The 397,414-nt window shown below is 67.9% G+C and carries 406 protein-coding genes, 3 tRNA genes and 1 pseudogene (1 of these 410 running past the window's edge); 184 read left to right on the top strand and 226 right to left on the bottom strand.

The features are described from left to right. The 3 genes in view from kdpB to kdpF are tightly spaced (each overlapping or abutting the next) and all read right to left on the bottom strand, a layout consistent with a single transcriptional unit that may run on beyond the window. Positions 1-794: the 5' end (the start) of a potassium-transporting ATPase subunit KdpB gene (gene kdpB / locus EV645_RS12185; RefSeq protein ID WP_130442712.1), read on the bottom strand. 1,288 nt of this gene lie to the left of the window's left edge; the window shows 794 of its 2,082 coding nt (coding positions 1-794); its start codon is at positions 792-794; the stop codon falls past the left edge of the window. Beyond that, positions 791-2,452 (bottom strand): potassium-transporting ATPase subunit KdpA, encoded by a 1,662-nt coding sequence (gene kdpA, locus EV645_RS12190; protein ID WP_130442713.1) that lies wholly within the window; start codon positions 2,450-2,452, stop codon positions 791-793. The genes kdpB and kdpA overlap by 4 nt, the downstream gene beginning before the upstream one ends. Further along, positions 2,452-2,541: a K(+)-transporting ATPase subunit F gene (kdpF, locus tag EV645_RS12195; protein WP_130442715.1), complete on the bottom strand. Its 90-nt coding sequence runs from the start codon at positions 2,539-2,541 to the stop codon at positions 2,452-2,454. The genes kdpA and kdpF overlap by 1 nt, the downstream gene beginning before the upstream one ends. 247 nt (positions 2,542-2,788) lie before the next feature. Here kdpF and EV645_RS12200 point away from each other — a divergent pair, with 247 nt between their 5' ends. Next, positions 2,789-3,412: a hypothetical protein gene (locus tag EV645_RS12200; protein ID WP_130442717.1), complete on the top strand. Its 624-nt coding sequence runs from the start codon at positions 2,789-2,791 to the stop codon at positions 3,410-3,412. Between the two features lie 31 nt (positions 3,413-3,443). On the opposite strand, the gene EV645_RS12205 is transcribed toward EV645_RS12200, so the two are convergent. Beyond that, positions 3,444-4,250 (bottom strand): PhzF family phenazine biosynthesis protein, encoded by an 807-nt coding sequence (locus EV645_RS12205; RefSeq protein WP_130442719.1) that lies wholly within the window; start codon positions 4,248-4,250, stop codon positions 3,444-3,446. A gap of 61 nt (positions 4,251-4,311) precedes the next feature. Continuing rightward, on the bottom strand, positions 4,312-4,704 hold the full coding sequence (locus tag EV645_RS12210) for a RidA family protein (protein ID WP_130442721.1): 393 nt from the start codon (positions 4,702-4,704) through the stop codon (positions 4,312-4,314). Positions 4,705-4,835: 131 nt separating this feature from the next. Between EV645_RS12210 and EV645_RS12215 the strand changes: the two genes are divergently transcribed. After that, positions 4,836-5,930, top strand: coding sequence for a TIGR03118 family protein (locus EV645_RS12215; RefSeq protein WP_130442723.1), 1,095 nt, complete (start codon positions 4,836-4,838; stop codon positions 5,928-5,930). A gap of 3 nt (positions 5,931-5,933) precedes the next feature. Here EV645_RS12215 and EV645_RS12220 read toward each other — a convergent pair whose 3' ends face one another. From EV645_RS12220 to EV645_RS12235, 4 genes are all read right to left on the bottom strand, one after another. Further along, entirely contained in the window at positions 5,934-6,806 is an 873-nt protein-coding gene (locus EV645_RS12220) for a helix-turn-helix domain-containing GNAT family N-acetyltransferase (protein WP_130442725.1), read from the bottom strand. 13 nt (positions 6,807-6,819) lie between these two features. Then, positions 6,820-7,638: a class I SAM-dependent methyltransferase gene (locus tag EV645_RS12225; RefSeq protein ID WP_130442727.1), complete on the bottom strand. Its 819-nt coding sequence runs from the start codon at positions 7,636-7,638 to the stop codon at positions 6,820-6,822. A gap of 191 nt (positions 7,639-7,829) precedes the next feature. Next, entirely contained in the window at positions 7,830-8,390 is a 561-nt protein-coding gene (locus tag EV645_RS12230) for a cysteine dioxygenase (protein ID WP_130442729.1), read from the bottom strand. Then, the gene (locus EV645_RS12235) at positions 8,387-9,289 is read right to left on the bottom strand and encodes an amidohydrolase family protein (protein ID WP_130442731.1); all 903 of its coding nucleotides are present in this window, start codon (positions 9,287-9,289) and stop codon (positions 8,387-8,389) included. Before EV645_RS12235 ends, EV645_RS12230 begins: the two co-directional genes overlap by 4 nt. Positions 9,290-9,531: 242 nt before the next feature. Here EV645_RS12235 and EV645_RS12240 point away from each other — a divergent pair, with 242 nt between their 5' ends. Then, positions 9,532-10,542 (top strand): LacI family DNA-binding transcriptional regulator, encoded by a 1,011-nt coding sequence (locus EV645_RS12240; protein ID WP_130442733.1) that lies wholly within the window; start codon positions 9,532-9,534, stop codon positions 10,540-10,542. Between the two features lie 65 nt (positions 10,543-10,607). Here the strand turns inward: EV645_RS12240 and EV645_RS12245 are convergent, their stop codons facing one another. Then, entirely contained in the window at positions 10,608-11,444 is an 837-nt protein-coding gene (locus tag EV645_RS12245) for an SDR family NAD(P)-dependent oxidoreductase (RefSeq protein ID WP_130442735.1), read from the bottom strand. Between the two features lie 61 nt (positions 11,445-11,505). Next, positions 11,506-12,336, bottom strand: a complete 831-nt coding sequence (locus EV645_RS12250) for an SDR family NAD(P)-dependent oxidoreductase (RefSeq protein WP_130442737.1) — start codon at positions 12,334-12,336, stop codon at positions 11,506-11,508. 107 nt (positions 12,337-12,443) lie between these two features. Between EV645_RS12250 and EV645_RS12255 the strand changes: the two genes are divergently transcribed. Next, the gene (locus EV645_RS12255; RefSeq protein ID WP_130442739.1) at positions 12,444-12,995 is read left to right on the top strand and encodes a PadR family transcriptional regulator; all 552 of its coding nucleotides are present in this window, start codon (positions 12,444-12,446) and stop codon (positions 12,993-12,995) included. Positions 12,996-13,124: 129 nt separating this feature from the next. Here EV645_RS12255 and EV645_RS12260 read toward each other — a convergent pair whose 3' ends face one another. Both EV645_RS12260 and EV645_RS12265 read right to left on the bottom strand, forming a co-directional pair. Continuing rightward, a complete protein-coding gene (locus EV645_RS12260; RefSeq protein ID WP_130442741.1) occupies positions 13,125-16,049 on the bottom strand; it encodes a M36 family metallopeptidase in 2,925 nt (974 codons plus the stop codon). Between the two features lie 209 nt (positions 16,050-16,258). Beyond that, a complete protein-coding gene (locus tag EV645_RS12265) occupies positions 16,259-17,467 on the bottom strand; it encodes a S53 family peptidase (RefSeq protein WP_130442743.1) in 1,209 nt (402 codons plus the stop codon). Between the two features lie 331 nt (positions 17,468-17,798). Here EV645_RS12265 and EV645_RS12270 point away from each other — a divergent pair, with 331 nt between their 5' ends. The 6 genes from EV645_RS12270 to EV645_RS12295 all read left to right on the top strand — a co-directional run bounded on the left by EV645_RS12270 (position 17,799) and on the right by EV645_RS12295 (position 24,401). Next, positions 17,799-19,112: an ABC transporter substrate-binding protein gene (locus EV645_RS12270; RefSeq protein ID WP_130442744.1), complete on the top strand. Its 1,314-nt coding sequence runs from the start codon at positions 17,799-17,801 to the stop codon at positions 19,110-19,112. A gap of 170 nt (positions 19,113-19,282) precedes the next feature. Continuing rightward, positions 19,283-19,975 (top strand): carbohydrate ABC transporter permease, encoded by a 693-nt coding sequence (locus EV645_RS12275; RefSeq protein WP_242000342.1) that lies wholly within the window; start codon positions 19,283-19,285, stop codon positions 19,973-19,975. After that, on the top strand, positions 19,960-20,784 hold the full coding sequence (locus EV645_RS12280) for a carbohydrate ABC transporter permease (protein ID WP_130442746.1): 825 nt from the start codon (positions 19,960-19,962) through the stop codon (positions 20,782-20,784). Before EV645_RS12275 ends, EV645_RS12280 begins: the two co-directional genes overlap by 16 nt. Beyond that, a complete protein-coding gene (locus EV645_RS12285) occupies positions 20,781-21,410 on the top strand; it encodes a hypothetical protein (protein WP_130442748.1) in 630 nt (209 codons plus the stop codon). Before EV645_RS12280 ends, EV645_RS12285 begins: the two co-directional genes overlap by 4 nt. Further along, positions 21,394-23,868 carry a GH116 family glycosyl-hydrolase gene (locus EV645_RS12290; protein WP_130442750.1) on the top strand — a complete coding sequence of 825 codons (2,475 nt, stop codon included), beginning with the start codon at positions 21,394-21,396 and terminating at the stop codon, positions 23,866-23,868. Before EV645_RS12285 ends, EV645_RS12290 begins: the two co-directional genes overlap by 17 nt. Positions 23,869-23,885: 17 nt before the next feature. Continuing rightward, complete coding sequence (locus EV645_RS12295; protein ID WP_130442752.1) at positions 23,886-24,401, top strand: hypothetical protein; 516 nt, start codon at positions 23,886-23,888, stop codon at positions 24,399-24,401. A gap of 136 nt (positions 24,402-24,537) precedes the next feature. Here EV645_RS12295 and EV645_RS12300 read toward each other — a convergent pair whose 3' ends face one another. The 3 genes from EV645_RS12300 to exaC all read right to left on the bottom strand — a co-directional run bounded on the left by EV645_RS12300 (position 24,538) and on the right by exaC (position 30,053). Then, complete coding sequence (locus EV645_RS12300; RefSeq protein WP_130442754.1) at positions 24,538-27,996, bottom strand: alpha-N-acetylglucosaminidase TIM-barrel domain-containing protein; 3,459 nt, start codon at positions 27,994-27,996, stop codon at positions 24,538-24,540. A gap of 150 nt (positions 27,997-28,146) precedes the next feature. Beyond that, entirely contained in the window at positions 28,147-28,527 is a 381-nt protein-coding gene (locus EV645_RS12305) for a DUF779 domain-containing protein (protein ID WP_130442756.1), read from the bottom strand. A gap of 2 nt (positions 28,528-28,529) precedes the next feature. Further along, positions 28,530-30,053, bottom strand: a complete 1,524-nt coding sequence (gene exaC / locus EV645_RS12310) for an acetaldehyde dehydrogenase ExaC (protein ID WP_130442758.1) — start codon at positions 30,051-30,053, stop codon at positions 28,530-28,532. An 83-nt stretch (positions 30,054-30,136) separates the two neighbouring features. Here exaC and EV645_RS12315 point away from each other — a divergent pair, with 83 nt between their 5' ends. From EV645_RS12315 to EV645_RS12335, 5 genes are all read left to right on the top strand, one after another. After that, positions 30,137-31,588, top strand: a complete 1,452-nt coding sequence (locus tag EV645_RS12315; protein WP_130442760.1) for a GAF domain-containing protein — start codon at positions 30,137-30,139, stop codon at positions 31,586-31,588. Between the two features lie 113 nt (positions 31,589-31,701). Then, positions 31,702-33,867: a (Fe-S)-binding protein gene (locus EV645_RS12320; protein ID WP_130442762.1), complete on the top strand. Its 2,166-nt coding sequence runs from the start codon at positions 31,702-31,704 to the stop codon at positions 33,865-33,867. An 88-nt stretch (positions 33,868-33,955) separates the two neighbouring features. Beyond that, a complete protein-coding gene (locus EV645_RS12325; RefSeq protein WP_130442764.1) occupies positions 33,956-34,732 on the top strand; it encodes an SCO4651 family lipoprotein in 777 nt (258 codons plus the stop codon). A gap of 100 nt (positions 34,733-34,832) precedes the next feature. Continuing rightward, positions 34,833-36,404, top strand: coding sequence for an alkaline phosphatase D family protein (locus EV645_RS12330; protein ID WP_130443766.1), 1,572 nt, complete (start codon positions 34,833-34,835; stop codon positions 36,402-36,404). Beyond that, positions 36,401-37,255 carry a galactose-binding domain-containing protein gene (locus EV645_RS12335; RefSeq protein ID WP_130442766.1) on the top strand — a complete coding sequence of 285 codons (855 nt, stop codon included), beginning with the start codon at positions 36,401-36,403 and terminating at the stop codon, positions 37,253-37,255. Before EV645_RS12330 ends, EV645_RS12335 begins: the two co-directional genes overlap by 4 nt. On the opposite strand, the gene EV645_RS12340 is transcribed toward EV645_RS12335, so the two are convergent. From EV645_RS12340 to EV645_RS12360, 5 genes are all read right to left on the bottom strand, one after another. Then, positions 37,243-38,586: a HAMP domain-containing sensor histidine kinase gene (locus tag EV645_RS12340; RefSeq protein ID WP_130442768.1), complete on the bottom strand. Its 1,344-nt coding sequence runs from the start codon at positions 38,584-38,586 to the stop codon at positions 37,243-37,245. The genes EV645_RS12335 and EV645_RS12340 overlap by 13 nt on opposite strands. Further along, entirely contained in the window at positions 38,583-39,254 is a 672-nt protein-coding gene (locus EV645_RS12345; protein WP_130442770.1) for a response regulator transcription factor, read from the bottom strand. The genes EV645_RS12340 and EV645_RS12345 overlap by 4 nt, the downstream gene beginning before the upstream one ends. A gap of 57 nt (positions 39,255-39,311) precedes the next feature. After that, positions 39,312-39,947 (bottom strand): hypothetical protein, encoded by a 636-nt coding sequence (locus EV645_RS12350; protein WP_130442772.1) that lies wholly within the window; start codon positions 39,945-39,947, stop codon positions 39,312-39,314. Between the two features lie 127 nt (positions 39,948-40,074). Continuing rightward, positions 40,075-40,509 (bottom strand): hypothetical protein, encoded by a 435-nt coding sequence (locus tag EV645_RS12355; RefSeq protein WP_130442774.1) that lies wholly within the window; start codon positions 40,507-40,509, stop codon positions 40,075-40,077. A gap of 80 nt (positions 40,510-40,589) precedes the next feature. Then, positions 40,590-40,663 (bottom strand) — tRNA-Gly (locus EV645_RS12360). A gap of 319 nt (positions 40,664-40,982) precedes the next feature. Here EV645_RS12360 and EV645_RS12365 point away from each other — a divergent pair. Both EV645_RS12365 and dcd read left to right on the top strand, forming a co-directional pair. Next, positions 40,983-41,423, top strand: a complete 441-nt coding sequence (locus EV645_RS12365) for a MarR family winged helix-turn-helix transcriptional regulator (protein ID WP_130442776.1) — start codon at positions 40,983-40,985, stop codon at positions 41,421-41,423. Positions 41,424-41,553: 130 nt separating this feature from the next. Then, positions 41,554-42,129 (top strand): dCTP deaminase, encoded by a 576-nt coding sequence (gene dcd, locus EV645_RS12370; protein ID WP_130442778.1) that lies wholly within the window; start codon positions 41,554-41,556, stop codon positions 42,127-42,129. Between the two features lie 56 nt (positions 42,130-42,185). Here dcd and EV645_RS12375 read toward each other — a convergent pair whose 3' ends face one another. The 4 genes from EV645_RS12375 to EV645_RS12390 form a co-directional block, all read right to left on the bottom strand. Then, positions 42,186-43,700, bottom strand: a complete 1,515-nt coding sequence (locus EV645_RS12375) for a PQQ-binding-like beta-propeller repeat protein (RefSeq protein ID WP_130442780.1) — start codon at positions 43,698-43,700, stop codon at positions 42,186-42,188. 222 nt (positions 43,701-43,922) lie between these two features. Then, entirely contained in the window at positions 43,923-44,168 is a 246-nt protein-coding gene (locus EV645_RS12380) for a hypothetical protein (RefSeq protein WP_130442782.1), read from the bottom strand. A 150-nt stretch (positions 44,169-44,318) separates the two neighbouring features. Further along, positions 44,319-45,155 carry a DUF4097 family beta strand repeat-containing protein gene (locus EV645_RS12385; RefSeq protein WP_130442783.1) on the bottom strand — a complete coding sequence of 279 codons (837 nt, stop codon included), beginning with the start codon at positions 45,153-45,155 and terminating at the stop codon, positions 44,319-44,321. After that, entirely contained in the window at positions 45,152-45,898 is a 747-nt protein-coding gene (locus tag EV645_RS12390) for a hypothetical protein (RefSeq protein ID WP_130442784.1), read from the bottom strand. The genes EV645_RS12385 and EV645_RS12390 overlap by 4 nt, the downstream gene beginning before the upstream one ends. A 110-nt stretch (positions 45,899-46,008) precedes the next feature. Here EV645_RS12390 and EV645_RS12395 point away from each other — a divergent pair, with 110 nt between their 5' ends. The 3 genes from EV645_RS12395 to EV645_RS12405 all read left to right on the top strand — a co-directional run bounded on the left by EV645_RS12395 (position 46,009) and on the right by EV645_RS12405 (position 51,623). Continuing rightward, positions 46,009-46,803 (top strand): SDR family NAD(P)-dependent oxidoreductase, encoded by a 795-nt coding sequence (locus tag EV645_RS12395; protein ID WP_130442785.1) that lies wholly within the window; start codon positions 46,009-46,011, stop codon positions 46,801-46,803. Positions 46,804-47,000: 197 nt separating this feature from the next. Then, the gene (locus tag EV645_RS12400; protein ID WP_130442786.1) at positions 47,001-49,037 is read left to right on the top strand and encodes a DUF8094 domain-containing protein; all 2,037 of its coding nucleotides are present in this window, start codon (positions 47,001-47,003) and stop codon (positions 49,035-49,037) included. Between the two features lie 81 nt (positions 49,038-49,118). Then, on the top strand, positions 49,119-51,623 hold the full coding sequence (locus tag EV645_RS12405) for a polysaccharide lyase family 8 super-sandwich domain-containing protein (RefSeq protein ID WP_130442787.1): 2,505 nt from the start codon (positions 49,119-49,121) through the stop codon (positions 51,621-51,623). On the opposite strand, the gene EV645_RS12410 is transcribed toward EV645_RS12405, so the two are convergent. Both EV645_RS12410 and EV645_RS12415 read right to left on the bottom strand, forming a co-directional pair. Then, positions 51,601-52,017, bottom strand: a complete 417-nt coding sequence (locus EV645_RS12410) for a MarR family winged helix-turn-helix transcriptional regulator (protein ID WP_242000343.1) — start codon at positions 52,015-52,017, stop codon at positions 51,601-51,603. The genes EV645_RS12405 and EV645_RS12410 overlap by 23 nt on opposite strands. Before the next feature lie 56 nt (positions 52,018-52,073). Continuing rightward, the gene (locus tag EV645_RS12415) at positions 52,074-52,673 is read right to left on the bottom strand and encodes a DJ-1/PfpI family protein (RefSeq protein WP_198681556.1); all 600 of its coding nucleotides are present in this window, start codon (positions 52,671-52,673) and stop codon (positions 52,074-52,076) included. 79 nt (positions 52,674-52,752) lie between these two features. On the opposite strand from EV645_RS12415, the gene EV645_RS12420 reads away from it, so the two are divergent. After that, complete coding sequence (locus EV645_RS12420; protein WP_130442790.1) at positions 52,753-53,196, top strand: GNAT family N-acetyltransferase; 444 nt, start codon at positions 52,753-52,755, stop codon at positions 53,194-53,196. Here EV645_RS12420 and EV645_RS12425 read toward each other — a convergent pair. The 4 genes from EV645_RS12425 to EV645_RS12440 are packed head-to-tail and all read right to left on the bottom strand — an operon-like array spanning position 53,163 to position 57,071. Beyond that, the gene (locus EV645_RS12425) at positions 53,163-54,341 is read right to left on the bottom strand and encodes an MFS transporter (RefSeq protein WP_157997052.1); all 1,179 of its coding nucleotides are present in this window, start codon (positions 54,339-54,341) and stop codon (positions 53,163-53,165) included. The two genes, EV645_RS12420 and EV645_RS12425, sit on opposite strands and share 34 nt — an antisense overlap. Beyond that, positions 54,338-55,351: a DNA polymerase III subunit beta family protein gene (locus EV645_RS12430; protein WP_130442793.1), complete on the bottom strand. Its 1,014-nt coding sequence runs from the start codon at positions 55,349-55,351 to the stop codon at positions 54,338-54,340. The genes EV645_RS12425 and EV645_RS12430 overlap by 4 nt, the downstream gene beginning before the upstream one ends. Positions 55,352-55,385: 34 nt before the next feature. Then, complete coding sequence (locus EV645_RS12435) at positions 55,386-55,895, bottom strand: AAA family ATPase (protein WP_242000404.1); 510 nt, start codon at positions 55,893-55,895, stop codon at positions 55,386-55,388. A gap of 24 nt (positions 55,896-55,919) precedes the next feature. Then, complete coding sequence (locus tag EV645_RS12440; RefSeq protein ID WP_130442795.1) at positions 55,920-57,071, bottom strand: anhydro-N-acetylmuramic acid kinase; 1,152 nt, start codon at positions 57,069-57,071, stop codon at positions 55,920-55,922. Positions 57,072-57,204: 133 nt separating this feature from the next. On the opposite strand from EV645_RS12440, the gene EV645_RS12445 reads away from it, so the two are divergent. From EV645_RS12445 to EV645_RS12455, 3 genes are all read left to right on the top strand, one after another. Next, positions 57,205-57,702: a SigE family RNA polymerase sigma factor gene (locus tag EV645_RS12445; RefSeq protein ID WP_130442797.1), complete on the top strand. Its 498-nt coding sequence runs from the start codon at positions 57,205-57,207 to the stop codon at positions 57,700-57,702. After that, positions 57,699-59,054, top strand: a complete 1,356-nt coding sequence (locus EV645_RS12450) for a hypothetical protein (protein WP_130442799.1) — start codon at positions 57,699-57,701, stop codon at positions 59,052-59,054. The genes EV645_RS12445 and EV645_RS12450 overlap by 4 nt, the downstream gene beginning before the upstream one ends. A gap of 146 nt (positions 59,055-59,200) precedes the next feature. Further along, a complete protein-coding gene (locus tag EV645_RS12455; protein WP_130442801.1) occupies positions 59,201-60,100 on the top strand; it encodes an endo-beta-N-acetylglucosaminidase H in 900 nt (299 codons plus the stop codon). Here the strand turns inward: EV645_RS12455 and EV645_RS12460 are convergent. Beyond that, positions 60,088-60,606, bottom strand: a complete 519-nt coding sequence (locus tag EV645_RS12460; protein ID WP_130442803.1) for a histidine phosphatase family protein — start codon at positions 60,604-60,606, stop codon at positions 60,088-60,090. The genes EV645_RS12455 and EV645_RS12460 overlap by 13 nt on opposite strands. Before the next feature lie 83 nt (positions 60,607-60,689). Between EV645_RS12460 and EV645_RS12465 the strand changes: the two genes are divergently transcribed. From EV645_RS12465 to EV645_RS12480, 4 genes are all read left to right on the top strand, one after another. Then, positions 60,690-62,558 carry an acyl-CoA dehydrogenase gene (locus EV645_RS12465; RefSeq protein WP_130442805.1) on the top strand — a complete coding sequence of 623 codons (1,869 nt, stop codon included), beginning with the start codon at positions 60,690-60,692 and terminating at the stop codon, positions 62,556-62,558. 257 nt (positions 62,559-62,815) lie between these two features. Further along, positions 62,816-64,033: a hypothetical protein gene (locus tag EV645_RS12470; RefSeq protein ID WP_130442807.1), complete on the top strand. Its 1,218-nt coding sequence runs from the start codon at positions 62,816-62,818 to the stop codon at positions 64,031-64,033. Continuing rightward, positions 64,030-64,674: a hypothetical protein gene (locus EV645_RS12475; RefSeq protein WP_130442809.1), complete on the top strand. Its 645-nt coding sequence runs from the start codon at positions 64,030-64,032 to the stop codon at positions 64,672-64,674. The genes EV645_RS12470 and EV645_RS12475 overlap by 4 nt, the downstream gene beginning before the upstream one ends. After that, complete coding sequence (locus EV645_RS12480) at positions 64,671-65,888, top strand: hypothetical protein (RefSeq protein ID WP_130442811.1); 1,218 nt, start codon at positions 64,671-64,673, stop codon at positions 65,886-65,888. Before EV645_RS12475 ends, EV645_RS12480 begins: the two co-directional genes overlap by 4 nt. Here EV645_RS12480 and EV645_RS12485 read toward each other — a convergent pair whose 3' ends face one another. From EV645_RS12485 to paaN, 12 genes are all read right to left on the bottom strand, one after another. Next, entirely contained in the window at positions 65,889-66,659 is a 771-nt protein-coding gene (locus EV645_RS12485) for a DUF4097 family beta strand repeat-containing protein (RefSeq protein WP_130442813.1), read from the bottom strand. Positions 66,660-66,785: 126 nt separating this feature from the next. Then, positions 66,786-67,034: a DUF6458 family protein gene (locus tag EV645_RS12490; RefSeq protein WP_130442815.1), complete on the bottom strand. Its 249-nt coding sequence runs from the start codon at positions 67,032-67,034 to the stop codon at positions 66,786-66,788. A gap of 81 nt (positions 67,035-67,115) precedes the next feature. Then, positions 67,116-67,652 carry a DUF2231 domain-containing protein gene (locus EV645_RS12495; RefSeq protein ID WP_130442817.1) on the bottom strand — a complete coding sequence of 179 codons (537 nt, stop codon included), beginning with the start codon at positions 67,650-67,652 and terminating at the stop codon, positions 67,116-67,118. Between the two features lie 43 nt (positions 67,653-67,695). Further along, positions 67,696-69,474 (bottom strand): NHL domain-containing thioredoxin family protein, encoded by a 1,779-nt coding sequence (locus EV645_RS12500; RefSeq protein ID WP_130442819.1) that lies wholly within the window; start codon positions 69,472-69,474, stop codon positions 67,696-67,698. A 55-nt stretch (positions 69,475-69,529) separates the two neighbouring features. Next, a complete protein-coding gene (locus tag EV645_RS12505; protein WP_242000344.1) occupies positions 69,530-71,155 on the bottom strand; it encodes a hypothetical protein in 1,626 nt (541 codons plus the stop codon). A gap of 102 nt (positions 71,156-71,257) precedes the next feature. Next, positions 71,258-72,157 carry a carbohydrate ABC transporter permease gene (locus EV645_RS12510; RefSeq protein ID WP_130442821.1) on the bottom strand — a complete coding sequence of 300 codons (900 nt, stop codon included), beginning with the start codon at positions 72,155-72,157 and terminating at the stop codon, positions 71,258-71,260. Beyond that, complete coding sequence (locus tag EV645_RS12515; protein WP_130442823.1) at positions 72,154-73,053, bottom strand: carbohydrate ABC transporter permease; 900 nt, start codon at positions 73,051-73,053, stop codon at positions 72,154-72,156. The genes EV645_RS12510 and EV645_RS12515 overlap by 4 nt, the downstream gene beginning before the upstream one ends. Before the next feature lie 43 nt (positions 73,054-73,096). Further along, positions 73,097-74,380 carry an ABC transporter substrate-binding protein gene (locus EV645_RS12520; protein ID WP_130442825.1) on the bottom strand — a complete coding sequence of 428 codons (1,284 nt, stop codon included), beginning with the start codon at positions 74,378-74,380 and terminating at the stop codon, positions 73,097-73,099. A gap of 198 nt (positions 74,381-74,578) precedes the next feature. Continuing rightward, positions 74,579-75,610: a zinc-dependent alcohol dehydrogenase family protein gene (locus tag EV645_RS12525; RefSeq protein WP_130442827.1), complete on the bottom strand. Its 1,032-nt coding sequence runs from the start codon at positions 75,608-75,610 to the stop codon at positions 74,579-74,581. Between the two features lie 10 nt (positions 75,611-75,620). Beyond that, positions 75,621-76,139, bottom strand: coding sequence for a flavin reductase family protein (locus EV645_RS12530; RefSeq protein ID WP_130442829.1), 519 nt, complete (start codon positions 76,137-76,139; stop codon positions 75,621-75,623). 235 nt (positions 76,140-76,374) lie between these two features. After that, positions 76,375-77,745 (bottom strand): serine hydrolase domain-containing protein, encoded by a 1,371-nt coding sequence (locus EV645_RS12535; protein WP_242000345.1) that lies wholly within the window; start codon positions 77,743-77,745, stop codon positions 76,375-76,377. A gap of 66 nt (positions 77,746-77,811) precedes the next feature. Beyond that, positions 77,812-79,503, bottom strand: coding sequence for a phenylacetic acid degradation protein PaaN (gene paaN / locus EV645_RS12540; RefSeq protein ID WP_130442833.1), 1,692 nt, complete (start codon positions 79,501-79,503; stop codon positions 77,812-77,814). A 74-nt stretch (positions 79,504-79,577) separates the two neighbouring features. Here paaN and paaI point away from each other — a divergent pair, with 74 nt between their 5' ends. The 3 genes from paaI (at position 79,578) to paaK (ending at position 82,621) form a co-directional block, all read left to right on the top strand. Next, entirely contained in the window at positions 79,578-79,997 is a 420-nt protein-coding gene (gene paaI, locus EV645_RS12545; protein WP_130442835.1) for a hydroxyphenylacetyl-CoA thioesterase PaaI, read from the top strand. Positions 79,998-80,112: 115 nt separating this feature from the next. Beyond that, positions 80,113-81,315 (top strand): 3-oxoadipyl-CoA thiolase, encoded by a 1,203-nt coding sequence (gene pcaF / locus EV645_RS12550; protein WP_130442837.1) that lies wholly within the window; start codon positions 80,113-80,115, stop codon positions 81,313-81,315. 16 nt (positions 81,316-81,331) lie between these two features. Continuing rightward, the gene (gene paaK, locus EV645_RS12555; protein WP_242000346.1) at positions 81,332-82,621 is read left to right on the top strand and encodes a phenylacetate--CoA ligase PaaK; all 1,290 of its coding nucleotides are present in this window, start codon (positions 81,332-81,334) and stop codon (positions 82,619-82,621) included. Between the two features lie 89 nt (positions 82,622-82,710). Here paaK and EV645_RS12560 read toward each other — a convergent pair whose 3' ends face one another. After that, positions 82,711-83,394 (bottom strand): MerR family transcriptional regulator, encoded by a 684-nt coding sequence (locus EV645_RS12560; protein ID WP_130442839.1) that lies wholly within the window; start codon positions 83,392-83,394, stop codon positions 82,711-82,713. A gap of 267 nt (positions 83,395-83,661) precedes the next feature. On the opposite strand from EV645_RS12560, the gene EV645_RS12565 reads away from it, so the two are divergent. From EV645_RS12565 to EV645_RS12575, 3 genes are all read left to right on the top strand, one after another. Next, a complete protein-coding gene (locus EV645_RS12565) occupies positions 83,662-84,195 on the top strand; it encodes a DinB family protein (protein WP_130442841.1) in 534 nt (177 codons plus the stop codon). Then, complete coding sequence (locus tag EV645_RS12570; RefSeq protein WP_130442843.1) at positions 84,192-84,710, top strand: DinB family protein; 519 nt, start codon at positions 84,192-84,194, stop codon at positions 84,708-84,710. The genes EV645_RS12565 and EV645_RS12570 overlap by 4 nt, the downstream gene beginning before the upstream one ends. A 106-nt stretch (positions 84,711-84,816) precedes the next feature. Beyond that, the gene (locus EV645_RS12575; protein ID WP_130442845.1) at positions 84,817-85,443 is read left to right on the top strand and encodes a TetR/AcrR family transcriptional regulator; all 627 of its coding nucleotides are present in this window, start codon (positions 84,817-84,819) and stop codon (positions 85,441-85,443) included. Positions 85,444-85,604: 161 nt separating this feature from the next. Here the strand turns inward: EV645_RS12575 and EV645_RS12580 are convergent, their stop codons facing one another. Next, positions 85,605-88,847 carry an ATP-binding protein gene (locus EV645_RS12580; RefSeq protein WP_130442847.1) on the bottom strand — a complete coding sequence of 1,081 codons (3,243 nt, stop codon included), beginning with the start codon at positions 88,845-88,847 and terminating at the stop codon, positions 85,605-85,607. 86 nt (positions 88,848-88,933) lie between these two features. On the opposite strand from EV645_RS12580, the gene EV645_RS12585 reads away from it, so the two are divergent. Next, entirely contained in the window at positions 88,934-90,286 is a 1,353-nt protein-coding gene (locus EV645_RS12585) for a serine hydrolase domain-containing protein (RefSeq protein WP_130442849.1), read from the top strand. Positions 90,287-90,388: 102 nt separating this feature from the next. Here EV645_RS12585 and EV645_RS12590 read toward each other — a convergent pair whose 3' ends face one another. The 6 genes from EV645_RS12590 to EV645_RS12615 form a co-directional block, all read right to left on the bottom strand. Continuing rightward, a complete protein-coding gene (locus EV645_RS12590) occupies positions 90,389-91,018 on the bottom strand; it encodes an NYN domain-containing protein (RefSeq protein ID WP_130442851.1) in 630 nt (209 codons plus the stop codon). A 98-nt stretch (positions 91,019-91,116) separates the two neighbouring features. Next, complete coding sequence (locus EV645_RS12595) at positions 91,117-91,560, bottom strand: VOC family protein (RefSeq protein WP_130442853.1); 444 nt, start codon at positions 91,558-91,560, stop codon at positions 91,117-91,119. Positions 91,561-91,592: 32 nt separating this feature from the next. Beyond that, a complete protein-coding gene (locus EV645_RS12600) occupies positions 91,593-92,408 on the bottom strand; it encodes an ABC transporter permease (protein WP_130442855.1) in 816 nt (271 codons plus the stop codon). Next, on the bottom strand, positions 92,405-93,394 hold the full coding sequence (locus EV645_RS12605) for an ATP-binding cassette domain-containing protein (protein ID WP_130442857.1): 990 nt from the start codon (positions 93,392-93,394) through the stop codon (positions 92,405-92,407). The genes EV645_RS12600 and EV645_RS12605 overlap by 4 nt, the downstream gene beginning before the upstream one ends. A gap of 98 nt (positions 93,395-93,492) precedes the next feature. Beyond that, positions 93,493-94,809, bottom strand: coding sequence for an MFS transporter (locus EV645_RS12610; RefSeq protein ID WP_130442859.1), 1,317 nt, complete (start codon positions 94,807-94,809; stop codon positions 93,493-93,495). After that, positions 94,806-95,534 carry a GntR family transcriptional regulator gene (locus EV645_RS12615; RefSeq protein WP_242000347.1) on the bottom strand — a complete coding sequence of 243 codons (729 nt, stop codon included), beginning with the start codon at positions 95,532-95,534 and terminating at the stop codon, positions 94,806-94,808. The genes EV645_RS12610 and EV645_RS12615 overlap by 4 nt, the downstream gene beginning before the upstream one ends. Before the next feature lie 284 nt (positions 95,535-95,818). Here EV645_RS12615 and EV645_RS12620 point away from each other — a divergent pair, with 284 nt between their 5' ends. Further along, positions 95,819-97,237: a S8 family peptidase gene (locus EV645_RS12620; RefSeq protein ID WP_242000348.1), complete on the top strand. Its 1,419-nt coding sequence runs from the start codon at positions 95,819-95,821 to the stop codon at positions 97,235-97,237. 324 nt (positions 97,238-97,561) lie between these two features. Here the strand turns inward: EV645_RS12620 and EV645_RS12625 are convergent, their stop codons facing one another. Beyond that, positions 97,562-98,392, bottom strand: coding sequence for a DMT family transporter (locus EV645_RS12625; protein ID WP_198681557.1), 831 nt, complete (start codon positions 98,390-98,392; stop codon positions 97,562-97,564). Between the two features lie 119 nt (positions 98,393-98,511). Between EV645_RS12625 and EV645_RS12630 the strand changes: the two genes are divergently transcribed. Both EV645_RS12630 and EV645_RS12635 read left to right on the top strand, forming a co-directional pair. Next, positions 98,512-98,751, top strand: a complete 240-nt coding sequence (locus tag EV645_RS12630; protein ID WP_130442863.1) for a zinc-binding dehydrogenase — start codon at positions 98,512-98,514, stop codon at positions 98,749-98,751. A gap of 17 nt (positions 98,752-98,768) precedes the next feature. Next, the gene (locus EV645_RS12635) at positions 98,769-99,731 is read left to right on the top strand and encodes a hypothetical protein (protein WP_130442865.1); all 963 of its coding nucleotides are present in this window, start codon (positions 98,769-98,771) and stop codon (positions 99,729-99,731) included. Here the strand turns inward: EV645_RS12635 and EV645_RS12640 are convergent. The 6 genes from EV645_RS12640 to EV645_RS12665 all read right to left on the bottom strand — a co-directional run bounded on the left by EV645_RS12640 (position 99,714) and on the right by EV645_RS12665 (position 106,361). Next, positions 99,714-100,658, bottom strand: a complete 945-nt coding sequence (locus tag EV645_RS12640) for an NAD-dependent epimerase/dehydratase family protein (RefSeq protein WP_130442867.1) — start codon at positions 100,656-100,658, stop codon at positions 99,714-99,716. The genes EV645_RS12635 and EV645_RS12640 overlap by 18 nt on opposite strands. Next, the gene (locus EV645_RS12645) at positions 100,655-101,083 is read right to left on the bottom strand and encodes a MerR family transcriptional regulator (protein WP_130442870.1); all 429 of its coding nucleotides are present in this window, start codon (positions 101,081-101,083) and stop codon (positions 100,655-100,657) included. The genes EV645_RS12640 and EV645_RS12645 overlap by 4 nt, the downstream gene beginning before the upstream one ends. Positions 101,084-101,224: 141 nt before the next feature. Continuing rightward, positions 101,225-102,559, bottom strand: a complete 1,335-nt coding sequence (locus EV645_RS12650; RefSeq protein ID WP_130442872.1) for a dihydrolipoamide acetyltransferase family protein — start codon at positions 102,557-102,559, stop codon at positions 101,225-101,227. Next, positions 102,559-103,536 (bottom strand): alpha-ketoacid dehydrogenase subunit beta, encoded by a 978-nt coding sequence (locus tag EV645_RS12655; RefSeq protein ID WP_130442874.1) that lies wholly within the window; start codon positions 103,534-103,536, stop codon positions 102,559-102,561. The genes EV645_RS12650 and EV645_RS12655 overlap by 1 nt, the downstream gene beginning before the upstream one ends. A gap of 3 nt (positions 103,537-103,539) precedes the next feature. Further along, positions 103,540-104,703 (bottom strand): pyruvate dehydrogenase (acetyl-transferring) E1 component subunit alpha, encoded by a 1,164-nt coding sequence (gene pdhA, locus EV645_RS12660; RefSeq protein WP_130442876.1) that lies wholly within the window; start codon positions 104,701-104,703, stop codon positions 103,540-103,542. 332 nt (positions 104,704-105,035) lie between these two features. Then, positions 105,036-106,361 carry a phytase gene (locus EV645_RS12665; RefSeq protein ID WP_242000349.1) on the bottom strand — a complete coding sequence of 442 codons (1,326 nt, stop codon included), beginning with the start codon at positions 106,359-106,361 and terminating at the stop codon, positions 105,036-105,038. 43 nt (positions 106,362-106,404) lie between these two features. Between EV645_RS12665 and EV645_RS12670 the strand changes: the two genes are divergently transcribed. Then, positions 106,405-107,343 (top strand): EamA family transporter, encoded by a 939-nt coding sequence (locus tag EV645_RS12670; protein WP_130442878.1) that lies wholly within the window; start codon positions 106,405-106,407, stop codon positions 107,341-107,343. 495 nt (positions 107,344-107,838) lie between these two features. Continuing rightward, complete coding sequence (locus tag EV645_RS12675; protein WP_130442880.1) at positions 107,839-108,432, top strand: hypothetical protein; 594 nt, start codon at positions 107,839-107,841, stop codon at positions 108,430-108,432. A 471-nt stretch (positions 108,433-108,903) separates the two neighbouring features. Here the strand turns inward: EV645_RS12675 and EV645_RS12680 are convergent, their stop codons facing one another. Continuing rightward, complete coding sequence (locus EV645_RS12680; protein WP_157997053.1) at positions 108,904-109,611, bottom strand: SDR family NAD(P)-dependent oxidoreductase; 708 nt, start codon at positions 109,609-109,611, stop codon at positions 108,904-108,906. Further along, a complete protein-coding gene (hisC, locus tag EV645_RS12685) occupies positions 109,608-110,687 on the bottom strand; it encodes a histidinol-phosphate transaminase (RefSeq protein ID WP_130442884.1) in 1,080 nt (359 codons plus the stop codon). The genes EV645_RS12680 and hisC overlap by 4 nt, the downstream gene beginning before the upstream one ends. Before the next feature lie 155 nt (positions 110,688-110,842). Here hisC and EV645_RS12690 point away from each other — a divergent pair, with 155 nt between their 5' ends. Beyond that, on the top strand, positions 110,843-111,715 hold the full coding sequence (locus EV645_RS12690; RefSeq protein WP_130442886.1) for a dimethylarginine dimethylaminohydrolase family protein: 873 nt from the start codon (positions 110,843-110,845) through the stop codon (positions 111,713-111,715). On the opposite strand, the gene EV645_RS12695 is transcribed toward EV645_RS12690, so the two are convergent. From EV645_RS12695 to EV645_RS12705, 3 genes are read right to left on the bottom strand one after another with little or no spacing between them, the layout of a single operon-like run. Beyond that, the gene (locus tag EV645_RS12695) at positions 111,698-112,261 is read right to left on the bottom strand and encodes a hypothetical protein (RefSeq protein WP_130442888.1); all 564 of its coding nucleotides are present in this window, start codon (positions 112,259-112,261) and stop codon (positions 111,698-111,700) included. The two genes, EV645_RS12690 and EV645_RS12695, sit on opposite strands and share 18 nt — an antisense overlap. A gap of 59 nt (positions 112,262-112,320) precedes the next feature. After that, positions 112,321-112,935: a peptidase associated/transthyretin-like domain-containing protein gene (locus tag EV645_RS12700; RefSeq protein WP_130442890.1), complete on the bottom strand. Its 615-nt coding sequence runs from the start codon at positions 112,933-112,935 to the stop codon at positions 112,321-112,323. Positions 112,936-112,956: 21 nt separating this feature from the next. Continuing rightward, entirely contained in the window at positions 112,957-114,573 is a 1,617-nt protein-coding gene (locus EV645_RS12705; protein ID WP_242000350.1) for a phage tail tip lysozyme, read from the bottom strand. Between the two features lie 171 nt (positions 114,574-114,744). Between EV645_RS12705 and EV645_RS12710 the strand changes: the two genes are divergently transcribed. Then, positions 114,745-115,413: a GntR family transcriptional regulator gene (locus tag EV645_RS12710; RefSeq protein WP_130442892.1), complete on the top strand. Its 669-nt coding sequence runs from the start codon at positions 114,745-114,747 to the stop codon at positions 115,411-115,413. Between the two features lies 1 nt (position 115,414). On the opposite strand, the gene EV645_RS12715 is transcribed toward EV645_RS12710, so the two are convergent. The 8 genes from EV645_RS12715 to EV645_RS12750 are packed head-to-tail and all read right to left on the bottom strand — an operon-like array spanning position 115,415 to position 124,254. Beyond that, positions 115,415-117,388: a glucosidase family protein gene (locus EV645_RS12715; protein ID WP_242000351.1), complete on the bottom strand. Its 1,974-nt coding sequence runs from the start codon at positions 117,386-117,388 to the stop codon at positions 115,415-115,417. Positions 117,389-117,441: 53 nt separating this feature from the next. After that, positions 117,442-118,656 carry an enolase C-terminal domain-like protein gene (locus tag EV645_RS12720; RefSeq protein ID WP_130442896.1) on the bottom strand — a complete coding sequence of 405 codons (1,215 nt, stop codon included), beginning with the start codon at positions 118,654-118,656 and terminating at the stop codon, positions 117,442-117,444. Next, entirely contained in the window at positions 118,653-119,420 is a 768-nt protein-coding gene (locus tag EV645_RS12725) for an SDR family NAD(P)-dependent oxidoreductase (RefSeq protein WP_130442898.1), read from the bottom strand. The genes EV645_RS12720 and EV645_RS12725 overlap by 4 nt, the downstream gene beginning before the upstream one ends. A gap of 10 nt (positions 119,421-119,430) precedes the next feature. Next, complete coding sequence (locus EV645_RS12730; protein ID WP_130442900.1) at positions 119,431-120,240, bottom strand: carbohydrate ABC transporter permease; 810 nt, start codon at positions 120,238-120,240, stop codon at positions 119,431-119,433. Then, positions 120,227-121,153, bottom strand: a complete 927-nt coding sequence (locus EV645_RS12735; RefSeq protein WP_242000352.1) for a carbohydrate ABC transporter permease — start codon at positions 121,151-121,153, stop codon at positions 120,227-120,229. Before EV645_RS12735 ends, EV645_RS12730 begins: the two co-directional genes overlap by 14 nt. Next, positions 121,150-122,427, bottom strand: a complete 1,278-nt coding sequence (locus EV645_RS12740) for an ABC transporter substrate-binding protein (protein ID WP_130442902.1) — start codon at positions 122,425-122,427, stop codon at positions 121,150-121,152. The genes EV645_RS12735 and EV645_RS12740 overlap by 4 nt, the downstream gene beginning before the upstream one ends. 16 nt (positions 122,428-122,443) lie before the next feature. Next, positions 122,444-123,151 carry a FadR/GntR family transcriptional regulator gene (locus EV645_RS12745; RefSeq protein ID WP_198681558.1) on the bottom strand — a complete coding sequence of 236 codons (708 nt, stop codon included), beginning with the start codon at positions 123,149-123,151 and terminating at the stop codon, positions 122,444-122,446. Then, positions 123,148-124,254 carry a DUF4185 domain-containing protein gene (locus EV645_RS12750; protein WP_130442904.1) on the bottom strand — a complete coding sequence of 369 codons (1,107 nt, stop codon included), beginning with the start codon at positions 124,252-124,254 and terminating at the stop codon, positions 123,148-123,150. The genes EV645_RS12745 and EV645_RS12750 overlap by 4 nt, the downstream gene beginning before the upstream one ends. A 103-nt stretch (positions 124,255-124,357) precedes the next feature. Between EV645_RS12750 and EV645_RS12755 the strand changes: the two genes are divergently transcribed. Together EV645_RS12755 and EV645_RS12760 are read left to right on the top strand one after the other, a co-directional pair. Beyond that, positions 124,358-124,744 (top strand): phage holin family protein, encoded by a 387-nt coding sequence (locus EV645_RS12755; protein WP_130442906.1) that lies wholly within the window; start codon positions 124,358-124,360, stop codon positions 124,742-124,744. After that, positions 124,744-125,154: a low molecular weight protein-tyrosine-phosphatase gene (locus EV645_RS12760; protein ID WP_198681559.1), complete on the top strand. Its 411-nt coding sequence runs from the start codon at positions 124,744-124,746 to the stop codon at positions 125,152-125,154. The genes EV645_RS12755 and EV645_RS12760 overlap by 1 nt, the downstream gene beginning before the upstream one ends. Here EV645_RS12760 and EV645_RS12765 read toward each other — a convergent pair. Both EV645_RS12765 and EV645_RS12770 read right to left on the bottom strand, forming a co-directional pair. After that, entirely contained in the window at positions 125,151-126,362 is a 1,212-nt protein-coding gene (locus EV645_RS12765) for a pyrophosphate--fructose-6-phosphate 1-phosphotransferase (RefSeq protein ID WP_130442908.1), read from the bottom strand. The genes EV645_RS12760 and EV645_RS12765 overlap by 4 nt on opposite strands. A gap of 82 nt (positions 126,363-126,444) precedes the next feature. Continuing rightward, a complete protein-coding gene (locus EV645_RS12770) occupies positions 126,445-126,888 on the bottom strand; it encodes an Lrp/AsnC family transcriptional regulator (RefSeq protein WP_130442910.1) in 444 nt (147 codons plus the stop codon). Between the two features lie 86 nt (positions 126,889-126,974). Here EV645_RS12770 and EV645_RS12775 point away from each other — a divergent pair, with 86 nt between their 5' ends. Both EV645_RS12775 and EV645_RS12780 read left to right on the top strand, forming a co-directional pair. Further along, a complete protein-coding gene (locus EV645_RS12775; RefSeq protein WP_130442912.1) occupies positions 126,975-127,871 on the top strand; it encodes a DMT family transporter in 897 nt (298 codons plus the stop codon). Next, positions 127,868-128,842 carry a TIGR03560 family F420-dependent LLM class oxidoreductase gene (locus tag EV645_RS12780; protein WP_130442914.1) on the top strand — a complete coding sequence of 325 codons (975 nt, stop codon included), beginning with the start codon at positions 127,868-127,870 and terminating at the stop codon, positions 128,840-128,842. The genes EV645_RS12775 and EV645_RS12780 overlap by 4 nt, the downstream gene beginning before the upstream one ends. On the opposite strand, the gene EV645_RS12785 is transcribed toward EV645_RS12780, so the two are convergent. Beyond that, positions 128,835-129,827, bottom strand: a complete 993-nt coding sequence (locus EV645_RS12785) for an acetamidase/formamidase family protein (protein ID WP_130442916.1) — start codon at positions 129,825-129,827, stop codon at positions 128,835-128,837. The two genes, EV645_RS12780 and EV645_RS12785, sit on opposite strands and share 8 nt — an antisense overlap. 120 nt (positions 129,828-129,947) lie before the next feature. On the opposite strand from EV645_RS12785, the gene EV645_RS12790 reads away from it, so the two are divergent. The 5 genes from EV645_RS12790 to EV645_RS12810 all read left to right on the top strand — a co-directional run bounded on the left by EV645_RS12790 (position 129,948) and on the right by EV645_RS12810 (position 135,056). Continuing rightward, a complete protein-coding gene (locus EV645_RS12790; protein WP_130442918.1) occupies positions 129,948-130,640 on the top strand; it encodes a response regulator transcription factor in 693 nt (230 codons plus the stop codon). Continuing rightward, on the top strand, positions 130,637-132,241 hold the full coding sequence (locus EV645_RS12795) for a sensor histidine kinase (RefSeq protein WP_198681561.1): 1,605 nt from the start codon (positions 130,637-130,639) through the stop codon (positions 132,239-132,241). The genes EV645_RS12790 and EV645_RS12795 overlap by 4 nt, the downstream gene beginning before the upstream one ends. 101 nt (positions 132,242-132,342) lie before the next feature. After that, positions 132,343-133,749, top strand: a complete 1,407-nt coding sequence (locus tag EV645_RS12800) for a S1C family serine protease (RefSeq protein ID WP_130442920.1) — start codon at positions 132,343-132,345, stop codon at positions 133,747-133,749. A gap of 96 nt (positions 133,750-133,845) precedes the next feature. Beyond that, positions 133,846-134,349, top strand: a complete 504-nt coding sequence (locus EV645_RS12805) for a DinB family protein (protein ID WP_130442922.1) — start codon at positions 133,846-133,848, stop codon at positions 134,347-134,349. Between the two features lie 5 nt (positions 134,350-134,354). Further along, a complete protein-coding gene (locus tag EV645_RS12810; protein WP_130442924.1) occupies positions 134,355-135,056 on the top strand; it encodes a pirin family protein in 702 nt (233 codons plus the stop codon). A gap of 97 nt (positions 135,057-135,153) precedes the next feature. Here EV645_RS12810 and EV645_RS12815 read toward each other — a convergent pair whose 3' ends face one another. After that, positions 135,154-135,483, bottom strand: coding sequence for an L-rhamnose mutarotase (locus EV645_RS12815; RefSeq protein ID WP_130442926.1), 330 nt, complete (start codon positions 135,481-135,483; stop codon positions 135,154-135,156). A 229-nt stretch (positions 135,484-135,712) separates the two neighbouring features. Here EV645_RS12815 and EV645_RS12820 point away from each other — a divergent pair, with 229 nt between their 5' ends. Both EV645_RS12820 and EV645_RS12825 read left to right on the top strand, forming a co-directional pair. Continuing rightward, positions 135,713-137,614 carry a penicillin-binding transpeptidase domain-containing protein gene (locus EV645_RS12820; RefSeq protein WP_130442928.1) on the top strand — a complete coding sequence of 634 codons (1,902 nt, stop codon included), beginning with the start codon at positions 135,713-135,715 and terminating at the stop codon, positions 137,612-137,614. A gap of 63 nt (positions 137,615-137,677) precedes the next feature. Next, the gene (locus tag EV645_RS12825; protein ID WP_130442930.1) at positions 137,678-137,974 is read left to right on the top strand and encodes a TFIIB-type zinc ribbon-containing protein; all 297 of its coding nucleotides are present in this window, start codon (positions 137,678-137,680) and stop codon (positions 137,972-137,974) included. Here EV645_RS12825 and EV645_RS12830 read toward each other — a convergent pair. After that, complete coding sequence (locus EV645_RS12830) at positions 137,971-138,381, bottom strand: PaaI family thioesterase (RefSeq protein WP_130442932.1); 411 nt, start codon at positions 138,379-138,381, stop codon at positions 137,971-137,973. The genes EV645_RS12825 and EV645_RS12830 overlap by 4 nt on opposite strands. 70 nt (positions 138,382-138,451) lie before the next feature. Here EV645_RS12830 and EV645_RS12835 point away from each other — a divergent pair, with 70 nt between their 5' ends. Then, on the top strand, positions 138,452-138,913 hold the full coding sequence (locus EV645_RS12835; RefSeq protein WP_130442934.1) for a GNAT family N-acetyltransferase: 462 nt from the start codon (positions 138,452-138,454) through the stop codon (positions 138,911-138,913). On the opposite strand, the gene EV645_RS12840 is transcribed toward EV645_RS12835, so the two are convergent. Further along, positions 138,882-139,727, bottom strand: a complete 846-nt coding sequence (locus EV645_RS12840) for an alpha/beta fold hydrolase (RefSeq protein ID WP_130442936.1) — start codon at positions 139,725-139,727, stop codon at positions 138,882-138,884. The two genes, EV645_RS12835 and EV645_RS12840, sit on opposite strands and share 32 nt — an antisense overlap. 298 nt (positions 139,728-140,025) lie before the next feature. On the opposite strand from EV645_RS12840, the gene EV645_RS12845 reads away from it, so the two are divergent. Genes EV645_RS12845 through EV645_RS12860 form a run of 4 tightly spaced genes read left to right on the top strand, consistent with a single transcriptional unit; the run spans position 140,026 to position 143,815 of the window. After that, entirely contained in the window at positions 140,026-141,048 is a 1,023-nt protein-coding gene (locus EV645_RS12845; RefSeq protein WP_198681563.1) for an ABC transporter ATP-binding protein, read from the top strand. Further along, entirely contained in the window at positions 141,045-141,857 is an 813-nt protein-coding gene (locus EV645_RS12850) for an ABC transporter permease (protein ID WP_130442938.1), read from the top strand. Before EV645_RS12845 ends, EV645_RS12850 begins: the two co-directional genes overlap by 4 nt. Continuing rightward, entirely contained in the window at positions 141,854-142,696 is an 843-nt protein-coding gene (locus tag EV645_RS12855; RefSeq protein WP_157997054.1) for an ABC transporter permease, read from the top strand. The genes EV645_RS12850 and EV645_RS12855 overlap by 4 nt, the downstream gene beginning before the upstream one ends. Before the next feature lie 18 nt (positions 142,697-142,714). Continuing rightward, positions 142,715-143,815: a DNA polymerase IV gene (locus EV645_RS12860; protein ID WP_130442942.1), complete on the top strand. Its 1,101-nt coding sequence runs from the start codon at positions 142,715-142,717 to the stop codon at positions 143,813-143,815. Here the strand turns inward: EV645_RS12860 and EV645_RS12865 are convergent. Genes EV645_RS12865 through EV645_RS12875 form a run of 3 tightly spaced genes read right to left on the bottom strand, consistent with a single transcriptional unit; the run spans position 143,808 to position 146,663 of the window. Continuing rightward, complete coding sequence (locus EV645_RS12865) at positions 143,808-144,725, bottom strand: phosphotransferase family protein (RefSeq protein ID WP_130442944.1); 918 nt, start codon at positions 144,723-144,725, stop codon at positions 143,808-143,810. The two genes, EV645_RS12860 and EV645_RS12865, sit on opposite strands and share 8 nt — an antisense overlap. Continuing rightward, positions 144,722-145,561 (bottom strand): amidohydrolase family protein, encoded by an 840-nt coding sequence (locus EV645_RS12870; RefSeq protein ID WP_130442946.1) that lies wholly within the window; start codon positions 145,559-145,561, stop codon positions 144,722-144,724. Before EV645_RS12870 ends, EV645_RS12865 begins: the two co-directional genes overlap by 4 nt. Positions 145,562-145,574: 13 nt before the next feature. Continuing rightward, positions 145,575-146,663 (bottom strand): mandelate racemase/muconate lactonizing enzyme family protein, encoded by a 1,089-nt coding sequence (locus tag EV645_RS12875; protein ID WP_130442948.1) that lies wholly within the window; start codon positions 146,661-146,663, stop codon positions 145,575-145,577. Between the two features lie 140 nt (positions 146,664-146,803). Between EV645_RS12875 and EV645_RS12880 the strand changes: the two genes are divergently transcribed. From EV645_RS12880 to EV645_RS12895, 4 genes are read left to right on the top strand one after another with little or no spacing between them, the layout of a single operon-like run. After that, a complete protein-coding gene (locus tag EV645_RS12880) occupies positions 146,804-147,505 on the top strand; it encodes a GntR family transcriptional regulator (protein ID WP_130442950.1) in 702 nt (233 codons plus the stop codon). 18 nt (positions 147,506-147,523) lie between these two features. Then, complete coding sequence (locus EV645_RS12885; protein ID WP_130442952.1) at positions 147,524-148,372, top strand: fumarylacetoacetate hydrolase family protein; 849 nt, start codon at positions 147,524-147,526, stop codon at positions 148,370-148,372. Between the two features lie 33 nt (positions 148,373-148,405). Further along, positions 148,406-149,008 carry a class I SAM-dependent methyltransferase gene (locus tag EV645_RS12890; protein WP_157997055.1) on the top strand — a complete coding sequence of 201 codons (603 nt, stop codon included), beginning with the start codon at positions 148,406-148,408 and terminating at the stop codon, positions 149,006-149,008. 9 nt (positions 149,009-149,017) lie between these two features. Then, a complete protein-coding gene (locus EV645_RS12895) occupies positions 149,018-149,395 on the top strand; it encodes a VOC family protein (RefSeq protein WP_130442956.1) in 378 nt (125 codons plus the stop codon). A 31-nt stretch (positions 149,396-149,426) separates the two neighbouring features. Here the strand turns inward: EV645_RS12895 and EV645_RS12900 are convergent, their stop codons facing one another. The 5 genes from EV645_RS12900 to EV645_RS12920 all read right to left on the bottom strand — a co-directional run bounded on the left by EV645_RS12900 (position 149,427) and on the right by EV645_RS12920 (position 154,888). After that, complete coding sequence (locus tag EV645_RS12900) at positions 149,427-149,810, bottom strand: hypothetical protein (protein ID WP_242000353.1); 384 nt, start codon at positions 149,808-149,810, stop codon at positions 149,427-149,429. Between the two features lie 56 nt (positions 149,811-149,866). Further along, complete coding sequence (locus EV645_RS12905; RefSeq protein ID WP_242000354.1) at positions 149,867-150,202, bottom strand: hypothetical protein; 336 nt, start codon at positions 150,200-150,202, stop codon at positions 149,867-149,869. Between the two features lie 32 nt (positions 150,203-150,234). Then, positions 150,235-151,419, bottom strand: coding sequence for an alpha/beta hydrolase (locus EV645_RS12910; protein ID WP_130442960.1), 1,185 nt, complete (start codon positions 151,417-151,419; stop codon positions 150,235-150,237). Between the two features lie 117 nt (positions 151,420-151,536). Next, entirely contained in the window at positions 151,537-152,088 is a 552-nt protein-coding gene (locus EV645_RS12915; RefSeq protein ID WP_130442962.1) for a histidine phosphatase family protein, read from the bottom strand. A gap of 82 nt (positions 152,089-152,170) precedes the next feature. Beyond that, positions 152,171-154,888: a helix-turn-helix transcriptional regulator gene (locus EV645_RS12920; RefSeq protein ID WP_130442964.1), complete on the bottom strand. Its 2,718-nt coding sequence runs from the start codon at positions 154,886-154,888 to the stop codon at positions 152,171-152,173. Between the two features lie 158 nt (positions 154,889-155,046). Between EV645_RS12920 and EV645_RS12925 the strand changes: the two genes are divergently transcribed. The 5 genes from EV645_RS12925 to EV645_RS12945 are packed head-to-tail and all read left to right on the top strand — an operon-like array spanning position 155,047 to position 160,481. Beyond that, the gene (locus tag EV645_RS12925; RefSeq protein WP_130442966.1) at positions 155,047-155,904 is read left to right on the top strand and encodes a DUF427 domain-containing protein; all 858 of its coding nucleotides are present in this window, start codon (positions 155,047-155,049) and stop codon (positions 155,902-155,904) included. Then, positions 155,901-157,541 carry an MOSC and FAD-binding oxidoreductase domain-containing protein gene (locus tag EV645_RS12930; protein WP_130442968.1) on the top strand — a complete coding sequence of 547 codons (1,641 nt, stop codon included), beginning with the start codon at positions 155,901-155,903 and terminating at the stop codon, positions 157,539-157,541. Before EV645_RS12925 ends, EV645_RS12930 begins: the two co-directional genes overlap by 4 nt. After that, entirely contained in the window at positions 157,541-157,963 is a 423-nt protein-coding gene (locus tag EV645_RS12935; RefSeq protein ID WP_130442970.1) for a VOC family protein, read from the top strand. Before EV645_RS12930 ends, EV645_RS12935 begins: the two co-directional genes overlap by 1 nt. Further along, positions 157,960-159,810 carry a Na+/H+ antiporter NhaA gene (locus EV645_RS12940; protein ID WP_130442972.1) on the top strand — a complete coding sequence of 617 codons (1,851 nt, stop codon included), beginning with the start codon at positions 157,960-157,962 and terminating at the stop codon, positions 159,808-159,810. Before EV645_RS12935 ends, EV645_RS12940 begins: the two co-directional genes overlap by 4 nt. 29 nt (positions 159,811-159,839) lie before the next feature. Further along, complete coding sequence (locus tag EV645_RS12945) at positions 159,840-160,481, top strand: LysE family translocator (protein WP_130442974.1); 642 nt, start codon at positions 159,840-159,842, stop codon at positions 160,479-160,481. On the opposite strand, the gene EV645_RS12950 is transcribed toward EV645_RS12945, so the two are convergent. The 4 genes from EV645_RS12950 to EV645_RS12965 all read right to left on the bottom strand — a co-directional run bounded on the left by EV645_RS12950 (position 160,471) and on the right by EV645_RS12965 (position 165,001). After that, the gene (locus tag EV645_RS12950) at positions 160,471-161,838 is read right to left on the bottom strand and encodes an MFS transporter (protein WP_130442976.1); all 1,368 of its coding nucleotides are present in this window, start codon (positions 161,836-161,838) and stop codon (positions 160,471-160,473) included. The genes EV645_RS12945 and EV645_RS12950 overlap by 11 nt on opposite strands. Before the next feature lie 29 nt (positions 161,839-161,867). Further along, entirely contained in the window at positions 161,868-162,236 is a 369-nt protein-coding gene (locus EV645_RS12955; RefSeq protein ID WP_130442978.1) for a DUF1304 domain-containing protein, read from the bottom strand. Between the two features lie 95 nt (positions 162,237-162,331). After that, the gene (locus tag EV645_RS12960) at positions 162,332-163,240 is read right to left on the bottom strand and encodes a phosphotriesterase family protein (protein ID WP_130442980.1); all 909 of its coding nucleotides are present in this window, start codon (positions 163,238-163,240) and stop codon (positions 162,332-162,334) included. Positions 163,241-163,303: 63 nt separating this feature from the next. After that, entirely contained in the window at positions 163,304-165,001 is a 1,698-nt protein-coding gene (locus tag EV645_RS12965) for a DEAD/DEAH box helicase (RefSeq protein ID WP_242000355.1), read from the bottom strand. Positions 165,002-165,204: 203 nt separating this feature from the next. Here EV645_RS12965 and EV645_RS12970 point away from each other — a divergent pair, with 203 nt between their 5' ends. Continuing rightward, positions 165,205-165,714 (top strand): DinB family protein, encoded by a 510-nt coding sequence (locus EV645_RS12970; RefSeq protein WP_130442982.1) that lies wholly within the window; start codon positions 165,205-165,207, stop codon positions 165,712-165,714. A gap of 25 nt (positions 165,715-165,739) precedes the next feature. Here the strand turns inward: EV645_RS12970 and EV645_RS12975 are convergent, their stop codons facing one another. From EV645_RS12975 to EV645_RS12985, 3 genes are read right to left on the bottom strand one after another with little or no spacing between them, the layout of a single operon-like run. Beyond that, a complete protein-coding gene (locus EV645_RS12975) occupies positions 165,740-166,408 on the bottom strand; it encodes a TetR family transcriptional regulator (protein WP_130442984.1) in 669 nt (222 codons plus the stop codon). After that, the gene (locus EV645_RS12980) at positions 166,380-166,790 is read right to left on the bottom strand and encodes a thiol-disulfide oxidoreductase DCC family protein (RefSeq protein ID WP_198681564.1); all 411 of its coding nucleotides are present in this window, start codon (positions 166,788-166,790) and stop codon (positions 166,380-166,382) included. Before EV645_RS12980 ends, EV645_RS12975 begins: the two co-directional genes overlap by 29 nt. 14 nt (positions 166,791-166,804) lie before the next feature. After that, positions 166,805-167,218 carry a hypothetical protein gene (locus tag EV645_RS12985; protein ID WP_198681565.1) on the bottom strand — a complete coding sequence of 138 codons (414 nt, stop codon included), beginning with the start codon at positions 167,216-167,218 and terminating at the stop codon, positions 166,805-166,807. A gap of 127 nt (positions 167,219-167,345) precedes the next feature. Between EV645_RS12985 and EV645_RS12990 the strand changes: the two genes are divergently transcribed. The 3 genes from EV645_RS12990 (at position 167,346) to EV645_RS13000 (ending at position 170,326) form a co-directional block, all read left to right on the top strand. Continuing rightward, on the top strand, positions 167,346-168,383 hold the full coding sequence (locus tag EV645_RS12990; RefSeq protein ID WP_130442990.1) for an amidohydrolase family protein: 1,038 nt from the start codon (positions 167,346-167,348) through the stop codon (positions 168,381-168,383). Continuing rightward, positions 168,380-168,739 carry a YybH family protein gene (locus tag EV645_RS12995; RefSeq protein ID WP_130442992.1) on the top strand — a complete coding sequence of 120 codons (360 nt, stop codon included), beginning with the start codon at positions 168,380-168,382 and terminating at the stop codon, positions 168,737-168,739. The genes EV645_RS12990 and EV645_RS12995 overlap by 4 nt, the downstream gene beginning before the upstream one ends. Positions 168,740-168,883: 144 nt before the next feature. Continuing rightward, positions 168,884-170,326: an ankyrin repeat domain-containing protein gene (locus EV645_RS13000; protein ID WP_130442994.1), complete on the top strand. Its 1,443-nt coding sequence runs from the start codon at positions 168,884-168,886 to the stop codon at positions 170,324-170,326. On the opposite strand, the gene EV645_RS13005 is transcribed toward EV645_RS13000, so the two are convergent. Continuing rightward, the gene (locus EV645_RS13005; RefSeq protein WP_130442996.1) at positions 170,292-171,398 is read right to left on the bottom strand and encodes a calcium:cation antiporter; all 1,107 of its coding nucleotides are present in this window, start codon (positions 171,396-171,398) and stop codon (positions 170,292-170,294) included. The genes EV645_RS13000 and EV645_RS13005 overlap by 35 nt on opposite strands. 64 nt (positions 171,399-171,462) lie before the next feature. Here EV645_RS13005 and EV645_RS13010 point away from each other — a divergent pair, with 64 nt between their 5' ends. Together EV645_RS13010 and EV645_RS13015 are read left to right on the top strand one after the other, a co-directional pair. Beyond that, a complete protein-coding gene (locus EV645_RS13010; RefSeq protein ID WP_130442998.1) occupies positions 171,463-171,969 on the top strand; it encodes a GNAT family N-acetyltransferase in 507 nt (168 codons plus the stop codon). Further along, the gene (locus EV645_RS13015; RefSeq protein WP_130443000.1) at positions 171,966-172,835 is read left to right on the top strand and encodes an SCO6745 family protein; all 870 of its coding nucleotides are present in this window, start codon (positions 171,966-171,968) and stop codon (positions 172,833-172,835) included. Before EV645_RS13010 ends, EV645_RS13015 begins: the two co-directional genes overlap by 4 nt. Here EV645_RS13015 and EV645_RS13020 read toward each other — a convergent pair. After that, a complete protein-coding gene (locus EV645_RS13020) occupies positions 172,819-173,418 on the bottom strand; it encodes a TetR/AcrR family transcriptional regulator (protein ID WP_130443002.1) in 600 nt (199 codons plus the stop codon). The two genes, EV645_RS13015 and EV645_RS13020, sit on opposite strands and share 17 nt — an antisense overlap. A 100-nt stretch (positions 173,419-173,518) precedes the next feature. Here EV645_RS13020 and EV645_RS13025 point away from each other — a divergent pair, with 100 nt between their 5' ends. Continuing rightward, a complete protein-coding gene (locus tag EV645_RS13025) occupies positions 173,519-174,727 on the top strand; it encodes an FAD-dependent monooxygenase (protein ID WP_130443004.1) in 1,209 nt (402 codons plus the stop codon). Here the strand turns inward: EV645_RS13025 and EV645_RS13030 are convergent. Continuing rightward, a complete protein-coding gene (locus EV645_RS13030; RefSeq protein ID WP_130443006.1) occupies positions 174,678-175,565 on the bottom strand; it encodes a LysR family transcriptional regulator ArgP in 888 nt (295 codons plus the stop codon). The genes EV645_RS13025 and EV645_RS13030 overlap by 50 nt on opposite strands. Before the next feature lie 73 nt (positions 175,566-175,638). Here EV645_RS13030 and EV645_RS13035 point away from each other — a divergent pair, with 73 nt between their 5' ends. The 3 genes from EV645_RS13035 to EV645_RS13045 all read left to right on the top strand — a co-directional run bounded on the left by EV645_RS13035 (position 175,639) and on the right by EV645_RS13045 (position 178,133). Continuing rightward, positions 175,639-176,235 carry a LysE/ArgO family amino acid transporter gene (locus EV645_RS13035; protein ID WP_130443008.1) on the top strand — a complete coding sequence of 199 codons (597 nt, stop codon included), beginning with the start codon at positions 175,639-175,641 and terminating at the stop codon, positions 176,233-176,235. A 121-nt stretch (positions 176,236-176,356) separates the two neighbouring features. Beyond that, positions 176,357-177,319, top strand: a complete 963-nt coding sequence (locus EV645_RS13040; RefSeq protein WP_157997056.1) for an Abi family protein — start codon at positions 176,357-176,359, stop codon at positions 177,317-177,319. A 172-nt stretch (positions 177,320-177,491) separates the two neighbouring features. Then, a complete protein-coding gene (locus tag EV645_RS13045) occupies positions 177,492-178,133 on the top strand; it encodes an MBL fold metallo-hydrolase (RefSeq protein ID WP_242000356.1) in 642 nt (213 codons plus the stop codon). On the opposite strand, the gene EV645_RS13050 is transcribed toward EV645_RS13045, so the two are convergent. Then, positions 178,130-179,041 (bottom strand): SDR family oxidoreductase, encoded by a 912-nt coding sequence (locus EV645_RS13050; RefSeq protein WP_130443014.1) that lies wholly within the window; start codon positions 179,039-179,041, stop codon positions 178,130-178,132. The genes EV645_RS13045 and EV645_RS13050 overlap by 4 nt on opposite strands. Positions 179,042-179,087: 46 nt before the next feature. Between EV645_RS13050 and EV645_RS13055 the strand changes: the two genes are divergently transcribed. Beyond that, positions 179,088-179,780: a TetR/AcrR family transcriptional regulator gene (locus tag EV645_RS13055; RefSeq protein ID WP_130443016.1), complete on the top strand. Its 693-nt coding sequence runs from the start codon at positions 179,088-179,090 to the stop codon at positions 179,778-179,780. Here the strand turns inward: EV645_RS13055 and EV645_RS13060 are convergent. Further along, positions 179,702-180,631 (bottom strand): DMT family transporter, encoded by a 930-nt coding sequence (locus EV645_RS13060; RefSeq protein WP_130443018.1) that lies wholly within the window; start codon positions 180,629-180,631, stop codon positions 179,702-179,704. The two genes, EV645_RS13055 and EV645_RS13060, sit on opposite strands and share 79 nt — an antisense overlap. Positions 180,632-180,666: 35 nt before the next feature. After that, positions 180,667-181,869: an MFS transporter gene (locus EV645_RS13065; RefSeq protein WP_130443020.1), complete on the bottom strand. Its 1,203-nt coding sequence runs from the start codon at positions 181,867-181,869 to the stop codon at positions 180,667-180,669. A 102-nt stretch (positions 181,870-181,971) separates the two neighbouring features. On the opposite strand from EV645_RS13065, the gene EV645_RS13070 reads away from it, so the two are divergent. After that, on the top strand, positions 181,972-182,847 hold the full coding sequence (locus tag EV645_RS13070) for a hypothetical protein (RefSeq protein ID WP_242000357.1): 876 nt from the start codon (positions 181,972-181,974) through the stop codon (positions 182,845-182,847). Here EV645_RS13070 and EV645_RS13075 read toward each other — a convergent pair. From EV645_RS13075 to EV645_RS13090, 4 genes are all read right to left on the bottom strand, one after another. After that, complete coding sequence (locus tag EV645_RS13075; RefSeq protein WP_130443022.1) at positions 182,834-183,226, bottom strand: GNAT family N-acetyltransferase; 393 nt, start codon at positions 183,224-183,226, stop codon at positions 182,834-182,836. The genes EV645_RS13070 and EV645_RS13075 overlap by 14 nt on opposite strands. Beyond that, entirely contained in the window at positions 183,223-183,969 is a 747-nt protein-coding gene (locus EV645_RS13080) for a phosphotransferase family protein (RefSeq protein WP_130443024.1), read from the bottom strand. The genes EV645_RS13075 and EV645_RS13080 overlap by 4 nt, the downstream gene beginning before the upstream one ends. Before the next feature lie 44 nt (positions 183,970-184,013). Then, positions 184,014-184,370 (bottom strand): helix-turn-helix domain-containing protein, encoded by a 357-nt coding sequence (locus EV645_RS13085; RefSeq protein ID WP_130443026.1) that lies wholly within the window; start codon positions 184,368-184,370, stop codon positions 184,014-184,016. Positions 184,371-184,461: 91 nt separating this feature from the next. Further along, complete coding sequence (locus EV645_RS13090; protein ID WP_130443028.1) at positions 184,462-185,613, bottom strand: trans-sulfuration enzyme family protein; 1,152 nt, start codon at positions 185,611-185,613, stop codon at positions 184,462-184,464. A 122-nt stretch (positions 185,614-185,735) separates the two neighbouring features. Here EV645_RS13090 and EV645_RS13095 point away from each other — a divergent pair, with 122 nt between their 5' ends. Then, entirely contained in the window at positions 185,736-186,227 is a 492-nt protein-coding gene (locus EV645_RS13095; protein ID WP_130443030.1) for an Lrp/AsnC family transcriptional regulator, read from the top strand. Positions 186,228-186,229: 2 nt separating this feature from the next. Here EV645_RS13095 and EV645_RS13100 read toward each other — a convergent pair whose 3' ends face one another. From EV645_RS13100 to EV645_RS13110, 3 genes are all read right to left on the bottom strand, one after another. Then, on the bottom strand, positions 186,230-187,249 hold the full coding sequence (locus tag EV645_RS13100) for an LLM class flavin-dependent oxidoreductase (protein ID WP_242000358.1): 1,020 nt from the start codon (positions 187,247-187,249) through the stop codon (positions 186,230-186,232). 127 nt (positions 187,250-187,376) lie between these two features. Beyond that, positions 187,377-187,904, bottom strand: a complete 528-nt coding sequence (locus EV645_RS13105; protein ID WP_130443032.1) for an NADPH-dependent FMN reductase — start codon at positions 187,902-187,904, stop codon at positions 187,377-187,379. 45 nt (positions 187,905-187,949) lie between these two features. Next, a complete protein-coding gene (locus EV645_RS13110; RefSeq protein ID WP_130443034.1) occupies positions 187,950-189,047 on the bottom strand; it encodes a M4 family metallopeptidase in 1,098 nt (365 codons plus the stop codon). Between the two features lie 124 nt (positions 189,048-189,171). Here EV645_RS13110 and EV645_RS13115 point away from each other — a divergent pair, with 124 nt between their 5' ends. Beyond that, entirely contained in the window at positions 189,172-191,409 is a 2,238-nt protein-coding gene (locus tag EV645_RS13115) for a HelD family protein (RefSeq protein WP_130443036.1), read from the top strand. Here EV645_RS13115 and EV645_RS13120 read toward each other — a convergent pair. Next, positions 191,392-191,586, bottom strand: a complete 195-nt coding sequence (locus tag EV645_RS13120; RefSeq protein ID WP_130443038.1) for a DUF5808 domain-containing protein — start codon at positions 191,584-191,586, stop codon at positions 191,392-191,394. The two genes, EV645_RS13115 and EV645_RS13120, sit on opposite strands and share 18 nt — an antisense overlap. Positions 191,587-191,604: 18 nt before the next feature. After that, positions 191,605-192,180: a hypothetical protein gene (locus EV645_RS13125; protein ID WP_130443040.1), complete on the bottom strand. Its 576-nt coding sequence runs from the start codon at positions 192,178-192,180 to the stop codon at positions 191,605-191,607. Positions 192,181-192,391: 211 nt separating this feature from the next. Here EV645_RS13125 and EV645_RS13130 point away from each other — a divergent pair, with 211 nt between their 5' ends. Both EV645_RS13130 and EV645_RS13135 read left to right on the top strand, forming a co-directional pair. Further along, complete coding sequence (locus EV645_RS13130) at positions 192,392-193,063, top strand: excalibur calcium-binding domain-containing protein (RefSeq protein WP_130443042.1); 672 nt, start codon at positions 192,392-192,394, stop codon at positions 193,061-193,063. A 287-nt stretch (positions 193,064-193,350) separates the two neighbouring features. After that, positions 193,351-193,857 (top strand): M23 family metallopeptidase, encoded by a 507-nt coding sequence (locus EV645_RS13135; RefSeq protein WP_198681566.1) that lies wholly within the window; start codon positions 193,351-193,353, stop codon positions 193,855-193,857. Between the two features lies 1 nt (position 193,858). On the opposite strand, the gene EV645_RS13140 is transcribed toward EV645_RS13135, so the two are convergent. Continuing rightward, positions 193,859-194,308: a YdeI/OmpD-associated family protein gene (locus tag EV645_RS13140; protein WP_130443044.1), complete on the bottom strand. Its 450-nt coding sequence runs from the start codon at positions 194,306-194,308 to the stop codon at positions 193,859-193,861. 92 nt (positions 194,309-194,400) lie between these two features. Here EV645_RS13140 and EV645_RS13145 point away from each other — a divergent pair, with 92 nt between their 5' ends. Further along, complete coding sequence (locus tag EV645_RS13145; protein WP_242000359.1) at positions 194,401-194,757, top strand: VOC family protein; 357 nt, start codon at positions 194,401-194,403, stop codon at positions 194,755-194,757. Between the two features lie 235 nt (positions 194,758-194,992). Here EV645_RS13145 and EV645_RS13150 read toward each other — a convergent pair whose 3' ends face one another. Both EV645_RS13150 and EV645_RS13155 read right to left on the bottom strand, forming a co-directional pair. Beyond that, a complete protein-coding gene (locus tag EV645_RS13150) occupies positions 194,993-195,223 on the bottom strand; it encodes a hypothetical protein (protein ID WP_130443046.1) in 231 nt (76 codons plus the stop codon). 193 nt (positions 195,224-195,416) lie between these two features. Next, the gene (locus EV645_RS13155; RefSeq protein WP_130443048.1) at positions 195,417-196,181 is read right to left on the bottom strand and encodes an SDR family NAD(P)-dependent oxidoreductase; all 765 of its coding nucleotides are present in this window, start codon (positions 196,179-196,181) and stop codon (positions 195,417-195,419) included. Between the two features lie 94 nt (positions 196,182-196,275). On the opposite strand from EV645_RS13155, the gene EV645_RS13160 reads away from it, so the two are divergent. Then, a complete protein-coding gene (locus EV645_RS13160) occupies positions 196,276-196,893 on the top strand; it encodes a MarR family transcriptional regulator (RefSeq protein ID WP_242000360.1) in 618 nt (205 codons plus the stop codon). Between the two features lie 62 nt (positions 196,894-196,955). Beyond that, positions 196,956-197,321, top strand: a complete 366-nt coding sequence (locus tag EV645_RS13165) for a VOC family protein (protein WP_130443050.1) — start codon at positions 196,956-196,958, stop codon at positions 197,319-197,321. Between the two features lie 88 nt (positions 197,322-197,409). On the opposite strand, the gene EV645_RS13170 is transcribed toward EV645_RS13165, so the two are convergent. Continuing rightward, positions 197,410-198,228: a DUF3152 domain-containing protein gene (locus EV645_RS13170; RefSeq protein ID WP_242000361.1), complete on the bottom strand. Its 819-nt coding sequence runs from the start codon at positions 198,226-198,228 to the stop codon at positions 197,410-197,412. A 92-nt stretch (positions 198,229-198,320) separates the two neighbouring features. Next, the gene (locus tag EV645_RS13175; protein WP_130443052.1) at positions 198,321-198,797 is read right to left on the bottom strand and encodes a GNAT family N-acetyltransferase; all 477 of its coding nucleotides are present in this window, start codon (positions 198,795-198,797) and stop codon (positions 198,321-198,323) included. Between the two features lie 48 nt (positions 198,798-198,845). On the opposite strand from EV645_RS13175, the gene EV645_RS13180 reads away from it, so the two are divergent. Further along, entirely contained in the window at positions 198,846-200,381 is a 1,536-nt protein-coding gene (locus EV645_RS13180; protein WP_130443054.1) for an LCP family glycopolymer transferase, read from the top strand. Between the two features lie 11 nt (positions 200,382-200,392). On the opposite strand, the gene EV645_RS13185 is transcribed toward EV645_RS13180, so the two are convergent. Then, on the bottom strand, positions 200,393-201,100 hold the full coding sequence (locus EV645_RS13185) for a VOC family protein (protein WP_130443056.1): 708 nt from the start codon (positions 201,098-201,100) through the stop codon (positions 200,393-200,395). A 64-nt stretch (positions 201,101-201,164) separates the two neighbouring features. Further along, the gene (locus tag EV645_RS13190) at positions 201,165-201,743 is read right to left on the bottom strand and encodes a TetR/AcrR family transcriptional regulator (protein ID WP_130443058.1); all 579 of its coding nucleotides are present in this window, start codon (positions 201,741-201,743) and stop codon (positions 201,165-201,167) included. Positions 201,744-201,808: 65 nt separating this feature from the next. On the opposite strand from EV645_RS13190, the gene EV645_RS13195 reads away from it, so the two are divergent. The 5 genes from EV645_RS13195 to EV645_RS13215 all read left to right on the top strand — a co-directional run bounded on the left by EV645_RS13195 (position 201,809) and on the right by EV645_RS13215 (position 205,875). After that, on the top strand, positions 201,809-202,642 hold the full coding sequence (locus EV645_RS13195) for a Vgb family protein (RefSeq protein WP_130443060.1): 834 nt from the start codon (positions 201,809-201,811) through the stop codon (positions 202,640-202,642). Positions 202,643-202,705: 63 nt separating this feature from the next. After that, entirely contained in the window at positions 202,706-203,614 is a 909-nt protein-coding gene (locus tag EV645_RS13200; RefSeq protein ID WP_242000362.1) for a UbiA prenyltransferase family protein, read from the top strand. Between the two features lie 2 nt (positions 203,615-203,616). Then, positions 203,617-204,570, top strand: a complete 954-nt coding sequence (gene pip / locus EV645_RS13205; protein ID WP_130443062.1) for a prolyl aminopeptidase — start codon at positions 203,617-203,619, stop codon at positions 204,568-204,570. A gap of 84 nt (positions 204,571-204,654) precedes the next feature. Further along, complete coding sequence (locus tag EV645_RS13210) at positions 204,655-205,464, top strand: phytanoyl-CoA dioxygenase family protein (protein ID WP_130443064.1); 810 nt, start codon at positions 204,655-204,657, stop codon at positions 205,462-205,464. Between the two features lie 66 nt (positions 205,465-205,530). Continuing rightward, positions 205,531-205,875, top strand: a complete 345-nt coding sequence (locus EV645_RS13215; RefSeq protein WP_198681567.1) for a cupin domain-containing protein — start codon at positions 205,531-205,533, stop codon at positions 205,873-205,875. On the opposite strand, the gene EV645_RS13220 is transcribed toward EV645_RS13215, so the two are convergent. Beyond that, positions 205,872-206,456, bottom strand: a complete 585-nt coding sequence (locus EV645_RS13220; protein WP_130443068.1) for a YdeI/OmpD-associated family protein — start codon at positions 206,454-206,456, stop codon at positions 205,872-205,874. The two genes, EV645_RS13215 and EV645_RS13220, sit on opposite strands and share 4 nt — an antisense overlap. Next, positions 206,453-207,415 (bottom strand): helix-turn-helix transcriptional regulator, encoded by a 963-nt coding sequence (locus tag EV645_RS13225; RefSeq protein WP_130443070.1) that lies wholly within the window; start codon positions 207,413-207,415, stop codon positions 206,453-206,455. Before EV645_RS13225 ends, EV645_RS13220 begins: the two co-directional genes overlap by 4 nt. Positions 207,416-207,503: 88 nt before the next feature. Between EV645_RS13225 and EV645_RS13230 the strand changes: the two genes are divergently transcribed. From EV645_RS13230 to EV645_RS13240, 3 genes are all read left to right on the top strand, one after another. Further along, entirely contained in the window at positions 207,504-208,457 is a 954-nt protein-coding gene (locus tag EV645_RS13230; protein WP_130443072.1) for an ATP-binding cassette domain-containing protein, read from the top strand. After that, positions 208,457-209,257 carry an ABC transporter permease gene (locus tag EV645_RS13235; RefSeq protein ID WP_130443074.1) on the top strand — a complete coding sequence of 267 codons (801 nt, stop codon included), beginning with the start codon at positions 208,457-208,459 and terminating at the stop codon, positions 209,255-209,257. The genes EV645_RS13230 and EV645_RS13235 overlap by 1 nt, the downstream gene beginning before the upstream one ends. Positions 209,258-209,350: 93 nt before the next feature. Continuing rightward, positions 209,351-210,508 carry a zinc metalloprotease gene (locus EV645_RS13240; protein WP_130443076.1) on the top strand — a complete coding sequence of 386 codons (1,158 nt, stop codon included), beginning with the start codon at positions 209,351-209,353 and terminating at the stop codon, positions 210,506-210,508. Between the two features lie 65 nt (positions 210,509-210,573). Here EV645_RS13240 and EV645_RS13245 read toward each other — a convergent pair whose 3' ends face one another. Beyond that, positions 210,574-211,407 (bottom strand): NAD(P)H-binding protein, encoded by an 834-nt coding sequence (locus EV645_RS13245; protein WP_130443078.1) that lies wholly within the window; start codon positions 211,405-211,407, stop codon positions 210,574-210,576. Positions 211,408-211,498: 91 nt separating this feature from the next. Here EV645_RS13245 and EV645_RS13250 point away from each other — a divergent pair, with 91 nt between their 5' ends. Both EV645_RS13250 and EV645_RS13255 read left to right on the top strand, forming a co-directional pair. Next, the gene (locus EV645_RS13250; RefSeq protein WP_130443079.1) at positions 211,499-212,431 is read left to right on the top strand and encodes an AraC family transcriptional regulator; all 933 of its coding nucleotides are present in this window, start codon (positions 211,499-211,501) and stop codon (positions 212,429-212,431) included. Between the two features lie 39 nt (positions 212,432-212,470). After that, entirely contained in the window at positions 212,471-212,989 is a 519-nt protein-coding gene (locus EV645_RS13255) for a putative immunity protein (RefSeq protein WP_130443081.1), read from the top strand. Here EV645_RS13255 and EV645_RS13260 read toward each other — a convergent pair. The 3 genes from EV645_RS13260 to EV645_RS13270 are packed head-to-tail and all read right to left on the bottom strand — an operon-like array spanning position 212,967 to position 214,649. Next, positions 212,967-213,656 (bottom strand): dienelactone hydrolase family protein, encoded by a 690-nt coding sequence (locus EV645_RS13260; RefSeq protein ID WP_130443083.1) that lies wholly within the window; start codon positions 213,654-213,656, stop codon positions 212,967-212,969. The two genes, EV645_RS13255 and EV645_RS13260, sit on opposite strands and share 23 nt — an antisense overlap. Positions 213,657-213,665: 9 nt before the next feature. Further along, entirely contained in the window at positions 213,666-214,046 is a 381-nt protein-coding gene (locus EV645_RS13265) for a PPOX class F420-dependent oxidoreductase (RefSeq protein WP_130443093.1), read from the bottom strand. Positions 214,047-214,058: 12 nt separating this feature from the next. Continuing rightward, positions 214,059-214,649 (bottom strand): dihydrofolate reductase family protein, encoded by a 591-nt coding sequence (locus EV645_RS13270; protein WP_130443095.1) that lies wholly within the window; start codon positions 214,647-214,649, stop codon positions 214,059-214,061. Positions 214,650-214,735: 86 nt separating this feature from the next. Here EV645_RS13270 and EV645_RS13275 point away from each other — a divergent pair, with 86 nt between their 5' ends. Further along, positions 214,736-215,188, top strand: a complete 453-nt coding sequence (locus EV645_RS13275; protein WP_130443097.1) for a winged helix-turn-helix transcriptional regulator — start codon at positions 214,736-214,738, stop codon at positions 215,186-215,188. On the opposite strand, the gene EV645_RS13280 is transcribed toward EV645_RS13275, so the two are convergent. Beyond that, positions 215,185-216,009: a phosphotransferase enzyme family protein gene (locus tag EV645_RS13280; protein ID WP_130443099.1), complete on the bottom strand. Its 825-nt coding sequence runs from the start codon at positions 216,007-216,009 to the stop codon at positions 215,185-215,187. The two genes, EV645_RS13275 and EV645_RS13280, sit on opposite strands and share 4 nt — an antisense overlap. 12 nt (positions 216,010-216,021) lie before the next feature. Continuing rightward, positions 216,022-217,242, bottom strand: coding sequence for an MFS transporter (locus EV645_RS13285; RefSeq protein ID WP_130443101.1), 1,221 nt, complete (start codon positions 217,240-217,242; stop codon positions 216,022-216,024). Between the two features lie 82 nt (positions 217,243-217,324). Between EV645_RS13285 and EV645_RS13290 the strand changes: the two genes are divergently transcribed. Next, entirely contained in the window at positions 217,325-218,245 is a 921-nt protein-coding gene (locus EV645_RS13290) for a LysR family transcriptional regulator (RefSeq protein ID WP_130443103.1), read from the top strand. A gap of 8 nt (positions 218,246-218,253) precedes the next feature. Here EV645_RS13290 and EV645_RS13295 read toward each other — a convergent pair whose 3' ends face one another. Both EV645_RS13295 and EV645_RS13300 read right to left on the bottom strand, forming a co-directional pair. Next, a complete protein-coding gene (locus EV645_RS13295; RefSeq protein ID WP_130443105.1) occupies positions 218,254-219,084 on the bottom strand; it encodes an SRPBCC family protein in 831 nt (276 codons plus the stop codon). Further along, positions 219,077-219,640, bottom strand: coding sequence for a helix-turn-helix domain-containing protein (locus EV645_RS13300; RefSeq protein ID WP_130443809.1), 564 nt, complete (start codon positions 219,638-219,640; stop codon positions 219,077-219,079). Before EV645_RS13300 ends, EV645_RS13295 begins: the two co-directional genes overlap by 8 nt. A gap of 192 nt (positions 219,641-219,832) precedes the next feature. On the opposite strand from EV645_RS13300, the gene EV645_RS13305 reads away from it, so the two are divergent. The 4 genes from EV645_RS13305 to EV645_RS13320 are packed head-to-tail and all read left to right on the top strand — an operon-like array spanning position 219,833 to position 222,323. Beyond that, positions 219,833-220,909, top strand: coding sequence for an ABC transporter ATP-binding protein (locus EV645_RS13305; RefSeq protein WP_130443107.1), 1,077 nt, complete (start codon positions 219,833-219,835; stop codon positions 220,907-220,909). Positions 220,910-220,913: 4 nt separating this feature from the next. Then, entirely contained in the window at positions 220,914-221,348 is a 435-nt protein-coding gene (locus EV645_RS13310; protein WP_242000363.1) for a protein phosphatase, read from the top strand. Positions 221,349-221,370: 22 nt separating this feature from the next. Then, positions 221,371-221,766: a RidA family protein gene (locus EV645_RS13315; protein ID WP_130443109.1), complete on the top strand. Its 396-nt coding sequence runs from the start codon at positions 221,371-221,373 to the stop codon at positions 221,764-221,766. Beyond that, the gene (locus EV645_RS13320; RefSeq protein WP_157997057.1) at positions 221,763-222,323 is read left to right on the top strand and encodes a GrpB family protein; all 561 of its coding nucleotides are present in this window, start codon (positions 221,763-221,765) and stop codon (positions 222,321-222,323) included. The genes EV645_RS13315 and EV645_RS13320 overlap by 4 nt, the downstream gene beginning before the upstream one ends. Here EV645_RS13320 and EV645_RS13325 read toward each other — a convergent pair. Then, positions 222,253-223,515, bottom strand: coding sequence for an FAD-binding oxidoreductase (locus EV645_RS13325; protein WP_130443113.1), 1,263 nt, complete (start codon positions 223,513-223,515; stop codon positions 222,253-222,255). The two genes, EV645_RS13320 and EV645_RS13325, sit on opposite strands and share 71 nt — an antisense overlap. A gap of 59 nt (positions 223,516-223,574) precedes the next feature. Here EV645_RS13325 and EV645_RS13330 point away from each other — a divergent pair, with 59 nt between their 5' ends. Then, complete coding sequence (locus tag EV645_RS13330; RefSeq protein WP_130443114.1) at positions 223,575-224,582, top strand: helix-turn-helix transcriptional regulator; 1,008 nt, start codon at positions 223,575-223,577, stop codon at positions 224,580-224,582. On the opposite strand, the gene EV645_RS13335 is transcribed toward EV645_RS13330, so the two are convergent. Together EV645_RS13335 and EV645_RS13340 are read right to left on the bottom strand one after the other, a co-directional pair. Next, on the bottom strand, positions 224,535-224,936 hold the full coding sequence (locus EV645_RS13335) for a hypothetical protein (protein ID WP_130443116.1): 402 nt from the start codon (positions 224,934-224,936) through the stop codon (positions 224,535-224,537). The genes EV645_RS13330 and EV645_RS13335 overlap by 48 nt on opposite strands. Continuing rightward, on the bottom strand, positions 224,933-225,430 hold the full coding sequence (locus EV645_RS13340) for a DoxX family protein (RefSeq protein ID WP_130443118.1): 498 nt from the start codon (positions 225,428-225,430) through the stop codon (positions 224,933-224,935). The genes EV645_RS13335 and EV645_RS13340 overlap by 4 nt, the downstream gene beginning before the upstream one ends. 80 nt (positions 225,431-225,510) lie before the next feature. Here EV645_RS13340 and EV645_RS13345 point away from each other — a divergent pair, with 80 nt between their 5' ends. Continuing rightward, positions 225,511-226,143: a MerR family transcriptional regulator gene (locus tag EV645_RS13345; RefSeq protein WP_130443120.1), complete on the top strand. Its 633-nt coding sequence runs from the start codon at positions 225,511-225,513 to the stop codon at positions 226,141-226,143. On the opposite strand, the gene EV645_RS13350 is transcribed toward EV645_RS13345, so the two are convergent. Next, entirely contained in the window at positions 226,111-227,103 is a 993-nt protein-coding gene (locus EV645_RS13350; RefSeq protein WP_130443122.1) for an alpha/beta fold hydrolase, read from the bottom strand. The two genes, EV645_RS13345 and EV645_RS13350, sit on opposite strands and share 33 nt — an antisense overlap. Before the next feature lie 46 nt (positions 227,104-227,149). On the opposite strand from EV645_RS13350, the gene EV645_RS13355 reads away from it, so the two are divergent. Further along, entirely contained in the window at positions 227,150-227,677 is a 528-nt protein-coding gene (locus EV645_RS13355; protein ID WP_130443123.1) for a helix-turn-helix domain-containing protein, read from the top strand. On the opposite strand, the gene EV645_RS13360 is transcribed toward EV645_RS13355, so the two are convergent. Together EV645_RS13360 and EV645_RS13365 are read right to left on the bottom strand one after the other, a co-directional pair. Further along, positions 227,678-228,328, bottom strand: coding sequence for a hypothetical protein (locus EV645_RS13360; RefSeq protein WP_130443125.1), 651 nt, complete (start codon positions 228,326-228,328; stop codon positions 227,678-227,680). A 31-nt stretch (positions 228,329-228,359) separates the two neighbouring features. Further along, on the bottom strand, positions 228,360-231,494 hold the full coding sequence (locus tag EV645_RS13365) for a replicative DNA helicase (RefSeq protein ID WP_422386621.1): 3,135 nt from the start codon (positions 231,492-231,494) through the stop codon (positions 228,360-228,362). Positions 231,495-231,837: 343 nt separating this feature from the next. On the opposite strand from EV645_RS13365, the gene EV645_RS13370 reads away from it, so the two are divergent. Together EV645_RS13370 and EV645_RS13375 are read left to right on the top strand one after the other, a co-directional pair. Continuing rightward, positions 231,838-233,160, top strand: a complete 1,323-nt coding sequence (locus EV645_RS13370; RefSeq protein ID WP_242000364.1) for an MATE family efflux transporter — start codon at positions 231,838-231,840, stop codon at positions 233,158-233,160. A gap of 41 nt (positions 233,161-233,201) precedes the next feature. Next, positions 233,202-233,936 carry a hypothetical protein gene (locus EV645_RS13375; protein ID WP_130443127.1) on the top strand — a complete coding sequence of 245 codons (735 nt, stop codon included), beginning with the start codon at positions 233,202-233,204 and terminating at the stop codon, positions 233,934-233,936. Here EV645_RS13375 and EV645_RS13380 read toward each other — a convergent pair whose 3' ends face one another. The 10 genes from EV645_RS13380 to EV645_RS13425 form a co-directional block, all read right to left on the bottom strand. Further along, positions 233,937-234,281 (bottom strand): YrdB family protein, encoded by a 345-nt coding sequence (locus EV645_RS13380; protein ID WP_157997058.1) that lies wholly within the window; start codon positions 234,279-234,281, stop codon positions 233,937-233,939. Positions 234,282-234,290: 9 nt separating this feature from the next. Beyond that, entirely contained in the window at positions 234,291-234,668 is a 378-nt protein-coding gene (locus EV645_RS13385; protein ID WP_130443131.1) for a DUF4913 domain-containing protein, read from the bottom strand. Then, entirely contained in the window at positions 234,658-236,502 is a 1,845-nt protein-coding gene (locus EV645_RS13390; protein ID WP_130443133.1) for a type IV secretory system conjugative DNA transfer family protein, read from the bottom strand. The genes EV645_RS13385 and EV645_RS13390 overlap by 11 nt, the downstream gene beginning before the upstream one ends. Then, positions 236,502-238,115: an ATP/GTP-binding protein gene (locus EV645_RS13395; protein ID WP_242000365.1), complete on the bottom strand. Its 1,614-nt coding sequence runs from the start codon at positions 238,113-238,115 to the stop codon at positions 236,502-236,504. Before EV645_RS13395 ends, EV645_RS13390 begins: the two co-directional genes overlap by 1 nt. 202 nt (positions 238,116-238,317) lie before the next feature. Further along, on the bottom strand, positions 238,318-239,826 hold the full coding sequence (locus EV645_RS13400; RefSeq protein WP_198681568.1) for an SCO6880 family protein: 1,509 nt from the start codon (positions 239,824-239,826) through the stop codon (positions 238,318-238,320). After that, positions 239,813-241,405 (bottom strand): TrbL/VirB6 family protein, encoded by a 1,593-nt coding sequence (locus EV645_RS41840; protein WP_157997059.1) that lies wholly within the window; start codon positions 241,403-241,405, stop codon positions 239,813-239,815. The genes EV645_RS13400 and EV645_RS41840 overlap by 14 nt, the downstream gene beginning before the upstream one ends. Before the next feature lies 1 nt (position 241,406). Further along, positions 241,407-242,360, bottom strand: coding sequence for a hypothetical protein (locus tag EV645_RS13410; RefSeq protein WP_130443135.1), 954 nt, complete (start codon positions 242,358-242,360; stop codon positions 241,407-241,409). After that, positions 242,357-243,214 carry a DUF8175 domain-containg protein gene (locus EV645_RS13415; RefSeq protein WP_130443137.1) on the bottom strand — a complete coding sequence of 286 codons (858 nt, stop codon included), beginning with the start codon at positions 243,212-243,214 and terminating at the stop codon, positions 242,357-242,359. Before EV645_RS13415 ends, EV645_RS13410 begins: the two co-directional genes overlap by 4 nt. Before the next feature lie 38 nt (positions 243,215-243,252). Further along, complete coding sequence (locus tag EV645_RS13420) at positions 243,253-243,528, bottom strand: conjugal transfer protein TrbC (protein WP_130443139.1); 276 nt, start codon at positions 243,526-243,528, stop codon at positions 243,253-243,255. Positions 243,529-243,543: 15 nt separating this feature from the next. Beyond that, positions 243,544-244,161, bottom strand: a complete 618-nt coding sequence (locus EV645_RS13425) for a DUF6668 family protein (protein ID WP_130443141.1) — start codon at positions 244,159-244,161, stop codon at positions 243,544-243,546. A gap of 248 nt (positions 244,162-244,409) precedes the next feature. Here EV645_RS13425 and EV645_RS13430 point away from each other — a divergent pair, with 248 nt between their 5' ends. Further along, positions 244,410-245,837 (top strand): PQQ-binding-like beta-propeller repeat protein, encoded by a 1,428-nt coding sequence (locus tag EV645_RS13430; protein WP_130443143.1) that lies wholly within the window; start codon positions 244,410-244,412, stop codon positions 245,835-245,837. Further along, the gene (locus tag EV645_RS13435) at positions 245,834-246,100 is read left to right on the top strand and encodes a hypothetical protein (RefSeq protein ID WP_130443145.1); all 267 of its coding nucleotides are present in this window, start codon (positions 245,834-245,836) and stop codon (positions 246,098-246,100) included. The genes EV645_RS13430 and EV645_RS13435 overlap by 4 nt, the downstream gene beginning before the upstream one ends. Positions 246,101-246,170: 70 nt before the next feature. Here the strand turns inward: EV645_RS13435 and rplI are convergent, their stop codons facing one another. The 5 genes from rplI to EV645_RS13460 all read right to left on the bottom strand — a co-directional run bounded on the left by rplI (position 246,171) and on the right by EV645_RS13460 (position 249,235). Beyond that, positions 246,171-246,617 (bottom strand): 50S ribosomal protein L9, encoded by a 447-nt coding sequence (gene rplI / locus EV645_RS13440; protein ID WP_130443147.1) that lies wholly within the window; start codon positions 246,615-246,617, stop codon positions 246,171-246,173. 14 nt (positions 246,618-246,631) lie between these two features. Further along, positions 246,632-246,865 carry a 30S ribosomal protein S18 gene (gene rpsR / locus EV645_RS13445; protein WP_012924539.1) on the bottom strand — a complete coding sequence of 78 codons (234 nt, stop codon included), beginning with the start codon at positions 246,863-246,865 and terminating at the stop codon, positions 246,632-246,634. A gap of 72 nt (positions 246,866-246,937) precedes the next feature. Beyond that, the gene (locus tag EV645_RS13450; protein ID WP_130443149.1) at positions 246,938-247,537 is read right to left on the bottom strand and encodes a single-stranded DNA-binding protein; all 600 of its coding nucleotides are present in this window, start codon (positions 247,535-247,537) and stop codon (positions 246,938-246,940) included. Positions 247,538-247,629: 92 nt separating this feature from the next. Beyond that, the gene (rpsF, locus tag EV645_RS13455; protein ID WP_130386399.1) at positions 247,630-247,920 is read right to left on the bottom strand and encodes a 30S ribosomal protein S6; all 291 of its coding nucleotides are present in this window, start codon (positions 247,918-247,920) and stop codon (positions 247,630-247,632) included. 196 nt (positions 247,921-248,116) lie between these two features. After that, entirely contained in the window at positions 248,117-249,235 is a 1,119-nt protein-coding gene (locus EV645_RS13460; RefSeq protein ID WP_130443151.1) for an MFS transporter, read from the bottom strand. A 94-nt stretch (positions 249,236-249,329) separates the two neighbouring features. On the opposite strand from EV645_RS13460, the gene EV645_RS13465 reads away from it, so the two are divergent. Together EV645_RS13465 and EV645_RS13470 are read left to right on the top strand one after the other, a co-directional pair. Then, entirely contained in the window at positions 249,330-249,830 is a 501-nt protein-coding gene (locus EV645_RS13465; RefSeq protein WP_130443153.1) for an Lrp/AsnC family transcriptional regulator, read from the top strand. A gap of 30 nt (positions 249,831-249,860) precedes the next feature. Beyond that, positions 249,861-250,664 carry a deoxyribonuclease IV gene (locus EV645_RS13470; protein WP_130443155.1) on the top strand — a complete coding sequence of 268 codons (804 nt, stop codon included), beginning with the start codon at positions 249,861-249,863 and terminating at the stop codon, positions 250,662-250,664. Here EV645_RS13470 and EV645_RS13475 read toward each other — a convergent pair. Continuing rightward, positions 250,657-251,169, bottom strand: a complete 513-nt coding sequence (locus EV645_RS13475) for a hypothetical protein (RefSeq protein ID WP_130443157.1) — start codon at positions 251,167-251,169, stop codon at positions 250,657-250,659. The two genes, EV645_RS13470 and EV645_RS13475, sit on opposite strands and share 8 nt — an antisense overlap. A 28-nt stretch (positions 251,170-251,197) precedes the next feature. On the opposite strand from EV645_RS13475, the gene EV645_RS13480 reads away from it, so the two are divergent. After that, the gene (locus EV645_RS13480; RefSeq protein WP_130443159.1) at positions 251,198-251,731 is read left to right on the top strand and encodes an NUDIX domain-containing protein; all 534 of its coding nucleotides are present in this window, start codon (positions 251,198-251,200) and stop codon (positions 251,729-251,731) included. On the opposite strand, the gene EV645_RS13485 is transcribed toward EV645_RS13480, so the two are convergent. Genes EV645_RS13485 through EV645_RS13495 form a run of 3 tightly spaced genes read right to left on the bottom strand, consistent with a single transcriptional unit; the run spans position 251,700 to position 254,222 of the window. After that, a complete protein-coding gene (locus EV645_RS13485; protein WP_130443161.1) occupies positions 251,700-252,908 on the bottom strand; it encodes an MFS transporter in 1,209 nt (402 codons plus the stop codon). The genes EV645_RS13480 and EV645_RS13485 overlap by 32 nt on opposite strands. A gap of 31 nt (positions 252,909-252,939) precedes the next feature. After that, positions 252,940-253,659 (bottom strand): SDR family NAD(P)-dependent oxidoreductase, encoded by a 720-nt coding sequence (locus EV645_RS13490; RefSeq protein ID WP_130443163.1) that lies wholly within the window; start codon positions 253,657-253,659, stop codon positions 252,940-252,942. Continuing rightward, positions 253,656-254,222: a TetR/AcrR family transcriptional regulator gene (locus EV645_RS13495; RefSeq protein ID WP_130443165.1), complete on the bottom strand. Its 567-nt coding sequence runs from the start codon at positions 254,220-254,222 to the stop codon at positions 253,656-253,658. Before EV645_RS13495 ends, EV645_RS13490 begins: the two co-directional genes overlap by 4 nt. Positions 254,223-254,341: 119 nt before the next feature. On the opposite strand from EV645_RS13495, the gene EV645_RS13500 reads away from it, so the two are divergent. From EV645_RS13500 to EV645_RS13515, 4 genes are read left to right on the top strand one after another with little or no spacing between them, the layout of a single operon-like run. Then, positions 254,342-255,262: an SDR family NAD(P)-dependent oxidoreductase gene (locus tag EV645_RS13500; protein ID WP_130443167.1), complete on the top strand. Its 921-nt coding sequence runs from the start codon at positions 254,342-254,344 to the stop codon at positions 255,260-255,262. 54 nt (positions 255,263-255,316) lie between these two features. Continuing rightward, positions 255,317-256,447, top strand: a complete 1,131-nt coding sequence (locus tag EV645_RS13505) for a lipid II:glycine glycyltransferase FemX (RefSeq protein WP_130443169.1) — start codon at positions 255,317-255,319, stop codon at positions 256,445-256,447. Positions 256,448-256,451: 4 nt separating this feature from the next. Further along, positions 256,452-257,453, top strand: a complete 1,002-nt coding sequence (locus tag EV645_RS13510; RefSeq protein ID WP_130443171.1) for an alanine racemase — start codon at positions 256,452-256,454, stop codon at positions 257,451-257,453. Positions 257,454-257,495: 42 nt separating this feature from the next. Next, entirely contained in the window at positions 257,496-258,218 is a 723-nt protein-coding gene (locus tag EV645_RS13515) for a methyltransferase domain-containing protein (RefSeq protein ID WP_130443173.1), read from the top strand. Here the strand turns inward: EV645_RS13515 and EV645_RS13520 are convergent. Then, positions 258,208-259,362, bottom strand: a complete 1,155-nt coding sequence (locus EV645_RS13520) for an NAD-dependent epimerase/dehydratase family protein (RefSeq protein ID WP_130443175.1) — start codon at positions 259,360-259,362, stop codon at positions 258,208-258,210. The two genes, EV645_RS13515 and EV645_RS13520, sit on opposite strands and share 11 nt — an antisense overlap. A gap of 156 nt (positions 259,363-259,518) precedes the next feature. On the opposite strand from EV645_RS13520, the gene EV645_RS13525 reads away from it, so the two are divergent. After that, complete coding sequence (locus EV645_RS13525) at positions 259,519-259,989, top strand: GtrA family protein (protein ID WP_130443177.1); 471 nt, start codon at positions 259,519-259,521, stop codon at positions 259,987-259,989. Here the strand turns inward: EV645_RS13525 and EV645_RS13530 are convergent. After that, positions 259,892-262,111: a glycosyltransferase family 2 protein gene (locus EV645_RS13530; RefSeq protein ID WP_130443179.1), complete on the bottom strand. Its 2,220-nt coding sequence runs from the start codon at positions 262,109-262,111 to the stop codon at positions 259,892-259,894. The two genes, EV645_RS13525 and EV645_RS13530, sit on opposite strands and share 98 nt — an antisense overlap. Further along, positions 262,087-262,986 (bottom strand): NAD-dependent epimerase/dehydratase family protein, encoded by a 900-nt coding sequence (locus EV645_RS13535; protein WP_130443181.1) that lies wholly within the window; start codon positions 262,984-262,986, stop codon positions 262,087-262,089. The genes EV645_RS13530 and EV645_RS13535 overlap by 25 nt, the downstream gene beginning before the upstream one ends. Before the next feature lie 258 nt (positions 262,987-263,244). Between EV645_RS13535 and EV645_RS13540 the strand changes: the two genes are divergently transcribed. Further along, on the top strand, positions 263,245-267,198 hold the full coding sequence (locus EV645_RS13540) for a GH92 family glycosyl hydrolase (protein WP_242000366.1): 3,954 nt from the start codon (positions 263,245-263,247) through the stop codon (positions 267,196-267,198). 19 nt (positions 267,199-267,217) lie between these two features. Here EV645_RS13540 and EV645_RS13545 read toward each other — a convergent pair whose 3' ends face one another. The 6 genes from EV645_RS13545 to EV645_RS13570 form a co-directional block, all read right to left on the bottom strand. Next, positions 267,218-267,964, bottom strand: coding sequence for a hypothetical protein (locus tag EV645_RS13545; RefSeq protein WP_130443185.1), 747 nt, complete (start codon positions 267,962-267,964; stop codon positions 267,218-267,220). Then, positions 267,961-268,476 (bottom strand): SigE family RNA polymerase sigma factor, encoded by a 516-nt coding sequence (locus EV645_RS13550; RefSeq protein ID WP_242000406.1) that lies wholly within the window; start codon positions 268,474-268,476, stop codon positions 267,961-267,963. The genes EV645_RS13545 and EV645_RS13550 overlap by 4 nt, the downstream gene beginning before the upstream one ends. Positions 268,477-268,719: 243 nt before the next feature. Beyond that, positions 268,720-269,034, bottom strand: coding sequence for a hypothetical protein (locus tag EV645_RS13555; protein ID WP_130443189.1), 315 nt, complete (start codon positions 269,032-269,034; stop codon positions 268,720-268,722). A 47-nt stretch (positions 269,035-269,081) separates the two neighbouring features. Continuing rightward, entirely contained in the window at positions 269,082-270,275 is a 1,194-nt protein-coding gene (locus EV645_RS13560) for a mannosyltransferase family protein (protein WP_242000367.1), read from the bottom strand. Positions 270,276-270,387: 112 nt separating this feature from the next. Beyond that, positions 270,388-272,637: a transglycosylase domain-containing protein gene (locus tag EV645_RS13565; RefSeq protein ID WP_130443191.1), complete on the bottom strand. Its 2,250-nt coding sequence runs from the start codon at positions 272,635-272,637 to the stop codon at positions 270,388-270,390. A gap of 190 nt (positions 272,638-272,827) precedes the next feature. Then, a complete protein-coding gene (locus EV645_RS13570; RefSeq protein WP_242000368.1) occupies positions 272,828-274,345 on the bottom strand; it encodes a short-chain fatty acid transporter in 1,518 nt (505 codons plus the stop codon). Between the two features lie 168 nt (positions 274,346-274,513). Between EV645_RS13570 and EV645_RS13575 the strand changes: the two genes are divergently transcribed. The 9 genes from EV645_RS13575 (at position 274,514) to EV645_RS13615 (ending at position 281,877) form a co-directional block, all read left to right on the top strand. Then, positions 274,514-275,098: a PadR family transcriptional regulator gene (locus EV645_RS13575; protein WP_130443193.1), complete on the top strand. Its 585-nt coding sequence runs from the start codon at positions 274,514-274,516 to the stop codon at positions 275,096-275,098. Continuing rightward, entirely contained in the window at positions 275,095-276,174 is a 1,080-nt protein-coding gene (locus EV645_RS13580) for an inositol-3-phosphate synthase (RefSeq protein ID WP_130443195.1), read from the top strand. Before EV645_RS13575 ends, EV645_RS13580 begins: the two co-directional genes overlap by 4 nt. A 73-nt stretch (positions 276,175-276,247) precedes the next feature. Then, entirely contained in the window at positions 276,248-276,790 is a 543-nt protein-coding gene (locus EV645_RS13585) for a GNAT family N-acetyltransferase (RefSeq protein WP_130443197.1), read from the top strand. Beyond that, on the top strand, positions 276,787-277,617 hold the full coding sequence (locus tag EV645_RS13590; RefSeq protein WP_130443199.1) for a DUF72 domain-containing protein: 831 nt from the start codon (positions 276,787-276,789) through the stop codon (positions 277,615-277,617). The genes EV645_RS13585 and EV645_RS13590 overlap by 4 nt, the downstream gene beginning before the upstream one ends. 86 nt (positions 277,618-277,703) lie before the next feature. Further along, positions 277,704-277,898: a hypothetical protein gene (locus EV645_RS13595; protein WP_130443201.1), complete on the top strand. Its 195-nt coding sequence runs from the start codon at positions 277,704-277,706 to the stop codon at positions 277,896-277,898. Further along, positions 277,895-278,956, top strand: a complete 1,062-nt coding sequence (locus tag EV645_RS13600) for a hypothetical protein (RefSeq protein WP_130443203.1) — start codon at positions 277,895-277,897, stop codon at positions 278,954-278,956. Before EV645_RS13595 ends, EV645_RS13600 begins: the two co-directional genes overlap by 4 nt. A gap of 54 nt (positions 278,957-279,010) precedes the next feature. Next, positions 279,011-279,436, top strand: coding sequence for a hypothetical protein (locus tag EV645_RS13605; protein ID WP_130443205.1), 426 nt, complete (start codon positions 279,011-279,013; stop codon positions 279,434-279,436). Between the two features lie 205 nt (positions 279,437-279,641). Continuing rightward, a complete protein-coding gene (locus tag EV645_RS13610) occupies positions 279,642-280,583 on the top strand; it encodes a hypothetical protein (protein WP_130443207.1) in 942 nt (313 codons plus the stop codon). Between the two features lie 106 nt (positions 280,584-280,689). Next, on the top strand, positions 280,690-281,877 hold the full coding sequence (locus tag EV645_RS13615; protein ID WP_130443209.1) for a M20 metallopeptidase family protein: 1,188 nt from the start codon (positions 280,690-280,692) through the stop codon (positions 281,875-281,877). Between the two features lie 52 nt (positions 281,878-281,929). Here the strand turns inward: EV645_RS13615 and EV645_RS13620 are convergent, their stop codons facing one another. Then, positions 281,930-283,360, bottom strand: coding sequence for a pre-peptidase C-terminal domain-containing protein (locus tag EV645_RS13620; protein ID WP_130443211.1), 1,431 nt, complete (start codon positions 283,358-283,360; stop codon positions 281,930-281,932). A gap of 102 nt (positions 283,361-283,462) precedes the next feature. Next, on the bottom strand, positions 283,463-284,908 hold the full coding sequence (locus tag EV645_RS13625) for a M12 family metallo-peptidase (protein WP_130443213.1): 1,446 nt from the start codon (positions 284,906-284,908) through the stop codon (positions 283,463-283,465). A 147-nt stretch (positions 284,909-285,055) separates the two neighbouring features. Between EV645_RS13625 and EV645_RS13630 the strand changes: the two genes are divergently transcribed. Continuing rightward, on the top strand, positions 285,056-285,493 hold the full coding sequence (locus EV645_RS13630; RefSeq protein WP_242000369.1) for a YciI family protein: 438 nt from the start codon (positions 285,056-285,058) through the stop codon (positions 285,491-285,493). Here EV645_RS13630 and EV645_RS13635 read toward each other — a convergent pair. From EV645_RS13635 to EV645_RS13645, 3 genes are read right to left on the bottom strand one after another with little or no spacing between them, the layout of a single operon-like run. Continuing rightward, on the bottom strand, positions 285,475-286,575 hold the full coding sequence (locus EV645_RS13635; protein WP_130443217.1) for a zinc-dependent alcohol dehydrogenase family protein: 1,101 nt from the start codon (positions 286,573-286,575) through the stop codon (positions 285,475-285,477). The two genes, EV645_RS13630 and EV645_RS13635, sit on opposite strands and share 19 nt — an antisense overlap. After that, the gene (locus EV645_RS13640) at positions 286,572-286,988 is read right to left on the bottom strand and encodes an acyl-CoA thioesterase (protein ID WP_130443219.1); all 417 of its coding nucleotides are present in this window, start codon (positions 286,986-286,988) and stop codon (positions 286,572-286,574) included. Before EV645_RS13640 ends, EV645_RS13635 begins: the two co-directional genes overlap by 4 nt. Positions 286,989-286,991: 3 nt before the next feature. After that, positions 286,992-287,837, bottom strand: a complete 846-nt coding sequence (locus tag EV645_RS13645) for an SAM-dependent methyltransferase (RefSeq protein ID WP_242000370.1) — start codon at positions 287,835-287,837, stop codon at positions 286,992-286,994. A 157-nt stretch (positions 287,838-287,994) separates the two neighbouring features. Between EV645_RS13645 and EV645_RS13650 the strand changes: the two genes are divergently transcribed. Together EV645_RS13650 and EV645_RS13655 are read left to right on the top strand one after the other, a co-directional pair. After that, positions 287,995-288,612: an alpha/beta fold hydrolase gene (locus tag EV645_RS13650; RefSeq protein WP_130443221.1), complete on the top strand. Its 618-nt coding sequence runs from the start codon at positions 287,995-287,997 to the stop codon at positions 288,610-288,612. Positions 288,613-288,621: 9 nt separating this feature from the next. Continuing rightward, a complete protein-coding gene (locus tag EV645_RS13655) occupies positions 288,622-289,101 on the top strand; it encodes a DUF4188 domain-containing protein (RefSeq protein WP_130443223.1) in 480 nt (159 codons plus the stop codon). A 1-nt stretch (position 289,102) separates the two neighbouring features. Here the strand turns inward: EV645_RS13655 and EV645_RS13660 are convergent, their stop codons facing one another. After that, entirely contained in the window at positions 289,103-289,453 is a 351-nt protein-coding gene (locus EV645_RS13660) for a VOC family protein (protein ID WP_130443225.1), read from the bottom strand. 59 nt (positions 289,454-289,512) lie between these two features. On the opposite strand from EV645_RS13660, the gene EV645_RS13665 reads away from it, so the two are divergent. Further along, positions 289,513-290,862 (top strand): MFS transporter, encoded by a 1,350-nt coding sequence (locus EV645_RS13665; protein WP_130443227.1) that lies wholly within the window; start codon positions 289,513-289,515, stop codon positions 290,860-290,862. On the opposite strand, the gene EV645_RS13670 is transcribed toward EV645_RS13665, so the two are convergent. The 4 genes from EV645_RS13670 to EV645_RS13685 are packed head-to-tail and all read right to left on the bottom strand — an operon-like array spanning position 290,764 to position 295,071. Further along, on the bottom strand, positions 290,764-292,035 hold the full coding sequence (locus EV645_RS13670) for an ABC transporter permease (RefSeq protein ID WP_242000371.1): 1,272 nt from the start codon (positions 292,033-292,035) through the stop codon (positions 290,764-290,766). The two genes, EV645_RS13665 and EV645_RS13670, sit on opposite strands and share 99 nt — an antisense overlap. Continuing rightward, the gene (locus tag EV645_RS13675) at positions 292,029-292,721 is read right to left on the bottom strand and encodes an ABC transporter ATP-binding protein (protein ID WP_130443229.1); all 693 of its coding nucleotides are present in this window, start codon (positions 292,719-292,721) and stop codon (positions 292,029-292,031) included. Before EV645_RS13675 ends, EV645_RS13670 begins: the two co-directional genes overlap by 7 nt. Further along, on the bottom strand, positions 292,718-294,010 hold the full coding sequence (locus EV645_RS13680; protein WP_130443231.1) for a peptidoglycan-binding protein: 1,293 nt from the start codon (positions 294,008-294,010) through the stop codon (positions 292,718-292,720). The genes EV645_RS13675 and EV645_RS13680 overlap by 4 nt, the downstream gene beginning before the upstream one ends. After that, the gene (locus tag EV645_RS13685; protein WP_130443233.1) at positions 294,007-295,071 is read right to left on the bottom strand and encodes a hypothetical protein; all 1,065 of its coding nucleotides are present in this window, start codon (positions 295,069-295,071) and stop codon (positions 294,007-294,009) included. Before EV645_RS13685 ends, EV645_RS13680 begins: the two co-directional genes overlap by 4 nt. A gap of 113 nt (positions 295,072-295,184) precedes the next feature. Between EV645_RS13685 and EV645_RS13690 the strand changes: the two genes are divergently transcribed. Genes EV645_RS13690 through EV645_RS13710 form a run of 5 tightly spaced genes read left to right on the top strand, consistent with a single transcriptional unit; the run spans position 295,185 to position 299,054 of the window. Further along, complete coding sequence (locus tag EV645_RS13690; protein ID WP_130443235.1) at positions 295,185-295,892, top strand: response regulator transcription factor; 708 nt, start codon at positions 295,185-295,187, stop codon at positions 295,890-295,892. Then, positions 295,882-297,753, top strand: coding sequence for a sensor histidine kinase (locus EV645_RS13695; RefSeq protein ID WP_130443237.1), 1,872 nt, complete (start codon positions 295,882-295,884; stop codon positions 297,751-297,753). The genes EV645_RS13690 and EV645_RS13695 overlap by 11 nt, the downstream gene beginning before the upstream one ends. Beyond that, complete coding sequence (locus tag EV645_RS13700; protein WP_130443239.1) at positions 297,750-298,403, top strand: hypothetical protein; 654 nt, start codon at positions 297,750-297,752, stop codon at positions 298,401-298,403. The genes EV645_RS13695 and EV645_RS13700 overlap by 4 nt, the downstream gene beginning before the upstream one ends. A gap of 36 nt (positions 298,404-298,439) precedes the next feature. After that, complete coding sequence (locus tag EV645_RS13705) at positions 298,440-298,841, top strand: MmcQ/YjbR family DNA-binding protein (protein ID WP_242000372.1); 402 nt, start codon at positions 298,440-298,442, stop codon at positions 298,839-298,841. 21 nt (positions 298,842-298,862) lie between these two features. Next, a complete protein-coding gene (locus tag EV645_RS13710; RefSeq protein WP_130443243.1) occupies positions 298,863-299,054 on the top strand; it encodes a hypothetical protein in 192 nt (63 codons plus the stop codon). A 133-nt stretch (positions 299,055-299,187) separates the two neighbouring features. Here the strand turns inward: EV645_RS13710 and EV645_RS13715 are convergent, their stop codons facing one another. From EV645_RS13715 to EV645_RS13740, 6 genes are read right to left on the bottom strand one after another with little or no spacing between them, the layout of a single operon-like run. Continuing rightward, the gene (locus EV645_RS13715; RefSeq protein ID WP_130443245.1) at positions 299,188-300,135 is read right to left on the bottom strand and encodes an LLM class F420-dependent oxidoreductase; all 948 of its coding nucleotides are present in this window, start codon (positions 300,133-300,135) and stop codon (positions 299,188-299,190) included. Further along, positions 300,135-300,878: an SDR family oxidoreductase gene (locus tag EV645_RS13720; protein ID WP_130443247.1), complete on the bottom strand. Its 744-nt coding sequence runs from the start codon at positions 300,876-300,878 to the stop codon at positions 300,135-300,137. Before EV645_RS13720 ends, EV645_RS13715 begins: the two co-directional genes overlap by 1 nt. 7 nt (positions 300,879-300,885) lie before the next feature. Then, on the bottom strand, positions 300,886-301,539 hold the full coding sequence (locus EV645_RS13725) for a histidine phosphatase family protein (protein ID WP_130443249.1): 654 nt from the start codon (positions 301,537-301,539) through the stop codon (positions 300,886-300,888). Then, positions 301,540-302,589, bottom strand: a complete 1,050-nt coding sequence (locus EV645_RS13730) for a phosphotransferase family protein (protein ID WP_130443251.1) — start codon at positions 302,587-302,589, stop codon at positions 301,540-301,542. Further along, complete coding sequence (locus EV645_RS13735; RefSeq protein ID WP_130443253.1) at positions 302,582-303,361, bottom strand: SDR family oxidoreductase; 780 nt, start codon at positions 303,359-303,361, stop codon at positions 302,582-302,584. The genes EV645_RS13730 and EV645_RS13735 overlap by 8 nt, the downstream gene beginning before the upstream one ends. Then, positions 303,358-304,599, bottom strand: a complete 1,242-nt coding sequence (locus tag EV645_RS13740; RefSeq protein WP_130443255.1) for an acyl-CoA dehydrogenase family protein — start codon at positions 304,597-304,599, stop codon at positions 303,358-303,360. Before EV645_RS13740 ends, EV645_RS13735 begins: the two co-directional genes overlap by 4 nt. 55 nt (positions 304,600-304,654) lie before the next feature. On the opposite strand from EV645_RS13740, the gene EV645_RS13745 reads away from it, so the two are divergent. Continuing rightward, positions 304,655-305,242: a TetR/AcrR family transcriptional regulator gene (locus EV645_RS13745; protein WP_130443257.1), complete on the top strand. Its 588-nt coding sequence runs from the start codon at positions 304,655-304,657 to the stop codon at positions 305,240-305,242. A gap of 320 nt (positions 305,243-305,562) precedes the next feature. Here EV645_RS13745 and EV645_RS13750 read toward each other — a convergent pair whose 3' ends face one another. Next, on the bottom strand, positions 305,563-307,017 hold the full coding sequence (locus EV645_RS13750) for a M81 family metallopeptidase (protein WP_198681569.1): 1,455 nt from the start codon (positions 307,015-307,017) through the stop codon (positions 305,563-305,565). Positions 307,018-307,153: 136 nt separating this feature from the next. Here EV645_RS13750 and EV645_RS13755 point away from each other — a divergent pair, with 136 nt between their 5' ends. The 3 genes from EV645_RS13755 to EV645_RS13765 are packed head-to-tail and all read left to right on the top strand — an operon-like array spanning position 307,154 to position 309,146. Next, the gene (locus tag EV645_RS13755) at positions 307,154-307,579 is read left to right on the top strand and encodes a hypothetical protein (protein WP_198681570.1); all 426 of its coding nucleotides are present in this window, start codon (positions 307,154-307,156) and stop codon (positions 307,577-307,579) included. Continuing rightward, on the top strand, positions 307,576-307,953 hold the full coding sequence (locus EV645_RS13760; RefSeq protein ID WP_130443261.1) for a YciI family protein: 378 nt from the start codon (positions 307,576-307,578) through the stop codon (positions 307,951-307,953). The genes EV645_RS13755 and EV645_RS13760 overlap by 4 nt, the downstream gene beginning before the upstream one ends. Positions 307,954-307,955: 2 nt before the next feature. Then, the gene (locus EV645_RS13765; RefSeq protein WP_130443263.1) at positions 307,956-309,146 is read left to right on the top strand and encodes an RNA polymerase sigma factor; all 1,191 of its coding nucleotides are present in this window, start codon (positions 307,956-307,958) and stop codon (positions 309,144-309,146) included. Here the strand turns inward: EV645_RS13765 and EV645_RS13770 are convergent. Further along, on the bottom strand, positions 309,143-310,156 hold the full coding sequence (locus EV645_RS13770; RefSeq protein ID WP_130443265.1) for a LacI family DNA-binding transcriptional regulator: 1,014 nt from the start codon (positions 310,154-310,156) through the stop codon (positions 309,143-309,145). The genes EV645_RS13765 and EV645_RS13770 overlap by 4 nt on opposite strands. A 113-nt stretch (positions 310,157-310,269) precedes the next feature. On the opposite strand from EV645_RS13770, the gene EV645_RS13775 reads away from it, so the two are divergent. Next, entirely contained in the window at positions 310,270-312,171 is a 1,902-nt protein-coding gene (locus tag EV645_RS13775) for a discoidin domain-containing protein (protein ID WP_130443267.1), read from the top strand. On the opposite strand, the gene EV645_RS13780 is transcribed toward EV645_RS13775, so the two are convergent. Continuing rightward, a complete protein-coding gene (locus EV645_RS13780) occupies positions 312,131-313,396 on the bottom strand; it encodes an amidase (RefSeq protein ID WP_242000373.1) in 1,266 nt (421 codons plus the stop codon). The two genes, EV645_RS13775 and EV645_RS13780, sit on opposite strands and share 41 nt — an antisense overlap. Before the next feature lie 67 nt (positions 313,397-313,463). Between EV645_RS13780 and EV645_RS13785 the strand changes: the two genes are divergently transcribed. Then, positions 313,464-313,913, top strand: a complete 450-nt coding sequence (locus EV645_RS13785; protein ID WP_130443271.1) for a GNAT family N-acetyltransferase — start codon at positions 313,464-313,466, stop codon at positions 313,911-313,913. Here the strand turns inward: EV645_RS13785 and EV645_RS13790 are convergent. Together EV645_RS13790 and EV645_RS13795 are read right to left on the bottom strand one after the other, a co-directional pair. After that, positions 313,910-314,521: a YgjV family protein gene (locus tag EV645_RS13790; RefSeq protein WP_130443273.1), complete on the bottom strand. Its 612-nt coding sequence runs from the start codon at positions 314,519-314,521 to the stop codon at positions 313,910-313,912. The two genes, EV645_RS13785 and EV645_RS13790, sit on opposite strands and share 4 nt — an antisense overlap. A gap of 190 nt (positions 314,522-314,711) precedes the next feature. Further along, complete coding sequence (locus tag EV645_RS13795) at positions 314,712-316,133, bottom strand: CCA tRNA nucleotidyltransferase (RefSeq protein ID WP_130443831.1); 1,422 nt, start codon at positions 316,131-316,133, stop codon at positions 314,712-314,714. Between the two features lie 63 nt (positions 316,134-316,196). Between EV645_RS13795 and EV645_RS13800 the strand changes: the two genes are divergently transcribed. The 9 genes from EV645_RS13800 to EV645_RS13840 all read left to right on the top strand — a co-directional run bounded on the left by EV645_RS13800 (position 316,197) and on the right by EV645_RS13840 (position 326,555). Continuing rightward, positions 316,197-318,515, top strand: coding sequence for a DUF6049 family protein (locus tag EV645_RS13800; protein WP_130443275.1), 2,319 nt, complete (start codon positions 316,197-316,199; stop codon positions 318,513-318,515). Beyond that, entirely contained in the window at positions 318,508-320,154 is a 1,647-nt protein-coding gene (gene murJ / locus EV645_RS13805; protein ID WP_130443277.1) for a murein biosynthesis integral membrane protein MurJ, read from the top strand. Before EV645_RS13800 ends, murJ begins: the two co-directional genes overlap by 8 nt. Before the next feature lie 102 nt (positions 320,155-320,256). Beyond that, on the top strand, positions 320,257-321,921 hold the full coding sequence (locus tag EV645_RS13810) for a protein kinase family protein (RefSeq protein ID WP_130443279.1): 1,665 nt from the start codon (positions 320,257-320,259) through the stop codon (positions 321,919-321,921). Beyond that, complete coding sequence (gene sigM, locus EV645_RS13815; protein WP_242000374.1) at positions 321,918-322,631, top strand: RNA polymerase sigma factor SigM; 714 nt, start codon at positions 321,918-321,920, stop codon at positions 322,629-322,631. Before EV645_RS13810 ends, sigM begins: the two co-directional genes overlap by 4 nt. A gap of 117 nt (positions 322,632-322,748) precedes the next feature. Continuing rightward, positions 322,749-323,510 carry a hypothetical protein gene (locus tag EV645_RS13820; RefSeq protein ID WP_130443281.1) on the top strand — a complete coding sequence of 254 codons (762 nt, stop codon included), beginning with the start codon at positions 322,749-322,751 and terminating at the stop codon, positions 323,508-323,510. 96 nt (positions 323,511-323,606) lie between these two features. After that, positions 323,607-324,587, top strand: coding sequence for a thioredoxin-disulfide reductase (gene trxB, locus EV645_RS13825; protein WP_130443283.1), 981 nt, complete (start codon positions 323,607-323,609; stop codon positions 324,585-324,587). A 35-nt stretch (positions 324,588-324,622) separates the two neighbouring features. Next, a complete protein-coding gene (gene trxA, locus EV645_RS13830; protein WP_130443285.1) occupies positions 324,623-324,952 on the top strand; it encodes a thioredoxin in 330 nt (109 codons plus the stop codon). A gap of 55 nt (positions 324,953-325,007) precedes the next feature. Next, a complete protein-coding gene (locus EV645_RS13835) occupies positions 325,008-326,144 on the top strand; it encodes an N-acetylmuramoyl-L-alanine amidase (RefSeq protein ID WP_130443287.1) in 1,137 nt (378 codons plus the stop codon). 60 nt (positions 326,145-326,204) lie between these two features. Beyond that, positions 326,205-326,555 (top strand): VOC family protein, encoded by a 351-nt coding sequence (locus tag EV645_RS13840; protein ID WP_130443289.1) that lies wholly within the window; start codon positions 326,205-326,207, stop codon positions 326,553-326,555. A gap of 2 nt (positions 326,556-326,557) precedes the next feature. Here EV645_RS13840 and EV645_RS13845 read toward each other — a convergent pair whose 3' ends face one another. After that, the gene (locus tag EV645_RS13845; protein ID WP_130443291.1) at positions 326,558-328,702 is read right to left on the bottom strand and encodes an MMPL family transporter; all 2,145 of its coding nucleotides are present in this window, start codon (positions 328,700-328,702) and stop codon (positions 326,558-326,560) included. Between the two features lie 84 nt (positions 328,703-328,786). On the opposite strand from EV645_RS13845, the gene EV645_RS13850 reads away from it, so the two are divergent. Then, on the top strand, positions 328,787-329,113 hold the full coding sequence (locus EV645_RS13850) for a PadR family transcriptional regulator (RefSeq protein WP_130443293.1): 327 nt from the start codon (positions 328,787-328,789) through the stop codon (positions 329,111-329,113). Here EV645_RS13850 and EV645_RS42210 read toward each other — a convergent pair. The 4 genes from EV645_RS42210 to EV645_RS13870 form a co-directional block, all read right to left on the bottom strand. After that, a complete protein-coding gene (locus tag EV645_RS42210; RefSeq protein ID WP_198681571.1) occupies positions 329,093-329,731 on the bottom strand; it encodes a permease prefix domain 1-containing protein in 639 nt (212 codons plus the stop codon). The two genes, EV645_RS13850 and EV645_RS42210, sit on opposite strands and share 21 nt — an antisense overlap. A gap of 29 nt (positions 329,732-329,760) precedes the next feature. Beyond that, positions 329,761-330,153 (bottom strand): DUF2784 domain-containing protein, encoded by a 393-nt coding sequence (locus tag EV645_RS13860; protein WP_130443295.1) that lies wholly within the window; start codon positions 330,151-330,153, stop codon positions 329,761-329,763. Next, on the bottom strand, positions 330,150-330,809 hold the full coding sequence (locus EV645_RS13865; protein WP_130443297.1) for a GNAT family N-acetyltransferase: 660 nt from the start codon (positions 330,807-330,809) through the stop codon (positions 330,150-330,152). Before EV645_RS13865 ends, EV645_RS13860 begins: the two co-directional genes overlap by 4 nt. Positions 330,810-330,870: 61 nt before the next feature. After that, positions 330,871-331,071, bottom strand: a complete 201-nt coding sequence (locus tag EV645_RS13870; protein ID WP_130443299.1) for a hypothetical protein — start codon at positions 331,069-331,071, stop codon at positions 330,871-330,873. A 196-nt stretch (positions 331,072-331,267) separates the two neighbouring features. On the opposite strand from EV645_RS13870, the gene EV645_RS13875 reads away from it, so the two are divergent. The 5 genes from EV645_RS13875 to EV645_RS13895 all read left to right on the top strand — a co-directional run bounded on the left by EV645_RS13875 (position 331,268) and on the right by EV645_RS13895 (position 335,677). Next, entirely contained in the window at positions 331,268-332,578 is a 1,311-nt protein-coding gene (locus EV645_RS13875; RefSeq protein WP_130443301.1) for an aminotransferase-like domain-containing protein, read from the top strand. A 143-nt stretch (positions 332,579-332,721) separates the two neighbouring features. Next, positions 332,722-333,669 (top strand): D-alanine--D-alanine ligase family protein, encoded by a 948-nt coding sequence (locus EV645_RS13880; protein WP_130443303.1) that lies wholly within the window; start codon positions 332,722-332,724, stop codon positions 333,667-333,669. 8 nt (positions 333,670-333,677) lie between these two features. Then, positions 333,678-334,487, top strand: a complete 810-nt coding sequence (locus EV645_RS13885; protein ID WP_130443305.1) for an SURF1 family protein — start codon at positions 333,678-333,680, stop codon at positions 334,485-334,487. Then, on the top strand, positions 334,484-334,837 hold the full coding sequence (locus EV645_RS13890; RefSeq protein ID WP_242000375.1) for a DUF3817 domain-containing protein: 354 nt from the start codon (positions 334,484-334,486) through the stop codon (positions 334,835-334,837). Before EV645_RS13885 ends, EV645_RS13890 begins: the two co-directional genes overlap by 4 nt. Positions 334,838-334,879: 42 nt before the next feature. Beyond that, entirely contained in the window at positions 334,880-335,677 is a 798-nt protein-coding gene (locus EV645_RS13895; protein ID WP_130443307.1) for a class I SAM-dependent methyltransferase, read from the top strand. A gap of 513 nt (positions 335,678-336,190) precedes the next feature. Here the strand turns inward: EV645_RS13895 and EV645_RS13900 are convergent. The 8 genes and pseudogenes from EV645_RS13900 to rpmH form a co-directional block, all read right to left on the bottom strand. Next, on the bottom strand, positions 336,191-337,153 hold the full coding sequence (locus EV645_RS13900; RefSeq protein WP_130443309.1) for a ParB/RepB/Spo0J family partition protein: 963 nt from the start codon (positions 337,151-337,153) through the stop codon (positions 336,191-336,193). 83 nt (positions 337,154-337,236) lie between these two features. Further along, positions 337,237-338,172: a ParA family protein gene (locus EV645_RS13905; protein WP_277877021.1), complete on the bottom strand. Its 936-nt coding sequence runs from the start codon at positions 338,170-338,172 to the stop codon at positions 337,237-337,239. Positions 338,173-338,693: 521 nt separating this feature from the next. Further along, positions 338,694-339,365, bottom strand: coding sequence for a 16S rRNA (guanine(527)-N(7))-methyltransferase RsmG (gene rsmG, locus EV645_RS13910; protein WP_130443311.1), 672 nt, complete (start codon positions 339,363-339,365; stop codon positions 338,694-338,696). A gap of 249 nt (positions 339,366-339,614) precedes the next feature. Continuing rightward, a complete protein-coding gene (locus EV645_RS13915; RefSeq protein WP_456073108.1) occupies positions 339,615-340,139 on the bottom strand; it encodes a Jag family protein in 525 nt (174 codons plus the stop codon). 323 nt (positions 340,140-340,462) lie between these two features. Continuing rightward, a pseudogene (gene yidC, locus EV645_RS13920) lies at positions 340,463-341,386 on the bottom strand (membrane protein insertase YidC); the annotation flags it as partial. A 66-nt stretch (positions 341,387-341,452) separates the two neighbouring features. After that, positions 341,453-341,785 carry a membrane protein insertion efficiency factor YidD gene (gene yidD / locus EV645_RS13925; RefSeq protein ID WP_338419141.1) on the bottom strand — a complete coding sequence of 111 codons (333 nt, stop codon included), beginning with the start codon at positions 341,783-341,785 and terminating at the stop codon, positions 341,453-341,455. Then, positions 341,782-342,123, bottom strand: coding sequence for a ribonuclease P protein component (gene rnpA, locus EV645_RS13930; RefSeq protein WP_130443315.1), 342 nt, complete (start codon positions 342,121-342,123; stop codon positions 341,782-341,784). Before rnpA ends, yidD begins: the two co-directional genes overlap by 4 nt. Positions 342,124-342,149: 26 nt before the next feature. Continuing rightward, positions 342,150-342,287 (bottom strand): 50S ribosomal protein L34, encoded by a 138-nt coding sequence (gene rpmH, locus EV645_RS13935; protein ID WP_130386492.1) that lies wholly within the window; start codon positions 342,285-342,287, stop codon positions 342,150-342,152. A gap of 1,491 nt (positions 342,288-343,778) precedes the next feature. On the opposite strand from rpmH, the gene dnaA reads away from it, so the two are divergent. The 6 genes from dnaA (at position 343,779) to EV645_RS13965 (ending at position 350,932) form a co-directional block, all read left to right on the top strand. Further along, a complete protein-coding gene (gene dnaA, locus EV645_RS13940) occupies positions 343,779-345,311 on the top strand; it encodes a chromosomal replication initiator protein DnaA (protein WP_422386624.1) in 1,533 nt (510 codons plus the stop codon). Between the two features lie 446 nt (positions 345,312-345,757). Continuing rightward, positions 345,758-346,903, top strand: a complete 1,146-nt coding sequence (dnaN, locus tag EV645_RS13945; RefSeq protein ID WP_130443317.1) for a DNA polymerase III subunit beta — start codon at positions 345,758-345,760, stop codon at positions 346,901-346,903. Positions 346,904-346,928: 25 nt separating this feature from the next. Beyond that, complete coding sequence (gnd, locus tag EV645_RS13950) at positions 346,929-347,852, top strand: phosphogluconate dehydrogenase (NAD(+)-dependent, decarboxylating) (RefSeq protein WP_130443319.1); 924 nt, start codon at positions 346,929-346,931, stop codon at positions 347,850-347,852. 1 nt (position 347,853) lies between these two features. Further along, on the top strand, positions 347,854-348,993 hold the full coding sequence (gene recF / locus EV645_RS13955; protein WP_130443321.1) for a DNA replication/repair protein RecF: 1,140 nt from the start codon (positions 347,854-347,856) through the stop codon (positions 348,991-348,993). Next, positions 348,986-349,537: a DciA family protein gene (locus EV645_RS13960; protein WP_130443323.1), complete on the top strand. Its 552-nt coding sequence runs from the start codon at positions 348,986-348,988 to the stop codon at positions 349,535-349,537. Before recF ends, EV645_RS13960 begins: the two co-directional genes overlap by 8 nt. A 48-nt stretch (positions 349,538-349,585) precedes the next feature. Next, the gene (locus EV645_RS13965; protein ID WP_130443325.1) at positions 349,586-350,932 is read left to right on the top strand and encodes a hypothetical protein; all 1,347 of its coding nucleotides are present in this window, start codon (positions 349,586-349,588) and stop codon (positions 350,930-350,932) included. Here EV645_RS13965 and EV645_RS13970 read toward each other — a convergent pair. From EV645_RS13970 to EV645_RS13980, 3 genes are read right to left on the bottom strand one after another with little or no spacing between them, the layout of a single operon-like run. Next, positions 350,922-351,479 (bottom strand): hypothetical protein, encoded by a 558-nt coding sequence (locus EV645_RS13970; protein ID WP_130443327.1) that lies wholly within the window; start codon positions 351,477-351,479, stop codon positions 350,922-350,924. The genes EV645_RS13965 and EV645_RS13970 overlap by 11 nt on opposite strands. Next, complete coding sequence (locus tag EV645_RS13975; RefSeq protein ID WP_130443329.1) at positions 351,476-352,081, bottom strand: hypothetical protein; 606 nt, start codon at positions 352,079-352,081, stop codon at positions 351,476-351,478. Before EV645_RS13975 ends, EV645_RS13970 begins: the two co-directional genes overlap by 4 nt. Next, a complete protein-coding gene (locus tag EV645_RS13980; RefSeq protein WP_130443331.1) occupies positions 352,078-352,716 on the bottom strand; it encodes a hypothetical protein in 639 nt (212 codons plus the stop codon). Before EV645_RS13980 ends, EV645_RS13975 begins: the two co-directional genes overlap by 4 nt. Positions 352,717-353,081: 365 nt before the next feature. Between EV645_RS13980 and gyrB the strand changes: the two genes are divergently transcribed. The 7 genes from gyrB (at position 353,082) to EV645_RS14010 (ending at position 359,822) form a co-directional block, all read left to right on the top strand. Then, entirely contained in the window at positions 353,082-355,142 is a 2,061-nt protein-coding gene (gyrB, locus tag EV645_RS13985) for a DNA topoisomerase (ATP-hydrolyzing) subunit B (protein WP_422386622.1), read from the top strand. Positions 355,143-355,250: 108 nt separating this feature from the next. Next, complete coding sequence (gene gyrA / locus EV645_RS13990) at positions 355,251-357,845, top strand: DNA gyrase subunit A (RefSeq protein ID WP_422386625.1); 2,595 nt, start codon at positions 355,251-355,253, stop codon at positions 357,843-357,845. Between the two features lie 359 nt (positions 357,846-358,204). Further along, positions 358,205-358,708 carry a DUF3566 domain-containing protein gene (locus EV645_RS42685; RefSeq protein WP_157997060.1) on the top strand — a complete coding sequence of 168 codons (504 nt, stop codon included), beginning with the start codon at positions 358,205-358,207 and terminating at the stop codon, positions 358,706-358,708. Between the two features lie 97 nt (positions 358,709-358,805). Continuing rightward, positions 358,806-358,879 (top strand) — tRNA-Ile (locus EV645_RS14000). A 55-nt stretch (positions 358,880-358,934) separates the two neighbouring features. Further along, positions 358,935-359,066 carry a DLW-39 family protein gene (locus tag EV645_RS42690; protein ID WP_242000376.1) on the top strand — a complete coding sequence of 44 codons (132 nt, stop codon included), beginning with the start codon at positions 358,935-358,937 and terminating at the stop codon, positions 359,064-359,066. A gap of 10 nt (positions 359,067-359,076) precedes the next feature. Then, positions 359,077-359,152: transfer RNA gene (locus EV645_RS14005), tRNA-Ala, on the top strand. Positions 359,153-359,183: 31 nt separating this feature from the next. Then, on the top strand, positions 359,184-359,822 hold the full coding sequence (locus EV645_RS14010) for a ribonuclease FAU-1 family protein (protein WP_130443339.1): 639 nt from the start codon (positions 359,184-359,186) through the stop codon (positions 359,820-359,822). Between the two features lie 3 nt (positions 359,823-359,825). On the opposite strand, the gene EV645_RS14015 is transcribed toward EV645_RS14010, so the two are convergent. The 9 genes from EV645_RS14015 to EV645_RS14045 form a co-directional block, all read right to left on the bottom strand. Continuing rightward, positions 359,826-360,200, bottom strand: a complete 375-nt coding sequence (locus EV645_RS14015; protein WP_130443341.1) for a YciI family protein — start codon at positions 360,198-360,200, stop codon at positions 359,826-359,828. 106 nt (positions 360,201-360,306) lie between these two features. Continuing rightward, complete coding sequence (locus EV645_RS41850; RefSeq protein ID WP_157997061.1) at positions 360,307-360,459, bottom strand: hypothetical protein; 153 nt, start codon at positions 360,457-360,459, stop codon at positions 360,307-360,309. Continuing rightward, positions 360,416-360,949, bottom strand: a complete 534-nt coding sequence (locus EV645_RS43355; protein ID WP_422386626.1) for a nucleotidyltransferase domain-containing protein — start codon at positions 360,947-360,949, stop codon at positions 360,416-360,418. Before EV645_RS43355 ends, EV645_RS41850 begins: the two co-directional genes overlap by 44 nt. Positions 360,950-361,123: 174 nt before the next feature. Then, positions 361,124-361,669 carry a dihydrofolate reductase family protein gene (locus EV645_RS14020; RefSeq protein WP_130443343.1) on the bottom strand — a complete coding sequence of 182 codons (546 nt, stop codon included), beginning with the start codon at positions 361,667-361,669 and terminating at the stop codon, positions 361,124-361,126. A 13-nt stretch (positions 361,670-361,682) separates the two neighbouring features. Beyond that, a complete protein-coding gene (locus EV645_RS14025; RefSeq protein ID WP_130443346.1) occupies positions 361,683-362,150 on the bottom strand; it encodes an NUDIX hydrolase in 468 nt (155 codons plus the stop codon). A 24-nt stretch (positions 362,151-362,174) separates the two neighbouring features. Next, entirely contained in the window at positions 362,175-362,696 is a 522-nt protein-coding gene (locus tag EV645_RS14030; protein ID WP_130443348.1) for a DinB family protein, read from the bottom strand. A gap of 102 nt (positions 362,697-362,798) precedes the next feature. Then, entirely contained in the window at positions 362,799-363,290 is a 492-nt protein-coding gene (locus EV645_RS14035) for an NUDIX hydrolase (protein ID WP_130443350.1), read from the bottom strand. 10 nt (positions 363,291-363,300) lie between these two features. After that, complete coding sequence (locus EV645_RS41855) at positions 363,301-363,987, bottom strand: VOC family protein (RefSeq protein WP_242000409.1); 687 nt, start codon at positions 363,985-363,987, stop codon at positions 363,301-363,303. 52 nt (positions 363,988-364,039) lie between these two features. Beyond that, positions 364,040-364,432 (bottom strand): nuclear transport factor 2 family protein, encoded by a 393-nt coding sequence (locus EV645_RS14045; RefSeq protein WP_130443352.1) that lies wholly within the window; start codon positions 364,430-364,432, stop codon positions 364,040-364,042. Positions 364,433-364,486: 54 nt separating this feature from the next. Between EV645_RS14045 and EV645_RS14050 the strand changes: the two genes are divergently transcribed. Next, positions 364,487-365,038 carry a TetR/AcrR family transcriptional regulator gene (locus tag EV645_RS14050; protein WP_198681573.1) on the top strand — a complete coding sequence of 184 codons (552 nt, stop codon included), beginning with the start codon at positions 364,487-364,489 and terminating at the stop codon, positions 365,036-365,038. Positions 365,039-365,075: 37 nt separating this feature from the next. Next, complete coding sequence (locus EV645_RS14055; RefSeq protein ID WP_130443356.1) at positions 365,076-365,855, top strand: LLM class flavin-dependent oxidoreductase; 780 nt, start codon at positions 365,076-365,078, stop codon at positions 365,853-365,855. On the opposite strand, the gene EV645_RS14060 is transcribed toward EV645_RS14055, so the two are convergent. Genes EV645_RS14060 through EV645_RS14085 form a run of 6 tightly spaced genes read right to left on the bottom strand, consistent with a single transcriptional unit; the run spans position 365,852 to position 371,988 of the window. Continuing rightward, a complete protein-coding gene (locus tag EV645_RS14060) occupies positions 365,852-366,595 on the bottom strand; it encodes an ABC transporter ATP-binding protein (protein ID WP_130443358.1) in 744 nt (247 codons plus the stop codon). The genes EV645_RS14055 and EV645_RS14060 overlap by 4 nt on opposite strands. After that, complete coding sequence (locus EV645_RS14065; protein ID WP_130443360.1) at positions 366,588-367,583, bottom strand: ABC transporter ATP-binding protein; 996 nt, start codon at positions 367,581-367,583, stop codon at positions 366,588-366,590. The genes EV645_RS14060 and EV645_RS14065 overlap by 8 nt, the downstream gene beginning before the upstream one ends. 35 nt (positions 367,584-367,618) lie before the next feature. Next, positions 367,619-369,130 (bottom strand): ABC transporter substrate-binding protein, encoded by a 1,512-nt coding sequence (locus EV645_RS14070; protein ID WP_130443362.1) that lies wholly within the window; start codon positions 369,128-369,130, stop codon positions 367,619-367,621. A gap of 28 nt (positions 369,131-369,158) precedes the next feature. Continuing rightward, the gene (locus tag EV645_RS14075; RefSeq protein ID WP_130443364.1) at positions 369,159-370,025 is read right to left on the bottom strand and encodes an ABC transporter permease; all 867 of its coding nucleotides are present in this window, start codon (positions 370,023-370,025) and stop codon (positions 369,159-369,161) included. Further along, complete coding sequence (locus tag EV645_RS14080; protein WP_130443366.1) at positions 370,025-370,951, bottom strand: ABC transporter permease; 927 nt, start codon at positions 370,949-370,951, stop codon at positions 370,025-370,027. The genes EV645_RS14075 and EV645_RS14080 overlap by 1 nt, the downstream gene beginning before the upstream one ends. Beyond that, the gene (locus EV645_RS14085; RefSeq protein ID WP_198681574.1) at positions 370,948-371,988 is read right to left on the bottom strand and encodes a LacI family DNA-binding transcriptional regulator; all 1,041 of its coding nucleotides are present in this window, start codon (positions 371,986-371,988) and stop codon (positions 370,948-370,950) included. Before EV645_RS14085 ends, EV645_RS14080 begins: the two co-directional genes overlap by 4 nt. A 160-nt stretch (positions 371,989-372,148) precedes the next feature. Between EV645_RS14085 and EV645_RS14090 the strand changes: the two genes are divergently transcribed. Then, complete coding sequence (locus tag EV645_RS14090) at positions 372,149-373,945, top strand: glycoside hydrolase family 127 protein (RefSeq protein ID WP_130443370.1); 1,797 nt, start codon at positions 372,149-372,151, stop codon at positions 373,943-373,945. Here EV645_RS14090 and EV645_RS14095 read toward each other — a convergent pair. Further along, positions 373,935-375,584, bottom strand: coding sequence for an amidohydrolase (locus EV645_RS14095; protein WP_130443372.1), 1,650 nt, complete (start codon positions 375,582-375,584; stop codon positions 373,935-373,937). The two genes, EV645_RS14090 and EV645_RS14095, sit on opposite strands and share 11 nt — an antisense overlap. Beyond that, positions 375,581-376,807 (bottom strand): carboxylesterase/lipase family protein, encoded by a 1,227-nt coding sequence (locus tag EV645_RS14100; RefSeq protein ID WP_198681575.1) that lies wholly within the window; start codon positions 376,805-376,807, stop codon positions 375,581-375,583. Before EV645_RS14100 ends, EV645_RS14095 begins: the two co-directional genes overlap by 4 nt. A gap of 79 nt (positions 376,808-376,886) precedes the next feature. On the opposite strand from EV645_RS14100, the gene EV645_RS14105 reads away from it, so the two are divergent. From EV645_RS14105 to EV645_RS14115, 3 genes are all read left to right on the top strand, one after another. Further along, positions 376,887-377,837 carry an Lrp/AsnC family transcriptional regulator gene (locus tag EV645_RS14105; RefSeq protein ID WP_198681576.1) on the top strand — a complete coding sequence of 317 codons (951 nt, stop codon included), beginning with the start codon at positions 376,887-376,889 and terminating at the stop codon, positions 377,835-377,837. A 24-nt stretch (positions 377,838-377,861) separates the two neighbouring features. Continuing rightward, positions 377,862-378,500 carry an SDR family NAD(P)-dependent oxidoreductase gene (locus EV645_RS14110; protein ID WP_130443377.1) on the top strand — a complete coding sequence of 213 codons (639 nt, stop codon included), beginning with the start codon at positions 377,862-377,864 and terminating at the stop codon, positions 378,498-378,500. Between the two features lie 68 nt (positions 378,501-378,568). Continuing rightward, the gene (locus tag EV645_RS14115; RefSeq protein WP_130443379.1) at positions 378,569-379,186 is read left to right on the top strand and encodes an FMN-binding negative transcriptional regulator; all 618 of its coding nucleotides are present in this window, start codon (positions 378,569-378,571) and stop codon (positions 379,184-379,186) included. Here EV645_RS14115 and EV645_RS14120 read toward each other — a convergent pair. The 3 genes from EV645_RS14120 to EV645_RS14130 form a co-directional block, all read right to left on the bottom strand. Further along, positions 379,166-379,798 carry a response regulator gene (locus tag EV645_RS14120; RefSeq protein ID WP_130443381.1) on the bottom strand — a complete coding sequence of 211 codons (633 nt, stop codon included), beginning with the start codon at positions 379,796-379,798 and terminating at the stop codon, positions 379,166-379,168. The genes EV645_RS14115 and EV645_RS14120 overlap by 21 nt on opposite strands. Next, positions 379,795-381,012: a sensor histidine kinase gene (locus EV645_RS14125; protein ID WP_130443383.1), complete on the bottom strand. Its 1,218-nt coding sequence runs from the start codon at positions 381,010-381,012 to the stop codon at positions 379,795-379,797. The genes EV645_RS14120 and EV645_RS14125 overlap by 4 nt, the downstream gene beginning before the upstream one ends. 160 nt (positions 381,013-381,172) lie before the next feature. Further along, positions 381,173-381,592: a hypothetical protein gene (locus tag EV645_RS14130; protein ID WP_130443385.1), complete on the bottom strand. Its 420-nt coding sequence runs from the start codon at positions 381,590-381,592 to the stop codon at positions 381,173-381,175. A 338-nt stretch (positions 381,593-381,930) separates the two neighbouring features. Between EV645_RS14130 and EV645_RS14135 the strand changes: the two genes are divergently transcribed. Continuing rightward, positions 381,931-382,581 carry a VanZ family protein gene (locus tag EV645_RS14135; RefSeq protein WP_157997063.1) on the top strand — a complete coding sequence of 217 codons (651 nt, stop codon included), beginning with the start codon at positions 381,931-381,933 and terminating at the stop codon, positions 382,579-382,581. 62 nt (positions 382,582-382,643) lie between these two features. Here the strand turns inward: EV645_RS14135 and EV645_RS14140 are convergent, their stop codons facing one another. Further along, positions 382,644-383,246 carry a pentapeptide repeat-containing protein gene (locus tag EV645_RS14140; RefSeq protein ID WP_130443389.1) on the bottom strand — a complete coding sequence of 201 codons (603 nt, stop codon included), beginning with the start codon at positions 383,244-383,246 and terminating at the stop codon, positions 382,644-382,646. 111 nt (positions 383,247-383,357) lie between these two features. Between EV645_RS14140 and EV645_RS14145 the strand changes: the two genes are divergently transcribed. Both EV645_RS14145 and EV645_RS14150 read left to right on the top strand, forming a co-directional pair. After that, on the top strand, positions 383,358-384,248 hold the full coding sequence (locus EV645_RS14145; protein ID WP_242000377.1) for an NAD-dependent epimerase/dehydratase family protein: 891 nt from the start codon (positions 383,358-383,360) through the stop codon (positions 384,246-384,248). Positions 384,249-384,252: 4 nt separating this feature from the next. Beyond that, complete coding sequence (locus tag EV645_RS14150) at positions 384,253-385,008, top strand: protein phosphatase 2C domain-containing protein (RefSeq protein ID WP_130443391.1); 756 nt, start codon at positions 384,253-384,255, stop codon at positions 385,006-385,008. Here EV645_RS14150 and EV645_RS14155 read toward each other — a convergent pair. Genes EV645_RS14155 through EV645_RS14165 form a run of 3 tightly spaced genes read right to left on the bottom strand, consistent with a single transcriptional unit; the run spans position 384,996 to position 388,172 of the window. Continuing rightward, complete coding sequence (locus EV645_RS14155; RefSeq protein ID WP_130443393.1) at positions 384,996-385,949, bottom strand: DUF4328 domain-containing protein; 954 nt, start codon at positions 385,947-385,949, stop codon at positions 384,996-384,998. The two genes, EV645_RS14150 and EV645_RS14155, sit on opposite strands and share 13 nt — an antisense overlap. Before the next feature lie 40 nt (positions 385,950-385,989). Next, positions 385,990-387,513, bottom strand: coding sequence for a glycerol-3-phosphate dehydrogenase/oxidase (locus EV645_RS14160; protein WP_130443395.1), 1,524 nt, complete (start codon positions 387,511-387,513; stop codon positions 385,990-385,992). Positions 387,514-387,551: 38 nt separating this feature from the next. Next, complete coding sequence (locus tag EV645_RS14165; protein ID WP_130443397.1) at positions 387,552-388,172, bottom strand: TetR/AcrR family transcriptional regulator; 621 nt, start codon at positions 388,170-388,172, stop codon at positions 387,552-387,554. Between the two features lie 118 nt (positions 388,173-388,290). Here EV645_RS14165 and EV645_RS14170 point away from each other — a divergent pair, with 118 nt between their 5' ends. From EV645_RS14170 to EV645_RS14180, 3 genes are read left to right on the top strand one after another with little or no spacing between them, the layout of a single operon-like run. Continuing rightward, a complete protein-coding gene (locus tag EV645_RS14170; RefSeq protein WP_130443399.1) occupies positions 388,291-389,853 on the top strand; it encodes an FAD-binding oxidoreductase in 1,563 nt (520 codons plus the stop codon). Between the two features lie 42 nt (positions 389,854-389,895). After that, positions 389,896-390,615, top strand: coding sequence for an SDR family NAD(P)-dependent oxidoreductase (locus tag EV645_RS14175; RefSeq protein ID WP_130443401.1), 720 nt, complete (start codon positions 389,896-389,898; stop codon positions 390,613-390,615). Further along, positions 390,612-391,616, top strand: a complete 1,005-nt coding sequence (locus tag EV645_RS14180; protein ID WP_130443403.1) for an S-adenosylmethionine:tRNA ribosyltransferase-isomerase — start codon at positions 390,612-390,614, stop codon at positions 391,614-391,616. Before EV645_RS14175 ends, EV645_RS14180 begins: the two co-directional genes overlap by 4 nt. On the opposite strand, the gene EV645_RS14185 is transcribed toward EV645_RS14180, so the two are convergent. The 4 genes from EV645_RS14185 to EV645_RS14200 all read right to left on the bottom strand — a co-directional run bounded on the left by EV645_RS14185 (position 391,613) and on the right by EV645_RS14200 (position 394,950). Next, complete coding sequence (locus EV645_RS14185; protein ID WP_130443405.1) at positions 391,613-392,338, bottom strand: ABC transporter permease subunit; 726 nt, start codon at positions 392,336-392,338, stop codon at positions 391,613-391,615. The genes EV645_RS14180 and EV645_RS14185 overlap by 4 nt on opposite strands. After that, on the bottom strand, positions 392,335-393,285 hold the full coding sequence (locus tag EV645_RS14190; protein ID WP_130443407.1) for an ABC transporter ATP-binding protein: 951 nt from the start codon (positions 393,283-393,285) through the stop codon (positions 392,335-392,337). Before EV645_RS14190 ends, EV645_RS14185 begins: the two co-directional genes overlap by 4 nt. Before the next feature lie 317 nt (positions 393,286-393,602). After that, positions 393,603-394,346 carry a rhomboid family intramembrane serine protease gene (locus EV645_RS14195; RefSeq protein ID WP_130443409.1) on the bottom strand — a complete coding sequence of 248 codons (744 nt, stop codon included), beginning with the start codon at positions 394,344-394,346 and terminating at the stop codon, positions 393,603-393,605. A gap of 61 nt (positions 394,347-394,407) precedes the next feature. Then, positions 394,408-394,950 carry a peptidylprolyl isomerase gene (locus EV645_RS14200; RefSeq protein ID WP_130443411.1) on the bottom strand — a complete coding sequence of 181 codons (543 nt, stop codon included), beginning with the start codon at positions 394,948-394,950 and terminating at the stop codon, positions 394,408-394,410. Positions 394,951-395,325: 375 nt separating this feature from the next. Between EV645_RS14200 and EV645_RS14205 the strand changes: the two genes are divergently transcribed. Further along, positions 395,326-396,174 (top strand): hypothetical protein, encoded by an 849-nt coding sequence (locus EV645_RS14205; protein WP_130443413.1) that lies wholly within the window; start codon positions 395,326-395,328, stop codon positions 396,172-396,174. Positions 396,175-396,235: 61 nt separating this feature from the next. On the opposite strand, the gene EV645_RS14210 is transcribed toward EV645_RS14205, so the two are convergent. Further along, a complete protein-coding gene (locus EV645_RS14210; protein WP_130443415.1) occupies positions 396,236-396,547 on the bottom strand; it encodes a hypothetical protein in 312 nt (103 codons plus the stop codon). Between the two features lie 131 nt (positions 396,548-396,678). Further along, positions 396,679-397,170 carry a methylated-DNA--[protein]-cysteine S-methyltransferase gene (locus EV645_RS14215; RefSeq protein ID WP_130443417.1) on the bottom strand — a complete coding sequence of 164 codons (492 nt, stop codon included), beginning with the start codon at positions 397,168-397,170 and terminating at the stop codon, positions 396,679-396,681. Positions 397,171-397,414: the final 244 nt, after the last annotated feature.

A 397,414-nucleotide genomic window follows, 5' to 3' on the forward strand; every position in this document is an offset into this window, starting at 1 on the left:
ACCAGCAGGGCTGTCAGGATCACGATGTTGAGGTTGACACCGGCGTAGTTCGCGAACGTCGGCAGCGTCACGGTCGCGATCAAGAACACGATCGTGAGGCTGGCCAGCAGGATGTTCAGCGCGATCTCGTTCGGCGTCTTCTGCCGTGACGCCCCCTCGACGAGCGCGATCATCCGATCGATGAAGCTCTCGCCGGGCTTGGTGGTGATCTTCACGACGATCCGGTCCGACAGCACCTTGGTGCCGCCGGTGACCGCGCTCCGGTCACCGCCGGACTCACGGATGACCGGGGCCGACTCGCCGGTGATCGCCGACTCGTCGACGCTCGCCACACCCTCGACGACGTCGCCGTCGCCGGGAATGATCTGCCCGGCCTCGACCACTACCAGGTCACCGAGCTGCAATGCGGTGGCAGGAACCTCCTCCTCGCGGTCGCCTACCAGCCGGCGCGCGGTCGTCTCGGTCTTGGCCCGGCGCAGCGTCTCGGCCTGGGCCTTGCCCCGGCCTTCCGCGACAGCCTCGGCCAGGTTGGCGAAGATCACTGTCAGCCAGAGCCAGACCACGATCCACCAGACGAACACGCTCGAGTCGGTGAACGCGAAGATCGTCGATGCGACCGCGCCCACCTCGACCACGAACATGACCGGGTTCTTCACCATCACCCGCGGGTCGAGCTTGCGCAGCGCGTCGGGCAGAGCGGTGAGCAGCATCTTCGGGTCGAACAGACCCGAAGATGCTCTCTTCGAGGGAGTTGCCGCCGGCTGGGGTGCGGGCGGCCTTACGAGCGTGGTCACAGTCCCTCCGCGAGGGGTCCAAGAGTCAGTGCAGGGAAGTAGGTCAGGCCGGTCACGATCAGGACGGTGCCGACTAGCAGCGTCACGAACAGGGCCTTGTGGGTGGGCAGCGTGCCCTGGGTCACCGGTACCGGCTGCTGCTGGGCGAGCGAACCGGCCAGCGCGAGCGCGAACACGATCGGGACGAACCGGCCGAGCAACATCACCAGCCCGAGAGCCGTGTTGTAGAACGGGATGTTCGCGCTGAGACCGCCGAACGCGCTGCCGTTGTTGTTACCGGCCGAGGTGAACGCGTACAGCACTTCGGAGAACCCGTGCGGGCTGTCGGTGTTGAAGATCGACGCCCGTGCCACCGCTAGTCCCATCGCCAGCGAGGCGCCGATCAGTACGACGGTCGGCGTCGTCAGGATGTACAGCGAGACCAGCTTCATCTCGCGCGCGGTGATCTTCTTCTTCAGGTACTCCGGGGTACGTCCGACCATCAGGCCCGCGACGAACACCGCCAGTACGGCGAGGATGAGCATGCCGTACAGACCCGTTCCGGTACCGCCCGGTGAGACTTCGCCGAGCATCATGTGGAACAGCGCCGTACCGCCGCCGAGCGGGGTGAACGAGTCGTGCGCCGAGTTCACCGCGCCGGTCGACGTACCTGTCGTCGACGTCGCGAACAGCGCCGAGGCCCATTCGCCGAAGCGGGTCTCCTTGCCCTCCATCGCAGCGCCCGCGGCTTGGGTTGCCGTACCGGCGCCCTGGTTCTCGAAGAACGTCGCGGCGAAGGTGAAGGCCGCCCAGAGCGTGCCCATCACGCCGAGGATCGCGTAGCCCTGCCGCTTGTCCTTGACCATCAGGCCGAAGGTGCGGGTCAGCGCGACCGGGATGACGAGCTCGAGGAAGATCTCGAACAGGTTCGACAGACCGTTCGGGTTCTCGAACGGGTGCGCGGAGTTGGCGTTGTAGAAGCCGCCGCCGTTGGTGCCGAGCTCCTTGATGACCTCCTGGCTGGCCACCGGACCGCCGGGGATGGTCTGGGTCTGGCCGATCACCGAGGTGACCTCGTGCCCGCCGGAGAAGTTCTGTACGACGCCCATCGCGACCAGCGCGAGCGTGCCGAGAACCGCGATCGGCAGCAGGATCCGCAGCGTGGTCCGGGTCAGGTCGACCCAGAAGTTGCCGATCCGGTCGGTCTTGGCCCGGGCGAACCCGCGGATCAGCGCGACCGCGACGGCGATGCCGACGGCTGCGGACAGGAAGTTCTGTACTGCGAGGCCGGCGAACTGGACCAGGTGGCCCATCGTCACCTCGGGCGAGTACGACTGCCAGTTGGTGTTCGCGACGAACGAGGCGGCGGTGTTGAACGCCAGCCCGGACGGCACGTTCGGCAGGCCCAGTGACAGCGGCAGCCAGTGCTGCAGCCGCTGCAAGAGATACAGCAGGATCAGGCTCAGGGCGGAGAAGGCGATCAGCGACCGGGCGTAGACGCCCCAGGTCTGGTCGGCCTTCGAGTCGACGCCGAACAGCTTGTAGGTCACGCGCTCGACGCGCAGGTCCTTGTCGGACGTGAAGACCCGAGCCATGTACCCGCCCAGCGGCCGGTAGACGGCGGCCAGGCACAGGAGGAGGAAGCCGACCTGCAACAGGCCGGCCGCGGTGTCTGACATCAGAACCTCTCGGGGAAGATCAGGGCGGCGACCAGGTAGAGGACCAGAGCGGCGGCTACCACCAGGCCGGCAATGTTCTCGGCGCTCACAGCTTCTCCACTCCTCGCAGCGCGAGCCAGACGGCCGCGAACACGACGACGGTGACTGCGAGATAGATGACGTCACCCATGACGGCACGACCTCGCGGTGAAAGTACTCATAGGTTCACTGCACACCGCTAGCTGCCCGGTCAGGAGGGTTCTCGCAGGCCTCTCACACCCGCCGACGGACCTCTCACAGGCTTCTCACATACTTACGGCTGGCATCCCCACCGACAGACAAGGGAAGATCCCGCACGTGACTGAACTGGACACCCCCGCCCCCGCCGAGCAGTTCTTCTCCGCGGAGACCCGGGCCGCGCTGGCCGACGCCAGCCAGAAGCTGGCCGAGCGCCTGCTGGCCCACACCGAGGCGCTGCTGGCGATGACCGGCGACGAGGACAACTCCGAGCTCTTCGACCACAACGCCGCGCTCGAAGGCGTGGTCGAGGACTGGAACGAGGCCGTCTTCGAGCACACCGGGACAACGCCGCTGCTGCTGGACGAGCCGGACGACGACGAGGACGAGGAAGACGTCGAGCCGGACCAGGTGATCAGTGTGGTGTCGCGCTTCGACCTCCGCGTGGTCGACCTGGACGCGCTGCTGGAGGCCGGCCGGGCCGCGCAGGAGCGGCACCCGGCCGAGCTGGACGAGTCCGGCGAGCGGGAGCCGGTCGACTCCGCCGAGCAGGCGATCTACGAGATCAGCCGCGAGGTCGGCGAGGCCTGGTTCGAGCTGCCCGGTATCGAGATGGTCGCCGGCGCGCGGGCGTACGTCGTACCGGAGCCGCCGTTCGAGCCGCTCGACGCCGACGCCGAGGACGTCGTCACCGAACTCATCGCCCCGAACGGCGTCGCAACCCACGCCGAGACCTGGGCCTAGGTCGTGTCCGGTGAGCCCACGCCGTAGCGACCTACACCGAGAGTTCGCCGTCCAGGACCGTGATCGCCTGGCCCTTCAGGTAGACGCGGTCGCCGGATGAGCTGACCTGTACGACCCCGCCTCGGGCGGACGCCTGGTAGCCGACCAGTTCGTTCCGTCCGAGGCGTTCACCCCAGTACGGCGCCAGACTGGTGTGCGCGCTCCCGGTCACCGGGTCCTCCGGGATCCCGCTTCCCGGCGCGAAGAACCGCGAGACGAAGTCGTACTCCGAACCCTGCGCGGTCACGATCACGCCGCGCAGCTTCTCGCGCTGGATGATCCCGGCCATCACCGCGTAGTCCGGCACCACCGCGCGGACCGTCGCCTCGTCACGGACGACGACCAGCAGGTCACGGAGCTCGCCCGCGACGTACACCTCGAGCGGCTCGACCGCCAGCGACGCGGCCAGCCCGTCCGGGGCCGGCACCTCGTACGGCCGGTTGACCGGGAAGTCCAGCGTGATCCCGTCGTCCTCGACCGTCGCGACGAGGATGCCGCTCAGGCTCGCGAACGCGACCTTTCCGGACACCTTGCCGTCCGCAGCCAGCGCGTGGGTGGTCGCCAGCGTCGCGTGCCCGCAGAGCACCTCTTCCTTCGTCGGCGTGAACCAGCGCAGATCCCAGTCCGCGTCGGCTCGCTCGGACGGCCTCGCGAAGGCGGTCTCGGCGTGGTTCATCTCGGCGGCAACGGCCTGCATCCAGGCCTCGTCCGGCCATGCCCCGGCGTCGAAGAGACACACTGCGGCCGGATTACCGCCGAACGGACGATCAGCGAACGCGTCGACAACCCTGATCCTCATAGCTCGACGCTAAACAGGACCGCAGCGGGTTTCCATAGCCATTCGGGACCGGGTGGACCGGTCAGGCCATCGCGACGGCCTCGATCTCGAGCAGCCAGTTCTCCGCGTAGATATCGGCGATCACGACCGTGAGCGCCGGGGCATGCTCGCCGAGGACCTCTTCGCGGATCTTCGCGTTCAGCGCGCGGTACTGCCGGTCGGACAGGTACGTCGTCACCTTCACCAGGTTCCGGATGCCCATCCCCGCCTCGGACAGCACCGCCAGCACGTTCCGCCAGACCATCCGGCACTGCGCCTCGAACGTCTCCGGCACCCGGCCGTGTTCGTTACCCCACGGCACCTGCCCGCTGACGAACACCATCCGCTGCGCGCCGTCGACCTGGACCCCGTGGCTGTACTTCCCCGACATCGGCAGGATCGACGGATTCAGCGGCTCGATCGCTAGATCTGACATGGATTCCCCCTCAACTTCATCAATGCTTCCCCACCCGAGTACTCCGCCATGTCTACCTTGCGGCGATTGAACCGCCTAGCCCACCCGGTCGTATCGATGGTGTTCCGCATCCCTACCGACAGGAAAGTGACATGTCACTCCGCTCCAAGGGCCGGCCGTTCGCGGTTGCCACCGCACTGGTCAGCGGCCTCGCACTTGTCACCCCGGTGGCCGCCAGCGCACACGGGTCGCACCACGCGCTCGCCGTACAACAGGTCAACCTGGTCTCGGACCAGGCGGGCAAAGCTGTCCTGACCGACCCGGACCTGGTGAACCCGTGGGGGCTGTCGCTCGGCGCGACCACCCCGCTCTGGGTGTCCAACCAAGGTACGTCGACGTCCACGCTGTACTCCGCCGCGCCCGGCTCGGACGTGGTGACCAAGTCACCGGCCGTCCGCGTGACGGTGCCGCTGCCGACCGGACAGGTGTCCAACCCGGGCACCGGGTTCCTGGTCAGCAACGCGACCACGTCCGCACCCGCGCGGTTCATCTTCGCCACGCTGACCGGGCAGATCGCGGCCTGGAACCCGACGATCAACCCGCTGATGGGCCCGGCCGACATCAAGGCGACCACCAAGGGCGCGGCGTACACCGGTCTGGCGATCTCGCCTACATCCGACCGGCTGTTCGCGGCGAACTTCGCGCAGGGCAAGGTCGATGTGTTCGACAGCGCGTTCATGCCAATGAAGCTGTCGAAGTGGGCGTTCCGGGACTTCTCGCTGCCGCGCGGGTACGCGCCGTTCAACGTGCAGACGCTGGGCGACCACATCTTCGTGACCTACGCCAAGCCCGACCCCAAGACCGGCCGCAGCCAGGCCGGACGCGGACTCGGATACGTCGACGAGTACACCGTCGACGGCAAGTTCGTCACCCGGGTCGCCTCCCGCGGCACGCTGAACGCGCCGTGGGGCCTGACGCTGGCACCCGCGACCTGGGGTGAGCCGACCGGCACGCTCCTCGTCGGCAACTTCGGCGACGGCCGGATCAACATCCTGCGGCCGAAGTCGCACGGCAGGTTCGACTTCGCCGGACAGGTCCGCAACAGCCACGGCAGGACCCTGGTGATCGACGGCCTCTGGGCCCTCCTTCCAGGCACTGCCACCACCGGCGGCACGGACACCCTTTGGTTCTCCGCCGGACCGGCCAAGGAAACGCACGGTCTCCTCGGCCAGCTCCGGATGCCGTAGGGATCAGAGAGGTTTCTCGAACCAGTGATGTGCGTAGGGCTCGGCGTTGAACGCCGAGACTTCCTTGAAGCCTGAGGAGCGGTAGAGGGCGATCGCCTCCTTCAGGTTGTGGTTGGTCTCGAGTCGTACGGCGGTTGCTCCGTGGGCAGCCGCCGTACGCTCGAGCTCCGCCAGCAGCCGGCGGCCCAGCCCGAGCCCGCGCGCATCCGGTGAGACCCACATCCGTTTGATCTCGGCCGGTTCAGCGCCGTGCAGTTTGAGCGCACCGCAGCCGACCGGCTCCGAACGCAACGTTGCCACGAGCAACAACCCGGCGGGGAGCGTCAGCTCGGCGTGGTCCGCCGAGATGCTCCGCGCCGGGTCGAACCCGGTCTCGAACCTGCGCCCGAGCTCCTCGAAGTACGCGTTCAAGCAGTACTGCGCCACCGGCAGCCGCGGATCGACGACCTCGACCCGGACCATCGAGGCCGTGAGCAACCTGGTGACCTCGTCCATCGCAGCGGTCAACTGCGCCCGCTGCCGCTCGTCGAGCGGTTCGAGGATCGATGCCGCCAAGTCATCCGACCGAGCATCGAGCACGCCCCGCTCCGCGAGCCCCTTCTTCGTCAGCCTCGCCATCCGCACCCGCGCATCCGCCGCACTCGGCTCGACCTGCACCAGCCCGGCACTCGTCAGCGACCGCAGCAACCGGCTCACATACCCGGAGTCGAGATCGAGCCGAGCGCGCAACGTCCGCACGTCACACCCGTCCGCCCCGATCTCCCACAACACCCGGTCCTCCCCCAGCGGACGACCGCGCGCCAAGTAGTCCTCCTGCAACGCCCCCACCCGCTGCGTCACCATCCGGTTGAACCGCCGCACCTCCACAACACCCATCCTCTGACTTTAGTCAGAGATCTGCTCTTTGGCCTACTCCAAACAGCAACGAACTCGACTGGACCATGTCCGGATAGCTGTCCGCCAGGCGCGCGCACTCCAGCGCCGTACGCAGCGGATCCGGCTCCTGAAGGCTGTCGGGGAGCGGACGGTCCCCGTAGTGGGCGTCGATCATCACGGTCAGCCAACCGCCCGGCCCGGTCAGGCCGTGGATCATCACGCCGCGCAGGCCGGCGTGAGTGAGCTCGGCCCGCAGCTGGGCGACGGTGTGGTAAGTCGTGTGCGCCATCCGATCGTTGCGCGGGCTGTACCCGTCGCGCAGGATGTCCGTCACCACGGCCTGCCGTTCGATCAACGTGTTGGCCAGGGTGGAGCCGATCAGATTGGCGGCCCGGTTGATCGCAACCACCGCGACGAACCCACCGAGCTTCGTCACCCGGATCGCCTCGCGCAGTGCGAGCTGCCGTTCGCCCGCCTCCCGCAGGTGATACATCGGCCCGGCCACGAACGCGGCGTCGAACTCCTCGTCCTCCCACGGCAGCCGCCGAGCATCCCCTTGTACTGCGCTGATTCCGGCATCGGTCGCCTGCTGGACGTGACGCTCGACCGGGTCGAGCAGCTCCACGTCGTACCCGCGGTGTTTCAGCCAGCTCGCATGTACGCCGGGCCCGCCGCCGATATCCGCGACCACTGCGGGAGGGGGTGGCAGGTACCTGTTCAGCAGGTCCTGTACCCGGGCCAGCTCCAACCGCCCTTTGACGGTCGACCCCAGCCGGCTCGCTTCGTCGTACCGCTCGGTGTAGTGCTCCTCGAGCTCCAAGTGCATCGTCATGACACCCAAGCCTGAACACAAAACCCATCCCCAGGCAGGCCAGATCCCGGGGCAACCCGGGGCAGATCAATCTGCCCCGGGTCCACTCTCCGGGGTTGGCCCCTCAGATGGTCGGTTGCGCACCCAGATTCCGAGGGGGTAACCGACAAACTCAGGGGTCAACCCCTGAGTTTGCAGATGCCTCGGAGCTCTCAGTCGATTGGGCGGAGTTCGTCGGCGTAGGAGACGGAGACTCGGCGGAGGACGCCTTCTTTGACGGAGTACTGGCCCATGCGCCACAGGGGTGGGCTGTAGGCGTGGACGGTGACGCTGCCTTTGTCGAGGCCGGTGAGGCGGTGGATGTGGTCGGGCCCGAAGCCGTAGACGTCGCCGGCCTCGACCTCGGTCTCGATCGACTCGACGCCGATGGCGAGGTTGTGCTCGACGAGCTTGCCGCGGGCGACCGCGACCGCGCCGGAGGAGACGTCGTGGTCGTGCCAGCCGGTGTCGTTGACCGGGGTCCAGCAGATCAGCCAGACGTCGACGTTCGCGTCGCGGTGCAGGGAGGCGAAGACGCGCTCCTCGTCGGAGTACGCGACCTGGTCCTCCCACAGGTGCGGCTGCGCGGCGATCGACCCGGCCAGCTCCGACAGTTCGTCCGGGCTCAGGTCCCGGCCCGGAAGGTCGTCCAGCGACAAACAGTTGTTGAGCTCCACGAGCCGGCTTGCCTGGCGAGCTGGGACGTTCGGTACGTCGATCGGCTGGGCAGTCACTGCACTCCCCTCTCAGGAGTAGGTGCACCGGCGCCGAAGAGCAGCCGGTGTGGATTGTCGTGGCGGATCACCGCGGTCGCGGCGTCGCCCTGGCGGAGGTCGGTGGTCCCGGCGTACGGCCGGTCAGTGCCGTGCACGACCTGGTCGATGCCGAGGATCCGCGCGACCGCGTCGATCCCCTGCGGGCCGTAGCTCGAGGTGTCGACGTACAGATTGGGGTCGATAGTGCCGAGCCGCCCGCCGCGGGCAGCCAGCCGCTCGTGGTGCACCGGCGCGAGACCGGCCGCGGCAGCGAAGCACAGCCGCAGGCGCGGATACGTACGCCGTCCGCCGAACGCGTGCCACGCCCACCAGGCCGCTTGCAGCTGGGTGGTGTAGTCGACGACCGGCGCCCACCAGCACGGCGCTTCGTTCGATCGGGCCGAGCCGGGATGGACGAGGATCGGCTTGTTCAACCGCTCCAGAGTCCGCAGCAGCTCGCCCAGCGCTTCCCAGGAGGAGGGTGAGCTGAGCACATGCGCAGGCAGCTGCAGGCCGAGAAATCCCTTGTCCAGAAGGGATTCCAGCTGCTCGACGTCAGGCTCGAGCAGGTCGACCGACGCCCAGGCCTTGAACGGCTCCGGGAAGAGCGCAGCGCCTTCATGCCAGGCATTGAGCAGTTCGGCATCCCCGAGTTCCTCGATACCCAACGGGCTCGAGAGCGAGACGACGGCGAGCGTCGTACCGGCGTCCTGCTCCAGCGCCACCCGCTTGCCGAGCTCGTGTGCCGCGGGATCCACGTCGTACGGCGCCTCCGTCGCGGTGTGCAGTGTCCAGCCGTCGAGGTACGGAGGCTCGCGGCGCGCCCGGAGCCGGTCGACGAACGCTTCCGGCCACAGGTGCTGGTGGACGTCGATCATCGGCTCCTCCGTCCCGTGGTTTGATCAGATTGAAGCGCTTCAGGATGCTTAGAGTGAAGCGCTTCAAAGAGGTACTTGTCAAGCCCGTCGCCCGCCACCCGGACATCCGAGGGGTCAACCCCCGGACTTGCCGGTTGCCTCACCCGCATGCAGGGTGCCAACCGGTCGTCCGAGGGGTTGACCCCGGAGCCGGTCGGCTGCGCCGGCTGGTTTTGTCCACGGCTACGGCTAGGGTCGTGGGCATGTCCGGAACCGGCCGGAGGCCAACCCTCAAGGACATCGCCGCCGAGACCGGGCTCTCGATGGCCGCTGTGTCGTACGCGCTGCGCGGACTGCACGGCACGCCCGAGACCCGGCAGCGGGTCCAGGATGCGGCCGACCGCCTCGGATACCAGGCCGATCCGGTCGCCCGCGCGCTCGCCTCGGGCCGCAGCGGTTCCATCGGCGTGCTGTGTGCGTCCCTCGAGGATCTCTGGCAGCAACGCGTCGCCGCCGCCCTCGGCCGAGAGCTCCTCGCGCCGGACCGCAACGCCTGGATCATCGACTCGGCCGGCGACGCCGACCGGCAGCTCGAGCTCGCCCAGCACCTCGTCGACCACCGCGCCGACGCGATCGTGGTGATCCCGATCGACCCGGCCGCCAAAGCCTGGGCGGAGATCGCCAAGCAGGCGCCGGTGATCGCGATCGGCGACGCCCTGCCCGGCGCGAAGGCGAAGTCCGAGGTGATCTTCGACAACGAAACCGGCGTCAGTACGGCGCTGCGCCGGCTCGCGGACGCCGGTCACCGCCGCGTCGCCGTGCTCAGCCCGACCCGGCGCTTCGAGGTCGAGCGCCCCGCCGAGGAGCTCGCCCAGCGGGTGGCGGCCAACCTCGGGCTGGAGATCCGCCTGCTGCAGTGCCCGCACGACCTGGCCGGCGCGACCGACGTCGCCCGCACGCTGCTGACCAGCACGACCCGCCCGACCGGCATCCTCGCGCTCGCCGACTCGATGGCCTTCGGCGTGTACGCCGCCAGCCGCGAGCTCGGCCTGCGCATCCCGGACGATCTGTCCCTGCTCGGCTACGACGACCAGCCGATGTCCCAGCTGCTCACGCCGCCGCTGTCGACGTTCCACTGGCCCCTCGACGACCTGGTCGCCCACGTCGTCACCCGCGTCACGTCCGCCGTCGACACCAACCGCCGCGTACGCCGCACCACCCTCACACCAACCCTGATCGAACGCGGCTCGGTAGCCGCCCCACCCTCCAGCTGAGCGGGGCGACGACCGATGCGCGGCAGGATCCACGCAGTCGAAACTAAACTAATCCACTACACTTACTATTCGTTGTCCACGATCCGGACGACTGAGCCATCATGCGGTCGGAGCCGCTCGGTGCTGGCCCAGACCTCGCGGGCCAGGGATTCGTCGTACGAGGTGGTGGAGGAGCGGACCTTGGTGAAGCGGTCGTAGTAGCCGGTTGGTCGATTGTGGCTGGTGGCTAGCTGCACCACGGGTTCGGCGCCGCGGCGGGCGGGGAGGGCAAAGGCCGAGATCGCGGCGACCTGTAGGCGCGGGAACTGGCGGCCGAGGTCGGTCCGCACGACGCCTGGGTGTACGGCGACGACGCCCCACTCCGGGTGCCGCCGTTGCAGCTCGTAGGTGAAGAGCAGGTTGGCCAGCTTGGTCCGGCTGTAGGTGAGGAAGGGATCGAACGACTCCGCCCCGTCTGCCAATCGCGCGGGATCGAGCCGCACCACCCCGCCGCGCATCGGCGACCGGTGGCCCTCGGAGTTCACGTTCACGATCCGTCCGCCAGCCGGGATCAGCGGCGCCAGCAACGCGACCGTCGACCACGGAGCCAGATGGTGTACGGCGAGGTTCAGTTCGATCCCTTCCGCCGTCTCCTGCCGGGTCGGCGTCATCACGCCCGCGTTGTTGATCAGTACGTCGATCCGCCCGGTCCGACCCGCAATCTCGGCCGCGACCTGCTCGACGCCGGATCGCACCGACACGTCCGCCGCAATGACCGTTGCGTCCGGCAACTGTTTGGCGAGCGCGGCCGCACGCTCCGGATCACGTCCGACGAGGAACAGCCGATGCCCACCCGCGGCCAGCTGCTCGGCCGCGCGGCGTCCGAGGCCTGAGGTCGCGCCGATCAGAACGATCGTGCTCATCGCCCAGCTCCGATCATGGGCCAGCTTCGATGGTCCGCAGCCGGCCCGCGCGCACTATCTCTCACGGCTTGATGCCGTTCAGGCCGACGGCCCCGCTGACTACGCGATCTCTCAAGCCCGCTGGGAGCTTCGGCAGGATCGCCCCGAGCGCGCGGGCCTCGGCTACGGCGTACCTGCGGCGTGGACGACGCGCCTCGACTGCTCGAACGATGACCTCGGCAACCTTCTCCACCGGGCCCGGTTTGAACCGACCCATCGCCTTCTCATAAGCGGCCAGGTGCGCCGCATACAACTCCACCCGATCACGATCAGCCTGCTGCAGTGCGACATCCGCCGCAGCGCCCGCCCGGGCGAAGATCTCCGTCTGCGTCGCCCCAGGCTCGACCACCACCACCGGGATCTTCCAGGCCGCCAACTCCAGCCGGAGCGCGTTCGACAAAGCCTCCAACCCGGCCTTGCTCGCCGACAACGCCCCCAGCAACGGCATCGCGACCCGCCCCGTTGCCGCACTCACATTGACGATCCTGCCGTGGCCGGCACGCACCAGCGGCAGGAACTCCCGTACGACGGATGCCGGGCCAAGCGTGTTCACCTCCAACTGACGTCGCCACTCATCAGCAGGCACCAGCTCCAGCGGCCCTTGCACGATCACGCCGGCGTTGTTGATCACCGCCCACAGCCCGTCAACCTCCCCCGCGACCCGCTTGGCCGCCGCGGCAACACTCGACGGATCCGCCACATCCAACGGCACCACCCGCACTCCCGGCTCGAATCCAGCCGGCCCGCGCGCTCCGGCGTACACGATGAAGCCGCGGCTCTGTAGCAGCCGGACCGTCGCCGTACCGATGCCGCCGGTTGATCCGGTGACGAGAACTGCCCGTGCCTCACTCATAGGAACCCCTCGCAGATGTTCTCATGGACATGTCCCTAGGGACATATCTGAGCATGCACATGTCCCACTGGACATGTCAAGATGGCGGTACAGCGAAGGAGGTGGACATGTCATTGCGGCACGGGTTGCTCGGCCTGCTCGCCGAAGGGCCGGCCAGCGGGTACGACCTGGCCAGGCGGTTCACCGAGGTGCTCGGCTCGATCTGGCCGGCGCAGCACCCGAAGATCTACGCCGAGCTGAACAAGCTCGCCGCCGAGGGCTTGGTCGAGGTCGAGAGCGAGGGGCCGCGGCGGCGGAAGGCGTACCGGATCACGGATGCCGGCGTGGTCGAGGTGAAGCGCTGGCTGACCGAGGTCGACGTCGACCACACGATGCGGCTCCAGCCGCTGCTGCGCTCACTGTTCTTCTGGATGATGGACACCGACGAACTGCAGCGCCACCTCGAGGCCGAGGCGACCTACTATCGCGAGCTCGCCGACCAGTACCGCGACTACGCGGCCCGCAAGGACCGCGGCGAATTCGGGTACAGCGAGCAGACCCAGTCGATGCGCGTCACCATCGAAGCCGGCATCCGCCTGTACTCCGCCCTCGCCGACTGGGCCGAATGGGCCCAAACCGTCCCACCCGCCAAGCCCACCTCGCCCCACACGAACGGATAACCCTTCGAGTTGGGGGTTCTCCCCTGGTGTACGACCGGAGAACCCCCAACAGCGGTGGATATCCCCTCCAAACACCGGAAGGCCGGCCGAGCAATGAGCTCGGCCGGCCTTCGCGGGAGGGGTACTGCGTTACTTCTTGCCGAAGACCTGGATCTCGGTCATGTCGGTGAACTGGCAGCCGCCGAAGGCACCGTCGGGGCAGTTCGTCTTGAAGTCCGGGACCTGCGGGCTGGTCATCACGAACCGGACGTACTGGACGCCGGTCGCGTTGCCGGTCGGGGCGACCAGGTTGTACTTGCCCCGGTTGGTGGCGTCGAAGGTGCCCGACGCCGCGACCGCCCAGGTGGTGCCGTCGGCCGACGTCTCGACCCGGTAACCACCGGTCGAAGCGCTGCCCGGGTCACCACAGGTGTTGGACGGGTCGATGTTGAACCCGCTGACGTTGACCTTCGCCGGCAGCTTGATGTCGATGTGCTTCTCGATCATCGTGTTGGTCGGCGTGCCGGCGTCGTCGCCGGTCGTGCTGCCCCAGCCGGTGCCCTGGGCGTTGTCGATCGCGAACCCGGGCCCACACTGCGGGCTGAAGTCCGGACCGTTGAAGTCGGCCACCGTGCCACCGCCGGAGGAGGCGGCCCAGTTGCGACGTGGCGCGAAGTTCGCCTTGGCGCCGGGCTTGACCGTGGCCGGCTGGACCAGCAGCTCGTACCCCGGAGCCGACATCACGAGCTTCGGGTACGTACCCGGTGCCACACCCGTGATCGCGTAGTTGCCGTTGGCATCGGTCGTACCGGCGTAGTCACCGGCGTACCCGGAGGAGTGGCCGCCGACGTAGACCAGCGCGCCGGCCACCGGAGCACCGGTGTCCTTGTCCTTGACCGTGCCGGTCAGGGTCGTGGTCGCACCCGTCGGCGGCTTGTGGAAGTCCTCGGCCGGGAAGCTGTCGCCGCCGTCGATGACACCGGCGTACCAGCCCATGCCGCGGTTGGCGAAGACGGTCCAGATCGTGTCGGCGTTCTTGCCGCCGCTGGCGACCAGGTCGGCCTGGACGATCGCGTTACGCATGTCGAGCATCGTCGGGTCGGCCGGCGACAGCTCCATCGCGCGGGTAATGATGCTCATCGCGTAGCTGCGGCCGAAGCGCTCACGCAGGTCCCACAGGGTCTGCGCCCACACCTCGCCGGAGGCGTGCACCTCGGGCGTACCGCCGATGGTCGGGAAGTCGGCGTACGTGTAGCCGCCCTTCGAACCGTCAGGCTGGATGCAGTTCGGGCTGACCGCCTTCACGCGGCAGTCGATCGCCTGCGTACGGAACAGCTCGCCGTGGCTGACGTAGCGACCCTCGAGAACCTCACCCGGAGCGGTGGTGTCCTTCTCCAGGCCGTGCGAAACCAGGTAGTCCATCGCGTAGAAGTCGCTCCAGGCCTCGCCCATCGAGCCGGCCTGGATGCTGTTCAGCGTGGAGTTCCCGGTGGCGTCGACGACCAGGCGGTTCGACAGACCGTGGGTGTACTCGTGGTAGAGGATGCTGGCGTCGTTCGCGCCGCTCGACGGAACGTAGCCCTCCTGCTCGTCGGTCGTACCCGGGAAGTGCCACAGGTACATCTGCATGGTCGGCGACTGGCCGTCCGGCGGGGTCGACATGTTCGCGTTGTCGATGTGGTTGGCGTCCGGGCCGCCGTTCGCGGCGGTGGCCGCGCCGTCCAGCGCGTTCAGCATGACCGGGTCGCCGCCCGCGGCGTCGAACGAGCCGGCCGCCGGGGTGAAGCTGATCGGCGGCTTCGCCAGCCAGTCGTGGAAGTTGCTGGCCAGGTAGAACGCGTTGGTGACGTCCTGGTTCATGTTGGTCTTCCAGGAGTCCGGCTTCGCCGGGTCCCAGGTGCAGATGAACGCGGCCGAGCAGAACGACGAGGCGTTCTGGAACGTCGTCAGCTTGTACTCCGAGCCGGTCTTGGTGCCGGGCACCTTGACCGTCTCACCGGGGTTCGGCTGGTTGTCGTCGTTGACGTCGGCGAAGGCCGCGACCGAGGTGCCGTCGAGGAGGGTTTTCGCGTTCTTCGGCAGCCACTTGTTGTAGATCAGGTTCTCGGTGCGCTGCGTACCGCCCTTGGCCGCGCCCGGGTAGTAGTCCTGCACCAGCGCGTCGCCGTTGCCCTCGCTGACCAGGTCCTTGCGGTAGAGCGTGGCACCGGTCTGGGCGTCGACGACGTGGCTGTAGATGTTCTGGCCGCCGGAGTTGGTGTAGGTCAGCCAACCCTTCTGCAGCCCGTCGGCGGTGTGGAACCACACCTGCTGGGCGGTATCGCCGTTGCTCCACTTGGTGTTCACGCCGGACGTGGTCGCGGTCGCGGACTTCGCCGTACCGCCGACGTCCTTGATGGCGGCGCTGCGGGCGCCGGCCGCGGAGACCTTCGGCGCGGCCTCGGCGGAGCGCGCCTGCGCGGCCGTGGTGAGGCCGGACACGGGCGAGCCCATCACGGAGATCAGCTGGCCGTTCTTGGTGACGTTGGACTTCAGGCCGTTGCCGAAGACCTCGACGCCGTCGACCACCTGGGTCCAGAAGATGTGGTGGGTACCGAGGTCGTCGACGTAGTCCTTGCGCAGCTTCAGCGTGGCGAGGTCCGCGTCGGAGAGCTTGAAGATCTCCGGGTGGGCCTTCACGTACCCGAGGGTGACGTCGGTGGCCTTCTTGGCGCTCTTGCCGGTCAGGAAGCCGTTCAGCTTGGTGACCTGGGCCGGGGTGCCGGTGTTCGGGTCGACCTCGACGACACCCTGGGCACCGAGCGAGTCGCGGAACTTCTTCGACGCGGCCGTCTCCTTGCCCTGCACCTTGGCGGTGCGGGCGTAGGTGGTCTTGGCATTCGGCGTCCGGGCGTCGTAGTTGCCCTTACGCTCCTTGCCCGACGTCTGCTTGTCGGCCTGGGCAGGCTTCTTCGCGTCGGCGCCGCCGGGCTTCTGCGCGGCGTCCGCGCCACCGGCGGTCATGGCCAGCACGACGGCAGCCGCGGAGACGGCCGAGACTGCCAGGAGCCCCCGCCCTCTGCGTGATGTTGTCACAGAAAATCTCCATGGAGTTCGTATTAGCGGATCGCCCTCCACGACCCGTCCCGGGGGCTGACCTTAAGCCTGCGCGAGCTTCCGGGGAAGAGAAATCCCCGGAATGTCGTGGAGTTGAGGGTTGTCCTTCGTGCTCGGAACAGTACTAGGAGCGACCGGGCAATGGTTGCATGCAGCCACTGCCCGGTCGCCCAGAGTGTTACGGCGTGTCAGAAAGCGCCGGCGCCGTTCGGAGTACCGAGGCCGGTCGGGCCGTCCCATCCGGTACGGGCGTTGCACCACTGGGTCGTGGGGCACGAACCGTTGCTGCCGCTGGTCACGTCGAACAGTGAGCCCGGGTGGGCGTACGGGAACGCGTTCGCGTAGCCGCTGGTGTTACCGGACAGCGCGTAGACCGCGGCGATGATCGGCGCGGCCTCACTCGTCCCGCCGAACTGCGCCCAGGTCGACGCAGTCTTGCTGGTCGGGTAGTAGATCGCCATGCCGCCCTTGCCCGGGTCGGCGGCGGCGGAGACGTCCGCCATCGCGCGCTTCGAGCAGCCGGTGCTGAACGACGCTGCGCCCGGCAGTGCGGTGTTGTACGTCGAGCAGCCCGAGCCCGCACCGCTCCACACGCTCTCGCTCCAGCCGCGAGAGTTGCTGGCGGCAACCAACGACGTACCGCCGACAGCGGTCGTGTACGACGAGGACGCCGGGTAGCTGCCGCCCTGGTAGCCGTCGTCACCGGTGGATGCGGTGACTGCGATACCCGGGTGGTTGTAGTACGCGCCGTAGGTGGCATCGGACGCGTCGCCGCCGCCGTAGCTGTTCGAGATCGCGACCACACCGGCCTGCTTGGCCGCGGTCTGGACCGCAGTACCGAGGTCGGCGAAGCTGGCGGAGTTGGCCTGTACGACGATGATCTTCGCGTCCGGCGCCGCCGCGGAGACCGCGTCGACGTCGAGCGCCTGCTCGCCGGCCCAACCCGCATTGAACCGCGGCAGCGACGTACCGCCGGTCTGGTTGATGACCTTCAGGCAACCGTTGGCCGTCGTGCACGCGGACAGGCCGAACTGCGAGCGGTAGACGCCGAGGTCGCGCTCCAGGTTCGGATAGCCGTAGGCGTCGACGATGGCGACCGTGCGGCCGCCGGCGCTGAGGCCGTTGAGCTTGTACGCGTCACGCAGCCCGGTTGGGGTCAGGCCGGTCGACGGCGGCGCGCTGGCCGCCGGCGCGAACCCGTCCGGGTTCACCAGTTTCACCGCGTTGCAGCTGGCCGTGTGCTTGGCCTTGGCGGTCGAGCACACCCTGGCGGCGTGCTTCCCGGCGGTGTAGGGGGTCGCCGCGTCGGCTCCCGCTGCGGACAGTGTTTGGACGGTCAGTCCTGCGACGGCCAGTGCGCCGACGCCCAGGGCGGACACGAGAATCCGTTGCCTCAACTGGACTCCTCGAGTTGGGCAGACCTCCGCTCACGAACCCTGACGGCCGGGGCGGAGGCCAGCATCTATTTGGGGGGTGCTCGCATCGTCCGTCCGCCGGGCGAGCGGATGCCAGCGATCGGACCGATGACAAATGTCATGGGTGAACCCGTGACACCCGCCCCGATAGGACCCGAATTTCCGCGTGATCGCGGGCTTACGCAGGGTGCGCGAAGTAGTGAAGGTTTCCCCCTGAGTTTCCCGGGCCCCGAGCCTTGACACGGTTTGGACAGCCGGGGCTATGCTGCCGGGAACCTTCGAGAAATCGATTTCCCTGCCTGGAGGACCGGTCATGGATCAGCCCCTGTTGAGTCGGCGGACCCTCACTCGACGACACTTCCTCCAGGCGACAGGCGGTGCGGCGCTTGCCGCCGGTCTGGCCGCCTGCGGTGGCGGGGGCGGAAGCGGCGGCGGTTCGTCGTCCAAGGAGCTGTCGTTCGTCTACATGGGCACGGCCGAGCAGCAGGCGACGTGGAACAAGCTGTTCGCGAAGTTCACCGAGCAGCACCCGGAGATCAAGCTCAAGGCGGAGGGCATCCCGCTGTCGAACTGGGGCGACTTCTTCAACAAGCTGTCCACCCGGATCGCCGGCGGTCAGGTGCCGGATGTCATCCAGATCGCGACCGAGGGGCAGCGGCTGTTCGCGTCAAAGGGCCTGCTCGCGCCGCTCGACGACTACATCACCAAGGACAAGTCGACGATCGACGAGTACTACGGCGACATGGATCCGAACCTGGTCGAGTGGGACAAGAAGTACGCGTCGACCGACGGCAAGACGTACTACCTGCCGGGCGAGTTCAACACGATGTGCATGTGGTACTCGAAGGAGCTGTTCGCAAAGGCCGGCGTACCGGAACCGACGCCGACGTGGACGTGGGACGACTTCCGGCACGCGTGCGAGCAGATCAAGGCCAAGACCGGCGCGTTCGGGTACGCCGCGGGTCCGGAGTACTTCGCGGCGATCATGCCGTGGCTGCTGACGAACGGGACCAGCAGCTTCAGCGACGACTGGTCGAAGCCGACGTACGACGACCCTCGCGTCATCGAGGCCGCTGACTTCAACCGGAAGCTGGTCGCGGACAAGCTGTCGCCGCCGCCCGGCGGCACGTTCGACGCGACCACCGCGGCGGCGCAGGGCAAGCTGGCGATGTTCGGCGGCGGGCGCTGGCCGATCATCAGCATCCGGAACCTGAAGGCGACCGCGAAGATGGGGATCGTGCCGTGGCCGGTCAAGGCCGGGCAGGGCTCGCCGGTCGGCTGGAACGGGTACCCGATCCTGAAGGCGTCGAAGAAGAAGGACGACGCCTGGACGTTCATCAAGTTCCTGATCTCGAAGGAAGGCTCGTCGTTCTTCGCCCAGCTCGGCGGGACGATCGTGCCGGCCCGCAAGTCGGTCGCGAACAGCCAGTCGTTCCTCGAGGACGCGCCGAAGGGCACGGAGTACCTCTACCAGGCGCTGTCCTACGCGACGCCGATCCCGTCCCCGGACAAGGGCGCCGCCGTACAGAAGGCGATCGAGGACGGCTGGAAGCAGGTCCTCACCGGCAACGCCTCGTCGTCCGACGCGCTCGGCAAGGCGCAGACCACGCTGGAGGGATTGGTCTGAAACCCCAACGCCGGGACTGGCTGCCGGGCTACCTGTTCATCAGCCCCGCCGTCCTGCTCTTCGTCGTCTTCGTCGCCCTGCCGCTGGTCGCGGCGTTCGGGCTGAGCCTGTTCCACTGGGATCTGCTGAGTACGCCGGAGTTCGCCGGGCTGGACAATTTCAAGCAGTTGGTGACCGACGGTGCGACGATCCGCGCGGTGGTCAACACCTTCGTCTTCGCGCTGGCGTCGGTGGTGACGCATATCGGCCTGGGCATGCTGCTTGCGCTCGGCGTGCACCGGACGATGACACGAGGGACGAAGTACTTCGTGCGGACGGCGTACTTCTTCCCGTTTCTGGTGTCGTGGGCCGCGGTCGCGCTGATCTGGAAGTACGTTCTGGATCCGGCCTTCGGGCTGGCGAACTACTACCTCTCGACGACGACGAACTGGTTGGCGTCGCCAACGTGGGCGCTGCCAACGCTGATCGTCGTCGACTGGTGGCACACGATCGGGTACACGTTCATCATCCTGCTGGCCGGTCTGCAAACGGTGCCTGCGCAGTTGCACGAGGCCGCGCGCGTTGACGGCGCGAATGCGTGGTGGCGGTTCTGGAGCGTGACGTTGCCGGTGATGTCGCCGACGATCTTCTTCGCGACCGTCATCACGTTCATCGGCGCGTTCCAGATCTTCGACCCGATGGTGATCATGACGCAGGGGGGTCCGGACGGCGCGACCCGCAGCATCGTGCAGTACACGTACGAGAAGGGCTTCCAGTCATTCGAGGTCGGGTACGCCGCTGCCCTGTCGCTCGTGCTGTTCGTGGTGATCATGGTCGTGACCGGTCTGCAGTTCCGGCTGAGCCGACGATGGGTGCACCAGTGAAGGGCAAGCTGCTCGACCTCATCCTGGTACTCGGCGGGCTGCTGATGATCGCGCCGTTGGTGTGGCTGATCGTGAACGCGCTGTCGGAGCCGATCAATGCGTTCCAGCTGCCGCCGCAGTGGATCCCGCGGCCGCCGACGCTGCAGAACTTCCAGCAGGTGCCGGATCTGATCCCGTTCGCCCAGATGGGATGGAACAGTCTGCAGATCGCGGTGCTGACGACGGCGGGTGCGTTGCTCACGAGCGCGCTGGCGGCGTACGCGTTCAACCGGCTGCGGTTTCCGGGGCGCGATCAGATCTTCTCGGTGCTCCTCGCCGCACTCGTCGTACCTGTGCAGCTGACCGTGGTGCCGATCTTCATCATGATGCGCTGGCTGCATCTGGTGGACACGACGGTGGCGATCTGGCTGCCGGCGTTGGTGAACGTGTTCGGCATCTTCTTCCTGCGGCAGTACATCTCCTCGATCCCGCGGGAGCTGGACGAGGCCGCGATCATGGACGGCGCCGGGCACTTCTGGATCCTGTTCCGGGTGATCCTGCCGCTGGCTCGGCCGGGCCTGACCGCGCTGGGCATCTTCGTCTTCGAGGCGTCGTGGAACAACTTCTTCTGGCCGTACATCTTCCTGTCGTCCCCGGAGAAGATGACGCTGCCCGTCGGGCTGGTGTCGCTGCAGGGCGCGATGGGCGGCGGTCCGGCCGTGGTGCTGTTCGCCGCGATCACGCTGGTGGTGCTGCCGATCCTCGTGTTGTTCTTGATCTTCCAGCGCTCCTTCATCGCCTCCATCGCGTCGACGGGCATCCGCGCATGACCTACTTATCCGCGGCCTTCAAGGCCTTGTGGCAGGAGCTCCCGGTCCTGGCGGCCGCGGGTGTCCTGGTCTGCGCGGCCTCTGGTCTGGTCGTCCTCGTCAGCCCCGGTCTGTCCCCTCTCAGTCTCCTGCTGGGCGCCTTCCTGGTCGGACCGACGTGGGGAGCCGTTGTTGCCACGACCGACTCCATCGTCCGCGACTCTGGCGGCGGCGTGCTGTTGCTACTCCAGAACCTCAAGCGCCGCGCTCTCGCCGGACTCGAGGTCGCATGCGTGCCGGCGGTCGTCACCGCGCTCGCGCTGCTCAACTGGCAGGTGTACTCCGGCCCGCTGTTCGCGGTGCCGCTCGCAGTCAGCTGTTGTGCGGGTGTCTTGCTGCTATTGGCCTCCTGCTACGCCTTCAGCCTGCGGGTCACCGCCGGACTGCGCGGAAAGAGGCTCTGGCTAGCTGCATTGCAACTAGTCGCACGTGCACCACTTGTGCCCCTCGGCGTACTCGCGCTCGCCTTCGTCGCTCTGTTACTAGGCACCTCTGTAACTGCCTCGGTGCTTCTGCTCGCCCCCGGTCCGGTGGCGTTGTTCGCCTCTGCTGGTACATGGACGGAGAAACATGCACTACATCGGTGACAACCTTCGCCACTTCGCTCTGCCGCTCGGCGGGCTCGGCACCGGCACGATCGCGCTAGCCGGCAACGGTGCGTTGCGCCAGTGGCAACTGCACAACATCGGCAACCACGGAGGGCATGTGCCGGACAGCTTCTTCGCCCTTCGCCTCTCGCGGGTCGAGCCGCCGCTGGATGAGGTTCGTCTTCTGCAGGGGCCGTCGCTGGAGCCGACTGACACTCCGCTGGTGACTGACGACGTGGTGCCGGTTGGTGAGAGGCGGCTGCAGGAAGTCATTCGGCCGATCGGTCCGACCAGGGTGACGGCGACGTACCCCCAGGCACGCGTGGACTACGAGACCGATCTGCCTCTTCAGCTGAGCCTGGACGTCTTCAACCCGCTGGTTGCGGCCGATGCTGATGTGAGCTCGCAGCCGGTGGTGGGGTTCACGTTCACGTTGCACAACCCGGGCGAGATCTCACTGCACGGGAAGCTGGCCGGTGCGTTGCAGAACTCGGTCGGCTGGGACGGCGTCACCCCCATCGACGGCGTCACTTGCAGCCTGTACGGCGGCAACACGAACCGCGTCCGACGAGCACCCGGCTGGACGCAACTCGTCCTCGAGAACACTGCCTTGCCCATCGACCATCCGGGTTCTGGGCAACTTGTGCTGTCCGCCGACGCAGCTGATTCGCTCGTTCATCCGCAATGGTCCCGCCCGGAAGAATTCGTTGCCTTCCTCAACGGTCCGGTCACCCCGGCCAGCGGGCCCAGCGCCGCCGGCTCGACCTGGAACGGCGGCCTGGCGGTGCCGTTCAACCTCGAGCCCGGTGAGACCAAGCAGGTGCGGTTCCTGATCGCGTGGCACTTCCCGAACCGATATGTCGACTTCAACCAGTTCGGCCCGCACCCGGAGTACGGCCACAGCCGCTTCTGGCTCGGCAACGCGTACACCCGTCGTACGCCGGACGCCGTCGCCGCGGCCGAGTCCTTCATCGCCCAGTGGTCCGAGCAGGAGGCGCTGACCACAGCGTGGACCGAGGCGTTCGAGTCGAGCAGTCTGCCCGGCGAAGCGGGTTCACGGCTCGCTGCGCTCGTGGCCGACGTACGGAGCCCGACGGTGTTCCAGACCGCGGACGGCGACGTACTGGGGTTCGAAGGCGTGCTCGGCGCGTCCACGGGGATGTGGGGCGGTCGGTACGGGGGCTCGTGTCCGCTCAACTGCACGCACGTGTGGAACTACGAGCAGACGCTCTCCCGCCTCTTCCCGTCGCTCGAGCGGAACATGCGGGACACGGAGTACGACGTGATGCAGGCGCCGGAGGGGTACATCCCACACCGCGTCCGCGCGCCGCTCTACATGAAGCAGCTGTGGGACGTGGTGATCGGCGGGCCGGAGGAGCCTGCACTGGACGGGATGCTTGGCAGCGTGCTGAAGACGTACCGCGAGGTGCGCCAGGGCGCCGGTCTGGACTGGTTGGGTCGACGCTGGCCTCAGGTGGTCCGGTTGCTCGACCACATCCACGACAAGTGGCTGCGCGACGGAGTACTGCGTGGCATCCAGCCCAGCACGCATGACATCGACCTGTGTGGCGTGAACTCGTTCATGGGCACGCTGTGGTTGGCGGCGTTGCGTGCGGCTGAGGAGATGGCGCTACTGCTCGGTGAGGACGGCACGGCGTACCGGAAGCTGTTCGAGGCTGGCAGCAAGGCGTACGACGAACTGCTGTTCACCGGCGAGTACTACCGGCAGGTCCTCGAGCCGAACGAGACGAGGGACTTCCAATGGGGTGATGGCTGCCTCGCGGACCAGCTGATCGGGCAGTGGTGGGCGCATCAACTCGACCTCGGCTACATCCTTCCTGCTGACCACGTGCGGACCGCACTGCGCAACGTCGTACGCCATAACCTGCGGACCGGCTTCCACGACTTCGACCACCCGTACCGCGTCTTCGCCGACGTCGACGACACCGGGCTCCTCATGTGCACGTGGCCCCATGGCGGGCGGCCCGACGTACCCACCCGGTACTGCGACGAGGTGTGGACGGGATCGGAGTACCAAGTAGCAGCCCACTGCTTGTACGAAGGCCTCACCGACGAAGCGATGTCGATCCTGAACGGCCTCTGGACCCGGTACGACGGCACCCGCCGCAACCCGTTCAATCCGATCGAATGCGGCGACCACTACATCCGCAACGCCGCCGGCTGGTCCGTCCTGGAAGCCCTAACCGGCTACGACCACAACGCCCTCACCAAGTCCATCACCTTCGCCCCACTAGCGATAGCCCGCTCAGCCGACACCTGGCAGTTCCCCTTCACCACCGACACAGGCTGGGCCACCGCCACCCGCTCCTCAGACAACCTGACAATCACCTGCCAGGCAGGCCACCTGGACCTCTCCACCATCACCATCGACGGCACCAACCATCCGATCGACGCGCACATCTACCCCGGAAAACCCTTGGTCATCCCCACAACCTGACCCCTACCGTCGAGGACATGTCCCTCGTCGCCCAGGCCCTGGCCCTGGCCCTACAAGCCGAGGCCCAGTCCCTCTACACCCAACTGGACCTCGCGACAGCCTTCCCCTGGCCCCCCGTCCTGATCGGCAGCGCCCTCTCCGGCCTCATGGTCGACCGCGACCTGGACATCATGTTCGACGCCCCCAACGCAACTGCCCCCACGATCCTCAAAGGCCTCACGACCGTGGCAACCCGCGTGCACCTCCTCACCGCCGACTTCCGCGACGAGCGGTCTGACCGCCGCCCCACCCCAGCCCTCACCGACGAACGCTTCTACGCCGTCCTCCACACCCCCACCTGGAAGATCGACCTAACCTTCTGGCTCCACGTCGTCGACCACCCGCACGTAGCCGACGCACTGCGCCTCAAGGCAGCGACCAAGGAGCAACGTCTGCGGATCCTGCAACTGAAGGCTGAGCACCGCGATCGAAACAGCTCCCAGATTTACGCTGCCGTCCTGGACGGCGGCGTGCCTCCGGCTAGTTCCACTTAGCCGGACGGTCGTACGTCCGGCCGCTGGCCGAATCTGGCCTGTGGATGGCTAAGATGGGGTTACCACGCCAAGGCCTAGCGGACTTGGTCCAACGGCCTCCTTCGGGAGGCCGTTTTTGTCGTTGGCGCTGTGCTGGCTAGCCAGACTTGCCGGTGACGGTTACTTCGGTTAGATGGAAGGTGTTGTTGGCGGAGTTGGAGATGCCTTCTACGCGGATGTAGCGGGCGGTGGTTTCGGTGTGGAAGGTGTCGCCGGCGTCTACCACTGGTGTGGTGCCGCCGCGACCGCCTAGTAGGTACCAGTGGGTGTCGTCTTGGCTGCCCAGTAGGCGGTAGTTGTAGTAGCGGGTGCCGTCTACGTAGTTGCGGACGTTGACGGAAGACACGGGTGACTGCGTACCGAGGTCTACCTGCCACCAGGTGGGGCCTAGCGGACCACCCCAATAGGGGTTGTTGGAGCGGCTCCCGTCGTTGGCTGCGGTCGCCGGGTGGCCGTCCTCCGCGCCTAGCGCGGTGACTGGCTTGCCGACGCTCAGTACGGCGTCGGCGGACGTGTCTCGCGGTGCGTACGGCGCGAGCGTGAAGCCGTGGAATGTCGCGACCCCAGTTACCCCGGTGTGCGTGTTCACAGCACTCATGAACACACCGACGTCCTGGACCGCCGCAGCGCCCGGCACCACGGCCGACCCGGCGACTGTCCAGTTCACTCCGTCCTGACTGCAGGCGCCGCTGAGCCGCCCACCGGACCGGGCAATCCGCACGTACACAGGCGCCGTGAACCCATCCGCCGCCGTATACGTGTCCAGCGTCCCGTCACCGTCGGAGTCCCAACTGAACAGACACCCGTGCTGCGGAGTGACCGCGATGTTCGCGTAGCCGACCGCAGCGGCTGCGGACAGGTCGTTGCCGACCAACAGCCCCGCCCGGCCGTACGGCGCTGTCGCGTCCTGCGAGGTGACCTCGCTGGTCACCGCCTGCCCCTCGCCAAGCACCTGCGAGCGGTACACGGCACCATGCTCGTCAGTGCCCTTCCACATGTCGTCGCCGCCACCAGCGATCCCCACGTCGTCGCCCGAGACAGCAAACGACGCATCGTTCGTCGACATCGTCTGCCACGGCGTACTGACGTCACCGCTGACCAACAACCGAGTACTGGCAGACTCCGAAGCGGACGACCACTTCGCCGTTGCGGTCAACATTGGCACGTCCAACGGATGCGCACCGGCAGGGACAGCGACCGCGTACACGACACTGAAAGTCGCACCAGGCCCAACCTGAGCGGCCACGGTCGGCCCGACCGGCTTCACCTTGTAGAACGGCGGAGCGCTCAGCCCCACCCGCACTGCACGTGCCGCCCGGAGCGTGTTCGTGTTGGTGTACGTCGCCGTGACCCGCACCGTCGCACCAGCCCGGATCCCGCGCGCCGCCGGCTCGACCCGCACCGCACCGGTCGGAATCGCCGCGATCTGCGAAGCCAACTGATAAGCGTCACCCCGCGCCTTCACCGGGTACGGCGTTTCCGTGTGGGCCCACCGCTCCGCATAAGCCTTCCAGTCGATCGGCACAACCGACTGCCCGGTGGACAGCGCCTTGTCGAGCGAAGCGAAGTACGCCCGCCACCGACCGCCGTAGTAGTCGCCGACCAGCCCGTTCCACTCCCGCCGGGCATAGTCCTGCAGAGTCGCTGCACCAGTCCAGTCCGTCAACAACGTGCGTACGTCGTACCGCAACGCCGCCGCCTCCTCCGGCGAAGCACCTTGGGCCGTCGCGCCTGCCAGCCAAGACCCGAGCAGGAAGTTGTCGTCAGTAGCCAGCAGATCGTCGAGCTGATCCGCCCGCCGCGACCAGTCCGCAGTGAGCTTGCGGAACGCAGTCAGGTCACCAGAGTGGTACGCCGTCGCGATTCGCGGCAGCAACGTCCGGCTGTCATTAGCAACCACCTGCCGTGCAACGTCAACCAGGTCATAGCGGTACGCCGTACTCCGGCGCAACGCAGGCTGTACCGCGAGCAGTTCACCGAGCGCTTGGCGGAACACCTCCGGGTCGTACGGGATCGCCGTACCGGCAACGCCCAGACTGGGTTCGTAGTCGAACAGCCCGGTCGGGTGCTTGCTGTCCGCCTCGGCCGGCCAGCTGTAGACGGTGCTCCCGAGGATCCGCCACGCAGCGATCGCATGCGGATCGGCCGCGCCATACCGGCTGGTGGAATAGTCGGCGAACCACTCCTGCAGGTCCACCGGCTGGCTCTGCCAGGCCAGGTCGGTGAAGAAGGCCACCGCAGCCGGGTTGTTGTCGATCGCCTCCGGCATCAGCGCGATGCCGTTCAGCGCAGTACCCGGTTTATCCAACCAGGCATGGAACTTCTGGTTCCACAACGCCAGACTCGCACCCAGGTTCGAGTGGCCGCCGAAGTTCCAGATCGTGCCGAACGCGTACGGCGTACCGAGGAAGTCCTTGTCCCGGTCGGTGATGTTCGGCGCCTCGGAGATGCCGTCGACGACCAGCATCTTGGAGCGGTCGATCGACTGCAGCGTGGCCGGCAGCGGGTTCTTCAGCCAGCCGAGAATCGTCCAGATCGCACCGGGATGCGCAGTCTCGAGCGCAGCCTGCACCGCGCGAGAAGCGTCCGGAACACTGACATCCCCGGCCGTCCCACCTTCGTGCAGCAGGTCCATCTTGTACATCGTGCTGGACCCGAACAGGTCAGTCTGGACCCGATAGAACTCGGCCGCGACCTGTGCGAACACCGGATTGGTCGGGTCGAGCCAGTCCGGCCGGGCCAGACCGTCCCACTTGCCCTGCGGCACAGTCTTCGCACCAGGGTTCCGACTGGTGAAGCCGGAAGGCACAGTGCCGAAGTACCCGGGCAGGACCGGCACCATGCCCAGCTCGCGCAGGTGGTCGGCCATCTGCTTGCCGAGTACGACGCGCCGATCGATCAGCTGCTGCGAGATCGGACTGCCGAGACAGCACTCGTTCTGCAGCAGCCACCACGCCTGGTGGGCCGGCTGCGGGATCCACGCGCGCAGCTCGTCAGCGGAGTACCCGAACTTCTGGAAGGCCTGTTCGTACACGGCCTCCTGCCCCTCGTACACCAGCACCTGGTTGATGCCGTGCAGCGCTAGTACGTCGATGCGCCGCTGCCACTGCGTCCAGTTGAGGTACGGGCCGGCGTACCCCTCGTTGGTGTCATTGAGTGCGAACCGGTTGTCGACGGAGGCGCGCTGCTCGACCGGCTGCTTCGGCAGCGGCAGCCGCGCCGGCAGGTTCAGTTGCTCGCCCTCCAGCTCGATGTCGGCATGTACGACGTGTCGCAGGTACCAGCCGAAACCGGTCAGCTGTACGGCCGGAGTGGTCCCGGCGATCACCAGCCGGCCACCGACCGCGAACACCCGGAAGTAGTCCTTGCCAGCACCGCGGTCGAGCGTCTGCAGCGTGACCTGATCGGCGTACTGCCGTCCGGCCAGCCGGACCAGCGCATCACGAGCCGGGGAAGAAGCAACCGCAGGAACAACAGCTACAGAAGCGACAGGTGTGATCGCAAGAGGAATGAGGACGAGGAGAGCAGTCAGCGCTGCGCGAAAGGAAGGTCTCATGGCGGGTCACCTCGGGCGAAGGGCAACGCACTTAAGAACGAATCATTCCGAAAGAAGTTTCCGGATGAGCCTTCCCTCTTCGGCAAGATCTGTCAACCACAGCAAGAGTGCCGGCCGTCCGGCAACGCCACCGGACGGTCGGCACTCGCTTCAGAGGAGGCCGAGGGACTCGGACTCCTGGTCGGTGAAGAGGCGGGAGCGGATCAGGAAGCGGATGCCCTCGGGGGCCTCCACGGAGAAGCCGCTGCCTCGGCCCTTGACCACGTCGACGGTGAGTTGGGTGTGCTTCCAGTACTCGTACTGGTTCGCGGACATCCAGAAGCCGATGGGTCTCTCCAGACCGTCGACGACAAGATCGCCGAGATGCACGTCCGCCGACCCCGTTCGAAATTCCCCGTCCGGGTAGCACATCGGCGAACTGCCGTCGCAGCAGCCACCGGACTGGTGGAACATCAGCGGACCGTGCATCGCGGTGAGACGGCGGAGCCAGTCCGCCGCCTCGTCCGAGAGCAACACCTTCTCGACCTGCATGATCAGAAGAACCCCGCCCGTTGCGTGCTGTAGCTGACCAGCAGGTTCTTGGTCTGCTGGTAGTGGTCGAGCATCATCTTGTGATTCTCCCGGCCGATGCCGGAGTTCTTGTAGCCGCCGAACGCCGCGTGCGCCGGGTAGGTGTGGTACGAGTTCGTCCAGACCCGGCCGGCCTGGATCTCCCGCCCGGCCCGGTACGCCGTGTTGATGTCGCGCGACCAGACGCCCGCGCCCAGACCGTAGAGCGTGTCGTTGGCGATCTTCATCGCGTCGGCGTAGTCGTCGAACTTGGTCACCGAGACGACCGGCCCGAAGATCTCCTCCTGGAAGATCCGCATCTTGTTGTCGCCCTCGAAGATCGTCGGCTGGATGTAGTACCCGCCGGCCAGCTCACCGTCGAGCTCCGCGCGAGCTCCTCCGGTGAGCACCTTCGCGCCCTCGGCCTGACCGATGTCGATGTAGGCGAGGATCTTCTCGTACTGGTCGTTGCTGGCCTGCGCGCCCATCATCGTCTCGGTGTCGAGCGGGTTGCCCAGCTTGATCGCCTTGGTCCGCGCGGTCGCGTCGCCGAGGAAGTCGTCGTAGATCGACGCCTGGATCAGCGCCCGGGACGGACACGTGCAGACCTCGCCCTGGTTCAGCGCGAACATCGTGAAGCCCTCGAGCGCCTTGTCGTAGAAGTCGTCCTTCGAGGACGCGACGTCGGCGAAGAACACGTTCGGGCTCTTGCCGCCGAGCTCGAGCGTGACGGGGATGATGTTCTCCGAGGCGTACTGCATGATCAGCCGGCCGGTCGTGGTCTCGCCGGTGAACGCGACCTTCGCAACTCTGTTGCTTGAGGCAAGCGGTTTGCCGGCCTCGACGCCGAACCCGTTGACGATGTTCAGCACCCCGGGCGGCAGCAGGTCCTCGATCAGCTCCATGAACACGTGGATCGACGCCGGCGTCTGCTCGGCCGGCTTCAGTACGACGGTGTTGCCGGCTGCCAGTGCAGGCGCCAGCTTCCAGGTTGCCATCAGGATCGGGAAGTTCCACGGGATGATCTGCGCGACCACGCCGAGCGGCTCGTGGAAGTGGTAGGCGATGGTGTCGTCGTCGATCACCGACACGGAGCCTTCCTGGGCCCGGAGCGCGCCGGCGAAGTACCGGAAGTGGTCGATCACCAGCGGCATGTCCGCGCCGAGCGTCTCGCGCACAGCCTTGCCGTTGTCCCAGGACTCGGCGACCGCGAGCAGTTCGAGGTTGGCCTCGACCCGGTCGGCGATCTTGTTCAGGATGTTCGCCCGTTCGGCCGGTGAGGTGCGGCCCCAGGCGGGCGCGGCACCATGGGCGGCGTCGAGGGCGCGCTCGACGTCGTCCGCCGTGCCGCGCGCGATCTCGGTGAAGTTCTCTCCGGTGACCGGAGACGGGTTCTCGAAGTACTGGCCCTTCGCCGGCTGTACCCACTCGCCGCCGATGTAGTGCTCGTAGCGCGATTTGTAAGTGACCGGGCTGCCATCCTGCCCGGGAGCTGAGAAGATCGTCATAGGTCCTCCTTGGAAACCCGGCGTTGGGACCGACACTAGGCAGCGGGACGTTGCACGGACGTTGCAGCGCGGAGTGAGGCGGTATGGACCAACGGGAGCAGGCCCGTCGGCTGAGCGAGTTGTACGACGAGGTGCTCGGCGGCGTTCAGATACCTGGTGCGCCGAGGGCTCTCGTCGCGGCGTCCTGGGAGCGCTCCCTCGCCGCCGCCGTCGACCCGGAGCTCGATCAGCCGCCGCTCGTCGTCGACCACGAGATGGTCGAGACGTTGCGCGAGAACCATCCGCTCCGCGCGGTCCTGCCGGTACTGCGGCAGACGCTGACGACGATCGCCGACGAGGCGTCGCACATCATGATCATCACCGACGCGCAGGGCATGATCCTTTGGCGCGAGGGCTCCGCCGAGGTCAAACGTCAGGCCGATCGCATCGCGCTCTCAGAGGGTGCGGTGTGGTCCGAGGACCAGATCGGCACGAACGGCATGGGTACGGCGCTGGCCGTCGGCGAGCCCGTCCAGATCCACTCGGCCGAACACCTGGTACGCCGGATCCACGCGTGGACCTGTGCCGCCGCGCCCGTCCACGACCCCGACACAGGCAAGCTGCTCGGCGCGGTCGACGTCTCCGGACCGCTGCGCACGGTCCATCCCGCAATGGTCGCGCTGGTGACCGCGGCGGCCCAGCTCGCCGAAGGCCAGCTGAAGGTCCGGATGGCCGCGGCCGACGAGATGCTCCGCGCGCGCAACATGCGGCACTTGACGGCGCTCGGCGATGCACCAGGCGCTTTACTGACCCCGTCCGGTCGCGTGCTCGCAGTACAGCCGCTCGAATGGCTGCCCGACCGCCTCGTCGTACCGGACGGCGCAGATCGCATCGATCTCGGCGACGGACGCGAAGGACTGGTCGAGCGACTCGACGAGGGCTATCTGCTCCACATGCCCGGTGCGCGGGTACGCCGTTCGCGCCCGTCACTCCAGCTGAAGCTGCTCGGCTCCGGCCAGCCGACCGCGATCGTCGGCGGCCGCGAGATCGCGCTGACGTTGCGGCGGGCCGAAGTACTCGCACTGTTACTACTGCACCCGTCAGGTCTGACCGCGGAGCAGCTGATGCTCCAGCTGTACGGCGACGAGGGGAACCCGACGACCGTCCGCGCGGAGATGCACCGGCTGCGCAACCTGCTCGGCAGCGGCGTACTCGACACCAAGCCGTACCGGATCATCGCCGACGTCACCGGCGACGTGACCCAGGTCCAGACCGCTCTCCGCGAGGGAAACCTGCACACCGCGCTCAGCCTGTACGCGGGTCCGCTCCTCGCCCGCTCCGACGCTCCCGCTCTCCGGCTGGAACGCGACGAACTCGACGCCACGATCCGCCGCTCCGCCCTCGACACACGCAGTCCGGACGTCCTGTGGCAGTTCGCCCAGACACCCACCGGCGCGGAGGACTTGGAGATCTTCGAGTCGCTGGCCGCCGTGCTCCCGACCGACGATCCACGCCACGCCGCGGTCGCCGCGCGCCTGGCGAGACTGGTCGACTAGGTCCTGTCTGGATCACCAGACAGGACCTATGCGCAACGTGACACGAAACACGCGGGCGTGATGATGACCGCAAGCACATGACTGACGAGTAACCAACCAATAACATCGCTGGTATGCAGATCCTCGCCATCGTCGTCTCGCTCGCGGTGACGCTTGTCGCCGTAGCACTGTTCGGCAAGACGATCGGGCACATCGTGTCCGTCATCAAGCTCGGACAGCCGGCCGGCCGGACCGACAACCCGGGCAAGCGGACCGTCACCCTGGCCAAGGAGACCCTCGGCCACACCCGGATGCTGCAGTGGAGTCACATCGGGGTGATGCACTGGTTCGTCGCCTTCGGGTTCATCGGGCTGTTCCTGACCCTGGTGACAGCGTTCGGCCAGCTCTTCGACCCGCACTGGGCGTTGCCGATCATCGGGCACTGGTTCGTGTTCGAGTGGGTCAGCGAGGCCCTGACCTGGACCGGTCTGGTCTCGATCATCGGGCTGATGGCAATTCGGCTGCGTCATCTGCCGAAGGGTTCCGAGGGTCGCTACAGCCGGTTCTACGGGTCGACGTCCTGGCAGGCGTACTACGTCGAGTACACGATCCTCGGCGTACTGATCTGCATCGCACTGCTCCGCGGGCTCGAGTACCAGCTCGGCGCGGTGTCCAATTCCGGGGGAGACAAGTTCCACTTCCCGATGACGTACTTCATCGGCTCCGGACTCTTCGGCGGCCTGAGCGAGCACGGCTTGGAGAACGCGGTCTACCTGGTCGCGATGATCAAGATCCTGATCTCGTTCGCGTGGATGATCACGATCTCGCTGAACGCGACGATGGGCGTGGCGTGGCACCGGTTCACGGCGTGGCCCAACATCTGGTTCAAGCGCAGGGCCGATGGGGGTACGGCGCTGGGCGCGCTGCAGCCGATCATGGTCAACGGCGCCCCGATCGACTTCGAGAACATCGAGGAGCTCGACGAGGACGCGGCGCTCGGGGTCGGCAAGGTCGAGGACTTCACCTGGAAGGGCCTGCTCGACTTCACCACCTGCACCGAGTGCGGGCGATGCCAGTCGCAGTGCCCGGCGTGGAACACGGACAAGCCGTTGTCGCCGAAGCTCATCATGATGGGTCTGCGCGAACACGCGTACGCCAAAGCGCCGTACCTGCTGGCCAGTGACGACGACACCCGCAAGTCGCTGCCCGAGCTCGTGCTCGCCGAGCAGGACAAGCCGTTGGTCGGACCCGCGGATGTCGCGGTCATCGACGAGGAAGCGTTGTGGGCCTGTACGTCGTGTGGCGCGTGCGTGCAGCAGTGCCCCGTCGACATCGAGCACGTCGACGCGATCATGGACATGCGCCGGTACCAGGTGCTGATCGAGTCGTCGTTCCCGTCCGAGCTCAACGGGCTGTTCAAGGGCCTGGAGAACAAGGGCAACCCGTGGAACATGAACCCGTCCGGCCGGATGGACTGGGCCAAGGACCTGCCGTTCCAGGTCAAGCAGGTCGGCACGGACGTCGAGTCGCTGGACGAGGTCGAGTACCTGTTCTGGGTCGGCTGCGCCGGCGCGTTCGAGGATCGCGCGAAGAAGACCACCCAGGCGGTGGCCGAGCTGCTGAACATCGCGGGCGTGACCTTCGCCGTACTCGGTGACGGCGAGACCTGCACCGGCGACCCGGCGCGGCGCTCCGGCAACGAGTTCGTGTTCCAGCAGCTGGCGATGCAGAACGCCGAGGTCTTCAAGGAGACAGGAGTCCGCAAGGTCGTCTCCACCTGCGCGCACTGCTTCAACACGTTGAAGAACGAGTACTCGCAGCTCGGTGTCGAGCTCGACGTCATCCACCACACGCAGTTGCTGAACCGCCTGGTCCGCGACGGCAAGCTGACCCCGGTCGCGCCGGCGGACAGCTCGCTCAACGGCCAGACGATCACGTACCACGACCCGTGCTACCTCGGCCGCCACAACCAGGTGTACGACGCTCCGCGCGAGCTGCTCGACATCATCCCGGGAGCGCAGTACGCCGAGATGCCGCGCAACCAGACGAAGTCGTTCTGCTGCGGTGCGGGCGGCGCGCGGATGTGGATGGAAGAGAAGCTCGGCACCCGCATCAACCTGAACCGCACCACCGAGGCGGTCGAGACCGGCGCCGACAAGATCGCCACCGGCTGCCCGTTCTGCCGCGTGATGCTGTCCGACGGGCTCACCGCCAAGCAGGCCGACGGCTCCGCACGCGAGTCCGTCGAGGTGCAGGACGTCGCTCAACTGCTGCTGGCCTCGGTGAAACGTGGCGAGTAGTTGCAGCTAGCTGCAAATCTCTTCCTCCCCAGCTGGTCCAGACCGTAAGATCCGACGGCTGTGCATCATCTGGGGAGGACAACAGCACATGAGGATCCGCGCCGCGCTGGTCACTGTGGTCGCCGTACCACTGGCCCTCGGCCTCGCCGCCTGCGACAACCACCAGCCCACCGGCTACCGCCCATCGGCCCCGGCCGACACTCCGGCTGCAGTCAGCACCAAGACCACTGCACCCCTCAAGACCGCCCGGCTCAACCGCGTCACGTTCCTCCCCGCGATGAACTCCGCACTGACGAAGCAGAAGTCGTGGCGCATCACCGGCAGGATGACCGTCAACGGCACCGTCGGGATGACCATGAGCGGCGTCCAGACAGCGCAACCGTCGGCGATGTCGATGGAGATGTCCGGTGCGGCCTTCGGCGGCAAGACCGCGAAGATGATCCAGATCAAGAACGTCGCCTATGTGTCGATTCCGGGGACGACTCCGAGCGGCAAGTTCGTGAAGATCAAGGCATCGGCCGGTGACCTCGGCCAACTCATCGACAGCTCTGACCCGACCACGATCTTCAAGTCGTTCGGCTCGAACATCGGCAGCGTGAAGTTCGCCGGCGTGGAGACGGTGGGCGGCCAGACGTTGGACCGCTACGACGTCAGCGTCGACACCGCCAGCGCGCTGGCCCTGCAGCACAAGAAGCTTCCAGCCGGTGCACCCAAGACGTTGACCTACAGCCTGTGGATGGACAAGGCGCACCTGGTCCGGCGGATGTCCTTCGAGCTGCTCGGCGTCTCGATGGTGATGTCCATGACCGACTACAACAAGGCGGTGCACATCGCTGCGCCGCCGGCGAGCAAGATTGTGAAGTAACGACCGGAATCGGTCAGACTCCCACCCGATTGTGTGAACTTCTCGTAATCTCCCGTTACGGATGTGATCACCTCTCGATGATCGGGTGGGGCCTGTGCCGATGCGGAGTAGTCGACGAAGCTTTCTGACAGCGACCGGGGCGGCGGCAGCGCTCGCGCTGACCGGCAGTCTCCCGGAGATCAAGAGTGCCGCGGCCGGGTGGACCGGCCGGCCGGACCGGCGGGACCCGTTCACGCTCGGCGTCGCTTCCGGCGATCCGCTGCCGGACGCGGTCGTGATCTGGACCCGGCTCGCGCCGGATCCGCTCGCGCCGTTCGGCGGGATGGACCGCAGGCCGGTCGACGTGGAGTGGCAGGTCGCGGAGGACGAGCGCTTCCACCGCGTCGTCCGCCACGGTTCGGTGAAGGCCGGCCCCGAAGCGAGTCACTCGGTCCACGTCGATGTACGCGGGCTACGTCCTTGGCGGCACTACTGGTACCGCTTTCGCGTGAACGGTCAGCTCAGCCCGGTCGGCCGGACCAAGACCGCGCCGACCGCCGACACGCAACTGTCAAAGCTTTCGTTGGCGTTCGCGTCCTGCCAGGCGTGGTGGGAGGGCTGGTACACGGCGTACGCCGACATGGCGAAGCGCGACCACGACGTCGTGTTCTTCCTCGGCGACTACATCTACGAATTCGGCATCGACCGCGGCATCCGGCCGCACTCGAACGAGCCGTACATCACCCAGCAGACGGTGACGCTGGACGAGTACCGGCAGCGCTATGCGGCGTACAAGCTGGACGCAGATCTCCAGACCGCGCACGCGAACGCGCCGTGGATCGTCACGCTGGACGACCACGAGGTGGTCGACAACTGGGCCGACGAGGCGCATCCGAGCGCGCCGCCCGCGCAGTTCCGCGTACGCCGGGCCAACGCGTTCCGCGCGTACTGGGAACACATGCCGTTGCGGCTCGCGCAACTCCCGACGGGCCCGGACATGCAGCTCTACCGGCGGATCAACTACGGGCGGCTCGCGCAGTTCAACGTGCTCGACACGCGTCAGTACCGATCGGACCAGGCGTACGGCGACGGCACGAAGGCGCCCGGCCCGGAGACCGCAGATCCGACCCGCACGATCACGGGGGACGCACAGGAGAAGTGGTTGCTCGACGGCTGGTCGGCGTCGCAGGCGCGGTGGAACGTGATGGCACACCAGACCGCTATCGCCCGCCTCGACACCAAGGACGGGCCCGAGGTGCTCGTCCCGATGGACACGTGGGACGGGTACGAGGCCTCGCGGAACCGGATCCTCGGCGGCGCCGCGCAGCGCAAGGTCCGCAACCTGGTGTCGATCGCCGGCGACCTGCACCGCAGTGTCGCGTCGGACCTCAAGCTCGACTTCACCGATCCGGCGTCGGCGACGGTCGGCGCCGAGTTCGTCGGTACGTCGATCTCGTCGGGGATGGACGGCGAGGACCTCGACGCGGGCGGCGCCACGCTGCTGCGGGAGAACCCGCACATGAAGTTCGGCAACTTCCAGCGCGGCTACGTCAGCTGCACGATCACACCGCAGCAATGGGTCTCGGACTACCGCGTCGTCGACAAGGTGTCGGTCCAGCACGGCACTGTGAGCACCCGCGCCAAGCTCCTCGTCGAGGACGGCCGCCCCGGCATCTCGGAGGTCCAGGAATGAACATCCCCCGGCAGACAGTGATCGCGGCCGGCACGCTCGTGGCGGCCGCGCTGCTCGGCTCCAGCTCGGTGCCCAAGGCAACTACATCGGACGTCGCGGTGAGCGTCGCGCCGGAGCAGCTGAGCGTCGTCGGCCTCCCGTGCTTCCCCGGCATGCTCAACCTGACGATGACCAACACCGGCTCGCAGGACCGGTACGCCGACCTCACGCTCGACCCGACCGGTCCGCTGCAGCTGTCCCGCACTCTGTTCTCTTCCTGGCTGCCGGCGCTCGATCCCGACCAGCCAGTCTCCGCGCCCGTCGAGGTCCGCGTACCGCGCAACGCCAAGCCCGGCTCGTACAAGATCGGTGTCGAGGTCGACCGGCAGCGCGTGACCGTCCCGGTGACCGTCAACCCGCTACCGCCGAAGGGCCCCGGCGACAACCTCACGCTCGGCGAGCAGGCGACGGCATCGTCCACCCACGGCAACTTCACCCTCTGCGGGGCCGTCGACGGCGACAAGGATTCCGAGCACTGGGACACCCTGACCGGCTGGAACGACGGCACCCGCGCCGCCTTCCCCGATACGTACGACGTGGCTCTGTCGACGCCGGCAACCATCAACCGGGTCGAGCTCTACACGCTGGACTCCGCGAAGTACCCGGCCCGCGTGAACGGGCTGCGCGACTGGGACGTCCAGGTCAAGGCCGGCGATACCTGGCAGACGGTCGACCAGGTCCGCGGCAATACCGTCGGACATGTCACGTCGACATTCGCCCCCGTCCAGGCGGACGCCGTACGCATCCTCTGCCTCGACGGGAACGACCACACCTACTCCCGCATCGTCGAACTCGAGGTCTACGGAAGCTGACAGACCGGCAGCTTCAGGCGTAGCAGGGCACCGGTCCGGGACGGCACGGCTTCGGCCGTCCCGCCGTGAGCCTCGGCGACCTGTCGGACGATGGCCAGACCTAGCCCGGATCCGGGATGCGCGCGGGCGGCGGGTGAACGGTAGAAGCGGTCGAAGACGAACTTGAGGTCGCTGTCGGGGATCCCGGGGCCGGCGTCCGCGACGTCGAGAGCGCCCGCCTCGAGAGTGATCAGGACCCTGCCTCCAGGCGGGCTCCACTTCACGGCGTTGTCGACGAGGTTCGCAACGGCGCGTTCCAGGGCGTCCGGATCGCCGTGGACGAGGGTGGGCGCACAAGCCAGGTCGAATCCGATCTCTGCTGCTGCCCGTCGTGCCGCGCGGGCCGCGACGCGTTCCGCGACGAGATCGAGGCGGACGTCTTCGGTGTGGAAAGCGGGTTGACCATAGCGGGCCAGGTCGACCAGGTCATTGATCAGTGTCCTGAGTTCGCCGGCCTGGCCGAGCGCCTCGGCAGCCAGGTGTGGGGCCTGGGTATCGGCCAGGTTCTCCGCCAGCAGTTCGAGATTCACGGTCAGGCTTGTGAGTGGTGTGCGCAGTTCGTGCGAGGCATCCGCGACCAGGCGCCGCTGGGCACCGACGGATTCGTCCAGCGCGGCGGTCATCCCGGCGAACGCGGAGCCGAGCCTGCCGATCTCGTCCTGGCTGTCGGTGGGGATCGGGATGGCCAGGTCTCCGGTCGTACGGATCAGCTCGACGGTCTCGGTGAGCCGCCGCACCGGGCGCAGGACGCGCCTAGCAGCCAGGCGTGAGGCAAGTGCTGCCAGAAGTCCGGCGGCCACCGTCGATCCGGCGAGCAGCCAGGCGAGTTGGTGCAGGGTGGGTGCAGGATCGGATTGCGGGATCGCTGTGCGCACGAGCGTTCCGGGCGTCCCTGGGAAGGGGGCGGTGTAGATGCGGTAGGCAACGCCGTCGTACACCGCCGTACGGAAGTAGGCAGCGGCAGTTCCTTTCGCGACCTCGACGTCGCGGGCGGTGAGGTCGACGAACTCCGTCGACGGCCCGGCCTGGACCGGGCCCGGCACGATCTGCAGTTGGGTGCTCCCGATGCCCAGCGGAACACTCGGCAAGGCCGATTCGTTGGGCGTCCCCTTGAACTTCTGCTTGATGGCTGCGGCCACCTCCGGGGCCTTTGCGGCCGCGGCCACCAAGGAGCTGTCGATCTGGCCGCGGAGGTTGGACTCTACGGCCGGGTACAGAACCACCGACACGAGCAGCATCGCGCCCGCGGCAATGGCTCCTCCGGCGATGGCCAGCCGGGTGCGCAGGTTCACGGCTCCTCACGCAGGACGTACCCGAGGCCGCGCACCGTCTGGATCAGTCTGCTGCCGCCGTCCGCTTCGAGCTTGCTGCGCAGGTAGCTGATGTAGACCCACAGCGCGTTCGACTCCGGGCCGAAGTCGTAGCCCCACACGGACTCGAAGATCTGGGTCCGGCTGAGCACCCGCTCGGGATTGCGCAAGAACAGCTCCAGCAGAGACAACTCCGTCTTGGTCAGCTCCAGACGCCGACCGGCACGTTCGACCCGGCGGCCGCTCAAGTCCAGATCGACATCGGCGAAATGCAGCACCTCGGCCCTTGCGCCGCTCCGCCGCAGCAGTGCGCGAAGCCGAGCTCGCAACTCCTCCAGGGCGAAGGGCTTCGCCAGGTAGTCGTCGGCCCCCGCGTCGAGCCCGGCGACCCGGTCGGTCACCAGGTCCCGGGCCGTCAGCATGAGGATCGGCGTGTCGTGCCCGCCCGAACGCAGCCTGCGGCATACCTCGAGCCCGTTCGGTTCGGGCATGAGGACATCGAGCACCACCGCGTCCGGGCGGAACACGCCATGCTCGGCGAGGGCGGACGTCCCGTCCATGGCGGATGCCACGTCGTAGCCGTCCCGGCGCAACGCATGCTCCAACGACCCCCGTACCGCCGGGTCGTCGTCAACCACAAGTATCCGCATGGCCGTCCATCCTCGCCGTCAATCATGAAGGTCTGATGAGGTGAGACACAACGGTTGTCAGCCCTTGGCCAGTGACTGCTTCAGCTCCCCCAAGGCGGTCATGAGGCGGTCAGCGCTGACGCCGAGAGAGGCGGCGATCTGACGGAAGCCCTTGGAGCTCGGATTGATTCCGTCCGGAGCCGAGACCAAGGTGATCAGAGCGGCCTTGGCCCTGGCCTGAGAGACGCCGAGCTTCGCGGCCAGCTGTGCCGCCGCGGCGTTCGACGCGAACGGCGAGTTCTTCGGGTCGCCCCCCTCCTTGCCCTTGTGCTCCTTGTCGCCGGCACGAGGGCGCCCGGGCTTGAGAATCAGCGGTTCCACGGCTGCTTTGACCCGAGAGACAGGCATCCCCAGATTGGCCGCGACGGCCGCGACGAATGCCTGCGGCGTCACGTTGGTCCTGCCGGCCAGCGATCGCTTCGCCGCGACCAGCGCGGCGGTGAGCCGGTCGGTCGTCACCCCGAGCTTCGCCGCGATCGCGGCGAAGTCGGCATCTGCGGACGGCTTGGACTTCCCGTCCACCTTTGCCGCGGCACCGGATTTCGCCGCTCCTGGTTTCGGATCCGAACCTGACGTTCCCGCCGACGCGGTACCGGTCGTGGCCAGCGCAGCGAGCACGACCGTGGCCACGATCCGTTGTGAGCGTTTCATCATCGTGAGTCCTTTCGTCCACCGAACGCGCCGGTGGAGAACCGGCGCCGTGGAACAACACAAACAGCGCGGACTCAGGTGTGGTTTCAGCCAGCTTTAGAGCTTCCTTAGAAGCGGCGCCGACAGCCCGTCAGCCGAGCGCTCCGAGCACGGCTATCAGCACGGCCACGACGACGATTGCGCCGGACACACCCAAGAGCGTGCCGAGGCCCTTTCGCTTCACTTTGCTGTGGCCGATGCTTCCGGACGTGAACTGGTGGAACGGCGACGCGTAGAACACCGGCACCGCCTGGTTCGGCTGCACCGTGCAGTCGAGCGCGGCCTTGCCATAGACGCGAATCCACTGCGAGTGGACGTCGATGTGCAGCGGCCCGGCAGGCACCGGGATGTCGTTCCGGCCGTACTTGACCGGCACCGGGTACCCGTTCAGGTGCACCGTCGGCGGGATCATGTTGGACGTCATCGCACTGCCCTGGATGGTCAGCTGCAACATCCCCATCGGACCCGGCGGCTGGTACTGCTGCTGCGGCTGAAACTGAGGCGGCGGCTGCTGCTGGAAGCTCATGCCGCCAAACGATAGAGCGTGCGAGGGGCCCGAGCAGATCGGCCCCACGATCGAACGCTTGTTTGCACCCCACGGACCTGTGGAGCGGGTGACGGGAATCGAACCCGCACTGTCAGCTTGGGAAGCTGATGTTCTGCCATTGAACTACACCCGCGCGTCGCCGGTCTCCCGGCAGCAGAGATGAGGATAGCCGATCGGCGGGCTCCCAACCATGCCGGGTCCGCGCGTCGGTTGTTGCGCGGTCAGGGTGTTGTCCCCAGAAGGGGCCGAATGCATCGAAAATTGCGGTGCGGACGGTTTGCGGTGGGGGTTCTTGGGCAGTTTTCCACAAAGGGCGCGTTCAGGACTGGGCAGGTACGTCATCTTCTGGCAGATTAGAACGCGTTGCCGGGGGCAACATTCGACGCAACGTGAGGACGCGGTCCTCCGGACCGGACAAGATGGTTGCGGGCAACTGGATGAAGGGGTGAACGGTGGCAACAGACACAAGTGACGCGGTGGACAACCTGGAGAAGGAACTCGTCACGTTGGCACGGCGGCTGCGGGGTCTGCAGCGGACGCTGTCCGACGAGGCGCACCCGGACCTGGAGCCGGCGCAGTACGCGTTGCTGAACCACGTCGAGGAACTGGCGCCGGTGCGGATGGCCGACCTGGTGGCAGCGCTCGAGGTGGACAAGGGTCCGGTCAGCCGGGCCTGCGCGCGACTCGAGGAAGAGGGTCTGCTGAAGCGTGCCGCCGACAAGTCGGACGCACGGGCGACCCTGCTGACACTGACCGCGGCCGGCAAGCGCAAGCTGACGGCGGCCCGGAAGAAGCGGCACAAGGTGATCGAGGACCTGCTCAAGGACTGGTCGCCGGCCCAGGTGAAGACCTTCGCCACCCAGGTGTCGAAGTTCAACAAGCTGTCCGACTGAGGTTAGTTGCCTCAGGCCCAGGTTGGTGGTGCGGTCCTGCCGGAGAGCTGAGGGCTCCGGACGATTCACCACCAGCCCTTGGGAAGGGCTGCAGCTGTGCGGATGAGCAGCACGCTGCTAACGTGCGACCGTGCTGCTCTCCGACCGTGACATCTTGGCCGAGCTCGACGCGAAGCGGGTCCAGCTGGATCCGTTCGATGCTGCGATGGTGCAGCCGTCGAGTGTCGATGTACGGCTGGATCGGTTCTTCCGGGTCTTCGAGAACCACCGATACCCGCATATCGACCCCGCCGAGGAACAGCCGGATCTGACCCGGCTGGTCGAACCGGACGGCGAGGAGCCGTTCATCCTGCATCCCGGTGAGTTCGTCCTGGGATCGACGTACGAGCTGATCACGCTCCCCGACGATGTCGCGGCCCGCCTCGAGGGCAAGTCGTCGCTCGGCCGGCTGGGCCTGCTGACGCACTCGACGGCCGGCTTCATCGACCCGGGCTTCTCCGGGCACGTGACGCTGGAGTTGTCGAACGTCGCAACCCTGCCGATCAAACTCTGGCCGGGGATGAAGATCGGCCAGCTCTGCTTCTTCCGGCTGTCCTCTCCCGCGGAGCACCCGTACGGCTCGGAGAAATACGGCTCGCGGTACCAGGGCCAGCGCGGTCCGACGCCGTCGCGCTCCTACCAGAACTTCCACCGCAGCGACATCTGACGACATGAGTAAGGGCCCCAGGACGAGAGTCCTGGGGCCCTTACTCATGTCAGAGATCAGGCGGTCGCCTTGACGAAGATGCAGACCGACTCGAGGTCCGTCGAGTCGTAGCCGGTCGGCAACTGCCGGTAGACGCCTCCGAACGGCGAGACGGCGACGGGCGACTCCTGCTTGCCGTTGTAGAGGTTCAGGCCCAGGTCACCGTTGCCCGGGGTGCTGTTGTCCGACGGCGAGTCGCTCTCGGACGGCGTGTCACCGGACGAAGGCGTGTCACCGGATGAGGGCGTGTCACCGGAGGAAGGCGTGTCGCTCGAGCTCGGGCCGCCCGAAGGGGTTGGGCTCGGCAGGTCGGCGCCGGTCTTCGCGTCCAGCAGCACCGGCTGCGCCTCGGCCTTCGCGTACACCACGCCGTGGAACGCCGCGGTCAAGTTCGGCACGATGCGGCCTCCGGACTTGCTGTTGAAGCCCCAAGCCTTCTTGCCGGTGGTGTCGTCGAGGCCGATGACCTCCTGGCCGTCGGTGCAGACGACCGATGTCGCCTGGTCCGCGAAGCACCTGTAGTCGCCGGCTCCGATGCCCTCCGGCGGGATGACGGGCGCCGTCTGCACCACGGCGCCGGTCGACAGATCGATCGCGTAGATGGCTTCGGTCTTGGTCCCCTGGCCGTAGTCGATGTATTTCATGCCGTAGAAGTAGGCGTGCTTGGCGGCACCGGCGATCGGGTTCAGGTACGCCAGCTTCAACGGGATCTGCTTCGTGACCTTCCCGCTCGCACCGTCGACGAGCAGCATCGTGCCGTCGGTGGCGCTGTCCGCCTGCCCACCCTTCGCACCTGCGATCACGCCGTTGTGCAGGCCCGCCGGGTTCATCCCCGGCACGATCGTGGCCTTCTGCGTCTTCGGGTCCGCGTACACCGTCAGATCGATCCGCTTCACGGTCACGTTTCCGGCGGCGACCGCACCGACCGCGACCTGCCCGGTCTCCGGGTCGTACGCCGTGTCCCTCAGGCTCGGGGAGCCGATCGCGTTGTCGCCCTCACCTTGCACCGTGCTCACCGGAGTGGACACCTCGGCGATCTTCTTGCCGGACATCACGTCGATCCACTGGATGACGACCAGGCCCTTCGGCTTCTGCGTGCCGTTGCCCTTGTCGGTCTCGGCGTAGGCGACGATCGCGACATCCTTGCCGTCGACCTTGGCCGCCATCGGCGCGCTCGCGCCGTTGACCGTGGTGGTGTCGGCCGACTTGGACGGGATCATCCACTGGTTGTTCGCATTGGCGACGTCGTGACCGTTGAGCCCGGCATAGCCGCCGATCAGCGCGACCTGGCCGGCGATACCCATCTGGGCCTCGTCGAGGGCCGAACGGCCCTGGTAGTCGGCCGACGGGAACGCTGCCGCGACGCTGAGCGCCTTGGGCGGGTCGAAGGACGGGACCGTCGGAGTCGACGGGGTGGCGGAGGTGGTGGTGGACTGACCGCCGTTGTCGGAGCCCGAGTCGGATTTCTTGTCGCTGCCGCCGCAACCGGCCACGAGGATCAGGGCGGCGGTGACGGCTGTAGTTGCCACCATCGGGCGCAACATCGTTGGTTACTCTCCCCAAGGTCGACCGAGAATGATCGACTGAACGCTAGCAGTGTCCATGGGTCTGCCCGGTAGTTATCCACAGGCGTTGCAGGAAGCTGCAGGCGTCCGGGGTCGCTCAGGTGGTCCGGGCGAGCCCCAGACGCTGCAGCAGGTGGTAGAGCGCGGCGGCCGCGCTGTTCAGCGGCACCCCGTTCAGCTGTACGCCGTTCATCGGACGATCGAGAGCCCGGTCCCGCGGTGGCGGGGCTGCTGGTCGGCCAGGACCCGGGAGGCGGGCTCGGCCAGGCGGCGGGTGGGCTCCAGCCGGTCGGCCAGCCGGCGCAGTGCGCTGGCGAGGCCCTCCCGCGGGCTGGTGCGGTCGGCCTTGCGGTCGTGACGCATGGCGCGGGCCTCGGCGGCGCGCAGCTGCTCGGCGACTCGGTAGCGGGCAACTTCCTGGTGTGCGGTGATCATGATCGTGTTCCCCTCTGGTGATCCCCGTGGCTGGTTTTGGCAATGCTTCGCTCAGGTCCCGCCGCCGCCTGGGCGGCGGGACCTCGATCGCTTACATGAACCCAACGAACCCGACTGCGCCGATCCGACGCGTGCGGTGTTGTTTCCGGGTCAGACCTTGTAGACGGTGATGTCGCCGGAGACGGTGCGGGCCCGCAGCATCAGCGCGCGCTCCCCCTCGGCCGGCTTCTCGCCGGGCTCGAGGTCGCACCGGATGTGCCCGGTGACGGTCTTCAGGTCGAGGTACGTCGGGAGGCCCTCGGGCACCCCGATCTGGACGTCGCCGCGGGCCGTCTCGGCCTGGACGCTCGGTCCGTCGGCGATCTCGACCTTGACGTCGCCGGAACCGGAGGTGGCGACCGAGTGGTCGCGGATCCGCTCGATGGTGATGTCACCCGAGCCGACCTTGACCGACGTGGGACCGTTGGCGTCGCCCACGGTGACGTCTCCGGAGCCGGTGCTCAGGCCGAGCGCGTCGCCGGCCTCGTCGATGTCGATCGAACCGGAGCCGGTGCTGGCCTTGACCGCGCCGGTGACGGACTCGACCTTGACGTCTCCGCTGCCGGTGTTGACGCCGAGCTCGCCCTCGACCCGGGTCAGCTGTACGTCGCCGGAGCCGGTGGACAGTCGCGACGGACCGAGCGGCACCTCGGAGGTGATGTCTCCGGAGCCGGTCTTCACCCTGGCCTCGAGGACCGCCGAGGTGGCGATCCGGACCAGGATCTCCGGTCCGCGGCGGACGTTACGCGGGCCTTCGATGATCAGCTCGCCGTCGACGACCTCGAAGATCACGCCGTCGTCGTCGCCGTCGATCTCCATCGAGACCGCGGTGCCGGCGCCGTCCGGGTTGGCCTTGATCTCGACCAGTCCTGAGCCGATCTCGATGCGGATCCGCTCGATCCGCTTCTCCTCGTCGTCGATGTACTGCGTCGCGCTGTGGTCGCTCATTCGACCCACCCCGTCATCCGTTGTCCCGGGCCGTGTCCGCCCTTGCGTCGTTCCTTGTCCTCGCGACGCCGGTCGCGGTCGTCACGTCGGCGGTCGCGATCGCGGCGGCCGCGGTCCGAGCCGAAGACACCCTCGTCACCGAAGGGGCCGTTCGGACCGAACACGCCGTTCGGACCGAAGACGCCGTCGGGGCCGAGCGGGCCGTTCGGGCCCAGCGGGCCTTCCGGACCGAAGACCGGGCCGCGCGGCGGGCGCGGCGGCCGGGGCGGACGGCCGCTACGGCCGCTCAGCTCGGTCATCACGGTGCGCATCAGCCACGCGTTCGAGGAGATGCCCTCGGCATTCGCGGCCTCGTCCACCTTGTTCTTGATCGACATCGGCAGCCGGAGGGTGATCCGGGCGGTCGGCTCGTCGGCGTCGAACACGAACTGCTCGTCCGCCTCCGCGTCGGCCTCGTCGTCGATGTCGTCGTCGGTCTCGTCCGGACCGGTCAGCTGGCTGGGCGCCGGTGTAACCACGAACTCAGGACGGCCACCGGCCATCCGGAGCTCGACCGAGCCCGGGGACAGCTCGCGGCTGATCTCCCCGGCTGCGTCGGACAGGGCTGAGATGAGGGCCAGGCGGCCCGCGTCATCCAGCGTTGCCCCGAGGCGCTGGGCCACGGAGCGGGTTTGCTCGTCGGCCAGGGCGGTGGCGTTTTCAACGCTCCGCCGGACCGACTCGAGGTAGTGGTCAAGTTCCATGTGCATCATCATGACGTCATCGTGACGTCACTGTCAACCCCTTCTGATGTCAGGTCGTCGTCAGAGTGGCGGCACAGGCAGAATGGCGTGCAGTCAACCAAGGAGGATCCGTGTCCAGAGGAGTACTCATCACCGGCGCATCCCGGGGTGTCGGCGCGGCCGCCGCGCAGGCGTTCGCACGAGCCGGCGACCGGATCGTGCTGCACTGCCGCGGAGCAGTCGCCCGCGCCGAGGAAATCCGTGCCGGACTGCCCGGCGACGGCCATAGGGTGATCGCCGCGGACCTCGGCGACCCGGCCGCAATCCCTTCCCTGGTTGACGAATCGGCCGCCGCGCTCGGGCGGATCGACGTACTCGTCAACAACGCGGCGATGTTCGTCGACGAGCCGGTCGGCGGTTCGCGGCGGGTCGGTCACCCGCTGGCAGAGACGTCGTACGACGAATGGGTCGCGACCTGGCGTCGGACGTTGGCCGTCAACCTCGAGGGGGCGGCGCATGTGACGTGGTGCGTGGCGCGGCAGATGCTCGACCAGGACCCCGCAGACGGCGTACGGCGGGGTGCGGTCGTCAACGTCGGATCGCGCGGCGCCTATCGCGGCGAGCCCGATGTGCCCGCGTACGGCGCCTCGAAGGCCGGGCTGCACTCGCTCGGGCAGTCACTGGCGGCATCGCTGGCGCCACATGACATCAGCGTGACGTCAATCGCGCCCGGCTTCATCGCCACCGACATGACCCAGACGTTCCTCTCGGGTCCCGGCGGTGACGCGATCCGCGCACAGAGCCCGTTCGACCGGGTCGCCACCGCCGAGGAAGTCGGCAACGCAATCTTCTGGCTCGCCTCACCCCAGGCGAACTGGGCAAGCGGCGCGGTCCTCGACTTCAACGGCGCGTCCTACCTGCACTGAGCCGGCTACCCGTTGCCGACCGCCACGAGGGTGGGCTTCACCCGTCTGAGCCCCGGACCGTAACAGATCCTTGTTCGCTCAGTTATTCAGTAACAACGGGTGAGCTTCCGGATACCTGGAGAGGGGTCCGGACCGGTCAACCCGCCGTCCGGTGCACCCGTCCGTCGCCGGGCTCGTCGTACAACGGGAGCCTCTTCATGCGTTTCGCCCGCATCACCCTGGGCCTGCTGCTGACGCTGGCAGGTCTGGCGGCCACCGTGGCCGGAGCCGTCGCCGCCTTCTGGCTGGTCGGTCCGGACAACACGATCTCGACCCCCAGCCGTGAGTTCGCCAGTTCGGGACTCGCGGTTGTCACCGCGCCCACGCTGCTCGACCGGCACGGCCCGACGCTGCACGTCAACGCGTCCGGCGACAAGCCGCTGTTCGTCGGCATCGGCCAGGACCTCGACGTCCGCGACTATCTCGCCGGGTCGGCGCACACCAGGCTGACCCGCTTCGAGCCGCCGGGCACGTTCGGCACGCAGGACCTGCGCGGCCGCAGCGGCAAGCTGACGCCGCCCGGCCAGCTCGACTGGTGGGTCGCGCAGTCGGCATCTGGCTCGCAGTCGGTGAGCTGGCCGATGCAGGACGGTCGGTACGAGGTCGTTGTGATGAACGCGGACGGCACACCGGCCGTCGGAGCGCAGGTCAGCTTCGGCGTGCAGGTGCACCGGCTCTTCGGGATCTGCCTGCTAGTGCTGGGCGCGGGTGTATTGGTGCTCGCGTTGGGCCTGGCGCTGATGTTCCGTCGCCGGAAGGTCGCGGTCGCGGCTGACACCCAGTCGACGACCGAGATCCCGCTGCCGGTCACCTCGCGCATCCCGGTCCTGGTTCCGGTCGTGGCGAGTACGTCGGACGACAACGCCCCGGCGTACAGGGTGTCGCCGTTCGCGCCTGAGCGGGTCAGCCCGTTCGCGCAGCAGACCCAGCCGAAGCCCGCCGCCGCCAAGCTCAAGCCCGCTGTGGTCAAGCCCGCGCCGACGCCGGTGCCGGCGGCGCCGATGTTCATGTCGGCCGCGGCGGTCGCCCGGGCCAAGTCGCCGGCCCTGATCGGCGCCGGCGCCTCCCAGCGGCACGACGAGCCGGTGGACCGCGCCGAGACCCTCGAGACCACCGAGACCACCGAGACTGTGGAGCGCGCCGAGGCCGTCGAGACGGAGACCGTTCCGCTCGCCGCGTCGCCCGAGTTCGAGAAGAGCGACGAGGCGGTCCGCCGTACCGCCGCCCTGCTGGCCAGCGGCGCCTTGTTGCTGACGACAACGAGCTGCGGGCTGATGCCGCCGAAGAACAGCCTGGCCGCGCCGGACAGCCGTCCGGCCGTCACGCTCGCCGACGCGCAGGCCGTCGTCCAGCGCTACAACCAGCTCAACAACCAGGCGAACCAGACGCGCGACGCCAAGCTCTCCGCGACGATCGAGGGCAACCCGACGCTCGCGCAGACCCAGGCGGGCTTCGTCATCGGGCGCAAACTCGACGCCGCCGGCAAGGACGTCTCGAAACCGTTCAGCTACACCGACCCGGAGATCGGCGCGCCGCAGTTCGCGTCGTACCCGATGCGGTTCGTGGTCAGCTCGGGCGTCTCCAACGCGCCGGGCAACCGGCAGCTCGGCGTCTGGCAGCGGGAGAACGCCGGTAGCCCGTGGCTGTTGACGCACTCGGTCTACCCGCCGAAGGGCGTCGAGCTGCCGTCGGTCGACGGGATGCGCACGCCGGACAAGAGCGACCTGAGCAAGCTGCAGAGTCAGCCGGCAACAGTCGCGAAGGACCTCGCGACGTACCTGACCGGCGGCCCGAACGCCCCGCAGTCGAAGCTGTTCACACCGTCCCCCGCCCTGTCGAGCATGCTCAAGCTGCGGGCGACGACGAAGGCCAACGACACCGCCGAGCCGTACATCGCGAGCGTGACCGACGCGTTCCTGCCATCCGGCGAGCCGCTGACCTTCATCACGTCGTCCGGCGACGCACTGGTGTTCCTCACGCTCACCGAGCAGTACCTGCAGCGCGTCGAGCCGGGCTCGAACGCGTACTGGACCAGCGGCGAGGCGACCGCCTTCAGCAGCATGGTCAAGTACACGCAGAGCCTGCACCAGGACTACCTCCACCAGGTCGCGCTGGTCATCCCGACCAAGTCCACCGACGAAGCGGTCCGGGTCCTCTCCATCGACCCTCAACTCATCGGAGCCGGCGGCGACTAATCGCAGGCAAGCGGTTGCCGGAAGATAGTTCCGGCTGATTGACTCTCGGGGTGAGGTTTTTCCCACCGCCTGGGAGTTTCAGTGGATATCACCCGTCGCCGCCTGCTGTCCTTCGTCCCCGCCACCGCTCTATTGACCGCGGTCAACCCGGCTCCGGCCGCCCGCGCTGACGGGCGGACGGTGAGCGCCGAGCCCGGTCAGTTGCTGGCCAATGCGATCGCGATCTACGCCGGTACGGCGGAATCGAACGCGCGCCCCGAGGTCGCCGCCAAGGTCGCCGGGATCGACAGCACCGCCCGTACCTGGTTGTCCGCGCTCGACCGCGCCGGCGCCGGCGAGCTGTTCGCCGGCCTGCCCCTCGGCGCGAGCGATCCGAACCTCAGCTCGTCGTACCAGCACCTCTACGAGATCGCGCTCGCCTTCCGCCGGCCCGGACCGGCGTCCGACCTGCAGGGCAACGAGCAGGTGCGTGCGCGGATCGCGGAGAAGCTGCTCTGGCTCCACGCGAACTACTACGGCGACCAGTCGAAGGGGTACTACGGCAACTGGTTCACGTGGGAGATCGGCATCTCGACGTTCGTGTCGAAGACGCTCGCGCTGATCGACGCCCCGACCGACCTGATCACGCAGTACGTCGCCTCGATGGACGCGTACCTGCGGAACGGGAAGAACGGCGACGTCGACCTCGACTCGCGCTTCCACACCGGCGCGAACCTCGTCGACATCACCGCGAACCGCGTACTCCAGGGCGCTCTGCTGAACGACGACGCGCGGATCCGGAAGGCGCTGCAGGACCAGTTCACGGTCTTCGCGACGATCGACCCGTACAACCTCCAGCACGACGTCACCGACGGGTACTACGCGGACGGCTCGTTCATCCAGCACGCCTCGGTCGCGTACACGGGCTCGTACGGGAAAGGCCTGCTCAGCCGGGTCGTGCAGACGATCAAGACCCTCGCGGGGACGGAGTACGCCCAGGGTGACGACTTGGTCGGCGTCGTGCAGGGCTGGGTCGAGCACGGGTTCGCGCCGCTGATCTTCGAGGGCTGGATGATGGAGATCGTCAAGGGTCGCGCGGTGTCGCGCACGGCGACCGGGTACGACGACGTGGCGGTCGTCGTCGAGGCGATCGTCGACCTGGCCGACTACGCGACCGGTGCGGATGCCCAGCGTTTGAAGGCGTTCGCAAAGTTCACAGCGCGGCCGACGATCAACGTGAACAGCTTCGTCTCGCCGGTCAGCATCGGACGATTCGCTGACCTGAAGAACGATCCCGCGATCGTCCCTGCGGACCTCAATCCGGCGGCGAGTACGACGGCGTTCAACGCGATGGACCGGACCGTCCATCGCCGGCCCGGGTACGCGTTCGCGGTCGCACGGAACTCGCAGCGGATCAGCAAGTACGAGTACATGAGCGGCGAGAACCTGATGCCGTGGTTCCAGGGCGACGGCGCGCACTACCTCTACCTGGCGGGCGAGGACCAGACGAAGTCGTTCGGCATCGACTACTACACGACGGTCTCGCCGTACGCGCTCGGTGGCGTGACCGCGCCGGTGGAGACGCGCAAGACGGTGCCGGAGCTCTACGGGACGGCGTACTACGACAACCCGCCGACGTTCACCGCGTCGTCGGAGTCGCAGAACACCTACGTGTACTTCCCGACCGGCACCAACGTGCACTCCGGCGGCGCGACCCTCGACGCGTACGGCGCGGTCGGCTGGGTGCAGTCGGACGATTTCGCGTACGCGTCGCGCGCGAGCCTTCCGGACGACTTCGTCGTCTACAAGAACGCGTCGGCGACCAAGTCGTGGTTCCTCCTCGACGACGAGATCGTCGTGCTGGCAGCCGGCGTCGGCGACGCGACCCGCGCGGTCACGACCACGCTGGACACCCGGATCGCCGGTGCAACCGATCCCGTCACGATCACCGGCGTACGCCGCGACGGGCGGCCGTGGACCGGCTCGGGCACAGTCGCCCCACGCTGGCTCCGTTACGCCAACAGCACAGCCTCCATCGGCTACCACTTCCTCCAGCCGACCGAGCTCACCGTCGACCTGCAGGCAATCACCCGAAGCCGCCGGGTCGTGCGCACGTCCAACCCGGACACCGCGATCACCAAACAAGTCTTCGCTCTCACCGCCACCCAGTCCGCGGGCGCCAACGGATCTCTCGCCTACGTATTGGTGCCCAACGCAACAGAATCCGCCCTGAAGGCATACCAGCACAATCGGATCCTGCCGCTCGCCAACACCGTTAAAGTGCAGGCGATCCAGCACCTGGGGCTCCGTCTGACGGCTGCCAACACCTTCACCGCCGGACCTCACAACCTTCCCGGGCTCACCATCGACGGTCCGGCCTCGCTGCTCCTGCGCCGTCAATCGTCAGGCGTGCAGGTTGCAGTGTCCGATCCGACGACGCAGCGCGACACCATCACCGTCAACCTCTGGGCGCAGTACCTCAAGCCGGCGACGACACCCGTACCAGGCGTCCAGGTGACGCGGACGCTCACCGGCACACGATTGACCTTCACCACCCGCCACACCTACGGGAGCAGTCTGGCGATCAAGCTTCTTCCAGCTTGGTGATGATCGCCTGCATGGTGGCGAGCGTCGTACGAAGGTCGTCGAGGTCGACCGTCTCGGCGAGCTGCGAGGTCCACGGGTGCTGGGCGACCGCGATCTGGCGGATCGCCCAGTAGCCGGCCTCGGTGCAGGCGAGCAGCTTGGCGCGACGGTGCGCCGGGTTCGGTCGGTACTCCGCGAGCCCGCGGTCCACGAGCAGATCCGCTATGCGCTGGACACCCTGCCGGCTGACGCCCATGATCCGGCCGACGTCGGCGACCGACCGCGGCTCGTCGAGCACACCGCCGAGCACCTGCCACCACGCAGCCGTCAGTCCGCCGTGCGCGGCGAGATCCTGGGCAGCCTCCATCAGCCGCGCGTTCAGCCGGAAGGTGGCGAGGACGACATCCGTCAACACCGCACCACCTTCCGACTGCTTCGTCGGCTTCGGCCACTCTTGTCTGGGTGGAACCGTCATCCCACCAGCGTCGCGTACGCCGCGGGGTCGGCGCGATGGAACACGCCTTCGTACGCATCCAGCTTCCGCTCGTCCGCCAGCTCGAGCCGCTGCAGCACCGCCCGCGCGAACTGCACCGGCGAGTCCGGCCCCGCCGTGATCAGATCCCCACCGACAACAGCCCGCTCGTCGACGTAGTTGCCGGCGCCCTGGTATCCGGTCGCCTGCAGGTACTCCTTCGCCGCACTCGTGTGCTTGCGCTCATCGAGCAACCCCGCCCGAGCCAGCCCCGCCGTCGCGCCACAGATCGCCGCCACCGGCACCGAAGCCTCGAGGAACCGCGCCGCCAACTTCGCGAACGCATCCCCACCCCCGTTGTCCCACTGCCCCGACCCGGCCAGCACCAGCAGGTCACCCGAATCCGGCTCGACGTCGGCAATCGTCACGTCCGGCACGACCCGCATCCCACCCATGGTCACCACCGGCTCCAAGGACTCCCCCACCGTCACCACAGACCACGGCACCCCGGTGAACCGCCCGGTCCGCAACTCCACCACCAGGTGCCCGATCTCCCAGTCCGCCAACGTCTCGTAAACCGCCACATACGCTGTCTTCATAGACAACATGTTGTCATAACGACAATGTGTTGTCAACAATTCGCATGCCGATCAATGGGTGGGCTGGGAGGGTGGGGGGATGGATGTGCGTGAGTTGACGGTGGACGACTGGGCCGGGTTGTGGCCGTTGGTGAAGGGGTTCGGGACTGAGTTTTCAGAGGCGGAGTCCCGGGGGTACTTCGAGGAGCTGGTGGACGATCCACGGTGGGTGGCGTTGGGGTACGACGACGGCGGGGAGCTCATCGGGTACGCCGCGGTGCAGAACTACGGGACGCACTTGCGGGCGGGGCGGAGGCATCACGGGCGGTTGCATGACCTGTATGTCATGCCGGAGCGGCGGCGTGGCGGGGTTGGGCGGGCGTTGATGGATGCGGTGGCGGAGTGGGCGTCGACCCGGGTCCGGTATCTCGAGTGGCAGGGCCATCACGAGCGGGCGGCGCCGTTCTACGAGAAGTTGGGGTATCGCGGTGAGCCGTGTCCGCAGCCGGACTACCCGACCTTTGAGATCGACTTCGGTAGGTAGGCGCGGAGCAGCATCAGGCCGGCGAGTGCGGTCGCGGCGGCGGCGAGGATCAGCGCATGGCGTACGTCGAGCGTGGCGAGGAGATTCATCGACACGATGAGCGGAACGGTCTGCACCAAGGACAGCAGCGACTGAAGCCGGGTCAGATGCGATTTCGGCGTACTGCGGACGAACACCGGGGCAAGGTGTGACGTGAACAGCCCGATGCCGACGCCCTGCAGAAGAGTCGCACCGACCGCCATCGGGACGGACGGTGCCAGCGCGAGACCCGAGATCCCGACCGCGGCGAGCAGACACCCGACGCCGCCCGTCCGCTCGGCACGGTCGAACGTGCCGAACCGGGCAACCAGGATCGTCACCGCCAACCCGCCACAAACGTTGCCCGCCACAACAAACCCCGCCTGCCCGGCCGCCCATCCGTGCGATCGGGCAAGCAACGGAACGCACAACGACGTGACCGGCAGAACGAAGGCCGCGACCAACGCCACCACAGCCAGCACCATCCGCAGCACAGGATCTCCAGCTGCCACCCGCAACCCATCCAGCGCTTCACGCACGACAGAACGGCCGGGCCCTCGCGCAGGACTCACGTCGTACGGCGGTCTGAGCATCAACAACACAAGGAACTGCACCGCGAACGTCACCCCGTCGAGCATGAGCGCCCCGACCAGCCCGACCGTCGCAACAAGCAGCCCACTGAGCGGCCCACCGGCAAGCGTGATCAGCTGCGTGGCCGACGTACGCAGAGCCATTGCCCTAGGCAACTGATCGTCCGGCACGAACAGCCGAGGCAGCACCCCCGACGCCGGCAGCGCGAAGGCATCAACCGTCCCGACAACAATCGCCGTCATCAACAGCAGACCAGCCGAAGTCCCACGAACCCCCACCACCGCGGCAAGCAGGAAGCAGCACGTGCCGACGATCGCGCTGCACGCGAGCAGCAGCCGGCGCGGACCGATCCGGTCACCGAGGACGCCACCGAGCAGAAGGAGTACGGCGCGCGGCAGCGTGAACCCGGTCAGCACCAGCGCAGCGACCTGCGGGCCGATGCCCGTCGCCGCCCACCCCAGCGCGAAGAACAGCGCGGTGTCGCCGAGTACCGAAAGGGTTGAGCCTGCCAGCCAGCCGTAGTACGACCGCGTCACCCGTCCAGCCGGACGGGCATGACGAGCGTGGTGAACGTGCCCTGGTCGGCTGACCGTACGACGACCGGCCGCGCCGGCTCGCAGATCTCGAGCAGCACGTCCGGCCCGACGCTCGCCTCCAACGCGGCGGCGAGCATACTCGCGGTGAACCCGACCCGCACCGACCCGGACCCGATCGCGTCGAGCTTCACTTCGTCACCGATCCGCAGGCTCTCGGCGTCGATGTCAAAGGCGACGACATCCCGCCCGACCAGTACGTCGAGCAGCCCCGCCCGATCCACCGCCACCCGGCAGACCGGCGGCGTCAGCCCGTCGAGAATCTGCTGGTACGCCGGATACTCCGCATCGACGACTGCCAACTCGCGCGACTCCTCGCCCCGCACCAGCACCAACCCGCCGTCGACCTCGACCCGCACCACCTCGCCCGCCGCGGCCCACCGACTCACCCGCGCGAGCTCGTCCGCCCGTACCAAGACCCGCCCCGCCACCCCACCGAACTCCACCGGCCGGACCGTCCGCACCGCGAGCCGATAGCGATCGGTCGCTACGAACGTGAGCTCGTCGGGCGAGAACTCGATCAGCACACAGTCCAGGCCGGGGTACTCAGTTGTCGCGGCCGCGGTCGGCGCGACCTGGCGGATCGCGCTGGCAAGTTCAGGTCCGCCCAGGGCTGCTGTTGTTTGGTGCGAGAGGAGTTGAGTGAGGAGGCGGGTGGCAGCCTCCCGGGTTGCGGTCGACTTGGCTTCGAGCGTGCGGAGATGAGAGCGGACCAGGTCCGCCACGTCGGCAGGGTCGGCATCCAGGGCGATGCGGACCTCCGGCAGCGGCAGGTCGATCTCCCGCAGGTCGCGCAGTAGCCGAGCCCTGGGTTGTTGCGACCTGTCGTAGTACCGATAGCCATTCGCCGCGTCCACCTCGGCAGGCGGCAGCAGCCCGCAGTCGTCGTAGAACCGCAGGGCGCTCGGCGCCAGCCCCACCATCCGTGCAAACTCACTGATCGTCAGCCTCATAGGCCCGACCCTGATCTCTGAACCAACTCGAAGGTCAACTCCGGAGCCGGCCCCACAGGCTGACGGTCTTGCCGAACCGTTCGCCGCGGATCCAGTCGAGAATGCTGCGAGCCACGCGGTCGGGCGAGAGGTCCCCGCGGACCGAACGCGGGACGCGGGTCCGGAGCTCGGCCGCGTCAGCGAGGGCGTCGGCGATCTGGTCCTCGGCCCAGCCGCGGAGCGCGAGGCGTTTGCGACGAATGGCGTCGGGACAGTCCAGGTGCAGCCAGCGGCCCTCCGGAAGCTCGGCCGGCAGCAGCGGAGACAGGAGCAGCACCGGAATCCCGGACCGCCTGATCAGCTCGGTGATCCGCAACCAGAGCGCGTTGTACGCCGGCCAGATCGGCGCCGCCGTCGGACTGGCGATGTCGATCCCGAGCAGCCGTCCGTCGTCGTCCAGCAGCTCGTCCATGTCCATCACGACCAGGTTCCCCGGGCTGAGCCGCACCAACTCCGGCACCACTGTCGACTTCCCCGACCCGGGTGCTCCCGTCACCACGAACATCCTCGTCACAGGTCTAGTGTGCGGTCACTGCACCAGAAGGCGCATCGGAGGTCGTGCCTCGCCGGCAATCGTCGGTAATCCGCTCAAGCCGGGCGTGACCGATCCAAGGACGCTGGAGTGGGCTGCGCCGGTGCAGCTCGGCACTGTCCCGCCGAGCCCGTGCACGCTCAGGAATCCGAGTACGGCGAACGCGTACGCCTCCTTCGCCGCCGACGGCATGCCCAGCTCGTCTGTGGTCCGGACCGGAATCTCCAGCTCGTCCGCCAGCAGATGCATCAACGCCGGGTTCTGGATCCCGCCTCCCGATGCGACCACCTCGGTCCCGCCGTACCGCCGTACGGCGTCCGCCACCGTCCGGGCAGTCAGCGTCGTCACCGTGGCGACCAGGTCCTCCGCTGGGATCTCCGGCAGCCCCTCCATCGCCTTGGCCACGTAGGCGAGGTTGAACAGCTCCTTGCCCGTCGACTTAGGCGCCGGCCGCTCGTAGTACGGCTCAGCCAGCAGCCGACCGAGCAGCTCCTCGTGTACCTGGCCCCGCGCCGCCATCACCCCGTCCGCATCGAACGGCCGCCCGGTCAGCTCCGTCACGACGGCGTCGATCAGCGCATTCGCCGGACCGGTGTCGAAGGCAACCGGATCGCCGTGGACCACGGTGATGTTCGCGATTCCCCCGAGATTCAGAGCGACCGGTACGCCGGGACGCCCGCGCAACCACAGCACGTCGATGATGCTGACCAGCGGCGCACCCTGCCCGCCGGCCGCCACGTCCCGCGCCCGCAGGTCCGACACCACCGGTACGCCGGTCGCCTCCGCGATCCAGGCCGGCTGCCCGAGCTGCAGCGTCCCGCGCACCGTTGCGTCGTCGACCCAGTGGTACACCGTCTGCCCGTGCGAGACGATCAGGTCGGCGTACCCGCCGCACAGCTGCTCCACCGCCTGCCGGGCGACCGCGGCGAACGCCTGCCCGATCCCGGTGTCGAGCCGGCAGACCTGCTCGACAGTCGTCGATGCCGGTGGCAACGACGCTGCGACCGCGGCCCGCAGCTCCGGCGGATACGGCTGGCTGAGCATGCCCAGCGGCGTCAGCACCAGCACGTCGCCGTCCAGCCGCAGGTCCGCGGCTGCCGCGTCGATCGCGTCGTACGACGTCCCGGACATCAGCCCGATCACTCGCATATCAACTCCCGTCGATGGCGGTCGGAGCGTCCATCTTCATCCACAACGCCGCCACGCCGCGACTCGGGCCATGCAACCTTCCGGTCTGCTCCGGTGTCTACCTGTCTACGAGGACGATCACCGAGGAGGGTGAATGGTCACGCGGGGTGATGATTTCGACGACTTCGTCCGGGGAAGCTCGACCCGGCTGTTACGGACCGCTGTGCTGCTCGTCGGCGATCGGTCGGCGGCCGAGGATCTCGTCCAGGAGATGTTCGAGCGCGTCTACGTCCGCTGGCGGCGGATCCACAGCGCACCGGACGCGTATGCCCGCAAGACCCTTGCCAACCTCGCCGCGAACCGCTGGCGCAGCAAGGGCCGCAAACCCGAGGTCACGCTCGCCGACCACGACCGGCCGACGCCCGACAGCGCCGAGGACCACGCGGTCCGCGCCCAGCTGATCACCGCTCTGCAGGAGCTTCCGCCACGGCAGCGCGCCGTGATCGTGCTCCGGTACTACGAGGACCTCACCGAGGCCCAGACCGCCGACGCGCTCGGGTGCTCACTCGGCACCGTGAAGAGCCAGACGTCCCGCGCACTGGACCGGCTCCGCCTGATCACCGAACCCGCCATCCTGGAAGGACTGCGATGACCGAGACCGAACTCAAGCAGCGGCTCAGCGCCGACGTGGACAGCGTCGAGGCCTCGCCCGACCTGCTCGACCGCGCCCGGGCCGGTGGGGCGCGCCGACTCCGGCGCCGCCGTTTCCTCGCCGCGGGAGCGATCGCCCTGACGTCAGTTGTCGTCGGTGGGGTCGCGATCACCGCGCCGGCGATGTTCGACCATCGTTCCGATCCGCCGGTCGCGTCCACACCCGGCGAGGGCGACCCGTACGCGTTCCTGATGAACGGTCCGACCCGCGGCGACCTGGCCGGCGACACGACGTACCTGCAGCAGGTGCTCTCGGCCTGGCGGTCCTCGCACACCAAGTCGATCAACCACGACCGCGGCATCTTCAACCACCTGCAGGGAGACGCGAAGGTCGCCTGGGCCGGCAACACGCCCGGCGGGCGGGCCGCGATCGTGGTCGAGAACTCCGACCTCCGCAACCACTCGGACGTGCAGCTGTACCACGAGGGTGTCGCGGCGCTGGTCGGGTACGTCGTCGACGGCAAGGACGGCAAGCCGACCGTTGTCGGCGACGACTACCCGGTTCCAGGTTCGTCCCAGCAGACCGCGTTCGTCGTCGGCAAGGACGACACCAAGGCACTGGTCGTCCTGCAGATGCCGGGCAAGCAGATCGGCCTCTCGCTGGGTCGCACGTACGCCGAGGACGGTTCCGTCAAGCGCATGTACACCCCGCTGAAGTTCCGCGATCGGGTGGCGATCGTGAAGCTTCCGGCCGGCCAGAAGGACGAAGACCTGCGGATCAACCGGATGCCGGGCACTGCCTTCTCCTATCTCGCGGTCCTGTACACCGGACCGACGATGACGGAGACCCCGGACAACCGCCTCTGGTCCGGCTTCGCGCAGGAGGGCGACGGCCTCTGGGCGATGAGCGACGGCGCGAACAACCTACGGATGAAGGCGAACGAGGTCTTCAACGACGCGATCGGAAAGGTCAGCGACCCGAACGCGAACAGCACCGCCTTCTCGATCTGGACCGGGTACGGCGTGACCACCGCCGGGACCGCGGTGTACATCGGCGAGCAGGCGCTCGACAACGACCCGACCCACGTGTACGCCGTGCTCAAGCCGAAGACGGGCAAGCTCCGGATCGTGCACGGCGGCGTGCCCGATGCGTCGGCGGCACTCCCGGTCGCGATCAAACTCCCCGACAGCCAGGGCTGGGCCATCGCCCGCAAGGACGCACAACTCTCCTACCGGTACGACGGCGGCGCGTGGAGTCCAGCGCGCTCGAACGCGCTTCTGGTACCGGCCGGAACGCATGCCGAGGTCAAGGTGGAGGCGGGCGGCAGGACGGACGTCGTACCGTTGCCATGAACCCTTGACACCGGGTTTGGGCCGATCGATGATCGGTGTCGCTATACCGGTTTACCTCCTGTCGCCGCCTGGGCCACCCTCCGGGCGGCGACGGGTGCTTAACCGATATAGCGACCCGCCCACCTTGATGAGGAGTCGATCAGCTCATGAAGCGAAGGACCCTGTTGTCAGCCCTGGCCGCCGGCACCGCCGCGGCCGCCACCGGCGCCGCACTGCCCGCCGAGGCCGCGCCCAAGTGCCGCCGCGCGCAGAAGACCGGACCGGTCACCGTCGCGTACATCGAGGTCAACGACCACAGCATGCTCAGCGCCGGCAAGTACACGCTGGCGAAAGGCGGTGCGCAGGTGATCGACGTCGCGGCGATCTTCGCGGCGAACATCAACTACGACGGCTCGAACGCGTACCTGTTCTTCAACGACCAGGTAACGAACGTCCTGAACAACGTCGCCACCCAGGTCCGCCCGCTGCAGCAGAAGGGCATCAAGGTCCTGCTGTCGGTCCTCGGCAATCACCAAGGCGCCGGCTTCGCGAACTTCCCGAACCAGGCGGCCGCCGACGCGTTCGCGCAGCAGCTCGCCGACGCAGTCAACCAGTACGGCCTGGACGGCATCGACTTCGACGACGAGTACGCGGAGTACGGCAACAACGGGACCGGTCAGCCGAACGACTTCTCGTTCGTCTACCTGGTCCAGGCCCTCCGCGCCAAGCTCCCGAACAAGCTGATCACGCTCTACAACATCGGCCCGGCCGCGGATCGCCTGACCTACAACGGCCAGACCATCGCCGAGACCTTCAATTACTCGTGGAACCCGTACTACGGCACCTGGGGCGTCCCGAGCGCGCCGAGCGAGAAGTCGCGCGTCTCCCCCGCCGCGATCTCCTACACCGACACCAGCTCGTCAACCGCCGCGAGCCTGGCCCAGCGAACGGTCAGCGAGGGGTACGGCGTCTTCCTCACGTACAACCTGACCGAGGCCGACACGTCGTCGTACATGTCGGCCTTCACCCAGAAGCTGTACGGCAGCGCCACCGTCTACAAGGCGTAGGTCCAGCCGGGCCGCCATTCGAACGGCGACTCGATCAGGTCCTCGATCGGTTTCCCACTCCCCAGCAGGTGGTCCAACGCCCACCGGTTGGCGGAGTGGGCGACCACGAGGACGGTCGCATCGGCGTACCAGCGCTTGACGTCGGCGAGGAACGATCGGGTCAACTCGACGACGTCCGCGTAGCTCTGACCGCCGGGGAACGGAGTGTGGGCGCGGTCGACCCGCGGTTCCAGTTCGCCCACCGGAGCCCCGTTGAGCTCGCCGTAGTTGCACTCGCGGAGTCGCCAGTCCACGAAATGCGGCACGGTCAGCCCGGACAGCTCGACCGTGTTCACCGCCCGGCGCAGGTCCGAGCTGAACACCACGTCGACGTCGGGCCACCGCAGCCCGAGCTCGCGCGACTCCCCACGCCCTCGCTCGGACAACTCACCGGGCAGCCACCCGGTAGCGATCCCTCGTTCGTTGTCGACGGTGGTCGAGTGGGTCTCGTATATCAGCCTGGTCACAGGTCACAGCTAACCCTCTTTGTCTTCATTACCGGCGGGTATATACTCAAGTTACTCGTGAGTACAACGCTTAGGGGAACTCTGTGAGCCACTACAAGTCGAATCTGCGGGACATCGAGTTCAACTTGCTCGAGGTATTGGGCCGCGGCGACGTCCTCGGTCAGGGCCCGTACGCCGACATGGACGTCGACACCGCCCGTGAGGTGCTCGCGGAGGTCGACCGGCTGGCCAAGCACGAGCTGGCCGAGTCGTTCGCGGAGGCCGACCGGAACCCGCCGGTCTTCGACCCGGAGACGCACGAGGTCCGGATGCCCGAAGCGTTCAAGAAGAGCTACCACGCCTACATGGACGCCGAGTGGTTCAAGCTTGAGCTGCCCGCAGAGCTCGGTGGCCAGCCGACGCCGCCGTCGCTGCGCTGGGCTGCGGCCGAGCTGGTGCTCGGCGCCAACCCGCCGGTGCACATGTACGCCGCGGGCCCGAACTTCGCGCACGTGCTCTGGCGCAACGGCACCGAGCGGGACCAGAAGATCGCGCACCACATCATCGAGCGCGGCTGGGGCGCCACCATGGTGCTGACCGAGCCGGACGCCGGTTCCGACGTGGGCGCCGGGCGCACGAAGGCCACGCTGCAGGAGGACGGCAGCTGGCACATCGAGGGCGTCAAGCGGTTCATCACGTCGGGCGAGCACGACATGACCGAGAACATCGTCCACCTGGTCCTCGCGCGACCGCAGGGCGTCGAGGGCGTCGGCGGTCCGGGGACGAAGGGCCTGAGTCTGTTCGTGGTCCCGAAGTACGACTTCGACCTCGAGACCGGCGAGCTGACCGGTGAGCGCAACGGCGCCTTCGTCACGAACGTCGAGAAGAAGATGGGCATCAAGGTCTCCACGACCTGCGAGATCACCTTCGGCGACAGTAACAACGGAGGGCCCGCGAAGGGCTGGCTGCTCGGCGAGGTGCACGACGGTATCGCACAGATGTTCCAGGTGATCGAGTACGCACGGATGATGGTCGGCACGAAGGCGATAGCCACGCTGTCCACCGGCTACCTGAACGCGCTCGAGTACGCCAAGGAGCGGGTGCAGGGCGCGGATCTGACGCAGCCGGCCAAGGACGCGCCGCGGGTCACGATCACCCACCACCCCGACGTACGGCGGTCGCTGCTGACGCAGAAGGCGTATGCCGAGGCGCTGCGGGCGCTGGTGCTGTTCACGGCGACGTACCAGGACCGGGCCGAGCAGGCGCGGTACGCCGGTGAGCACGACGACCTCGCCGAGCGGGTCAACGACCTGCTGCTGCCGCTGGTGAAGGGCTACGGCTCGGAGAAGTCGTGGACGCTGCTCGGCACCGAGTCGCTGCAGACGTTCGGCGGGTCCGGCTTCCTGCAGGACTACCCGATCGAGCAGTATGTGCGGGACGCGAAGATCGACACGCTCTACGAGGGCACGACGGCCATCCAGGGCCAGGACCTGTTCTTCCGCAAGATCATCAAGGACCAGGGCAAGGCGCTCGGTCACCTGGCCGAGCAGGTGCAGGCGTTCGTCGCTTCCGAGGCGGGCAACGGCCGACTGAAGGAGGAGCGCGGACTGCTCGCCAAGGGTCTCGAAGACACCCAGAAGATCCTGGGCATCATGGGGCAGGCCCTGATGGCCAGCAACCCGCAGGCGGAGAACGGCGACCAGCGCAACATCTACAAGGTCGGACTGAACACCTCACGGCTGCTGTTCGTCCTCGGCGACGTGGTCTGCTCATGGCTGATGCTCCGCCAGGCGGAGGTCGCGCTGGAGCGGCTGGGCGGCGAGCTTTCCCCGGCTGACCAGGACTTTTACACCGGCAAGGTCGCGGCGGCCCAGTGGTTCGTCCGCAGCACGATGCCGTCGGTGCGGGCCGAGCGGATCAAGGCCGAGCTCACCGACCTCGACGTGATGGACCTCCCGGAGTCCGCCTTCTAACAGCTCCTCCGGCTCGGGTGCTTGCGCGGTCGAGCCGGAGGGTTCCAACACTCGGGGCAGATTGATCTGCCCCGGGATGCCCCGCGATCTGCCCTGTTGTTAAGCGGGGGGTTGTAGCAACGTTTCTGCCCTGCAACATCGTGACCCTGGCTTGGCTTCCCCTGTCCAGGCCAGGGTCGCGTCTACTCAGGAACCAACCGAGGCGATGCGGCGTCCGTGTGAGTGTGTCCAAGTCGGGTCGTCGTAGGCTGTCGGGGATGTCCGCCCGACTATTCGCTGCCGTGGTCGCAGCCTTGGCGTTCCTGCCTGCCCTCCCCGCGCAGGCCGACACCCCGGAGCTGCCCGACCGCATCGCTGCCGCCTGGCGGACCGATCACGTCTCCGTGGACGAACGCCTGCGGGCGACGATGCCGGCGTCCGAGCTGGCCCGGATCCGTACTGCGATCCGCACCGCCGGCCTGCCGGTCTACGTCGCGCTCGTGCCGCAGTCGCCGTACCTCCGGGCGAGCGGCTACGACCTTCCGACGTTGCTGCACGCAAGGATCGGCGAGCCCGGGGTCTACATCGTCGCGGTTGTCTACGACAACTACTGGTCGGACCAGGCGGAGCTGTTCCGGCCGGCCGGGTTGCGTGGCAGGGACCTCTCCAGTGTCCGGGCCGACGACAAGCAGGACTCCGAGGTCGTCGACGAGCGTCCGGCCCCGCAGATCGTCCGGACGATCCAGCAGGCCTCCACGGCGTACGACGGTCGTCCGCTGCCGCAGGTCCCGGCCGCCGATCTGGAGCCGCAGCGCAGCGAGGGTGGGCTGTCGGTGACCGACAAGGAGGATCGGTCGGCGTACGTCGGGCTGGGCGTTGGTGCGGTGCTGGGGTTCGCACTGGTTCTGTTCCTCGGACTTCGGCGCCGACGGCCGGCCAAGCGGGTGAGGCGGGAGCATGGCGGCGACAGCCCGCCGACCGAGGCGTGGGACGTGGAGCTCAAGGCGGACGACAAGATCAAGCAGGCTGAGCGGGCACTCGCGCGGCTCGACAAGCGCAACAACAAGTCGACGAAGCAGCTCGACCAGCGCGATGACGCGTACCGCCGGCTGGATGCGGCGCGCACGCTGCGGGCGGATCAGCCGGAAGACCTGCTCGCGGCCGCCGGTGCGCTCGTCCTCGCGCGGCAGGCCGAGCGCGTCGCCTCGGGAGCGGAGCTGCAGCCGCCGTGCTTCTTCAACCCGACGCACAACCCCGGAACGAGCACAGTCGACTGGGAGGACGAGGTCGAAGTACCCGCGTGCCAGTCGTGCGTGAGCGTGATCCGGCGCGGCCGGACGCCGATCGGTTTGCGGGTCTGGAGCAAGTCCGGGCTGCTCGGTCACGACCGCAAGCAGGTTCCGTACTGGACACTCGATCCGGAGGACAACCCGATGGTCGCGACCGGCTTCGGTGGGCTGTCCGACGACCTGCCCGAACGGATCGCGGTCCGATGAGGCGCCTCATTCTGTTGCTGCTGGCAACAGCCTTCGCCTTGACCGGGACAGCCTGGGCGGCCACGCCTGCCGATCCGCGGATCGCCGCAGCCACTGCCGCCTGGGCGAAGCAGGGGCTGTACGTCGACCCGGACTTCACCTCGATTGCCGATGGCAACGAGATGTTGCGGGTGATCTCAGCGGCGAAGATGCCCGTCTTCGTTGCCGTCGTACCGACCGGAGACTGGTTCCCGGAGAAGGGCGACGCGGATCTCCTCGCCGGCCGACTGGCCACGGCGAACGGTAAGCCGGGTGTGTACGTCGTGATGGACGGCGACATGACGTACGGCGTGGCGCACGAGCTCGCGGCGTACGCGCCGGACAGCACCTGGCGGGACAAGGACGAGACCTTGAGCGCGCAGCTCTCGAAGTACCTCGACAATGTCGAGCTGAACGCTCGCTACTCGCCCGAGCCGGCCCGGACCGAACCGGTGCCGACGGAGCCGGAGCCTTCGTACCCGGAGGAGAAGTTCACCGTCGGCAAGGCGATCGGGAACGGACTCGGGGGTGGCGTGCTCGGGATGATCGGTGGCGGGATCCTCGCCGGAATCGTGTTGATCGTGGCGGCGATCGCCGCCAGACGTCGGAAGGGAAGCGCGTGAAGGGCCTGTTGAGCTGCCTGGCGGCTTTGGTGTTGCTGGTCGCGGTCCCCGCCGAGGCCAGCGCGGATGCGGCGCAGACGCCGGCGGAACGGGCTCGGGAGATCGCGACGGCGCTGACGAAGGATCCGCTGTACATCGACCCGGCGTACGCTTCGGCGCTGCCGGAGAAGCTGCGGGCCGACGTACGGACGAAGGCCAAGGCGGTCGGGTACCCGATCTACACGATCATCCTGCCGCTGACGCCGAGCGACGAATTCCAGGGCGAGGAGAGCACGGTGCTCACCCTGGTGGAGGACGCGCTGCGCAAGCCGGGGTTGTACGTCGTGGTCGACGGCGGGGATCGCTTCCCGTGGTACGAGGCCCGCGACGTACCGCAGGTCAGCGAGGACAAGCTGCAGGCGGCGCGCGAACGTGCGCTGGACGACGAGGGGTACGACGCGGGGCCGACCGAGGTGCTGGCCCGGATGTATGAGCTGCTGGCTGCGCCGGGGATCCCTTCGACGACGCCTCACGCGACCTCGCCGAGCTCACCCTCCGAGGACTCGGACTCAGACTCCGGTGGGCATGGTTGGGTCGTTGCGCTGTCGATCGTCGGCGGCCTGGTCGTGCTGGTCCTGCTCGGTTTGGTGATCGGGCTGCGGCGGCGCTCCCCTCAGCGGGAGAAGGCCTTCCGTATCCCGCCGCATGTCGCCGCAACCGTCGCGGCCGAGCGGCGTCGGCGACTCGAACGGGACACGACGGCCGAGCTGACCACGCTCGGCACGAAGCTGGCCGCACTGCCCACGACCGACGGGCCGGGTCTGGCGCACCAACAGGCTGCGCTCGACGATCACGCGGCGGCGGGGAAGGTCCTCGACTCCTCCACGTCGCTGGTGGATCTGGTCGGGGCGATGGTGCTCCTGGACAAGGCTCGCCGGGAGTACGACGTCGCAGTGACGGGCCGCGCGGACGCCGTACCGGATCTGTGCGCCTTCAACCCGCTGCACGGCCGGTCGGCCGGCAAACCCACCCAGGTGGAAGCCGACGGCACCACGCTCACCCTCCCCCTCTGCGCCGCCTGCCGCCGAGCCCTCAAACGCGGCACCGCCCCCTCCTCCCTCCCCGGCGAGAACGGCCCCTACTGGTACGACAACACCCTCTGGGCCCGAACCTTCTACGGCACCACCGGCGACGACCTGGCCGAGTCTGTCTCGCGAGGCGAGCTCCACCGCTGATTACCGCGCGTGGAGTTCGATGTCGCCTGAGGTTGTTGTGGCGGTGAGGTTGTGGGAGGCGTCGGTGGAGTTGCCGAGCGAGTTCTCGACATCGCCGGTGCGGGACTCCGTGGAGACCTTGTAGTCACCGCCGGGCGCGGTGATCTCGATGTCGCCGCTCGTCCCCTTCGCGTGCACATCGTTGGCCTCGGCGAGCTGGAGTTCCATGTCGCCGGACGAGGTCTCGACGTTGACCGGGCCGCCCTTCAGGCCCGCGGCCTCGATGTCGCCCGAGTTCGCCTTCACGTCCAGCTTGCCGGTGAGGTCGCTGACCGACACGTCGCCGGACGTGACGTCCAGGTTCACATCTCCGTCGATCTCGCGGAGTTCGACCTGGCCGGAACGGGACTTGGCGTCGACGCCGGCGACTCCGGTCAGCTCGAGGTCGCCGCTGCCGTTCTCCCCGGTGACCTTCGTCCCACGCGGGACGGTGACCTCGAAGTCGGCGCTGCACTGCCAGCCGCAGTCACCGTCGAGTTTGAGTACGCCGTCCTTCACGGAGTACGCGTCGCCGTGCTTGAAGAACCAGTACTTGCGCTTCTCCTGGACGGTGGTCGTGTCGTCGTCGGACACCTTGATCGTGATGTCGGAGTGATCGGCGGCCAGCTGCACCGTGGTGATCTTGTCGTCGACCTTGTGCGTGTCGTCGGAGTCCTTGCCCCCGAACTGCCAGAACGCCAGCCCGGCCGCCGCTACCAGCAGGATCACGCCGAGCTGCTTGTTCTCCGCCATCGTCCGCCTCTTCTCGAGCCCACCCACGTTGTCGCATCGACAGTAGGTGGCGAGGCGTGCTCACTGGATCAGGCAGATCCCCCGAGCTGTCCCTGAGCGTGCCTCAGGGATGATCGGGAACCCCGCCTACTCCTTGATGTCGCGGTGGTGTTCCTCGACGACGCGGTATTCCTCTTCGACGGCCGGGTCGATGGCGTCGGTGGCCACGCGGCGGCGGCGGTTGGTGATGTAGAAGGACAGCAGGATGCCGGCCAGGCCGGCCAGCAGCAGGATGTAGCCGACCACCTGCAGGTTCACGGCGTCCCACGTGTCGCGGACAGCGAACGCGAGCACGGCGCCGACCACCATCAGAAAGATCCCCACACCGATGCTCATCCGAGCCTCCCAGTGAGTCGCGTCCTACATCGTCAAAGCTACCTCTCTGTACCCACGCTCCAAACAGCTAACTGATGACAGCTAACTGATGACAGGCCGGCGAGCAGTTCCGCGGTGCAGGGCCAGGTGTCCGCCGAGGAAGCCCGCACCCGCCATCACCAGGTTCCCGGCCATCGCCAGCTTCGTGCCCAACGCGTGCCGCCCGCGGAGACGAGCGACGAGCGAGCCGGTGAACAGGAAGATCGCAATGTCCGCGCCGAGCGCGTGGACCGCACCGATCCTCCGCTCCTCACCTGACAGCTCCGACCAGTCAGCTGCGCCCGCGATAGCCGTCGGCAGGGACGCCAGCAGCCCGAACCCGGCGAGGATCGTCGCCCCGCGACGCGACCGGGACCCGCCCGCAAGATCGAGAAGCGACGTACTGAGCCAGCACCCGGTGGTCACGTCGGTGAGCGACGGATGCAACGAATGACCGAGTACGTCGGTGTGCAGCGGACTGCCTCGTGCCCAGTCGATCAGCGGTTCGTACGCCAACTCCTGCGCGCGGGCAAGCCGCTCGGAAAGGGGGCTTTCGCCGACCGCGCGAACTGCGCGCTGCGGCAAGGATCTCGATGCCACGCTCTCAAGGTACGCTCTCGGCCGTCGCCCCCGGAAGCGCTCGCTACTTGCCGCCCGAGAGCACCAGTTCGACCCGGTCGGGGCCATCGGGTGTGACGCGGATCGGCACGCCCCAGTCCTGCCGGTGCATGTGGCACGCGGGGAACTCCACCTCGGAGGCATCGTCACAGGACGCGGCCTGTACGGCGACATGGAGGACGCCGGTGCCCGCGTGCGGGTCGATGACCAGGCGACGGACGAGATCGCTGGAGTCGCCGGCGCCCTCACGCAGAAGCGTGTCGGGGGTCGCGGAGACGAGCAGACGGGTGGAAGGGCCGTAGCGATCGTCGAGTTTCTGGCCGGGCGGCGGGGTGAAGACGACCTCCAGGGTGACCTCGCCGGCGGCCACGTCCATCGGCGGACGCTGGGTCTGCGTGCTGAACTCGTCAGCGATTGCGGACGCTCCCAGAGGCACCCGCGTCAGGCGATGAGCTGCCGACTCGACGACGAGCAGTTCGTTGCCCACGACAACCGCGCCGCTGGGCTCGGCCAGACCCGTCGCCATCGTCTCGACGACCTCGGTCCGCGGGTCATAGCGGCGTACGGCGCCGTTGTAGGTGTCGGCGATCGCGATCGACCCGTCGGGAAGAACGGTCACGCCGAGCGGATGCTGCAGCAACGCCTCGCTCGCCTTCCCGTCCCGCAGCCCGAAGTCGAACAGCCCGGTCCCGACGGCGGTGTGTACTTCGGTGTCGATCCACCGGAGCGCGGAGATCTCGGAGTCGGCCAGCCACAGCCGATCGCCATCCGCCGCAAGCCCGCTGGTCTGCGCGAACCAGGCCTCCGCCAGCGGCCCGTCCTTCAACCCTTCGTTGGTCGTACCAGCGGCAACCTCAGTCATCCCGGTGAACGGATCGAAGGTCCACAGCTGGTGTACACCGGCCATCGCGATCCACACCTTGTCGCCCCACCACGCCACGTCCCACGGCGAGCTGAGTACGTCGGTGCCGTCGCCGTCCATCCACTGCTTGCCCGTGCCGACCAACGTCCGCACCTGACCATCCGCCAACGAGATCCCCCGCAGCGCATGGTTGACGGTGTCCGCGACAACCACGTCGTACCCGAGGCGGCCGGCGACGTCGGGCGGAAGAACCAAAAGCCCGTTCGGCTCCGAGAACGACGCGTCGTCGGCCGATCCATCCGCGAATCCACGCCGGCCGGTGCCGATCCGGCGTACGACGGTGGTCGCGTCGGCGGCGAGCTCGACGACGCTGTGGTTGCCTGCGTCCGCGACGAGGAGTCCGTTGTCCAGAGCAACGACCTTCGCCGGGAAGCGAAGATCGGTGGGCTCGGCAACAGGTGCGACGTACGGCGACTTGCCACGGGTCAATGTCCCGGCGGCCTCGTGCTTGATCACCAGCTCGGCCAGCAGGGCGTCCAAGGCGTGCGCGTGCCCCTCGCCGGAGTACTGGGCGACGATGTATCCGTTCGGATCGACCAGCACGAGCGTCGGCCAGGCGCGGGCGGTGTAGTTCTGCCAGGTGATCAGCTCCGGGTCGTCGAGCACCGGATGCCCCACCTCGTACCGCTCGACGGCAGCCCGGACCGCGGCCTCTTCGCCCTCGTGCGCGAACTTCGGCGAGTGCACGCCGACGATCACCAGCGCATCGCCGTACTTCTCCTCCAACGGCCGCAACTCGTCCAGCACGTGCAGGCAGTTGATACAACAGAACGCCCAGAAGTCGAGCAACAGAAAGCGTCCCCGGAAGTCAGCGAGCGACAACTCCTGACCACCCGTGTTCAACCAACCCCGACCCCGCAACTCCGGCGCACGCACATGCATGCCCCCATTGTCCGCCGCCGCTCAATCCGATCCGCGCCGGGCCCGGCGGCTGAGATCAGAGCGGGAGGATCAGGGTGTCGGTCAGGAGTTTGGCGGTTTTGCGGAGGGTGGCCGGGGAGGACGAGAGGTCGGTGGCCAGGGCGTAGGGGGTCAAGGTTTCGCCGGGGCCGACGAGGCGGTGGCGGTGGGCGAGGAGCCAGACGATGGCGCGGGGCCAGGTGGACAGGCGGGCCTTGGCGAGGAGGTCGGGGGCATCGCGCACCAGGCGTTCGGCGATGTCGAACGCGTCGGCTGCGTACGCCGTACCGAGGGTTTCGCCGGCCATCAGCCAGGCGTGCGGAGCCAGCACCGAGAGCGTGGCCGCTTGCGAGTTGTCGAGGCCGCGGAGGTCCGGTTGAGGCGGGGAACCTAGGCCGGCCAGGGCTCGGTAAGCGTCTTCCAGGTCGTTGGTGGTGTCGTCGAGGAAGACTCGCTCGCCGGGCTTCGAGCCGACCGGGTCGACCATCGCGGCGGCCTCCAGCGCGGGCTGCCAGACGTCGACGGCATCGACTGCCTCGTCGATCGCATCCAGCGGTAACTGCGTGCGGTCACCCGCGAACCGGAGCCAGGCCTTCACCACAACGGGAACCGCGTCGAAATACGTGCTGTCGGCAAGGACCTTGCGAGGCAGCCAGTGTGCAAGGAAGAGCTCGACGAGCACGGCGCTGACGCGTAACGGACCGCCGACCGTGTGATCCACCGCATGGTCGATCCACAGCCGAACGATGTCGGCGGCATCCTCCGGTAGCGGAGGCGCGGTCTCGAGGAACTCCTCGACCAACTGATCGCGCTGACGCGGGGACAGCAGCGGGCGGATCGGTGGGCGGATCGGGCGCTCCGGCAACTGGGTCAGCCGGTTCACCAGCAGGTCGGTGAAGAACTCGAAGTCCTCGCTGACCGGCGGCTCGTCGTAGTCGCGAGTCTCCCCCAGCGCCTGCAGGATGATCCCGGCCGCGGTCGAGGGCCGCACGGTCCGGATGGTCACCCGGCCACCGCGCTGGTACGCCTCGAGCACCCGATCGACCGGCGGGCCGACGAACACGTCCTTGACGATCGCGCCGAGGTTGTTGTCGATGAACACCACCACCGTGTGCGGATGCTGCTCGTCGTCGTAGTCCAGCACGACACTGAGCCCGTCGCCGGTGATGTCCTCGGACACGATCGCGCTCGTCAGCCGGAACCCGGCGATCCGGGTCACCCACTCGGGCACCGCATCCTGCGTGCGTAACCGGGAAACATGGGCCCGCTGCAACGGCAACCGCCCGGCCGGACCGACCGTCCGGGCCAGACTCGTCAGCAGGACGAAGGATTCGAGATCGCGCCGTTCACCGAGCACGCGCGCGGCGTCGGCCCAGAAGAACCGCTCCACCTCACCGATCTCGTCCGGACGCCCGGCCGGCCACAGTTGATCAGCGAGCATCGAGGCCGAGCGGGCCACCGACGCCTCCGCGATCACCGGATGCAGCGCGGCCGGCACCGCGGCCAGGTCCAGGGACAGCGTTTCGAGCAGGGTCTCCAGCACGGCAACGCTCGGCGTCGTGTCGATATCGACACCCGCCGTCGGCCCGTGCGGCTCGCCCGGATCGGGGACGAGCCGTAAGTGGCTGCGCCGCCCGTCCCGTCCGCGTGGAGACTTGGTCACCTTCGTGAGATTACCGTCCGGAACCAGTCCGCCGCAGTCCAGTGCGCGCGTCCTGTGGATAACGCACGGCCCGTGCTCCCGACGGAGCACGGGCCGAGGCGGTCAGCCCTTGAGGGCACCGGCCATCAGGCCGCCGATGAACCAGCGGCCGAGGAGGATGTAGACGATCAGCGTCGGGAACGACGTGATCAGGGCGCCGGCCATGCTCGCGGCGTAGTCGACCTTCTGCCCGCCCGCCAGCGCGGCCAGGCCCAAGGTCACCGGGCCGTTGTTCTGCTGGGTCAGGAACAGGGCGAACAGGAAGTCGTTCCAGACCGAGGTGAACTGCCAGATCAGCGTCACCACGAAGCCGGAGATCGAGATCGGCAGGATGATCCGCAGGTACGTCTGGACCAGCCCGGCGCCGTCCACCCGGGCCGACTCGATGATCTCGTTCGGCACGATCGTGGCGTAGTAGTTCCGGAAGATCAGCGTGCAGATCGGGATGCCGTAGATGCAGTGCGCGATGATCAGCGTCGGCACACCCCGGGTCACGTCCAGCGCGGTGAACGTCGTACGCAGCGGCAGCATCACCGCCTGGTACGGGATGAACATCCCGAAGAGGATGAACGCGAACACCAGGTTCGCGCCCGGGAACCGCCAGCGGGCCAGCACGAACCCGTTCGCCGAACCGATCAGCGACGAGATGATCGCGGCCGGGATCGCCAGCGACAGCGACCGGATCATGTACGGCTGCAGTACGTCCCAAGCCTTGCGCCAGGGCTCCAGCGTCCAGGTCTTCGGCAGGTTCCACTGCGAGGCCGCGGTGGTGTCGCCGGAGGTCTTGAAGCTGGTGATCAGTACGACGTACACCGGGATCAGCACGAACAGCAGGAACAACAGCAGCAGGACGTACCTGATGGTCCGGCTGCGCCTGGTCGTGCCGTCGGCGGTTGCTCCGCGGCGCGGCTTCTGGCGGATCGCCGCGGCGGTGTGGCCTGTCGCGGCCTCTACGGCGGTCATTGCTCGTTCTCCTGCCGGACGGTCCACGCGAGGTACGGGATGACGAGTACGGCGACGACCGCGAGCATGACGATCCCGATCGCGGATGCCTTGGCCAGATCGCTGCGTAACAAGGTGTTCCACATCAAGATGGCCGGCACCTCGGTGCGGAACTGGTTCGGCCCGGTGATCGCGTAGATCAGGTCGAACAGCTTCAGCGAGATGTGACCGAGGATGATCAGCGCGGACAGTGCGATCGGCGACAGTTGCGGGAACAGCACATGCCGGTAGAGCTTGAACTCCGACGCACCGTCGACGCGGGCCGCCTCGCGCAGCTCCGGCGGGATCCCCCGGAAGCCGGCCAGGAACAGCGCCATGATGTAGCCCGACATCTGCCAGACCGCGGGGAGCGCGATGGACGCCATCGTCGTCCATCTACTGCCCGCGGTCCACCAGGGATTCTCCAGGAAATGCAGGTGGAGGATCTCGAACAACCGGTTCAGTCCCCGCGCGTCCTCGCCCTGGGACGGGTTCAGCAACCAGCCCCAGACGACGCCCGAGGCGATCATCGAGATCGCCATCGGGAACAGGTAGACCGACCGGAAGACCGACTCGCCGGGCACGCCCTTCTCCAGCAGCAGTGCCCAGATCAGGCCGAAGATCAGCGTGCCCACGATGAACGCCACCGTGAGCACGCCGAGGTTCTTCAGCGAGTTGAGGAACCGCTCCTCAGTGAACAGGTTCCCGTAGTTCTCGAACCCGACGTACGACGCAGGGCCCTTACGGCCGGTGTGCCGATCCGTCAGCGAGGTGTTGAAGGACCACGCGATCAGCCCGTAGACGAAGTACCCGAGCAGCAGCACGGTCGGCAGCAGCACCAGGGCACCGGGTCCCCAGGTGCGGATTCTTCCGTGCACGCTCAGTCCTCCGTCTCGTAGCGGTTCCGCAACTCGACCTGCATCAGCTCGTCTTCATCGCGGTGCCGAGCGCCGACTGCAGCTTGGCGATGTCCTGGCTTCCGCTGAACTGACTGAGCGCGGACAGGATGTCGTTGTTCTGCCCGAGCGTGCACGCGGCACCGTGGGCGCAGGACGGCACGATCTTGTCCTTCTTCCAGTCCGCCATCGCCGACTGCTGGTACTTCGGGTAGTCGGCCGGGTTGGCGTCCGAGCGGGCCGGGATCGAGCCCTTCTTGGTGTTGAACGCCTTCTGGCCGTCGGCCGAGCCGACCGTCTTCAGCCAGCACTTCGTGCCGTCGGGGTCCGGGCCGTTGGTCGGCAGCACGAACGAGTCCGACAGGAACTGGAAGTTGCCCGCCGTGCCCGGCGCCGGCCAGTAGGTGTACGCCGTGTCCGGCACCTTGTCGGCCAGTTGCTGCGCGGCGACCCAGTCACCCATCACGAAGTACGCGGCCTGGCCCTTGTTCAGGTACCCCAGCGCGTCCGGCCAGTCGACGGCCTCGCGGTCGGTGTTGGTGTAGGTCAGCAGCTTCTTGTACTTGTTCAGCGCGGACGTCACGTTCGCGCCGGCCCAGTCGGTCTTGCCGTCCCACAGCCCCTTGAAGCTGTCCGGTCCGAGCTCGGCCAGCAGCACGACCTCCATCACCATCTCCTGCGCGAACCCCTTGGAGATGGCCAGCGGCGCCTTCACGCCGGCGGCCTTCAGCTTGTCCATGTCCGCGATCCAAGCGTCCACGGAGGCCGGGGCCGTGGCGGCGTCCAGGCTCGCCTTCTTCAGGACAGACGGGTTCGTCCAGACCATGTTCGCCCGGTGAACGTTGGCGGGGATCGAGTAGATCTTGCCGTCGATGGTCAGGTTGTCGATCAGGTTCTGCGGGAAAGCCTTGTCCAGGCCGAACTCCTTGTACAGATCACTGATGTCGTCGACCTGGCCGGCGTTGATGTAGTCGCTCAGCTCGGCACCCGCGTGCGCCTGGAAGGTGGACGGCGGCTTGCCGGCCTGCAGGTCGTTGGCGAGCACCTGCTTGGCGTTGGAACCGGCACCACCGGCGACGGCCGAGTTGACGAACTTGTAGTCCTTGCAGTCGTTCTGGAACACCGACACCATGCCGTCCAGGCCGGCCTTCTCACCACCGTCGGCCCACCAGGTGAAGACAGTGACGTCCTTGCTCGCGGACGAGCCGCCACCGCTGCCGCCGCTGTTGTCGCTGTTTCCGCAGGCGCTCACCGCGAGAAGACCCGCCGCTCCCACCAGCGCCAGGGTCTTACTCAGACCACCACGCATGATTCACTCTCCGATCAGTTGATGGAGCCGCCTGTGACAACGATGCCCCCTTGACGGCCCAAGCCTGGGACGGTTACCGGCGGGTGTCAACGATCTGCGCAAGCGCGTTGCGCAGCCGTGACCCCTCGCACCTTGACAGTGTGAGAGCGCGCACATACTGACCCGTCAGGAGCCTTGTGCGCAAATGCGCTGTTCGTTTCAGGGCCGCAGCAGAACCTTGATCGCGCGCCGTTCGTGCATCGCGACGTAACCTTCGGCCACGTCGGCCAGCGGGAGCTCCGAATCGAACACCTTGCCGGGGTTGATCTCGCCAGTCAGTACGTCGGTCATCAGGTCCGGCAGGTACGCGCGGCACGGCGCAGCACCGCCCGCGAGCCCGATGTTGTTCCTGAACATCCTGCTGATCGGCACCTCGACCCCGTGCGGCACGCCGACGAACCCGACCGTCGACCCGGGCCGGGCAACGTCGAACGCGGTCGTCATCGACTGAGCGGTGCCGACACATTCCAGCACCGCGTCGGCCCCGACACCCTTCGTCAGTTCGAGTACGGCGTCCTTGGCCGCGTCCCCACGTTCGGAAATGATGTCCGTGGCACCGAATTCCTTCGCCAGCTTTTGACGGGGCTCATGCCGTGACAAGGCAACGACCCGCTCCGCACCCATCCGCGAAGCCGCGAGTACGCCGCAGAGCCCGACCGCACCGTCGCCCACGACAACGACCGTGTCGCCGGCCTTCACCCGCGCGGATCGCGCCGCGTGCCAGCCGGTGCCCATCACGTCGGACAGCGTGAGCAGCGACGGGACGAGCGAGTCGTCGGGCACCTCGGGCGTCGCGACGAGCGTGCCGTCGGCGTACGGGAGTCGCACATACTCGCCCTGGCCGCCGTCGGCCTTGCCCTGGCCGTAACCAACCATGTTCTGGCAGGCGGTCTGAAAGCCGGCCAGGCAGTGCGGGCAGGTGCCGTCGCTCACCACGAACGGCGCGACGACGAAGTCGCCGGGCTTGACCGTTCGGACCTCCGAGCCGACCTCCTGGACGATGCCGACGAACTCGTGCCCGATCGGCCGCGGCTGCTTCACCGGCGGCTCACCGCGGTACGGCCAGAGGTCGGACCCACAGATGCATGAGGCAACGACCTTGACCACCGCATCACCCGGCCCCTCGATCTTCGGGTCCGGAAGCTCTTCCAGCCGTACGTCGAACGGCGCATGGATCACTGTGGCACGCATACGGCACACATTAGATCGTCGTGTACCGGCCCCGTCGATGGACCAGCGCTGGGACCTCGTCGCCGGTGAGCTCCACGTGGACGATCTCCAGCTGCACCTGCAGACCCCAGCCGATCTCGGGCGGGTCCTGGTCGACCAGCGTGCAGCCGGCCCAGGTGCTGACGCCGACCGGCGCCGGTCCCCAGGCGGTGTCCGTCCAGTCGATCATCCGGAACGGTCCGCCCGGGGCCGGAGCGACGTACCCGAAGGCGTCGGCCAGCTGCCGGTGGGGCGCGCCGAGCAGCGACACCACCGCAGTCCTTGCCTCACGCAACGTTTCCCACAGGTCCGAGTCCGGGTCGATCAGCCCGATCACGTACCCAGGCTCACCGTCGGCCACCAGCATCGACGACACCGTGAGCCCGGCCCGGTTCCCGTCGTACGACGTTGTCCACAGCCCGACCGGCGACGGCAACCGTCCACGAAACCGCCGCACCGGACTCCGCTCGGACTCGGGCGGGAGGAACGGGTGATCGCCGTGGATGGTCATGGGGCCTCCCGGCCTGGACTGAGGAGCGCAGGGAGCCCGGTCCTGGGGCCTCCCGGTCTGGACTGAGGAGCGCAGGGAGCGAAGCGACCGGAGCGACGAGGGAAGACCGGGAGTTCCAGCCCCAGGACCTGCCGCGACGGAGTCGCGGCATTCAGCACAGCGACCGGAGCGACGAGGGAAGGCCGGGAGTCACAGCCCCATGACCCGCCGCGACGGAGTCGCGGCATATGTACTGTCACTTCGCCACGGTAACCCGCTCGGAGAGGGTGAACTTGTCGATGGGGCGCATGGTGAGGCCGCTGGATCCGCGGACGGACTCGACGGCGCCGTCGGCGTCGAAGGCGAAGCGGTACGACTCGCCGTACGAGCCGTAGCCGTTGCCGCCGGTGACGCGCAGGGTGTCGCCGTCAGCTTCGAGCTCCTGGGGCTCCTCGGCCGGGTTCGGGCCGGACGGGTCGGTCGCGTAGAGGCGGCCGCCGAGCAGGACGAAGTCGGTGATGCCCCAGAGGTTCGCGAACCGGCCGGTGAACCGGCCCAGCCCTGCCTCTTCGACCCGGTCCTTCGAGTCGGCCAGGTTGAGGAGTCGCAGCAGGCCTTCCGCCAGCTGCGCCGCGGGACCGTCGATCGCGTTGGTCAGCGCCGACACGACGAGCCGGCGTTCGGGGTCGACGAGGGTCCGGGTGATGTGGCCCGGGTACCCGCCGCCGTGGCCGAAGACGTCCACGTCACCGACCTTCGTCACCGCGATGCCGAGGCCGTACCGCGCCTTGTCATCCGCGCCGGTGGTCCACAGTGGGTGCTGCATCTCGCGCTTGGACTTGTCCGACAGCAAGCGGTCGTCGCCGGGCAGGTGCGCGGAGAAGTACGTGACCAGGTCGCGGGCATTGCCGAAGAACCCGGTCGCCGATGCCAGCGCCCGGGTGTCGATGTGCTCGATCGGCACGCGCGTGTCGGCGTACGCCAGCGCGCTGTAGCCGGCGGCGTACTCCGTCAGCCGGGCCGGATCGAGCTCCGGACCGAGCCCGGTGAGCCCGAGCTTGTCGACGATCGCAGTCTGGACGTAGGTGTTGTACGGCGTACCGGACGCCGCCTCGATGACGAGACCGAGCAGGCCGTAGCCGATGTTCGAGTACTTGAAGCGGTCGTTCTCCGGGATCACGGCCGACGACTCGTTCCGCAGTACCGCGAGCAGCTCGTCGCGGTCCGGGAAGCTGGTGGACAGCTGCCACCAGTCGGCGTCGAGGCCGTCCCGGGTGACACCGCCCGCGTGTGCCAGCAGCTCGCGGACGGTCCGCTGGCCGAGCGGCGTACCGACGATCTCGGTGACGTGCTGCTCGGCCTTGTCGTCCAGCCGCAGCCGGCCCTGCTCGACCAGCTGGAACACGGCCGTCGCGGTGAACGTCTTCGAGTGCGACGCGATCCGGAAGAGGTGCTGCTCGGTCAGCGGTACGTCGTTCTCCACGTCCGCGAGCCCGTAGGCCGCCGAGAACGCGATCGCGTCCCCGGCGTACACCGCGACCTGGATGCCCGGCACCCGCTGATAACGCTGGTTGAACGCCAGCCAGCTGTCGTAGTAAGCGAGTGCCTCGGTCAAGCTTTCAGTCACGGTCGGTCTCCTGGACGGATCGGCGGATGGAGATGAGTCAGTCATACCCTCCGTCTCAGGGTCAGCTCAACGACGCTCGGCAGCAACTCCAGCACTGTGGCGGCGTGACTGGATGACCCGGAAGCGGCTCGCGACGTACGCACCGTCGGTGTACGTCGCGTTCGCGGCCGGGTTCGCGCCGGTGCCGTGGAAATCGCTGAACGCGGCGGACTGGTTCACGAACACCGGGCCGGTCAGGTTCTCGGACAGGGCGACGCCCGCGTCGAGCGCCGCATCCCGGGCCTCGTCGAGGATCTTGCTGTCGGTCGAGTAGATGCCGGCGGTCATCGCGCCGCCCTCGGTCACGGTCGACTTGAACAGGTCGATCGACTGCGCCGTGTCCGCGGTCTTGACCAGGAACGAGACCGGCCCGAAGCACTCTCGCCGGTACACGTCCGCGTCCTCCGCGTCGATCGCCACCAGCAGCGGCGTCCGTACGACGGCGTCCGGGAAGGCGGGGTGCTCGATCGCGCGCGACTCCAGCACCACGTCGCCGTACTCCGGGGCGAGCTCGAGGCGACTGATCACGGCCTGGTTCACGATGCCGCCGAGGATCTCGACCGCGCGGGCGTCGTCGCCGAGCAGCTTGCTGATCCCGGTCGCGATGCCCTGGCCGACCTCGTCGAAGGACTTGTGGCCCTCGTCGGTCTCGATCCCGCCGGCCGGGATGAACAAGTTCTGGGTGGTGGTGCACATCTGGCCGGAGTACAGGCTCAGGGTGAAGGCCAGGTTGTTGCACAGCGCCTTGAAGGAGTCGGTGGAGTCGATGATCACCGCGTTGACGCCGGCCTTCTCGGTGAAGACGGTCGCCTGGGTCGCGTTCTGTTCGAGCCACTCGCCGAACTCGCTGCCGCCGGTGAAGTCGATGAGCTTCACTTCAGGCCGCTGCGCCAACGGCTTGGCCAGGCCGTCGCCGGCCCGCTCGGTGGCCAGGGTCACCAGGTTGGGGTCGAATCCGGCCTCGGCGAGCACCTCGCGGCAGACGTCGACGGTGATCGCGAGCGGCAGGACGGCCAGCGGGTGCGGCTTCACGACGACCGCGTTCCCGGTGACCAGGGAGGCGAACAGGCCGGGCCAGGAGTTCCAGGTCGGGAAGGTGTTGCAGCCGATCACCAGCGCGACGCCGCGACCGGTGACGGTGAACGTCTTCTCCATCCGGATCGGGTCACCCTTGGCCGGCTTCTCCCAGGTCGCGGTGGCCGGATAGCGGTGCATCTCCTCGTGCGCGTAGGCGACCGCCTCGAGCGCACGGTCCAGCGCGTGGGCGCCGCCGGCCTGGAACGCCATCACGAACGCCTGCCCGCTGGTGTGCTGGACCGCGTTGGCCAGCTCGAACACCCGCTTGTGCAGCCGGTCGAGGATCTCCAGCACCACGCCGGTGCGTCCGTCGATCCCGGCCCGGCGCCAGTCCGCGAGCCCCTGCTGGGCGGCGGTCAGCAGCTCGTCCAGGCCTTCCTCGACGACGCGTGGGTACGAGACGTCCATCGGGATCCCGAACGGCGATTGCTCGGTGACGACCGTTCCCCGCGCGCCGGGAATGTCCAACTCGTAGGTCTTGGCCAGATGCGCCTCGAACGCCGCCTTGCCGTCGGCCGCCGCGTTCTCGCCGTACACCCGAGGGCTGGGCGACTCGGGGAACGCGGAGTGGTAGCCGCGGCTGCGGATCGCGGTCAGAGCCGCGTCGAGTCGGTCACGATGAGCGGCGAGCAGATCGGTCATGACTGCGATGTTACAGTCGTGGGCGCAACCGGGACTAGAGTGTCATAAACCTTCTTCTCGATGGGGCGGGTCGGATGGACTTGGCAGCCAGGGTGGCCGCGGCGATGTGGGCGGAGGACACCGCCAGCGCCGGGCTGGGCATGCGACTGCTGGCGGTCGGCGAGGGTACGGCGCGGCTCGAGATGAGCGTGCGCGACGACATGGTCAACGGGCACGGGATCGCGCATGGTGGATTCGTGTTCAGTCTGGCCGACTCGGCGTTCGCGTTCGCCTGCAACTCGCGCAACCAGGTGACGGTCGCGCAGGCCTGCGACATCGTCTTCGTTGCTCCGGCCCGCCGCGGCGATCTGCTGGTCGCCGAAGCGCAGGAGCGGACCGCGTTCGGCCGGAACGCGATCTACGACGTGACGGTCACCCGCGGCGACGAGGTGATCGCCGAGTTCCGCGGCCGCAGCCGCCAACTGTCCGGCACCATTCTCGAGGAGCAGTCATGAGCTGTGTTGAATGCGCGCCTCCGGCGCGCGGGTCATGGGGCTGTTGCTCCCGGCCTTCCCTCGTCGCTCCGGTCGCTTCGCTCCCTCCGCTCCTCAGTCCAGGCCGGGAGGCCCCATGACCAGGGAAGCGTTCCTGGTCGACGGCGTCCGGACCCCGATCGGACGGTACGGCGGTGCGCTGGCCGGCGTCCGGCCCGACGACCTCGCGGCGAACGTGATCTCGTCGCTGGTGAACCGGACCGCACTCGACCCGGCACTGATCGACGACGTGATCCTCGGGTGCGCGAACCAGGCCGGCGAGGACAACCGGAACGTCGCCAGGATGGCCGTGCTGCTCTCGGGCCTGCCGGACTCGGTGCCCGGTACGACGATCAACCGGCTGTGCGGATCCGGGCTGGACGCGGTCGCGTCCGCGGCCCGGTCGATCATTGCCGGGGACAACGACATCGTCGTCGCGGGTGGCGTCGAGTCGATGTCGCGGGCGCCGTTCGCGATGCCTAAGGCAACGACCGCGTTCTCGCGGCAGGCGGAGATCTTCGACACGACGATCGGCTGGCGGTTCGTGAACCCGGCACTGCAGGCGCAGTACGGGATCGACTCGATGCCGGAGACGGCGGAGAATGTCGCGGCGGAGTTCTCGATCTCTCGTGAGGACCAGGATCTGTTCGCGCTGCGGTCCCAGCAGCGGGCAGCCAAGGCACAGGCGAACGGGCGGTTGTCCGAAGAGATCGTTGCTGTTGATGTGCCGGGGAAGCGTGGGGCTGTCACCGTGGTCGATGCCGATGAGCATCCGCGAGAGACCTCGCTCGAAGCTCTTGCCGGTTTGAAGACTCCGTTTCGATCGCCGGGGACTGTGACGGCGGGGAACGCGTCGGGGGTGAATGACGGGGCTGCCGCTCTGCTCGTGATGAGCGGGGAGGCAGTGGAGCGCTTCGGGATGAATCCGTTGGCTCGGGTGGTCGGGACGGCCGCGGCCGGCGTACCGCCTCGGATCATGGGGATCGGGCCGGCGCCCGCGACGCGGAAGCTGCTCGATCGCACCGGGGTCGCGTTGTCCGACATCGACGTGATCGAGCTGAACGAGGCGTTCGCGTCCCAGTCCCTCGCTGTACTGCGGCAGCTCGGCCTGCCCGACGATGCCGAGCACGTCAACCCGAACGGCGGCGCGATCGCCCTCGGCCACCCGCTGGGGATGTCGGGGGCACGGTTGGCGTTGACCACGGCGCTGGAGCTTCGCCACCGCGACGCCCGGTACGCGCTGGCCACGATGTGCATCGGTGTCGGACAGGGCATCGCGACCCTGCTCACTCGTCCTTAGGGGTTCTCCATGCTCGGTGAGGCTTGTCCTTCGGAGTTGCAGGACGCCGGCGAACGGCTGTCCGTCGACGAGCTGCGCGCCCCGCCAGTTGTCGTTGCTGCAGGCAACCGTACGGCGTGCGTACGAGAACGTGCCGCACTATCGGACCGCGCTGGACGGCGTTGGGTTCAAGCCCGGTGATCTTCAGTCGCTGGCGGATCTGAGCCGGCTGCCGTTCACGGCCAAGAAGGATCTGCGGGACAACTATCCGTTCGGGATGTTCGCCGTACCGCGGACCGAGGTGGCGCGGGTGCACGCGTCGTCCGGTACGACGGGGCGGCCGACGGTGGTCGGGTACACGAAGCGAGACCTCGACAACTGGGCGGACCTGATGGCGCGATCGATCCGCGCTGCCGGCGGACGCGCGGGCGATGTCTGCCATGTTGCCTACGGCTACGGCCTGTTCACCGGCGGGCTCGGCGCGCACTACGGGGCTGAGCGGCTCGGGTGCACCGTCGTACCCGTCTCCGGCGGCATGACCGAGCGGCAGGTCGATCTCATCCGCGACTTCGGCGCACACATCATCATGGTCACGCCGTCGTATTTCCTTTCGATCGTCGACGAGATGTCCGCCCGCGGCCTGGATCCACGCGGCACCTCGCTGCGGATCGGCATCTTCGGCGCCGAACCCTGGACCGAAGCCATGCGCACCGAGGTCGAGGAACGCACCGGCATCCACGCCGTCGACATCTACGGTCTGTCGGAGGTCATGGGCCCGGGCGTCGCCCAGGAATGCGTGGAAACCAAGGACGGCCTGCACATCTGGGAAGACCACTTCTACCCCGAGATCATCGACCCGGTCACCGGCGAGGTCCTCCCCGACGGCTCCGAAGGCGAACTGGTCTTCACCACCCTCACCAAGGAAGCTTTCCCCGTCCTCCGCTACCGCACCAGAGACCTGACCCGCCTCCTCCCCGGCACCGCCCGCCCCGGCCTCCGCCGCATGCAAAAGATCACCGGCCGCACCGACGACATGATGATCGTCCGAGGAGTAAACGTCTTCCCCACCCAAATAGAAGAACAAATCCTCCTGGTCGAAGGCCTGACTCCGCACTACCTCTGCGTCCTGACCCGCCCCGGCCGCCTCGACGAACTGACCGTCCAGGTCGAGGCTGCCCCCGACCTGACCGACTACACCACCCCCGCAACCGCCCTGGCCCACCGCATCAAGGACCGAGTCGGCGTCACCGCGTCCGTAGAGGTCCTGGCCCCCCACGCCCTGGAACGCTCGTTGGGCAAGGCCAAACGCATCAAGGACAACCGCTAAGGACAGGAGGTGTCGCCCGATGCGTGCCACCGGCCGGTGCGCTCAGGCGGCAGCCGGACGCGCGGCTCGGGATACCTCCTGTCGTTAGCTCACAGCAGGGCGTCGGCCTGGGTCTCCAGGTGGCGGGCTTTGCGGAAGGCCGGGGGCCGGATGTGGGGGCGGACGAGGGCCTCTACCTCGAAGTCCTCCAGGTTGAACTTCGCGGCGATCTCGCGGTACGGCGCGCCGGTGCGGACCTCGGTGATGACGTCGTCGACGTGGACGTCCTCGACCATCGGGCGGCCGTGCGAACGGGCGGGGTCCACGACCACGTCGATGTCGTGGTAGATCACCAGCCGGAGTGTTGCGGCGTACCCGTCGTCGGACCAGCCGATCGCGGCCGATCCACGCCGCAGTACGCCGGGGAAGCCGCCCTGGCTGTCGCGGATGCGCTCCCAGCCGGCCTCGCGGCCCTCGTTCGAGATCTCGATCAGCAGGTCGCGCCCGTCGTACGCCAAACCGGACCAGGCGAGCGGGTAGTGCCGGCCGGCCCGGGAGCGGAGCGCGACCGCGGCTTCGCCGATCGCTTGCAGCGACAGCCCCGACCGGCGCAGGTGCCGCAGCATGTGGGTCTCGACCAGCCCGGCGAACGTGATCGTCGGCTCGCCGCGCCCCCCGCTGCCGGCCTCGAGCGCACCCGAACGCAACCAGTCGCCGAGCGTGGTGGCGGGTAGTCCGAGGTGGAGCGCGACCTCGGCACGGGTGTAGAGCGGCAGATCGAATCGTGGGTCCACGTCTCACCTCATCGCGCGGTGCGGGCGCTGTGCTGGTCCTGAGCATGCCATCCCCCGGATCTCACCTTGTGCACCCACCAACCGTTTTGCGGCCGGAAATGTGGTTGCCGGGTGCACAAGGTGGGGGTGTACGGTGCTGCTGCCGGTGGACGACACCGCCGGCGGCGGAAAGGAGGTGAGCGCGATGTCGAGTCCGACTGTTGTGCTGCCCGTCCGCCGTACCCGCGATTGAGACGGGTGGCTCCTCATCACCACAGGAGCTTTCGAATGACCGAAGTACACCGGCCGCCGCTGACCGCCGACGAGCGCGTCCAGCTGATCGGATGGCTCGACCTGCAACGTTCCTTCGTCCGGATGAAATGCCAGGGGCTGACCGAAGAAGATGCCCATCGCAAGGTTCTCCCGACCTCACCGCTGATGTCGCTGGCCTCGCTCGTGGCGCATCTGCGCTGGAACGAGTGGTCCTGGTTCCAGCTCAACCTGATGGGCGTCCCCGACACCGGCCAGACGCCCTGGACCGAAGGTGGTCATCCCGACGCCGAGATGTTCGTCGACGACATTCCGCTCGCCCAACTCCTGGACGAGTACGACGCCGAGTGCCAGCGATCCAACGACACGATCGCGCCGCTCGACCTCGGTAGCGTCGAACAAGGCCCGTACGCCGCCAAGGGCGAGGCCGCATCACTCCGCTACATCCTTTGCCACCTGATCGAGGAGACCGCACGCCACGTGGGACACATGGACATCATCAGAGAGATCGTCGACGGCAAGACCGGCTACACGAAGATGAACCAAGCATGAGGCCGCCGCTGACCGCCGACGAGCGGACCCAGCTCACCGGTTGGCTCGACCACCTCCGGTCACTCGTCCGGACGAAGTGCGAAGGCCTGTCCGAGGCCGATGCCCACCGCAAGGTCCTGCCGAGCTCGCCACTGATGACGGTCGCCGGCTTGGTGGCGCACCTGCGCTGGGTCGAGTACTCCTGGTTCAGCATGAACCTGCTGGGTACGCCGGACACCGGGCAGACCCCGTGGACCGAGGACGGTCACGTCGACGCGGAGATGTTCGTCGACGACGCACCGCTCGCGCAGCTCCTCGACGAGTACGACGCCGAGTGCAAGCGATCCAGCGACATCGTGGCCGGCTTCGACGATCTCGGCGACGTGGAGCGGGCCGAGGCGGTCCGCGACTCCGGCAAGGCGTCGGTCCGGTACGTCCTGTGCCACCTGATCGAGGAGACCGCGCGGCACCTGGGTCACCTGGACATCATCCGGGAGCTGCTCGACGGTGCGACCGGTTACGAGAAGCTGAACTGATCGGAGCCGGGTTTGGTCTTCCGCGCGAAGACCAACCCGGTTACACCTGCTCCGCAGGGTGGATAGGATGTCCGGCATCTGGCACGGGGTAGCGACAAGAGGTGTGATGAGGGAACCCTCCGTACGCCGTTATTCCGGGCGGTCAGTCGAGGAGTGGAAGGCCGCGCGCCGGGAACGGTTGCTGGCCGCTGCGCTCGAACTCTTCGGGACCGAAGGATATCCGGCGACATCCGTGGAACGCCTGTGTACACAGGCGAAAGTGTCCACCCGGCACTTCTACCACGAGTTCCAGAACAAGGAAGCCGTCCTGCTCGCGGTGCACGCGCAGGTGATCGAGCTGGCGGTCCGGAGCACCGGAGACGCGCTCCGCCGGACCGCCGACCGGCCGGTCCGGGAGCGGATCACCGCGGCCGTCGACTCGTACCTGCGGACCATCATGGCCGACCTCCGCCGCGCGCGGATCTCGTTCGTCGAGGTGGTCGGCACCAGCCCGGCGGTCGAGGAGCAGCGGATCGCGTTCCGGGAGTTGTTGATCGGCAACGTCCGCGACCTCGGCGACACCGCGGTCGAGCGCGGTGAGATCAAGCGCAAGGACTTCCGGTTCCTCGCGCTGGCGTTCTTCGGCGCGGTGAACACCGTCGTCTACGACTGGATGCTGGCCGAACCACGGCCACCGGAGCAGAAGGTGCAGAAGTCACTGCGAGACCTTGCCGTACAGCTGATCACCGCTTAGGGCCTGTCTGGTAATCCAGCGCCGTAGCGAGGAGGTGCTCGGTGCGGTGCATCGGCGCGCGGGGGCGAAGGGGTCGATGCGGAGCATCGTTCCCTTTGCACCCGTGCGGCGAGGTGCCGTGCCGCGTGCCCCGCAGTAGGCGCTGGATTACCAGACAGGCCCTAGTCGGAACTGAAGCGTTTGCGCAGCTCGGCAACCGCGTCTTCGCGCGTCAGTGCGGCGCCGGCCGAATAGCTGGCGTCGTACTTTTCGTTGCCCAGGGCATCACGTAGCCGATCGACAGACCGTTGTACGTCGCCGTCCGGGATCGACCGCATGCCCCGCAGGACCGTTGCCATCCCGATGGTCCGCGCCGCGCGCTCGGTCTCGCCGGCGGCCACGTCCACATCCACCGCGGTCTCGACGACCGACGCAAGCAGCGGCATATCCTCGGTCGTCAGCGCCAATCGCACGGACTCCCGGTTGCGCTGTTGCGCCAGCTCGAGGTCACCGGTGGCCGCGTTCGTCCGGCTCAGCTGCGCGAGCATGCTCGCCTGTCCGTGCGGCGCGACCCGCTCGGCCTCGAGGTCGAGCAACGCGTACGCGCGCTCCGCCAGGTCTCTCGACTCGTCCAAGGCATCGGTCCGGTAGGCGATGCGCGCGAGGCCCATGTAGGCCATCGCCTCACCGCCGCGGGACCCCGTCTCCTCGGACAGCCGCAACGCGCGCTCCAGGTCGGCCCGGGCACCGTCGATGTCGCCCAGCTCGATCCGGCTCATGGCGGCCCCGCCCAGCAGCTGCGCGACGCCTTCGGTCGTGCCGAGCTCCTCGATCAGCTGGAGCGCTTCGGTCAGCGACTCCAGCGCCAGGGCGTGATCACCGGTGTTGGCCTGGTAGCTCGCGAGCCCGCGCAGCGCCATCGACGTACCGAAGCGGTCGCCGAGCTGGCGGAAACCGTCCAGCGCGACCGTCAGGTTCGCCGCCATCTGCTCGACCTCGCCCTCGTTCTCGCGGAACATCGCGCCCATCATCACGCCCATGTTCCGGATCCACGGATCGGGATGCTCGCCGGCGGCCTCGAGCTCGCGGAAGCAGGTCGCCTTGTCCCGCCGGATCGCGGCCCAGACCGCGTTGGTGAACAGGCCGATCCCGGCGTCGACGAGCTGCTTGTGACGCCGGGTCATCCAGCGGACCGTCGCCAGGCCGCGGATCATCTGCTGGAACGACTTGGCCGGATCGTCTCCGCTCGACATCTGCCCGAGCGCAAGCAGGTACAGCGCCTCGGCCTTGTCCAGCGGCGCGCTCTTCCCCGGCACGGCGAGCGCGGCCCGCATCCAGTTGACTGCCTCGGCCGGGCGACCGCTCATCGTCCAGTACTCACCCAGCACGGCAACCATCTGTACGGCGACCCGCGCCGAGCCGATGTCGATCGCAGTACGGAGCGCGTCGAGCAGGTTCTCGTTGTCGGCGGTCAGCCGGGCGATCCAGTGGATCTGCTCGCCGGTCCGCAGCTTCGGTCGCGCCTGACGCAGCATGCGACTGAAGTACGCCGTGTGCTTGCGCCGGAAGTGGTCATACTCGCCCGAGGCCTGCAGCTGCTCGGCGCCGTACGCGCGGACCGTCTCCAGCATCCGGTAGCGCACGGACCGCTCATCGGCCGCGGCCTCCACAAGAGACTTGTCCACGAGCGACGCCAGTACGCCGAGCACGGACTCGGGCGGGATGTGATCGTCGCTGCAGATCTGCTCGGCCGCATCCAGCGTGGCGCCGCCGGAGAACAGCGAGAGCCGCCTGGCGACCGCCTGCTCATCCGGGTCGAGCAGGTCCCAGCTCCACTCGACAACGGCTCGCAGGGTCTGGTGGCGAGGCAGCGCGGTCCGGGAGCCGCTGGTGAGCAGCCGGAACCGGTCCGCGAGCCGGTCCACGATCTGCGGCGGGGTGAGCGCCCGCAACCGCGCGGCGGCCAGCTCGATCGCCAGCGGCATACCGTCCAGCCGACGGCAGATCTCGGCGACCGCGTCCCGGTTCTTGTCGATCAGCGCGAAGTCGGGGCGTACGGCGCGCGCTCGGTCGACGAACAGCTGCATCGCCGGGTAGTCGTCAGTGTCGTTGTGCTCCTCCTCGGGCGGCATCGCGAGCGGACCGACCGGATGCAGGTGCTCACCGGGGATGCTCAGCGGCTCGCGGCTGGTCGTCAGCACCCGCAGCCGCGGGCAGGAGGCAAGCAGGGAATCGACCAGTCCGGCGACCTCCTGGATCAGGTGCTCGCAGTTGTCGAGCACGAGCAGGACGCGGCGGTCGCCTATCACCTCTACGAGCCGGAGCGTTGCAGCCCGGCTGGTAGGGATGTGCTTCGGCGCAAAGCTGGCCGGCTGGACGTCGACGTACTCGCTGGCGCCGAGGGTGGACAGGACAGCTGGTGCCACGTCGGCGGCGTCGCCGAGTGGCGCGAGCTCTACGAACCAGATGCCGTCGCCGCTCTGATCTACGAGCGTCCTGCCGGCCTCGGTGGCCAGTCTGGTTTTGCCCGCGCCGCCTGGGCCGACCATGGTGACCAGTCGAGTCCCGTTGCTCATCAGCCGGGTCAGCTCGGCCACGTCCTCCCGGCGGCCGACGAAGCTGGTCAGCGGAGCACGCAGGTTGCTACGCGGCGCTGAAGGCGCAGGAACTGGCACGGCGGAGGACTTGGCCGTCGGGTCGATGCTGTCGCCACGCAGTACTGCGATGTGGAGGTCACGGAGCCGGATGCCGGGGTCGGCGCCCAGCTCATCGGCCAGCGTGGTCCGGACCCGTTCGTACGCCGCGAGCGCCTCCGCCTGGCGACCGTCGGCGTACAGGGCGCGGATGAGGAGCTCGTGGACGCGCTCGCGGAGTGGATGCGTGACCGCGAGCTGCTCGAGGTCGGTGATCAGGTCGCGTGCTTGACCGCAGATGACAGCGGCCTCGGCGAGGTCCTCCGCGGCGGCGAGGCGCAGCTCGCCCAGGCGGTCCGCCTCTACTGCGGCGAACGGGAGGTCGCGGAGGTCGGTCAGGGCTTCACCGCGCCACAGCTTGTCGGCCTGAGTCAGGAGGGCGTGGGCCCGCTCGGGCTCGGTGCTCAGGAGGCCGCGACCGCGGCGTACCAGGTCTTCGAACTGGAGGGCGTCCACGCAGTCCGGACCGATGGTGAGGGTGTAGCCGGCGGGACCGGACTGGACCGAGATGCTCGACTCGGTCGCGGGGAGACCGGCCCGCAGGCGGGACACCAGGGACTGCAGAGCGTTCGCGCTGGGTGCCTCGCTGCCCCACAGTCCGTCGACGAGAGTCTCGACGCTGACCGGTCGTCCGGCGCTCAGCGCGAGGCGCGCGAGCAATCCGCGCAGGCGGACGCCGCGGATGTCGAGCGGAGTCCCGTCAGCCGCCCACATCGCGAGAGGCCCAAGCACCGCTATGCGCACCCCACCAGCCTCGCATATCCAACCGACCAAATCCCCCTGCCTTTTGTCACCTACCTCCCTTAAGGTCGGAACTCGTGACAGATATCGCCGAGCAGACGCAGAACGCACTCACTCGTATCGTTGCCGAGCGGCAGTCGAAGGGCCGGGTTCCCGGGGTGGTGGGCGCTGTCGCCCGCGCCGGGAAGCTGGCCTGGTCGACCGGTGCCGGATCGGCCGACCTGGAGAATCCCGGGGTACCGCCGACCGCGGACTCGCAGTTCCTGATCGCATCGCAGAGCAAGACGCTGACCGCGGTCACGATCATGGCGTTGCGCGACGAGGGCAAGCTCACCCTGGACGACACGGTCGACAAGCTGATCCCGGGCAGCAAGCACGAAGGCATCACCGTCCGGCAGATGCTCAGCCACGCCAGCGGCATGCAGCGCGAGCCGGTCGGCGACGTGTGGGACCTGATGAAGTTCCCGTCCCGCGACGAGCTGGTCGAAGGGTGGAACGACGCGGAGCGGATCGGCAAGCCGCACAACCGCTTCCACTACTCCAACCTGGTGTTCTCGCTGCTCGGTGAGATCGTCGCGCGGATCGACGGCCGGTCCTGGTACGAGTCGGTCAAGGCGCGGATCCTCGACCCGCTGGAGATGCGCCGTACGACGGTCGGCATGGACGGCGGACCGGCGCAGATCGGGTACTACGTGCCGCCGTGGACCGACGTACCGGTCCGGGAGCCGCTGCTCGACATCGGCGCGATGGACGCCTGCGGCGGGCTCGCGTCGACGGCCGAGGACCTGGCGAAGTGGGCGATGTTCGTCGCGAACCCGGTCGACGAGGTGCTGTCGAAGGACACCCTGGACGAGATGTGCCAGGTGCAGATCATGGCCGACGTGGACCGCTGGCAGCTCGCGTTCGGGCTCGGGTTCATGTTGCTGCGCCGCGGCGACCGGCTGTTCGTCGGGCACGACGGCGGCATGCCGGGCCACATCACGTCGACGTTCGTCGACCGCGAGTCCGGTACTGCGGGTATCGCGCTCTTCGGCGCCACGTCCTCGCCGGCGCCGAGCGCGCTGGCCACCGACCTGATCATCAAGGTCCTCGAGGACGACCCGCTCCCGCCCGAGGCCTGGGTCCCCGGCACCGACGTCCCCGCCGAGGTGGCCGGCGTCCTGGGCACCTGGTTCACCGAAGGCAGCCCGTTCACCTTCACGGTCAAGGAGGGCGTGCTCCAGGCCAAGTCCCCCGCGGCCGCCGAGTGGCAGTCTCCCGCCGTCTTCGAGAAGATCGCGGAAGACACCTACCGAACCGTCTCCGGCCGCGAAACCGGCGAACTCCTCCAGATCACCCGCGACTCATCGGGCACGCCAGAGAAGTTGCACTGGGCAACCTACCTCTGCACCCGCCAACCCCTCGCCTTCGCCGACATCAACCCCCGCTAGTCCGTGTTGCCCGGAAGAGGATCGTCAGCTAGCCTCTGACTATTCCCCCAGTTGCTTCGGTGGCTGGGTGCGAGGCCCCACTTCGGTGGGGCTTCTGCTTTTTCACCACCCTGTGGGCTTACGGATCACGGATCCTCCACCGCCCGTAACGCTCTCAGGAAACTGACTGGCTCTCAGGACACCGGACCGAATCTGCTTCGCGAACGTCGGCCGACAGGTCAGCAGACGCTGGCTCGGCACCGGCTGCGGGTTGAGCAGCCCCACCACCTTCCCGAGCTCGTGCCGGACGATCCGGATCGGCTCGGTCAGGTCGGAGTCGTTACTGACGACCGCAAAGGCGTCCGCATCGTCCCGGAAGGCATCCACCAGCAGGTAGGTCGCGAGGTTGACGTCAGAGCCCTTCTCCTCGGTCTTGATGACCTCGACCGTCCGCGGCCCAGAGCTGGGCGGGTTCGCAAGCATCATCCGCGTGGGTTTGGTGAGGAAACTTCCGAGATGTACTTCCACAGTCGGCAGCGTGCCGAGCGCCCGCAGATACGCCTGCTGCCGGACCGGCGCATGCAGATTGTCAGGGCGTTCCTTCACGAGCGCCGTGAAGTACCTGATCCGCCCAAGCTCGAACCGGGGCAGTAAGAGGCTGCACATCTTCTCGAGGTTCAGCCACTTGTACGGCCGGCCCTTGAGGGAGCCGAAGTACAGGTTGAAGCCGTCGACGTACACGTTGATCCGCACCAACGCAGGCTATCCACCGCGAGCGCTCAATCTCGTGCTCTGAAATGCCCTTGTGGACAACGCAGCTTGATCTGCCCCGGGATGCCCCCGGATTCCCCTCAGACGACGCAGAAGTCGTTGCCTTCGGGGTCTTGTAGCCAGAGGTGGTCCAGGGTGGTGGAGTTCTCCATCGGGACTTCGCGGATCAGGGTGGCGCCGGCGGTCAGCAGGGTTTCGGCTTTGGCGCGGATGCGTTCTTCGCGCAGGTGCTGAGGCTCGGCGCGACCGCCGGCTGCCTGAAGGTCGAGGTGGAGGCGGTTCTTGACCGTCCGGGGCTCGGGGACCTTGAGGAACGAGATCGACGGGAGGATGCCGTCCGGGTCGGAGATCGAGGCCCCGTCGTTCCACTCGTCCTCGGGGACGTTCAACGCGGTCAGCCAGTCCTCCCACGTGTCCCACCCGCTCGGCGGATCCGCCTCGGTGTAGCCCAGCGCCGTACACCAGAAGCGCGCGACCACAGCTGGGTCCGCGCAGTCGATGGTGAGCGTCCAGTTGGTCTTCATACGACCAGTCTGACGCTCACCACCGACAGATTTCAGGTACGGCGGCGGTAGGCGCGGATCGCCAGCGGCGCGAAGACCGCGACCAGACCGACCATCCAGGCCAGCGTGATCAGCAACGGCTTCTGGAGCGCACCGCCACCCATCAGGGCACGTTCGGTGTCGACCAGGTAGGTGATCGGACTGACCTTGGTGAAGGCCTGCAGGAAGCCCGGCAGCGTGCTGGTCGGGACGAAGATGTTGCTGCCGAAAGTCAGCGGGAACATCACCAGGAAGGCGATGCCCTGGACGCCCTGGGCGGTCTTCATGGTCAGGCCGAGCCAGACCCAGATCCAGCACATCGACAGCGCGAACAGCAGCACGATCAGCATCGCGAGGAGGCCGTTGCCGACGCCGTTGTGGAAGCGGAAGCCGAGCACGAATCCGCTCGTCATCAGGATCACGATCGACAGCGAGTACCGGACCGCGTCACCGAGGACGGCGCCGATCAGCGGCGAGATCCGCGCGATCGGCAAGCTGCGGAACCGGTCGAACACGCCCTTGGCGAAGTCGTCGTTCAGACCGACTCCGGTGCCCATCGTCGCGAACACCACGGTCTGCACCAGCAGGCCGGGCAGCAGCACCGGTAGGTAGCCGCGCCAGCCGCCGCCCCCGGCGATCGCGCCGCCGAAGACGAACAGGAACAGCGCCAGGAAGATGATCGGCTGGAACGTCACGTCCGCCAGGGCTTCCGGGTTCTGCCGGATCCGGACGATGTTCCGCCAGGCCAGCGTCAGGCTCTGCTGCACCCAGGCGAACGGCCGTGACCGGCGGGCCAGGTGCGCAGGAGGTTCAAGAGTTGCGGTGGTCATCGACCCGCTCCTTCCAGTACGACGTCGGACGTCTTCTCTTCGGCGGTGTGACCGGTCAGGGCGAGGAAGACCTCGTCCAGGCTGGGCAGTCGCAGCGACAGCTCGGTGACCGCGATCCCGGCCTCGTCCAGCCGCCGTACGACGACCGGCATTGACGAACCGTCGCTCACCGGAACGCTGACGAGGGCGTTCACCACGTCGACGTTCGGACGCATCCCGGTGGACTCCGCGACGATCGCGGCGACCCGCTCGATGTGCGCGGGCTCGGCCGGGCGGACGTCCAGCGACTGTTTGCCGGCCTGGGCCTTCAGCTCGGCCGGACGCCCGGAGGCGACCACGGAGCCCTTGTCGAACACCACGATCGAGTCGGCCAGCGCATCGGCCTCCTCCAGGTACTGCGTGGTGAGCAGGACCGTGGTGCCGTCGAGGACCAGGTTGCGGATCGTCTCCCACACGCCGTTGCGGGCGTGCGGGTCGAGGCCGGTGGTGGGCTCGTCCAGGTACAGGATGCTCGGGTTGCCGACCAGGCTCGCGGCCAGGTCGAGCCGGCGGCGCATACCGCCGGAGTACGTCTTCGCGATCCGCTCACCCGCGTCGGTCAGCTCGAACCGCTCGAGCAGCTGGTCCGCGCGGACCCGGGACTGCTCCCGGGAGAACCCGAGCAGCCGGCCGATCATGATCAGGTTGCGGCGGCCGGACATGTCCTCGTCGACCGAGGCGTACTGTCCGGTCAGCCCGATGATGCTGCGGACCTTGCCGGCCTCCCGTACGACGTCGTACCCGCCGACCGTCGCGTGGCCGGCGTCGGGCCGGAGCAGGGTGCCGAGAATGCGGACCGCGGTCGTCTTGCCGGCGCCGTTCGGGCCGAGGACCCCGAGGACCGTGCCCGTGGGCACGCTCAGATCGACGCCGGCAAGCGCCGTGGTGTTGCCATATTTTTTGACCAGACCGGTTGCCTCGATGGCGACCTGGTTCGTTGTGGTCATTGGTTCCTCCCAGTGGACTTACTTCACTGGGACTACCTTCGCGCGGTGCCCTGTCACCGACCTGGCACTTGCCTGACACCCCGTGCCAGCGCGCTGTCTCAGCCCTTCAGCGGGACGACCTGGTTGGCCAACAGGGCCTGGTAGGCCTCCGGGTTGTAGCGGGCCAGGTGGCCGCGCGCCTTGCGCCGGTACTTGAGGATCTGCCGCGTCCCGATCGCCCACAGCACGTACTGGAACGCCAGCGCGAACTTGAAGTCTTCGATCGTCTGCGGCGCCCCACCGGACGAGGTGTCGAGCAGGATGCCGACCATGCCGATACAGAGCAGCGTGGCGATGAACCCACCGGTGTTGACCATCCCGTTGGCCGCACCGAACCGGGTCGCGGGGTTGAACGTCCGGGCGTAGTCCAGTCCGAGCATCGACCCCGGACCACCGGCGGCCTGTACGACGATCAGTAGCAAGAGCACGGGCATCGGCGCACGACCTGGCCAGAGCAGTACGACGGTCCACATCAGCACCGAGCCCGCGATCACTGCAAGCACGATCCACGACCGGTAGAACGGGAACCTGGCGGCGTACCGCCCGACCAGCGGGCCGTAACAGAGTCCGGCGAGCACAGGGAGGATCAGCATCGCCGCAGCGGTCGTCGGCGCGAGGCCCTGGCCCTGCACCAGGAACGGGTAGCCCCAGAGCAGTCCGAACGTGCTGCCGGAGAAGCTGGTGGTGAAGTGCGTCCACAGCCCCAGCCGGGTGCCTGGCTCCTTCCAGGCGCGACGCAGGTTCTTCTTGACCTCGTGGAGCGGCTGCTTCGCGCGACGGAGCGGTTCGTCGTACGGCGTGTCCTTGATGAGGAACAGCACCAGTACGCCGGCCACGAGGCTCAGCACGCTCGCACCGGCGAACGTGGGCGTCCAGCCGAACGCGTGGAAGGCAGCAGCCATCGGCACGGTCGACATGATCGCTCCGAGACCACCCAGCATTCCGGTCGCCTGTGACATCACCGGCTGCCGCAGTGCGGGGAACCAGGACATGACCACGCGCAGCACGCTGATGAAGACCAGTGCGTCGCCAACACCCAGTACTGCGCGTGCAGCGAGTGCGGCGGGGTAGGAATCGACCAGGCTGAATGCGGACTGCGCTACGAACAGCAGGCCGGACGCAGCGATCAGCAAGCGCTTGGAGCCGTACCGATCGAGCAGGATGCCGACGGGCACCTGCATGGCGGCGTACACCGTGAGCTGTACGACGGTGAAGCTGGCCAGGGCGGATGCGGAGATGTGGAAGCGCTCAGCGGCCTGCAGGCCAGCCACGCTCATCGAGCCGCGGTGCAGCACCGTGACGAGGTACGTCAGGACGGCAGTGGCCCACACCGCCCAGGCTCGCCGACCGCCCAGGGGGAAGAGGAGTTCGGTCACCGAGTGCCCCGCAGATCATTGGCGGCCTCGGCGATATGCGCGATGACGAGCTCACGGAACCGCTTGACGCTGTTGCCGCCGAGCGCGTCGATCATCTCCTGGTGCGCGGTGATCGACTTGTCCATCCGGGCCGGCTGCACCTCGATACCTGGCACGCCCATCCGGACCTGACGGTCACGCAGGCTGTTGTAGAGCTTGGCGAGGATTTCGTTGCCGGCGGCACCGACGATGGCCTCGTGGAAAGCCCGGTCGGCCTCCAGGAAGCTCTTCGCGTCGCCCGCCTTGCGGTGCGCGCGCATCTCGTCGACGCGCTGGGTCAGCCGCTCGATCAGCTGCTTGCGCCGCGGCCACACTTTGGCGGCAGCGTGCGTCTCGAGCAGCTCGCGGGCCTCGAGGACGTCCTCGATCTCCTGCGGCAGCACAGGCAGGACCAGCGCGCCCTTCTTCGGGTACAGCTTGACCAGCCCGGATTCCTCCAGGCGGAGCAGGGCCTCGCGGACCGGCGTACGGGAGACTCCGACCGCGGTGGCGAGCTCGCCCTCGGTCAGCAGCGCGCCGCCTGGGTAAGCCCGATCCAGGATCGCTGCCTTCACGTACGCATACACGCGCTCGGCCGCGGGGATCTTCTCCACCCCCGGCGCGGCCTCGACCACCACCCGCGCGATCTCGGCCGTTTCGTCTCCCAGAATCAACGCATCACTCGCCGGCTCCGGCGCCCCGCTCACCACTGAACTCCCCACCCATACGACTGGTATCTCTGTTGTATCTATCTTACACACACAGCTAATCCACCGGCGAGGCCGGTTATTCCCCAACTTGTCCACGAGTTATCCACAGGCAGATCCACAGCATGTGGGCAACTGAGCGTGACCTGGTGGACGCTCGGTAGTGACGAATGCAGGGTTTCCCCTGCGTTGTGGATGAGGAACTCCCTCGGTCCGGAATCCGCTCTAGAGTCGCCGGATACGGCCCGGGCCCGTCCGCCCGGGCCCCGCCCCGAGGAGGCAGCGTGTCCCGAATTCCCCGTCCCCGCCGGGTGTCCGCCGGCCTGGCCGCGGTCACGCTGGCGCTGACGTCCCTCAGCGCCGCCACGGCGTACGCCGCACCGCTCGACGACCCCACACCCGGGCCTCTGATGAACTACGTGATCAACACCAAGGCCTCGCCCGGACACGTCCGGAAGGTCGAGGACGCGGTGAAGCACGCCGGCGGGACGGTGCTCTCGTCGTACCGGGAGTTCGGGGTGGTGGTCGCGCAGTCGACCAACGCGAACTTCAAGGTCGACGTGCGCGCCGGACGCAACGGGCGCGAGGTGCAGTCCGTCGGCGCTACGCGGACTGCCGCAGTCAGTGAGGGCCCGTCGGGCGGGTTGAGCTCCGTCGGCTCCGTCGATGAGACCACGGCGACGCCGGTGCTCGATCCGCAAGAGGGCTCGCAGTGGGACATGGTCCAGATCAAGGCGGACCAGGCCCACAACGTGACCGACGGCTCGCGGCGCGTGCTGGTCGGCATCAACGACAGCGGCGTGGACGACACCCACCCCGACCTCGCGCCGAACTTCGACGCGCGCGACTCGGTCAGCTGCGTGAAGAACGGCGTACCGGATCAGACGCCGGGCATCTGGCGGCCGACGACCAGCCCCCACGGCACACACGTCGCGGGCACAGTCGCCGCCGCGCGGAACGGGATCGGCATCGTCGGCGTGGCGCCGGGTGTGCGGATCGCGTCGGTCAAGGTCGTGAACGACGCCGGCTTCATCTACCCGGAGTACTCGATCTGCGGGATCGTGTGGGCCGCCGAGCACCACATGGACGTGACGAACCACAGCTACTTCATCGACCCGTTCCAGTTCTGGTGCAAGGACAACGGCGACCAGGGCGCGGTGCAGGAAGCAGTGCGGCGCGCGTACGCATGGGCCGCTGACCGCGGGACGCTGTCCGTCGCCGCAGCCGGCAACTCGAACTACGACCTGGCCAACAAGACCACCGACACCACCAGCCCGAACGACTCGACCCCGGTCAGCCGGACGATCAACAACAACTGCCTCGACATGCCGACCGAGCTCCCCGGCGTCATCACCGTCGCCAGCACGACCCAGTTGCGCGTGAAGAGCAGCTTCTCGAACTTCGGCCTCCACAAGATCGACGTCGCAGCCCCCGGTAGCTCGATCCTGTCGACGCTGCCCGGCGGCGGCTACGGCCTGATGAGCGGTACGTCGATGGCCTCGCCGCACGTCACCGGCATCGCCGCCCTGCTCAAATCCACCCACCCGTGGTGGGGCCCGCGCGACCTCGAACGAGCCCTCCAACGCGAGGCCGACGACACCGCCTGCCCCACCACCCCCGACCCCCGCTGCACCGGCACCACCGCCAACAACGCCTTCTACGGCGAAGGCATCGCGGACGCCCTCGACGCCGTCCACCGCTAAAGCCGAGTGGGGGTCCACCGCCCGGGACCCCCACTCACCAACTTTCACGACCGCCCCGCGGGTGCCGCCCATCCACGCCTCGACCGGACCCGCTCTAGCCAGGTTCGTTTGCGCGCAGCACGCCAAACTGCCGCACTGTGAATAGGCGGCGGGGACTGTGGACATGCAATAGCTTGTCCACAGTCCCCAGCGGGTATCTCCAGTTGATCCTTAGCCGGTCACGAACCGACGTCCCGCAGTCGAGGAGCGGCGTGGAGCACGGCGCGAAGGAGCCGCGACGAGCACGTCGATGGGCGGACCAGACCTCCCGGGCCGGCTGCAGGTCTAGCCGAGGGTGATGAGGACGATGCCGGTTACTACTACGGCCGCGGCTGCGGCTCGTTTGGGGCCGAAGCGTTCGTTGAAGAAGAGGGTGCCGATGAGGGCTCCGAAGATGATGCTGGTTTCGCGGAGGGCGGCGATGGCGGCCAGGGTGCCTCGGGTTTGGGCCCAGAGGACGAGGCCGTACGCGGCCATCGAGACGACCCCGCCGAACAGGCCCGAGAAGATGGCGGGTTTCGGCAGGTTGAAGGCTTGTGGGCCGCGCCACAACACGACGGCCAGCGGGACCGCGAAGCCTTGGAGCATGAAGACCCAGCCCATGTACGTCGCGACGGGCATCTTGTGGACGGCGACCCCGTCGACGACCGTGTACGACGCGATCATCAGGCCGGTGCCGAACGCGGCGAGCAGCGCCGGTACCTGACGACGACCAGGTCGGCCGATGAACACGAGGCCGATCAGCCCGGCGGAGATCAGCAGTACGCCGGCCAGCTCGATCACAGCAAGGTGTTGGTGCAGTACGACGATCGACACCACCGCCACCACCCACGGCGAGGTACCGCGGGCCAGCGGATACATCTGACTGAACTGACCGAGCTGGTACGACGCGAGCAACCCACCCAGATAAGCAAGGTGCAGCAGCGCCGACGCAACGATGTATCCCCACGTGCCGGCCGGCGGCAGACCCGTCAGCAGGATGGCGACAAGCCCGATGACCCCGGCCGCGAGTTCGAACAACGCCAGCCCCGCGACCCGATCCGGTGCCCCATGCGCCATCGCATTCCACGTCGCATGGAGAACCGCGGCCCCCAGCACCACAAAGATCACCAGCACTGCCCCACCTTCTCACCGCCGATCCGAGAAGGCAGCCGGATTATGCCGGCCGCAGAGCGAGGTGCTCGTCGAGGTGCACGCCGCGGGGGTCAATCCGGTGGACTGATACAGCCGCGCAGATGAGGCGCACCTCGGGTCACGGCCGCTGGCTGGAGTTCATGGGCCCCGGCGGGATCCTGGTCGGCGTACTGAGCGGTGTGCCCGACGAGTTGGCGCAGGTGGCCAAGGCCAGCGGCGTGCGCTCCGGCCGTCTGCTGGTGCATGTCGAGCAGACGCTCCCACTCGAGCACGCACCCGACGCCGACCGCTTGGGCGAATCCGGCCGAGTCGCCGGAAAGCTCGTGCTCGCAGTCCGCTGACAGTCGATGATGATCCCGTGGACTACTCCGTCGAGCAGCGTTTCTACGATGCGGCGGCCCGTCGTACCTCCGACGCGACCGGCTTCATCGACGTGGCCGCGCGATTTCTTGCCGAAGGCCTCGACTCCCAGGCGCTGCGCGAGCTGGCCGGCGTGCCTCGCTCAACCCGTTCGAAGGAGCTCCGCGGGCTGGTGCAGACCGCGCTGGCTGAGCTCTCGATCCCGCGTCCAACCCGCGATTCGCCCGGTCAGAAGGTGACTCAGGACGGCACTACCTACGCCCGGCTGCCCACCGACGAGGTGCGCTTCGAGATCGTCCCGGCACGCGAGCTGGAGCGGTCGTACGAGGTTCTCGTGTACGTCAACGACTTCGAGATCACCGAGGCCGGCGCCGGGATGGGTATGCACCCGTTCGATCTGATCGTCCCGGCGAACCAGCTCCTCGCGACCGCGGAGCCGCGGCGCGTCGTGGTTGCCCGGTGTACCTGTGGTGAGCCGGGCTGCGGCTCAACCGAAGCACTGATCACCCGCGACGGCGACGCGGTGCATTGGGACTGGTACGTCGATGTGCCCTTCGATCACGGCGTCTCGTTCGATGCCGCGGCGTACGACGCCGCGATCGAGCACCTCGCGGCCGACCAGAGTTGGCAGCGGCCGGTCGACACGGTGTCGCGGCTGGTGCTCGAGGGCGTGGATCGCGATGGGGTCAGCAGCATCGGGCTCGAGCTGAGTTGGGCCGCGGCGGATCATCGGGATCCGGACAAGTTCTTGGTGGCGCTGTTCGCTCCGGCCGAGAAGTTCCAGGTGTTCCTGCGGTTCCAGCTGCGCGGACGACCGCCTGAGGAGGTTGCCGACGAGGTGATGCGGAGGCTCCGCACGTCGCCGCGGAGTTGGTCTGCGACCTTCCATTCGATGGTCGTCGGTAAGCGGGGTCGGCCCTCGATGGCCGGCTGGCGGTGGCGTTCAGAGGATCCCCGGTAGCAGGCCGAGGTCGCGGAGGCTTTCTGCGGTTTCGAGGATGGTGGTTTTGACGTCGCGGGGTTGCCAGGCGAGTTCGGTTCGGGCTCGGTCGTTGTGGATGATCGGGCGTGGGAGGTCCGGCCCCGGAGCCTCTTCGGTGGGCGCAGGTGGGCCCAGGATCTGGGCGATCTCGAGGAAGCTGACCGTCGGACCGTTGGCTACGGCAAGGAAACGCTTGCCTGCGGCATCGGGTGCGGCCATGGCGCGTACGTGGAGGTCGGCGACGTCGCGTACGTCGACCACGCCGAAGCGCGCTCGTGGCGCCACCGGCATCGTGCCGTCGAGCATCATTTTGATCAGCTGGGTCGACGAACGCAGATTCGTGGTGAGCGTCGGGCCGAAGATGCCGGTCGGGTTCACGACCACGAGTTCGGTGTCGGCGCCGGCCATCAGGTCCCACGCTGCCCGCTCGGCGATCGCTTTCGAGCGTGGGTACGGCGCGAGGCCCGGCGTATCGGGATCCGTCCAATCCTCCTCGGTGAACTCGGCGCCCGGCTTCGGTGTGTACCCGACGGCCGCGAACGACGACGTCAGTACGACGCGCCGCGCGCCGGCATCACGCGCCGCCCGCAGTACTCGCAGCGTGCCCTCGCGCGCCGGGACGATCAGCTCGTCGGCATCGTCGGGCTGCGTGACCGGGATCGGCGACGCCACGTGGTGGACTTCCGAGCAACCCGCCACCGCAGCGGACCAGCCGTCGTCGGACATCAGGTCCGCGATGACGATCTCCAGTCCCGCATCGTCCGCAGCACCTCGGCGTACGGCGGCGCGCAGCTCGGCGCTGCGGGATGTCGAGCGCACCGTCGTACGGACCTCGTGCCCGTCCCGAAGGAGCAAAGCGATCAGGTGGGTGGCCAGGTATCCCGAGCCGCCGGTGACCAGGATCATCGCAGTACCTCAACCACGTCTATGAGGCGTTCGATGGCCTTCGCCTCGGCGGTGTCGTCGCCGCGGTCGCGGGCGTCCCAGAGCGCGGCCTTCTCGCGGAGGTACTCGAGCCGGACGCGTTGCGCGGCGATCTCGGCCTCGATCCGCTCCGCGTGCCGCAGCAGCAGGTCACGCTGCTCGGCCGCCGCCTCGCGACCGCGGATCCGGTTGGCGAGGTACGTGCGCATGTCGCCGATGCCCACGCCGGCGGCGCGCAGACACGCGAGTGCCTCGAGTGTGTCCACGTCGGTGTCGCCGTACCGGCGGTGGCCGCTGCTGGTGTCGCGGGAGATGGGGCCGACCAGGCCGACGTCCTCGTAGTAACGCAGCGTGGGCTCGCTCAGCCCGCTCCGCTGCGCGACCTCCTGAATGGTGAAGCTCGTCATGTGACCCACGGTCACACACCTCAAGCGCTTGAGGTCAACGGAACATTTCTGCCATCCAGCGCACCATTGTTTCCGCAAACCCCGCCCGGAGCGTGCGGAGGCCCGGGCGGGTGACGCCCGGGCCTTCGTCGAACGTGCAGGTCAGAACATCAGCGCGCGGGCTGGGTCCTCGAGGATGCTTGCTACGTCGGAGAGGAAGATCGAGCCCTTCTCGCCGTCGATCAGGCGGTGGTCGAAGGACAGCGAGAGCGTGGTGATCGAGCGCGGGACGATCTCGTCGTCCACCACCCAGGGCTGCTTGCGGACCGCGCCGAACGCGAGGATCGCGGCCTCGCCCGGGTTGATGATCGGCGTACCGGCGTCGACGCCGAACACGCCGACGTTGGTGATCGTGAACGAGCCGCCGGCCTGGTCCGCCGGTTGCGTCTTGCCCTCGCGGGCGGTGGCGACCAGGTCGTTCAGGGCCTTGCACAGGTCCGGCAGGGTGAGCGAGTCGGCGCCCTTGATGTTCGGGACGATCAGCCCGCGCGGGGTGGCCGCGGCGATGCCGAGGTTGACTGCGCCCTTGTACACGATCTCCTGCGCCTGCTCGTCCCACGCCGCGTTGATGATCGGCGTACGACGGGCCGCGAGCGTGACCGCCTTTGCGACGATGAGCAGCGGCGAGACCCGGAGGTCGCGGAACGCCTTGTCGGCCTTCAACCGCTCGACCAGCTCCATCGTGGCGCTGACGTCGACGGTGATCCACTCGGTCACATGCGGCGCGGTGAACGCACTGGCAACCATCGCCTGCGCCATCACCTTCTGCACACCCTTCACCGGCACGCGGGTGTCGCCCTGCGCACTCACCACAGGTGCAGCTTCGTACGCCGGTTCAGCCGGAGCCGCCACATGACCCTCGACATCGGCCCGGGTGATAATCCCACCCGGCCCACTCGCGGTCACCGCAGCCAGATCAATCCCCAGATCCTTGGCCAGCTTGCGAACCGGCGGCTTGGCCAGCACGTGCACCGACCCGGCCTGTTCATTGCTCTTAGCAACAACCGGTTCGGGAGCAGGTACAGGAGCGGGTGCAGGCGCAGCTACCGGATCCGGACCAGCTGACTTGCGGGCTCGGCGTTTGGCTTCGGTGGTTTTGGGGCCGTAGCCGACCAGGACCGCGGTGCGGCCGCCGGTTTCCTCGGCCGGCTCGGGGACGGTGGGGACCATGTCGTCGGCCAGAGCCTCGGCCGGCGAATCGGTTTCCACCGAGATGATCGGGGTGCCGACGTCTACCGTTTCGCCCTCGGGGACCAGGAGGTCCTTCACGACCCCGGCAAACGGAACCGGCAGCTCGACGAGCGACTTCGCGGTCTCGATCTCGACGATGGTGTCGTTGAGCTTGACGGTGTCGCCGGGCTTGACCTTCCAGCTGACGATCTCGGCCTCGACCAACCCTTCGCCGACGTCCGGGAGGCGGAACTGCTGGATGCCCATCAGTACCCCATCACGCGGTCGACGCCGTCCAGCACCCGGTCCAGGTCCGGCAGGTAGTCGTCTTCCATCCGCGACGGCGGGTAAGGCGTGTCGTACCCGGTGACGCGCAGTACGGGAGCCTCGAGGTGGTAGAAGCACTCCTCGGTCACCCGCGCGGCGATCTCAGATCCGGTGCCGAGCGACAGCGGCGCCTCGTGCACCACCAGCGCCCGCCGGGTCTTCTTGACCGACGCGAAGATCGTCGCGAGGTCCAGCGGCGCGATCGTCCGCAGGTCCACGACCTCGAGGTTGCGTCCGTCCTCGACCGCGGCCTCGGCCGCCTGCAGGCAGGTCTTCACCATCGGGCCGTAGCAGAACAGCGTCGCGTCGGTGCCCTCACGGACCACCTTCGCCTGGTGCAGCGGCTGCACGGGCGGCACGGACTCGTCCAGCTCCGCCTTCTCGTGGTACCGGCGCTTCGGCTCGAAGAACACGACCGGGTCGTCGGACGAGATCGCCTGCTGGATCATCCAGTACGCGTCCACCGGGTCGCCGCACGAGACGACCTTGAGCCCGGGCACGTGCGCGAACAGCGTCTCCGGCGACTCCGAGTGGTGCTCGACCGCACCGATGCCACCGCCGTACGGGATCCGGATGACGACCGGCATCTTGATCCGGCCTTCGGAGCGGTAGTGCATCTTCGCGACCTGGTTGATGATCTGGTCGTACGCCGGGAACACGAAGCCGTCGAACTGGATCTCGCAGACCGGCCGGTATCCGCGCAGCGCCAGGCCGACCGCGGTGCCGATGATGCCGGACTCGGCCAGCGGGGTGTCGATGACGCGGTCCTCGCCGAAGTCCTTCTGCAGGCCTTCGGTGACGCGGAAGACACCGCCGAGCTTGCCGATGTCCTCCCCCATGATGACGACCTTCGGGTCCTTCTCCATCGCGGCCCGAAGGCCCGCGTTGATGGCCTTGCCGAGAGTGATCTTGGTCATCGCTCAGCCCTCGCCTTCGAACGACGCGGCGTACGCGGCGAACTGGTCCCGCTGCTCGGCGAGCTGCGGCGTCTCCTCGACGTACACATGCTGGAAGAAGTCGGTGAGCACCGGGTCCGGCAGCGCGAGACAGCCGGCCCGCAGGACGGCGGCGATCTTGTCGGCCTCGGCCTCGATCTCGTCGAAGAAGTTGTGGTCGACCCCGGCGTGCCGGGTCAGGTACGCGTGCACGCGCTCGATCGGGTCCTTGAGCTTCCAGTGCTCGAGGTCCTCGTTGAGCCGGTACTTCGTCGGGTCGTCGGACGTGGTGTGGGCGCCCATCCGGTACGTGTACGCCTCGATCAGCGTCGGCCCGCTGCCTTCACGGGCGCGCTTCATCGCCTGCTGTGTGACGGCGTACGTCGCGAGCACGTCGTTGCCGTCGACGCGGACGCCGGGGAAGCCGAAGCCGGCGGCGCGCTGGTACAGCGGGATCCGGGTCTGCCGGTCGATCGGCTCCGAGATCGCCCACTGGTTGTTCTGGCAGAAGAAGACCACCGGCGCGTTGAACACCGAGGACCAGATGAACGCCTCGTTGACGTCACCCTGGCTGCTGGCGCCGTCACCGAAGTAGGCGATCGTCGCCTCGCCGTTCTCGGCGTCGCCGATCGCGTGGTCGCGCTGCTGACCCATCGCATACCCGGTCGCGTGCAGCGTCTGGGCGCCGATCACGATCGTGTACAGGTGGAAGTTGTTGTCCTTGGGGTCCCAGCCGCCCTGGTCGACGCCGCGGAACAGGCCGAGCAGCCGCAGCGGGTCGACGCCCTGGCACCACGCGACACCGTGCTCGCGGTACGTCGGGAAGACCATGTCCCTGTCGTTCAACGCCCGGCCGGAGCCGATCTGCGCGGCCTCCTGACCGAGCAGGGACGCCCACAGCCCGAGCTCACCCTGGCGCTGCAGGGCGGTCGCCTCGGCGTCGATCCGGCGGACCAGGACCATGTCCCGGTAGAAGCCCTTGATCGCCTCGTCGCCGAGGTCGAACGAGTAGTCCGGGTGCTCGACGCGCTCGCCTTCGGGCGTCAGCAGCTGGACGAACTCGACCTCCTCGGAGGCCTGGGGCGGACTGACCGGCGCCTCCACGGGCGCGAACACTTCCGGGGGAGTCCCCGGCACCGACTCACTCACATGCACTCCTCGGGTTCGAGCGCGGGATCGCCGCGACCGCAACGTTGCACGGGGCCGGCCCGTTTCGCCGGATGAGGCTTTCGCAGGCTGGTCCGCGTGATTCCAGGGGTTGATGCACTGCTGGCAGTGGACCTCCTCACCGGTCTCACTCCCATCTTGCCGGACACCGTACCGACCAGGTGCCTGATCCGCTAACTGTCTGGACTCCAGCGGGTACGGCGGTACCGAAAACGGTCTCAGGATGAGACACCAGTCCACTCACTGGTCCCATCCCAGCGCTCATATTACAGATATCCGGCGCATCGACGGCATGTGTCACAACTTAGTCTCGATCAGGGCAGTTTCTCCAGCCGGACCAGCTTGAAGTTCGTGCCCTCGCGGTCGCCGTCACCCGGAGTGTTATCTCCGTCATGTACGGCGAACAACCCGTGCGGGAACCGCGCTCCGAGCGGCTCGGTGGTCACCGCGGCGCCGTCACTGTGCTGTACGCCGTCCGCGGCGGGACCGTCGACGACCTCGAATCCGGCGCGGTAGACGAGTCGCCGTCCATCCATCCGGTAGCTCGCGAACGTCGAGTCGCCCTGGCTGGACGCGTACAGCGTGCGCCGGCCGTGCTCGTACGCGATCGTCAGACCCTCGGCGTCCGCACTGAGGTACTTTCCAGCGTCGGGGCTGGCCGGTCCGGCGGCCTCGCACTCCTCGGCCTGCTCGTTGTAGACAGCCTTCTGGCCGAACTCACGGACCTTCTCCAGCAGCTCGGGCTTCCCGTGCTGCGGGATGCGCCAGATGCCGACGTCTTCCTGGGCGGCGTACAGGTCGTTCGTGGTGCGGTCGAAAACCATGCCCTCGAGCTGGGGGCGGTCGCCCGGGTCCTCGCAGGGCGACCAGGTGGTGCCGTTGGAGAGCGTGAAGCTCGCCGGCAGATCGACATACCGTACCGTTTGGTATGTCGTCTTCCCGCGGCCGTCCGGGACGAGCCGGAGGAACGCGAGGCGGGTCTCGCTCCGCCTGGTCACCGCGACAACCGGCTTCCCGTTGATCGAGGTCGCCGCGAGACCGTACGCCGTGCGCTGGTCCTGCACCTCTTCTGTGTTCTTGCTGAACACCAGCGGCGCCTTCGCGCTGGTCACGTCGGTGAGGCGACCGTTCTTGATCGCATACATGCGGAGCTGATCGCGGCCGCGGTCGGTGACGACGGCCAGGTTCCCGACGATGTCCACGTTGTTGAACCGGCCCGGCTCCTGCCCCTCCTGCGGCGCGGGCGGCGTGGCGAACCGCTGCACCTGCTTGCCGGTGAGGTCGAAGACAGTGAGCCCGCCGTTCTTCAGCGTGCCGAGTACGACGCTGCGCCCGGGGTTCTTCTGATCGACCCAAATCGCTGGGTCGTCCGCGTTCGCATCGCCGCCGGCCTCGTCGTCCCAGTTCGGCGCGGTCTCGGCGGCGGCGGTCACCTCCGTCAACCCACTCGCGTACGCCGGGTGCACCCCGAGCGTCACGGTCAGCGCAGCAACGACTACACCAGCGATCCGCATCTTCGTTCTCCTCACGATCACGGCAGTAGCCGCACCCTGCCCGGTGCCGATGGCCTGGCGGGAAACAGTGGATTGCTGGCCGGATACCGCCTTGCGCGCCGGATCGCCGAGTCCTAGCGTAAGCATCGTCAATGCATGACACCCCTGACATACCTTTGAGGAGGATCGGATGGCCGCCTCCGCTCCGGCCACAGTGGCCGAGACCGGTTCCCGCCCGGCCTCCGGCGCGATGATCTGGACCGCGCTCACGGTCGTGTACATCGTCTGGGGTTCGACGTACCTGGCGATCCGGGTGGTCGTCGACGCGGAGATCCCGCCGATGCTGGGGATGGCGACGCGCTTCCTCACCGCGGCAGTACTTATGGCGGCGGCCCTGGCCCTCAAGTCCGGGTGGAAGCGGCTGCGGATCACTCGGCAGGAGGCGATCGGCGCGGCGACGGTCGGCGTACTGCTGCTTGCCTTTGGCAACGGTGCGGTGGCGATCGCGGAGCAGACGGTCCCGTCCGGGTTGGCGGCGCTGCTCGTTGCGGCGATTCCGTTGTGGCTGATGCTGCTGCGGGTGGGCGGCGGTGAGCGACCGCGCGCGATGACGTGGGTCGGCGTACTGATCGGGTTCGGCGGGGCGGCCTTGCTTGCGTTGTCAGGTGGCAACACGAGCGCGAAGCCGCTGTCGGTCGCGATCCTCGTGGTGGGCACGATCTGCTGGGCGATCGGTTCGCGGTTCGCACCCCGGCTCGGCCTACCGCGGGATCCGCTGGTGACCGCGCTCTACGAGATGGTCTTCGGCGGTACGGCGATGGTGCTGCTCGGCGTACTGCGGGGCGAGCCGGCGCGGCTGCACCTCGACCGCGTCGACGGGTCGGGGTGGATCGGGCTGGCGTACCTGGTCGTGTTCGGATCGCTGCTCGCGTACACGGCGTACTCGTATCTTCTTGCGAACGCGCCGATCTCGCTGGTCGGGACGTATGCGTACGTGAACCCGGCGGTGGCTGTGTTCCTGGGGTGGCTGATCCTGAGCGAGAGTCTGACGTGGCAGATCCTGCTCGGCGGCGCGGTGATCATCGTCGGGGTCGCGCTCGTGGTCACGTCGGAACGCCGGCGGAAGTGACGTCGTAGGCGCGGGTGACGTAGTACAAGGAAAGACCCGGGCCCACGAGGGACCCGGGTCTCCCACCGCTGCCGATGCGCGCGGCAGCGGGTCTGACGCCGGTCGCACCCTGCCCCGAAAAAACACGGCGCGAAACTCGGCAATGGTTCCAACGATATTCCGGCGGATCGTGCTATTGCCAATTCGGCGACCACCGAGCCCACCGAAACAATCTCCCGATTCACCGGGCATCCGTCACCCGCGCTGACTCAACGACGCACCATGACCTCGGTTACGGGTGCTTCTGTATCAACTTCCGCTCGCTCTTCCGGCCGTGCCGTTGCTGGTAAGTTGCCTGGTCAGCACAGGATTGATTGTTTTGTCAGGGAACTCATCACCGGCCGGCTATGTTCCCGCCTACGGCCAAAAAAGCTGACGAAAAAGTTTGTAACCGGCGCTGCCAGGTGTCGTTAGCACTAAGACGAATCCGTCAAACCCGAAAGGAAACCTGGCATAATGCAGGTAACTCGCAAGATCGTCGCGGCTGCGGCAGTGGCGACCGTCGCCACCCTGGGCCTGGCCACCATGGTGAGCGCCAACGTTCTGGACGACGCGCAGAAGAAGGCTCAGGACTCCGGCCTGGCCGACGCGGCGTCGGCGGCCAGCAAGGGCTACGACAACGGCCACGCTCGCTGGTGGGGCATGCACAAGGACGGCTCGCTGGTCGCCCTTGACCGCAACGACCTCGGTGCGGTCCAGGCCTGCCACAACTTCGGTGCCGGCACCGGCATCGGCGGCACTGTGCCGGCCGAGGACATCACCGGCATCGTTGGCTGGGGCAACGACGGCAACAGCATCACCGCCGTCAAGACCTGCGAGCAGAACAACGAGCAGAACCGCAAGTGGTACAAGGCTGACGGCAACGGCGTTGTCTCGATCTCCGACAACAAGGTCGGTCCGTGGCAGGTCTGCCACAACGAGGTCGACGCCACGGGCATCGGCGGCACTGTTCCGCTGACGAACCCGACCGGCATCCTGGGCCTGGACAACGACGGCAACTCCGTCGACTCGCTCAAGACCTGCGAGCAGAGCAACGAGCAGAACAACTGACCCTCCCTGGTCAGTGATGATGCAGGACCCGAAGCAGCCACCTCGGTGGGTTGACTGATTCGGCGCAACACGCAACAACCGCGGCGCCGGGAGCAAGCCTCACTCCTCCCGGCGCCGCTTCATGTCCAGATGTAGCTCATCCCCGCGGGGACTCGCGGGCTGTCGCCCGCGAGCGACTACCACCTGCACCGCCCGAACATCTCAGGGGTTAACCCCTGGCCTTGCCGGTTCTCCCGGTTCACACGAGCCGCGAACCCGCAAGAGGACGGGTTAACCCCTCCCGTTACCCGGGCGACGCCGCTGGCCAGCGATAGCTCGGGAGCGTGCGCCGGTTCGTCAGCTCCGACACGAGCTCGATCGATCACCACGGTCGCGGACCACCACGAGGCAGTTGCACGCGCGTAGCACCGCGCGGGCTGACCACACCCCAGCGAGCTGTCCGCAGTACCTATCGCCGGCTGACCGCAGTACCTACAGGTGGCGGAGGTCTACGCAGGAGCCGTTGGGGAGGTCTCGGGTTAGGAGAGACCAGATGCCGGTGGCGGCGGTCTCGGGGGTGGTGAGGGAGCCGGAGCGCTTCAGGTCGTGGAAGCGCGACACCGACGGGAAGTCCGCCTCGGGTGTGGCGCGGATTTCGGACTGCATGGCGGTGTCGACGACGCCGGGGGCTACGGCGATGACGTGGCAGTTGGCGGGTTGTTCCTGGCCGACGGTGCGGACCCAGTGCTCTACGGCGGCTTTCCCCGCGTTGTACGAGGACCAGCCGGCGTACGCCGTCTTGGCTGCGCCGGAGGAGAGGAGGATCAGGTGGCGTTCGCAGGTGAGGTGGGCGGAGGCGCGGAGGAACGCGGCGCCCAGGACCTGCGGTGAGGCGGAGTTGAGTAGTACGGCCCGGGTGTACGCGTCCGGATCGGCGAAGGCCGCGGGGCCGATCGGGGTGATGGTGCCGGCGTTGTGGATGAAGACGACCCGGTCGCCGTCGTACTCCGCTAGTTCCTTTGTGAAGTGCTCTTCGACGACGGCCCAGCCGGCGGGGTTGGAGAGGTCGGCCTTCAGGTGGTTCGGCGTGCCGCCTCGGCGGGAGATGTCGATGACGCGGGCGTCCGGGAACGGCACCGTCGCGGCGAGGGCGGCGCCGATCCCGGCCGATGCGCCGGAGATCCAGACGAGGGCGGTCACTGGCGCCAAGCGCGGGCGACGCCGAGGAAGAGGTCGTTGGCTTCGGACTCGCCGATGGTGACGCGGACGCCGTCGCCGGGGAACGGACGGACGGAGACACCCTCGGCCTGCACGGCTTCAGCGAACTTCACAGTGTCATCGCCGAGCTCGAGCCAGACGAAGTTGGTCTCCGACTCAGGAACGTCCCAACCGGCGGCACGCAGCGCTCCAACGACCCGGGCTCGCTCGACGACCAGCGCGTCGACCCGCTCGAGCAGCTCCTCCTCGACAGCCAACGACGCGATCGCCGCCGCCTGCGCGACGTAGCTGACCCCGAACGGCAAGGCACACTTCCGGATCGCGCCGACCACCTCCGGGTGTCCGATCGCATACCCGACCCGGAAACCGGCCAGCCCGTACGCCTTCGAGAACGTCCGCAGCACCAGCACGTTCGGCCGCTCGCGGTACAGCTCGACGCCGTCGACGACCTCGGTCTCCCGGACGAACTCGCGGTATGCCTCGTCCACCACGACCAGCACGTTGGACGGTACGACGTCCAGGAACGCGAGCAGCTCGTTCCGGCGTACGACGGGGCCGGTCGGGTTGTTCGGCGTACAGACCAGCACGACCTTCGTGCGTTCGGTGATCGCCGCCTCCATCGCCTTGAAGTCGTGGCGGGCGTCGGCGGTCAGCGGCACCTGGACCGACGTGGCGCCGGTCAGCTGGACCGCGATCGGGTAAGCCTCGAACGAACGCCAGGCGTAAACGACCTCGTCACCCTCCGAGACCGTCGCCTGCAGCAGGTGGTAGAGCAGCGCGACCGATCCGGTCCCGACCGCGAGGTCGCTGACCGGTACGCCGAACCGGGCCGAGAGCGCCTCGAGCAGCTCGACGCAGCCCATGTCCGGGTAGCGGTTCATCTGGGCCGCGGCCTCGGTCGCGGCGGCGAGCACACCCGGGAGCGGCGGGTACGGGTTCTCGTTGCTGGACAACTTGTACGTCGGCCGGCCGTCGGTGCGCGCCGGCGGACGGCCCGGCTTGTAAGCCGCGACGTCGTCCAGGCAGGCGCGAAAGCGAACCTCGTTGTCAGGGGTCATGCCCGCAGGTTAGTCCTTACCTCACGCCGGAACCAGCCTCCTTCGAGCGACCTCGCGCACACCGTTTGACTCCCGGTACATCGAGCCTCAAACTGACTGATTGTCGGACAATCAGGAGATCTGACATGGATCTCATCGGGTCAGGGAGGGTGTTCATGGGGCAGCCGCTGGAGTGGGGTCGTCGCTATCTGATGGTCCGGCCGGACCACTTCCGGATCGACTACGTGATCAACCCGTACATGTCGACGCAGGACCAGCCGGACCCGGCGCTGACGCTCAAGCAGTGGGACTCGCTGCGGCAGGCGATCGTGGACGCCGGCGGCGAGGTCGAGGTGCTGGAGCAGCGCCAGGACTCCCCCGACATGGTGTACGCGATGAACCTGGGGCTGGCGGCCGCGGACGGTCGCGCGATGCTCTCCCACATGCGCTTCGAACCGCGTCGCAAGGAGTCGCTGAGCGCGGCAGAGTGGTTCACCGGGCACGGGTTCCGGCTCGACCGGACCGGCGGCGAGGGGGTCGGACCGCACTTCGAGTCCGGCGATGCGTTCGTGTTCGGCGACAGCCTGGTCGTCGGGTACGGTCCGCGCACCGAGGCCGACGCGCTCAAGCACCTCGCGACCGGTTGGAACATCCGTGTCCGCGGGCTGCGGATCGCGCACGAGGGCATGTACCACCTGGACCTGCCGTTCTGCCCGGTGGACAGCACCCACGCGATGGTCTACCCACCGGCGTTCGACGCCGCCAGCCAGGCCGAGCTCTCCGGTATCGTCCCCGACCCGATCGTGCTGACGGACGACGAAGCCTTCGCCTTCACGGCAAACTCCATCGTGGTGAACGAGACGATCATCATGCCGGCCTGCTCTCCGCGCCTTCGCGCGATCTTCACCGACCTGGGCCTGCGAGTAGTCGTCCTGGACCTCTCCGAGTTCCACAAGGGCGGCGGCTCGGCCCGCTGCCTGACCAACCCGCTGGACTTCCCGCTGGCCGACATCACCACCCCGGGCGGTGAACTACTCCTGCCGGCCTGAGCGCGCGTCAGCAGCCGCCAGCCCAGCACGCATCGACTCCCGCACCGCCGGCTCCCATGGTCCGGTGTTGGCGAGCGGGAGCTCGGTCATGAACCGCCGCTCGGCCTCGGGAATCCGGGCGACGACGAGATCAGGGTCCGAGACGACGGTCGCGTAGAGCTTCGGACCGTCGGCGGAGAACAGGTCCGCGATCACCAGTCTTCCGTCGGCGGTCCGCATGACGTTGTCCGGGTTGTCGTCCAGCGGTCCGCACCACGGCAACTCTGCCTGGGCACGCTCGTGGACGCGATGCACCACATCGACGAGATCGGCAACCTCCGGTGCTCGGGCAGCAATTGCATCGTGGAATGCGGCGGCGTCGCCTGAGGGGACCGGCTGGAGGGGCTCCATCAGTTGCAGGTCGCCGCCGCCGGTCAGGCGGTGGTGCGCGAACAATTGCGGGACCTGGCCGGTGTACGACGCCTCGCGGTAGAACGCGGCGACGTACGGGCCGGCTGGGTCGAACGGGCTGATGCGCGCGACCGCCGTACCGTCCGGGGACTGCAAGGCAATCGCCCAGTCGCCGACACCGCAGCGGGTCCACCCTGCCGCGAGAAGCTCTTGTTCTACTTGCCGGTGGTCCAGATCAGGTCGAGGGTGGCCGGGTCCCAGCCATAGCCTTGGATCCATTGGTTGGCTTTTTCTTTGCCCTGGGGGCCGTAGACCTCGATGACGACCGAGATCGCCTCGGGGTTGGTGGGGTCGGACTTGGACTTCGTGTAGGTAGCCTCGAAGCCGTCGCCGACGTACGGCAGCTGGCTGAGGATCGGATACTTCTGCTTGAGCCTGGCCTGGGTCTGGTCGTACTGCCGGCCGGCCTCGGCCTCGAGCTTCAGCTCCTCGCCTGGGTTGTTCTTGGCCCATTCGCGGCCCTCGGCGCTGTTGGCGTAGAGGTACATCTTGACCGCCTGCCGATCGCCCTCGGCGGTGAACGTGATCGAGTAGTCCTCGAAGCCCCGGCGCTGACCGTCGAGCGTGTGCTGCCCGGCCTTCACCTTGACCTCGCCGTTCGCGGGGATCTCGTGGCCGTCCAGCTTCAGGGTCAGGTCGTTCGGGATGGACTCCACGGTGAGGCTGGTCTGCGAGCCGCCCCGGAACAGCAGGATGCCGCCGACCAGCACGACGACGACCGCCAGCGCGACCACGCCGATAAACAACGGCCGCCGGTTCTCCTCCAGCATCAGCTGCTCCCGTTCCTTTCCTCAGCTCTTCGGTACCGGCGCGCTCTTCAGCCGGTAGACAGTGAACTGCCCGCCGACGCCGTACAGGTGACCGGCCTCCGGCACGTGACCGTGCAGCGAGCCGGACGCCGAGTCGTACCCGCCGCCTTCCTTGCCCCACGGACCGACGTACAGGTACGTGTGGCCGGGACCGTTCAGGATGTCACCCGGCTTCATCCCGCCCGGTGGCTGACCGTGCCACCAGTCGTACTTCCCCGAGGACTCCAGGTAGGTGCGCTGCACGTCGGTGCCCACATTCGGGTACTTCGGGTCGGCGCCGCTCATGTGCATCACGGTCGCGACGAACCGGCCGCAGTCACTGTACGGATCCTCGCCGCTGGCGCCGTCGTTGTACTTCGCCATCGCCTCGACGAACTCCGGCTTCGCGATGCTCGCGGCGACGCCGTTGTGACCGCTGTCCGGCCAGGCCAGGTTCTTCGCCACCTCGGCGATGTTGCCGCTGCCGGCACCGCAGCCGCTGGTATCGCCACCCTTGCCGGCAGCCGGCGCCGATCCGCCGAAGGTGTTGAGCACGTGCTCGGCGTTCGCCTTGCGTTCGGCGTACCGCGGGTTGTTCGGGTTCTCGTAGCCTTCGAACCGCTCGAACTGGCCGCCGAACGCGATCGCGGCCGCGTCCACCGTGGTGGCGGCCTTGACCGCGTCACCCGCGGTCTTCTCCGACAGCGGCGGCTTGCCGAGCAACTGCTTGTGCAGGAAGTCCAGCTGGTAGGCCAGCGAGCCGATGACGTCGTCGCCGACCCCGGCATCGCGGGACGGGTTGATCATCTTGGACGCCGGCGTCCATTGGACGATGCCCCAACCACCCGAGTACCCGAGCACGTCGGCGGGCTTGGTCACCGTCCCGGGCGCCGTGCCCTGCTTGCGGCCCGGCTCGACGCTGGACTCGCTGATCATGTTGCCGACGATGCCGGCGGCCTGCTCCTTGGTGTACCCGTTCTGGACGAAGAAGTTGAAGGCCTTCTGCTGGTTGTTCGCCCCGCTCAGGTCGCCGTTGAGGCAGGAACAGCCGCTGTCGCCGGAGTCGGAGGTGTCGAGCTCGAAGGGGTTCTTGTCCGGCTTCTGGGTCTCCCAGTCGGCGGGATCGTCCTTCTTCTCGGCCTTGTTGACCCACATCTCCCAGTGGATGTGCGGGCCGACCAGACCGGGTGCGACCTCGTTGCCGGTGCCGGAAGTGCCGATCACGTCGCCGCGCTTCACATCGGCGTTCAGGGCCACGCTGATGGTCTTGAGGTACGTCGTCCGGGTCTCGACGTCCTCGCGCCGGATCCGGACCTCGCCGTCGGAGGCCTTGACGACCTTGCCGTCCTGCGAGGCGTAGACCTTGCTGCCCTCGTCGACCTTGAAGTCGTACCCCTGGTGCGGGGCGACGGCGAGCGGCTCGGTCCAGTCGACGTCGATCTTCTGCGAATCGGTGGGGTAGGCGAACAGGCTCTGTTCGGTGGCCTGCTGGGCGCACTGCGCCTCGGCCGTGTCCATCCCGCCGAGGACGCCGAGCAGCATCATCAGGACGATCAGCAGCGGGAGCAGCAGGATCAGCCCGATCGCGCCGAGGATCGGCAGCACTTTGCTGTCTCCCACGTTGTGCTCCTCGCTCACTCGAGTGGACTCCCGCGCCGGTCCGCGAAGAGGGGCGGCCACTGGGGGAAATGGTGCCCGAAAACCGGGTCATCGTGTCGTGAGTTATCCACAGGCCGGGCCGCGCGCCGGGTCGCGCGCGACAACGGACCGGGTCTGGACGAGAATCACACCATGTACGAACGGCTGCGGGTGGACCGCTCGACCACGGTGGACCGGGTGGTCGACGCACTGCGCGCCGCGCTGTTCGCCGGTGACCTCGAGCCCGGTACGCCGCTGCGCGAGCAACCGCTCGCGGAAGCGCTGGGGGTCGCCCGGAGCACGATCCGGGAAGCGATGACGATGCTGGTCACCGAGGGCCTCGCGGTCCGCGAGCCGAACAAGGGCGTCAGCGTCGCGATCCTGCACCCCGACGCGGTGGCGGACATCTGCCGGGCGCGGTTCGTGCTGGAATCAGCCGGGATCCGGGCCTGGTTCGACGCCGACGAGGCGGCCCGGGAGCGGGTCCGCGAGGCGATGCGGGTGTTCGCCGCGACAGCGAAGGACGGCGCCGACCCGGAGGCGTTGACCGAGACCCACCTCGCGATCCACCGCAGTCTGGTCGCGCTGACCGGCAGCGAGCGGCTGATCGCCACCGCCGACTCGATCACCGGCGAGGCGCGGCTCGCGCTGGCCCGGGTGGATGCCCTGCGGCAGGACGCGCGCCAACAGGTCGCGTCCCACCGCAAGCTCATCCGGCTGCTTGAGCGGGGCGAGCTCGACGAGTGCGTCGACGAGCTCCGCCGTCACCTCGAAGGCGCCCAGGAGTCGCTCCTGGAAGCCATCGCGATGCCACCCGCCTGACTCACACCAGTCCGTCGGCCGTCACGTCGTACGTCTGCGAACCGACGCGGAGGCCGGTGAGGCGGGCGTCGGGGTCCAACTCGGCAACCTGCGGGTTCGCGGTGACTGTGCCGTCGAGGGCTACCTCGATGCCGAAAATGCCCTCCAGGACCAGGCTGACCCACGCGCCGGACGACGAGCAGGACCAGTCGATCAGGTACGGGAACTGCGGCGGGGACTTGGCCGCTCCACCGGCCATCGCCGGCTGCGCCTCCTCCACGAAGTGCGCCTGTCCGCACGGACCCTGGTTCGCCGTCTTCGCCAGACCAGGCAGCCAGTCGAGCAGTACGTCGCCGCGGCCGAGTGCGAAGAGTGCACGACCCGCATCCGCCGGCCACGCCGGGTACGCACCGTTCCATTGGTGGTCGGGGCGGACGCTGAACGCAGCATCAGCGTCGTACGGCGAGAGCGCGCGCATCCACGTCGGTGTCTGCAGCTCATGCTGGAAGAACGACACCATCTCGGCACACTGCGACTCGGACAGGTCGTCCGGCATCGTCGTACCGATCAGGTTGAAGTCGTAGCAGTGCCGCACCGGTACTAGCGACCCGTCTGGTTGCCGGGCGTGCCAGAAGCCCTTGCCCTCGACGTACAGCTCGTTGACGTGGCCGGCCTGCGCCGACGCCTCCTTGCGCAGCAACGAGGCACGGTCGGAGTCACCGGAGCGGTCCGCGATCTCGGCGGCGACGCGCATGCACCACACGTTCGCAGCGTTGAAGCTGGCGACCTCGTGCACGTAGCTGCTCACACACTCCAGCAGGTTGTCGATGCCGCCGTAGTCGGCCAGCGCGTGCTCACCGCGCAGGCCACGCCAGGCGGTCGCCCAGTCGTGCACGTGCTCTCCCACTGCCTTCGGACCGATCGTGGCGTCCAGGAACGCTTCATCGCCGGTGAAGCGCACGTAGTCGCGCACCAGCCGGGTCATCGCGAAGTCGTTCACCGAGTACCACTGCCCGACCGGTCCGCCCGTGAGCCACTCGGTACCGAAGTGCTCGTGGATGTCGAGGTCGATCCAGTGCTCGATGTGCTTGCGCATCGGCTCCGGGTCCAGCAACGCATGCGTCAAGGACGACAAGCTGTAGTCCCAGATGAACGTCGTCGTCTGCCAGTACCGCGGCATCAGCGTGTCGTAGGTCCGCCCGAGCACACTGGCCGGGTTGTCCCGCCGGAACCAGATCACACCCAGCACGCCCCACCAGTACAGCTTCTGCAGCGCCTCGTTCGACGTTTCCAGCACGGGCAGGGACCCGCTGAAGCCGTCGCTGGACGGGTCGAAAGCGTCCGCGATCGCCACATCCCACACGCTCTCCGCCACCGCGATCACCGCAGGTACGTCGGCCACGCAGACATCGAAGTGCTCCGCAGCCTCTTCCGACGAGCCCGCCAGCACATGCACATACGACAGCTGCCCGCGCCCAGCCTCATCCAGAACCAAGGTCGTCTCGAGCATGCCCCTGTCCACAGTGCTGGGCACATCGAGGCCTTGCACGCTCACAGCCGATTCGGACTCACCTGTGCCGACCACTCGCCCATCGACAACCCGCAGCGTGTTCGGCTCGGACGGCGGCTCCGGGCGCAACCATCCAGTCGACGAGCGGGTCGCGGTGCTCTCCAGCGCGAACCCCAGCTGGACGGACCGGCCTGGCGCGCCAGACACCTCCAGCTGTACGACGACGGCCGGCCTACCCGGTGCGCAAGCGGTTGTGGTGCGGACATCCAGCCCGTCGACGGTGGTGGAACGGACGACGCAGTCCGGGCGCCACACGACCTCCACGGTTCCGCCGTACGAGCGTGCCAGCCGCCCGTCGACGTACAGCTGGGCGGTGATCGTGTCGCCGTGCGAGTACGGCGGGAAGTTCACGCTGCGGATCGCGACGACGTCATGGTCGACCTGCGCCGTACCCAGGAAGTTCGTCAGCCCGGGCGGGTTGAACATGTCGTCATACGTGTGCGTAAGGATATCGCTGGCCAAATCGGCACTGCGAGGAATCATGAGGGGTCGGCCCAATCGGTGTTCGGGAGCAGGGGGTACCAGTCCGGGCGCGCCGGATCGCGGTCGTACGGATAGGGGCCGAGCTCGCGGAACAGTTCGGCGTACTCCGCCAACTTGTCGCGGTCCAGCTCGACGCCGAGTCCCGGTGCATCCGGTACGGCGATAGCACCGTCGACGTACGGAAGCTTGCCGCCGGCAATAATGTCGTCACGCAGATGGTGGTAGTGCGCGTCCGCCGCGAACGAGAGGTTCGGTACGACGGCGCCGAGCTGAAGCATCGTCGCCAGCTGAATGCCGAGCTCGCCCGAGGAGTGCACGGCCACGCCGAGCTGGAAGGTCTCGCAGACGCCGGCCGCCTTGATACACGGCCGGATCCCGCCCCAGAACGTCGTGTCGAGCAGGATCACGTCGACCGCTGGATCACGCACGTTGGCCGCGAGCTGCTCGAAGTTCACGACCACGGTGTTGGTGGCGAGCGGGATCGGCGTCTTCTCGCGGACGCGGCGCATCCCGTTCAGGCCCCAGGTCGGGTCCTCGAGGTAGTCGTTGTCGAGGTCCTCGATGCCCCGCGCGAACCGGATCGCCTCTTCGACACCGAACGCGCCGTTCGGATCGAAGCGGACGCGATGGCCCGGAAACGCCTCGGCCAGCGCGCGGAAGCACTCCCGCTCATAGTCCGGCGGGAACACGCCGCCCTTCAGCTTGTGCACACTGAACCCGTGCTCGTCGACAAGCGCCCGAGCGTGCTCCACCAGTTGCGAAGCGGTCCGGATCTCGCCGGTCCCGTCGTCGTTCGGGTGCCGGAAGAACAGGTAGCTCGCGAACGGCACCGTGTCCCGCACCTTGCCGCCGAGCAGCTCGTGCACGGGCACGCCGAGCTCGCGGCCCTGCAGATCCAGGCAAGCGAATTCGATTGCCGCGAGCAACTGAGTACGGTTGTTGTACAGGCTCGCGGTCGGGTTGGCGAGCATCCAGCGCAACGCCTCGGTACGTGCCGGATCGTGCCCGAGCAGGTACGGCTTCAACCCGGCGACCGCGGCCTCCGCGCTCTGCCCGCCGCCGCCCATCTCGCCGAGCCCGATCAGTCCGTTGTCGGCCTCGACCTCTACGACAGTCCTCACGAAGCGTCCCCAGTGCGCCCCGTTGCTGTGCCGTAGCGGTGCCTCGAGCGGCATCGTGACCGTGGTCGCGCGTACGTCGACGATCTTCACTTCTCGTCCTCCGGCAGTACGACGGGGAGGCCGGCGGTCAGCCCGCCGTCCACCTTGACGTCCGCACCGGTCATGAACGACGCGGCCGGCGACGACAGGAAATAGATGACCTCGGCAACTTCTCCCGGTGTCGCGACGCGACCGAGCGGATGCGATCGCCCCCATTCGGCGACCACGTCATCGGTCGACCGATCACCGCCGAACTGCGCTGCGGACGTCCGCAGCATCGGCGTGTCCACGGAGCCCGGACAGACCGCGTTCACCCGGATCCCTTCCTCGGCGTGGTCCACAGCCATCGCCCGCACGAGGCTGAGCAGTGCGCCCTTCCCCATCGAGTACGCCGCGACGCTCTTCTGCGCCGCATACGCCTGCACGGAGGCGACCACCACCACACTTCCGCCGCGCGGCAGCTTCGGAACGAACGCCTGGCAGGCAAAGAAAACCCCGCCGACGTTGACGGCCATCACCTCGTCGTACACGGCGTCCGGCGTGTCCACAACGGTTCCGTAGCGCTGGACTCCCGCGGCACAGACCAGCGCATCGACGGGTCCGGTCTCGGTGGCGATCGCAGCGAGGGCGGCGCGGTCGGCGACGTCGACGACGCGCCCGGTCACGAGCTCACCGAGCTCGGCCGCCAGGGCGTCCAGCGCGGCGGCGTCCCGGTCGAGAGCGACCACTCGGTCTCCCGCGGCGACGAACCGTTCGACTGCACCTCGTCCGATCCCGGCGGCACCACCGGTGACCACGACTGTGCGGCTACTCATACACGTCCTTTCAGAACTGACCGAGGGCCAGGCCCCGGGAGAAGAAGCGTTGGGCGGCGAGGAACAAGATCACGGTGGGGAGCGAGACGAGCAGACCGCCGGCAAGCACGGTCGGCAACGACGCACCCCCGTACGTGCTCTGCAGTCCCGTCAACGCAGGCATGATCGGCCGGACCGAGTCCGACTGGCTCAGGGTCAACCCGAGCAGCAGGTCGTTCCACACGAAGGTCGCCTGCAGGATGAAGATCGCGGCCAGCGCGGACCCCGCCATCGGCAGGTAGATGCTGCGGAAGATCCGGAACAGCCCGCCGCCGTCGACCACCGCGGCCTCGAAAACACTCCGCGCGATCCCGGTGAAGAAGTTGCGCATCACGAACGCCGAGAACGGCACGCTGATCGCGGTGTACACGATGATCATCCCGACCCGCGTGTCGTACAGCCCGGAATCCGCGTACCCGGAGAACAGCGGCATCAGGATCATCTGCAGCGGAAAGATCGTCCCGCCGAAGATGAACACGAACCACAGGAACCCACGCTTCAACCGCAGTACGACGATCGCGTACCCGGCGGCCGAGCCGATCAGCACCGCGAGCACCGGCGCGATCACGCTGTACATCGTGGTCGCCACCAACGTGTCGCCGAGCGCGGCCTTGCTCCACGCGTCCCCGAAGTTCGAGAACAGCGAGAAGCCGGCCGGCTTCCAGACCGTCTTCGCGTCGTACCCGTCGACGGACTTCGACGCGTTGACGACCAGCAGGTACACGGGCGCGAGCCAGATCAGGCCCAGCACCATCAGGAACGCGGTCTTAACCCTGCTCACGGGCGTCCCCCAACTGGTAGCGCAGGTACAGGATCGAGGCGGCGAACGTGACCAGGCTGAGGAACAGCGCGATCGCCGCACCCTGGCCGTAGTCGTTCAGCACGAAGGTCTCCTTGTACATGGACAGCGCCAGCGTCTCGGACGACGTACCGGGACCGCCCTGCGTCATCACCCACACCACGTCGAACGTCTTCAAGCTGCCGACGATCGACAGCCCGATGACCACCGTGGTGATCGGACGGAGCTGCGGCCAGAGGTGGTGGCGGAAGAGACTGAACCCCTCCGCACCGTCCAGCCGCGCAGCCTCCAGCGGCTCACCTGGGATGGACTGCAACCCGACGACGAACAGCAACGCGTTCACGCCGGCTGCCTGCCAGGTGACCGCGACGATCATCATCAGCGTGTTGCCGGGACCACCCTGCAGCCAGCCGGTGTGTGCACCCGGCAGCCCGAAGAAGCCGAGTGCCTGACCCAGTGCGCCGTCCGGCTGCAGTACAAAGCCCCAGATGACGCCAACAGCCACACCGGAGATCGCATACGGCAGCAGGAACGGCAGCCGCAGCCAGGTGCCCCACTTGTGCCCATAGGTCAGTACTGCGATCAGCAGCCCGAGTGCTACTGGCAGAGTCACCATGCCGACGACCCATAGCAGCGTGTTGACGAGCGCCCCGGTCAGATCGGGGTCGCTGAACATCGCCTTGTAGTTCGCGAGCCCACTCCAGACCGGCGACGCCAGTCCGTCGTACTGCGTGAAGCTGACGTACGTCGTCCACAGGAACGGCAGGTAGAGCAGCAGTGCGACCACGCCGGCAGCAGGTAGCCCGAACAGCGGCGCCATGCGGGCCCCGGTCCGGTCCGGGCGCTGACTGCTCGCCCGGACCTTGACCGGTGGCCGTTCGATCGTGGAAGTCACTTCTGCTTGGCCCAGTACGCGTCCGCCTCGGCCTGGATCTTCTGCAGGCCCGGCATCGGGTCACCCGGCTTGGTCACGAACGCGCCGAAGACCTCGAGCGCCTTGTTCGCGACCGGTACGGGCGTCGCCTCGAACCACCGGTTGATCAGGCGGTATCCGTTGACGTCCTTGTTGAGCTGCGCCAGCGCCGGGTCCTTGACCTCGGCCTTCGGGTTGAACGACAGGTCGCCGCGGGAGTTCGCCCACGCGGTCTGCGCCTGCGGCGTGACCCACCAATCGGTCCACTTCTGCACCGTCGACGCGTGGTCGCTGGCCGCGGCCGAGCAGACCGGACCGGTCTCGAAGATCATCGAGGTCTTCGGCAGTGCCGGGTTCACGTTCGGGATCACGAAGAAGTCGTAGTCGGTGCCGGCCTTCATCTTCAGCGTGTTCAGGTTGCCGCTGAACCAGGTGCCGAAGTTGATCATCGCGACGTCGCCGTTCTTCAGCTGCGCCTGCGGCTCGGTCTTCGAGCCCGGGTCGCTGAAGTACCCGGCGTCGATCATCTTCTTCCACTCGTTCATCACGTCGACCACGCCCGGGTCGGTGTACTTCGCCTTGCCGGCGGCGAGCGCGTCGTACAGGTCCGGATCCTTGCCCGCGAGCAGCGTCTCGAACCAGACGAACGAGAACAGGATGTTGGTCTGGTAGAACGGCTTCACGCCGATCGCCTTGAGCTTGTCGGCGTCCTTGATCATGTCCGCCCAGGACTTCGGCGTGTCGGTGATGCCGGCCTTCTTGAAGACGGCCTTGTTGTAGTACATCACCCAGTAGCCGGCGTTCAGCGGCACGCAGTACTGCTTGTCACCGTAGGTGAAGTACTGCTTGAGCTGCTCGGGAATGTTGCCGTCGGCAATCGCCTTGGTCCACTGGTCGGTGGTGTCGGCGACGAGCTTCTGGTCCACCAGATCCTGAAGCTCCTTGCCGGTGTGCCAGGTGAACAGGTCGGCCTTCTCCTTGGTCCGGAACGACGACCGGATGAAGGCGGTGTACGTGTTCGAGTCGGAGTACCCGACCGGCTGCATGCCGACACCGATGTCCTTCTTGCTGGCCGCGCCGACCTGGGTGAAGGCGTCCTTCCAGCCACCCTTGTCGTTGTAGAACTTGAGCGAGTCGACCGGCTTGTCCTCGCCCTTCTTCGGGGCAGCCGCTCCGCCGCCTCCACAGGCGGACAGCGCGAGCGCGCCGGCGATCACCAGGGCTGCCAGCGCCTTCCGGTTGGTCTTGCGTTGCATGGTGCGTCCTTCCAGCTCAGGGATGCTGAAGTCGTTGGTTGATGACGGCCAGTACGCCGTCGAGGTGCTCGCGGGTGAGCAGTTCGGCGAGGTCCGAGTCGCCGGAGCGGATCGCGTCGTAGATGGCGCGGTGCTCGTCCAGGTCGGCCTGCCGGTCGCCGTGGATGTGCAGGATCTCCAGCTGCTCCCGGGCGTTCACGACGGTCACCGACTCGACCACCTCGGCCAGGGTCGCGTTGCCGGACGCCTGAGCCAGTGAGCGGTGGAAATCCATGTTCACCTCGGCGAGCCGGGCGTGGTCGCCGGATGCGATCAGCTCGGCCGCGGTGGCGAGGTCCTGCTCCATCTGCTCGAGTGCGGCCGCTCCACGCGTCGCTGCGGCCAGTGCGGCAACAGGCGGCTCGATCAATGCGCGAGCCTGCAGTAGCTCGACCAACCGGTCCGCACTGGGTGCCAGCGCCAGGGGATTGGCCAGTACGAGGCGGCCGACGTTCGGACCGACGTACACACCGGAGCCGTGCCGGAGCTCCACTGCGCCGGTTGCCTCCAGTCGGCGCAGCGCCTCCCGGACCGTCGGTACGGCGACCTTGAACCGCTCGGCCAGCGACCGCACCGACTCGAACTGGTCGCCGACCGCCAGCTTCCGGTCCGCGATCAGCGAAAGCATCGACGTCGCCAGATCGTCCAGCAGACTGCGGCGTACGACGCCACCCGGAGTGCTCACTTGGCGGCCGCCAGCGTCACGGCCAGGAACCGCGGCCGGTAGATGCTCACATCGCCGTACAGGTCGTCGCTGACGAGGCTGTTGACGTTGTAGCTGACCAGGAGCTCGTTGCCGCGGCGCAGGTCCGGGTGCTCGTGCGAGTTGTACGTGATGATGTTCCCGCCGGTCTCCGGCGTCTGGTACAGCTCGACCGGCTTGACCCATGGACCGGTCGGCGAGCAGGAGAAGTACCCGACGACACGCTTGCTGAACAGCTCCTTGGTGTCGTGCGTGACCAGCAGGTAGCCGTCCTTGAAGCTCGTGACGCTGTGCTCGTTGGCCACACCCTCGAGCACGCGGACCGAGGCGGCCTCGTCGGATGACCAGCCGGAGCCGGTCCAGTACTCCCACGGCTTCGCAGTCAGGTCGTCACCACGGACGCGAGCAACGTGCTGGTACTTCGACGCGCCCAGGTCTTCGACTCCGTAGATGTACGTGTAGCCGCGATCGCGCAGCAGCCAGCCGGACCACTGCACATTCGCAGCCGACGGCAGCGGGGTGAGCGACTTGAGCTTGAACGTCTTACTGTCGAAGCGGGCGAGGTAGTTGCTGGCCCAGTGCCAGTCCCACTGCCCCGTGCCGGTCTTCACGAAGCGCAGCGCGACCACGTCGAGGTCACGGCCGGCGTGGCTCGTCTGCGCGGCGCCGACCCAGTACCAGCCGTCGGACGGCGGCGGGATGAGTGCCGTCGGGTTGGTCGGCGTACCGCCGGTGACCGTCTTCAGGCTCTTGCCCTGCTGGATCACGAACGAGTTGTTGACGAACGGTGCCGTCGTCGGACGGCTGCCGTCCGGGTTCACCGGTCCGAGGAACGTGTCGGAGAAGATCCACGCCGTCCGTCCGCCGGGGAGTGCGACGGAGTACGTGCTGTCCGCTCCGGTCCACCCCTTGCCGGTGTTGCTGTAGGCGTTCAGGAGCCCCTCGGGCGCGGCGTGCGGGGTCGACCGGGCGGTCCAGTTCGTGCTCACCGCGCTGCAGCTCGACGGGGCGGCGGAGGCGGCGGGCAGACCGAGGCCCGCTGCCGTGAGAGACAACGCGACAACTGCTACCAGTGGGCGTGACATGAAAATGATCAGATCACTTGGTCATTTTCCGTGTCAAGACCCAGGGTCGGATCAGGGTGTGTACCGAGCGTGGTGCTACCGGCCGGGTGGGAGGATCGACGGCATGAAGAACTTGATCATCAGGCTGCTGGCGAACGCGGTCGCGCTGGCGGTCGCGAGCTGGCTCGTCGCCGGCATCACCCTGCAGGGCGCGACCACCGGCAAGCGCGTGCTCACGCTGCTGATCGTCGCCGCGATCTTCGGTGTCGTGAACGCGATCGTGAAGCCCGTGGTGAAGGTGCTGTCGTTCCCACTGCTGATCCTCACGCTCGGTCTGCTGACCTTCGTGATCAACGCGCTGATGCTGTGGCTGACGTCCTGGATCACCGGCAAGCTCGACGTCCAGTTCCACGTCGACGGCTTCTGGTCCGCGCTGTTCGGCGCGCTGATCATCACGATCGTCGGCATGATCATCAACCTCGTCCTGCCGGACAAGGCCGAAGTTCACTAGTGCACGTCGAGATCGTCTGCACCGGAAACATCTGCCGGTCGCCGATGGGCGAGGTCGTACTGCGGGCCAAGCTCGCCGATGCCGGGATCGACGGCGTCGAGGTGACCAGCTCGGGCACCGGCGGCTGGCATGTCGGCGACAGGATGGACCCACGCGCCGCGTCCGCACTGCGCCGGCGCGGGTACGACGGCAGCGCGCACCGGGCCCGCCGGTTCGAGCGCGCCGCGGATCTCACCCTCGCGATGGACTCGGGACACGTCGCCGAGCTGCGTCGCCGGGGTACGACGGCGCAGCTGTTCGCGGCGGACGACGTACCTGATCCGTACTACGGCGAGGACGACGGCTTCGACGAAGTCCTCGCACAGATCGAGAAGGCGGCCGACCAGTGGGTCGGCCGCCTCCGCAGCTAGCTCTGACCGATCCCCGACTTCAGGCTGACGAACCAGTCGACCGTCGGGTCGAACTCCTTGCCGCCGGCGATCCGCGGGAACTCGATCGCGCGCAGCTCGTCGCCACGCTCCTCGTCGTGGCCGACCACGCCGCTCTCACCGCGCAGCGCCGCGTCGACCGCGTAGTCGGTGCACTCCTTGATCAGCGCGAGGTCGCGGTCGTTGGACGCGGCCGAGCGGCTGAAGTACCCGCTCTTCTGCACCATCGTCTTCTCGGCGCCGATCCGCTCCGCGAACTGCTTCGCGAACCACGCGCCCGGGTTGATCGTGTCCAGCTTCACGTGCCCGAACGGGTCCCGCGGGACATCCTCGCCGCGGGCCTCCAGCTCGGCCACGATCGACGGCACGCCGGCGCCCTCGGACAGGAAGATGTTGACGCAGTCCTCGGAGTCCATCACCTTGCGCAGCCGCTCGGCCTCGGCGTCCAGGTCGATCGTTGCCTCCGGCACGTACACGGCGTGCACCGACCAGCCGGCCTTGTCCAGGCCGATGCCCGGGTTCCACTCCTGCTCGTCGACCCACTGCTGGTACTCCTGAGCCGTTGCCGCGGTCAACCATCCGCAGTTCCGGCCCATCACCTCGTGGACGATCAGCATCCGCGGGTTCGAACTGTGCTCGGCGATGATGTTGCGGGCGAACAGCGCGCCCTGCTCCGCCGCGGTCCACGCGCCCAGGCTCTGCCGGATCGGGATCACGTCGTTGTCGATGGTCTTCGGCAGACCGACCACGGTCAGGTCGTAGTCGTGCTCGTGCAGGTACGCCGCGAGGTCGGCCGCCGTGGTGTTGGTGTCGTCACCGCCGATCGTGTGCAATACGTCGACACCGTCCGCGACCAGCCGCTCGGCGGCGACCTGGAGGGCATTCTGCCCGTCCTGGATCAGGCCGCGCTTGACCAGGTCCGCGGTGTTGGTCAGCTTCACCCGGCTGTTGCCGATCGGGCTGCCGCCGAACTTGTGCAGCACGGACGCCTTCTCCCGCACCTCCGGCGTCACGTCGAGGAACCGGCCGCTGAGCAGGCCGTGGTACCCGTTCAGGTAGGCGATGATCTCCACGTCGGGCGCCACCTCGGTGTAGCGCTCGATCAGCCCGCCGACGGCGGACGACAGGCAGGGCGCGAGCCCGCCGGCGGTGAGCAGGGCAACTCTGCGGACAGATTTGTCGGCAGCCATGGGCCAGGGTCCTTCCGGGGAACGTCTCTTGAAGTCGCCACCCAGACTAGTGATGCAGACCACTCCCAGCGGTGGTTGGGGTTCAGCCGGCGGACAGCGGCACGCTGCGTGGCGGGACCGGGGTGGAGACCACGAACGAACTGGTCGTCTGGCCGTGCACCAGGAACTTGTCCAGAACGTCCTCGAGCGCTGCGATCTCGGCGACCTGCACCCGCATCAGGAAGCAGTCCTCACCCGAGATCCGGTGGCACTCGACGACTTCCGGCGTACGTCCGGCCAGCTCGATGATCTTCGGGATCTGGTTCGGCCCGGGCCGCAGCCGCACCCAGGCGGCGACCGGCCGACCGAGCGCCGCCGGGTCGATGTCGACGCGGTACCCGCGGATCACGCCGGACTCCTCCAGCCGCGCGACCCGCTCCCGCACGGTCGGCGTGGAGACTCCGAGCCGGCGCGCCAGCTCCGTGGTCCGCAGCCGGGGGTCTGCGATCAGCTCGTCCAGGATTCGGGTATTGAGGTCATCCAGCATCTGGCTTCTCGTTTCGGTAAGCAAAACGCCTCCTAGGCTCCGATCTGCCATGGAAACTCGCAGACTCCGTTCCTACTGTAGTGACCGTGACAACCCTCGCAGAAGCCCCGCCCCGCACCGGTCTCGCCGCCGGCGCCGCTGCCGTGACCGTCGTCCTATGGGCCTCGTCGTTCGTCGCCATCCGGCACGTCGGCACCGAGATCTCCGCCGGCGCCCTGTCGCTGGCCAGGCTCGGACTCGGCAGCATCTTCCTCGGCGCACTCCTCTTCACCCGTCCCCGGCCGACGGCCGTACGCCGATGGCCTTCACAGCGCGACTGGCTGCCTCTGATCGCCTGCGGAGTGCTGTGGTTCGGCGTCTACAACATCGCCCTCAACGAGGCCGAGCGCCGTCTCGACGCCGGTACGGCGGCCATGCTCGTGCACATCGCCCCGCTACTGATCGCCGTGCTCGCGGGCTTGGGCCTCGGTGAAGGCTTCCCGCGGCAGCTGGTGATCGGCGGCCTGGTCGCGTTCGCCGGCATCGTCATCATCGGTACGTCGACCTCCAGCGGCCGCGCTGAGACCTGGGGCGTCATCCTCTGCGTCGTCGCTGCGATCTCGTACGCCGTCGGCGTGGTCACGCAGAAGCCACTGCTGAGCCGGCTGCCTGCCGCAGAGGTCACCTGGCTCGCCTGCACGATCGGTGCGGTCGTTTGCCTGCCCTTCGCGCCCACGCTGGTCGATGAGCTCCGCACCGCCGACGCATCGACGATCTGGTGGGTCGTGTACCTGGCTGCCTTCCCCACCGCTCTCGGCTTCACCACCTGGGCCTTCGCGCTCCGCCGTACCAGCGCGGGACGCATGGGCGTGACGGTGTACGCCGTACCGGTTGTGGCGATCGCGCTGGGCTGGCTGTTCCTGGGCGAGACCCCTGCCGTGCTTGCGCTGGCCGGCGGGGCGCTGTGCCTGACTGGAGTCGCAATCTCTCGGAGGAGTGCATGAAGTTCGGAGTGTTCGTACCGCAGGGCTGGCGGATGGATCTGGTCGAGCTGGCAGACCCGGTCGAGCAGTGGGAGGCCATGACCGCAGTGGCCAAGGCAGCGGACGCAGGTCCGTGGGACTCGATCTGGCTCTTCGACCACTTCCACACCGTCCCTGAGCCCGTCCGCGAGACCGTCTTCGAGATGTGGACCACGACGGCTGCTCTGGCGCGCGACACCTCGCGGGTGAACCTGGGCCAGCTGGTCGGCTGCAACGGGTACCGCAACCCCGCACTGGTCGCCAAGATGGCCGCCACGGTGGATGTGGCTAGCCACGGGCGCATGTACGCCGGACTGGGCGCCGGCTGGTCCGAGCACGAGTGGAAGGCCTACGGCTATCCGTGGGCGAGTCAGAAGGAACGGATGGGTTCGTTCGTCGAGGCGATCGAGCTGATCCATCGGCTGTGGACCGAGGATGACGTCGTGTTCGAGGGGCAGTACCACTCGGTCGACAAGCCGTTCGTCGTGCCGCGGCGCAAACCCAAGCTCTGGATCGGTGGCGGCGGTGAACGCGTCACATTGCGACTAGTTGCAAAGTACGGCGACGCCTGCAACTTCGGCACCGGACGCGTCGACGTCATCAAGCACAAGCTCGCGATCCTCCGGCAGCACTGTGACGAGGTCGGCCGCGACTACGACGAGATCATCAAGTCGACCAGCCTGAACGTGTTCCCGATCGAGTCCGGCGCCGATCCGGAAACGGCCACAGCCAAGGCCCGCGGGCGGTACAGCCTGGAGGAATTCCTCGAGATCGGCTCCGGCGGCACGTCCCACGTGCTGGCGGATGTGATCACGACGAAGGAGCTCAGCGAGCACATCGAGCAGCTGGCCGAGGCAGGGGTCGACTACGTGATCTCGTACATCCCCGGCGTCGCGTACGACCACGAGCCGATGCAGCGCTACGCCGAGGACGTCGTACGGCAGTTCAGATAAACGCAGTCCGCAGGTGCTGGTGGATTCCGTCGTACGCCGTGACCGGTGGGAGCAGGCGCTTCGGGACCTTGGTGACGACGCTGTAGTTGGCGTCCACCACGTTGGCCAGCGGGACCTCACTGACCTGGCTGAGCAGCTGGTACGCGTCCAGCTTGTCCAGGCCGTAGAGCGAGCCGAGCCAGTTGACCATGTCGACCTGGCCGGCACGCCACGCGTCCTCGAGCGGGCGGGCCGAACCGATGACGGCGAGGTACTCGTCGTTCTCCAGCCGCGGCCAGACCGGTCCGGGTGTCTTGAGCAGGTCGACGATCAGGACGACGTTCATCGCACCCTCGACCGCCGTACCGCAGGACTCACCCTCGCCCTGGCGGTAATGACCGTCGCCGACCGAGAACAGGGCGCCCTCGACGTTGACCCTCAGGTAGCAGGTCGCGCCGGCGCGCATCTCGGGCGTGTCCATGTTGCCGCCGAACATGTCCGGCACCAGCGCTGACCGGACCTCACCGGCCGCCGGCGCGACGCCGACCGTGCCCAGCATCGGCTCCAGCGGCAGAGCGAGCTCGAAGTCGCTGCCCTGCGCCTGGAACCCGACGGTCTGGTTGGCCGTGTCCACCTCGTAGATCCAGGTCCGCTCCGGCAGCGGGTCCTGCAGCGTGGCGGTCCGGTCCGTGCTGGTCAGGCCGCCGAAGAACGGGATGGTCGCCGAGGCGCCCCAGCTCCGGGCCGGCGTCAGCTCGACGAAGTGCAGCGCCAGGGTGTCCCCCGGCTCGGCGCCCTCGACGTAGAACGGCCCGGTCTGCGGGTTGACGAACGGCATGTTCAGCGAGGCGCTCGCCAGATCCGACGTACCGCGGAGGCTGCCGGCGAACGCGTCCTCCGTCCACAGCCGGAGGGCAGTACCGGGTTTGACCCGGCGGACGGGCGGCGCGCCGCCGAAGGTCCAGGCGAGATCATCGGGCTCAGGCGTGAATTCGAGAAGGTCCACGTCTGGCAACCTAAGGTGTGCTGGAGGTGTTGGGCGAGCGATCAGCGGGTTCTCAGGCGATTCTCAAAGAAGCGACCTACTCTCGGCTGAGCGGAACTTCGAGCGGAGCGGGGCAAGACGATGCGGGTACTGGTGGTGGACGACGACCGGGCGGTCCGGGACTCGCTGCGCCGTTCGCTGGAGTTCAACGACTTCGAGGTGGTGACCGCGTCCGACGGCGCCGAGGCGCTCGCGGTGATCGGCAACGTCGAGCCGGACGTCGTCGTGATGGACGTGATGATGCCGCGGCTGGACGGGCTCGAGACCACCAAGGCCTTGCGGGCCGCGGGCAACAACGTGCCGATCCTGGTGCTGACCGCGCGGGACGCGGTCGCGGACCGGGTCGACGGCCTGGACGCCGGCGGCGACGACTACCTGACCAAGCCGTTCGCGCTCGAGGAGCTGCTGGCCCGGCTGCGAGCGCTGCTGCGCCGTAGTACGACGCCGGGCGAGGGCGGCCAGCGCGGCGAAGTGCTGCAGTACGCCGACCTCGTGGTCGACGTCGACGCGCACGAGGTGCACCGGGGCGACGTCGCGATGCAGCTCACCCGGACCGAGTTCTCGCTGCTCGAGCTGCTGATCCGCAACCCGCGGCGAGTGCTCGAACGCGCGGTCATCCTGGATGCTGTCTGGGGCTACGACTTCCCCACCACGGCGAATTCGCTCGAGGTCTACATCGGCTACCTGCGCCGTAAGACCGAGGTCAACGGCCTGCCCCGCCTGATCCACACCGTCCGCGGCATCGGGTACGTGCTCAGGGACACCCCGCCGTGAGTGAGCAACACCCCGACGATTTCCCGTCGTACGCCGGACGACCGAAGCAGCCGCCGAAACCGCAGCAACCCGCGCAGCCCGTTGCCAATGGCAACGGAAACCGGGTTGCGGCGACGGCTGCGCGAACCCAGACCTGGTGGAACGAGACCCTCCACAAACTCAGCCTGCACGCGCGGGTGACGCTGCTCGCCGCGGTCGCGGTGGGCCTGGCGGTCGCGATCGTGAGCGTCGCGGCGTACATCACCGTGCGCCAGCAGATGTACCAGAATCTCGACAACAGCCTGACCCAGCGGGCCGCCGCGGCCGCGAAGAAGGGCGTTCTGACCGATCTCACGATCCTGCAGGGCGTTCCGTCCGACGCTCTCGGTCTGAGCGACATCCGCGTCGGCGTGATCAGCGCGCAAGGCCAGCAGTTCGGGCCGCCGAACAGCCTGCTGCCGCCGATGGGCCAGGACGAGCTCCAGGTAGCGCGGGAGCAGGGCAACGACGCCAGCCTGCGGACCGTCGGCATCCGCAACGGCGGCTCACACTTCCGCGTGGTCGCTGTCCCCGCGAGCTACTGCCCGCAGGGCCGGACCGAGGCCTGCCGAGCGGAGCCGGAGAACTTCCTCCAGCCCGGGGCCTTGGTTGTCGCCCAGTCGCTGGGACCGATCGACGAGACCCTGCACAACCTCGGCGTCGTGCTGTGGGCGTTCGGGCTGATCGGTGTGATCGGCGCCGCGCTGGCCGGCAACGCTGTCGCACGTTCCGGTCTGCGCCCGTTGGCGCGGCTCACCGGCGCGGCTGAGCATGTCGCGCGGACCGAGGACCTGAAACCGATCCCGGTGGGCGGCACTGACGAGATCTCTCGCCTGGCGATGGCGTTCAACGCGATGCTCGGGGCGCTGGCGCAGTCCCGCGACCGGCAACGCCGGCTCGTCGGTGACGCGGGGCACGAGCTGCGTACGCCGCTCACGAGCGTCCGCACCAACCTCGATCTGCTCGCACAGGCGGACAAACGCGGCGGACTCCGGCCGGAGGATCGCCAACAGCTGCTGGACGACGTACGCGCCCAGATGGACGAGTTGACCACGCTGATCGGCGACCTGACCGAGCTCGCCCGCGACACACCCCAGGTGCGCAACGCGGAGCTGATCGAGCTGTCCAATGTGGTCGAGGACGCGGTGATGAAGGTACGCCGCCGCGCGCCCGGACTGGAGTGGGACGTGCAGATCACTCCGTTCCCGGTCTGGGGTGACGAGCGGCTACTCGGACGGGCTGTGACCAACCTGCTCGACAACGCCGCGAAGTACAGCACTCCCGAAGGCGCGGAACAGCGCAGCGATGGGCAGACGGTCGGACACGTGACCGTGCGCCTGCTCGACGGCGTACTGACAGTCACAGACTCCGGTCCCGGCATAGCCGAGGCGGACCTGCCCCACGTCTTCGAGCGCTTCTACCGCTCCAGCGAGGCCCGCAGCCGCCCGGGCTCAGGCCTGGGCCTGGCCATCGTGAAACACGCAGCCGAGCAGCACGGCGGCATGATCTACGCCCGGAACGTCCCCGGCGCGGGCGCGCAGTTCACTCTGTGGCTCCCGCACGCAGCGACCCAGACGCGCTGAAAGGTTCCTGACAGGTCCTTCAGAGGATCTTCATGGAGTTCTTCGGCCACTCCGAGCGGATCTTCAGGGCCCTCTCAGGTCCGGCGGACAAAGTACTTGCCATGACCGAGAACCAGCCGCCGCAGAACCAGCCCGGCCAGAACCCGCAAGGTCCGCTGGGGCCGGAGCGGACGCAGCAGTTGCCGATGTATGGGCAGCATCAGCAACAGCAGTTCGCGCCGCAGGGTGGTCAGCCGGGACAGCAGAGGCCGGAATCGGGGCCGCAAGGGCAGCGGCCGGGACAGTACCCCTCAGGTGGGAGTGCTTACCCGCAGTTCGGAGCGCCGGGGACACATCAGGGGGCGTCTCCGGGCCCGAGCTGGCCTTTCGGACCGCAGCCGGCGACGGCTACGGCGGAGAAGCCGAAGAAGCGTGCCGGTCTGGCGGTAGTGGCGCTGACCGCGCTGCTCGTCGGTCTGGCCGGCGGTGTCGGCGGCGCGGCCGTGTACTCGGCGACCAACGACCACACCACGAACAGCCCGTCCGTGACCGCACCGCTGAACGGCAACCAGGCCGCACCTGCGGCCGCGCCGGACGGATCGGTGCAGAGCGCGGCGGCCAAGGTGCTGCCGAGCGTGGTGAAGATCGCGGTTGCGACGTCGCAGGGCGCGGCGACCGGGTCCGGCATCGTGATCAGCAAGGACGGCCTGATCGTCACGAACAACCACGTGGTCGCGGGTGCCGGGCAGGGCGCCACGATCACCGTGATGCTGAACGACGGCCGCACGGTCAACGCCACGGTCAAGGGCACCGACCCGCTCACCGACCTCGCCGTCATCCACGCCAACACGACCGACCTGACCCCGGCCACGTTGGGGTCGAGCGGCAAGCTCGCGGTCGGGCAGGGCGTGGTGGCGATCGGTTCGCCGTTCGGCCTCGAGGCAACCGTCACCAGCGGTATCGTCTCGGCGCTGAACCGCCCGGTGACGTCGGGCGACGAGCAGCAGGACAGCACGACAGTCTTTCCAGCTATCCAGACGGACGCCGCGATCAACCCGGGTAACTCCGGCGGCGCCCTGATCGACCTCGCCGGCCAGGTGGTCGGTATCAACAGCGCGATCAAAACCGCCGGCGGATCGGGACAATCCGAAGGCGGCAACATCGGCCTGGGGTTCGCTATCCCGATCGACCAGGCCAAGCCGATCATCGATGAGCTGGTGGCCAAGGGCAAGGCCACGCATGCGCGGCTCGGTGTGACGGTCGGCGACGCGCAGTCCTCCGACGGGCTCACGAACGGAGCACGCCTGGGCGAGGTCACGTCCGGCGGTGCGGCGGACAAAGCCGGTCTCCAGTCAGGTGATGTGGTGACCGCTGTTGACGGCAAGGCGATCGCGTCAGGGGACGCGTTGGTCGCCGCAGTCCGTTCGCACCGCCCGGGCGACCAGGTCACGCTGAGCGTCACCCGCGCCGGCAAGCCCCAGTCGATCAAGGCCACCCTCGGCTCCGACAACGGGAACCCGACCGGCTGACCGACCGTCGTACCAGAACCGGGACTGCGCCGCCCACCGAGCGGCGCAGTCCCTTCTGTTTGCGGGGTGGACCGGTTCCTTGACTACGGTCCGGGGATGAACTTCTACGACAAGCGGCCGCCGTTGGCGGCGGACGAACGGGTGCAGCTCGTCGGGTGGCTGGACCTGCAGCGGGCGCTGGTACGCCGGAAGCTCGAAGGGCTGGCGTCCGCCGACGAGCATCGATCCGTCTTCCCAACGTCGCCGCTGATGACGCCGGCCGGTCTGGTGTCGCACCTGCGGTGGAACGAGCACCTCTGGTTCCGCGCTGTCTTCCTGGACGAGCCGGGCGACAACCCGGTCTTCCAGCAGGAGCCGGTGAGCGCCGACTGGCGGGTGGACGGCGTACCGCTGGCTCAGCTGCTGGACGAGTTCGACGCGCAGTGGGCGGACTCGAACGAGATCACCGCTGCCCACGCGCTGGACGACGTCGGCAAGGACCCCGAGTTCCAGCCGTCGTTGCGGTGGATCTTGATCCACATGGTCGAGGAGACCGCCCGGCACCTCGGCCAACTGGACACCATGCGGGAGTCGCTCGACGGGCAGACGGGGTATTACTAGTGTCCATGGAAATTCGTCGGGCGGGCGAGCGGTTTCGGACCGAGAGCGACTGGCTGGACTCTCGGCATTCGTTCTCGTTCGGGGCGCACTACGATCCGGCGAACGTGGGGTTCGGGTTCCTGGTCGCGCACAACGACGAGACGGTTGCCCCGGGCACCGGGTTCGAGACGCATCCGCATCAGGACCTGGAGATCGTGACCTGGGTACTGCGGGGCGCGCTGGCGCACCGTGATTCGCAGGGGAACAGCGGGGTGGTGTACCCGGGGCTGGCGCAGCGGATGAGTGCGGGCTCAGGGATCCGGCACTCGGAATGGAACGACGGCGACGATCCGGTGCACTACGTCCAGATGTGGGTCCGGCCCGAGCGGCTCGACCTGCCCCCGTCGTACGAGCAGACCGAGCTGGACCTGACCACCGGCGAGCTGATCCCGGTCGCTTCGGGGCTCGCGAAGCACGCCTCCACCACCGCGATCCACCTCAACCAGCCCGCCGCCGGCCTGTCCGTCGCCCGTCTCGCCCCCGGCCAGACCGTCGAGCTGCCGACCGCGCCGCAACTCCACCTGTTCGTCGCGGCGGGCAGCGCCGACCTCGAAGCCGCGGGCGACCTCGGCACCGCAGACGCCGTACGCCTGACGGATGCCGACGGCCAGCGTGTCACGGCCGGCCCCGACGGCGCCGAACTCCTGGTCTGGGAGATGGGGATTTAACAGACCCGGATCCCCAGGCCATCACAATGCCGGCATCTCGGGCGCCGCACGCTGAGCCCGCTGTGTCGGCAGCGATTGTGATGGCCTGGAGATCCGCCTACTCGGTCTGCTCGCTCATGGTCCAGACATGCCGCAAAGACTGGCCGGCGACGCCTTCCGGGTTCTGGGCGAAGCCTTCGACGAACTGACTCATGTGTTGCTGCCAGCGTTGGTCGGTCGGGTCGGTCCGGAGGTACGCGACCGAGGCCTCGAAATCGTCGGCGACGACCAGGTGGAACAGGTCGCGGCCGCTGCGCCAGATCGACCAGTCGCTGATGCCGGCGGCGTGCATCGCGGTGATCAGTTCCGGCCAGACGCGAGCGTGCTCGATCTCGTAGGCCTCTTCGGTACCGGGAATCAGACGGCTGTGCAGCGCTAGGCGGGTCACAAACGAGCAGAATACGCCGGGTCAGGCAGTGCTGGAACGCGGTTCCAGAATCAGGCCCGGCTGATTCACGCAACCTCTTGCCCCTGATTCACGCTCGCTCTGACGCCAACTCCTGAGCGGTCAGGCGCGTCGTACTTGCGTGGATTGAGTAGTTTCGCCCTCGTGGCGAGAGGCCACACGCCGAAGACTGTGCCCGGTGTCCACCCGTCGTCGTGCGAGAGTTGGGAACGTGAAGCGAACCACTGCGATCGTTTGCCTGAGTAGTCTGCTGATCACCGCTGGTTGTTCCGACAGCAAGTCCGGCGGTGGGAAGTCCGGGAACGACGAGCAGAAGGCCTCCGGGGCGATCATCAAGCAATTCGCCGACGCCTGGGTGGCGGCTTGGGCGCCGGACGGCAAGCCCGACGCGGCCGGGGCGCTCACCGACAACCCGACCGTGTTCGCGAAGCGGCTCGACGACACCGACACCGCGCTGGTCGCCAGCACCGTGACTGTGGCCCCGCAGGGCGACCCGAAGTGCAGCGACGCCAACAACTGCACGCAAGAGCTCGCGGTCGAGGCTCAGCTGCGCGGTATCGGCGCGATGAAGTGGACCAGTACGGCGACCGCGGTGAAGACCGGCGACGCGTGGAAGATCAAGGCCTCCGGCGACACGATCTACCCGGGGCTCGGCGACAACAACTACCTCAAGCGCGTCCGCGCCCTGCCCGCGCGTGCTTCGATCCTCGACCGCAACGGGGTCGCGCTGACCGCGAACCGGCCGGTCGTGATCGTCGGCGTCGCATCGGGCGCCAAGGCGACGGCCGCGACGTACGCCGCGTTCACGAAGTACCTCGATGTCGACGGCGCCAAGCTCGCCGCCCGCGCGAAGGCGGCGCCGGCCGGGCAGTTCGTCGACGCGATCACGATCCGCGCCGAGGAGTGGGAAGCGCTCCGGCCGACGATGGGCAAGCTGCCTGGCGTACTGACGATGGGCGGTACGCAGTCGCTGCCGCCGACCGCGACGTTCGCCAAGTCACTGATCGGCACGATGAAGACCGCGACCGCGGACACGCTGAAGAACGCCGGCACGACCGCGTCGGCGCAGGACCAGGTCGGCACGACGGGTCTGCAGTACGCGTTCCAGCAGCAGCTCGCCGGTACGCCGGGTGGCACGGTCACGCTGCGGGACGGCAAGACCAAGCTGTCGATCAAGACCGTCTTCAGCCAGAAGGGCACCGCCGGCAAGCCGGTGAAGACCACGCTCGACACGGCGATGCAGAAGTCGGCCGAGGCCGCGCTGGCGACGAGCAAGCTGCCGGCGTCGCTGGTCGCCGTACAGGCGTCGACCGGGCAGATCCTCGCCGCGGCGAACGGTCCGACGCCGGCGAGCTACAACCGCGCGTTCCAGGGCCGGTACGCGCCGGGTTCGACGTTCAAGATCGTCACCTCGGCGGCGCTGATCGGCAGCGGTGAGACGGGTGCGACCGCGCTCCCGTGCACGAACACGATCAACGTCTTCGGCAAGACCTTCAAGAACTACGACGGTCTGGCGGCGTACGGCGCGGGCACGATGCAGAAGGCGTTCAACGAGTCCTGCAACACCGCGTTCATCTCGCAGCACGCGCGGCTGCCGAAGGACGGGATGACCAAGGCCGCGGCGATGTTCGGCATCGGGCGTGACCTGAACCTGTCGATCAACGCGTACGGCGGTCAGGTGCCGCTGCCGAAGGACGATGTGGCCGAGGCCGCCTCGATGATCGGCCAGGGCACGGTCACCGCGAGCCCGCTGGCGATCTCGCTGGTCGCCGCCACGGTCGACCACGGTACGGCGATGAAGCCCGTGCTGGTGCCGGGCAAGGACGCCGCCGGAGCGGCCGCCTCTCCGTTGCCTGCAGCAACTGTTGCGGCACTGCGCACGTTCATGCGGACCACGGTCACCAGCGGTACGGCGAGTGTGCTGGCCGGCAACGGCGCCGTCGCCGCGAAGACCGGTACGGCCGAGCTCGTCTCCGGCGGCAAGGTCATCACCAACGCCTGGATGGCCGGCTACCGTGGCGACGTCGCATTCGCCGTCATCGTCGAAGGCGGCGAATCCGGCTCCCACACCGCCGGCCCCATCCTCAAGACGTTCCTCTCCAGCTTCAAATGAGGACTTGCTGAGAGTTCGCTGAGAGTAGGCCTTCGGGCGGAAGTCGTCACTTAGGGTTGCTGGATGGAGAGCCTGACGTGTCCGAAGTGTCGTGGCGAGATGCGGTCGTACGAGCGCAACGGCGTTACCGTCGACCAGTGCGGAGAGTGCCGGGGGATCTTTCTCGATCGGGGTGAGTTGGAGCGGCTGGTGGATGCCGAGCTGCAGTACAACTCGCCGTCGCCGCAGCCTCGCTACGAAGAGAAGCGGTACGACGAGAAGAAGCGGTACGACGACCGCCGGTACGACGACGACCGGCGGTACGGGAACCAGCACTCGCGCAAGAAGAAGAAGTCGTTCCTCGAGGAGCTCTTCGACTAGCGAGCGATGACTGTGCCCTGAGCGATCGCGCACAACGTCGGCGTGCCGGCGTCGTCGAGCGTGGTGAGTTCGCAGGTGCACGTCGCCTGACGCCTGCCCGAGTGGGCAATCTTCGCGTCGGCCCGGAGGATCGCGCCCCGGGCCGGGCGGAGGTAACTGATCGTGAACCCGCCGGTCAGCACCTCCGGGCCGAGCGCCGAACCACCGGCGAACGTGATCGCGTTGTCGGCGGCGTACGCGAGAACGCCACCGTGCAGAAACCCGTTCTGCTGTTGGAGGTCCTCGCGGATGTCGAGCTCCAGCGTCGCTCCGCCGTCCCCGAACGCGGTCAGCCGCGCGCCGACCAGCACGCTGAACGGCTGCGCAGCCAGCAGCTTCTGAGCAACCTCGAGGCTCAATTCCGTCACCCGCCGCACGATATGCCACTTGCTGCAGAGCAGGTGTACGGCGGTCTGCGCGCGGGTCTATCGTCAGGGCGTGACCACGCCACCGGTGCAGCTCCGCCCGATCACCGATTCCGAGTACCCGAGCTGGTCGGACCACGCCACCGAAACGTTCGCGGCCTGGATCGGCCCAGCCCGTGGGCTGGCCGCTGACGAGGCGCTGAAGTTCGCACACGAGGAGACAAAGAGACTGCTCCCGCAAGGCCCCGCCACCGAGAACCAGCTGATCTGGATCGCGCTGGCCGGCGACGAACCGGTAGGCAACCTGTGGATCAGCACTGCGCGGGTGCCGTTCATCTACGCCATAGAGGTGGACAGCAACCAGCGCGGCAAGGGTTACGGCCGAGCGATCATGCTGGCCGGCGAGGAGGAGTGCCGCCGCCTCGGCCACAAGCAGCTGGACCTGAACGTGTTCGGCGACAACACCACCGCGATCGGCCTGTACGACTCGCTCGGCTACACGGTCATCTCCCAGCAGATGCGCAAAGAGCTCTGATCAGGCGGGCGAACTCGCCCGGCTGGTCCAGAGGAATCAGCGTGTAACTGTCCGCGACTTCGACGAAGGTTGCCTGGGGCAATAGTTTGGCGAGGCGGCGGCCGTGGTCCGGTGGCATCACCCGATCCTCGGCGGCCCAGACGACGAGCGCCGGGCGGTCGAAGCGGTGTAGATCTTCAGCCGCTCGGGTCAGCAGACCTGAGTCCGCGAACACGGCCCGGAGCATCCGGACGGTTTCCGCGCGGAGCTCGGGCTGCTCGAGCAGCGGAGTGATCCATCGCGCCGTGGTCGCGTCGCCGCGCTTGGTCAGCGTCCCGAAGGCGAGTGGCGACCTGCGTACTGCCTTGAGCCGCAACTGCTGCATGAACGCTCCGAACAGCCGTGGCGACAACTTCCCCGACAACGCCAGCACCCGGCCCGTCAAGCCAGGCGGAAGGTTGTCGAACGCCTCGCACGACGCCAGCACGGCCTCTGCGACCCGCTTGGGCTCAGCTCCCAGGACCAGCTGCACGACGGCGCCCCCGGTGTCGTTCCCGACGAGTACGACGTCCTGCAGGTCGAGCCGATCGAGAAACTCGACGACCAGGCCGGCGATCCCTCGCAGCGACAGGTCGGCGCCGTCGTTCATCCGGCGCCGGTGCGCTCCGAACGGAAGCGTCGGCGCGATGCATCGATGGTCGGCACTGAGGTCGGCGATCACGCCGTCCCAGAGCGACGCATCCATCAGCAGCCCGTGCAGCAGTACGACAACGGGCCCGTCGCCACCGGTGTCGACGTACTGCACGGTCCCGGCAGACAGCTCGATCTCATTCATACGAGAATCATATTATATGAGATGCATACTGAACAGAAATCTGGTGGACGACGCTTTCCGGCCCGTTCTACCGTGGTCGGCGGTAGCCGCATCGAAAGGACCACAGGGAGCGATGTCGACACGTCGCCTGGATATGGGTTAGCGAACTCCGCGATCGGACCGGATCGCGCAGCCGGGACGGACCTCGGAGTCCCCCGGCCGACCCCTTTTGGCGAAGTGCTCGTCCTGCGCTCTGCGCGTTTGCGCGGTGGCGCTGCCCGGTCCTGTCAATTGACTCTTTCGAAAGCGGTGTTCCTTCGTGACGCCTGTTCCTGCCTTGCCGCCTGTCATCGCGGCACATGATCTGACCAAGACCTACACGTTCCACCAGCAAACCGCCGGCCTCGGCGGAGCGCTGAAGAGCCTGGTGAAACGCAAGTACGAGACCCGGCTCGCGGTCGATCGGGTCACCTTCGACATCAACCGCGGCGAGGTCGTCGGCCTGCTCGGCCCGAACGGCGCGGGTAAGACGACAACCCTGAAGATGCTGTCCGGCCTGCTGTACGCGACCGGCGGTGAGCTGGAGGTCCTCGGCCACACGCCGTCGGACCGCAGGCACGACTACCTGCGCCGGATCGCGCTCGTCATGGGGCAGAAGACCATGCTGTGGTGGGACGTCCCGGCCATGGAGAGTCTCCTGCTGCACAAGGACATGTACGGCTTGTCCACAGCGGAGTTCGACCGCAATGTCGCCGAACTCGCCGAGCTGCTCGAGGTCGAACATCTGCTCAACGTCCAGGTCCGCAAGACCTCGCTCGGTGAGCGGATGAAGCTCGAGCTGATGGCTGCGCTCGTCCACGGCCCGGAGATCCTGTTCCTCGACGAGCCGACGATCGGTCTGGACGTGGTCGCGAAGGCCCGCGTCCGGTCGTTCCTCGCCGACGTCAACCGGCTGCGCGGCACGACGATCCTGATCACCAGCCACGACATGGACGACATCGAGGCGCTCTGCTCGCGGGTGATGATCATCGACCACGGGCGGCTGCAGTTCGACGGCGGTCTGGACGATCTCGTTCGTACGGCGCAACCCCGCAAGCTGGTGCGGGCGACGTACGCGACACCTGTCGACGGCACCCGCCTCGCCGGGCTGGACGGCGTGACCGCGGTCGACGTCGACGGTCAGACGGTCAAGCTCGAAGCCGATCGGGAGCGGGCCGGCGTCGTGATGGAGCAGCTCACCCGGCTGGGTCCGCTGGTCGACCTCGACGTGGCCGACGCGGATGTCGAGGACATCATGCGCGACCTCTTCCTCCGCCGCAGCACGCTGGGGGACGCGTCATGAACACAGTGGTGCGGAACCTTCGCGTCGTACGCCGGATGACGGCTGCCGAGATCGCCCAGCAGTCCGTGTACCGCGGGGCGTGGATCATCTTCATGCTGGCGAACATCTGCATGCCGGTCATCTCGCTGCTGATCTGGCGGACCGCGCTCGCGAACGGCGCGAAGCTCCCGGTCGACGAGCGGTACATCACGACGTACTTCGTGCTGCTCGGCTTCGTCACGATGGCGACGTCGTCATGGATGGCAGCGTTCCTGGCCAACGACATCCGGCTGGGCAAGCTGTCGAGCTGGATGGTGCGGCCGGCTTCGTTGCTGGTCAAGTTCGTCGCGAACAACCTGTCGGAGAAGTTCCTGAAGCTGTTCGCGTTGGTGCCGATGATCGGCATCGTCTGGTGGATCTTCCGCGACTCGATGAACATCCCGGCGGACGCAGGCCGGTGGGCGTTGTTCGCGGTCAGCATCGTGCTCGGCGCGGTGCTGGTGTTCACGATCGACATCCTGATCGCGGCGCTGGCGTTCTGGATGGACGACGTGGGAGCGCTCGTGCAGGCGCGCGTGATCATCGCGAGCGTGCTGTCCGGTGCCGTCGTACCGCTGGCGCTGATGCCTGCGTGGTCGCGCGGTTTCGTCGACCACCAGCCGTTCCGGTACACGGTGTCGTTCCCGGTCGAGATCGTCGCCGGCCAGCTGACCGGCCGCGAACTGCTTGCGGGGTTGGGGATCCAGCTCGGGTACGTCGTTGTGCTCGGCGCGCTCGCTCGACTCGTGTGGGCGGCCGGGATCCGGGCGTATTCGGCGGTGGGAGCGTGAATACGTATGCAGAGGAGCGGCCTTCGCTCGACCGGAACTGGCTGCAGCTGCAGTGGCGGCATGTCCGGCTGTGGCGGCGGTTCTTCGCTCAGGCGGTCGTTCGCGAAACGCATTACCGCGCACATTTCCTGACCACGCTGCTGGTTGGCCTTGTGCAGTTGGGGTTGGGGATCGTGCCGACCTTGCTGCTGTTCGGGTTCACGTCCGAGGTGCACGGATGGTCGCGGGCCGAGGTGATCGCGCTGGTCGGCGTGTTTCAGATCGTCACCGGGCTGATTGCGACGTTCGTGGCGCCGAACCTGAACCGGATGACGACCTACCTCACCGAGGGCGAGCTGGACAGCGTCCTGCTCCGGCCCGTGTCGAGCCAGTTCTACCTGACCTTGCGCTGGATCAACGTCGCCGAGCTGACGAACGTTGCCAGCGGCATCGTTGTGCTCGTGATCGGATTGGTGCAGTCGGATCTCCGGCCTGGTTTCGGGCAGGTGGTGCAGGCCGTCGTACTGGCCGGCTGTGGGTTGGTGTTGCTGACGGCCGTGTGGTCGGCGATGTCGTTCCTGGCGTTCTGGCTGCAGTCGGTGAACCCGATCGGGGTCGTCTTCCTGAGCATGGTGGAGGCCGGGCGATACCCGTTGGTGTTCTTCCCGGTCGCGGTGCGGACGTTCCTGACGTTCGCGTTCCCGGTGGCGTTTGCGACGACCTTCCCGGTGCGGGCGTTGGCCGGCGACCTTGGCTGGGGGCCGGTCGTGCTCGGGCTCGGGCTTGCGGTAGTGGCAATGACACTAGTTCGGTTGGTCTGGCGGCGCGGCCTGCTGACGTACTCCAGTGCGTCGAGCTGATGTGGTTACCTGTGGGGTATGAGCTGGTGGGTCCTACACGTGGACATGGATCAGTTCATCGCGGCCGTGGAGATCCGGCGACGGCCTGAGCTGCGTGGGCTGCCTGTCGTGGTGGGCGGGTCCGGGGATCCGACCCAACCACGGCAGGTGGTCGCCACGGCGTCGTACGAGGCGCGCGAGTTCGGCGTACATTCCGGCATGCCGGTGCGGGCGGCGTACAAGAAGTGTCCGCAGGCGGTGTTCCTGCCGTCGGATCCGGCTACGTACGAGGCGGCGTCGACCGAGGTGATGGACACACTGCGCTCGTTCCCGGTCGTGGTGGAGGTCTGGGGCTGGGACGAGTGCTTCGTCGGCGCGGAGACCGACGATCCGGAGGCGCTGGCCGGTCAGCTCCGCGAGGCCGTAGTCGAGCAGACCGGCCTGACCTGCTCGGTCGGCATCGGGGACAACAAGACCCGCGCCAAGCTCGCCACCGGGTTTGCGAAGCACGAACGCTCGCACGCCGTGCCGTTCGAAGGCGCGGAGCCCGCTCGCGACGCCTCGCTTGCCGCCGGCGTCTACCGGCTCACGGCGGCGAACTGGCGCGAGGTGATGGATCACCGCCCGATCCGCGACCTCTGGGGTATCGGCAGCCGGATGGAGAAGAATCTCAACGAGCTCGGCATCACCACTGTCGCCGAGCTCGCCGCCGCTGACGTCGACGTGCTGAAGAAACGCTTCGGCCCCAACATGGGCGCCTGGTACGCCGCCCTCGGCCGGGGTCTCGGCGACACGCACGTCACCGACGTCCCGCGCGAGCCGGTCTCCCGCAGCCACGAGGAGACCTTCGCGGCAGACCTGGTCGAACTCCCCGACATAGAACGCGAGCTGCGCCGGATCGCCGAAGAGGTCACCCGCGAGGTCGTCGCCGACGGCCGCACGATCCAGCGCGTCTGGGTGAAGCTCCGCTTCATCAGCTTCTACACGCCGATCAAGAGCCGCAAGCTCAAGGCCCCGACCCAGGACCCCGAGGTCATCGCGGCCACAGCCCTTGAACTGTTGCAGAAGTTCGAGATCCGCCGCCCGATCCGTCTGCTCGGCGTCCGCGTCGAGTTCGTACCTCCCGAGGCCGCTAAGTGAGGACCTTCGCCAGCTCGTCGTAGCTCTCCCGGACTGCTTCGGCCTTGCCGAGGCGATGGCGCTCCAGGCGGATCGCCGCAAGATGACGAGCTTCGTAGATCTTCGCCCGCCACAGCGCGTCCGGTGAGCGATCCAGGTCGCCGTACGACTCCCAGAACGCTTCCCTCTCGTCCGGTTTCGCCTGCGCCATCCGGATCGTCCAGTCCGCCGCAGGGTCCCCGAACTCGGCCCGGTCGAAGTCCAGCACCCCGGAGATCAGCGGCTCCGGCGCGTCAGCATCCAACATGCAGTTGACCGTCCACAGGTCCCCCGCCAGTAGCCGCGGCTCCCGCACCTCATCCAGCGTCGCCCGGCCCTGAGTTGCCAGGTCTCCAGCCTTCCGCACGTCCGCGGCGTCGAGCCCCACCCGCTCCAGGTCCTCTGCGATCTGCGTGAACGACGCGATCAACACTGAGCTCCAGGACGGGTACGCCGGCCCGTCCGGCCGACCGAAGTACGGACCACGTACGTCGTGCACCGAGCGCGCGATCGCGCCGAGCTGGCGGAAGAACGTCGTACGCCCCGAGCGTGGATACCGCCCCAACCCCTCCGGCGCCGGTACGCCGGGCAGGCACGACTGGATCATCCAATCCCGGTCGATGAGGTCGTGGGACCAGTCCACGGCCAGCACCCGAGGCATCAACGACGCGATCACGCCGAGCCACGGCACAACGGCGTACTCGTTCCGCATCAGGTGCCGCTCCGAGCCGAACTGCTCGTCCTCCGCCGGCGCGACCCGGACAATCACCGGCTCATCCCGTCCCGCCAACTCAACCCGATAGACGCTGTTGTACGACCCGTACCCCAGCTCGACGACCCGCGTCGCCTCCGCACCCAGGGCACGCCGACAGATCGCCTGGAGGTCCGTCACAGCTTGTAGGTGCGGGTGGCTGTCGTCGCGAAGATTGCGTCGCGCTCGGCGGGAGTGAGGCTGGAGGTGAGGGTCTCGGCGGTTTCCACGACCTGGTCGTAGGTGGCGGCCAGGAGGCAGACGGGCCAGTCGGAGCCGAACATGACTCGATCGGGGCCGAAGGCATCCAGTACGACGTCGGCGTACGGCTGGAGGTCCGCGGGCGTCCAGCTGGTCCACGGGGCTTCCGTGACCATGCCGGAGAGCTTGCAGGTGACGTTAGGAAGGGCCGCCAACTCGCGGAGGTGCCCTGCCCAAGGCTCGAGCGGTTCGCCGATGATGGGCTTCGAGATGTGATCGACGACGAAGCTGAGCTGGGGAAGGTTGCGAGCCGTTTGGATCGCGGCGGGGAGATGCGGCGTCTTGGTGAGGAGGTCGTACGCGAGGCCGGCGTCGGCGATGGCGGTCAGGCCACGTTGTACGTCGGCGCGCAGAAGCCAGCTGTCGTCCGGCTCGTCGTGAACCTGGTGGCGGATCGCCTTCAAATAGGAGCCGTCGGGACGTGACCGCAGACCGTCGAGCGCTTCGCCGACATCTTCGGCCGTCAGATCGACCCAGCCGACGACACCGGCCACCAAGTCGTTGCCTGCGGCAATCTCCAGGAACTCGACGGTCTCCTCGACCAGCCCGACCGTCTGCACCAGCACGGTCGACGTGATGTCGGCCGCCGCGGCGAGCGGCGCGAGGTCCTCGATCGAGAAGTTCCGCCGGATCGGGTCCAGCTCCGGGCCTACCATCCACGTCTGCTCACGAACGCTCAGATCCCAGACGTGGTGATGCGCATCGACTCGACTCATGCTGCGGACGCTCTCATCCGACCCGCCGATCGTCAATCGCGTTCTGGTCCCAGTCGATGCCCAGACCGGGTACGTCGGGCGCTACCGCGCGCCCGTCGACCACAGCCATCTCTGACTTGGTGATTGCCCGCAACTGCGGGATGTGCTCGACATACCGCCCGTTCGGCACCGCAGCGGTCAGACTGACGTGCAGCTCCATCAGGAAGTGCGGACAGACCTCCAGGTTGAACGTCTCGGCCAGATGCGCGACCTTCAGCCACGGCGTGATCCCACCGATCCGTGCCACGTCCACCTGTACGATCCCGGCGCCACCGGCAGCGACGTACTCCCGGAACTGCGACACGGAGTACAGCGACTCCCCCACGGCGATCGGGATCGACGTCGACTCGGCCAAACGCACATGCCCGGTCACGTCGTCAGCCGGAAGTGGTTCCTCGAACCAGGACAGGTCTACCGCTTCGAACGCCGCTGCGCGCCTGCGAGCCTCGGGGTAGGTCATGGACTGGTTCGCGTCGACCATGATGTCCATCGACGGCCCCACAGCATCCCGTACGGCGCGCAACCGCTCAACGTCCTCGTGTACCCGCGGTTTGCCGACCTTGAGCTTCACACCGGGCCAACCGGCCTTCTGCGAGGCCAGTGCGCCCGCGACCAGCTCATCGGTTGTTAGGTGCAACCAACCGCCCTCGGTGTCGTACAGCGGCACCTGTTGCCGGTAACCGCCAGCCAGTCGCCACAGCGGCTCACTGGCCCGCAGGCACCGCAGGTCCCACAGTGCGGTGTCTACGGCCGCCAGTGCGAGCGACGTGATCGCACCTACCGTGGTGGCGTGCGTGGACCACCAAAGGTCCGACCAGAGCTCCTCGACGTTCCGCGCGTCCTTGCCGACCAGTCGCGGCAACAGGTGGTCCCGCAACAACGCCAGTACGGCGGTGCCGCCGGTGCCGATCGTGTACGAGTACCCGAGACCAGCGAGCCCGTCCGTTGTCGACAAAGAGACGAAGATCGTCTCCTGCTTCAGGAACGCTTGTACGGCGTCGGTGCGTACCGTCTCGACCTCGAGATCGACCAGGTAGGCCGTAGCCTCGGTGATCGTGCTCACCGGCAGCTCACGACGGTTCGACGGAATCTGCTGATCACAGGGCGGCTCCAGATCCTATAGGATATTGCGTACCTGATGCTCCCGCTTCACACTGGAGCCGTCAAGTGTGGGGCAGAATGAGCGTTCCGGGAGGAGTGACAGTGACGGATGCGCATCTTGGGCTCGCGGGGCAGCTCGCCCGCCTGCCCCAGCGACAGGTGCTGAGTGACGACGTCTACGAGACGGTCAAGGGCCTGATCATGGACAGCGTGGTGGAGCCGGGGACCCGGCTGAACATCGACGCACTGACCCGCGAGCTGGGGATCTCCCAGACCCCGATCCGGGAGTCGCTGGCCCGGCTGGAGTCCGACGGCCTCGTGATCAAGGAGCCGCTGCGCGGGTACCGCGTGTCGTCGCGGCTGACCCGCGAAGAGTTCGAGGACCTGTTCGAGTACCGCCTGCACATCGAGCCGTGGGCGGCCTCACGAGCTGCTGAGCGGTCCGGGTCGGAGGACCTGGCCCGGCTGAAGGCCGAGATGCTCAGCTACACCGACGTACCGGACCGACCGTCGTACGAGAGCTACCGCGCGATGGCGGCGCACGACCAGCGGTTCCACGACCTGGTCCTGGAGCTGGCCGGCAACGAGACGGCCCGGCTGTCCTTCCAGCGGACACACTGCCACCTGCACCTGTTCCGGCTGTACTACGGTGGCGGCATCGCGACGAAGGCGTTGCGAGAGCACAAGGTAGTGGTGACCGCTGTCCGCAAGGGCAACCCGGAGGAGGCGGCCGCGGCGATGCGGTCGCACATCGAAGCCTCGCGCGCCCGGCTGCGTCCCATCTTCGACACCCTCTCAGACTGAATGACCCAGGGAGATTCTGTGGAACTGCTCCGCCTCGGTCCGATCGGCGAGGAGCGCCCGTTTGTGCGCGCCGCCGACGGCACCGTCCACGACCTGACCCCGATCACCGCCGACATCGACCCCGCGTTCCTCGGCTCCGACGGGATCGCACGCGCCCGCGCCGCCCTGGACGCCGGGGAGCTGCCTGTCGCCTCGGTCGACGGTCTCCGGATCGGCGCCCCGATCGCCCGCCCGGGCGCGGTGGTCTGCATCGGCATGAACTACGCGGCCCACGCGGCCGAGGGCGGCGCCGAACCGCCGAAGCAGCCGATCGTCTTCTTCAAGCACCCGAACACGGTCGTCGGCCCGAACGACGACGTACTCGTGCCGCGTGGCTCGACCAAGACCGACTGGGAGGTCGAGCTCGCCGTCGTCATCGGCAAGCAGGCCCGGTACGTCGAGACCGACGAGGAGGCGCTGGCCTGCGTCGCCGGGTACGCCGTCTCGAACGACGTGTCGGAGCGGACCTTCCAGATCGAGGTCTCCGGCGGGCAGTGGTCGAAGGGCAAGTGCTGCGAGACCTTCAACCCGTTCGGGCCCTCGCTGGTGCCGGCCGACGAGGTGGATCCGACGAACCTCGCGCTGAAGTCGTGGGTCAACGGTGAGCCGCGGCAGGACTCGAACACGCGCGACATGATCTTCTCGGTCGCGGCGCTGATCCGCGACCTGTCGCAGTACATGGTGCTCAGCCCCGGCGACATCGTGAACACCGGTACGCCGGAGGGCGTCGCGCTCTCGGGCCGGTTCCCTTACCTGTCTCCCGGCGACACGATGGAGCTGGAGATCGAGGGCCTGGGCCGGCAGAAGCAGTCCCTCGGCAAGGCCTGAAAACTGTCCCCGGCCGGCTCTAGGGTCGGCCGGGTGACTGACTTCCTGGACGACATCCGCACCTCGTACGACAACGTCGCCGTCTCGTACGCCGAGCTCGTGGTCGACGGCGCCGACTGGGAGGACGAGGCGTTCGACCTGCTCGCGAAGCTCGTCGCCGGGAGCGGACGGACGGTCCTCGATGTCGGCTGCGGGCCCGGACGGACGACCGGCCTGCTCGCCGAGCGCGGTCTGCGCGTGACAGGCATCGACCTGTCACCCGGGATGATCGAGGTCGCCCGGCGCGACCACCCGGACGTCAACTTCCGGGTCGGCTCCATGACCGCGCTCGACATCGCCGACGGCGCGGCCTCGGGCGTCGTGTCCTGGTGGTCGATCATTCACCTCCCGCGCGACGTCGTGCCCCAGGCCTTCGCCGAGTTCTACCGCGTGCTCGCTCCCGGCGGTGTCCTGCTGCTGGGGTTCCATGTCGGTTCGGAGTCGAGCCATAAGACCTCCGGGTACGGCGGTCACGCGATGAACATCTACGTCCACCGCTGGACGGCGGCCGAGTTGACCGAGCTCGCCGTCGCGGCCGGCTTTGCGCCGTACCTGGCGACCGAAATTCCCCACGACCGCCTGCTCTTCCAGAAGTAGCCTCTGCGCATGACATCTCGCGTGCGATCGGTGACCTTCGATACCCACAACCCGTACGAACTGGCCGGCTTCTGGCTCCAGGTCCTCAACGCCCCACGCCCCGACGACGACCACCCCGGCGACCCGTACGCGGCCGTGGTGACGGACTCCATGACGCTCCTCTTCGAACAGAACAACGACGAGAAAGCCGTCAAGAACCGCGTCCACCTGGACCTGGAACCCGACATCCCCCGCGACGAAGAGGTCGACCGCCTCCTCGCCCTAGGAGCCACCATCGCCACCGACTTCCGCAACCCCGACGGCACCGGCTGGGTAGTAATGCACGACCCCGAATCCAACGAATTCTGCGTACTCCGAAGCGCCGCCGAACGAGCCGCAACCAGCTAGCAGCCCCCCGCGGGGGGCTGCCCACCAGCTTCTACAGGTCGTCGGTGTACGGGGTTTGGCCGGTGAGGGTCAGGCGCCAGTCGGTGGTGTGGGCGTCGACCGTCAGGTCGTAGCCCTGGCGTCGGGCTGTCAGTTGGTGGTGGTTGTCGGTTACGTCGGAGACCGTCACCTTCCAGCCGCGGGCTTCGAGGGTTTCGGCGGTGAAGCCGATTTGGGCGACCGGGTCGGGGGTGGTCGGATCGCCGGTTTCGACGGTGATCGTGCACACGGATTCGCGGCCGCGGTCGTCGGAGAGGGCACCTTGGTCGGCGGGGCCGACGTCCTGGGTGACCGTCGGTGTCTGGTCCGGTACGACGATCGCCGCCACCGCCAGGAGCTCCGAGCGGAGGTAGTTTCGCGCTTCGGTCAACGTCACGGTATCCGTGATACACCGTGCGGCCAGGCCACGCGACACCACGCCGCGTTTCGATTTCAGGAAACGAGCGGTGTCTCCCCCGTGAACGTTATCCGCCAGTCCGACGCCCATGCGTGTACGGCGACCTCGTACCCGTCACGCGACGCAACGACCCGGTAGTGCCCGTTCTCCGGCGCCGCCACCTCGGCGTTCCATCCTCGAGCGCGCAGCACGTCCGCCGCAGCCGAGACAGCAGCCGCCGGGTCCGGATCTTTCGGGTTGCCTGTCTCAACCGAAACCCGACACACGGTCGCGGCCCCACGCCCGTCGAACAACACACCCGGGTTCACCGGCCCAGGATCATGCGTCACCACCGGCTCCTGATCCGGTACGACAGCCGCCGCCACCGCCACCAACTCACTCCGCAAAAACTCCCGCCCGCCCATCATCGCCTCGGCCCTTCCCCTCGCCGGCCCCGCGTCACGCCGGTCGCCCGAGCCGCGCCGCCTCGCCCAGGAACAGCACCCTGTCCAGCAGCTCCGGCCCGCTCGACGGCGCCCAGCTCACCGCCACTCTGTCCGGCCTCACCTGAAGCAGCAGCTCGCGCGGATGCCGGTGACGGTTTGGTCAGTGATGCAATACCGTCGTACACCTTTGAGGCTGCGCCGGCGACCGCGTTCAGCGGGCCGCCCCACGACGCCCCGAGCACCAGCTTGGTCTCTGCGGAGCGGCTGGTGTCCGTTGTCGTGATCGAGTTCAGGTCGCCGCGCACCACTCGGCCGATGTTGCGGAGTGCCTCGCTGTTCGGGCGGTAGTACTCGTTGTGCCAGTGCACAGACACCGCTTCGTCGTTGGCGATCGGATCGTTCGTCGCCATTCGGATCGCGTCGGGGAAGGTCGCCGGATCGGGTCCGTGCCATTCGGAGTATGCGACGTAGTCCCCCGGCGCGCGTTCGACGTACAGCCGGGTCGGCGGCTGCACGAAGTCGGCAGCTTCATCGACGTACTTCGTGATTCCCGGCGATCCGGTCATCACCACGCGCTTGGCCCGTCCGCCGTCCAGCAGCGCCTGCCCGAGTACGTCGGTGCCGTACGAGTGTGCAACCGCCGTCACCTCAGCGCCGTCGGCCTTCAACCCGTCGAGCTCGTTCAGGAACTCCGCCAACCGCGGCCCGCCCTCGAGCGCCGCAGCCTTGCTCGCGGCCTGCACCAAACCGTGCGGCGAGTCGTAGTCGAGCCACACCACGACAGCTGTCTCCGACGGACGGGCCTCCTGCCGGATCAGGTCGCCACGGTCCGACTGGCCACGAAAGGTGTCCAGGCTGTTCCCCATCCCGGGCACCAGCACTGCGACGTTCTTCGCGTGCTGAACATCGCCGAGTACTTCGACTGCACGTCCCTGTCCGTCCACATCGACCTTGAGGAACTGCCGCGACCGCAGAACAGCCACAACGTTGCCCTCAGCATCCACCGCCGATTCCGTGACCGGCGTGAGGAGTTCCTTGACGGTCTCGAGCCGTCGCCGCTCGGCGTCATCCGCGGTACCGGCATCGGCAGCCGCCTGTAGACGGACGCGGGCAGCTTCCAGCAACTCGAGATTGGCGCGATACCGCTCAGCCAGCTCGTCCATGGCGTGACTCCCCGTGACAGCCGGTCACCTGGGCGTGAGACCGGACTGACCGCAGTCTGCCAGGCGACGAGGTCCCCCGCATCCCGTCAGGCGAGGACCTGTGGACATCCCGGTCGTTCAGTGGAGGGCGAGTGACCAGGAGCCGACGTGCAGGGACAGGTTGACGCTCGCCAGCGGCCGTACGTCGATGTGCCGGAGCGATTCCGCCGGAGCGTCGACGACGTACAGCACGATCGCCCGGACCACCGCGGGATGCACGACCGCGATCACCGAACTGCGGTCTTTGTGGCGCTCGGCAACATCACCCAGCCAGTCGGCGACCCGCGCGATCAGGTCGTTCTCCGTCTCGCCGCCGGGCGTCGCGGTGTGCGGTCGGTCGAGCCATGCCGCCACCTGCGTCGGCCCTGCGGCGAGCAACTCCTCCAGCTCGCGCCCGGCCCATTCGCCGTACTCACGGTCCCGCAGCGCCGGCTCGACCACCGGGTCGAATCCCAGCGCAGAGGCGGTCCGTGCGGCGGCCCGCTCCGGCCCGGCATACACGACGTCGGCCGACAGCTTCAGCTCCCGGGCCGCCTCCAGACTCGCCGCATCCGGATCCACGTCCCCGCCCAGCATGAGCCCGCGCAATGCAGGCGTCAGGGCATGCGCGACCACAGCCAAACTCGTCAACCTGCAGCCACCTTCGTTCAAGCCCCACACCGACACCGTCCCAGCAGCGTAGCGGCCAGAGCCCCCAGAACTGCGCAGGTCATTAGCGCGGCAGGACCTGGTCCAGCTGGCTGCGGCTGGCTATCTCCAGCTTCGAGAAGACCTTGCGGAGGTGGTACTGAACGGTGCGTGCGCTGATGAACAGCCGCGTGGCGATTTCGGGGTTGGAGAGGCCGTCGCGAGCCATCCGGGCTATCTGGGCCTCTTGGGCGGTGAGCTCGGTGCGGGTCGGGACGACCCGCTTTCGGGCGGTGCCGCCGGCTGCCTGGAGTTCGCGTCGAGCACGGTCGGCGAAACCGGCTACTCCCATCGCTTCGAAGGCGGAGTGCGCAGTGCGGAGGTACTCACGGGCATCCGTACGCCGCCGCTCCCGCCGCAGCCACTCGCCGTACAGCAGCTGCGCACGAGCGAGTTCGACCTTCAGGACGGTCTTCTCCAGGTGTGCGATCGCCTCGCGGTACAGCCCCTCGGCCGTCTCGCCGGCAGTGACCATCGCACGGCACCTGGCGGACACTCCGAGCGCCCAGTCCGTACCGGTCGCGTTTGCCATCTCCTCGAGCGTCTGCGCGACCCGATGCGCAGTGTCGATCGCACCTGTGCGAACCGCCGCCTCGACCAGCTCGGTGGGTGCAAGCATCATCGAGCGGTCCTGACTCGCACGTTGAGCCGCATCAAACGCGTCCTGGTACCGGCCCAGCCCGTTGGCGAGCACCGCGGCCGCCCAGTCCGCGAACGCGACCCCGATGCCTTCGCCGCGCCGGCTCCCGTCTCGCTTGGTCGCTTCAACCAGCGCCAGCGTCTCGGACCGATCTCCACGGAACGCAGCCAGCGCCAGCCGACCGTACGGCGCGAGCTTTCCGCCGGTCACCTCGTTCGCCGCCTCCACCTCGTCGGTCAGACTGGCGGCCGCCTCCAGGTCACCGGCGAACACCGACACGTAGGCCAACGACGTAAGCGCTAAGGCAACATCACTGAGTACTCCGGTCTGCCGCACGAGCTGCACATGCCGCCGGGACAACTGCGCCCACCGGTCTGCGTCCCACAACCGCAGCGCCGTCGTCGTAGCCATCCACAGCAGCTGTAGCTCCTCCTCGGCAGACAGACCGGGCCCGAACCCCTCCAACGCCTTGTGCAACGTCGGAGCACCCGCCGCGTACCCGTCCCGGAAGTAGCGCGCAGAGCCCTCCAGCAGCAGGTCCACACAGCGTGTCACCTCAGGCTGCGGCGCAGCAGCGGCCTCCTTAGCGACAGCGAGGACGTCGCCGTCCGGTGTGGCCAGGTGCCCGGCAAAGATCGCCGCCGACAACGCATCCAGGTACGTCGTGCGCGCTTGCGCCACATCGACCTTCTCGAGCCGCCTGGCCGCCTTCAGCATCAGCTGCGGTGCGTCGTTCCCTCTGTTGGTCAGGAACGCGAGCTGTGCGTGCACGAGATCCGCCCGGGCCCGCTGGAGCTCGCTGAGCTGCTCCCCCTCGGCCATGGCGAGCAACTCGGCCGCCGAGTCGAACGCACCGGTCTGCAGCTCGGCCTGTGCGGCTGCCAGCGCCCGCCCGGCTCGCTTGACCGGGTCGATCGTCAACGCAGCGGACCGCTGCAGGAACGCAGCCGTCGCCGCAAACCCGCTCCGAGCCTGGGCCCGCCCAGCCGACCGCTCCAGCTCCTCCGCAATCTCCTCGTCCGGCCCGGCCGCGCCCTGCGCCCGGTGCCACGCGCGCCGATCCGGATCGGCCTCGGCGTCGGTCTCCGCGGCCAGCGCCTGGTGTACCTCGCGCTGCTCGGCTGCCGAGGCGGAGCAGTACGCCGCCGACCGCACCAACGGGTGCCGGAACCGGATCCGGTTGGCGAACTCCGCCAGCCCCGCATCGGCCGCCGGAGTGGCCGCCTGCGGATCGATCCCAAGCCGTACGGCGGCCCGTCGTACCAGCGCGTCGTCGCCGGATGGCTCAGCCGCGGCGAGCAGGAGCAGACGCCGGGTCTCAGCCGGCATCGCGGTCACTCGCTGGATGAAGCTCTCCTCGATGCCGGTCGCGATGGGCAGCCCGAAGCCGCCGGCCAACTGCGCCGGGGTCAGCCCACGCGGCAGTTCGAGCAACGCCAACGGGTTCCCGTGCGCCTCAGCAACCAGTTGGTCGCGCACCTGCGCATCGATCGGCGACGTCAGTACGGCGTCGAGCAGCGAACGCGCATCGGCATCACGCAAGCCGCCGATCTGGTACTCCGGCAGGCGTTGGAGGATCGGTCCGACCTGACGGGTCGCGAAGACGAGGCCGAGAGACTCAGTGCCCAGCCGACGGGCCACGAACGACAGGATCTGCGCAGAGCACCGGTCCAGCCACTGCTGGTCGTCGATCAGGCACAGCAGCGGCTGCTCGACAGCAGCCTCCGCCAAGAGGCTCAGAACGCCCAGACCGATCAGGAACATGTCCGGAGGCGGTCCGGCGCAGATACCGAACACAGTCCGCAACGCCTCGGCCTGCGGCGCCGGCAGCCGGTCGAGCAGGTCGAACGCAGGCGCACACACCTGATGGAGAGCGGCGAAGGCCAGCTCCATCTCGGACTCCACGCCAGAGACCCGTACTACCTGCCCGCGGTGCGCCCGAGCCGCCAGGTAGTCCATCAGGGCCGTCTTGCCGACCCCGGCCTCGCCGGACAGCACCAGCGCACGGCTCTCCCCGGAGCACACTGCAGCAATGAGCTGATCGAGCGAATCGCATTCCGCGTCGCGCCCGGTCAGCTCAGCAGAGCGATGGAGAGGAAGCACAGCCTCAAGGTATCCCCGCTTGCAGGTGTCGCCGAGTGGCTAGCCAGTGGCGGATGCGAACCGGTTCACGCCTGGCGCACCCTCTAGCGGTGCCACGAGCAGCGCACAGAGCCGTTCGTGTTCCGTAAGCGTTCTGCTGATGTGAACGGAGATGTGTGATGGGACTGGCCTGGCAACAAGGTCCCTTGGGGACCGGTGCGATCGGACGGTTCTTGGTACCGGTCGAGCTCCCGGAGCGGATGCTGTACGCCGAGCCGGCGCGGCGGCGGATGCGCGTCCGTTTCGGCGACAACTGGATCGCCGACAGCGAGGACGTCGTACTGCTGCACGAGCCCGCTCGGTACCCGGTCGCGTACTTCCCGGTGGAGGACGTGGTGGCCGACGTACTGAAGTCGGATGACCGGACCACGCAGCACAAGGACCTGGGTGCGACGGCTTGGTACACGGTGACTGTTGGTGACGCGAGCAAGCCGCGTTCGGCCTGGCAGCACGTGGAACTGCCGGACTACGCGAGCGAGCTGAAGGGACGGGTCGCCTTCGCGTGGCGGGCAATGGATGCCTTCTACGAGGAGGACGAGCGGATCGTCGGCCACGCGGCCGACGCGTACCACCGGATCGACATCCGGCAGACCAGCCGGCACCTGATCGTCCGTGACGGCGACCAGGTCATCGCGGACTCGTCGCGTCCACTGGTGCTCTTCGAATCAGGCTTCGCGCCGCGCTGGTACGTACCGCGGGACGACGTCACCGACGGCGCACTCACACCGGTCGACGGCCAGACCTTCTGCCCCTACAAAGGCGTCTGCAGCTACTACGACATCGGTACGGCGCAACGGGCCGCATGGTCCTACGAGGACGCCTGGACCGAGGTACGCCGGATCTCCGGGATGGTCTCATTCGAACCGGACAAGGTCGAGGTGGAGCTGGACGGGAAGCGGATGCGGCAGGAGCCTGGTCAAGGTGTGATCTCGCATGGTGTCGACCGCGACCTGACCGTGGAGGAACTGTCCGGATGAGCGCAGCCAGTGTTTTGTCGGTCAATGTCGGGATGCCGAAGAACGTCGAGTGGAACGGGAAAACCGTCTTCACCGGCGTCTGGAAGGAGCCTGTCGACGGACCCGTGATGGTCCGGCGGCTGAACCTGGACGGCGACGGGCAAGGCGACAAGGGCGGCCACGGTGGCGAGCAGCGTGCCGTGATGGTCTACCAGATCGATTCGTACCGTCACTGGGAGAAGCATTTCGGGCGGGACGACCTCGTCTACGGACAGTTCGGCGAGAACCTGACCATCGACGGGCTCTCTGACGACGAGGTGTGCATCGGCGACCGGTACCGGATCGGTGGCGCCGAGCTGGAGGTCACTCAACCACGAGTGACTTGCTACCGGGTCGGTCTGCGCATGGGCGAACCAGAGCTGCCCGCACTGCTCGTCAGCCATCACCGGCCGGGGTTCTACTGCCGCGTGATCAGCGAAGGACCAGTGCAGGCCGGTGACCCGATCGTGAAGGTCTCTACCGGGCCGGGCGCACTCAGCGTGGCTGACACCGACGCTCTGCTCTATCTGCCGCACCGGGATCGGGCCAAGCTGCAGGTCGCCGTACAGATCCCTGCGTTGAGCCCTGGCTGGCTAGGTTCGTTCCAGGACCTGCTGGCCGAGGAGGACAAGCCGAAACCGGCGTGGGACGGCTTCCGCCAACTGCGGGTGACCGAGGTGGTTCCGGAGAGCACCAACGTGTTCTCCGTACGCCTCGCCACCATAGACGGCAGCGACCTGCCCCCAGCTCGCCCCGGCCAGTACCTGACGTTCCGCCTGCCGGACGCCGTGCGCAGCTACTCGCTGTCCTCCACGCCGGACTACCGCATCAGCGTCAAGCGGGAGCCGCACGGGGTTGGCAGCCGGTACATGACTCGGCTGGCTGCCGGAGCAGTCCTTGACGTCGCCGCACCCCGTGGTGACTTCCTACTGCAGGACGGCACCACGCCGGTCGTGCTGCTCTCGGCCGGCATCGGACTGACTCCCGTCCTGGCGATGCTGCACGCGCTGGCCGACAGCTCTCGCGAAGTGTGGTGGATTCACACCGCCCGTGGACCATCCGAGCACCCGCTCGCCTCAGAGGCGCACGAGCTGCTGGCCAAGATCCCCAACGGGCATGAGCGCATCTACTACAGCTCTGTCGACGGGCGGCTCACCGAAGAGAAGCTGGCCGAGCTGGCGCTGCCGTCCGACGCAACGGCGTACATCTGCGGGCCGGCGGCCTTTATGACCGACATGCAGGCCGCACTGACTGCAGTCGGGGTCACTCAGGTCCATACCGAGCTGTTCGGTGCACTGGCTGCGATCAACCCCGGCCTGGTCGACCAGACCGCCCGTACGCCGCATCAACCGGACGGTCCGCCCGGCGACGGACCGCAGGTGACTTTCGCCCGCAGTGGCATCTCTACCGCGATGCGGGACGGCAGCCTGCTCGACCTGGCGGACGCATGCGATGTTCCGACGCGCTGGAGCTGCCGGACCGGCGTCTGCCAGACCTGTGTCACCCCACTGCTTTCGGGCGAAGTCACCTACTCGCCCACCCCACTCGAACCCCCGCCGGACGGTCAGGCGCTGCTCTGCTGCGCCCGGCCAACGACTGATCTCGTACTGGACATGTGATGGATTACAGAATCGAAGTTGTCACTCTGCCGGTCAGCGACGTGGACGTGTCGCTGGCTTTCTACCGATCGCTCGGCTTCAGCGTCGACGTCGACTACCACCCGCGCGACGGCTTCCGCGTCGTCCAGGTGACACCGCCCGGCTCAGCCTGCTCGATCCAGTTCGGCGAAGGGCTGACCGACGCGGCGCCGGGTTCCGCGCGGACCAACTACCTCGTCGTCGACGACCTCGAGGCCGCGCACCGGGAACTGGTTGCCAACGGCATCAAGATCGGCGATATCCAGCACAAGGAGCCGATCGACACCTGGGCCGGTGAACTCGTACCCGGCTTGGACCCCGAGCGCCGACCGCACGCCAGTATGGCCGAGCTCAGCGACCCGGACGGCAACACCTGGACGCTGCAGGAGATCAACAACAGATGACCGAGCTCGACCCCAGCGGGATGTCGCACACGAGTGCCGCGACGAGTCCGCTGCGCGCGTTCCTGCGCACCGAGGCGGCGAGCGCGGCGGTGTTGGTCGCCGCGATCGCGATCGCACTCATCTGGGCCAACCTCAGCGGCAGCGGGTACGAGAGCTTCTGGACGACCGAGCTGCCGATCCGGATCGGACCGTTGTCCGCGAACCTGGACCTCCGGACCTGGGTGAACAGCGGCCTGATGACGCTGTTCTTCCTGGTCGTCGGACTCGAGGCACGCCGCGAGTTCGACCTCGGTGAGCTCCGTGAACGCCGCCGGCTGGTCCTCCCGCTCGCCGCCGGCCTGGCGGGGATGGTCATACCGGTGCTGATCTACCTGGCGTTCAACCACTCCGGCGACGGACTGCACGGCTGGGGCGCTGCGATGTCGACAGACACCGCACTGGCCCTCGGTGTGCTCGCAGTGGCCGGCAAGCAGGTGCCGGACCGGATCAGGACCTTCCTGCTGACCGTGTTCGTCGTCGACGACGTGGTGGCGCTCGTGGTGATCGCGGTCGCCTACACCAGCCATGTGCACGTAGTCGGGTTGCTGGTCGCGATCGCGGCGTACGGCGGTCTGCTGGCGACCAGGCGGGTGCCGTACCGGCAGCGGCGAGTGCTCTTCACCGCGCTCGCCGTGGTCCTGTGGTGCGCGCTGCTGGCCAGTGGGATCGACCCGGTGGTGACTGGTCTGGCGGTCGGGCTGGCCACATCGGCGTACCTGCCTCGGCGGGATGCACTTGAGCAGGCGACCACGCTGGTCCGGCTGTTCCGTGAGCAGCCGACGCCTGAGCTGGTACGGGAGGCGACCACCGGGCTGACTGGGACGCTGTCGGCCAACGCTCGCCTGCAACACACGTACCACAGCGCGACGAGCTATGTGATCGTGCCGCTCTTCGCACTGGCGAACGCCGGCATCTCGCTGCGGCCGAGCCTGCTCTCGGATGCGCTGACCGCACCGGTAGCTGTCGGCCTGTTCGTTGCGTTCGTGGTCGGCAAACCGATTGCTGTCGCTGGGACGTCCTGGGCGCTCATGAAGACCACGCACGGCTCGGTGCGGCCGTCTGTCGGCTGGGCCGGTGTCGTAGGGAGCGGACTGATCGCCGGAGTGCCGTTCACGGTGTCGCTGCTGATCGCCGACCTTGCTCTGACCGGTACGGCGCTGGAGGAAGCGAAGATCGGTGTACTCGCGGCCGCTGTAGCCGCCTCTGTCATCACGCTGGTCTTCTACCGCCTGATGGCCGGCCACACGCGGGCGCTGCTGGGCACCGGTCACCAGCTGGTCGACCTGGCGAGACCTGTGGACGCTAGCCGCGACCATGTGCGCGGTCCGGCGGACGCGGTCGTCACAGTCGTCGAATACGGCGACTTCGAGTGCCCGTGGACCCAGATGGCGGCGCCGACCGCCCGTGAACTGATCGCGACCAACAGCTACATCCGCTACGTCTGGCGTCACCTGCCGCTGCACGACGTACATCCGCACGCCCAGTTGGCGGCAGAGGCAGCCGAATCGGCGGGACGTCAGGGCAAGTTCTGGCCGATGCACGACTTGCTACTGGCGAATCAGGAGAACCTCGAACTGGAGCACATCCTGAAGTACGCGGCAGAACTGCAGCTGGACCTCAAACGCTTCCGCATCGACCTGACCTCCCACGACTTCGCCACCCGAATAGCCCAAGACATCGACTCAGCCGACCGCAGCGGCGTAGCAGGCACCCCCACGTTCTTCATCAACAGTCACCGCCACGACGGCCCCCAGGATCTGGGTTCCCTCACCGAAGCCATCCGCCAATCCTTGGCCACGGCCACCTGAGCAGGGGTGGTCTCACCTATTCTGGGTGGATGCCGTCCGCTCATCATCTGCTTGCGTTTGCGATTACAGCGTTCATCATCATCGTGGTTCCGGGACCGAGTGTGTTGTTCATCGTGGGCCGCGCGCTCGCTGTCGGGCGGCGTGAAGCGGTCCTGACGATGTTGGGGAACACGCTCGGTGCTGCCCTGATGCTGGTCCTGATCGCGCTCGGGCTCGGCACGTTGATCGCGGCCAGTGCGATCGCGTTGACCGTGGTCAAGCTCGGCGGGGCGGCGTACCTGATCTATCTCGGCGTACAGGCGTTCCGCTCGCGGAAGTCGCTGGCGGAGGCGCTTGCCAGCGGCGTGAAGCCGGGCAGCAGCCGCAAGACTGTTCGCCAGGGCTTCCTGGTCGGGGTGACCAACGCCAAGACCGCGGTGTTCTTCGCGGCCGTCCTCCCGCAGTTCGTGGACAAGGGCGCGAGCAGCCCGGCGTGGGCTCAGATCCTCATCCTCGGGCTGATCTTCATCCTGATCGCGCTCTGCTCGGACAGCGTCTGGGCAGTCGTGGCCGGCACGGCGCGCGAGTGGTTCGCCCGCTCACCGCGCCGGCTCGAGCTGGTCGGCGGCACCGGCGGCCTGATGATCATCGGCCTCGGCGCCAGCATCGCCGTGACCGGCTCTAAGGAGTAGTACGCCGACCCGCCTGTACGCCGAGCAACGCGAGCAGGGCCGGGAACCCGAACGCCACGACGTACGCCGTGATGTCGGAGTGCGGTTCGATTGCCGCGAACAACGATCCGCCGATCGCCAATACCGTTGCTGTAGACAACGAGTCGCTCAGCTGAGCCGCTGAGCTGTTCGCGCCCTGTTCCTCCCGCTCGGAGTAATCCAGGGTGAGCACCGACAGCGTCGGGAAGACGGTCCCCATCCCGAGCCCGGTCAGACTCCACCCGAGAATCCCGACGAGCACCGGTACGTGCGGATCGAGCGTCAACGTAGCGGTTACGATCCCCAGCACGATCAGCACCATCCCGCCCTGCAGGAACACCGAGTGCGAGAACGGCTGATTCGGCCGTCCGCGGTACCAGGACGCCGCCGACCAACTGAGGGCGCTCACCGTCAGCACCAGTCCCGCCAGCGTCGGCGACAACCCGCGCTCCCGGGTCAGCATCAGCGGCAGGAACACCTCAGCACCGAACCCGGACGCCGCGACCAGCCCACGCAACGCGACCACCGAAGGCAGCCCGCGCCCGAAGGTGAACGTCCCGGACGGCAACAACCGCGGTCCGAACGCGATGACGCCAGCCAGCCCGACCACCAGCAGAACCACCTGCAGTACGCCGCGCTGTTGCCCGCCGTAATGCAGCAGTCCGACTCCAACCGCTGCCGCGACCGCCAACATCGCCCGCTTGTTCCACAGCTTGCCCGGACGTACTTCGTGCTTGCCGGCCTGCGCCAGACCGGGCCGCATCACCAGAGCAGCCGGCACTGCAAGCGCCGGTACTGCGAGGAACACGAACCGCCAACTGGTGTGTTCGACGATCAACCCCGCGATCGCTGGACCGACCAACGACGGCACAACCCACGCGGTCGCGAACGCGGCGAAGATCTTCGGGCGCAGGCGGGCCGGGTACAGCTGCCCGACAACGACGTACAGCGCGACGGTGAGCAGGCCCGAGCCGTACCCCTGGATGATCCGGCCGACAACCAGGACCTCCATCGTCGGCGCGAACCCGGCGATGAGCAGCCCGACCAGGAACCACGCCGTACCGTGCCAGAGCGGGCGAGCCGGGCCCTTCAGGTCACTCCAGGTGCCGGAGACAACCATCGCGACCACACCGGATGCGAGCGGTCCGCCGAACGCGAGTGCGTACAGGCGAAGGCCGTCGAGCGCTTGCGCGACCGTCGGCATCGCGGTCGCGACGGCCAGTGACTCGAACGCGACGAGGGTGATCAGGGCGGTCATCCCGATCGTCAGCGCGCGGTACTGCGGGGAGAGGACGCCGCCTGTCTCAGGGCTGGTCGTCGGCTCGGCAAGGGTGGTCATGCCGAGTAGGTTCGGTCCTCAAGTGCACTTTAAGTCAAGGCGGCGAGCACCAGCGCGACGATCGGCGGTACAGCCTGCGTGGCCGCGGCGCGAACCATCCGGCGATCGGAGGCGACCAGGACGACGCCGGCACCCGCCATGCACGCGCAAGCGAACAGCGCGATCGCGTGACCCTTGTCGCCACCCCAGATCAGCCCGCCGAGCGCGCCGACCGCCAGGAACAGGTTGTAGAAGCCCTGGTTGAACGCCCACGGCCGCGCGGCCGCCATCTCGGTGTCGTCCTTGACCAGGAACCGCCGATAGGTGCTCGGCTTGCGGAACAGCAGGCTCTCCATCGCAAACACGAACAGATGGAACACGCCAGCAATCACCACGAAGACCTGCGCGATCAAACTCATCCACGTCCTCGCTTCGCTCCGGGCGCGGCTGAGGCACGAGACGCGCTGTGTTTGATGATGAATTCGCTTCGCTCATTCATGCCGGGAAGGTACCGCTACGCTCGCCAATCCGTCGTGAAGGCACGCGCTGGGTTGGTCCGGAACACGGCGTCCGCGACGTCATCACCGAAGTACCGCGTGATCCGCGGCCGCAGGTGCGTCAGCAGGTACGGCATGCCCGGGCCTTCGCCGGTCGCGGCCCGCGCGCGAGCGGTCGTCGTGTCGCCGCCGAGCAGCAGGCGGTCGGCGTACCCGGCGTCGATCAGCGCGGCCAGACAATCCATCATCCGCGGATCGGTGGCGCTGTTGGCCCGCGACGGCCCGTCGAACGCCAGCCACGCACCCCGCTGCGCCAACTCGAGCTGCACGCGATGGTCCGGGAAGCGGTTGAGGTGCCCGAGGATGACGGCGCCCGGATGTACGTCCAGCTCATCGACCAGCAGATCGAGTACTGCGTCTGCCGCCGAGCCCAGCTCGTGGTGGATGGCGATCGGCGCGTTCGTCGCGTGATGCGCCTCCGCCGCGGCCCGCATCACCAGATCGGCGTGTACGTCGAGGACGTGGAAACCGCTGGCCACCTTGATCAGGCCGGCGCGCACCTGGGTGTCGCCGATGCCCGCGGTCAGCTCGCGGACGAAGATATCGGCCAGCTGGTCCTGCACCTTGTCGACGAATCCGTCCGGGTAGTGCTCGCGCCGGTGCAGACCGGTCGCCGCGACGATCGAAACCCCTGTCCTGGATGAGATTCCAGGCAGCAGCTCGGCGCGTCGGTTCAGACCATACGGCGTCCACTGGACGATCGCCTGACCGCCCGCGTCCGCGAACGCGCGCACCTCAGCGACCGCGGCGGCCTCGTCATCCAGCTCCTGCCCCGGCAGCGCCGCCGAGCGGAAGAACAGGTGGTCGTGCGAGTCGGCAATACCGAGTGCGTCGGGCCGCAGGTCCCCCAGAACAGTACGAATCACGTAACCAACGTAGCGTTCTGAGGGTGCCTGGGGCCCGTCTGTCTCGATGAGCGACCGGTGGCGTCAGCGACCTCGGCGGGAGCTGCCGGCGCGCGAGCCTGCGGAGAACGCGGCGGCTCCGGCGGGACGAGCCGCCGATCCCGGAGTACTCGTGGTGTAGCTCTTCGGGCCGCCCGAGCCGGCGCGGGACCTGGAGCGACCGGAGCCTCGCGAGCCACCGGCCGTCTGGCCGCCACCCGTTTGGTTTGACCGCTTGCCCGTGGCCGGCTGAGCTGCGCCGGAGGCGCGCCGACGGCGATTGCCCCGGCCCGATCCGCTACCGCCCGAGCCCGCGACGCGTTCCGGCTGGACCGGCCTGGCAGCGGGCTCGACGTACGTGCGCTCGCCGGGGGCCAGCTCGGTCAGCAGCGGGTCGCCGGTGGTGAGCTTGGTGACCGTCGCGGCGATGCCGGCCTTGCGGGTCAGGTCGCGCACGTCGCGGACCTGATCGTCGGTCATCAGCGTGACCACGGTGCCCTCGGCGCCGGCGCGGGCCGTACGGCCGGAGCGGTGCAGGTACGCCTTGTGCTCGATCGGCGGGTCCGCGTGGATCACCAGCGTCACATTGTCGACGTGGATGCCACGGGCTGCGATGTCGGTTGCGACCAGCGTCTTCGCCGTACCGTCCGAGAACGCCTCGAGGTTCCGCGTACGGGCGCCCTGGGACAGGTTTCCGTGCAGCTCGACTGCGGGGACGCCCTGGGAGATCAACTTCTTGGTCAGCGATTTGGCGCCGTACTTCGTCCGCGTGAACACCAGCGTGCGCCCGGGCGCGGCGGTCAGATCGACCAGCACCGGGAGCCGGGTGTCCGGCTGCACGTGCAGGACGTGGTGGGTCATCTTGGCGACCGGCGAGCGCGCCGAGTCGACGCTGTGCGTCACCGGGTTGGTCATGAAGCGCCGTACGAGAACGTCGACGCCGGCGTCCAGCGTGGCCGAGAACAGCAGCCGCTGGGCCGTGGCCGGGGTCGCCTCGAGGATCCGGCGTACGGCGGGGAGGAAGCCGAGGTCGGCCATGTGGTCGGCCTCGTCGAGCACGGTGATCTCCACCGCACCGAGCTTCGCGTGACCGGCCTGGATGTGGTCCTCGAGCCGGCCCGGGCAGGCGACGACGATGTCGGCGCCCTTGCGCAGGCCGTTGATCTGCGGGCCGTGGCCGACACCGCCGAAGATCGTCATCGACCGCAGGCCGAGCGTGTCGGCGAGCGGCGTGATCGACGCCTGGATCTGCGTGGCGAGCTCACGGGTCGGCGCGAGAATCAGAGCGCGCGGCTGGTTGGGCCGGCGCTTGGTCCCGCTCGCGGCGAGGCGTGCGAGGACGGGCAGTACGAACGCGTAGGTCTTGCCGGAGCCGGTCCGGCCGCGACCGAGAACATCCTTGCCGGCCAGGGAATCCGGCAACGTCGCCGCCTGGATCGGGAACGGCTTCGTCACACCGGATACGTCCAGCGCGGCAACGAGCGGAGCCGGTACGCCGAGCTCGGCGAACGTGCGGTTGTCAGGGGCGATCTCCGCCGACGCAAGGTTGTCAGAAGCAACAGTCTCGTTGTCTTCAGCAACTACAGGCTGCGCGGCCGATGCGTTGTTGCGCGCGGCACCTGTACGGCGCCGGCGGCGCGGTCGCGTGGACGCGGCTGGGCCTTGCGTGGTTGCGCTCGTGTTTCGGCGCGGGGAGGTGGATTGCGTGGGCGTGGTTGTAGACGTGGGGCGGCGGGCCGCCATAGAAGTACTCCAAAAGTCGGGGGTCGTCCTGCCCGGCGCGGCCTGGTGGGCCGCGGCGCGTGGTGGTCGACTGCTGGCGCAAAGTAGTTGCGCTCACCGGCCCGAGGCAGAACTGGGCGGGCCGTCGTTATCAGTCTACGGCACCGAGGGCCGACATCCGTCGGATATTCACAGGACGCTCGTCACACGGCTAAGTTCTGCACGTGACGACTGAGTTCCGGGTGGATCCACCCACGGCCGCCGACGAGCGCACACTCCTGCAGGGATTCCTCGACTACCACCGCGGCACACTGCTGTGGAAAGTCTCCGGCCTGACCGGCGAACAACTGGTCCAGCGCAGTGTCGATCCGTCGAGCATGTCGCTGATCGGGCTGGTCAGACACCTGAGCGAGGTCGAGAAGTACTGGTTCCACCGAGCGCTGGCCGGCCACGTCTCACCCCCGAAGCACTGGACCGCCGAACACCCCGACGGCGACTTCGACCTGGCCGACCCCGCCCAGGCCGAGCAAGACGTCGAAGACTTCCGCGAACTCGTCAAGACGTCGGACACGCTGGCCGCCGGTTACTCCCTGGACGACACCTTCACCCGCCCGGGTCACGACGGCCCGTACTCCGTCCGCTACCTCTACATCCACATGATCGAGGAATACGCCCGCCACAACGGCCACGCCGACCTCCTCCGCGAACGAGTAGACGGCAGCACCGGCGAATAATCGCAGCCTTCCACGCACGAATCTTCTAGGGCTTGATCGAGTGGATCAGGCCGAGTAGGTCGGTTACTACGCCGCGGACGCCTGGGATGCGGGTCAGGCGGAGTAGGCGATCCACGAGGGGGACGGCTCGGTTGATCAGTGTGCGGGTGCGGCGTACGTCCTCGCTCGAATCGTGGACCCAGAAGAGGACGACGCCCATCTGCAACAGCCACAGCAACTCAGGGAGCTCGGCCCGCAGGTCCGCGGGCACCTTCAGGTCCGACCCCTCGACCACCCGGCGGAAGATCTCAACAGCCGCATCTCGCGCCGGCCGCGACTCATCGCTAAAAGGAGATAGCGGGCTCTTAGGATCCGCCGCCGTCTTGAAGAACGTGCCGGCGAACTCGTGGTACGGCGCGGCTACCTCCAGCCACGTCCGCAACACCCCAGTCATCCGCGGCACGAACGCCTTCTCAGACGCCAGAAGCTCCTCGACGGCCGATCGGTGCTGGTCCTGGAGCAGGTCGTAGTACGCCTGCATCAGGTGGTCCTTGGAGCCGTAGTAATAGTACGCGTTGCCCACCGAGACCCCCGCCTCGGTGGCGATCGCGCGCATCGTGGTCTTCCCGTACCCCTGCTCCCGGAACAGCCGTAGCGCCGTCGAGAGGATCAGTTCGCGCGTCTGTTCACCCTTCGCGGTCGCACTGTCCGTCACATCCGTCAGCGTAGTCACCTCCACTCAACCGCCGCAGTCCCGCGGCTGCTTGCACCATCGCCCGCGCCACCGGCCGCATCGCCGGACTCGCCAGTCGTACGGCGGTGTGCCTGTGCTCCCCCGTTGCCCACATGCACACGATCCAGGCGCGATCGCCGACGTACACGGATCCGTCGTCGGCGACCACCGTCACCTCGCGCAGCGTCGCCTCGTGATCGAGACCGGGGTAGAGCGCCCGCGCATCCGTCGACCCCGCCGCGACGAACCGCAGGCGCACCACACCGCCCTCCCCGTTCAACGCCGGCCGCTGCGCCGCCAGCCAGTCCTTGAACCGGCGGCACAGCCCGCAGTGGGCGTCGTACAGGACCGTCAACTCACGCACGATCCGCGCGGCCTTCAGTACCCGAACCGAGGCTCGGTCATCGGCTGCACCGTGTCGTTGGGCGGCACCGGCGGGGTCGTCTGCAGCTCGAGCCGGCTGCGGGTGCGGATCTTGTTGAAGATCCAGACGTTGGTCAGATGCACGGCGCCGAGGACCAGCATCACGATCCCGAGCTTCACGCTCAGCTGCTCGAACACCCCGCGCGCGTCGACCACCACGCTCCCACCGCGCAGGAACAGCGTCACGAACCCGAGGTTGATCAGGTAGAACCCGACCACGAGCAGCCGGTTCACCGCGTCGGCGAAGTCCTCGTTGCCGTGGAACACGTCGACCAGGAAGATCCGCCCGTTCCGGCTCAGCGTCCGCGCCACCCAGATTGTCAGCGGCACCGCAATGGCCAGGTAGACCAGGTACGTCGTCACCGTCATGTCCATCTCATCCCCACTCTTCTTGAACACGTTCAAATTCCGGCAGCTCTGACCGTACGCTGTCTTTTTGAACATGTTCAAGTCGATGATCACGTGACGTGGATCTCCCCTGAGGCAGGATGGCGCCATGACGACCTGGGTGTTCGAAGGAACCGTGCTCCCGTCCGGCGACGCCGCGCGCGTCACGTTCGGCCCGGGCGAGATCGGCGAGGTGCTGCCCGGCCGGTACGGCGTACCCGGTCTGGTCGACTCGCACTGCCACCTGACGATGGCGCCAGGCGCGAACGGCCCCGTGCTGCGCGGCGCGGACTTCGCGGCGGAGCGGCTCGGCGAGCTGGCCGGCGCCGGCGTGAGCGTTGTCCGGGATGTCGGCGGCAACCGTGAGGTCACGCTCGAGCTGGCGCGCACGCCTGACGACAGCAGGCCGCTCGTCCTCGCGGCCGGCCGGTTCCTCGCGCCGAAGGGCTGCTACTTCCCGCAGGCGTACGAGCCGGTCGCTCCCGAGGACCTGCTCGCGGCGGTCGAGGCCGAGATCGCCGACGGCGCCACCTGGCTGAAGCTGGTCGGCGACTTCCCCGAGGTGGGTCCGGACGGCCCGATCCGCGGCAGCAAGGTCAGTCCGACGTACGGGCCGGACGTGGTTGAGGCGATGGTCGAGCTGGCTCACTCCCGCGACGCCCGGGTCGCGGCACACGTCAACACCGAGCACGTCAGCGACCTGATCCACGTCGGCATCGACTCCGTCGAACACGGTACGGCGCTCACCGAGCGGGACCTCGAAACCCTCGGCGCCCGCGGCGGCGCGTGGACCCCGACGCTGTGCGCCTCGGTCAGCCCGAGCCCGAACGAGACCCCCGAGCAGACGGCTCGCCGCCGAGCCCGCTCGGAGTACCTGGCGTCGATCCTGCCGCTCGCCAACCGGTACGGCGTCCGCGTGCTGACCGGATCCGATGTGGTCGGCACGGTCGCGGGCGAGATCGACCTGCTGGTGAAGCATGGGCTCTCCGTCGAGCAGGCCCTCACCGCGGCCTCCACCGGCGCGCAGGATTTCCTCGGTCTGACCGGTGCGGGCAACCTCGTCACGTACGACGCTGACCCGCGCGAGCACCCCGAAGTACTCGCGACGCCGGCTGCCGTCGTACTCAACAACCGCCGGATCTCATGAAGGAGAAGGACCTCGACCGCTGGGTCGACCGGTACCGGAAGGCGTGGGAGAGCAACGATCCCGCGGATATCGCCGCGCTCTGGACCGAGGACGCCGCCTGGTACCGCCGTCCGGACGAGGCGCCGGTGCTCGGGCGGGATGCGATTGTCGCCGCCTGGCTGGATGTCGCGGACGGTCCGGGCGAAACGGATTTCGAGTACCAGGTGCTCGGGTTCGGGGACGGGGTCGGGTTCGTGCGCGGCTGGACGACGTACCTGACCAATCCGCCGGCCGAGTTCAGCAACCTGTGGGTGATCCGGCTGGACCGGGACCGGGCGCACGAGTTCACCGAATGGTGGATGGAAAAGCCGCTCTGAGCTACGCTGCCGGGTAGGCACTCAGGGTGCCACCGGTCCGCGGGAAGGGCTCAGCCCACCTGAAATGAGCACGGTTGTGGCAGTTGTTCACCTCCTTTCTCGCCTGACGACGCGGACAGCGGGCTCGTAGAGAGGAGGTCGGTGATGCCGACCCGAAATCTTCCGGACGACCCACACCTCGAACACCTTCGCAAGCAGGCCAAAGCCCTGTTCAAGGGCGTCCGCGCCGGGGACCGCGAGGCGATCGCGCTCGCGGACGAGTTCCATCCCGTGCAGACACTGGCGGACGCGCAGCTGGTCGTTGCCCGCAGCTACGGATTCCCCAGCTGGCCAAGGATCGTGCGCCACCTGGAGTTGGTGGGCAAGTACAGCCGGTCACCGCATCGGCAGTCCATCGGCGGGCCGCTCGATACGCCTGAGCAACGAGCCGACGAGTTCCTCCGTCTCGCGACCCTGCACTACGGGCAGGACGATCCAGCGCGGCAACGATCCGCACGTGATCTCCTGGACCAATTCCCAGAGATTGCCCAGAGCAACATTTATACGAAGGTGGTTGCCGGCGACATCGACGGCGTACGCGCGGACCTCACGAATGCAGCAGAAGAAGGCGGACCGTACCGCTGGGAGCCGTTGGTCTACCTCACGTACAGCCGCCTGGACGCGCCCAATCAAATCGAGATCGCCCGTCTCCTCCTCGAGAACGGCGCCGACCCGAACGCCGGCTACCTCTGGCAGGGACTGCCGTCGCCGTTCACCGCGATCACTGGCGTCTTCGGTCGCGGCGAGGGCGACCAACCACCGCACCCCGACCGAGTCGAACTAGCTCGCGTGCTGCTCGACGCAGGCGCCGACCCGAACGACAGCCAGACCATGTACAACTGCGGTCCCGGTTGTCCGCCGCCGTACGACGATGTCCATCTTGAGCTGCTGATCGAGTACGGGCTGGGTCGCGGCGACGGCGGTCCGTGGCACGAACGGATGACGACCGCACACCCGACTCCCCGGCAATTGCTGGAGGACGAGCTGGTGTTCGCGTCCTGGGCCGGCCTGCTGCACCGTGCCGAACTAGTGCTTGCCCAAGGCGCCGATCCCGAAGGCACTGGCACCAGGCATCCGGTGTACGGCGGCGGTCGACCGTACGTTCTGGCTGCGGTGCAAGGCCACGCGGAGATCGCGGAGCTGCTCCGTGCACGTGGTGCGGCGCCGCTGGACGAGATCGAGGAGGTATACGCCGCGGCGATGCGCGGTGAGAAACCGGACATCGACGCCGAGCTCGCCGCACGGGCGGTGGCTCGCCAACGTCACCTGCCCGTTCGAGCCGCCGAGATCGGGCGCACCGAGGCGCTGGAACCGTTGCAGCGGCTCGGGTTCGACCTGAATCGGATCTCGGGCGGTTCGGCGCCGATCCACCGGGCCGCGATCAACGGCCATCTCGACACGGTCAAGAAGCTCATCGAACTGGGCGCCGATCCGGAGCTGCGCGATCCCAACTACAACGGGAACGCGCTCGGCTGGGCCGAACACGATCACCAGCAGGCGGTGATCGACTACCTCAAGGGCTTACCGCAAGGAACAGGAACGCGCTGAACACCGCGAGGTGAACGGCGCCCTGGAGCAGCGTGGCGCGCCCGGTCGCGAGAGTCAGCATCGCGGTCACGACCGTCAGCGCGAACAGCACCATCTCCTTGCCGTCGAGCCCGAGGACGAGCGGTCCGCTCAGCCAGATGGACGCGACCGCGATCGCGGGGATGGTCAGTCCGATGCTGGCCAGCGCTGAGCCGAGCGCCAGGTTGACGCTGGTCTGGAGGCGGTTCCGCAGTGCCGCGCGTACTGCGGCAACCGTCTCCGGCAGCAGCACCAGCAGCGCGATCACGACACCGACCACGGCCAGCGGCGCGCCGGCCGACTCCACCGCGGACTCGAGCCTCGGCGAAACAGTCTTGGCCAGACCAACGACCGCGATCAGGCACACGAAGAGCAATCCGAGGCTGAGCAGCGCGGTCCTGGTGCTCGGCGCCGCCGCGTGGTCATCCTCATCGTCGACGTCGCTGTCATCATCGGCGCGCACGGGAAGGAAGTAGTCCCGGTGCCGGATCGTCTGGATGAACACGAAGACGCCGTACAGCACCAGCGACGTCACACCCGCGAACGCGAGCTGCGCCGAGCTGAACCGCGGCCCCGGCGCGCTGGTCGTGAACGTCGGCAGCACCAGACTCAGGGTGACCAGCGCAGTCATCACGGTCAGCGCGGAGTACGACGCCTGCACCCGGAACTCCTGCACGCGGTGCCGCAGCGAGCCGACGACGAGAGCCAACCCGAGGATCCCGTTGCAGGTGATCATCACCGCGGCGAACACAGTGTCGCGAGCCAGTGACGCAGCCTTCTCCCCACCCGACGCCATCAGCGTGACGATCAGCGCGACCTCGATGATCGTCACCGCGAGCGCGAGGATCAGCGTGCCGTACGGTTCGCCGACACGATGTGCGACGACCTCGGCGTGATGGACGGCGGCGATCACCGCGGCGCCGAGACCGAGGCACACAAGGGTCAACAGGAAAGGACTCAGGTCCCGATGCCAGGTCACCAGCAGGTCAACGAAAGCGAGGGGCGGCACGGCCAAGGTCCAGCGCGGCAGCCGTTGGATCCAGGAGTTTGTCATCCCCAAACAGCCTATCGGGAATCCCCTTGGCATCCCGAGAACATCGGGTGATGCTTCTCCCAAGATGACTGTGCAGATCAGGAACGCAACCGAGGCCGACTGGGCGGCCATCTGGCCGTTCTTCCATGAGATCGTGACGGCGCGTGAGACGTACACGTACGACCCGGCGGTCACCGAAGAAGACGCCCGGGCGATGTGGATGTCGCCGCTGGACTTCCCGCTCGGCCGGACCACGGTCGCGGTCGATGCCGACGGCACCGTTCTCGGTACCGCGAACATGTACCCGAACCGGCCCGGTCCCGGCGCGCATGTGTCCAGCGCGAGCTTCATGGTCGACGGCAAGGCGCGCGGCAAGGGCGTCGGCCGGCTGCTGTGCGAGGACATGATCGAGTGGGCCGGACGATCCGGCTTCCGATCGATCCAGTTCAACGCGGTCGTGGAGACGAACGAACCCGCCGTACACCTCTGGCAGTCGCTCGGCTTCCGGATCGCCGGCACCGTCCCCGAGGCTTTCGACCACCCCAGACTCGGGTACGTCGGACTACACGTCATGTACCGTCCGTTGCCATGACCCGTGCGCGCCGGATGTGGAAGGCGCTGGAGCCGTATCACGCGATCACGTACTTCTCGCCGGAGACGCGGCGGGCGACCGACGCGCTGGGGCTGAAGGGCGGCTGGATGAGCTACTTCGGCTGCCGGGCGGCGCCCCTCGGCGCGGTCGGGCCGGAGCTCGTCGCCGCGACGTTCTACAACTTCCACCCGGCGATGGTCGCCCGCTCCCTGCCGGACGCGTGGACCTATGCGACCCCGGAACAGCTCCTCGATGCGCGTCTGACGGCTGTGGACAACGCCGTACGCCGGCTGTTCCCCGACGAGCCGCCATACCAAACCGTATGGTCTGGTGAGGCCGTCAAGCGAGCAGCCGAGCTGGCTCGACGGGCGGCTGAACTCGCGCCGGTCGCAGGGCGCCCGATCGCAGCGGCTAATGCCGCGCTGGAGTGGCCCGACGAACCGCATCTCGCACTGTGGCACGCGACCACGATCCTGCGGGAGTCGCGCGGCGACGGTCACGTCGCGGCGCTGGTCGCAGCCGAGCTCAGTCCGTGTCAGGCCTTGGTGACGATCTCCGCTGCCGGCGGGCCGTCCAAGGAGGTCTTCCAGCTCAACCGCCGGTGGAGCGACGAAGAATGGACCGCCGCCTCCGACGATCTGCGAAGCCGCGGACTGCTCGACGCCGACGGTGCGCTCACCGACTCAGGACGAGCGTTGCGGCAGCAGGTGGAAGACACCACGGATGCGCTGGCCGATCAGGGCTGGCGGGCGCTGGGCGACGAGCACGCCGGCGAGTTGCACGACGTCGTACGGCCGATGAGCGCCGTACTGATGTCGGCCGGGCTGATCCCGGCAGACAACCCGATGGCTATGCGCTGGGACTGATCCGGTCGGCCAGCGTCCGAAGCGACTGAGCGAGCTGCTCACCGGTCGGCGCGCTGTCCGGATCGAACATGCCCTGCGCAACCACCCCGAGCAGCAGCGCCTGCAGGAGTGAGCCGATCGCCTGGACCTCCGCTGGATCGGCGTCCGGATCGACGGCGCCGAACATGTGCGCCAGACCTTCGCGCGCCTCGCCCTGCATCTTCGTCAACTCCGCGACCAGCTCGGGCATGCTCGCGCCGAGGCTGAGGACCTCGAACTGCGTCGCCCACAACGCCTTCAGGCGCGGGTTGGACAGGCTGTCGATGATCTGACCCCAGGTCGCGACGAACTGCTCATGCGGTCCGGCCGCAACCGCCGCACGTTCATCACCGCCCGCCGCGCCGGACACCTCGGTGGCCCACTCGTCGGTGAGCAGCGCACGCAGCGCCTCGTTGAGCAGCGTCTCCTTGGACCCGAAGTGGTAACCGATCGCGGCCAGACTCACCCCAGCCGCGGTCGCGATGTCGCGCGCCGTCGTCCGGCTGTAGCCCTTCTCCAGCAGACACGCCTTCGCGCCCTCGACCAACGCCTCGCGGTTACCCATGCCAAGACTCTAACACATCCGTCTCACACGAACGTCTTGTACGTTTGTCTAAGACTGTCGTACAGTCATGTCACACCAACAAACTTCTGGAGGGGTTCCGATGACGACAGTTCTGATTTCCGGCGCGAGCGTGGCGGGTCCGGCCCTGGCGTACTGGCTGCAGCGGTACGGCTTCACCACCACCGTGGTCGAGCGCGCTCCAGCACCGCGCGCCGGCGGCTACGCGGTCGACTTCCGCGGCGCATCGATGAAGGTGCTTGAGCGGATGGGCATCCTGGACGCGGTCCGGGCCAAGGCGACCGACATGGGCGACATCACCTACGTGAACGAACGGGGCAAGCGCGTCGCCAGCACTCCGCCGAGCGCACTGAGCGGTGAGCTGGAGATCCTCCGCGGCGACCTGGTCGAGATCCTGTACTCACGGACCGCCGACACGACCGAGTACCTGTTCGGCGACTCGATCGCCTCCTTGACCGACGACGGTTCGAGCGTCGACGTCGTCTTCGAGAGCGGCCTGACCCGACGGTTCGACCTGGTCATCGGCGCGGACGGGCAGCACTCGACCGTACGCCGGATCGCGTTCGGGCCGGAGTCGTCGTACGCACACGACCTCGGCTACTACGTCTCGGTCAGCACGGTCGCCAACCACCTGAACCTGGATCACACCGGGCAGATCCTGAACGTGCCGGGCAAGACCGTCGGCACCTACAGCGCACGCAGCAACACCGAGGCGAAGGCGCTGTTCTACTTCACCGCCAAGGGCAAGCTGGACTACGACCGGCGCGACGCCGAGTCCCAGAAGGCGATCATCGACGAGCAGTTCGCCGGGATCGGCTGGGAGGTGCCGACACTGCTCGCGGGGATGCGGCAGGCGCCGGACTTCTACTTCGACTCGATCACCCAGATCAAGCTGGACAGTTACTCCCGCGGCCGGGTGGCGTTGGTCGGCGACGCCGGGTACTGCGCCTCGTCGCTGTCAGGCATGGGCACGAGTCTCGCGATCGTCGGCGCTTACGTCCTCGCCGGCCAGCTGCACGCGGCCGGCGGCGACCACACGCGGGCCTTCGCGGAGTACGACGTACGCATGAAGGGCTTTGTCGCCGCGTGCCAGAAGCTGGCGCACGAGGGGGCGATGTGGTTCATCCCGGGCAGCAAGTGGTTCATGAAGCTGCGCAATCTGACCTTGCGGATGATGCCGCACCTGCCGTGGCGGAAGGTGATCGAGCAGGCGCCGTTGAAGGTCGGCAACGCGATCGAGCTCACGACGTACGAAGACCTTCCTGCGCGGCCCGCAGCACCGCGTCGGTGAGCCCGTCCAGGATCCCGGACTCGAGCTTCCAGTGCTGCCAGTACAGCGGTACGTCGATGTACTTGCCTGGGGCAACTTTTACCAGGCGGCCGGCGGCAAGCTCGGATCCGGCGATCTGGTCCTCGATCATCCCCCAGCCGAGCCCGATCCGGACCGCCTCGTGGAACGGCGCGGACGCCGGGATCGCGTGCGAGGGAGGATCCAGCTTCCGCCGGGTCACCTTGCGCAGCAGCCGATGCTGCAGCACGTCCTTCTCGTTGAACACGACCATCGGGGCCTCGGCAAGCGCCTCCGGCAACGGTTTCCCGGTCAGCCAGCGCTCGGCGTACTCCGGGGTGGCGAGCGGGAGGTACCGCATCTTCCCGAGCGGTACGACGCGACAGCCCTGCACCGGCCGCGGATCGGCGGTGACCGCGGCCAGGACCGTACCGTTGCGGAGGTACTCCGCGGAGTGCTCCTCGTCCTCCTGGTGCACCAGGAACCGGGCGTTGTGCGTACGGGACAGGTCGAGCATCGCGGGCAGGAACCAGTTGTTGAGCGAGTCCGCGTTCACCGCGAGCGGGATGCGCTGCGCGTCGACCGTACCGCGGACGGCGGCGATCGCCTCGAGCTCCAGCAGCGACACCTGGCGGGCCAGCCGGAGCAGCGCCTCACCCGCCGCGGTCGGGCGGGCCGGCTTGCCGCGCATCACCACGACCTGACCGAGGCGGCCCTCCAAGGCCTTGATGCGTTGGCTGATCGCGGACGGCGTGACGCGCAACCGCCGGGCCGCCGCGTCGAAGCTGCCCTCGTCGACGACGGCCACGAACGTCTCGAGCTGCGCGGAGTCGAACTGCATGATGAAGCAATCCTAATGGTGCTTCAGAATCTTTAGCTGGTTTGAAGGCGCTCAACTGCCTACCGTCGAAGACATGCCCCTCTTCGCCGGATTCGCCACGTCGATTTCCCTGATCGTCGCGATCGGCGCCCAGAACGCTTTCGTCCTCCGCCAGGGCCTACGCCGCGAACACGTCCTCCCGGTCGTCCTGACCTGCGCGCTCTCCGACGCGCTCCTGATCTCCAGCGGCATCCTCGGCCTGGGCGCCCTCCTCACCCGCAGCCAACTCGCGCTCGACATCGCCAAGTTCGGCGGCGCGGCCTTCCTCTACACATACGCCGCCCTGGCCGCCAAGCGAGCCTTCAACCCCGGCGCGATCACCCCCGCGGACCACGCCCCCGCCGCCCTCCGCAGCGTCGTACTCACCTGCCTCGGCTTCACGTACCTCAACCCGCACGTCTACCTGGACACCGTCGTCCTCCTGGGCTCCCTCGCCAACCAACGAGGCACCGACGGCCGCTGGCTCTACGGCCTAGGCGCCGTAGCCGCCAGCTTCGCCTGGTTCTTCGCCCTAGGCTTCTTCTCCACCAAACTGACCAAGGTCTTCGCCCGCCCCCGAGCCTGGCAATTCCTCGACTCCGCCATAGCCCTGATCATGACCACCCTGGCAACCTGGATGCTCCTCGCCTGATATCCACAGGCGAGCATTCTCGCGCGAACCTGCACGATCCCCGGTGTATGCTTTTTTCAACACGGCCAGCCCCTCTGCCCCTCAGGGCACGGGCTGGTTTTCTTTTCCCTGGGGGCCATCCGTGACCGTCTACACCAAGCCACACCTCTCTTTCGCCGACCAGGTCGGACTGCTGAAGAGCCGAGGCCTGATCATCGACAACGAAGCCGAGGCAGAGCGCCTGCTGAGCGTCATCGGGTACTACCGCCTCAGCGGCTACTGGTACTCCTATCGCCGCCCGCTCGACGGCGCCCTTCGCGACGACCACTTCCTCGAGGGCACCACGTTTGGGCAGGTCGTGCGACTTTACGACGTTGATCGCCGACTGAAACTTCAGTTGCTCGATGCGCTGGAGCGGATCGAGATCGGGATTCGGGTCATGATCGGATTCACCCTTGGCCGGCATGGCGCGTACGCCCATCTGGACGCCGCCAATCTCGACGGTCGGTTCACTCGATCCGACGGCCGGCACCCCAGCACGTACGACCGCTGGTTGCGTAAGGTTTTAACCGCGCAAACCAGATCGTCCGAGGACTTCGTCCTGCATTTCCAGCACAAGTATGACGGTCGCCTGCCCGTCTGGGTGATGACCGAGATCCTCGACTTCGGCGCGATGAGCCACCTGTTCCAGGGTCTGCAGTTCACGGATCGCAACGAGATCGCAGCACGGTTGGGCGTTCTCGATCGGCGCGGTGACGGCAACGGTGCTGCCTTGGCCAACTGGTTGCGGGTGCTCAACTACGTCCGCAACGTCAGCGCACATCACTCTCGCCTGTGGAACAGGAATCTCGCCGATCAGCTCGCTCCGAGCCACCTGCGACCGATCCCGGATCTGCATCATCTGACCGATCATCAGGTGTCCCATTTCCGGATCTACTCGACGCTGTGCGTCGTCGGATTCTTGCTGTCTCGCCTGGGGCACGGATCCAACTGGGCCAAGGAGATCCGCGATCTGATCACTTCGGAGATCCCGGCATGCCGGCGCCGGCTTCGCGAGCTGGGCTTCCCGGCTGGATGGGCCGCGGAGAAGCCGTGGGTCGGTTGAGCGGGAGGTCTTGATGGATGTGACGGTGTTGTGTGATGCGGTGGCGGTGTTTCCTGAGGGGGTTGGGGAGGCGTTGCCTGGGTGGGGGTTGAGGGAGGCGGAGTGGACGAGGCGGGTGGTGCCGGGGAACGTTCGGGTGGGCGGGTGGTTGTTGCATTTTCATAGTTACTTGGTGAGTTCGGGTGACGGGCTGGTGTTGGTGGATGCGGGGGTGGGGCCGGCGGGTGGGGAGGCGGCTGAGTGGTTGGGGGTGGCTGGGCGGTTGCCTGGGTTGTTGGGGAAGGTGGGGGTGGAGGTCGCGGATGTGGATGCGGTGGTGTTGACGCATGTGCATCTGGATCATGTGGGGTGGGCTTCGGATGGGGCCCAGGCTTTGTTTCCGCGAGCGGAGTATGTCGTGCAGCGGGACGAGCTTGAGCATGTGCGCGGCGGGTCGACGTACCTGAAGAGGATCCGGCCGATTGAGGAGGCCGGGCAGTTGCGGGTGGTGGACGGGGAGACCGCGCTGCGAGGGATGCGACTGGTGTCTACGCCGGGGCATACGCCCGGGCATCAGTCGGTGGTGACGGATCGGGCCGTGCTGGGTGGTGATGTGCTGGTGCATCCGGCGCAGGCTCGGTGGCCGGAGCTCACCTACGTGTACGAGCGGGATCCCGCGCAAGCCGTGACCTCGCGGCGGGAAGTGCTGGCGATGGCGGCCACGATGGGCGTGCCGATCGCGGCCGCGCATCCGCATGCTGCATTGTCAGCCGACGCGATCCCGGTTGCCTCGAACGGCGACGGCGACGACGTCTGCCCGCCGTACAAGCTTTAGCGGTAGCCCGTGGTGTCAGCGGGTTTGCCGGCGCTTTCCACCTCGACGATGTACCGCCAAGCATCCGGACGGCTGCCGTCCAGATCCGTGAACCCGTAGAGCTGAGCGAGTTCGCCGCTCGAAGTGGACTTGCCGTTCCACCGCCGTACGTCGGGATCCGCTGCCAGCGCCGCCACCGCGCGGCCGACGTACGACGGGCTCTCGGAGATCGCGAAATGCGGGACCTTCGACGTCGCGTCCCGCCAGTTCTCCTCGCGTACGCCGAACCCGTCGAGCATCGCCTCCGACCGCAGCCACCCCGGCGTGAGCAGTACGGCGGCCGCGTCGTACTGCTTCAACTCGTGCGCCAGCGCGAACGCCATCCGGCTGACCGCGCCCTTCGCGACGTCGTAGAAGAACGAAACGCGATAGTTCGACGCGTTGTACTCGTTGGTGCCGTCGGTCATCTCGACGACCAGCCCGCCCGGCGTCTTGATCAGCAACGGCAGCGCGAAGTGGCTCGTGATCGCGTGCGTGTTCACGCCCAGCTCCAGCAACCGCAGACCGCTCTCCAGCGAGCTCTCCCATACGGTCTTGTCCCACTCGGGCTCGCCGAACTGTCCCCAGATGTCGTTCACCAGGATGTGCAGCGCGCCCTGCTCGGCCTCGATCCGCGCCACCAGCTCACGCACCTGCGACGGATCGAGATGATCCACCGGTACGGCGATGCCGCGCCCGCCGGCCTTGTCGACGAGCTCGGCGGTCTCCTCGATCGTCTCCGGCCGGTTCATCTCCGACGGCCGGCTCCGGGTGGTCCGGCCGGTCACGTACACGGTCGCGCCGACCGCGCCGAGCTCGACCGCGATCCCACGCCCGGCCGCTCGGGTCGCCCCGGCGACCAACGCCACCTTCCCCGCCAACGGCTTCATCGCTCCTCCTAATCCATACGTTGTACGATTATGTACCATACGGCGTATGGTTAACGTCGGCAAGCGCTCCGGGCGGCCCCGCGCCGGGGAGGAGCGGCTGAGCCGGGAGGCGATCCTGACCGCGGCGTTGCGGATCGTCGACGACGAGGGCATCGACGCACTGACGATGCGACGACTCGCGGCAACGCTGCAGGTCAACCCGATGTCGCTGTACCACCACCTGCCGAACAAGGCCGCCGTACTGGCCGGCCTCGCGGAGCTGGTGTTCGCCGGGCTGGAGCTGCCCGACCCCGGCGACGCCGTGCCGTGGGACGAGCAACTCAAGGAAGCAGCGCGTGCCTATCGCAACGGCCTCCGGCAGCACCCGAATCTCGCACTGCAGGTGCTGTCCGACACGTCAGCGGTCTCGGACGTCGTCGTGGTCACGATGGAGCCCTTCTACCGCGCACTTGACCGGGCCGGTCTCGAGCCGCGGCAGATCTTCGAGGCAGCCAACACCCTGATCGACTTCATCCACGGATTCAGCCTTGGCGAGGCGTCCGTGCGGGCCGAGACGTTCGAGCTCGCGCCCGACCTGCTCACCCGCGTGCGTGCACTCCCGGCGGACAAGGCGCCGACGCTGAAAAGGATCGTCGGCGGACTCGGCGTCGAGGGCCTCGCCTACGACTTCGACGGCGGGTTCGAGTCCGGGCTCTCCACGCTGACCGCGGGCATCGCGGCAACGGCGCGCCGCCGGTAGCGCGAGATCGCGACCCCGACGAGGCACAGCGCGCCACCGCCGTACGCGAGCGGCGCCGGGCTCTCGCCGAGCAGCAGCCAGCCGAGGAAGATCGTGATCGGCGGGACCAGGTACGTCGTCGCGCCCATCCGGCCGGCCGTCGTACGGGCCAACGCGTAAGCCCAGGTAGTGAAGGCGATCGCGGTCGGGAACGCGCCGAGGAACACCACCCACCAGATCGTCGACGGCCGCGCGTCAGCCGTCTCACGAACGAGCGTCGGCGCGAACGGCAGACACGCGATCGCGCCGATCACGCACGACAGCCAGGTCACCTCCAGCGCAGGCAGTCGCGCGAGCAGCGGCTTCTGCGACACGACACCGATCGCGTACGCCGCCGCGGCGACGAGACACAGCACAACGCCCCACGTCTCGGCGCTGCCGCTGGACGACGAGAGTCCGATCAGGACCACCCCGCCGAACGCAACGATGCTCCCCATCACTAACTGACGCGGGAATCCCTCGTGGAGAAGGACACCCGCCAGCAGCGCGATCAGCAGCGGTCCGATGTTGACGAGCATGGCCGTCGTACCGGCGTCGAGGTGGTGCTCGGCTTCGTTCAGCGCAAGGTTGTAGACGCCGAACCAGAGCAGACCGCACGCGAGCAGAAACTTCCAGTCACCGCGAGCCGGCCAGCGCCGCGGCCGGGCGAACACGAAGATCCCGAGCAGCACACTGCCGACGAGCAACCGCCCGAGCGACAGTGCACCGGCCGAGATCTCCTGACCGACGTGACGGATCGCCACGAACGCCGAAGCCCACAGCACCACCGTGACCGCAGCCGCACCGGCGGCCAGCGCACCCTGCTTCTTCATGCTGATACAACGCTGTCCGGGCTCATGGTGTGAGGCTAGGTGTCGGACGCTTCGGCGGCCACCGAACTACGCGGCTCCGGCAGCGCGAACGGTACGACGAATGCCGTGATCAGAACCGGGATCGTCAGACCCGCGACCAGCACCGCCATCGTGAACCAGAGCGATCCGAGCGCGAACCCGCCGTACACCGCGATCGCGAAGACCTCGGCGAAGAAGCCCGACACCGAGGTCACGGTCGCCCGCGCCTTTCCGGTGATCGCGTCCTGCAACCGCGACTCCGAGACCACGATCACCAGCTGCATGAGCCCATAGCCGAGCGCGATCGGCAGGAATCCCCACACCGATCCGCTCAGCGCTCCGGCAGCTATCAGCACCGCCGTTGCCCCGAGCCCCGTCGCGAAAGTTGCTGCAGGCAACTTGTACGCACGTCCCGCGAGCGCGCTGCCGATCGCCTGCGCGGCGACGGTTCCCGCGATCAGCAACGGGATCGCATCGGTCGTCGCACCCGCTTCCCGAGCGAGCAGCGGGAAGTATTCGTCGAACGCCAGGAACCCGCCCAGCAACGCGACCAGCGCCACCGCCCGGCGGACCAGACGGCTGTGCAGTACCTCTGTCACACCTTCCCGGAGTACCTGAAGGTAGACGGCGAAGGCTGCTCGAGTACCGGGTTCGTCCGCCTCGCGAGCGGTCTCGACGACTCGCGCTTCGGGGAGGGTCCACGCGACGACAGCCTGCAGCAGGCCGCTCAGCACGCTGACGATTCCGGCAAGGGTGTAGCCGCCGAGCGCGAACAGCGGTGTCGCGAGCGCGGTCGCCGCAAGGTTCGCGACGAACGAGGCGGAACGGGCGCGACCGAGGACGGTTGCGTAGTCGGCGGTCCGCTCCCGCGCGACGAGTTCGTCGTACACGAACGCCTCGTACGTGCCCGAGATCAGCGCGGACGACGTACCCCAGAGGACGAAGCCCAGCGCGAAGCCGGTGAAGGACGGCAGCGTGATCCATGCGGCGTACCCGAGGGCGCTGATCAGGGCGCCGAGAACCAGCAGCTTGCGCCGTGAATACGTGTCCGCCCAGGCGCCGGACGGCACCTCGAGGACGAACGCGGTCGCCGACCAGATGACGAACAGCGTCGAGATCTGGGCAGCCGACAGTCCGTGATCGGCGAACAGCAGCTGGTACAGCGGGTAGAGCGGGATGAAGTCGTGGAACGCCTCGAAGGCGACAACCCGGGCGAACAGACTCCTGTCAGAACGTCAAAGATGCGGGCTCGGCAGTCTCATGCATCGAAGATACGCGAAAATGAGGCGCGGAGCCGCTGGAATATCGGTCAGAGTAGAGCGATGGAACAGGTCAGCGAACGGTTCTGGGCGAAGCTGCCGGAGGGCAGCCGCGACGCCCTCGTCGACGGATTGAGCCAGTCCGAGCTGCAGTCGGTGCTGCTCGACGTGACCCGTGAGCGAGCCGCCAAGGTGACGCCGGCGCGGCTGTTGCAGCGCTGGCAGCAGGACCGCTTCGTGCGCCCGTCGACCATCGATCCGCGCGACCTGGTGCAGACGCAGCAGCGGCTGTGGGCGGCGCTGCCGAAGAAGTTCGACGGCGTCCAGCTGTCCCCGGTGACTCCGTTGGGCACGTGCTCGGCGATCGCGACGATCAACCAGCACCAGGTGGTCAGCACGATCCGCGGCACGGAGGTCGCCAGCGACCCGACCAACGAGCTGGCGATCGAGGCCGCCGTACGCCGTCGTGCCGGGCAGGACCGCGTGCATCTGGCGACGTGCCAGCGGGTGGTCCGGGCACAGCCGTTCGACGGGCCGGGGATGTCGGCGCATTTCGAGCTGTTCGTGCTGGTGTCGAGCGCTCGTGACACCGGCTCGTGCCGGACGGAGGCCGAGTTGTTGATCGACCACCTGAGCTTCTGGCACGACGTACTCGGTGACAAGGCCGAGCTCACGTTCACGGCGTTCAAGGAGTCGGCGCTGCGGGACCGGATCGAGGACACGGTCCGGCCGGCGCTCGGGGTCGCGTTCACCGAGGACATCGAGCGCACCAAGAGCGCCGGCTACTACGCCGGCACCGCGCTCGGCATCGACCGCGGCGGCGAAGGACTCGGCGACGGCGGGTTCACCACGTGGACCGCGGACCTGCTCGGCGACGCGAAGGAACGCTGCCTGACGTCGTGCATCTCCACCGAACGCCTGACCGTCATCGGAGCTTGAGCAGCCCCGCATCCGTCGGCCGGAACCCGCACGCGTCCAGATAGAACGCACTCAGATGCGGCTCGAAGTCGACATGCAGCCATTCACACCCGGCCTGACGCGCCTCCTCGGCCGCAGTCATCACCAACTGCTTCCCGATCCCACGCCGCCCATGATCCGGATGTACGGCGGTATCCAGCACGAACGCATGCGCACCGCCGTCCCAACACACCTGCACGAAGCCAACCAACTGCTCGTCGCTAAAAGCCCCGACCCAGGTCAACGCCCACCGCCCCAACCGCTCCCCCCATGCGGTCACCTCAGCCTCACCCTCGAACGCCGCCGCGTGCAGCTCCGACAACTCCCGATCATCCACCGGAAACCGCACGACGTACTTCACAGCAACTCCAGTGCGGCCTCGAGGCGACCATTCCAGCCCACAGCCTCACCATCGGGCAGGTCTGACGCACTCAGGAATCCCTGAACCATCACAGACGGCATGACCGCGCCGAGCCCTTCGCTCGTCCCATAAGCACTCAACGCCTCCGGCCACCGCTCCGGCTCCACCGACGACACCAGGAACCAAGCGAGATCCAACACGCCCGGCGCCGCCGACACGTCCTCCCAGTCCAGCAACGCCACCACACCGTCCGGCCCGGTCCGCATGTTCTGCGCCGAGGCATCCCCATGCGCCAACGTCAACACACCCGCCTGCCCCACGGCCCTCTCGGCCTCAACCACCCGACCGACGAGACGCTCACCGAACGAGCGCACCGAAGCCGACAGGTCGGATCGCCCAGCCAGCGCGGGCCAGCTCCGGTCGTAGAGGTCGGCAACCAGCTGCTCGCCGGCGCCAACCGGACGCAGCCAACCCCAGTCCGCTCGTCCAGCCCAGCGGTCGTGCAACTCGCGCAGCACCCGTGCAGCAGCGGCTGGCTCGGCTCCAGCAACCCAGTCGGACAGGTCCTCCAGCACCAGCAGAGTGCCGTCCGGGCCGGACTCCGCCTGGTAGCACTCCGGGACACGTACTCCTACCACCGGTGCGATCTCCCGGTAGAAGCGCACCTCGGACTCGAACATCTGCAGCACGTCCGGAATCGAGCCAGGTGCCGCAGGCTGACGTCGCTTTATGTGGGTACGCACGCCCCACTGCTTACCAGGACAGCGTCCTGTCCTCCACCAGATTTCTAGGCGACCAGGGCGAAGGCTTGGGCTGTGGTGGAGTAGGCGCGGGGGCCGGAGGGGATTCGGTGCGCGGAGCGGTCCTCGACGCGGATCGCGGCCGTCTGCAGGCGGACAGGCAGAGTGGACCGGACGGCGGTCGCCAGGTCGAACTGGACCTCCGACAGCAGGTCGGACAACTCGAGCTCGAGGGCTCGGCAGATGGCGGCGAGGATCTCCGAGGAGGGTTCCTTGCGGCCCCGCTCGATCTCGGACAGGTAGGGCACCGACACCTGGGCCAGCTCAGCGAGCTCGCGCAGGGTGATCCCCCGCTCACGCCGCAAGCGGCGGAAGACGTTCCCGATCACCTGGCGTAGCAACACGTCTGGTCCTCCTCGCCTCCGGATGTCCTGTACCGAGTGTGCCACCCCGACCAGGTCGCTCACGCAAAGATCTGCCCTGGGCAGATTCTTCTCAGTAAGTGAGCGCCCGCTGGAGGTCTGCGGTCAAGTCTTCGGGATCCTCCAGGCCGAGGCTGAGCCGGAGCAGACCGTCCGACGGCTTGGCGTCGGCGGCCACCAGGCGGTGGGTCAGCGCGGCGGGGTGCTGGATGAGCGTGTCCACGCCACCCAGAGACACCGCATGGGTGATCAGCTTCAATGCTCCGGCGACCCTCGATGCGGCCTCAAATCCGCCGGACACGGTGAAGGCAAGAACAGCCCCGGGACCTGACTGCTGACGTCCGATGAGCGCCTGCGGGTCGGTGAGACCCGGGTAGTGCACCTGGTCGACAAGTCGTTGCGCGGACAACCAGTCGGCGACCTTGATTGCGGTTGCCTGCTGCGCCCGTACCCGAACCGGCAGCGTCTGCAGTCCCCTGTGCAGTTCGTACGCCGCCAACGGATGCAGCAGGCCCCCTGTTACTGCGCGGATCTGCCGAAGCCGGCCGACCCACTCCACGCCGGCCGCGACGACGCCACCCATAACGTCACCATGACCGCCGAGGTACTTGGTTGCCGAGTGCAACACCAGGCTCGCCCCGTGCCGGGCCGGCTGCTGCAGTACCGGTGTCGCGAACGTGTTGTCCACCAGCACGGGTACGTCGCCGGCCGCGGACGCAACCGCCGCGATGTCGACGAGCGCCACCGTCGGGTTCGCCGGGGTCTCGACAATCACGAGTCCGGTGTCCGGGCGGATCGCTCCAGCGACTCCACTCGGCTGTGTGTAAGTCACGGTTGTCCCCAGGAGGCCTGTGGATAACAGGTGATCGCTGCCGCCGTACAGCGGCCGTACGGCGACCACATGCGGCCGGCCGGCCGCGACGCTGGCGAGCAGGCAGGCGGTGAGCGCGGCCATCCCCGAGCCAAACGCGACCGCGCCGTCGGTGTGCTCGAGCTCGGCCAGCGCATCCTCGAAGCGGGCGACGGTCGGATTCCACAGGCGCTGGTAGACGAGGCTGCCGCCGTCCGGCCCGCGCCCCTCCGCAAGCGAGTCGTACGACGCTCCGCCGGTGTTCACATCGGGGAGCGGATACGTAGTGGACAGGTCGATCGGTGGGACGTGGACGCCGAGAGCGGCCAGGTCGTCGCGACCGGCGTGGACCGAACGGGTGTCGAGCTGGGTCATGGCTGCCTCCTCACCGGGAGCTTGGAATCTTCTGCGGGATTAGCACAATAGTTCCGAAGAAAATTCGTCCACAGTGTCGTCCACAGCCTGTGGATTCTGTGGACGGGCTCTAGAGTGAGGGCATGCCGAAGGATCGTCGGAGCCCTGGACCGGCTCCGCGGCCGGCTCCCGGTGGCCTTGACGAGGTCGACCGGAAGCTGGTGCGACTGCTGACCGCCGACGGGCGGATGGCGAACAACGCGCTCGCCGAGGCGACCGGGATCGCGCCGTCGACGTGTCTCACGCGGGTGCGGTCACTGCGTGAGCGTGGGGTGATCCGCGGCTTCCATGCCGACGTGGATCTGGGCGCGCTGGGTCAGCCGCTGCAGGCGCTGATCGCGATCCGGATCGGCGCGCACTCGCGCGACGAGATCGACCGCTTCCGCGCCAAGGTCCCGACGCTGCCGGGCGTGCTCTCGCTGTTCCATGTCAGCGGAGCGAACGACTACCTACTCCACGTCTCGGCCGCCACCCCGGATGCGCTGCGAGAGTTCGTGCTCGATCACCTCACCGCAGATCCTGCGGTGAGTCACGCCGAGACGAGTCTGATCTTCGAGCACATCCGCGGCGGCTGAATTCAGCGCGGTTTCAGACCCCAGGCCTGTGCGAGGAGCTGGTACGAGCGGCGGCGTTCGGCCGGGTCGTGGATGTTCGTAGTGATGATGAGCTCGTCGGCGCCGGCCTTGCCGGCGCGACGGAGCAGGTCGGCTGCCACCTGGTCGGGCGTGCCGACGGACACCAGTCCGGCCCACTCCTCGACCGCGGCCTCTTCCGCCTCGGACCACGGGTAGTCGGCGGCTTCCTCGGGGGAAGGCAGCGGGCCCGGGCGGCCGGAGCGGAGGCGGAGCATGGACAGCGCGTTCGCGCGGGCCAACGCCTGGGCGCGTTCCTCGGTCTCGGCGACGATCGCGGCGAGCGCGAGCATCGCCCGCGGCTCACCGTCGTTCTCGAAGCGCTGGAAGTTCTCCTTGTACGCCGAGATGACGCCGGCCGGATCGAGCGTGCCGAAGTGCCCGGCGTAGGCGAATCCCGTGCCGAGCGCGGCCGCCGCCTGACCGCCGTACGTGCTGGAGCCGAGGATCCACACCGGCGGGAGCGGCACATCGTCCGGCTGGGCGCTGATCGGCTCGAACGGATGCCCGGCCGGGAAGCCCTCGACGTACGCGCGGAGTTCGGCGTACTGCTCGGTGAAGTCGTCGGCGCCGAGGGCCTCGCGGCTCCGGCGCAGGGCGAGCGCGGTGCGTTGGTCGGTGCCCGGCGCGCGGCCGATGCCGAGGTCGATGCGGTCCGGGTACAGGCCGCCGAGGACGCGGAACGACTCCGCGACCTTCAACGGCGAGTGGTTCGGCAGCATGATCCCGCCGGAGCCGACGCGGATGCTCGACGTGGCGGCAGCGACTGCCGCAATCATGATCTCGGGGCTCGTGCTCACCACGCTGCGGATGTTGTGATGCTCCGCCAGCCAGTAGCGGTAGTACCCGGCCGCCTCCGCGGTACGGGCCAACTCGAGCGTCTCGTGCAGCGCCTCCGACGGCCGCGTGCCTGTCGGCACCGGCGAGAGGTCGAGCACGGACAGGGGCATCGGTTCGGCGCTCACGCAGAATGGCAACCGCCGCTACGCGCGAGCTATTCCTCGGATCCCCAGCCCATCACAATCCACCACGGCAGCCTCGGCTGAGCGTGCAGCGGCCGCCGCGCCGCGATTGTGATGGGCTGGGGATCCGCTACCCGGGGTACGGCGTAGCCGACCGCGCGTCGCGCAGGGATCGAGCCCACCACGCGAGCTGCCGGAGCATCGCCGCAGCGGCCGCCGAGGTAGTGGGGTCGGTCGGCTCGCCGTCAGCGGTGAAGTCTTCGTCGCGGAATCCGAGGCTGTCGCGGATCGTCACCGCGTGCAGCTCACCGAAGACCAGCCTCAGTTGCTCCGCGGCCCGCAGTCCGCCCGACCGTCCGCCGTACACGACGAACCCGACGGGCTTCGCGTACCAAGGACGACGGACAGCGTCGATCGCCGTCTTCACGTCGCCCGGGTACGCGTGGTTGTACTCAGCCGTGACGATCATGACCGCGTCCGCGTCCCCGATCCGCCGCGGCAGCTCCCCCAACGACACCACGCTCAGATCGATGAGGTCGAGCTTGAACTCCTCGGCCCGCTCAACCTCCCGCGCGAACCACCGCGTGACCGCAGTACCGAAACGTCCGCTGTCGAGATTGCGCGTCAGCACGACGAGCCGCAGCGGATGAACAGTCACCCGAAGGACGCTAATACCTCAACAAGACTTGAGGTCAAACCTGTCTCATTCATCTGCCGGCGGCAGTGACGGCGGGGCGGAGGGCTCGAGGGAGGACTTCGCGGCGTTCATCAGCGAGGTCTCGTCGCCGAGGACGCCGACGGTTTGCCAGGCCTTCGTGACGGCGGCCAGCTGGGCGGAGTCGTCGCCGTAGACGCGCTGGGCAGTGGCTTGCGTGGCTTCGGCGAAATCCTTGAAGGTGGCCGACTCGGCGAGGTTGCCCGAGGTCAGCGTGCCGTACCAGATCTTGCCTGCGTCGTCGTACGCGTTGCCGCCGAGCTCGGCAGCGACCAGGTAGAACGCGCGGTTCGGGATGCCCGAGTTGATGTGTACGCCGCCGTTGTCGTCCTCGGTGTCGACGTACCCCGACATGTCGGCCGGCTGCGGATCCCGCCCCAGCCGCGGGTCGTCGTACGCCGTGCCGGGCGCCTTCATCGACCGCAGCGCGACACCCTGGACGCCCGGCAGCAGCAGCCCCGCGCCGATCAGCCAGTCGGCATCGGCCGCGCTCTGCCCCATCGCGTACTGCTTGGCGAGCGATCCGAACACGTCCGAGATGCTCTCGTTCAGCGCGCCCGACTGGCCGTCGTAGGCGAGGTTCGCCGTGTATTGCGTGACGCCGTGGGTCAGCTCGTGCCCGGTCACGTCGATCGACGACGTGAAGTTGCCGAACACCTCGCCGTCCCCGTCGCCGAACACCATCTGCGCGCCGTCCCAGAAGGCGTTCGCGTACCCGCGGTCGTAGTGCACCGTCGAGGTCAGCACGAGGCCGGCGTCGTCGATCGAGTCCCGCCCGAAGCACTCCTTGTACAGCGTCCAGGTCGCGCCGGTGCCGTCGTACGCCTCGTTCACCGCCTGGTCCTGGACCGGATCGTCGCCCTCGGCGCGGGCGAGCGTGCCGGGCAGGTCGGTGCCGTTCCCGGCGTCGTACACCTCGCGCTGCCGGCCGCCCGCTGCCGACGCGGTCTCGCGGCCGGCGGCGGGGCGCGATCGCAGTACGGCGTCATGCTGCAACGACTGCCGGTACCGGGCGCGGAGACTGGGGTCGCTCGCGGACCGCTCGAGCTGCTCGAGCAGGTACGGCGGGATGATCGAGTGGAACACCACTACAGGAAAACCCCGGAAAGGGATAAACTCAAGGATTTGTGGCTGCCGCGCGCGTCATTTCCTGAACGACTGAAATGCGGTCCGAAACCAACGGGACGTATTTTAACACAAGGGGTTTGAATTGCCGAATCCGGTCGATGCCGAACAGGCTCACCTGACCACGTTCTACGCCGCGCTCGACAACGAGCGCGAGCGCACAGATGCCCGGACCGACGACGAGCAACTGGTCCATACCCGCAACGCGCAGGCCCTGCACCAGCGCGACGGCCGCATCCGTGACCTCAAGCTCCGGCATGCCCGGCTGAACGCCGCCGAGGAGGGCCTGTACTTCGGCCGCCTCGACACCGCCGACGGCGAGATCCTGCACATCGGCCGGATCGGCCTGCACGACGCGGACTACGAGCCCTTGCTGGTCGACTGGCGTGCCCCGGCAGCGCGGCCGTTCTACATCGCGACCGCGGTGGCGAACCACGACGTCGTCCGCCGCCGGCACATCCAGACCCGGTTGCGCCGCGTGATCGACGTGCAGGACGAGCAGCTCGATCTCGGTCGCGAGGCGGCCGACCCGTCCAAGCCCGGCACCGGCGTGATCGGCGAGGCCGTGCTGATGAAGGCGCTCGAGGCGCGGCGGACCGGCCGGATGGAGTCGATCGTCCAGACCATCCAGGCCGACCAGGACCGGATCATCCGTTCCGAACTGCCCGGAATCCTTGTCGTTCAGGGCGGTCCCGGCACCGGAAAGACCGCGATCGCGCTGCACCGGGCGGCATTTCTTCTGTATACGCATCGCGAGCAGCTGGAAAAGCGCGGAATTCTCGTCGTCGGGCCGAATGCGGCGTTCCTGCGGTTCATCGGTCAGGTGCTGCCGTCGCTCGGTGAGGACGGCGTTCGGCTGGTCACGATCGCCGAGCTGTTCCCCGGGCTGAACGCGACGCGGCCGGAGCCGCCGGAGAGCGCCGAGGTGAAGGGGCGGACGGTGATGGCCGAGGTGATCGCGAAGGCGGTCGTCGATCGGCAGTGGATCCCGCAGGAGCCGGTCCGGGTCACGGTGGAGCGGACCGAGCTCACGCTCGACCCGTCGGTGTGCGCGCAGACGCATGCGCGGGTGCGCAACCGCGGTCTGACGCACAACCAGGCGCGGCCGTTCATCCTCAACGAGTTCACGGACTACCTCACGAACCAGTACGCCGAGCTGATCGGCACGGATCCACTCGACGGTGAGCAGTTGCTGGATGAGTACGACCTGGCCGAGCTGCGCAAGGAGGTGCTTGCCGAGCCCGCCGTACAGGCTCTGTTGGAGCAGCTGTGGCCGTTGCTCGGTCCGCAGAAGCTGCTCGAGGATCTGTACAGCGACGAGGCCCGGCTGGCGTCGGCGGCACCGCAGCTCTCCGAGCTGGATCGTGAACATTTGTTGAGGTACGGCGACGACTGGTCGCCGGCCGACGTACCGCTGCTCGATGAGGCGGCAGAGCTGCTCGGCGATGACGGCACTGAGGCGGCGCGGGAGCGGGCGGCGCGGGCGCGGGCAATCGCTTATGCACAAGGGGCTTTGGACGTGCTGAGCGGTTCGGGGTCGACCGACTGGGACGAGGACGACGAGGCGGAGATCCTCACTGCGAAGGACCTGCTGGACGCGGAGACGTTCGCCGAGCGGTACGAGGCGGACGACGATCGGACGCTGGCCGATCGGGCCGGGGCGGATCGGCGGTGGACGTACGGTCACGTGATCGTCGACGAGGCGCAGGAGTTGTCGCCGATGGCGTGGCGTGCGATCGCGCGGCGATGCCCGTTGCGGTCGATGACTGTGGTCGGTGATGTTGCACAGACGAGCTCGATCGGCGGCGGGACTTCGTGGGCGAGTGCGCTGGGCGAGACGTTCGGCGATCGCTGGCGGTTGGCCGAGCTGACGCTGAACTACCGCACACCCGCCGAGGTGATGGAGCTGGCCAACGACGTACTGCGTGAGGTCGACCCGTCGGCGCGGGCGCCGCAATCGGTCCGGTCCACCGGGGTGAAGCCGTGGCACGCCGACGTGCCGGCCGCCGAACAGGCGCTGTACGTGTACAAGATGGCAGCCGAGGAGACGGCGTACGGCGAGGTCGGCGTCATCACCTCGCGCAACCGCCTCGAGCTCATCCAGGAAGCAGTCGACGGCCTGGCCGGCGTAACGGTCCTCACCGCACGCGAGGCGAAGGGCCTCGAGTTCGACTCGGTCCTCGTCGTCGACCCCGACGGCATCGTCATCGAGTCCCCCCGCGGCCTTCGGGACCTCTACGTCGCCCTGACCCGCTGCACCCAACGCCTGGGCGTGATCGGAGACCTGCCGGAGGTGCTCCGCGACTCACTCGCTTGGGGGTGAACTCTTCCCGTGCCGGCCGAAGAGCCGCGCGAAGTTGAGGTCGAAGCCCCAGCCGAGCGCCTTCGGCGTGAAGAACCGCGGGTCGTCGGGATTCCACCAACGGGATTTGAGCCGCTCTCCGGTGAGGGGCCGCCAGTCGTACGGGATGCCAAGAAACTTGCCGGTCTTACTACCCATACTTCGACGGTACCTCGGTCAGTGATCCGCGCAGCAGTTCTGCTGGTGCTGGAGTTCGAAGGGGATGAGGAGGAGGTTGTCGGCGGCGGGCCGGACCTGGAGGACCAGGCGGCCGTCGCGGCGTACCGGGCGGAGGAAGTCGAGGGTGTCGACCAACGTGTCGTCCTCGACGGGTACGCCGCCGATGCCTTCCAGTTGATCGATACCGCAGCGGGCGCAGAGTTCGCCGGCCGGCAGTACACCGTGCGCCTGCTCCTGACCGGGCCAGGCGACCACGCGGCCCGTCGTACCGAGAGCCGCTTCGACCGCGGCGACGTACGCACCGCGGACCAACCGGCTCGGACCGGCGAGCTCCGGCTCGGACGCGCCGGCCCTGGTGACCGCCAGGCCAACGTTGCGCTCGGCAACTAACTCCCGGATCGGGTCCGCGAGATCGGCCGCACTGGTGAGCGACACCGCGATGTGCGGACGGTCGTCGCTCGACACCAGGTGGGTGAGGGCGACGACCGGCTGATCCACGGCGTCGATCAGCTCGTACAGCAGGTGGTCGGCAGCCGCCGTGTCGTTGCTGTCGGCATCGATCGCGATGATCACAACTGGTTCCTTACTCGGGCAGGACGTCGGCGCGACCCGGCGGGTGGACAACCTCGAACGTACCGCGCGCACCCGGCCGATCCCACTACTTGACGACCTCGGTCTCCGGCGCGATCATCACCCGTTTGCATGACCACCAGATGAACAGCAGTCCGCGCCGACCTGTAGACAACGCAAAGTGACGACGCTTCAATGGCTTGCGGGGGGAATCATGAATGGAGAACCGTATACACGCACGCATTGTCACCGGCGGGACGAGCGCGGTAACGCGACGCTGGCAGCCCTGGGAGGGGTGGCGGTCGGCGTCATCCTGGTGCTGCTGACCTGGCTCGTCGTTCTGATGACGAAGGACGATCCAGCACCGCGAGCGGCGGACACCTCGCCCTCGACAGCGGTCGCGGCCTCGGCGCCGGCCGCGTCGGCGCCGGCGTCGGTGGTCACGAAGACCGTCGTACCGAAGCCCACCGTGAAGGGTACGTCGAACTCGGCGCCGGCGGTCGGGGATGTCCGGTCGCTGCCGGCCGGACTGTTCTGCCGCGATCTGAACGCCAAGGGATACAGCTATGTCGCGGCGATCGACTACTGGCGACTGCACGGGCAACCGAACCAGATGGATGCCGACCGCAACGGAATCCCGTGCGAGACCGTCTATCCGCGTAGCGATGTCGCCGCCTACTGGAACGGCCGCGAGATCAGCGGCGTCGTGTTCTGGTCGGCCGGCTTGTACTGCCGGGACCTGGCCGCGCGAGGGGCTTCGTACGCCGAGGCTGTCCGATATTGGTGGTACTACGGCATGCCGGATCGCATGGACGCGGACAAGAACGGGATACCGTGTGAAACCGTGTACTCGTCTGCAGCAGTCAACGCGTTCTGGCATCCGTGACGCGGCGCCTCTGGGCGGTCTTTCTCGCAGCGCTGGTGGTTGTCGCCGGCGGTGGGTTGTTCGCGCTGTCCGCAGCCGGTGTCTTCAACCGCACCCAACCGACCGCCGAGCCCACACCACAGCCGACGTCAGACACACCTGTGCCGACAAGCACACCGCAACTGACAATCACCACGACACCACCGACTACATCGACCACACCGACTACACCGACTACACCGGCGCGCCCAGCCACTAAGCCACGCCCAAGCAACCCCACTCACTCGACTCCGCGGTACGTATTTCCTGTGGGTGGATGCCGCGCGGACGCCTCGCAAAGTCACCACGACTACCCGGCTTCCGACATCTTCGCGAACGTAGGCTGCCTGTTCGTCGCGCCCATCGACGGCCGTGTCGACGAGGTATCGCGCGTAGACACCTGGGACCCGAAAACCAACCGAGGACCCGACCGCGGCGGGCTCTCAGTATCGATCGTGGGCGTAGACGGAGTCAGGTACTACGGCTCCCACCTGTCAGCGATCGCCCCTGGAATCCGCCCCGGCGTCACGGTCCACGCCGGCCAAACCCTAGGCCGCACAGGAAAAACAGGCAGCGCGCGCGTCACCCCGCCGCACCTGCACTTCGGTATCAGCTGGCCGACGAAACCCAACACCTGGTGGATCCGCCGCGGCGCAGTCGCCCCGCAGCAGTTCCTCAACAGCTGGCACCACGGCGGGCAACTCTCACCTGTCAGCACAGTCGCCAAAACACATCGTGCGTACGGCGCCGACAACGGCTGCCGCGAGTACTGCTAAGTCAGCGCGCGCGCCCGTCGCGGAGTGCCGCAATCGACTTCTCGATCCGGCGGTCGCGGGTGGCGTCGGTCTTCGCCGATGTCACCTGCAGCACGTGCCACTGCCGGTTGCTGTAACTCAACGTCTCCCAGAACTCCTGAGCCTGACTATCCGCCGCCAGCGCAGCGGCCAACGGCTCCGGCACCTCGAGCTCCCGCGGAGCCGTGTCGAGCTCGACGTCGACCTCGAGCACCTCGCCGGCCGTGACCCCAGCTTCGGTACGCCGCTCCGCGCTGAAGCCGAGCAGGTACCGCCCGCCCATCCGCGCGATCGAGGTCCGGAACGTGAACCCGTTGACGGTGACGCTGACCTTCGGCCGGCCGCCACCGCCGAGCGACTCGACGACGCTGTCGGGGACCTCGAAGCCGGCCGTGTTCTTCCCGGTGGAGAGCAGTTCGGCGGTGAACTTCATCTGATCATCATCGGAGTCGATCAGGTCATGTCGAGAGCGACGCGCTGGTTCCGACGTACCGGGTGACAGAGATCGTCGCAAAGGGAGAAATCGTGATTCTGAACAGCATGTTGATCGGCAGCACCGACGCCGAGCGGCTGAAGGCCTGGTACCGCGACGGGTTCCAGGCGGAGGTCGACCGCTACGGGAACCTGGACCTCGGCGGATTCGGGCTGGTGATCGAGCAGCGCGACGACGTCGCCGTGAAGACCGCCGAGCCGGGTCGGCACATCGTGAACTTCGGCGTCGAGGACATCGAGGCGGCGGCCGCGCACCTGCGCACGCTCGACGTCGAGTGGCTGGTGCATCCGGAGGACCGCGGGGTCGGCTGGTTCGCGACGCTGATCGACCCCGACGGCAACTACGTCCAGCTCATCCAGATGAAACCCGAGTATTACGGAGGAAAATAAGTTCGCACCGGACCTGGGGGATCCGGTGCGAACGATGAGGTTTATTCAGTTGTCTCAGGCGCAATGTGTGCAGAGGAGAAATGGCGGCAAGCGAGGGGCAGAACGCCCACGCTCGCTTGCCGCCCAATCACCGGTGCCTTTGTGTGATCGAGGTGAGGTTCTCGACCTGGGCCACGTTCCGGGTGGGTTGTCTGGTGAGATACGGAACGCGAAAGACGCCGGATGCTTTTCTATCTCATCGGGGTGCTACATCCCACATGCGCTCGCCGGGCAGGGGGTCGGGGAGCTTGTCGACGGCCGGCATCGGGTCGTTGGTGACCCGGAGTCCGGCGAACCGACGGCTCATGGCGTCTGCATACCGCTCGGCCAACGCCGGCTCGGCGTTGTAGTCGGCGATGACGTGCTCACCGAACCAGACACGGACGCGTCGGCGCTCAATCGTCTGGATGGCGGTGGCGGTTGTCACTGGTCCTCCTGGCTGATACTTCGAGGGCTGTACGGCCTGGAAAACGCGGGCGAGCGCGGTGTCGGTGCGCCGTGTTGTGTTCACCGTCACGTCAGATCCAACGGAGTACGGCGAGCCGAGGTCACGCCCGAATTCAGAAATTCCCAGCTTTTTCGGAACCGGCCGGAACCCAATTCTTCGCCGGTATGTTCGATTACCCGAACGGACCCCGTACCGAGACGCCGCCGTCCAGCACGATCTGCTGTCCGGTGATGTACGACGACGCACCCGACGCCAGGTAGACGACGGCCTGGGCCACCTCTTCGGAGCGACCGAACCGCCCGGCCGGGATCTCCTCGACGACCTCGGCGTCGACGTTCGCGTTGGCGACCGCGGTGGCGATCGCGCCGGCCGCGGCGACGTTCATCCGGATGCCGTCGCGGGCGTACTCCGCGGCGACCGTCCGGGCGAGGCTCAGGATGCCCGCCTTCATCACGCCGTACGCCGCCTGCTCGGGCGCCGCCATGAAGCCGGTGACCGAGCCGACGCTGACGATCGTCCCGCCGGTGCCCTGGTCCAGGAAGACGCGGAGCGCCGCCCGGACCGCGCGAGCGACGTACCGGAGGTTGACCTCGTAGATCGTGTCCCAGTCCTCGTCGGCCATCTCGTGCAGCTTCACCGCGGGCACGAACGCCACCTGTCCGCCGACGACGGTGACGAGTACGTCGAGCCCGCCGAGCTTCTCGACCGCGGCCGCGATCATCGCCTCGATGTCGGCCGCCGAGCGGACGTCGCCGGACACCGGGTACGCCGTACCGCCGCCGGCTCGCACCGCCTCGGCGGCCTCCTCGGCGCGCGACAGCTCGAGGTCCGCAACCACCACCGCCGCACCTTCGTTGCCGAAGGCCTCTGTCGTCGCGCGACCGATCCCGCCGCCACCGCCGCCGATCACCAGGGCTCGTTTTCCGTTCAGCTGCATGGGCGGAGAGTAAGCCAGGAAAGTCATGAGATTCATAGGGTTTCCTCAGGAAGGACACGCCGAAGCTGTCGGAACGGCTCCGTACGCTGGAGGCGTGACCATCGAAGACGCTGGAATCAGGCCACGAGGATCCGCCGACGAGCGGGTCGTGGCAAACGCCCTTGTGGTGCCGGAGCGGGTCATCGGCGGCGTCGTACCGTCACCCGTCCGGCCGGGGCCAACGGGGATCGCGGCTGTCCAGACAGAGCACCTGATCGGTGACATCGGCGACGCTCTCCGGCTGCTCGACGCGGTGGAGCGCGTCCGCGGCCACGCCCACCCACTGATCCTCGGCCTGCAGCAAATGGTCGGGATGAAGATGCCGGCCGCCCTCGTGCTGAATGCGGTCGCCAACGGCCGCACGACTCCGGACGAGGTCTCGCAGCAGGTCGGCATCACGCCCGGCGAGGCGGAGCTGGCGATCGTCGATCTGGAGGCGCTCGGCATGGTCCGGACCACGCCGGCGCTGGCCGTCACGGCGATGGGTCAGGCCCGGCTCTCGCAGCTCGACGGTCTCACCGTCCGCGTCCTCGATGTCATCACCGGCATCCTCGGCCCGACCGACGCCGCCCACCTGGTCCGCCTCCTGCACACCGTCGCCGACGGCCTCGAATCCGCCTCTGTCGCGGCTGCCGTCAACGACGCACTCCCGCAGGTCGTCTCGCACAACTAGTGTCGAAATCCCAGATCGGGTTTCGACGTAGCTGATGTCAGGCGATCAAGGGAGGACATCAGATGTTGCACGACAGCAAGGCGTTCAGTGGGTTCTCGGTGGACAACATCGAGAAGGCGAAGGCGTTCTATGCCGACACGCTGGGGATCGACGTCGGCGAGGAGAACGGGATGTTGCGCCTGAAGATCGCGGACAGCACCGCGATCCTGGTGTATCCGAAACCGAACCACGTGCCGGCGGAGTACACCGTGCTCAACTTCCCGGTCACCGATATCGAGGCGACCGCGCGCGAGCTGGCCGGCCGCGGCGTCACATTCGAGCACTACAACAACGAGCAGGACGAGTCCGGCATCTACCGCGGCGAGGGCCCGTTGATCGCCTGGTTCAAGGACCCGGCCGGCAACGTCCTCTCGATCATTCAGGTGTAGGTCGGGTCCGGTGATCCCGCGCCGTAGCGAGCAGGTGCTCGGTGCGGTGCCTCGGCGCGCGGCCGAGTGCCGCGCAGTAGGCGCGGGATCACCGGACCCGACCTCCAGGCACTGGGTCGTCGTACTGACCTAGCCTGCCCGAGTAGCGCGCGCCGTTCAGGTACGGCCAGGCGTACGCCGTACAGCCGTGCAGGCCGAGGGTCTGCTGCTGCATGACCGGGGCCGGCCGGCCCGGCCCCGGGCACAGCTCGTGGCCGTTGCCGAGCCGGTGACCGGTCTCGTGGTTGACCATGTACTGCCGGTACGTCGTCAGCGACGCACCGAAGTTCGGTACGCCGTGCGCCCAGCGCGCGACGTTGAGCACGACCGAGTCCCCGATCCGGCAGCTCGTGTACCGGTCCGGTCCCCCGCCGCAGATCACGTCCCGCGTCTGCGGCGTCACGAGCATCAACCTGAAGTCGGGCGTCGCCCCCGGCCCGACCTGCTCGAACCGCCACTTGCCCTGTGAAGCCCATCCCTGCGCGGCGCCGTACGTCGCCCGCACGAACTGCGCGAACGCCGTCTTGTCGACCCCGGTGATCCCGCCCTCGATCGCGATCTGGAACGTCATCAGCTTGCCGCCCCGCCCGATCACCGCGGGATTCGCGGGCAGTACGGCGTACGACTGCGATCCGGCGTTCGGGTACGAGATCACCTCGGCCGGCACCACCGGCTTCGTCGGACGGCGTGGCGGGACGGCAGGCGACTCCAAGGCCGGCGCGGTGGTCTGGACCGACGCGGGTACGACGTGCCGCCCGAGGTCGCCGTGGCGCGACAACGGGCTGGCGGGCAACTCGTACAGCACTCCGACCGCGACCACCGCCGCCGTCGCGAGCCCGATCGTCCTGACAACAGTCCAGCGGCGCATTCCGGTGAGCTCCTCACACCGCGCCCGGTCGGGCGCGTCCTCACTGTCTTCTTGCCACTGTGCCCACAAACCCTTCTCAACCCACGGCCGCGCTACCCCCTGGCGGTCCGGAGCTTCATCGACGGGTACTTCGCCTCGATGAAGCCGAGGTCGCGGTAGAGCTCGATGCCGTAGTCGGTCGCGTGCAGTTCGACCTGGCCGACGCCGGTCTCGTTCTCGAACCAGTCCATCAGCGCGACCACGCAGGCGCGAGCCAGACCGCGCCGGCGGAAGGCAGGCTCGGTGCTGACGTTGTACAAGTGGCCGCGGAGCGTCGTCGGGTCGTTCGGCCCCGGCGGGTGGACGAACACGTTGCCCGCGGCCCCTGCCACGACACCCGCGTCCGGGTCCTCGACGACGTAGGCCGCGAACGTGTCCGGTGACGCCAACTGTCCGGCGAACCAGTCGACGGCGGTCGCCTGCCAGGGCCCGTCGATGTCGTTGCCCATCGCAGCGAGCATCAGCCCACGTAAACGGACCAGGGACTCCGCGTCATCCGCGCCGGCTCGCCGTACCTGAATGTCACTCACGGGGACAATCCTGCCAACTTTTTGCCGAGTCAATGAATCGAAGGGGGCATGGCCCCGAGCAGAGCGCAGCGATCGTCGCGCAGCAGCCGAGCACGAAGAGTCAGACCGCGGCGACGCTCGGCGTTCTCGGCGCTGGCGATCGCCGTCCTCGGGGTCCTGCTCCCCGGTACGGCGTACCTGGTCGCCCGCCGGACCCGGCTCGGCGTGACGCTGGTCGTGGCGAGCCTCGCGCTGTACGGCGGAGCAGCGTACCTCGGCCTCGAGAAGCGGGATGCGGTCATCTCGTGGGCGCTGAATCCGAGCCTGCTGCTGTGGATGATCGCCGGGCTCGGCGCGATCGCGCTCGCCTGGATCGTCGTGCTGGTCACGTCGTACAAGATGCTCCGGCCGCTGACCGTGGGACCGGTGCCGCGGCTGGTCGGGTCGATGGTCATCGGCGTCGTCTGCTTCGCGATGACGGTGGGTACGGCGAGCGGCGCCCAGACACTGATGGCGCAGCGGAGCCTGGTGAAGAAGGTGTTCGCCGGCGGGGAGTCCAGGAGCATGACGCGGCCGACGGTCAGTGGCAACAAGAACCTCTGGGATCAGATCCCGCGGCTGAACGTGCTGTTACTCGGCGCCGACGACGGCGACGGCCGCCAAGGAACGCGGACCGACTCGGTGATGGTCGCGAGCATCGACACCAAGACCGGCAACACCTCGCTGATCTCACTGACCCGGAACTTCATGCGGATGCCGTTCCCGGCCGACTCACCGTTGCACAAGATCTACCCGACCGGGTTCTGGGACCCGAGCATCGATCCCAGCAAGGAGCAGTCGGAGTTCTACCTGGACGCGATGTACCGCAACATCCCGAAACAGCATCCCGGCATCCTCGGCCCGTCGGACAACGAGGGCGCGGACATCCTGAAGGTATCGGTCGGCGAGGCGCTCGGGCTGAAGATCCACTACTACGTGCAGGTCGACCTGGCCGGGTTCGCGCAGCTGGTCGAGGCGCTCGGCGGGATCACGGTGAACATCAACTACCCGGTCCCGGTCGGCGGCAGCGACGACGACAAGGTTCCGCCGAGCCGCTACCTCCAGCCCGGGCCGAACAAGCACCTGATGGGGACCGACGCGCTCTGGTTCGCCCGCGGCCGGTACCGCGTACCGACCGCCGACCTCGCCCGGCAGGCTCGCCAGCGCTGCGCGGTCAAGGCTCTCGTCGAACGCGCGACCCCACAAAACGTGCTCACCAACTTCGAGGCGGTCGCAGCGGCCGGCGAGAAGCTGGTCCGCACCGATATCCCGCAGAAGCTGCTGGGCGACTTCGTCAGCCTCGGCGAGCGGGTCAAGACCGCCAAGATCTCCAACATCGACCTGGACAAGAAGAAGAACTTCCCGAACGGCCGCAACCCGAACTACGCCGGCATGCGCGAGATCGTCGCGCAGGCGCTCAACCCGAAGCCCGCGACACCGCACACGCCCGCGACGACTAAACCCACGACCAGGCCCTCGACGGCGGCCCAGCCCCGCACCACCCCCAAGCCCGCAGCCGACGACCTGACCTCGGCCTGCGCCTACAACCCCGGTCCGCCTGGCTAGCCCGGCTGTGCTCAGTGTGCCGTCAGGACGCAGAACTCATTGCCGTCCGGGTCGGCCAGCTCGATCCCGTCGGTGTGTGCCTGACCGCTCTCGTGCCGCTTCGCGCCGAGGCCGATCAGCCGCTCGACCTCGGCCTCGGCATCGCCGGACGGCACGAGGTCGAGGTGCAGGCGGTTCTTGGGCGCTCTCGTGTTGTACGGCGGACCGCCCCAGCTGATCTTCGTCCCGCCCTGCGGGGACTGGATCGCGGTCTCCTCGTCCTCGTCCCAGACCAGCGGCCACTCGAGCGCCTTGCTCCAGAAGTACCCCACCGCCTGGCTGCCGTCGGACGTCAGACAACCGAGGACTCCGGTGTCGGCGAGGAAGTTGTTCCCCGGCTCGATCACACAGAACTCGTTGCCGTCGGGATCAGCCAGTACGACGTGTTCCTCCTCGGGCTTCTGCCCGATGTCGATGTGCCGACCGCCGAGCTCCAACGCGCGATCGACCATCGCCTGCTGCGCTTCGAGCGTCTGGCTGGGCAGGTCGAAGTGGATCTGGTTCGGCAGTTCCTTCTCGACGTCGCTCGGCAGGAACCGAACGATGAATCCGAGGTCGTTGTCCGGCAGCACGGAGGTCCCGTCCGCACCCAGCTCCCGGCCGAGCACCCCGGCCCAGAACCGCGCCAACCCCGCGGGATCCTTTGCGTCGAAGGACAGTGCATGGATCTGGACGCTCATCTCGGGTCTCCCATCCGCCGGAGGTACCACCGTATTTCGGGCGGAACGAACGCCGCAAAGAGATTTAGCCGACCGACGCCGCGGCAACCCTGGCGTGGTGATCCGCCGTAGCGCGGCTCATCGGCCGACGGAGCAGGACGAGTTGGTGGTAGAGCGGACCGATTGCAGTAAGCAGCAGCTGATGTGCGTCCACGGAGGCCGGGATTTCCCCGCGCGCGACGGCCCGCCGTACGACGATCGCCGTGCGTTCGTAGCGATCCAGCCAGAACTGCGTGAGCGCCTCGGCGGCTTCCGGCGTACGGAAGGAGGCTGCGATCATGGCCTGGGTGACCGACGGGCGGGCGGTCAGCGCGGCGTGCACCTCGCGGTTGACGGCGATCAGGTCCCCCTCGAGCGAACCGGTGTCGGCCGGCTCCCACGAGTCGTCGGCTCCGGCCTGCAGCAGATCGACGAGCAGGCCGGCGACGGTCTTCCAGCGGCGGTAGACCGTTGTGCGATGGACTCCGGAGCGTGCGGCGACCGCGTCGATCGTGAGTCCGTCGTACCCGTGCTCCGCGAGCTCGGCCTCGACGGCCGCGAGCACGTCGGACCGCACCCGGGCCGTCCGTCCACCCGGCCTGCTTGCGCGATCGGTCGTCTGCATGTCACCATCCTAACGCAACATTCGTCGCATTAGGGACACCGTTATCGATCAGAAGGAGAACGCCTATGTCAGTCACCAAGCATGCGATCGACGATGGTCCCTATGGCGTTGTGGTGGCGGGCGGTGAAGTGTGGGCGACGCTCGTCCACACCGGCCGCGTCGCGACCCGCTCGGGACAGGTCATCGACCTCGAAGCGCCGGGGTCTCGTCCGAGCGTGATCGTCGACGGGCCCGATGATGCGGTCTGGTTCACGCGGAACGGTGACGATCGGGTCGGGCGGATCGGGTACGACGGGGTGGTGTCGGCGGTCGAGATCGCCGAGGCGCCGTACGGGTTGTGCGTCGGGCCGGACGGAGCGTTGTGGTGCACCTTGATGAGCGCCGATGCTCTCGGGCGGGTGACGGTCGACGGCGAGATGTCGACGTACCCGATCGGGGTCACTGGGGCGTTCCCGGCGATGATCACGTCGTACGACGGGGAGCTGTGGTTCACGCTCAACCAGGGCAACGCGATCGGGCGGATGACTGTTGGTGGATCGGTCACTACCTACCCCCTGCCGACTGAGGGTGCCGGGCCGGTTGGGATCTGTGCCGGTGCAGATGGCGTTTGGTTCGTCGAGATCCTGGCCGATCGGGTGGGACGAATCAATGCGGACGGGAAGATCGAGGAGTTCCCATTGCCCTCTGGTTCCAAGCCTCATGCGGTTGCGGCGGCGGCTGACGGTGGGTGTTGGGTCACCTTGTGGGCAGCCGCCGCGCTGGTGCGGCTGGATGCTCAAGGCAACGTTATTGCCGAGTACGCGCTGGGCGAGGGCTCCGAGCCGCACGGGCTTGCGGTGGACGGCGACTCGGTGTGGGTGGCGTTGGAGGAAGGTTCCTTGGCTCACATCCAGCCGTAAGGGTGAGCAGGTTCACCCGCCGGAGGGAGGACGGCGGGCACCCGGCGGGTGGACAGTGGTGATGTGAGCACGGTGGTGCAGATCCGGGGAACGACCGCGCGGGTTCGCGACGTCATCGCGGTGGGGCGGCCGGCGTTCTGGGTGGTGTCGATCGTTCCTTATTACACAGGGATCCTGCTCGCCACGCACAGGCTGATCCCGCCGGTCGAGGAGTGGCCGCGGCTGATCGTGGGCGCGGTGGTGATGGGCCCACTGGTGTGGCTGGCCGTGCTGGCGGTGAACGACGCGTACGACCTGCCGAGCGACCGACTCAACCCGCGCAAGGCGAAGTCGCCACTCCTCGACGGACGCATCACCCTTCGCGCGGCCAAGCGACTCGCCTTCGCGGCCGCCGTAGCCGCGGTCGGGTTGAGCCTGCACGTGGGTGTCGTGTTCGCGCTCGGCGTCCTCCTCGCGGTCCTGCTCGGCTACGCGTACTCCGTCCCGCCCGTCCGCCTGAAGACCCGCGCCGGCTTCGACGTCGCGGTCAACGCTCTCGCGCTCGGCGCGTTCGGACCGTTGGCCGGCTGGGCCGCGATCAACCCGGACCTCAGCAATTTCCCTTGGCTGATGGGTCTCCAAGGCACGCTCGCCGCCATCGGCCTCTACCTCCCCACCACCCTCGCCGACCTGGAAGCCGACCGAGCCGCCGGCTACCAGACGATCGCGGTCCGCTTCGGCTCACGGACGACTTACCGCATCGGGTACGCCGCCTGGATCGCGGCCGCCGCGCTGTCCGTCGTACTCGCCGCCACCGGCACGATCATCCCGCGCAGCATGCTGCCGCTCGAGCTCGTGATGGTCCCGGTCCTCGTCGCCGCCTACCGCAAACTCATTGGCCCCGGCCAATCCTTCAAGGGCATCATCATCCTCTCGGCCCTGTTCCTCTTTCCCTGCGCAACATTCGCTCTCACCTACACCGGAGTCCTCTGACCGTGTATCCGGACATCGAGCCCTACGCCCACGGCCTCCTCGACGTCGGCGACGGCAATCGCGTGTACTGGGAGGTCTGCGGCAATCCAGACGGCAAGCCTGCGCTGGTCATCCATGGCGGCCCGGGCTCCGGCGCTGGTCCGGGTTGGCGCAGGTACTTCGACCCCGCGAAGTACAAGATCGTGCTGGTCGATCAGCGGAACTGCGGGCGGAGTACGCCGGATGCCGCCGAGCCCGACGTGGATCTCAGCACCAACACCACCTGGCACTTGATCGCGGACTTCGAGCAACTGCGCCGGGAACTCGGGATCGACAAGTGGCTGTTGCTCGGCGCATCGCACGGTGCCACGCTCGGGCTCGCGTACGCCGAGAAGCACCCCGAGGCGATCTCCGAGGTCGTGTTGTTCAGCGTGACCAATGGCTCCCGTCGCGAGATCGAGTGGGTGACCCGCGACATGGGGCGGATCTTCCCCGAGGAATGGGCCCGCTTCCGCGACGGCGTACCGGAGGACCAGCGCGACGGCAATCTCCCCTTGGCCTACAACCGTCTCCTGCACGACCCGGATCCCGCCGTACGTGAGAAGGCCGCGCGTGACTGGTGCGACTGGGAGGACACACACGTACGCACCCACCCCGACTGGCAACCTGACACCGCGTTCGACGATCCGACGTTCCGCCTGCGATTCGCCCGGCTCGTCACGCAGCACTGGGCCAACGCTTCCTGGCTCGAGGAAGGCGTTCTGGTCCGCGAGGCGGGGAAGCTGGCCGGGATCCCCGGAGTACTGATCCATGGCCGGCTCGACATCAGCGGGCCGCCGGACATCGCCTGGCTGATGGCTGAAGCGTGGCCGGATGCCGAACTGCACCTGGTCGACCGGGAGGGCCACGGTGCCGGAGGCCAACGGACGCAGGAGTTGATCCTGGATGCGTTGGAACGTTTTGGGTTACGGGCCTGACCGGTTCACGTGCACGTGCACGAAGAGCAAAGATTTGATCACTGATCTTTACAGCGATGAAACGTTCATGAACCCTTGAGTCCCATGACTCTGACCCGCCCGGAGCTCGAGACCGACTACACCCTCAGCCGGTCCGATATCGCGCACTTCGCCCAGCACGGATTCGTGAAGCTGAAGAACGTGCTGAGTCCCGACACGATCGCGGCGTACGAGCCGGAGATCACCGGCAAGGTGATCGAACTGAACACGCAGCACCTTCCGTTGGAGGAGCGCGACACCTACGGCAAGGCGTTCCTGCAGGTGACGAACCTGTGGCAGGACAGCGAGCGGGTGCTCGAGTTCGTGTCGTCGCCGCGGCTGGCGCGGATCGCCGCGCAGTTGCTGGGCGTGCAGTCGGTCCGGCTGTACCACGACCAGGCGCTGTACAAGGAGTCCGGCGGCGGAGTCACACCGTGGCACGCGGACCAGTACTACTGGCCGTTCGCGACCGATCGCTGCGTCACCGTTTGGGTCCCGCTGCAGGAGACCCCGATGGAGATGGGCCCGCTGTCGTTCGCGGCCGGCAGCCATACGTTCGAGCACGGTCGCGACCTGCCGATCAGCGACGAGTCGGAGCGAGTTCTGCAGGAGACGCTGGCCGAGCAGGAGTTCGCGGAGATCTCTGAGCCGTTCGAGCTCGGCGAGGTGAGCTACCACCTTGGCTGGACCTTCCACCACGCGCCGCCGAACACCACCGACATCCCGCGCCGGGTGATGACGGTGATCTACGTCGACGCCGCGATGGAGATCTCGGCGCCGGTGAACGAGAACCAGAAGCTCGACCTCGCCCACTGGATGCCCGGCAACGAGCCCGGCGAGACCATCTCCTCCCCGCTCAACCCGGTTCTCTACTGACCCGGCCCGCACCGTCCGGCGGAAACCCGGACGACTTCTGTACCTATTGGTATGTACGATGCTGCCATGACCTCAGCAGAGTCACCGATCAGCCGCGTCGTCGTCCTCGACCAGCACCTGCCGGAGCCGCTCCCGGTGCAGCACGTGGAGGTACGCCGGATCACGATCGAGCCGCACACCGCGCTCGGCGCCCACGTCCACAACGGCCCTGTGTTCGGCAATATCGTCTCCGGTAAGGCCGTCTACCAGCAGGCAGCCGACGGCGAGGTCCAGATCCTGCACCCCGGCGACGTGTTCTACGAGCCCGCGGTCGACCGGATCTCCCGCTTCGACACCGAGGACGAGGGCGTCACGTTCCTCGCGTACTTCCCGCTCACCGCCGGCCAGGACGCGACGCTCGACCTGATCTAGAGCGTCCGCTTCTGCGGGTAGATCGTCTCGCCGCGGGACAGTTGCTCGACGAACTGCTCGATCCGCTTGGCCCGCGTCTCGGCCTTCTTCACGTTGTTCACCCGGTGGACGACGGCGAACCGGTTAGCGCTGGTCAGGATCTCGAACATCGCCTGTGCCCGGGGATTCGCGGCCAGCGCAGCAGCCAGATCGTCCGGAACCTCGCGCGCACTCGCCCCGCCGTACGCCTTGTCCCAGCGGCCGTCGGACTTGGCGCGCTCGATCTCCGCACGCCCGGCCGGGCGCATCCGGCCTTCCTCCTCCATCCGCGCGACCAGGTCCACGTTCCGCTTGGACCACATGCTCTGCGCGCGGCGCGGGGTGTATCGCTGGATGAAGGTCTGCTCGTCGCGGCTCTTGCGCTGCCCGTCGATCCACCCGTGACACAAAGCTTCCTCGAGGGCTTCGGCGTACGTGAGGCTGGTCGGCGTCGTCACGTTCTTCTTCGCGAGCACGAGCCAGACACCGTCCGACGACCCGTGATATTCGTGCAGCCATGACTGCCAGGCACCGGCGTCCACAACGATCAGTTCCGTACTCATGACGCAGCCTCCTGATAACGGGCGGCCAGCTGGGCCGCGGCATCCTTCAACTCCTGCGGGCCGACGAACTCCAGGTCGCACTCGAACATCCCGAACGTCGCAGCCAGCCCGGTCCACGACCACGCGGTGAGCACGAGCCGGCAACTCGTCGGCGTGATCTCCTCGACGAACGCACCGCGCCCGGCCCACTGCGAGATGTCCGACGCCTTCGCCTGCAAGATCGCCTCGCCCCTGCACGGGTTCTGGTCCTGGCTGTGGAACCGACTCGAGATGTACGTCGCTACGTCCGGCGCCGGGAGCTCGCGCTGGGTGAACCGCGGCCCGGTCGGCGTCTTCGGCGTCATCCGATCGACCCGGAACGTCCGCCAGTCCTTCCGATCCAGGTCCCAGCCGACCAGGTACCAACGCCCGCCCCACGTCACCAGGTGATGTGGTTCCACCTTGCGCGGCGGCACCCATTCGTCGGGCGCACCGGGTGACGCGTAGTCGAACCGCAGCACCTCCTGCGCACGCACCGCCATGCCGATCGCGATGAGCTTCTCCGAGTCGACCGTCGTACGCCGGTTCGCGTACCGATCAACCGTCGTCACCTGCAACGCATCGACTCGCTGGCGCAAGCGCGCGGGCATCACCTGACGAACCGTGGCGAGCGCACGCAACGCGCCCTCCTCGATCCCGGTGACTGTGGTCGTCGCGGTCTGCAGGGCGACTGCGACCGCGATCGCCTGGTCGTCGTCGAACAGCAGCGGCGGCAGGTCGGCCCCCGCGTCCAGGCGGTAACCGCCGTCAGGCCCCTTGCTCGCACGCACCGGGTAGCCCAGGTCGCGCAGCCGATCGACATCGCGGCGGACCGTCCGCGGGCTGACCTCGAGTCGCTCGGCGAGCAAGGCGCCCGGCCAATCGCGCCGTGCCTGCAGCAGCGACAGCAGCGCGAGGAGTCGAGCAGAGGTTTCGGACATGACTTCAGCTTCGCATGAGTAAGGGACAGAACCTGACCGCTACTGCTGGAAATGTCGTGCTCATCAAGTCCAACCGAAGGAGCCAGCCGTGATCAGCACCCGAGCGCTCACCCGGGATTTCGTGGTGAGCCGTACCGAGACCGTGCACGCCGTCCGCGGCATCAGCCTGGACGTCGAACCCGGCGAGCTGGTCGCCGTCCTCGGCCCGAACGGTGCCGGCAAGACCACCACCCTGCGCATGCTCACGACCTTGATCACCCCGACCGCCGGCACCGCGACGGTCGCCGGGTACGACGTGACGACGCAGCCCAGCCAGGTCCGTCGACGGATCGGGTACGTCGGCCAGGGCAACGGTGCCGGCCACACCCAACGGGTCGGCGACGAACTCCACGGGCAAGGCGTGATCTACGGCCTCGACCGTCGCGCGGCGAAGCAACGGGCCGGCGAGCTGCTCGACGCGCTGGAACTGCGGGAGCTGGCGCAGCGCAAGGTCTCGGAACTGTCCGGTGGCCAACGTCGACGGCTCGACGTCGCGATGGGTCTCGTGCACGCGCCGTCACTGCTGTTCCTCGACGAGCCGTCGACCGGCCTCGACCCGCAGAACCGCGCGAACCTGTGGGACCACATCCTGCGGATGCGCGAGGAGCACGCGATGACGATCGTGCTGACCACGCACTACCTGGACGAGGCCGACACGATGGCCGAGCGCGTCGTCGTAGTGGACCACGGCGAGGTGATCGCCGACGACACCGCGAGTGCCCTCAAGGCCAGGCTCGCCGGCGACCGGCTCGCACTGACCGTTGCTCCTGACCACCTTTCACGACTGACAGTGCTTGCTGAGAAGTTGCCTGGCGCCCGTGAAGTGGTTGCCGTCGGCGACGAGCTGAGCATCCGGGTCGCGGACGGCCCGGCGGCGTTGCCTGAACTGATCGCAGCCGCTCAGCACGACGGCGTACCGATCGCGTCGGCGCAGGTGCATCGGCCGACTCTCGACGACGTCTTCCTCAACCTGACCGGCCGGAACCTCCGAGAGGCAGCCTGATGACCACCCTTACCGTTTCCGGGCCGGCGCTCGTTGTCGACCGACACCTGCTGCGTGACATCCGGATCGTGATGACGCGCGAGTTGAAGCCGGTACTGCGCGACCCGTTCTCCTTGCTGTTCGGGATGATCCAGCCGCTGGTGTTCCTCGCCCTGTTCGGACCGCTGCTGTCGGGCTCGATGGGCGGGACGTTCGGCGCCGGCGTCTGGCAGTGGTTCGTCCCGTCGATCCTGGTGATGACCACGCTCTTCGGTACGTCGACCACCGGCGCGAATCTGCTGTTCGAGTTCCAGACCGGTGCGCACGAACGGATGCTGGTCACGCCGTTGTCCCGATCGTCGTTGCTGATCGGCCGCGCGCTGAAGGAGATGGTGCCGCTGTTCGGGCAGGCGGTGATCGTGATCGCGGTGATGACGCCGTTCGCGTTCGACCTGCACGTCGGCGGTGCGCTGGTCGGGCTGGCGCTGCTCGCGGTGTTCGGCGTCGGGCTCGGTTCGTTCAGCTACGCGCTGGCGATCGCGGTGCGCAAGCAGGACTGGATGTTCTGGGTCGTGCAGCAGACGTTCCTGTTCCCGTTGATGATCCTGTCCGGGATGTTGCTGCCGCTGGAGACCGGTCCGGGATGGATGCGGGTGGCATCGAAGTTCAACCCGCTGTCGTACCTCGTCGACGCCGAGCGGACCCTGTTCTCGGGCGACGTGTGGTCGAGCGCCGTGCTCTGGGGATTGGTCGCGGCGATCGTGACCGCTGCACTCGGACTGACCGTCGGCATCCGGGCGATGCTCCGCTCGGCCGCGTGACCCAATTGAGCCAGTGGCCCGACTGGGCCGTTGTCAGCGCTGAAATTCACCTACGGTAGCGCTCAGATCACCCACCGCCCCCAAGGAGATCTGATGAGGCCCCGCCCCGCCTTGCTCGCTGTCCTGACTTCGCTGGCCGCCGCCGCGCTCGCAACCTCGAGCGCGGTGGCGGCTCCGGCTCCATCCGCCGACAACGCGAAGACAGTCGTGGCCGCGACCGACACCGACGGCGACTCCCTGCCCGACGCATGGGAGACGAACGGGTACGACGCGAACGGCGACGGCGTCGTCGACGTGGACCTGCCCGCGATGGGCGCGAACCCGAAGAAGAAGGACCTGTTCGTCGAGATGGACTACATGTCCGGCCGGCTCGCCAGTACGGCGGCGCTCGACCGGATCGTCCAGGTCTTCGCGAGCGCGCCGGTCAGCAACCCGGACGGCACGACCGGCGTCAAGATCCACCTCGACGCAGGCGCCGCCCGCAGTGCGGCGTACAACCTGGGTGGCGGCAACCAGGTCACATACGACGCTGACCTCAACCCGTCGGCGAGCCAGACCAACGCGATCAAGGCGGCCAACTTCGCGGCGGTCCGCAAGGCGGTCTTCCACTACATGATCTGGGGAGACAGCTACGACGGCGGCTGCAGCAGCGGCCAGGCGTTCAACATCCCGAACGACACGTTCATCGTCACGGTCGGCCCGAAGTGCGCTTGGAACGCGACCGACGACACGAACGTCGGTACGTTCGTCCACGAGCTCGGCCACAACATCGGGCTGAAGCACGGCGGCACCGACAACCTGAACTACAAGCCGAACTACCTGAGCGTGATGAACTACTCGTTCCAGCTCGGCGGCGTGCTGAAGTCCGACGGCACGAAGTACTGGGGCTACTCGAACGTCCAGCCGACGTCGATCAACGAGGCCCGACCGGACGAGACCGTCGGCCTCGGCAGTCTGGGCGCAGGGTACAAGACCAGCTGGAAGTGCCCGAACGGCTCGACCCGGACCACAGCCGGCGCGGCGAACCAGCCGATCGACTGGAACTGCGACGGTGACACCACCGACACAACCACGGCCGCGGACATCAACGGCGACAAGACCACGTCGATCCTCATCGCGCAGAACAACTGGGCGAACATCGTCTTCGGCGGCGGCGCCGTCGGTGGGGGCACGACACCCCGCACCAAGACGCCGGCGTCGGAGCTGCAGGAGATCACCCACGACGAGTGGGTCTCGCTGCAGCACAAGTAGTAGTCCAAGCAGAAGCCCTCGCACCTTCAGGTGGGCGCGAGGGCTTGTGCTTGTTCCTGGCTTGTTCAGACCGACCAGACTCCGGTCTTCGCGGTCTCGCGGGCCCAGTCGGTGAAGTCACGCGGCGGGCGGCCGAGGACCTGCTCGACACCGTCGGAGACGTACTCCGAGCGGTGGTTGCGGATCACCGCGAACAGGTCGCGGACCGCGTCGGCATCCTCCTGGATCAGGCCGTGCTCGATGAGTTCGGCAACGTGCGCCTCCGGCTCGAGGTCGACGTATGTGATCGGGCGGCCGGTGGCGGCGGAGAGTTCGTCGGCGATCTCGGTCATGGTGAGAGTGCGCGGGCCGGAGATCGTGAGGGTCCGGCCGACGTACGACTCGTCCAGAAGCGCCGTGGTCATCACGTCGCCGACGTCGTTGGTGTCGATCCAGGCCTCGGCGCCGGTGCCGGCGGACAGTCGGATCTCGCCCGCGAGCACGTGGTACTGGAGGAAGTCCTCGCTGAAACCCTGCGCGAACCAAGCCGGCTGCACGACGGTCCAGTCCAGGCCGCTTGCCTTGACGACGTTCTCCAACTCGAGCTGCCCGTCGTACACGGCGAAGTCGCGACCCGGACTGCCGACGCCACGCCCGGACAGCAGGACCAGGCGGCGCAGCCCGTCGGCTTGCTCGATGAACTTCGCCGCTTGCGCGAGCCCCGTCGGTCCGACGGGCGGCGCGAGGTACGCCGTCTCCGCGCCGGCGAGCGTCGGCGCCCACGTGCTCTCGTCGTACCAGTCGAACCGCGGCTCGGTGGAGCGGGAGGCGAGGCGGTACGGGACCTGTCGAGCATCGAGTTGCGCCGCGACGCGACGGCCGGTCTTGCCTTTGCCACTGAGGATCAGTATCGGTGTCATGTATCAAGTTCAGCGGTCTTGAGTGAGACAAACCATGGCTATGTGACGCAATTCGATGTTCGAGGCGCTCACCATGGCGTACTCTCATCGCATGGACGTGCTCGACGAACTGCTGGCCGGGACCCGTGCCCAGGACGGGGTGTTCAACCTGACGATCCTGGATCTGCCGTGGGCGCTGGAGATCCGGGACGAGGCGCCGCTCGCGCTTGCGACCCTCGTCCGCGGCTCGGGGTGGGTGACCCGCGAAGGGACCGCGCCACAACGGCTGGAGCAGGGCGACGTCGCGATCTTCACCGGTCCACAGCCGTACGTCGTCGGCGACAGCGTGCACACCGCGCCGCAACTGCGGATCCACCCCGGCGGCATCTGCGAACCGTTGCCCGGGGCACCGGCCGACTACTCCGCACGGCTCGGCGTACGGACGTACGGCAGCCGCAAGTCCGGCGAGGTGATGGTTGCTAGCGGCACCTATCAGGTGGCCGGCGATGTCAGCCGGCGGCTGGTGACCGCGTTGCCGCCGGTGCTCGTCGTGCCGGCCGCTGCGGTCGCCGGGTCGGTGATGGAGATGATCACGAGTGAGATCCAGCGCGATGCGGTCGGGCAGCAGACCGTGCTGGATCGATGGCTGGACCTTGCCCTGATCACCACGTTGCGAGCGTGGTTCGACCGGCCCGACTCGCACGCGCCGGGGTGGTACCAGGCGCAGACCGATCCGGTCGCCGGTACCGCGTTGCGCTTGCTGCACGAGGATCCGGCGCACCCGTGGAACGTCACCGATCTCGCCGACAAGGTCGGGGTGTCGCGGGCCTCACTGGCCAGGCGATTCACCGCCGTGGTGGGCGAGGCGCCGATGAGCTACCTGACCGGTTGGCGGATCACGCTCGCCGCCGATCAACTCCGCTCGACCCGGGACACGGTCGAGACGATCGCCCGGCGGGTCGGCTACGCCAACGCATTCGCTTTGAGCGTTGCCTTCAAGCGGGTCCGGGGGATCACGCCTACGGACCACCGCCGGGCGGCGTGAAAGCTTAAACGTCGAGGTTCAACGATACGATTGAGGCTCATGGAGATCGCGTTGAGCCTCGACCAACTACGGCAGCTCAGCCTCTGGAGTGCGGACTGCGCGGAGCGGGCATTGCCTGTCTACGAGGCGGTCAGTCCCGACGATCGCCGGCCGCGCGAGGCGATCGAGGTCGCCCGTGAATTCGGTGCCGGAGGCAACAGAACGAAGGCGATCCGGACGGCTGCGTGGGGCGCCTTGAATGCGGCAGGCGAAGTAGCCGATCCGGCCGCGGAGGCTGCTGCGCGGGCAGCCGTCGCGGCGGCGGGTTCGGCGTACCTGCATCCGTTGGCGGCAGCCACCCAGGTCAAGCACATCGTCGGGGCGGCGCAGTATGCGGCGTACGCGCACGAGTTGGCGGGGCGCGATCCCGAGGCCGTCGTCAGGTGGGCGATCGAACGTGTGCCACCAGTGGTCCGGGACGTACTGCGGCGCTACCCGGACGGAACACCCGGCCGCAGCCGGCTCGGCGAACTGCACCGCCAACTGGAGTCGGCGCTCAGGCAACCGTCGCCTTCATGAAGGCCAACGCCTGCGGCCAAGCCAGCCGGAACGCGTCCGCGTTCACTTCCTTGTCGTGCCGCGATTTGTCCGAGAACCCGTGATCCGCACCAGGGAAGTACTGCGTGAACGTCGCGCCGGCCGTCCGCGCCTGCAACACGGTCTGCAGCGTCTCGAAGTCCGAGTTCGGTACGGCGGTGTCCGCGCTCGGATAGCTCACGAGCACCGGCGCCGTGATCCCGGCCGCCTCGGCCATCGCGTCGTACTTGTGATGCGGCGGCCGATCGGACGGAACGGTCGGGTGGAACGCGACGACATTGGCGACCCGCTGGTCACGCGCCCCGAGCAGGAACGCGAACCGCCCGCCGAGACACCACCCGATCACACCGACCTTGCTGCACCCGAGCTCGTCGAAGAGGTAGTCAAGCAGCGCGCTCTGCTCGGCGAGGGCAGTGTCGTCGTCCATCTGCCGCAGCAAACCACTCAGCTCTTGCCGACTGGTGTTGTCCGTACTGAGCCCCTTGAACGGATCCCACGCCAGCGCGGTGATCCCCTCCCCCGCCAACTCATCGGCCCACGCCCGCACCTGCTCGCCGATCCCGGTAATCATCGGCAACAACAACATGCCGACCCGCCCGACCCGCGCCAGATAAGCGTCCTGCTCCCCAACCGCCACAGTCACACCCATGCGCGCATCCTAAACGCCGACTGTTTGATGCTCCGGCTCGATGACGCCGATGACTCGCTGCTGGTCGCGGCCGTAGGGCCGGCCGAGGTACTTCATGGCGATCTGGTCGACGAGGGCCCAGCCGGCGTCGCCGTCGATCCATTCGGTGACGCGGCCGCGGATGATCACCGGCTCGTACGGGTTGTCGACGGGCGCGAGGGACAGGGCGACGCGCGGATCGCGGCGGAGGTTGTGCGCCTTCTGGGAGTCGGGACCGGTCAGGAAGATGATGCGGTCGTCGAGTGTGGTGACCCAGAGCGGGATCGAGTGCGGCGAACCGTCCGGGAGAACGGTGGCCAGGTGGGCGATCGAGTTGCTCTCGACGGCGCGGCGTACGGCGGGCTTCAACATGGTTCTGCTCCTTCAGCGGACGACTGCGTAGTGGAGGTGGGTGACACCCGGCGCGGGCACTGCCTCGACGAGGCTGAGCTGCACGTGCTCGGGCAGCTCCTGGAAGAACGGCCGGCCGCCGCCGAGCAGGATCGGCACCTGATGCAGGACGAGCTCGTCGACGAGACCGGCCTCCAGCGCTGCCGTCACAGCACCGCCGCCCATCAGACCGACGTCCTTGCCGCCTGCGATGTCGCGCGCTGCGGCGACCGCGTCCTCGATGGTGTTGGCGAGCGTCTGCTGCTCGCTGATCTCCGCCACCGGACCATGGCTCAGCACCACGAGCGGCGCCTTCGCGTGCGGACTGCCGCCGCCGAAGTGGCTGGAGTCGACGTACGTCTTGTGCCCGGCGATGACGGCGCCGACCCGGCCGGCGAGCGCGTCGAACATCGCGGCGCTCGGGGCGCTGAGCTTGAAGCCGTCGAAGACCTGGCTCGGGGTGTCGCCGTCGAAGTACCAGTCGAACAGCATCGGCGCGTCGCCGAGGCCGCGGTCCGGACCGGAGTCGCGGCCGGTGATGTATCCGTCGACCGAGACCGCGAGGGCTGCCAAGACCTTGCTCATCGTTCCCACCTTCCGTTTGGAGTTCCTTGAGGGAACGCTAACACGTTGGGGTTCCTTCAGGGAACCCCAATTGCTAAGCTGATTTCATGCAGCGCACAGACTTCAGTGAGATGGCGTGCTCGATCGCGCGCACGCTCGACGTGATGGGCGAGCCGTGGTCGCCGCTGATCCTGCGCGACATCTTCGTCGGGATGTCGCGGTTCGAGCAGATCCAGGCGGACCTCGGGATCTCCCGCAAGGTGCTCACCGAGCGGCTGAACCATCTGGTCGACCGCGGCGTGCTGGAGCGCCGGCCGTACGACAATCGCCCGCGGTACGAGTACGTCCTGACCGGCAAGGGTCTCGAGCTGATCGACGTACTGATGGTGATGGTTGCCTGGGGCGACAAATGGCTGGCCGGCGAGGCCGGTCCGCCGGTGCTGTACCGGCACCACGCCTGCGGAGAGGTGAGCCACGTCGAGCTCAGCTGCTCCCACTGCGGCAAGCCGATGCACGCGAACGACATCGACGTACTCCCCGGGCCGGGTGCCGCCGTCTAGGAGCAGTACGCGCGGAACACGTCGAGATCGGTGTCCAACCGGGCGATCCGGTCGAAGCCCCACGTGTCGACGCCCGGTCGATCGACGTTGTTCAGCACGCGTGCCGACATGTCCCGAAGGCCGCGCGCGAGGAGCGCGAACTCGAGGTGATCGAGGTCGAGGTCGTCGGCGCCGTACGCATTGAGGAATTCGCCGAGCTCGTTCCCGTCCGCGCCGACCCAGACGTCGAACTCACGAGGCCCGATGACGGCGTTCTCCCAGTCGAGGATCGCCGCGACCTCACCGGCGTCGTCGATCAGCAGGTTCAGGCCGTGCATGTCCGTGTGGCACACGACGTCCCGCACGGGCTCGAGGCGCGCGCGTACGCCGTGCAGTCGCTCGATCGCCGCAGCCACGTCGTCGGCGCGATCCTTGATCCATGGGTGGTGCAGGTTCCGCCCCAGCTCGGCGATCCACGGCTCGGATACGTCCGCGGCCGGCAGGTCCACCTTCAGCGGTACTTCGTGTACCTGCCGCAACGCCTGCGCGGCGACACGCCAGTCGTCCCACGTCGCCGTACGGCCTTGTATATAAGGGAAAACGGCATACGCCCGTTCGCCGTCCAGCGCGAACAAGTCGCCCTGCACGGTCCGGACGGGTTCCACGACCGGGAGTCCGAGCGCATGCAACTCTCCCAGCAACTCCAGCCCGATCGGCTGCTCGCCTGCTTTCCACATCTTCACGAACCACTGCTCGTCCGCCACCCAGCCGTCGGTGGCGAACCCGCCGGCGTGCGGCTGCAGCGAAGAAACGGTCAGCCCGTAGTCGCGCTCGAGGTCCACACCGGCATCACATCACTTATGGGCGGCCAGCATGCGGAGTACGGCGGCATTCACCAGGATCAGGATGAGGACGGAGAAGACGAGCAGCGCGACCTGGGCGGGGAGGAGCGCGATCCCCAGTCCGATCGCGAGGACCGGGATCGCCAACCCGGCGTACGCGATCAGGAAGAGCGCGGCGAGCACCTCGCCGCGTGAACTCGGGTCGGCCAGGGACGCGGCAGTCGCGACGGCGCCGCGGAAGACGAGGCCCACACCGACGCCGGCGACAAGGCCGCCGATGATGAACAGCCACAGGTTCGGGATCAGGCCGCCGGCCGCCACGCCGACCAGGCCGACGGACATCGCAACGAGGCCCAACCTGAGCTGATGCGGACGGGACAGCCTGACGAAGACGGCCTGACTCACCGCGCCAGCGATGAAGACGGCGAACGTGACGACACCTGCGAGCAGGCGCGACGTGTGATGCAGTACACCGGCCAGGAAGGTCGGCGCGAGCGAGGTGAACAGCCCGAAGATCGCGAACGCCGCGAACGCACCGATCGCCGACGCGAAGAAGAGCGGACGGGCCGACGACGGCAACGCCACCCGCTGCGGCCGGTACGCCGGTCGCTCCTCGAGCCGCTCCACGGTCTCCGGCACGAGCGCGATCCCGACCGCGCTGAGCAACAGCAGCACAAGGAAAATCTCGTACGGACGCTGCAGCGGCGCCGACACGTACTGCGCCAGCAGCCCGCCGATGAGCGGACCGAACGCCAGCCCGCCGAGGTTCACCATGCTCGAGATCAACGCCGACCGGCTCGGGTCCTCGCCCGGCCGCGCGATCTGCCGCAGCTCGGACAAGTGCGCGGTAGCGGTCGCGGTCAGCACGCCGACCCCGACCCCACAGATGAAGCGCGCCACCAGCAGACCGGGAACGGCCGACCAGCTCAGGAAGATCGCCGCGGACAACGCCTCCGCGAGCACGGCGAGCAGCGCGACCCGGCGGCGACCGAGCCAGTCGCTGACATGCCCGGCGAGGTAGAGCGACGCCATCACGCCGACCGCGTAGCTGGCGAAGATCACCGTGATCACGTACGTCGGGAACCCGTCCCGCTGCTGGTAGATCGCGTACAGCGGAGTCGGGATCGTCGAGAAGGCCATCGTGGTGAGGAAGGCCGCCGCGATCACCCAGAACCCGGGAGCATGGGCGAACCGGATCCGTACGCCGGTCCGCGAAGACGTCATGGTGGACATGTTTCCAGCGTGCCCCGCGGGATCTATCGAGTCCAACGAAAGTTCTTGCACGCTCTTATCGCCAGAACCGATAATTCATGCTGTGGACAGCCGACAGCTGGAGTACTTCGTCGCCGTCGCCGAGGAGCTGAGCTTCACCCGGGCGGCGCAGCGACTGTTCACCGTGCAGTCCACGGTATCGGCCGCCGTCCGTGCCCTCGAGACCGATCTGAAGACGACGCTGTTCGACCGCTCCACCCGCCGGGTCGCACTCTCCGCGGCCGGCCAGGCTTTGTTGCCTGAGGCAAAGGCTGCCCTCGAGGCCTTGGACCGCGCACGGTCTGCTGTCGAGGAAGCGTCGACCGGTCTCCGCGGGAACGTCCGGATCGGGACGCTCGCCCGGCTCAATTTGGTGAACATGGCCGAGCTGTTGGGTGCGTTCCACCGCAAGTACCCGCTGGTCGAGGTCCAGGTCGCGACCTCGCCGACCGGCTCCACCGGCCTCGCGGACGACGTACGCCACGGCCGGCTGGACGTCGCCTTGCTCGGGCTGCCGAAGCCTGAGATGGGCGGGCTCGACGTCCGGGATATCGCGACCGTCCCGTTCGTCGCGCTACTGCCCGCGTCGCATCCGCTGGCCGGCCGGACTCGCCATACCAAACCGTATGGTACGCCCGGCGTCCGGCTGGAAGAGCTGGCCGGCGAGCGGTTCGTGGACATGCCGCCCGGCTTCGGCAACCGGAAGATGGTCGATCGCGCCTTCGACACGATCGGGATGCCGCGGCGGATCCAGGTCGAGGTCCCCGAACTGACGACGATCCCTGACTACGTCCGGGTCGGCCTCGGCGTGGCCGTGGTGCCCGATCTCGAGCTGGCCGAGGAGCCCGATGTCGCCAAGGTGCCGATCAAAGGCACCGATCTGACCTGGACGCTGTCGGTGGCAACAGCAGCCGGACGGCGACCGAGCAGAGCGGTGACCGCCCTGCTCGATCTGATCGGCGAAAGCACCCGCCCGTACTTCTAGGCGGCCTTCTAGGAGGCCCAGATCGACCAGTCCGGCAGCTCGACGTACCGGCGCAGTGCGGCGACCCCGCTGAGCCAGCCGGTCCAGGCGCCGTACGGCGGGTTCGCCTCGTCGAACCCGCTCATCACGAAGGTGAGCCGCGTCTTCCCGTCGGACTCGGCGAGCTCCCAGCTGCTGATGCCGGCCGGTCCCCAGTCCGTCGCCATCTTCCGGCCCTCGACCAGGTCGACGATCTCCACACCCGGGCCGGCGTCGAACCCGCCCATCGCGAACCGGCCGCCCTTGCGCAGGTCGATCTCGATCGGGAACCCGAACCAGGCCGACGCCTTCTCGGACTCGGTCAGCGACGAGTACACCTGCTCGATCGGTGCGTCGATCAGCACCTCGCCCTCGAAGACCGGCGAGGTGAAGTCCGGCCTGGTCGTGAGCTCGCGCCCCTCGAGGTGATCGACGAGGTTGGCCAGCGCGAGCGACCAGAAGGTCTGCAGTACGCCGCGGATGTTGGCGCCGCTCATCGCGTCCGCGAAGTCGAAGTGCGTCTGCGACAGCTTGATCACGGTCGCGTCGTCGGCCTCGGGCGTGAGCGTGATCTCGGTGGTGGTCTCTTCGCCGCCGAGTGTCCAAGCCAGCGTCAGCGTGCTCCCGTCGTACCCGACGACGCGCTGGTGGGGTGCGTCGCCCTCGGGGATGTAGCGGCCCCAGAACTCGAACGTGCCGGGCAGGTCGACGTTCGAGTGCTCGCCGAGCCAGAGGTTGAGGGCCTTCGGATCGGTCAGCGCCTGCCGGACCTCGTCGATACCGGCCTTGGCGCGCACTTGCAGAACGAGTAGTTCAGTCATGGTCTTGGTCTCCTTTGGGGTAGCAGGCCACGGCGAGCTTGAAGGCGTCGCCCTCAGTGCCGCCGTAGCGCGAGAAGAGGTCCTGCAGCGTGCCGCGCAGGTCCTCGAAGAACTCCCGCCGCCGGTCCGGTGGAACCCGGATCTCACCGGACACCCCGATGGACGGCAGCTCCGGAGCCGACCGATCCAGCGCGGCGATGTCGGTCTGGACCTCTTCCATCAGGTCCAGCACGTAGCCGAGGCTCAGGTCGTCGGTGGTCCGGCGGAGTCCGCCGATCCGTCCGACGAGCGTCGGCGACAGCCAGTACGAACGAGCCGTCGCCTGGTAGATGCCCTCGTGGATGCCGCGCACCTTGCGCTCGTCCACCTGGGTCACCAGGCCCGCCTCGACGAGGCGCTTGACGTGGTAGTAGACGCGCTGCGGAGTCTGCCCGAGCTGCTCGGCCACCTCGCTACAGGTGGCCGGCTCGGCCAGCCGCCGCAGCACCTCGATCCGCTGCGGCTTGAACAGCGCCTCGGCCTGTTCGAGCTGCTCCAGGTGCATCACGTCTCTCATCACACAAAGAACTTTGTACGTAAAAATCTCTTTTGTCAATCAGGAGATTTACATCACTTAGGAATGTAAGCGGGGGTTCGCTCGTTGTAAGAAGTGCTTGCTGATGCGTCACCAAGCAGACACCCAAGACCTGGGGGCCTTTGCTACGGATCGTCCGGCACGTTCCTGCCGGCGAAGGAAAGGAAGCGCGACATGGCAACTGTCTCGTTCAAGGGAGCCACCCGGGTCTACCCCGGCACCGACCTCCCCGCGGTGGACAAGCTCGACCTCGACATCTCCGACGGCGAGTTCATGGTGCTCGTCGGACCGTCGGGTTCCGGCAAGTCGACCGCGCTGCGGATGCTGGCGGGGCTCGAAGAGGTGAACGAAGGCGGTATCTACATCGGCGACAAGGACGTCACCAACGCCCCGCCGAAAGAGCGGGACATCGCGATGGTGTTCCAGAACTACGCGCTCTACCCGCACATGTCGGTCGCCGACAACATGGGGTTCGCGCTGAAGATGCAGGGCATCCACAAGGACGAGCGGGCCAAGCGCGTGATGGAAGCCGCCAAGCTGCTCGGCCTCGAGGAGTACCTCGAACGCAAGCCGAAGGCACTGTCCGGCGGTCAGCGTCAGCGCGTCGCGATGGGCCGCGCGATCGTGCGCAGCCCGAAGGTGTTCTTGATGGACGAGCCGCTGTCGAACCTCGACGCCAAGCTCCGGGTCCAGACCCGCACCCAGATCGCCGAACTACAGCACCGCCTCGGCGTCACCACCGTCTACGTCACCCACGACCAGGTCGAGGCCATGACGATGGGCGACCGCGTCGCCGTACTCAAGGACGGCGTCCTGCAGCAGGTCGACACCCCGCTGAACCTCTACGACCGGCCGCGCAACAAGTTCGTCGCGGGCTTCATCGGCTCGCCGGCGATGAACCTGATCAACGCCGAGATCGTCGACGGCGGCGCCAAGATCGGCGACTACGTCGTACCGATCGCGCGGGAGCTGCTGGCCAAGGCCGGCGACGACAAGACACTGACGCTCGGTGTCCGGCCGGAGGCGTTGCACATCGCCGACAAGGGTCTACCGGTCAAGGTCTCGGTGATCGAGGAGCTCGGCTCGGACGCGTTCCTGTACGGCTCCGCGGACCACGCCGAGAACCAGCAGATCATCGCCCGCATCGGCACCCGCCTGCACAACGACAAGGGCACCGAGGTCTACCTGGCCCCGGACCCCGAGAAGCTGCACCTCTTCTCCACCTCGACCGAGGAGCGCCTTGTAGTTTGATCCCGTGGGCCATTGGGACAAGGACGCACTTGGTGTGATGGAGCTGCCGTCGGGTCGGCTCGTGCGCGGACGTAGTCTGCGGCGAGGCCCGGCGGCAGCGCCGTTTCCGACGTACGGCGTCTATCTGCTCGGGTCGGAGCCGCCCGATGTGCCGTGGGAGACGCGCTGGATCAAGTGGCCGGACTTCCGGTTGCCTGTGGATCGCGCGGCGGCGTTGACGATCTTTCGCGAGGCATTGGAGCGGGCCTCGATCGGGCGGGTCGAGTTCGCGTGCGGCGGTGGTCGCGGGCGGACCGGTACGGCGCTCGCGTGTATCGCCGTACTCGATGGGGTGCCTGCTGATCGGGCGGTCGCGTACGTACGTGCCCACTTCGACAAGCACGCTGTGGAGACGCCGTGGCAGAAGCGGTACGTGCTAAATCTGTTGACCCGCGGCTGACCTCTCGCGTTGGGTTCGAGGCGTGAGCATCGAGCGGACCAACCCCAGCGGACTCCACCAGACCCCCGGCTACCACCACGTCACCACAGTCCAGGCGGACACGCTGATCTACCTGGCCGGACAGTGTCCGTTGCAGCCGTCCGGTGAGCTGGCCGCAGGCGGTCTGGAAGGCCAGACCGCTCAGGTGATCAGCAACATCCTGACCGCGCTCGAGTCTGCCGGCGCGACTCCTGAGCACGTCGTCCGCACAGTCATCTACGTCGCCAGCCCGGACCGCGAGGATCTGTCCGCCGTGTGGACGCAGCTCAACGCATCGCCCCTCGGCCCGGCCTTCACCACCGCCAGCACTCTGCTCGGCGTTGCCCAACTCGGCTTCCCAGGCCAGCTGGTCGAGGTCGACGTGACCGCGGCGCTGTGATCGCCCCCGCCGAAGTCGTCGCATACGATCCGCGGTGGCCCCTGTGGTTCGCGGAGATCGCCGCGGTTCTGGAGGCGCACCTCGGCGACCTCCCACACGTGATCGAGCACGTCGGCAGCACCGCCGTCCCCGATCTGGCGGCCAAGCCGATCATCGATCTCGACATCGTCGTACCGTCGGCCGAGCTGGTGCCGGCGGCGGTCGAGCGGTTGGTTGCCGCTGGCTACCAGCATGAGGGTGATGCCGGGATCCCCGGTCGGGAGGCGTTTGGGTTGCCGCCAGACGTTGCCTACTACCACCATCTGTATGTCGTTGTCGAAGGCAACAGAGCTCACCAGGACCATGTGCTGCTCCGTGATCATCTGCGCGCGGACGCGGTCGACCGGGAGCGGTACGCCGCCCGCAAGCGCGAGCTGGCGTACCTGCTCACCACCGACCGCACCGCCTACGTCGACGGCAAAGGCGCCCTGGTCGAAGAACTGCTCGCTAAAGCTGGTGGTTCGCGAGCAGCCGGTGGCTCGGGTCGTACCGCTCCCGGAGCTCCGTCAGCCGGGTGAACGTCTCCGCGTCGTAGACATCGCGGAGGTCGATGCCGGCGCCGTTGAAGTTGAGCAGCCGGCCGACCGTCAACTCACGCCAAGGTTCCAGTACGGCGTCGCTGGGGTCGTCGTCGCCAGGTGAGATCACTGTGATCGAGTACGCCGCGTCCCGATGGCAGACCGCGTTCGCGATCGCGGGCCGGCGGGTGAGCGCGCCGCCGAGCTGGCGGAGGCCGACGACACACCTCGTCGACGCCTCCGGACCGGCGAGCTTCGGCAGCGTTGCCAGCGCCGTCGGGTCGAGGTCGCTGACCAGCACGTTGCGCGAGCTGAAGCTGTCGGGCCGATCGGGCTCGGCGAAGATCCTCCCCGACTCGACGTAGGGCATCTCGCCGACAGTGTCCATCGCAGGCCGTCCGATCGCCCGCAGCTGCCTGATCAGCTCCTCGGAGTTGTCGCCGAGAATCGCGAGCTGCACCTGCGCGATGTACCTCCCGCGAAGCGCCGGCGGGATCGGTGGGATGTCTGGCAGCGGTACGAGCGCCGTCGCTGTGGTCACCTCGTCGGGGACGGTCTCGGTCCATTGCCGCCATACCTCCAGGACGTCCGGGTGCTCCGCGAGGTCGAAGTACAGGCTCCCGCCGTACAGCGTCGGTACGTCGAACAGCTCGATCTCCATACCGGTCACGACACCGAAGTTCCCGCCGCCACCTCTTGTCGCCCAGAACAGGTCCCGGTCCGCGTCCCGCCGTACGCCGTCCATGGTCACTACCTCGATCCGGCGGACGTGGTCCGCGGCGTACCCGAAGCGTCGCGCCATCAGACCGAGGCCGCCGCCGAGCGTGTACGAGATCGCGCCCACGCCCGGGAAGCTTCCGGACAGCGGCGCGAGCCCGTACGGCGCGGTCGCCGCCATCACGTCGCGCCACGTCGCGCCTGCTTCGATCCACGCGGTCTTCTTGGCCGGATCGACCGTCACGCTGTTGAACTTGGCGGTCGCGATCAGCACGCCACCGTCGATGCCTGCGGTCAAACCGTGGCCCGATGCCTGCACGGCGATCTTCTTGTCGTGATCGATCGCGTAGCGCACCGCTTCCTCGACCTCGGTCGCACTGGTGACCGGGAAGATCACTTCGGGCCGATGAGGGTCTCGCCGCTGGTACCCCAGGCGCGCCTCGTCGTACTCCTTGCTTGTCGTCGTCAGCATCATGAAACTCACGCTATGGGCCCTTTCGGACAGGTCTTGTCCGCAAGGCATCCTGTTTTGTCATGGATTTGCCTGGCCGCCTGCTCCGGTTGCTGTCGCTGCTGCAGAGCCGCCGTGAGTGGTCCGGCCGCGAGCTGGCCGACCGCCTCGGCGTCACCGAGCGCACGGTACGACGCGATGTCGACCGGCTCCGGTCGCTCGACTATCCGGTCACCGGGACGACCGGGACCGCGGGCGGTTACCGGCTCGGATCGGGGACGAACCTGCCGCCGCTCCAACTGGACGACGACGAGGCGATCGCCGTCGCGCTGGGGCTGGTGGGCGCGGCCGGCGGCGGGTTGAGCGGGATGGCGGAGAGTTCGATGAGCGCGCTGGCGAAGCTGGAGCAGGTCCTGCCCGCGCGATTGCGGCCCCAGCTCGCGGCGGTGAGTTCGTCCGCGGAGGTGATCCCGCGGCCCGGCGTACCGCAGGTTTCACCGGGAGTGCTGGCCGTCCTCGCACGCTGCTGCCGGAACCACGAGATCGTTGCCTTCGGCTACCACGGCCGGGCGCGCGGGGCGACGCGCCGACGGGTGGAGCCGCATCAGCTGCTGACGTTGGGATGGCGGTGGTACCTGCTTGCGTTCGATCCGGGGCGGGACGACTGGCGGATCTTCCGGGTCGACCGGATCGGCGACGTGACGCCGGTGTTGCATCGGTTCACTCCGCGGGAGTTGCCTGCCGCGGACGCTGCGTCGTACCTGGTGGAGTCATTCGTGTCGGCGCAGTACGGGCACTCCGTCCATCTGACCGTGCAGGCGCCCGCGGGGACGGTTTCCGCAACCTTCGAAGGGGTCGTCCGCGGGATCGTCGAGCCTGTTGATGCGTCGTCCTGCACCGTCCGCTTCAGCGCAGACACACCGGCGATGCTGCTGACCCAGGTCGCCGCGATCGCTGCCGTCGCGCCGTTCGTCGTCGATCACGCCACGCCGGAAACGGCTGAGCTGATCGCCCGGGTGGGCGATCAGCTCAGGCAGTCCTTCTCACGCGGCGATCAGGCCGATCCCGAGCGTCAGCACCCCCAAGGCTAGGGATGCGGCGCCGACCCAGAGAACCCAGAGGAACTGGTTCGGCTGGGTGCGGTCCTTGCCGGCCGACGAGGCGAAGAAGCCGCCGGACATCAGAACGGCCGCGACCGGAATCGCCAGCCGGGCGACCCAGAGCCAGAACCCGGTCAGGCCCGTCTGGTCGACGTACAGGAGTCCGACCAGGCTGAGGATGACCAGGACGCCGGCGTGGGCGTGGCCCGCCCGGGCGAACGACTTCTGGAAGCCGGTCATCGGCACCTGACCGCGGACGATCTTGGTCATGAAGTAGCCACCGAACTGGATCGTCACGATGGTGAGCAGGATGACGCCTGCGATGGTGCGTGATGCGTCGGTCATGCGTACACGTTCTCCTTGACTGGTGTGGTGCTGCGGGCGGATCGCGCGACCCACAGAGCTACGGCGAGGTACAGGATCTGCTCAGGGATGCGCTGCCAGAGCGGTGTCGCCTCGCCGCCGGCGAAGGGCACGTGGGCGACGGCGGCGTGGATGTTGGCCGGGAGAAGCGCGACGAACAGTGCGGCCAGTGCGTACCCGGCTGGTTTGCGGGTCGCGGTGATGACCAGGCCGGCGGCGCCGAGCAGTTCGAGTACGCCGGTGAGGTAGACGAGCGCGTCGGCGTACGGCAGGAAGGGCGGCACCATCCGCACCATGTCGGCGTGGTTCGGCATCACCGTGACGCTCGCCGGAACGAAGTGTGCGCTCGCGGTGAACAGCAGCATCACCGCCATCGCGTGCGCCGCGGCGGCCGGCCAGGTGGTGAACCGTCGTACCCCGAGCGCACCCAGCGCCCTGAAGCCGACGGCTCCGAGGATCAGTACGAGCGGGATCATCTCGCCTCCTTATGGATAGTTGCAGTATCCGCTTATGGATACTGATACTATCCATCACAGGCAACAGGAAGGCAAGCGCAATGCGAATCGGGGAACTCAGCAAGGCGACCGACGTACCGGTGCCGACGATCAAGTACTACCTGCGCGAGGGCCTGCTCCCTGCCGGCGAACTCACCAGCCCGAACCAGGCGTCGTACGGCGAGGCTCACGTCCGCCGGCTGCGCCTGATCCGCGCACTGATCGAGCTGGCCCAGGTCCCGGTCGCTCAGGTCAAGGAGATCCTCGAGTCACTCGACTCCGACACCGAACCCCTGCACGAACAGATCGGCCGCGCCCACCGAGCCCTCACCCCCACCCGCCGCCTCAACGCCACCGACGAAGCCCGAACCGCTGCCACCGCCCAGGTGACCGACCTCATCACGACCCGCGGCTGGAAAGTAGACCCCGAGGCCCCCGCCCTGGCCACCCTCATCGACACCATCGCCGCCCTACACACCCTCGGCCAACCAGCCCTGGCCGCCCACCTCGACACCTACGCCGACGCAGTCGAACGCTTCACGGCCCTAGAAATCGAAGCGGTCACCGCCAACCCCACCCGAGACCAACTAGCCGAATCAGTTGTCATCGGCACCATCCTCGGCGAAACCCTGATCTCCTCCCTGCGCCTACTGGCCCAGGAATCAATCTCCGCCGACCGCTGGACGAGCGGCTGACTCCACCCAACTGAGGATGGTTTGCAGGGCTTCGGGGTCCAGGCGGGCGTCGTCGGCGTTGTAGCCGTTGCCTGGGGTCGCGATGACCTCTGCCGCGGTCCGGGTCTCGTGCTTGAGGACGTGGTTGGCGCTGGGCGGGAAGGCGAAGGTGATGTTGGGCATGCCGGCGGCGGCTGCCTGCAACGGATCGCCGTCCGCATGCATGTCGACCTGCAGGTCATGTGCGCCGATCAGCACGAGCGTCGGGATCTTGACCTCCGACAGAGTGCGGGTCGCGTCCTCGGACCACAGTTCGCGGGCGAGCGGCAGGTTGGCGGGCGTCTCGAAGCTGGCCAGCACCATCCGCACCTGCTCGGGAATCTGCGGGTCGGGGTCCATCGGCTGGGCCGCCTCGTAGCGGTCGGTTGCGGCGCGGACCAGCTCCATGAGCTCGTCGCCGTTGGGGAGCTGGGCAGCCTGGAGTCCCAGCTGGGCCAGGAGGATTTCCCTGATCGGTCGGCCCGGCGGCGCCGCGAGCACGATGCCCACGAATGGGATGTCTTGTGCGCTGACGGCGTAGTGGAGCACGTGGAGGGTGCCCTCGCTGTTGCCCAGCCCGACGATGCGCGAGGCGTCGACGTACTCCTCGGCAGCTAGGGTGCCGACGGCTGCGACCAGCTCGTCGAGGTGCGATTGCATGCTGAGTTTGCCGATGAGCTTCGGCACGTTCTCGGCCGCGTGCGGACCAGACACCCGCTTGTCGTAGCGCAGGGAGGCGATGCCCGTTTCAGCCAGTGCGTCGGCGAGGAGACGGCCGCTGCCGTTGGTGCCGGGCAGGAGCGGGGAGCACCAGTCCCGGTCCGTGGGTCCGCTGCCGGCAACCAGTACGACGGAGGGGAACGGGCCCGCGCCGTCCGGCCTGACCAGCGTGCCGTACATCGTGATGCCGTCGAGCTCCCAGGACACCTCGTGGGCCGTCATGCCAAGAATGTTATCAGGATTGATAACAATGGCGTAAGGTGATCGCGTGAGCAGCGCGGACCTTCTTCTGCACCCGGTGCGTCTGCGGATCGTGAAGACCTTCCTGGGGGATCGCGCCCTCACCACGGCGCAGATCGCCGCCGAACTCAACGACGTACCGACGCCCAGCCTGTACCGGCACATCGCGACCCTCACGCGGGCGGGCGTACTGCAGGTCGTCGCCGAGCGGCAGGGTCGTGGCAGCGTCGAGAAGACCTACGCCCTGCGGCTGTTGGCCGCGCGGCTCCAGCCCGACGAGATCGATTCGATGTCCCTCGAGGACCACACCCAGGCCTTCATGGCCTACATCGCCGGCCTCCTGGGCGACTTCGACCGCTACCTGGCCCACGACCCGGCCCCCGGCCACGACGGCGCCGACTACCGCGTCGGCGCGCTGTGGCTGACCGACGCCGAGTACGCCGACTTCCTGACCGACCTCACTGCACTGCTGCAATCCCGGCTAGCAAACAAGCCCACCAAGAACCGCCGCCGTCGAGTCGCCTACCACGTCCTCCTACCCGCCCCGGAGCACTGATCACCCGTCATGCGCCGAGTCGACTCCAGCTCGGAGGCGTGTTTGCCTCCTGCGCTCCCACCAGATCTGCGGAGCGCGGCGAGCCAGCTCGGGCCCAACAGCGTCGTCGACCCATTCGTAACCCATGCGGAGGCAACGCGGGCAACGAATCCGTCCCGCAGGAAGCCGCGTCGACGAGCTTTCCAAGAAACGCAGGACCCTGTCGAACTGGTCGTGATATCTGAACAACAGCTCACCGTCCAGCAGATGCATCAATGTCAGCTGTACGATCTCGGCGGCTTTCGCACCCTTCGCGAAGGAGACGTCATCTCTGCTGATCAAGTCGAGAGGTTCTTCCCGGAGCCGCACCACGGAGTGCACGAAGCCGCTATCCACAAGCAGGGCGGACTTGCGCGCGTCGCCTTCTTCTCGCCCTTCATGCCAATAGGCGCCGTCGTACTCGATGGCCAACCGGCAGTCAGGCGCGAGCTCGAAAACCATGTCAACGGCCATCCGCCGGTCATTGGGGAAGGGCACATCATGCCGGCCGCCAGGCATCACGAACGAAAGCAACTCGAAGGTCGCCAACTCGATTTTCGAGTCGCGTGTCCCAGCCTCTGTCGCGCAGTTGCAACCCGCACGATAGCGCCCGCGTGCCGAGTAGTAATTCACACCAAGACGCTATCGGCCGACACCGACAGCCTCAGCCGTCGTGGGCCATGTCGACGAACCGGGAGTAGTGGCCCTGGAAGGCTACGACGACATCGGCGGTAGGCCCGTTACGGTGCTTGGCCACGATGAAGTCGGCTTCGCCAGGTCGAGTGGACTCCCGCTCGTAGGCATCCTCACGGTGAAGCAGGATGACAACGTCGGCGTCCTGTTCCAGGGAGTTGTGCGTAGCGATGCCCTCGGCAACGAAATTGTGCGTGCCTAGGACGGTGGCGTCGTACACCTCTTGCTCGCCGAGGCTTTCGATCGTGGTGATCGTGTCCCAGAAGATGTCGTTGGTAGCCAGGACCTCGAGGTCGGCGTCGTCGAGGATGTCGGCGACCTTGGCCAGGCGCTGGCGGCTCGGGGCGTGCTTCCACATCGTCGATCCGGAGAACTGGGTGCTCATGGCAGAGGCGAACTCGCGGTGCGAGACGTTGCGTGCGGCAAGAACCTCGCGAACCTTGGACCAGACCTCCTTCGGCACGGTGTCGAGGTTGGTGTTGACCTTCACGTCACGCAAGGCAGTCGCGACCTCGAGCACCTTCAACCCACGCAGCCCATGTACGCCGATGCCGTCGCAGAACCGCAACTGGTTCTCGGCGCCGTAGATATGCAGGTGGTAGGTGTCGCGGTATCCGGCCTTCTTCACGGTCTTGATCCGGCTGAAGATGTTGTGGCGGAGGAGGAGGCGGGCCAGGTCGTCGGTGAGGCGGCGGCTGGTGCTGGCGTAGTAGATGCGTGCCTGGCCGACCTTTGCGTCCCAGCGGACGGAGCCGTCTGTAGCCCAGAGGTGGCGGACGAAGTGGGCGACCTGCTCCTTGGGCAGCGCGAAGACGCCTGCCGGGATGAATTTCTCGTGACTGCGCAGGCCGAACAGGCCGAGGCCGTCGAGCCAGGCAGCGATCGGGTTGCGCTTGCCGCGGGCCAGTCGGTACGGCGCGGGAAGGCGGAGCGTGGTGACCCGCGCGGCGGCGTACTCATCGCGGATCGGGGAGATGCCGAAGCGGCGCTGAGCAGCCTCGCCGACGGCCGTCAGGTTCGCCTCGTCGATGCTCGCGTAGCGGATCGGCTGACGCTTGACGAAGGATCCGTCACCGAGGAGGTGAGCGAGCAATGTCAGCTCGTCCTCGTCCCACGGCGTCACGTCGAGAGGCGGTGGGACATGCCGGAGCGATCCCAGCCTCGCGCCCGGCGACAGCTCACCCAGCGGCTTCCATCCGTCGTACGTGAGGAAGGGGTGGTTCGCGGTGGCCTTGATCTCCCGGCCGGAGGCGAGCTTCAGCCGGTAGACCTCCTTCACCCCACTCGGGAAGGCATGCGTCAGCGTCCGCGGCACCAGCTTCAGCCGGTCGTCGAGCGACCAGACCGGAATATCCCGGGCATCCGTCGCGAGCAATTCACCGAGCGAGATCTCAGCGCCGTTGTCGGCCCGCATCAGCCGGGTGTCCGCGGTCAGGCAACCTGATTCGCGGAGGTCGGAGGCCATGGGGCGTTTGTCGGAGCGTTGTTCGGAGCCTCGGTTCAGCTGGCAGATGGCTACTACGGGGAGTTCTAGTTCTTTGGCCAGGAGCTTGATGGAGCGGGAGAACTCGGAGACTTCGAGTTGGCGGGACTCGACCTTCTTGCCCGAGGTCATCAGCTGGAGGTAGTCGATGATGATCAGTTTGAGGTCGTGGCGTTGTTTGAGGCGGCGGGCCTTGGCGCGGATCTCCATCATGGTGAGGTTCGGGGAGTCGTCGATGAAGAGAGGGGCCTCGGAGACCTCGCCCATCTTGCGGGCCAGGCGGGCCCAGTCCTCGTCGGTCATCTTGCCGTTGCGCATGTGGTGCAGCGGCACCTTCGCCTCGGCGGAGAGCAGACGCATGGTGATCTCGTTGCGGCTCATCTCCAGCGAGAAGATGCAGGAGGTCAGGCCGTGCTTGATCGAGCAGGAGCGGGCGAAGTCCAGGCCCAGCGTGGAGTTGTGGGTCGGGATCATCGTCTTGCCGGCCAGATACAGATGGTCGGCGTTGTCGACCTCGACGCAGCGCACCGGCACGCCGACGACCGGGTCGACCCACTCGACCCGGCGCTCGCCCTCACCGACGAGGGCGGCCGGGAAGCCGTGCCCGGTGATCTGCCGCGGCGCCGACCCGGGGATCGACGGTGTCAGTCCGGGACTCGCTGACATCGCCGTGTACAGGTCGGCGGTCGTGCAGACCACCGGGCGGCCGCCGTCCTCGACGAGCCACTGGTGCTCGGCGTCGGCGACGATCGCGCTGCCGTCGGAGAACGACAGCCGGAAACAGGGCCGGTCGACCATCACGTCGGTCGCCGCGACCACGGTGGTCGGCAGCCCGCTCGCATCGAGCAACTGGTCGCCGACCGCGACCTCGCCCATCGTGGTCCAGCCGGTCGGCGTCGGCAGCGGGGTATCGAGGGCCAGCGCCTTCCCCATCGCGGGACGCGCGGCGACGATGATCATCTGGCCGGGGTGCAGCCCGTTGGTGAGCTCGTCGAGATCGGTGAAGCCGGTCGGCACGCCGACCATCGCATCACCGCGGGAGTCGATCGCCTCGATCTCGTCGAGGGTGCCCTCCATGATGTCCTTCAGCGGGGCGTAGTCCTCGGCGGTCCGCTTCTCGGTGACCGAGTAGATCTCCGCCTGCGCCTCGTCGACGACATCGTCGACCTCGCCCTCACCGGCATACCCGAGCTGGACGATCTTCGTGCCCGCCTCGACCAGCCGGCGGAGGATCGCCTTCTCGCGGACGATGTGCGAGTAGTAGCTGGCATTCGCCGCGAGCGGCACGGACGCGACCAGCGTGTGCACATACGGCGCGCCGCCGATCCGGGCCATGTCGCCGCGCTTGGTCAGCTCCGCGGCGACGGTGATCGCGTCGGCCGGCTCACCTCGGGCATACAGGTCGGTGATGGCGTCGAAGACGCTCTCGTGCGCCGGGCGGTAGAAGTCCGTGCCGCGCAGCGTCTCGATGACGTCGGCGATCGCGTCCTTGCTCAGCATCATCGCGCCGAGCACGCACTGCTCGGCCGCCAGGTCCTGCGGTGGGGTGCGGTCGAAGCCCATCTCCGGACTGCGCTCTTCGTGGCCGCCGTCCTGGCCCCCGCGGAACTCCGCCACGCTCACTTCGCCCGACCTCCTCGTCCGCCGCCGCCCGGCCAGTGTGGGCCGGGTTCGAACACCTGCTCGAACCGTAGCCCGGCCCGCCGACACTTTCCGGCAGCAGGCCTCGCGACCGTACGCCGCTGCCGTCACCCAAAGCCACCCAGCCGTCCACAGGGGGTGTGGACGAACTGTGGGAAACTCCGTGAAGGGCTGTGCACAGGCTGCGAACAACCCTGTGGATATCTGTGGACGTTTGCCCACAACATCGCTCTGACCTGCGATTTCTTCCGTTCACAACTGTGGAGAAGAAAAAGTCTGAGACGAATTTCCGAAGCCCCCGGCCGTCGTGGGTAACCTCGCTCCGGTGAGACGCAGACGATGGGTGGGCGAACAGGATCGGGAGATCCTCCGGCTGGCCGTCCCAGCGTTCTTCGCGCTGGTCTCCGAGCCGCTGATGCTGCTCGCGGACTCCGCGATCGTCGGCCACCTCGGTACGCCGCAACTCGCCGCGCTCGGCGTCGCCGGCACCATCCTGCAGACCCTCGTCGGCGTCTGCGTATTCCTTGCCTACGGCACCACATCCGCGGTCGCGCGGCGGATCGGCGCCGGCGATCACAAGGGCGCGCTGGCGCAGGGCATCGACGGACTCTGGCTGGCCTTGCTGCTCGGCGTCGTACTGGCGTTGCTCGGGCTGGCCCTCGCGCCGCAGGCCATCGCGGCGTTCGATCCGTCGCCCGAGGTGGCTGACTATGCAGTGACCTACCTGCGGATCTCGTGCTTCGGGATCCCCTCGATGCTGCTCCTGCTCGCGGCGACCGGCGTGCTGCGGGGGCTGCAGGACACCAAGACCCCGATGGTCGTCGCGATCACCGCCAACCTCGCGAACATCGGCCTCAACGTCCTCCTCGTCTACGGCCTCGGCCTCAACATCGCCGGCTCGGCCCTCGGTACGGCGCTCGCGCAGACCGGCGCCGGCGTCGCGCTCGTGGTGGTCGTCGTCCGCGGGGCCCGCCGCGACGGCGCCAAACTTCGACCGGACCGCCCGGGCATCCTCGCGTCCGCGCAGATGGGCGTTCCGCTGATCGTCCGGACGCTGACGTTGCGTGCGGCAATCATTCTGCTCACCTTCGTCGCAACCGCCCTGGGTACGACGTCGGTCGCCGCACACCAGGTCGCGTTCACGCTGTGGTCGTTTCTCGCTCTTGCCCTGGACGCGATCGCGATCGCCGCGCAGGCGCTCACCGGTCGCGCGCTCGGCGCCGGTGACGTCGCGGGCACACGCACGATCACCCGGCGGATGATGTGGTGGGGCTTGTTCTCCGGCGTCATCGGCGGCCTCGCGTTGTGGGGCCTGCGCGACGTCTACGTCCCGTGGTTCACCAGCGATCCCGAGGTACGCCGTACGCTCGCGGCCATCCTGATCGTCGCTGCGCTGTGGCAGCCGGTGAACGGCGTGGTGTTCGTACTGGACGGTGTGCTCATCGGCGCGGGCGACGGGAAGTACCTGGCCGCCGCGGGGGTCATCGCTCTGGTGCTGTACGTACCGCTCGCGCTGGCGGTGCTCTGGCTCGGCGGTGGGATCGTCGCGCTCTGGTGGGCGTTCGGCGGGTACATGCTGCTGCGATTCCTCACGCTGACCATCCGCGAGCGCCGCGACGGCTGGCTGGTCACCGGAGCTACCCGCTGACCCTGCGGTGCGGCATCGTGGAGCGGAAGGAAAGGAGCGGCATGCCCGACACCGACGACGACCAGTCCGTCGACCTCGACCCCGTCCAGCGGGAGTCCGGTGACGACGACACTGAGGCCGCCCGTGAGCGGCATGCCGCACAGGCGCGAGCCGAGGCCGACCGGCGTCCGATCGCGGACCTGACGGCCGAGGAGGACGCAGAGCGGCGCGCCGCGGAGGACGTGCAGGTCCGTCTGGCGGAAGAGGACGAGGCTGTCCGTGCAGAGCAGCTCGAGCTCGCCACCAACGAGGAGCAGGAGCTGCAGGAGCTGCGTCACCGCGACCAGCTCCTCGACGCCACCGCAGAGACCGAGCGGGCCATGAAGCTCGCGTATTCGGACCAGGTGGCCGGCGAGCGGTACCGCGCCGAGGCCACCACCGAGCGCCAGCGCTCGATCGGCGACCTGGCTCGCGGTCGTCACGAGCTGGACGAGGCAGCGGCCCACCCCGACGAGCGCGGCTCGGCCGAGCTTGCAGCGAAGGGCCGGCGCGACGAACGCGCCAGCGGCATCGAGGATCGCCGGGCCGAGTCCGACGACCGCCTCGCGGACCGGTACGACGCTTCCGCGCGGGAGTACCGTCGCGAGGTGTCGCCGGACCCGCGCTACGCAGTACAGAATCCTCCGAAGGAGACTCCGGAGGCGCAGCTCCCCCAGGCCCGCCGCAACGTCCGCAGCCGGCTCAGGACCAAGCGGAAGACCGTCGATCGCAGTGCCGAACCCGACCTCGAGCTGTAGCTAGGGCTGCAGCTTCTGCGTCTGGATGATCGTCAGGTTCGCCGCGACCACGACGACGAAGACCACGCCGAGCAGCGGGTGCCCCAGGCTCCACAGGGCGGCACCCGCAAGGCCGAACACCAGCACCTTCACGACCCAGCGCACCGCCGGCGTACCGCGGGTGGCGGTCGGTGCTGCGAACAGTCCCCAGACCACCGCCGTCACAGCCGGCAGCCCGATGGCGAGCAGCCACCGGGCGAGCGTCGTACCGCCGGTGTCCCAGCCCCACCAAGCAAAGATGCCTAGGGCAACCAGCTCGACGAGGAACGCCAGCAGCAGGTTGCTCCACTTCCAGAGATTCAACACAGCCACATGTCAGATGCCGCGGATGTTCGGCTGGCGCTGGTCGAAGAACAGGCCGGCCGGCGGCTCCTGCACCGGCAGCGGCGGGATCGGGTAGTCGGTGTGGACGTTGTTCCGGCAGGCCGCGAACGGGCCGTCCGGGTCGAGCAGTGCCATCATGTGCGGGTCCGCGTGGTCACGCCACCAGACCGACATCCCGGTCGCCGGGTCGAGCCGCAGGTGCTCCCACGCACGCCAGATCGAGTCGAGCCGGCTGAGTGCCTCCGCGTGCCGGTACCACTCGGGGCACCAGACGAACTGCTGCCCGAGCCGCCGGGTGTAGAGGTAGATCAGCCGGTCTTCGACGAACGCCGCGACGTGTGGATAGAAGAGCTCCTGTTCACCATCCACCTCGGTTGTCCCCTTCGTTCTGCTCCCAGACCGGCCGGTCCGGGCCGCGCTGCGGCGGGGGCGCCTGTCCGCCGGTGCCTGCGGACACCCACGGGTTGTTGCTCACCGGGACGTTCGCGGCCGCTCCCGGATCGTACTTCGCCAGCGACGCCTTCACCGCACCGGCGTCCGGCCGGGTGAACCACGGGACGGTCTTCACCAGCGTCGCCGGGATCCCCGACGGGAACACGACCGCGCGACCGGGCGGCATCGAGGCGAGGTCGGAGACCTCCATGATGTTGTGCCGCTGGACCTGCGAGCTGGTCCCGCGCTTGCCCTCGTTGTACGACACCGAGTTCGAGTTGATGTCGTAGTCGCCGATCATCTTGCTGAGGTTCTCGAGGAAGGACGCGTCCGCCGCGCCACCGCCGTACACCCGGATGTTGGCCGAGCCCCACAGCTTCTGCATGCCGTGGTCGCCCCAGCACTCCTGACCCTGCGCCCAGGACTGCAGGATCGTCATCAGCACGATCCCGCGGGAACCGAAGTGCGAGTACAGGTCGGGCAGGTTCTTCCACCGGCACACGTTCGCGGCCTCGTCCAGTACGCCGACCAGCGGGCTGGGCATGCGGCCCATCGGGCAGCCGCGGGCGAACTGCTCCGCCGCCTCGACGACGGCGACCGTCAGCGCGGTGACCAGCGGACCCGCCGTACCCGCGCCTTCCTTGGAGAGGCTGTACAGCGTGCCGCCCTTGCGGACGAACTCGTGCGGGTTGAACTGCGGGCGATTGTCGTTCGGCCCGCTCGGGACGACCCAGCGCGTGACCTTGCGGTTGATCAGGAACTGCGCGCTCTGCTGCGCCGTACCGTAGACACCCGCACGCTGCTTGTCCGGCGCGTTGATGACACCGGACAGCGCATCCGCGGACATCTGCAGGCCCGGGGTGTTGCGCAGGATCCGCTCCGGCTCGTCGTTGCGCTGGTCGGCGAGCCAGCTGTAGACCTGCGTGATCGGGCGCTTCGCCACCGCGGCGGCGAGCAGCAGACCCGCCAGCAGGTCAGTACCCGCAGCGTCGAAGAACGCGTCGGTCTGGGCGCCGACCTGGCGCTGCGACGCGACGAAGTGCTCAGCGAGCTCGCGGGCCTTGGTCTCGTCGGTGATGTAGCTCAGCGGGTTCCACCACCAGGTGTTCGGCTCCTCGCAGACCTCCTGCGGGTCGAACACCCAGACCGGGCCCTTCTCCGTGCGCGGGCCACGGGTGGCGTCGACGATGTCGCGCTTGTTGGAGGTGGCAACGACACACCCGGGCGCGTCCAGGATCGCCGGCACCGCGCGTGACGTGGTCTTACCGGTTCGGGGACCCCAGATGTCGACATGCATGTCTTCCCAGTTGCCGAAGACCTCGAGGTTGTCCCGGACCGTGCGGCCGATCAGAATCCCCGGGCCCGCGTGCCCGGCGCCGAGCTGGTTCGCCTTCTCCTGCGCGCCTTCGCGGGTGAGCTTGTAGATCTCGGACCGCTTCGACATCAGCTGCGCCTGCCGGTCGACCCGGCCGACCGACTTCTGCCGGCTCCGGAAGTACCAGAAGCCGGTGCCGACGAGACCGAACAGCACGACCAGCTCGATGATCAGTACGCCGGTGGCCGCGCCGGACCAGTCCAGGTGTCCCTTCATCAGATCGACGATCGCGTCGAACGGGTTGCCCACCGGCGGCGAGCCGTTGATCGCCGCCGCGACCTTCATCGCGCCCCAGAGCGAGAACACGACCAGTGCGAACACACCGACCGCGGCGAAGATCAGGATCGACTCGGGCGACAGCCCGCCCGGTCCGGTGCTTTTCCTGCCCTGGGCCATTACTCGTCAACTCCCGTTCGGGCGACCACTCGGGTGGTGGGGTCGGGCGGCGGCAGCATCGCCGGATCGTCCAGGCTGTACTCGCCGACGACCGCCTCGCTGCCGTCCGGTGCGACCTCCACCTTCAGCGGCTTGCCGTCCTCGCCGGTCTTCCACAGCTTGTTGGTGTCGTTGATCTCCCGCTCGACGCTGGTCAGGCCGACGTGCACCGGGATGCCCGGGCGGCCACCGACCTTGACCAGGAAGTTGCCTCGCCCGGGCGGCGCGGCTTCCTGACCGGTGGCCGGGTCCCAGGCGGGCGGGTCCTGCCAGCCGATGAGCATGTTCTGCTCTTCCTGCGACATCGGCACGACCTCGGTCAGGTTCTCCATCTCGGCCCGCGGCAAACCGCCGCAGATGACCATGCCGGAACGCTCGACGAAACCCTTCGCCTTCATCCGGTCCTCGGGGTTCTGCAGCGCCAGCAGGTCGGACATGGTGTGCGAGATCATCGCCATCCCGACGCCACGCTGCCGGTTCAGCCGTGTCAGGGCGTCGACGCGGTCGACCAGACCGCTCCCGGCCCGCAGCACCCGCCACAACTCGTCGAGGATGACGAAGTAGTGCCGCCGCGGCTCCAGGCCGGCGTCGGCCAACGCCTGCGAGACCGCGACCGCGCCGAACCCGTACGACCAGCAGGCCAGCAGTACGGCGGCCTGCAGGCTGGTCTCGGAGTCGTCGATGTTGGAGACGTCGAACACGACCGGCCGGTCGAGCTGCATCGGGTTGTCGGTCTGCTCGGAGAAGATCTCGCCGAGCCGGCCGCCGCCGACCAGACCGATCAGCGATGCCTCGAGGCCTTCGGTGATCTGCCGGTAGCGGTCCAGGCTGCCGCGGTCCAGGGCCACGTTGCGGACCCGGTCCGGAGCGTCCTGCACGACCTGGAGCAGGTCGCGCAGCACCGGCGTCCCTTGGAAGCGCTCGTCGAGGACCTTGAGCGCCTCGTCGAGGATGGTCTCCTCGCGGTCGTTCGGCGGCTGCGAGCGCATGATCGAGATCAGCGCCGAGACCATCGTCTGCCGGCGGCCGTGCGCGTCGGCCTGGATCGCCTCGCGCGCCTTGCCGGTCAGCCGGAGCGCGGCCTCACGGGACTCACCCGGGTCGAGCACGTTCAGGTGCCCACGGCCACGACCGAGCTGGATGACCTGGCCGCCGAGGGCCTCGATCAGGTCCTTGTAGTCGGGCTTGAGGTCGCCCAGCACGAGCGGCATCACGCCGTACCCGGCCAGGCCGAGCGCCATCCGCCGGGTGATCGTCGACTTGCCCAGACCCGGCTTGCCGAGCACGAACATCGACGGGTTCGAGATCAGCTTGGCCCGCATGAACCAGCTGATCGGGTCACAGCACATGGTCGCGCCGGACAGGATGTTCCGCCCGATCGGCACACCGACCATCGGGCTGCCGGTGCCGGCCGCGAACGGCCACATACCGCAGACCTGCACCGTCGTCCCGCGCCACTCGGGCGCTGCCTGCAGGTACGTCGAATAGCCGCCGCCCGGGCCGGGCCAACCCCGCGGCATCGGCCGCTTGCCCCGCTTGCTCGGATCGACCGGCTTCTTCTGCTTCTGGCTCACTGTGACTCCCCAGAGGTCACCGTGCTGCTTTGTCCAGGTCCTGTGTGGTGATCCAGCGCCGTAGCGAGGAGGTGCTCGGTGCGGTGCATCGGCGCGCGGGGGCGAAGGTCTCGATGCGGAGCATCGTGGCCTTTGCACCCGTGCGGCGAGGTGCCGCACCGAGTGCCCCGCAGTAGGCGATGGATCACCACACAGGGCCTAATCATAGAGACTCCCGCAGCCCGGCCGGCACGGCCAGGTGATTCTGCAGTACGACGCCCAGCGGCAGCGCGGCCACGAACGCGGAGTCCTGCGACCCGAACGCCGGGCGGAGCAGGACGCGCGCGGTGGCGCCCAGGTTGTCGATGGCGGCGATCATGTCCGGGATCTGCTCGACCGTCATCACCGTGCCGGTGACGATCATGCCGAAGTTGACCAGACCCGCACCGCGCGCTTCCTCCTGCGCGGACCGGTCGGCGGCACGTGCCTCGGCCAGGCTGCGGGCGGACGGCCGGCTCGACGTACTGGCGCGGAACGACGCGTTGCGCTTGTCGGCCTCGACCATGCGCGCCGACGTACCGGCGTCGAGCGGGCGGTAGAGCAGGGTGACGCGCTTGCGGTCGATGTCGACGTGCGGCGCGACCAGCTGCGACAGCACCGACGAGAACACCTCACCGCGCGGCGCCTGCGACATCTGCCAGGTCACCGACCAGGCCGAGTCGTGCCGGTACTTGTCCCAGAACGCCTGCGCACCGGACGGGCCGACGTCGGTCCACTGCAGCTCGGGCGGCATGCCCTGACCACGAGCCTCATCGATGAGTACGGCGGACGCCGGGTCGTACGCGATCCGGATCGCCTCGCACAGCTCCTGCGCGTTGACCGGCCGGGCCGCACCCGCACCGGTCGCGTTCAGGCTCTGGGTCAGTGCAGGCAGCCGGGCCGCGAGCTCGCGACCCATGTCGTCTTCCTTACGGCGCTTGCCGCTGCGGTCGGTGCCCTTGAAGGTCAGGGCGACCCGGGCGGAGACGAGCGCCGAGCCCTCCGGGTAGGTCTGCACGACCTCGGTCAGCATCGCGCGGGCGATCGCCGGCGTACCGTCCATCATGTTGTTGCCGACCTCACGGCGCAGCCGGATGCCGGTGTCGGGGGCGCTCTCGACGGTCACCGAGGCGGCGACGATGCCCGGCTCGTGACCGAGCGACGCCAACCACTGGCCCCAGTGCGCGACCCAGATGTCGACCTGCTCCTCGTCCACCAGCGAGGCACCGTCCGGCTCCGCGTTGATGACGACCGTGAAGTGCCGGGTGCTCGGGTAGTAGAGCAGGGCGAACGGGCGCCCGTACGAGTCCTTGTACTCACTCAGCTGGGACGACGCGGCCAAGCCGGGGAGCTGGAACTTGCCCCACGCCGTACGGCCGAGAGGACCGGATCGGTAGATGTTGTGCTTTGCCATCTTTGCTCGCTGCCATCCAATTCGGGTCGAGATCCGTTGCAGCGTGGACTGCCCATGCTTGTCCTTGGTCATCAGCAGCAGCAGTACGACGCCGACGACCAGCAGCGTGACCATCGCTGCGGGAAGACCGCCGGACATCGTCGCGATGACGACCATCAGCAGGCCACCCATCAGGATGGCTGTGCCGAGCATGCCCAAGCCGCCGATACCCGCCGAGGCGGGCTGGCGCCAGTTGCCGTAGGTGCGAGGTGCGCGTCGTACGTTCTCAGCCGCTGCCACTTGGGCCTTCCGGTGTCGGTTGGTCGTCGCCTCCGCCGCTGCCGCTAGGGCCAGGTGGAGGTGGAGGCTGGTTGCCTCCGCCGCTCTGCTGTCCGCCGCCCCCGCCGCCCCGGCTCGAGCCGCCGGAGCCGTTGCTGCCGCTCGGGCCGCTGCTCGAAGACTGCGAGGCGGCTGCGTCGCCCTGGTCGGTGGTCTCGGCCGCCGCCGTCTTGCCTGCGTCCGAGATGCCCTTGGCAATCGCCACGCCCACAATGACCGGCGCAGCCACGGCCGCTACCGGTGCGGCCGCCGCAGCTCCGGCACCCGCGCCCGCTCCGGCCCCGGCCCCGGCCCCGGCCCCAGCACCGGCGCCCGCTCCGGCTGCCGCGCCTTCGCCACCGGCCGCGGCACCTTCACCAGCACCGGCAGCACCCTCACCGGCACCGCCGCCACCACTCGGAGCCTGCTGCTGTGCTCTACCGACGTTCTGCGCGCCGGACGGGCCGTCGCCTCCGCCTCCGCCGCCGTCGTCGGCGCCCTGGCTGGTCTGCTTGTTCGCCATGTCGCCCAGCTTGTCCATGCCGGGCATCATCTTGGCCGCGATCATGCCGGCGCCGGCCGCGCCCGCGGTGGCCGAGACCATCGGCACGATGAACCGCATCAGGGCCGGCAACGCGAACAGCGCGAGCACCAGCATCGTCAGGCCGGTGACCACGTTCATCACCAGGCTGCCGACGTCGGCAGCATTGGTGCCGTCGTAGTGCAGCGGGGCGCCGTTGTTCGAGACCAGGCGGATCGCTGTCGCGTAGACGATCGCCGCCACCGGTTTGTAGAGGATGAAGGCGAGCAACCACGCGATTATTCGTTTGAACCAATTTCGGCCCATCTCGGTGTTCGTCGCGGCGGCCGAGATCGGCAGTACGCCGAGCAGCAGGATCAGCATCGCGCTGCGGACGACCATCAGCACGATCTGGATCACGCCGGCGATCACGCACAGGATGCCGACCGCGATCATGATGCCGATCAGCAGCGGTGAACCGGCGAGTGCCGCGACCGCGGCGAAGCCCAGCACCACGGACATGCTCGCACCGAACGCCTTCGCGTCGCCGGAGCCCATCTTGTCGCAGTTCTTGATCCAGAGGTCTCCGCTCGAACTCAGCGAGGAGCTGACGATGCACTTGGAGAACGTGTCGCCGGCGGTGATCAGCGCCTGAGCGACGGCGATCGAGAAGGCCGAGGCGACCCCCAGGGTGATCAGCGAGCGGAGCAGATCGCGAGCCGACTCACCGCGCTGTGTCCAGGCCATCTGGATGGCGCCGACGATCAGCCCGATCGCCGCGATGAACAGGGCAATGAACTGCGTGTGCGACCAGACCCAGCTGACCGTGTCGTTGGCCGGCTGACCGGGAGCGCCCTCCACCGACGGTGTCGGCACGTAGATCCAGAACGTCGCGATCGTGGACATCAAGGTGCCGACCGCACCGGAGATTGCGTCGAGGATGGGCTGGAACACGAACTTCATCACCGCTTCCATGGCGGGGGCAAGGACCGCCGAGACGGCTTCTTTCAGCAGATCCGTGGCCCAGTTGAGCGGAATCATGTCAAGACGTCCTCGGGGAGACGAATCGAAGAATGGCCGGCAGCGCGACGATCGCCAGCAGCATCATCGTGGCGCCCGTGACGATCTTGAGGGTCTGCGGCGTCCCGGCGGGCGCGCCGTCCACGGTCGGCACCGACATCAGGTAGATCGCGGTCGCGTAGATCAGCGCCGCGACCGGTTTATATATGATGAATCCGGCCAGCCAGGCGAGCGACCGCTTGAACCACATCATCCCCATCTCGGTGTTGGTCGCCGCCGCGGTCAACGGGAGCACACCGACCAGCAGCACGAGCATGCCGTAGCGGATGATCATCAGCGCGAGCTGGATGATGGACGAGATCACCATCAGGATGCCGACGAAGATCACCAGCAACCAGCCGAACTGCTCGGCGGGACTCTTCAGCGGGTTCACCAGCGCTTCCGTGAGCGCATCGGTGAAGCACTGGTCCTTGGTGTTCGCCGGATTGGCGGTGTCCAGAACCGGCACGGCGACACAGTGATTCTTGGCGTTCAGCGCCTCGTGGACGATCCAGGTGGAGAACCCGTCCGCTGCCGCGATCAACGTCCCGGCGAAGGCCGTCGCGGAGGCCGTCACCACGACCAGCGTGATCAGCGACCGGAGGATCTCCTTGGCCGGCTCACCACGGTGCGAGATCGCCATCTGGACCGCGCCGACGATGACCGCGAGCGAGGCGATGAACACCATGATGAAGTTCGTGTGCTGCTGCACCCAGATGGCCGGGGTGTTCTGCGCGATGTCCGGGGTCTGGATGTTGATCCAGAGCAGGGCGACCGCATTCATTACCGCCTCGACGGCATTCACGACGACGCTGGCGATGGCCTGGAAGATGAAGTCGAAGAACTTGCCGAAGGCCCATTGGATCGCGGTCTGCAGGCCGTCCCGGATGCAGTCGTCCCAGTCCCACGGCCACTTGGAGCATCCAAGGGCGATCATGACGCACCACTGAACCTAACGTAGCCGTTGAGACTGGACAGGATGTCTGGCTCGACCGAGCCGTTGAAGGTGCCGTCGTCCTGCAGCACCGCGTACCAGTCGCCGTGCGACCACTGCATGGTGATCGGCAGCGCGCCGTACGCCTTGTTGTTGAGGTTGGCAACGACCTGGATGATCGTCCTGGTGGCGTTCGGCGGGTAGTCGAGCACCTTGAAGCCGGAGAACTGGACGTCGCCGGCCTCGGTCGGCGGCGTCTGGAGCTCGGACCTGGCCGCAGCGATCGCGGCGTCCCGGCCCGGACCGGCCAGCACCCGGGTCTTCAGCGCGGCGACACTGACCTCAGGGTTCTGCACCTGGCCCAGCAGGACCATCGCCGCGAACACCGCGCCGGTCGGCGAGTGCGCGAAGCACGAGCGCACGCCGTTCGTGGCGGTGGACGCGGGCCCGGCCGCAGACTGGATCGGGACCAGCATCTCGCCCTCGAACTGCCAGGTGACCGCAGCCGGCGCAGCTAGCCGCGGGATCGCCTGATCCGGGTTGCTGTCGTGGCAGCCACCGGTGTGACTGTTCGGCGGCGGTGGAGCCGTCTTGGTAGCGGTCGGCTGCTCGGTCGGCGTGGCGACCGGCCCGCTCGACTCAGTGGGCTGTTCAGTAGGAGCGATGGTGCTCGGCGACTGGCTGGGGTTGGCGGCCGGAGTGTCCGAGCCGTTACTGGCAACCGCCCAGACCACCAGGCAAATGAGCACGGCTCCGACGACGATCGCCGACGCGACGAAACCACGCTCCTCGAGGAAGCTGGTTTTTTCGCCGTCGGAATCGCCATCGGAGTCCGGATTCCTGCTGAACAGTCCCACCTGCGATCAGCCTCCGAGCAGGTCGCCGCTGACCGCGATCACTTCAGGGCGTCGACGAGTGCCGTCGCCGCGCCGATCACGATGCAGGCCGCCAGGACCCAACCGAGGCGGGCGGCGTGCTCGCCACCTTCACCGCGGCGCTGACCGACAGCCATCATGCCGCCGGCGATCAGGATGCCGAGCGTGCAGACCGAGTACGCGATCCACTTGACCCAGCCGAGCACCTTGTCCAGGCCGGGCTGAACGCCGGGAGGCGCGTCGAGCGGGAGCGTCATGGTGTTGAGCTCCGTGACGAGGTGGTGTACCAACATCATGGTTGTGAATACCTTTCAGTACGGGGCGGGGTAGTCCGCTGGGTTTGACGCGCGAAGAGCGTAGATGGATTCAAGGACTTCGAAGACCTCGTCCGGGGTGTTGTCAGGCGTGGGAGCCTCCCCTCTGCGCCACTCCTCGATCCAGGGGATGTCCCAGACTCTCGGAACACCTCCGCCGACGATGTCGGCGAAGTCGTCGAGCACGCGGGGCAGTCGGCCGGGTGCGTCCGCGATCAGCACCAGGCCGAGCACAGCCACTCCCTGGACGACACCCGAGGCCCACTCGATCGCTGCTCTTTGCGCGGCACGCAGCCCGGACCCGTGGGTCCGGGCGACCAGGATCACCGGGGTCGGCACCGGCGGCGGCGGGATCGGCCAACGGTGGTTGGCCGCCCGGGTGCCCGGCAGCAGCAGAGACATCGTGGACTCGCCGGCGCCGCCGTGCACACCGACCCACCACAACGTGTCTGCCACCGGGATCGCGAACTTGGGCAGGCGCTGATCCTCCGCGGGCGCCGGCACCCCGTGCTGCGGGGCGGACGGCCCCCGAGGGGTGATGTCCGGCTGGGTGGGGCCCGGCGACGGCTGTTGCGGACCCGGTGACTGCTCTCGTGTCCACGGGTTCTGCGTCATGGCCCCTCCTCTCGCGGTGCGTCACAGGCTGTCGCCCACAGTATTCTCTCGCTTTCCGGGTGTACGTTCGTGACCCATCCACAGGCGAGGATGTTTCTACCCCCTTGTCGGGGTCAGTCGAGCCGGCGGGCTCGTGTGGTTTCTGCCTGCCCGGAATCCCTGGCATGCCTCGTGCGGGGGACATGCTAGAACGAGGACGTCGTAGTCGGATGAGCGAGGGAGATCTGTGGCGGGAATGAGAGGTCATCGTGGCTGACAAGATCCCGTCCTGGCCGAAGGTAACGATCCGGCTTTACGACGACCACAACGCCGAGGTGAAGATCGCCGGCCGGAGCCACCCGGTCAATCATCACGATCCGCGGCAGGCGGCGATCCAGCTCGTCAGCGAGCGGGCCGCCCAACTCGGCCGTGCGGTGAAGGCGACCGCGGTCGAGTCCGACGGCGCGTCCTGGCCGCTCATCATCCACCCGGACGGGCAGGTCGAGGCGATCGAGGCCGACTCCGGCCGGGGCCGCAACGGCGGACAGAAGCCGATCTGGCCGATCATCGTGGCGATGGTGGTGGGCTGTGTCCTGGTCATCGGCACGATCGTGTTCGTCGCCGTGATCAAGCCCAACCTGCACAAGAAGCCGACCGTGACCGCGTCCCCGCTGCTGCCGTCCCTCCCGGCGCCCCGGGTCAGCCCGGACGAGTTCCCCCCAGGGAACGTGCCGCCCGGCTTCACGACCCACGCCGGCTGGACCGTCAACATCGCCGAGAACACCTCGCCCGCGATCAAGCCGGACGGCACCGAGGTCGCCGTCCTGACCGACGACGGGAAGGTCGCGGTTTTCGATGCCAACGGCAAGGTGTTGTGGCAGGACGAGGTGCCGAAGGACGCGGAGAGCCCGGTCTACACGACCATCGACGGCAAGCTGGTCCTGGCGGTCGCCACGCAGGACACCTTGATCTACTGGGCCGGCGGCGGCGCGGAGCCGAAGAAGGTCGGGCTCCCCGACGGGGCCAAGGTGCAGTTCTTCGGCAAGTCCCCGCTGGTCACATTGAGCGGGACCGGCGGCGCGATGGTGATGTCCGGCGGCGAACTCAAGGCCGTGCCGAACCAGCCCCGCCTGTCGACGATCCTGCTCGCCGAAGGCGATCGCGCGCTGATGTCGCAGTACCACGGCCCACTCTTCTGGAGTGCGCCGGACAAGCCGCTGCAGACGATCACGCCGCAGAAGCCGGGCGGCGCGACGTCCGACAAGCCGCAGCAGGTGCTCTCCGCCAGTCCCGACTACGCCCTGGCGGTGTGGCCGACCAAGGATCCCGAGAAGGTGATCCCGACGGTGCACTCGACCGCGAGTGGCAAGGTCGTCGCGGTCTGCCAGCCGTCGTCAGCAACAGATGTCCAGTCCTGGGACTGGGTGCCCGACCCGAACCGCCGGATGGCCGCCTGGGGTGAATGCCTGATCAACCTGGCCACTCCCAGGACCGTGCTGGTCAATGACTTCCACCCGCTGTCGATCACGGGCCCGTTCATCTACGGCACGATGGGCAGCAAGATGTACGCCGTCACGCCGGGCAAGCCGCAGCACCTGCTGGACCCGGCTCCGGTCCGCCCGTGGGGCATCGCAGGCAACCACGCGATCATCGTCTTCGCCTCGGTCCTCTACGCGTTGAACCCAGCCGCGCGATGAGCACAACACTGCGCCGGGCGGTGCTGACGCTGGCTGCGGTCGGCGTTCTGCTGTTGCCGTCCGCCCCGGCGCTTGCCGACGACAACCAACCGGTTCCTACCGAGTGGCCGACGGTCGCCGTGCCCGACGACAACGACGGCGAGGCGGCTCAGCCGGCGCCGGTCGAGTGGCCCGCGGTGACGAAGTCGGACGACAGCAGCGACAGCTCGTCGGAACCCGCTCCGGTCGAGTGGCCGACTGTCCAGGAACAGCCCAGCGGCTGAGCAAGAGACCCACCGACGACGAAGGCCCGCGCTCCCTTCCGGGAACGCGGGCCTTTGTGCGTTGCTGTGGTCAGCTAGCGGCAACCTCGAGGCGGACCGTAGCGGCCACCTCCGGGTGCAGCTGAACCGCGACCTGGTGCTTACCGGTGGTCTTGATCGGCGACGCGATCGCGATCGCGCGCTTCTCGACCAGCGGGCCGCCGGCGGACTTGATCGCCGTGGCGATGTCAGCCGGGGTGACCGAGCCGAACAGGCGGCCGGTGTCGCCGGCCTTGACGGCCAGGGTCACGTTGAGCTGCTCGAGCTGGTTCTTGACCTCGCTCGCGTGCTCCTTGCCCTGGATCGCCCGGGCGTCACGCGCCCGCTTGATCGTCGTGATCTGCTTCTCGGCACCGCGGGTCCAGCCGATGGCCAGGCCGCGCGGGACGAGGTAGTTACGGCCGTAGCCGTCCTTCACCTCGACGATGTCGCCGGGAGCCCCGAGGCCCTCGACCTCCTGAGACAGGATGAGCTTCATGGTCCGCGCCTCCCTCAGCGAGCGGTGCTCGTGTACGGCAGCAGGGCCACCTCACGAGCATTCTTGATAGCGGTCGCGACATCGCGCTGGTGCTGCACGCAGTTCCCGGTCACCCGGCGGGCGCGGATCTTGCCGCGGTCCGAGATGAACTTGCGCAGCAGCGCGGTGTCCTTGTAATCGACGTACGTCGCCTTGTCCTTGCAGAAGCCGCAGACCTTCTTCTTCGGCTTCCGAATGATCTTGGCCATTGTGGTGCTCTCTTCCTATTTCCAGAGCCCGGCACGAGTGCCGGAATGGTCCCTAACGGGTTTGCGGGCCGATCAGAACGGAGGCTCTTCCATCGAGCCGCCGCCGCCCTGGTTGGCCCAGGGGTCGTTCTGCGGAGCGGACTGACCGCCGCCGCCTTGCGGGGTTGCCCAGGGGTCGTTCTGCTGGCCGCCACCCTGACCGCCGCTGTAGCCGCCGCCCTGGTTGCCACCCCCCTGGTTGCCGCCGCCACCGAACTGCTGGCCGCCGCCACCGCCACCACCGAAACCGCCGCCGCCACCGTCGGAACGCGAGGTCTTGGAGATCTTCAGCGTCGCGTAGCGCATGCTCGCGCCGATCTCCTCGACGTCACACTCGAAGACGGTGCGCTTGTTCCCGTCGCGGTCGTCGTAGCTGCGCGCCTTGAGGCGGCCGGTGACGACGACCCGGGAACCGCGGGTCAGGGACTCGGCAACATTCTCGGCAACCTGACGCCACACCGCGCACGAGATGAAGAGGGTTTCCCCGTCCTTCCACTCGTTCGATTGCCGGTCCAGCGTCCGCGGAGTGCACGCGACGGTGAAATTCGCCACCGCGGCGCCCGAGGGCGTGAAGCGCAGTTCCGGATCACCCGTCAGGTTTCCGATCAGGGTGATAGGTGGTTCGCCTGCCATTGCCGTTCCTCCTGCTATCGGGTTTGGCTGTGTCTACAGCTATTGGTACCGGCCGGCGCCGACAGTACCGATGGCTGCTGACGACCCCAGGTTCAGTGCTGGTCCGGCCGGATGACCTTGGTGCGCAGGATCGACTCGTTCAGCGTGAGCTGACGATCGAGCTCCTTCACCACCGCCGGCTCGGCGGTCAGGTCGACGACGGCATAGATGCCTTCGGACTTCTTCTTCACGTCATAGGCAAGCTTGCGACGACCCCAGATGTCGAGCTTCTCGACCGTGCCACCTTCCTTGCGGACGATGTTCAGGTACTGGTCGATGGACGGCTCTACGGTGCGCTCATCGAGCTCCGGGTCGAGGATCACCATGACTTCGTAACGACGCATGCGCGAACTCCACCTCCTTCGGACTTGGCGGCCACGGTCTCTCCGTGGCAGGAGGGCGATGCGATTGTGCTCCACGCCGACAATTGCCGTCGACGCCAAGCAGTGAGCCCGGTCGAGGACCGGGCCACATCAAGAGAATACCAGCGTCCGAACGGCCTATTGACCATATCCACAGGCCTCTTGTGATGACTCTGTGTCATTGAGCTACGACGATGCGCTCACCGCGACGGAGCACCAGCACGAGCAACGGTACGGCGAGAATCACCGAGATGACCGACAGCACCGGGAAGCCGCCGAGTGTGAACAGCCACGGCGACGTGGCGGTGGCGAGCGCGGAGACGGTCCAGATCGACGACTCCACGCGGCTCTCGAGCTCGGCTGATCCCAACTGAGCGCTACCGCCGAGGTAACAGAGGTTCCAGGCGTAGCCCAGCAAGAACAGCGCCGGTGTGAAGACCAGTCCGGTCCGAGTGACGAGTACTGCCGCCGCCAGCAACCCGGCCAGCCCGGCCAGCGTCACCACGCGAGGCCCGAAGCGGTCGATGCACCAGCCCGTCAGCGGAGACAGGGCGAACATCCCCAGGGTGTGGACAGACAGCATGACTCCCAGCAGCCCGAGCCCGTCGTGGTGCAAGTGCGTATGGACAGGGACTGCTGTCATCACGGACACCATCACCAACTGGCCCACAACCATGACGCCGGCCGCCAGTAGTACTGAGCGACCGCCGGACACTCGACGGACCTGAGGCGCGTCGGTCGACTTGGTACGCCGGATGTACGTCGACGCGACCAGTGCGGAGAAGACCGCCGCCATGGCGAGGAGGAACGGACCTGCAATCGCCGGGAGACCGAAGCCGAACGCGAAGGACTGGGACGGCGCCATGAGGAACGGTCCGCCCGCAGCGCCGAGTGTGCTGGCCCAGACGACCGTGCTCATCGCCCGGGAACGTCGGGAAGGCGGAGCGGCGTCGGCGGCGGCGTACCGGGACAGGAGGCTTGCTGCGTTGCCCACGCCGAGCAGGAACATGCCCAGGAAGAGGAGTGCGATCGGTGCGCCGACGGCGGCCAGAACCGTCGACGCTCCCCCGGCGACGCCCACGCCGTACCCGGTCCGTAGTGCCTGGGTGCGTCCGAGGCGAGCTGTCCAGCGGCCGACTGCCATCGCTCCGGCAGCTGTGCCGAGGACACCTGCGGTGTTGGGGAGGCCGGCCAGTGCCGGGCCGAGGTCGTCGGCGATCAGGATGGCGCTGACTGCACTGGCAGCGACCATTGCGGCGTTCATCAGGGCGGCGGCGACAACGACGGGGATCAGCATGCCTACCACGCTAGAAAGGCCGACGGCCGCACTGAATGCTCAAGGGAAGGCGTCTGCCCTTGTGGAGGACCGATATCGAAGGTGTTCTGGGGACATGACCTTTCAGGAGCGCGAACTCGACTCCACCGACTGGCAGATCCTGGCCGCCCTGCAGTCCGACGGCCGCCTCTCCTTCAACCAGCTCGGCAAGCGGGTCAACCTCTCCCCACCAGCGGTCGCCGACCGGGTCCGACGCCTGGAGGAGGCCGGCGTGATCAAGGGATACCGCGCCGAGATCGACCCGGCACGGGCCGGACAGCCGTTGTCGGCGTTCGTCCAGATGCGCTGCACGACTGGGCGATGCCTGCTGAAGACCACACGCGCCGAGGACTTCCCCGAAGTACTCGAGATCCACAAGCTGAGCGGCAACTCGTGCTCGATGCTGCGGGTCCGGGTGACGTCGATGCCGCACCTCGAGGGACTGTTCGAGCGACTCGGCGAGCACGGTGAGATGAACACCCACATCGTCTTGTCCACGGAGTTTGAGGGCCGGCCGGTGCAGCCTCCGAGCGAGGACGAGCGGACGGTGACGCGGTCGGCAGGATGGGGTTCCTGAAGTGTCCGTGCGGGGTCCTAGGGTGGGGTTATGACTGTGAAGCTCGGTGCGCATGTGGAGCAGGACGACCCGTTGGCGGAGGCCGCTGATCGGGGTGCTGACCTGGTGCAGTTCTTCCTGGGGAACCCGCAGGACTACAAGGCGCCCAAGCTCGCGTACGCCGATGGCGAGGAGGCGCTGAAGACCCGCGCCGCCGCCGCGGGCGTGGATCTCTACGTGCACGCGCCGTACCGGTTGAACGTCGCGAACACGAACAACCGGATCCGGATCCCGAGCCGGAAGCTGTTGCAGCAGACGCTGGACAAGGCGGCCGAGATCGACGTCAAGGGCGTGATCGTGCACGGCGGCCACGTCGGCGACGAGGACGACCCGGAGGCCGGGTTCGACAACTGGCGCAAGTGCATCGAGCGGGCCGAGCTGCCGGTGCCGTTGCTGATCGAGAACACTGCCGGCGGCGAGAACGCGATGGCCCGGCAGCTGGAGCGGATCGCGCGGCTCTGGGAGGCGGTGCAGGCCTCGGGCAACGACCGGCTGGAGAACGTCGGGTTCTGCCTGGACACGTGTCACTTCCACGCGGCCGGTGAGGAGCTGCCGACGATCGTCGAGAAGGTGAAGGCGATCACCGGGCGGATCGACCTGGTCCACGCCAACGGGTCACGTGACGAGTTCGGCTCCGGCGCCGACCGGCACAGCAATTTCGAAGAGGGTCATATCGACCCGGCCGACATCGTCGCGGTCGTGCAGGCGGCCGGCGCACCGGTCGTCGTCGAGACCCCGAACGCAAACAACGGGCAGAAGGCCGACCTGGACTACCTGCGGGCACACCTCAAGTAGTCGGCGTCTTCGTCCGGTCCAGGCCGTACATCCAGTAGGTCAGCGCCCACGGCAGGAGCAGCGCCAGCGCGGCGGTGTTGCTCGACGGTACGAGAAGGCCGCAGATCACGGCGATCGCCACGACCACGGTGCTCAACTGGAACAGGTCGACCGGGCCGAGCAGGCGAGTCCGCAGGGTGAGCTGGCCGCGGGCGCAAGCGACGTACGCGGCGATCAGCGCGAGCAGGCAGAGGACAGCTACGACCGTGCCGAGCCACGCGAGGCCGCTGTAGGTCTTGAAGGTCTGGAGCATCCCGGACAGCAGGAAGACACCGGTCAACACGGTCAGCCAGGAGCAGTACCACAGGAAGCGGCTGATCGTCCGCTGCTGCTTGGCTTCGGCACTCTCCTCGACCTCAACCTCGGCCTCGGTCCCGCTGTCAGCCTCGGACCCGGCCTCAGCTGCCGGGTCCGGCTCGGTGTCGGGGCCCGGCTTGGACTCGGGCTCGGGGTCGGGGTGCGCCATGGGTGCGACGGTAGCGCAGAATGAGGCTATGCAGGTCTGGCCAGAGCAGTTCCCCGAGCTGTTCGCACCCGGTTACTGGGAGTGGGGCGACCTCGACGTCCGGTTCACCGTCGACCGACCGCCGGACGAGCTGATCAGCAACGTCCACGTCGTCTGCCGGACCCCCGGCGGAATCGTTGTCTGCGGCAACGACCTCGGCTGGCGCTTCCTGCCCGGCGGCACCCGCGAGCCCGGCGAGACGATCGAGGAACTCGTCAGCCGCGAGCTGCTCGAGGAGGCCGGCGCGCGGCTGACCGGTCCGCTGACCTGGCTCGGCGCCCACCGCGCCGACCATCGCCGGCCCGCGCCGTACCGTCCGCACCTGCCGCACCCGGTTTCGTACTGGGCCAACTTCGTCGCCGACGTCGTCATCGAGCAGGAGCCGACCAACCCCGAGGACGGCGAGCAGGTCACCGAGGTGCTGGTCCTGCCGCCGGGCGAGGCGGCCGACTACCTCGACGGCCAGCCAGGTGGCGTGATGGGTCCGATCGTCAGGCTGGCTCAGGCACGACAGCTGGTTTAGCAGCCCGCCACGGCAGCAGTACGGCGCTCAGCGCGCAACTGATCCCCGCCACCCACAACGCGCCACGGATCCCGATGAGTGTCGCGAGTACGCCGCCGAGCGCGATGAACGCCGGCTGCACGCACCGCGAGCTGATCGACCACGACCCGACCACGCGCGACATGAACGCGTCCTCGGTCTGCTCCATCCGGTACGTCGCGAACGACGGGTTGAACGCGCCCGCGCCGACAAGCAGTGCAGTCTCCGCCACGACGAGCAGCACGAACCCGCCCATCCCGTGCGGCGCGAGCGGGAGGAGCAAGAGCCACGGCGCCCGCAGTACGCCGAACACCAGCAGCATCCAGTGCAGTCCGTACCGCCGGGTGAGCCGAGGCGCCATCCGCGCACCGATCACTCCACCGATGCAGGAGATGCCGAGGAACACGCCGTAGCTCCACGTCGGCAGCCCGAGGTCCCGCAGCATGAAGACAGCCAACAACGGCGAGATCATCATCGCCGGCCCGCCGAAGAGCTGCGAGTTCCAGAACAATGCCCGCAGGCCGCGGTGCCGCAGGATGTACCGCCAGCCCGCGGTGATGTCCGCCTTCCCCTCGCGCTTGATCGGCTCCGGCTCGGGCCGCTGGATCCGCCGGATCCCGATCGCGGACCCGAGGAACGACACCGCGTCGACCGCGAGCGTGATGGTCGCGCCGACCAGACTGACCAGCCCGCCGCCGATCGCGGGGCCGACGCTCAACGAAAGCCAGTTCGTCTGCTCGAAGCGGCTGTTCGCCTCGGCCCGCCCGGCCGCGGGGATCAGCGCCTTCAGATGCGCTCCGCTAGCCGCCTGGAACGCGATCGTCCCGGCAGCCTGCAGCACGCCCGCCACACACAGGTGTGCAAACGTCAGTACTCCGAACGCCGCCGCGACCGGCACCGAGACGAGAGCCACGAACCGCAGCAGATCCGCCGCGATCATCACCGGCCGCTTCCGGCGCTGCTCGATGAAGTCCCCCATCGGCAAGGCGATCGCGGCGCCGGCCAACGCCGACAACGCAGCGAGCATCGAGACCTGGAGCGTGCTCGAGTCGAGCACGATAACCGCGACCAACGGCAATGCCCCGAGACCCACCGCCGATCCGAACGCACTGACCGTGAACGCAACCCACAACCGACGGAAGTCTCGACCCAAAGACATCCCGCGATCGTAGAAGCAGGCACCGACAGAATCAGCGCAGGTTCAGGCCGCCGTCGAGAAGGATGACTTCACCGGTCAGATAGCCGTTGTGGATAACTGCGGAGATCAGGTCCGCGACGTCCGACGGCTGCGCGGCGCGGCGCATCGGGCTCGCGGTTTTCCACAGCTCCTGCGCGTCTGTCCACGACTCGGTGAGCGGTGTGTCGACGAGACCGGGCGCGACCGCATTGACGCGAACCTCAGGTCCGAGCGCGGCCGCCAACAACTTCGTCACGTGGTTCAGCGCGGCCTTCGAAGCGGCGTACGCGATCGAGCTGCCCTTCGGACGTACGCCGGCGTGGCTCGTCACGTTCACGATCGATCCGCCGGATTCGCGCAGCGCCGGGAGGGCCGCCGTACACAACAGCCAGGGCGCGATCAGGTTCACGTCGAGCAGTCGCCGCCAGTCGTCCGCGGTGAGGCCGTCGAGTGAAGCATGCGGGACGGGCCAGCTGATGCCGGCGTTGTTCACGAGTACGTCGAGACGCCCGTGCTCGCTGACCACTTCCGGCACCAACGCCTGCGCCGCCGCGTCGTCGGCCAGATCGGCCTGGTGGTACGACCCGCCCAGCTCGGCAGCCAGCGCCTTGCCGGCCTCGTAGCTGGATCGTGAGTGCACCGCGACGGTCATCCCATCCGCAGCCAATCGCCGCACGGTCGCCGCTCCGATGCCAGAGGCAGACCCGGTGACCAGCGCGACCTTGCGCGTCACGCGCCGTACCGCATGCCGTCGATGAGCAGGTTGAGGAGGCGGTCGGCCTGCTCGCGTCGGTCGGACGCGGCCAGTCCGACCCCGCTGAGGCTGATCAGTACGTCGTCGGCAGTGATGTCAGACCGCAGATCACCGGCCGCTGCACCGGCTTCCAGGATCGGCGTAATCGCGCCGACGAGCAGGTCACGGCTCTGCGCGTACGGGTCCGCGCCCGAGGCGATCACCGCGCGCAGCGCGTCGGCCATCCCCATCTTGCGGGACATGTAGTCGATGAAGCGATCCATCCACGCGCGCAGCGCGTCAGCGGGCGGGAGCTTCGCAAGCAGCTCCGCCGCGGCATCGCACACCGCGGCGAGCTCACTGCGGTACGCCGCCTCGATCAACGCCTCCCGCGTCGGGAAGTGCCGGTACAGGGTGCCGATGCCGACGCCGGCGTCCTTCGCGATGCCCTCGAGCGTCGCCTCCAGCCCGCATTTCGAGAACGAACGCGCCGCGGCGTCGAGGATCTGGCCGCGATTGCGCTGTGCGTCTGCGCGCAGCGGACGCTCACCGGTAGCACTCATATCCCCTCCCCTCGGGCGTCAAACCTAGCGGACCTTGATAACCGGAGGCACCTCCGGTTAACTGGCATTACCGGAGGCTCCTCCGGTTAAGCCTAGCTCGCAGAACAGGACTGTCACTGATGAGCAGATTCACCACTCCCTTCGGGTACACCTCGACCGCGGCCGAGGTGATCTCCGGCGTCGACCTGAGCGGCCGCCGCGCGGTCGTCACCGGCGGCGCGTCCGGGATCGGCGTCGAAACCGCCCGCGCGCTCGCCGGAGCGGGCGCCGAGGTGACGCTCGCCGTACGCAACACCGCGGCCGGCGAACGTGTCGCCGCGGAGATCATCGAGAGCACCGGCAACAACCACGTGTTCGTCGCTCCGATCGAGCTCGCCGACCCGGCGTCGGTGCGCGCCTTCGCCGGCAGCTGGACCGGCCCGCTGCACATCCTGGTCAACAACGCCGGCGTGATGGCCGAGCCGTTGAACCGCACGCCACAAGGCTGGGAGCACCAGTTCGCCACCAACCACCTCGGCCACTTCGGCCTCTCCCTCGGCCTGCATGACGCACTCGCCGCGGCGGGTGACGCCCGCGTCGTCTCGGTCAGCTCGAGCGCGCATCTGCAGTCGGACGTTGTCTTCGACGACATCCACTTCGAGCACCGGGAATACCACCCGTGGCTGGCGTACGGGCAGTCGAAGACCGCCAATGTCCTGTTCGCGGTCGAGGCAGCCAAGCGCTGGGCCGCCGACGGGATCGTCACCAACGCGCTGATGCCCGGCGGGATCCGGACAGCGCTCCAACGGCACGTCTCGGAGGAGATGCAGGCGGGCTGGGACCAGTACCGCTGGAAGACCGTGGAGCAGGGTGCCGCGACGTCAGTACTACTGGCCGCATCCCCGGTCGTGCTGGGCGTGACAGGCAGGTACTTCGAGGACAACCAGGAGGCATTGCCCAACGTCGCGGGCGAGCGGAACGGCGTCGCGCCGTACGCGCTCGATCCGGAGTCGGCCACTCGGTTGTGGGACGTCTCCGAGAAGCTGCTCAGCCAGGTTTGATCAGAAACCGGCTCAGCTGGGGTTGCAGCAGCTGGGCCGGTACTCTGACCCCCCGTGAGTGACTTCAGCATTCGGACCATCTCGGCCGACGAGCATGCCGCGTACATTGCGGCACAGCCGGCGGCAAGCTTCCTGCAGACCCCTGGCTGGGCGGCGGTGAAGAGTGAGTGGAAGGCGGAGTCACTCGGCTGGTACGACGCGGCGAACCCGGCCGAGCTCGTCGGCGTAGGGCTCGTGCTCTACCGGCAGATGCCGAAGGTGAAGCGGTACCTCGCCTACCTGCCGGAAGGCCCGGTGATCGACTGGGACGCGATCGACCTCGGCGCCTATCTGCGTCCGCTGGCCGAACACCTGCAGGAGCGCGGCGCGTTCGGCATCCGGATGGGTCCGCCGATCGCGACCCGGCGCTGGACCGCGAAGACGATCAAGGACGCCATCGCCGGCGGCCAGCAGCCGAAGCTCGGCGACGTCCGCCCGGACGTGATCGAGCCGTCCGGCGCGACCGTCACCGACCAGCTGCGCAAGTTGGGCTGGAAGGCGCCGCGGGTCGCGGAGGGTTTCGCGGCCGGACAACCGCAGTACGTCTTCCAGGTGCCGCTGGCCGGTCGTAGCGAGGACGACCTGCTCAAGGGTATGAACCAGCTGTGGCGGCGCAACATCAAGAAGGCGGACAAGCTCGGCGTCGAGGTGACGCAGGGCGGACCCGAGGACATCAAGGCCTTCCACGGGCTGTACGTCGAGACCGCGCACCGGGACCACTTCACGCCGCGGCCGCTGCCGTACTTCGAGAAGATGTACGCCGCGATGGCGAACCAGCCGTCGGGCTGCTGTGACTTCCGGATCTACAACGCCCATCACGAGGGTGACCTGGTCGCATCGACGATCTGGGTCCGGGTCGGCGGTCATTCCTGGTACTCCTACGGTGCCAGCTCGACCGCCAAGCGAGACGTGCGTGGATCGAACGCGGTCCAGTGGCGCATGATGACGGACGCGCTCGCGGCGGGCGCGTCCGTGTACGACCTACGGGGCATCACCGACACCTTGGACCCGAACGACCCGCACGTCGGGTTGATCCAGTTCAAGACCGGGACCGGCGGCGAGGCCGTCGAGTACGTCGGTGAGTGGGATCTGCCGTTGAACAAGGCGCTCTACACCGCATTCGACCTCTACATGAGACGGCGTTGACACCATGCCCCTAGTCCTGCACGTCGATTCCGATCGATGGCGTGATCACCTGCGTTCCACGTGGAACCCCGACATCGTTCCGGTCGCCAAGGGCAACGGGTACGGGTTCGGGAACCACCGGCTGCTGGCCGAGGCTCGTGCGCTCGGCGCGCGGACGGTCGCGGTCGGGACGTACTTCGAGGTCCCGTCGGACCCGCGCGAGGACGTCGTCGTACTGTCGCCGTGGCGGCCGTTCCTCGAGGTGCCGCAGAGCAGGAACGTGATCCACACCGTCAGCCGGCTGGCCGACCTGGTCTCGATCCCGGCCGGCAGCCGGGTGCTGATCGAGGTGATGACCTCGATGCGCCGCCACGGCATCGGGGCCCGCGAGCTTCGGCACACGATGCTGCTGAACGCCCTCGACCGGATCCGCTTCGAGGGCTGGTCGCTGCACTTCCCGATGGGCGCCGGCGGTACGTCGGCCAACCTGCGCGAGGCCCAGAACCTGGCGAAGGCGGCGCTCGACGTGCGTAAGGGCACGCTGTGGGTATCGCACGTGCCCGCCCAGAAGCTGGCCGACATCGGCCCCGACGTGAAGCTCCGGATGGGCACCGGGCTGTGGCTCGGCGACCGCGGTGCGCTGACTGTCCGGGCGACGGTTCTCGACGTACATTCGGTCCGCCGGGGTGAGCGCGTCGGTTACCGGCAGCGCCGGGTCAGCGGCGACGGTCACATCCTGATCGTCTCCGGCGGTACGGCGCACGGCGTCGGGCTGGAGGCCCCGACCGCGGCGGCGAGCGTCCGGCAGCGAGCGATCGCGATGGCGAAGGGCAGCCTGGACGCGGCCGGGATGGCGTTGTCGCCGTTCAGCATCGAAGGCAAGCAGCGCTGGTTCGCCGAACCGCCGCACATGCAGGCCAGCATGCTGTTCCTGCCGTCGTCGGTGGCTCCGCCCGCTGTCGGCGACGAGGTCGACCTCGACGTCCGGTACACAACCACGACGTTCGACAAGGTGTCGATGGACTGACGCTGTTGACTTCAGGTGCACCTGAAGTTGCAGCGTGGGTGCATGGGCTTTCTGGAGCGGATCGAGGAACGGCCCGGTGCGGCCGAGCTGCGCGCGGCGTCGTACCGGCTGCTGGGGCTGAAGCGCGGCGCGACCTGTGTCGATGTGGCCTGCGGTGCCGGGCATGCGGTCGCGGAGCTGACCTGCAAGGGCCTGAAGGTGACCGGGATCGACGCTGATCCGGACGCGATCGAGGTCGCGCAGGAACGGGCGCCCGGGGCAATGTTTCACGTGGCACATTCCGACGACCTGCCGCTCGAGGCCGGATCGATGGACGGCTACCGCGCGATGCGCCTGTTCCACCTGCTCGAGGACCCGCTCCCGACGATCACCGAGGCGCATCGGGTCCTGCGTCCGGGCGGACGGATCGTGGTCGGCGGCCAGGACTACGGCTTCCTGATGCTCGACGGATCGGACCAGGACCTGACCGACGTCGTACTGCTCGGACTGGAATCCCGCACTGCCGCGCCACGCGCAGCGCGAGGCCTGCGGGCTCTGCTGATCGACAGCGGCTTCCATCAGGTGGAGGTCGTCGTACACACCGAGGTCATCACGGACCACCGGCAGATGGCGCCGCAGCTCGCGAATGCCGCCGCGGCTGCGGTCGAGCGCGCGCTCATCACGCAGGACGACGCGGACAGTTGGCTCGCCGACCAGAGCCGGCGAGGCCGTCGGGACCGCTTCCTGGCCGCGATCCCGACGATCCTCGTGGCAGCTACTGCTTGAGGTGGCCCTTCCAGCGGACCGTGGGCAGGAGGGCTGCTGGGTCGACGCGGTCCTTGTTGGCGGAGACGATGTCGAACATCGACTCGATCAGGGTCTCCGAGAGCAGGTGCGGCTGGAGGCCGAGGCCGACCAGGCCCGTGTGCTTCACGTTGTAGTAGTGCTCGGCCTGCTCGACGCGCGGGTTCTCCAGGTGCTCGACCTGGACCGGGCCGGGGAAGCACTCCGCGACCAGATCGGCGAGCTGGGACACCGAGTAGCTCTCGGTCATCTGGTTGAAGACCCGGAACTCGCCGGCGTCGGCCGGGTTCTCCACCGCGAGCCGGATGCACTCGACGGTGTCCCGGATGTCCAGGAAACCGCGCGTCTGACCGCCGGCGCCGTACACCGTCAGCGGCTCGCCGAGCACGGCCTGGATGCAGAACCGGTTGAGCACGGTGCCGAACACGGCGTCGTAGTCGAACCGGGTCGCCAGCCGCGCGTCCTGCACGGTCTGGTCGGTCTGCTGCCCGTACACGACGCCCTGGTTGAGGTCGGTGACGCGCATCCCCCAGATCCGGCAGCCGAACTCGAGGTTGTGCGAGTCGTGCACCTTGCTGAGGTGGTAGAACGAGCCGGGCTTCTTCGGGTAGAGCATCCGGTCCTTGCGCCCGTTGTGCTCGACCTCCAGCCAGCCTTCCTCGATGTCGATGTTCGGCGTGCCGTACTCGCCCATCGTGCCGAGCTTGACCAGGTGGATGTCCGGGTTGGTCTCGGCGATGGCGTACATCAGGTTGAGTGTGCCGACCACGTTGTTGTGCTGCGTGTACACAGCGTGTTCGCGGTCGATCATCGAGTACGGCGCGGCGCGCTGCTCGGCGAAGTGCACGATCGCGTCCGGCTCGAACTCGTTCAGCACCCGGTAGACGAAGTCGGCGTCGAGCAGATCACCGACGTACGTCGGCATCCGCTTGCCGGAGACCTCCTCCCAGGCTGCCGCCCGGGTCTCGAGGTCCTCGATCGGGACCAGGCTCTGGACGCCCAGCTCGCGGTCGTACCCGCGGCGGGCCATGTTGTCGAGAACGGCCGTGTCGTGGCCGCGGTCGGAGAGGTGCAGTGCTGTCGGCCACCCCAGGTAGCCGTCACCGCCCAGGACGAGAACACGCACGGCTCGGCCGCCTTCCGTTGGAGAACGTCGTCACAGTCCTTCCTATCCCGAGTACCCGCTCCAGTAACGTGACGGGAGTCATCTATTCGCTGGCAATCGGCTGAGAATTGCCACCGGACTGCCCTCGGGCGGTGCGGGGGTGCAGAATAGGCCCCGATGCGCGCTATCACCAAGACCGGACTGTCCCGCGGCCGATTGTTGCTGTGGGCGAGGTATTCGGCATCCTCCGTGGTCGCAACCGTGGTCAGCCAGTTGGCGTTCGCTCTGTGTTACTGGTTCGGTACTGCGGCGATCGTCGCGACCGTCGTCGCCTGGTTCGCCGGCGCCGTCCCGAACTACGTGCTGAACCGCCGCTACACGTGGGGCCGTAGCGGTCAGAAGTTGCCGTACACAATCATCGTGATCGGCTCGGCGGTCACCGCCGCGGTTGTCACCTCGGTGACCGACCACCTGGTTCAGCCGATCGAATCACACGCCTGGAAGACGGTGCTGGTCTCCGGCTCCTACCTCGCGACCTACGCGATCCTGTTCATCGTGAAGTTCGTGCTGTTCGACCGGCTGGTGTTCGCCAAGCCTGCGCCCGCCGCCGACCCCGTCGAAGCACGTACTCCCGTAGCCACGTCGTAGTCATCACCCGCCCGTAGTTCGCGCCGTACACCAAGCCCGGACCCTTCTTGCTGGCTCCGTCGCCGCGGCGGCGCATCGTCATCGGCAGCTCGACCACGCGGGCGCCGATGGCCAGCGCGCCGAGCAGCAACTCCGACGACTGGTACTGCGGTTCGCGCAGCGTCACGGCGGTTGCCAGCTCGGACCGCATCGCACGGAACCCGAACGACGTGTCGGTCAGCTTGCGCCGGGTCAGGATCGACGCGAGCACCGCGAAGACCCGTACGCCGACCCAGCGCAAGCGGCTGTCCGCGTCCTCGGCTCCGAGCCGTCGTGACCCGGTGACGAAGTCGGCCCGGTCGGTCAGGATCGGCTCCAGCAGTACTTCGAGCTCGCTGTTGTCGTACTGCCCGTCCGCGTCGGTCGTGACGACGTACTCCGCTCCGCCTTCGGCCGCGAGGTTGTACCCGAGCCGGAGCGCTGCACCCTGACCACGGTTCCTCGGGGCAACACAAACGAAAGCCCCATGTTCACGGGCGATCTCGGCAGTGTCGTCGGTCGAGCCGTCCACGACGACGAGAACGTCGACGGGCAGGCCCGCGCAGGTCCTCGGCATGTTCATGAGCACCTGACCGATCCCACCGGCCTCGTTGTACGCCGCGATGACTACGACGACCGGCGCGAACTCCCTCGTGCCAAAGTCCTCTACTGCAAGGGAATCGACGGTGTCCGGGTAGTCGGCCATCGCAGGGCGAGCCTGGTCCATGCCCAGCACCGCACGTAGTCCGATGGCACCTGCGAGCGGGAAGAACACCAGGCCGGGCAGTTGGTAGCGCCACGAGAACTCAAACGCCGCTGACCCGAGCAGGAGGATCACACCGGCCGCAACCGGCAACAGTGCGGCCGAGCGGAGACCTGACGTCTTTGCCCGCCCCAGCCCGGCCACTGCTGCCAGGGCGATCAGTGCGTACAGACCGAGCAGCGTGCCGGACGTGTAGCCGCCGTGGAGTTGGTACGCGCGCAGGATGACAGCAGGTACGTGGGTGACGTGTGGCTCCGACCCGCCCCATTTCACCGCAGCCTTCGCGGTGTTGGGGTCGCTGAGGTTCGGATAGATCAGCTGGAACTGCCAGCGGCTCAGCGGCACGTCGTTGGGTGAGCTGGTCCGCGTCGGCGCGAAACCCTTCCCGAAGTCCTTCAGCGCGGCCCACGTCACGTCGAGCGGCTGGTGCCTGATCACGAGGTGAGCGAACTCGGTGGCGAGCTGGCGCTTCGTCGTACCGGGTGGAAGGGGGCCGGGCCAGTTCGGGTCGCCGTAGTGGTTGTGGGCGTACTTGTCCACGCCCAGGCGCTCCCCGAGCGGTTCCTTGGGGCAGAACAGCCGCGTGCCCTCGTTGAGCGGCAGCTTGGCGCAGTTGGCGACCGTGGCGGTCCGCCCGTACAGGATCTGGTTCTCGGCGCCGGTGAAACCCCAGCGACCGGTCTCACCGTGGTAGTAGCCGACGTACGCCGCGAAGACGACACCGAATCCCGCTATAGCTGCCGCAGTACGCCGTACGACGTCCATGCGGCGTTTGCGCCAGCCGTTGCCGACCACGATGAGGTAGAGCACCACGGCGATCAGCAGGACCATGCCGATCGCGCGGACCGAGAAGGCGGCGCCGATCAGTACGCCGACGACCGCTGCGCGCTTCCAGCCGGGTACGCGGCCGAGAAGCAGCCAGAGGACGGCCACCAGGATCACGTCGAACGTGGTCTCGGCCATGATGTTCTGCTCGATCTGGACCTGGTAGGCGTCGAGCAGGAGGGGTGCGGCGGCCACTGCGGCCAGCCAGCGGTACACAGTGAGTCTGCGAGCCAGTGCGTAGATCGCTACGCCCAGGAGCAGTCCCACCAGGTGCTGGACGATCACTACGAAGGTCAGCCCACCGATCCAGACCAGTGGGCCGAGCACGAAGTCATAGCCGATGGGGTTGAGCTGGTCGGGGCTCAGCTTCCCCATGTTGGTCAGGTACTGCACCGAGTCGGTGTAGACGATCGCCGGCCGGTAGGCGATGGTCGCAAGCACCCGCAGTACAACACCGATCGCGAGAAAGACGACCAGCAGCCAGTGGCGCCTTACTGCTGCTTGAAGTACACCCACGTCCGTTCCAGGCCCTCTTCCAAGGTGACGGTCGGCTTGTAGCCGAGGTCGTTGGCGATATCTACAACAACAGCAGGCATCTCGCCCGCCGGTGCCTCGATGTGTTCTGCGGGAACCGGACGCCCGGTGACCTCGCGTACGGTCTCGATCATCTCCAGCACCGACACCGATCGGCCGGAGCCGATGATCGCGCGCCCGTCGTACTTGCTGTCGAGCGCCAGCAGGATCCCGCTCACCACGTCGTCGATGAATACCAGGTCCCGCCGCTGCGCACCGTCGCCGTACACCTTCACGCCGGTGCCGCTCAGTGCCGCCCGCATCATCCGCGGCACGAAGCTGTCCTTGTGCGACATCCCGGGCCCGTAGACGTTCGTGAACCGCAGCGCCGCGGTCGCCAGCCCGTAGCTCCCGGAGTACGCCGAGAGCAGCATCTCGCCCGCAGCCTTGGTCGCGCCGTACGGCGTCAGCGGTCGGAGCGGCAGGTCCGCGGTGATGGTCGACGTACCCACGTCACCGACGACCGCGTTCGTCGACGCGAGCACGAACCGGTCCACGCCGCTGCCCCGCGCCAACTCGAGCAGGACCTGCGTGATGGTGACGTTCTGCGCGAAGGTCTGCATCGGCGCATCCACCGACCGCAGCACCGACGTCAGCGCGGCCAGATGCACAACGGCCGTCGGACGCGTCTCGAACGCCGCGACGCAGGTCTCCTGCACGGCGAGATCGCCGGTCACCACGTGCACGCCTTCGTCCCACGACGGGTCCGGCGGCTCCCGATCCACCGCGGTCACGGGCACCCCACGCTCCCGCAGCGCGGCCACCACGGCCCGCCCGATGAATCCGGCCGCCCCGGTGACCAGCACACGATCGTCCATGGCTTCAACCTACCGCCGGGGTGTCGATCCACCACCATGCGTCGACAGTGCGCTACGAACTATTGACCGGGGGTGACGAAGCTGGGCAGGATCACCCCGGGCGCGGGCTGACAACCTTGTCATCGGGGCCGCGTACTCATACCGGTGGGCGGGGGCGTCCCGTGGTGCCGGCCGGTTGTGCAAGGAGCGTGTATGGATCTCCGCCGCCCACTGGGGCTCGTCGCGTCTCTCGGACTGATTGTGACAATGTCTACTTCCATGACGTCAGCTCATGCCGTCCCTCCGGCCACCGTGGCTGACCAGCCTGTGGTGAGCGGGTCCTCGTTCTTCACCTCCTTCGAGCCGGGCCAGCCGCAGCCGGGCTACACCGATGCCGTCGAGACCGGCCCGGACGGGAAGCCCCGCACCGAGGGCGTGCGCGGCCCGACGCCGACGGGGATCGGCGGCAGTGAGATGGACAAGGTCACCAAGGTGACCGCGAACGGCGAGAACACCGGTGGCGGCGAGATCGCCACCAACGCGGCCGACGGTGACAAGTTCACCAAGTGGCTGGTGTTCGAGCCGACCGGCTGGCTGGTCTACGAGACCTCGGCCCCGGTCGTGATCCGCAAGTACGCGCTGACCTCGGCCAACGACGCCGACGGTCGCGACCCACAGAACTGGACCGTCTCCGGTTCGAACGACGGCGCCGCGTGGACCACGCTGGACACGCAGACCGGTCAGAGCTTCGAGAACAGGTTCCAGACCAAGGAGTACAGCTTCTCCAACGAGACGGCGTACAAGTTCTTCAAGCTGGACGTCACGCTGAACCACGGCGAGGACATCGTCCAGCTCGCCGACTGGTACCTCTCGAACGGCGCCCCGCTGCCACCACCCGGACCGGTCGCCGAGTCGCAGCTGGACTCCGGCCCGACCAGTGCCTACAACGCCCGGGCCCGTGTCGGCTTCACCGGCGTCAAGTCCTTCCGGTACGCCGGCCACCAGGACAGCACCGGCCGCGGCTACACGTGGAACAAGATCTCCGACGTCGACCTCAAGGTCGGCAAGGACACCCGCCTGTCGTACAAGATCTTCCCCGAGCACGTCGAGGGTGACCTCAGCTACCCGAGCACGTACGCCGCACTCGATCTCGCGTTCGACGACGGCACGTACCTGAGCGATCTGAAGGCCAAGGACAACCACGGGTTCACGCTCAGCCCCCGCGGCCAGGGCGACTCCAAGGCGCTCTACACGAACCAGTGGAACAACGTCGAGGCCGACCTCGGCGCGGTCGCCGCCGGTAAGACGATCAAGCGGATCCTCGTCGGGTACGACAAGCCGTCCGGCCCGGCCGACTTCCGCGGCTGGCTCGACGACATCCGGATCGCCGCCGCGATCAACCCGGACCGGGCGGCGCAGAAGACCGCGGCCAAGCACCCGTCCGACCTCGCGCTGACCACCCGCGGGACGAACGCGACCGGCGGTTTCTCGCGGGGCAACAACTTCCCGGCGACCGCCGTACCGCACGGCTTCAACTTCTGGACGCCGGTGACGAACGCCGGCTCGACGTCCTGGCTGTACGACTATGCCAAGGGCAACAACGAGGACAACAAGCCGACCATGCAGGCCTTGTCGATCAGCCACGAGCCCAGCCCGTGGATGGGTGACCGGCAGACGTTCCAGGTGATGCCGTCGACCGCCGACACCCCGACCGCGGACCGCAAGGCGCGGGCCTGGTCGTTCAGCCACGACAACGAGGTCGCCCGGCCGTACTACTACGGCGTCACGTTCGACAACGGCAACGCGGCCGAGATCGCGCCGACCGACCACGCGGCGATGCTGCGGTTCAGCTTCCCGGCCGGCAAGGCGTCGCTGGTCTTCGACAACGTCAACAACAGCGGCGGTCTGAGCCTCGACCCGGCGACCGGCGTGGTCACCGGCTTCACCGACATCAAGAGCGGTCTGTCCACCGGCGCCGGCCGGCTCTTCGTCTACGGCGTCGTGGACCAGAAGGTACTTGCCTCGGGCAAGCTTGCGAACGGCGGCGGCGCGGATGTCGGCGGATACTTCATGTTCGACGCCAAGACCACCCAGGTGCAGTTGCGGATCGCGACCTCGCTGATCGGGACCGCGCAGGCCCGGAAGAACCTCGAGCTCGAACTGCCGGCCGGATCCAAGTTCAACAAGGTCAAGGACGCCGCGCAGGCGCAGTGGGACAAGAAGCTCAGCACGATCGAGGTCGAGGGCGCCACAGCCGACCAGCTGACCACGCTGTACTCGAACCTCTACCGGCTGTTCCTCTACCCGAACAACGGCTCCGAGAACACCGGCACCGCGTCGAAGCCGGTCATCACCTACGCGTCGCCGACGTCGCCGAAGGTCGGCGCCGACACCCCGACCACGACCGGCTCGAAGATCGTCGCCGGGCAGACGTACGTGAACAACGGCTTCTGGGACACGTACCGCACGGTCTGGCCGGCGTACTCGCTGTTCTCCCAGGACGATGCGGCCGCGCTGGTCAACGGGTTCGTCCAGCAGTACAAGGACGGCGGCTGGATCTCGCGCTGGTCGTCCCCCGGCTACGCGAACCTGATGGTCGGTACGTCGTCCGACGTCGCCTTCGCGGACGCGTACCTCAAGGGCATCAAGGGGATCGACGTCCAGGCGGCGTACGACGCGGCCGTGAAGAACGCGTCCGTCGTACCGCCGTCGCAGAACGTCGGTCGCAAGGGCATGGACCTGTCGACGTTCAACGGCTACACGGCCAACACCACCGGTGAAGGCTTCAGCTGGTCGATGGACGGCTACATCAACGACTTCGGCATCGCGAACATGTCGAAGGCCCTGTACGACAAGGCGAAGAAGAACGACCCGCGCAAGCAGGAGTACCTGGACAACTACAAGTACTTCCTGAACCGGGCCCGCAACTACGTCAACCTGTTCGACCCGACTGTCGGCTTCTTCCAGGGCAAGGGACCGGACGGCGTCTGGGGCAACTCGCCCAGCACGTTCGACCCGCAGGACTGGGGTCACGACTACACCGAGACGAACGCGTGGAACATGGCGTTCTCGGCGCCGCAGGACGGGGCCGGCCTGGCCGCGATCTACGGCGGCCGCGACGGGCTGGCGAAGAAGCTCGACGAGTTCTTCAGCACGCCCGAGGACGCGCTGCACACCGGCGGGTACGGCGGCACGATCCACGAGATGCTCGAGGCCCGCGACGTGCGGATGGGTCAGTACGGGCACAGCAACCAGCCGTCGCACCACATCACCTACATGTACGACGTGGCGGGACAGCCGTGGAAGACGCAGGAGAAGGTGCGCGAGGTGCTGTCCCGGCTGTACACGGGCTCGGAGATCGGCCAGGGGTACCCGGGTGACGAGGACAACGGCGAGATGTCGTCGTGGTACCTGTTCAGCTCGCTGGGCTTCTACCCGTTGCAGGTGGGCTCACCGACGTACGCGATCGGTTCGCCGCTGTTCACCAAGGCGACGGTCCGGCTGGCCGGCGGCAAGAAGCTGGTGATCAGCGCGCCGAAGAACAGCTCGAAGAACATCTATGTGAAGAGCGTTCGCGTGAACGGGAAGGCATGGACGTCCACGGCGCTGCCGCACGACCTGATCGCAAACGGCGGCAAGGTCGAGTTCGAGATGACCGACCAGCCGACCAAGTGGGGCACCGGCCGGAACGACGCACCGCCGTCGATCACCAAGCCCGGCGAGGACCCGATGACCTGGCACGACTCGACCTCCGACACCGGTGCGGTGATCGGTGCGGGTGGTGCTGATGTCTCCGCGTTGATCGACAACGACTCGAAGACACAGGTCACGCTGACCGGCGCTCAGCCCACGGTCACGGTCGCCCTGCCGCAGGGCCGTCCGGTCGGCATGTACACGCTGACCAGCGGCACCACCGGTACGGCGCCGTCCGCGTGGACATTGGAGGGCTCGAACGACGGTACGACGTGGTCCACGGTGGATCGCCGCACCGGCGAGACGTTCGCGTGGGCGTCGTACACGAGGTCGTTCAGCATCGCGTCCCCGAAGGCGTACACGCAGTACCGCCTGGTGCTGACCCCGGCGGCGGGCGCGGACGGCGTCACGCTCGCCGAGGTCGAGCTCCTCGGGACGCTGAAGGGCGTCGAGACCGGCACACACCCCAGCGACAAGCGCGTCGCCGAGACGAAGCCGAGCCCGACCCCGTCGCAGTCGATCGACCGCAACTGGGGCTGATCCGGATCGCCGGTTCCTGTCACTTCTTGTAGTGACAGGAACCGGCGAACGTCAGCAGGGTATTCATGTCCCAGGCCAGGTTCCACGCCTGGTTGGTGATCGTGACGAGGTGCTTGGTGTTGCCCTGGCGGAGGAACACCTGCTGCCGGCCGTACGGGCTGCCCGGTACGCCGGTCGCGACCGCCTGCTGGTTGCCCGCGCGTACCTTGGGCAGCTTCGTCCAGGCCTCGCCGTACTTCGCCGGTGTGAGGCCGTCACCGTCGTCCACCATGTCTTCCGACCAGACGTTCAGCACGTAGGTCGCGTCGTGGTACTGGCTCGGGTTGGCCAGCTTAGGGTCGTACAACACGATCTGCTTGGCGAAGCTCCTGACAGCCCAGCCGCGCGGGATCAGGTCGCAGGTGAAGACGACTCCTGCGAACGGCGTGCTGTTGGCAGCCAGCGGCACCGGCTTCGCCGGAATGACCGGCGGCTTGCGCGTGTCCTGGTGGAGCTTCCGGTAGTCCTTCGGCGTCGTCTGGACCGGCTTCGGGGTCTTGGTGGCCTGGACGGCCGGCTGCGGTGCGCCGCTCGTCGTACCGGACGGGAGGACGGACCAGCTGACTCCGATCACGAGCGCTGTCGCGACCGCGCCGGTGGTGAAGCCGGTGATGCGGCGGCGGCGCAGGGCGCGGTGGCCGCGGGTCAGGTCGGCGGACAGGTCGGCGTCGGTGACCGTGGGCTCGGGGCCGGCGGCCTCGTCGAGCAGTTCCTTGAGGTCGGTCATCGCAGGCTCTCCATGGTTTCGAGGGAATCGTGCAGGAGCTCGCGCATCGTCGAGAGCGCTCGCGACGTCTGGGACTTCACCGTGCCCTCGGAGCAGCCCATCAGCTCGGCGGTGGTCTGGACGTCGAAGTCGCGGAAGTACCGCAGTACGACGACCGCGTGCTGGCGGCGCGGGAGCTTCGCGAGGGCTCCCAGCACAGTCAGTCGCTCGGCCGGGTCCTGACTCGGCGGCGAGGCGGCGTCGTACAGCTGCTCGGTGGCCGACTCCCGGCGGCGCCACATCCGCCGGCGCTCGTCGAGGAAGGCGTTCACCAGGATCCGGTCGGCGTACCGCGCCGCGCCGTCCTCCTTGCGGACCTTCGACCAGTGCACGTACAGCCTGGTCAGCGCGACCTGGACGAGGTCCTCGGCCCAGTGCGTATCCCCCGCGGTGAGCAGCCGGGCAGTGCGCAGCATCCGGCCGCGATGAGCCGTCACGTACTCGAGGTACTCCGCGTCGCGATCGCTCACGATCGGCCCTCCCATGTCCGGTGATCTCACCCTGGAACTACTGGGTGAGCCCGCGGAGAGGTTGCATCATGACGCGAGGGCGACGGCCGGTGCCATCGCCCTCGGTGTGGACTACCCGACGGAGCCTGCCCCTGAGAGGTTCCGCCGGAGACTCTGTTGTCACTAAGTGTGATGAGGGGTGGCGGTCCCCGCCCGGACTGCCACCCCTTCATCCCTAACGACGCTCGAACCCTCCCGAGGGTTGCCTCACCGCAAAACAGTCCACATGTCGGACATCGTCAGGAACCAGACAAGATCCACGGCCACGATTCCGGCGGTGGCGACGACCGCGAACGCCCACCCGAGCCCGGACCGCAGCGCCAGCACCGGCAGCGCCAGCGCGGTCGCCACCCCGCCGAGCTGTACTGCGAACAGAGCGCCGCCGGTCTCCGCCGCGCAGCTCACCGCTGTCGGCGGGCAGAGTGGGGCGCCGAACTGCCGCATCGTCGCGTACGCGACACCTGCCACCACACCGACGAAGGCCGCCTGCACCGTGACCCTGCCGATCGTCCGGCCATCCATGGGATCACGCTAAGGACGCGGCGGACGGAGCGCCTGAGCAGAACTACTCAGCCGGACCAGCGACCGGTGAAGAAGCCGGCCGCCCAGATGGCGGCCAACGGTATGGCCACGGCCAGATAGAGCCGGCCGATCCACGGTCTCCGTCGGGCCAGGACGGCCAGGCCGATCCACAGCGGCCACATGAGCAGGGTGGCGCGGGTGAGCGAGTAGATCCAGAACGACGTACAGAATGCGCCGACTGTCGCGGCGACCCAGGCGGCCTCGCCCCAGGACCGGCGCCAGAACAGCCAGACGAGGAGCAGCAGCAGGACGAACAGCGCGACCAGTTCGGCACGGAACATCCAGGTCCAGTCGCTGCGGTCGGCCGAGAAGTGACCCTTGCTCGCGGCCTGGAACGTGTGCTCGAGCGAGATCCACGGCCAGGTGAACTCACGCGCCCAGCCCTTCTCCTGCGCCTCCTGCCAGGCGAACCACGAGCCGTGGATCTGCTTCAGGTACGCCATGAACCCGAGTACCGGTACTGCGGGCAACGCCAGCCAGGGCAGCGACAGCCAATCCCGCTTCTTCGAGGTGATGAACTCGACGAGCAGCGCGAAGATCAGGAAGATCCCGGACACGCGCACCGTCGACGCCAACGCGACGAACACGGCCGCCCGCGCCCAGCGCCCCTGCCTCGCGGCCAGCCACGCAGGGAAGGCGAACGCGCAGAACAGCGCCTCCGTGTACCCCGCGGCGAGGAAGACGCCGACCGGGGCGCCGTACCAGATCATTGCCGCGTTCGGACCGATGCCTTTGAGCTCCGGGAACTCGTACTGCGCCAGCCGCGCCAGGTACACGCCCGCGAACGCACTGGCGACCGCGGAGACCACGATGCCCGCGGCGACGTACCCGATGCCGGCGTAGCTGACGAGCCGGACCAGCAACGGGAATCCCGGGAAGAACGCGGCCAGTGGCGCGCCGGACGGCTCACCGTGGTTGTAGCCGAACTCGGCGACCGCCTTCAGATGCCAGACGTCCCACTGCAGCCAGGCGTGCCAGACGTTCGGGTAGTCGTTGCCGCGGTTGAACAGCAGCGGCGCCGAGACCGACAGCACGAACAGCGCGACCCGGCTGACCAGCCACCACCCGAGCACCTCGCGGCCCTGGGCCGACGGCATCCACCGCTGCCAACCGACCCCGTCCACGCGGGCCCGCCGAGCCCGCCCCGGCTTGGGGTCACCGGCGGTCGTGCGCTCAAACACGCGCGCACCACCACACACCACAGTCCGCCCGAGTCACGCCTCTATCGTCTCCCATGTCGGGACCTAGCTGACAAACGACGACGGCACCCGGATGGGGTGCCGCCGTCTGTAGCTATTGACCGCCGCCGGGTTTCTGCGGAGTCTTCGTCGGTTCGCTCGTCTGGCCGCCGGTCGGCAACGAGGGCCAGACTGGTGTGTTGGTCGGCTTGGTGGGCTTCGTCTTCGTCGGCGTGTTCGTCGGAGTGTTCGGCGGCGGCGTCGACGGCGGCGGAGTGCTCGGCGGTGGGGTACTCGGAGGCGGAGTGCTCGGCGGTGGCGTGCTCGGCGGCGGCGTGTACGTCGGGGTGGTCGTGTCCTTGACCTGGTCCTCGTCCGGCGCGACGAAGTCGGCATCCGGCACGCCCTCGAGGGCAGACTTCATGAACGCCAGCCAGGTCTTCAGCGGCCAGTTGCCACCGAAGAACGCCGGGTCGTCGCTGTACGGGTCCAGGTCCGACTCACCGGTGCTGCCGGCTCGGTACAGCACGGAGGTCGAAAGCTGCGGGGTGTAGGCGCTCCACCACGAGGTCAGCGTCGCCGAGCCGTCCTTACAGCCGCCGCACTTCTTGTTCTCGGCCCGGTCCTCCACCGCGACACCACCGGCGGTGCCGGTCTTGCCGGCGACCGGACGATCGAGATCCTTGGCGCCCGTTCCGGTGCCGTCCGTGACCACCTTCTGCAGGACGTAGTTCACCATGTTGGCGATCTCCGGCGGGAACGCCTGCTTCTGCTGCTTCATGATGCTCGCGTCCGACCAGAGCACCTTGCCGTCCGGACCGCGTACTTCCTTGATCACGTGCAGCGGTGTGTACTTCCCTCCGGCCGCGAACGTCGCGTAGGCGTTCGCGATGTCGACCGGCGAGGCGTACGCATCCGGGCCGAGCACCGTGGACGGGTTGGCCTTGTCGTCCTCGAGGGTCTTCGAGGCCGGGATCCCGGCCGCCTCGGCCGCGGCCGTCACCTTCTCCGGCCCGTTGTCCATCTGATTGTCGACCAGGTCGTAGAAGGCGGTGTTGATCGACTCCTCGGTCGCCTTCAGCAGCGTGACATCGCCGTAGTCGGTGCTGAGTTCGTTGCCGAACTTCTGGCCCTGGATCGTGATCGGGCTGTCGCCCTGGAAGATGTCGTAGATCGACTTCCCGTCCTCGAGCGCCGCGGCCAGCGCGAACGGCTTGAACGACGAACCCGGCCTGGCCTTGGTTGTCGCCCAGTTGATCTGACTCTTCAGGAAGTCGGGACCGCCGTACAACGCGAGCAGCTGACCGGTGCCTGGCTGTACTGCCGCCATCCCGATGTGCAGCCCGTCGGTCTTCTTCGGCGTCTCGTTCCTCGCGGCGAGCATCTTGTTCTGCTGTGTGTAGTTGAACGTGGTGGTCACCTTCAGGCCGCCGCCGGTGATCGCGTCCTCGTCGAAGCCCAGCTGCTCCAGTCGCTGCCCCAGCTCCTTCCTCGCCATGTCGAGCAAGAAGCCGTTCGGGCCGGTGTAGCGGCTGCTCTTCTTCTTCATCTTCGACAGATCAGGCAGCCGGTTCGCGTACTGCGCCTCCTGGGCCGGGGTGATCGTGCCCATCTGCTGCATGCCGTCGAGGACATAGTGGTACCGGTCGATGATCCGTTTCTTGGTCCGCGGGTCCGGATCGGTGACGTCGAACAGGGTCGGGTTGTTCAGCACGGTGGCGAGCAAGGCCGATTGCGGAACGGTCAGCAGCTTCGGGTCCTTCACACCGAAGTAGGTGTTCCCCGCGGCGGCGACGCCATACGCCCCCTGGCCGAAGTAGACCGTGTTCAGATAGCCCTCGAGCGTCTTGCTCTTGTCCTGCTGCCGGCCGAGCTTGGTCGCGATGAACAGCTCCTTGAGCTTGCGGCCAACGGTCCGTTCCTGGGTCAGGTACATGACCTTGACGTACTGCTGGGTGATCGTCGAACCACCCTGCAACTGCTCACCGCGGGCGATGTTCACTCCCGCCCGGACCATGCCTTGCGGCGAGATGCCCGGGTTGGTCCAGAAGGTCCGGTCCTCGGCCGCGATCACCGAGTCCTGAACCCATTTCGGAATCTGCGACAACGGCACGGTGGTCCGGTTCTGGTCGTAGAACGTTCCGAGCGGGTTGCGTCCATCGGCGTACGTCACCGTGGTTGTGTTGGTGGCGAACTCCTTGTTCGGGTCGGGGATCTTCGTCGTCTGGTACACGATGAAGAAGGTCGCGACCGCGCCGATGATGCCGAGGAACATGAGCGCGGCCAGCCAGCCGAGAACGCGGAGCGCCCAGTGCCTCTTCTGCCGACGGCGGGCCGGGGCGGCCTTCCTACGAGCTTCACTCACGCTGCAATCCTCGACGATCTGGCTGGAGTCATTGCCCCACAGACTACGGTGGGTGTGGTAACGCGCCCGAATCCGCTCCGGATGCTAGCAACCACAGTGCGTCCAAGTGAAAACGGTCCACCGGGACTCTTCCGATGACGCCTTACAGCGTTGGAAGGTTTGCATCCCGATGCATGTTGTGATGCGCCTCTCACGAGGTCACGTGGGGTGCCAGCAGCGTCACGGCGATGAGGGCGGCCGGGAAGCAGGCCAGGAACATCGTGAACGTGTAGCCCATGATGTCGCGCGCTTTCAGTCCCAGGATCGCGAGCGTCGGCAACATCCAGAACGGCTGCAGCAGGTTGGCGCTCGCCTCGCCGAGGTCGTACACCACGACCATCCAGCCCGCGTCGACCTTCAGTTCGTTGGCAGCCTGCAACACGTACGGCGCCTCGATCACCCACTTGCTCCCGCCGCTCGGCACGAAGATGCCGAGGATGCAGGAGTAGACCGCTACCAGCGGCGGGAACAGGAACTGGTTGCTTGCCTGCACCAACCAGCCGGCCAGCCGCCCGGAGATCCCGGTGTAGGCGATCATGCCGAAAATCCCGCCGTACAAAGGGAATTGGAGCAGTACGCCGGCCGCCGCCGGTGCACCGTCACGTACGGCGCGAGCCATCCGCCAAGGCCGCCAGTGCAGGAGCAGTGCGAGCAGGAACAGGATGAGGTTGACCGTGTTGAGGTCGAGCGCGTTGAAGAAACTCTTCCCGCTGAAGTAGCGGACCAGATAGACCGCACCGAGCAACACGATCAGCAGACTGAACAGTGGTGAATGCTCAAGCCAGTCACCCGGCCTACGTGCCTCCTGGCGCTGACCGTTGTACGCCGACCCTCGGCCGATGAGCGGTTTCAGCTCGATCCCGATCTGCTCAGCGGTCCGCGCGTTGCCTTCGCCCGGTGCGATGAACCACGCCATCCCCACGCCGACGACGTACACGATCAGCGTCGCGACGATCGCCTGCCAGGTGAAGATGGTGTCGCTGAGCGGGATCAGACCGCTGGCGTGCCCACTGGCCTTGATGACCTCCTGCACCGGCGGCGGACTGCTGCTCGCACTCGCCACCTGTAGCGCGGCCGAGCCGGACAACCCCTGCGCCCACACAGTTCCGAGGCCGAGGAACGCCATCGCTCCGAGCGCGCGGTAGTCCGCCTTCGGCACGTTGCGCGCGACCTCGCGCGCCAGGATCGCCGCGAAGATCAGACTGAAGGCCCAGTTCAGGTACGACGCCAGCATCGCGACAGCGGCGACGAACGCGACCGCGCTACGCGGGTCCTTCGGGATCCGGGCGAGTCGCGTGATCAAGCGGGCGATCGGCCCGCTGGTCGCGACGGCGTACCCGCCGATGATGATCATCGCCATCTGCAGGGTGAACGTGATCAGCGACCAGAACCCGATGCCCCACGCATCGACCAGCCCGAAGCCCTTGGTCGCGGCCGGGTCGTCCGGGCGCTTCAGCAACGGCTCTCCGGTGACGAGCCCGAACAGCAGCACCACGAAGGTGCCGACCAGGACGAACCCGAACGCGTCCGGCAGCCACTTCTCGGTGAACGCGGTGAACCGCAGCGCCAGCCGCGCAGGTGCGCCGTCGGCTTCGACCTCGGACCTGGCGTGCTTCCCATGGCTGTCGGCCATGACCCTCCGCTCCGGTACGGCGACTCTGAGTGTCATTCGATTCAACGCAGCACGGCGTCTGACGTAACAAGTTTTCGCGCGGTAGGTGACAAAGGCCGACTTTGTCAAGAGTTGTCCACAGGCCGCGGGTCTGCTTACAGTGGCGGAGCGATGTATCGAACCGATACATCAGGTCATGACAAACTAGACCGAGGGAGGTGGCTCATGGGAAACCGCAGTGGGGTCCTGGAGCTCGCCGTACTCGGTCTGCTGCATGAAGCGCCGATGCACGGTTACGAGCTCCGCAAGCGCGTCAACGCCCAGTTCGGCTGGGGACGCGTGCTGTCGTTCGGTTCGCTGTACCCGTGTCTGAAGGCGATGCTCCGCAACGGCCTGATCACGGCCGACCCCGGGACACCGGAGTCGGGTCGCCGGCCGAAGATCGTCTACACGATCACCGCCGACGGCAAGGACTACTTCGCGCACGCGATGCACGAGGCCGGTCCGTCGGCCTGGGAGGACGACACGTTCGGCGTCCGCTTCTCGTTCTTCGGCCGGACCGATCCGGCCACCCGGTTGCGCATCCTCGAGGGCCGCAGGACCCGGATGGAGGAGCGGCTGGCCAACTTCCGGTCGGCGATGAGCCGGACGGCGGAGCGGGTCGATACCTACACCCTCGAGCTGCAACGGCACGGCCTGGAGTCGGCCGAGCGCGAGGTCCGCTGGCTGAACGAGCTGATCGACGGCGAGCGGCGGCAACAGCGGCCCCCTGAACAGCACCAACCGCCTACCCAAGGAGATTCCAGATGACCTCGATCCGCGTAGCGATCGTCGGTGTCGGCAACTGCGCCAGCTCGCTCGTCCAGGGCGTGCACTACTACCGTGACGCGAAGCCCGACGAGCGCGTCCCCGGTCTGATGCACGTCCAGTTCGGCGACTACCACGTCCGCGATGTGGAGTTCGTCGCCGCCTTCGACGTCGACGGCAAGAAGGTCGGCCTGGACCTCGCCGACGCGATCGGCGCCAGCGAGAACAACACGATCAAGATCGCCGACGTGCCGCCGACCGGCGTCACGGTCCAGCGCGGTCACACGCTCGACGGTCTGGGCAAGTACTACCGCGAGACCATCACCGAGTCCGACGCCGACCCGGTCGACGTGGTCGCGACGCTGCGTGAGGCGGCTGTCGACGTACTCGTGTGCTACCTGCCGGTGGGTTCGGAGCAGGCGGCCAAGTTCTACGCGCAGTGCGCGATCGACGCGGGTGTCGCGTTCGTGAACGCGCTGCCGGTGTTCATCGCCGGCACGAAGGAGTGGGCGGACAAGTTCACCGCGGCCGGTGTGCCGATCGTCGGCGACGACATCAAGTCGCAGATCGGCGCGACCATCACGCACCGCGTGCTGACCAAGCTGTTCGAGGACCGCGGCGTCACCGTGGACCGGACGTACCAGCTGAACGTCGGCGGCAACATGGACTTCAAGAACATGCTCGAGCGCGAGCGGCTGGAGTCCAAGAAGATCAGCAAGACCCAGTCCGTCACCTCGCAGCTGCGCGAGGAGATCGAGCCCCGCAACGTGCACATCGGCCCGTCGGACTACGTGGCCTGGCTGGACGATCGCAAGTGGGCCTTCATCCGGCTCGAGGGCCGCAACTTCGGCGACGTACCGCTGTCGCTGGAGTACAAGCTCGAGGTCTGGGACTCGCCGAACTCGGCCGGCATCATCATCGACGCGATCCGCGCGGTGAAGATCGCCAAGGACCGCGGCATCGGCGGCCCGATCCTGTCGGCCTCGTCGTACTTCATGAAGTCGCCGCCGGAGCAGTACGCCGACGACGTCTGCCGCGACCTGGTGGAGAAGTTCATCCGCGGCGAGGTCGAGCGCTGACCTCTGTACTGCGATGACGCGCCGCCCCGCGCCCGGTTCCGGGTGACGGGGCGGCGTGCCATCATGGCGCCGGATGACCGAGATCCGCGCCTACCGTGACGCCGACGCCGCCAGTTGGCTCCAGTGCCGCCTGCTCAGCTTCTTCGGCACGGAGTACTACGACGACATCGTGGTCGCCCGCCCGCTCTTCGAGAACCCGGCGCACCGGCTGGTAGCCGTCGAGAACGACGCCGTGGTCGGCCTGATGGACGTCGAGATCTTCACCGACCGCGCCACGATCGACGTGCTCGCGGTACACCCCGACCACCAGCGCAGCGGCCTGGCCACGCAGTTGCTCGACGCGGTCCTCCCTCGGCTGCCGGGCGGCGTACTCGATGCGTGGACGCGCGGGGATGCGTCGGCGAACGCTTGGTACCAGCGGTCGGGGTTCACGGAGAACTTCCGCTATCTCCATGTCTACAAGTCGTCGCAGGACGATGCCGACGGCTTCGAGACGCCGGAGGGTCTGGGCAAGCCGGTGGCTGCGTTCATGCATGCGCCGATCTCGCTCGAGGCTTCTCTGCGGTCGCGCTTCTCCCGGGTTCATGTCTGTCGGCAGTACGTGCGGTCGCTATGAGGCTGCACGTTGGTTGTGCGCAGTGGACGCATCCTGCGTGGCCGCAACCTTCTCGGGACAAGCTGCGGTCCTATGCGTCGTGGTGCAATGCGGTCGAGAGCAACACGACGTTCTACGGCACGCCGTCGCGCGCGTCTGTGGAGAACTGGGCCGCTCAGACGCCGACTGATTTCCGCTTCGTGGTGAAGCTGCCGCAGGTGATCACGCACGAGCGACGGCTCACGAACGTCGAAGCCGAGTTCCGCAACTTCCTCCACGCGATCGAGCCGCTCGGCCCACGCAACCACGCCGTGTGGATCCAGCTCCCGGCCGCGTTCTCCCCCACCGACCTCGGCGCGCTCGCCGCCTTTCTGCACCAGGTGCCCCGCGACTTCCGGTACGCCGTCGAGGTCCGCCATCGCTCCTTCTTCGACGAGCCGGAAGCCGCCGCCAACCTCGAGCGTGTACTCGCCCGCGTCGACGCCGAGTGGATCCCGTTCGACACCGGCACGCTGTTCGCCCAGCGCCCGACCAGCCTCGCCGAGCGCGATGCGTGGATGAAGAAGCCGCGCGTGGCCCGTCGTACTCGTGCTCTCACCGCGTTCCCGATCGTCCGCTACATCGGCCGCGACTCGGTGGCCGAGACCGTCGGAGGCTGGGGATATCTCGTCGATCTGGTCGTGAGCTGGCTCGTCGAGGGCCGCTCGCCGACGATCTTTCTGCACACCCCCGACAACGCCGAGGCGCTGAACCTCGCTCGCCACTTCTACGCGACCGTCGCGGCCGCCGTCCCCGAGCTCGCCCCGCTCCCGGAGCCGGTCGCAACCGAACCGCCGACGCTCTTCTAGTTATCCACAGCTTCAAAACTGGTCGCTGATTTCGCGGCCGATCTCCGTATGTTCTCCGCCGACTTCACACCTCGGGAGGACATCTCATGGAGCACCCATCCGGTACGACGCTTGGCTCAACCCCTGCTGCCACGACTGCTGCCGAGCGGCAGGCTCGGGCCGACTGGCTCATCACCGAGTTCGGCCGTCTCGCAGCACAAGCCGATGATCCGCGCGACCAAGCCCGCTTCCGCCGGACAGCCGACTCCCTCGTCCGCCTGGCGATCGCGTTCCGCTCATGACCACCAGCTCGGTCGACGAGCTCCTGGCCGCGAGTGGGGAGACCGCGCGCGTTCTCGCATCCGCCGACCAGTCCGCGTGGAACGGTCGCATCGTCGAGTCCACCGGCGCCATCCTCGGGCTCGCGCACTGGGACGGCACTCTCTACCTCGACGGCGAGACCATCCTGGATCCGCTGCGCCAGCTGTACGAGCATGCCGGCGAGCAGCAACCGACCGCCACGCTGGTTCGCTACCGCGAGTCGCTTGCCACGTTGCTTCACGAACACGGCCACTTCCTCGGCCCGTCGGGCTCAACGCAGGAAGCTGCCCGCGAGGCGTTCACCAAACCCGGCAGCCGCGAGCTCGAGGAGGGCGTCACCGAGGCCTGGGCGCAGGATCATCTCGACGAATACATCCATCGACTAGGTGTCGACAAAGTTGCCCCCGGCATCGAATCCGTCCGGGCCGGCGGGTACTACGCCGCGTTCGTCCCCGCCGTCCGCAAACTCACCAGCGACCTGGAGTCCCGCAACGACCTGTCTCGGGGCGAAGTCATCGATCTCCTCAACCGCCAGACCGCAGCCGGTCAGTTCCCCCTGCTCGTCACGCTCGTCTACAACTCCACCCGTCTCCCCGATCTGGAGCCGGTCGGCGCCGACACCCGTTCCCGCCTGGAGTCCATCCTCCGCGCGGGCCTCGACCACCTCGACGCGTATGAGCTCACCGCCTCCGGCTTCGCCGCCGCCAAGTCCATCTCGACCGCCGACCAACTCCTCGACTACCTCAACCAGGAAATCCAGTCCGCCGAGTCCGCCTACACCTTCAGCCCGCTCCACGCCGATCGCGCCCCGACCCAAGCCACCGCCTGCACCCTCCCGCCGCCAGTCCCAACCGCGTCACCCCACGAAGCGGCCCTGTCCGGTCCCACACCCCCATCACCCCATGAAGCAGCCCTGTCCGGTCTCGCACCGCCGTCCGCCACTCGGAGCCAGTCCGCTCGCCTCCACCCCGCCCGAGGCCGACCCGTCACCGCACTGACCTCTCACGCCCATGAACGCTGTCGTGAACGCAATGGATGACCCGCACTCCGGGAGGCTCCCCCGCACGAACCCGGTCGGTCGGGATACTGAGCTATGGACTATCGGACGTTTGATGCGGAGTACGCGCAAGTCCTGGCCGCCGCGCGCTCGATGGACTCGGCCACGCTCGCTGGTGAGGTGGAGCGCTTACGAGCCCTGGTCCCCCTCGTCGAGCCGCAGTCGGACCAGAGCCAGGCCGAGCTACTCGTCAGCCAACTGTCCGAGGTTCTCGACATGGAGCAACCGCCCATCTCCGACGCGATGGCGGCAGCGGTCCGCGCCCACCGCCGCGCACGCAACGCCCAGGGCAGCTCCACCGAACGCATCACCGCGCTCCGCGCCGCCATCGACGAGATCGGCCAGCTCGCCGACACCGTCTCCGGCACAACAGAACACCACCAGATCCTGGCCCTAACCGAATCCCTGGGCCTGCAGATCGAAGCCCTGGAGAGCTCGCCAGCCAGCAACCCCGACAGATGAGCCTGACCGGCAAGACATCACACCAACCTCCGAGCCCGGACGGCGAGACCTCGCACCAGCCTCCAGGCCCGGACCGTCAGACCTCACACCAGCCACTGGGCTTGGGCGGCACAGCCTCCCACCGGCGTCTGAGGTTGGGCGGTAGGGCGTCGCACCAGCCTTCGGTTGGGGGTTGACGGCTGTGGTCGCTGGCTTTGCTCAGTTGATGGCTGAGCAGGCTCAGGTGGCGGTGCGGATTACCGGTGCCGATCACACGTCGTGGAATCGGGTTTGGGATGTGCTCGAGGCTGATGACAGGCGGTGGGGGCTGGCGTGTCGGGACAACTCGCTCAGGTACCACCCTGAGCACATCGTCGAGTCGCTCCGGACCATGTTCGACCGGGCCGGCGAGCGGCACGGCGACTGGACGCTCCAGCGGTTCAAAGAAGCGATCCGGGTCGTGCTGCACGAGAACATCCACTTGCTCGCGGCGAGAGGCACGTCGCACTCGACCGGGATGGATGCATACAAGGAGCCGGCGCACGAGGTTGTCGAGGAGGCGACGACCGAGCTCGCGACGCAGATCCTGCTGGACAAGTACATCGCCGAGCTTGATCTGGAGCGCATTGCACCGGGGATCAGCGAGGTCAGCACACCCCCGCCGTACGGCGAGTATCGGCCGGCGGTCGAGCGGTTCGCGAACGCCGTCGGTGCGCGCGTCGAGCTGTCCGGGGACAAGGTGATCCTGCTGATGGCGGTGGTGAACGCGGAGGACAAGTTCCGGGTCGCCGCCGAACTGCTGTACGACAAGACGCTGTCCGACGTGGTGCCTGAGCAGGCGCGTGCCGGTGCGGTCGCGGAGATCGAGGCTGCGATGAAGCCGGCGTTCGCGTCGATCCACGGGTACGACGCCAACGATCCCCTTGACGTGAAGATGTCCGCGATGGCCGGCCTGCAGGCGTTTCAGCAGGCCAACGCGAAGGTCAACGACCTCGCGAAGTACTGGTCGGCCAACCAGGATCTCCGTAGGAGCATGGATGCCGGCCTCGGTGCAACACCGCCTCTCCACAGCGCGCAAGTCCCGACGCCCGGCGCCGCACCGGTTCCCCGCCGCTCAGCCAACCAACCCCAAGCCCACCGCGAGCCGCCCACGTCCCGCGGAGACTGACGGGTGACTGCCCGAGCCGGGTGACTGCCCGTGCGGGGCGGTTGCCCGTGCGGGTGGGTACGGTGTCTGGGGTTCGGGTTTGTTGGGTGGTGAGCGGAGGCGTTTGGTGGAGTTTGTTGGCGAGGGCGTGGGGATAGCTGCTGGGTTGGTGGAGTTGCGGCGGGCTTTGCATCGCGTGCCTGAGGTGGGGTTGCAGCTGCCGGGGACTCAGGCGTTGGTGCTGGACGCCATCGGTGGGTTGCCGTTGGAGGTGACAGCCGGCAAAGAGCTGACCTCGGTGGTGGCGGTACTGCGAGGTGGTGCGCCCGGGCCAACCGTGTTGTTGCGCGGAGACATGGATGCGTTGCCTGTGGTCGAAGAGACGGGGCTCGAGTACGCGGCGGAGAACGGGAATATGCATGCCTGCGGCCACGACCTGCACACCGCGGGCCTGGTCGGAGCGGCCCAGTTGCTCAGCGCTCATCGCGAGGAGCTGCGGGGCAACGTGATCTTCATGTTCCAGCCGGGTGAGGAAGGCCTCGGCGGAGCGGGGTACATGCTGCGCGAGGGTCTGTTGCAGGCAACGGGTGACAAGCCGATCGCGGCGTACGCACTGCATGTCTGGGCGCAGGCCGGGAAGGGCGTGTTCCAGATGCGTCCCGGCACGATGATGGCCAGCTCGAACCAGTTGCACATCACGGTCCGAGGCAAGGGTGGGCACGGGTCGATGCCGGACCGGACGATTGACCCCGTGCCGGTGGTGGCGGAGTTGGTGCTCGCGCTGCAGACGTACGCGACCCGCCGGGTGAACGTGTTCGATCCCGTGGTCATCACCGTGACGCAGCTCGAGGCCGGCGTTGCGATCAACGTCATCCCGAACACGGCCCGCCTCGGCGCGACCGTGAGGACGTTGTCCGATGCAACGCTCGAGCAGTTGACGCGCGAGCTGCCGGCGCTGGCCGAGCGGATCGCGGCGGCACACGGCTGCACGGTCGACGCGCGGCTCAACCCGCAGTACCCGGTGACCTTGAACGATGCCGCGCGTACGGCGGAGACCTCGCAGATCCTCTCCGGCTTGTTCGGCGAGGACAGGGTTCAGCACCTGGAGAACCCGTTGATGGGGGCCGAGGACTTCTCGATGGTGCTGAAGGAGGTGCCCGGCACGTTCGTGATGGTCGGCGCGCGGCCGGATGACGTCACCGCGGACGAGGCGCCGTCGAACCATTCGAGCATCGTGCGGTTCGACGACGCCGTCCTCACCGATCAGGCGGCGGCGCTGGCACAGCTCGCGGCACACCATCTGATTCCGGCGTGATGCCCCTGGCCTGGGGCTGGTCAGTCCGCCAGAGGCCGACCAGCCCCAGGGCTCAGGAGGGCGAAACGTTCAGGGTGTACGCGCCGCGGCTGCCGTACGTCGAGTAGCCGGTGTTGAGCGGGTCGCCGTAGCCGACGTTGTCGATCCGCAGGTAATACGTACCCGGCTGGAGGGCGCCGCTAACGCTCGCGCCGAGACCCGTCGGTGTACCGGCGTCGCTCTGTCCGGAGGCCGGGTCGTTGGAGGCAACGATCGCGCCGGAGCCGTCGAGCAGGTCCAGCTTGATGTCGAGGTTGCCCCCGGTCGGAGCCGGGCTCGCGGAAGCGGTGTAGTTGCCAGCGGCACTCACGTCGACGCGGTACATGTCGGTGTCGTCCTCCGCCGCGATGATCCCGGACGCCGGCGTACCGACGGTCAGCGCAGCGGCGTCGCCGGTCGTGCCACCGGCCTCGTCGGCGCGCAGCGCCAGGCCGTGGGTGCCGACGACCACGTAGTCGTCTTCCTTGTTGTTCGCGTCGGCGTACTCACCCTTGCTCCACTGGCTGATCCCGCGGTAGTACCCGACGCCCATGATCGGCGCCCAGGCGCCATGCCCCTGGTAGTACCCGACCGTCGACGTACCGTCGTGCGAAAGCCCGACGTTGTGACCGGCCTCGTGCGACGCCGCCTCCGCGAGGTTCTTCGCGCCGGTACCAACGCCCTTCGTGAACACGAGCGCAGGTTGGTAATACGAGTGCTGGCTCGTGCTGTCGTACACGCCGACGTACGCGACCCCGCCGCAACCACAGCCCGACTGGTACCAGGTGTCCGGGTCGATCAGCACGCGCGTGCCGTACTGCTCGTCCGACGCGCCGGACCGGTCGATCGCGGACTGCGGCGGCTCCTGCGTCGTCACGTCGACGTCGAACGTCGAGTAGTCCTCAGCCACGCGAGCCCACACCTCGTGGACCACGTCCTGCTCGGCGGTGCTGTAGTTCGCCGGGTCGCCGTCCGTGTCGTACGCCGAGACGTTCACCGGGTCGATACCCTTCGACGCGTTCCAAGCCGTACCGGTGATGGTGTGGCCGTCGAAGTCCAGGTAGAGCACGCGGTTCGAGCCGGGCTTGCTGTGCAGCTCGAACGCCGGACCGGTCGCGCCCGCGACGGCTGTGCGCGCCCAGCGGGGCGATACGTCGGGAGCCTTCTGCGCACTGGTCAGACCAGGCTCGCGGAAGAACAACTTGCTGTCGGCATCGAGCCACACGGTCTTGTCGGTGGCAAGGATCTGCCGCAACTTGTCCACGGGCATCCGGTTGTGGTCGGCAACGTCAGCGAGTCGCGACTGAACCTTGCCGAGCGCCGCGCCACCCGCCAACGGTTGCGACAACAACTGATCGACAGGCGTCTGCTGCGCATCGGCCTGAGTGCCGGCAGCGACAGCCAACCCTCCAAGAACAACAGCACCGGCGCAGGCGAGCGCGCCGGTGCGGCGGAATCTAGTCACTCGGAATCCTCCTCACAGGATTCCCCCCGGTTTGGGCGGTTCCCCCCAAGAACCAGGGGCCGTCGATCTCGGTGGGATCGACGGCCCCTGGCAGTTCGGGTGTCAGCTCGCGGTGACGCGGACCGAGTAGGCGCCGCGACTGCCGTACGTCGAGTAGCCGGTGTTCAGCGGGTTGCCGTACCCGGTGTTCTCGATCCGCAGGTAGTAGCGACCCGCGGTGACCTGGCGGCTGATGCTCGCGCCCAGACCGGTCGGCGTGGCCGCACTCGACTGGCCGGACGCCGGGTCGGCGGTCGCAACGACCGCGCCGGACGAGTTGAGCAACTGGAGCTTGATGTCCAAGTCCGCACCGGAAGCGGCCGCCGAGGCCGCGAAGGTGAACGTGCCGGCCGCGAGGTCGATCCGGAAGGTGTCGACGTCCGAGTCGTTCGCGTAGATGCCCTTCACGCTGGTCCCGAGTGTCAGAGCGGTGGCGTCCGAGGTGCTGTTGCCGTGGTCGTCGGCCCGCAGCGCCAGCCCGTTCTGGCCGATGACCGCGAAGTCGTCTTCCTTGTTGTTGGCGCCGGTGTACTCGCCCTTGCTCCACTGGCTGATCGCCTTGGAGTAGCCGACGCCCATGATCGGCGCCCAGGCACCGTGCCCGGCGTAGTACCCGACCGACGCCGTGCCGTCGTGCGACAGCCCGACGTTGTGGCCGACCTCGTGCGACGCCGCCTCCGCGATGTTCTTCGCGCCGGTGCCAACGCCCTTCGTGAACACGAGCGCGGGTTGGTAGTACGAGTGCTGGCTCGTGTTGTCGTAGACCCCGACGTACGCGACCCCGCCGCAACCGCAGCCGGACTGGTACCAGGTGGTCGGGTCGATCAGCACGCGCGTGCCGTACTGCTGGTCGGAGGACCCGGTGCGGTCGATCGCCGCAGCGGTCGGCTGCTGGGTAGTCACGTCCACGTCGAACGGCGCGTAGTCCTCGGCGACCCGAGCCCAGACATCGCGTACGACGTCCTGCTCCGCGGTGCTCCAGCTGTTCGGGTTGCCGTCGGTGTCGTACGCCGTGACGTTGACCGTGGCCGGCTTACCGCCGGTGTTCCACGCCGTACCGGTGATCGTCTGGCCGTCGAAGTCCAGGTAGATCACCCGGTTCGAGCCTGGCTTGCTGTGCAGCTCGAAGGCGGGACCGGTCGCGGCGGTGACCGCGGCACGAGCCCAGCGCGGGGACGGAGCGGCTGCGGACTTCCGCTCGGCGGCGGTCGCGACGGGCTCGCGGTAGAACAGCTTGCCGCCGCGGTCGAGCCACGCGGTCCTGTCCGTCGCGAGAATCCGCCGCAGGTGGTCGGTGGACAGCTTGTTCTGGTCGGCGACCTCAGTGAGCCGGGACTGGACCCGGCCGAGCGCGGACTTGCCTTGCAGGTCCTGGCCGAGCAACTGGTCGATGGGGAGCGGAGCGGGTTGCTGGGCGTCGGCCTGGTTGCTGACGACGACTGCGATGGCTCCGAAGACAACTGCACCGGCTACGGCGAGGGCACCGATCCGGCGGGGGCGGGTGTGCATGCTTGGGGTCCTCCTCAGGGACTCCGGGGCGGCCTCACATCTCGTGCGTGGGCACGCACTGTGCGTAGCCTGCCCGAAGGTCCCCTCCCCTGTATAGATTCGTCTCGGTATTTAACGCCGACTTGGGAGGGGCCTCAGATGCGCTACATGATGATTTTCAAGGCGAGCGAGGAGTCCGAAGCGGGTGGGCTGCCGAGCGAGGAGAGCCTGACCGCGATGGGTCTGGTGATGGCGGAGATGGCCGAGAAGGGCGTGCTGCTCGCGGGTGACGGGCTACTGCCGAGCTCGATGGGCTTCCGGCTCGGGTTCGACGACGAGAAGGAGCGCCGGGTGATCGACGGCCCGTTCGCCGAGACCAAGGAGCTGATCGCCGGGTTCTGCCTGATCGAGGTGGCGTCTCGCGAGGAGGCGATCGAGTGGGGCTGGCGCTGCGTGGCAGCCGACGGCCGCACCGACGGCGAGCTGGAGATCCGTCCGGTCCCGACCGCCGAGTTCTTCGGTGACAACTACACCAGCGAAGCGCGCAACCGTAACGACATCACTTTCCAGAAGGCCGCCGAGAACCTTCAGAACAGCAATACCTGACGGATCGACGTGCCGGCGGCCAGGTCGTCGAAGGCCTCATTGAGGTCGTCGAGCCCGACCGTCGCGGTCAGCAGCCGGTCGACAGGGAGTCGGCCGGCTCGGTACAGGGCGACGTACCGCGGGATGTCGCGGGACGGGATCGACGATCCCAGGTACGAGCCCTTCACCGTCCGCTCCTCCGCGACGAGGCTGACCGCCGGAACGCTGAACGCCTGCGACGGATGCGGTAGGCCGACCGTGACGGTGGTCCCGCCGCGTCTCGTGGCGGCGTACGCCTGTTCGAGCACCTTCGCGCTGCCCACGGTCTCGAAGGCGTAGTCGGCACCGCCTGAGGTCGCCGCACGCACCTGGTCGACCCCGTCAGCGGCGTCTAGTGCGTAGGTCGCGCCCAGCTCCAGCGCCAACTCCAGCTTGCTGGGTACGACGTCCACCGCAACGATCGGGTGTGCTCCGACGAGGACGGCGCCGAGCAACGCGGACAGGCCGACGCCACCGAGACCGAAGATGGCGGCACTGCGACCAGCACGGACCTGGGCTGTGTTCACCACGGCGCCGACGCCGGTCATCACCGCGCAGCCGAACAGGGCGGCGATCTCGGGCGGGAGAGACGGGTCGATCTTCACCGCCGAGTGAGCCGAGATCACGGCATGGTCCGCAAAACCGGACACACCCAAATGGTGATGTACGTCGGTCAGGCGGCGGGTGCCCGACAGGAGAGTGCCGGCGGTGTTGGCCGTTGCGCCGGGCTCGCACAACGCCGGTCGGCCCTCCGCGCACGGCCCGCAGGTGCCGCAGGACGGGACGAAGGCGCAGACCACCACGTCGCCCGGCGCGAAGTCGGCGGCCTCCGAGGCAACGACCTCGCCGGCGGCTTCGTGGCCGATCAGCATCGGCATCACCCGCGGGCGCGAGCCGTCGATCACTGAGAGGTCCGAGTGACACAGGCCGGCCGCGCGGATCCGGACAAGCAGCTCGCCGGGCCCCGGCGGCGCGAGCTCCACCTCTTCGATCCGCAGCGGACGCGACGCGGCGTACGGCGCCGGCAGGCCCATCTCCCGCAGTACGGCGCCGCGCACGATCATCCAGTGATCCCTTCGAGCGCGGAGCGGATGAGATCCGGGACCGGCACCGGGCGGCGATCCTCGCGCGTCACGAAGACGTGCACGAACCGCCCGGTGGCGGCCGGCTCGTCCGATCCCTCACGGAACAAGGCGATCTCGTACCGCACGCTGGAATTGCCGAGCTGACCACACCGCAACGCCGCATCCACGACGCCGGGGAACTCGAGCGGTTGCTTGAACGTGCACTGCGAGTCCACGCAGAGCCCGATCACGTCACCGCCGTGAATGTCCAGACCGCCCGACCGGATCAGGAAGTCGTTGATCACGGTGTCGAAGAAGCTGTAGTACACGACGTTGTTGACGTGCCCGTAGACGTCGTTGTCCTTCCACCGCAGCGTGATCGCGAGGTGGTGCGGATACGCGCTGCGGTCCATCCGTCAGGGCTTGCGGCCGACTCCGACCCACAGGCTGCACATGATGTCGGTGAACTCGCCCTTGTCGACCAGGCGCTGGGTCTCGTCGTCCGGGTACCACCGGAACGGCGACACGACGCCGGGCTCGACCAGCTCGGTGCCCTCGAAGAAACGGGTGACCTCTTCCTTCGAGCGGACCTGCGCGTCACCGCCGTCGGCCTTGTAGACCACCATCGCCCGCTCCCACAGCTCCGGCGCGAAGTCCGGGGTGCAGTGCGAGAAGATCAGCAGCGATCCCGGCGCGAGCGGCTCGACGAGCTGGCGGACCAGGTCGTACGGCTTCAGCGCGTCGGGCAGGTAGTGGAAGACACCGACGATGCTGAGCGCGACCGGCTTGCTGAAGTCGATCAGCTCCTTGACCTCGTCGGACTGCAGGATCGCCTGCGGGTCGGTGACGTCGGCCTCGAGGTACGCCGTCTTGCCTTCCGGCTTGCTGACCAGCAGCGCGCGGGAGTGCGCGAGCACGATCGGGTCGTTGTCGGCGTACACCACGTGCGCCGAGGGAGCGATCTCCTGGACGACCTCGTGCAGGTTCGGGCTGGTCGGGATACCGGTCCCGACGTCGAGGAACTGGGTGATGCCCTGCTCGGCGGCGTACTTCGCCGCGCGGTGCATCCACATCCGGTTCGAGAGGGCGGCGGTGCGGAAACCGGGGAACGCCTGGAGCAGGTGCTCGGCGGCCTGCCGGTCGATCGCGAAGTTGTCCTTCCCGCCCAGGAAGTAGTCGTACACCCGAGCGCCGTGCGGCCGGTCGAGCTTCAGCTGCTCGTACATCCGCGGGTCGACGTCGGCATCCTGCGATTCAGCCATGAAATTCCCATCCGCGCAGCGCTCAGAACTGAAGAGCCATCGTAGCCGGTACACGACGGACCGTGACACCGGCAGAACGACCCTATCGCTCCGAAGTCCCTTTGCCACCAGCTCCGGCGCGTCCGCGAATGGCCTTTACACAGGATTGAATCCAGCCATGCGTTTCGTCCTGATTCCGGGTGCCGCCTCGTCGTCCTGGCACTGGCATCCGGTGACCGCCGAGCTCCGTGCGCGCGGGCACGAGGTGATCCCGGTAGACCTGCCCTGTGACGATCCGTCGGCAGGATTGGCGGAGTACGTCGACACCGTTGTCACCGTGGCATCCGAGGCGGATGTGGTGGTCGCGCATTCGCTCGGCGGGTTCACCGGCGCGGTCGTGTGCGACCGGATTCCGGTGCGCGAGTTCGTGCTCGTCGCCGGCATGGTTCCGCTGCCTGGCGAACGGATCAGCGAGTGGTGGGGGAACACCGACTACGAGTCGGTCGAGGGTGAGGTCGACACGTTCTTCCACGACCTGCCTGCGGAGCTCGCAGGCGAGGCCCACAGACAGTTGCGGTCGCAGTCCGACAGGCCCATGAACGATCCGTGTGCGATCGAGAGCTGGCCGGCCGTGCCGACTCGAGCGGTGATCGCGACGGGGGATCTGCTGTTTCCGCCCGACTTCCTGCGGCGGGTCACGCAGGAGCGGCTCGGGTTTCTACCGGACGAGGTGCCTGGAGGCCATTTTCCGATGCTTGGTCAGCCCGTTGCCGTGGTGGACTATCTCTTAACGTGAGGGGGCTTCATGAGTGATGTGGTGCAGGGGCGGCAGACCGCGGCGTACGACGGGGAGGTGGTTGTTTTCCTGATCGGGATGCGGGTGAACTCGGTGTTCAAGGTGCGGGAGTGGTTGCCGGTGGCGAAGGCGATGGGGCCGATGCTGCGGGAGTTGATGAAGGACAAAGAGAGCGGGCTGCTCGGGTTCCGGACGCTGCCGACCTGGCGTGGGGTCACGTTGATTCAGTACTGGGAGTCGGTCGAGAAGCTGCAGGCGTTCGCCGGGGACACCGGGCGGACGCACCGGCCGGCGTGGGTCGAGTACTTCCGCAAATCGTTCAAGGGTGGCGCGGTCGGCATCTGGCACGAGACGTACGTCGTACCAGCCGGCCACACCGAAACCATCTACGGCAACATGCCGCTGCTCGGTCTCGGCCGGGTCAAGGGTGTTCAGCCGGTCAACCAGCGCACCGACACCGCAGCCCAGCGCCTGCACCAAACCGAATAGCTCAGTCCTGCCAGAGCCCGACGCGGTTGCCGTCCGGATCCAGGATCACAGCCATCCGGCCCAGCCCCGGCACGGTCCACGGCGGCGTCGAGACGGTCGCGCCGAGCGCCTCCGCCCGGACCAGCGTCAGCTCGACGTCCGGCACCGAGAAGTACGTCGTGATGCCCGCCGCCCGGGTCGCATCCGCGGACCCGATGCCGCCCGGCAGCGTGCTGGGCCCGGGCTCGACCAAGGCATAGTCGAGTTCTTCCACCAGCCGCAGGCGCCAGCCGAACAGCTCGGAGTAGAAGGCGCGGGACGCCGGGGCGTCCGACGCGGTGATGTCGATCCACGCAGGGTGCTTGTCGCTCATACCCAGTACGTCGAAGCGAGACGGCCGGGCTCGACATGTCGTGCGGTTACAGTGCAGGCGTGCGGTTTCTCCGGGATTTGTGGACGTTGCTGCAGCGTCGCGATTTCCGGCGGCTGTTCGCGGTGCGGCTCACGTCGCAGTTCGGCGACGGGGTGTTCCAGGTGGCGCTGGCGTCGTACGTGTTGTTCTCGCCGGAGCGGGCGCCTGACGCGGCAGCAATCGCCGGGTTGTTCGCGGTCGCGCTGCTGCCGTACTCGGTCCTCGGCCCGTTCACCGGCGTACTCCTGGACCGGTGGTCGCGCCGGCAGATCCTGTTCGCCGCAAACCTGACCCGCGCCGTGCTTGTGATCGGGGTCGGAGCGATCGTCGCGGCCGACAACGCCGGCGTGCTGTTCTATGTCGCCGTGCTGCTGACGCTCGGCGTCAACCGCTTCCTCCTGTCCGGGCTGTCGGCGGGTCTCCCGCACGTTGTCGAGCGCGACGAGCTGGTGATGGCCAACGCAGTCACCCCGACCAGCGGTACGGCGTTCTTCCTGATCGGCGGCGGTGTCGGCGCCGGCGTGAAGCTGCTCGTCGACTCCGACCTGACCGTCCTCGGGCTGACCGTCGTCATCTACACGGCCGCTGCATTCCTCGCCCTCCGGCTGCGGCGCGACCAACTCGGACCGGACCTGAACGGCGACGAGCCCAGCATCGGCGAGGCGCTCCGGACCATCGCGGCCGGCCTGATCGACGGCGGAAGGCACCTCAGGTCACGCCCGCAACCAGCGCTCGGACTGGCCGCGATAGGTTCGCTCCGGTTCTTCTTCGGGCTGATGACGGTCGCGATGATCCTGCTGTACCGCAACTACTTCTACGGACCCGGTCAGCTGGATCAAGCGTTCGGTGCACTGGCGATCGCGACGGGTGCGGTCGGAGCCGGGCTGTTCGTCGCCGCGCTCGTCACGCCGTGGGGCACTCGCGTGATGTTGCTGCGGCAGTGGATCACCTGGCTGTTCGTGGGTGCGGCCGTCGTGAGCGCCGTACCGATCGGGTTCTACACCAAGCCGGCGCTGGTGGCCGGTGGGTTCCTCACCGGGTTCTGCGCGCAGGGCATCAAGATCAGCGTCGACACCCTCGTGCAGACGGGTGTCGACGACGTGTACCGCGGACGGGTGTTCTCGCTCTACGACATGATCTTCAATGTCGGGCAGGTCTCCGCGGCCGCACTCGGCGCGGCGATCCTGCCCGACAGCGGGAAGTCCTACGCCGTACTGGCGCTCATCGTGGTCGGCTTCGCCGTGACCGCCGTGGTGTACGGGCGGCTCAGCTCACGTGCCGCGCAGCGCGGTGATCGGCTGGATGGCGGAGGCCTTCCAGGCGGGATACGTGCCGGCGACCAGACCGATGAACGCACCCAGCAGGGGTGAACCGAACGCCAACCGGTTGTCGAGGATCGGTGTCCAGTCCCGGATCCACGACACGCTCACGGTGAGGATCACGCCCACCGCCGTACCGAGCAGGCCGCCGAGGAATCCGACGATCACGCTCTCGACCAGGAACTGAACGGCGATATGTCTTCGCGCCGCGCCCAAGGCTCTTCGCAGGCCGATCTCCGAGGTGCGTTCCAGGACTGACAGCAGCGTGACGTTCGCGATGCCGAGACCGCCGACCAGGAGTGCGACCGCACCGAGCAGCAGGAACAGCGCGTTCAGGTCGGACTCGACTCCCTTGCGTACGGCGCCTTGCTTGGGCGGAGCGTCGACGCGCAAGGTGCTCGGGTTGTTCGGCTCGATCGCGATCGGTGCCTGCTCCGCGATCAGTTGCGCGGCGCCGACCGCCGTACGGATCTCGACCGCGTCGGGCGACTCGAGGTCGTACGCCGTGCGGGCCGCGCCGTTCGGCATGATCACCGCGTCGTTGAGTTCGGCCCGGCCGCTGACCGACTCGAGGATGCCGATCACCGTGTACGGCTCGTCGCCGATGAACACCGCGGGCTGCGAGTCGACCCGGTTGATCCCGAGGCGCTCGGCAGCATGCTTGCCGAGGACAACCACTTTGTCGGCACGCTGGTCGTGGCCCTGGTCGAAGAAGCGGCCCGTCTGAAGGGTCGCGCGTACGGCGTCCCACAGGCCGGCGGACCCGGCCATCACCTGAAGTGCCTTGCCGGCACCGTTGTCCAGGCCGGTGACGTTCTGGACCAGGTCGTCGCCGATCTCCAGGTTGCTGACGGTCCCGACCGCTTCGACGCCGTTCAGCCGTTTGATCCGGTCGGGCGCATCCCACGGCAACTGCGTCGCAGCTTCCCCTTCCTGCCCGCCTTTGTCGTCCGGCTGTACGACGACCCGCGTCGCCGCAGCAAGGTCGAACCGCTGCGTGATCTGCCCTGCGGCCGTCTGCCCCAGCCCGACCGTCCCCACCAACGCGGCAACACCGAGCACGGTGCCCAGCGTGGTGAGGATCAGCCGGGTAGGACGGGCCGCAACCCCGGCCAACGCTTCGTCGAGGAGATCTCGTACGGCGGGACGAGATCTCAGTCGCCGGCGCCGCCGGGACGTGGACGGCCCGCCGGCGGGATCCGGGGGGCCTGCTTGGGTTACCACTGGAGGGTTCCGTCGACGATGCGGACCTGGCGCTGGGCCCGGCGGCTGACCTGGGCGTCGTGGGTGATGACAGCCAGCGTCATGCCCTCGGAATGCAGTTCGTCGAACACTTGCAGGATCGCCTCCGCGTTGGCGCTGTCGAGGTTGCCGGTCGGTTCATCTGCGAGCAGGAGGCTTGGCTCCGCGACCAGGGCCCGCGCGATCGCGACCCGCTGGCGTTCACCACCGGAGAGCGTGGTCGGCGCGAAATCCATCCGATGCGACAGCCCGACCCGCTCGAGCGCTACCCGGGCACGGGCCAGTCGCTCCCGGCGCGGCACACCGACGTACACCATCGAGAGCGCGACGTTCTCCAGTACGGTCCGGTGGTCGAGCAGATGGAACGACTGGAACACGAACCCGATCCGCTCCCCGCGCAGTACGGCGCGACGCCGCTCACGCAGGCTCATCGTGTCGACACCGTCGAGCCGATAGACCCCACCCGTTGGGTTGTCCAACAATCCGAGCAGATGCAGCAACGTCGACTTCCCCGACCCGGACGGCCCGACGATCGACAGGTACTCGCCCTGCCCGATGGTCAGGTCGACCCCGTTGATCGCCCGTACCTCGGGCGGTCCCTCGAAGAACCGCCGTACGCCGATCATCTCGACGACCGGCGCCGGTAGCGCAACAGCAGTGGCGGTCATTTGCCCACCACCACCTGATCGCCGTCGGACAACTTCGCGTCGCCCTTGGGCGTGACCTGCGCGAACCCGTCCGCGGACAGCCCGACCGTGACCGGCACCAGTTCGACCTGACCGTTCCGCAGTACTTCGACGCGCGAGCTGCCGTCGGACCCGGACGACAACGCCGCCAGCGGTACGGCGAGAACCTTGCCGCTGGTGCTTTTCACCGGGATCGTCACCCGCACGTTCGCTTCCCGCAGCAGCGCCAACTGGCTCGCGGTCAACGCGTTCGGCGCGACCACGACGTCGTACGTGCTGCCGTTCTTCGCGACCCGGCGGACCTTCGCCGCGATCGCCGTAGCGTCGAGATCGAGCGACGCGACCATGCCGGCCTTCAACCGCTGCGCCGTCTCGGCGTCGACCTTGAGCGTCACGACCAGGGACGAACCGCTGGCCGACATCACCACGCCGTTCACCGTGCCGCCGCGCTCGACCTTCACGTCGTCGACCCGGCGCGGCAGCGTCTTCACGTAGACCACCTCGGACACCGGCAGCGGCGTACCGGCCTTGAACTTGGCCTCGCTCTCCGCATCCTCGGCGTCCGCGAGGTTCTCCTCCGCGTCGTCCACAGCGCCCTGCTGCACCGACGTGTCCTTCGCCTTGGCCGCCTTCGCCGCCTTCAGCTGGGACTGCGCCTGCCGGAGCTGGTTCTTCGCAGCGTCGACCTGCTTCTTCGCCTGGTCGACAGCCTGCGTCAACCGCTCCTCCGGCTCCGGGGCGTCGTACCCGGCCTTCTCGTAGAGCTCCTCGACCGCGGCCGAGGTGTCGAGCGTGTACTCGTCGTCGACGGTCCCAGGGTCGAACCCGAGCCGGTCGAGCGTCTCCTCCAGCTGCTGTACGTCGGGCCCCTTGCTCCCGGGCGACAGCGTCCGATACATCGGCAGTACGCCGGCCAGCCCGATCACGGGTCGTCCGGTGATCTCGAGCAGCGCCTTGCCCTCGGTGAGCGTCGACCCGACCGCCGGCACCTTCCCGGTCACGATCGCGGGCGTGCTGAGCCCGCTCGTCTCGACCCGGATGTTCACCGCGCCGTCGAACGAGGCATCACCGCGGCCCACCACCTTGCTCGACAGCGCCTTCTTCGCCACCGGCACGGTGATCTGGGAGGCCTTCGGCGGCGCGGTCTTCGCGGCCGCGTCCTCCGGCGAGCTGATCCGGCTACCCGCGGCCACGCCGACGCCGAGCGAGACCACGGCCACCCCGGCCACGCTGACGAGGACCCGGCGGCGGGATCTGGGCGAAGCGGTCACCGGTTCGCCATCTCGTCGCGGTACGCCTCGAGCTCGGTCTTGTGCTGGTCGACGAACTCCTTCTCGGCGTCGTACTGCACCTTCTTGTACGCGTCGTCGTACCCCTTGGCCTTGCACTTCTGGTCCGCCACCGCGAGGTCGATCTCGAACTTGCGGAGTTCGGTCAGCTTGGCCGCGTCGACCTTGTCGAACGACGGCGGACCGGTGATCGTCTTCGCCGGACCGCCCTTGGCCGGCGGCGTGTTCCCGGTCAGCGCGTCCAGCTTCGTCTGCACCTGGGTGCGCGGATCGTCGACCTTCTTGAACCCGGAATGCCCGGCGTCGGCCATGCAGTCGGACCAGGCGCTGGTCGCGTCGACGACCCGCTGGTCGGCGTCGATCCGCTTCTGCAGCGCCTGGATGTCCTTGAACAGGCTGTCGAACTTCTTGAAGTTCGCCGCCCGGTCCTCACCCTTGCCGTAGACCTGCTCGATCGCCTTGCCCCGGCAACCCAGGTCCTGCTTGCCGCTGTCGGACGGGCCGCCGCCGCTGCCCTGGATCACCACGGCGCCGCTCCCGTTCGCGTTCGGTCCGTTCAGCGCCTTGTCGTACGCCTTCTGCGCGGCCGGCGACAGCGCGCTGCGGATCTTGGTGTTCGGGTTCGTTTCGTCGTCGCCGGCCTTGGACCAGTCGATCGTGCTGATGCCGTACCCGTACTGCTGGGCGAACTTGTCCGGCGGCAGGTTGAACGCGTCGGTGAACTTGCTCTTGGCGTTCTGCTCCGGCGGTACGGCGACGTAGTCGAAACCGGCCGTCTTCATGCACGCGGCGGTGGCGTCCTCGACCTTGCGCTGCTTGGCCAGCTCCTCCTCGCTCGGCTGCTGCGCACCACCGGCCCGCACCGCAAGCCGGATCCCGCTACCGCCGGACGAACTGACGAACCCCTCGCCCATGTACTCCGCGAGCGGGCTCTTGTCGCTGTTCTGGTCGCCGGACGCGACCGGCGCCTTGTCGTTCCCGCAGCCGGCCACCGCGAGGATGGCCAGCAAGGCTAGCGCGGATGCAGTTCGTGAGGTCTTCATGGCGGTCGAGCGTGCCGTCGCGGCAATGAAGAACCTGTGAAGGACCGGTATGCACCCGATGCTCTCAGCCGATCTTCATCGGATTCTCATCAATCTCGGGGACATTGAGGACTATGCCAGCGCGGATCTTGGTCGCCGAAGACGACCTGAAGCAGGCGGAGCTGATCCGGCGGTATCTCGAGCGGGAGGGGCACCTGACCGTCGTCGTGCACGACGGCCGGGCCGCGATCGACGAGGCCCGCCGGCGCAGCCCGGACCTGCTGGTGCTCGACGTGATGATGCCGAAGGTCGACGGTCTCGACGTCTGCCGGGTCCTGCGTGCGGACGGACCGGGCGATTCCGGGGTGCCGATCATCATGCTGACCGCTCGTTCCACCGAGGACGATCTGCTGCTCGGGCTCGACCTCGGCGCGGACGACTACCTGACCAAGCCGTACAACCCGCGCGAGCTCGTCGCCCGGGTGCGGACCGTACTGCGGCGGACCCGCGTGCGCGCCGAAGGGGAGGTGTACCGCGTCGGCGAGCTGGAGATCGACCCGAGCCGGCACGAGGTCCGGCTGGCCGGGCAGCCGATCGAGCTGACGCCGGCGGAGTTCAAGATCCTTGCCTGCCTCGCCGCATCGCCGGGGCGGGCGTTCTCGCGGCAGCAGTTGCTCGAGCATGCCTTCGGGTTCGACCACTACGTGTTCGACCGGACCGTCGACGTACACGTCATGAATCTGCGGAAGAAGATCGAGCCGTCCGCGGTTCCGACGTACCTGAAGACCGTGTACGGCGTGGGCTACAAGCTGGCCGACAAGGTGGTCAGCCATGCGTCGTAGTGTGCTCGTCCGGTTTCTCGGACTGTCGCTCGCGGTCGCGCTCGGCGCGGTGATCGCGACCGCGCTGATCGCGACGTACAGCACGTCGGAGAAGTTGCAGGGCGAGATCGACGCGAACACCGGGCAACTCCAGGTCGACGGCGAGATCTACGGGCAGCTGTCGAAGTACGCCGCGGACCACCCGACCTGGTCGGGTGTGGACAAGCTCGTGCACGAGTTGGGCGACAAGCTCGGTCGCCGGGTCGCGGTCACCACCGACGACGGCTCGGTGATCGCGGACTCGGCCAGGATGCTCGGCGCCGCGCCCGCGCTCCCCTCGGTGCCAGCGGCAACCATCGACGCACGGAACTCCGGCGTCTCGAAGCTGTCCGCGATCTCGGGTGCCGCGGCGTACTCGGCCCGCAAGACCGTTGCCTCCGGCCTCTCCGGGTTCGTCGCGACGGCCTCGGTCGCCCCGCCGTTCGTGGCCTACCCCGACTGGGGCATGACGGAGCAGGAGAAACAGCAACAGGAGCGGCTGGCCCAGCAGGCGGTGGCGTGCTGGAACGCGAAGGGCAAGGCTGCATCGATCAGGCAGACGGGGAGCGTCCCGCAGGTCGTGATCGAATCGACCCAGTCGCTCGCCGGGGTCCGCGTGCTGGAGAAGCCGGGCGCCGCCGCGAACGACACCTGCTCCCCGCCCGGGCTCAACGCCCCGAGCGCCAAGGCCAAGATCGTGAACGACGACGAGATCCGGCGCGCGAGAGCATGTCTCGACGCGGCGGGCATCCTGTACCAGGTCAACGACTTCGAAGGGCTGAAGTCGGTCGAGCCCCAGACCAAGGGCGAGGTCCCGGCCGCGTTCGACGACTGCACGACGCAGGCGCGCATCCAGGCGTTGACGCCGTACGTCGCTCCGCCGGCGAAGCTGTATCTGGGCGCGAAGAGCACGTTCAACGTGTTCTCCGGCGAGGGGCTCTTGCGTACGGCGGCGACCGCGCTCGGCGTACTGCTGATCGCAGCGCTGGTGATGATCTTCGCTGGCCGTCGCCTGGTTCGGCCGATCGTGGCGCTGACGGGTGCGGCGCAGCGGATGCGGAACGGGGATCATGCGGCCCGCGTACCGGTGAGCGGGAAGGACGAGGTCGCTCGCCTCGGACACGCGTTCAACGACATGGCCGAGTCCATTCAGCGGCACGATTTCCAGCGGAAGGCGATGGTGAGCGACGTCGCGCATGAGTTGCGAACGCCGCTGGCCAACATCAAGGGGTATCTGGTCGCGTCCGAGGATGGGGTGGTGCCGCTCGACAGCGAGCTCGTCACGTCGTTGCTGGAGGAGACAGAGCTGCTTGAGCACCTGGTCGCGGACCTCCAGGACCTCGCGCTGGCAGACGCCGGCATGCTCCGCCTGCATCCGGCTCCCCGCGACCTCACCGAACTCGCACAGCAAGTCGTCGCCGCACACCGCCCGACTGCCGACGCAGCCGACGTCGCCGTCACCGCTGTCGGTGAGACCTCCCCAGCGGTGGTCGACAGCGCACGCATTCGTCAGGCGCTGGGCAACCTGGTCTCGAACGCTATCCGCTACACGCCGGCGGGCGGCAACGTGATGGTCGGCGTACGACGGGTTGGCGACGGCTACAACTTGAGCGTCACCGACAACGGCAGCGGGATCGCCGAGGAGCACCTGCCGTACGTGTTCGATCGCTTCTACCGCGCCGAGCACTCTCGCAGTCGGAGTACTGGTGGAAGTGGGCTCGGGCTCGCCATCACCAAACACCTGGCCGAGGCACACGGCGGCAAGATCACAGTCACCAGCCGCCTGGGGTCCGGGTCCACCTTCACGGTCTGGCTCCCTGCGGCTGCCACACTGTCGGGGTGACACAGCCTCCGTACCCGTCCGGACCCCAGAACAGTGGCTCGCAGCAACAGCCCCCACCCGGCACCCCTGCCGGACCGGGCGGACCGGCGTGGGACGGACGGGGGTATGCGCCCGGTTTCGAGCCGCGTGGGCCGAAGCGGTCGCGGACGAGCCTGTACGTCGTCATCGCGGCAGCCGGGATCATCGTCTTCCTCGGCGTCGTCGCGCTGCTGCTTCCGGGCCTCATGGGCGGCGACGACGACCAGGGCAGCGGCCCGACCGCGCCGTCACCCGCGGCGGCTCGACCGACCGGCTCACCGCAGCCGACCGCCCAGGCCTCGGAGACGCCCGGCGGGCCGCGCCTGACCGAGGCCACGACGCTCGCCACCAGGTTCCTCGCGTACCTCAACGCGAACGACCAGGCGCACGCAACAACGCTCGCCTGCGCGGACAGCAAGAACCTGCTGGCCGGCCAACTGATCGTCACGATCGATCCGCCGACCAAGCTGGCGGTGAGCGGACCCGCCGCCTCGGTGAGCAGCTACTACCCGCGGATCTCGGTCCCCTTCTCCGGCACCACGAAGGGCAGCGTCCCGCTGACGGGTACCGTCGACATCATGGACCAGCCGACCCGGCCGCTCTGCGTTCGCCTGACGTCGGTCGCGCACTGATCGGTCCTGTTCCGGATGGCGCCGAGGAAAGCCCGCGTGGCCGACGTACATGAGGTCGCGTCGGGGATGCCGCATGTCACCAAGTGGGAGCGCGACGACGGTACGGATCGCCCGGTGTACCAGGTCGGCGGGAAGTCGTTCGTCTTCTTCCGTACGCCGCGACCGGACGCGGTCGATCCGGTCACCGGCGAGAAGTACGACGACGTGATCATGATCTGGGTCGAGTCCGAGGACGAGAAGCTCGCACTGGTCTCGGACGAGTCGACCCCGTTCTTCACCACACCCCACTTCGACGGCCACCCGTCGGTCCTCATCCGCGGCAGCGAACTGGGCGAGATCTCCAAGCAGGAGCTGACCGAGATCATCCAGGACGCCTGGCTCTCCAGAGCCTCCAACCGCCGCGCCACGACGTGGCTGAAAGAGCACCGGTTGAGCTGACCTCGCTGCCACACTGTTCCTGTGAGCTCAACGCCGCCCGGGCCGAACAACAACTGGCAGCCGAACCCCCGCGACTACAACTCGGCCCCCACCTACGGCCAGCAACCCCGCAAGAGCCGCGCCGGCCTGATCATTGCGCTGATCCTCGTCCTTGCAGTGGTCGCCCTCGGCGCCATCGGCATCGTCACCTACCGCCTGCTCACCTCGAGCTGACCGACGGCATCAACTCATCTTTCCGGAACAAAACCGTCGCCCGCCGGCAAAAATGTTCCGGAAACCGCTCCTACCGACCGGTCGTGCGGCTAGAAGATCAGCCGCCGCGAAGCGGTGTCCTCTCGGGTGGTGTTCAGCGCGGGGACAGTGCGCGGGCGGTGTCCAGGAGGTTCGTGCCGGTGGGGAGGGTAGCGATGATGGGGGTGTCGAGGCCGTTCTCGATGTAGCGGTTGATGTGGGTGCGGCATTGGGCGGGGGTTCCGTGGACGATGAGGGCGTCCAGGATCTCGAGGGGTACGGCGGCCATCGCGGCGTTGCGGTCGCCTGCGGCCCAGGCGTCGCGCATCGGCTTCATCGCAGTACCGCGGCCGAGCCAGTCGTGGAAGGCGGCGTACCCGGGGACCGTCAGGTACGTCGCGATCAGGAACCGCCCGATGTTGCGCGCCATCTCCGCGTCCTCGGTGACGCAGACGAAGATCCGCGCGGCCAGCTCCTTGTCCGGCCCGAGCTCGGCGCGCACCTGTCGTACGTCGTCTGCCGACAACCAGTTCGTGATCGCCCCATCGGCCTCCCGCGCCGCCAACCGCAGCATTTGCGGGCGCAGCGCGGCCAGCATGATCGCCGGGGGCACGTCCGGCGCCTTCTCCAACCGGAACCGGTTGATCGTGAAGCTGTCGAACGACCCGTCCACCTTCTCCCCCGCGAACGCCTGCCGCAGGAACCGCAGTACGTCGCGGGTCCGCGCGTACGGCGGGTCGTACGCGATCCCGTTCCAGCCGGTCACGATCGTCTCCGACGACGCTCCGATCCCGAGCACGAACCGCCCCGGCGCGAGATCCGCCAACGCCGCCGCACTCATCGCAAGCGCAGCCGGCCCGCGCGTATGCACCGGTACGACGGCCGTCCCCAACCGCAACCGCTGATCCCACTCAGACGCCAATACCAGCGGTGTGAACGCATCCGCGCCCGCCACCTCCGCCGACCACAGATCCGTGTACCCCAGCTCGAACAACTCCGAGACCAGCGATCGATGGTCCCGCAGCGGCACCCCGGTCAGCGGAACGGTCAGTCCCCAGCGCATCACAGCATCCTCTTCAGTGCGGCGAGCGGCGCGAACCGCATCACCTGAGCCAGCGGCCTCCACGGCCACGACGGTACGTACGCCTTCGACTTCTCGGACTCGATCGCGGTCACCATCGCCCGCACGCCCGGCACGGTGTCGACGATGAGCGGCGTGTGCGCGACCCGCTCGTTCATCTCGGACCGGATGTACCCGGGGTAGATCGTGCTGACCTTGATCGGCTTCCCGAGCAGCTCGATCCGCAACCCCTCGGCGAGCGAGGCGATCCCGGCCTTGGTCGCGGCGTACGTCGTCACCGTCTTCGGCAGCCCGCGCAGTCCGGAGATCGACGAGATGAACACGAGGTGCCCGGCGTTCCGCGCCCGGAACAGCTCCATTGCCGCCTCCGCCTGGGCGAGCGCGCCGACGAAGTTCGTCAGCGCGGTCTCGCGGTTCGCGTCGAACCGGCCGGTGCCGAGCGGCGCGCCCTTGCCGAGACCGGCGTTGACGATGATCCGGTCCAGCGGCAGCTCGGCGTCGATCTTGCGGAAGACCTCGAACACCTGGTTGTGATCGTTCACATCCAGGCTGTGGATAACCACCTGAACCTGTGGATAACGCTCGTTCAGCTCGGCCTGCAGCGCCTCGAGCCGCTCGGTCCTGCGCGCGGTCAGCGCCAGGTTGTGGCCCTTCGCGGCGAACTGCCGGGCCATCTCGGCACCGAGCCCGGAACTGGCGCCCGTGATCAGGATGTTCCGTCGCATCGCAGTCCTATCTGTAGGAGAGCAGCTCGCTGCCGACGTGGACATGCTCGTTGTAGCTCACCACAGTCAGCCCACCGCGCCCGGACACGACCTTCGTGATCGCGGTGTTGATCGTCACCGGGTTCAGCTTCGCCCACAGCCCGTCCCCGCCGGACAGCAGGCGGCTCACCACCGCCGCGATCGGCCCGCCGGATGTGAACACGAGCGCCGTTCCGCCCTTCCCGAGTCGCTCGGCCGTACGCCGTACCGCCGCCTCGGACCGGTCGCAGAACGCCTCAAACGTCTCGGTGTATCCGTCGGCGCCGTCGATCCATCTCTGCGTGGCCGCGGTGAACATGTCCTGGAACGCCCGCTGCGGATTCCCGGTGCGCGCCAGATCAGCAACCATCACCGCCCGCACGCGGTACGCCGGTTTGTGGGCGATGATCACCTGCTCGTGGTCGAACTCGTCGTACCCGTTGTCGACCTCAGGTATGAATCCGGCCAGCGTGGCCGTCTGCTGATGTCTGCGCATCGAACCGGAAACCACCACGTCCGGCTTCACGTCCGACAACGCCTCACCCAGCCGCCGCGCCTGCTGCTCACCGAGCGAGGACAGCTTGTCGTAGTCGCGGGCGCCGAACGACGCCTGCGCGTGGCGGATCAGGTGGATGGCTGCCATCTACGCCTGCCGGATGATGCGACGGCAGCGGCGCTCGAGCAGGTTGACCGGGAGCCAGAAGTTCTTGAACCGCGGATTCCGGGTCTGCTTGTGGTGATACCGGTAGTAGATCTGTTGCGCGATCACCGCGAGCCGGAACAGCCCGAACACCTCGTAGAACGCCCAGTTGTCCGCCACGAGCCCCGACCGCTTCGCGTAGTACTCCACGATCTCTTCGCGCGTCAGCATCCCCGGAACATCGGACGGCTGCAGCCTGAACCGGCGGAACGCCCAGTCGTCATCGGCCTGCACCCAGTACGCGAGCGCGCTGCCGAGATCCATCAGCGGATCGCCGAGCGTGGCCAGCTCCCAATCGAGTACGCCGACCACGTGCAGCGGATCATCCGGCGCGAGTACGACGTTGTCGAGGCGGAAGTCGTTGTGGATGACACACGTCCGTACGTCGGCAGGCTGGTTCGCCGCGAGCCAGGCCATCACGCGTTCGTAGCTGGGTACGTTCCAGGTCTTCGCCTTGCGGTACCGGTCGGACCAGCCGGTGACCTGGCGCTCGACGTACCCCGCACCGCGCCCGAGATCGGACAGCCCTGCCGCTTCAGGGTCCACCGCATGCAGCTCGGCGAGTGTGTCGATCAGCGTGAACCCGAGCTGCCTGGTCTGGTCCGGAGTCAGGTCGACACCGAGCTTGTGGTGCCCGGGGATCGTGCCGGCGACTCGCTCCATCACGTAGAACTCGGAGCCGATCACCGAGTCGTCGTTGCAGTGGGCAACCATCTCGGGGACGTACCGGAACACCGGCTTGAGGCCTGCCTGGATCCGGTACTCGCGGCCCATGTCGTGCGCGCTCTTCGCCTTCGTCCCCGCCGGCGGACGGCGCAGGATCAGGTCGTAGCCCGGGTAGCTCAATAGGTAGGTCAGGTTGGACGCGCCACTGGTGAACTGCTTCACCTCAGGCAGGCCGTCCGGCAACTCCGTCCGCCGCCGCAGCCACGCGTCGACAGCGGGTACGTCGAACGCGTCCTCGTCCCGGACCGCCCGCGCGGCATCACCCATTCGTCGGCTCGGCCCGCTGCCGGGCACGCTCCGCGATCTTGCGCATCTGCCGGTTGTACAGCGGGCGCGCGAACCGCTTCGTACGCCAGGCCATCGCGGCCGGCCGGTCCGGGATGATCAGGAACTGCTTCTTCTTGATCCCCGCGAGTACGGCGGTCGCGATGTCGTCGGCGGACCGCGGCGACTTCTCGATCAACTGTCGTGCCGTCGCGCCCATCGCACTGTCCGCGCCGCGGATCGAGTCCGCGAGGTTCGTCCGGAAGAACGACGGGCAGACCACGGACACGGTCACGCCGTACGGATGGAGCTCGTGCGACAGCGTCTCCGAGAGCGCGACGACACCGGCCTTGACCGTGTTGTACGAGCTCATCATCGGCGGGTGGACGAGCCCGGCCGCGGACGCGGTGTTCACGATGTGGCCGGATCGCTGCCGCTTGAACAGCGGGGCGAACGCGCGACAACCTCGCACGACGCCCATCAGGTTGATGTCGACGACACGGTCCCACTCGTCCAGCGTCTCGACGTCGATCCGCCCGCCGGTCGCGATCCCGGCGTTGTTGACGAGGATGTCCAGGCCGCCCCAGTTCTGCTCGCACCACGCGACCGCGGCGTCCCAGTCCTCGGCACGGCGTACGTCCAGCTTGAGGTACGCCGTGCCCTCGCCCTCCTCGGCCACATCCGTCGACAGGACCTGGTGGCCTTCGGCAACAAACTTGGCGACCAGCGCCGCACCCAGCCCACTGGCGGCGCCGGTGACGAGGACTCGGCTCACTTGGCCTCCTGAGCAGCAGACAGGTACGACGCGAGCTCGATCCTCGCGATCACCCCACGATGCACCTCGTCAGGCCCGTCGGCCAGTCGCAACGCGCGCGCACTCGTCCAGGCGGCCGCGAGCGGAAAGTCGTCGGACAGCCCGCCACCGCCGTGCAGCTGGATCGCCATGTCGATCACGTCCTGCGCCATCCGCGGTACGGCGACCTTGATCTGGCTGACCTCGCTCAACGCACCCGCGAGCCCTTGGGTGTCCAGCAGGTACGCCGTTTGCAGCACGAGCAACCGTGACTGGTTGATCGCGATCCGCGCGTCGGCGATCCGCTCGCGGTTGCCGCCGAGGTTCACGAGCGGCTTACCGAACGCAGTACGACTGGTGCCACGCTCGAGTGCGAGTTCGAGCGCCTTCTCCGCAAGGCCGATCAGCCGCATGCAGTGGTGTACGCGCCCCGGACCGAGACGACCCTGTGCGATCTCGAACGCTCGACCCGGTCCCATCAGGACGTTCGACGCCGGCACGCGGACCTCGGTGAACGAGACCTCTCCGTGGCCGTGCGGTTCGTCGTACCTGTGCATCGCCGGCAGCAGGCGCTCGACCTTCACGCCCGGGGTGTCGCGCGGGACGAGGACCATTGTGTGGCGCGCGTACCGGTGGGCGTCGGGGTCGGTGAGGCCCATGAAGATGAGGAGCTGGCAGTCCGGGTGACCGACGCCGGTGCTCCACCATTTGCGGCCGTTGATCACGACCTCGTCGCCGTCGACGACGGCGGTTGCCTCCATGTTGGTGGCGTCAGACGACGCGACGTCCGGCTCGGTCATGCAGAACGCGGACCGGATCGTGCCGTCGAGCAACGGCTCCAGCCACTGCTTCTTCTGCTCCTCCGTGCCGTAGCGGAGCAGGACCTCCATGTTGCCGGTGTCCGGCGCGTTGCAGTTGAAGATGTACGGCGCGATGAACGACCGGCCGGTGAGCTCGGCGATCGGGGCGTAGTCGAGGTTGCTCAAGCCCTCGCCGTACTGCTCGTTGCCAGGCTCGGCGGGTGGCAGGAACAGGTTCCACAAGCCGGCTTCGCGCGCCTTCGCCTGCAGGTCCTTGATCATCGGTTGCGGCTGCCACGGGTCACCGGCGGTACGGATCGCGGTGTGCAGCTCCGCCTCGACCGGCTCGATCTCGCTGCGCAGGAAGGCGTCTACCCGCGCGACAAGATCCTGAGCCCGGGCCGAAGGTTCGAACCCCATCAAGACTCCCTTCCTCGCCTTGACCGTAGCTCAGCTTCTAAGCAATGCTCAATAGATGGATCACCGGCTGTCGGCGGACGACCGCAAGAAGCAACTGGTCAAAATCGGCCTGATGATGCTGCGGACCAAACCGATCCACGAACTGTCGATCGATGCCATCGCCGGCCAGGCCGGGATCTCCCGAGGCCTGCTGTTCCACTACTTCCCGAGCAAACGCGACTACTACGTAGCCGTCATCTCCGCCGCCGGCCGCCGCCTCCTTCGCGTCACCAAGCCCGACGACTCCCTCGCGCCTGAGGAGCAACTCCGCGAGATGCTCACGCAGTTCGTCGCGTTCATCGAGCGGCGGCGTACGGCGTACATCTCGTTCGTCCGGGGCGCTGCTGGCGGAGACGACTTCGCCGTCGAGGTGTACGACGAGACTCGCGCGGGGCTGACGAAGCGCGTGCTCACCTACATCGGCACTCCTGAGGTAGCGGACGACCCCAAGTCGCTGGACTACCTCCGGATCCACGCGTGGCTCTCGTACGCCGAAGACCTGGCAATCGAGTGGTCCGGCCTACCCGAAGCCGACCGCCCATACGACGCGGAATACCTGATCAACCACGCCACCGAAGCCCTACACATGCTGCGCAAGCTGTAATCCCGCGCGGGGGAATCCCCCGCGTGCTACGCAGCCGCTTTGTTCGTCGCTCCGCTCCTCACCGCGTCCGCTCCGCCCGCTCCCACCCGGCTCATCGCCGGTGCATCCTTTCCGGCTACCGCCGGGGTCTCCGGCTATCGCCGGACCGGGCGAGCTGCCGCTCGCGGGTGACCACGGGCTTATCGCCGAGAGCGCCGAGCTCCCGCCGTGTTGTCCGGCGCCCACCGGGTCTTCCGTACCGGCGATGAGCCGGGGGTGGGTGAGAGCGGGCGCAGCAGGAACGTAATGACGAACGGAGCGCCTGCGTTAGCGCGCGTGGGCTACGGCAGGAGTTCGGGTGTGAGGTCTGGGGTTGCCATGTCTGGGTCGAAGGGGAACAGCGGGCGGAGTACGCCGTGGTGGCCTAGGCGGAGGAGGTCTTGGTCTACGCCGCCGGGGGTTAGGGCCAGGAGCCAGTCGGCGGCCAGGTTGTAGAGCTCGGGCTCGAGGTATCCGATCTTCACGATGACGAGGTCCGTTGCCGAGGGGTCGAGGCCGAGGAGGGTGAAGTCGGCGATGTGGTGGTACGGCTTGCGGCGGGACGTCAGGATGCTGTGCAGACCGCCGACCTGGACGACCGCGACCGTGCCGCCGACCGGGTCCTCCGAGAGAGAGAAGACGGTGCCGGACATCTCGGCCGGACCTGCCGGACCGGAGTCGACCTTGCCACCGGCGGCGACCTCGACCGGATTGCCGACGCCCGCCGCCACACAGGCTGCGACGGCTTCGGGGTCGACGATGCTGGCGTGGATGGCGGTGGCCTTCCCCGAGGTGAGGTCCTCGATCTTGAGCAGCTCGGCCAACGTCCACGACGTGTCGTCAGCGCCGCCGGCGGTCGGGTTGTCGCCGGAGTCGCTGATCAGGAACGGGCGGGCCGTGCTGGCGAGACCGGCCGTCACGCACTCCTCCAACGTGCCGGTCGGAGCAACGAACTCGAACCCATCACGGGCATCCCAGTACGCCTGCGCCAACTCAGCAGCGCGCGCAGTAATCAAGTCAGAATCATCACCAGTCACAACCACAGCGGCCCGGCAGCGCGGCTCGTCGGCCCACGCGTATCCGACCCACACCGCCGCATCCAGCACTCCAGCCTCGTCCGCGATCTCGCCGACCCGGTGATAGATCGACTTGGCCGGCTCGAGTCGGGTCGACGTCTTCTCGCCGGGCAGCAGCACCGGCACCTGCACCCATGCCTTGCCTGGCTTGCCCAGCCCGGAGCGCATCCGCTCGACGAGGTTGCGCAGCGCCCGCTCGCGGCTCTCCATCGCGTCTTCGTGCGGCGCCATCCGGTAGCACGTGATCAGATCCACCGCCGTACCGAGCTCCCGCGACACATTCCCATGCAGGTCCATCGACGCAGACATCAGTACGTCGGGACCGATCACGGCGCGGATCCGCGTGGCGAGATCGGCCTCCGCGTCCTGCCGGCCGACCACGCTCATCGCCCCGTGGATGTCGAAGAAGAACCCGTCCAGCTCGCCGGCCCCTTCGAGGCGGGTGATGATCTCCGCCGAGAGGTCGTCGTACACCTCCGGCAGTACGGCGCCGCCCGGCAGCGACCGGGCGTGCAGCAGCGGGACCCACTCGATCCCCTGCGCCCAGTCCTTCCCGAGGAACTCGTACCGCTCCATCAGGTGGTCCCCGCGCCGTACGTCGAAATCGGCCAGCCCGGCCCGATGCGGCGAGAACGTACTGGACTCGATGGCGATCCCGGCAATGCCGATCCGAAGGTTCATGTCTAAAACCTGCCACAACCGAGCCGTTTCGCGCACTGCCTCTTGTCCGGATTTGAACATCTCGAACCTGTCGAAAGCCCCCGCCCGGCTTCGAGGTAGCAGCACAAGCCAGCAACCGATCGAAAAGGAGAAGGACATGACCAACGAACTGCAGCGACTCGGCCGACTCGTCGGCACCTGGGACGTCAGCGGCGGCGCGACCGGTACGACGAGCTTCAAATGGATGGACGGCGGCCACTTCCTGGTCCAGCGCGGCCGCCTCGATCACGACGGCCACGAAGTGCGGATGACCGAGATCATCGGCTACGAGCACCCGTTCGGCGGGGAGCGGGGGACGGAGGTGAAGTCACGCGTGTACGACGCCGACGGCAACACGCTGGACTACGTCTACGAGCTGGCCGGCGACGAGCTCACGATCTGGGGCGGCTTCAAGGGCTCCCCCGGCCACTTCAAGGGCGTCTTCACCGAGAACGGCAACCGCCTCACCGGAGACTGGGTGTACCCGGGTGGCGGTTACCACGCCACGATGGTCCGGACCGCTGCCTCAAGGAGTGACCGATGAAGTACCTGCTTCTCGCGTACGGCGACCAGGCCGCCTGGGACACCGTCGACGTGAACAGCCCGGAGTTCCTCGCGGCCTGCAAGTTCTACGAGGACCTCGCGGCGGAGCTGACCGCGACCGGCGAGCTGCTCGGCACAGAAGGCCTGGCGCATCCGGCACTGAGCCGCACGGTACGACGTACCGCGGCCGGACCGGTCGCCAGTGACGGACCGTTCGCGGAGTCCAAGGAGGTCCTGGCGAGCTTCGCGATCGTGGACTGTGAGAGCCACGACCGGGTGATGGCGATCGCGGCCCGGATCGTCGACGCTGTCGGCGAGACGGTCGAGGTACGGCCGATCATGGCCGGACCGGAAGACATCCGCCCGGACAGCTGACGATGGAGGAGCTGTGGCGCAGCCTCGTCCCGCAGGTGCTCGGCGCACTGGTCCGCCGGTACGGCCATTTCGAGGCGTGTGAGGACGCGGTCCAGGAGGCTCTCCTGGTCGCCGCGCAACAGTGGCCCGAGCAGGGCGTCCCGGATGAGCCACGGACCTGGCTGATCCGGGTCGCCTCCCGGCGACTGATCGACCTGTTGCGCAACGAGGAGTCCCGCCGGCACCGGGAGGACGCCGTTCGTACGCCGGATATCGCTCCGGCACCGGTCAGCGCGACCGACGACTCGCTGACGGTTCTGTTCCTCTGCTGCCACCCGGCGTTGCCCGCCGCGTCCCAGATCCCCTTGACGCTTCGAGCGGTAGGCGGCCTGACCACGAGCGAGATCGCCGCCGCTCTGCTCACTCCCGAAGCGACGATCGGGCAGCGGATCAGCCGCGCGAAGCAGAAGCTGCGGGGACAACCGTTCCGTCGGCCCGACGACTACGAGGAGCGGCTGGCCGCCGTACTGCAGGTTCTTTATCTGATCTTCAACGAGGGCTACACGAGTACAGCCGGCGACGAGCTCGCGCGGGCCGACCTGTCCCGGGAGGCGATCCGGCTCGGCCGGATGCTGCACAGTCTGCTGCCCGATGACGGTGAGGCGGCCGGGCTCCTGGCCCTGATGCTGCTGACCGACGCTCGCCGGTCCGCGCGTACGACGGCCGACGGCGCGCTCGTCCCTCTCGACGAGCAGGACCGCTCGCGCTGGGATCAGGCGGCGATCCACGAGGGCACCGAGCTGATCACCAGGGCGATGCGTACGACGACACTCGGGCCGTACCAGTTGCAGGCCGCGATCGCTGCCGTCCACAGCGAGGCGACGACGGCCCGGGACACCGACTGGCGGCAGATCCTTGCCCTGTACAACTTGCTCGAACCGTTGCTGGACGGTCCGGTCGTCCGGCTGAACCGGGCCGTCGCGACTGCGATGGTGCACGGCCCCGAGGCAGGGATCCGGCTCCTCGACACGCTGTCGACCGACGAGCGCGCGCTTCGCGGCCACCGCTTCCATGCCGTCCGGGCGCATCTCCTCGAGCTGCGAGGCGATCACCGAGAAGCGGCCGATACCTACCTGTCAGCGGCAAAACTCACCACGAACACCCCCGAGCAGCGCTACCTCCGCAACCGCGCGGCACGTCTCCGCGAGCGCTAGCGGGGTGAGCCCGTGCTGCCCCGGACGATCAGCTCGGTCGCCAGCTCGACGTGGAGCGCCTCGAGCTCGTGATGATCCAGGAGGCGGGTCAGCAGGCTGACGGCCATCCGGCCCATCTCCTGCAGCGGCTGGCGGACCGTGGTGAGCTGAGGAGTAGTTGCGCGGCTGAGGTCGAGGTCGTCGAAGCCGGCGATCGAGAGATCGCGCGGGACGGACAGACCACGTTCGGCGGCGGCTTGAAGTGCGCCGATCGCGGCCTTGTCGTTGAACGCGACCAAGGCGGTCGGGCGCGGGTCGAGGTCGAGGAGCTCCAAAGCCGCCCGGTAGCCGTGCACCGTGGTCGGTTGGTCGTGGCGGACCAGCGATGCGTCGGGCAGGATCCCCGCATCGGCGAGAGCAGCGGCGTGACCGCTCAGCCGGGCGTCCGCGGCCAGCCATTCGCGTGGACCGGCGATGACGCCGATGCGAGTGTGGCCGAGCGCGGTCAGGTGCGCGGTGAGCTGGCGAGCGCCGGAGTGGTGGGCGGCCGAGACCGACGGGATGTCGCGAGGCAGCGCGGTCCGTGGATCGACCACGACGAACGGGAAGCGCCGCGAGCTCAGCCGCACCAGGTCCTCGCTCGACTCCGGCGGAAGGATGAGTACGGCGCCACCGACGTCACGCCGGGATGCCAAACCACGCAGTACGGGATCGTCCTGCGTCGCCTCGCCGGCGTTGAGGATCACCTGTCGACCGTGCCTGTCGAGGGCCTCGGCGATCGACGAGACGATCAGGCCGAAGTAGTCGGTGAGCACGTACGGGCAGCGCACGTAGACGCCGCCCTCGACGGGTTTCGGCGTACCGCCGCGCGGCACGGGCGCGGGCAGCCCGAGGTCCTCGATCGCCTGCTCGACCAGCCGCCGAGTCTCCGGCGCGATGCCGCCGACCCGGTTGACCACGCGGGACACGGTCGCGAGCGACACCCCGGCCGCAGCCGCGACGTCGCGCATCGTCGCTCTAGCGCGCGGCATTTGTTACATCACTTTGTTTCACGCTCAGCACTCTAGACCTACGCTCCCAGACCTTGACAGTGGTCGATCGCGGGCGTGTCCTGTGGCCGTTTGTTTCATCCCTGAGGAGTGCGATGAGAACACCCGCCTTCGGCGTCGCCCTTGCTCTCACGGTGGCGTCACTCACCGGACCTGCCCAGGCCCAGGCCCATCCCCCGACGACCCAGGTCAATGTCTGGGTCACCACGCCGGACCGCGCCGAGTTGCTGCACGAGCGCACGCCAGTCACGTTCCACGACGGAGCCAGTGACCGGACCACGATCACGGTCGACCCACGGACGTCGTACCAGACCATGGACGGCTTCGGCGCCTCGATCACGGACTCGTCCGCGAACGTGCTGTACCGGCTCAGCCCGGCCGACCGCGAGCAGACGATGCGCAAGCTGTTCGACCCCCGCCAGGGGATCGGCGTCAGCTTCCTGCGTCAGCCGGTCGGCTCGTCCGACTTCACCGCCGCGGCCGAGCACTATACGTACGACGACGTGCCGGCCGGCCAGACCGACTTCGGTCTGAAGCACTTCACCATCGCGCACGATCAGCAGCAGGTGCTGCCGTTGCTGCGGCGGGCAAAGCAGCTCAACCCGCAGCTCAAGGTGATGGCGACGCCGTGGAGCCCGCCCGCGTGGATGAAGACCGCGGACTCGCTCGTCGGCGGCCGGCTCAAGGATGACCCCAAGGTGTACGACGCCTATGCGCGCTATCTGGTGAAGTTCGTCCAGGCGTACGCGAAGGCCGGCGTACCGGTCGACTTCCTCTCCATCCAGAACGAGCCGCAGAACCGCAAGCCGAGCGCCTATCCAGGCACGGACATGCCGGTTCGCCAGGAAGCAGCAGTGATCACCGCCCTGGGTCCATTGCTGCAGAAGGCGAGTCCGCGCACGAAGATCCTCGGCTACGACCACAACTGGACCACGCATCCCGGCGACATCGCCTCGACGCCGCCTGGTGAGGACCCGGAGACCGACTACCCGTACAAGCTGCTCCAGACGCCGGCGGCCAAGTGGATCGCGGGTACGGCGTACCACTGCTACTCCGGCGACCCTTCGAAGCAAACCGACTTGCACAACGCGTTCCCGTCGAAGGGCATCTGGTTCACCGAGTGCTCCGGCTCGCACGGGCCGACCGACACCCCTCCGCAGATCTTCCGCGGCACGCTGACCTGGCACGCGCGCACGCTCATGCTCGGTACGACGCGCAACTGGGCCAAGTCGGTCGTCAACTGGAACATCGCACTCGACTCCACCGGCGGCCCGCACCTCGGCGGCTGCGACACGTGCACCGGCCTGGTCACGCTGCAGCCGGACGGGACGGTGACGACGGATGCGGAGTACTACACGATCGGTCACCTGTCGAAGTTCGTGAGACCGGGCGCGGTGCGGATCGGGAGTACGTCGTACGGGACGACCGGATGGAACGGGCAACTGATGTCCGCCGCCTTCCGCAACCCGGACGGCAGTACTGCGCTCTTGGTGCACAACGAGAACGACGACCCGCGCAGCTTCACGGTCGCGGTGGGCGACAAGTCGTTCGACTACGAGCTGCCCGGCGGAGCGATTGCGACGTACACCTGGGGCCGGCCGGCAACCGACGTACCGCAGCAGCTGACTGTTGCCGGTGCGACGGCGAGTGACAACGGTGCGGATGCCGGGCTGTTGACCGATCAGGACGGGTCGACGGTGTGGCAGAGCAAGGCCGCGCAGACGCCCGGTCAGTGGGTGCAGGTGGATCTGGGCAAGACGCAGACGTTCCGCTCGGTTGCTCTGGACAGCGGTGGGAATGTCGGCGACTACGCGCGCGGCTACGAGGTTGCTGTCAGCAAAGATGGTGTGAGCTGGCAGACGGTTGCGTCCGGCACATCCACGGGGCAACTCACCACGGTCAAGCTACGGCCGACGTTTGCGCGCTACGTGCGGGTGACGTCGACGGGATCGGCTGCTAACTGGTGGAGTCTGGCTGATATCCGAATCTATCGCTGAGCCGGCACGCGACGGCGGCGGCCTTCTCGTTGCTTGCAGCAATGATCTGCAGGCCGACGGGGAGGCCGTCGGTCGGTAACGGGATGCTGACCGCGGCGTGCCGGGTGAGGTTGGCCAGGCGGGTGTTGTTGAGCAACTGCTTGCGTACTTCGAGTCCGCCGTCGGGCGTGGCCGCTTCGGTGATGAGCGGCGCGGTGGTCAGGACGGTCGGCGTGAGTACTGCGTCCACCTGTTGCAGCACAGCGTCCAGCTGCCGCGTGATCGCTATCGCGTCTTCCTGTGCGCGCGTGTAGTCAGCTGGCTGCACAGCCGAAGCCTCACGCAGCCGCTGCTGCACATCTGGTTGGTACCGGTCGTGGGAGCGTCCCAAGTGATTCGCCACCGCTTCAGGGCCTTGGAGGTTGGCTGCCGTCGTGAAGCTGTGCGACCACTCCGGTAGCTGCACGTCAAGCGCGTCAAACGTCTCCAACGCGGCAGACCACGCCGGGCGTGCCTCGGCGGTGAGTCGGAGGTACTCGGGGTTGGTTGCCACACCTAGCCGAGGCTCAAGCAGGTCGAAAGCCCTCAGCCCGCCCAGAGCGGTGAGCGCGTAGGCGGCGTCCGCGGCGGTGCGGGTCAGCACACCGACGTGGTCGAGCGACTGCGACAGCGGGAACACTCTGTCCGCCGGGATCGTGTTGTACGACGGTTTGAACCCGACGACCCCGCACAGTGCAGCCGGGATGCGCACCGAGCCCGCAGTGTCCGTGCCGATCGCCAGCAGCACCACACCGGCCGCTACCGCAGCAGCTGACCCGGAGCTGGAACCACCTGTCATCCGCGACGAGTCATGCGGGTTCCGGCACGGGCCGACGCGGTTCGACGTACCTGTGCAGCCGTAGGCGTACTCATGCGTGTGCGACAGCCCGATGATGATCGCGCCGGCCGCGCGCAACCGCCGTACGACCTCAGCGTCCTTCCGGCCCACCTCATCCATCGATGCGGACCCACACCGGTACGGCAGCCCCTCGACCTCGACGATCTCCTTCACCAGCACCGGCACACCCGCCAGCGCCCCACCCCGGTCATGCGCCGCGGCCGCCTTGCGCGCACCCTCCACATCCAGGTGCACAACAGCATTCAGCTCCGCAGCATCGGCGGCCCGCGCCAACGCCACCTCAACCAACTCAACAGGGTCCAGCGACCCGTCACGAACCCCGGCGGCAGTTTCCTCGAGCGTCCTCACCGGCCCATCAGACCATGGAGAGGAAACGGAAACAGGGGCGTCATGCCAGGTTGCTACCGTCCGGGACATGGTGATCGAGGGAGTGGAACTGCAGGCGATGCCCGCGACGGACCCCGCCATCCGGGCGTTGGCCGCCGCTCAGCAGGCTGAGCTCGCCGCCATGTACGGCGAGGACCAGCCGCTCGTCGCCCTCCACCCCGACATCACGTTCACCCTGCTCACTCTCGACGGCACCCCGGTCGGCTGCGTCGGTCTCCAGCCGGTCGGCCCCGCCCTCGGCGAGATCAAGCGCATGTACGTCGCCCCGACCGCGCGCGGCTGGGGCCTGTCCCGCATCCTCCTGGACGCTGTCGAATCCCAAGCCCGCTCCGCCGGCCTCACGCGTCTCCGCCTGGAAACCGGCACCAAACAAGCCGAAGCGATAGCCCTCTACACAAACCACGGCTACCGGCCGACCCCGCCGTACCCACCCTTCGAGCACGAACCAGCCTCGCTCTGTTTCGCGAAGGACCTCTAGAGGTTCAGCACCACGTGGTCGCCGTCGCGGTGGAAGCCGAGGTTCTTCAGGTACGGCGTGGAGTCGAGCATGCGCGGTGGGGCGAGGACCTGGTGGAAGCCGTGGTCGGTGAAGACGTCGCTGCGGCGGTAGACGAACTCGCCGGGGGTGAAGTCGCGGTACTTCGGGACGACGTAGTCGAGGTCGATCTGCGCGCGGCCGGTGCCGGCGTCGTGCGCAAGAACCACGCCGACGGTGCGGTCGTCGTGCTGGACCAGGAACGCGTACTCGCTCGCCCCGGCCGTGAAATCGGGGTTGAACCGGGTGATGTCCTTCGCATGCCGATCCAGCACGTACCCGAGGTACGAGTCGGTCTTGTCGACCTCGAGCACCTGGTACGCCGTCTCGTCGTGCCGGTGCCGCAGCAGCCGCCACAGATGGACGACGTTGATGACCGCCAGCACCGCGTTCATGCCGACCATCGGCCAGACGCCGACCGCGGCGTTGAAGCCGACCAGGATCACGCAGCCGATCAGGTTCAGGATCCGCAACCGCAGGATCCGCGTCTGCAACAACGACCACACGACGAGCGCAGATCCGCCCCACCCGATGATGCTCCATACGTCCACACCGCGAGACTAGATCCCGTGACCGATTTCCTGCTGCTGGACGCCGCACCTAGCGCATCCGGAACGTCGGACCACCTGCGCGGTGGCTGAGGTGGCTGAGGGACATCGAGGTTGGGGAGGATTTTGTGCCGGATTCGGTGGGAAATCCTCCCCAAGGTGGCAGTCCGGGCCGGCTGGAGGCCGCGTGGAGCTAGGTGCGGGCGGCCCACCAGCGGAGTAGTTCTTCGCGGGCGCGGGCTTCGTCGAGGGGGCCTTCGTCGAGGCGGAGCTCCATCAGGAACTTGTAGGCCTCGCCGACCTCGCGGCCCGGCGGGATGCCGAGGATCTGCATGATCTGGTTGCCGTCGAGGTCGGGGCGCAGGGCATCGAGCTCCTCCTGCTCCTGGAGCCGTGCGATCCGCGCCTCGAGGTCGTCGTACGCCGCCCGCAGCATCTCGACCTTGCGCTTGTTGCGCGTGGTGGAGTCGGCCCGGGTCAGTACATGCAGCCGCTCGAGCTGGTCGCCGGCGTCGCGGACATAACGCCGTACGGCGGAATCCGTCCATTCGCCGTCGCCGTACCCGTGGAAGCGCAGGTGCAGCTCGATCAGCTTGCTGACCTGCTCGATCTGCTCATTGCTGAACCGCAGCGCCTTCATCCGCTTCCGGGCCAGCTTCGCCCCGACGACGTCGTGGTGGTGGAACGTCACCTTCCCGCCGGCCTCGTTGCGCTTGGTCTTCGGCTTCCCGATGTCGTGGATCAGTGCGGCGAACCGAATGACGAAATCGGGCGTCGGAACAGACAGACGCGATTCGAGGTCGATCGCCTGGTCGAGGACGGTGAGTGAGTGCTGGTACACATCCTTGTGCCGGTGGTGCTCGTCGACCTCGAGCTGCAGCGCCGGCAGCTCCGGCAGCACGTACTCCGCCAGCCCGGTCTGGACCAGCAGACCGAGCCCGATCCGCGGCTGGTCCGCGCAGATCAGCTTCTCCAGCTCGTCCCGGACCCGTTCCGCGGACACGATCGTGATCCGGTCGGCCATCGCCGTCATCGCGGCCACCACCGCGGGATCGGGCGTGAACCCGAGCTGCGCGGCGAACCGGGCCGCGCGCATCATCCGCAGCGGGTCGTCGGAGAACGAGTCCTCCGGGGTGCCCGGCGTCCGGATCACCTTGTTCGCGACGTCGGTGATCCCGCCGTACGGGTCGACGAACTGCCGCGACGGCAGCCGGACCGCCATCGCGTTCATCGCGAAGTCCCGGCGGGCCAGATCGCCCTCCAGGCTGTCGCCGTAGGCGACCTCGGGCTTGCGCGAGGTGGGATCGTAGGTTTCCGACCTGTAGGTCGTGACCTCCAGAACCCACTCGCCCTTACGACAACCGATGGTGCCGAACGCCTTGCCGATGTCCCAGACATGGTCCGCCCACCCGGACAGCAACCGCTCGATCACATCGGGGTGCGCTGACGTGGTGAAGTCCAGATCCTTGCTCCCCCGCCCGAGGAGAATGTCCCGGACAGGACCGCCGACCAGGGCGATCTCATGGCCGGCGGCATCGAACCGGGAGCCCAGTTCGTCGACCACCGGAGCGAGTTGCAGCAAGGCCTGGACGGCTTGTCGCTGCAGCGCGGGCAACGATCCGGCGGAGGCTGACTGGTCGGCAAAGGGTGACACGGGGAACTAGGTTACGGTGACGGCGTGTTCAGACGGCGACTGAGGCTCTCTGCGGTGGCGGGTGCCTGCCTGCTGGTTGCTGCCTCGGCAGCGACTCTCGGCGCTCCGGCCGACGCCGCACCGGCCGACGATCCGACCGTCCAGGTGACGATCGACTCGTTCGGCCCGGTCGCTCCGAAGCCCGGCCAGCCGGTGGTGATCAAGGGCCGGGTGACGAACACCAGCGCGGTGACGTTCAACGATCCGCAGGCGCTGGCCTGTATCGACCGCACCCGGCTCGCGAGCACCGCCGCCGTCGAGGCGATCCCGACCGAGCAGAACGTCGCGATGAACGACCGGGACAGCTGCAGCAATCTGACCAACGACCCGCAGACGTTCAAGCCGTTCGACCAGCCGCTGGCGCCGAAGCAGACCGTCGAGTTCTCGCTGACGGTGCCGTGGAAGGAATGGCGGATCCAGGACCAGACCGGCGTGTACGTCGTCGGCGTCACGTTCCGCGGCGAGCCGCAGAACGGCGCCCGGATCATGGCCGGCCGCGCCCGGACGCTGATGCCGGTGGCCGGTACGACGCCCTTGGCCCGCCCCGTCGACACCGCGCTCGTCATCCCACTGCGGCACCGCCCGACCCAGCTCGGCGGGAAGAACTTCGCCAATGACTCCCTCGCCCAGGCGCTGGCACCCACCGGCTCGCTGAGCCGCCTGCTTGCGCTCGGCAAGGAGCGCAAGGTCACCTGGCTGCTCGACCCCGCGATGCTCGACGAGATCAAGCAGATGGCGAAGGGCTACGTCATCGTCGCTCAGAACGGTGAGTCCACTCCGGGCGCCGGACAGTCCGACGCGATCGCATGGCTGAAGGACTTCGACGTCACCCGCGCCCATGGCAACCAGGTCGTCCTCCTTCCGTACGGCGACCCTGACGTGGCCGGACTGCTCGATTCGGGTGACCCGCTCAAGAACCTGGTTGCCCGAGCCCGCCAGACGACCCAGGGCTACATCCTGTCCGGCGCCTCCGCCGACGTCCCGGTGTCGTTCACGAACGGCCTGTGGCTCGAGGGCGGCGCCGCAGCGGGCCGCTACCTGGGCGCAGCCTCCACCGGCTTCCCCGGCGCGAGTGACAGCGACCTGAACCTGGTCAGCAGCTCCTCGTGGTCCGCCGCGACCCGGCCGGTGCTCACGTCGACCCCGGTGTACGACGTGATGACACCTGGCCCTGACACGTTGGTGCGGACCGTGATCGCCGACTCGTCGCTCACCAGCGGCGGACCGGACCAGGAGACCGCCTCCAGCCCGCTGCAGGTCCGCCAGCGCTTCGCAGCCGAGACCGCGCTGATCGCCGCCGGCAAGGGCACCCCCGCGTCGGTAGTCGTGCTGCCGCCGCGCGGCTGGGACAACGACAGTGCCGCCACCGCACAGCTCGCCGCCAGCCTGTCTCTTCCGTGGATCAAGGCAACCGACGTCAGCACGGTTGTGGCGAGCAACCCGAGGCCGCAGGTCACCAGAGCACCGAAGGCGGCTGAGACCAACGGCGTACTGACCGAGGCGCAGCTGAGCAGCGTCCGGGACCTCGACGCCGCGACCAGCACGATGCAGAACCTGCTGGTCGACGAGAACGCCCTGCCGGAAGTGATGACGCACGCACTCCTGCGGTCCACGTCGTCGGGCTGGAACGGCTATCCGGAAGAGGCCCGGCACTTCGCGGCGATCGAGCTCGGCTCGGCGAACCAGCAGCTCGGCAAGGTGCACCTGGTCAACGCCAGCGTCGACCGCGGGCTGCGCAAGGAAATCAAGGTCAATCTGGCCGGCAGCAAGGGCACGTTCCCGCTGACCATCACCAACGACACCGAGTGGTCGGTCCGGGTCGGCATCGAAGTCACTGCCGCCAACCGCTCCGACCTGAAGATCACGCCGCCGCAGACCGCCGTACTCGGCCCGAAGCAGAAGTGGACGCCGCGGATCACCGCGAGCGCCGAGCAGAACGGTCTGATCCGCGCCAACGCGCAGGTGGTCACCGCGGGCGGCCAGTCGGTCGGCAAGTCGCAGGAGCTGCTGATCCAGGCCAGCCAGTACGGCAGCGTCGGCTGGATCCTGGTCGGCGCCGCCTGCGCCCTGTTGTTCGGTACGTCATTCGTCCGCATCTACCGCCGGATCCGGACCGAGCGCCGCAACCCGAACCCCGCTGCGGAAGCCGGCCCGGAAGTCACCGCGGATGCCACTGCGGAAGCCACTGGCGATCCCGCTGACACTGCTGATCCCGCCCACGATCGCCCCGAGGCGAACGGCGTACCCGAAGCTGCGGCTCCGGATGCGTCATTGAAAGAAGGAGTCGGTTCGAAGGATGGCTGACCGCACCCTGCGATCCGCGGCGGTGATGGCGGCCGGAACGGTGCTGTCCCGCCTGCTCGGATTCATCCGGATCGCCCTGCTCGCCGCCGCCATCGGCACCGCGCTGCGCGGCGACATCTTCACCGCCGCGAACACGATCCCGAACAGCCTCTACATCCTGCTCGCGGGCGGGGTGTTCAACACCGTGCTGGTCCCGCAACTGGTCCGCGCGATCAAGAACCACGACGACGACGGTCAGGACTTCACCAACCGCGTGCTGACGTTCGGCTTCGTCGTACTCGCCGTCGTCACCGTGGGGTGCGTGCTGCTCGCGCCGGCGATCGCGGAGCTGTACCTGCCGAAGGAGCTGCACGATCCGTCCCGGATGACCGAGAAGGCGAACATGGTCATGTTCGTCCGGCTCTGCCTGCCGCAGATCTTCTTCTACGGCGCGTTCGTCCTGGTCGGTCAGGTGCTGAACGCGCGGCGCCGGTTCGGTCCGATGATGTGGGCGCCGATCGCGAACAACATCGTCGCGTGCGCCTCGATCGTCATCTTCCTGTTCGTCTACCGGGTCGGCGACACGCCTCCGACGTACAGCCATGGCGAGGAGCTGCTGCTCGGGCTCGGGCACACGATCGGTATCGCCGTCCAGCTGCTCGTGCTGCTGCCGTACCTGAAGGCGAGCGGGCACACCTATCGGCCGAAGTTCGGCCTCCGCGGTACCGGTCTGGGGCACACTGCCCGATTGGGCCTCTGGACGGTTCTTTTCGTCGCCGTGAACCAGGTGACGCTCGTCGTGGTCACGCAGCTCGCCATCGCGGGTAGCGCGTCGGACGACCCGGGCGCGAAGGCCGGTCTGTTCGCGTACAGCACCGCGATGCTGATCATCCTCGTGCCACACGGCATCGTCACGGTCTCGCTGGCGACCGCCGCACTGCCGCAGATGTCCGCGCTGGCGGCCGAGGGCGACACCGCCGCGGTGGCCCAGCTGTCGGCGCGTTCGATCCGGCAGACGCTGGCGATCGTCGTACCGGCGGCCGCCGCGATGATCGCGTTCGCCTATCCGATCGTCACGCTGATCGCCGGGTACGGCTCGGGCAAGAACAACCTGACGCTGATGTCGTACACGTTGATGACGCTGGCGCTCGGCATCGTGCCCTTCACCGTGCAGTACTTCCAGCTGCGCACGTTCTACGCCTTCGAGGACACGAAGACGCCGTTCTTCCTGCAGTGCGTGATCGCGGCAACCAACATCGCCGCCGCTGTGATCGGGGTCCGCGTGCTGCTCGATGCCGAGCACCTGCGGTTCAGCGGCGTGATGCTCGGGGCGGCGTACGCGCTCGCCTACCTGGTCGCCGTACTGATCTCCCGGCCGGTGCTGCGGCGGAAGGTGCCGCGCGTGCCCGGTGCGGGGATCGGACTCCCGCTGCTGGCGATGGTGATCGCTGCCGTGGCCGGCGCCGGCATTGCCCGCGCGGTGATCTGGGTTCTGAGCCTGGAAATCGAATGGTCCGGACCGCTCGGCGCGATCCTCGAGCTGGCGATCGCGGCGATCGTCATGCTCCCGGTCTACGCCGCTGTGTCCCGGGTACTCCGTATCCACGAAGTGAACGACGTGGTGTCCATGGTCACATCGAAGTTGCCTGTGCGCCGCTGAACCGGAACGCTTGTGCATTCGTGCACCACGTGTCCGCGTCAACGGGCACTAACATGGGGCTGCGAAAGGGCCGCTGGGGCATCAAGGAGGGCGAGAGACACCGTGTCGAACCAGACCGTGAGTCCTGGTGCCCTGCTGGCCGGGCGGTACCGGATCGCCGAGCTGCTGGCCGAGATCGACGGTGCGCGGGTGTGGCGGGCCGTGGACGAGGTGCTCAGCCGCGCCGTCGTCGTCGACGTATTGCCGGTCGGTGATCCGCGGACGAACCTGCTGTTCGACGCCGCACGCCGGGCCGCCGCCGCGAACGACCCGCGCTTCCTGCGGGTGCTCGACTGCGACATGCACGACGGCGTGACCTACTGCGTCCGCGAGTGGGCCGGCGGGCGATCCCTGGAGCGCATGCTCGGCACCGGGCCGCTGACCGGACAGCAGGCGGGCTGGCTGGCCCGTGAGGTCTCCGAAGCGCTGGAGAACCTGCACCGCACCGGCTTCGCGCACGGAGCGATCAGCCCGGCGACCGTGATCATCACCGACGCCGGCGCGATCAAGGTCGTCGGTGTCGCGACCGAGGCGGCGCTGCGCTCGTCCGGAGCGGGTTCTCCCGAGGAGGACGTCCACTCCCTGGGCGAGCTGCTGTTCGCGTCGCTGACCGGCCGCTGGCCCGGTCCGGCACCGGCCTGGGGGCTCCAGCCCGCACCGGTCGAGCACGGCCGTCTGCTGAGCCCACGCCAGGTGCGAGCCGGCGTACCGCGCTCGCTGGACGACATCTGCGACCGGCTGCTGGGTGACCCGCCACGGCACCACGCCCCGCCGATCACCAGCGCGGCCGGCCTGTCGGCTGCGCTGTCCGGAGTCGTCGGCAGCTCGCACGAGCCGCCGAACCAGATGGACGAGACGGTCCAGGTGGCCCGGCAGAACGGCAGCATCGACGACGCCACGCAGGTCGTGCCGCAGTCCGGTCCGCCGGCGCTCGACCCGAACCCGCAGCCGGCGTACGACGCCGAGCCGAACGGGTACGGCCAGCCGCAACCGGCGTACAACACCGCGGCCGAGACGCGTCCGGTCCGCCGCCAGACTCCCCCGCCGTCGAACGGGAACGGCCGGCGCCGGCACGACGAGCCGAAGCCGAAGGGTTCCTGGGGCGGCCGGATCCTGATCCTGCTCGCGATCCTCGCGCTGCTGTCGGTGATCGCGATGGCGCAGTTCCTGCTCAAGGGCGCGATGAACAACGACCAGGACAACAACGGCGGCGGTGCGAAGAGCAGTGCCCCGCCGCAGACCAGCACGACGCCGTCGGCGACCGGCGGCCCGGCCAAGATCGTCGCCGCCAAGGACTTCGACCCGAAGCCGGACGGGAACGGCGAGGAGCACCCGGAGGACGTGCCGAACACCTACGACGGCAAGGCGAGCACGACCTGGACGACGATGTCGTACAGCAAGGCGAACCTCGGCGGACAGAAGCCGGGTGTCGGCATCATCTACGACCTCGGCGCGCCGACCACCGTGTCGAAGGTTTCGGTAGCTGTGCAGGGTGACGACACCAGCCTTCAGCTGATGGTTCCGGTGGGCGACACCAGCACCTCGCCGCCGGCGGTCAGTGGCTGGAAGGCCGTCGCCACCCAGGAGGACCAGCCCGAGGGTACGGTGAATCTCACCCCCTCGGCGCCGACCGAGACGCGGTACGTGCTCGTCTGGCTGACCAAGCTGCCGAAGGACAGCGGCGGCAAGTACCGGGGCACCATCTCGGAGGTCTCAATCCAGAAATGACGGCCCACCTGGACTCGGGCGACCAGCCCCGCCCGGACGTCCCGCGCATCGGCGCCGGCGAACCGGTGCCTCAGGCTGCGCACGCCGGTGCGCCGACGAGTTACGACCAGCTCGACGACCACGAGCTGCTCCGGATGCACGTGGCCGGCAACCCGGACTCGTTCGGGTTCCTGGTCAAGCGGCACCGGGACCGGATGTGGGCGGTCGCGATCCGCACCCTCGGCGAGCCCGAGGAGGCGGCCGACGCGCTGCAGGAGGCGTTCATCTCGGCGTTCCGGCGGGCCGACTCGTTCCGCGGGGACGCGAAGGTGACCACCTGGCTGCACCGGATCGTCGTGAACGCCTGTCTCGACCGGATCCGTCGCCGTCAGGTGCGGGCCGCCGACCCGCTTCCCGAGGACGAGGACCGCGCCGCCGAGCTGGCCGGACCGATCGAGCAGGACCCGGCCGAGGTCCGGGAGCGCCGGCTGGACGTGCTCAACGCCCTGAAGCAGATCAACGAGGACCAGCGTGCTGCGCTGGTCCTGGTCGACATGGAGGGCTACTCGATCGAGGAGGCGGCAGCGATCCTCGACTGCGCCCCGGGCACGGTCAAGTCCCGCTGCGCCCGCGGCCGCGCCAAGCTCCTGCCGCTACTGCGCCACTGGCAGACGACGCGGGAGTCCGACGTACCGGAGAAATCCGCCGCCGAAGCGGTGGGAACCGAATGAACGGGTACACCGTCGAAGCGAAGTCGCCTGCCTGTGGCGACCTGACTGCATCTGTCTTCGACCCGGAGCTTCATATGATCACGCCGCCGCATACCTCCTGTGAGGAGGCGAGCCCCGATGACCGAATCCGGTCTGCCGACGAGTGAGCACCTCGAGCACCTGGACACGGACACGATCGCCGATCTGATCGAGAACCTGCTGCCTGCGCCCGAGGCGCACCGCGCTCGTGAGCATGTGAAGGCATGCCCGGAGTGTCAGCAGACGTACGACGCCCTCGTGGAGCTGTCCGAGGACCTGGCCGACGAGGGTCGCGCCGACATCCCGATGCCGGCCGACGTCGCCGAACACCTGGACGCTGTCATCGTGTCGGAGTCGGTGCTGCGTGCCTCGACGGTCGGCGTGCACTCGCTGGCCCAGATCCGCGAGGAGCCCCGCCGCCACCTGCCGAAGCTGCTCGGCGCGGCGGCCGGCGTCGTACTGATCGCCGCGATCGGTGTCGGCGTCGTGTTCGCCACGAAGGACAACGCGCCCGAGGGCGCGGCGAGCACCGAGCAGAACACCCCGCCCGCGGACGCGGTGACGATCACCACCAACAACCTCGGCCCGCAGATCCAGCAATGGCTGGAGCACACGCCGAGCGCGATCATGCACGGCTCGGCGGCCGAGCAGGCCTGTGCCCGGACGTTCGCGTCCGGCCGCCCGAACCCGAACGTCCGGCTGGTCCAGCCCGCCAAGATCGACGGCAAGCGGGCCACGATCATCGGTCTGCAAGGCGGTTCGTCGCGCGACATCCAGGTGTTCGCGGTCACCGGATGTAGCGATCCGGGCGGAGTTGCCAGCCCGTTCTACGACACCACGGTGACACTGCGCAACCGATGACGACCCACCCCTACAGGGTGGGTACCGTGGGAATGGACGGCCTCTAGGATCCGTTGAGTACGACGTACCAATCTCGACTCCCCGAGGAACGCCTGAATGAGCGACTCCACAGTTCGCAACGTCATCATCGTCGGCTCCGGCCCGGCCGGTTACACGGCCGCCGTGTACGCCGCTCGCGCGGCGCTCGAGCCCCTGGTCTTCGAAGGCTCCGTCACCGCCGGTGGCGCGCTGATGAACACCACCGAGGTGGAGAACTTCCCCGGCTTCTCGCAGGGCATCATGGGCCCGGCCCTGATGGACGAGATGCGCACCCAGGCTGAGCGCTTCGGCGCCGAGCTGGTGCCGGACGACGTCACCAAGGTCGACCTCACCGGCGACATCAAGGTGGTCACGGACTCCGCGGGCACCGAGCACCGGGCCAAGACCGTGATCCTGGCCATGGGTTCGGGCTACCGCAAGCTCGGCCTGTCCGACGAGGAGCGGATGTCCGGGCACGGCGTGTCCTGGTGTGCGACCTGTGACGGCTTCTTCTTCCGCGACCACGAGATCGCGGTCGTCGGCGGTGGCGACTCCGCCGTCGAGGAGGCGACCTTCCTGACCAAGTTCGCGAAGAAGGTGCACCTGGTGCACCGCCGCGGCGAGCTGCGGGCCTCGAAGATCATGGCTGACCGTGCGTTCGCCAACGACAAGATCGAGTTCCAGTGGAACTCCGCCGTCGACAAGATCCACGGTGAGGACAAGCTGACCCACCTGACGCTGAAGGACACCGAGACCGGCGAGACCCGCGAGCTGCCGGCCACCGGCCTGTTCATCGCGATCGGGCACGACCCGCGCTCGGAGCTGGTCAAGGGCCAGGTAGACCTGGACGAAGAGGGTTACGTGCTGGTCAAGCAGGGCAGCACCGAGACCAACCTGAGCGGCGTGTTCGCCGCCGGCGACCTGGTCGACCACACCTACCGGCAGGCGATCACCGCGGCCGGCACCGGCTGTGCGGCGGCGCTGGACGCCGAGCGCTACCTGGCCACGCTGGAGGACGCGGAGCACGCGGCCGCCAGCACCGAGCCTGTCTCTGTCTGAACCTGACTCTCATAACCACTGAAGGAGATACGCCCATGGGCGAGAAGATGAACGCTGTCACCGACTCCGAGTTCGACCAGACCGTGCTGAAGAGCGACAAGCCGGTGCTGGTGGACTTCTGGGCCGAGTGGTGCGGCCCGTGCCGCCAGGTCTCGCCGATCCTGGAGGAGCTGGCGCAGGACCACAGCGACAAGATCACGTTCCTGAAGATGAACGTCGACGAGAACCCGGTCACCCCGAGCAACTACAAGGTCACCGGTATCCCTACGATCAACGTCTACGTGAACGGTGAGCTGGCCAAGTCCATCGTCGGCGCCAAGCCGAAGGCGGCGCTGCTGAAGGAGCTGTCCGCCTTCACGGACTGATACACCTGAGATCTACCGAGGACGCACCCGTCCGCCCACGGCAAGGAGCAGTTGCATGGCAGTGTCACCGTCTGGCCCGCACGGCGTGTACCGCATCGGCGACAGCGGTGAAGCGGTCGCCGAGATCGTCGGCAAGCTCCAGCGGCTGGGGCTGCTGGCCGGCGGTCACGACGTCTACGACGAGGCGACCGCGCACGCGGTCCGGGGGTTCCAGCAGCAACGCGGGCTGATGATCGACGGGATCGTCGGCCCGCAGACCTATCGGGCGATCGACGACGCACGGTGGCGGCTGGGCGACCGGCTGCTGACGTTCGTCCCGTCGCACCCGCTGTCCGGTGACGACGTGCTGGCCCTGCAGGCGAAGCTGCAGGAGCTCGGGTTCGCGGTTGCCCGGATCGACGGGATCTTCGGCGCCGACACCCAGCGCGCGGTCACCGACTTCCAGCGGAACATGGGGCTTCCCGGTGACGGGACCTGCGGACCGTCGACGTTCAAGGCGCTGCAGCGGATCCGCCCGATGGCGACCGGCGGCCGCCCCGACGCGCTGCGGGCCCGCGAGGCTGTCCGCGCCGCCGGACCGCGGTTGTCCGGCAAGACCGTGGTGATCGACCCGGGCCACGGCGGATTCGACTACGGCTGGGAGGGCTACGGCCTGCGCGAGTCCGATATCGCGTACGACCTGGCGGCCCGGATCGAGGGTCGGCTCGGCGCCACCGGCGTACGGGCGTATTTGTCGCGGGGCCGCGATCAGGGGCCGGACGAGCTGGCCCGGGCCGCGTTCGCGAACGAGACGGACGCGAACCTGTGCGTCTCGCTGCACGCCGACGGTTCGATGAACCCGGAAGCGCAGGGCGTCGCGACGTACTACTACGGCAACGACCTGCACGGCGCCTCGTCGAGCGTCGGGGAGCAGTTCGCCGGCCTGGTCCAGCGTGAGATCGTCGCGCGGACCGACCTGCTGAACTGCCGCACCCACGCGAAGACCTGGGACTTGCTGCGGCGGACCAAGATGCCCGCGGTGCGGCTCGAGATCGGCTACGTCACGAACCCGCACGACTCCGCCCGTCTGGCCGACCCGGCCTTCCGCGATGTCATCGCGGAATCGATCGTGGTCGCCATCCAGCGCGTGTACCTGCCGCCGGAGCAGGACGCCGCCACCGGCATGCTCCGGTTCGGGCAACTGACTGTCTAGTCGATTTCCGGATGGGCCGTTCGTCAACTGGTTGAGCATCAGTTGACCTAGGAGGGGCTCATGGCACATCCAGTCGTCCACGCCGAGATCCGATCGGCGGATCCGGACAAGACCCGGCAGTTCTTCGCTGAGCTGTTCGGGTGGAAGGTCGCGTCCGAGGGCGCGTTCCCGGGCTACACGTTCATCGACACCGGTAGGCCGGAGGGGACGTACGTCGCGATCAGCCCGCGGCAGAGCGCCGAGGACGAAGTGCTGTTCTTCGTCGCGGTCGAGGACGTCGCGGCCACGCTCGCGCGCGCCGAGGAGTTGGGCGGACGGATCGTCCAGCCCGCCCAGCAGGTCCCCGGTACAAGCTTCGGCGTGTTCGCCGACGCACAAGGTCACAAGATCGGCGTGGCCGCCAACGGCTGAGGTCAGTCCTTCTCGAGGGCGATCTTCGGCAGCACCCGGTCGAGCCGGCGAGGCAGCCACCAGGCACGGTTGCCCATCAGGCGCAGGACGGCCGGGACGATGATGCAGCGGATCAGGAGGGCGTCGAGAAGGACGGCGGTCGCCAGGCCGAGACCGAACTGCTTCAGCATCCGGTCCGGACTGAGCAGGAACGCGCCGAACACCACGATCATGATCGCGGCCGCCGCCGTGATCACACTGCCCGTGGTCGCCAGTCCCTCGCGGACGGCGGCCCGGGCATCCTTCGTACGTCGCCACTCCTCGTGGATCCGCGAGACCAGGAACACCTCGTAGTCCATCGACAACCCGAACACGATCGCGAAGATCATCACCGGTACGAACGCCTCGATCGGTCCCGCCTGCGCGCCGAACCAGCCCTGCTGGAACACCAGCGTGATCACGCCGAGCGAAGCGCCGATGCTGAGCAGGTTGAGGACGGCGGCCTTCAACGGGATCAGCACCGACCGGAACACGGCCATCAACAGCAGCGCCGACAACCCCACCACCACGAGCACGAAGATCGGCAGCCGCTTGCTGACCGCCGCCGCGAAGTCGTCGGCCGCCGCTGTCGCTCCACCGACCAGGTACGTCGCCCTGGTCTGCGCCTCGAGCTTCGGCAACGTGTCGTCGCGCAGTCGCTGCACGAGGTCGCTGGTCGCCGCGTCCTGCGGAGCCGACTTCGGAAACGCCAGTACGGTCGCGATCTTGCCGTCCGGAGTCAGCTGCGGCGGCGTCACCGCGGCGATGTCAGGATCCGCCGCCAGCGTCTGACCGAGCATCTGGGCCGCGGTCCGGTCGCCCTCGGACACCACGACGAGCGGTCCGTTGAACCCGGGCCCGAACCCGTCGGCCAGCAGGTCGTACGCCTTCCGGCTGGTCTTCGCCGGATCGTCCGTCCCCGCATCGGCGAACCCGAGCCGCATGTTCAACGCCGGCAGCGACAAGGCGACCAACGCGACGACCCCGAGCAGCAACGGCACCCACGGCCCGCGCTGCACCAGGGCGGCCAGCTTCCGCCAACCCTCACCAGGCGTACGACGCTGTTTCGCGGCATGCTTGCGGACACTCCGCTCGATCCGCTTCCCGAACAACGTCAGCAACGCGGGCAGCAACGTCACCGCAGCGAGCATCGTCATCAACACGGTCAACGTGACACCGAGCGCAACGCCCTGCAGCGAACCCAGCCCGAGCGCCAGCAATCCGAGCAACGCGATCACGACGGTGCAGCCGGCGAACAGCACCGAACGACCCGCGGTGTCCAAGGCAACGATCGCCGCCGTCTCCCGGTCCGTCCCGTCCTTCAACAGCTCATGGCGATAGCGCGAGAAGATCAGCAATGCATAGTCGATGCCGACCCCCAGCCCGACCAGCATCATCACGGGCGTCGTGTACTCCGGCACCGTGAACAGGTGCGACGCGAGCATCAGCAACGCGACGGTGCTGCCGACTGCGAACACGGCGGTCAACAACGGAAGTGTTGCCGCGAGCAACGATCCGAAGAGGAACACGAGGATCACCAGCGCGGCCAGGATGCCCGCACCCTCGGACGCACCGCCCGCGCTGTCCGCGGCGTTCCGCGCCAGATCCCCACCGACCTCGACCTGGAACCCGGGTCGCGCGAAGTCCTGCGCCCGCTGGATGATCGTCCGCACGTCCTCCACCGGCATATCCGTCTGCGCGACATCCAGGCTGACGGTCGAGTACGCCGTACGTCGATCTGTCGACATACTGCCCGGGGCGGTGAACGGATCCGCTACCGACGCGACGTGCGGCAGGGTCCGGACGACCGCGAGCATCGACGCCACCCGGCTCTTGTCCGCGTCGAGCCCGCCGTCGGCCTGAACGACGAGCTGCACCGAAGCCGTATCGCCCTTCGGTTGATGCGCCTGGAAGATGTCGGTCACCCGCTGCGAGTCCGTGCCCGGGAGCGAGTTGTCGTTCTTGTAGTTCGCGCCCACCACGGTCGCCGCGGCGATGACGGCGGCCAGCACGACCACCCACAGCACGAGCGCCAGGCTGGCGTGCCGCATGGCCCAGCCGGAGACGCGATGGAGCAGGCCCGGCGGTTTCGTGCCGGGCGGTCGTCGTACGGGGGTGTCCACGGTCATCGCCGGGGCCTCCTCACTGCTTGATGCGTAGATTAGCTACATGTTGCCTCTCGACACTAACAGACATATGAGTAGACTGGCTACATGAAGGCGGATGCGCTGCGTGGGCACCTCGACCCGATGATCCTGGCGGTCGTCGAGCACGAGCCGCTGCACGGTTACGCGATCATGGAGGCGCTGCTCCAGCGCAGCGGCGGCGAGCTCGACCTGCCGACCGGCACGCTCTATCCGGCGCTGCGGCGACTCGAGCGGGCCGGCTACCTGGCCAGTGAGTGGAGCACGGTCGGCGGCCGGAAGCGCCGGACCTACCAGCTCACCAGCGCCGGATCGAAGATGCTTGCCTCGGGCAAGCAGGAGTGGCTGACGTTCCGCGCTGTGGTGGAAGGGGTGCTACGCCCGGGCCAGGCGTAGCCCACGAGCTGCCTGCACACTCACGAGCGCGAGCGGCAGGACGACGAACGTCCCGACGACTCCGTACGCCGGTAGGCCGGGAGCGTGGGCGCTGGTCGCGGTCATGGTGACGCCGATCCCGACGATCAGCGCGGAACCGGCCAGCGTGAAGAGTGCGGTGACCCGGCTCACGTGCTCCCGGACCCGCGGGAACCGCTGCCCGATGCCCGTGGCGAGCACAGCCAGCACAGCCCCCGCGATCACCACGCCACCGACGTCCCGGACCACGATCTGGAGCAGGTCGTTCAAGGCGGTCGAGTCGTTCTCGTCCTGGGTCCAGACCCAGGCGCCGCCCTGCCAGACGATCGGCTGGATCATCAGCGCCAGCAACAGCATCATCGCCGTACGCCGGCTCTGACTGATCGCCAGCTCGGACCGGTATCCCGGTGCGACGTCCTCGATCGCCCCGAAGTCGGCGACTGCGTGCTTCTCCGCGTCGTACCGGTCGAAACCGTCGGCCTCGAAGGCCTCGGTCGCGTCGGTCAGGTGGTCGCGGGCCTCGGCCAGCAGATCTGCCTTCCGGCGCCGTGGTCCCCGGAGCTGTTTGCTCAGCGCGGCCAGGTAGTCGTCGATGGGCACACTCCCAGTATGGACAGGCTTCGTCCGGCTCACGTCCGGGGTCCCACTGACTCACCCCTGACCTTGGCCTTCCGACGATGCTGTACGACGAAGAACCCGGCGTACCCGATCAGCACCAGCGCGAACCCGATCCGCTCCGCCCAAGGGGTCGCGCCTTCCGGCCAGAGGTGGCCCTCGAGGTAGTGGTGGATGTACCCGCCCGCGTAGACGCTCTCGCCGCCCTGGCGGCGGAAGAACTTCTCGGTCGCCGTCACCGGGCAGCCGAAGTCGACCACGACGATGACGACGTTCCACACGACGATGGCGAGGTGGAACCAGATCAGCTTGGGCCAGCGCCAGGCGAGGAACGCGCCCACGACGAAGAACAGCAGCAACGCGCCGTGCACGACCATCACCACGTCGGCCAGCGCGCGCCAGATCATGACGACTCCGGACCCGACCTCAGTGCGTCCCGGACCGTCACCGGCCCGGACGGCGACGGCTCCGGGCGGATCGCGCCCATCAGGCGCTCGACGGCGGCCTCCATCTCACTACGCCAGGTGATCGCCGAGCGCAGGTCGAGCCGCAGCCGCGGATTGCGCGGATGCTCGCGGACGACCCCGAAGCCGACCGCGCGGAGGAACTCGGTCGGCCAGACGCAGCCCGGCCCGTTCCACCGCGAGTCCCCGAACGCCTCGACCGCCCGGAACCCGCGCTTCAGCACATCCTTCGCGACCGCCTGGACGAGGATCTTGCCCAACCCGAGTCCCAGGTACCGCGGCTGGATCCGCCCGGTCGCGAGTACGACGGCGTCCGGGCTGACCGGTGCCGTCGGGAACGCCTGGATCCGGGGCAGGTACGTCGCCGGCCCGTAGAGAGCGAAGCCCGCCGGATCGTCGTCGACGTACAGCACGACGCCCGCGGGACCCCAGTCGAGCAGGAGCTGGGACAGCCAGGCTTCCTTCTCCAGCGCGGTGTCGCCGTTGCGGTCGGCCTGGCGCGCGGCGACCGGGTCGAGCTCCCAGAACACGCAGTCACGGCACGGAACCGGCAGCTCGCCGAGGTTGGCGAGTGTCAGCGGTTCGAGCCGTCGGGCCATCAGCGCGTCCGGTCGGCGGTGCAGCGTCGATCGGCGCCTGTTAACTTCGTCACGATGCGTGTCATCGCGTAGCGGGTTCGGTCGCCGGTTCCGGCACCGGTGCCGGGGTCCGTGCGTCCGTCGTGCGCGTCGCCTCGGGGGCGACGTACCGCTGTTCCACCTTCGCGGCGGGTTGCCGCCGGAACAGCTCGGCCGCGAAACCGGCCAGCACGCCCAGTACCAGTCCGCCGAGGGTCCAGCCGGCTGTCTTGCCCACGCTCATCCCGAATCCTGCCTTCCGCAGTCCACCTCTCAGGCCGCTCCGCACCGCCCGGCTGTCTCAGCAGCCAGATCACGGCATGGTCGAACCTGCCCCTATAAGGCATGGTAGTGAGAGGTCGCGCCGATCCACAGCCCGGACTCGGGTCTCTCGACGTAACCTGGTGACTTCCCCCTCGATCACCGTTGGAGTGGCCCTCGTGAGTGCTGACGTGCCTGATGTCCGGCAGACCCGCCTCGACAACTACGTCGAGGCGTACGCAGCCCGGACCAAGGGCATGACCGCATCCGAGATCCGGGCGCTGTTCTCCGTTGCCAGCCGCCCCGAAGTGGTCTCCCTCGCCGGCGGTATGCCGAACATCGCCGGCCTGCCGCTCGACGTGGTCGGCGGCGCGGTCCGCGACCTGGTGGACGAGAACGGCGCGGTCGCGATGCAGTACGGCTCCGGCCAGGGCGACCCGACGCTCCGCGACCAGATCTGCGACATCATGCGGCTCGAGGGCATCGAGGCGCACCCGGACGACGTCGTGGTCACGGTCGGCAGCCAGCAGGCCGTCGACCTGGTGACGCGGGTGTTCTGCGATCCGGGCGACGTGGTGATCTGCGAGGCGCCGTCGTACGTCGGTGCGCTCGGGGTGTTCCGCGCGTACCAATGCGAGGTCGTGCACGTCGCGATGGACGACGACGGTGTCGTGCCGGAGGCGCTGGAGCAGGCGATCGCCGCCGTGCGCGCGGCCGGCAAGCGGATCAAGTTCTTCTACACGATCCCGAATTTCCACAACCCCGCCGGGGTTTCGCTGTCGGACGAGCGCCGTTCGCGGGTGCTGGAGATCTGTCAGCGGGCCAATCTGCTGGTGCTGGAGGACAACCCGTACGGGCTGCTCGGCTTCGAGGGTGAGCCGCAGCGCGCCTTGCGGGCCGACGATCGCGAAGGTGTGATCTACCTCGGGTCGTTCTCCAAGACGTTCGCGCCCGGGTTCCGGGTGGGTTGGGCGGTCGCGCCGCATGCGGTGCGGGAGAAACTCGTGCTGGCACAGGAGTCCGCGACGCTCTGCCCGCCGACGTTCAGCCAGCTCGCCATCTCGTCGTACCTGGTCAGGCATGACTGGATGGGGCAGGTGAAGCAGTTCCGCGAGATGTACCGCGAACGCCGCGACGCGATGCTCGCGGCGCTGACCGAAAAGATGCCTGCAGCAACGACCTGGACGCGGCCGCGCGGCGGATTCTACGTCTGGCTGACGTTGCCGGAAGGCCTTGACGCCAAGGCGATGCTGCCGCGAGCGGTCACCGCGCGCGTGGCGTACGTACCGGGGACGGCCTTCTTCGCCGACGGTTTCGGCTCGCAGTGCATGCGGCTGTCGTACTGTCATCCGACGCCGGAGCGGATCACCGAAGGCGTCGGCCGGCTGGCCGCAGTGATTCATGAGGAGCTCGAGCTCCGCGAGACGTTCGGCCCGCTGCCGCCTGGTGCGGGACGTGACTACGACGCTCCGGGACCGGAGCTGACTTAGACCACCTGCTCCGACGAGCGCAAAGGTTGCGCAATGGATCTACGGGTGGCCGTGGGTCGCTGACGCGCTAGCGGTACCGTTCCAATGGGCCTCGGGACCGGCGCCCGTGCCGGAGTCGCCCACGAGTGATCGGGATATTTGTGATGAGTGATCTGGGTCGAGTGCTTGTTCTGGCCGGCGGACTGTCGCACGAGCGGGACGTCTCGCTGCGGTCCGGCCGGCGGGTGGCGGACGCCCTGCGCAGCGTCGGCGTAGAGGTCGAGCAGCGCGACGTCGACGCCTCCCTGGTCGATCGGCTGCGCAACGATCCGCCGGACGCGGTCTTCCCCGTCCTGCACGGCGTCACCGGCGAGGACGGCGCGCTCCGCCAGGTCCTCGACCTGTACGCCGTTCCGTACGTCGGCGCCGACGCGGCGGCGTGCCGTACGGCCTTCGACAAGCCGGTGGCCTCGACGATGGTCGGAGCAGCCGGGCTGCACACGCCTGCGTCGGTCGTGCTCGGGCATGACACGTTCCGGGAGTTGGGCGCCGCCTCGCTGATGGAGTCGGTGATCCACCAGATCGGGCTGCCGCTCGTCGTGAAGCCGGCCCGCGGCGGTTCCGCGCTGGGCGCTTCGATCGTGCGGTCGGCCGAGGAGCTGCCGTCGGCGATGGTGAACTGCTACGCGTACGGACCGGTGGCGTTGATCGAGCAGTACGTCGACGGCACCGAGGTCGCCGTGACTGTGGTCGACACCGGCGACGGGCCGCGTGCCTTGCCGGCGGTGGAGATCCGGCCGGACTCGGGGTTCTACGACTACGAGGCGCGCTACACGGCGGGGGCGACGCAGTTCGTCGTACCTGCTCGGCTCGAGCCTGAGGTCGCAGGTGCGTGCGCTGCGGCGGCGGTGCAGGCACACCAGGCGCTGGGGCTGCGGGACCTGTCGCGGTCCGACCTCGTGGTGGACGCTGCCGGGGTGCCGTGGTTCCTCGAGGTGAACGTGGCACCGGGGATGACGGAGACGTCGCTGGTCCCGCTGGCGGCTGAGGCCGCCGGGATCGAGCTCGGTGTGCTCTGCCGCGATCTGCTCGCGGCAGCTGCTGCTCGCTGAAGGTTGTGATGCCCGACGTACCTCGGCCGCTGTGGCGGACCGTCCTGACACCGCGATGGATCGGCCTGCTCGTGCTGGCTCTGGCCATTGCCGCAGGGATGTCGGTGATGGGTGTGTGGCAGTTGGGCGTGTACCGGTCCAAGACGGCTGACGCCACGGCTCACCGCGCTCAGGCTGCACCGGTGGCTTTGCAGTCGCTGTTCTCGATCGACGAAGGACTGCCGTCGAAGGCGGTCAGCCGGCGGGTGACAGTGGACGGGACGTGGGGACCGGCCGCGGACCAGGTGTTCATCGCCGATCGCTCGCAGGACTCGCGGATCGGCTTCTGGGTTGTGTCGCCGGTGAAGCTCTCGTCGTCGGAGGCTGTGATGGTCGTTCGTGGCTGGGTCCCGACGGTCGGAGATCCCGCTGCGAAGGCTCCTAGCGGCCCTGTGCAGCTGACCGGGACGGTGATCGCGTCCGAGGCCGAGGATTCGTCGGACGACGCCGCGAAGGGCCGAGTGCTGTCGTCGCTGCGGATCCCGACCATCGTCCACCTCGTGGATTACCGGGTGTACGACGCGTTCGTCGTACAGGAGTCCGTGTCCGGCGGCGTGCCGTCGCCCGCGCCGGCGGTCGTACAACCGCCTCCTCCGCCGACCGATCATGCCGGGCTGCGGAACATCGCCTATGCCTTCCAGTGGTGGATCTTCGCGGCCTTCACGCTGTGGATGTGGACGAAGATGGTGCTGGACGCGCACCGCGGCGTCGACGAGCCTGATCCGGACGAGGACCGGCCCGGAGAGCGTGTGGAGCCAAGCGGTACCGTTTCAGCGTGACTTCTCCAGCCGACCCCGCCACCTCCGCCGGCTCGCAGCCGTTGACCCCGGCCGTCCGCGGCGCGCTGATGCGCTACCGCGTGATCGCGTACGTCGTCGGCGTGATGCTTCTGCTGCTGGTGTTCCTCGCGATGCCGCTCAAGTACTTCGCGGACAGCCCCGGCGCGATGGACGTGATCGGCCCGACGCACGGGTTCCTGTACATGGTCTACCTGCTGCTGACCTTCGACCTGTTCCGCCGGGTTCGTTGGTCGTTCCCGCGACTGGTGATGATGGCGCTGGCCGGCACGATCCCGTTCCTGTCGTTCTACGCCGAGCGCAAGACGTCGCACGAGCTGCTGGGTAGCTAATCCCGTTGTCCGGCAGGGGTTTCGGCCCCTACCGTCGACTCTGTGCTGCCTGACATCACGGAGTCGAACCGCGCCAGCTGGAACCAGATCCACACTGCGCGCCCTGGGCAACCACCGTCGTACTTCGCCGACGGCGGCTCGACGCTGTCCGCCGACGAGCTCGCAGCGGCGGGCGACGTCCGCGGGCGACGCGTCCTCCAACTGGCCTGCTCCTGCGGCGACGAGGCCCTCTCCTGGGCCCGACTGGGCGCCGCGGTCACCGGCGTCGACATCTCCGAGGTCGCCCTGGACATGGCGCGCGCGAAGTCCGTTGCCACCGGCATCCCGGTCGACTTCCGCCGCGCCGACATGCTCGCCCTGCCAGAAGACCTCAGCGGCTTCGATCTCATCTACTTGAGCTGGGGCGCGATCTGCTGGGTCCCTGACCTGACCGTCTTCGCCACCCTGGTCGCGTCACGCCTCGCGCCCGGCGGGTCGATCCTGATCGCCGACCATCACCCTGTCTGGGAAGTCCTCGCCGTCCAGGCTCCCGGGATGCTGACGGTCACCGCCGACTACTTCGGCCGCTCCACCCCGCGCGCCACCATCGAGAACACCAAGCTCCCCACCGGCGCCCGCGACAATCCCTCCGCCCCCAGCTTCACGGCCTTCATCTGGCCCCCGAGCGACATCATCACCGCTCTGCTGACCGCCGGCCTCACCCTGGCCGCGTTCCGGGAGTCCCCCGACGCCGAGATGTACGCCGGCCTAGGCCCAGCCGCGGGCCTGCTCCCCGCCATCTACCTCATCAAAGCCACCCGCAATGTTTCACATGAAACATTGCAGCAAGTCCCCAAGTAACTATGTCGACAAATCCCATGTCGACACGAGCGTGGCCCGAGGAACTTGCCTGGCTAAGGGCCCTCGACCGAAGCCGCATAGGATCCCGCTGACAGAGGAATCCAGCCCTCCGGCACACCCGCAGGCTGTTCACGACTCACCGGGCGCAGCTCTCGTCGCGAACAGGTGTGCCAGCGCACCCGGCCGTCTCGTCCACCTCGGGCGGTCCCGACGGACCGGCCGTTCGGCCGGCTCGGGCGGCCCCGGGCGTTTCGGCGGCTCCCGTGCTCGGCGCTCGCGCCAATCGGCCGCTCCGGCAGCTCTGGCAGCTTCGGCGACCCTGGGCGCCATATCGCTGTTAATCTCCGCGGATCTTCAGGCCATCACAATCGTGGCCGCCATCTGCAGGTGAGCGCGGGGTCGGCGCACGCCGCGCGTTGTGATGGCCTGGAGATCCGCGACAAACCCTGCACTCGGCCAGCACCCCACCCGGGTGCCCGTCTGTTCGGCAGGTGACAGGCGGCAGGCGGGAAGTCAGTCGGTCTGCTTGTTGGGGTCCATCAGGGTGACGATGCGTTCGAGGTCGTCCAGCGAGGCGAACTCGACGGTGATCTTGCCCTTGGTCTTGCCCAGGTCCACCTTGACGCGCGTCTCGAAGCGATCCGAGAGCCGGTCGGCCAGATCGACCAGCCGTGGGGCGACCGGCTTGTTGCGGCGCCGGGCGGGAGTGGGATCTTCGGCGTTCATGTCGCCCAGGGCAACGATCTCTTCGACCGTGCGAACCGAGAGACCTTCCGCCACGATGCGCTGAGCTAGCCTCTCGATGGCGTCTCCGCTGGGGAGCCCCAGGAGGGCTCGGGCGTGACCCGCGGAGAGGACCCCGGCGGCCACCCGGCGCTGCACGCCGGCCGGCAACTTCAACAGCCGCAGCGTGTTGGAGATCTGCGGACGCGATCGCCCGATCCGGTTGGCGAGGACTTCCTGGGTGCAGCCGAAGTCGTCGAGCATCTGCTGGTAGGCGGCCGCTTCTTCCAGCGGGTTCAGCTGGCTGCGGTGCAGGTTCTCCAGGAGCGCGTCACGGAGCATCGCGTCATCGGAGGTGTCACGGACGATCGCGGGGATCGTCGTCAGTCCGGCCTGCTGCGTCGCCCGCCAGCGACGCTCGCCCATCACGAGTTCGTACTTGTCGCCCTCGAGCCGGCGTACGACGATCGGCTGCAGGAGCCCGATCTCCTTCACCGAGTGGACGAGCTCCTCCATCGCGTCCTCGTCGAAGACGCTCCGCGGCTGCTTCGGGTTCGGCGTGATCTTCTCGACCTCGATCTCGGCGAACGAGGCGCCCGGCACCGCGGCCAACTCCGGTCCCTGCGGCACTACCGGTGTGGTGACCGGCGGCGCTCCCGGGATCGAGTTGGACTTGCTGCCGAGAGTCGTCGTGGTGCCGGCCGGCGAGCTGGGGATCAGCGCGCCAAGTCCGCGTCCGAGTCGGGTGTTCATCGCGCTCCCTCGAGATCGACATCGTGCTGTGTCACTGCTGACGTTCCCGTTTCACGTGAAACGGTGCCACACCGATCCAATGATCAGGCGTTGTTCCGCATGGCGATCTCTCGGGATGCCTCCAGGTACGACAGTGCGCCGGCCGAGGCCGGGTCGTACGCGAGCACGGTCTGCCCGTGGCTCGGAGCCTCCGAGATACGCACCGAGCGCGGCACGGCAGTCCGCAGTACGGCGTCCTTGAAGTGGCCACGGACTTCGGCAGCGACCTCGCCGGCCAGCTTCGTCCGGGCGTCGTACATCGTCAGCAGGATCGTCGACACGTCGAGGCCGGGGTTCAGATGCGACTTCACCATGTCGATGTGGCGGAGGAGCTGCGACAGGCCCTCGAGCGCGTAGTACTCGCTCTGGATCGGGACCAGCACCTCGCGCGCGGCCGTCAGCGCGTTCACGGTCAGCAGGCCGAGCGACGGCGGACAGTCGATGAAGACGTAGTCGTACTTCTCCCCCGCGGTCTCGGTCTTGGCCAGGTACGCGTCGAGCACGTTCTTCAGCCGGCTCTCGCGAGCGACGACACTGACGAGCTCGATCTCGGCGCCGGCCAGGTCGATGGTCGCCGGGATCACCTGGATGCCCGGGTGCTCGGCGCACGGCTGGGTCAGGTTGTCGAGAGCCTCGCCCTCGATGACCGCCTCGTACACGCCGGGCGTTCCCTCGGCGTGATCGATACCCAGCGCCGTCGACGCGTTGCCCTGGGGGTCGAGGTCGATCACCAGAATCTTCGCGCCGTACAGCGCGAGGCCGGCGGCGACGTTGACCGTCGTCGTGGTCTTGCCGACGCCACCCTTCTGGTTGGCGACCACGAAGACTCGGGTCTGGTCGGGCAGCGGGAACTCGCGGCCCATTGTGCGTCCTTCATTCACCAGCAGGGTCCGTTCGGTCGCGGCGGCGATCGGAGTCTCGAGAAGTCGTCGCTGAAGCTCGTCCGACGTGGCCCGCGCGGCGATCTGTGCGGCAGTCATAGCGCCCATTCCAATAGGTGCGGGACTTGGCCCGAAGAGGATGTCGGTAGGGGTGGGGGCGGGTCTGCCCCCAGCTCCGTCCACAGGCTGCTGTGGACGAATTCCCGTGTGCAGAGGCAGTTTCATGCGGTGGTCATCCACAGGCGGTGGAGAGTCCGGGAAGCCCGGTTCGGCGTCCACCAGTGACGCCGATTCGAGCTCGGAACCATCATCGCGCATGTCCGGTGTTTCACGTGAAACGGAGCCGTCGTCGGTCTCTCCGAGTACGTCGAGACCGGCCGCGGCCACCGCTCGAAGCTCCGAACTGTCGATCGGCGGCGTCGCCACGATCGGGTCCAGGGATTCGACAGGAGGAGATGTCTGGACCGGAGGTGCCGGCGCGGGGGTGAGGTCGGGAGCCGGCTCCTGGGTCACCACGCGGACGCTGGAATCCGGATCGGTCGGCCAGCCGATGCCCTGCGATGACCTCGGCTCACCGGTGCTCTTCTCGGGCCATCCGAGGGCACGACTCACCAACCCGCTCACCTCCCATTGCCTCCGTGCCGGGATCCCCCTGCAGCACGTCCGGCCACAATACTCACCACAGTCGTGGGGAGGGCCAGTTCCTCGCCGCCGAGTTGATGAATGTGCCAAAGCTCTGCTCCGAGCTTGGCCAATTCGCGTTCTGAGGCGTCCAGTTCCTCCCCTGCGGACGACCCCTTCATCGCCAGCATCAGTCCGCCTTCGACACAGAGCGGGAGGCACCAGCGCGCGAGTTTGCCGAGAGGAGCAACGGCCCGGGACGTCACCACGTCGTACGACGCCCGTGGCAGATCCTCAGCTCGGGACCGCACCACCGTGGCGTTGTCGAGCTCCAGCGCGTCGACCGCTTCCTGGAGGAAGGTGGTGCGTCGGAGCAACGGCTCGACGAGCTCCACCTGGAGATCGGGCCGGACGATCGCGAGGACGATCCCCGGCAGGCCGGCGCCGGTGCCGATATCGGCAACCAGGGCCTCCTCCGGGATCAGCCGCTCGACGACGGCACAGTTCAACAGGTGCCGATCCCAGAGCCTCGGAACCTCTCTCGGCCCGATCAGTCCGCGCAGGGTGCCTTCGGTCGCGAGCAGTTCGGCGTACGCCGAAAGCCGGACCGCCGCCCGTGGAAACAGCTTGTCCACGAGCGGCGGTGTTTCACGTGAAACGGGTCCGGTCATTGCGCCTCCCGGCCTGGACTGAGGAACGCAGGGAGCCCGGCCCTGGGGCCTCCCGGTCTGGACTGAGGAGCGCAGGGAGCGAAGCGACCGGAGCGACGAGGGAAGACCGGGAGCAACAGCCCCAGGGCCCGCCGGGACGGAGTCGCGGCATCCAGCACAGCGACCGGAGAGACGAGGGAAGGCCGGGAGTCACAGCCCAATGACCCGCCGCGCCGGAGGCGCGGCATGTGCACCGTCACTGGCGTGCGTTCATGGCTGTACCACCACGCGGCGGCGGGGCTCCTCGCCCTCGGACTCCGACGTCAGGCCCGCGGCGGCGACCACGTCGTGCACGACCTTGCGCTCGAACGGCGTCATCGGGTCCAGCCGCACCGGGGTCCCGGTCGCCTTCGCCTCCTCGACCGCCTTCCGGCCGACCTCTTCGAGCTCGGCCTTCCGGTTGGCGCGGTAGTTCGACACGTCCAGCATCAGCCGCGACCGCTCGCCGGTCTCCCGGTACACGGCCAGCCGGGTCAGCTCCTGGAGCGCCTCGAGCACCTTGCCGTTCTCTCCGACGAGGTTGTTCAGTTCCGCGCCGACGATCGACACCGCGGCACGATCGCCGTCGATGTCCATATCGATATCGCCGTCGAGATCGGCGATGTCGAGCAACTCCTCGAGGTAGTCCGCGGCAATATCGCTCTCAGCCTCGAGCGCCTTCAGGCGATCCTCGGCCGAGTCGTTCGTACCGGCGGACTGCTCCGCCGCCTCAGTGTTCTGCATGCCGTCGCTCACGGCCACTCCTTCGCAATATCGGGATCCGCCCCACGGGGATCCCGTCGTTCACAAGTCAGGATGTGCAAGCAAGAAGAGCTCGCGGGTCAGCGCGAACCGCCGGAGCGCTTCTGCGCCGCCCTCTTCTGTGCGGCCCGCTTCTGGGCGGCCGACTTCGCGGCGGGCTGCCGCTTGGCCGACCCGGCCGGCTGCTTCTTGGCAGCACCGCCCTGAGCCTTCTTCGGCGCGTCCTGCGGTCGCGTCTCGTCCTGGGGTGCCGACGTCTGGCCGTTGCTCGTCGCCGTCGCGTCGGATGCGGTCGCACCACCGGCGGCCGGGCCGCCCTTGCGGTCGCTGCGCGACTGACGCTTCGGCTGCTGACGCTGGGCCGGACGCCGGTCCGAGGTCTCGGTGTCCGTCGCGGCGCCCGCCGTACCGGGAACGCCGTCGTCGGCCGGCCGGCCGTGCCGCACGTTGTGCTCGCGCTTACGGGCCTGCATCGCGTCGTACGCCGGGGTGCCCGGAGCGGGGTTGCGGCGGATCACGTAGAACTGCTGGCCCATCGTCCACAGGTTCGAGACGAACCAGTAGATCAGCACACCGATCGGGAAGTTGAAGCCACCGATCAGGAAGAAGACCGGGAAGACGTAGAGCATGACCTTCTGCATCTGCGCGGCCTGGCCGGTGAGGGCCTCCTTCGGCATGTTCTTGCGCATCAGCTGAAGCTGCGTGGTGAACATCGTCGCCGTCATCAGGATGATCAGCACGATCGCGACGACCTTGACGTTGTTCGCGCCCGGGCCGTTCGCCTTCAGGAACGTCTGCGAGATCTCGGCGCCGAAGATCTTGGCGTGCTGCAGCGAGTTCACGTACGGCTTCATGATCTCGCTGTGCCACTGACCCTTGGCGGCGTAGTCGAGCACGCGGAACAGGGCCAGGAAGATCGGCGACTGCAGGAGCAGCGGCAGGCACGAGGAGAACGGGTTGGTGCCCGTCTCCTTGTACAGCTTCATCATTTCCTGACCGAGCTTCTCCCGGTCATGGCCGTACTTCTTCTGCAGCTCCTTCATCTTCGGCTGCAGCAGCTGCATGTTCCGGCTGGAGCGGATCTGCCGCACGAACAGCGGGATCAGCAAGGTCCGGATGACGATGGTCAGGCCGGCGATGGACAGTGCCCAGGCCCAGCCGCCGTCCGGGTTCAGCACCTGGCTGAGCAGCCAGTGCCAGCCGACGAGCAGCGCCGAAACGGCCCAGTACAGCGGCGTCATGACCGTGTTGAACAGATCTACGATCCCGTCCCAAACGGCGAGCCCGGGGATGGCCAGAAGAGTCACTCATGCACCTCGCTGCACAGGCCCGGCGTCGGCTGACGGTCCGGGCTGGTTGGCGGAACCGTGAGGACAGGAGTCCTCATGGTCTCCGCGCTGGTCGACATCTGTGGGTGGAACGGGGTCGTAGCCTCCGGGGTTCCACGGGTGGCAGCGGATGAGTCGCCTCATCGCCAGCCAGCTACCGCGCACCGCACCGTGGCGCTCGACTGCCTCCAAGGCGTACGCCGAACAACTGGGGTAGAACCTGCACACCTGCCCGTACATCGGGCTGATCAGCAGGCGGTACAACTTCAAGAAACCGATGATCCCGCTCCGCACGGGATTGATCCGCATCATGACTTCAGCAACCGCGTCAGAGCGCCGTCGACGTCCGCGGCCAACTCGTCGTACGACGCCGAGGCGGACGACGGGAGAGCACGGACGACGGCCAAGCTGCCGGCCGGGAGGTCGGGGAGCCGCGTTGCCAGCACAGCACGCAGACGGCGGTGGACCCGGTTCCGCAGAACCGCGTTGCCCACCGCCTTGTTCACAACGAATCCGACACGTGGAGGCTCGGCGCAGCCGTCCTCCGCCAGCAGGTGGAGAACCACCGCGCGCCGCGACGCGCGCCGTCCGGACCGGACGGCGCGACGGAAGTCGTCGGACCGGCGCAGCCGGTTCGACGCTGGCAGCACGAGGTGGTCACCGTCGAGCAGGTCGCTCAGGCCGCGAGGCGCTGACGACCCTTGCCACGGCGGGCGGCGATGATCGCGCGACCCGCACGGGTACGCATCCGAAGACGGAAGCCGTGCTTCTTGTGCCGACGACGGTTGTTCGGCTGGAACGTCCGCTTGCTCACTGGAATGACTCCGGTTACTCGAGATCACAGAATGTCGACAAATCCACTGATTGGATCTGCCCCTTGGTGCAGTCCTGCACACCGCCGGAGGTATCCGCAGCGAGCGCAGCACGAAACGGCCGGCTCAACACCGACTGATCCACGGTACGTGTACGCCTGTGGACAGGTCAAACCAGGTATCCCCAGACTTTTCCACAGGCTTGTGGACAGGATAGTGGGCAACGCCAGCGCGAGACCTCGTCACGCTCCGGACCGGACTGCAACTGAGAGCGATCGCCAACCATGACTACGCTCCGGCGTCCACCCGACACGCCGCAGGTTGCCCCCAATTTCCTGTTCATAGCCTGTGGATGACGGCTTGAAGCGGCATACTCCGACTTGTTAGCGTCACTCCCTCACACCAGAGGTCCCTCACCCCGCGATTGGTAACCAACCTGCTCCTGCGGTCGTTCACAACTGTGGACAACCGTGTGGACAGTGCGGCGGTCGGGTCAATGGTCGCGCCACCCGGGTCCGCCTGGAACGCGCCGGCCACCGCAGCGATGAATCGGGGAGCAACGCGTGGTCGAGGACCATTCCGCCAGTGCGGAAGTCACACCGGTGGAATACACAACAGCCGAGCACCGGGCGGAGTACTCCGGCGACGCCCGCCAGGACCTACGCCCCGAACCCGACGCAGGACTCCGCCCCGAGCCGGAGGCGAACTTCCGGACCGAGGTCCCGCCCGCACCGGAGCCGCAGCCTCGGGCAGAGAGCGCGCCGACCTCTCCGGCCGAGACCAGCCCTGCACCAGCTACAACCCCGGCTACAACCCCGGCTCCGACTCCGCGGATGGATCCGGGCGACTACCTCAGCCCGTCCCTCCCGATTCCGATGCCGGAGCAGCCGACGCCCGGCTACCGGCCCGCGCCACCGCCAGGTCCGTACGGCTACCGCTCCGAGCTCGAGCGCGCAGCGACCGATCTGCCGGCCGGCCCTCTACAGCCACCCGCACTACAACCGCCGGCACTACAGCCGCCGGTAGGTACGGCGTACTTCGGTGCGGCGCCGACCATCGGCAATGTCCGCTATCCCGGTGAGAACACCACCTGGGGCAGCGCTCCCGAATGGGGTACAGGCAGCGGAGACAGAGCTCGCTCGGCAGCGAACGAGGGTGATGGACGTGCGGACAACGCAACCACCAACCAGTGGTCACCTGACCACCGGCCCACTCAACAGAACACAGCGCAGCCGGCCGAGCCCCAGACCCCCGCGCAGCACAACCCAAGTCAGCACGCTCCACAGCAGCAGCCCCAGCAGCCGCACCCCCAGCAGCAGGAGCCGCAGCACCAGCCGCCCCAGCAGCAGATCCCTCAGCAGCACGCGCCCCAGCCAGTGCCGCAGCCAGTGCCTCAGCCGCAGCCTCAGCAGGAGGTGGCAGCACCGGTGACGGATCTTGGTGATGCCTGGACCCGCGTACTCGCAGGCCTCCCGCCGAACCAGCGCGCCTGGCTGACCAATTCACGTCCGGTGACGCTGCACGAGAGCACCGCGATCGTCGCAGTGCCGGACGACTTCACCCGCGGTCAGCTCGAGACCCGGCTCCGTCCCGACCTCGAGCGGATCCTCACCGAGAGCTTCGGCCGGGACATCCGGATCGCCGTCACCGTCGACCCGTCCCTCGACCCCGAGCTCCGCGAGCAACAGGCCGCGCAACAGGCCGCTCCGCAGCAGCCCCAGCAGTACGCACAGCAGCCACCGCAGCAGCAGCACCCGCAGCAACCCGCCGTGCGCGAGCCGCTGCACACCGACGGCGCGTACCAGCCGACCATCCAGTCAGCGTTGACTGATCCGGCCAACGCACCGCAGTACAACCAGCCGCGTCCGGATGCCGCGCCTCAGCACTACCAGCAGCCGGCGCCGCAGCAGCAGTTCGGTCAGCCGATGGGCTCGGTCGCTCCGCCGCCGAACGGTTCGCCGACCCAGTCAGCCACCGAAGCGCAGGGTGAAGCCCGGCTGAACCCGAAGTACACCTTCGAGACGTTCGTCATCGGCAGCTCGAACCGGTTCGCCCACGCGGCCGCGGTGGCTGTTGCCGAAGCGCCGGGCAAGGCGTACAACCCGCAGCTCATCTACGGCGACTCCGGTCTGGGCAAGACCCACCTGCTGCACGCGATCGGGCACTACGTCCGCAGCCTCTACACCGGGGCCCGCGTCAGGTACGTCTCCAGCGAAGAGTTCACCAACGACTTCATCAACGCGATCCGCGACGACAAGGCGTCCCAGTTCCAGCGCCGGTACCGCGACGTCGACGTACTGCTGATCGACGACATCCAGTTCCTGGAAGGCAAGATCCAGACCCAGGAAGAGTTCTTCCACACCTTCAACACGCTGCACAACGCGAACAAGCAGATCGTGATCAGCTCCGACCGCGCGCCGAAACGCCTGGAGGCATTGGAGGATCGGCTGCGGAACCGGTTCGAGTGGGGCCTGATCACCGACATCCAGCCGCCCGACCTCGAGACCCGGATCGCGATCCTGCGGAAGAAGGCGGCCACCGAGCGGCTGACCGCGCCGCCGGACGTGCTGGAGTTCATCGCGACGAAGGTGCAGACGAACATCCGTGAGCTCGAGGGCGCGCTGATCCGCGTCACCGCTTTCGCCAGTCTGAACAGGCAACCGGTCGATCTGAGCCTGGCCGAGATCGTGCTGAAGGACCTGATTCCCGAAGGCAGCAAGCCCGAAGTCACCGCCAGCATGATCATGGGCCAGACCGCGTCGTACTTCGGTCTGTCGATCGACGACCTGTGCGGATCGAGCCGGAGCCGTGTGCTGGTGACCGCACGACAGATCGCCATGTATCTGTGCCGCGAGCTCACCGACCTGTCCCTACCGAAGATCGGCCAGCAGTTCGGCGGCCGCGACCACACCACGGTCATGCACGCGGAACGCAAGATCAGGCAGCTGATGTCCGAGCGGCGCAGTGTTTTCAACCAGGTCACCGAGCTGACGAACCGGATCAAACACCAGGCGAAGCAGCAGTAGAAGAACCGCACAGGCTGGGGACACAGCTGTGGAAAACTGTGGGTATTGCCGTGGACACAGCAGTGAATCGTGTGGACGCCCTGTGGGGACAGAATCCGTCATCCGCAGGCGTCCCCAACACGACCGAGAGTCATCCACACGCCGTCCCCACCCAGAAATGCGGTCTGACCTGCGAACTCGTCGCTTTTCCACAGTATCCACCGGTGCGAAGAACACTATGGAATCTGTAGAGAGGTCCCAGTCCACAAAACGAACGGGCGGCCCGATCTGGGGAAAACCCCGATCTCGCGTCGATCGGACCGACCTGTCAGGCTGTCCCGTAAAGACCCGCAGTACGACGACGACGCGACCCGCCCGAAGCGCCACGTCAGGCCCGATGGGCGCACAGCACCTTTGTCCGTGGCAGGATCTGCCTGGCACATAGCCGAATCAGGAGGCACCCAGCGGTGAAGTTTCGCGTCGAGCGCGACGTACTGGCCGAGTCGGTGGCCTGGGCCGCGCGCAGTTTGCCCAGTCGTCCCAGCGTTCCGATCCTTGCCGGCCTTCTGGTCGAGGCCGAGGACGGGCAGATCACTCTGTCCGGATTCGACTACGAGACCTCGGTCCGTGTCACCGTGCCCGCGCAGGTGGCGGACCCCGGCAAGTGCCTGATTTCCGGCCGGCTTGTCGCCGACATCTCCAAGAGCCTTCCGAACCAGCCGGTGGACATCGCCGTGGACGGCGCGAAGGCACAGCTCACCTGTGGCAGTTCGCGGTTCACGCTCCAGACGCTTCCTACAGAGGAATATCCGGCTCTGCCGGAGCTCCCGGCCGCCAGCGGGACGGTCAAGGCCGACGTTTTCGCCCAGGCCGTCTCCCAGGTGGTGACCGCGGCCGGGCGTGAGGACACGCTTCCGGTGCTGACCGGTGTCCGGGTCGAGATCGAGGGCTCCACGATCTCGCTGCTCGCCACCGACCGCTACCGGCTCGCGATCCGTGAGCTCGAGTGGAACCCGCAGTCCCCCGACGCGTCCGCGGCCGCGCTGGTGCCGGCCCGGGTGCTGTCCGAGACCGCGAAGGCGATGACCGGCTCCGACGTGATCGTGTCGCTGGCCGCTCCTGGCAGCGGCGACGGCATCGTCGGCTTCGAGGGTCAGGTGTCCGGTGGCAGCCGGCGCGCCACCACCCGGCTCCTGGACGGCGAGTTCCCGAAGGTCCGCGGCATCATCCCGACCGACGCGGCGATCGCGACCCGGGTGCGGATCGACACCGCGACCCTGGTCGAGGCGGTCAAGCGCGTCGCGCTGGTCGCCGAGCGCAACGCACCCGTCCGGCTGACCTTCGAGGAAGACAGCGTGACGCTGGACGCCGGCAGCGGTGACGAGGCGCAGGCCTCGGAGTCGCTCGAGGCGCGGGTCGTCGGCGAGCCGGTGACCGTAGGCTTCAATCCGACGTACCTGCTCGACGGTCTCGGCGCGATCGGCACTCCGGTCGCCCACCTGGCCTTCACGCAGGCGACGAAGCCGGCCGAACTGACCGGTGTGCGGGACTTCGACGGCGAACCGATCAGCGAATTCCGGTACGTGCTGATGCCGGTCCGCCTGAACAGCTGAAAGCCAATAGAACAAGGGGATTCAGATGGAGCTCGGCCTTGTCGGTCTCGGCAAGATGGGCGGCAACATGCGCCAGCGGATTCGTAACGCCGGCCACACCGTGGTCGGGTTCGATCACAACCAGGACATCTCCGATTCCAAGGACTTGGCCGACATGGTCGGCAAGCTCACCGCCGAGGGCCAGCCGAAGGTCGTCTGGATCATGGTGCCGGTCCAGGCCATCGACCCGGTCGTCACCGAGCTGGCCGAGCTGCTCTCCCCCGGCGACATCGTGATCGACGGCGGCAACAGCCGCTGGACCGATGACACCCGCCGCGCCGCCCAGCTCGCCGAGAAGAACATCCGCTTCGTCGACTGCGGTGTGTCCGGCGGCGTCTGGGGCCTGGAGAACGGCTACGCCCTGATGTGCGGCGGCGACAAGGACACCGTCGACACCGTGATGCCGATCTTCGAGGCGCTGAAGCCCGAGGGCGAGTTCGGTTTCGTGCACGCCGGCAAGGTCGGCGCGGGCCACTTCTCGAAGATGGTCCACAACGGCATCGAGTACGGCATCATGCAGGCGTACGCCGAGGGCTACGAGCTGCTCGAGGCATCGGACGTCGTGGAGAACGTGCCGGAGGCGTTCCAGTCCTGGCGCGAGGGCACCGTGATCCGGTCGTGGCTGCTCGACCTGCTGGTGAACGCGCTCGAGGACGACAACCACCTGGAGAAGATCCGCGGGTACGCCGACGACTCGGGCGAGGGCCGCTGGACCGTCGAGGCCGCGATCGATCTCGCCGTACCGGTGCCGGCTATCGCGGCCGCGCTGTTCGCCCGGTTCTCGTCGCGGCAGGACGACTCGCCGGCGATGAAGGCGATCGCCGCGATGCGCAACCAGTTCGGCGGTCACGCGGTGAAGGGCGCCGAGGCCGCCGACCCGTCGTACGCGACACCCCCGATCAAGCACTGAGGTGTACGTCACCGCCCTGGGTCTGCTCGACTTCCGGTCCTACCAGCAGGCGGAGGTCGAGCTCACTCCGGGCGTGACGGCCTTCGTCGGGCCGAACGGCCACGGCAAGACCAACCTGGTCGAGGCGATCCACTACACCGCGACCCTCGGTTCGCACCGGGTGGCGAACGACGCACCGCTGGTGCGGGCCGGCGCCACCCGTGCGATCGTGCGGACCGAGATCCGCAGCCAGTACGACCGGGACGTGGTCGTCGAGCTGGAAATCAATCCTGGGAAGGCAAATCGGGCCCGGATCAACCGATCGCCGGTCCCGCGACCGCGAGAAGTGCTCGGGCTGCTGCGGACGGTGCTGTTCGCGCCGGAGGATCTGGCTCTGGTGAAGGGCGATCCGTCCGAGCGGCGGCGGTTCCTGGACGAGTTGCTGACGCTGCGATCGCCCCGGATGGCCGGCGTACGGCAGGACTACGACCGGGTGCTGAAGCAACGGAACTCTCTGCTGCGGAGTGCCTCACAGGCGCGCCGGCAGAACCGGACGAGTGCCGCCGAAGGGCAGCTGCGCACACTCGAGGTGTGGGACTCGAATCTGGCTCGCGTCGGATCCGAGCTACTTGCGACGCGGTTGGAGCTGCTGGAATCCCTGCGCCCGTTGGTGTCCAGCGCGTACGACGCTGTTGCCCGGGGCAAGGGTGATGCGCGACTGGAGTACAAGTCGTCGGTGCTGCTCGAGCCGGGTGTGACTTCGCGCGAGCAGCTGGCCGAGGTGCTGCTCGCGGCGGTTCACGAGAAGCGGCGGGATGAGCTCGAGCGCGGTGTCTCGCTGGTGGGTCCGCATCGCGATGACGTCGTACTCGGGCTCGGGGACTTGCCGGCGAAGGGGTATGCGAGTCACGGTGAGTCTTGGTCGTTCGCGCTCGCGCTGCGGCTGGCGTCGTACGAACTGCTCCGTGCGGACGGGGGTGAACCGGTGCTGATCCTCGACGATGTGTTCGCCGAGCTCGACACCCAGCGCCGGGACCGGCTGGCCGAGCTGGTCGCGCCGGCCGAGCAGGTGCTGGTGACCGCTGCCGTCGGCGCTGACGTGCCCGCTGAGCTCAGCGGTGCGCGCTTCGACGTCGGCGAAGGGGTCGTTCGGCGTGCCTGAACCCCCGGATTCCTCTGAGAGCGGCCCTGAGAGCGAGGTCGAGCACGACAAGCAGGGCCTCGATCTGGCGAAGTCGCTGGCGGGACGGCTCAAGCAGCAGGCGGCCAAGGGCGGCATCATGCCGGTCAAGCGCCGTCGCCGGCCGCGGATCAACGGCGCCGAGATCAGCAGCGCCCGCCCCGACGACCGCGACCCGCAGAAGCTGACCAACACGCTCGGCCGCCTGATGCGCGACCAGGGCTGGGAGGTCGACGTCGCCGTTCACGGCGTGATGGCCCGCTGGCCGTCCATCGTCGGCCCCGAGATGGCCGAACACTGCAAGCCGGAGTCGTACGAGGACACCGTCCTCACCGTCCGTACGTCGTCCACAGCCTGGGCCACCCAACTCAAACTCCTCGCCCCCGACCTCGTCCGCCGCCTCAACACCGAACTCGGCGAGGGCACCGTCACCCGCGTCAACGTCCAAGGCCCCCACACCCCCTCCTGGCGCAAAGGCCCCCGAACCGTCCGAGGCGGCCGCGGCCCCCGCGACACTTACGGCTAACGAGACTGGTTGTGCCCGCGACCCGGCCAAGCTCTAGGATCGGGCGCGATGCGCACGCTCGTTGACGGCTTTCGCGAGATGGTCCACCTGATCGGAGACACCTTCCGGCTCTGGTGGAAGAACTTGCTGCCCATGACCACCTGGTGGGTGGCAGGCTTCGTCGGCTTCACGGTCTGCGTACAGGGCGCGATCTGGCTGGCCAAGCATGCGCACTCGAGTCTTGGGACCGGTCTGTTCGCCGTCGGTGTGCTGCTCCAGATCACCGCGGCCGTGGGCATGATCCGCACCTGTGCGATGTCGCTGTACCGCTGGCGGGACGCGGCGAGCAGCGAGTCCGAGGAGACGTCCGACCCGACGCAGCGCGGTCTGCTGGAACTGCTGGCCGTCACCCTGCTGCCACTCGTCGCGGTCTGGTCGGCGTGGGGATTCTTCGACCAACAGGTCAACTCGCTCAGCGCGACCTACCTGGTGCAGAACGGGACGCAGCCCGGCTCGTCGTTCTTCAAGCTCGGCATCCACGCCTGGCACGGGTATCTGCCGGCGCTGGTGATCCTGCTGGTGCTGCGCCGGCTGCTCCAGGCGGTCGACGACCGCTGGCCGAGCCGCCCGGTGAAGTTCGCCCAGGTCTGGGCCGAGGCCTTCTTCGTGCTGCTCACGTTCGTGATCACGCCGTACGCGATTGCCGAGGGCAAGGTCTGGTTCAAGGACCGGAGCTTCTGGTACTGGTCGTTGGACTGGTGGGGCGGCCTGAAGGACTTCTTCGCCGGCATCCATATCCCGCTGCCGGCCGGTATCGAGTTCCTCTGGGGCTTCTTCTGGGAGTCGCTCTGGCCGCTGTTCAAGCTGGGCGTCGCCGAACCGCTGACCTGGCTGGCGATCACCACGGTCGTGTTCGGCCACCGCGTGCTGTCCAGCGGCGGGGTCTTCCGCGGCACTCGGCTGGAACGCCGCCTCGGCGGGCAGGGCGAACAGCCGGAGGCGCCGCAGCGAGGCCGGTTCGTCGAGCTGACGTACAGGGCGCCCGACCTGGTGCTCGGCGGTCTGCGCGAGAAGTTCTACCCGGCGATCAACGCGTTCCGGCTGGTGGTCCGGGTCGGACCGGTGTTCCTGGGCGTGGTCTGCATGGTCTACACGTTCTGGCTGCTCGGCAACGACTGGGCCTTCGTCGCGGTCCAGCGGCTGATCGGCATCCACGGCCAGTACTGGGGCCTGATGAACTTCGAGATCGCCGACCTGATCAGGAGCATCGTCTTCGAGCCGTTGCGGATCGCGCTGCTGGCTGCGGCCTTCGACCTGTGCATCTCGGTCGGTACCCAGCGCCGGTCCGAGGCTGCTGCGGCCGCCAAGGCCAAGGCCGAGCCGAAGGCCGAACAGCCTGCTCCTGTCAGGGTGTGATCAGGACCCGCATACGTTCGTCGAGCTGCTCGACGGTAACGCCGGTCAGATGCGGTACGGCGGACTTCGGCACGAGGTACACCTTCGCGACCTGAGCGGGCTTGTCCATCGTGAACGGGTGGTCGTCGTCACCGCAGTACGTCGGCAGCGGGTAGTCGAACGGCTGCTCGGTGTCCCACGTGTTGCCGCGGTCGTCCCGCAGCAGCGCGTCGCAGGTGAACCCGCGGTCCTTCAGGAAGACACCCGGGCGCGGTGTCACCGTCATCGTGGCCACGATGATGATCGAGCCGGCGGGCTCGCCCATGCTGATCTTCTCGCCGTCCTTGTCGAGGATCGCGGTGTACGCCTTCAGCGAGTCGAGCTTCCACTCGACGTGCCCGACCGTGACCGGACCCTGGCTGATGACCTTGTTGATCCGGCCCTCGTCGAAGATCCGCTCGTCGTCGCTCAGATAGGGCCGCAGCATCACGAACGTGCCGGCGGCGACCAGCGCCACCAGCAGCCCGACCTGAACGGCGACACGGGAGGCCTTGCTCGCGATCCTCATGACGCCACCCGGGTGACCGCGTCCTCGACGATGTACTGCGCAACCGCGCCGTCGACCATCTGCTGGGCGATCGCCTCGGTCGGTATTCCGAGATCGACCGTGATGTCGGAGTTGTAGACGTTGAAGAGCATGGTCGGGCGGAGTTCCAGCGTCAGACCTTTCATGTCGGCCGGGTTGATCTCGAAGACGACCGTGCCGGTCTTCGCGTAGCCGGCGTCCGGGAAGTCGAGCCCGCTGTGGCTGAGGCCCTCGACCGGCTGGTAAACGCTGCCGCCGTCGGCCTGCAGGGTCGCATTCGTCAGGTCCGGCTTGCGATCGCCGCGGATCGCGTCCCACTCGATCGCGACGTAGATGCCGTTGGTCTCCAACGGCTTCTTGCCGTCGCTGTCCGAGCTGTCGAGCACCGAACGGGCGAACTTGATCCGGGTCACCTTCACCGTCGATCCGGTGCCTTCGTAGTCGAGCGGTTCGCCGATCGTGCCGTGCACGACCTTGATGTTCTGCTCGTCGTACACCTGATCAGGGGTTGCCAGCCGGGTCAGTCCGCCGATCAGCACGAACAGCACACCGACGAGGATCGTCGCGGGGCGGTAGAGCTTCACTTGTTCTCCCCGGCGTCGATGACGACCTTCGGCGAGAGCCGGACGACCGCGGCCGCGTCCTCGTTGTGCCAGTACGGCTTGTCGTTCGCGCCGAGGGCTTCGTTGTCGGACTCGTAGTGCTCCTGCAGAACGCCGATCTCGACGACGTCGGCCTTGAAGTCGGGCGCGACCTTGAACGTCATACTGCAACTCTCCGGCGGCAGCCCGTAAACGAGGACCCAGCCGATCTTGTCGTCGTGGCAGCTGGCGCCGTCCGACTCCACGTTCTCCTCGCCGTGGCCCGGCACGAACAGCATCAGTTGGCTGTCGATGCTGACGCTCTCGTGCTCCTCGGTGTCGACGTTCTTCGCGTCGAAGTAGACCTTCAGCTTCGACTCGGCCTCGTCGTACTCCGTCTTCGGCGTCTGGACGATCTCGGCCTTGGTGAAGCTGTACTCGAAGCGGCCGGCTGTCACCGTGGTCGGCGCGGTCAGGGTCGGGACCGTGCGGCCCTTCTTCTCTTTCCAGCCGCCGGTGGCCAGTACTACCAGGACCGCAACCACGACGAGGGCGATCACCAGCAGCCAGATTCGCCGGTGCCGGTGAATCACCCGGTCGGCGATCATCGCATCGATGACCTCGTCGAGACTTTCCACGGCAGCGATCCTAAGGGGCCGTGGGTGCGCGCCAGGCACCGCTTGTCCACGGGATGCCGGACCCCGGTCCGGAGCGGCTCAAGCGGTCTGGACCGGTCGGTGCCGGAACGGTCAGTCGCGAAACGCCCGAAGGCCACTGAGCGGCCGTGAGCGCTTTTCTGACCCCCACCCGCGAGAGGGGACATGGAGATGAGGGAGAAAAGACGCCCTGATGCGAGTTTCGGGCGGCTGGTGGCAGGTTCTGCTTCGGTCGACAGGTAGAATGGACGACGTAGGGCGAGCCGCGCCTCTACTACCACCGTAGAGGGCGGCTCTACTGTGCCGCGATGCCTCGCGAACGCGGGGTCCGAGGAGGACAACCACCGGTGACCGACGAGCCGATCGAGATCGACGCCAACCAGTCCGCCGACCCCATCGGCATCCCCGCACCCAGCGAGGAACTCCCCGCGATGCTCGACGCGATCCCGTCGAACGTCGTCGAGCGTGAGTACGACGCGAGCGCGATCCAGGTCCTGGAGGGACTGGACGCGGTCCGCAAGCGCCCGGGTATGTACATCGGGTCCACCGGCGAGCGCGGCCTGCACCATCTCGTCACCGAGGTGGTCGACAACGCGGTCGACGAGGCGATGGCCGGGTTCGGCGACCGCATCGTCGTCACGCTGCTGGCCGACGGCGGTGTCCGCGTCGAGGACAACGGCCGCGGTATCCCGGTCGACATCGTCGAGTCCGAGGGCAAGCCGGCCGTCACCGTCGTACTGACCGTTCTGCACGCCGGCGGCAAGTTCGGCGGCGGCGGTTACAAGGTGTCCGGCGGTCTGCACGGCGTCGGTGTCTCCGTGGTCAACGCGCTGTCCACCAAGCTCCAGGTCGACGTCAAGCTCAAGGGCAAGCTCTACACCCAGACCTTCACCAATGGCGTCCCGGACGCCGACCTGGCCGAGATCGGCACCTCGACCTCGAACGGTACGACGATCACGTTCTGGGCCAGCGAGGACGTCTTCGAGACCACGACGTACTCCTACGAGACGCTGGCGACCCGCTTCCGCGAGTACGCCTTCCTGAACAAGGGCCTCGAGCTGGTCATCCGGGACGAGCGTCCGGACCACTTCGACGAGGACGGCAAGCCGCTCGAGCAGTCCTTCCGGTACGACGACGGCCTGGTCGACTACGTGAAGTACCTGACCGGCATCCGCGAGACCGTGCACCGCGACGTGATCTCGTTCGAGGCGGCCACCGCGGAGAACACGATGAGCCTCGAGGTCGCGCTGCAGTGGAGCGGATCGTTCCAGGAGTCCGTGCACACCTTCGCGAACGCGATCAACACCCATGAGGGCGGCACCCACGAGGAAGGCTTCCGGGCCGCGCTGACCTCGCTGGTCAACTCGTTCGGCGAGGACCAGGGCATGATCAAGAAGAAGGAGGACCGGCTCACCGGTGACGACATCCGGGAGGGCCTGACCGCGATCATCTCGGTCAAGCTCGCCGAGCCGCAGTTCGAGGGCCAGACCAAGACCAAGCTCGGCAACACCGAGGTCAAGGGTTTCGTCCAGCGCGTCGTCAACGACAAGCTCGGCGCCTGGTTCGAGCAGAACCCGGCCGAGGGCCGCGAGATCATCCGCAAGGCGTCCGCCGCGGCGAGCGCCCGGATCGCGGCCCGCAAGGCCCGCGACCTGGCCCGCAACCGCAAGGGCCTGCTCGGCGGCGGCGGTCTGCCGGGCAAGCTGGCCGACTGCCAGTCGACCAACCCCGAGGAGTGCGAGGTCTACATCGTCGAGGGTGACTCGGCCGGTGGCTCCGCGAAGGGCGGCCGGGACCCGAAGTTCCAGGCCATCCTTCCGATCCGGGGCAAGATCCTGAACGTCGAGAAGGCCCGGATCGACCGAGTGCTGCAGAACAACGAAGTGCTGGCGATCATCTCCGCGCTCGGCACCGGTATCCACGAGGACTTCGACGAGGAGAAACTCCGGTACCACAAGATCGTGATCATGGCCGACGCCGATGTCGACGGCCAGCACATCCGGACCCTGCTGCTGACGCTGCTGTTCCGGTTCATGCGGCCGCTGATCGAGCGCGGTCACGTGTACGCCGCGCAGCCGCCGCTGTACAAGATCCGCTGGAGCAACCAGCCGGACGAGCTGGCCTACACCGACCGCGAGCGGGACGGCCTGCTCGAGGCCGGATACGAGGCGGGCAAGAAGCTGCCCAAGGAGAACCCGATCCAGCGCTACAAGGGTCTGGGCGAGATGAACGCGAACGAGCTGTGGGACACCACCATGGACCCGGCCAACCGCGTGCTGCTGCAGATCACGCTCGACGACGCGATCCGCGCGGACGAGACGTTCCAGACGCTGATGGGCGACGACATCGAGGCGCGGCGCAGTTTCATCCAGCGCAACGCCAAGGACGTCCGCTTCCTCGACATCTGATCTCGCTGCTGCTCACCGACGTACTGATCTGAACGGGACTTTTTCATGACCGAGACCCCCACCTCGCCGGGACACGACCGGGTCGAGCCGCTCGACCTGCAGACCGAGATGCAGCAGTCGTACCTCGACTATGCAATGGCCGTGATCGTCGGCCGCGCGCTGCCCGAGGTCCGCGACGGCCTCAAGCCGGTGCACCGCCGCATCCTCTACGCGATGTACGACGGCGGCTACCGGCCGGACCGTGGCTTCAACAAGTGCTCCCGCGTCGTCGGTGACGTGATGGGTCAGTACCACCCGCACGGCGACTCGGCGATCTACGACACCCTGGTCCGGCTGGCGCAGCCGTGGGTGATGCGGGCGCCGCTGATCCAGGGCCAGGGCAACTTCGGTTCTCCCGGCAACGACCCGGCGGCCGCGATGCGGTACACCGAGTGCCGGATGGCGCCGCTGGCGATGGAGATGGTCCGCGACATCGACCAGGACACGGTCGACTTCCGGCCCAACTACGACGGCAAGTCGCAGGAGCCGGTGATCCTGCCGGCCCGCTTCCCGAACCTGCTGGTCAACGGCTCGTCCGGGATCGCGGTCGGTATGGCGACGAACATCCCGCCGCACAACCTGCGCGAGGTCGCGGCCGCGGTCGACTGGGCGCTGGAACACCCGGAGGCGACCCGGGAGGAACTGCTCGACGCCTGTCTGCAGAACATCAAGGGCCCGGACTTCCCGAACGGCGCGCTGATCGTCGGCTACAAGGGCATCGACGACGCGTACCGCACCGGCCGTGGCTCGGTCACGATGCGCGCGGTCGTCGACATCGAGGAAGACGCCAAGGGCCGGACCAGCCTGGTCATCACCGAACTGCCGTACATGGTCAACCCGGACAACCTGGCGCTGAAGATCGCCGAGCTGGTCAACACCGGCAAGATGAACGGCATCGCCGACATCCGCGACGACAGCTCGTCCCGGACCGGTCAGCGGCTGGTCGTCGTACTGAAGCGTGACGCGCAGCCCCGCGTCGTACTGAACAACCTCTACAAGCACACGCAGCTGCAGGACACCTTCGGCTGCAACATGCTCGCGCTCGTGGACGGCGTACCGCGGACGCTGAGTGTGGACCTGTTCATCAAGCACTGGATCGACCACCAGATCGAGGTCATCCAGCGGCGGACCCGCTTCCGTCTGCGCGAGGCCGAGAAGAACGCGCACATCTACCGCGGGTACGTGAAGGCGCTGGACGCGCTCGACGAGGTCATCGCGCTGATCCGGCGCAGCCCCGACGTCGAAGAGGCCCGCACCGGCCTGATGCAACTGCTCGACATCGACGAGATCCAGGCACAGGCCATCCTCGACATGCAGCTGCGCCGGCTGGCCGCCCTGGAGCGGCAGAAGATCATCGAGCGGTTGCAGGAGCTCGAGGCGATCATCGCCGACCTCGAGGACATCCTGGCCAGCCCCGAGCGGCAGCGCACGATCGTCAAGGACGAGCTCAGCGAGATCGTCGAGCGGTACGGCGACGAGCGGCGTACCGAGATCATCGCGGCCGACGGCGACCTGTCCGTGCAGGACCTCGTGCCGGACGAGGAGGTCGTCGTCACGATCTCCCGTGGCGGCTACGCGAAGCGGACCAAGACCGACCTGTATCGGACCCAGAACCGCGGCGGCAAGGGCGTCCGCGGCGCCGCACTGCGGGCCGAGGACGAGATCAACCACTTCTTCGCCACCACGAACCACCACTGGATGCTGTTCTTCACCACCAAGGGCCGGGTCTACCGGGCCAAGGTGTGGCAGCTGCCCGAGTCGGCTCGGGACGCCAAGGGTTCGCATGTCGCCGGTCTGCTGTCGTTCCAGCCGGACGAGGAGATCGCGCAGGTTCTGACGCTGCGCGACTACGACCAGTCCGACTACCTGGTGCTGGCGACCAAGAAGGGCCTGGTCAAGAAGACAGCGCTGCGCGACTACGACTCGGCGCGGCAGAGCGGCATCATCGCGGTCAACTTCCGCGAGGAGGACGACGAGCTGATCGGCGCCGACCTGGCCACCGCCGAGGACGACCTGCTGCTCGTGTCCCGCAAGGGTCAGTCGATCCGCTTCACCGCGAACGACGAGCAGTTGCGGCCGATGGGCCGGGCCACCTCCGGCGTCACAGGCATGAAATTCCGCTCCGGCGACGAACTGCTGTCGATGTCGGTGATCCGGGCAGGGTCCGAGGAGGACGCGCAGTTCGTCTTCACGGTGACCGACGCCGGGTACGCGAAGCGCTCGCGCGTGTCGGAGTACCGGCAGCAGGGTCGCGGCGGTCTGGGCATCAAGGCGGTGAAGCTGAACGACGAGCGCGGTTCGCTGGTCGGCGCGATCATCGTCGTCGACGAGGACCAGGTGCTGGCGATCAAGGCCAGCGGCCAGGTCGTCCGCAGCCGGGTGGACAGTGTGCCGGTCAAGGGCCGCGACACGATGGGCGTTCGGTTCGCCGGGGTCGGCGAGTCCGACGCGGTGGTCGCGATCGCCCGGAACACCGATCTGACGGTCGAGGTCGAGGAATCCGAGGCCGCGGAAGAGGGTACTGAGGCAATTGGTGCCCAGAATGTGGACGGATCGACAACCGAATCCACCTCTGAGAGCGTCCAGAATGATGACGAACGTTCGACGGACGTGGACGGCGCGGCTACCGTCGAAGACGACGAAGCCGGCCAGGAGGGTGACTGATGACCAACCGCGCGAGGCCGACATGGCCTGAAGGTGCGGCCGACAGCTCCAAATCCCAGCGCACTGCGCCGGGTGGGAAGCCGTCTGCCGCCCCGGCCAACCCGGCCTCCAACGGTCGTTCCAACGGTGTGCCGGGCGGCCAGCCGAGGACTCAGAACGGTCAGCGTCCGTCCTCGTCCGAGTACCGCCCGCAGCCGCGGCCGGCCACTCCCGGCACCGGCGCGCCGGCACGTCCCCAGCAGCCAGCTCCCAGCACCCCGGGCCGGCCGGACCCGTGGTCTCCGCCAGGTACGACGCCCCCCGCGGCCGGCTCGCCGTACGAGGGTCCGGCGGCGAAGACCGAGTCTTTCGGTGACCGGGTGAGCGCTGCGCGTCAGGCGGTGCTCGACAAGGCCGCCGCCGTGACCGCGGCCAAGCCGGACAAGAACGACCGGGAAGAGGCCAGGCAGACGCGGCTCGCCGAGAAGGACGCCAAGGCCTCAAGCCGGCCACAGACCCGCAAGGCGCGGCTGCGGATGTCCCGGATCGATCCGTGGTCGGTGATGAAGACGGCGTTCCTGCTGTCGATCGCCTTCGGCATCGTCACCTGGGTCGCGGTCTTCATCATCTGGTCCGCGATCGGTGCCGCGGGTGTTTTCGACAACATCAACAGCACCGTCCAAGAGGTCCTGGGTACGCCGACCGCCGAGCCGTTCCGGGTCGAGAACTACATCAACACCGGCAAGGTGATGGGCTTCACGACGCTGCTGGCCTGCGCCGACGTGCTCATCATCACGGCGCTCGCGACGCTCGGATCCTTCCTCTACAACATCGCTGCCACGCTGCTCGGCGGCCTCGAAGTCACGCTGGCGTCGGAGGACTGATTTCTCCGGCCGGGCCCTGGTCGGGCCCGGCCGGAACCGGTTTGGGAGTAGGGCACTTGGTGCGGTAATCTCTCCCGGGTTCGACACCGCAGTACGCGGGCCTATAGCTCAGACGGTTAGAGCGCTGCCCTGATAAGGCAGAGGTCACTGGTTCAAGTCCAGTTAGGCCCACCCTCACGTATGTTGAAGTGTTGTTTTTCTTGGCCCCGATTCCCGAGGAGTCCCAGTGCTGAAGAAGCTCCTGCTGGTGCTGCTGGCCGGCATCGGTGGATACTTCGCCTACAAGAAGACCCAGCAGTCCCGCGCTGACAAGGACCTCTGGGCCGAGGCCGTCGACTCGGTAGCCCCGGGTCGCTGACCACCCTCACGGGGGCGTAGCTCAACTGGCAGAGCACTGCCTTTGCAAGGCAGGGGTTAGGGGTTCAAGTCCCCTCGTCTCCACCAAACACATCTCCCCGGGCCGTACCCTGGCTCGATGATCTTCGCTCCTGGTCGGTCGATCGCCCGCCGCGACGTTCACCTGAACGGGATGATCGCCGCGGTGCAGACCACGCGGGTCGTGCGCGACGACGCGGAGGCGCTGCTCACCTGGACTGCGTCCGGATCGGACTGCATGCTGCGCGGCACCCGGGACGGCGCGTTGATCCGGAAGATGTCGCTGGCGGAGCGCGACCGTACGCCGTCCATGCTCTGGCCGCGGCACTGGGAAGGCCGGCACGTGCTGATCCGCACCGAACCCGAGGCCGACCATTCGGTGTGGTGGTTCTTCGACCTGGAGATGCGGTTCGAGGGCTGGTACGTGAACCTGGAGTCCCCGGTACGCCGCTGGTCGGCCGGCACCGACATCCTCGATCACGCGCTCGACATCCTGGTCGCGCCCGATGGCAGCTGGTCGCTGAAAGACGAGGACGAGCTGGCCGAGCGCATCGATCATCCGGCGTACTGGACGGCAGCCGAGGCAGACCGCATCCGCGCCGCCGGCGAGCGCATCACCGGTGACATCGAGGCCGGCCGGTTCCCGTTCGACGGCCGGTACACGGATTTCCGTCCCGACCCGTCGTGGGAACCGGCCGACCTGCCCCCGTACTGGGACGGCGAGGTGGCGTCCCGCTGATCGTTAGCCCCGCTTGGCGGCCTCGCGGAGCATCTCGTCGGTCTCGTCGTCGGGCATGAGTTCGCGGACCTCTTGGGCGCAGCGGCAGGCGACGGCGATCTTGGCGGCCCACTTCAGCGCTTCCTCGCGGGTGGCCACGTTGACGACGGAGAAGCCGCCGACGACCTCCTTGGTCTCCGGGTAGGGGCCGTCGGTGATCAACCCGTCCGTGTCCACGATGCTCGCCCGCTGCCGTTCGAGCCCACCGCCGTACACCCACACGCCGGCGTTCACAGCCTCCCGAACCACCTCATGCGACGCCTTGCCCACGTCGGGCCAGTCCTCGGCGGGAATGTGGTCCATCGCGCCCTCATTGAACGAGATCAAGTACTCCGTCATCCCACAACTCCCATGTCCCGGCGGCCCAACCGACCACCTCTCGCCTCTTCTACGAACAGCGCCCCCCAAATCCGACGCTATGCCAATAGAAATCCTCACAGCTAGCTCAGCGGAGGTCTGGCAGCCACGGATGCTCGGGATAGCGCGGTGCGATGCGATCGAAAAGCCATCGGCGACGTTCGGCGTCGAGCAGCTCAGCGACATCGGCGAAGTCGTCATTGTCCTTCGGCCGGCCACCACGAGACTTGAACAGCAGCACGATCTCCGGAGCGAGGTACGGCCAGGCCGTCAGGCGATCTGAGCGTGATCTCGTCGAGAGGCTTCCGGATAGTGCCGCGGCCCCTGTGGTAGACCCACTGGTCGGCGTCGGACGCGGCGAGCAGGATCTGAAGCGGACAAGGATGCATGCCGTCAGGAAAGACCAGCGCGTTGGGTCCGGGCGCGAGCTGCTCTCCGGGTGCCCATGGCCGACGGTCACCTGTCTCAGGATTCTGGACCGACGGTCGCGGCCTGGTGAAGGTCTTGGCGACTTGGTCGAGATCTCGCGCCAGGACCAAAGCGTCAACATCGTCGTGCGGCCGTCGGACCCGATCGGCGAACAGATCGAGCGCCCAACCCCCAGCTATCCAGTAGCGACAGGGATAGTCATGGAACAGGCACGCACCGCGCTGAGTGCATCGGATTTGTCGACTGAACTCAAGAGAGGACTCCTCGCATGGGATCGATGCGGTGAGCCCCGGGAGGGTCAGAGCCGCCGGTTAAACCAGCGAGGCGGCACCGCGCATGAACGACGCATGTGAACCACCTCCCCTTGTGCTCTGACGCTCGCCGCACCCTAGCGCGACTTTCGGGTGGTGCGCAGTGGGTTGTCGGGCAGCGCGGCGGTGACGATGAACGTCTCCAGCTTTGTCATCGCGGTCGGGTTAGTGGATGACTCGGTAGTTGACGAGGAGGTGGCCGGTGGGGGTGTTGGTGGAGTGGAGGGTTTGTAGGCGGATGGCGGGTAGGCCCGATAGGAGTTGTTGGCCGGTGCCGGCGATTGTTGGGATGACTGTGAGTCTTAGTTCGTCGACGAGGCCGGCTGTGAGTAGGGCTCGGGTGAGGGAGATGCTGCCGTGGAGGCCGATGTCGCCGCCAGGCTGGGACTTCAGGTTGCGGACGAAGTCGACGAGGTCGCCTTCGATGGGCTGCGAGTTGGCCCATTCGGCCTCGAGCGGTGTCGACGTTGCGACGTACTTGGGGGTGGCGTTGATGAAGGAAGCGAAGGGCTCGATGTCGCTGGTCGGCCAGAAGCCGGCCCATTCGTCGTACGTGCGGCGCCCGAGGATGACCACGTCCTGCGTCTCGATGAGCCTCTTGCCGCTGGCATCCGTCTCGTCGTCCCATCCGCTGAGGAACTGATCCGGAGCCTCAGCAACCCCATCGAGCGACAAGAAGTAGCCGCCGACAACTTTCCGCGCAGGGGGCATTGTGGTTCTCCTTCTAGGGGCAGAGGTATGCGAGTGCGGCGTCGATCGGGAACAGGTCGGTCAGCGGCGCGGTCGGGTTCCACCACACGGCCTCCGACATCTCGTCGTTCGGTGTGAAGGGTTGTGGCGAGTCGAGTTGGCCGCGGTAGATCGCGAGGTACTCGAGTCGGTCGTCGGGTGCGACCCGGATCTTCGCGACCCCGGCGAGATCGAGAGAGTCCGCCCGCTGGCCGCTCTCTTCTGCGAGTTCGCGTACGGCGGCTTCGCGCGGGGACTCGCCCGGATCGAGCATGCCGCCGGGGAGCTCCCACGCCTGGCGGTACCGATTGAAGACCATCAGGCACTCGCGATCACACCAGAGCACGACAAGAGACGCGGTCAGCGGCACGGACGAATCCAGGCTGCCGAGCTGGTCTTCGCGGAGTCGATCGAAGCTGATCAGCACCGATCCGTCGGTGTTCTCGACCGGAAGCTCATACATGGCCGCCGAGTATTCCACCCCAAGCTACTCGCCGGTGGTGCCGTCTAGGGATTCGCGGAGGAGGTCGGCGTGGCCTAGGTGGCGGGCGTATTCCTCGACGACGTGGGTGAGGATGAAGTGGGGGTCGGTGTTGCCGAATTCCAGGTTGGGGATGGTGTGGGTGAGGTTGTGGGGTGGGAAGAGGGATCTGGAGTCGGCGCAGGCGGAGAGGTAGTCGGCGTACACGGTCCGGGCGGGAGTGGGGTCTGATTCGTCGAACCAGTCGGTGTCCGGGTTGGTTCGGTACGGGAAGTACTGCGGAGTCGTGCCGGCCAGGCGGTGTTGTAGCCAGTAGCGTTCGACGCCCTGTAGGTGGCGCATGAGGGACAGCAGGGTCAGGTCCGAGGGTGGGATCGCGCGCCGGCGGAGTTGGGGATCCGTGAGGCCCTCGCATTTCCACAGGAACGTGGCTCGGTGGTAGTCGAGGTTCGAGGCGATCACTTCCAGCCAGGTACCCGACAAGGTCCGCTCCGGGCGGACGATCTTCTCGATCACGATGTCGCTCATACCTGTTCGATGCCTGTGATCCGCACCGATCGACAGGAGGTGTCGACGAATCCGGGCCGGTTCGCGGTGTGCTCAGGCGTGCGAGGCGATGTACGTAGACGACTACGTCCTGTCGTTAGCACCCCAGATGACGTCCGCGATGGCGGCGGGTGGGACGTGGCCGGTCGGCGGGAGGGACTGGGCGAGATTGATGCCGACGTCCACCAACGCGGCGCGGTTGAGGGTCGGGACCTCGCTGACTGCGGTCCAGACGGATTCGGCGGTTTCGCCGTTGGGTTCTGGGCGGAGGGTGCCACCGGTGATGCGGGCGGCGTAGAAGATGCCGATGTTCTGGTGGTCCTCGGGACCTGGATGGTTGCGTTCGGCAGCGGGGATGATGCGCGAGTCGACGCCGAGCAGGCGCTCGACGACAGCTGTGCAGCCGGTCTCCTCGGCGACTTCGCGGACCACGGTGTCGAACGGGTCCTCGCACGGTTCGACTCCGCCGCCGGGGAGCGTCCACCAGGTGCCGTCGCCGTACGGCGAGACGTACCGCGCGAGTAGTACTCGTCCGTCCTCGATGCACACGGCGTAGGCGGCCAGTCGTCTGCTCATCCACGCGACTCTAGATGCAGAACGGATGACCGGCCGGGTCGGCGTATACGTGGTGATACTCACCGCTCGTCTGCAGAGCCTCAGCGCCGACGGACAAGGCGTGAGCGCGAGCAGCTGGTACGTCGGCGGTCAGCAGATCCAGATGCACCTGCTGCGGGTACGCCGGATCGGGCCAGCGCGGAGCGGGTGCCGCGCTCCGCTGGAATGCGAGCTCCGGCGTGCCGGCAAGGACCACACGGGACGGCGTGTCGAGCAAGCGCGCCGGGCGGTCAAGCAGCGCGCTGTAGAACGCAGCAAGGGCTCGCGGGTCAGGGCAGTCGAGGACGATCCGCCGGATTTCCGCGCGCTCGGTCGGCTCCGAATACAAACAGAACGGATGCCCGATCGGATCCGCGTACACCTGCCACTCGCCGTTGTCCCGCAGCAGCCGAGCCCCAGGCGGCGCAACAAACGAAGGTACGGCGATGTCGAGATGCATCTGCTGCGCCCCATCGGGCCACCCGGGCGGCTGGTAATCGATCGGCCCGTCGCCGAATGCGAGGTACAGGTCAGACGCCTCGCTGCCGACGATGATCCAGTCCTCGCGAACGATCTCCATCCCGAGCAGCTCCGCGTAGAAGTCAGCGACCGGCCGAGCCCCGCGGTCATAGCTCTCCGGCGTGTTCCCCGGACAGGCGAATACGACATTCCGAATCATCAGACTCACCTGTCCACCTCACCCGAGAAGCTCAGCCGGCGCAACGGTCGAGTCAGTTCAGGTCAGGGACGGAATGTGCGCCCACGTAGTCGCGGAAGAGTTTGATCTTGCCGTCCTGGATCCGGAAGACCTGGATGCAGGTGGCTTGGAACGGTACGTCGGTAGTGGTGTGGCGTGCCTCGGTGACGAGTTCGAGGATCACGACCTCGGGGTCGGTGGTCCGGTGGAGCTGGACGGTGCGCAGATCGATGATGGCGATGGCGTGAGCGGCGGCCTGGAGCGAGAACTCGCGGATCGCTTCGCGGCCGACCAGACGATCCGGCAGGCCTTGGACGGCGAACGGCAACTCGAGTACGGCGTCCTCCGCGAACAGGCTCACGAAGCCCTCGAAGTCGCGATCGATCAGGTACTGGCGGCGTTGTTCAAGTACTTCCTCAGGAGTCATTCAACGACCGTAGAACGAAATTCGCAGAGATTCAACACCTGTAGAATGAATTCGGTGAACGAGACCACCCGAGACCGCCGCCGCGTCGAGACGCAGGAGCGGATCCTGACCGAGGCGAGAAGGCTGTTCGCCGAGACCGGGTACGACCGGACGACGATCCGTGCTGTGGCCGCCGCAGCGCAGGTCGATCCGGGCCTGGTGATGCACTACTTCGGCAGCAAACAGCAGCTGTTCGCTCGTGCGGCCGAGACCGAGAGCCGGCCGATCGTCGAGGGCACCGCCGAAGAGGTCGCCGAGCAACTGCTCGAGCGGCTCCGCGAGTCGTTGATCGACGAGCCGGTCGCCTCCCTCGCGGTGTTGCGCTCGATGCTGACCCATCCCGATGCGGCCGACGAGATCCGCGGCAACGCACACGTCCGCGGGAGCAACATCGGCAAGGCGATTCACGGCGTCGACGGCGAGCTCCGTTCCGACGTGCTGAGCGCCCTACTGATCGGTGTCGTGCTCGGTCGGCATCTGCTCAAACTGGACCATCTCGCCGATGCCGATCCGGACAAGATCGTCGAGCTGCTCGGCCCCGCGGTCCGTTCATTGACCAAGGGCTGACGGAATACGGTCGTCCGGGTCGGGGTTGGCCCGAGGTATGAGCCTTGAGATCGGAGTCATCCTTCCGACGTCGACGCCGGATCCCGAGCGCCCGATTCTCGGCGATGTCCGGGAGAGCGCGAGGTACGCCGAGAGCGTCGGGCTGGACTCGGTGTGGTCGACGGATCATCTGGTGGCGAGCGCGCCGCTCCTCGACAGCTCCGTCGTACTCGCGACGGCGGCCGCGGTGACCGAGCGGATCACGGTCGGATACAACGTGATGCTCCTGGCACTCAGACCGGTCGCGTGGGCGGCGAAGCAGATCAACACGCTGCAGCTCGTGTCGAACAACCGGCTCGTTCTCGGCCTCGGCACAGGGAATCCGGCGCATGGCGACATCGGATGGCGTGCCGCCGGCGTGGACTACTCGCAGCGTGGTCGCCTGACCGACGAGGCTCTCGCCGTACTGCGGGATCTGATCGCGGGCAATCCCGCGACGGTCGCCCAGGATCTCGAGGTGACGCTCTCCCCCGGCTCGCCGGTCCCGCCGATCTTTGTCGCAGGCAACGGTCCACGCGCACATCGGCGAGCGGCCCGGTACGGCGACGGGTGGGCGACGATCGCGGCAACGCCGGACGAGGTCCGCACAAACCTGGGCCGCATCAATGAACTTGCCGACGGCAAACAACTGAAGGCCACCGTGGTCGCGCCCCAGCTCGACGGCAACCCCGCCGAACAACTGGCTGAATACGAAGCCGCCGGCGTGGAGCGCATCATCCTCCCGCCTACAGGCGACTGGCGCCGCGACTACGACAAAGCAGCCGAACTGCGCAACTAGCTGTTCAGCTCGAGTGCCGCATCCAGCAGGCTCTGCGTGTACTCGTGCTGCGGCGCGCCCAGTACGTCGGTAGCCGGCCCCTCCTCCACGAGCACGCCGCGACGCATGACCGCGATCCGATCCGCGATCTGGTGGACGACGCCGAGATCGTGCGAGATGAACAGCATCGACAAGTTGTGCCGTCGCCGGAGATCGTCGAGCAGCCGAAGGATCTGTGCCTGAACGGAGACGTCCAGCGCGGACACCGCCTCGTCGCAGACCAGAAGCCGGGGCTTCACCGCCAACGCACGAGCCAGACTGACGCGCTGGCACTGACCGCCAGAGAGCTGGCTGGCCCGCTGACCGGCAACAGATGAATCGAGGCCGACATCTGCCAACAGTCGGTCAAGGTCGGAGGCTGCCGATGGATGGGTCCGCCACGCCTCGCCGATGATCGAGGCGACGGTCATCCAAGGGTTGAGCGACGACCGCGGATCCTGGAACACCATCTGGATCGCGCGCTGCAGTTCACCGGGCCGACTCGTGCCGGCCGGCACAGCGCGCCCGTCATACGTGATCGAACCGGAGGCCGGCCGGACCAGGCCGACGATCGAGCGCGCGACCGTGGTCTTACCCGAGCCGGACTCCCCCACCAGGCCTACGGTCTCGTTGGCGCCGACAGTCAGACTGACGCCGTCCACCGCGACGAACGGCTTGCGGCGCGGGCCGAACGTGACCCGCAGATCCCGGACCTCAAGCATCGAGCACCTTCTCAGCGAAGTGACACGCAGTCCAACGCCCCGGCGCAACCGCCCGCAATGCAGGCTGCTCGGTCCGGCACCGCTCCCGCGCCAACGGGCACCGCGGATGGAACGCACACCCAGCCGGCCGATTCGAGGGCGTGGCCGGCGTGCCAGGCAAGGGATGAGCCAGCGCAGTCTTCGTGCGTACGGCGGGAACGCTGTCGACCAACGCTCTCGTATAAGGATGCGCGGGCTGCCGCAGTACGTCGGACGTCGCGCCGCGCTCCGCCACGCGTCCGGCGTACATGACGACGACCTGGTGGGCGACGTGTGCCATCACCCGCAGGTCGTGGCTGACGAGGAGCATCGACAGGCCGGCGTCCTCCTGGATGGAACGCAGCAGCCGAAGGATGCGGGCCTGCACGGTCACGTCCAGCGCGGTCGTCGGCTCGTCGGCGAGCAGGAGGGACGGGTTGCCGGCGAGCGCCATCGCAATAACGGCACGCTGCCGCATGCCGCCGGAGAACTCGTGCGGGAAGCTGCCGAGCTTCTCCGCCGGCGCAGGGATCCCGGCGCGATCGAGTAACTCGACCACTCGCTCGCGCACCGCAGCCCGGGACTTACCGGAGCGACGCAGGATCTCGCCGACCTGGCGGCCGATGGTCTGGGTCGGGTTGAGCGCGGCCAACGGGTCCTGGAAGATCATCGCGATCTCGTGCCCGCGGAGCCCGCGACGCCGAGAAGCAGTTGCCGTGAGCAACTCCTCGCCCCGCCAGTTGAGGGAGCCACCAACGATAGCGCCGTCGGGCAGCAGACCGATCAATGCGTTCGCGGTCATGGTCTTGCCCGAGCCGGACTCGCCGATCAGGCCGACGGTGGTCGCCGACGGGATGTCGAAGGACACCTCGTCGACGACGCGAACGGCGCGGACGCGTCCGGGCAGGTCGACGACCAGCCCGGACACCTCCAGCAACAGGTCGTCGGAGCCTGAGCTCGATTCAGCCACAGTTTCCTGCACAGCTGTGGACAAGTCCTCGCGAATCAAGAGTTGACCTGCAGCTTGGAGAAGTCGGGCAGACCGTTCGGGTCGGGGGTGAAGCCGCTGAGGCGCTTGTTCCACGCGTAGGCGTACTTGACCGCCATCGGGAACATGCCGACCGCGTCGTCCCAGATGATCTTCTCGGCCTCGCCGTACAGCTTGACACGCTCCTGCTCGTCGGTGCTGGCCGCGGCCTGCGAGATCAGCTTGTCCAGCGCGGGGTTGCAGTAGCCGTTGCGCTTGGCTGCACACGGGTAGAGCCGGCCGACGGTGTTCGCGGCGTCGAGCATCGGGTTCGACAGTTGCTGGAAGTTGATGTCCCAGTTCAGCGCCAGCAGGTCCTTGGTGAAGACCGCCTGCTCCTTCTGCAGCAGGTCGACCTGTACGCCGATCTTCTGCAGGTCCGAGACGACCGCCTGGTTGAACTGCTGGAACTCAGCGTTCGCGAACTGCAGTCGCAGCTTCGTGCCGAAGTCGAAGCCGGCCGCCGTCAGCGCCGCCTTCGCCGCCACCGGGTCGTACTTGACCGGTGTCTGGGCGACATACCCGAGGGTCTGCTTGGACACCACCGAGTCCGACAGCGAGCCGGTCTGCGGATACAGCTTCTTGATGATCGTCGGGAAGTCGACCGCCTCCCACAACGCGCGCCGGACGGCAGCGTCCTTCAGAGCCGGCGTCGACGAGTTGAACCACATCGTGTAGACGGCCGAGCTCTGCACGATCTGCACGTTCAGCGTCGAGTCCTTCTGCACCTCGGGCAGCTGATCGTCCGGGATCCCCCAGACTACGTCCGCCTCGCCGGTGCGCAACGCGGTCAACCGGGCCGCGAGCTCGGGCATCTTCTTGATCGTGACCTTGGTGACCTTCGGCGCGCCGCCGTAGTACTGCGGGTTCGGCACCAGGACGATCTCGTTCGGGCTGAACTTGTCCAGCTTGAACGGGCCGGTCCCGACCGGCTTGTCGAAGAACGCGGTGTCGTTCGCGCCGACACCCGACGGCAGGACGAAGAACACCGCGAGCTTGCGCGGGATCGCAGCATCCGGCTTGGACGCCGTGAGTACGACGGTGTCGTCGCTCGGCGCGGTCATCGTGTAATCGGGGAAGTTCGCCGCGTTCGTGCCCTTGAGGTCGATGAACCGCTTGAAGGAGTCGGCCACATCGGCGGCCTTCAACTCCTTGCCGTCGCTGAACTTCACGCCCTTGCGGAGCGTGAACGTCCAGGTCTTCGCAGTGGCATCGGACTTCCAGGACGTCGCCAGATCCCCCTCGACCGAACCGTCGGTCTTGGTCCGGACCAGCCGGCTGAAGAGCTGCTGCTCGACCATCTGCGGACCCGTGCCGCCGCCCTGCGGACCGCCGGGGTCGATGCTGTCGACCGGATAGGTGCCGGCGATCACCACTTCACCGCCGCCGGAACTCGAGCTGCCGCCGTTGGTGGCGCTGGAGCAGGCGCTGAGGGCCATCGTGGCGGCAACCCCGAGTGTCAGTGCCGCCCGCCGTGTCAAAGGGATCATGAGGTTTCTCCTGCCTTCCGACGTGTCATCAGTTGAGATGTCCGCGTCCGTAACGGGCGGTGAGCTGGTCACCGAGGATGCCGATGTTGACGATCAGCAGCGACAGGGCGATACCCGGCAGGGCCGAGATCCACCACGCGCTGTCGAGGTATTGCTTGCCGTTGGCAATGGTTTGCCCCCAGGACACCGCCGACGGCGGCAGCCCGATCCCGAGGAAGCTCAGTCCGGCCTCGGCGAGTACGACGAGTGCGAACTCGAGCGTGGCCAGTGCGACCACCGGACCGATCGTGAACGGTACGACGTGGCGCAGCAGGATCGACGTACGACGGACGCCGAGCACCCGGGCCGCATCGACCCAGGCGCGTTCCCGCAACGAGAGCGAGACGCTGCGGGTCACCCGGGCGAACGAGATCCATGCCGTCGCGGCGAGCGCGATCACGACCACCGGCACGCTGCGCTCGAACGCGCCGGCGATCACGATCGTGAGCAGGATCGCCGGGAACGCCAGCAGGATATCGATGCCCCGGGCAAGGAATGTGTCGAGCCAGCCGCGGAAGTACCCGGCGACGGTGCCGATCGTGACGCCGACGACGCAGGAGACGACCACGGTCGCGATACCGATGAGGATCGACGTGCGGGCGCCGTACACGACCTGGGCGAGGACGTCGCGGCCGAGGCCGTCCGTGCCGAGCCACGCGGTGCCGCCGGTGGACAGATGCGAACCGGGCTTGAGCAGCCGGTCGTCGAGCGACGTGCTGATCGGGTTGTAGTCGATCACCAGCGGACCGATCGCCGCGACCAGTGCGTAGATCGCGAGTACGGCGTACGGGATCTTGCCGAGCCAGGTGCCGACCCGGCGGACGGCGAGTGGGCGGGTCACCGCGAGCGTGGCCATCAGCTGCCCTCCAAGCGGATGCGCGGATCGAGCTGGGAGTAGACGAGGTCGGCGGCCAGGTTGAAGAGCATCACGATGCCGGCGATCACGAACGTCGCCGCCTGCACCACCTCGTAGTCGCGGTTGGTCACCGAGTCGACGACGAGCGAACCGAGGCCGGGCCAGGAGAACACGTTCTCGACGATCACCGCGCCGCCCATCAGACCGCCCATGTGTAGCCCGACGATCGTGACGACCGGAAGCAGTGAGTTGCGCAGTGCGTGCCCGAGCAGGACCTGGCGATCGGTGAGGCCCTTGGACTTCGCGGTCTGGATATACGGCTCGCGCAGGGTCTCGGCCACGCTGGTGCGGGTCAGCCGCGCGACGATCGCTGTGAACGGAAGCGCCATCGTGATGGCGGGCAGGATCAGATGCTGCGGAGTGCCCGAGCCGGAACTCGGCAGCAATCGCAGCGCGAGCGCGAAGACCAGGATCAGCATGATCCCGATCCAGAACGTCGGGAACGACTGCAGCGCGATCGCCGCCGCAGACACCACTCGGTCGACCACGCTGCCCGGGCGACCGCCCGCCAGCAGCCCCAGCGTCAGACCGAGAACCACTGCGATCAGAGTGGACGCCAGCATGAGCTCCGCCGTGGCTGGCAGCCGCTCGAGCACTTCGGACATCGCGGGGTGCCCGAGCCGGTACGAGTCGCCGAAGTCGAGCCGTACGGCGTGGCCGAGGTAGTCGACGTACTGGACGGCCAGCGGGCGTTGCAGGCCGAGTGAAGCGCTCAGCTCCTTCACCTGGTCCTGTGTCGCGTCCGGACCGAGCAGGATCGAGACAGGGTCACCCGGTGCGACCCGCACGATCAGGAAGATGAGCGACGCCGCGCCCCACATCACCAGGACGCCGATCAGCAGTCGCTTGACCACAACGCGAATCATGGAAGCTCCTTGGGAGGTCCGACCGTCGCACCGGGCGCGAACCCGCACCGGACGCTTTCACTACGCGCACCGGAGTCAGGTGCCTCCAGCAGCTGCACCAGCAGGCCCATCGCCTGACGGCCCATCTGCTCGCGCGGCACGATCAGTCCGGTCCACGGCGTGCCGTCATGTCGCGCCCCGGTCGAATCACCGAGCTCCACAACGCTGAGGTCATCCGGGATGGTCAGACCGCGCCGTGTGGCGCACACCAGCAACTCTTCGGCCAGCAGTTGTTGCTCCGCGAGTACTGCGGTGATGCCGCCGCGCTGCAGCTCCTCCACCAGGCCGTCCACTTCCGCAACGGAGTCGAGCGTCCACACCGGTCCGGCAAGATGCTGGGAAGGCGTTGCCTGGCGGAACCCGCCCTCGCGATCACGGCTCGGCTGTGCGCCACCGTTGCCGATGCGTGCGTACGCCACGCGCTGGTGTCGCAGCTCGAACAGCCGCTCGGTGAGTTGCTTGGTCGCACCGGCGTAGTCGGCCGCGACGTACGACACCGGCGGACCCGACACCTCGCGGTGGCCGACGTACACGAACGGGTAGCCGGAGTCGCGCAGCCGCTCGATCTCCTCGACGTTGGGATCGCGGCCGAGCAGCAGCGCGCCGTCCGCATGCCAGAGCCGGGTCGATCCGTCGCGGAAGATCTGCCGCTCGCCGCCGGCGCTGGTGAACAGCAGCAGGTCGTAGCCGAGGTCGGCCGCCTCCTGCTCCATGCCGAGCAGGAACGGGAAGTAGAAGTCCACGCCGCTGGTCGGGAACACCGGCTCGAACGTGTAGACGCCGATGATCTTGTTCCGCCCGCCGGCCAACGAGCGGGCCGACGCGTTCGCGACGTACCCCCACTCGCGCATCACGGTCAGCACGCGCTCGCGGGTCGCCGGGCTGATCCGGATACTCGCGTCGCGCTCGTTGAGCACCAGTGAGACGGTCGCCTGGCTGACCCCGGCAAGCCGGGCGATGTCGGCCTGCGTGGGTCTCTTGGCCGGTGTGCGGCTCAACGTGGTGTCCTTCCTGCTAATACGCCCTACCACTGCGGTTCCGGAAGTTTCGCCAGCGTTTCGAGCAGGTGTCAAGAGGTGGCATTGATTAGCTGGGTATTAGCAGCTAATCCCCATTAGCACCTGGCGTCGGGGCTCGGCCCGCGGTTAGCGTCCCGGCATGCAGCCATCCCCTGCGGTACCGACCGCGGCCGCGGTCGTGACGTTGCGCCCGGTGTCCGAGGCGCAGGTGACGGGCGGGTTCTGGGCCGGCCGGATGGCCGCCAACCGCGCCGCGATCCCGCTCGGCCGCGAGCGGCTCGAGGCCGCCGGGAACCTCGGCAACCTGCGGATCGCCGCCGGCGAGGCGAGCGGCGACGCACAGGGCGCCAGCTTCCGCGACTCCGATGTCTACAAGTGGCTGGAGGCGGTGGCCTGGGACGGTTCGCTACCGGACCAGCTGGCCGAGCTGACCCGGACGATCACCGCGGCACAGCGCGAGGACGGCTATCTCAACTCGGCCATGCAGGTCCGCGGCGAGGAGCCTTACACCCACCTGTGGAACAGCCACGAGCTCTACTGCGCCGGCCACCTGTTCCAGGCAGCAGTCGCTGCAACGAGAGCAACCGGCGACACCGCGCTCCTGAAGGCAGCCACTAGGTTTGCCGACCATCTGGCTGACACGTTCGGGCCCTCGGGGCGGTCCGAGCTAGAAGGCCATCCGGTCATCGAATCCGCACTGGTCGAGCTCTACCGTGAGACCGGCAACCGCCGCTACCTGGACCTGGCCAAGTACTTCGTGGATGCACGTGGCCACGGCAAGGCAACCAAGCCAGGCTTCGACCCCTCCCACTACGGCGACCCGGCGCACTACTCCGACCGCGTCCCGGTCCGCGACGCCGACTCGCTGGAGGGCCACGCCGTACGCGCGGTGTACTTCGCCACCGGTGCGACCGACGTAGCGATCGAGACCGACGACGCGGAGCTGCTGGACGCAGTACGCCGGCAGTACGACAACATGCGGCGGCGTAAGCAGCATGTGACCGGTGCGGTCGGGTCGCGGTGGGACGGTGAAGCGTTCGGCGACGACTACGAGCTCCCGCCGGACCGTGCGTACGCCGAGACGTGTGCCGCGATCGGCGTACTGCAGTGGGCCTGGCGATTGCTGCTGGCAACCGGTGACCCGTCGTACGCCGACCAGATCGAACTGCTGCTCTACAACGCGATCCTGCCGGCGGTGTCGCTCGAGGACGCGGACTACTTCTACGTGAACACGCTGCACCGGTGGACCGGTGCGCGTGGTGACGTCCAGCGCGCACCGGCGTACGGGAGGAGGCCGTGGTTCAACTGTGCGTGCTGTCCGCCCAATGTGATGCGCACGCTGGCCAGCCTTCCGTCGTACCTTGCCACTGGTACTGCGGGCGGCCTGCAGATCCAGCAGTACGCCGCGAGCACGCTGCGAGCCGGATCGTTCGCGGTGGAGGTCGAAACCGACTACCCGTGGGACGGACGCGTCACGGTGACTGTCAGGGACGCACCGGCCGGTGAGGTCGAGCTGGCGCTGCGCATCCCCGAGTGGGCGGCCGACGCAACTGTCGACGACAAGCCGGTCGTAGCCGGCGACTACGCCCGCGTGCGTCGCGTCTTCCAACCAGGCGACGAGGTAGTACTGCAGCTACCGCTGCCGCCGCGACTGCTGACCTCCAACGACCGAGTCGACTCCACCCGCGGCTGTGTCGCCGTCGCGCGCGGTCCGCTGGTCTATGCGCTGGAGCAACCAGACCAGGAGCCCGGTGTCGTGCTGGAGGACCTCCGCCTCGACCCGACTGCAGAGATCACCCCAGCACGCACCGACCTACTCGGTGGAGTCACCGTTCTTCACGCCAGAGGAGCGTCAGCCGACCTGACTCTCATCCCCTACTACTCCTGGGCGAACCGGGGACTGCACCCGATGCGCGTCTGGATACCTACGAGCTGACGACCTCGCCTCCGACCACAGTCGTCAGCACCGCGGCATCCCGGATCTCGTCGACCGGGCAGGTCAGGATGTCCCGATCCAGTACGACGAAGTCCGCGAGCTTCCCCGCCTCGATCGAACCAACCCGGTCCCCGACGCCCAGAACCACAGCAGCATCGGCAGTCCAGCCACGGATGGCCTCGGGCCGCGTCATCGTCTTCGCCGGCGTCAGCAGACTGCGTCCGCTGCGGCCGTCCTTGCGAGTCAGCGAAGCCCACAGGTCGACCAGCGGCGCATGCGCGCCGTCGCTCCCCAGCGCAATGGGTACCCCGGCATCGATCCACCAGCGCACCGGCGTCACGTGCTCCCACTGGTCGCCGGGCAGCCGCTTCACATAGACCGGCTCGCCGCGGGCGAAGTCCACGCCGGCACAGACCTGAGCGACGAGTCCGAGCGCGGCAAAGCGCGCGATCTGCTCCTTCGTCACGTGGTGAACGTGCTGCAGGACCCAACTCCGGCCCGTCAGCGGCGTCTCCCGGTGCACGATCTCCAAGGCGTCGGCCGCGATCTCGCACGCGCCGTCCCCGGTGACGAGCACGTTCAGTCGTACGTCGTGCTGTACGGCGAGCCGCGCGACGTCCGCCAACTGCTCGACGGTCAGCACCGACGCTCCATTGCCGAGGACGTCATGCTGATCGAGATACGGCTCGCTCATCAACGCGCCGCCGAAGTGCAGCGGCGTCTCCAGCGACACCGTCAACCCGTGGATCCGCAGGCGATCGTCCCCGGTGCCCGCACCGGCCGCATCGGCGACAGTCGTCATCCACTTCGCAAGGTCGAGGGGCTTGCCGACCGGTACGTCGTACGTGCCGACGACGCGGCCAGGAAGCTGACCCGCGTCGTGCAGTCCCTGCAGGTCCGGGGCGAACGCGGTGTTGCCGTGCCCTTCGTAGACCGTGGTGAGTCCGTTCGCGAGGTTGGCTCGCAGCGCGGTCGCGATTGCTTCCTGCCGAGCTTCCGGTGTCTTGGTCGGCAGTGACATCAGCAGCTGGCGGACCAACGGGATGCGGGCGTTGTAGAAAAGCATGCCGTGGACCACGCCGGTCGGTTGGCCGCCCGCGTCCCGCTCGATCCGGAGACCTGGCTGATCAGGCGTGTCACGCGTGATGCCGAGCTCGCGGAGCGCAGCACTGTTGAGGATCGCCGGATGTGGCCAGAACGGCGGCGTCGGAATGTGCACCGGGTTGACCGGCGCCACCACGTCGAGGTCGGCCCGCGTCGGCCAGCGTCGCTCGACCAGTCCATCCGGCACGTCGAAGTAGTACGTCGGTGTGCCGAGCGGCGTCGTACTGATCCAAGCGCCGGGCTCGGTCCCGGCCGCGACTTCGCCGATCCTCTCGACAATCGCTGCGATCGAGGTCAGGCCGGTCAGGTTCGGCTCGCCCAGGCTCTCCACAGCAACGTGCACGGTGTGCGAATGCGCGTCGATGAAGCCGGGGACGACCGTGCGGCCGCCGAGATCGACCACCGGCCCGCCCAGCTCGCGAATCTCGTCATTGCTACCGACGGCGGTGAATCGGCCATCCGTCACTGCGAACGCTTCGGCGATCGAGAATCCGCCGTCGACGGTGACGACCTTCCCGTTCAGATACAGAGTCATGACAGCTCCAAATGCTGTACGGCGGCCACCGGCCAGCCGGGGTTTCCGTTGTGGACGAAGGAGATCCAGGCCGGCTGGACGACCTCGACCATCGCGGCCAAGGACTCGTCGTCGGCTCCGGCGAGCAGCGGTGCGTCGCGGCAGGCGTCGAGGTTGCCGAAGACGAACGGCAGCTCGATGCAGTGGCAGGCACCGAACGGGTTTCCGGCCGGACTCCAGTCGAACCGATAGAGCCAGGCCGGATTCGCCGCCAGTGCGAGCAGATCGGCGAGCTGGTGCATGGGCTCCTCGAACAGCTCGGCGGTGACTCTGAGATCGCCGCCGTGGGCGTTGGCCTCGTCGCGCGTCGTCCCCATTAGGATCTGCACACCATTCGCACCCTGGGTGCCCGCCCCGAGAACGATGTCCTCGGCAACCACTCCTTCCTCGGCGACGAACCGGTACGGCGGAATCACGCCCGGGTGCAGGCGAACCAGCTCGAGCTGGGCCGCGAGGATGTCGCTCACCGATGCGGTGTACGGGTCCGTGCCCAAGGCCTGGCGGAACTCGTTCGCAATGGCGTCGGCCTCGGCCGGCGCAAGCGGTCGCAGCGCTCCCGGCGCACTCTGCACGATCGCTCTGTGGAACAGACCGTCCGCGGCCCGGCCGGACAGCATCGCAAGGATCGAGATCGCGCCGGCAGACTGGCCCGCGACCGTCACGGCGCCGGGATCGCCGCCGAACGCCGCGATGTTCTCCTGGACCCAGCGCAGCGCCTCGATCTGGTCCAGCAGACCGACGTTGCCCTGCTCGAGCCGGAAGAATCCGAGCGCGCCGAGCCGGTAGTTGACCGTCACAACGACCAGGTCACCCCGCCGGGCGAGCGCGGCACCGTCGTACCAGTCGAGGCTGCCCGAGCCGGAGCTGAATCCGCCGCCGTGCAGGAAGACGAAGACCGGGCGCGGACCGGACGGCTCGCTCGGGGTCCAGATGTTCAGGCTGAGGCAGTCTTCGGACTGGTCCTGGGTCCGCGCACCGATCACTTCGGCCAATCGGGAGGGCGGCTGCGGCGCGGCCGGGCCGCTGCGGGTCGCGTCGCGTACGCCGTCCCACTTGTCGGGCGGACCCGGTGCCTTGAAGCGCTCGGGTGGAGCGGCGAACGGGACGCCGAGGTAGGCGTTGACACCGCTCTGGTGGGATCCGCGGAGTGTTCCCTGGCTGATGGTCGTCTCTGGCTGGTTCACCCTTCGACGGTCGCAAGCTCTCCGTCCTGCGTCAGAAACCTCGCTAGATCTGGCGGATTCCGCCATGATGGAGACAATCATGGTGGATTTCGACCGGGTGGACGAGCAGCTCGTCCACGCCTTGCAGGTGGACGGGCGAGCCTCGTTCAGCCGGATCGCGGAGGTGCTCGGTGCCTCCGACCGGACGATCGCCCGCCGCTACCACCGGCTGCGCGAGACCGGCGCGGTGCGCGTGGTCGCCGTACCGTCGAGTCCGCGGCTCGGTTGGGTCGACTGGCTGGTCCGGATCCAATGCGCGCCCGACACCGCGGTCGCCGTGGCCGCGACGATGGCCCGGCGGGACGACACCTCCTGGGTCTACCTGACCTCCGGTGGCGTCGAGGTCACCTGCATCACGCACACCAAGGGGCAGCGTGCTCCGCTGATGCTTCCGCGTGGTCCACGGATCACCTCGGTTACCGCGCAGTGCATGCTCCGCGCGGTCGCCGGCACGGCAGGCTGGGCTGGACGTACGGCGGCCCTCACGCAGGAGCAGGTCGACCGGCTGCGGATACCGACCCCGGAGTACGACGTACCGCTCGAGCTGACTGCGCAGGATCAGCGGCTGATGGCGGAGCTCGCCAAGGACGCGCGAGCGGCGTACCCCTCGCTTGCTGCCGCGACGGGGATGCCGGAGTCGACCGTACGGCGCCGGCTGGGCGAACTGCTCCGAGCCGGGGCGATGTACCTCGACGTCGAGGCCGACCCGATGCTCTTCGGCTACGCGACCGAGGCGATCCTGTGGATGTCGGTCGCACCGTCGGCCCTCACCACGGTCGCCGACGCGCTCACACAGCATCCGGAGATCGCGTACGCCGCAGCCGTGACCGGCCCGACCAACCTGTTCGGATTCGTCGTCTGCGCGGATCCCGATGCGCTCTACGACTACCTCTCCGAGCGGATCGGCACGCTACCCGGCATCACTCACATCGAGACGGTCCCGCTCACCACCACGGTCAAACGAGCCGGGACCCTCCTGCCACGTCGGTGACGCGTCACCTTTATCCTCGACGGTATGGCTGGAGTTGTCGTGGTGGGGGTTGGACCCGGGATCGGTCTCGCGGTGGCCAAGCGATTCGTCCGGGAAGGAATGAGCGCCGGACTGATCGCGCGCTCGGAGGCGACGGTGAAGGCCGCCGCGGAGGAGCTCGTGGGCGCCGACGTACTGCCGGTGACCGCTGACGTGACAGATGAGGTCGGCCTGCGGTCCGCTCTCGATCGGATCGTCGGGGCGCACGGCGTACCTGAGGTGGTCGTCTACAACGCGGCGCTTATCCAGTCCGATCGGATCGGCGATCTCACCGCGCAGCAGCACCGTGATGCCTGGGCGGTGAACGTGGGCGGAGCGATGACCACCGCTGCCCACCTCGCGCCCGCGATGGCCGAGCGTGGCAGCGGGTCGTTCCTGATCACCGGCGGCATGCCGCAGCCGAAGCCCGACTACGCGAGCCTGTCGTTGGGTAAGGCCGGTGTCCGCACGCTCGTCACCCTCCTCCACCAGCAGTACGGCGCGGACGGCGTTCACGCGGCAAGCGTCACCGTGAGCGGCGGCGTCGGAGCGGGCACCGGATGGGAGCCCGACGAGATCGCCAACCACTACTGGCGGCTCCACCAGCAGGTTCCCGCGGACTGGATCCAGGAGATCGTCATCTGAGTTGGCCTGGTCAAAGGTCGAGCTGATTGGACCTGCCGTTCAGCGCGGGCGATGAGGAGACTGGTGCTGTGTATGTTCCCAAGCACTTTGCCCCTGACGACGACGCAGTACAGGAACTGCTGGCCAACCACGGCGCTGCTGATCTGATCACGATGACCGCGGACGGGCTGGTGGCCACGATGCTGCCGTTCATCTACGACCCCGAGCGCAACGTGCTGCTCGGACACGTTGCCCGCAACAACGATCACTGGCAGCGCGAGGCGATCGGCGACGCGCTGGTGATCATGCGCGGCCCGAACGCGTACGTCTCACCGGCCTGGTACGCGTCCAAGCAGGAGCACGGACGCGTCGTACCGACCTGGAACTACGTCACCGCCCACGTGTACGGCGAGCTGACCGTCCACGACGACGCGGCGTGGGTCGAAGACGTCGTACGCCGGTTGTCCGACCTGCACGAGCGCGGTCGCGCCGAGCCGTGGTCGGTCGACGATGCGCCGGAGAAGTACGTGCAGGGGCAACTCCGGGCGATCGTCGGCGTCGAGATCGCGATCCACCGAATCGAGGCGAAGTTCAAACTCAGCCAGAACCGCCCGGAAGCCGATATCGACGGAGTGATCGACGGCCTGCACGCCGCCGGCGAAGACCCCACCGCCGACGCGGTCACCTTAGCCCGACGCGTTGAGTAGGCCGCGCCTGAAGGCCTCGGCGACGGCGGAGGCGCGATCCGGTACGGCGAGTTTGGCGTAGATGTTGAGTAGGTGCGTCTTGACGGTCGCCTCGCTGATGAACAGGTGGGCGGCGATCTCGCGGTTCGTGTTGCCGGCGGCGACCAGCTCGATGACCTCGAGTTCGCGTGGGCTGACGATGTCGGGCGTGGGTGGTGTGCGGACGTGGTTCATCAACGTGTTCGCGACCGACGGCGCGAGTACGGACGTGCCGTCCGCGGCGGCGCGGACCGCGCGGATGAGCTCGTCCCGCGGTGCGTCCTTGAGCAGGTAGCCGGTAGCGCCTGCCTCGATCGCGGGTACGACGTACCCGTCGGTGTCGTACGTCGTGAGCACGAGCACCCGCGCCGTGACCCCGCGCTCGGTGAGCTCGCTGATCGCGGCCAGCCCGTTCACGCCGGGCATCTGCAGATCCATCAGGATGACGTCCGGCCGCACCGTCTCGGCCAGCTGGATCGCCTCCGCGCCGTCGCCCGCCTGACCGACCACCTCGAACCCGGGCTCGGCCGCGAACATCGCACTCAGCCCGTCCCGTACCACCGGGTGGTCGTCCGCGATCAGCAGCCGGATCATGCCGACGCTCCCGAGATCGGCACGGTCGCGGAGATCGCCGTACCCAGACCCGGCTCCGACTCGACCGAGAGCGTCCCGTTGAGCGCCTCGACCCGCTGCCGCATCGCGACCAGGCCGAACCCGCCGGCCTCTGATGTCGTGCTGCGGGCCGGATCGAACCCGACGCCGTCGTCGCGGACATCGAGCGCGACCTCCTTCTCCATGTACGACAGCGTCACACCCACCCGGGTCGCCTGCGCGTACTTCGCCACGTTCACGAGCGCCTCCTGGGTCGCGCGGAGCAGAGTCGACTCCGCCTCGGGTGTCATCACCCGCGGCGTGCCGGTCGTGGTCAGCTGTACGTCGATGCCGTGCCGTGCCGACCATCGCCGTACGACGTCTGCGATCGCCTCGCCCAACGTCGCCGACTGGAGCGGCTGTGGACGCAGCGCATGCACCGAGCGCCGCGCCTCGGTCAGGCTCTCGCGGGCCAGGCCGACCGCGCTCGACACGTGCCGCCGCCAGTCGTCGGCGTGCTCGGCGGCCTGGAGCTGGGTGACGATCCCGGTCAGACCCTGCGCGAGGGTGTCGTGGATCTCGCGGGCCATCCGCTGCCGCTCGTCGATGACGCCGGCTTCGCGGGCCTGGGTCAGGAGCTGCTCGTGGAGGTCCGCGTTCTCGGCGAGCGTGGCCTCGAGCCGGCGGTTCGTCACGGTCAGCGCGTCGACCGCGTCCTGCCGCTGCTGGCTGAGCACCTCGCCGCGCCGGCCGAGCCACGCGGCCAGACACATCCCGGCCACGTTCACCCCGATGACGGCGGCGCAGCCGAGCAGGCCGAGCGCGTCGGTCTTCGGGATGTCGTACGACTGCGCCCAGCCCGCGATGACCGCGACGGCGCCGATCCCGATCAGTTCGCCGGGCCACGACAGCAAGATGAAAGTGAAGAAGTACCCGGCCGGGGTGAGGAACCCGAACCACGGATCGCGCACCACGAGCACGGCCAGCAGCAGGACGAACCCGGCGACGAAGATCGCCATCGAACGGGTCTCGGTCCGCCGCGCCGGGCGGAGGGTGAACATCCCGAGAGTCCACAGCGCGATCAACGCGCACAGCACCAGGTCGACGGTCAGCGACCTGGGCTGTTCGCGCTTGATCAGGATGGTGACAGCGGTGATGCACGCGAGAAGCACGTACGGCACCACCGTCACCCGCGCCGGCCAGACTTGCTCGCTCATGTCAGCAAGTGTCCCGTGATGCGGTTTCCTTGACGCCGGCGACGCCCAGGCACGCACCTCGCTGCGTTGGAGAGCGGGGCACGGAGAACCCCACTCCGAGCCCCGCTCTCCGCCTTGCGATGCACGCACCTGGACGCCGCCGGCGTTCAAGCAAACCGCATCACGCGACACGTGTGAACACCGAGCGGAGGTGCTTGCCGTTCACCAGCAGGGCGACGCCGAGCAGCAGGAGTCCGCAGACGGCCTGCTCGCCCTTCATCCAGAGCGGAAAGACGCCCGGCAGCGAGATGATCACGACGATCGCGACGAACATCACCGCCGATACGATCCGGAGCCGGAGGTATCCCCGCCGGGAGCCGCGCGCCGCGCTCCGGGCGAACAGGAAGGTCAGCGCGGCGCTGGCGACGACGATCGTGCCGCGGGTCCAGACCGCGTCGTTCACGATCGACGAGTGGTTGCGGAGGGCAATGATGGCGATCAGTGTCAGGACGCTGATCGCGAGGTAGCTTGCCACCAGCAGTTGCACGCTCCGCAACGCGGCCGCGCTCCGCGGGTGTTCGACGTTCACCGGGGTGGTCATCTTCTGTCTCCGTTTCGGGGTCGATCTCGATACCCCGACTCTCCCGCGACGGCCCCGGTCGCCACATCGCCCAGCCGGCCCGACCTCCCTCCACCGATCGGTTGATCGAGACCTCCGCCGACGGCCGCGCAAACAAACAATCGTTGCCTTGAGCACCTTCCTTCCGTGTCAGTTTGCGCACGTTGTGTCACGGACTGTCACGAGCTGTTTGCGGCTGGATGCAGATGTCCGGACACCTCTGGCGGCGGTGTGATCGGTCGGCAGATTGTCGAGTCAGGCAACGACATCGACGAGGAGAAAGTTCGCGGCAGCCGTCGACCACGGGAGGGTCCGGACGCGTGCTCGAGACTTATCGCGGTATCCCGCACCTGTTGGACACCTGGCTCGTGCTCACCGGCATGACCCTGCCGATCGCCATTTCCACAGTGCGCCGTCCGGGCGACCTGATCCCCCGGCTGGCCGCGTTCTGCATGCCGGCTGCGTTTGCGCTGATCATCGCGGCGACGCTCAGCCCGACACCGCATCGCCTCAGCCAGATCGGCGAGTGCGGCACGCACCTGACCACGACCGGCGGTTTGACCTCGCTCCAGGGCCTGCTCAACATCCTGCTGTTCGTCCCGGCCGCCGGCATGCTCACGCTGGCCAGCGGCCGTCCGGGCGACGGCATCGCCGCCGGCGTCGGGATGTCGGCCGCGGTCGAGGCGGTCCAGGCGCTGATCCCACAGCTCGGCCGTTCGTGCCAGCTCCACGACCTGATCGCGAATTCGATCGGCGCCGTCTGCGGGGTCAGCCTCGCAGCCGGTCTGCAGAGCCTGACCCGGAGCCGCTACCTGGTCGTCACCCCGCCGTACGTCGTCGAGCACGCCGCGCTTCTCGTCGTACGACGGTCGCGGCGGCCGGCCCGTCATCGGCGCGGGACCCTCGTCCCGGCGAACCGGCCGGGCGCGCCGGTCAGATATCACAGAACGAATACACAGTTATCCGGATAGTTATCCACAGGTTGTGGATAGAACGGGGGACGGCCGCGTGATTACCTGGGGATATCCACAGGTCACGGCCTGACGTCGAGCCCCAGGGAGGCGGCGACGACCATAGCCTGGGTCATGTCGATCCGGGCGTCCCGGAGGGTGACGGTGAGTGGATCGAGGGTCGACAGATCGGATCCGCGCAGGTCGGCGCCGGTGAGATCGGCCCGCTGGAGGCTGGCTCCGGACAGGTCCAGATCCCGCAGCGACGCCTTCGCCGCCCGGATCCCGGCCAGCTCCGCCTCGCGGAACTTCGCCCCGCTGAAGTCGGTCCCCTTCAGGTCGGCGCCCGTGAGCGCGGTGAACGACCAGTCCCCGCCGATCACCTTCAGCAGGTTGTAGGTGCAGTCGTCGAAGAAGCTGCCGACCATCTTGCAGCGGGTGAACGTCGTGTCGAACAGCGAGCACCGGACGAACGTGCAGTTCACGAACGCGGCGTCGGTATGCGTCGAGGCGTTGAACCGGACCCCGCGGAACGTGCACTCCTCGAACACCCCGCCGCGGTTGTCCACCTCGGTGAGGTCGGAGTCGACGAACAGCACTCGCCGGTAGGTCTGCCCGGACGGGTCCGCGTCGTCCCAGTCCCGGATCGTCGACTCGGTCGGCACGCCTCGTCGTCGGTCAGCCATGACACTCCCTCACTTGTTCGGGCCCTCAGCCTGTCACGCCGTACCGACACTGTGATGCTGACGACGGAGAACGGTAGGGCCACCGACAACTTCGAACCGCACGATGGAGGGGTGACCGGAACGGAGCGGGTGATGGTGTTCGGCGCCGGAGGCTTCCTCGGTGCCAGGATCTGCGCGCTGCTCGACGACCGCGGGGTGGAGTACCGCGGCCTGAGCCGGACCCGGAGCGAGCCGTACCGGCGCTGCGACCTGGCTGCGATGCATCCGTACGCGCTGGACACCCAGATCGGGATGTACAAGCCGACCGTGATCATCAATGCGGTCGGCGCCACGCTGGGTGAGCCGGTCGAGCTGGTCCGGGCGAACGTGATCGCCGTCGAGGCGCTGCTCGCCTCGGTCCGGGACAACGCCGGCCACGCCCGGTTCGTCCAGCTCGGCTCTGCGGCGGAGTACGGCGGTGCGCCGCACGGCACGAGCCTCGACGAACAGACCACGCCCCGGCCGCTCGGTCCGTACGGGCTGACCAAGCTGGCCGGCTCGGAGCTCGTCGTACGGGCCCAGCGCGGCGGCGCGGATGCCGTCGTACTGCGGATCTTCGACGTGATCGGGCCGGGGGCGCCGGAAAGCACGCTCACCGGCCGGGTGATCGAGGACCTCCGCTCGCGGCACCTGATCGAGGTCGGGTCGCTCGACGTGTGGCGCGACTTCGTGGACGTGCGGGACGTGGCCGAAGCCGTACTCGCGGTGGCTCTGGCCGACGCCACGCTGCCGCCGGTGCTGAACGTCGGGACCGGACGGGCGACGCTGGCCCGCGATGTGGCCGGACAGTTGTTCGAGCTGAGCGGTCAACCGGCGACGATCGTGGACGACGCCGACCAAGAGACCGCGCTCGGCGCACCGTGGCAGCAGGCAGACACGACGCTCATCGGCGAGCAGCTCGGGTGGTCGCCGAAGATCGCCCTCGACCAGTCGCTCGCCGACAGTTGGGCGGCTGGACAATAGGTCCGTGGAGATCCGCTCGATCAGTGAGGCCGCGCCTGATCGGCGACCACCTGCGGTCAACGAGGACCTGGTCCTGACCGGACCCGATTTCGCGGTCGTCCTCGACGGCGCCAGCGCTCCTCGGGTGTACGTGGACTCCGGCTGCCGGCATACGGTCGCCTGGCTCGTCATGCGGTTGGCGACCCAGCTCGCGACCCCGCTTCTGACCCACTCGGTTGCGCCGCTCGTCGACCTCCTCGCGGACGCGATCGCCGCGGTCCGGGCCTCCCACGCGGATACCTGCGACGTCAGCAACCCCGACAGCCCGTCGTCCACGGTCGCGATGGTCCGCTTCGACGCGGACCACGTCGAGCATCTCGTCCTGGCCGACTCGCCCATCGTCCTGCGATCGACTGAAGGCCGGGTCATTGTCCACAGCGACGACCGCGTCGACCTTCTCCCCGACCGGACCCTCGAGACGGTACGGCGCCTGCGCAATCAGCCCGGCGGCTTCTGGGTGGCAAGTACCGAGCCCAAAGCGGCGTACGAGGCCGTCACCGGGACGACGGATCGCGCGGCCGTCGAGGCGATTGCGCTCCTGACGGACGGCGCCTCGCGCTACACCGAGCGGTACGGGCACTCGTGGGACGAGCTCTTCGACGTACTCACGACCGAAGGTCCGCGGCAGTTGATCGACCGGGTGCGGCAGCACGACAGCACGTCCACGCTGAGCGGCAAGCGGTACGACGATGCGAGCGTCGTCCTGCTTCAGGGCCCGTAGGTCGGGAAGTTCGGGCCGGGGCGGTGGTACCGCGGCGCGTACTGCGGAGGCCCGATCGGCCGGGGCGCGTCCTGGATCGCGGGCGGGATGGCGCGGGTGTGCTGCCAGTCGGTGACCTGGAGCATCAGGAACGACGCGGCGACGGCGGCGACGATGAGCAGGACGGTCGCAACCGTGAAGCCGATGTCGACGCCCAGCGCGACGCGGACCATGAAGTCCTGCATGTCGTAGATGTCGACATACGGGCTGCTTGCGTCGCTGCTCTCCGACACCTGGACCAAGCGGATGAACCAGATGATGAACCCGATCACAGCGACCGTGCCGCCGCCGACGAGGATCACCCAGAACGCGGTCCACGTCGCCCACCAGCTGTAGAGAAGCGTGCGCACCCGGCCGGACCGCGACGCTTCAGGAGGCTCGCTGGCCTTGGTGATGTCCTGCACGATCTGGAACGGGTACCAGAACTGCACGATCGGGCAGAACCAGGCGCCGACGACCCAGCCGTTCGCTCGCCGGTGCGGACCGCGCACCGGGTCGGCGGGGAAGGCAGGGCGTGGCGCGAAGGGTGAGTACAGGAAGTCGGTGTTCTCGCGGGCCTGCCACAGCCAGATCAGGAAGGCGATCCCGGTCCCCATCAGCAGGTAGCTGACCAGGTTCAGCAGCGGGCCGGTGCCGGAGATCGACTCGACGCCGCGGTCGATCTCCTCCTCGGAGAGGAGCCCGTACACGAGGCGCTTGACCTCGTCGTACGAACGCCAGAGCAGCACGGACTGGATCACCGCCGCGAGGCAGGTCAGCGCCATCAGCACGATGCTGACGATCGCGACCTTCCGCAACGGCCGGTACCTCGGCATGATCGGCGCCGGGTACGGCATCGGCGGATACGGCCGTTGCTGGTACGGACCCGGTCCTTGGTACGGCCCTGGATAAGGCTGAGTCACCCTTCCACCTCCCCGCAGCCAAGTTAACCCCACGCCCGATTCACACCGCGGCGAAAGTCTCCCGTACTGCGGGCAACGCCAGCTCGCGATCCGCCGCCGACAACCCGATCCGCGTCCGCCGGTCGAGTACGTCGTCCTCGGTCAGCGCACCCTCGTGCCGGACGGCGAACCGCAGCTCGGCGTACGTCGTGCGCAGCCCCGGTGCGATCGGCTGCTGGAACTCCGGCGGACCGGCGATCACCTGCGGCGCCTCGACGCCGTACCGCTGCACGAACCGCGCCGGTGCCTTGACCGCCGCCAGCCGCACGCGGTCGGCGGCCCCCACCAGCGGGATCCGGTGCGTTTCACATGGCCGTCGTACGTCGAGTGACGACTGCTCGATCGCTTTGTCGAGGACGTCCTGCGCCATCCGGCGGTACGTCGTCAGCTTGCCGCCGACAATCGTCACCACGCCGTCCGGGCTGGTGATCACCGCGTGCCGGCGGGAGATGTCCGCCGTCTTGTCCTCGCCCTTGTGGTGGCCCGTGTCGAGTAAGGGCCGCAGTCCGGCGTACGTGCCGAGGAGGTCCGCGCGCGTCACCGGCTGCTGGACGGCGGAGCTGATCGTGTTCAGCAGGAAGTCGATCTCCGCGTCGGTCGCGTGCGGTACGTCGTTCACCGGGCCGGGAGCGTCTTCGTCGGTGAGGCCGACGTACACCCTGTCGTCGGGCGCGGGGATCGCCATCACCACGCGGCGGAGCTCGCCCGGGACGGGAACTGTCAGGACGGCGGAGAGGCCGCCGAAGACCGATTGCGGCAGGACCAGGTGGGTCCCGCGGCTCGGCCGGAGTTTGATGCCGGAGGCAACTTGATCTGCCCAGATCCCGGCCGCGTTGATCACCATCCGGGCATCCACGCTCAGCCGGTCGCCGGTCAGCTGGTCGACCAGGACGGCGCCGCGCCCGGTGACCTCGGTGGCGGCGACCCGGGTCAGGATGCGAGCGCCGTACTGCGCCGCGGTCCGCGCGATCGCGACGACCAGCCGCGCGTCGTCGTACAACTGGCCGTCCCAGGTCAGGAAGCCGCCGCGCATCCCCTCGGGTTTGAGCGTCGGCGCGTACCGCAGGAGCTCGGCGGAGCTGACCCGTCGCGAGTGCGGCAGGTAGTCGTCGCTGGTGCGCGCGAACATGCGCAGGACGTCGCCGCCCAGGAACGCCGATCGCAGCATGGCAGCCTGCGCGAACTTTGCCTGCGGCAACCATGGCGCGATCTGCGGGATCGGGTGGACGAGGTGCGGCGCGGTCGTCTTCATCAGGATGCCGCGCTCGACGGCGCTCTCGTACGCGATTCCGACATGGCCGGACGCGAGGTACCGCAGTCCGCCGTGGACCAGCTTCGAGCTCCACCGGCTGGTGCCGAAGGCCAGGTCGTGCTTTTCCACCAGGGCAACTGTGAGTCCGCGGGCAGCCGCGTCGAGCGCGACGCCGGCGCCGGTGACCCCGCCGCCGACGACGAGCACATCCACGCTCTTCAGCGAGTCGAGTTCACGTAACCGGCGCGCCGCATTCAGGCTCGCGTTGCCCACGGTCCTGAATTCCTTCCCCGCCCCACCGCCCCGGTCGATCACGGGGCCAAGTACCTGGTCAGCATCACGCGCAGCTCCTCGTCGAGCTTCGGGTACTCGTCCTTCTCCGCCATCACCGGACCGGACACCGCGGACGCGAGCGAGACCAGGATGATCTGCCGCGCCAGCCACACCGGGTCGCCTTCGCGGATCGATCCGTCGGCCTGACCCTGGCGGATGCCCTCCTCGACGAGTGCGAGGTGCGCGACCGTGCTGCTGCCGCGACGCTCCAGCAGGTACGGCGTGAGGAACTCGGGGTCGAGCTCGATGATCTTGCGCATCAACGGGTGGACCCGGGTCTTCGCGACCACCTCGACGACGCCCTCGACCAGGCGCGCCCGGCCGTCGGCGGCGTCGGGCTGGAACGCCGAGACGAGCGCGATGGTCCACTCGCGGGTCATGAGCGCCGCGACCACGGCCTGCACGTTGGGCCAGCGCCGGTACAGGGTCGCGCGGGAGACCTCCGCGTGCCGGGCGATGTCGGCCATGGTCATCCGCCGCATGCCGATCGCCAGCAGCAGCTCGTACGCGGCATCCAGGATCCGCTCCTCGCCGATCGCATTCGCGGGCGTCGGACGGCTGCTGGTCTCTTGATCCGATTCGCTGCTACGCTGAGACATCACATGCCAAAGTGTATCAGCGACTTCGGCATCCCGGAACTGTCCAGGGGAGGTGGGAGCCAGGGGGTTCCACCTCCCCTGGACGCTACCTCGCAGGACCACTGAAAGGCAGCCACCTGTGACTGAATCCGACCTCCCGGTGGCACAACTCACGCCCGGCCGTTGGGGCGACCCCGCCCAGGTGGTCGAACTACCCGCCGCAGCCCTCGAAGCCCTCAAACACCTCGGCATCCAGCGCCCGGCCGGGCCTGACGTGAGTGCCCCGGCCGGGACGGCGGATCGGACTGGGTTGACCGGGCCGCAGTTGGCCTTCCTTGCCTCGGTCGTGGGGTCTGAGCAGGTGATGTCCGACCTGGACTCTCGCTGGGCGCACACCAGGGGTTACTCGACGACCGATCTGCTGCGGTTCCGCGCCGGCGATGCCTCGGACATGCCGGACGCAGTCGTCTACCCCGCCTCACACGACGAGGTGTCTGCGTTGCTCGCAGGTTGTGCTGAGCACGACCTGGCCGTGGTGCCGTACTCCGGTGGCACGTCCGTCGTCGGCGGTCTCGCCGCGTCGGGCCGGTTCATCACCGTCGACCTGCGCCGACTCGACCAGCTGATCGAGCTCGACGAGGTGTCCCGCACCGCCACCCTGCAGGCCGGCGTACGCGGTCCCGCAGCCGAGCACCTACTAGCCGAGCGCGGCTACACCCTCGGCCACTTCCCCCAGTCCTACGAAGGCGCCTCGATCGGCGGCTACGCGGCAGCACGCTCCAGCGGCCAGTCCTCAGCCGGCTACGGGCGGTTCGATCAAATGGTCGTCGGCCTCACCCTCGCAACACCCCGCGGCACCATCGAGCTCGGACGAGCACCGATGTCGGCCGCCGGCCCGGACCTGCGCCAACTGATCCTCGGGTCCGAAGGCGCGTTCGGCATCATCACCTCGGTCGTCGTACGCATCCGCCCCCGCCCGACCGAGCGCCACTTCGAAGGCTGGCGGTTCGAGAGCTTCGACGCCGGCCTCACCGCCGTACGAAGGCTCGCGCAGGACGGCCCGCTGCCCACGGTCCTCCGCTTGTCAGACGAGATAGAAACCGCGGTGAACCTCGCCGACCCTGACGTCCTCGGCGGCGGCTCCGGCGGCGTGCTCGCGATCATCGGCTTCGACGGCCCGTACAACCGAGCGACCGCAGACGTCCTCACGGCAGCGGGCGGCGAGAACCTCGGCGAAGGCCCGGGTGAGACCTGGCGCACCGGCCGTTACCGCGCGCCGTACCTCCGGGACCCGCTCCTCGACGAAGGCGCCCTCGTAGAAACCCTCGAGACGGCCGCGTTCTGGTCCCGCATCCCCGCGCTCAAGACCGCAGTCACCGAAGCTCTCGTCAACGCGTTGAGCGCGACCCCGCCGCTGGTCCTCTGTCACATCTCCCATGTCTACGAGACCGGCGCCTCGCTGTACTTCACCGTGATCTGCGCCCAGTCTGACGACCCGGTCGAGCAGTGGCGCACTGCGAAGTCCGCGGCCAACCAAGCGATCGCCGACGCCGGCGGCACCATCACCCATCACCACGGCGTCGGCACCGATCACCGGACGGCGTACCACGCGGAGATCGGATCGCTCGCGGTCGAAGCCCTGCAGGCCGTCAAGCACACGCTCGACCCGGACGGCGTCCTCAACCCGGGCATCCTGCTCTGACACCCTTGACTTCAAGTTTCCTTGAGGTATGACGGTGTCGGCATGAAACCTGATTCCTCGAACCGTCCTGTCGCGCTGATCACCGGGGCGTCCGCCGGGCTGGGGCTCGCACTGGCCCACGGGCTGGCCGATCGCGGCTGGACGCTGGTGATCGACGCCCGGGGCGCCGGTCCGCTGAAGGACGCGGCCGATGCCCTCGCCAACCGCACCGATGTGGTCCCGCTGGCCGGAGACGTGACCGACCCCGAGCACCGCTTGGACCTGGTCGACGTGGTGGTCCAGCTCGGCCGCCTCGACCTCCTGGTGAACAACGCCAGCTACCTCGGCCCCAGTCCGCTGCAAGCACTCGATGCAGCTGATCTCGACGAACTGCGTCGCGTCTACGAGGTCGACGTACTCGCACCGATCGCGCTGACGCAGGCACTGCTGCCCGCACTCACCGCAGCGTCCGGAGTACTGATCAACATCAGCTCCGACGCCGCAGTGGAGGCCTACGAGACCTGGGGCGGCTATGGCTCGGCCAAGGCCGCACTCGACCACGCCACGCGAGTGCTGGCCGCCGAGCACCCCACGCTCTCTGTGTACGCCGTCGATCCTGGCGATCTGCGTACTGCGATGCACCAGGCCGCGTTCCCCGGCGAGGACATCTCGGACCGGCCGGAGCCGACGACCGTAGTACCTGCGTTCCTGAAGTTGCTGGACAGCCGTCCGGCGAGTGGACGGTACCGAGCGGCCGAGTTCGCGCCGGCGGTGACGTCGTGAAAGTGCACCCACACACCAGGTTCGTCCTCCCGGACGCACTGAACGCCGGCGAACCGCCGGAGGCGCGCGGCCTCCGGCGGGATCAGGTGAAGCTGCTGGTCGCGGAGGGGTCGACCGTCACGCACACCCGCTTCGACCGGATCGGCGAACACCTCCGGCCCGGAGACCTGTTGCTGGTCAACACGTCCGGCACATTGCCCGCCGCGGTCGACGGTGCTTCGGTCACCGTGCACTTCTCGACCGCACTCGACGACGGCACCTGGGTGGTCGAACTGCGCGACGGTGGCTCGCCGAGGTTCGACGGCAAGGCGGGTCAGCAGGTGGAGTTGCCCGAGGGCGTGCTGACGTTGCTGGCGCCGTACCAGTCGGAGAGCAATCGCTTGTGGATCGCCAGGCCGCCGGTGCCCGACGTACTCGGCTATCTGCAGCGGCATGGGCGTCCGATCACCTATGACTACGTCGGCAAGCGTTGGCCGTTGGCGGCGTACCAGACTGTCTTTGCGCGCGAGCCGGGCAGTGCGGAGATGCCAAGCGCAGCAAGGCCGTTCAGCTTCGAGCTGGTGAGCCGGCTGGCGTCGCAGGGCGTGCTGATCGCGCCGATCCTCCTGCACTGCGGCGTCTCCTCGCTGGAGAGCCACGAACCACCACAGCCCGAGCGGTACGACGTACCTGCGCACACAGCTCGTTTGGTCAACTGGGTCAAGGCAAACGGCGGACGTGTCATCGCTGTGGGCACCACTGCTGTCAGAGCGATCGAGTCGGCTGCGGACGCCTCGGTCAACCCGTCGCAGGGATGGACCGACCTGGTCCTCAGCCCAGACCGGCCGCCGCAGGTAGTGGATGGGCTCATCACCGGCTGGCACGCGCCCGAGGCATCGCATCTGCTCCTGCTGGAGTCAGTTGTCGGCACTGAACTGGTGCAGCGCGCGTACGACGCCGCCGTACAACAGAACTACCTCTGGCACGAGTTCGGGGACAGCGCCCTGCTGTTGCGGGGTTAGGCCTTCGTTCCGAGGATCAGGCGTTCGCGATCGAACAGCGCCGAGGCCACGCGCCAGCCGATGCGGTTCAACAGGATCAGCACCACTGCGGTGATCACTGCGGTCAGCAGGGACACGTCGATGACGTTCAGAGAGATCAAGGTCGTCAACGCGACCGACGGCAAGCTGGCGAGTGTGGAGAGCTGCTGGGCCACACGAATGTCGTTGGAACGAGTGGAAATCACGATGGCGACCCAGATCGACCACCCGGCGAGCAGCGGCGTGAACAGGAGCTGCGCGATCAAGTCGGACGGGTGGATGAGGGCCGCCGCCACGCCGGGCTGGGCGAAGAGTTCGACACAGGCCACGAACAGGCCGAAGACGGCGTACGCGACGACTACCCCCGGGATGAACGTGGCGAGAGCCTTGCCCAGCAACAGCTCTTCGCGGCGGATCGGGGTGGTGAGCAGTGGCTCGAGCGTGCCTTGTTCGCGTTCGCCGACGACTGAGTAGGAGGCGACCAGGGAGGGTACGAGCGCTGGGATGCCGAGCATGTACAGCAGTACGTGTTCGTGGCGTAGCGGCTCCGATGCCGACGTCGTCAGCGTGAAGACAGCGACCAGCGGCTGGATGGAGAAGATGATCGGAACAATGGCCATCCCAACGACCAGCGATCGATTCCGCCGGAACTCGCGCAGCTCCTTGGCGACGATCGCGCGGACCAGCCTCGGGTTGACCGTCATGGCTGACCTGCCGGTACGTCGATGAGCTCGAGATAGACATCCTCGAGCGAGTGGTGCGACGGGTTGATCGACAAGACGTCCGCGTCGGCCTGTACCAGGGCCCGGGTGACCGCCGGCGCGGCTTGGGTCGGATCGTCCACGGTCAGGACGTAGGTGGTGAGGTCGTTCTCGTGCCAGCTGCTGACGCCCGTGACACTGCCGAAGACGCGGTCCGGCGCGGCGAGCGGGACCGCCGTACGGACGGTGAGGGTGCGGGCGAAGAGTTCGTCGCGTAGCTGGTCGGGGCGGCCGATGGTCCGCAAGGTCGTGTTGAGGATGGCAACGCGGTCGCAGAGGCGTTCGGCTTCGTCCAGCCGGTGCGTGGTGAGGAAGATCGTGACGCCGCGCTGGCGCAGCTCGTCGATCAGGTCGTGTACGCCGCGGGCCGCGACCGGATCGAGTCCGGAGGTCGGCTCGTCCAGGAACAGAACTTGCGGGTCGTTGAGCAGCGCGCGGGCCAACGCGACACGTTGCCGAAGGCCCTTCGAGAGAGCGCCGCAGGCGTCGTGAGCCCGGTCGGTGAGGTGTACTGCGCTCAGCACCTGCTCGATGCGTTTAGTTGCCGTGGGCACCTGGTACAGGTCGGCGAAGCAGCGCAGGTTCTCGAGCACGGTCAGGCGGAGGTACAGGCCCGGCGACTCGGGCATGATCGAGATTCGCCGGCGGATCTCGACGCCGTTGTCCGGTGTGAGCGGAAGGCCGGCGACGCTCGCCGTACCGGACGTCGGCGTGAGGAGCGTGCCGAGGGTCCGTACGGTCGTGGTCTTGCCGGCGCCGTTCGGTCCGAGGAACCCGAACACCTCGCCGTACCCGATCTCGAACGAGACGTCCTGGAACGCCACCCGGTCCCCGAAGTGCTTGCTCAGCCGGTCGGCCGACAGCGCCGGTGCGGTCGATACGGCGTCCATACCGTCAATGATTCCACCGGCGGCGCGAAATCGACCCTCGTTCAGCGCGGCCGGGTTGCCGCTACCGCCTCGTTCGCCCGTCGTTCCGGGGTTTTCCGGCCGGGCTCATGCTCGAGCGAATTGATCCAGCTGGGTGGCGACTCCAGCCGCACGACCGGATGCCGCTCATTACCGGGCCGCGCCCGCTTGTCCACCGCACGTGGGCTCATATCCAGCCGTCCTAACCAAGTCGGTCCCCCGTCGGGACGTCACCTGATTAGACGAGTACTTCGCCCTACCTGTCACCCTCTTTAACCCAACCGAACAGAATTTGTGGCCTAGGCCGCTTGTTTGTTGCGGCGTTTGTGGTTGGAGAACTGGAGGAAGATCCACGCCAGCGCGGCGCCGACGATGAAGCCGCCCAGATGGCCTTGCCACGAGACGTTCGGGATGGCGAAGGACAGTACGGCGGTCACCCCGACGTACATGATGATCCAGGTGATATCCAGCCCGCGGGCGCGGCTGATCACCAGGAGGGCGCCGACCAGTCCGAGGACCGCGCCGGACGCGCCGAGGGTCGCCGAACCCGGGGCCGCGAGGATCCACACCGCGATGCTGCCGCCCAGCGCGGACAGCACATACAGCACGGTGAAGCGGAGCCGGCCCAGCATGTGCTCGAGCGGCGGACCGAGCTGCCAGAGCATGAACAAGTTCGAGAAGATGTGGAAGATCTGCACGTGGGTGAACGCCGACGTGAGCAGCCGCCACGGCTCGCTCTCGGTCAGCACCGGCACCATCACCAGGTCCTGCAGGATCCGCGGGCTGCCGACGTGTACGGCGATGAAGACGAGCACGTTCAGCGCCAGGATCGTGTACGTGACGATGCTCTGGTTGGCACGCTGGATGCCGCCGAGTGAGGTCCTGGTCCGCGGGACCGAGCGGACTCCCTCGTTGAAGCAGCTAGGGCACTGGAATCCGACGGCGGCGCTGTTCATGCAGGACGGGCAGATCGGCCGGTCGCAGCGCTGGCAGCGCACTCCGGCGGGCCGATCCGGGTGCCGGTAGCAGACGGTGTCGGTCACGCGGGTGCGTCCTTCGTTGGGTGACGGGGCCGGTGGCGTGCCGGCCCCGCGGAGAATTCAGTCAGGCGTTCTTACGCTCGATGACGACCTTGTTGATGACGATCGGCTCGAGCGGCCGGTCGCCGGGCGCGGTGTCGGCGGTGGCGATCGCGTCGACGACCTTCTTCGACTCGTCGTCGGCGACCTCACCGAAGATCGTGTGCTTGCGGTTCAGGTGCGGGGTCGGCACGACGGTCACGAAGAACTGCGAGCCGTTGGTGCCGTGGCCGTACTGGATGCCGGCGTTGGCCATCGCGAGCAGGTACGGACGGTCGAACTGGAGCTCCGGGTGGATCTCGTCGTCGAACTGGTACCCCGGCGTGCCGGTGCCGGTGCCGAGCGGGCAGCCGCCCTGGATCATGAATCCGTCGATCACCCGGTGGAAGGTGAGACCGTCGTAGAACGGCTTGCTGGTGGGCTGACCGGTCTGCGGGTCGGTCCACTCCTTGCTGCCGTCGGCGAGGCCGACGAAGTTGCTCACCGTCGCCGGCGCGTGGTTCGGGAACAACCTGATGACGACGTCGCCCTTGTTCGTCTGCAGGGTCGCGTACAGCTCTTCGGCCACGGGAGTCACTCCTAGTCGGAAAACGCGGATTACACCGTCGATCCTGTCATGCGGCTCCAAGAACAACCGCACCGACCAGCCGAACACCCCGCGCCACCTCCGCCGAACGTCTGAGGGGTCAACCCCTGAGCCGGTCGGTTGCGGAAGCGGAATCCGGCTCCCCAACCGTCCAGCTGAGGGGTTGACCCCTGAGATGGACGTGGGTGGTCGGCAGAGGGTGTGTGGAAAGGTGGGGTGGGGCACAGGGTTATCGGCTCGTGACGTCGTACGATGCAGATACAGCCGGATTTGTCCAGAGTTGTGACCGGAAAGTGCCCATGTCGCCGATGGGCGGGAGAGCTGTCCGCTGGGGCGGGCGGCACCTAGGAGGGAACCGTGGGTTTGAGGAAGTCCAAGGGCCGGGTCGAGGTCGCGAAGGACCGGGTCCGGCCACTCGCCGAGTCGGCGTCGGAGAAGTTCGGACCGGCCGTCGGCCAGGTCCGTGACCATCTCGGACCGGCTGTGGGCACCGCACGGGAGAAGGTGTCGCCGTACGCCGAGAAGGCCGTCGAGCGGGGCGCGCACCTTGCCCACCAGGCGGTCGAGAAGGCCGGTCCGGTGCTCGACGACGCCCTCGCCAAGGTCGGCCCGGCCACTGAGCACGCCGCCGAGAAGGCCCGCGAGCGGCTGAACGACGACCTACTGCCGAAGGTGACCGCCGCGCTGGCGACCCTCGCGGCCGCCGCCGAGCCGGTCGTCGAGGAGACAGCTCGTCGCGGCAAGGCCACCAAGGCCGCGCTGAAGGGCGAGCTCGAAGTACCGAAGAAGAGCCACAAGCTCCGCAACGTGGTGCTGTTCCTGGGGCTCGGTGCACTCGCCGCGGCAGCGGTGAAGAAGCTGCTGACCCCGCCGGAGCCGGCCTGGCAGTCCACCCCGACCAGCGGCCGCGACTACAGCTCCGCCCCGGCCGGTACGACGGCACGCCCGGCAGACACGTCGGCGTCGTCCAACGGCAAGACGGAGTCGAACGGCAAGACCGACGGCAAGACCGACGCGAAGCCGGAGGCCGCGAAGCCGGAAGCCCCGAAGGCCGAGACGAAGCCGGAGACCAAGCCGGCCGCCAAGGCGGACGAGGCCAAGGATGAGGCCAAGGACGAGATGAAGGCCGCGTCGAACGGCGCCGTGAAGAAGACCACCACCAGGAAGGCAACGGGCTCGAGCGAGTCCAAGCCCACCGATTCCTGACTCCACCGCAACGGCGAAGGTCCCGCACCCTGCAGGGTGCGGGACCTTCGTCTTTCTAGGCTCAGTTCGGCTGCGGCTCCGCGTCGGCCTTCGTGATCGTGTAGCGGCCGGCGGACAGCAGCTGGGTGGCGTACCGATGGGTGATGCACGGGTACGTACCGCCGCAGCTCAGGCAGACCGCGTCGTTGCGGTGCAGCCAGGGAACGACCTTGAAGCGCCTGATCCAGGTCATCGGCTCGCGGTCCGGAGCATGCATCTTCAGCGCCGCGCGAGCAGCGTCCTGGATCTCCGGGGCCGACCATTCCTCGGCGCTCTTGTCCATCAGGGCACTGAGGTCGGGGTGGAGGTGGTCAGTGGTGCGGTCTTTGTTCATTTGTATGTCTTCCAAGGCAGGTGGGAGGGCGCGCCTGAATCACTCGCTTCAAACGTTAGTGCGTCAGCACTCCCACCGCGCCCCGATCGGCGCCCGGCGAGTGTCAGATCTTCGTCAGGTCTAGGGCCTGCTCAGGTCCAGAGCGTCTCGAGCGTGATCCGCGCCTCGAGCTCGAGCAGGTGCCGCTTGGTCGGGATCCCGCCGCCGAAGCCGACCATCTTGCCGCCCGCGCCGACGACCCGGTGGCAGGGCACGACGATCGCGATCGGGTTCCGGTTGCAGGCGGTGCCGACGGCGCGGGCCGCGCCGATATCGCCGACGATCTTCGCGACGTCGCCGTACGTCTGCATCTCGCCGTACGGGATGCGGGTCAGCTGGGTCCAGACCGCGCGCTCGAAGTCGGAGCCGCCGCGGATCGACAGCGGCAGCGTGAACTCCTGCAGCTCGCCGGCGAAGTACGCCTTGAGTTGCTCGGCGGCCTCGGTCAGCAACGGGTCGGTCGTGACCGGACGGTCGGCCGCGCCAGCTGTGCTTGATGTACCGAAGTGCAGCCGGCACAGCCCGGTGTCGTCGACCGCAAGGGTCAGATCGCCGATGGGCGAATCGATCACGGACCAGCGCATGCCCCCATCCTCTCGCCGCCCACCGACATTAATGATGGTTGGGCTCTGGGCGCCGTGGCTCGTCCGCCGACTGTCGCCCTGCTGGGTTGACTGCAAATTGGTCCGTCCGGTGCTCGGGGCGCCCCGTCGCCGACCGGGCGTGCATGACCTAATAAGAGCCTGGCAAAGCCTCATTAATGTCTTGTCTGCCACCCGGCCGGCGTCGACCTGTCCGATCGACACGGAAGGCAAGATCCATCATGAC

It is taken from the genome of Kribbella rubisoli (assembly GCF_004217145.1).
Lineage (GTDB): Bacteria > Actinomycetota > Actinomycetes > Propionibacteriales > Kribbellaceae > Kribbella > Kribbella rubisoli.

Bases quoted from the DNA above. Each gene is read 5' to 3' on its own strand.
- kdpA (WP_130442713.1), bottom strand. From the start codon at position 2,452: ATGTCAGACACCGCGGCCGGCCTGTTGCAGGTCGGCTTCCTCCTCCTG.
- EV645_RS12205 (WP_130442719.1), bottom strand. From the start codon at position 4,250: ATGAGGATCAGGGTTGTCGACGCGTTCGCTGATCGTCCGTTCGGCGGT.
- EV645_RS12210 (WP_130442721.1), bottom strand. From the start codon at position 4,704: ATGTCAGATCTAGCGATCGAGCCGCTGAATCCGTCGATCCTGCCGATG.
- EV645_RS12215 (WP_130442723.1), top strand. From the start codon at position 4,836: ATGTCACTCCGCTCCAAGGGCCGGCCGTTCGCGGTTGCCACCGCACTG.
- EV645_RS12220 (WP_130442725.1), bottom strand. From the start codon at position 6,806: ATGGGTGTTGTGGAGGTGCGGCGGTTCAACCGGATGGTGACGCAGCGG.
- EV645_RS12225 (WP_130442727.1), bottom strand. From the start codon at position 7,638: ATGACGATGCACTTGGAGCTCGAGGAGCACTACACCGAGCGGTACGAC.
- EV645_RS12235 (WP_130442731.1), bottom strand. From the start codon at position 9,289: ATGATCGACGTCCACCAGCACCTGTGGCCGGAAGCGTTCGTCGACCGG.
- EV645_RS12240 (WP_130442733.1), top strand. From the start codon at position 9,532: ATGTCCGGAACCGGCCGGAGGCCAACCCTCAAGGACATCGCCGCCGAG.
- EV645_RS12245 (WP_130442735.1), bottom strand. From the start codon at position 11,444: ATGAGCACGATCGTTCTGATCGGCGCGACCTCAGGCCTCGGACGCCGC.
- EV645_RS12250 (WP_130442737.1), bottom strand. From the start codon at position 12,336: ATGAGTGAGGCACGGGCAGTTCTCGTCACCGGATCAACCGGCGGCATC.
- EV645_RS12255 (WP_130442739.1), top strand. From the start codon at position 12,444: ATGTCATTGCGGCACGGGTTGCTCGGCCTGCTCGCCGAAGGGCCGGCC.
- EV645_RS12270 (WP_130442744.1), top strand. From the start codon at position 17,799: ATGGATCAGCCCCTGTTGAGTCGGCGGACCCTCACTCGACGACACTTC.
- EV645_RS12280 (WP_130442746.1), top strand. From the start codon at position 19,960: ATGGGTGCACCAGTGAAGGGCAAGCTGCTCGACCTCATCCTGGTACTC.
- EV645_RS12285 (WP_130442748.1), top strand. From the start codon at position 20,781: ATGACCTACTTATCCGCGGCCTTCAAGGCCTTGTGGCAGGAGCTCCCG.
- EV645_RS12290 (WP_130442750.1), top strand. From the start codon at position 21,394: ATGCACTACATCGGTGACAACCTTCGCCACTTCGCTCTGCCGCTCGGC.
- EV645_RS12295 (WP_130442752.1), top strand. From the start codon at position 23,886: ATGTCCCTCGTCGCCCAGGCCCTGGCCCTGGCCCTACAAGCCGAGGCC.
- EV645_RS12300 (WP_130442754.1), bottom strand. From the start codon at position 27,996: ATGAGACCTTCCTTTCGCGCAGCGCTGACTGCTCTCCTCGTCCTCATT.
- EV645_RS12305 (WP_130442756.1), bottom strand. From the start codon at position 28,527: ATGCAGGTCGAGAAGGTGTTGCTCTCGGACGAGGCGGCGGACTGGCTC.
- exaC (WP_130442758.1), bottom strand. From the start codon at position 30,053: ATGACGATCTTCTCAGCTCCCGGGCAGGATGGCAGCCCGGTCACTTAC.
- EV645_RS12315 (WP_130442760.1), top strand. From the start codon at position 30,137: ATGGACCAACGGGAGCAGGCCCGTCGGCTGAGCGAGTTGTACGACGAG.
- EV645_RS12320 (WP_130442762.1), top strand. From the start codon at position 31,702: ATGCAGATCCTCGCCATCGTCGTCTCGCTCGCGGTGACGCTTGTCGCC.
- EV645_RS12325 (WP_130442764.1), top strand. From the start codon at position 33,956: ATGAGGATCCGCGCCGCGCTGGTCACTGTGGTCGCCGTACCACTGGCC.
- EV645_RS12330 (WP_130443766.1), top strand. From the start codon at position 34,833: ATGCGGAGTAGTCGACGAAGCTTTCTGACAGCGACCGGGGCGGCGGCA.
- EV645_RS12335 (WP_130442766.1), top strand. From the start codon at position 36,401: ATGAACATCCCCCGGCAGACAGTGATCGCGGCCGGCACGCTCGTGGCG.
- EV645_RS12345 (WP_130442770.1), bottom strand. From the start codon at position 39,254: ATGCGGATACTTGTGGTTGACGACGACCCGGCGGTACGGGGGTCGTTG.
- EV645_RS12350 (WP_130442772.1), bottom strand. From the start codon at position 39,947: ATGATGAAACGCTCACAACGGATCGTGGCCACGGTCGTGCTCGCTGCG.
- EV645_RS12355 (WP_130442774.1), bottom strand. From the start codon at position 40,509: ATGAGCTTCCAGCAGCAGCCGCCGCCTCAGTTTCAGCCGCAGCAGCAG.
- EV645_RS12375 (WP_130442780.1), bottom strand. From the start codon at position 43,700: ATGGTGGCAACTACAGCCGTCACCGCCGCCCTGATCCTCGTGGCCGGT.
- EV645_RS12380 (WP_130442782.1), bottom strand. From the start codon at position 44,168: ATGATCACCGCACACCAGGAAGTTGCCCGCTACCGAGTCGCCGAGCAG.
- EV645_RS12385 (WP_130442783.1), bottom strand. From the start codon at position 45,155: ATGAGCGACCACAGCGCGACGCAGTACATCGACGACGAGGAGAAGCGG.
- EV645_RS12390 (WP_130442784.1), bottom strand. From the start codon at position 45,898: ATGGAACTTGACCACTACCTCGAGTCGGTCCGGCGGAGCGTTGAAAAC.
- EV645_RS12400 (WP_130442786.1), top strand. From the start codon at position 47,001: ATGCGTTTCGCCCGCATCACCCTGGGCCTGCTGCTGACGCTGGCAGGT.
- EV645_RS12415 (WP_198681556.1), bottom strand. From the start codon at position 52,673: ATGAAGACAGCGTATGTGGCGGTTTACGAGACGTTGGCGGACTGGGAG.
- EV645_RS12420 (WP_130442790.1), top strand. From the start codon at position 52,753: ATGGATGTGCGTGAGTTGACGGTGGACGACTGGGCCGGGTTGTGGCCG.
- EV645_RS12430 (WP_130442793.1), bottom strand. From the start codon at position 55,351: ATGAGGCTGACGATCAGTGAGTTTGCACGGATGGTGGGGCTGGCGCCG.
- EV645_RS12435 (WP_242000404.1), bottom strand. From the start codon at position 55,895: ATGTTCGTGGTGACGGGAGCACCCGGGTCGGGGAAGTCGACAGTGGTG.
- EV645_RS12440 (WP_130442795.1), bottom strand. From the start codon at position 57,071: ATGCGAGTGATCGGGCTGATGTCCGGGACGTCGTACGACGCGATCGAC.
- EV645_RS12445 (WP_130442797.1), top strand. From the start codon at position 57,205: ATGGTCACGCGGGGTGATGATTTCGACGACTTCGTCCGGGGAAGCTCG.
- EV645_RS12450 (WP_130442799.1), top strand. From the start codon at position 57,699: ATGACCGAGACCGAACTCAAGCAGCGGCTCAGCGCCGACGTGGACAGC.
- EV645_RS12455 (WP_130442801.1), top strand. From the start codon at position 59,201: ATGAAGCGAAGGACCCTGTTGTCAGCCCTGGCCGCCGGCACCGCCGCG.
- EV645_RS12470 (WP_130442807.1), top strand. From the start codon at position 62,816: ATGTCCGCCCGACTATTCGCTGCCGTGGTCGCAGCCTTGGCGTTCCTG.
- EV645_RS12475 (WP_130442809.1), top strand. From the start codon at position 64,030: ATGAGGCGCCTCATTCTGTTGCTGCTGGCAACAGCCTTCGCCTTGACC.
- EV645_RS12485 (WP_130442813.1), bottom strand. From the start codon at position 66,659: ATGGCGGAGAACAAGCAGCTCGGCGTGATCCTGCTGGTAGCGGCGGCC.
- EV645_RS12490 (WP_130442815.1), bottom strand. From the start codon at position 67,034: ATGAGCATCGGTGTGGGGATCTTTCTGATGGTGGTCGGCGCCGTGCTC.
- EV645_RS12500 (WP_130442819.1), bottom strand. From the start codon at position 69,474: ATGCATGTGCGTGCGCCGGAGTTGCGGGGTCGGGGTTGGTTGAACACG.
- EV645_RS12510 (WP_130442821.1), bottom strand. From the start codon at position 72,157: ATGACCGCCGTAGAGGCCGCGACAGGCCACACCGCCGCGGCGATCCGC.
- EV645_RS12520 (WP_130442825.1), bottom strand. From the start codon at position 74,380: ATGCGTGGTGGTCTGAGTAAGACCCTGGCGCTGGTGGGAGCGGCGGGT.
- EV645_RS12525 (WP_130442827.1), bottom strand. From the start codon at position 75,610: ATGCGTGCCACAGTGATCCATGCGCCGTTCGACGTACGGCTGGAAGAG.
- EV645_RS12530 (WP_130442829.1), bottom strand. From the start codon at position 76,139: ATGACCATCCACGGCGATCACCCGTTCCTCCCGCCCGAGTCCGAGCGG.
- paaN (WP_130442833.1), bottom strand. From the start codon at position 79,503: ATGACCGATCTGCTCGCCGCTCATCGTGACCGACTCGACGCGGCTCTG.
- paaI (WP_130442835.1), top strand. From the start codon at position 79,578: ATGGACTTGGCAGCCAGGGTGGCCGCGGCGATGTGGGCGGAGGACACC.
- pcaF (WP_130442837.1), top strand. From the start codon at position 80,113: ATGACCAGGGAAGCGTTCCTGGTCGACGGCGTCCGGACCCCGATCGGA.
- EV645_RS12565 (WP_130442841.1), top strand. From the start codon at position 83,662: ATGACCGAAGTACACCGGCCGCCGCTGACCGCCGACGAGCGCGTCCAG.
- EV645_RS12570 (WP_130442843.1), top strand. From the start codon at position 84,192: ATGAGGCCGCCGCTGACCGCCGACGAGCGGACCCAGCTCACCGGTTGG.
- EV645_RS12575 (WP_130442845.1), top strand. From the start codon at position 84,817: ATGAGGGAACCCTCCGTACGCCGTTATTCCGGGCGGTCAGTCGAGGAG.
- EV645_RS12595 (WP_130442853.1), bottom strand. From the start codon at position 91,560: ATGAAGACCAACTGGACGCTCACCATCGACTGCGCGGACCCAGCTGTG.
- EV645_RS12600 (WP_130442855.1), bottom strand. From the start codon at position 92,408: ATGACCACCGCAACTCTTGAACCTCCTGCGCACCTGGCCCGCCGGTCA.
- EV645_RS12605 (WP_130442857.1), bottom strand. From the start codon at position 93,394: ATGACCACAACGAACCAGGTCGCCATCGAGGCAACCGGTCTGGTCAAA.
- EV645_RS12630 (WP_130442863.1), top strand. From the start codon at position 98,512: ATGAGGCGCACCTCGGGTCACGGCCGCTGGCTGGAGTTCATGGGCCCC.
- EV645_RS12640 (WP_130442867.1), bottom strand. From the start codon at position 100,658: ATGATCCTGGTCACCGGCGGCTCGGGATACCTGGCCACCCACCTGATC.
- EV645_RS12645 (WP_130442870.1), bottom strand. From the start codon at position 101,083: ATGACGAGCTTCACCATTCAGGAGGTCGCGCAGCGGAGCGGGCTGAGC.
- EV645_RS12650 (WP_130442872.1), bottom strand. From the start codon at position 102,559: ATGGGCATCCAGCAGTTCCGCCTCCCGGACGTCGGCGAAGGGTTGGTC.
- EV645_RS12655 (WP_130442874.1), bottom strand. From the start codon at position 103,536: ATGACCAAGATCACTCTCGGCAAGGCCATCAACGCGGGCCTTCGGGCC.
- EV645_RS12665 (WP_242000349.1), bottom strand. From the start codon at position 106,361: ATGCTTACGCTAGGACTCGGCGATCCGGCGCGCAAGGCGGTATCCGGC.
- EV645_RS12670 (WP_130442878.1), top strand. From the start codon at position 106,405: ATGGCCGCCTCCGCTCCGGCCACAGTGGCCGAGACCGGTTCCCGCCCG.
- EV645_RS12675 (WP_130442880.1), top strand. From the start codon at position 107,839: ATGCAGGTAACTCGCAAGATCGTCGCGGCTGCGGCAGTGGCGACCGTC.
- hisC (WP_130442884.1), bottom strand. From the start codon at position 110,687: ATGACCCCTGACAACGAGGTTCGCTTTCGCGCCTGCCTGGACGACGTC.
- EV645_RS12690 (WP_130442886.1), top strand. From the start codon at position 110,843: ATGGGGCAGCCGCTGGAGTGGGGTCGTCGCTATCTGATGGTCCGGCCG.
- EV645_RS12700 (WP_130442890.1), bottom strand. From the start codon at position 112,935: ATGCTGGAGGAGAACCGGCGGCCGTTGTTTATCGGCGTGGTCGCGCTG.
- EV645_RS12710 (WP_130442892.1), top strand. From the start codon at position 114,745: ATGTACGAACGGCTGCGGGTGGACCGCTCGACCACGGTGGACCGGGTG.
- EV645_RS12715 (WP_242000351.1), bottom strand. From the start codon at position 117,388: ATGTTCAACCCGCCCGGGCTGACGAACTTCCTGGGTACGGCGCAGGTC.
- EV645_RS12725 (WP_130442898.1), bottom strand. From the start codon at position 119,420: ATGAGTAGCCGCACAGTCGTGGTCACCGGTGGTGCCGCCGGGATCGGA.
- EV645_RS12740 (WP_130442902.1), bottom strand. From the start codon at position 122,427: ATGCAACGCAAGACCAACCGGAAGGCGCTGGCAGCCCTGGTGATCGCC.
- EV645_RS12750 (WP_130442904.1), bottom strand. From the start codon at position 124,254: ATGTCACGCCCACTGGTAGCAGTTGTCGCGTTGTCTCTCACGGCAGCG.
- EV645_RS12755 (WP_130442906.1), top strand. From the start codon at position 124,358: ATGAAGAACTTGATCATCAGGCTGCTGGCGAACGCGGTCGCGCTGGCG.
- EV645_RS12765 (WP_130442908.1), bottom strand. From the start codon at position 126,362: ATGGCTGCCGACAAATCTGTCCGCAGAGTTGCCCTGCTCACCGCCGGC.
- EV645_RS12770 (WP_130442910.1), bottom strand. From the start codon at position 126,888: ATGCTGGATGACCTCAATACCCGAATCCTGGACGAGCTGATCGCAGAC.
- EV645_RS12780 (WP_130442914.1), top strand. From the start codon at position 127,868: ATGAAGTTCGGAGTGTTCGTACCGCAGGGCTGGCGGATGGATCTGGTC.
- EV645_RS12790 (WP_130442918.1), top strand. From the start codon at position 129,948: ATGCGGGTACTGGTGGTGGACGACGACCGGGCGGTCCGGGACTCGCTG.
- EV645_RS12800 (WP_130442920.1), top strand. From the start codon at position 132,343: ATGACCGAGAACCAGCCGCCGCAGAACCAGCCCGGCCAGAACCCGCAA.
- EV645_RS12805 (WP_130442922.1), top strand. From the start codon at position 133,846: ATGAACTTCTACGACAAGCGGCCGCCGTTGGCGGCGGACGAACGGGTG.
- EV645_RS12810 (WP_130442924.1), top strand. From the start codon at position 134,355: ATGGAAATTCGTCGGGCGGGCGAGCGGTTTCGGACCGAGAGCGACTGG.
- EV645_RS12825 (WP_130442930.1), top strand. From the start codon at position 137,678: ATGGAGAGCCTGACGTGTCCGAAGTGTCGTGGCGAGATGCGGTCGTAC.
- EV645_RS12840 (WP_130442936.1), bottom strand. From the start codon at position 139,727: ATGAATGAGATCGAGCTGTCTGCCGGGACCGTGCAGTACGTCGACACC.
- EV645_RS12850 (WP_130442938.1), top strand. From the start codon at position 141,045: ATGAACACAGTGGTGCGGAACCTTCGCGTCGTACGCCGGATGACGGCT.
- EV645_RS12860 (WP_130442942.1), top strand. From the start codon at position 142,715: ATGAGCTGGTGGGTCCTACACGTGGACATGGATCAGTTCATCGCGGCC.
- EV645_RS12870 (WP_130442946.1), bottom strand. From the start codon at position 145,561: ATGAGTCGAGTCGATGCGCATCACCACGTCTGGGATCTGAGCGTTCGT.
- EV645_RS12895 (WP_130442956.1), top strand. From the start codon at position 149,018: ATGACATCTCGCGTGCGATCGGTGACCTTCGATACCCACAACCCGTAC.
- EV645_RS12910 (WP_130442960.1), bottom strand. From the start codon at position 151,419: ATGGACGAGCTGGCTGAGCGGTATCGCGCCAATCTCGAGTTGCTGGAA.
- EV645_RS12925 (WP_130442966.1), top strand. From the start codon at position 155,047: ATGGGACTGGCCTGGCAACAAGGTCCCTTGGGGACCGGTGCGATCGGA.
- EV645_RS12930 (WP_130442968.1), top strand. From the start codon at position 155,901: ATGAGCGCAGCCAGTGTTTTGTCGGTCAATGTCGGGATGCCGAAGAAC.
- EV645_RS12935 (WP_130442970.1), top strand. From the start codon at position 157,541: ATGGATTACAGAATCGAAGTTGTCACTCTGCCGGTCAGCGACGTGGAC.
- EV645_RS12940 (WP_130442972.1), top strand. From the start codon at position 157,960: ATGACCGAGCTCGACCCCAGCGGGATGTCGCACACGAGTGCCGCGACG.
- EV645_RS12945 (WP_130442974.1), top strand. From the start codon at position 159,840: ATGCCGTCCGCTCATCATCTGCTTGCGTTTGCGATTACAGCGTTCATC.
- EV645_RS12950 (WP_130442976.1), bottom strand. From the start codon at position 161,838: ATGACCACCCTTGCCGAGCCGACGACCAGCCCTGAGACAGGCGGCGTC.
- EV645_RS12955 (WP_130442978.1), bottom strand. From the start codon at position 162,236: ATGAGTTTGATCGCGCAGGTCTTCGTGGTGATTGCTGGCGTGTTCCAT.
- EV645_RS12965 (WP_242000355.1), bottom strand. From the start codon at position 165,001: ATGGCGGCCCGCCGCCCCACGTCTACAACCACGCCCACGCAATCCACC.
- EV645_RS12985 (WP_198681565.1), bottom strand. From the start codon at position 167,218: ATGACGGTGACGACGTACCTGGTCTACCTGGCCATTGCGGTGCCGCTG.
- EV645_RS12990 (WP_130442990.1), top strand. From the start codon at position 167,346: ATGACGACCTGGGTGTTCGAAGGAACCGTGCTCCCGTCCGGCGACGCC.
- EV645_RS12995 (WP_130442992.1), top strand. From the start codon at position 168,380: ATGAAGGAGAAGGACCTCGACCGCTGGGTCGACCGGTACCGGAAGGCG.
- EV645_RS13000 (WP_130442994.1), top strand. From the start codon at position 168,884: ATGCCGACCCGAAATCTTCCGGACGACCCACACCTCGAACACCTTCGC.
- EV645_RS13005 (WP_130442996.1), bottom strand. From the start codon at position 171,398: ATGACAAACTCCTGGATCCAACGGCTGCCGCGCTGGACCTTGGCCGTG.
- EV645_RS13010 (WP_130442998.1), top strand. From the start codon at position 171,463: ATGACTGTGCAGATCAGGAACGCAACCGAGGCCGACTGGGCGGCCATC.
- EV645_RS13015 (WP_130443000.1), top strand. From the start codon at position 171,966: ATGACCCGTGCGCGCCGGATGTGGAAGGCGCTGGAGCCGTATCACGCG.
- EV645_RS13020 (WP_130443002.1), bottom strand. From the start codon at position 173,418: ATGGGTAACCGCGAGGCGTTGGTCGAGGGCGCGAAGGCGTGTCTGCTG.
- EV645_RS13025 (WP_130443004.1), top strand. From the start codon at position 173,519: ATGACGACAGTTCTGATTTCCGGCGCGAGCGTGGCGGGTCCGGCCCTG.
- EV645_RS13030 (WP_130443006.1), bottom strand. From the start codon at position 175,565: ATGCAGTTCGACTCCGCGCAGCTCGAGACGTTCGTGGCCGTCGTCGAC.
- EV645_RS13035 (WP_130443008.1), top strand. From the start codon at position 175,639: ATGCCCCTCTTCGCCGGATTCGCCACGTCGATTTCCCTGATCGTCGCG.
- EV645_RS13050 (WP_130443014.1), bottom strand. From the start codon at position 179,041: ATGAAGCCGTTGGCGGGGAAGGTGGCGTTGGTCGCCGGGGCGACCCGA.
- EV645_RS13055 (WP_130443016.1), top strand. From the start codon at position 179,088: ATGGTTAACGTCGGCAAGCGCTCCGGGCGGCCCCGCGCCGGGGAGGAG.
- EV645_RS13060 (WP_130443018.1), bottom strand. From the start codon at position 180,631: ATGAAGAAGCAGGGTGCGCTGGCCGCCGGTGCGGCTGCGGTCACGGTG.
- EV645_RS13070 (WP_242000357.1), top strand. From the start codon at position 181,972: ATGGAACAGGTCAGCGAACGGTTCTGGGCGAAGCTGCCGGAGGGCAGC.
- EV645_RS13090 (WP_130443028.1), bottom strand. From the start codon at position 185,613: ATGACCCAGCTCGACACCCGTTCGGTCCACGCCGGTCGCGACGACCTG.
- EV645_RS13095 (WP_130443030.1), top strand. From the start codon at position 185,736: ATGCCGAAGGATCGTCGGAGCCCTGGACCGGCTCCGCGGCCGGCTCCC.
- EV645_RS13120 (WP_130443038.1), bottom strand. From the start codon at position 191,586: ATGGGTAGTAAGACCGGCAAGTTTCTTGGCATCCCGTACGACTGGCGG.
- EV645_RS13130 (WP_130443042.1), top strand. From the start codon at position 192,392: ATGAATGGAGAACCGTATACACGCACGCATTGTCACCGGCGGGACGAG.
- EV645_RS13140 (WP_130443044.1), bottom strand. From the start codon at position 194,308: ATGAAGTTCACCGCCGAACTGCTCTCCACCGGGAAGAACACGGCCGGC.
- EV645_RS13155 (WP_130443048.1), bottom strand. From the start codon at position 196,181: ATGCAGCTGAACGGAAAACGAGCCCTGGTGATCGGCGGCGGTGGCGGC.
- EV645_RS13165 (WP_130443050.1), top strand. From the start codon at position 196,956: ATGTTGCACGACAGCAAGGCGTTCAGTGGGTTCTCGGTGGACAACATC.
- EV645_RS13170 (WP_242000361.1), bottom strand. From the start codon at position 198,228: ATGCGCCGCTGGACTGTTGTCAGGACGATCGGGCTCGCGACGGCGGCG.
- EV645_RS13180 (WP_130443054.1), top strand. From the start codon at position 198,846: ATGGCCCCGAGCAGAGCGCAGCGATCGTCGCGCAGCAGCCGAGCACGA.
- EV645_RS13185 (WP_130443056.1), bottom strand. From the start codon at position 201,100: ATGAGCGTCCAGATCCATGCACTGTCCTTCGACGCAAAGGATCCCGCG.
- EV645_RS13190 (WP_130443058.1), bottom strand. From the start codon at position 201,743: ATGCAGACGACCGATCGCGCAAGCAGGCCGGGTGGACGGACGGCCCGG.
- EV645_RS13195 (WP_130443060.1), top strand. From the start codon at position 201,809: ATGTCAGTCACCAAGCATGCGATCGACGATGGTCCCTATGGCGTTGTG.
- EV645_RS13210 (WP_130443064.1), top strand. From the start codon at position 204,655: ATGACTCTGACCCGCCCGGAGCTCGAGACCGACTACACCCTCAGCCGG.
- EV645_RS13215 (WP_198681567.1), top strand. From the start codon at position 205,531: ATGACCTCAGCAGAGTCACCGATCAGCCGCGTCGTCGTCCTCGACCAG.
- EV645_RS13220 (WP_130443068.1), bottom strand. From the start codon at position 206,456: ATGAGTACGGAACTGATCGTTGTGGACGCCGGTGCCTGGCAGTCATGG.
- EV645_RS13225 (WP_130443070.1), bottom strand. From the start codon at position 207,415: ATGTCCGAAACCTCTGCTCGACTCCTCGCGCTGCTGTCGCTGCTGCAG.
- EV645_RS13235 (WP_130443074.1), top strand. From the start codon at position 208,457: ATGACCACCCTTACCGTTTCCGGGCCGGCGCTCGTTGTCGACCGACAC.
- EV645_RS13240 (WP_130443076.1), top strand. From the start codon at position 209,351: ATGAGGCCCCGCCCCGCCTTGCTCGCTGTCCTGACTTCGCTGGCCGCC.
- EV645_RS13245 (WP_130443078.1), bottom strand. From the start codon at position 211,407: ATGACACCGATACTGATCCTCAGTGGCAAAGGCAAGACCGGCCGTCGC.
- EV645_RS13250 (WP_130443079.1), top strand. From the start codon at position 211,499: ATGGACGTGCTCGACGAACTGCTGGCCGGGACCCGTGCCCAGGACGGG.
- EV645_RS13255 (WP_130443081.1), top strand. From the start codon at position 212,471: ATGGAGATCGCGTTGAGCCTCGACCAACTACGGCAGCTCAGCCTCTGG.
- EV645_RS13260 (WP_130443083.1), bottom strand. From the start codon at position 213,656: ATGGGTGTGACTGTGGCGGTTGGGGAGCAGGACGCTTATCTGGCGCGG.
- EV645_RS13265 (WP_130443093.1), bottom strand. From the start codon at position 214,046: ATGTTGAAGCCCGCCGTACGCCGCGCCGTCGAGAGCAACTCGATCGCC.
- EV645_RS13270 (WP_130443095.1), bottom strand. From the start codon at position 214,649: ATGAGCAAGGTCTTGGCAGCCCTCGCGGTCTCGGTCGACGGATACATC.
- EV645_RS13275 (WP_130443097.1), top strand. From the start codon at position 214,736: ATGCAGCGCACAGACTTCAGTGAGATGGCGTGCTCGATCGCGCGCACG.
- EV645_RS13285 (WP_130443101.1), bottom strand. From the start codon at position 217,242: ATGTCCACCATGACGTCTTCGCGGACCGGCGTACGGATCCGGTTCGCC.
- EV645_RS13295 (WP_130443105.1), bottom strand. From the start codon at position 219,084: ATGACTGAACTACTCGTTCTGCAAGTGCGCGCCAAGGCCGGTATCGAC.
- EV645_RS13300 (WP_130443809.1), bottom strand. From the start codon at position 219,640: ATGAGAGACGTGATGCACCTGGAGCAGCTCGAACAGGCCGAGGCGCTG.
- EV645_RS13305 (WP_130443107.1), top strand. From the start codon at position 219,833: ATGGCAACTGTCTCGTTCAAGGGAGCCACCCGGGTCTACCCCGGCACC.
- EV645_RS13325 (WP_130443113.1), bottom strand. From the start codon at position 223,515: ATGATGCTGACGACGACAAGCAAGGAGTACGACGAGGCGCGCCTGGGG.
- EV645_RS13330 (WP_130443114.1), top strand. From the start codon at position 223,575: ATGGATTTGCCTGGCCGCCTGCTCCGGTTGCTGTCGCTGCTGCAGAGC.
- EV645_RS13335 (WP_130443116.1), bottom strand. From the start codon at position 224,936: ATGACCGACGCATCACGCACCATCGCAGGCGTCATCCTGCTCACCATC.
- EV645_RS13340 (WP_130443118.1), bottom strand. From the start codon at position 225,430: ATGATCCCGCTCGTACTGATCCTCGGAGCCGTCGGCTTCAGGGCGCTG.
- EV645_RS13345 (WP_130443120.1), top strand. From the start codon at position 225,511: ATGCGAATCGGGGAACTCAGCAAGGCGACCGACGTACCGGTGCCGACG.
- EV645_RS13350 (WP_130443122.1), bottom strand. From the start codon at position 227,103: ATGACGGCCCACGAGGTGTCCTGGGAGCTCGACGGCATCACGATGTAC.
- EV645_RS13375 (WP_130443127.1), top strand. From the start codon at position 233,202: ATGCCCGACACCGACGACGACCAGTCCGTCGACCTCGACCCCGTCCAG.
- EV645_RS13390 (WP_130443133.1), bottom strand. From the start codon at position 236,502: ATGGCCCAGGGCAGGAAAAGCACCGGACCGGGCGGGCTGTCGCCCGAG.
- EV645_RS41840 (WP_157997059.1), bottom strand. From the start codon at position 241,405: ATGATTCCGCTCAACTGGGCCACGGATCTGCTGAAAGAAGCCGTCTCG.
- EV645_RS13410 (WP_130443135.1), bottom strand. From the start codon at position 242,360: ATGATCGCCCTTGGATGCTCCAAGTGGCCGTGGGACTGGGACGACTGC.
- EV645_RS13420 (WP_130443139.1), bottom strand. From the start codon at position 243,528: ATGATGTTGGTACACCACCTCGTCACGGAGCTCAACACCATGACGCTC.
- EV645_RS13425 (WP_130443141.1), bottom strand. From the start codon at position 244,161: ATGACGCAGAACCCGTGGACACGAGAGCAGTCACCGGGTCCGCAACAG.
- EV645_RS13435 (WP_130443145.1), top strand. From the start codon at position 245,834: ATGAGCACAACACTGCGCCGGGCGGTGCTGACGCTGGCTGCGGTCGGC.
- rplI (WP_130443147.1), bottom strand. From the start codon at position 246,617: ATGAAGCTCATCCTGTCTCAGGAGGTCGAGGGCCTCGGGGCTCCCGGC.
- rpsR (WP_012924539.1), bottom strand. From the start codon at position 246,865: ATGGCCAAGATCATTCGGAAGCCGAAGAAGAAGGTCTGCGGCTTCTGC.
- EV645_RS13450 (WP_130443149.1), bottom strand. From the start codon at position 247,537: ATGGCAGGCGAACCACCTATCACCCTGATCGGAAACCTGACGGGTGAT.
- rpsF (WP_130386399.1), bottom strand. From the start codon at position 247,920: ATGCGTCGTTACGAAGTCATGGTGATCCTCGACCCGGAGCTCGATGAG.
- EV645_RS13460 (WP_130443151.1), bottom strand. From the start codon at position 249,235: ATGCTGATCCCCGTCGTTGTCGCCGCCGCCCTGATGAACGCCGCAATG.
- EV645_RS13465 (WP_130443153.1), top strand. From the start codon at position 249,330: ATGACCTTTCAGGAGCGCGAACTCGACTCCACCGACTGGCAGATCCTG.
- EV645_RS13470 (WP_130443155.1), top strand. From the start codon at position 249,861: ATGACTGTGAAGCTCGGTGCGCATGTGGAGCAGGACGACCCGTTGGCG.
- EV645_RS13475 (WP_130443157.1), bottom strand. From the start codon at position 251,169: ATGGCGCACCCCGACCCCGAGCCCGAGTCCAAGCCGGGCCCCGACACC.
- EV645_RS13480 (WP_130443159.1), top strand. From the start codon at position 251,198: ATGCAGGTCTGGCCAGAGCAGTTCCCCGAGCTGTTCGCACCCGGTTAC.
- EV645_RS13485 (WP_130443161.1), bottom strand. From the start codon at position 252,908: ATGTCTTTGGGTCGAGACTTCCGTCGGTTGTGGGTTGCGTTCACGGTC.
- EV645_RS13495 (WP_130443165.1), bottom strand. From the start codon at position 254,222: ATGAGTGCTACCGGTGAGCGTCCGCTGCGCGCAGACGCACAGCGCAAT.
- EV645_RS13500 (WP_130443167.1), top strand. From the start codon at position 254,342: ATGAGCAGATTCACCACTCCCTTCGGGTACACCTCGACCGCGGCCGAG.
- EV645_RS13510 (WP_130443171.1), top strand. From the start codon at position 256,452: ATGCCCCTAGTCCTGCACGTCGATTCCGATCGATGGCGTGATCACCTG.
- EV645_RS13515 (WP_130443173.1), top strand. From the start codon at position 257,496: ATGGGCTTTCTGGAGCGGATCGAGGAACGGCCCGGTGCGGCCGAGCTG.
- EV645_RS13525 (WP_130443177.1), top strand. From the start codon at position 259,519: ATGCGCGCTATCACCAAGACCGGACTGTCCCGCGGCCGATTGTTGCTG.
- EV645_RS13535 (WP_130443181.1), bottom strand. From the start codon at position 262,986: ATGGACGATCGTGTGCTGGTCACCGGGGCGGCCGGATTCATCGGGCGG.
- EV645_RS13540 (WP_242000366.1), top strand. From the start codon at position 263,245: ATGACGTCAGCTCATGCCGTCCCTCCGGCCACCGTGGCTGACCAGCCT.
- EV645_RS13545 (WP_130443185.1), bottom strand. From the start codon at position 267,964: ATGACCGACCTCAAGGAACTGCTCGACGAGGCCGCCGGCCCCGAGCCC.
- EV645_RS13555 (WP_130443189.1), bottom strand. From the start codon at position 269,034: ATGGATGGCCGGACGATCGGCAGGGTCACGGTGCAGGCGGCCTTCGTC.
- EV645_RS13570 (WP_242000368.1), bottom strand. From the start codon at position 274,345: ATGACACTCAGAGTCGCCGTACCGGAGCGGAGGGTCATGGCCGACAGC.
- EV645_RS13575 (WP_130443193.1), top strand. From the start codon at position 274,514: ATGGGAAACCGCAGTGGGGTCCTGGAGCTCGCCGTACTCGGTCTGCTG.
- EV645_RS13580 (WP_130443195.1), top strand. From the start codon at position 275,095: ATGACCTCGATCCGCGTAGCGATCGTCGGTGTCGGCAACTGCGCCAGC.
- EV645_RS13585 (WP_130443197.1), top strand. From the start codon at position 276,248: ATGACCGAGATCCGCGCCTACCGTGACGCCGACGCCGCCAGTTGGCTC.
- EV645_RS13590 (WP_130443199.1), top strand. From the start codon at position 276,787: ATGAGGCTGCACGTTGGTTGTGCGCAGTGGACGCATCCTGCGTGGCCG.
- EV645_RS13595 (WP_130443201.1), top strand. From the start codon at position 277,704: ATGGAGCACCCATCCGGTACGACGCTTGGCTCAACCCCTGCTGCCACG.
- EV645_RS13600 (WP_130443203.1), top strand. From the start codon at position 277,895: ATGACCACCAGCTCGGTCGACGAGCTCCTGGCCGCGAGTGGGGAGACC.
- EV645_RS13605 (WP_130443205.1), top strand. From the start codon at position 279,011: ATGGACTATCGGACGTTTGATGCGGAGTACGCGCAAGTCCTGGCCGCC.
- EV645_RS13610 (WP_130443207.1), top strand. From the start codon at position 279,642: ATGGCTGAGCAGGCTCAGGTGGCGGTGCGGATTACCGGTGCCGATCAC.
- EV645_RS13625 (WP_130443213.1), bottom strand. From the start codon at position 284,908: ATGCACACCCGCCCCCGCCGGATCGGTGCCCTCGCCGTAGCCGGTGCA.
- EV645_RS13630 (WP_242000369.1), top strand. From the start codon at position 285,056: ATGATGATTTTCAAGGCGAGCGAGGAGTCCGAAGCGGGTGGGCTGCCG.
- EV645_RS13635 (WP_130443217.1), bottom strand. From the start codon at position 286,575: ATGATCGTGCGCGGCGCCGTACTGCGGGAGATGGGCCTGCCGGCGCCG.
- EV645_RS13640 (WP_130443219.1), bottom strand. From the start codon at position 286,988: ATGGACCGCAGCGCGTATCCGCACCACCTCGCGATCACGCTGCGGTGG.
- EV645_RS13645 (WP_242000370.1), bottom strand. From the start codon at position 287,837: ATGGCTGAATCGCAGGATGCCGACGTCGACCCGCGGATGTACGAGCAG.
- EV645_RS13650 (WP_130443221.1), top strand. From the start codon at position 287,995: ATGCGTTTCGTCCTGATTCCGGGTGCCGCCTCGTCGTCCTGGCACTGG.
- EV645_RS13655 (WP_130443223.1), top strand. From the start codon at position 288,622: ATGAGTGATGTGGTGCAGGGGCGGCAGACCGCGGCGTACGACGGGGAG.
- EV645_RS13660 (WP_130443225.1), bottom strand. From the start codon at position 289,453: ATGAGCGACAAGCACCCTGCGTGGATCGACATCACCGCGTCGGACGCC.
- EV645_RS13675 (WP_130443229.1), bottom strand. From the start codon at position 292,721: ATGACCGCCACTGCTGTTGCGCTACCGGCGCCGGTCGTCGAGATGATC.
- EV645_RS13685 (WP_130443233.1), bottom strand. From the start codon at position 295,071: ATGAAGACCTCACGAACTGCATCCGCGCTAGCCTTGCTGGCCATCCTC.
- EV645_RS13690 (WP_130443235.1), top strand. From the start codon at position 295,185: ATGCCAGCGCGGATCTTGGTCGCCGAAGACGACCTGAAGCAGGCGGAG.
- EV645_RS13695 (WP_130443237.1), top strand. From the start codon at position 295,882: ATGCGTCGTAGTGTGCTCGTCCGGTTTCTCGGACTGTCGCTCGCGGTC.
- EV645_RS13715 (WP_130443245.1), bottom strand. From the start codon at position 300,135: ATGCGCTGGGGACTGACCGTTCCGCTGACCGGGGTGCCGCTGCGGGAC.
- EV645_RS13720 (WP_130443247.1), bottom strand. From the start codon at position 300,878: ATGCGACGGAACATCCTGATCACGGGCGCCAGTTCCGGGCTCGGTGCC.
- EV645_RS13725 (WP_130443249.1), bottom strand. From the start codon at position 301,539: ATGGCAGCCATCCACCTGATCCGCCACGCGCAGGCGTCGTTCGGCGCC.
- EV645_RS13730 (WP_130443251.1), bottom strand. From the start codon at position 302,589: ATGGGTGATGCCGCGCGGGCGGTCCGGGACGAGGACGCGTTCGACGTA.
- EV645_RS13740 (WP_130443255.1), bottom strand. From the start codon at position 304,599: ATGGGGTTCGAACCTTCGGCCCGGGCTCAGGATCTTGTCGCGCGGGTA.
- EV645_RS13745 (WP_130443257.1), top strand. From the start codon at position 304,655: ATGGATCACCGGCTGTCGGCGGACGACCGCAAGAAGCAACTGGTCAAA.
- EV645_RS13750 (WP_198681569.1), bottom strand. From the start codon at position 307,017: ATGAACCTTCGGATCGGCATTGCCGGGATCGCCATCGAGTCCAGTACG.
- EV645_RS13755 (WP_198681570.1), top strand. From the start codon at position 307,154: ATGACCAACGAACTGCAGCGACTCGGCCGACTCGTCGGCACCTGGGAC.
- EV645_RS13760 (WP_130443261.1), top strand. From the start codon at position 307,576: ATGAAGTACCTGCTTCTCGCGTACGGCGACCAGGCCGCCTGGGACACC.
- EV645_RS13765 (WP_130443263.1), top strand. From the start codon at position 307,956: ATGGAGGAGCTGTGGCGCAGCCTCGTCCCGCAGGTGCTCGGCGCACTG.
- EV645_RS13770 (WP_130443265.1), bottom strand. From the start codon at position 310,156: ATGCCGCGCGCTAGAGCGACGATGCGCGACGTCGCGGCTGCGGCCGGG.
- EV645_RS13775 (WP_130443267.1), top strand. From the start codon at position 310,270: ATGAGAACACCCGCCTTCGGCGTCGCCCTTGCTCTCACGGTGGCGTCA.
- EV645_RS13785 (WP_130443271.1), top strand. From the start codon at position 313,464: ATGGTGATCGAGGGAGTGGAACTGCAGGCGATGCCCGCGACGGACCCC.
- murJ (WP_130443277.1), top strand. From the start codon at position 318,508: ATGGCTGACCGCACCCTGCGATCCGCGGCGGTGATGGCGGCCGGAACG.
- sigM (WP_242000374.1), top strand. From the start codon at position 321,918: ATGACGGCCCACCTGGACTCGGGCGACCAGCCCCGCCCGGACGTCCCG.
- EV645_RS13820 (WP_130443281.1), top strand. From the start codon at position 322,749: ATGACCGAATCCGGTCTGCCGACGAGTGAGCACCTCGAGCACCTGGAC.
- trxB (WP_130443283.1), top strand. From the start codon at position 323,607: ATGAGCGACTCCACAGTTCGCAACGTCATCATCGTCGGCTCCGGCCCG.
- trxA (WP_130443285.1), top strand. From the start codon at position 324,623: ATGGGCGAGAAGATGAACGCTGTCACCGACTCCGAGTTCGACCAGACC.
- EV645_RS13835 (WP_130443287.1), top strand. From the start codon at position 325,008: ATGGCAGTGTCACCGTCTGGCCCGCACGGCGTGTACCGCATCGGCGAC.
- EV645_RS13840 (WP_130443289.1), top strand. From the start codon at position 326,205: ATGGCACATCCAGTCGTCCACGCCGAGATCCGATCGGCGGATCCGGAC.
- EV645_RS13845 (WP_130443291.1), bottom strand. From the start codon at position 328,702: ATGACCGTGGACACCCCCGTACGACGACCGCCCGGCACGAAACCGCCG.
- EV645_RS13850 (WP_130443293.1), top strand. From the start codon at position 328,787: ATGAAGGCGGATGCGCTGCGTGGGCACCTCGACCCGATGATCCTGGCG.
- EV645_RS13860 (WP_130443295.1), bottom strand. From the start codon at position 330,153: ATGATCTGGCGCGCGCTGGCCGACGTGGTGATGGTCGTGCACGGCGCG.
- EV645_RS13865 (WP_130443297.1), bottom strand. From the start codon at position 330,809: ATGGCCCGACGGCTCGAACCGCTGACACTCGCCAACCTCGGCGAGCTG.
- EV645_RS13870 (WP_130443299.1), bottom strand. From the start codon at position 331,071: ATGAGCGTGGGCAAGACAGCCGGCTGGACCCTCGGCGGACTGGTACTG.
- EV645_RS13880 (WP_130443303.1), top strand. From the start codon at position 332,722: ATGAGTGATCTGGGTCGAGTGCTTGTTCTGGCCGGCGGACTGTCGCAC.
- EV645_RS13885 (WP_130443305.1), top strand. From the start codon at position 333,678: ATGCCCGACGTACCTCGGCCGCTGTGGCGGACCGTCCTGACACCGCGA.
- EV645_RS13900 (WP_130443309.1), bottom strand. From the start codon at position 337,153: ATGAACACCCGACTCGGACGCGGACTTGGCGCGCTGATCCCCAGCTCG.
- EV645_RS13905 (WP_277877021.1), bottom strand. From the start codon at position 338,172: ATGACTGCCGCACAGATCGCCGCGCGGGCCACGTCGGACGAGCTTCAG.
- rsmG (WP_130443311.1), bottom strand. From the start codon at position 339,365: ATGACCGGACCCGTTTCACGTGAAACACCGCCGCTCGTGGACAAGCTG.
- yidD (WP_338419141.1), bottom strand. From the start codon at position 341,785: ATGATGCGGATCAATCCCGTGCGGAGCGGGATCATCGGTTTCTTGAAG.
- gnd (WP_130443319.1), top strand. From the start codon at position 346,929: ATGGAGCTCGGCCTTGTCGGTCTCGGCAAGATGGGCGGCAACATGCGC.
- EV645_RS13965 (WP_130443325.1), top strand. From the start codon at position 349,586: ATGCGCACGCTCGTTGACGGCTTTCGCGAGATGGTCCACCTGATCGGA.
- EV645_RS13970 (WP_130443327.1), bottom strand. From the start codon at position 351,479: ATGAGGATCGCGAGCAAGGCCTCCCGTGTCGCCGTTCAGGTCGGGCTG.
- gyrA (WP_422386625.1), top strand. From the start codon at position 355,251: ATGCAGCAGTCGTACCTCGACTATGCAATGGCCGTGATCGTCGGCCGC.
- EV645_RS14010 (WP_130443339.1), top strand. From the start codon at position 359,184: ATGATCTTCGCTCCTGGTCGGTCGATCGCCCGCCGCGACGTTCACCTG.
- EV645_RS14015 (WP_130443341.1), bottom strand. From the start codon at position 360,200: ATGACGGAGTACTTGATCTCGTTCAATGAGGGCGCGATGGACCACATT.
- EV645_RS14020 (WP_130443343.1), bottom strand. From the start codon at position 361,669: ATGCCCCCTGCGCGGAAAGTTGTCGGCGGCTACTTCTTGTCGCTCGAT.
- EV645_RS14025 (WP_130443346.1), bottom strand. From the start codon at position 362,150: ATGTATGAGCTTCCGGTCGAGAACACCGACGGATCGGTGCTGATCAGC.
- EV645_RS14030 (WP_130443348.1), bottom strand. From the start codon at position 362,696: ATGAGCGACATCGTGATCGAGAAGATCGTCCGCCCGGAGCGGACCTTG.
- EV645_RS14035 (WP_130443350.1), bottom strand. From the start codon at position 363,290: ATGAGCAGACGACTGGCCGCCTACGCCGTGTGCATCGAGGACGGACGA.
- EV645_RS41855 (WP_242000409.1), bottom strand. From the start codon at position 363,987: ATGATTCGGAATGTCGTATTCGCCTGTCCGGGGAACACGCCGGAGAGC.
- EV645_RS14045 (WP_130443352.1), bottom strand. From the start codon at position 364,432: ATGACTCCTGAGGAAGTACTTGAACAACGCCGCCAGTACCTGATCGAT.
- EV645_RS14055 (WP_130443356.1), top strand. From the start codon at position 365,076: ATGAGCCTTGAGATCGGAGTCATCCTTCCGACGTCGACGCCGGATCCC.
- EV645_RS14060 (WP_130443358.1), bottom strand. From the start codon at position 366,595: ATGCTTGAGGTCCGGGATCTGCGGGTCACGTTCGGCCCGCGCCGCAAG.
- EV645_RS14070 (WP_130443362.1), bottom strand. From the start codon at position 369,130: ATGATCCCTTTGACACGGCGGGCGGCACTGACACTCGGGGTTGCCGCC.
- EV645_RS14075 (WP_130443364.1), bottom strand. From the start codon at position 370,025: ATGGCCACGCTCGCGGTGACCCGCCCACTCGCCGTCCGCCGGGTCGGC.
- EV645_RS14080 (WP_130443366.1), bottom strand. From the start codon at position 370,951: ATGATTCGCGTTGTGGTCAAGCGACTGCTGATCGGCGTCCTGGTGATG.
- EV645_RS14090 (WP_130443370.1), top strand. From the start codon at position 372,149: ATGCAGCCATCCCCTGCGGTACCGACCGCGGCCGCGGTCGTGACGTTG.
- EV645_RS14095 (WP_130443372.1), bottom strand. From the start codon at position 375,584: ATGACTCTGTATCTGAACGGGAAGGTCGTCACCGTCGACGGCGGATTC.
- EV645_RS14105 (WP_198681576.1), top strand. From the start codon at position 376,887: ATGGTGGATTTCGACCGGGTGGACGAGCAGCTCGTCCACGCCTTGCAG.
- EV645_RS14110 (WP_130443377.1), top strand. From the start codon at position 377,862: ATGGCTGGAGTTGTCGTGGTGGGGGTTGGACCCGGGATCGGTCTCGCG.
- EV645_RS14120 (WP_130443381.1), bottom strand. From the start codon at position 379,798: ATGATCCGGCTGCTGATCGCGGACGACCACCCGGTGGTACGGGACGGG.
- EV645_RS14125 (WP_130443383.1), bottom strand. From the start codon at position 381,012: ATGAGCGAGCAAGTCTGGCCGGCGCGGGTGACGGTGGTGCCGTACGTG.
- EV645_RS14130 (WP_130443385.1), bottom strand. From the start codon at position 381,592: ATGACCACCCCGGTGAACGTCGAACACCCGCGGAGCGCGGCCGCGTTG.
- EV645_RS14140 (WP_130443389.1), bottom strand. From the start codon at position 383,246: ATGGCTGACCGACGACGAGGCGTGCCGACCGAGTCGACGATCCGGGAC.
- EV645_RS14165 (WP_130443397.1), bottom strand. From the start codon at position 388,172: ATGTCTCAGCGTAGCAGCGAATCGGATCAAGAGACCAGCAGCCGTCCG.
- EV645_RS14175 (WP_130443401.1), top strand. From the start codon at position 389,896: ATGAAACCTGATTCCTCGAACCGTCCTGTCGCGCTGATCACCGGGGCG.
- EV645_RS14185 (WP_130443405.1), bottom strand. From the start codon at position 392,338: ATGACGGTCAACCCGAGGCTGGTCCGCGCGATCGTCGCCAAGGAGCTG.
- EV645_RS14190 (WP_130443407.1), bottom strand. From the start codon at position 393,285: ATGGACGCCGTATCGACCGCACCGGCGCTGTCGGCCGACCGGCTGAGC.
- EV645_RS14210 (WP_130443415.1), bottom strand. From the start codon at position 396,547: ATGAACAAAGACCGCACCACTGACCACCTCCACCCCGACCTCAGTGCC.
- EV645_RS14215 (WP_130443417.1), bottom strand. From the start codon at position 397,170: ATGCGCTGGTCCGTGATCGATTCGCCCATCGGCGATCTGACCCTTGCG.